Source organism: Phenylobacterium immobile (ATCC 35973), assembly GCF_001375595.1.
Taxonomy (GTDB): Bacteria; Pseudomonadota; Alphaproteobacteria; order Caulobacterales; family Caulobacteraceae; genus Phenylobacterium; species Phenylobacterium immobile.
Genome location: NZ_CVJQ01000001.1, coordinates 278,447 through 712,114 on the forward strand (window position 1 = coordinate 278,447; position 433,668 = coordinate 712,114).

General features: G+C 67.4%; 454 protein-coding genes, 7 tRNA genes, 1 other RNA gene, 1 pseudogene and 1 riboswitch (2 of these 464 only partly in view). Of the genes and pseudogenes, 233 read left to right on the forward strand and 230 right to left on the reverse strand.

The features are described 5' to 3' along the window. On the forward strand, positions 1-659 hold the 3' portion of the coding sequence (locus BN1313_RS01295; RefSeq protein WP_091735524.1) for a Bax inhibitor-1/YccA family protein. It extends 94 nt beyond the left edge of the window; the window shows 659 of its 753 coding nt (coding positions 95-753); the start codon falls outside the window, past its left edge; it ends in the stop codon at positions 657-659. A 72-nt stretch (positions 660-731) separates the two neighbouring features. Here the strand turns inward: BN1313_RS01295 and BN1313_RS01300 are convergent, their stop codons facing one another. From BN1313_RS01300 to acnA, 3 genes are all read right to left on the reverse strand, one after another. Then, positions 732-1,052 (reverse strand): DUF2794 domain-containing protein, encoded by a 321-nt coding sequence (locus tag BN1313_RS01300; protein ID WP_425414981.1) that lies wholly within the window; start codon positions 1,050-1,052, stop codon positions 732-734. 319 nt (positions 1,053-1,371) lie between these two features. After that, positions 1,372-2,064, reverse strand: a complete 693-nt coding sequence (locus BN1313_RS01305; protein WP_091735529.1) for a DUF1223 domain-containing protein — start codon at positions 2,062-2,064, stop codon at positions 1,372-1,374. A 100-nt stretch (positions 2,065-2,164) separates the two neighbouring features. After that, complete coding sequence (gene acnA, locus BN1313_RS01310) at positions 2,165-4,873, reverse strand: aconitate hydratase AcnA (protein ID WP_091735532.1); 2,709 nt, start codon at positions 4,871-4,873, stop codon at positions 2,165-2,167. Between the two features lie 198 nt (positions 4,874-5,071). Between acnA and ccmA the strand changes: the two genes are divergently transcribed. From ccmA to BN1313_RS01345, 7 genes are all read left to right on the forward strand, one after another. Continuing rightward, positions 5,072-5,674, forward strand: coding sequence for a heme ABC exporter ATP-binding protein CcmA (ccmA, locus tag BN1313_RS01315; RefSeq protein WP_091735535.1), 603 nt, complete (start codon positions 5,072-5,074; stop codon positions 5,672-5,674). Then, positions 5,671-6,336, forward strand: coding sequence for a heme exporter protein CcmB (gene ccmB, locus BN1313_RS01320; protein WP_091735538.1), 666 nt, complete (start codon positions 5,671-5,673; stop codon positions 6,334-6,336). Before ccmA ends, ccmB begins: the two co-directional genes overlap by 4 nt. A gap of 142 nt (positions 6,337-6,478) precedes the next feature. Continuing rightward, entirely contained in the window at positions 6,479-7,021 is a 543-nt protein-coding gene (locus BN1313_RS01325) for a Spy/CpxP family protein refolding chaperone (protein ID WP_176695856.1), read from the forward strand. A 63-nt stretch (positions 7,022-7,084) separates the two neighbouring features. Beyond that, positions 7,085-7,813 carry a heme ABC transporter permease CcmC gene (ccmC, locus tag BN1313_RS01330; protein WP_091735544.1) on the forward strand — a complete coding sequence of 243 codons (729 nt, stop codon included), beginning with the start codon at positions 7,085-7,087 and terminating at the stop codon, positions 7,811-7,813. A 4-nt stretch (positions 7,814-7,817) separates the two neighbouring features. Continuing rightward, positions 7,818-7,970: a heme exporter protein CcmD gene (gene ccmD, locus BN1313_RS01335; RefSeq protein ID WP_091735548.1), complete on the forward strand. Its 153-nt coding sequence runs from the start codon at positions 7,818-7,820 to the stop codon at positions 7,968-7,970. After that, positions 7,967-8,488 carry a DsbE family thiol:disulfide interchange protein gene (locus BN1313_RS01340; RefSeq protein WP_091735551.1) on the forward strand — a complete coding sequence of 174 codons (522 nt, stop codon included), beginning with the start codon at positions 7,967-7,969 and terminating at the stop codon, positions 8,486-8,488. Before ccmD ends, BN1313_RS01340 begins: the two co-directional genes overlap by 4 nt. 46 nt (positions 8,489-8,534) lie before the next feature. Beyond that, positions 8,535-8,744 carry a hypothetical protein gene (locus BN1313_RS01345; RefSeq protein WP_091735554.1) on the forward strand — a complete coding sequence of 70 codons (210 nt, stop codon included), beginning with the start codon at positions 8,535-8,537 and terminating at the stop codon, positions 8,742-8,744. 15 nt (positions 8,745-8,759) lie between these two features. On the opposite strand, the gene BN1313_RS01350 is transcribed toward BN1313_RS01345, so the two are convergent. The 3 genes from BN1313_RS01350 to ftsY form a co-directional block, all read right to left on the reverse strand. Next, complete coding sequence (locus BN1313_RS01350; RefSeq protein ID WP_091735558.1) at positions 8,760-9,284, reverse strand: MarR family winged helix-turn-helix transcriptional regulator; 525 nt, start codon at positions 9,282-9,284, stop codon at positions 8,760-8,762. An 81-nt stretch (positions 9,285-9,365) separates the two neighbouring features. Then, positions 9,366-9,971, reverse strand: a complete 606-nt coding sequence (locus tag BN1313_RS01355; protein WP_091735561.1) for an inner membrane-spanning protein YciB — start codon at positions 9,969-9,971, stop codon at positions 9,366-9,368. Then, complete coding sequence (ftsY, locus tag BN1313_RS01360; RefSeq protein WP_091735563.1) at positions 9,968-10,912, reverse strand: signal recognition particle-docking protein FtsY; 945 nt, start codon at positions 10,910-10,912, stop codon at positions 9,968-9,970. Before ftsY ends, BN1313_RS01355 begins: the two co-directional genes overlap by 4 nt. Positions 10,913-10,964: 52 nt before the next feature. Between ftsY and BN1313_RS01365 the strand changes: the two genes are divergently transcribed. Then, the gene (locus tag BN1313_RS01365; RefSeq protein ID WP_091735566.1) at positions 10,965-11,594 is read left to right on the forward strand and encodes a trimeric intracellular cation channel family protein; all 630 of its coding nucleotides are present in this window, start codon (positions 10,965-10,967) and stop codon (positions 11,592-11,594) included. Here BN1313_RS01365 and mtaB read toward each other — a convergent pair. Genes mtaB through BN1313_RS01385 form a run of 4 tightly spaced genes read right to left on the reverse strand, consistent with a single transcriptional unit; the run spans position 11,591 to position 14,923 of the window. Continuing rightward, positions 11,591-12,838, reverse strand: a complete 1,248-nt coding sequence (mtaB, locus tag BN1313_RS01370; RefSeq protein WP_245620054.1) for a tRNA (N(6)-L-threonylcarbamoyladenosine(37)-C(2))-methylthiotransferase MtaB — start codon at positions 12,836-12,838, stop codon at positions 11,591-11,593. The two genes, BN1313_RS01365 and mtaB, sit on opposite strands and share 4 nt — an antisense overlap. After that, positions 12,835-13,662: a diaminopimelate epimerase gene (gene dapF / locus BN1313_RS01375; RefSeq protein ID WP_091742083.1), complete on the reverse strand. Its 828-nt coding sequence runs from the start codon at positions 13,660-13,662 to the stop codon at positions 12,835-12,837. The genes mtaB and dapF overlap by 4 nt, the downstream gene beginning before the upstream one ends. Before the next feature lie 39 nt (positions 13,663-13,701). Further along, positions 13,702-14,637, reverse strand: coding sequence for a CDF family Co(II)/Ni(II) efflux transporter DmeF (gene dmeF / locus BN1313_RS01380; protein ID WP_091735572.1), 936 nt, complete (start codon positions 14,635-14,637; stop codon positions 13,702-13,704). 10 nt (positions 14,638-14,647) lie between these two features. Beyond that, a complete protein-coding gene (locus BN1313_RS01385) occupies positions 14,648-14,923 on the reverse strand; it encodes a metal/formaldehyde-sensitive transcriptional repressor (protein WP_091735575.1) in 276 nt (91 codons plus the stop codon). Positions 14,924-15,066: 143 nt separating this feature from the next. Between BN1313_RS01385 and BN1313_RS16690 the strand changes: the two genes are divergently transcribed. Continuing rightward, a complete protein-coding gene (locus BN1313_RS16690; RefSeq protein WP_218054301.1) occupies positions 15,067-15,186 on the forward strand; it encodes an endonuclease domain-containing protein in 120 nt (39 codons plus the stop codon). Positions 15,187-15,232: 46 nt separating this feature from the next. Here the strand turns inward: BN1313_RS16690 and BN1313_RS01390 are convergent, their stop codons facing one another. The 8 genes from BN1313_RS01390 to BN1313_RS01425 all read right to left on the reverse strand — a co-directional run bounded on the left by BN1313_RS01390 (position 15,233) and on the right by BN1313_RS01425 (position 21,591). Next, a complete protein-coding gene (locus BN1313_RS01390; RefSeq protein ID WP_218054302.1) occupies positions 15,233-15,802 on the reverse strand; it encodes a PadR family transcriptional regulator in 570 nt (189 codons plus the stop codon). A gap of 63 nt (positions 15,803-15,865) precedes the next feature. Beyond that, the gene (locus tag BN1313_RS01395; RefSeq protein WP_091735581.1) at positions 15,866-16,795 is read right to left on the reverse strand and encodes a hydrogen peroxide-inducible genes activator; all 930 of its coding nucleotides are present in this window, start codon (positions 16,793-16,795) and stop codon (positions 15,866-15,868) included. After that, a complete protein-coding gene (ahpF, locus tag BN1313_RS01400; RefSeq protein ID WP_091735584.1) occupies positions 16,792-18,396 on the reverse strand; it encodes an alkyl hydroperoxide reductase subunit F in 1,605 nt (534 codons plus the stop codon). The genes BN1313_RS01395 and ahpF overlap by 4 nt, the downstream gene beginning before the upstream one ends. A gap of 83 nt (positions 18,397-18,479) precedes the next feature. Then, a complete protein-coding gene (ahpC, locus tag BN1313_RS01405) occupies positions 18,480-19,043 on the reverse strand; it encodes an alkyl hydroperoxide reductase subunit C (protein ID WP_091735586.1) in 564 nt (187 codons plus the stop codon). A 68-nt stretch (positions 19,044-19,111) separates the two neighbouring features. Then, complete coding sequence (locus BN1313_RS01410) at positions 19,112-19,690, reverse strand: ATPase (protein WP_176695857.1); 579 nt, start codon at positions 19,688-19,690, stop codon at positions 19,112-19,114. A gap of 66 nt (positions 19,691-19,756) precedes the next feature. Next, the gene (locus BN1313_RS01415) at positions 19,757-20,608 is read right to left on the reverse strand and encodes a glutamate racemase (RefSeq protein ID WP_091735589.1); all 852 of its coding nucleotides are present in this window, start codon (positions 20,606-20,608) and stop codon (positions 19,757-19,759) included. Positions 20,609-20,677: 69 nt separating this feature from the next. Then, entirely contained in the window at positions 20,678-21,043 is a 366-nt protein-coding gene (locus tag BN1313_RS01420; RefSeq protein ID WP_091735592.1) for a DUF4345 family protein, read from the reverse strand. Continuing rightward, positions 21,043-21,591, reverse strand: a complete 549-nt coding sequence (locus BN1313_RS01425; RefSeq protein WP_091735595.1) for a methylated-DNA--[protein]-cysteine S-methyltransferase — start codon at positions 21,589-21,591, stop codon at positions 21,043-21,045. Before BN1313_RS01425 ends, BN1313_RS01420 begins: the two co-directional genes overlap by 1 nt. 253 nt (positions 21,592-21,844) lie before the next feature. Between BN1313_RS01425 and ffh the strand changes: the two genes are divergently transcribed. The 3 genes and pseudogenes from ffh (at position 21,845) to rimM (ending at position 24,587) form a co-directional block, all read left to right on the forward strand. Further along, positions 21,845-23,365: a signal recognition particle protein gene (ffh, locus tag BN1313_RS01430; RefSeq protein WP_091735598.1), complete on the forward strand. Its 1,521-nt coding sequence runs from the start codon at positions 21,845-21,847 to the stop codon at positions 23,363-23,365. A 26-nt stretch (positions 23,366-23,391) separates the two neighbouring features. After that, positions 23,392-23,889 (forward strand): annotated as a pseudogene (gene rpsP / locus BN1313_RS01435) (30S ribosomal protein S16); the annotation flags it as partial. A 173-nt stretch (positions 23,890-24,062) separates the two neighbouring features. Further along, positions 24,063-24,587: a ribosome maturation factor RimM gene (rimM, locus tag BN1313_RS01440; protein WP_245620055.1), complete on the forward strand. Its 525-nt coding sequence runs from the start codon at positions 24,063-24,065 to the stop codon at positions 24,585-24,587. On the opposite strand, the gene BN1313_RS01445 is transcribed toward rimM, so the two are convergent. Then, positions 24,584-25,450: an acyl-CoA thioesterase gene (locus BN1313_RS01445; RefSeq protein ID WP_091735604.1), complete on the reverse strand. Its 867-nt coding sequence runs from the start codon at positions 25,448-25,450 to the stop codon at positions 24,584-24,586. The two genes, rimM and BN1313_RS01445, sit on opposite strands and share 4 nt — an antisense overlap. Positions 25,451-25,495: 45 nt before the next feature. Between BN1313_RS01445 and trmD the strand changes: the two genes are divergently transcribed. Together trmD and rplS are read left to right on the forward strand one after the other, a co-directional pair. Beyond that, positions 25,496-26,206 carry a tRNA (guanosine(37)-N1)-methyltransferase TrmD gene (gene trmD, locus BN1313_RS01450; protein ID WP_091735607.1) on the forward strand — a complete coding sequence of 237 codons (711 nt, stop codon included), beginning with the start codon at positions 25,496-25,498 and terminating at the stop codon, positions 26,204-26,206. Between the two features lie 21 nt (positions 26,207-26,227). Then, a complete protein-coding gene (rplS, locus tag BN1313_RS01455) occupies positions 26,228-26,611 on the forward strand; it encodes a 50S ribosomal protein L19 (protein WP_091742089.1) in 384 nt (127 codons plus the stop codon). Between the two features lie 63 nt (positions 26,612-26,674). Here the strand turns inward: rplS and BN1313_RS01460 are convergent, their stop codons facing one another. The 7 genes from BN1313_RS01460 to BN1313_RS01490 form a co-directional block, all read right to left on the reverse strand. Next, on the reverse strand, positions 26,675-26,947 hold the full coding sequence (locus BN1313_RS01460) for an HPr family phosphocarrier protein (RefSeq protein WP_091735610.1): 273 nt from the start codon (positions 26,945-26,947) through the stop codon (positions 26,675-26,677). A gap of 18 nt (positions 26,948-26,965) precedes the next feature. Further along, entirely contained in the window at positions 26,966-27,370 is a 405-nt protein-coding gene (locus BN1313_RS01465; protein ID WP_091735613.1) for a PTS sugar transporter subunit IIA, read from the reverse strand. A gap of 58 nt (positions 27,371-27,428) precedes the next feature. Then, the gene (locus BN1313_RS01470) at positions 27,429-27,869 is read right to left on the reverse strand and encodes an HPr kinase/phosphorylase (protein ID WP_091735616.1); all 441 of its coding nucleotides are present in this window, start codon (positions 27,867-27,869) and stop codon (positions 27,429-27,431) included. Next, on the reverse strand, positions 27,866-29,518 hold the full coding sequence (locus BN1313_RS01475) for an ATP-binding protein (RefSeq protein WP_091735618.1): 1,653 nt from the start codon (positions 29,516-29,518) through the stop codon (positions 27,866-27,868). The genes BN1313_RS01470 and BN1313_RS01475 overlap by 4 nt, the downstream gene beginning before the upstream one ends. Then, positions 29,487-30,200: a two-component response regulator ChvI gene (locus BN1313_RS01480; protein WP_091735620.1), complete on the reverse strand. Its 714-nt coding sequence runs from the start codon at positions 30,198-30,200 to the stop codon at positions 29,487-29,489. Before BN1313_RS01480 ends, BN1313_RS01475 begins: the two co-directional genes overlap by 32 nt. A 93-nt stretch (positions 30,201-30,293) precedes the next feature. Beyond that, the gene (locus BN1313_RS01485; RefSeq protein ID WP_091735623.1) at positions 30,294-30,593 is read right to left on the reverse strand and encodes a 4a-hydroxytetrahydrobiopterin dehydratase; all 300 of its coding nucleotides are present in this window, start codon (positions 30,591-30,593) and stop codon (positions 30,294-30,296) included. Then, positions 30,583-32,205 carry an NAD(P)/FAD-dependent oxidoreductase gene (locus tag BN1313_RS01490; protein WP_091735626.1) on the reverse strand — a complete coding sequence of 541 codons (1,623 nt, stop codon included), beginning with the start codon at positions 32,203-32,205 and terminating at the stop codon, positions 30,583-30,585. Before BN1313_RS01490 ends, BN1313_RS01485 begins: the two co-directional genes overlap by 11 nt. A 52-nt stretch (positions 32,206-32,257) precedes the next feature. On the opposite strand from BN1313_RS01490, the gene BN1313_RS01495 reads away from it, so the two are divergent. Then, complete coding sequence (locus BN1313_RS01495; RefSeq protein WP_091735629.1) at positions 32,258-32,626, forward strand: VanZ family protein; 369 nt, start codon at positions 32,258-32,260, stop codon at positions 32,624-32,626. A gap of 38 nt (positions 32,627-32,664) precedes the next feature. Here BN1313_RS01495 and BN1313_RS01500 read toward each other — a convergent pair whose 3' ends face one another. Next, positions 32,665-34,143, reverse strand: a complete 1,479-nt coding sequence (locus BN1313_RS01500) for an MFS transporter (protein ID WP_176695858.1) — start codon at positions 34,141-34,143, stop codon at positions 32,665-32,667. 171 nt (positions 34,144-34,314) lie between these two features. Next, positions 34,315-34,980, reverse strand: a complete 666-nt coding sequence (locus tag BN1313_RS01505) for a TetR/AcrR family transcriptional regulator (protein ID WP_218054303.1) — start codon at positions 34,978-34,980, stop codon at positions 34,315-34,317. Between the two features lie 18 nt (positions 34,981-34,998). On the opposite strand from BN1313_RS01505, the gene BN1313_RS01510 reads away from it, so the two are divergent. Then, a complete protein-coding gene (locus tag BN1313_RS01510; RefSeq protein WP_091735635.1) occupies positions 34,999-35,313 on the forward strand; it encodes a hypothetical protein in 315 nt (104 codons plus the stop codon). A gap of 71 nt (positions 35,314-35,384) precedes the next feature. On the opposite strand, the gene BN1313_RS01515 is transcribed toward BN1313_RS01510, so the two are convergent. From BN1313_RS01515 to BN1313_RS16435, 3 genes are read right to left on the reverse strand one after another with little or no spacing between them, the layout of a single operon-like run. Further along, on the reverse strand, positions 35,385-35,960 hold the full coding sequence (locus tag BN1313_RS01515) for a hypothetical protein (RefSeq protein WP_091735638.1): 576 nt from the start codon (positions 35,958-35,960) through the stop codon (positions 35,385-35,387). Next, entirely contained in the window at positions 35,957-37,222 is a 1,266-nt protein-coding gene (locus tag BN1313_RS01520) for a M48 family metallopeptidase (protein ID WP_091735641.1), read from the reverse strand. Before BN1313_RS01520 ends, BN1313_RS01515 begins: the two co-directional genes overlap by 4 nt. Continuing rightward, positions 37,222-37,398, reverse strand: a complete 177-nt coding sequence (locus tag BN1313_RS16435) for a hypothetical protein (protein WP_176695859.1) — start codon at positions 37,396-37,398, stop codon at positions 37,222-37,224. Before BN1313_RS16435 ends, BN1313_RS01520 begins: the two co-directional genes overlap by 1 nt. A gap of 200 nt (positions 37,399-37,598) precedes the next feature. On the opposite strand from BN1313_RS16435, the gene BN1313_RS16440 reads away from it, so the two are divergent. Continuing rightward, the gene (locus BN1313_RS16440) at positions 37,599-37,904 is read left to right on the forward strand and encodes a hypothetical protein (RefSeq protein ID WP_091735644.1); all 306 of its coding nucleotides are present in this window, start codon (positions 37,599-37,601) and stop codon (positions 37,902-37,904) included. 175 nt (positions 37,905-38,079) lie between these two features. Here BN1313_RS16440 and BN1313_RS01530 read toward each other — a convergent pair whose 3' ends face one another. Both BN1313_RS01530 and BN1313_RS16445 read right to left on the reverse strand, forming a co-directional pair. After that, positions 38,080-38,502: a hypothetical protein gene (locus tag BN1313_RS01530; RefSeq protein ID WP_091735646.1), complete on the reverse strand. Its 423-nt coding sequence runs from the start codon at positions 38,500-38,502 to the stop codon at positions 38,080-38,082. A gap of 308 nt (positions 38,503-38,810) precedes the next feature. After that, a tRNA-Ser gene (locus BN1313_RS16445) sits at positions 38,811-38,870 on the reverse strand. A 164-nt stretch (positions 38,871-39,034) separates the two neighbouring features. Between BN1313_RS16445 and BN1313_RS01535 the strand changes: the two genes are divergently transcribed. The 3 genes from BN1313_RS01535 to BN1313_RS01550 all read left to right on the forward strand — a co-directional run bounded on the left by BN1313_RS01535 (position 39,035) and on the right by BN1313_RS01550 (position 44,744). Continuing rightward, positions 39,035-40,438 carry a tyrosine-type recombinase/integrase gene (locus BN1313_RS01535; RefSeq protein WP_091742092.1) on the forward strand — a complete coding sequence of 468 codons (1,404 nt, stop codon included), beginning with the start codon at positions 39,035-39,037 and terminating at the stop codon, positions 40,436-40,438. Positions 40,439-40,992: 554 nt separating this feature from the next. Further along, positions 40,993-44,091: an HsdM family class I SAM-dependent methyltransferase gene (locus tag BN1313_RS01545; RefSeq protein ID WP_091735652.1), complete on the forward strand. Its 3,099-nt coding sequence runs from the start codon at positions 40,993-40,995 to the stop codon at positions 44,089-44,091. Further along, positions 44,091-44,744, forward strand: a complete 654-nt coding sequence (locus BN1313_RS01550; RefSeq protein ID WP_091735654.1) for a hypothetical protein — start codon at positions 44,091-44,093, stop codon at positions 44,742-44,744. Before BN1313_RS01545 ends, BN1313_RS01550 begins: the two co-directional genes overlap by 1 nt. Positions 44,745-44,816: 72 nt before the next feature. Here BN1313_RS01550 and BN1313_RS01555 read toward each other — a convergent pair whose 3' ends face one another. From BN1313_RS01555 to BN1313_RS01570, 4 genes are read right to left on the reverse strand one after another with little or no spacing between them, the layout of a single operon-like run. Beyond that, positions 44,817-46,634, reverse strand: coding sequence for an ATP-dependent helicase (locus tag BN1313_RS01555; RefSeq protein ID WP_091735657.1), 1,818 nt, complete (start codon positions 46,632-46,634; stop codon positions 44,817-44,819). Beyond that, positions 46,621-48,453 (reverse strand): ATP-dependent nuclease, encoded by a 1,833-nt coding sequence (locus BN1313_RS01560; RefSeq protein WP_245620056.1) that lies wholly within the window; start codon positions 48,451-48,453, stop codon positions 46,621-46,623. The genes BN1313_RS01555 and BN1313_RS01560 overlap by 14 nt, the downstream gene beginning before the upstream one ends. After that, entirely contained in the window at positions 48,431-49,447 is a 1,017-nt protein-coding gene (locus tag BN1313_RS01565) for a nucleotidyl transferase AbiEii/AbiGii toxin family protein (RefSeq protein ID WP_091735663.1), read from the reverse strand. Before BN1313_RS01565 ends, BN1313_RS01560 begins: the two co-directional genes overlap by 23 nt. Further along, positions 49,440-50,033, reverse strand: coding sequence for a DUF6088 family protein (locus BN1313_RS01570; RefSeq protein WP_091735666.1), 594 nt, complete (start codon positions 50,031-50,033; stop codon positions 49,440-49,442). The genes BN1313_RS01565 and BN1313_RS01570 overlap by 8 nt, the downstream gene beginning before the upstream one ends. A gap of 230 nt (positions 50,034-50,263) precedes the next feature. Between BN1313_RS01570 and BN1313_RS01575 the strand changes: the two genes are divergently transcribed. The 38 genes from BN1313_RS01575 to BN1313_RS01755 all read left to right on the forward strand — a co-directional run bounded on the left by BN1313_RS01575 (position 50,264) and on the right by BN1313_RS01755 (position 85,170). Further along, positions 50,264-51,457 (forward strand): DUF932 domain-containing protein, encoded by a 1,194-nt coding sequence (locus BN1313_RS01575; RefSeq protein ID WP_091735669.1) that lies wholly within the window; start codon positions 50,264-50,266, stop codon positions 51,455-51,457. A gap of 233 nt (positions 51,458-51,690) precedes the next feature. Next, positions 51,691-53,832, forward strand: coding sequence for a ParB/RepB/Spo0J family partition protein (locus BN1313_RS01580; RefSeq protein ID WP_091735672.1), 2,142 nt, complete (start codon positions 51,691-51,693; stop codon positions 53,830-53,832). Between the two features lie 101 nt (positions 53,833-53,933). Further along, positions 53,934-54,350, forward strand: coding sequence for a hypothetical protein (locus BN1313_RS01585; RefSeq protein WP_091735675.1), 417 nt, complete (start codon positions 53,934-53,936; stop codon positions 54,348-54,350). Beyond that, positions 54,343-54,987, forward strand: a complete 645-nt coding sequence (locus tag BN1313_RS01590; protein WP_091735678.1) for an antitoxin of toxin-antitoxin stability system — start codon at positions 54,343-54,345, stop codon at positions 54,985-54,987. The genes BN1313_RS01585 and BN1313_RS01590 overlap by 8 nt, the downstream gene beginning before the upstream one ends. Before the next feature lie 145 nt (positions 54,988-55,132). Next, entirely contained in the window at positions 55,133-59,467 is a 4,335-nt protein-coding gene (locus BN1313_RS01595) for a strawberry notch family protein (protein WP_091735681.1), read from the forward strand. Then, a complete protein-coding gene (locus tag BN1313_RS01600; RefSeq protein WP_091742095.1) occupies positions 59,467-60,507 on the forward strand; it encodes a DUF7146 domain-containing protein in 1,041 nt (346 codons plus the stop codon). The genes BN1313_RS01595 and BN1313_RS01600 overlap by 1 nt, the downstream gene beginning before the upstream one ends. Before the next feature lie 312 nt (positions 60,508-60,819). Further along, positions 60,820-61,746: a DUF2493 domain-containing protein gene (locus BN1313_RS01605; RefSeq protein ID WP_091742098.1), complete on the forward strand. Its 927-nt coding sequence runs from the start codon at positions 60,820-60,822 to the stop codon at positions 61,744-61,746. Between the two features lie 84 nt (positions 61,747-61,830). Next, positions 61,831-62,085, forward strand: coding sequence for a FitA-like ribbon-helix-helix domain-containing protein (locus BN1313_RS01610; RefSeq protein WP_091735683.1), 255 nt, complete (start codon positions 61,831-61,833; stop codon positions 62,083-62,085). Further along, positions 62,082-62,504: a type II toxin-antitoxin system VapC family toxin gene (locus BN1313_RS01615; RefSeq protein ID WP_091735685.1), complete on the forward strand. Its 423-nt coding sequence runs from the start codon at positions 62,082-62,084 to the stop codon at positions 62,502-62,504. Before BN1313_RS01610 ends, BN1313_RS01615 begins: the two co-directional genes overlap by 4 nt. Positions 62,505-62,776: 272 nt before the next feature. Continuing rightward, the gene (locus BN1313_RS16450; RefSeq protein ID WP_176695860.1) at positions 62,777-62,944 is read left to right on the forward strand and encodes a hypothetical protein; all 168 of its coding nucleotides are present in this window, start codon (positions 62,777-62,779) and stop codon (positions 62,942-62,944) included. 141 nt (positions 62,945-63,085) lie between these two features. Further along, positions 63,086-63,526: a hypothetical protein gene (locus BN1313_RS01620; RefSeq protein WP_091735688.1), complete on the forward strand. Its 441-nt coding sequence runs from the start codon at positions 63,086-63,088 to the stop codon at positions 63,524-63,526. 577 nt (positions 63,527-64,103) lie between these two features. Continuing rightward, on the forward strand, positions 64,104-64,430 hold the full coding sequence (locus BN1313_RS01625) for a DUF736 domain-containing protein (protein ID WP_091735690.1): 327 nt from the start codon (positions 64,104-64,106) through the stop codon (positions 64,428-64,430). Between the two features lie 197 nt (positions 64,431-64,627). Further along, the gene (locus tag BN1313_RS01630; protein WP_091735692.1) at positions 64,628-64,882 is read left to right on the forward strand and encodes a helix-turn-helix domain-containing protein; all 255 of its coding nucleotides are present in this window, start codon (positions 64,628-64,630) and stop codon (positions 64,880-64,882) included. 114 nt (positions 64,883-64,996) lie between these two features. Next, positions 64,997-65,269: a DNA -binding domain-containing protein gene (locus BN1313_RS01635; protein ID WP_091735695.1), complete on the forward strand. Its 273-nt coding sequence runs from the start codon at positions 64,997-64,999 to the stop codon at positions 65,267-65,269. A 110-nt stretch (positions 65,270-65,379) separates the two neighbouring features. Continuing rightward, positions 65,380-65,634 (forward strand): transcriptional regulator domain-containing protein, encoded by a 255-nt coding sequence (locus tag BN1313_RS16805; protein WP_091735697.1) that lies wholly within the window; start codon positions 65,380-65,382, stop codon positions 65,632-65,634. A gap of 139 nt (positions 65,635-65,773) precedes the next feature. Then, positions 65,774-66,142, forward strand: a complete 369-nt coding sequence (locus tag BN1313_RS17055; RefSeq protein ID WP_425414982.1) for a DUF2285 domain-containing protein — start codon at positions 65,774-65,776, stop codon at positions 66,140-66,142. A gap of 140 nt (positions 66,143-66,282) precedes the next feature. Continuing rightward, positions 66,283-66,564, forward strand: coding sequence for a helix-turn-helix transcriptional regulator (locus BN1313_RS01650; RefSeq protein ID WP_091735702.1), 282 nt, complete (start codon positions 66,283-66,285; stop codon positions 66,562-66,564). A 17-nt stretch (positions 66,565-66,581) separates the two neighbouring features. Further along, the gene (locus BN1313_RS01655; protein WP_091735704.1) at positions 66,582-67,718 is read left to right on the forward strand and encodes a replication initiator protein A; all 1,137 of its coding nucleotides are present in this window, start codon (positions 66,582-66,584) and stop codon (positions 67,716-67,718) included. Beyond that, on the forward strand, positions 67,715-68,368 hold the full coding sequence (parA, locus tag BN1313_RS01660; RefSeq protein WP_091735707.1) for a ParA family partition ATPase: 654 nt from the start codon (positions 67,715-67,717) through the stop codon (positions 68,366-68,368). The genes BN1313_RS01655 and parA overlap by 4 nt, the downstream gene beginning before the upstream one ends. Further along, positions 68,365-68,616: a ribbon-helix-helix protein gene (locus BN1313_RS01665; protein ID WP_091735710.1), complete on the forward strand. Its 252-nt coding sequence runs from the start codon at positions 68,365-68,367 to the stop codon at positions 68,614-68,616. The genes parA and BN1313_RS01665 overlap by 4 nt, the downstream gene beginning before the upstream one ends. Continuing rightward, a complete protein-coding gene (locus tag BN1313_RS01670; RefSeq protein ID WP_091735713.1) occupies positions 68,613-69,134 on the forward strand; it encodes a DUF2840 domain-containing protein in 522 nt (173 codons plus the stop codon). Before BN1313_RS01665 ends, BN1313_RS01670 begins: the two co-directional genes overlap by 4 nt. Next, positions 69,131-69,676, forward strand: a complete 546-nt coding sequence (locus tag BN1313_RS01675; RefSeq protein ID WP_091735716.1) for a S26 family signal peptidase — start codon at positions 69,131-69,133, stop codon at positions 69,674-69,676. The genes BN1313_RS01670 and BN1313_RS01675 overlap by 4 nt, the downstream gene beginning before the upstream one ends. A 67-nt stretch (positions 69,677-69,743) precedes the next feature. Further along, a complete protein-coding gene (locus BN1313_RS01680; protein WP_091735719.1) occupies positions 69,744-70,091 on the forward strand; it encodes a DUF736 domain-containing protein in 348 nt (115 codons plus the stop codon). A gap of 4 nt (positions 70,092-70,095) precedes the next feature. Next, positions 70,096-70,824 carry a lytic transglycosylase domain-containing protein gene (locus BN1313_RS01685; RefSeq protein WP_091735722.1) on the forward strand — a complete coding sequence of 243 codons (729 nt, stop codon included), beginning with the start codon at positions 70,096-70,098 and terminating at the stop codon, positions 70,822-70,824. Between the two features lie 244 nt (positions 70,825-71,068). Continuing rightward, positions 71,069-72,808 carry a relaxase/mobilization nuclease domain-containing protein gene (locus tag BN1313_RS01690; RefSeq protein ID WP_091742101.1) on the forward strand — a complete coding sequence of 580 codons (1,740 nt, stop codon included), beginning with the start codon at positions 71,069-71,071 and terminating at the stop codon, positions 72,806-72,808. Positions 72,809-72,845: 37 nt separating this feature from the next. After that, the gene (locus tag BN1313_RS01695; RefSeq protein WP_091735724.1) at positions 72,846-74,828 is read left to right on the forward strand and encodes a conjugal transfer protein TraG; all 1,983 of its coding nucleotides are present in this window, start codon (positions 72,846-72,848) and stop codon (positions 74,826-74,828) included. Between the two features lie 61 nt (positions 74,829-74,889). Further along, entirely contained in the window at positions 74,890-75,288 is a 399-nt protein-coding gene (locus tag BN1313_RS01700; protein WP_425414983.1) for a CopG family transcriptional regulator, read from the forward strand. A gap of 213 nt (positions 75,289-75,501) precedes the next feature. Next, positions 75,502-76,485 (forward strand): P-type conjugative transfer ATPase TrbB, encoded by a 984-nt coding sequence (trbB, locus tag BN1313_RS01705; RefSeq protein ID WP_091742105.1) that lies wholly within the window; start codon positions 75,502-75,504, stop codon positions 76,483-76,485. A 17-nt stretch (positions 76,486-76,502) separates the two neighbouring features. Continuing rightward, the gene (locus BN1313_RS01710) at positions 76,503-76,829 is read left to right on the forward strand and encodes a TrbC/VirB2 family type IV secretion system protein (RefSeq protein ID WP_091742111.1); all 327 of its coding nucleotides are present in this window, start codon (positions 76,503-76,505) and stop codon (positions 76,827-76,829) included. Beyond that, positions 76,829-77,110: a VirB3 family type IV secretion system protein gene (locus BN1313_RS01715; RefSeq protein WP_091735730.1), complete on the forward strand. Its 282-nt coding sequence runs from the start codon at positions 76,829-76,831 to the stop codon at positions 77,108-77,110. Before BN1313_RS01710 ends, BN1313_RS01715 begins: the two co-directional genes overlap by 1 nt. Before the next feature lie 14 nt (positions 77,111-77,124). Beyond that, complete coding sequence (gene trbE / locus BN1313_RS01720) at positions 77,125-79,563, forward strand: conjugal transfer protein TrbE (RefSeq protein ID WP_091742108.1); 2,439 nt, start codon at positions 77,125-77,127, stop codon at positions 79,561-79,563. Then, positions 79,560-80,324, forward strand: coding sequence for a P-type conjugative transfer protein TrbJ (trbJ, locus tag BN1313_RS01725; RefSeq protein WP_091735733.1), 765 nt, complete (start codon positions 79,560-79,562; stop codon positions 80,322-80,324). The genes trbE and trbJ overlap by 4 nt, the downstream gene beginning before the upstream one ends. Before the next feature lie 10 nt (positions 80,325-80,334). Beyond that, positions 80,335-80,601, forward strand: coding sequence for a putative entry exclusion protein TrbK-alt (trbK-alt, locus tag BN1313_RS01730; RefSeq protein WP_091735735.1), 267 nt, complete (start codon positions 80,335-80,337; stop codon positions 80,599-80,601). 2 nt (positions 80,602-80,603) lie between these two features. Continuing rightward, a complete protein-coding gene (trbL, locus tag BN1313_RS01735; RefSeq protein ID WP_091735739.1) occupies positions 80,604-81,965 on the forward strand; it encodes a P-type conjugative transfer protein TrbL in 1,362 nt (453 codons plus the stop codon). Between the two features lie 2 nt (positions 81,966-81,967). Continuing rightward, the gene (gene trbF / locus BN1313_RS01740) at positions 81,968-82,651 is read left to right on the forward strand and encodes a conjugal transfer protein TrbF (RefSeq protein WP_091735741.1); all 684 of its coding nucleotides are present in this window, start codon (positions 81,968-81,970) and stop codon (positions 82,649-82,651) included. Beyond that, positions 82,648-83,676 (forward strand): P-type conjugative transfer protein TrbG, encoded by a 1,029-nt coding sequence (gene trbG / locus BN1313_RS01745; protein ID WP_091735745.1) that lies wholly within the window; start codon positions 82,648-82,650, stop codon positions 83,674-83,676. The genes trbF and trbG overlap by 4 nt, the downstream gene beginning before the upstream one ends. Beyond that, entirely contained in the window at positions 83,673-84,929 is a 1,257-nt protein-coding gene (locus tag BN1313_RS01750; protein WP_176695861.1) for a TraB/TrbI/VirB10 family type IV secretion system protein, read from the forward strand. Before trbG ends, BN1313_RS01750 begins: the two co-directional genes overlap by 4 nt. Before the next feature lie 43 nt (positions 84,930-84,972). Next, positions 84,973-85,170: a DUF2274 domain-containing protein gene (locus BN1313_RS01755; protein WP_425415026.1), complete on the forward strand. Its 198-nt coding sequence runs from the start codon at positions 84,973-84,975 to the stop codon at positions 85,168-85,170. Here BN1313_RS01755 and BN1313_RS01760 read toward each other — a convergent pair. From BN1313_RS01760 to dnaK, 10 genes are all read right to left on the reverse strand, one after another. Then, positions 85,103-86,068: a LysR family transcriptional regulator gene (locus tag BN1313_RS01760; RefSeq protein ID WP_218054304.1), complete on the reverse strand. Its 966-nt coding sequence runs from the start codon at positions 86,066-86,068 to the stop codon at positions 85,103-85,105. The genes BN1313_RS01755 and BN1313_RS01760 overlap by 68 nt on opposite strands. A 71-nt stretch (positions 86,069-86,139) precedes the next feature. Next, complete coding sequence (locus tag BN1313_RS01765; RefSeq protein ID WP_091735754.1) at positions 86,140-89,127, reverse strand: type III restriction-modification system endonuclease; 2,988 nt, start codon at positions 89,125-89,127, stop codon at positions 86,140-86,142. A gap of 10 nt (positions 89,128-89,137) precedes the next feature. Beyond that, a complete protein-coding gene (locus BN1313_RS01770; RefSeq protein ID WP_091735757.1) occupies positions 89,138-91,063 on the reverse strand; it encodes a site-specific DNA-methyltransferase in 1,926 nt (641 codons plus the stop codon). A gap of 14 nt (positions 91,064-91,077) precedes the next feature. Next, entirely contained in the window at positions 91,078-91,848 is a 771-nt protein-coding gene (locus tag BN1313_RS01775) for a DUF4391 domain-containing protein (protein WP_091735760.1), read from the reverse strand. Continuing rightward, complete coding sequence (locus BN1313_RS01780; protein ID WP_091735763.1) at positions 91,845-95,057, reverse strand: helicase-related protein; 3,213 nt, start codon at positions 95,055-95,057, stop codon at positions 91,845-91,847. The genes BN1313_RS01775 and BN1313_RS01780 overlap by 4 nt, the downstream gene beginning before the upstream one ends. Further along, positions 95,054-95,257, reverse strand: coding sequence for a ribbon-helix-helix domain-containing protein (locus BN1313_RS01785; RefSeq protein ID WP_091735766.1), 204 nt, complete (start codon positions 95,255-95,257; stop codon positions 95,054-95,056). Before BN1313_RS01785 ends, BN1313_RS01780 begins: the two co-directional genes overlap by 4 nt. Positions 95,258-95,493: 236 nt before the next feature. Continuing rightward, a tRNA-Arg gene (locus BN1313_RS01790) sits at positions 95,494-95,570 on the reverse strand. A gap of 216 nt (positions 95,571-95,786) precedes the next feature. Continuing rightward, a tRNA-Arg gene (locus BN1313_RS01795) sits at positions 95,787-95,861 on the reverse strand. A gap of 61 nt (positions 95,862-95,922) precedes the next feature. Beyond that, the gene (dnaJ, locus tag BN1313_RS01800; RefSeq protein WP_091735769.1) at positions 95,923-97,080 is read right to left on the reverse strand and encodes a molecular chaperone DnaJ; all 1,158 of its coding nucleotides are present in this window, start codon (positions 97,078-97,080) and stop codon (positions 95,923-95,925) included. 255 nt (positions 97,081-97,335) lie between these two features. Further along, on the reverse strand, positions 97,336-99,234 hold the full coding sequence (dnaK, locus tag BN1313_RS01805) for a molecular chaperone DnaK (RefSeq protein ID WP_091735772.1): 1,899 nt from the start codon (positions 99,232-99,234) through the stop codon (positions 97,336-97,338). Between the two features lie 269 nt (positions 99,235-99,503). Here dnaK and BN1313_RS01810 point away from each other — a divergent pair, with 269 nt between their 5' ends. Next, on the forward strand, positions 99,504-99,731 hold the full coding sequence (locus tag BN1313_RS01810; RefSeq protein ID WP_091735774.1) for a GNAT family N-acetyltransferase: 228 nt from the start codon (positions 99,504-99,506) through the stop codon (positions 99,729-99,731). Positions 99,732-100,578: 847 nt separating this feature from the next. Here the strand turns inward: BN1313_RS01810 and BN1313_RS01815 are convergent. The 3 genes from BN1313_RS01815 to BN1313_RS01825 all read right to left on the reverse strand — a co-directional run bounded on the left by BN1313_RS01815 (position 100,579) and on the right by BN1313_RS01825 (position 102,055). Next, positions 100,579-101,100 carry a hypothetical protein gene (locus BN1313_RS01815; RefSeq protein ID WP_091735776.1) on the reverse strand — a complete coding sequence of 174 codons (522 nt, stop codon included), beginning with the start codon at positions 101,098-101,100 and terminating at the stop codon, positions 100,579-100,581. Positions 101,101-101,121: 21 nt separating this feature from the next. Further along, positions 101,122-101,196, reverse strand: a tRNA-Gly gene (locus tag BN1313_RS01820). Between the two features lie 118 nt (positions 101,197-101,314). Then, entirely contained in the window at positions 101,315-102,055 is a 741-nt protein-coding gene (locus tag BN1313_RS01825) for a DUF6065 family protein (protein WP_091735779.1), read from the reverse strand. A gap of 79 nt (positions 102,056-102,134) precedes the next feature. Here BN1313_RS01825 and BN1313_RS01830 point away from each other — a divergent pair, with 79 nt between their 5' ends. From BN1313_RS01830 to BN1313_RS01850, 6 genes are read left to right on the forward strand one after another with little or no spacing between them, the layout of a single operon-like run. Further along, entirely contained in the window at positions 102,135-102,542 is a 408-nt protein-coding gene (locus tag BN1313_RS01830) for a prolyl-tRNA synthetase associated domain-containing protein (RefSeq protein WP_342666746.1), read from the forward strand. Further along, on the forward strand, positions 102,539-102,667 hold the full coding sequence (locus tag BN1313_RS17035) for a hypothetical protein (RefSeq protein ID WP_342666747.1): 129 nt from the start codon (positions 102,539-102,541) through the stop codon (positions 102,665-102,667). The genes BN1313_RS01830 and BN1313_RS17035 overlap by 4 nt, the downstream gene beginning before the upstream one ends. Before the next feature lie 58 nt (positions 102,668-102,725). Then, on the forward strand, positions 102,726-103,625 hold the full coding sequence (locus BN1313_RS01835) for a thioredoxin family protein (protein WP_091735782.1): 900 nt from the start codon (positions 102,726-102,728) through the stop codon (positions 103,623-103,625). 13 nt (positions 103,626-103,638) lie between these two features. Beyond that, positions 103,639-104,301: an LON peptidase substrate-binding domain-containing protein gene (locus tag BN1313_RS01840; protein WP_091735785.1), complete on the forward strand. Its 663-nt coding sequence runs from the start codon at positions 103,639-103,641 to the stop codon at positions 104,299-104,301. Between the two features lie 9 nt (positions 104,302-104,310). Then, positions 104,311-104,517: a Trm112 family protein gene (locus BN1313_RS01845; RefSeq protein ID WP_091735788.1), complete on the forward strand. Its 207-nt coding sequence runs from the start codon at positions 104,311-104,313 to the stop codon at positions 104,515-104,517. A 58-nt stretch (positions 104,518-104,575) separates the two neighbouring features. Beyond that, a complete protein-coding gene (locus tag BN1313_RS01850) occupies positions 104,576-105,007 on the forward strand; it encodes a hypothetical protein (protein WP_091735790.1) in 432 nt (143 codons plus the stop codon). On the opposite strand, the gene BN1313_RS01855 is transcribed toward BN1313_RS01850, so the two are convergent. The 5 genes from BN1313_RS01855 to BN1313_RS01875 all read right to left on the reverse strand — a co-directional run bounded on the left by BN1313_RS01855 (position 105,004) and on the right by BN1313_RS01875 (position 109,501). Beyond that, entirely contained in the window at positions 105,004-106,257 is a 1,254-nt protein-coding gene (locus BN1313_RS01855) for an FAD-dependent monooxygenase (RefSeq protein WP_281176453.1), read from the reverse strand. The genes BN1313_RS01850 and BN1313_RS01855 overlap by 4 nt on opposite strands. An 8-nt stretch (positions 106,258-106,265) precedes the next feature. Then, positions 106,266-107,081, reverse strand: coding sequence for an enoyl-ACP reductase FabI (locus BN1313_RS01860; RefSeq protein WP_176695862.1), 816 nt, complete (start codon positions 107,079-107,081; stop codon positions 106,266-106,268). 82 nt (positions 107,082-107,163) lie between these two features. Then, on the reverse strand, positions 107,164-108,375 hold the full coding sequence (gene fabB / locus BN1313_RS01865; protein WP_091735793.1) for a beta-ketoacyl-ACP synthase I: 1,212 nt from the start codon (positions 108,373-108,375) through the stop codon (positions 107,164-107,166). A 32-nt stretch (positions 108,376-108,407) separates the two neighbouring features. After that, positions 108,408-108,935: a 3-hydroxyacyl-[acyl-carrier-protein] dehydratase FabA gene (fabA, locus tag BN1313_RS01870; protein WP_091735796.1), complete on the reverse strand. Its 528-nt coding sequence runs from the start codon at positions 108,933-108,935 to the stop codon at positions 108,408-108,410. A gap of 62 nt (positions 108,936-108,997) precedes the next feature. After that, positions 108,998-109,501 (reverse strand): SH3 domain-containing protein, encoded by a 504-nt coding sequence (locus tag BN1313_RS01875; protein ID WP_245620058.1) that lies wholly within the window; start codon positions 109,499-109,501, stop codon positions 108,998-109,000. 119 nt (positions 109,502-109,620) lie between these two features. On the opposite strand from BN1313_RS01875, the gene BN1313_RS01880 reads away from it, so the two are divergent. Then, positions 109,621-110,607 carry a 2-hydroxyacid dehydrogenase gene (locus tag BN1313_RS01880; protein WP_091735802.1) on the forward strand — a complete coding sequence of 329 codons (987 nt, stop codon included), beginning with the start codon at positions 109,621-109,623 and terminating at the stop codon, positions 110,605-110,607. Positions 110,608-110,614: 7 nt separating this feature from the next. Here BN1313_RS01880 and BN1313_RS01885 read toward each other — a convergent pair whose 3' ends face one another. Then, on the reverse strand, positions 110,615-111,352 hold the full coding sequence (locus BN1313_RS01885; RefSeq protein ID WP_091735805.1) for a HesA/MoeB/ThiF family protein: 738 nt from the start codon (positions 111,350-111,352) through the stop codon (positions 110,615-110,617). Between the two features lie 41 nt (positions 111,353-111,393). Between BN1313_RS01885 and hslV the strand changes: the two genes are divergently transcribed. The 3 genes from hslV to hslU are packed head-to-tail and all read left to right on the forward strand — an operon-like array spanning position 111,394 to position 114,039. Beyond that, on the forward strand, positions 111,394-111,942 hold the full coding sequence (hslV, locus tag BN1313_RS01890) for an ATP-dependent protease subunit HslV (RefSeq protein ID WP_091742123.1): 549 nt from the start codon (positions 111,394-111,396) through the stop codon (positions 111,940-111,942). Continuing rightward, a complete protein-coding gene (locus tag BN1313_RS01895; protein ID WP_141653058.1) occupies positions 111,929-112,735 on the forward strand; it encodes a Cif family virulence factor in 807 nt (268 codons plus the stop codon). The genes hslV and BN1313_RS01895 overlap by 14 nt, the downstream gene beginning before the upstream one ends. After that, entirely contained in the window at positions 112,735-114,039 is a 1,305-nt protein-coding gene (gene hslU / locus BN1313_RS01900) for an ATP-dependent protease ATPase subunit HslU (protein WP_091735811.1), read from the forward strand. Before BN1313_RS01895 ends, hslU begins: the two co-directional genes overlap by 1 nt. A 6-nt stretch (positions 114,040-114,045) precedes the next feature. Here the strand turns inward: hslU and BN1313_RS01905 are convergent, their stop codons facing one another. Next, positions 114,046-114,516 (reverse strand): DUF2244 domain-containing protein, encoded by a 471-nt coding sequence (locus BN1313_RS01905; RefSeq protein ID WP_091735815.1) that lies wholly within the window; start codon positions 114,514-114,516, stop codon positions 114,046-114,048. Between the two features lie 76 nt (positions 114,517-114,592). Here BN1313_RS01905 and nth point away from each other — a divergent pair, with 76 nt between their 5' ends. The 9 genes from nth (at position 114,593) to BN1313_RS01945 (ending at position 120,516) form a co-directional block, all read left to right on the forward strand. Next, positions 114,593-115,282: an endonuclease III gene (nth, locus tag BN1313_RS01910; protein ID WP_091735818.1), complete on the forward strand. Its 690-nt coding sequence runs from the start codon at positions 114,593-114,595 to the stop codon at positions 115,280-115,282. Beyond that, complete coding sequence (gene gcvA, locus BN1313_RS01915; RefSeq protein ID WP_176695863.1) at positions 115,279-116,184, forward strand: transcriptional regulator GcvA; 906 nt, start codon at positions 115,279-115,281, stop codon at positions 116,182-116,184. Before nth ends, gcvA begins: the two co-directional genes overlap by 4 nt. A gap of 98 nt (positions 116,185-116,282) precedes the next feature. After that, positions 116,283-116,426, forward strand: a complete 144-nt coding sequence (locus BN1313_RS16455; protein WP_176695864.1) for a hypothetical protein — start codon at positions 116,283-116,285, stop codon at positions 116,424-116,426. Between the two features lie 50 nt (positions 116,427-116,476). Further along, positions 116,477-117,469 carry an adenosine kinase gene (locus BN1313_RS01920; protein WP_091735824.1) on the forward strand — a complete coding sequence of 331 codons (993 nt, stop codon included), beginning with the start codon at positions 116,477-116,479 and terminating at the stop codon, positions 117,467-117,469. Next, complete coding sequence (gene hisB, locus BN1313_RS01925; protein ID WP_091735827.1) at positions 117,466-118,056, forward strand: imidazoleglycerol-phosphate dehydratase HisB; 591 nt, start codon at positions 117,466-117,468, stop codon at positions 118,054-118,056. The genes BN1313_RS01920 and hisB overlap by 4 nt, the downstream gene beginning before the upstream one ends. A gap of 9 nt (positions 118,057-118,065) precedes the next feature. Continuing rightward, positions 118,066-118,704 carry an imidazole glycerol phosphate synthase subunit HisH gene (hisH, locus tag BN1313_RS01930; RefSeq protein ID WP_091742126.1) on the forward strand — a complete coding sequence of 213 codons (639 nt, stop codon included), beginning with the start codon at positions 118,066-118,068 and terminating at the stop codon, positions 118,702-118,704. Next, the gene (gene hisA / locus BN1313_RS01935) at positions 118,701-119,423 is read left to right on the forward strand and encodes a 1-(5-phosphoribosyl)-5-[(5-phosphoribosylamino)methylideneamino]imidazole-4-carboxamide isomerase (RefSeq protein WP_176695865.1); all 723 of its coding nucleotides are present in this window, start codon (positions 118,701-118,703) and stop codon (positions 119,421-119,423) included. Before hisH ends, hisA begins: the two co-directional genes overlap by 4 nt. Continuing rightward, positions 119,423-120,196 carry an imidazole glycerol phosphate synthase subunit HisF gene (gene hisF / locus BN1313_RS01940; protein WP_091735833.1) on the forward strand — a complete coding sequence of 258 codons (774 nt, stop codon included), beginning with the start codon at positions 119,423-119,425 and terminating at the stop codon, positions 120,194-120,196. Before hisA ends, hisF begins: the two co-directional genes overlap by 1 nt. Then, complete coding sequence (locus tag BN1313_RS01945; RefSeq protein ID WP_091735836.1) at positions 120,193-120,516, forward strand: phosphoribosyl-ATP diphosphatase; 324 nt, start codon at positions 120,193-120,195, stop codon at positions 120,514-120,516. The genes hisF and BN1313_RS01945 overlap by 4 nt, the downstream gene beginning before the upstream one ends. A 13-nt stretch (positions 120,517-120,529) precedes the next feature. On the opposite strand, the gene BN1313_RS01950 is transcribed toward BN1313_RS01945, so the two are convergent. Genes BN1313_RS01950 through timA form a run of 3 tightly spaced genes read right to left on the reverse strand, consistent with a single transcriptional unit; the run spans position 120,530 to position 122,851 of the window. Continuing rightward, on the reverse strand, positions 120,530-121,057 hold the full coding sequence (locus BN1313_RS01950; protein WP_091735839.1) for a Smr/MutS family protein: 528 nt from the start codon (positions 121,055-121,057) through the stop codon (positions 120,530-120,532). Continuing rightward, positions 121,054-122,214: an MltA domain-containing protein gene (locus tag BN1313_RS01955; RefSeq protein ID WP_091735842.1), complete on the reverse strand. Its 1,161-nt coding sequence runs from the start codon at positions 122,212-122,214 to the stop codon at positions 121,054-121,056. The genes BN1313_RS01950 and BN1313_RS01955 overlap by 4 nt, the downstream gene beginning before the upstream one ends. Positions 122,215-122,221: 7 nt before the next feature. Then, positions 122,222-122,851 carry a TIM44-related membrane protein TimA gene (timA, locus tag BN1313_RS01960; protein WP_091735845.1) on the reverse strand — a complete coding sequence of 210 codons (630 nt, stop codon included), beginning with the start codon at positions 122,849-122,851 and terminating at the stop codon, positions 122,222-122,224. 241 nt (positions 122,852-123,092) lie between these two features. Here timA and secB point away from each other — a divergent pair, with 241 nt between their 5' ends. Then, positions 123,093-123,587 (forward strand): protein-export chaperone SecB, encoded by a 495-nt coding sequence (gene secB, locus BN1313_RS01965; RefSeq protein WP_091735848.1) that lies wholly within the window; start codon positions 123,093-123,095, stop codon positions 123,585-123,587. Positions 123,588-123,620: 33 nt separating this feature from the next. Here secB and BN1313_RS01970 read toward each other — a convergent pair whose 3' ends face one another. Genes BN1313_RS01970 through BN1313_RS01995 form a run of 6 tightly spaced genes read right to left on the reverse strand, consistent with a single transcriptional unit; the run spans position 123,621 to position 128,245 of the window. After that, a complete protein-coding gene (locus BN1313_RS01970; RefSeq protein ID WP_176695866.1) occupies positions 123,621-124,604 on the reverse strand; it encodes a quinone oxidoreductase family protein in 984 nt (327 codons plus the stop codon). Between the two features lie 50 nt (positions 124,605-124,654). Beyond that, positions 124,655-125,362: a DNA polymerase III subunit epsilon gene (gene dnaQ / locus BN1313_RS01975; RefSeq protein ID WP_091735854.1), complete on the reverse strand. Its 708-nt coding sequence runs from the start codon at positions 125,360-125,362 to the stop codon at positions 124,655-124,657. A gap of 30 nt (positions 125,363-125,392) precedes the next feature. Beyond that, positions 125,393-125,980, reverse strand: coding sequence for a dephospho-CoA kinase (gene coaE / locus BN1313_RS01980; RefSeq protein WP_091742129.1), 588 nt, complete (start codon positions 125,978-125,980; stop codon positions 125,393-125,395). Further along, positions 125,977-126,810 carry a shikimate dehydrogenase gene (gene aroE / locus BN1313_RS01985; protein WP_091735857.1) on the reverse strand — a complete coding sequence of 278 codons (834 nt, stop codon included), beginning with the start codon at positions 126,808-126,810 and terminating at the stop codon, positions 125,977-125,979. Before aroE ends, coaE begins: the two co-directional genes overlap by 4 nt. Beyond that, complete coding sequence (locus tag BN1313_RS01990; protein ID WP_245620214.1) at positions 126,807-127,370, reverse strand: Maf family protein; 564 nt, start codon at positions 127,368-127,370, stop codon at positions 126,807-126,809. The genes aroE and BN1313_RS01990 overlap by 4 nt, the downstream gene beginning before the upstream one ends. A 26-nt stretch (positions 127,371-127,396) precedes the next feature. After that, positions 127,397-128,245, reverse strand: a complete 849-nt coding sequence (locus tag BN1313_RS01995; RefSeq protein ID WP_091735863.1) for a pyruvate, water dikinase regulatory protein — start codon at positions 128,243-128,245, stop codon at positions 127,397-127,399. A 535-nt stretch (positions 128,246-128,780) separates the two neighbouring features. Between BN1313_RS01995 and hemE the strand changes: the two genes are divergently transcribed. From hemE to rho, 4 genes are all read left to right on the forward strand, one after another. Next, complete coding sequence (gene hemE, locus BN1313_RS02000; protein ID WP_091735865.1) at positions 128,781-129,875, forward strand: uroporphyrinogen decarboxylase; 1,095 nt, start codon at positions 128,781-128,783, stop codon at positions 129,873-129,875. Beyond that, a complete protein-coding gene (gene hemH, locus BN1313_RS02005) occupies positions 129,872-130,894 on the forward strand; it encodes a ferrochelatase (RefSeq protein ID WP_091735868.1) in 1,023 nt (340 codons plus the stop codon). Before hemE ends, hemH begins: the two co-directional genes overlap by 4 nt. Then, positions 130,891-131,358 carry a CopD family protein gene (locus BN1313_RS02010; protein WP_091742132.1) on the forward strand — a complete coding sequence of 156 codons (468 nt, stop codon included), beginning with the start codon at positions 130,891-130,893 and terminating at the stop codon, positions 131,356-131,358. Before hemH ends, BN1313_RS02010 begins: the two co-directional genes overlap by 4 nt. A 230-nt stretch (positions 131,359-131,588) precedes the next feature. Next, on the forward strand, positions 131,589-133,049 hold the full coding sequence (rho, locus tag BN1313_RS02015) for a transcription termination factor Rho (protein WP_245620059.1): 1,461 nt from the start codon (positions 131,589-131,591) through the stop codon (positions 133,047-133,049). A gap of 38 nt (positions 133,050-133,087) precedes the next feature. Here rho and BN1313_RS02020 read toward each other — a convergent pair whose 3' ends face one another. Together BN1313_RS02020 and BN1313_RS02025 are read right to left on the reverse strand one after the other, a co-directional pair. Next, positions 133,088-134,056: a quinone oxidoreductase family protein gene (locus BN1313_RS02020; RefSeq protein WP_091735871.1), complete on the reverse strand. Its 969-nt coding sequence runs from the start codon at positions 134,054-134,056 to the stop codon at positions 133,088-133,090. Next, complete coding sequence (locus BN1313_RS02025; RefSeq protein ID WP_091735873.1) at positions 134,056-134,754, reverse strand: dienelactone hydrolase family protein; 699 nt, start codon at positions 134,752-134,754, stop codon at positions 134,056-134,058. Before BN1313_RS02025 ends, BN1313_RS02020 begins: the two co-directional genes overlap by 1 nt. Before the next feature lie 105 nt (positions 134,755-134,859). Here BN1313_RS02025 and BN1313_RS02030 point away from each other — a divergent pair, with 105 nt between their 5' ends. From BN1313_RS02030 to BN1313_RS02055, 6 genes are read left to right on the forward strand one after another with little or no spacing between them, the layout of a single operon-like run. Then, positions 134,860-135,105 (forward strand): DUF6489 family protein, encoded by a 246-nt coding sequence (locus BN1313_RS02030; protein WP_091735876.1) that lies wholly within the window; start codon positions 134,860-134,862, stop codon positions 135,103-135,105. Beyond that, positions 135,102-136,439, forward strand: a complete 1,338-nt coding sequence (gene mnmE / locus BN1313_RS02035) for a tRNA uridine-5-carboxymethylaminomethyl(34) synthesis GTPase MnmE (protein WP_091735879.1) — start codon at positions 135,102-135,104, stop codon at positions 136,437-136,439. Before BN1313_RS02030 ends, mnmE begins: the two co-directional genes overlap by 4 nt. A gap of 34 nt (positions 136,440-136,473) precedes the next feature. Then, complete coding sequence (gene mnmG / locus BN1313_RS02040; RefSeq protein ID WP_091742138.1) at positions 136,474-138,345, forward strand: tRNA uridine-5-carboxymethylaminomethyl(34) synthesis enzyme MnmG; 1,872 nt, start codon at positions 136,474-136,476, stop codon at positions 138,343-138,345. Continuing rightward, positions 138,323-138,982 carry a 16S rRNA (guanine(527)-N(7))-methyltransferase RsmG gene (gene rsmG / locus BN1313_RS02045; RefSeq protein WP_091735882.1) on the forward strand — a complete coding sequence of 220 codons (660 nt, stop codon included), beginning with the start codon at positions 138,323-138,325 and terminating at the stop codon, positions 138,980-138,982. The genes mnmG and rsmG overlap by 23 nt, the downstream gene beginning before the upstream one ends. A gap of 4 nt (positions 138,983-138,986) precedes the next feature. Continuing rightward, on the forward strand, positions 138,987-139,775 hold the full coding sequence (locus tag BN1313_RS02050; protein WP_425415027.1) for a ParA family protein: 789 nt from the start codon (positions 138,987-138,989) through the stop codon (positions 139,773-139,775). A gap of 9 nt (positions 139,776-139,784) precedes the next feature. After that, positions 139,785-140,651, forward strand: coding sequence for a ParB/RepB/Spo0J family partition protein (locus tag BN1313_RS02055; protein WP_091735888.1), 867 nt, complete (start codon positions 139,785-139,787; stop codon positions 140,649-140,651). On the opposite strand, the gene holA is transcribed toward BN1313_RS02055, so the two are convergent. The 4 genes from holA to BN1313_RS02075 all read right to left on the reverse strand — a co-directional run bounded on the left by holA (position 140,648) and on the right by BN1313_RS02075 (position 145,293). Next, the gene (gene holA / locus BN1313_RS02060; protein ID WP_091735890.1) at positions 140,648-141,700 is read right to left on the reverse strand and encodes a DNA polymerase III subunit delta; all 1,053 of its coding nucleotides are present in this window, start codon (positions 141,698-141,700) and stop codon (positions 140,648-140,650) included. The genes BN1313_RS02055 and holA overlap by 4 nt on opposite strands. Positions 141,701-141,718: 18 nt before the next feature. Continuing rightward, a complete protein-coding gene (gene lptE / locus BN1313_RS02065) occupies positions 141,719-142,213 on the reverse strand; it encodes an LPS assembly lipoprotein LptE (RefSeq protein WP_091735893.1) in 495 nt (164 codons plus the stop codon). Further along, positions 142,213-144,756, reverse strand: coding sequence for a leucine--tRNA ligase (leuS, locus tag BN1313_RS02070; protein WP_091735898.1), 2,544 nt, complete (start codon positions 144,754-144,756; stop codon positions 142,213-142,215). Before leuS ends, lptE begins: the two co-directional genes overlap by 1 nt. 84 nt (positions 144,757-144,840) lie before the next feature. Beyond that, positions 144,841-145,293 carry a DUF3576 domain-containing protein gene (locus BN1313_RS02075; RefSeq protein ID WP_091735901.1) on the reverse strand — a complete coding sequence of 151 codons (453 nt, stop codon included), beginning with the start codon at positions 145,291-145,293 and terminating at the stop codon, positions 144,841-144,843. Between the two features lie 273 nt (positions 145,294-145,566). Here BN1313_RS02075 and BN1313_RS02080 point away from each other — a divergent pair, with 273 nt between their 5' ends. Next, positions 145,567-145,941, forward strand: a complete 375-nt coding sequence (locus BN1313_RS02080; protein ID WP_245620060.1) for an NtrZ family periplasmic regulatory protein — start codon at positions 145,567-145,569, stop codon at positions 145,939-145,941. Here the strand turns inward: BN1313_RS02080 and BN1313_RS02085 are convergent. Continuing rightward, positions 145,931-146,527: a thiamine phosphate synthase gene (locus BN1313_RS02085; protein ID WP_091735907.1), complete on the reverse strand. Its 597-nt coding sequence runs from the start codon at positions 146,525-146,527 to the stop codon at positions 145,931-145,933. The genes BN1313_RS02080 and BN1313_RS02085 overlap by 11 nt on opposite strands. Between BN1313_RS02085 and BN1313_RS02090 the strand changes: the two genes are divergently transcribed. Then, complete coding sequence (locus BN1313_RS02090) at positions 146,526-147,197, forward strand: YggS family pyridoxal phosphate-dependent enzyme (RefSeq protein ID WP_091735910.1); 672 nt, start codon at positions 146,526-146,528, stop codon at positions 147,195-147,197. The two genes, BN1313_RS02085 and BN1313_RS02090, sit on opposite strands and share 2 nt — an antisense overlap. Here the strand turns inward: BN1313_RS02090 and BN1313_RS02095 are convergent. Further along, positions 147,194-147,694 (reverse strand): L,D-transpeptidase family protein, encoded by a 501-nt coding sequence (locus BN1313_RS02095; RefSeq protein WP_091742141.1) that lies wholly within the window; start codon positions 147,692-147,694, stop codon positions 147,194-147,196. The genes BN1313_RS02090 and BN1313_RS02095 overlap by 4 nt on opposite strands. A gap of 52 nt (positions 147,695-147,746) precedes the next feature. On the opposite strand from BN1313_RS02095, the gene BN1313_RS02100 reads away from it, so the two are divergent. Continuing rightward, a complete protein-coding gene (locus BN1313_RS02100; RefSeq protein WP_176695867.1) occupies positions 147,747-148,430 on the forward strand; it encodes a response regulator transcription factor in 684 nt (227 codons plus the stop codon). On the opposite strand, the gene xth is transcribed toward BN1313_RS02100, so the two are convergent. From xth to BN1313_RS02120, 4 genes are all read right to left on the reverse strand, one after another. Continuing rightward, a complete protein-coding gene (gene xth, locus BN1313_RS02105; RefSeq protein WP_091735916.1) occupies positions 148,431-149,222 on the reverse strand; it encodes an exodeoxyribonuclease III in 792 nt (263 codons plus the stop codon). A gap of 216 nt (positions 149,223-149,438) precedes the next feature. Continuing rightward, the gene (locus tag BN1313_RS02110; RefSeq protein ID WP_091735919.1) at positions 149,439-150,080 is read right to left on the reverse strand and encodes a LolA family protein; all 642 of its coding nucleotides are present in this window, start codon (positions 150,078-150,080) and stop codon (positions 149,439-149,441) included. 106 nt (positions 150,081-150,186) lie between these two features. After that, on the reverse strand, positions 150,187-150,882 hold the full coding sequence (locus tag BN1313_RS02115; RefSeq protein ID WP_091735922.1) for a ribonuclease T2 family protein: 696 nt from the start codon (positions 150,880-150,882) through the stop codon (positions 150,187-150,189). Beyond that, the gene (locus BN1313_RS02120) at positions 150,879-153,272 is read right to left on the reverse strand and encodes an FtsK/SpoIIIE family DNA translocase (RefSeq protein WP_091735925.1); all 2,394 of its coding nucleotides are present in this window, start codon (positions 153,270-153,272) and stop codon (positions 150,879-150,881) included. The genes BN1313_RS02115 and BN1313_RS02120 overlap by 4 nt, the downstream gene beginning before the upstream one ends. Before the next feature lie 178 nt (positions 153,273-153,450). Between BN1313_RS02120 and BN1313_RS02125 the strand changes: the two genes are divergently transcribed. Next, on the forward strand, positions 153,451-153,861 hold the full coding sequence (locus BN1313_RS02125; RefSeq protein WP_141653059.1) for a hypothetical protein: 411 nt from the start codon (positions 153,451-153,453) through the stop codon (positions 153,859-153,861). Between the two features lie 28 nt (positions 153,862-153,889). Here the strand turns inward: BN1313_RS02125 and BN1313_RS02130 are convergent, their stop codons facing one another. Next, positions 153,890-154,483, reverse strand: a complete 594-nt coding sequence (locus BN1313_RS02130; RefSeq protein WP_091742144.1) for a CC0125/CC1285 family lipoprotein — start codon at positions 154,481-154,483, stop codon at positions 153,890-153,892. Between the two features lie 184 nt (positions 154,484-154,667). On the opposite strand from BN1313_RS02130, the gene BN1313_RS02135 reads away from it, so the two are divergent. Then, positions 154,668-154,874, forward strand: coding sequence for a KTSC domain-containing protein (locus BN1313_RS02135; protein WP_091735932.1), 207 nt, complete (start codon positions 154,668-154,670; stop codon positions 154,872-154,874). Between the two features lie 30 nt (positions 154,875-154,904). Here BN1313_RS02135 and BN1313_RS02140 read toward each other — a convergent pair whose 3' ends face one another. The 3 genes from BN1313_RS02140 to BN1313_RS02150 form a co-directional block, all read right to left on the reverse strand. After that, the gene (locus BN1313_RS02140) at positions 154,905-156,137 is read right to left on the reverse strand and encodes an argininosuccinate synthase (RefSeq protein ID WP_091735935.1); all 1,233 of its coding nucleotides are present in this window, start codon (positions 156,135-156,137) and stop codon (positions 154,905-154,907) included. A gap of 65 nt (positions 156,138-156,202) precedes the next feature. Continuing rightward, a complete protein-coding gene (locus tag BN1313_RS02145) occupies positions 156,203-156,565 on the reverse strand; it encodes a hypothetical protein (RefSeq protein ID WP_091735939.1) in 363 nt (120 codons plus the stop codon). Between the two features lie 3 nt (positions 156,566-156,568). Continuing rightward, complete coding sequence (locus BN1313_RS02150) at positions 156,569-158,467, reverse strand: potassium transporter Kup (RefSeq protein WP_245620061.1); 1,899 nt, start codon at positions 158,465-158,467, stop codon at positions 156,569-156,571. A 163-nt stretch (positions 158,468-158,630) separates the two neighbouring features. Here BN1313_RS02150 and BN1313_RS02155 point away from each other — a divergent pair, with 163 nt between their 5' ends. Further along, positions 158,631-159,431: an SDR family NAD(P)-dependent oxidoreductase gene (locus BN1313_RS02155; RefSeq protein WP_091735944.1), complete on the forward strand. Its 801-nt coding sequence runs from the start codon at positions 158,631-158,633 to the stop codon at positions 159,429-159,431. Positions 159,432-159,439: 8 nt separating this feature from the next. Here BN1313_RS02155 and BN1313_RS02160 read toward each other — a convergent pair whose 3' ends face one another. Continuing rightward, a complete protein-coding gene (locus BN1313_RS02160) occupies positions 159,440-160,132 on the reverse strand; it encodes a MarC family protein (RefSeq protein WP_091735947.1) in 693 nt (230 codons plus the stop codon). 41 nt (positions 160,133-160,173) lie between these two features. Here BN1313_RS02160 and pyrF point away from each other — a divergent pair, with 41 nt between their 5' ends. Continuing rightward, positions 160,174-160,884 carry an orotidine-5'-phosphate decarboxylase gene (gene pyrF / locus BN1313_RS02165; RefSeq protein ID WP_176695868.1) on the forward strand — a complete coding sequence of 237 codons (711 nt, stop codon included), beginning with the start codon at positions 160,174-160,176 and terminating at the stop codon, positions 160,882-160,884. A 44-nt stretch (positions 160,885-160,928) separates the two neighbouring features. Here pyrF and BN1313_RS02170 read toward each other — a convergent pair whose 3' ends face one another. Both BN1313_RS02170 and BN1313_RS02175 read right to left on the reverse strand, forming a co-directional pair. Next, complete coding sequence (locus BN1313_RS02170; RefSeq protein WP_091735950.1) at positions 160,929-161,981, reverse strand: NAD(P)-dependent alcohol dehydrogenase; 1,053 nt, start codon at positions 161,979-161,981, stop codon at positions 160,929-160,931. A 120-nt stretch (positions 161,982-162,101) separates the two neighbouring features. Continuing rightward, on the reverse strand, positions 162,102-162,302 hold the full coding sequence (locus BN1313_RS02175) for a DUF1674 domain-containing protein (RefSeq protein WP_091735953.1): 201 nt from the start codon (positions 162,300-162,302) through the stop codon (positions 162,102-162,104). Between the two features lie 82 nt (positions 162,303-162,384). Between BN1313_RS02175 and BN1313_RS02180 the strand changes: the two genes are divergently transcribed. The 4 genes from BN1313_RS02180 (at position 162,385) to purH (ending at position 167,834) form a co-directional block, all read left to right on the forward strand. After that, positions 162,385-163,668 (forward strand): RsmB/NOP family class I SAM-dependent RNA methyltransferase, encoded by a 1,284-nt coding sequence (locus BN1313_RS02180; protein ID WP_091735957.1) that lies wholly within the window; start codon positions 162,385-162,387, stop codon positions 163,666-163,668. Positions 163,669-163,717: 49 nt separating this feature from the next. Further along, on the forward strand, positions 163,718-164,380 hold the full coding sequence (gene rpe / locus BN1313_RS02185) for a ribulose-phosphate 3-epimerase (protein WP_091735959.1): 663 nt from the start codon (positions 163,718-163,720) through the stop codon (positions 164,378-164,380). Positions 164,381-164,389: 9 nt separating this feature from the next. After that, positions 164,390-166,102 carry a heparinase II/III family protein gene (locus BN1313_RS02190; RefSeq protein WP_091735962.1) on the forward strand — a complete coding sequence of 571 codons (1,713 nt, stop codon included), beginning with the start codon at positions 164,390-164,392 and terminating at the stop codon, positions 166,100-166,102. 29 nt (positions 166,103-166,131) lie between these two features. After that, a riboswitch (ZMP/ZTP riboswitch) is annotated at positions 166,132-166,216 on the forward strand. Positions 166,217-166,238: 22 nt separating this feature from the next. Beyond that, positions 166,239-167,834, forward strand: a complete 1,596-nt coding sequence (gene purH / locus BN1313_RS02195) for a bifunctional phosphoribosylaminoimidazolecarboxamide formyltransferase/IMP cyclohydrolase (protein ID WP_091735966.1) — start codon at positions 166,239-166,241, stop codon at positions 167,832-167,834. Between the two features lie 4 nt (positions 167,835-167,838). On the opposite strand, the gene BN1313_RS02200 is transcribed toward purH, so the two are convergent. Together BN1313_RS02200 and BN1313_RS02205 are read right to left on the reverse strand one after the other, a co-directional pair. Continuing rightward, on the reverse strand, positions 167,839-172,722 hold the full coding sequence (locus tag BN1313_RS02200) for an NAD-glutamate dehydrogenase (protein ID WP_091735969.1): 4,884 nt from the start codon (positions 172,720-172,722) through the stop codon (positions 167,839-167,841). Positions 172,723-172,939: 217 nt separating this feature from the next. Then, positions 172,940-174,118 (reverse strand): AI-2E family transporter, encoded by a 1,179-nt coding sequence (locus tag BN1313_RS02205; protein WP_091735972.1) that lies wholly within the window; start codon positions 174,116-174,118, stop codon positions 172,940-172,942. A 145-nt stretch (positions 174,119-174,263) separates the two neighbouring features. On the opposite strand from BN1313_RS02205, the gene BN1313_RS02210 reads away from it, so the two are divergent. Next, a complete protein-coding gene (locus BN1313_RS02210; RefSeq protein WP_091735975.1) occupies positions 174,264-175,763 on the forward strand; it encodes a helicase HerA-like domain-containing protein in 1,500 nt (499 codons plus the stop codon). Next, positions 175,760-176,131 (forward strand): YkvA family protein, encoded by a 372-nt coding sequence (locus BN1313_RS02215; RefSeq protein ID WP_245620062.1) that lies wholly within the window; start codon positions 175,760-175,762, stop codon positions 176,129-176,131. The genes BN1313_RS02210 and BN1313_RS02215 overlap by 4 nt, the downstream gene beginning before the upstream one ends. Positions 176,132-176,158: 27 nt before the next feature. Here the strand turns inward: BN1313_RS02215 and BN1313_RS02220 are convergent, their stop codons facing one another. Beyond that, the gene (locus BN1313_RS02220; protein ID WP_091735978.1) at positions 176,159-177,130 is read right to left on the reverse strand and encodes an NADPH:quinone oxidoreductase family protein; all 972 of its coding nucleotides are present in this window, start codon (positions 177,128-177,130) and stop codon (positions 176,159-176,161) included. An 85-nt stretch (positions 177,131-177,215) separates the two neighbouring features. Here BN1313_RS02220 and rlmN point away from each other — a divergent pair, with 85 nt between their 5' ends. From rlmN to BN1313_RS02235, 3 genes are read left to right on the forward strand one after another with little or no spacing between them, the layout of a single operon-like run. Then, positions 177,216-178,421, forward strand: a complete 1,206-nt coding sequence (gene rlmN / locus BN1313_RS02225) for a dual-specificity RNA methyltransferase RlmN (protein WP_091742152.1) — start codon at positions 177,216-177,218, stop codon at positions 178,419-178,421. A gap of 2 nt (positions 178,422-178,423) precedes the next feature. Further along, complete coding sequence (locus BN1313_RS02230) at positions 178,424-178,846, forward strand: DUF350 domain-containing protein (RefSeq protein WP_091735980.1); 423 nt, start codon at positions 178,424-178,426, stop codon at positions 178,844-178,846. Positions 178,847-178,850: 4 nt separating this feature from the next. Then, a complete protein-coding gene (locus BN1313_RS02235) occupies positions 178,851-179,678 on the forward strand; it encodes a S1 family peptidase (protein WP_091735982.1) in 828 nt (275 codons plus the stop codon). Here the strand turns inward: BN1313_RS02235 and BN1313_RS02240 are convergent. The 8 genes from BN1313_RS02240 to rdgB all read right to left on the reverse strand — a co-directional run bounded on the left by BN1313_RS02240 (position 179,651) and on the right by rdgB (position 188,006). Further along, positions 179,651-181,369 carry an AmpG family muropeptide MFS transporter gene (locus tag BN1313_RS02240; RefSeq protein WP_091735985.1) on the reverse strand — a complete coding sequence of 573 codons (1,719 nt, stop codon included), beginning with the start codon at positions 181,367-181,369 and terminating at the stop codon, positions 179,651-179,653. The genes BN1313_RS02235 and BN1313_RS02240 overlap by 28 nt on opposite strands. Positions 181,370-181,440: 71 nt before the next feature. Beyond that, positions 181,441-182,967, reverse strand: a complete 1,527-nt coding sequence (locus BN1313_RS02245) for a YifB family Mg chelatase-like AAA ATPase (RefSeq protein WP_091735988.1) — start codon at positions 182,965-182,967, stop codon at positions 181,441-181,443. Positions 182,968-183,113: 146 nt separating this feature from the next. Beyond that, positions 183,114-184,061, reverse strand: a complete 948-nt coding sequence (gene gshB / locus BN1313_RS02250) for a glutathione synthase (RefSeq protein ID WP_091735992.1) — start codon at positions 184,059-184,061, stop codon at positions 183,114-183,116. 66 nt (positions 184,062-184,127) lie between these two features. Further along, positions 184,128-184,943: a transglutaminase family protein gene (locus tag BN1313_RS02255; RefSeq protein ID WP_091735995.1), complete on the reverse strand. Its 816-nt coding sequence runs from the start codon at positions 184,941-184,943 to the stop codon at positions 184,128-184,130. Between the two features lie 33 nt (positions 184,944-184,976). Further along, positions 184,977-185,351: a YraN family protein gene (locus tag BN1313_RS02260; protein WP_091735999.1), complete on the reverse strand. Its 375-nt coding sequence runs from the start codon at positions 185,349-185,351 to the stop codon at positions 184,977-184,979. Next, a complete protein-coding gene (gene rsmI / locus BN1313_RS02265) occupies positions 185,348-186,214 on the reverse strand; it encodes a 16S rRNA (cytidine(1402)-2'-O)-methyltransferase (RefSeq protein ID WP_091736001.1) in 867 nt (288 codons plus the stop codon). The genes BN1313_RS02260 and rsmI overlap by 4 nt, the downstream gene beginning before the upstream one ends. A gap of 41 nt (positions 186,215-186,255) precedes the next feature. After that, a complete protein-coding gene (gene hemW, locus BN1313_RS02270) occupies positions 186,256-187,410 on the reverse strand; it encodes a radical SAM family heme chaperone HemW (RefSeq protein WP_091736004.1) in 1,155 nt (384 codons plus the stop codon). Continuing rightward, entirely contained in the window at positions 187,407-188,006 is a 600-nt protein-coding gene (gene rdgB, locus BN1313_RS02275) for an RdgB/HAM1 family non-canonical purine NTP pyrophosphatase (protein ID WP_091736007.1), read from the reverse strand. Before rdgB ends, hemW begins: the two co-directional genes overlap by 4 nt. A gap of 101 nt (positions 188,007-188,107) precedes the next feature. Between rdgB and BN1313_RS02280 the strand changes: the two genes are divergently transcribed. Continuing rightward, positions 188,108-188,635 (forward strand): DUF2975 domain-containing protein, encoded by a 528-nt coding sequence (locus BN1313_RS02280; RefSeq protein ID WP_091736009.1) that lies wholly within the window; start codon positions 188,108-188,110, stop codon positions 188,633-188,635. Positions 188,636-188,641: 6 nt separating this feature from the next. Continuing rightward, complete coding sequence (locus tag BN1313_RS02285) at positions 188,642-188,872, forward strand: helix-turn-helix domain-containing protein (protein WP_091736012.1); 231 nt, start codon at positions 188,642-188,644, stop codon at positions 188,870-188,872. Here BN1313_RS02285 and rph read toward each other — a convergent pair. Next, complete coding sequence (gene rph / locus BN1313_RS02290) at positions 188,869-189,585, reverse strand: ribonuclease PH (protein ID WP_091736015.1); 717 nt, start codon at positions 189,583-189,585, stop codon at positions 188,869-188,871. The genes BN1313_RS02285 and rph overlap by 4 nt on opposite strands. 63 nt (positions 189,586-189,648) lie before the next feature. On the opposite strand from rph, the gene hrcA reads away from it, so the two are divergent. The 4 genes from hrcA (at position 189,649) to dapE (ending at position 193,685) form a co-directional block, all read left to right on the forward strand. Then, positions 189,649-190,713 carry a heat-inducible transcriptional repressor HrcA gene (hrcA, locus tag BN1313_RS02295; RefSeq protein WP_091736018.1) on the forward strand — a complete coding sequence of 355 codons (1,065 nt, stop codon included), beginning with the start codon at positions 189,649-189,651 and terminating at the stop codon, positions 190,711-190,713. Positions 190,714-190,728: 15 nt separating this feature from the next. Then, entirely contained in the window at positions 190,729-191,277 is a 549-nt protein-coding gene (gene grpE, locus BN1313_RS02300; protein WP_091736021.1) for a nucleotide exchange factor GrpE, read from the forward strand. A gap of 140 nt (positions 191,278-191,417) precedes the next feature. Continuing rightward, entirely contained in the window at positions 191,418-192,536 is a 1,119-nt protein-coding gene (gene dnaN, locus BN1313_RS02305) for a DNA polymerase III subunit beta (RefSeq protein WP_091736024.1), read from the forward strand. Between the two features lie 6 nt (positions 192,537-192,542). Beyond that, positions 192,543-193,685: a succinyl-diaminopimelate desuccinylase gene (gene dapE / locus BN1313_RS02310; protein ID WP_091736027.1), complete on the forward strand. Its 1,143-nt coding sequence runs from the start codon at positions 192,543-192,545 to the stop codon at positions 193,683-193,685. Positions 193,686-193,833: 148 nt separating this feature from the next. Here dapE and rpoH read toward each other — a convergent pair whose 3' ends face one another. The 4 genes from rpoH to hisI form a co-directional block, all read right to left on the reverse strand. Beyond that, complete coding sequence (gene rpoH / locus BN1313_RS02315) at positions 193,834-194,721, reverse strand: RNA polymerase sigma factor RpoH (protein WP_091736030.1); 888 nt, start codon at positions 194,719-194,721, stop codon at positions 193,834-193,836. 198 nt (positions 194,722-194,919) lie between these two features. Next, positions 194,920-195,918 carry an RluA family pseudouridine synthase gene (locus tag BN1313_RS02320; RefSeq protein WP_091736032.1) on the reverse strand — a complete coding sequence of 333 codons (999 nt, stop codon included), beginning with the start codon at positions 195,916-195,918 and terminating at the stop codon, positions 194,920-194,922. Beyond that, a complete protein-coding gene (locus tag BN1313_RS02325) occupies positions 195,908-196,225 on the reverse strand; it encodes a ferritin family protein (RefSeq protein ID WP_091736035.1) in 318 nt (105 codons plus the stop codon). The genes BN1313_RS02320 and BN1313_RS02325 overlap by 11 nt, the downstream gene beginning before the upstream one ends. A 55-nt stretch (positions 196,226-196,280) precedes the next feature. Further along, entirely contained in the window at positions 196,281-196,673 is a 393-nt protein-coding gene (gene hisI / locus BN1313_RS02330) for a phosphoribosyl-AMP cyclohydrolase (RefSeq protein ID WP_091736038.1), read from the reverse strand. Between the two features lie 45 nt (positions 196,674-196,718). Here hisI and BN1313_RS02335 point away from each other — a divergent pair, with 45 nt between their 5' ends. After that, the gene (locus tag BN1313_RS02335; protein ID WP_091736041.1) at positions 196,719-197,594 is read left to right on the forward strand and encodes a DUF817 domain-containing protein; all 876 of its coding nucleotides are present in this window, start codon (positions 196,719-196,721) and stop codon (positions 197,592-197,594) included. A gap of 25 nt (positions 197,595-197,619) precedes the next feature. Here BN1313_RS02335 and folE read toward each other — a convergent pair whose 3' ends face one another. Beyond that, complete coding sequence (gene folE, locus BN1313_RS02340; protein WP_091736044.1) at positions 197,620-198,246, reverse strand: GTP cyclohydrolase I FolE; 627 nt, start codon at positions 198,244-198,246, stop codon at positions 197,620-197,622. Between the two features lie 122 nt (positions 198,247-198,368). On the opposite strand from folE, the gene cysS reads away from it, so the two are divergent. After that, on the forward strand, positions 198,369-199,778 hold the full coding sequence (gene cysS, locus BN1313_RS02345; RefSeq protein WP_091742155.1) for a cysteine--tRNA ligase: 1,410 nt from the start codon (positions 198,369-198,371) through the stop codon (positions 199,776-199,778). Between the two features lies 1 nt (position 199,779). Next, positions 199,780-200,343, forward strand: coding sequence for an SRPBCC domain-containing protein (locus tag BN1313_RS02350; RefSeq protein WP_245620063.1), 564 nt, complete (start codon positions 199,780-199,782; stop codon positions 200,341-200,343). Positions 200,344-200,559: 216 nt separating this feature from the next. Here the strand turns inward: BN1313_RS02350 and BN1313_RS02355 are convergent, their stop codons facing one another. From BN1313_RS02355 to BN1313_RS02365, 3 genes are read right to left on the reverse strand one after another with little or no spacing between them, the layout of a single operon-like run. Then, positions 200,560-201,372, reverse strand: coding sequence for a transglutaminase-like domain-containing protein (locus BN1313_RS02355; RefSeq protein WP_091736047.1), 813 nt, complete (start codon positions 201,370-201,372; stop codon positions 200,560-200,562). Further along, positions 201,373-201,588, reverse strand: coding sequence for a hypothetical protein (locus BN1313_RS02360; protein WP_091736050.1), 216 nt, complete (start codon positions 201,586-201,588; stop codon positions 201,373-201,375). Further along, positions 201,585-201,770: a hypothetical protein gene (locus BN1313_RS02365; protein ID WP_091736053.1), complete on the reverse strand. Its 186-nt coding sequence runs from the start codon at positions 201,768-201,770 to the stop codon at positions 201,585-201,587. Before BN1313_RS02365 ends, BN1313_RS02360 begins: the two co-directional genes overlap by 4 nt. A 305-nt stretch (positions 201,771-202,075) precedes the next feature. Between BN1313_RS02365 and BN1313_RS02370 the strand changes: the two genes are divergently transcribed. Beyond that, the gene (locus tag BN1313_RS02370; protein WP_091736056.1) at positions 202,076-202,918 is read left to right on the forward strand and encodes an alpha/beta fold hydrolase; all 843 of its coding nucleotides are present in this window, start codon (positions 202,076-202,078) and stop codon (positions 202,916-202,918) included. 227 nt (positions 202,919-203,145) lie between these two features. Here BN1313_RS02370 and BN1313_RS02375 read toward each other — a convergent pair whose 3' ends face one another. The 4 genes from BN1313_RS02375 to BN1313_RS02390 form a co-directional block, all read right to left on the reverse strand. After that, positions 203,146-203,925, reverse strand: a complete 780-nt coding sequence (locus tag BN1313_RS02375; protein WP_091736059.1) for a hypothetical protein — start codon at positions 203,923-203,925, stop codon at positions 203,146-203,148. Positions 203,926-203,955: 30 nt separating this feature from the next. Continuing rightward, positions 203,956-205,185: a multidrug effflux MFS transporter gene (locus tag BN1313_RS02380; RefSeq protein WP_091742163.1), complete on the reverse strand. Its 1,230-nt coding sequence runs from the start codon at positions 205,183-205,185 to the stop codon at positions 203,956-203,958. 149 nt (positions 205,186-205,334) lie between these two features. Further along, a complete protein-coding gene (locus BN1313_RS02385) occupies positions 205,335-206,567 on the reverse strand; it encodes a multidrug effflux MFS transporter (RefSeq protein WP_091736061.1) in 1,233 nt (410 codons plus the stop codon). A gap of 54 nt (positions 206,568-206,621) precedes the next feature. Next, on the reverse strand, positions 206,622-207,119 hold the full coding sequence (locus tag BN1313_RS02390) for an Mpo1 family 2-hydroxy fatty acid dioxygenase (RefSeq protein ID WP_091736064.1): 498 nt from the start codon (positions 207,117-207,119) through the stop codon (positions 206,622-206,624). Positions 207,120-207,229: 110 nt separating this feature from the next. Between BN1313_RS02390 and BN1313_RS02395 the strand changes: the two genes are divergently transcribed. Further along, positions 207,230-208,576, forward strand: coding sequence for an aromatic ring-hydroxylating oxygenase subunit alpha (locus BN1313_RS02395; RefSeq protein WP_176695869.1), 1,347 nt, complete (start codon positions 207,230-207,232; stop codon positions 208,574-208,576). A gap of 11 nt (positions 208,577-208,587) precedes the next feature. Here BN1313_RS02395 and BN1313_RS02400 read toward each other — a convergent pair whose 3' ends face one another. Further along, entirely contained in the window at positions 208,588-208,968 is a 381-nt protein-coding gene (locus BN1313_RS02400) for a GFA family protein (RefSeq protein WP_091736068.1), read from the reverse strand. Positions 208,969-208,985: 17 nt separating this feature from the next. After that, positions 208,986-209,942, reverse strand: a complete 957-nt coding sequence (locus tag BN1313_RS02405; protein WP_091736070.1) for a tetratricopeptide repeat protein — start codon at positions 209,940-209,942, stop codon at positions 208,986-208,988. Between the two features lie 100 nt (positions 209,943-210,042). On the opposite strand from BN1313_RS02405, the gene BN1313_RS02410 reads away from it, so the two are divergent. From BN1313_RS02410 to BN1313_RS02420, 3 genes are all read left to right on the forward strand, one after another. Beyond that, positions 210,043-210,342, forward strand: coding sequence for a hypothetical protein (locus BN1313_RS02410; RefSeq protein ID WP_245620064.1), 300 nt, complete (start codon positions 210,043-210,045; stop codon positions 210,340-210,342). Between the two features lie 73 nt (positions 210,343-210,415). Continuing rightward, positions 210,416-211,465 carry an MraY family glycosyltransferase gene (locus BN1313_RS02415; RefSeq protein WP_091736076.1) on the forward strand — a complete coding sequence of 350 codons (1,050 nt, stop codon included), beginning with the start codon at positions 210,416-210,418 and terminating at the stop codon, positions 211,463-211,465. Beyond that, complete coding sequence (locus BN1313_RS02420) at positions 211,466-212,743, forward strand: DUF6880 family protein (protein WP_091736079.1); 1,278 nt, start codon at positions 211,466-211,468, stop codon at positions 212,741-212,743. It abuts the gene before it with no gap. Positions 212,744-212,759: 16 nt separating this feature from the next. Here BN1313_RS02420 and BN1313_RS02425 read toward each other — a convergent pair whose 3' ends face one another. Beyond that, positions 212,760-213,509, reverse strand: coding sequence for an SDR family NAD(P)-dependent oxidoreductase (locus BN1313_RS02425; protein WP_091736082.1), 750 nt, complete (start codon positions 213,507-213,509; stop codon positions 212,760-212,762). 219 nt (positions 213,510-213,728) lie between these two features. On the opposite strand from BN1313_RS02425, the gene BN1313_RS02430 reads away from it, so the two are divergent. The 5 genes from BN1313_RS02430 to BN1313_RS02450 all read left to right on the forward strand — a co-directional run bounded on the left by BN1313_RS02430 (position 213,729) and on the right by BN1313_RS02450 (position 219,957). Continuing rightward, positions 213,729-216,542: a PAS domain-containing protein gene (locus tag BN1313_RS02430; protein WP_141653060.1), complete on the forward strand. Its 2,814-nt coding sequence runs from the start codon at positions 213,729-213,731 to the stop codon at positions 216,540-216,542. After that, positions 216,539-217,186 (forward strand): glutathione S-transferase family protein, encoded by a 648-nt coding sequence (locus BN1313_RS02435; RefSeq protein WP_091736088.1) that lies wholly within the window; start codon positions 216,539-216,541, stop codon positions 217,184-217,186. Before BN1313_RS02430 ends, BN1313_RS02435 begins: the two co-directional genes overlap by 4 nt. Positions 217,187-217,193: 7 nt before the next feature. After that, complete coding sequence (locus tag BN1313_RS02440) at positions 217,194-217,961, forward strand: carbon-nitrogen hydrolase family protein (protein WP_091736091.1); 768 nt, start codon at positions 217,194-217,196, stop codon at positions 217,959-217,961. 23 nt (positions 217,962-217,984) lie between these two features. Further along, entirely contained in the window at positions 217,985-218,512 is a 528-nt protein-coding gene (locus tag BN1313_RS02445) for a dihydrofolate reductase family protein (RefSeq protein ID WP_091736094.1), read from the forward strand. A 107-nt stretch (positions 218,513-218,619) separates the two neighbouring features. Beyond that, on the forward strand, positions 218,620-219,957 hold the full coding sequence (locus tag BN1313_RS02450) for an aromatic ring-hydroxylating oxygenase subunit alpha (protein WP_091736097.1): 1,338 nt from the start codon (positions 218,620-218,622) through the stop codon (positions 219,955-219,957). Positions 219,958-219,962: 5 nt separating this feature from the next. Here BN1313_RS02450 and BN1313_RS02455 read toward each other — a convergent pair whose 3' ends face one another. Then, positions 219,963-220,508 carry a hemerythrin domain-containing protein gene (locus BN1313_RS02455; protein ID WP_091736100.1) on the reverse strand — a complete coding sequence of 182 codons (546 nt, stop codon included), beginning with the start codon at positions 220,506-220,508 and terminating at the stop codon, positions 219,963-219,965. 67 nt (positions 220,509-220,575) lie between these two features. Next, on the reverse strand, positions 220,576-220,839 hold the full coding sequence (locus BN1313_RS02460; protein ID WP_091736103.1) for a DksA/TraR family C4-type zinc finger protein: 264 nt from the start codon (positions 220,837-220,839) through the stop codon (positions 220,576-220,578). A 134-nt stretch (positions 220,840-220,973) separates the two neighbouring features. Between BN1313_RS02460 and BN1313_RS02465 the strand changes: the two genes are divergently transcribed. Genes BN1313_RS02465 through BN1313_RS02485 form a run of 5 tightly spaced genes read left to right on the forward strand, consistent with a single transcriptional unit; the run spans position 220,974 to position 225,447 of the window. After that, positions 220,974-221,435 carry an iron-sulfur cluster assembly scaffold protein gene (locus tag BN1313_RS02465; RefSeq protein WP_091736106.1) on the forward strand — a complete coding sequence of 154 codons (462 nt, stop codon included), beginning with the start codon at positions 220,974-220,976 and terminating at the stop codon, positions 221,433-221,435. Between the two features lie 55 nt (positions 221,436-221,490). After that, positions 221,491-221,757, forward strand: a complete 267-nt coding sequence (yidD, locus tag BN1313_RS02470; RefSeq protein ID WP_091736109.1) for a membrane protein insertion efficiency factor YidD — start codon at positions 221,491-221,493, stop codon at positions 221,755-221,757. Further along, a complete protein-coding gene (gene thrS, locus BN1313_RS02475; RefSeq protein WP_091736112.1) occupies positions 221,754-223,724 on the forward strand; it encodes a threonine--tRNA ligase in 1,971 nt (656 codons plus the stop codon). The genes yidD and thrS overlap by 4 nt, the downstream gene beginning before the upstream one ends. Next, on the forward strand, positions 223,721-224,656 hold the full coding sequence (locus tag BN1313_RS02480) for a glycosyltransferase family 2 protein (RefSeq protein WP_091736115.1): 936 nt from the start codon (positions 223,721-223,723) through the stop codon (positions 224,654-224,656). Before thrS ends, BN1313_RS02480 begins: the two co-directional genes overlap by 4 nt. Beyond that, on the forward strand, positions 224,656-225,447 hold the full coding sequence (locus BN1313_RS02485; protein WP_091736118.1) for a class I SAM-dependent methyltransferase: 792 nt from the start codon (positions 224,656-224,658) through the stop codon (positions 225,445-225,447). Before BN1313_RS02480 ends, BN1313_RS02485 begins: the two co-directional genes overlap by 1 nt. Here BN1313_RS02485 and BN1313_RS02490 read toward each other — a convergent pair. Together BN1313_RS02490 and BN1313_RS02495 are read right to left on the reverse strand one after the other, a co-directional pair. Then, on the reverse strand, positions 225,415-226,314 hold the full coding sequence (locus BN1313_RS02490) for a hydroxymethylglutaryl-CoA lyase (protein ID WP_091736121.1): 900 nt from the start codon (positions 226,312-226,314) through the stop codon (positions 225,415-225,417). The two genes, BN1313_RS02485 and BN1313_RS02490, sit on opposite strands and share 33 nt — an antisense overlap. Then, positions 226,311-227,966, reverse strand: a complete 1,656-nt coding sequence (locus tag BN1313_RS02495; RefSeq protein WP_091736123.1) for an ArnT family glycosyltransferase — start codon at positions 227,964-227,966, stop codon at positions 226,311-226,313. The genes BN1313_RS02490 and BN1313_RS02495 overlap by 4 nt, the downstream gene beginning before the upstream one ends. A gap of 168 nt (positions 227,967-228,134) precedes the next feature. Here BN1313_RS02495 and BN1313_RS02500 point away from each other — a divergent pair, with 168 nt between their 5' ends. Further along, entirely contained in the window at positions 228,135-228,866 is a 732-nt protein-coding gene (locus BN1313_RS02500; protein ID WP_091736126.1) for a glycosyltransferase family 2 protein, read from the forward strand. Here the strand turns inward: BN1313_RS02500 and phaR are convergent. Next, positions 228,863-229,516 (reverse strand): polyhydroxyalkanoate synthesis repressor PhaR, encoded by a 654-nt coding sequence (phaR, locus tag BN1313_RS02505; protein WP_091742168.1) that lies wholly within the window; start codon positions 229,514-229,516, stop codon positions 228,863-228,865. The two genes, BN1313_RS02500 and phaR, sit on opposite strands and share 4 nt — an antisense overlap. Positions 229,517-229,689: 173 nt before the next feature. Here phaR and BN1313_RS02510 point away from each other — a divergent pair, with 173 nt between their 5' ends. The 3 genes from BN1313_RS02510 to BN1313_RS02520 all read left to right on the forward strand — a co-directional run bounded on the left by BN1313_RS02510 (position 229,690) and on the right by BN1313_RS02520 (position 232,575). Beyond that, positions 229,690-230,883: an acetyl-CoA C-acetyltransferase gene (locus BN1313_RS02510; protein WP_091736129.1), complete on the forward strand. Its 1,194-nt coding sequence runs from the start codon at positions 229,690-229,692 to the stop codon at positions 230,881-230,883. Between the two features lie 130 nt (positions 230,884-231,013). After that, positions 231,014-231,736, forward strand: a complete 723-nt coding sequence (gene phbB / locus BN1313_RS02515) for an acetoacetyl-CoA reductase (protein WP_091736132.1) — start codon at positions 231,014-231,016, stop codon at positions 231,734-231,736. Between the two features lie 65 nt (positions 231,737-231,801). After that, a complete protein-coding gene (locus tag BN1313_RS02520; RefSeq protein ID WP_091736135.1) occupies positions 231,802-232,575 on the forward strand; it encodes a DUF4908 domain-containing protein in 774 nt (257 codons plus the stop codon). A gap of 7 nt (positions 232,576-232,582) precedes the next feature. Here the strand turns inward: BN1313_RS02520 and gloB are convergent, their stop codons facing one another. Then, complete coding sequence (gloB, locus tag BN1313_RS02525; RefSeq protein WP_091736138.1) at positions 232,583-233,344, reverse strand: hydroxyacylglutathione hydrolase; 762 nt, start codon at positions 233,342-233,344, stop codon at positions 232,583-232,585. Between the two features lie 74 nt (positions 233,345-233,418). On the opposite strand from gloB, the gene BN1313_RS02530 reads away from it, so the two are divergent. Both BN1313_RS02530 and BN1313_RS02535 read left to right on the forward strand, forming a co-directional pair. Further along, positions 233,419-234,219, forward strand: a complete 801-nt coding sequence (locus BN1313_RS02530) for a class I SAM-dependent methyltransferase (RefSeq protein WP_091736142.1) — start codon at positions 233,419-233,421, stop codon at positions 234,217-234,219. A 51-nt stretch (positions 234,220-234,270) separates the two neighbouring features. After that, positions 234,271-234,615 (forward strand): P-II family nitrogen regulator, encoded by a 345-nt coding sequence (locus BN1313_RS02535; RefSeq protein WP_091736145.1) that lies wholly within the window; start codon positions 234,271-234,273, stop codon positions 234,613-234,615. Between the two features lie 5 nt (positions 234,616-234,620). On the opposite strand, the gene metW is transcribed toward BN1313_RS02535, so the two are convergent. Both metW and metX read right to left on the reverse strand, forming a co-directional pair. Then, on the reverse strand, positions 234,621-235,325 hold the full coding sequence (metW, locus tag BN1313_RS02540; protein WP_091736147.1) for a methionine biosynthesis protein MetW: 705 nt from the start codon (positions 235,323-235,325) through the stop codon (positions 234,621-234,623). Further along, entirely contained in the window at positions 235,322-236,491 is a 1,170-nt protein-coding gene (metX, locus tag BN1313_RS02545) for a homoserine O-acetyltransferase MetX (RefSeq protein WP_091742172.1), read from the reverse strand. Before metX ends, metW begins: the two co-directional genes overlap by 4 nt. A gap of 58 nt (positions 236,492-236,549) precedes the next feature. Here metX and BN1313_RS02550 point away from each other — a divergent pair, with 58 nt between their 5' ends. The 4 genes from BN1313_RS02550 to BN1313_RS02565 are packed head-to-tail and all read left to right on the forward strand — an operon-like array spanning position 236,550 to position 239,998. Beyond that, positions 236,550-237,116 carry a SixA phosphatase family protein gene (locus tag BN1313_RS02550; RefSeq protein ID WP_245620065.1) on the forward strand — a complete coding sequence of 189 codons (567 nt, stop codon included), beginning with the start codon at positions 236,550-236,552 and terminating at the stop codon, positions 237,114-237,116. Beyond that, entirely contained in the window at positions 237,113-237,445 is a 333-nt protein-coding gene (locus BN1313_RS02555) for a DUF952 domain-containing protein (RefSeq protein ID WP_091736149.1), read from the forward strand. Before BN1313_RS02550 ends, BN1313_RS02555 begins: the two co-directional genes overlap by 4 nt. Further along, positions 237,442-238,482: a quinone-dependent dihydroorotate dehydrogenase gene (locus BN1313_RS02560; protein ID WP_091736152.1), complete on the forward strand. Its 1,041-nt coding sequence runs from the start codon at positions 237,442-237,444 to the stop codon at positions 238,480-238,482. The genes BN1313_RS02555 and BN1313_RS02560 overlap by 4 nt, the downstream gene beginning before the upstream one ends. Positions 238,483-238,522: 40 nt before the next feature. After that, entirely contained in the window at positions 238,523-239,998 is a 1,476-nt protein-coding gene (locus BN1313_RS02565) for a sensor histidine kinase (RefSeq protein WP_091736154.1), read from the forward strand. On the opposite strand, the gene BN1313_RS02570 is transcribed toward BN1313_RS02565, so the two are convergent. Further along, entirely contained in the window at positions 239,988-241,724 is a 1,737-nt protein-coding gene (locus BN1313_RS02570; RefSeq protein ID WP_091736158.1) for a gamma-glutamyltransferase family protein, read from the reverse strand. The genes BN1313_RS02565 and BN1313_RS02570 overlap by 11 nt on opposite strands. A 149-nt stretch (positions 241,725-241,873) precedes the next feature. Between BN1313_RS02570 and BN1313_RS02575 the strand changes: the two genes are divergently transcribed. Beyond that, positions 241,874-241,950 (forward strand) — tRNA-Arg (locus BN1313_RS02575). Between the two features lie 55 nt (positions 241,951-242,005). Here the strand turns inward: BN1313_RS02575 and BN1313_RS02580 are convergent. The 7 genes from BN1313_RS02580 to modA form a co-directional block, all read right to left on the reverse strand. Next, positions 242,006-242,431, reverse strand: a complete 426-nt coding sequence (locus BN1313_RS02580) for a YybH family protein (RefSeq protein ID WP_091736162.1) — start codon at positions 242,429-242,431, stop codon at positions 242,006-242,008. Positions 242,432-242,511: 80 nt separating this feature from the next. Beyond that, positions 242,512-243,267, reverse strand: a complete 756-nt coding sequence (locus BN1313_RS02585) for an SDR family NAD(P)-dependent oxidoreductase (protein ID WP_091736164.1) — start codon at positions 243,265-243,267, stop codon at positions 242,512-242,514. A 110-nt stretch (positions 243,268-243,377) separates the two neighbouring features. Further along, the gene (locus tag BN1313_RS02590) at positions 243,378-244,151 is read right to left on the reverse strand and encodes a siderophore-interacting protein (RefSeq protein ID WP_176695870.1); all 774 of its coding nucleotides are present in this window, start codon (positions 244,149-244,151) and stop codon (positions 243,378-243,380) included. Between the two features lie 2 nt (positions 244,152-244,153). Continuing rightward, positions 244,154-244,681 carry a PadR family transcriptional regulator gene (locus BN1313_RS02595; protein ID WP_091736170.1) on the reverse strand — a complete coding sequence of 176 codons (528 nt, stop codon included), beginning with the start codon at positions 244,679-244,681 and terminating at the stop codon, positions 244,154-244,156. Positions 244,682-244,742: 61 nt separating this feature from the next. Continuing rightward, positions 244,743-245,978 carry a TCR/Tet family MFS transporter gene (locus BN1313_RS02600; protein WP_091736172.1) on the reverse strand — a complete coding sequence of 412 codons (1,236 nt, stop codon included), beginning with the start codon at positions 245,976-245,978 and terminating at the stop codon, positions 244,743-244,745. Positions 245,979-246,020: 42 nt separating this feature from the next. Then, on the reverse strand, positions 246,021-246,710 hold the full coding sequence (gene modB, locus BN1313_RS02605) for a molybdate ABC transporter permease subunit (protein ID WP_245620066.1): 690 nt from the start codon (positions 246,708-246,710) through the stop codon (positions 246,021-246,023). 7 nt (positions 246,711-246,717) lie between these two features. Continuing rightward, the gene (gene modA, locus BN1313_RS02610) at positions 246,718-247,467 is read right to left on the reverse strand and encodes a molybdate ABC transporter substrate-binding protein (RefSeq protein WP_091736177.1); all 750 of its coding nucleotides are present in this window, start codon (positions 247,465-247,467) and stop codon (positions 246,718-246,720) included. A gap of 109 nt (positions 247,468-247,576) precedes the next feature. Here modA and BN1313_RS02615 point away from each other — a divergent pair, with 109 nt between their 5' ends. Next, the gene (locus tag BN1313_RS02615) at positions 247,577-247,873 is read left to right on the forward strand and encodes a glycine zipper 2TM domain-containing protein (protein ID WP_091736180.1); all 297 of its coding nucleotides are present in this window, start codon (positions 247,577-247,579) and stop codon (positions 247,871-247,873) included. 208 nt (positions 247,874-248,081) lie between these two features. Further along, a complete protein-coding gene (locus BN1313_RS02620) occupies positions 248,082-249,002 on the forward strand; it encodes an alpha/beta fold hydrolase (RefSeq protein WP_176695871.1) in 921 nt (306 codons plus the stop codon). Positions 249,003-249,053: 51 nt separating this feature from the next. On the opposite strand, the gene truA is transcribed toward BN1313_RS02620, so the two are convergent. Together truA and fmt are read right to left on the reverse strand one after the other, a co-directional pair. Further along, entirely contained in the window at positions 249,054-249,797 is a 744-nt protein-coding gene (truA, locus tag BN1313_RS02625) for a tRNA pseudouridine(38-40) synthase TruA (RefSeq protein ID WP_091736187.1), read from the reverse strand. Further along, a complete protein-coding gene (fmt, locus tag BN1313_RS02630) occupies positions 249,797-250,711 on the reverse strand; it encodes a methionyl-tRNA formyltransferase (RefSeq protein ID WP_091736215.1) in 915 nt (304 codons plus the stop codon). Before fmt ends, truA begins: the two co-directional genes overlap by 1 nt. Positions 250,712-250,799: 88 nt before the next feature. Between fmt and BN1313_RS02635 the strand changes: the two genes are divergently transcribed. Then, the gene (locus tag BN1313_RS02635) at positions 250,800-251,135 is read left to right on the forward strand and encodes a hypothetical protein (RefSeq protein WP_091736218.1); all 336 of its coding nucleotides are present in this window, start codon (positions 250,800-250,802) and stop codon (positions 251,133-251,135) included. 15 nt (positions 251,136-251,150) lie between these two features. Here the strand turns inward: BN1313_RS02635 and def are convergent, their stop codons facing one another. The 6 genes from def to ffs all read right to left on the reverse strand — a co-directional run bounded on the left by def (position 251,151) and on the right by ffs (position 255,839). Then, positions 251,151-251,654 (reverse strand): peptide deformylase, encoded by a 504-nt coding sequence (def, locus tag BN1313_RS02640; protein ID WP_091736221.1) that lies wholly within the window; start codon positions 251,652-251,654, stop codon positions 251,151-251,153. Positions 251,655-251,701: 47 nt separating this feature from the next. Beyond that, positions 251,702-252,931, reverse strand: a complete 1,230-nt coding sequence (locus tag BN1313_RS02645; RefSeq protein ID WP_091736224.1) for a DNA recombination protein RmuC — start codon at positions 252,929-252,931, stop codon at positions 251,702-251,704. Positions 252,932-252,984: 53 nt separating this feature from the next. Beyond that, positions 252,985-253,581 carry a recombination mediator RecR gene (gene recR / locus BN1313_RS02650; protein ID WP_091736226.1) on the reverse strand — a complete coding sequence of 199 codons (597 nt, stop codon included), beginning with the start codon at positions 253,579-253,581 and terminating at the stop codon, positions 252,985-252,987. A 1-nt stretch (position 253,582) separates the two neighbouring features. Next, a complete protein-coding gene (locus tag BN1313_RS02655) occupies positions 253,583-253,903 on the reverse strand; it encodes a YbaB/EbfC family nucleoid-associated protein (RefSeq protein ID WP_091736229.1) in 321 nt (106 codons plus the stop codon). Beyond that, the gene (locus BN1313_RS02660; protein ID WP_091736232.1) at positions 253,900-255,690 is read right to left on the reverse strand and encodes a DNA polymerase III subunit gamma/tau; all 1,791 of its coding nucleotides are present in this window, start codon (positions 255,688-255,690) and stop codon (positions 253,900-253,902) included. The genes BN1313_RS02655 and BN1313_RS02660 overlap by 4 nt, the downstream gene beginning before the upstream one ends. A 50-nt stretch (positions 255,691-255,740) precedes the next feature. After that, positions 255,741-255,839, reverse strand: an RNA gene (ffs, locus tag BN1313_RS02665) — signal recognition particle sRNA small type. A 59-nt stretch (positions 255,840-255,898) separates the two neighbouring features. Here ffs and nudC point away from each other — a divergent pair. Beyond that, positions 255,899-256,840, forward strand: a complete 942-nt coding sequence (nudC, locus tag BN1313_RS02670; protein WP_091736234.1) for an NAD(+) diphosphatase — start codon at positions 255,899-255,901, stop codon at positions 256,838-256,840. Then, positions 256,837-257,922 carry a carboxylesterase family protein gene (locus BN1313_RS02675; protein ID WP_141653061.1) on the forward strand — a complete coding sequence of 362 codons (1,086 nt, stop codon included), beginning with the start codon at positions 256,837-256,839 and terminating at the stop codon, positions 257,920-257,922. The genes nudC and BN1313_RS02675 overlap by 4 nt, the downstream gene beginning before the upstream one ends. Here the strand turns inward: BN1313_RS02675 and BN1313_RS02680 are convergent. Continuing rightward, a complete protein-coding gene (locus tag BN1313_RS02680) occupies positions 257,887-258,726 on the reverse strand; it encodes a prephenate dehydratase (protein WP_091736240.1) in 840 nt (279 codons plus the stop codon). The genes BN1313_RS02675 and BN1313_RS02680 overlap by 36 nt on opposite strands. Before the next feature lie 16 nt (positions 258,727-258,742). Then, the gene (locus tag BN1313_RS02685; protein ID WP_091736243.1) at positions 258,743-259,477 is read right to left on the reverse strand and encodes a 3-deoxy-manno-octulosonate cytidylyltransferase; all 735 of its coding nucleotides are present in this window, start codon (positions 259,475-259,477) and stop codon (positions 258,743-258,745) included. 157 nt (positions 259,478-259,634) lie between these two features. Here BN1313_RS02685 and BN1313_RS02690 point away from each other — a divergent pair, with 157 nt between their 5' ends. Beyond that, positions 259,635-260,324: a c-type cytochrome gene (locus BN1313_RS02690; protein ID WP_091736246.1), complete on the forward strand. Its 690-nt coding sequence runs from the start codon at positions 259,635-259,637 to the stop codon at positions 260,322-260,324. A gap of 67 nt (positions 260,325-260,391) precedes the next feature. Here the strand turns inward: BN1313_RS02690 and BN1313_RS02695 are convergent, their stop codons facing one another. The 22 genes from BN1313_RS02695 to mutS form a co-directional block, all read right to left on the reverse strand. Beyond that, complete coding sequence (locus tag BN1313_RS02695) at positions 260,392-261,213, reverse strand: C40 family peptidase (protein ID WP_091736248.1); 822 nt, start codon at positions 261,211-261,213, stop codon at positions 260,392-260,394. Then, positions 261,210-262,595, reverse strand: a complete 1,386-nt coding sequence (locus BN1313_RS02700; protein ID WP_091736252.1) for a leucyl aminopeptidase family protein — start codon at positions 262,593-262,595, stop codon at positions 261,210-261,212. Before BN1313_RS02700 ends, BN1313_RS02695 begins: the two co-directional genes overlap by 4 nt. Before the next feature lie 71 nt (positions 262,596-262,666). Continuing rightward, entirely contained in the window at positions 262,667-263,164 is a 498-nt protein-coding gene (locus tag BN1313_RS02705) for an A24 family peptidase (RefSeq protein WP_091736255.1), read from the reverse strand. Between the two features lie 43 nt (positions 263,165-263,207). Then, positions 263,208-263,996, reverse strand: a complete 789-nt coding sequence (locus BN1313_RS02710; RefSeq protein WP_091736258.1) for an aminotransferase class IV — start codon at positions 263,994-263,996, stop codon at positions 263,208-263,210. Between the two features lie 8 nt (positions 263,997-264,004). Then, positions 264,005-264,916: an aldo/keto reductase gene (locus tag BN1313_RS02715; RefSeq protein WP_091736261.1), complete on the reverse strand. Its 912-nt coding sequence runs from the start codon at positions 264,914-264,916 to the stop codon at positions 264,005-264,007. 88 nt (positions 264,917-265,004) lie between these two features. Next, complete coding sequence (trmB, locus tag BN1313_RS02720; RefSeq protein WP_091736264.1) at positions 265,005-265,658, reverse strand: tRNA (guanosine(46)-N7)-methyltransferase TrmB; 654 nt, start codon at positions 265,656-265,658, stop codon at positions 265,005-265,007. A 35-nt stretch (positions 265,659-265,693) separates the two neighbouring features. After that, positions 265,694-266,914, reverse strand: coding sequence for a methionine adenosyltransferase (metK, locus tag BN1313_RS02725; RefSeq protein ID WP_091736266.1), 1,221 nt, complete (start codon positions 266,912-266,914; stop codon positions 265,694-265,696). Between the two features lie 103 nt (positions 266,915-267,017). Then, the gene (locus BN1313_RS02730; protein WP_091736269.1) at positions 267,018-267,437 is read right to left on the reverse strand and encodes a helix-turn-helix domain-containing protein; all 420 of its coding nucleotides are present in this window, start codon (positions 267,435-267,437) and stop codon (positions 267,018-267,020) included. 51 nt (positions 267,438-267,488) lie between these two features. Beyond that, on the reverse strand, positions 267,489-269,051 hold the full coding sequence (gene lnt, locus BN1313_RS02735) for an apolipoprotein N-acyltransferase (RefSeq protein WP_091736271.1): 1,563 nt from the start codon (positions 269,049-269,051) through the stop codon (positions 267,489-267,491). Further along, positions 269,048-269,971, reverse strand: a complete 924-nt coding sequence (locus tag BN1313_RS02740; protein WP_091736273.1) for a hemolysin family protein — start codon at positions 269,969-269,971, stop codon at positions 269,048-269,050. Before BN1313_RS02740 ends, lnt begins: the two co-directional genes overlap by 4 nt. Then, on the reverse strand, positions 269,964-270,428 hold the full coding sequence (gene ybeY / locus BN1313_RS02745) for an rRNA maturation RNase YbeY (RefSeq protein ID WP_245620067.1): 465 nt from the start codon (positions 270,426-270,428) through the stop codon (positions 269,964-269,966). Before ybeY ends, BN1313_RS02740 begins: the two co-directional genes overlap by 8 nt. Next, positions 270,425-271,426 (reverse strand): PhoH family protein, encoded by a 1,002-nt coding sequence (locus BN1313_RS02750; protein WP_091736275.1) that lies wholly within the window; start codon positions 271,424-271,426, stop codon positions 270,425-270,427. The genes ybeY and BN1313_RS02750 overlap by 4 nt, the downstream gene beginning before the upstream one ends. Further along, positions 271,423-272,784, reverse strand: a complete 1,362-nt coding sequence (gene miaB, locus BN1313_RS02755) for a tRNA (N6-isopentenyl adenosine(37)-C2)-methylthiotransferase MiaB (RefSeq protein ID WP_091736277.1) — start codon at positions 272,782-272,784, stop codon at positions 271,423-271,425. The genes BN1313_RS02750 and miaB overlap by 4 nt, the downstream gene beginning before the upstream one ends. 10 nt (positions 272,785-272,794) lie before the next feature. Beyond that, positions 272,795-273,166: a Fur family transcriptional regulator gene (locus tag BN1313_RS02760; protein WP_342666785.1), complete on the reverse strand. Its 372-nt coding sequence runs from the start codon at positions 273,164-273,166 to the stop codon at positions 272,795-272,797. A gap of 72 nt (positions 273,167-273,238) precedes the next feature. Continuing rightward, positions 273,239-273,682, reverse strand: a complete 444-nt coding sequence (locus BN1313_RS02765) for a GNAT family N-acetyltransferase (RefSeq protein WP_091736281.1) — start codon at positions 273,680-273,682, stop codon at positions 273,239-273,241. An 8-nt stretch (positions 273,683-273,690) separates the two neighbouring features. Beyond that, complete coding sequence (gene tsaB / locus BN1313_RS02770; RefSeq protein ID WP_245620216.1) at positions 273,691-274,278, reverse strand: tRNA (adenosine(37)-N6)-threonylcarbamoyltransferase complex dimerization subunit type 1 TsaB; 588 nt, start codon at positions 274,276-274,278, stop codon at positions 273,691-273,693. Positions 274,279-274,355: 77 nt separating this feature from the next. Beyond that, entirely contained in the window at positions 274,356-274,925 is a 570-nt protein-coding gene (locus BN1313_RS02775) for a NifU family protein (protein WP_091736287.1), read from the reverse strand. A 99-nt stretch (positions 274,926-275,024) separates the two neighbouring features. Beyond that, positions 275,025-276,059 carry a tryptophan--tRNA ligase gene (gene trpS, locus BN1313_RS02780; protein ID WP_091736290.1) on the reverse strand — a complete coding sequence of 345 codons (1,035 nt, stop codon included), beginning with the start codon at positions 276,057-276,059 and terminating at the stop codon, positions 275,025-275,027. A 157-nt stretch (positions 276,060-276,216) separates the two neighbouring features. Next, on the reverse strand, positions 276,217-277,803 hold the full coding sequence (gene murJ, locus BN1313_RS02785) for a murein biosynthesis integral membrane protein MurJ (protein ID WP_245620068.1): 1,587 nt from the start codon (positions 277,801-277,803) through the stop codon (positions 276,217-276,219). Then, entirely contained in the window at positions 277,803-280,616 is a 2,814-nt protein-coding gene (locus BN1313_RS02790) for a [protein-PII] uridylyltransferase (RefSeq protein ID WP_091736292.1), read from the reverse strand. Before BN1313_RS02790 ends, murJ begins: the two co-directional genes overlap by 1 nt. A gap of 47 nt (positions 280,617-280,663) precedes the next feature. Next, positions 280,664-281,257: an HAD family hydrolase gene (locus BN1313_RS02795; protein ID WP_091736308.1), complete on the reverse strand. Its 594-nt coding sequence runs from the start codon at positions 281,255-281,257 to the stop codon at positions 280,664-280,666. Beyond that, positions 281,254-283,881 (reverse strand): DNA mismatch repair protein MutS, encoded by a 2,628-nt coding sequence (gene mutS, locus BN1313_RS02800; RefSeq protein WP_091742184.1) that lies wholly within the window; start codon positions 283,879-283,881, stop codon positions 281,254-281,256. The genes BN1313_RS02795 and mutS overlap by 4 nt, the downstream gene beginning before the upstream one ends. A 172-nt stretch (positions 283,882-284,053) precedes the next feature. Here mutS and BN1313_RS02805 point away from each other — a divergent pair, with 172 nt between their 5' ends. After that, the gene (locus tag BN1313_RS02805) at positions 284,054-285,667 is read left to right on the forward strand and encodes an EAL domain-containing protein (RefSeq protein ID WP_091736311.1); all 1,614 of its coding nucleotides are present in this window, start codon (positions 284,054-284,056) and stop codon (positions 285,665-285,667) included. Here the strand turns inward: BN1313_RS02805 and BN1313_RS02810 are convergent. Next, positions 285,633-286,598: an ABC transporter ATP-binding protein gene (locus BN1313_RS02810; RefSeq protein WP_091736332.1), complete on the reverse strand. Its 966-nt coding sequence runs from the start codon at positions 286,596-286,598 to the stop codon at positions 285,633-285,635. The two genes, BN1313_RS02805 and BN1313_RS02810, sit on opposite strands and share 35 nt — an antisense overlap. Positions 286,599-286,688: 90 nt before the next feature. Between BN1313_RS02810 and BN1313_RS02815 the strand changes: the two genes are divergently transcribed. After that, positions 286,689-287,021, forward strand: a complete 333-nt coding sequence (locus BN1313_RS02815; protein ID WP_091736335.1) for a zinc-finger domain-containing protein — start codon at positions 286,689-286,691, stop codon at positions 287,019-287,021. A gap of 40 nt (positions 287,022-287,061) precedes the next feature. Here the strand turns inward: BN1313_RS02815 and dapD are convergent, their stop codons facing one another. The 11 genes from dapD to BN1313_RS02870 form a co-directional block, all read right to left on the reverse strand. After that, positions 287,062-287,901 carry a 2,3,4,5-tetrahydropyridine-2,6-dicarboxylate N-succinyltransferase gene (dapD, locus tag BN1313_RS02820; protein ID WP_091736338.1) on the reverse strand — a complete coding sequence of 280 codons (840 nt, stop codon included), beginning with the start codon at positions 287,899-287,901 and terminating at the stop codon, positions 287,062-287,064. A 1-nt stretch (position 287,902) separates the two neighbouring features. Continuing rightward, a complete protein-coding gene (locus tag BN1313_RS02825) occupies positions 287,903-288,577 on the reverse strand; it encodes a pyrimidine 5'-nucleotidase (RefSeq protein WP_091736341.1) in 675 nt (224 codons plus the stop codon). Next, complete coding sequence (gene argB, locus BN1313_RS02830; protein ID WP_245620069.1) at positions 288,574-289,509, reverse strand: acetylglutamate kinase; 936 nt, start codon at positions 289,507-289,509, stop codon at positions 288,574-288,576. Before argB ends, BN1313_RS02825 begins: the two co-directional genes overlap by 4 nt. A gap of 55 nt (positions 289,510-289,564) precedes the next feature. Beyond that, the gene (yihA, locus tag BN1313_RS02835) at positions 289,565-290,242 is read right to left on the reverse strand and encodes a ribosome biogenesis GTP-binding protein YihA/YsxC (protein ID WP_091742187.1); all 678 of its coding nucleotides are present in this window, start codon (positions 290,240-290,242) and stop codon (positions 289,565-289,567) included. Between the two features lie 23 nt (positions 290,243-290,265). Next, the gene (gene yidC / locus BN1313_RS02840) at positions 290,266-292,080 is read right to left on the reverse strand and encodes a membrane protein insertase YidC (protein WP_091736347.1); all 1,815 of its coding nucleotides are present in this window, start codon (positions 292,078-292,080) and stop codon (positions 290,266-290,268) included. A gap of 19 nt (positions 292,081-292,099) precedes the next feature. Then, positions 292,100-292,540, reverse strand: coding sequence for a ribonuclease P protein component (gene rnpA, locus BN1313_RS02845; RefSeq protein ID WP_091736350.1), 441 nt, complete (start codon positions 292,538-292,540; stop codon positions 292,100-292,102). Positions 292,541-292,567: 27 nt separating this feature from the next. Beyond that, positions 292,568-292,702: a 50S ribosomal protein L34 gene (gene rpmH / locus BN1313_RS02850; RefSeq protein WP_068877158.1), complete on the reverse strand. Its 135-nt coding sequence runs from the start codon at positions 292,700-292,702 to the stop codon at positions 292,568-292,570. 36 nt (positions 292,703-292,738) lie between these two features. Next, positions 292,739-293,686 (reverse strand): alpha/beta hydrolase, encoded by a 948-nt coding sequence (locus BN1313_RS02855; RefSeq protein ID WP_091736352.1) that lies wholly within the window; start codon positions 293,684-293,686, stop codon positions 292,739-292,741. Then, on the reverse strand, positions 293,686-294,348 hold the full coding sequence (locus tag BN1313_RS02860; protein WP_091736355.1) for a TetR/AcrR family transcriptional regulator: 663 nt from the start codon (positions 294,346-294,348) through the stop codon (positions 293,686-293,688). The genes BN1313_RS02855 and BN1313_RS02860 overlap by 1 nt, the downstream gene beginning before the upstream one ends. Positions 294,349-294,447: 99 nt before the next feature. After that, complete coding sequence (locus BN1313_RS02865) at positions 294,448-295,251, reverse strand: DUF72 domain-containing protein (protein ID WP_245620070.1); 804 nt, start codon at positions 295,249-295,251, stop codon at positions 294,448-294,450. Beyond that, positions 295,248-296,900: a M28 family metallopeptidase gene (locus BN1313_RS02870; RefSeq protein ID WP_091736358.1), complete on the reverse strand. Its 1,653-nt coding sequence runs from the start codon at positions 296,898-296,900 to the stop codon at positions 295,248-295,250. The genes BN1313_RS02865 and BN1313_RS02870 overlap by 4 nt, the downstream gene beginning before the upstream one ends. 220 nt (positions 296,901-297,120) lie before the next feature. Here BN1313_RS02870 and BN1313_RS02875 point away from each other — a divergent pair, with 220 nt between their 5' ends. From BN1313_RS02875 to BN1313_RS02885, 3 genes are read left to right on the forward strand one after another with little or no spacing between them, the layout of a single operon-like run. Continuing rightward, entirely contained in the window at positions 297,121-298,578 is a 1,458-nt protein-coding gene (locus BN1313_RS02875; RefSeq protein ID WP_091736361.1) for an efflux transporter outer membrane subunit, read from the forward strand. Between the two features lie 6 nt (positions 298,579-298,584). Further along, the gene (locus BN1313_RS02880) at positions 298,585-299,670 is read left to right on the forward strand and encodes an efflux RND transporter periplasmic adaptor subunit (RefSeq protein WP_091736364.1); all 1,086 of its coding nucleotides are present in this window, start codon (positions 298,585-298,587) and stop codon (positions 299,668-299,670) included. Continuing rightward, on the forward strand, positions 299,667-302,870 hold the full coding sequence (locus BN1313_RS02885) for an efflux RND transporter permease subunit (RefSeq protein WP_091736367.1): 3,204 nt from the start codon (positions 299,667-299,669) through the stop codon (positions 302,868-302,870). Before BN1313_RS02880 ends, BN1313_RS02885 begins: the two co-directional genes overlap by 4 nt. A gap of 38 nt (positions 302,871-302,908) precedes the next feature. Here BN1313_RS02885 and BN1313_RS02890 read toward each other — a convergent pair whose 3' ends face one another. Further along, positions 302,909-303,880, reverse strand: a complete 972-nt coding sequence (locus BN1313_RS02890) for a threonine ammonia-lyase (RefSeq protein ID WP_245620071.1) — start codon at positions 303,878-303,880, stop codon at positions 302,909-302,911. A gap of 146 nt (positions 303,881-304,026) precedes the next feature. Between BN1313_RS02890 and BN1313_RS02895 the strand changes: the two genes are divergently transcribed. Beyond that, complete coding sequence (locus BN1313_RS02895) at positions 304,027-305,313, forward strand: adenylosuccinate synthase (protein WP_091736373.1); 1,287 nt, start codon at positions 304,027-304,029, stop codon at positions 305,311-305,313. 15 nt (positions 305,314-305,328) lie between these two features. On the opposite strand, the gene BN1313_RS02900 is transcribed toward BN1313_RS02895, so the two are convergent. After that, complete coding sequence (locus BN1313_RS02900; RefSeq protein WP_091736376.1) at positions 305,329-306,933, reverse strand: peptide ABC transporter substrate-binding protein; 1,605 nt, start codon at positions 306,931-306,933, stop codon at positions 305,329-305,331. Further along, entirely contained in the window at positions 306,930-309,011 is a 2,082-nt protein-coding gene (locus BN1313_RS02905; protein ID WP_091736379.1) for a 3-hydroxyacyl-CoA dehydrogenase NAD-binding domain-containing protein, read from the reverse strand. The genes BN1313_RS02900 and BN1313_RS02905 overlap by 4 nt, the downstream gene beginning before the upstream one ends. A 163-nt stretch (positions 309,012-309,174) precedes the next feature. Here BN1313_RS02905 and BN1313_RS02910 point away from each other — a divergent pair, with 163 nt between their 5' ends. From BN1313_RS02910 to BN1313_RS02925, 4 genes are all read left to right on the forward strand, one after another. After that, the gene (locus BN1313_RS02910) at positions 309,175-312,147 is read left to right on the forward strand and encodes an intermembrane phospholipid transport protein YdbH family protein (protein WP_091736381.1); all 2,973 of its coding nucleotides are present in this window, start codon (positions 309,175-309,177) and stop codon (positions 312,145-312,147) included. Between the two features lie 66 nt (positions 312,148-312,213). After that, positions 312,214-312,396, forward strand: coding sequence for a YnbE family lipoprotein (locus tag BN1313_RS02915; protein ID WP_425415028.1), 183 nt, complete (start codon positions 312,214-312,216; stop codon positions 312,394-312,396). A gap of 10 nt (positions 312,397-312,406) precedes the next feature. Further along, positions 312,407-312,781 carry a YdbL family probable chaperone protein gene (locus tag BN1313_RS02920; protein ID WP_091736384.1) on the forward strand — a complete coding sequence of 125 codons (375 nt, stop codon included), beginning with the start codon at positions 312,407-312,409 and terminating at the stop codon, positions 312,779-312,781. 26 nt (positions 312,782-312,807) lie between these two features. After that, the gene (locus tag BN1313_RS02925) at positions 312,808-314,052 is read left to right on the forward strand and encodes a tetratricopeptide repeat protein (protein WP_091736388.1); all 1,245 of its coding nucleotides are present in this window, start codon (positions 312,808-312,810) and stop codon (positions 314,050-314,052) included. A gap of 4 nt (positions 314,053-314,056) precedes the next feature. Here the strand turns inward: BN1313_RS02925 and BN1313_RS02930 are convergent, their stop codons facing one another. After that, positions 314,057-315,031 carry an NAD(P)H-quinone oxidoreductase gene (locus BN1313_RS02930; RefSeq protein ID WP_342666750.1) on the reverse strand — a complete coding sequence of 325 codons (975 nt, stop codon included), beginning with the start codon at positions 315,029-315,031 and terminating at the stop codon, positions 314,057-314,059. A 149-nt stretch (positions 315,032-315,180) separates the two neighbouring features. Here BN1313_RS02930 and BN1313_RS02935 point away from each other — a divergent pair, with 149 nt between their 5' ends. Then, positions 315,181-315,387, forward strand: coding sequence for a DUF1192 domain-containing protein (locus BN1313_RS02935; RefSeq protein WP_091736391.1), 207 nt, complete (start codon positions 315,181-315,183; stop codon positions 315,385-315,387). Positions 315,388-315,494: 107 nt separating this feature from the next. Here BN1313_RS02935 and rpmE read toward each other — a convergent pair whose 3' ends face one another. Next, a complete protein-coding gene (gene rpmE / locus BN1313_RS02940) occupies positions 315,495-315,719 on the reverse strand; it encodes a 50S ribosomal protein L31 (RefSeq protein ID WP_091736394.1) in 225 nt (74 codons plus the stop codon). Between the two features lie 117 nt (positions 315,720-315,836). Here rpmE and BN1313_RS02945 point away from each other — a divergent pair, with 117 nt between their 5' ends. Further along, positions 315,837-317,696 carry an ABC transporter transmembrane domain-containing protein gene (locus tag BN1313_RS02945; protein WP_091736397.1) on the forward strand — a complete coding sequence of 620 codons (1,860 nt, stop codon included), beginning with the start codon at positions 315,837-315,839 and terminating at the stop codon, positions 317,694-317,696. Positions 317,697-317,715: 19 nt separating this feature from the next. Then, entirely contained in the window at positions 317,716-318,057 is a 342-nt protein-coding gene (locus BN1313_RS02950; RefSeq protein WP_091736400.1) for a hypothetical protein, read from the forward strand. A gap of 3 nt (positions 318,058-318,060) precedes the next feature. Here BN1313_RS02950 and BN1313_RS02955 read toward each other — a convergent pair whose 3' ends face one another. After that, positions 318,061-319,116: a ligase-associated DNA damage response exonuclease gene (locus tag BN1313_RS02955; RefSeq protein WP_176696032.1), complete on the reverse strand. Its 1,056-nt coding sequence runs from the start codon at positions 319,114-319,116 to the stop codon at positions 318,061-318,063. A 121-nt stretch (positions 319,117-319,237) separates the two neighbouring features. Between BN1313_RS02955 and gap the strand changes: the two genes are divergently transcribed. The 3 genes from gap to fba are packed head-to-tail and all read left to right on the forward strand — an operon-like array spanning position 319,238 to position 322,568. Continuing rightward, positions 319,238-320,245: a type I glyceraldehyde-3-phosphate dehydrogenase gene (gap, locus tag BN1313_RS02960; RefSeq protein ID WP_091736406.1), complete on the forward strand. Its 1,008-nt coding sequence runs from the start codon at positions 319,238-319,240 to the stop codon at positions 320,243-320,245. A gap of 24 nt (positions 320,246-320,269) precedes the next feature. Further along, the gene (locus BN1313_RS02965) at positions 320,270-321,460 is read left to right on the forward strand and encodes a phosphoglycerate kinase (RefSeq protein WP_091736408.1); all 1,191 of its coding nucleotides are present in this window, start codon (positions 320,270-320,272) and stop codon (positions 321,458-321,460) included. A gap of 22 nt (positions 321,461-321,482) precedes the next feature. Then, complete coding sequence (gene fba / locus BN1313_RS02970) at positions 321,483-322,568, forward strand: class II fructose-bisphosphate aldolase (protein WP_091736411.1); 1,086 nt, start codon at positions 321,483-321,485, stop codon at positions 322,566-322,568. A gap of 83 nt (positions 322,569-322,651) precedes the next feature. Here the strand turns inward: fba and BN1313_RS02975 are convergent, their stop codons facing one another. The 4 genes from BN1313_RS02975 to BN1313_RS02990 all read right to left on the reverse strand — a co-directional run bounded on the left by BN1313_RS02975 (position 322,652) and on the right by BN1313_RS02990 (position 325,874). After that, the gene (locus BN1313_RS02975) at positions 322,652-324,292 is read right to left on the reverse strand and encodes an MFS transporter (RefSeq protein WP_091736414.1); all 1,641 of its coding nucleotides are present in this window, start codon (positions 324,290-324,292) and stop codon (positions 322,652-322,654) included. A 53-nt stretch (positions 324,293-324,345) separates the two neighbouring features. Then, positions 324,346-324,912 (reverse strand): TspO/MBR family protein, encoded by a 567-nt coding sequence (locus BN1313_RS02980; protein ID WP_091736417.1) that lies wholly within the window; start codon positions 324,910-324,912, stop codon positions 324,346-324,348. A gap of 113 nt (positions 324,913-325,025) precedes the next feature. Further along, positions 325,026-325,508 (reverse strand): bacterioferritin, encoded by a 483-nt coding sequence (gene bfr, locus BN1313_RS02985; RefSeq protein WP_091736420.1) that lies wholly within the window; start codon positions 325,506-325,508, stop codon positions 325,026-325,028. Between the two features lie 180 nt (positions 325,509-325,688). Next, complete coding sequence (locus BN1313_RS02990; protein WP_091736423.1) at positions 325,689-325,874, reverse strand: (2Fe-2S)-binding protein; 186 nt, start codon at positions 325,872-325,874, stop codon at positions 325,689-325,691. 292 nt (positions 325,875-326,166) lie between these two features. Here BN1313_RS02990 and thiE point away from each other — a divergent pair, with 292 nt between their 5' ends. The 4 genes from thiE (at position 326,167) to BN1313_RS03010 (ending at position 329,601) form a co-directional block, all read left to right on the forward strand. Then, on the forward strand, positions 326,167-326,820 hold the full coding sequence (gene thiE / locus BN1313_RS02995) for a thiamine phosphate synthase (RefSeq protein ID WP_091736426.1): 654 nt from the start codon (positions 326,167-326,169) through the stop codon (positions 326,818-326,820). Positions 326,821-326,886: 66 nt separating this feature from the next. After that, positions 326,887-327,681 (forward strand): inositol monophosphatase family protein, encoded by a 795-nt coding sequence (locus tag BN1313_RS03000; protein WP_091736429.1) that lies wholly within the window; start codon positions 326,887-326,889, stop codon positions 327,679-327,681. A gap of 63 nt (positions 327,682-327,744) precedes the next feature. Continuing rightward, entirely contained in the window at positions 327,745-327,939 is a 195-nt protein-coding gene (locus tag BN1313_RS03005; RefSeq protein WP_091736432.1) for a hypothetical protein, read from the forward strand. 30 nt (positions 327,940-327,969) lie between these two features. Further along, positions 327,970-329,601, forward strand: coding sequence for a cisplatin damage response ATP-dependent DNA ligase (locus tag BN1313_RS03010; RefSeq protein ID WP_091736434.1), 1,632 nt, complete (start codon positions 327,970-327,972; stop codon positions 329,599-329,601). A 4-nt stretch (positions 329,602-329,605) separates the two neighbouring features. On the opposite strand, the gene BN1313_RS03015 is transcribed toward BN1313_RS03010, so the two are convergent. Further along, complete coding sequence (locus tag BN1313_RS03015) at positions 329,606-330,019, reverse strand: EVE domain-containing protein (protein WP_091736439.1); 414 nt, start codon at positions 330,017-330,019, stop codon at positions 329,606-329,608. A 69-nt stretch (positions 330,020-330,088) separates the two neighbouring features. Here BN1313_RS03015 and BN1313_RS03020 point away from each other — a divergent pair, with 69 nt between their 5' ends. Together BN1313_RS03020 and BN1313_RS03025 are read left to right on the forward strand one after the other, a co-directional pair. Beyond that, entirely contained in the window at positions 330,089-330,919 is an 831-nt protein-coding gene (locus BN1313_RS03020) for a TIGR00266 family protein (RefSeq protein ID WP_091736442.1), read from the forward strand. Next, positions 330,919-331,473, forward strand: coding sequence for an NUDIX hydrolase (locus BN1313_RS03025; protein WP_091736445.1), 555 nt, complete (start codon positions 330,919-330,921; stop codon positions 331,471-331,473). Before BN1313_RS03020 ends, BN1313_RS03025 begins: the two co-directional genes overlap by 1 nt. Before the next feature lie 37 nt (positions 331,474-331,510). On the opposite strand, the gene BN1313_RS03030 is transcribed toward BN1313_RS03025, so the two are convergent. Beyond that, on the reverse strand, positions 331,511-332,026 hold the full coding sequence (locus tag BN1313_RS03030) for a D-glycero-alpha-D-manno-heptose-1,7-bisphosphate 7-phosphatase (RefSeq protein ID WP_342666751.1): 516 nt from the start codon (positions 332,024-332,026) through the stop codon (positions 331,511-331,513). A gap of 72 nt (positions 332,027-332,098) precedes the next feature. On the opposite strand from BN1313_RS03030, the gene BN1313_RS03035 reads away from it, so the two are divergent. Genes BN1313_RS03035 through bamJ form a run of 4 tightly spaced genes read left to right on the forward strand, consistent with a single transcriptional unit; the run spans position 332,099 to position 337,021 of the window. Further along, on the forward strand, positions 332,099-333,904 hold the full coding sequence (locus BN1313_RS03035; RefSeq protein ID WP_091736451.1) for an ABC transporter ATP-binding protein: 1,806 nt from the start codon (positions 332,099-332,101) through the stop codon (positions 333,902-333,904). Further along, complete coding sequence (locus tag BN1313_RS03040) at positions 333,904-335,265, forward strand: M20/M25/M40 family metallo-hydrolase (protein ID WP_091736454.1); 1,362 nt, start codon at positions 333,904-333,906, stop codon at positions 335,263-335,265. Before BN1313_RS03035 ends, BN1313_RS03040 begins: the two co-directional genes overlap by 1 nt. Before the next feature lie 59 nt (positions 335,266-335,324). Next, entirely contained in the window at positions 335,325-336,533 is a 1,209-nt protein-coding gene (locus BN1313_RS03045; RefSeq protein ID WP_091736457.1) for a threonine ammonia-lyase, read from the forward strand. 2 nt (positions 336,534-336,535) lie between these two features. Next, positions 336,536-337,021 carry a BamJ family beta-barrel-assembly machinery protein gene (bamJ, locus tag BN1313_RS03050; RefSeq protein ID WP_091736460.1) on the forward strand — a complete coding sequence of 162 codons (486 nt, stop codon included), beginning with the start codon at positions 336,536-336,538 and terminating at the stop codon, positions 337,019-337,021. Between the two features lie 2 nt (positions 337,022-337,023). Here the strand turns inward: bamJ and BN1313_RS03055 are convergent, their stop codons facing one another. The 5 genes from BN1313_RS03055 to BN1313_RS03070 form a co-directional block, all read right to left on the reverse strand. Then, complete coding sequence (locus BN1313_RS03055) at positions 337,024-337,281, reverse strand: hypothetical protein (RefSeq protein ID WP_091736462.1); 258 nt, start codon at positions 337,279-337,281, stop codon at positions 337,024-337,026. Positions 337,282-337,287: 6 nt separating this feature from the next. After that, positions 337,288-337,437: a hypothetical protein gene (locus tag BN1313_RS16460; RefSeq protein WP_176695873.1), complete on the reverse strand. Its 150-nt coding sequence runs from the start codon at positions 337,435-337,437 to the stop codon at positions 337,288-337,290. After that, positions 337,427-337,666 carry a hypothetical protein gene (locus tag BN1313_RS03060; protein ID WP_091736465.1) on the reverse strand — a complete coding sequence of 80 codons (240 nt, stop codon included), beginning with the start codon at positions 337,664-337,666 and terminating at the stop codon, positions 337,427-337,429. The genes BN1313_RS16460 and BN1313_RS03060 overlap by 11 nt, the downstream gene beginning before the upstream one ends. A 95-nt stretch (positions 337,667-337,761) precedes the next feature. Then, entirely contained in the window at positions 337,762-337,971 is a 210-nt protein-coding gene (locus BN1313_RS03065) for a cold-shock protein (RefSeq protein WP_091742199.1), read from the reverse strand. 211 nt (positions 337,972-338,182) lie between these two features. Further along, complete coding sequence (locus BN1313_RS03070) at positions 338,183-339,202, reverse strand: glycosyltransferase family 2 protein (RefSeq protein ID WP_091736468.1); 1,020 nt, start codon at positions 339,200-339,202, stop codon at positions 338,183-338,185. 37 nt (positions 339,203-339,239) lie between these two features. Between BN1313_RS03070 and rfbC the strand changes: the two genes are divergently transcribed. Continuing rightward, entirely contained in the window at positions 339,240-339,809 is a 570-nt protein-coding gene (gene rfbC / locus BN1313_RS03075) for a dTDP-4-dehydrorhamnose 3,5-epimerase (protein ID WP_091736471.1), read from the forward strand. 67 nt (positions 339,810-339,876) lie between these two features. On the opposite strand, the gene queG is transcribed toward rfbC, so the two are convergent. The 4 genes from queG to BN1313_RS03095 are packed head-to-tail and all read right to left on the reverse strand — an operon-like array spanning position 339,877 to position 343,820. Next, complete coding sequence (queG, locus tag BN1313_RS03080; protein ID WP_091736474.1) at positions 339,877-341,001, reverse strand: tRNA epoxyqueuosine(34) reductase QueG; 1,125 nt, start codon at positions 340,999-341,001, stop codon at positions 339,877-339,879. Next, positions 340,982-341,656: an FtsZ-binding protein FzlA gene (gene fzlA, locus BN1313_RS03085; protein WP_091736478.1), complete on the reverse strand. Its 675-nt coding sequence runs from the start codon at positions 341,654-341,656 to the stop codon at positions 340,982-340,984. The genes queG and fzlA overlap by 20 nt, the downstream gene beginning before the upstream one ends. Before the next feature lie 46 nt (positions 341,657-341,702). Then, a complete protein-coding gene (locus BN1313_RS03090; protein WP_091736481.1) occupies positions 341,703-342,683 on the reverse strand; it encodes a cation diffusion facilitator family transporter in 981 nt (326 codons plus the stop codon). Between the two features lie 51 nt (positions 342,684-342,734). After that, a complete protein-coding gene (locus BN1313_RS03095; protein WP_091742202.1) occupies positions 342,735-343,820 on the reverse strand; it encodes a citrate synthase/methylcitrate synthase in 1,086 nt (361 codons plus the stop codon). 89 nt (positions 343,821-343,909) lie between these two features. On the opposite strand from BN1313_RS03095, the gene BN1313_RS03100 reads away from it, so the two are divergent. Further along, the gene (locus tag BN1313_RS03100; protein WP_091742205.1) at positions 343,910-345,067 is read left to right on the forward strand and encodes a citrate synthase; all 1,158 of its coding nucleotides are present in this window, start codon (positions 343,910-343,912) and stop codon (positions 345,065-345,067) included. 82 nt (positions 345,068-345,149) lie between these two features. Then, positions 345,150-345,950: an undecaprenyl-diphosphate phosphatase gene (locus tag BN1313_RS03105; RefSeq protein ID WP_091742208.1), complete on the forward strand. Its 801-nt coding sequence runs from the start codon at positions 345,150-345,152 to the stop codon at positions 345,948-345,950. Between the two features lie 87 nt (positions 345,951-346,037). Here the strand turns inward: BN1313_RS03105 and BN1313_RS03110 are convergent, their stop codons facing one another. After that, positions 346,038-347,006, reverse strand: a complete 969-nt coding sequence (locus tag BN1313_RS03110) for a complex I NDUFA9 subunit family protein (RefSeq protein ID WP_091736484.1) — start codon at positions 347,004-347,006, stop codon at positions 346,038-346,040. Positions 347,007-347,181: 175 nt separating this feature from the next. Here BN1313_RS03110 and BN1313_RS03115 point away from each other — a divergent pair. From BN1313_RS03115 to BN1313_RS03150, 8 genes are all read left to right on the forward strand, one after another. After that, positions 347,182-347,268, forward strand: a tRNA-Leu gene (locus BN1313_RS03115). 121 nt (positions 347,269-347,389) lie between these two features. Next, entirely contained in the window at positions 347,390-348,007 is a 618-nt protein-coding gene (locus BN1313_RS03120) for a ribonuclease D (protein ID WP_091736487.1), read from the forward strand. A gap of 6 nt (positions 348,008-348,013) precedes the next feature. Further along, a complete protein-coding gene (lptC, locus tag BN1313_RS03125) occupies positions 348,014-348,634 on the forward strand; it encodes an LPS export ABC transporter periplasmic protein LptC (RefSeq protein ID WP_091736490.1) in 621 nt (206 codons plus the stop codon). A 13-nt stretch (positions 348,635-348,647) separates the two neighbouring features. Next, positions 348,648-349,199 (forward strand): LptA/OstA family protein, encoded by a 552-nt coding sequence (locus tag BN1313_RS03130; protein WP_176695874.1) that lies wholly within the window; start codon positions 348,648-348,650, stop codon positions 349,197-349,199. A 91-nt stretch (positions 349,200-349,290) separates the two neighbouring features. Continuing rightward, on the forward strand, positions 349,291-350,016 hold the full coding sequence (lptB, locus tag BN1313_RS03135) for an LPS export ABC transporter ATP-binding protein (protein ID WP_425415029.1): 726 nt from the start codon (positions 349,291-349,293) through the stop codon (positions 350,014-350,016). Between the two features lie 78 nt (positions 350,017-350,094). Next, entirely contained in the window at positions 350,095-350,772 is a 678-nt protein-coding gene (locus BN1313_RS03140) for an exopolysaccharide biosynthesis protein (RefSeq protein ID WP_091736495.1), read from the forward strand. Between the two features lie 32 nt (positions 350,773-350,804). After that, positions 350,805-351,425, forward strand: coding sequence for a ribosome hibernation-promoting factor, HPF/YfiA family (hpf, locus tag BN1313_RS03145; protein WP_091736498.1), 621 nt, complete (start codon positions 350,805-350,807; stop codon positions 351,423-351,425). An 85-nt stretch (positions 351,426-351,510) separates the two neighbouring features. Beyond that, positions 351,511-351,981, forward strand: a complete 471-nt coding sequence (locus BN1313_RS03150) for a PTS sugar transporter subunit IIA (RefSeq protein WP_091736501.1) — start codon at positions 351,511-351,513, stop codon at positions 351,979-351,981. Positions 351,982-351,984: 3 nt separating this feature from the next. On the opposite strand, the gene BN1313_RS03155 is transcribed toward BN1313_RS03150, so the two are convergent. Beyond that, complete coding sequence (locus tag BN1313_RS03155) at positions 351,985-352,392, reverse strand: GFA family protein (RefSeq protein ID WP_091736504.1); 408 nt, start codon at positions 352,390-352,392, stop codon at positions 351,985-351,987. A 70-nt stretch (positions 352,393-352,462) separates the two neighbouring features. Between BN1313_RS03155 and leuC the strand changes: the two genes are divergently transcribed. The 11 genes from leuC (at position 352,463) to rarD (ending at position 362,476) form a co-directional block, all read left to right on the forward strand. After that, entirely contained in the window at positions 352,463-353,890 is a 1,428-nt protein-coding gene (gene leuC, locus BN1313_RS03160; protein ID WP_091742212.1) for a 3-isopropylmalate dehydratase large subunit, read from the forward strand. A gap of 2 nt (positions 353,891-353,892) precedes the next feature. After that, positions 353,893-354,504, forward strand: coding sequence for a 3-isopropylmalate dehydratase small subunit (leuD, locus tag BN1313_RS03165; protein ID WP_091736506.1), 612 nt, complete (start codon positions 353,893-353,895; stop codon positions 354,502-354,504). Between the two features lie 118 nt (positions 354,505-354,622). After that, complete coding sequence (locus BN1313_RS16465; protein ID WP_176695875.1) at positions 354,623-354,799, forward strand: hypothetical protein; 177 nt, start codon at positions 354,623-354,625, stop codon at positions 354,797-354,799. Positions 354,800-354,949: 150 nt separating this feature from the next. Continuing rightward, positions 354,950-355,306: a hypothetical protein gene (locus tag BN1313_RS03170; protein WP_091736509.1), complete on the forward strand. Its 357-nt coding sequence runs from the start codon at positions 354,950-354,952 to the stop codon at positions 355,304-355,306. Positions 355,307-355,446: 140 nt separating this feature from the next. After that, a complete protein-coding gene (locus BN1313_RS03175; RefSeq protein ID WP_091736512.1) occupies positions 355,447-356,343 on the forward strand; it encodes an ABC-three component system protein in 897 nt (298 codons plus the stop codon). Beyond that, entirely contained in the window at positions 356,340-356,585 is a 246-nt protein-coding gene (locus BN1313_RS17040; protein WP_091736515.1) for an ABC-three component system middle component 6, read from the forward strand. The genes BN1313_RS03175 and BN1313_RS17040 overlap by 4 nt, the downstream gene beginning before the upstream one ends. Then, positions 356,582-358,369, forward strand: a complete 1,788-nt coding sequence (locus tag BN1313_RS03185) for a DUF2326 domain-containing protein (RefSeq protein WP_091736518.1) — start codon at positions 356,582-356,584, stop codon at positions 358,367-358,369. Before BN1313_RS17040 ends, BN1313_RS03185 begins: the two co-directional genes overlap by 4 nt. A 233-nt stretch (positions 358,370-358,602) precedes the next feature. Then, on the forward strand, positions 358,603-359,136 hold the full coding sequence (locus tag BN1313_RS03190) for a hypothetical protein (protein ID WP_176695876.1): 534 nt from the start codon (positions 358,603-358,605) through the stop codon (positions 359,134-359,136). 112 nt (positions 359,137-359,248) lie between these two features. After that, the gene (leuB, locus tag BN1313_RS03195; RefSeq protein ID WP_091736524.1) at positions 359,249-360,301 is read left to right on the forward strand and encodes a 3-isopropylmalate dehydrogenase; all 1,053 of its coding nucleotides are present in this window, start codon (positions 359,249-359,251) and stop codon (positions 360,299-360,301) included. A gap of 122 nt (positions 360,302-360,423) precedes the next feature. Further along, the gene (locus BN1313_RS03200) at positions 360,424-361,455 is read left to right on the forward strand and encodes an aspartate-semialdehyde dehydrogenase (RefSeq protein ID WP_091736526.1); all 1,032 of its coding nucleotides are present in this window, start codon (positions 360,424-360,426) and stop codon (positions 361,453-361,455) included. 112 nt (positions 361,456-361,567) lie between these two features. Next, complete coding sequence (rarD, locus tag BN1313_RS03205; RefSeq protein ID WP_091736529.1) at positions 361,568-362,476, forward strand: EamA family transporter RarD; 909 nt, start codon at positions 361,568-361,570, stop codon at positions 362,474-362,476. Here the strand turns inward: rarD and BN1313_RS03210 are convergent. The 3 genes from BN1313_RS03210 to BN1313_RS03220 all read right to left on the reverse strand — a co-directional run bounded on the left by BN1313_RS03210 (position 362,461) and on the right by BN1313_RS03220 (position 366,578). Next, the gene (locus BN1313_RS03210; RefSeq protein WP_091736532.1) at positions 362,461-363,585 is read right to left on the reverse strand and encodes a serine hydrolase domain-containing protein; all 1,125 of its coding nucleotides are present in this window, start codon (positions 363,583-363,585) and stop codon (positions 362,461-362,463) included. The genes rarD and BN1313_RS03210 overlap by 16 nt on opposite strands. A gap of 4 nt (positions 363,586-363,589) precedes the next feature. Beyond that, complete coding sequence (gene ahcY, locus BN1313_RS03215) at positions 363,590-364,981, reverse strand: adenosylhomocysteinase (RefSeq protein ID WP_091736535.1); 1,392 nt, start codon at positions 364,979-364,981, stop codon at positions 363,590-363,592. Positions 364,982-365,090: 109 nt separating this feature from the next. Beyond that, entirely contained in the window at positions 365,091-366,578 is a 1,488-nt protein-coding gene (locus BN1313_RS03220) for a CYTH and CHAD domain-containing protein (protein WP_091736536.1), read from the reverse strand. Positions 366,579-366,638: 60 nt separating this feature from the next. Here BN1313_RS03220 and bioB point away from each other — a divergent pair, with 60 nt between their 5' ends. Next, the gene (gene bioB, locus BN1313_RS03225) at positions 366,639-367,643 is read left to right on the forward strand and encodes a biotin synthase BioB (protein WP_091736539.1); all 1,005 of its coding nucleotides are present in this window, start codon (positions 366,639-366,641) and stop codon (positions 367,641-367,643) included. Here the strand turns inward: bioB and BN1313_RS03230 are convergent. Continuing rightward, on the reverse strand, positions 367,640-368,113 hold the full coding sequence (locus tag BN1313_RS03230; RefSeq protein ID WP_091742215.1) for a GNAT family N-acetyltransferase: 474 nt from the start codon (positions 368,111-368,113) through the stop codon (positions 367,640-367,642). The genes bioB and BN1313_RS03230 overlap by 4 nt on opposite strands. Positions 368,114-368,124: 11 nt before the next feature. After that, entirely contained in the window at positions 368,125-369,384 is a 1,260-nt protein-coding gene (locus tag BN1313_RS03235; RefSeq protein WP_091736542.1) for an adenosylmethionine--8-amino-7-oxononanoate transaminase, read from the reverse strand. Here BN1313_RS03235 and bioF point away from each other — a divergent pair. Genes bioF through BN1313_RS03255 form a run of 4 tightly spaced genes read left to right on the forward strand, consistent with a single transcriptional unit; the run spans position 369,383 to position 372,971 of the window. After that, positions 369,383-370,570, forward strand: coding sequence for an 8-amino-7-oxononanoate synthase (bioF, locus tag BN1313_RS03240; RefSeq protein WP_425414985.1), 1,188 nt, complete (start codon positions 369,383-369,385; stop codon positions 370,568-370,570). The two genes, BN1313_RS03235 and bioF, sit on opposite strands and share 2 nt — an antisense overlap. Next, positions 370,567-371,232: a dethiobiotin synthase gene (bioD, locus tag BN1313_RS03245; RefSeq protein ID WP_091742221.1), complete on the forward strand. Its 666-nt coding sequence runs from the start codon at positions 370,567-370,569 to the stop codon at positions 371,230-371,232. The genes bioF and bioD overlap by 4 nt, the downstream gene beginning before the upstream one ends. 33 nt (positions 371,233-371,265) lie before the next feature. After that, positions 371,266-372,192: an ABC transporter ATP-binding protein gene (locus BN1313_RS03250; protein WP_091736545.1), complete on the forward strand. Its 927-nt coding sequence runs from the start codon at positions 371,266-371,268 to the stop codon at positions 372,190-372,192. A gap of 17 nt (positions 372,193-372,209) precedes the next feature. After that, the gene (locus BN1313_RS03255; RefSeq protein ID WP_091742224.1) at positions 372,210-372,971 is read left to right on the forward strand and encodes an ABC transporter permease; all 762 of its coding nucleotides are present in this window, start codon (positions 372,210-372,212) and stop codon (positions 372,969-372,971) included. Positions 372,972-373,019: 48 nt separating this feature from the next. Here BN1313_RS03255 and BN1313_RS03260 read toward each other — a convergent pair whose 3' ends face one another. From BN1313_RS03260 to BN1313_RS03275, 4 genes are all read right to left on the reverse strand, one after another. Further along, positions 373,020-373,289: a DUF1150 family protein gene (locus tag BN1313_RS03260; protein ID WP_091736548.1), complete on the reverse strand. Its 270-nt coding sequence runs from the start codon at positions 373,287-373,289 to the stop codon at positions 373,020-373,022. Positions 373,290-373,318: 29 nt separating this feature from the next. After that, on the reverse strand, positions 373,319-373,744 hold the full coding sequence (locus BN1313_RS03265) for an Hsp20 family protein (RefSeq protein WP_091736551.1): 426 nt from the start codon (positions 373,742-373,744) through the stop codon (positions 373,319-373,321). 177 nt (positions 373,745-373,921) lie between these two features. Beyond that, positions 373,922-373,997, reverse strand: a tRNA-Ala gene (locus BN1313_RS03270). 138 nt (positions 373,998-374,135) lie between these two features. Beyond that, entirely contained in the window at positions 374,136-374,606 is a 471-nt protein-coding gene (locus tag BN1313_RS03275) for a TIGR02300 family protein (protein ID WP_091742226.1), read from the reverse strand. A gap of 162 nt (positions 374,607-374,768) precedes the next feature. Here BN1313_RS03275 and aroA point away from each other — a divergent pair, with 162 nt between their 5' ends. The 10 genes from aroA to BN1313_RS03325 all read left to right on the forward strand — a co-directional run bounded on the left by aroA (position 374,769) and on the right by BN1313_RS03325 (position 384,686). Beyond that, positions 374,769-376,154: a 3-phosphoshikimate 1-carboxyvinyltransferase gene (gene aroA, locus BN1313_RS03280; RefSeq protein ID WP_425414986.1), complete on the forward strand. Its 1,386-nt coding sequence runs from the start codon at positions 374,769-374,771 to the stop codon at positions 376,152-376,154. Between the two features lie 7 nt (positions 376,155-376,161). Then, positions 376,162-376,827 carry a (d)CMP kinase gene (gene cmk / locus BN1313_RS03285; protein WP_091736554.1) on the forward strand — a complete coding sequence of 222 codons (666 nt, stop codon included), beginning with the start codon at positions 376,162-376,164 and terminating at the stop codon, positions 376,825-376,827. Positions 376,828-377,003: 176 nt separating this feature from the next. Beyond that, positions 377,004-378,710, forward strand: coding sequence for a 30S ribosomal protein S1 (gene rpsA, locus BN1313_RS03290; RefSeq protein WP_091736557.1), 1,707 nt, complete (start codon positions 377,004-377,006; stop codon positions 378,708-378,710). Between the two features lie 166 nt (positions 378,711-378,876). Beyond that, positions 378,877-379,161 carry an integration host factor subunit beta gene (locus BN1313_RS03295; RefSeq protein WP_091736560.1) on the forward strand — a complete coding sequence of 95 codons (285 nt, stop codon included), beginning with the start codon at positions 378,877-378,879 and terminating at the stop codon, positions 379,159-379,161. 64 nt (positions 379,162-379,225) lie between these two features. Then, positions 379,226-379,663 carry a large-conductance mechanosensitive channel protein MscL gene (mscL, locus tag BN1313_RS03300; protein ID WP_091736562.1) on the forward strand — a complete coding sequence of 146 codons (438 nt, stop codon included), beginning with the start codon at positions 379,226-379,228 and terminating at the stop codon, positions 379,661-379,663. A 36-nt stretch (positions 379,664-379,699) separates the two neighbouring features. After that, positions 379,700-380,344, forward strand: coding sequence for a phosphoribosylanthranilate isomerase (locus tag BN1313_RS03305; protein ID WP_091736565.1), 645 nt, complete (start codon positions 379,700-379,702; stop codon positions 380,342-380,344). A gap of 7 nt (positions 380,345-380,351) precedes the next feature. Next, entirely contained in the window at positions 380,352-381,578 is a 1,227-nt protein-coding gene (trpB, locus tag BN1313_RS03310; protein WP_091736566.1) for a tryptophan synthase subunit beta, read from the forward strand. Next, on the forward strand, positions 381,575-382,405 hold the full coding sequence (gene trpA / locus BN1313_RS03315; RefSeq protein ID WP_091736570.1) for a tryptophan synthase subunit alpha: 831 nt from the start codon (positions 381,575-381,577) through the stop codon (positions 382,403-382,405). Before trpB ends, trpA begins: the two co-directional genes overlap by 4 nt. Before the next feature lie 18 nt (positions 382,406-382,423). After that, entirely contained in the window at positions 382,424-383,341 is a 918-nt protein-coding gene (gene accD, locus BN1313_RS03320) for an acetyl-CoA carboxylase, carboxyltransferase subunit beta (RefSeq protein ID WP_091736573.1), read from the forward strand. A 28-nt stretch (positions 383,342-383,369) separates the two neighbouring features. Then, the gene (locus BN1313_RS03325) at positions 383,370-384,686 is read left to right on the forward strand and encodes a bifunctional folylpolyglutamate synthase/dihydrofolate synthase (RefSeq protein WP_091736576.1); all 1,317 of its coding nucleotides are present in this window, start codon (positions 383,370-383,372) and stop codon (positions 384,684-384,686) included. A 45-nt stretch (positions 384,687-384,731) separates the two neighbouring features. On the opposite strand, the gene trxA is transcribed toward BN1313_RS03325, so the two are convergent. From trxA to tsaE, 6 genes are all read right to left on the reverse strand, one after another. Beyond that, complete coding sequence (gene trxA, locus BN1313_RS03330; protein ID WP_091736579.1) at positions 384,732-385,064, reverse strand: thioredoxin; 333 nt, start codon at positions 385,062-385,064, stop codon at positions 384,732-384,734. A gap of 73 nt (positions 385,065-385,137) precedes the next feature. After that, a complete protein-coding gene (addA, locus tag BN1313_RS03335) occupies positions 385,138-388,632 on the reverse strand; it encodes a double-strand break repair helicase AddA (RefSeq protein ID WP_091736582.1) in 3,495 nt (1,164 codons plus the stop codon). Further along, a complete protein-coding gene (gene addB, locus BN1313_RS03340) occupies positions 388,629-391,631 on the reverse strand; it encodes a double-strand break repair protein AddB (protein WP_091736584.1) in 3,003 nt (1,000 codons plus the stop codon). The genes addA and addB overlap by 4 nt, the downstream gene beginning before the upstream one ends. Then, positions 391,628-392,365, reverse strand: coding sequence for a nucleotidyltransferase family protein (locus BN1313_RS03345; RefSeq protein WP_245620072.1), 738 nt, complete (start codon positions 392,363-392,365; stop codon positions 391,628-391,630). Before BN1313_RS03345 ends, addB begins: the two co-directional genes overlap by 4 nt. After that, positions 392,362-393,450: an N-acetylmuramate/N-acetylglucosamine kinase AmgK gene (gene amgK / locus BN1313_RS03350; protein ID WP_091736587.1), complete on the reverse strand. Its 1,089-nt coding sequence runs from the start codon at positions 393,448-393,450 to the stop codon at positions 392,362-392,364. Before amgK ends, BN1313_RS03345 begins: the two co-directional genes overlap by 4 nt. Then, on the reverse strand, positions 393,447-393,950 hold the full coding sequence (gene tsaE, locus BN1313_RS03355) for a tRNA (adenosine(37)-N6)-threonylcarbamoyltransferase complex ATPase subunit type 1 TsaE (protein WP_091736590.1): 504 nt from the start codon (positions 393,948-393,950) through the stop codon (positions 393,447-393,449). The genes amgK and tsaE overlap by 4 nt, the downstream gene beginning before the upstream one ends. A 23-nt stretch (positions 393,951-393,973) precedes the next feature. Here tsaE and BN1313_RS03360 point away from each other — a divergent pair, with 23 nt between their 5' ends. The 8 genes from BN1313_RS03360 to BN1313_RS03395 all read left to right on the forward strand — a co-directional run bounded on the left by BN1313_RS03360 (position 393,974) and on the right by BN1313_RS03395 (position 401,176). Further along, positions 393,974-394,663 carry a hypothetical protein gene (locus tag BN1313_RS03360; RefSeq protein WP_245620073.1) on the forward strand — a complete coding sequence of 230 codons (690 nt, stop codon included), beginning with the start codon at positions 393,974-393,976 and terminating at the stop codon, positions 394,661-394,663. A 48-nt stretch (positions 394,664-394,711) separates the two neighbouring features. Then, the gene (gene zapE / locus BN1313_RS03365) at positions 394,712-395,833 is read left to right on the forward strand and encodes a cell division protein ZapE (RefSeq protein ID WP_091736593.1); all 1,122 of its coding nucleotides are present in this window, start codon (positions 394,712-394,714) and stop codon (positions 395,831-395,833) included. Between the two features lie 141 nt (positions 395,834-395,974). Then, complete coding sequence (sdhC, locus tag BN1313_RS03370; RefSeq protein ID WP_091736596.1) at positions 395,975-396,385, forward strand: succinate dehydrogenase, cytochrome b556 subunit; 411 nt, start codon at positions 395,975-395,977, stop codon at positions 396,383-396,385. Next, complete coding sequence (sdhD, locus tag BN1313_RS03375) at positions 396,382-396,786, forward strand: succinate dehydrogenase, hydrophobic membrane anchor protein (protein ID WP_091736599.1); 405 nt, start codon at positions 396,382-396,384, stop codon at positions 396,784-396,786. Before sdhC ends, sdhD begins: the two co-directional genes overlap by 4 nt. Beyond that, entirely contained in the window at positions 396,786-398,573 is a 1,788-nt protein-coding gene (gene sdhA, locus BN1313_RS03380; RefSeq protein WP_091736602.1) for a succinate dehydrogenase flavoprotein subunit, read from the forward strand. The genes sdhD and sdhA overlap by 1 nt, the downstream gene beginning before the upstream one ends. A 128-nt stretch (positions 398,574-398,701) precedes the next feature. Then, positions 398,702-399,484, forward strand: coding sequence for a succinate dehydrogenase iron-sulfur subunit (locus tag BN1313_RS03385; RefSeq protein ID WP_091736604.1), 783 nt, complete (start codon positions 398,702-398,704; stop codon positions 399,482-399,484). A 126-nt stretch (positions 399,485-399,610) separates the two neighbouring features. After that, positions 399,611-400,837 (forward strand): NAD(P)/FAD-dependent oxidoreductase, encoded by a 1,227-nt coding sequence (locus BN1313_RS03390; RefSeq protein WP_176695877.1) that lies wholly within the window; start codon positions 399,611-399,613, stop codon positions 400,835-400,837. Between the two features lie 18 nt (positions 400,838-400,855). Continuing rightward, complete coding sequence (locus BN1313_RS03395; protein WP_091736609.1) at positions 400,856-401,176, forward strand: 2Fe-2S iron-sulfur cluster-binding protein; 321 nt, start codon at positions 400,856-400,858, stop codon at positions 401,174-401,176. A 21-nt stretch (positions 401,177-401,197) separates the two neighbouring features. Here BN1313_RS03395 and BN1313_RS03400 read toward each other — a convergent pair whose 3' ends face one another. Then, positions 401,198-403,528, reverse strand: coding sequence for a sensor histidine kinase (locus BN1313_RS03400; RefSeq protein WP_091736612.1), 2,331 nt, complete (start codon positions 403,526-403,528; stop codon positions 401,198-401,200). Positions 403,529-403,619: 91 nt separating this feature from the next. Here BN1313_RS03400 and BN1313_RS03405 point away from each other — a divergent pair, with 91 nt between their 5' ends. The 4 genes from BN1313_RS03405 (at position 403,620) to mmcB (ending at position 405,741) form a co-directional block, all read left to right on the forward strand. After that, the gene (locus BN1313_RS03405) at positions 403,620-404,186 is read left to right on the forward strand and encodes a hypothetical protein (RefSeq protein WP_091736614.1); all 567 of its coding nucleotides are present in this window, start codon (positions 403,620-403,622) and stop codon (positions 404,184-404,186) included. Further along, positions 404,179-404,589 (forward strand): metallopeptidase family protein, encoded by a 411-nt coding sequence (locus tag BN1313_RS03410; protein ID WP_091736617.1) that lies wholly within the window; start codon positions 404,179-404,181, stop codon positions 404,587-404,589. The genes BN1313_RS03405 and BN1313_RS03410 overlap by 8 nt, the downstream gene beginning before the upstream one ends. 111 nt (positions 404,590-404,700) lie before the next feature. Continuing rightward, the gene (locus tag BN1313_RS03415) at positions 404,701-405,228 is read left to right on the forward strand and encodes a lipocalin family protein (RefSeq protein WP_091736620.1); all 528 of its coding nucleotides are present in this window, start codon (positions 404,701-404,703) and stop codon (positions 405,226-405,228) included. 39 nt (positions 405,229-405,267) lie between these two features. Beyond that, positions 405,268-405,741: a DNA repair putative endonuclease MmcB gene (gene mmcB / locus BN1313_RS03420; RefSeq protein WP_425414987.1), complete on the forward strand. Its 474-nt coding sequence runs from the start codon at positions 405,268-405,270 to the stop codon at positions 405,739-405,741. 1 nt (position 405,742) lies between these two features. Here mmcB and BN1313_RS03425 read toward each other — a convergent pair whose 3' ends face one another. Together BN1313_RS03425 and BN1313_RS03430 are read right to left on the reverse strand one after the other, a co-directional pair. Next, positions 405,743-406,300: an ActR/PrrA/RegA family redox response regulator transcription factor gene (locus BN1313_RS03425; RefSeq protein ID WP_091736623.1), complete on the reverse strand. Its 558-nt coding sequence runs from the start codon at positions 406,298-406,300 to the stop codon at positions 405,743-405,745. A gap of 69 nt (positions 406,301-406,369) precedes the next feature. Continuing rightward, entirely contained in the window at positions 406,370-407,743 is a 1,374-nt protein-coding gene (locus tag BN1313_RS03430; protein ID WP_091736626.1) for an ActS/PrrB/RegB family redox-sensitive histidine kinase, read from the reverse strand. A 27-nt stretch (positions 407,744-407,770) separates the two neighbouring features. Here BN1313_RS03430 and BN1313_RS03435 point away from each other — a divergent pair, with 27 nt between their 5' ends. The 3 genes from BN1313_RS03435 to BN1313_RS03445 all read left to right on the forward strand — a co-directional run bounded on the left by BN1313_RS03435 (position 407,771) and on the right by BN1313_RS03445 (position 410,492). Then, complete coding sequence (locus BN1313_RS03435) at positions 407,771-408,382, forward strand: SCO family protein (protein ID WP_091742240.1); 612 nt, start codon at positions 407,771-407,773, stop codon at positions 408,380-408,382. A gap of 77 nt (positions 408,383-408,459) precedes the next feature. Beyond that, complete coding sequence (locus BN1313_RS03440; RefSeq protein WP_091736629.1) at positions 408,460-409,731, forward strand: polyhydroxyalkanoate depolymerase; 1,272 nt, start codon at positions 408,460-408,462, stop codon at positions 409,729-409,731. A 71-nt stretch (positions 409,732-409,802) separates the two neighbouring features. Further along, the gene (locus BN1313_RS03445) at positions 409,803-410,492 is read left to right on the forward strand and encodes a M48 family metallopeptidase (RefSeq protein ID WP_342666753.1); all 690 of its coding nucleotides are present in this window, start codon (positions 409,803-409,805) and stop codon (positions 410,490-410,492) included. Here the strand turns inward: BN1313_RS03445 and BN1313_RS03450 are convergent. After that, positions 410,489-412,480 carry a transglycosylase domain-containing protein gene (locus BN1313_RS03450; RefSeq protein WP_091736635.1) on the reverse strand — a complete coding sequence of 664 codons (1,992 nt, stop codon included), beginning with the start codon at positions 412,478-412,480 and terminating at the stop codon, positions 410,489-410,491. The genes BN1313_RS03445 and BN1313_RS03450 overlap by 4 nt on opposite strands. Before the next feature lie 330 nt (positions 412,481-412,810). Between BN1313_RS03450 and BN1313_RS03455 the strand changes: the two genes are divergently transcribed. The 6 genes from BN1313_RS03455 (at position 412,811) to BN1313_RS16470 (ending at position 418,476) form a co-directional block, all read left to right on the forward strand. Then, on the forward strand, positions 412,811-413,365 hold the full coding sequence (locus BN1313_RS03455; protein WP_091736638.1) for a F0F1 ATP synthase subunit delta: 555 nt from the start codon (positions 412,811-412,813) through the stop codon (positions 413,363-413,365). Between the two features lie 6 nt (positions 413,366-413,371). Next, positions 413,372-414,904, forward strand: coding sequence for a F0F1 ATP synthase subunit alpha (gene atpA, locus BN1313_RS03460; RefSeq protein WP_091736639.1), 1,533 nt, complete (start codon positions 413,372-413,374; stop codon positions 414,902-414,904). Between the two features lie 31 nt (positions 414,905-414,935). Beyond that, positions 414,936-415,814 (forward strand): F0F1 ATP synthase subunit gamma, encoded by an 879-nt coding sequence (locus BN1313_RS03465; protein ID WP_091736640.1) that lies wholly within the window; start codon positions 414,936-414,938, stop codon positions 415,812-415,814. 19 nt (positions 415,815-415,833) lie between these two features. Then, a complete protein-coding gene (gene atpD / locus BN1313_RS03470) occupies positions 415,834-417,372 on the forward strand; it encodes a F0F1 ATP synthase subunit beta (protein ID WP_091736641.1) in 1,539 nt (512 codons plus the stop codon). A gap of 6 nt (positions 417,373-417,378) precedes the next feature. Next, the gene (locus tag BN1313_RS03475; protein ID WP_091736642.1) at positions 417,379-417,642 is read left to right on the forward strand and encodes an ATP synthase F1 subunit epsilon; all 264 of its coding nucleotides are present in this window, start codon (positions 417,379-417,381) and stop codon (positions 417,640-417,642) included. Between the two features lie 159 nt (positions 417,643-417,801). Continuing rightward, positions 417,802-418,476, forward strand: a complete 675-nt coding sequence (locus BN1313_RS16470) for a hypothetical protein (RefSeq protein WP_176695878.1) — start codon at positions 417,802-417,804, stop codon at positions 418,474-418,476. Between the two features lie 72 nt (positions 418,477-418,548). On the opposite strand, the gene BN1313_RS03490 is transcribed toward BN1313_RS16470, so the two are convergent. From BN1313_RS03490 to dmeF (BN1313_RS03560), 15 genes are all read right to left on the reverse strand, one after another. Beyond that, positions 418,549-419,310, reverse strand: a complete 762-nt coding sequence (locus BN1313_RS03490) for an alpha/beta fold hydrolase (RefSeq protein ID WP_342666754.1) — start codon at positions 419,308-419,310, stop codon at positions 418,549-418,551. Between the two features lie 50 nt (positions 419,311-419,360). Then, positions 419,361-419,879 carry an RNA pyrophosphohydrolase gene (locus BN1313_RS03495; RefSeq protein ID WP_091736646.1) on the reverse strand — a complete coding sequence of 173 codons (519 nt, stop codon included), beginning with the start codon at positions 419,877-419,879 and terminating at the stop codon, positions 419,361-419,363. A gap of 98 nt (positions 419,880-419,977) precedes the next feature. Beyond that, positions 419,978-421,369: a S41 family peptidase gene (locus BN1313_RS03500; protein ID WP_091736647.1), complete on the reverse strand. Its 1,392-nt coding sequence runs from the start codon at positions 421,367-421,369 to the stop codon at positions 419,978-419,980. 118 nt (positions 421,370-421,487) lie between these two features. Further along, the gene (locus BN1313_RS03505; RefSeq protein ID WP_091736651.1) at positions 421,488-422,330 is read right to left on the reverse strand and encodes a murein hydrolase activator EnvC family protein; all 843 of its coding nucleotides are present in this window, start codon (positions 422,328-422,330) and stop codon (positions 421,488-421,490) included. Next, complete coding sequence (gene rlmH / locus BN1313_RS03510) at positions 422,330-422,794, reverse strand: 23S rRNA (pseudouridine(1915)-N(3))-methyltransferase RlmH (RefSeq protein WP_091736652.1); 465 nt, start codon at positions 422,792-422,794, stop codon at positions 422,330-422,332. The genes BN1313_RS03505 and rlmH overlap by 1 nt, the downstream gene beginning before the upstream one ends. Before the next feature lie 12 nt (positions 422,795-422,806). Beyond that, positions 422,807-423,265, reverse strand: a complete 459-nt coding sequence (gene rsfS, locus BN1313_RS03515; RefSeq protein WP_425415030.1) for a ribosome silencing factor — start codon at positions 423,263-423,265, stop codon at positions 422,807-422,809. 34 nt (positions 423,266-423,299) lie between these two features. Beyond that, positions 423,300-423,932, reverse strand: a complete 633-nt coding sequence (locus tag BN1313_RS03520) for a nicotinate-nucleotide adenylyltransferase (protein WP_245620074.1) — start codon at positions 423,930-423,932, stop codon at positions 423,300-423,302. Between the two features lie 6 nt (positions 423,933-423,938). Beyond that, positions 423,939-425,486 (reverse strand): aldehyde dehydrogenase family protein, encoded by a 1,548-nt coding sequence (locus BN1313_RS03525; protein ID WP_091736655.1) that lies wholly within the window; start codon positions 425,484-425,486, stop codon positions 423,939-423,941. A 27-nt stretch (positions 425,487-425,513) separates the two neighbouring features. Further along, positions 425,514-426,644: a glutamate 5-kinase gene (gene proB, locus BN1313_RS03530; RefSeq protein ID WP_091742242.1), complete on the reverse strand. Its 1,131-nt coding sequence runs from the start codon at positions 426,642-426,644 to the stop codon at positions 425,514-425,516. Next, on the reverse strand, positions 426,641-427,699 hold the full coding sequence (gene obgE / locus BN1313_RS03535; RefSeq protein ID WP_091736656.1) for a GTPase ObgE: 1,059 nt from the start codon (positions 427,697-427,699) through the stop codon (positions 426,641-426,643). Before obgE ends, proB begins: the two co-directional genes overlap by 4 nt. Positions 427,700-427,754: 55 nt before the next feature. Further along, entirely contained in the window at positions 427,755-428,282 is a 528-nt protein-coding gene (locus BN1313_RS03540; RefSeq protein WP_091736657.1) for a GNAT family N-acetyltransferase, read from the reverse strand. A gap of 126 nt (positions 428,283-428,408) precedes the next feature. Beyond that, positions 428,409-428,678: a 50S ribosomal protein L27 gene (gene rpmA / locus BN1313_RS03545; protein ID WP_091736658.1), complete on the reverse strand. Its 270-nt coding sequence runs from the start codon at positions 428,676-428,678 to the stop codon at positions 428,409-428,411. Positions 428,679-428,706: 28 nt separating this feature from the next. Continuing rightward, positions 428,707-429,255 (reverse strand): 50S ribosomal protein L21, encoded by a 549-nt coding sequence (gene rplU, locus BN1313_RS03550; protein ID WP_091736660.1) that lies wholly within the window; start codon positions 429,253-429,255, stop codon positions 428,707-428,709. A 166-nt stretch (positions 429,256-429,421) separates the two neighbouring features. Then, positions 429,422-430,021 carry a DUF4142 domain-containing protein gene (locus tag BN1313_RS03555; protein WP_091736662.1) on the reverse strand — a complete coding sequence of 200 codons (600 nt, stop codon included), beginning with the start codon at positions 430,019-430,021 and terminating at the stop codon, positions 429,422-429,424. Positions 430,022-430,123: 102 nt separating this feature from the next. After that, complete coding sequence (dmeF, locus tag BN1313_RS03560) at positions 430,124-431,062, reverse strand: CDF family Co(II)/Ni(II) efflux transporter DmeF (RefSeq protein WP_091742244.1); 939 nt, start codon at positions 431,060-431,062, stop codon at positions 430,124-430,126. A gap of 86 nt (positions 431,063-431,148) precedes the next feature. Here dmeF (BN1313_RS03560) and BN1313_RS03565 point away from each other — a divergent pair, with 86 nt between their 5' ends. Further along, positions 431,149-432,240, forward strand: coding sequence for a CobW family GTP-binding protein (locus BN1313_RS03565; protein ID WP_091736663.1), 1,092 nt, complete (start codon positions 431,149-431,151; stop codon positions 432,238-432,240). A gap of 136 nt (positions 432,241-432,376) precedes the next feature. Here BN1313_RS03565 and BN1313_RS03570 read toward each other — a convergent pair whose 3' ends face one another. Further along, a complete protein-coding gene (locus tag BN1313_RS03570; RefSeq protein ID WP_091736664.1) occupies positions 432,377-432,820 on the reverse strand; it encodes a biopolymer transporter ExbD in 444 nt (147 codons plus the stop codon). Positions 432,821-432,976: 156 nt separating this feature from the next. Between BN1313_RS03570 and BN1313_RS03575 the strand changes: the two genes are divergently transcribed. Continuing rightward, positions 432,977-433,668, forward strand: the 5' portion of a protein-coding gene (locus BN1313_RS03575) for a WD40 repeat domain-containing protein (protein ID WP_091736665.1). 277 nt of this gene lie beyond the right edge of the window; 692 of the gene's 969 nt are visible here — the first part of the coding sequence; the start codon lies at positions 432,977-432,979; its stop codon lies beyond the right edge, outside the window.

Consider the following 433,668-nt stretch of genomic DNA (forward strand, 5'->3'; position numbering starts at 1 on the left):
TCTACAACAAGGTGGCGCTGGGTCTCGTGGTCTCGGCCGCTCTGGCCTGGCTGACCGGCCAGTTCGCACCCGTGCAGGAACTTCTGTTCCGCATCACCCCTGATGGCCGCCTCGCTGGCTACACCATCCTCGGGATGGTCGTGGCCTTCGCGCCGCTCGCCGTCGTCGTTTTCGGCATGTTCGGCTTGAAGAACGCCACGCCGCGGACCTCGGGCGTCTATTATTGGACGATCGTCGCCCTGATCGGCGCATCGCTCGGCGTCCTGACGCTCGTCTACACCGGCGCTTCGATCGCCTCGACTTTCCTGATCACAGCCGCCGCCTTCGGCGCGCTCAGCCTGTTCGGCTACACGACCAAGAAGGATCTGACCGGCTTCGGCAGCTTCCTGATGATCGGCCTGGTCGGCCTGATGCTGGCTTCGGTGGTCAACATCTTCCTGCACTCGGGCCCGATGCAGTTCATCATCAGCGTCGTCGGCGTCCTGGTCTTCGCCGGCCTCATCGCCTACGACACCCAGCGCCTGAAGATGACCTACTATGAACTGGGCGGCGACCAGGCGGCCATGGGCGTCGCCACCAACTTCGGCGCCCTCAGCCTCTACCTGGACTTCATCAACCTGTTCCAGATGCTGCTGCGCCTGTTCGGCGACCGCCGCTAAGTCCGGATCTGGTCCGAAACAAGCGAGGCCCTGGCGGGCGACCGCCTGGGCCTTTTTTGTTGCGCCGCGTCGTTAGTCCACCACCGTAAAGCGGCCCTTCTCGAAGAAGCGCAGAACCTGCTCCAGTTCGTGGCCGCGGCGCAGAACCATCTCGCCCTCGCCGATCACCGCCCAGGCGCCCTGCTTACGCGCCAGCGCCGGGCGCTTCTCGATCCGGTAGAGCGGCCGCTCGGACGCCCGGCGAAACACCGAGAAGACCGCGGCGTCGCTGAGGCCGTCCATAGCGTAGTCGCGCCACTCACCGGCCGCGACCATGCGGCCGTAAAGGCGAAGCAGGCGGTCGAGTTCGCGCCGCTCAAAGAAGACCTGTCGCCCTTTCGGCGAGGCGTCCATCGTCATGGTCCGCAAGACTAAACCGGTTTCCCAGAGCGCAGCTAGGCTCTCACTCAGGAAATACAGCGCCGTGAAAAGACCTTATTCCGGCCCAGCGCCCGCCCGATGACGCCTCGATATTGCAATGGTCGGTTGGTCAGAAACCTCTGGTCCCGGATCCTGAACAGCCCCCCCAGCCCCCCTGGATCGGCGGACTGGCCAGCCGACGCACCAACCAGAGCCCCTCGAACCCGCGCGGTCCCTCTCCAGCCGTGCGGGTTTTCGATTCTAGGGCCGCATCCCCGTCGATGCCCATCCCAATCGAGTCTTCCAACGATGCCTAGGACTTCGGTTCGCCGACGCCGATGATCCGGCCGCCCTTGGCGCTCTGGACGATGACCGCGGTCCTCAAGCCCGCGTCCGTCGCCGGTGGCAGGCGGTAGGCGGTAGGCCGGCCACGCCAGGCGCCCAGGCGTTTAAGCTCATGAACCACATTGCGGTGGGTGATGGTCTGGCCGCGGTTGTCGCCGCTGCGGACCTCGACTTCAGCCTCCCGCGGATCATAGCGCACCATCCAGACCTCGCCAGACAACCGGCTGCGGGCCGAGCCCACGTCCACGCGGCGCTCGTTGATAAAGCGGATGTCCGGCGGATCGGACGGACTGCGCGCCGCGGCGCGGACCAGCTGCTCGACGGCATCGGTCTTCACGCCGCCAGCCTGCCTGCGGCCGTTCACCACGACCTGGGGCGTATAGGGCTCGCGAAGAGCGAAGCTGGCCACATAGGCCTTCTGCCGCTCGGCGAACTCTGGCTTGGCGAAGGTGTCGCTCCAGCCGAGGTAGTCCCAGTAGTCGACGGGGAAGGTCAGGGCGAGCACGCCCGGCTGGTCGGCCAGCTTGCCGACGAAGGCGTTGGCCTCGCCACAGGAGGCGCAGCCCTGGGCTGTGAACAGCTCCACGACCACCGGCGGCCGGGCGGCCGCCAGGGTTGGGGTGAAGAGCAACAATGACAGGAGGAGCGCGGCCGTTCGCATCGCCGCGCACTTAATCCGAGAAGCGTGAACTTGGGGCTTCAACACGACGTGAGGATCGGCGGCGGGCTTCGCCTTGGCAAGCCCGCCGCCGCACCTTCAATCATTCAGCCGCGATGGCCGCGCCTTCGGCGGCGAGGTTGCGCAGCACGTAGTTCAGCACGCCGCCGTTCTTGAAGTACTCAAGCTCGGTCGGGGTATCGATGCGGCAACGCACCGGGAAGCGGGCGATGCGGCCGTCCGACGGGCGGTACATCTCGACGATCAGCTGCTTGCGCGGCGAGACCTCGGTCAGACCGCGGATCGTGACGATTTCTTCGCCCGTAAGGCCCAGCTTGTGCCAGCCGTCCTGCAGGAACTGCAGCGGCAGCACACCCATCCCGACCAGATTCGAACGGTGGATACGCTCGAAGCTTTCGGCGATCACCGCGCGCACGCCCAAAAGCTTGGTGCCTTTGGCCGCCCAGTCGCGCGAGGAGCCCGTGCCGTATTCCTTGCCGGCGAAGACCACCAGCGGACGGCCTTCGGTCTGATAGCGCATGGCCGCATCGTAGATCGACATGGTGTCGCCCGAAGGGAAGTGCTTGGTCACGCCGCCTTCGATGTCCGGGGTGATCCGGTTGCGGATCCGGATGTTGGCGAAGGTGCCGCGCATCATCACTTCGTGATTGCCGCGACGCGCGCCGTAGCCGTTGAACTCAGACACCGGCACCTGGCGGTCGAGCAGATAGACGCCCGCCGGCGATGTCGCCTTGATTGAACCGGCCGGGGAGATGTGGTCGGTCGTGATCGAGTCGCCGAACACGCCCAGAACACGGGCCTCGACGATGTCGGTCACCGGCGCCGGCTCCATGCCCATGCCTTCGAAGTAGGGCGGATTCTTCACATAGGTGGAGCCGGCCGACCATTCATAGGTCTGCCCGCCCTTCACCTTGATACCCTGCCAATTCTTGTCACCCTTGAAGACGTCGGCATAGCGGGTGGCGAACATCTTGTTCGTCACGTGTTTGCGCTGAAGCGCGCTGACTTCGGCCGCCGTCGGCCAGATGTCCTTCAGATAGACCGGCTGGCCGTTCTTGCCCTCACCCAGCGGCTCATTAGCCAGGTCGATGGTCATGGTGCCAGCCAGCGCATAGGCCACCACCAGCGGCGGCGAGGCCAGGTAGTTGGCGCGCACGTCCGGGTTCACGCGGCCTTCGAAATTGCGGTTGCCCGACAGCACCGAGACGGCGACCAGGTCGTTCTTCTGGATCGCTTCGGACACCGGTTCCGGCAGCGGGCCGGAGTTGCCGATGCAGGTGGTGCAGCCGTAGCCCACCAGATTGAAGCCCAGCGCGTCCAGGCTCTTGGTCAGGCCGGCGGCCTTCAGATAATCGGTTACAACCTGCGAGCCGGGGGCCAGCGAGGTCTTCACCCAGGGCTTCACCTGCAGACCGAGCTCGACCGCCTTTTTGGCCACCAGGCCCGCGGCGATCAGCACGCCGGGATTGGAGGTGTTGGTGCACGACGTGATCGAGGCGATGACGACATCGCCATTGCCCAGGTCGTAGTTCTCACCCTCGACCTTGTAGCGCTGAGCCAGGCCTTCCGGCTTGCCGAAGGTCTCACCGGCGAGGTGGCCCTTGAAGTCGGAGCCGGCTTCGGTCAGCAGCACGCGATCCTGCGGACGCTTCGGACCGGCCAGCGACGGGACGACAGCGGCCATGTCCAGCTCGAGGCTGTCGGTGAACACCGGTTCCGGATCGGTCGGCTCGCGCCACATCCCCTGCGCCTTGGCGTAGGCTTCGACGAGGGCGACGCGCTCTGGCGCGCGGTTGGTGGCGGCCAGGTAGTCGATGGTGGCTTGCGTCACGGGGAAGAAGCCGCAGGTAGCGCCGTATTCTGGAGCCATGTTGGCGATCGTCGCCTGGTCTTCCAGGGTCATGTGGGCCAGGCCTGGGCCGTAGAACTCAACGAACTTGCCGACCACGCCCTTCTTGCGAAGCATCTGGGTGACCGTCAGCACCAGATCGGTGGCCGTCGTGCCTTCCGGCAGCTGGCCGTCCAGGCGGAAGCCGATGACTTCCGGGATCAGCATCGGGATCGGCTGACCCAGCATGGCCGCTTCCGCCTCGATGCCGCCCACGCCCCAGCCCAGAACGGCCAGGCCGTTGATCATGGTGGTGTGGCTGTCGGTGCCGACGACGGTGTCGGGGTAGGCGATTTCCGGACCTTCATCCGAATTCGTCCAGACGGTTTGCGCGAGGTACTCAAGGTTGACTTGGTGACAAATTCCGGTGCCGGGCGGCACGACGCGGAAGTTGTTGAAAGCAGACGAGCCCCAGCGAAGGAAGTTGTAGCGCTCGATGTTGCGCTCATACTCGCGCTCGACGTTTTGACCGAAGGCCTTGGCGGTGCCGAAGTAGTCGATCATCACCGAGTGGTCGATCACAAGGTCGACCGGGGTCAGCGGGTTGATCTTCTCGGGGTTCGCGCCCAGGGCCGTCATGGCGTCGCGCATGGCCGCCAGGTCGACGACGGCCGGCACGCCAGTGAAGTCCTGCATCAGCACGCGGGCCGGGCGGAAGCTGATTTCGTGCTCGACCGAGCCTCGGTTCTCGACCCAGGCGGCGACCGCCTTGAGGTCGTCGCCGCTGACCGAGTTGTTGTCTTCAAAGCGCAGGAGGTTCTCGAGAAGCACCTTCATCGAGATCGGCAGACGCGAAACACCGGAAAGTCCGGCTTCCTCCGCCGCCGGGAGGCTGTAGTAGACGTAGGTCTTATCGCCCACCACCAATTCGCGGCGAGTGTTCAGGCTGTCGATAGACGCCATTTGGGAGATCCTCTCTCTGTTCCCGGTCGCTCAAACATCGCTCCGGAAGTCGCGCGCTTATGGACTCGGACACACAGCGTCCGACCCTGCGCGGCGTGCCTCCCCGAAGACGGCGCCGACGGCCGCGGGCTTCATAGGACGAAGAACCCCCCACGTCCATGCACAGGCTTGCGTGGGCTTCCGCGGGCGCGCCCGCGCATGATCGAGATCCTGACCCTCAGCGAGGTCGCCCTGTCGCGGGGCGGCCGGCGCCTTTTTTCCGGGTTGTCGCTCACATTAGCCGCTGGTGAGGCCTGCGCGCTGACCGGGCCGAACGGCTCGGGCAAGACCAGCCTGCTTCGCGCTGTGGCCGGGCTTATTCCCCTGCACGGCGGCGAAATCGCCTTCGGCGGCGCCGATCCTGCTGAGGTCCGCGGCCGGGCTCTGCATTTCCTAGGCCATCTCGACGGGCTGAAACCCGCCCGCACCGTGGTCGAGGAGCTGGAGTTCTGGGTGCGTTGGGCCGGCGGCGCGCAAGCGGGCCTCGACGCCGCCATAGCAGCCCTGGAGCTGACACGGCTTCTGCCCCTGGAGATCCGCCGCCTGTCGGCCGGGCAACGTCGTCGCGTCGCGCTCGCACGTCTGATCGCCACGCCGCGGCCGCTGTGGCTGATGGATGAGCCTCTGAGCCCGCTCGACGCCGCCTGGCGCGCGCGACTCGGCCACATCATGGCTCAGCACCTTGCGGCTGGCGGCCTGATCCTGGCGGCGGTCCACGACGCCTTGCCGATCCGCGCGATCAGCCTGGAGATCGCGCCGTGACCGCGCTGGCGGCCCTCCTGCGCCGCGAGATCGCGCTGGCCTGGGGCCACGGCGGCGGGGCCCTGGTGGGGGTCGGCTTCTACCTCGGCGTCGCCGTCCTCCTGCCCCTGGCGATCGGCTCGGAACACCAGCGACTGGCCGCCGTCGCCGCGGGCGCGGCCTGGGTGGCCCTGGCGCTCGCGGCCCTGCTCTCCCTCGACCGTCTGTTCGAGCGCGACTTCGAAGACGGCGCCCTGGACCTGATTCTCCTGTCCGACACCCCGCTCGAGTTGGTCTGCGCGGTCAAATGCCTGGGCCAGTGGATCGCCACCGCCGCTCCGCTCGCCCTGGTCGCCCCGCTGGCCGCCATCGCCCTCGGCGCGGCGCCGTCGCTCAGCCCCTTGATCTTCGCCTGCGCCCTGGCCGGCGGGCTCGCCTTCGTCTTCCTGGGGGGCGTCGGCGCGGCGCTCAGCCTGGGCGCGCGCCGCGGCGGACTGCTGACCGCCGTGATCGTCCTGCCCCTCTTCACCCCGCCGGTGATCTTCGGCGGCGCCGCCCTTGACAGCTTCGCAGGCGGCCTGCCCTGGACCGCCGGCCTGGTCCTCCTCCTCGCCTACGCCGCCGCGGCCGTGGCGCTCGGCCCCCTCGCCATGGCGGCGGCCTGCCGCAACGCGGTGAGCTGAATGACACCGGCCATCACCGCCGGGATGAGCCGTTGAAATATTCTCGCGGCCAATGTTTCGCCCGCGACACCCGCCCGACGTAACGCCGACACGCGGGGATGTTCTAAGCTTCGCCGGGGACGTGAAGACAAGGAGCTCGTCGATGACGAAAATACATCTGCTGGCGGCCGCGGCCGTCCTGACCACCCTGACTCTTGGCGCGGCCGTACAGGCCCAGCCCGCGCCGCCGCCCGCGCCGATGCGCGCCGAACGCCCGGTCACCAGCCCAGCTGAACGCCTGCGGACCCTGCTGCAGCTGCGGCCGCAACAGGAAGGCGCCCTGCAGACCTACGTGGCGGCCGTGAAGCCCGATCGCGAGAAAATGCGCGCCAAGATGGCCGAGCGTCGCGCCGAGCCGCGCCCAACCAGCACGCCCGACCGGATCGCCAGGCGCCAGCAGATGTTGAGCGAACGCCAGGCGCAGATGGCCAGCCACGACAGGGCGACTCTCGCATTCTACGGTCAGCTGGACGCCAAGCAGAAGGCGGTGTTTGACACCCTCGGCCAACGACACGGCCGCAAGTTCGCCGTGCGAGACGGCCGCGACGGCCATGGCTTCGGCCCGCAAGGCCCGCACCGCCGCGGTCCGCGCGGCCCGATGGGCGCCCCCCCGGAAGGTCCGATGGCCCCGCCGCCCGCCGGCTGATGCCGACCCCCGTGGGCGAGCGCCCCGCTTGCCCACGGCCTCCGCTTGAGGCTAGTGCGCGTAATGCTTCCCGCGCCGGCGTTCCTGTCCAATCCAGAACGGTTCATGGCCTTTTCCCGCTGGGCCTCGCCGATGTTCGGCGCGATCGCGGCGGCCTTGGCGCTTGCCGGCCTGTGGCTCGGGTTCACCGCCCCTGAAGACTATCAGCAGGGCGACACGGTGCGGATCATGTTCATCCATGTGCCCGCCGCCTGGTTGGCGCTGTTCGCCTATTCTTGCCTGGGCGTCGCCAGCTTCCTGGCCCTGGTCTTCCGCCACGCCCTGGCGGACGCCGCCGCGCGCGCCGCCGCGCCCCTGGGCGCCGGCTTTACCCTTCTGGCCCTGATCACCGGCTCGCTTTGGGGCCGGCCGATGTGGGGCACCTGGTGGGAGTGGGACGCGCGGATGACGTCGGTCCTGGTCCTACTCCTTTTCTACATCGCCTATATCGCCCTACGCGCCGCCATGGACGACGAGGCCAAGGGCGCGCGGGCCGGCGCGATCCTCGCCCTGGTCGGCCTGATCAACCTGCCCGTCGTCCACTGGTCTGTGACCTGGTGGAACAGCCTGCATCAAGGCTCCTCTGTGTTCCGCGCTGACGGGCCCTCCATGCCCGCGGTCTTTCTGGCGCCCCTGCTGCTGATGGGCCTGGCCTATACGTCGGCTTTCGGATCGCTATGGCTGGTGCGAATCCGCGGCGAGGTCTGGCGTCAGCGGGCCGCCGCCCTCTACCAACGCCTCGCCCAGGACTAGGCCCATGCTTGATCTCGACGCCGGCAAATACGCGGCCTTCGTCTGGCCGGCCTTCGCCATCACCGCCCTCGTCTTCGTCGTGATGATCGCAGCCTGTTTGAACCACGCCCGCCGCTGGCGCGCCCGCGCCGAAGCCTTAGAGCGCGACGGCCGATGAGCCGTTGGCTAGCGCTCGCGCCCCTGCTTGTATTGCTCGCGCTGGGCGGCCTGTTCGGGCTCTATGCGCTGAACCGCAACCCGCAGGTCCAGCCCCAGGCCTTGGTCGGCAAGGCCGCGCCGGCGTTCTCCCTGTCCTCGCTGGACGACGGCGCTCCGACCCCGATCGTCGAGACTCCCGGCAAGGGCCCTGTCCTCGTCAACTTCTTCGCCTCCTGGTGCGCGCCCTGCGAGATCGAGCATCCGGTGCTGATGAGCCTGAAGCGTCGCGGCGTGGCGATCACCGGCGTCGCCTACAAGGACGCGCCGGCCAACACCCAGGCGTTCTTGGCCCGGCTGGGGGATCCCTTCGCCCGGCGGCTGATCGACCGCGACGGCGCCGCGGGCATTGACTTCGGCGTCACCGGCGTACCCGAAACCTACCTCATCGGCGCCGACGGGATCGTCATCGCCAAGCATACCGGTCCGCTCAGCGCGGCGGCGGCGCAGTCGCTTTTGAGCAGGACCGCGGCTGATTGACCACAGTTTCGGTGGAACAGCCGGGGCTCCGGCGAGTTTGCCGCCTATGAGCTTAGGACGAGACAGAGAGCAAAGGCTGCGTGACGAGGCGCAAGCGCTTTGGCGCGCCCTGCGCGACGGGGAGCCGCCGGTCGACGCCAGCGCTGATGACCTGTTGTCCACGCTGCTCAGCCAGATCCCGGCCGCGCCAAGCTACGACCGCCTGCGTTCGCCCTACCTGCGCCACTCCCAGATCGCCCGTCCTGTAGGCGATTAGGCTGAACGGGCAGGTCTAAGCCGCCCGCGCCTCCGCCAGCTTCAGCTTCTTTTTGCTGTCCTTGGTCTTACGGCCCTTGGCCTTGGATTGAGGCTCTTCGATCAGGTCGCGCAACACCTTCAGCAGGGTGTCCTTACGGCCGCCGCCGGCGATGCGCTTCAACAGGCGCGCATCCGCCGCCGCCACCTTGGGCGCGGCGTCCAGCAGGGCGGCCCGGCCGGCGTCGGTGATGCGGATGGTGTTGGCGCGCCCGTCGAGCACCGAGCGTTCACGCGCCAGAAAACCCTTGGAGATCATCCGCGCGGCCATGTCCGCCAGGGTAGAGCGGTCAATGCCGGTGGCCCGAACCAGATCGGCCTGAGTCGCGCCTTCCTGCGCCGCGGCGGCGCTGAGCACGGCGAACTGGCGCTGGGTGATGGCCTCGGCGCCTAGTTCCTGGCCGTAGATGTCCAGGGCGACCTGTAGGGCGCGGTGCAGAAGGTGACTGGGAGAGCGGTCTAGCGCCGGCAACCCCGCGCCCCTCGACTTGTCCTTAGCCATGCGTCCGCGCCCCCTGCTAGCAAGCGCCGCGCAGGGTAGCTGACTTGTACGTCTGATTTACGACGGACCCGGAGGGTCTCTCTACTCCGTGGGCGGCGGCGGCGGCTTGTCGGTCTTGAGGTGCTTCATCAAGAGCGGCGTGTGCGCCAGCGAGAAGGCGAAGGTCAGGATCATCAAGCCCGGAAAGCGGAAAAGCACCCAGGTCGCATCGGCCTGCGTGCGCCAGACGATCTCGTTGAGCGCCGCCAGGAATAGGAAGAAAAGGGCGTAATTGACGGTCAACCGCTTCCACGTCGCCTCTGGCAGATCGAAGGCGTCCGACAGGATCAGCTTCAAGGGATTCTTCTTAAGCACGAGGCCGCCCAACAGCAGGATCGCAAAGAGGGTGTTCATCACTGTCGGCTTGATCTTGAGAAGCCGCGTATCGTGAAACACCAACGCCAGGCCGCCGAAGACCAAGGCCGCGCCGCCGGCGATCAAAGGCACAGGGGCCAAGCGTCGCTCCACCGCAACCCCGATCACCAGAGCGACGGCAGAGGCCGCCACCAGCGCCCACGTCGCTGTGGTCATATCCCGCCCAGAGACGAAGAACGCGATCAGGAAGGCGACGAGCGCCGAATAGTCCACAAACCAGCGGATCCAGGAGGCGGAGGTCCTGGCGGTCGTCTTGGCCGGGGTCTCCGTCATCGGATCGGCTCCGCTAAGCCCACCAGGGAGCGGGCGAAGGCGTGGGGGTCAAAGGGCTGCAAGTCATCAATGCCTTCACCGACGCCGATCAGCTTGATCGGGCTGTCCGAGGCCTGGGCCACGGGCACCAGGACGCCGCCGCGGGCGGTGCCGTCCAACTTGGTCATCACAATCCCGGAGACGCCGATCTGGTTGCCGAAGATGTTCTCCTGCGCCAGCGCATTACGACCCACAGTGGCGTCGAGCACCAGGAGGGTCTCGTGCGGCGCGTCGGGGTCCAGCTTCTTGACGACGCGGATCACCTTGTGGAGTTCGTCCATCAGCCCCTGCTTGTTTTGCAGCCGGCCCGCTGTGTCGACAAGGACGACATCATAGGCCTGCGCCTTGGCCCGTTCGAGGGCTTCATACACGAGGCCGGCGGCGTCGGATCCTGTCGGTCGGGAGATGAAATCAGCCCCGGCCCGGTCGGCCCAGACCTTCAGCTGCTCGACCGCGGCGGCGCGGAACGTGTCGCCGGCGACGATCAGCACCTTGGCGCCACGTCCCCGCAGATCACTGGCGATCTTGCCGAGCGTCGTCGTCTTTCCAGACCCGTTCACACCGATGAACAGCACCACGTAGGGCCTGGGCCCCGAGAGCGGGTCGAAGTCGCCCTGCCGGCTTGAGAGCTCGTCACCGATCGCCTGGGCCAGCGCTTCCTTGATCTCGGTCGCATCGATCTGCTTGCCGAACCGGCCTTGGGCGAAGCGCTCGGTGATCCGGGCGGCTGAGTGCGGACCGAGGTCGGCCTCGATCAGCATTTCCTCCAACTCGTCCAGCTTGGCCTGGTCGAGGGGCGCCTTCGCGGAAAAGGCGTCCGCCAGCTGCTCGGTCATCGCCTTGGAGCTGCGGGTCAGGCCGTCGCTGAGACGCTGGAACCAGCCGCGTTTGGGTTCGGTCATGGCCGGGTTCTAGCGACTTGCGATCCGCCGCGCGAGCCCGCAAACCTTCCCGATGGACGCGCTGACCGCCACCCTCACTGTGCTCGACTACGGCGCCGTTGCTGTCTTTGGCGCGACTGGCGCGATCGCCGCAGCCCGGCGGCAGCATGACATCATCACCTTCGGCTTCTTCGCCGCCGTCACCGGCGTGGGCGGCGGCACGCTGCGCGACCTTCTTCTGGATACGGACGTCTTCTGGGTGGCCAAGCCCAGCTATTTGGTCGCCTGTCTGGCCGCAGCCGCCGCCGTCTGGGTGTTCGGCGTAGGCGCCACGCGGTTTCGGCTGCTGCTCTGGCTCGACGCCCTCGGGATGGCCGCCTACGCCCTGGTCGGCGCTGCAAAGGCCCAAGCGCTGGGCGCCCCGCCGTTCAGTTGTGTGGTCATGGGGGTGCTCACCGCGACGTTCGGCGGCGTCATCCGTGACGTGCTGGCCGAAGAGCCCTCGGTGCTGCTGCGGCGCGAACTCGCCGTGACCCCTGTGCTCCTGGGCGCCTCAACCTTCGTGGGTCTAACCGAGCTCGGCGCGCCCCTCGGCCTTGCGGCCATGGTCGGCTTCGTCTCCGCTTTCGGCGTCCGGGCCGGCGCAATCTTGCAGGGTTGGTCGCTGCCGGGCTTCCGGGGGCGGACGCCCTCCCCGCATTAGGCGGTGGCCAGCGCCCGACGTCCGTCGTGGCCAGCGATGGTCAGGGCGGCCATGGCGCCGGGCTCCGTCGCGCATGAGAAGGCGATCTCGGTGAAATCCGCCGCCCGGGCGACGCCTTCGCGCTCGACCAGCACCTCCAGCGTCCGGCCGACCTGGCCATCCAGATGACGCGCCAGCGCGGCGTCGCCCGCCGCCCGCAAGCGCGCAGCGCGGGCCTTGACCACCGCCCGCGACACTTGCGGCATCTTCGCCGCCGGCGTTCCCGGTCGCGGACTGAAGGGGAAGACGTGCAGGAACGCCAGACCCGCTTCTTCGACCAGCGCCAGAGTGTTCTCGAACATCTCGTCGGTCTCGGTCGGGAAGCCGGCGATCAGGTCGGCGCCGAAAGCCGTGTCCGGTCGCACCGCGCGCACATCGGCCACCAGCCTGAGCGCATCGGCGCGACTGTGGCGGCGCTTCATCCGCTTCAGGATCATGTCGTCGCCCGCCTGCAGCGACAGGTGCAGATAAGGGGCGAGCCGCGGCTCCTCCGCCAGGCACCGCATCAGGTCGGGGTCGATCTCGGCCGCGTCGATCGACGATAGACGCAGCCGCGGCAGGTCGGGGACGAGCTTGAGGATGCGCGCCACCAGCTGCCCCAGCGTCGGCTGGCCCGGCAGGTCCTGACCCCAGCTGGTGATGTCGACGCCGGTCAGCACCACCTCCAGATAGCCCTGGGCCGTCAGCTTGCGGATCTGTTCGACCACCTCGCCCGCCGCCGCCGATCGCGAATTTCCGCGGCCAAAGGGGATGACGCAGAAGGTGCAGCGGTGGTCGCATCCGTTCTGCACCTCCACATAGGCCCGGGCGCGATCCTTCAGCCCGTCGATCAGGTGGCCGGCGGTCTCGCGCACGCTCATGATGTCGTTGACCCGCACCCGCGTAACCGGCGCGTGCGTGTCGATGCGGTAGGCGCCGGCCCCGGTCTTCTCGGCGTTGCCCAGCACCAGGTCGACCTCGGCCATGCCGGCGAAGGCGGCGCTGTCGATCTGCGCGGCGCAGCCGGTGACGATGACCTTTGCGTTGGGCCGCTCGCGCCGCGCCTTGCGGATCGCCTGGCGCGCCTGGCGCACGGCCTCGCCGGTCACCGCGCAGGTGTTAAAGACGACGGCGTCCTCCAGACCATCCTCTGCGGCGCGCTGGCGGATGACCTCGCTTTCATAGGCGTTCAGTCGGCAGCCGAAGGTGACGATCTCTACGGTCACGGAAGCTCGCCGGCGAAATCGACGGCGGCAGGACCGGTCATGATGACGTGGCCGTCGTCGCGCCAGTCGATGAACAGCTCCCCGCCGTCAAGCACGACTGTCGCCTCGCGATCGGTCAAACCGCGGCGGGCCGCGGCGACCAGGGCCGCGCAGGCGCCCGTGCCGCAGGCCCTGGTCAGGCCAGCGCCACGCTCCCAGACGCGCAGACGGATGCGGTCGCGATCCAGGATCTCAGCGAAGCCGACGTTCACGTGCTCAGGAAACAGAGGATGGCGCTCGACCATCGGACCGGCGGCGCGGATCGGCGCGGCGTCGATGTCCGGCACGAAGAACACCACATGCGGATTTCCCATGGAGACACAGCCCGGCGGCGCCATCAATACGGCGTGCTCGAACAGGACGACGCCCAGCGCCTCAGTGTCCTGCTCGGAGGCTAGCGGAATCTGTTCCCAACCGAGGCCCGGCTCCCCCATATCGACGCTGACCAAGCGCTCGCCCGCGCGTGCCGCGATCAGCCGGCCGGCCTTGGTGTCGATGACGACCTCATCGCTCCCCGCCTGCTGCATGAGGATCCAGCCCGCGCAGCGTGTGCCATTGCCGCAGGCCGAGACTTCCTCTCCATCGGCGTTCCAGAACCGGACAAAGGCCTGCGCGCCGTCGGCGCTGGGCGGATCGATGGCGATGACTTGATCGCAACCAATCCCGCCGTCACGCACGGCAATGGCGCGGATCTCTTCCGGCGTCGGCGCGAAGGGCGCGGACTTCGTCTCGACCACGACAAAATCGTTGCCGAGGCCGTTCATCTTCAGGAAGGGGCGGGTCATGGCCGCGCTATATAGGCGCAAAGCCCCCGCAACGCACGCCTACGCCGTCTCCACCGTCAGATGGACGATCTCGTGGACCGTGGCGACGCGGTGGCGCACGACCGCGTGGCTCGCGCCGGTGACGCTGACGATGGCGGCGTGGGCCGTAGGGCCGACGCGCCAGACATGCAGGTCGGTGATCAGGGCGTCGCCCGGACCCTCAACCTCCTGGCGGATCTCGGCCTCCAGCTTCGCATCGCAGGCGTCGAGCAGCACGGCCGAGGTGTCACGGATCAGGGTCCAGGCCCAGCTGAGGATCACCGCGGCGCCGACGAGGCCCATGAGCGGATCGAGCCAGACCCAGCCCAAGAACCGCCCGCCCAGAAGGGCGGCGATCGCCAGCACGGACGTGAGCGCGTCCGCAAGCACGTGGACGTACGCCGCGCGCATATTGTTATCGTGAGCCTTGGGCGCGCGCCCATGGTCGTGATGATGATCATCATGGTCGTGATGAGCATGCCCATGATCATGTCCATGCCCGCCATGGCCATGGGAATGGGAATGGCCGCCGCCCAGCAGCAGCGCGCTGACCAGGTTCACCAGCAGGCCGACAATGGCGATGATCGTCGCCTCGCCGAAGGCCACAGGCCGCGGATCGACCAGGCGCTGCACCGACTCCACGCCGATGCCGATGGCCACCAGACCCAGGATCAGCGCCGACGAGAACCCGGCGAGATCGCCCACCTTGCCCGCGCCGAAGCTGTAGCGGCCCGACCGCGCGTGCCGCTTGGCGTAGGCGTAGGCCGCCGCCGCCAGCGCGAGCGCGCCGGCGTGGGTCGCCATGTGGAAGCCATCGGCCAGGAGCGACATGGAGTTGAACGCGATGCCGGCGACGATCTCGCCCGCCATCATGGCGGCGGTCAGCGCCACCACCCACAAGGTGCGGCGGGTGTTCTCGTCGTGCTGCGGGCTTAGGTAGACGTGGTCGTGGGTCATGGAGGCGCTCCTACTTGCCGTACCGCCGCACCGCCGCGATCAACTCGCGTGCGCCGTCGGACCGCTCGACCTCGGTAAGACCAGGCTTAGCGACGTGTTCAATGACATGCTCCTCGACCAGCTCGTCCATGAGGCCGAGCACCGCGCCGCGGACGCCGGCGACCTGATGGAGGATGGCCGAACAGCCCGCCTCATCGCTGATCGCCTTCTCAATCGCGGCGACCTGCCCGGCGATCCGCCGGATGCGGGCCAGGAGCTGGGCCTTGTGTTCCGTGGTGTGCGACATAGGGTACCCCCCTATACCATCTCGGCACGATGTGAAACCTTTCCTTCTCCCCTTGGGGGAGAAGGTGGCGGCCGCAGGTCGACGGATGAGGGGTCTGCTTCCCCATCCGCGCGACAGCAGATCCGCTAACCAGCGACCTCACAGTGACCGCCAACGGCTTCCGCGTGCTTCGCTTCTCGAACAGTCAGATCAACGCCGTGGATCATCAGGTCCAGCAGGCGATCATGGCCGCCATCGGTTTGAAATCCGCGCTGGATGACTGAACCCCTCTGCCCTTGTGGGAGAAGGAAGGGGGCTACCGCCCTACCCTCACACCTTCTCGATCGCGCTCGCGGCTTCGTCCAGCAAGGCGACAACTCGGTCAATTTCGTCGGCCGAGATCGGCCGGCGACCCAATCGCGCCTTCAGCGCGAAGTCGAGGTTGGCGCGGGCCCGCATGATCCGCGGACGGATCGTGTCGGCGCCTTCGCCGGCGCTGTCGATGCGCGCCATCATGGCGGCGATCTGGGCGCGGTTGACTTCAAGTTCGGCGAAGCCGGCTTCGGTCAATTCAAAGAGCTTGCGGGCGCTTTCGCCGTTCTGCGGCCGGATCAGACCTTCGTCTTCGAGCAGTGACAGCGTCGGATAGATGACGCCTGGGCTCGGCCGATAGGCGCCGCCGGTGCGATCCTCCAAGGCCTTGATCAGTTCATAGCCGTGGCGCGGTTGCTCTTCGATGAGGGCAAGGATCACCAGGCGAAGATCGCCGTGACCCAGGACGCGACCGGGACGGCCCCGGCCTTCGCGACGACCTTCAGGCCGCTCGCCGCGCATGCCAGGACCGCCGAAGGGATGACGGCCAAAGCGCTTATGTTCGTGATTATGGAAGTGTCTATGCATCTTCGATCCTATTTCGATATGTCTATTTCGTAGATATATCGATATATCGGACCGTCGCAAGACCTATTTTCGATATGTCGGAATTATTTCTTTTTCCAGGGCGCTCTGGAGGGTGCGGGCCAGCAGTTCGCCCTCCGCACGCCGGTTTGACCCGGCGCGCCAGGCGACGACGATCTCGCGGCTGGGATCGTCGGCGACGATCGGCCGGATGGCGATGTGCGCCGTGTCGGCGAGCCCTGCGTCCACCGCCATCTTCGGCAGGAAGCTCACCCCCAGCCCCGACCCCACCATCTGCACCAGGGTCGGCAGGGAGGTCGCCGCGAAGCTCTCCTCGTCCGAGGCTCGCGGCGGGCGCAGGCCACAGGCGGCCAGGGCATGCTCACGCAGGCAGTGGCCGTCCTCCAGCAGGATCAGCCCCTCGCGCTCCAGCTCGCTGGGCGTCGCCGTGGCCTGGGCCGCCAGCCGGTTGTCGGCAGGCAGGGCCGCCATCAGTTCATCGTGCGCCACATGCGCGTACTGCAGGCCTGACGTGTCGAAGGGCAGGGCGATCAGGGCCGCGTCCAGTTGTCCGGCGCGCAAGGCGCTGATCAACCGGGTCGTCAGGTCTTCGCGCAGGAAGAGCCGAAGCTTGGGAAACTGTTCGCGCAGCAGGGGCAACACGCGCGGCAGCAGGAACGGCGCGATCGTCGGAATAACGCCCAGGCGGAACCGCCCGGCCAGCGGCTGGGCGACGTTCTTGGCCGCCTCAACCAGTTCCTCGGCCTCGTTGAGGATGGTGGTGGCGCGGCGAAGCGCCTCCTGGCCCACCGGCGTCAGGATGACGCCGGACCGCGCCCGCTCGACCACGGGCGCGCCCAGCGTGCGCTCCAACTCCTGGATGCCGGCCGACAGCGTCGGCTGGGTCACATGGGCGGCGAGAGCGGCCTTGCCGAAGCTGCCCGCCTCGGCAAGGACCTTGAGGTATTGCAGCTGCCGGATCGTCGGCAGCGTCAAGCGGCGACCATGCCGGCCTGCGCATGAGCCTCGGTCGTATCCTCGGCCGGCAACCGGATCAGATAGTCGAAGGCCGAGAGCGCCGCCTTGGAGCCGTCGCCCATGGCGATGACGATCTGCTTATAGGGCGTCGTTGTCGCATCGCCCGCCGCAAACACGCCAGGGATCGAGGTCTGGCCGCGATAGTCGACCTCGATCTCGCCACGCGGCGTCAGGGCCACGGAGTCCCTCAGCCACTCGGTGTTCGGCACCAGGCCGATCTGAACGAAGATGCCTTCCAGCGCGACTTCGTGGTGTTCCTCCGAATTGCGGTCCTTGTAGCGCAGGCCCACCACCTTTGAACCGTCGCCCAGCACCTCGGTCGTCAGCGCCGAGGTGATGACCCTGACGTTGGGCAGGGTCGCCAGCTTGCGTTGCAGGACAGCGTCGGCGCGCAGGTCACTGTCGAACTCGATCAGGGTGACGTGGGCGGTGATGCCGGCCAGGTCGATCGCGGCTTCCACGCCCGAATTACCGCCGCCAATCACCGCCACGCGCTTGCCCTTGTAGAGGGGGCCGTCGCAGTGCGGGCAGTAGGCCACGCCCTTGTTGCGGTACTGGTCCTCGCCGGGGACGTTCATCTGCCGCCAGCGGGCGCCGGTCGACAGGATGACGGTCTTCGACTTCAGGCTCGCGCCGTTCTCGAGCTTGATCTCGACCAGGCCGCCGGGCTGGCTGGGCGCGATGAGCGCCGTCGCCTTCTGCAGGTTCATCACGTCGACCTCATAGTCCTTGACGTGCTGTTCCAGGTTGGCCGCCAGCTTGGGGCCTTCGGTATGCGAGACTGAGATGAAGTTCTCGATGGCCATGGTGTCCAGCACCTGGCCGCCGAAGCGTTCGGCCGCGACGCCAGTGCGGATGCCCTTGCGCGCCGCATAGACCGCCGCCGCCGCGCCGGCAGGCCCGCCGCCGACCACCAGGACGTCAAAGGCGTCCTTGGCCTTGATCTTCTCGGCGTCGCGGGCGGCGGCGCCGGTGTCCAGCTTGGCCATGATCTGGTCGATGGTCATCCGGCCCTGGGCGAAGGGTTCGCCGTTCAGCAGGACGGTCGGCACCGCCATCACCTGGCGGGCCTCGACTTCCTCCTGGAAGAAGGCGCCGTCGATGGCGACGTGGTGAATGTTCGGATTGATCGAGGCCATGGTGTTCAGGGCCTGCACCACGTCCGGACAGTTCTGGCAGGTCTGCGAGAAATAGGTCTCGAACCGGTACTCGCCGGGCAGCGCCTTGATGCGCTCGATGAGCTCGGGGTCGATCTTCGGCGGGTGGCCGCCGACGTGCAGCAGCGCCAGCACCAGCGAGGAGAATTCATGCCCCATCGGCAGGCCGGCGAAACGCGCATCGGCGTCGCCTGCGGCCCGGGTGATGGCGAAGGAGGGCACGCGCGCATCGGCGCCGGCCAGGTTCAGGCTGACCTTGTCGGATTGCGCCGCCACATCCTCAAGCAGGCTGCGCATCTCGGCCGAGCGGGCGCCGTCATCGAGGGACGCGACCAGTTCGATCGGCTGACGCAGGTTGCCGAGGTAGGTTTTCAGCTGGCCCTTCAGGGCTTGGTCCAACATGGCGATAACTCCGATTCACAGGGGGGAGGCGGAGGGGGCGCCGCCCGGAGCTTTCGCTGCGGACGACGCCTGATCCGTAGTGCTTAGATCTTGCCGACGAGGTCGAGAGACGGCGCCAGGGTGGCCGAGCCTTCTTCCCACTTCGCCGGGCAGACTTCGCCCGGGTGTTCGCGAACGTAGATGCCCGCCTTCACCTTGCGGACGAGTTCAGCGGCGTTGCGGCCGATGCCTTCGGCGGTGATTTCCATGGCTTGGATCACGCCGTCGGGATCGACGACGAAGGTGCCACGGTCGGCCAGGCCGACGCCCGGACGCATCACTTCGAAGTTGTTGGTGATGGCGCCCGACTGATCGCCGACCATGAAGTAGTTGATCTTGCTGATGGCCGGGCTGCTGTCGTGCCAGGCCTTGTGGCTGAAGTGCGTGTCGGTCGAGACCGAATAGACCTCGACGCCCAGGCCTTGCAGCTCGGCGTAGTGGTCAGCCAGGTCTTCCAGTTCGGTCGGGCAGACGAAAGTGAAGTCGGCCGGATAGAAGAAGAAGATCGACCACTTGCCCTTCAGGTCGGCGTCGCTGACGTCGACGAACTGGCCGGACTTGTAGGCCGTGGCGTTGAAGGGTTTCACGGTGGTGTTCAAAACGGACATGGAGCTCTCCCTGGCAATGTCGGAGGCCATATCTAGGGGGGCGGGCCCGCAAGGACAAATCGATTAAATCATCTTTTCGTATCGAAGCGGTCTATGCCTCCACCCGGGGATGAATCGTCTCTTCTCGCAGGAGAGGGGTCGAGAAGCGCCTTCAGCCGCGCCATCTGCTCGCCCAGCACCGCATCGACCGGCCCCGCCCAGGTCTCCGCCAATCCGCCCTTGGCGTAGCCGCCGACATCATAGGTCAGCGTCACCTTCGAACCCGACGCTGTCGGGGTGACGACGAAACCGAGATGGCCCGTGGCGCCGGTGAACACCAGGGGGCCAAGCGCGCCCTCCAGCCGCAGTTGATGGGTGCTGTCGTCTTTGAAGACGATCGAAAGATGCCGCACTTCACCCTTGGGCAAGGTCTCGCAGAAGCAGCCCCGGTCCGGGTCCATGGAAAGGTTTTCAGCCGCGCCCGACCATGTGTGGTCCTTGCTCCACCACATCGCGGGCCGGAGGACACCCGCCCAGACAATGGCGGGCGGCTTGGTTGTTTCAAACGTGTGGACGACCTCGAACCCGGCCGCCGACCGGTCCGTCACCTCGGCCCGCGCCGCGCCGGCGCAGCACAACAGGCCGATCGCCAGGATCATGGACCTCATCGGCGTTTCTCCCCGCGCGCGAGCCCCAAAATAGCGCACCCTCTCCCCTCGGGGGAGAGGAAGAATTCAGGCCGGCTCGAAGCTGATCGGCGCGCCCCAGAAGGTCTGTGTCAACGCCGGTTGCAGGCCAGGCTTGCCGGTGGTCAGGAACCGGCGGCCGCCATAGGCCCCCGGATCAAACTCCGGGTGTCGCTCCAGGTAGCGCGTCAAGGCGTCGGCGGTCGCTACCGGCTGATGGATGACGGGCGTGCCAGGCTTCAAGGCAGCACGGAAGATGTCGGCGACGATCTCATAGTGGGTGCAGCCCAGGATCGCGCGGTCTGGCGCGCGACCGATGCGGGCGGTGATCTTCGCCACATGGCCCTCGATCTCGGCGGCGAGGACCGAGGCCGTGGCGCCCTGCTCGATCAGGGTTGCCAGGTTCGGGCAGGGTTCGGAGAAGACGGCGACGTCCTGCCGGCGCTTGTCGATCTCGATCTCGTAGACGCGGCTCTTCGCGGTCGCCGGGGTTGAGAAGACCGCCAGCACGTCCAGCTTCTCGACCTTATCGCCGCGCCGCTCGGCCTCATGCTCCCAGGGCAGGCCCGTGGCCGCCTCGATGGTCGGCACGATGATGCCCAGGATGTTCACCGGCCGGCCGAGGTCACGCCTGAGGCCGGGCAACCAGGTCTGCTGCAATCGTCTAAGCGCGATGCCTGACGCCGTGTTGCAGGCGAGCACGATGAGGTCGCACCCCTCGCGGAACAGCCGCTCGCAGCCGGCCTTGGTCAGCTCGACGATCTCCTCGCCGGGCCGGCCGCCATAGGGCGCATTGGCCTGGTCGGCCAGATAGACAAAGTCCGCCTTGGGAAACCGCTCCACCAGCCTGTGATGGACGGTCAGCCCGCCGACGCCGGAATCGAAAACGCCAATCGCCATGGGCCAGAACCTTGAAAATTTAGAGCGCGTCGGACGGGTGAACCGGCCTCCGCTTCACCCTGACGCGCTCTAGGCGTAAACCCGTTCCACCCGCTCGCGCCAGAGGGCCAGGGCCGGCGTGACGCCCAGTTCCATGACCAGCGGCAGGACCACGCCCGGCGCGAACCCGGCGTGGAAGGCGTCCGCCAACCGCGCCAGCCCGCCGACGACGATGATCGTCGCCAGAGCGCGCACCACCGCCCCGCGCCGCTCGATTGTCGGGATCGTCCAGACATAGACAAGGCCAATGCCCAGCAACAGGCCCGAGAGGTAGCGCACATGGTTGTCGTGCAGGGCTGCGCCCTGGTCGAAGCCGCCGATCACGCCCCAGCCGCCGGCGCCGATCGGCACGAAGCTGGCGATGGCGATCGCGATCTGGAGGACACGTCTCTCCATCAGAACAGCGACGGCTGCTTGAGCTTCTGAGCGGCGACCACCGCCGCGCCCTCGATCGCCAGCAGCTTCAGCTTGGTCGCCGCCCCGCCCGGCGCCGAGAACCCGCCCAGCTTGCCGCCCGCCGCTGTCACACGATGACAAGGCACGACGATCGGCCAGGGATTCTGACCCAGGGCCTGGCCGACATCGCGCGCCAGGAGCTTGTCGCCCAGCTCCTCGGCGATCTGACCATAGGTCATGGTCTCCCCCGGCGGGATCGCGCGGGCGATCTCATAGACCTGCGCGTTGAACGCCGGGACGCGGTCCGCCTCAATCGCGATGTCCGCAAGGTCGTCCTTCTCGCCGCGCAACAAGGCGCGGACGCCGTCCATGGCGCGCAGGATCTTCGCCGTCGGCGCCGCCTCGACCGCGCCCGGAAAGCGCGCCAAGAGCCGCCCCCGCGATCGCTCGGCGTCCGGCTCCGGCAGGCGCACGCCCACAAGGCCCTTGTCGCCCCAGGCCAGGGCCGCAAAGCCGATAGCTGTTTCAAAGATGACGTAGTGGATCATGAGGCGAGCCTACCCCCGAACCGCCCCGCACGCTGGCGGATTTCGGACACGGACGCTAAGCCGCTCATCCCGCAAGAACAGCGAACGTTGATTATTTGCACTGTTCGGCGCATAAGCCGCCCCTTCCGGCGCCAACCTTGGTCAGCGCCCTCCACCGCCACGACCCCCACCACCATATGGGACGAGGGCGGCGAGGACCCCCGTCGACGCAATCGTCCACGGGGGATGACTGTGTTTGGTCCATGAGGTTTTGATGTTCGACGCGCTCACAGATCGTCTGTCAGGGGTTTTCGACCGGCTCTCCGGTCGCGGCGTCCTGTCTGACAAGGACATCGACGAAGTCCTGCGCGAGGTGCGGGTCGCCCTGCTGGAGGCCGACGTCGCGCTTCCCGTCGTGCGCGACTTCATCGCCAAGGCCAAGGAGCGCGCCTCCGGCGAGGCGGTGATCCGCTCGGTCCGTCCGGCCGACCAGATCGTCAAGATCACCTACGACGGGCTTGTCGAAATGCTCGGCGGCGAAGGCGAGCCCGAGGGCCTGAACCTCTCGCTCAACCCGCCCAGCGTGATCCTGATGGCCGGCCTCCAGGGCTCGGGCAAGACGACCACGGCCGGCAAGCTGGCGCTCCGCCTCGTCAAAGAGCGCAAGAAGGTCCTGCTGGCCTCGCTCGACACCCGCCGCCCGGCCGCCATGGAGCAGCTGGCGATGCTGGCGACCCAGGCTGGCGCGGAAAGCCTGCCGATCGTCGCCGGCCAGGCCGCCCCGGACATCGCCCGCCGCGCCATGACGGCCGCCAGGCTCCAGGGCTTCGACATCCTCATCCTCGACACCGCCGGCCGCACGACGCTGGACGAAGCGATGATGAGCGAGGCGTCCGAGATCGCCCGCATTGCGACGCCCTCGGAAACCCTGCTCGTCGCCGACAGCCTGACCGGTCAGGATGCCGTACGCACCGCCCGCGCCTTCCATGAACGCCTGCCGCTGACCGGCCTGGTCCTGACCCGCGCCGACGGCGACGGCCGCGGCGGCGCGGCGCTCTCCATGCGCGCCGTCACCGGCCTGCCGATCAAGTTTTTGGGCGTCTCGGAGAAGATCGACGGCCTCGACGCCTTCGACGCCCGTCGCGTCGCCGGCCGCATCCTGGGCCAGGGCGACGTTGTCGCGCTCGTCGAGAAGGCGACCCAGGATCTCGACGTCGCCAACGCCGAGGCCATGGCCCGCAAGCTGGCCAAGGGTCAGTTCGACCTTGAGATGATGGCCGACCAGCTGGCGCAGATGAAGCGCATGGGCGGCATGGACGGCCTGATGGGCTTCCTGCCCGGCGTCCAGAAGATGAAGAAGCAGATCGCCGAGGCCAACGTTAGCGACAAGATGCTGGACCGTCAGGCGGCGATCATCAGCTCCATGACCAAGGCCGAGCGCAAGAAGCCCGACGTGCTGCAGGCCTCGCGCAAGCGCCGCATCGCCGCCGGCGCCGGCGTCGACGTGGCCGAGGTCAACCGCTTGCTGAAACAGCACCGCCAGATGGCCGACGCCTTCAAGGCGATGAGCAAGGGCGGCGGCAAGGGCTTCGCCCAGATGGCCCAGATGTTCGGCGGCGGCGGCGCCAATCCGCTGAAGGCCATGGGCGGCGGCAAGACGTCCATGCCGAGCCAGCAAGAGATCGACGACATGGCCGCCAAGCTCGGCGGTCCTGGCAGTTTGAAACTTCCGGGTCCCCGTTTACCAGGAATGGGCGGCGGTCTGCCGCCGGGCTTCAATCCCTTCAAAAAATAGAACGAAGAACCAAGGACTTAACTGAAATGCTGAAGATCCGTCTCGCCCGTGGCGGCGCCAAGAAGCGCCCCTACTACTCGATCGTCATCGCCGACAGCCACTCCGCGCGCGATGGCCGCTTCATCGAGAAGGTGGGCTCCTACAACCCGCTGCTGAAGAAGGACGACCCGAACCGCGTCGTCCTGAAGATCGAACGCATCCAGGAATGGATGTCCAAGGGCGCCCAGCCGACCGACCGCGTCGCCCGCGAACTGTCGCTGCAAGGCGTCGGGACCTGGAAGTCAGGCAACAACCCCAAGCAGGGTCTGCCGGGCGACAAGGCCAAGGAGCGCGCCGAGGAGAAGGTGAAGCGCGAAGCTGACCGCGCCCAGGCGCTGGAAGACGCCAAGGCCGCTGCGGCCGCTGCGGCCGCTGAAGCCGCCGCCAATCCCGCGCCGGAGCCCGAGCCCGTCGCTGAGGAAGCTCCCATCGCCGACGAGGCGCCGGCCGCTGAAGCTGCGCCGGCCGAAGAGGCGGCGACCGCTGAAGAAGCTCCCGTTGCTGAAGAAGTCGTGGCTGCTGAAGCCGCCGCCGAAGCCGTTGAGGCCGCCGCCTCCGCTGAGCCGGCTGTCGAGGATCCGGCTGCTGAGCCCGCCCCGACTGAAGACGCCCCGACTGAAGACAAGGCCGAAGGCTAAGCGCTCCGGAGCTCGCGACCTTGGCCGACAACCTCATCATGGTGGCCAGGGTCGCCGGCGCCTTCGGCGTGCGCGGCGAGGTGCGGATCACGACCTTCACGGCCGACCCGCTTTCGCTGACCGACTACGGCGCCCTTCTGCGGCAGGATGGATCGGCGGGCCTCACGCTCTCCGCCATCCGCCCCGCGAAGGGCGGCGTCATCGCCCGCGCCAAAGAGATCGAGAGCCGCGAGCAGGCCGAGGCCTTGCGGGGCTTGCGCCTCTTCATCCCTCGCGACCGTCTGCCGGAACCGGACGAAGATGAGTTCTACCTTGCCGATCTGATCGGCCTTTTGATCGTCAGTCCTTCGGGCGAGACCATGGGGACGGTGAAATCCGTCCACGACTTCGGCGCCGGCGATCTCATCGAGGTCCAGCCTGAAGCCGGCCCAAGCTGGTGGTTGCCCTTCACCCGCGAAAATGTGCCCGAGGTCCTGCTCGCCGAGGGCCGCGTCGTGGCTGTGCGTCCCGTGGAGATCGAAGGCGACCCCGCGTCCGAGGCCTAGGCCCGCACGCGGATCAGGCCTTCCTGGGTGGTCGAGGCCACCAGGGTCCCGTCCTCAGCATAGATCAACCCGCGCGTGAATCCGCGGCCGCCTGACGCCGAGGGGCTATCCTTGGCGTAGAGGTGCCACTGGTTGAAATCCATCGGCCGATGAAACCAGATGGCGTGGTCCAGGCTGGCCTGTTGCAGGCGGGTATTGCCCAGTCCTAGCCCATGCGGCCGCGTGGCGGTCATCAGCAACGTCAGGTCGGAGGCGTAGCTAAGCGCAATCTGCTGCTGGCGCGGATCTGCGGGGATCAGGTCCTTGCAGCGGAACCAGACATGCTGGGTCGGCGGTCGCGCCTCGCCGCGAGCGAGCGCCATCAGGTCGTCGACGTCGCCGTAGCGCATCTCGATCGGCTCGGCGAAGGCCTTCCAGCGCCGCCAGGCCGGCGCACTGAACGCGCGCGCCATCTGGGCGGCGACCGCCCCATCGGGAAGGCCTGGCCCCGGCATCGGCCCCTGGTGCTCCAGCCCTTCCTCCGGCGCCTGGAACGAGGCGGCCAGGTTGAAGATCTGCTTGCCGTCCTGGATGGCGATCACCCGCCTGGCCGTGAAGGAGCCGCCGTCGCGGGCGCGGTCCACCTCGAAGATAATGGGGATCGCCGGATCACCCGCACGCAGGAAATATCCGTGCAGCGAATGGCACAGCCGCTCATCCACGGTCGCGTAGGCCGCCGCCAGCGCCTGGGCCACCACCTGGCCGCCGAAGATGCGCCCGACCGGCACGTCCTCGCCCTCGGTGTAGGTAAAGCCGCGGAACAGGTTCGCGTCGAGCCGCTCCAGGGCCAGCTTCTCGGTCAGGGTCAGGGCGTCTTGCGGCATGACCCACGCCTACCACGGCGGCCATTCATGGCGTAAGTCCGGGCCATGGGTTTCGATGTCTCCGTACTGACCATGTTCCCCGAGGCCTTCCCCGGCCCGCTCGGTGTGTCTTTGATCGGCACGGCCTGGCGCGAGAAGGGGCTATGGACCCTGGAAACAGTGGACATTCGCGACTTTTCCAAAGATAAGCGCGGCTTCCTGGACGACACCCCGGCAGGGGGCGGCCCAGGACAAGTGCTGCGGGCCGACGTGATCGCTTCTGCGCTGGACAGCGTGGATCGCCGCGAACGCCCGCTTTTGTATATGAGCGCCCGGGGTCGGCCCCTGACCCAGGCGCGTGTGGCGGCGTGGTCGAAAGCCCCCGGGCTGATCGTCCTCTGCGGCCGTTTCGAAGGGGTGGACCAGCGCGTGCTCGACGCGCGCGGGTTCGAGGAGATCGCCGTCGGCGATGCGGTCCTGGCCGGTGGCGAGGCCGCCGCGATGGTGGCGATCGAAGCGTGCGTACGGCTCGCGCCCGGCGTTCTTGGGCAGGCCGCAAGTCTGAGTGAAGAAAGCTTCGAGGACGGTCTCCTCGAGCATCCGCAGTACACGCGACCGCGGACGTTCGAGGGCCACGACATTCCCGAGGTGCTGCTGAGCGGGAACCACGCCGAGATCCGGAAGTGGCGCCAGGCGATGCGGAACGAAACCACGCGGGAAAGACGTCCAGACCTATGGGCGCTGAACCCCGCCAAACAACAGCCAAAGGGCGATTAAGCCCAAGACAGGATGAAGACCATGAACGTGATTGAGACCCTGCGTCAGGAAGAAGCTGACCGCCTGCTGGCCGCCCGCCAGATCCCCGAATTCCGCCCCGGCGACACCGTCCGCGTCAACGTGCGCATCAAGGAAGGTGAACGCGAGCGCGTCCAGGCCTACGAAGGCGTCGTGATCGCCCGCGGCGGCCAAGGCGTCGACGAGAGCTTCACAGTCCGCAAGATCTCTTTCGGCGAGGGCGTCGAACGCCTGTTCCCGATCATGTCGCCCAACATCGAATCCATCGAAGTGAAGCGCCGCGGCGTCGTCCGTCGCGCCAAGCTCTACTACCTGCGCGATCGCCGCGGGAAGTCGGCCCGGATCGCCGAACGCCAGAACGTTCGCCGCGAAACGACCGAAGCCTAAAAGCGCTTCAACCCGCGAATTTGACGGCGGCCGGGCGACTGGCCGCCGTTTTCGTATCTGGCGCTACTCGCCTTCGTCAAAGCGGTTAGCGATCAGGTCCGTTAGGGCTTCGACGACGGCCGCCGCGTCTGCGCCCTCCGCCTCGATATCGATGGTCGAGCCGACGCCCGCAGCCAGCATCATCAGGCCCATAATCGAGCGAGCGTCCACGGTCTGGCCGTCCTTGGATACGGTGACCTCAGCGTCGAAGGCCGCCGCCGTGCGCACGAACTTCGCCGAGGCGCGCGCGTGGAGACCGCGCTTGTTGATGATCTCTACGGTCTGACGCACGCCCATTCCTTCAGGGAATCAGCGTTATTTCTCACCGGCCAGCACATAGGATGCAACCGAGATGTACTTGCGCCCGGCTTCCTGGGCGCAGGCCACCGCCTCTTCCAGGCCGTGACGGCCGCGCACGCTGGCGAGTTTGATCAGCATCGGCAGGTTTAGACCGGCGATCACTTCGGCGCGGGTCTGCTCCATCACCGAGATCGCGAGATTGGACGGCGTGCCGCCGAACATGTCGGTGAGCAGGATAACGCCGGCGCCGGTTTCAACCCGCCCGCAGGCCGCAAGGATGTCCTGCCGGCGACGCTCCATGTCGTCATCCGGTCCGATGCAGATCGTCTCAACAGCCGACTGCGGTCCGACCACGTGCTCCATGGCGGAGACAAACTCCTCCGCCAGGCGCCCGTGCGTCACGATCACGAGGCCGATCATGCCAACTCTTTCAAGGGTATCCCCACCCGCTGCGGCGAATTGAGCTCCGCGAGCGCTCCTAAATACCCCTGTTAGGGCCTTCGTCAAAGGCGCTCAGCGCGCGACCCAATTTCACAGGGGCCGAGGCGGTGGCTAAGCCCATGATGATCAGTGGCAACTTAACCCCGGCGATCTCTGCGAAGACGGGGTCGGGCAGGCGCTCGGAGGCGCCGGCGCGAACCATCATCACGATCTCGCTCAGCCTCAGCGCCGGTTCCGCCAGGACGCCGACCCCGCGCAATTCCTTCAGGCCCGCAAGCCTCTCCGGCGCCCGTCCGAAGAGCCGGCCATCGCTGGCCCAGACCACGACCCGGTCGTCCGCCACCAATCGAAAGCCCTCCGCCCGCGCGCGCCAGGCCAGGTCGCTCTTGCCTGCCCCGGAGGGACCTTCGATCAGGACGCCGCGCCATCCCTTGGAACTGTAGCGCGCGATGAGGCCCGCATGGCGGACCTCGCTCACCCCATCACCGGCAGGCTGAGCAGGAACAGAGCGCCCTTCACGGTCCCTTGGGGGTCAACGATGTTCTTGGCTTGCAGCGATCCGCCGTGGGCGTCGGCGATCTGCCGGGCGATCGAGAGGCCCAGCCCGGAGTTGCCCCCAAAGGCCGCGCCCTTCGGTCTTGATGTGTAGAAGCGCTGGAAGATGGTCTCGAGGTTTTCCGGCGGGATGCCCGGGCCCTCGTCGGCCACCGCCACCAGGACGCGTCCGCGCGCCTGGGTGACGGTGACGCCCACTGTCCCGTCCGGCGGGCTGAAGGAGCGAGCATTGTCGATGAGATTACGCACGATCTGGCCGAGCGGACCCTCGCGCCCCGCCACCCGCAGCGGCGACATGGCGTTGGACGGTGTGAACTGCACCTGAGCGTCGCCGGGCTTGGCGGCCGCCTGGTAGATGCCGACGATGTCGCGGACCAGACGCTCCATGTCGACAGGTCGCGGCGCGTCGCGCGACAGCTCCGCGTCCAGGCGCGAGGCGTTGGAGATGTCGGTGACCAGTCGGTCCAGCCGCTGGACGTCGTTCTGCAGCACCTTCAGCAGCCGCTCGCGCGCCACGGGATCGCTCACCAGGTCCAGGGTCTCGACGGCCGAACGCAGCGAGGTCAAGGGGTTGCGGATCTCGTGGGCCACATCGGCGGCGAAGCTTTCCACAGCGTCCATCTGCTCGGACAGCGCATGGGTCATGGCCTCTAGCGAGCGGGTCAGATCGCCTAGTTCATCTTGTCGCCTAGCGAGGTCGGGAAGCGAAATCGCCCGGGCCCGCGACAAGCGCACGCGGTCGGCGGCGCGCGCCAGCCTGAGTACCGGCTGGGCGATCAACCGGCTGAGCAAAAGAGAAGACGCCAGCGATGTGGCGATGGCCGTCAGTATGAATGGAATAAGCGCCACCCGTTCGCGGGCGATGATCGCATCGACATCGCGCGCCTCCAGCACCAGGACGCCAAGGACGGCCTGGACATGCTGGATCGGGATCGAGACCGAGACGACGCGCTCACCATGCTCACCCTCGCGCATACCCGACCAGTGCCGTCCGGTCAGGGCTTCGGCGACCTCAGCCTTCAGCGCCCGCGCGGCTTCCGCGGCGCGGCGCGGTGGCGGCCGGGTGAGGCGAAGGTCGAGGCCGCTGTCGTCGCGGGCCTTCGCCGGCGGCAGGATGGTGGTGTCGACCCGGTCGGCGACCCAGTCGCTGTCGGCCACCTCGCGACCTTCGGCGTCGAACAGGCGCGCGCGCTGGCTCTTGGGATTGGCCAGCATCTGCAGGATCTCGCTGGCGTAGCCGGAGTCCATCCGAGGCTCCGGCTCGCCCACGGTGGCCGCGCGGTCGATGATCTGCACCATCAGCTCGCCCTGGGTCGTCAGGCTGTCAATGCGAGCGTCCACCAGCCCGCGACGAAGCTCATTGAGCACCAGGGCCCCGCCGATCAGCACGAGCAGGCCAATCAGGTTGAGCGCGATGATCAACCGCCCGAGCCGAGTCCCCGGCATACGCAGGCGCGGCAAGGCGCGCCCGCGCCCAGACCTGCGCCGAGGCTTGGGGCTGGCGGCGCCGGTCAGGTCCTCCGGCGCGGCGTCGCCAGGTTCAGGTTTCGCGGTAGCGGTAACCGACGCCATACAGGGTTTCGATCGCGTCGAACTCCGGATCGACGTCGCGGAACTTCTTGCGCATGCGCTTGATGTGGCTGTCGATCGTACGGTCGTCGACATAGACCTGATCGTCGTAGGCGGCGTCCATCAGGTTGTCGCGGCTCTTCACGAAGCCAGGCCGCTGGGCCAGCGACTGCAGGAGCAGGAACTCAGTGACAGTGAGCTTCACCGCCTTGCCTTCCCACAGACAATCGTGGCGCGCCGGATCCAGGGTGAGCTTGCCGCGCTTGATGGCGCGCGAGGCGGCCTCGGCGCTGGCCGCCGCGCTCTGCGGCTCCTCGCCTTCGATCCCGGCGCGGCGCAGCACCGCTTTCACCCGCTCGATCAGCAGGCGTTGGCTGAAGGGCTTGTGGATGTAGTCGTCGGCGCCGAGGTTAAAGCCGAGGATTTCATCAATTTCGTCGTCCTTGGACGTCAGGATGATCACCGGAGTTTCGGACGCGCGGCGCAGGCGGCGGAGCACTTCCATGCCGTCCATGCGGGGCATCTTGACGTCCAGGATAGCCAGATCCGGCGGATCGCTCTCCAAGGCCTCAAGGCCCGCCGCGCCGTCGAAGTAGGCCGTCACTGTATGGCCGTGGCTCTCCAGGGCGAGGCTGACGGACGTGACGATGTTTTCGTCATCGTCGACCAGGGTGATCTTCGCCATCGTGTCGGGCGCTCCTTCGTATCGCTAGGCAGGCTTTCGCCCCGCACCATGGCTTGAATGGGGCGACGGCGCAGCTTGTTCCACACGCAGAGGTTAGGCCGCGCCGGCCGCTGCGTCCATGAAGCGGGCCAGGGCGATGTCGAGCGCCGTCACGCCGCCAGCGTCGTGGGTGGTCAGGACCACATCGACGCGGGCGTAGACGTTGCTCCATTCCGGATGGTGATCGAGCTTCTCGGCCATCAGGGCGCAGCGGGTCATGAATCCGAAAGCTGCGTTGAAGTCGACGAACCGGAAGCTCCGGGCGATGGCGTCGCGCCCCTCGACCGTGCGCCAGGCTGGCAGGCCGGCGAGGGCGGCTTCCGCGCCGATCAGGCCAGGCCGCTCACGAGGCATGCATAATCTCCGTCCCCACCATCGCCAACGCCACCGCCTCGGCGACCTTGATGCCGTCGACAGCGGCCGAGAGGATGCCTCCGGCATAGCCTGCGCCTTCGCCGGCCGGATAGAGGCCGCGGACGTTCAGGCTCTGGAAATCCGCCCCGCGGGTGATGCGCAGCGGCGCCGAGGTGCGGGTCTCGACGCCGGTCAGCACCGCGTCGGGGTCGTCATAACGGGCGATCTTGCGGCCGAAGGCCTTCATCGCTTCTCGCATCGCCTCGATGACATAGTCGGGCATGAGGGGCGCCAGGTCTGTCGGCCGGACGCCCGGCTTGTAACTGGGGACCACCTCGGCGAGCGCCGTCGAGGGCCGGCCCGCCAGGAAGTCGCCGACCCGCTGGGCCGGGGCGAAATAGTCGCCGCCCCCGGCGACGAAGGCGCGGGCCTCAAGGTCGCGCTGCAAGGCGACCCCGGCCAGCGGATGGTCGTCGCCGTAATCGGCAGGATCGATGCCGACTACGAAGCCGGCGTTGGCGTTCCGCTCATTGCGCGAATATTGGCTCATGCCGTTGGTGACGACGCGGCCGGGCTCGGAGGTCGCGGCTACCACCGTGCCGCCGGGGCACATGCAGAAGCTGTAGACCGTGCGGCCGTTGGCGGCGTGGTGTGACAGGGAATAGGCCGCCGCGCCCAGGTCCGGGTGGCCGGCGCACGGGCCAAACAGGGCGCGGTCGATCCAGGATTGCGGGTGCTCGATGCGGAAGCCGATGGAGAAGGGCTTGGCCTCGATATGCACGCCGTGGCCGTGCAGCATCGCGAAGGTGTCGCGCGCCGAGTGGCCGACCGCCAGGACCACGTGGTCGGCCTCAATGAACTGGCCGTCGTGCAGATGCAGGCCGCGCAGCCGGCCGCCGCTGATTTCCAGGTCGGTGACCCGCTGGCCGAATCGGTACTCGCCGCCGAGCGCCTCGATCTTGGCGCGCATGGCCTCGACCATGGTCACCAGGCGGAAGGTGCCGATGTGCGGGTGAGCCTCGGTGAGAATTTCCTCCGGCGCGCCGGCGGCGACGAACTCGGTCAGGACCTTGCGACCGAGAAATCGGGGATCCTTGATCTGGCTGTAGAGCTTGCCGTCCGAGAAGGTGCCGGCGCCGCCCTCGCCGAACTGGACGTTGGATTCGGGGTTGAGGTCGCTGCGTCGCCACAGACCCCAGGTGTCCTGGGTCCGCTCGCGCACCGCCTTGCCGCGATCCAGGATGATCGGCCGAAAACCCATCTCGGCCAGGATGAGGCCGGCGAAGAGGCCGCAGGGCCCGGCGCCGATCACCACGGGACGAAGGGTCTGGCCCTGCGGGGCGGTCGTGACGGGGCGGTAGGCGGTGTCGGGCGTGACGCGGACGTGAGGGTCCTCGCCCAGCCGCGCCAGGACGGCGGCCTCGCCGGCGATTTCGGCGTCGACGATATAGACCTTGAGGATCGCCGATTTCTTGCGCGCGTCGTGCGCCCGCTTCCACACCGACCAGCGGATGAGATCACCGGGCGCGACGCCGAGGCGCGCAACGATGGCCGCGGGCAGGGCCTGCGGTTCGTGGTCGAGGGGCAGTTTGAGTTCGGAGATCCGCAGCATCGCCCTCTGTTTAGCGGCTTCCGTCGGCCCGCGCATGCTAAGGCTCGCCGCCATGCCGCACGTTGACCGCCTGCCGCGCTGGGCCCGCCTCGCCGCCTATGCCGCGGCCAACGTCATCCTGTTGGTCGTCACGCTCGCGCCGACGGGGGACCTGCCCGGCGCCGATATCGGCTCGGACAAGGCCCAGCATGTGGCCGGCTGGTTCGTCCTCACGACGCTGGGCCTGTTGCTCGCGCCGCGTCGGCCGCGCGCCATCATCATCTTCGCGCTCGCCATGGGACCGTTCGTCGAGGTCGCTCAGGCCTTGGGGCCATTTGGCCGGGACGGCGACTGGCGTGACGTGGTGGCCGACAGCGGCGGGGTGGCGATCGCAGCCCTGGTCGCCATGGGCTGGCGGCGGATACGAAGACGGGCCGGCTGATCGCGCCGGCCCGCTCCGTTTCGTCTGAGACTGAAGGGCTACTCCGCCGGGGCGGCGGCCGCAGCGGCTTCCTCACGCATCCGGGCGAGTTCGCGCAGGTTCGCCTCATGCTTCTCGCGGGTGATGCCGTAGAAGCTTAGCGCGATCAGGCAGCCGCCGTTGAAGATCAGCAGAGCGGCGATGACCATGATCCCCAGATGGTTGGCGATCTCCTGGCTGACGCCGACCTTGCGGGCGTTCTCGGGGAACTGCACGAAGTGCAGCATCTGGCCGGCCATCAGCACGCCGACGCCGGACACCGCCTTCTTGAAAAGGTTGTCGGCGGAGAACAGCAGACCCTCGGAGCGGCGGCCCGTCTGCATGGCGGAGTCCTCCACCACGTCGGCGATCATCGCCTGGATCTTCACGCCGGTGGCGATCATGAAAGCCTGGGTGCAGGTGGCGAAGGCGACGAGGACGTAGAACAGGAGCTCGGTGTGCCGCGCCGGCATCAGGCCGAACTGGTCGAGCGCAATGGGCGCGACAGTCAGGGTGATGCCGGTCCAGCCGGTGATCAGGGCGCCGACCCGCTTGCCGAAGCGCTTGACCATGCGCGGGGCCAGCCAGATGCCGACGAAACCCGACAGCACCATGGCGATGGCGAGCACCGTCAGCTGGTTCTGGTTCAGCCGCCAGTAGAACAGGCCCATATAGACCTCGAGGCTTTGGCGAATGCCGGCGCCGATGGCCAGCACCATGCCAGCCAGGGCGACAATGGCGAAGTTGCGGTTGCGCATGGTCTGGAAGACCTCGCGCAGGTTGGCGAAGAAGTTGAACTTCTCGGTGCGCACCGGCGGCTTGGCCAGCCACGGGATCTGCCGGTGGGTGCCCGCCGAGGAGATGATGATGATCGTGAAGACCAGCAGCGCGGCGCAGATCGAATAGCCGAAATACCTCTGGCGATCGGTGACCCCGCCCACGCCGTTTTCGCCGGCGCGCATGAAGACCTGATAGACAAGGACCGAGACCGACAGGGTGCCGATCGAACCGAACATCTGCCGCTTGGCGAGCAGCTTGGTGCGCTCGTCGTAGTCGGTGGCCAGCTCGGGCGCGAGCGCTGTGGAGGGCAGCTCGAAGAAGGTGTCGAACGCCCGCAGGATCAGCAGGCAGATGAGCATCCAGGCGAAGATGCCGCCCTGACCCCAATGCATCGGCGGGTTCCAGATCAGGAAGAAGGTGATCGAAACCGGGAAGGCCGCGAAGTACATGAAGGGGTGGCGGCGACCGAACCGCGATCGGAAATTGTCCGAGATCTGGCCAATGGTGGGGTCGACGAAGCTGTCGACGAACATGGTGATCAGGATGGCCGATGAGACGACCCGCGGGTCGAGTCCCACCACCTGATTATAGAACAGCAGCAGCAGCATCGACAGGCTGGCCGCCTTGATCTGGTTGGCCGCCGAACCCATCGCGTAAAGGTTACGGGTGAGCCAGCCAATAGCCGGCCGCGGGCCAAGGGGCCCTGCGTCTATGGACATTTCCTCGCCTCCAATTGCCGAGCGGTGTTTGTTCACCGCCATTTCGTTGTCTTCGCGCGGGCGTCGCAGAGCCTGGGGAGGCCAGCCTGGCGCGGCGTCAGAGTGACGGCAGTCGCCTGATTAATGCAACGAAATATCGTTACGGGGCGAGGGCGCGGCGGTCCCGTTCGATCAGTCAGCGATCTCCGGTGCGCGCGTCCCAGCCCAGCATCGCGACCTTGACCACGCCGGCCACCTCAGCCCGGCGGCGCCGTCGCGCGCCAGGATCGACAGCCCGCTCTGTACGGTCTGCACAAAGCGGGCGAGCGACGGGACATCGACAGAGGCTGGAAATTCACCCGCCGAGACGGCCTGTTCCAGCCGGGCCGTCAGCCGCTCAAAGGCGACCGCGCGGCTCGATCGCACCAGCGCATCCAGTTCGGGGTGACCTTGGCTATCCACGGAGGAGAGCGTCACCATACAGCCTCGCGGCAGGCCTTCCCTTTCGCCCGAAAGGGCCGCGGCGGAGTCCTGCAGACAAGCGCAGACCGCCTCGCGGGCGGTGGCCGCGCGGTGGAACTTTCCCCAGACGATGGCGTCGGTGCTGTCGCTGGAGTGGCGCAACGCTTCGGCGTAGAGCGCCTCCTTCGAACCGAAGGCCGCAGAGAGGCTGGGGGAGCCGATCCCCATCGCCGCCGTCAGGTCGGCGATCGAGGTCGCCTCAAAGCCCTTTGACCAGAACAGGAGTCGCCTGCGCCAAGGCGGCGTCGCGGTCGAAGCTGCCCGGCCGTCTGGTCGGGAATTCCGAGCGGTCAGGGGTGGCGGCGTCGGCCGGATGCAGGCATTTTCGCGGCGCATTCAGAGGCGCGCAGCGACATGTCAGAGAAATCAGCCAACGGGGACGCGGGCGCCGTCATCCAGGACCAGCAGATGAAGGAGACGGCCGCCTATCTGATGCGCGGCCGCGCCTTCGCCGACCTGACGGTCGAGGATCTGGAGCAACGTTGGGTAGAGGCGTTCCGGGCGTTCACCGCCGCCGGCCGGCCCGTCGACACCGACTTCGACGATGTCCGGGCCGAATATGCCCTGCGCGAGCTCGAACTGCCGATGGAGAAGCTGGCCGCCGAGTGGAGGGCGTTCCTGGCCAAGATCGAGGCGGTCGAGATTCCAGGGAGGAAGGACCCGCACTGATAGCAGACCAGATCAGCGGGAGCCGCCGGATTTCGACCCGCCCAGCACATGCTGTCCACCCCCGACGCGCCTCAGTCGCCCCCGAGCATGGCGTCCACGTCGGGAAGGGTCGCGGCGAAGTAATGCTCTGTCGGCGCGAGATAGAGCGCCACATAGAGCTTGCCGCCCGCCTCGGAAATCTGGCCCAGGCCGGAGATCTCCAGGCCATCCTGCGTGTAGGCGGCGATGTCCATGCGCAGGCCATCTGCCCCGACCAGGCGACCGGGGCGCAGCTTGCTGGTCTGCGCTTTTTCGTAACCGAGGGCGGAGAGACTGTCGGTGACGAACTCCACCAGCTCGTTCGGCGACATGTCGGCCCGATAGACAGGAACCCGCTCGGCCTTCGAGGCGGGTTTCAGCAGGCCTTCGCCCGGCGCCAAGCCTTGCGCCAGATAGAGGAGGTTGAGTGCGGGGCCATCGATGGACAGCAACCGCACCTTCTTTTGGCGTTGCGGCGACAGAATCGAGACATCCGACCAAGCGCGGTGCAGGGTCACTGCCTTGCCGTCGCCCATGGCGAAGGGTCCGGCCGGAGCCTCAGCGATCGTCTCGCAGCCGGCGAGCGCGACGGAAAGCGCAAGCGCGCTGGCGAGGGCGAGACGGTTCATAGCGGTCCTTCGGGGCGTAGGGCTTTCAGCGTGGCCTCGACCAGCCAGCGGTCTTCGGCTTCAGGCGCCTTGTTGAGATAGTCGGCGAAGGCCTGCGCTGCGCCATCGCGATCGCCGGTCTTGCGGCGCGCCTCACCCAGCTCGCGCCAGGCGGCGCTCGGCGCGTCGGCGTGGCCGACGGCGCGGCCATAGGCGGCGGAGGCCAACTTCTGATCGCCATCGCTCCGGCGCAAGCGGAAGCACTCGCCCCGATAGAATTCGATCAGGCCGAGATCCTCGCCATCCACCGACAGGCGATCAAGAATGTAGAACGTCTGGCCGAAATCCCGTCGACGCAGGTCGTCGCGCAGCCAGGCGCTGAGGTGGGGCCGGATCGCGGCACGATACTTTCGGCGGCCGTCCGCTGCGGCGATCGGGGCGGCGCCTTCGGCGAGTTTCGACAGGGCTGCGATGCGGTCGGTGGAAAGCGGGTGCGTGGCGAAGATGCTGGCGCGGCTCTCGCTCTTGCGTACGGCGGGAAAATCCGACGCTAAGGTCTCCGCGACCAGGGCGCGCCACATCTCGGCGCCTGCCGCAGGATCGTAGCCCGCCGCCCTCGCCAGCTGGAAGCCGTAGGCGTCAGCCTCGGTTTCATGGTCGCGCCCATAGGACATTATGCTGGCGAAACCTGCGAGATAGACCAGGTTGTTCATGGCCTGGGCGGTCTGCGAGATGGAATCGATGGTCTGCTGCGCATAGGGGCCGCCGCTGGAGGCGGTGGAATACATCGCCGCAGCAGCGCCCGCCGTGATGCCGATCCGCACGACGAGCATCAGGTTTTGCGTGTTCTTGTTGTTCTTGAACTGCTGGACGGTGTGGTTGCGCCCGAAGTGGGTGATCTCATGGCCCAGCACGAACGCCAGTTCGTCCTCGGTCTGGGCGCGCAGCATCAGCCCCGACCAGACCTCGACATAACCGTTGGGCGCGGCGGTCGCGTTGAACGCGGGTCGATCCAAGGGGTAGATGCGCAGCTCATCGCAATAGTCGGCCGCCAGCCGGCACAGGACGCCGCGCACATAGGCGTTAAGCGCCGGATCAGGGTTCAGCTCGGCCGATCGGCGAACCGTGGCCTCGGCCTTGTCCATGGTGTCCCAGAAGCCGGCTTCCGCCGTCTCGATCGACGGGCGCAGATGCGCGGCGCGAAATCCCGGCAAGGGTTCGGCCCGCACGCCCGTGAAGCTGAGCGCGACGATAGCGCAGGCCGCCGCCAGGCGGCGCAGCATCAGATCGGCGCCTTCTTCATGAGATCGACGACCAGCGCGCGTGCGCCTTCCTCGGTGCGGATATCCGACTGCGGCCCGACAACGGCGACATTGTACCAGACGACGCGGCCCGTCCTCAGATCGACCAGCGAGGCGTAGACCTGCTGGACGCCCAGAGGCACCGCGACGCCCAGCATCGCCGCGCCCAGCCAGAGCGCCTTGCGCCCTGCACTGGAGTAGGTGCCACGACCGGTGACGAAGAGGGCGTAGTCGGCGCCGTGCTGCTCACGGATGACGAGGCGCCTTCGCCGAGGGTCCAGTCGAACTGGCCCTTGGGTTTCGTCGGCAGGCGCATCGCGCCATACTCGAAAGACTGGATCGAGGCGCCGACGGCTTCGTGCAGCCGCAGCAGCTGTCCGGCGCGTCCATCCATGGACTGCTGCGGATCGAGCACCTCAAAGGGGTGGCCGCGCGCGGCCAGATCGTCACGCAGGGCCGCACCCAAGTGGCGCTGAGCGTCCTGGCTCCAGTCGGCGCGCGGCTCTTCCAGGCCCGACGCCGTGAGCACTGCCAACTGGATATCTGGCTGCATGAGCAGCCCTTTGGAGTCCGCCGCCGGCGCGTTCAGGCTTTCGACCGCCGCGGTCTTCACCTGGGTCGTCGTGCACGCGGCCAGCAACAGACACGCTGCAAGCGTGGCTAAGGCTTTCATAGGCTCCCCCCCATAGCGACGTGGCGCCGTCCTGCCCCCAGGACGATCCAATCTAAGCTGGCGGACCGGCGTGCCGCAATGAGGCCAAGCTTAAAGACTTCCTTGTCTGATCACGACGACGCTTTTCCGGCGCGCGCGGACCTGCGACCCGTGGCGGCCCGGCGTTTCAACCCCAAGCGCGGATCGGGTGGCCGCGCTCGCCCCAGAAGACGAACCACCGTCCAGCCGCCCTCACGATTTCCAGTTGATCTGGGAATAGCTCCGGCTTGGCGGCGCCTCGGGCCAAGCTTAGCCGAGCGAATAAGCCGCGTTTTGGCGGCGGCGTGATCGGGCCCTTGCGCTCCGCCGCGTCCGCCGCGCTCAGCAGTGCTCGGCCGTAATCCACCGCGTCCTCGGGAAAGAAGTTCCCCCACGCCCTGTCGATGAGGCTTCGTGACAGGACGGACCCACAACCCTCAAGGAATTCCCCCCGGAAGCTAGTTTCGTCGACGCCTTCATAAAGATTGGCGTGCGTCCATTGCGGCAGGCCGTCGCAGACCACCAACGGCAGGGCATAGTGGCCGTGGAAGTCCTTGAGGACGCCAGCCACCTCCTCAGGGATCTCATCCGCGCGAACCTCTATGATCCACGCATCCGCAGCGGGGTCGAAGCCGACGCGCGGCGCGCCAACGTTGGCGTAGGCCGGCGTGCTGATCTCACCGAAACGGGCGATTGCATCGTCTGAGAAGTCTTTGTGGTTGAACAGACGCTCGATGTAGTCGCGTCATTCGTCTTCATGATCGGCCTTGGCGCAGGATTCGACGATCAGATCCAGACCCATGAAAGCCCCTCCTCCATCGAGAAAAGCCCAGATGCTCTTCTAATGTTCTGGAAAGCGAGAGTCTTCGCAAAGACTGCTGGCGCGCCCGACACGATTCGAACGTGTGACCTTTGCCTTCGGAGCAATTTAGCCCACGCATCCGAAAAATGCGATAGGGCACGCTACAGTACGATAAGCATCTGAAACCACTAGATGTTTTTCAAATTTGCGCCGAAACCCATATCCGCAATTTCGCTGCGATTTCCTCTTGGCTGCTTCCGTGGTGCTTCCGCGGAAGCAGCCCAATAGCGAAGGATGGATGATGGTGAAGCTTACAAAACGGACCGTGGATGCCGCGAAGGCCGAAGCGAAAGACTATTTCCTTTGGGACGATGAATTGCCCGGTTTCGGGCTCCGTGTCTTCGCCTCTGGCAAGCGCAGCTATCTCGTCCAATACCGCGCCGGACGTCGGTCCAGACGATACACTATCGGCCTGCATGGTATCTGGACGCCCGAAACTGCGCGTCAGGAAGCCAAAGTCCAACTCGGCCGCATTGCGGCGGGGGACAACCCCGCTGAGGAGCGCCAACTCGACCACAAAGCCATCACAATCAAAGAACTTTGCGCTCTCTATGTCGCGGACCTGAATGCGGGTCTCATCATGGGCAAGGGCGGGCGCCCCAAGAAATCTACCACGATTGTCACGGATACCGGTCGCATCGAGCGACATATCATTCCCCTAGTCGGTTCTTGGCGCGTCAAGGACCTGACCAAGGCCGACGTGAACAAGCTCATGAAGGACATCATTGCGGGCAAGACGCGGGTGTCGGTCAAAACGAAAAAGTTGCGCGGCAGAGCCATCGTTCGGGGTGGACCCGGCACGGCAACGCGCACCATCGGTCTGCTTGGCGGCATCCTTACCTATGCTGTCGACGCAGGAATCATCGACAGCAATCCTACGCACGGATTGAAGAAGCCAAAGTATGCCGTCCGGACCCGACGCCTTACCGAGGCGGAATACCGCACGCTCGGCAACATGCTGCGGGAAGCGGCGAAGACCGAGAAATACGCCATGACGATCGAGATCATTCGCCTGATCGCGCTCACCGGTTGCCGCCGCAGCGAAATCATCGCCTTGAAGTGGGGAGAGGTTGACCTCGGCTCCAGTTGTCTTCGCCTCGTTGATAGCAAGGAAGGTGACTCTGTCCGTCCGATAGGCTTGCCGGTCGTGGAGTGTTTGGAGGAGCGCCGAAAAGAGGAAGGCGAAGGCCATGTGTTTCCGGGCGAGCGGAATGGCGCGGCGTTTGGAAGCTTCCCGAACCATTGGGAACAGATTTTCAGAAAGTCGTCACTTGCGGATGTGACGCCACACGTCCTGCGGCACAGCTTTGCCAGCATTGCGAACGATCTTGGATTTACCGAAATCACTATTGCCGCGCTCATCGGCCATTCTAAGGGCACGATGACGAGCAGGTATATTCATACGCTCGACACGGCGCTCATCATGGCCGCAGATACCATCGCCGGTTATATCCAGGGGCTACTCGACGGTGTCGAATTCAAGCAGACGGCTTACGCCTTGGACCGCAACTCCCGGCAGGCGGCCCTTGATCGCTTCTTGACCAAAGCAGTGGGGAAACAGCTTGGCAGGGCTGAAAGCAAACGCGCTAAGTCGCCGATGGAAACGCACATGCTATCGACGCGCCCGTTCCTCGAAGTGACTTGAGATCGATCGAGAACAAATGGGGTCCAGAAATGGGGTCTACCCCGTATTGATATGGGGCTCATTCCGAGCTAATCTGGTGCAATGCGTTATACTCAAAGCCAGATCCGCGAGCTGCTTTCCATTTCCGTGGATGCTCTTCGCACATGGAGGGATGCCATCCCGGCATTGGCTGCGCATAAAGGGCATGCCCCGAGTTTTACACCGGGGGACGTCGTTGCGATGGCGATCGTGGCGGATTTGGTCAGAGATTTCGGCCTACGTGTAGGAATCGTCGGTGGGCGTTTCGACCAGCTGTTCAGGGAGTGTGCCGGCAAGTCCTGGCTGGCCCTAGAGACCTGCGTTGTCCTGATTTCAGCCGACAGTATTCGTCTTGTTGATGCCGCTACCCCTCCGCGCCCGTCACCCGAAGCCACCACTCTGTCTGTCCCTTGCGCGCCAATCGTGTCGCGCTTGCGCTCGGCTCTGACTGCGACCGAGGCAGAGATGACCCAAGGCTATCTACAGTTCCCCCCCACCGCGGTTCGCCCACAAAGCGAACGACGTGGAGGACAAGCATGAGTTCGGCACCGGCATCAGTGCTGGCGTCAGAGTGGAAAGACCGCTTGGGGCTCACACATCGGCGCTCGCCTGAACTCTACGAGTCAGCAGAGGCCGTCAGCGACGTTCCGCATGCGCCGGCTATCCGAGCCGCCCTCACCGAAATGGGTGTATCGGCGATCTTCTGCGTCCAAGGCGTCCCGACCGTCGCGATCCTGGAAGCCGATCACTACGATCGCGCCGCTATTATCGATCTTCATGGCGCGCTTTGGAATCAGGGCCTGGCCAGCCTGTTGCTGGTTATCGCCGACGATACGCTCAGAGCGTTTTCGCTCGCCCGTACTCCGCTGAGTGATCCGGGCGACGCCTTCGAGGCCCGCTGCCTCATCGACAGCCTCACCCTGGCGACCGAAGCGCTGCGTTTTCAAAATCTGATCTACGGCGCGGAATCCGGCCGCCTCTGGAAGGACTACGGCGAGTATTTCCCCCCGAAAGAGCGCATCGATCAGGTGCTCCTCGACAATCTGAATGCGTCCCATGACCTCCTGCAGAAGGCCGCGCTCGCTCCTGATGCGGCCCAGGCCCTGCTCATACAGGCGATGTTTATCGCCTACCTTGAAGACCGGGAGATCGTAACGCCCGCCTACTTTGCCGCCGTCTCCGAGAAGAGCGCACAGAGTTTTTCGGCGCTGCTGGAAACCGGCGACGTCACTCTCTTCCGGTCCTTTTTCCGGACCCTCCACGCGGATTTCAACGGCGATCTGTTCGTCGCGCCGTGCTCCTTCGAGGCCACGGGCGAGGCGCCAGAAGTCACGCCTGCCCATCTGACGATCCTGGCGCGGTTCCGGTCAGGCCGTGAAGAAATGGCGCGTTCCGGACAGCAGCGGTTCTGGGGCTATGACTTCCGCTATATCCCGATCGAGCTCGTCAGCGCCGTCTACGATCGGTTCCTGGGTGAACGCGAGGCCGAACGCCGCGCCAACGGCGCCTACTACACGCCCATGTTCCTCGCCGACACGGTCGTTTCCCAAGCGTGGGAAATGTTGCCGGATGCGACAAGGACGACAGGAAACTTCCTCGACCCCGCCTGCGGTTCAGGCGTTTTCCTCGTCCGCTCGTTCCAGCGGCTCTGCGAACACTGGCGCGCCAAGCACAAGACACAGACAATTTCCTGGAAAACGCTGTTGTCCTTGCTGAGCCAGATTCATGGCTGGGATTTGAATGGCGGCGCCGTTCGGGTCGCCGTGTTTTCGCTCTACGTCGCTTTGCTCGAAGAGGTGTCGCCACGCGACATCCGCAAGCTGATCACCCGGGGGAAACTCCTCCCGGAACTTTGGGGCAAGACCCTCGTCTGCCGCGACTTTTTCGAAGTGTCACCTGACGGCGCTCGATACGAGGTCATCATTGGCAATCCGCCATGGACCAGCCGCCGCGGCCCGGCGCGTTCGTCGGTGCAGTGGAGCAAGAAGGCCGGTTATCCCATGCCTGGTGGCGAGGATGCCTGGGCATTCAGCTGGAAGGCCCTGTCGCATCTCGCCGACGGTGGACTGATCGCCTTCCTGCTGCCGGCGATGGGGTTCCTGCACAACCACGCTCAAAACACGGTCGAAGCGCGTGATGCGTTCTTCCGAAAATCCCAGGTCCGTCGCGTTATTAACTTCGCAGACCTTCGATTCCAGCTTTTCGAGAAAGCCCATCGCCCTACCGCTCTAATCATCTACGGCAGCGCCAATCCGGATAATTTCCCGTATCGCTTCGACTACTGGGCGCCGAAGGCCGACCTTAATCTGCGCATCAAGCGCGTAATCACGCTGAGTAGCTCCGACAAGGCCGCCCTCGGGGTGGGCGCGGTCCTGGATAACCCGCTCATCTTCAAGCAGCGCCTCTGGATGCGCGAACCGGACGCGAAACTCTTCGCCTACCTTACGAGGCTTCCCAAACTTGGGGCCTTCATTAGCGATTACGGCAGCCTGAGCCGTCGCCGCGAAAAACCGGGCGATCGATGGGTAATCGGGCAAGGCTATCAGCCATTCAATGAAGACAGCGATAGCGATGCGCCTCCGCTGGCCAGCGAGTATGTCGGTCGACTGCCAGACCTGCCGATCGCCGCCTATTCGCGCCTGGCTCAGGCTGCGGAAGGCTTGCTGCCGGCTCCGTCATCAACGGTTCGCCGCCGCGGGTTCGAGCCCGGGTTCGATGGCTCGCGGATCCTTATCCCACGTGGGGTGGAGACGTCGCAAAACCGCCTTCGGGCGGCCTACTGCGATCAACCGCTGACCTTCCAAGATATCTTGCAAGCGATCGTTGTGCCGGACGGCCAAAGCGACCGCGCGAAGGTTCTCACGGCGATCCTCAATAGTCGCATCGCGGTCTGGTATGCCTTTCATGGCACCGCGTCGTTCGGTTCGGATCGCCCGGAAGTCAAGCAAGCCGACCTGTTGCGATTGCCGTTTCCATCACCAGACGATGTCCCGGATCAAGCCGCAGCAGCCCAAGCGGCCCTTGAGCTGATCGCGATTGTGAACGACGCACGCGAACGCTCCAACGAGCCGTTCTCGATGCAGGTCGATGACAGCGATATCCTTCGGACGATCGACCGGCTTGCGTACCAATATTTTTGCCTGTCCCCCGATGAGATCGCGCTAATCGACGACACTGTCGAGGCGATCCTTCCTGCGCTTCAGCCCCATGAAGGCCACTTCCCGAAACTCTGGGGCGCGCCTGACGAACCGCAACGCGCTCAATACGCGCACACATTGTCGGCGAGCCTCGCGGACTGGTTCAAAGGCAAGAAGATCGATGCGCGCCTTGTCGCACGCGGCGCTGATTTGGCGATCCTGCGTCTGCATCTGGGCGGGCATGAAGACTATGCCGAAGATACGGCCGGCGAACTCAGCGAGGTACTCGAGCAACTAGCAGGTCACATCCACAGGCCCCTCGATGGCAATTTCCAGCTCATGCCGGATCTGCGCGTTTTCGTCGGTGACTGCCTCTACCTCATCAAGCCTATGCAGATGCGCTTCTGGCTGCGCTCCACGGCGCTCGCCGATGCCGATGGAATAGCGCTCGACCTCCAGCAAGCCGCTGTCTCGCCGCAACAGCGGGGCGCGGACTGATGCTGATCGGCGATGTGCAGGGATGGGTCGACAACTTCGTTTCGTTTGATGATCGCTTCCTGGAAAGGATCGCGGCGGCGTGGCCGGCCTGCATGGCGGTTCTTCCCGAACAGCCAGGGGAAGATGCCATCACCATCAACCTCGTTGATCGCCTCACCAAAGACGCCGTGGTGCGTCGGTTATGCCACTGGGTTGAATATCAATTCGAGCCGTTTGGTCTTGCTGCGGACGGATCGAAATACAGCAAGGGCATCATTGACATTGCCGTGCTCTTCGACTGGGAGCGCGAGCAATATCTAGCCTACGAGTGTAAGCGGCTTAACGTGATCAACGGCGGAAGCCGCAACTCCTTGGCTACGGTGTATGTCACCCAAGGCATGATGCGTTTTCTCACTGAACAATATGCCGAGCATCTGCCAGTCGGCTGCATGCTGGGCTATGTGCTCGACGGGGACGTGCCCTTCGCTAAGGTGCGACTTGCTGACGCCATCAGCAGCCATGTTCCTCTAGCGCTCATTGAGGGGCCTACGCCGCTCTCCGAGATCGAAACGATCGAACGGTTCTTAACGCGGCATACCCGTCCAGCCGGATCACATATCGAACTTCGGCACGCGCTATTTTCGAAGTCGTCAGCGGCCGCGCCAAACGGCTGAGCGACGAACTGGAGCGTAGGTCTAATCGGCCATGTCTTCGACAGCCGGGGACTCACGGACTGACAGCATAAATTACTCGCTTTCGGCCTCCTCCATTCGCGCTTCAAGCTCATTCAAGAATGGCGAGCGCCCCCAATGCATCCTCCCGCTGCGGGTATCGACGTATCCGGAATACAGCATATGGATCTCGTCACGGGCGCGCGTCAGGCCAACATAAAACAGGCGTCGGCTTTCGCGACGCGCCGCCGGCAGCTCGTTGCGCCACGGCAAACCGCCCAGATCGAGACCCACCATAATTACGACGTCGTATTCGCAGCCCTTTGCCGAGTGCAGCGTCAACATATTGAGGTGGAGAGGCGACCCGTCACGTCCACCCAGGCTCGTCAGGTCTAGGTCAGCGAGTGGCCCGCCGACAGCGAGCGCCGCCGACATGCGCACCACCTGTTCGCGCTGGTCGGCGAGGCTTGGCTCTGCCGCCATCAGCGCATCGAGCATTCCCGCCCTCAGCGCGCCGACGAAGTCCCGCGCCAACCCATCGCCCGCTCTGAGCGACCAAAGGAGCCGTGTCAGCCGATGAGCCTCGCCGCGGGCCTCGGCCTCTGCGAGACGGGTGCGATGAAAGCCAAGCCACCGATCAAGCAATCCGCGCAACTGTGGCCGACCCTCACGCCAGCCATCAGCGCACCAGGCCGCGCAGTCCTCGATCCAGCTTGTCAGTGCTACCTTGCGATACGGCGCAGCAGTATCGACGCGGATGAAGTCGAGCCCCGCAGCGGCAACGGCCTCGGCAACGACGTCGCCGGCGCGATAATCCCGGTATAGGATCGCGATGTCACCCAACGCCCGGCCCGCCTTGGCGGCCAGCGCCGCAGGGATTATTTCAGCCACGGCGCGCGCCGCTTGACCTTCGAGCCCATCGTCGCATTCGACGAACGCGATCACCGCTTGCCGATCCGGATCGTTCGAGACGTAGCCCCGCACCTCCCCAAGCGCCAGTTCAGAGGCGCTGACAATTCGCGACGCCGAACGATAGTTGAGTTGGAGCTGAACCCGCTCGACGTCATCCCGCTCGGCCAGTTCCTGTAACAGAGCACCGTCGGCGCCCGTGAAACCGTAAATCGACTGGTCCGAGTCTCCCACGGCAAAGAGCCTAACGCCGCCATCGAAGGCTACGCGCTTGACGATGCGGTGCAGCGCCACCCCAAGATCCTGATATTCATCGACCGCCAAGACCGGGAATTTCGCCTGAAGCAGCGGAAGCACCCAGTCATGCTCGGACACGAGCCGTTGGCCGAAGATCACGAGGTCATCGAAGTCGATCAGGCCCGCCCCGCGCAACTCGGCCTCATATTCTTCCGCCCATTCGGCCAGTTCGCTTTCACTGGTCCAGGCAACCGAAGCGCGATCCAGAATCGACCGCCGATGGCGACCGAGATCCATCGGCTTGTTGGGATGCCCAACGCCGAAGAGCCGGTCGCCGACCCGCTTCATTGCCTGATCGCTCTGCCGCTGGGTTGCGACGGTGAGCGGGAACGGCACGGGCAGATTGGCGAGACGGGCATAAGGCATGAGGAGATGCCTCAGGCAAAAGCTGTGAACTGTGCCGATGAACAGGTTAGGCGCTTCACGCAGCCCCAACTGTTCCAAGCGTCGTGTCAACTCGCGTGCGCATTCCTGGCTATAGGTGATACACGCCGCGCCGCGCGGCGCCCGCACGTCTTCGGCCATGATCCGGGCCAACTTGAGCACCAACGTTTTGGTCTTGCCGCTGCCCGGACCCGCCAGGACAACACAGTGTCCGGTCGAATCGTAAGCTGCCTGCTGGCCTGGATTTCCAGCAAGATCGACCGCTTGGGCGAGATAGGCGGCGCTGACGCTACGAAACGGCATCGCGGATATGCTCCAACGCTTGCCGAATGTAATCCGGACAAGTCTCGTCGCTGACATGGGGAGCGAGAGCCTGAGCGAAGCGCCCTTTTCCAATCCGCTCGATGAGCTTGATCAGGCGCTCCTCGTCGAGATCGTCGGTGTCATCAACCCATCCCTGGAGCTCTTCGCGTGTCTCCTCGCTGATAGATAGCTCCTCTTCAATGACCTCCTGCATCGCCTCGGCAAGTCCGCCGGTAAAAAGCTCCGGCTCAAGGGTGTTGCTGTTGACGAAATAGCCGAACGGCTCGGCGCGAGCGATAACGGCATCGGCGTTGAGCGGCGTATAGTTCACCCCGTCTTCGACAAGCCGCAGCACATTGATCAGTCGGCGCCTGACGAGCGGCGGCTTAGCGCCGTTCGGATCGCGATCCGTCAGGATGACGTGCGGGATGTTGAGGCCCTGCGGTCCCAACAGCTTCACATAGGGAGTGAAGTTCGTGCCGCTCACCGAGCACACCGTGATGCCCAACATGTCGAGCGGAATGTCCAGCACCTCCGCAAAGGCCGGGATGAGGAACCGCTCGGCGTCGCCCTCCACCAAAATCACACCCCGCGCGAAGAAGATTTCGCCGCGACTGACGTCGATGTAGCGCTGGAGGTCCGCCTCGTCTCGCTGTGTCAGCGGCGCCTTCGCGGTTGAAACCGCTATCGTCGTCTCCTCGCTGGCATCATGGCGCAGCAGCACGATCGAACGGATGGGGGTGACGCTGGCGATATGCGGTGAGTGCGTCGTCAGGATTGTTGTGAGCGGCTGCGTATCCTCCTCGTCATTCCCGGCATTGCCGAGGAAATAGCGATAGACGAGCCGTTGCACATGCGGGTGAAGATGGGCTTCGGGCTCCTCGACCACGAAGAACGTATGGTCCCGCTCGCCGTCTGTGACGAGCCGGTCGAGTTCGAGGCTCTTCAGCGCTAGGAAGATTAGGTTCGCCGTGCCCAGGCTGGCATCCCCGATACCGCGGGCACCATTGTCGATCAGCAAGCGCAGACTGCGCAGCAGCGCATCTACCCGTGTCGGCGCAAGACCGAGCGTCAGTGGGACCGCGTGCTGCTCGCCGGCGATCGCAATCAGACGCTCACCTATCCGTTGGGCTGTAGCGACCACCTCGGCGCGGCCCACCAGGTCAGCCTGCGCTTCGCTAACCAGCTCCTGGATTTCCTCCCGCGCATCCTCATCAAGCGATGTCGCCAACTGCTCGATCAACGGCCGCAGCGGTGAATTGCGCCAGCTCGTCAGATCCTTCTCGGCATCGCGCAGCGCGACCTGCACGTCGAGCGGCAGCATCCGGCGCAGTGAAGAGCCGATCGACATCTCCGGATCGTCGCCGCCGAAAATGATATATTCATAGTCGGCAAGACTCTCCGGATCGCCTCCAAGATTGGCTTTCGGTTGGAAACGGTAGGTCAGACGCGCGACCATCGGCGGACCTGGGTCCACGACGCAATCGCCCAGATGAGCCATCAATCGCGGATCGTCGGTGAAGTCGGTTAGCTCGACGGAAATCTCGATAGTCTCTCCGAGCTTATCCGCCCCCAGCCCATCCCAGAAATGTTCAAGCCCGAGTTGTCGGTCGCGTTCTGACAGACCGGGATCGAGGATCAGTTGCAGGGCGCGGACGAAATTACTCTTGCCGACCTTGTTTTCGCCGACGATGACAATGCTGTCGCCGGTCTCTACGTCGAGGTCCGAAAAGTTGGCGAAGTTTTTAATTTTGATCCGCGAAATTCGCACGTTGCCACCCCCAATGTTTCTTCTTCTATTCGCCAGCGCGGTTTGCACGCGCGGCGATCTCCTCGCATCGCGCCATAAGCACCTCGAAGGTCTCGGCATCATCGAAGAGCAACCCATCCTCGACCATGCGGGCATAGTCTTGTGCCAGCGCGTTCGCGACATCGCCCACTGGCACGAGTTGCAGGCCTCCGTTGACAGCCGCGGCGTAGTCGATCGGCGTGCGGTCGGCGGCCTTCTCCGCGAAGAACATCGACTTGTGTCGGGCGACAGCGTCGGCCAACTCGCGATCGGCGAAAGCAGCTTCTGCGAAGCCGGCCTCATCCAGCCTTACGATGTCGTGCCAGTGTCGCGCGAAGCGATCGCCGCGCAGCCGCTCCTGGAGGCAGAAAACGTGAATGGCTGTCGCCTTCTCCCAGAAGGTTCGCTCCGCGTGCATGACGCGCGACCGCGCCGTGGGGAATATTAGCCCATCGACCAGATCAGCCGCATCGCAGACGATCTCCCGCAAGCTGGCTGGTTCGCCCGTCGAGCGAGCGCCGAACTCCAGCATAACGCTGGGTGCGACATAGCCGGACCCGGCCGCAGTCGCCTCGTAGTCGATAAAGAGCTTCTCATCCTCGACGCGGATGGTCGCCGCCAGACCTTCGGCGGCCAGTGCGTTCGCGATGACCGGCTGCACCGTTTCCACGACCCACGCAGGCAGGCGCCGACGCACCTCGCTGGACCAGCGCTTTTCCTCGCTTCGGGTTTTCGGCAATCCCTTGCCATTATCCCCAACCAGATCGGGCGCAATCGCCCGAATGTCGTAGGTTAGATCCACGTCCTCGGAAAACCGGCGAATGACCTGATAGGCTTTCGACAGCGACGTGCCGCCCTTGAACACCAGATGTTCGCCGAGCGGCGCGGCGTAGAGGGTGGCCAGCGCCCACACCACCCACACATCCTTTTCCAGAAGATGCGTAGGACGACCCGAACGGTCGGCGGCGACGCCCAGCGCGTCACGCCGATCTTGGGCGGAAAGCCTGAGAAAGATGTCAGCCATAGGCTGCCTTTCCGACGCTTTGCGCGAGCCATGTCGGAAGTTGCGACGCGGCAGCGACCAGTTCGCCGAAAGCGCCAGGTGGCATCTTACGCTTTAGCGTCTTGAGCGCGGTTTCCGCCTTTTCCGGGCCGAGCCAGGCCAGCGCCCGCACGGCTTCCCCGGCCGGGCGGTTGGCCAAGGTCAGTTGCCAACGCGGAGCGTGCTTTAATTCCACGACCTGCTTGCCGAGGTGCATCTTTCGGCTGCGCCCGGAGGTCAGATAGACCGAACGGACGGGCACCTGCGTCGTTAGGCCAAGGGCGTTCGCGGCAGCAGCGCCGTTCGACACAATGATCTCTCCCTTTTGGCTCGCAAGCGCCTCGACAGCCTGTTCGACCGAAGGCGTGCGCGTACCGAACCGACTGGCGATGGGGCGCAAATAGACGCCGCGGCCCGCGCGAATGAGTTGCCCGCGCTCGGCCAAACGCGACAATGCCTGATCTACCGCCGCCCGATTTCCGAGATGCAACAACCCCTTGGCAGACAACGGCACGCCTTCGGGCAAGCCCGTTGCATGCGTCAAAATCTGTTCGGTCAGGCGAGTCATGTCATTCTCCTGTTAGAAACATACGCGGATTTCTGACAGTTTTCAAGATAGCCGCTAGAACAGAGCCGATACGGGGAAGGTCTTCCCCTGCGTCCGAGCCGCGGTCTCGGCCGACCCCTTCTGCGGGGAGACCCCGCAACACCCCCTTTAGAGTGAGAGGGCGGAAGGGATTTCCGTGACGGGTGGAGTGCCGAGAGAGAGGCTTTCGGCGCCCGTCATGGAGTTTTCCCATGAACATGCAGGTTCTCGATGCGCGCCGCGATCTCAGCGGCGGCTACAAGGTGGATGTCACACGCGGCGAGCGGGTCGGCCGGGTTTCGTCGGAGTGGTTCTCGCGGCCTGATGATGAGCGCTTCCTGTCGCTCGGGGAACTGGCCCGCTCGGTGCGCGATCGGTCAGAGCGCAGCCGGACCCGTGTCGTGGAAACCGCGCTGATCCATGTCGAGGCGAGCCGTACCGATCCCGAACGGCTGTCGCTGGTCCTTCCCGGCGCGGAGGCGCCTGTGGCTCCCACACACTGGAGCTTCGGCCAGTTGGCGAGCCAGGTCGGCGCTCCCGCTGCCTATCTGCGCAATCTTCCGGCGGCCCTTGCCGGCATCAATCTGCAATACGGCCTGACCTCGAACCGCGCCGAACAGATCAAAACGCTGGAAACCGAGGGTGGCCGTGTCGAGCTACGCGCCGTCACTGGACCGGACTATGGCCGCATCTACGATCACGAGCTGGTCGAAGCGGTGCAACGCATCGCCGGCAACGGCACGGGAGACACGCGCTGGAAGGTGCCGGGCGTGCTCGACTGGTCGACCGGCATCTACAATCCCCGCGTCGACATCTCGAAGGACACGACGACGCTCTACGCCAGCGATCGCGACGTGTTCGTGTTTCTCGTCGACGATCTGAACCCGATCGAGGCCGGTCGCCTGCCGGACGGCTCGCCCGACCTGTTCTTCCGGGGCTTCTATGCCTGGAACTCGGAGGTCGGCGCCAAGACGCTCGGCATGGCGAGCTTCTACCTGCGCGCCGTGTGCCAGAATCGAAACCTCTGGGGCGTTGAGGATTTCGAGGAGATCAGCATCCGCCACAGCAAATATGCGGCCTCGCGTTTCGCCCACGAAGCCGAACCGGCGCTGCTGAATTTCGCCAACTCGTCGCCCGCGCCCTTCATCAACGGCATCAAGGCGGCGCGTGAACGGATCGTGGCGAAGACCGATGAGGATCGCAGCGACTTCCTGCGCAAGCGCGGCTTCTCCAAGGCCGAGACCAGCAAAATCATCGACGCAGTGCTGGTCGAGGAAGGTCGCCCGCCCGAGAGCATCTTCGACTTCGTGCAGGGCATAACGGCGGTCGCGCGCGACAAGCCGCATCAGGATGCCCGCCTCGACATGGAAGCCAAGGCGAAGAAGCTGCTCGATCGCGCTGCCTGATCTCATCAAAGCCGGAGATGCGGCTTCCCGTATTTCCGGCTTTCACCCTCGGTCGCCGAGTCCGGCTGATTGGGAGTCAAAAGCCCGCTGATTGGGAAGCGGCGCTCCATTCTCCCTTCCTGATCAACGTGTTCGTGGCGCTGCCCCTTCAGAGGAAGAGGGCGGCGCTTCGCTTCATGACGGGTTGGAGGTCGAGAGAGAGTCTCCCGGCTGCCCGTCGCGGAGTAAAGACCATGGCGTCTGCTATCCAGAAGATCACCCTGTCGTCGTCGCGCGACATTCCTTTCAACAAGCTGTTGCTCAGCCAGGCCAATGTCCGGCGCGTCAAATCCGGCGTGTCGATCGACGAGCTGGCCGAGTCCATCGCCCGGCGCGGCCTCATCCAGTCCCTGCATGTCCGCCCCGTCCTCGACGCAGAGGGTGTAGAAACTGGCATGTTCGAGGTGCCGGCCGGCGGTCGGCGCTATCGCGCGCTCGAACTGCTCGCCAAGCAGAAGCGCCTCGCCAAAACCACGCCCGTCCCATGCGTCGTCGGCGATGCGGCCAGCGGCATCCTGATCGACGAAATCTCGCTGATCGAGAACATCGAGCGCGCGCCGCTGCATCCGCTCGACCAGTTCCGGGCGTTTCAAGCCATGCGCGACAAAGGCATGACCGAGGAAGCCATCGCCGCCGCCTTCTTCGTCGGCGTCAACGTGGTGAAACAGCGCCTGCGCCTGGCGTCGGTCTCGCCTACGCTGCTCGAGATCTATGCCGAGGACGGCATGACACTCGAAATGCTGATGGCCTTCACCGTCTCAGCCGATCACGCCCGGCAGGAACAGGTCTGGAAAGCGATCAGCGCCGGTTGGCAGAAGGAGCCGTGGCAGATCCGGCGGATGCTGACCGAAACCACCGTGCGCGCGTCCGACAAGCGCGCCGTGTTCGTCGGCATCGACGCCTACGAGGCGGCCGGCGGCATGATGCTGCGCGACCTCTTCCAGTCCGACGACGGCGGATGGCTTCAGGATGTCGGCCTGCTCGATCGCCTGGTTGCCGAGAAGCTCAAAGTCATCGCCGACGAGATCGCTACTGAGGGCTGGAAATGGGTCGAGGCCGCGCTGAGCATTCCCTACGGTGTCACCCACGGAATGCGGGAGATTGCCGGGACGCCGCTCGATATGAGCGAGGCGGAACAGGCAACGCGCGACGCCTTGCAGGTGGAATTTGATCGCTTGGTCGCTGAATATGAAGATGCCAACGAGCTGCCGGACGAGATCGATCAACGCCTTGGCGAGATCGAGGCGGCGATGGAGGAACTCGACAATCGGCCCGTCCACTACGATCCCGCCGAGATCGCCATTGCCGGCGTCTTCGCAACCCTCGACGCCAACGGCAAGCTGGTCGTCGATCGCGGCTATGTCCGCCCGGAGGACGAACGACCCGCCGAGCTGGAAGGTGACGATGTCCAGGAGGGCGGCGATCATGAGACCGGGAAAGCGCCTGCCATCCAGCGTACCGCCATCACCATCGGCGGCCAGCCTGCCCCGGCAGCGGCGGAGGAAGACGAGGAGGATGGCATCAAGCCGCTGCCCGAGCGCCTCGTCACTGAACTGACGGCGCATCGCACGCTCGCCCTGCGCGACGCCGTGGCGGACCACCCGCATATCGCCATGACCGCGCTGCTGCACAAGCTGGTCTCGGACACCTTCCTGCACCGCCCGGCGACGGGCGCGCTGGAAGCCAATGTCCGGGAGGTTCACTTCGCCGCACAGGCCGAGGAGTTGAAGGACAGCCCTTCGGCAAAATCCGTCACCGACCGGCATGATCGCTGGGGCGACCATGTTCCGGCCGATGACGAGGCGCTGTGGGATTGGCTCGTCGTGCTCGACGACGACAATCGCATGGAGTTGCTCGCCCATTGCGTCAGCTATGGCATCAACGCGCTCTACGAACGGCCCAATCCATATAGCGGCTCCGGTGTCAGCGAGCACGGGCTGAAGGTCCGCCTCGCACAGGCCGACCGACTGGCGCGGGCGACGGGCCTCGACATGGCGCAAGTCGGATGGCGGCCGACGGTCGGCAATTATCTCGGCCGCGTCACCAAGACCCGCATCGTGGAGGCCGTCCGCGAGGCCGCCGGCGAGCGGGCCGCGCAGCTCATCGACCACATGAAGAAGGGCGACATGGCCAAGGAGGCCGAACGTCTGCTGGCCGACACCGGCTGGTTGCCCGAGCCGCTGCGCCTGGCCGGTGCCGATGGCGACAGCGCCGCCGCACCTGCCGATCAGGCCGGCGGCGATGAAGCGCTTCCCGCTTTCCTTACCGAAGAGGACGACGAGGAAGATCACGCCGACACTGAGGAGGACGAGGAAAGCATGATCGCCGCCGAGTGAGCGATCCCGGCGGGGAGTGGCGCGACGCTCCCCGCCAATCTCACCAACATTCCCGTAGTTGCCCGGCCTCGCGCCGGGCATTTTTGTTTCAGGAGCCTGATATGGCCGACTATTTCACTCACTTCTCGTGCCTGCTCGATGTCGGCGCACCCGAGAAAGCCGCTCTTGCGCTCGACCTCTACAACGCTCTTTCCGCAGAAGGTGCATCAGAAGACCCACCTTCCGAAGGGTTCCTGCTGTCGATCCAGCCGGAGCACGGCGGCACGAATCTGTGGATGCGCGACGATGGCGCTGGCGATCCCGAGCGCGTCATCCAGTTCGTCAAACGCTGCGCCACTGCATTTCATTTGAGCGGCCTATGGGGATTTCAATACGCCAACAGCTGCTCGAAACCGCGGCTCGATGGTTTTGGCGGCGGCGCGCATGTGCTCGACCTCGCCACCGGCGAGACCGTTGGCTGGATCTATACCGATGGCTGGCTGGCTTCGGTTCTCGACGGAGGTGACGGCGATGCCTGAGATCATCGAGACCACCGTCTATCGGCTTGAGGAATTATCGGGCGACGCCAAGGACAAGGCGCGCGCCTGGTATCGTGACGGCGCCTTCGACCACGACTGGCACGACGCCGTCTATGTCGATTTTGAAAGCATCTGCGCCATCCTCGGCGTGACGTTGCGAACCAATGCCGTCCGCCTCATGGGCGGGGGATCACGTTCGGAGCCATGTATCTATTTTCGTGGATTCTGGAGTCAGGGCGATGGCGCCTGCTTCGAGGGCCAATACGCTCACGGGCGTCACGCCGCCGCGAAGATCAGGCAATACGCGCCGATGGACACGGATCTGCACGAGATCGCGGATGCCTTGCAGGCCATTCAGCGACGAAATTTCTACCAGCTTCGCGCCGATATTCGCCACCGTGGGCGCTATACCCACGAATATTGCATGGAAATAGCGGTCGAGCGCGACAGCCCCACCATGCAGGACATGACGCGTGATGCTGACAACATTGTCGCTGAAGCCCTGCGCGAACTGGCCCGATGGCTCTACCGGCAGCTCGAACGCGACTATGAATATCAAATCTCCGATGAATGCGTCGATGAGACCATAGCCGCGAAAGCCTACACCTTCACAGACGCTGGCCGCCGTTTCGGCTGAACGAAAGCGCCCGCCTCAAGGTTGGGCGCTTTTTTCATGCCAGGCCCTTGAGAGGAAGAGGTCCGCCGGGACGGGATTGAGTCCGGGCGGTCGAGAGAGAGCGCCGCGCGGGCTCGTCCCGTCACGCTCTTTCGAGGTTTCACCCATGAACATTCTGTCTTCCGTTACCGCCGCATCGGCCGCGCCGCTTCCGCTCGCCCCGTCGGCAGCCATTCTCGCCGCCGCCAATGTGCTGCTCACCCATCTCGAACGTGGCAATCAGATCGACGCCGCTATCCTGCGCCGCGCCATGGAAACCGCGTTCGGCGCGTCCGACGCCGCCGGCGCCTGGGACTGGAAAGCAGCCTACGAGGCGTGCGAGGTCGCGACCGTCCTGTTCCTGCACAAATACGGAAAAGCACTTTTCCGCAAAGCCGCCTCTCCCGCTACACGTCTTTCCGTGCTGGCGAAGATCGCGGCTCTGTTGCCGACGCACACGCGCCGATCCGAGGAAAGCGAGGCATTCCAGCAATTTTCGACGCCGCTGCCATTGGGGCTTGCGGCACTGACAGCGGCGGCGATCACGCCGGCTGACCGTGTGCTGGAGCCGTCGGCAGGCACCGGCCTGCTCGCCATCCTCGCGGCAACGGAAAGCGGCGCGCTGATCCTCAATGAACTGGCCGAGACCCGTGTCGAATTGCTGGCATCGCTCTTTCCGGCAACCCCCGTCACCCGTTTCGACGCCGCGCAGATCGACGATTATCTGGACGCCACCGCCGTGCCCTCCGTGGCGTTGATGAACCCGCCCTTCTCGGCACTGGCGCATGTTGCGGGGCGCTCGGCTGACGCAGGCTTTCGCCACATCGCTTCAGCGCTGAACCGGCTCGCGCCCGGCGGGCGTCTCGTCGCCATCACCGGCGCGAACGTCGGCCCTGATATGCCCGACTGGCGCGAGGCCTTCGTCCGCTTGCAGGCGTGCAGCCGCGTCGTGTTCAGCGCCGCGATTGCCGGCGCGGTCTATGCCAAACACGGCACGACCTTTCCAACGCGGCTGACTGTCATAGACAAGCTGCCCGCCGACGATCCGACACTGTTCCCGGCCTCGCCGGGCATGGCGCCCGACGCCGCTACGCTGCTCGACTGGATCGGCACGCATGTGCCGCCCCGGTTGCCGGTCACGCTGCCCGCAATATCCGTGCCGATCTCGGCGCCACTGAAGACCGTGAGCGGCTATCTCACGCGCCCGACAACCACTCGCCCCGATGCCCCTGCCAGCATCGATCCCGAAGGCATCCCGCTGGCCTATGACATCGTGGACTGGACGCCGCCTGAGGGCGCACACCTGACCGAGGCGATCTATGAGGAATACGGATTGCAGTCGATCCGTATTCCCGGCTCTCAGGCCCATCCGACCAAGCTGGTGCAATCGGCGGCGATGGCGAGCGTCTCGCCGCCCAAGCCCAGCTATCGGCCAATGCTGCCAGCGAACATCACCGCGCTGCTTTCCGACGCCCAGTTGGAGACCGTCATCTACGCCGGCGAAGCGCATGGCGATCTTCTCGCCGGATCGTGGACGGTCGACGAGACTTTTGACAACGTGAGCGCAGCGCCTACCGACGCGGCGAACGCCGTCCGCTTCCGGCGCGGCTTCATGCTCGGCGATGGCACCGGCGCGGGAAAGGGCCGCCAGTCAGCCGGGATCATCCTCGACAACTGGATGCAGGGCCGCCGCAAGGCGATCTGGATCAGTAAATCCGACAAGCTGATCGAGGATGCGCAGCGGGACTGGTCGGCGCTCGGCATGGAGCGCCTGCTGGTGACGCCACTGTCGCGCTTCGCCCAGGGCAAGCCGATCACACTGTCGGAAGGCGTCCTATTTGCAACCTACGCCACGCTGCGCTCCGACGAGCGTGGAGAGAAGGTTTCGCGGGTCCGGCAAATCGTTGATTGGTTAGGCTCCGATTTCAACGGGGTGATCATTTTCGACGAAAGCCATGCCATGCAGAATGCCGGTGGCGGCAAGAGCGACCGCGGTGACGTCGCTCCGTCGCAACAGGGGCGCGCCGGTCTGCGCCTGCAACATGCGCTACCCGACGCCCGCATTGTCTATGTCTCGGCGACCGGCGCAACGAGCGTCCACAATCTCGCCTATGCCCAGCGGCTAGGCTTGTGGGGCGGCGAGGATTTCCCCTTCGCCACCCGCGCCGAGTTCGTCGAAGCGATCGAGGATGGCGGCGTCGCGGCGATGGAGGTGCTGGCGCGCGATTTGCGCTCCCTCGGCCTCTATACCTCGCGCTCGCTCTCCTATGACGGCGTGGAATACGAGCTGGTCGAGCACGCGTTAACCGATGAACAGCGCCGCATCTACGACGCCTATGCGGGGGCGTTCTCGATCATTCACAACCATCTCGACGCGGCGATGGAAGCCGCCAACATTACCGGCAGCGACGGGACGCTGAACCGTCAGGCCAAGTCCGCCGCGCGTTCAGCCTTCGAGTCGACCAAGCAGCGCTTCTTCGGCCATCTGCTCACCAGCATGAAGACGCCGACGCTGATCCGCTCGATCGACCGTGATCTGGCGGACGGCCACGCCGCCGTGGTGCAGATCGTTTCCACCGGCGAAGCGCTGATGGAACGGCGGCTCGCCGACATCCCCACCGAAGAGTGGAACGACATCCGCGTCGACATCACGCCGCGCGAATACGTGCTTGACTACCTCGCCCATTCCTTCCCGGTGCAGCTCTATGAGCCCTTCACCGACAGCGAGGGCAACCTGTCGTCGCGGCCGGTCTTCCGCGATGGTCAGCCGGTCGAAAGCCGCGAAGCTGTCGCCCGCCGTGATGAACTGATCGAACGGCTCGCGTCCTTGCCGCCGGTCCCCGGCGCGCTCGACCAGATCGTGCAGCGCTTCGGCACGGATATGGTGGCCGAGGTCACGGGCCGATCGCGTCGTATCGTGCGCAAGCTCGGCGCGGGAGGCAGCGGCGACCGCCTAGCTGTCGAGAACCGCGCGCCCTCCGCAAACCTCGCCGAGACCGCCGCCTTCATGGATGACGCAAAGCGCATCCTCGTCTTCTCCGACGCCGGTGGCACCGGCCGCAGCTATCATGCGGACCTGTCGGTGAAGAACCAGCGCCTGCGTATCCACTACCTGCTCGAACCGGGCTGGAAAGCCGATGCCGCCATTCAAGGCCTTGGCCGGACCAACCGCACCAATCAGGCGCAGCCGCCGCTATTCCGACCGATCGCCACCGATGTGAAGGCCGAGAAACGCTTCCTCTCGACCATCGCCCGGCGGCTCGACACGCTCGGCGCCATCACGCGAGGGCAACGCCAGACCGGCGGGCAAGGACTATTCCGGCCCGAGGACAATCTCGAAAGCCCCTATGCTCGCGCCGCCTTGCGGCAGCTCTATCTGCTGATCGTGCGTGGCAAGATCGACGGCTGCTCGCTCACCCGCTTCGAGAACGCTACCGGCCTCAAGCTGATGGACACGAACGGCATCAAGGACGAGTTGCCGCCGATCACAACCTTCCTCAACCGCTTGCTAGCGCTGACCATCGAACTTCAGGGCATCCTGTTCACCGCCTTCGAGCAGTTGCTCGACGCCAAGGTGCAGGGTGCCATCGCCAGCGGCGTCTATGACGTCGGGCTGGAAACGCTGACGGCGGAGAGCCTCAAAGTCACCGAGCGCAAGACGATCTACACTCATTCGGCGACCGGCGCAGAGACGCGGCTGCTGACCGTCGCCGAGCAGCGCCGCAACCGCCCGATGATGCTCGACGATGCGCTGGCCTGGCTCGCCGATGGTCAGGGCAAGCTGCTGGTGAACGCCAAATCGGGCCGCGCCGCCGTGCAGGTTGCAGCACCCTCGCTGATGCTCGACGATGGCGAGATCGAACGCCGAGTACGGTTGATCCGGCCGATGGAGCACCATCACGCCTCGTTCCAGATGATGGCGGACAGCCATTGGGAGGACGCCGACCGCCAGACCTTCGCACTGGCCTGGAGCAGTGAACTGGATGACGTGCCGGCCTTTACGGAAAGCACGCTGCACATCGTCGCTGGCTTGCTCCTGCCGGTCTGGAAGCGCCTGCCGAACGAGTCGACGCGGGTCTATCGGCTCCAGACCGATGACGGCGAGCGCATCATCGGGCGGCGTGTGTCGCCGGCATGGGCGGCGAATGCAGCATCGACCACCGGCACGGCGAAGCTGTCTGCCGAAGACGCCTATGCCGCGCTGATCGACGGGCGGACCATTCTCGATCTCACCGAGGGTCTCCAGCTTCGCCGCGTCCGCGTCATGGGCGCCAACCGCATCGAACTCTCCGGTTTCACCGAAGCAATGCGCGAGCGGCTGCGCGCCTATGGCCTCTTTACCGAGATCATCTCGTGGAAATTGCGCTTCTTCGTCCCCATCGACGCCGCCGGTCCCACCGTCCTCGGCAAGCTGCTCGACACCTATGCGTTGACGCGCATCTCGGATCGGGAGGCGGCATGATGGCGCGTCTCGACGCTTTCGATCTGGCGCAGCGTCTCGGCCGACAGGCCGAGGCGGTGTGCCGTCATTATCTCGACGCCGGCCGTCGCCAGGGCAATTACTGGCAGGTCGGCGACGTGCGCAACACGCCCGGCCGCTCGATGTTCGTGCGGCTGAGGGATACGCCCAAAGGCCAGGCCGGCAAGTTCACCGACGCCGCGACGGGTGAGCATGGCGATCTGCTCGACGTAATCCGCGAATCTCTCGGCCTCGTCGACTTCAAAGATGTGGCCGAAGAAGCTCGGCGCTTTCTCAGCTTGCCGCATCCCGAACCTGAGCCGCCGCCAAAGAAGCACGCCAGCACACCGGCGCAACTCGGCTCTTCAGAAGCGGCGCGGCGGCTGTTCGCCATGTCGCAGCCGATCGGTGGCACGATCGCGGAAACGTATTTGCGCAGACGCGGCATCATGTCTTTGCACGGAACCGGAAATCTCCGCTTTCATCCCCGCTGCTATTATCGGCCTGATGAGCACAGCCCGACCGAGAAATGGCCGGCGTTGATTGCCGCCGTCACCGATCTGAATAGCAAGATCACCGGCGCACACCGCACCTGGCTCGCGCCAGACGGCTCCGACAAGGCGCCGATCGACATACAGCGCAAGGCGATGGGCGACCTGCTCGGGCACGCGGTCCGCTTCGGCACCCCTGGCGACGTGATGGCGGCAGGCGAAGGCATCGAAAGCGTCCTGTCGGTGCGTGAGATCATTCCGGGCATGGCGACGGCAGCCGCATTGTCGGCGCCACATCTCGCCGCCATCCTGTTCCCAGACGCGCTGCGGCGGCTCTACATCGTCCGCGACAACGATCCGGCCGGTGACGGCGCGCGGGACAGCCTGATCGAACGGGCGAATGCGGCCGGGATCGAGGCGATAGCGCTCTCGCCGACGTTCGGGGACTTCAACGAGGATCTCCGGCAGCTCGGCATCGACGCGCTCCGGGCGATTGTCCGGGTCCAGCTCGCTCCGCAGGACGTCGCCCGCTTCATGGCTCGGGCGACATAGCCGACAACGGGAAAGGCGGTGAGCACCGCTCATCATCATGCCCAGATGCGTTCATCCGTCGAAAAAGGACCGCACCACGGCCTTCGAGAGGGCGATCGGCCCACGAACGACCCGTCCCGGCAATGGCTGCGTCCGGCTATTTTCCGGCGCGTCCCTCTGGGCCGCTTTCCATCGCGAAGCAAAATAGCCGGTCTTCGCCATCCTCCGCTGCGCTTCGGCCCTGCGCCTTGCTCCGGGTGCAGGGCCACGCCGCCCGTGGGCTTTCGTCGCCAGAAGGCCGCGATGGTCGCGGTCCAAACGACGGAGCATCCCATGAGCGGGCATGACGACTTTGAGCCTCACCACGATTCTTCCCCGACCGATCACGTTTTGCAGGAGCTTCAGCTCTACGGCTACCGTCCCTTCGAGGACGAACCCGATCCCCGGCCACTCCCCGAGGGCGACCGCGTCGCCGGCGCCATCGCCGACATCTTCGACGCCCTGGTCTCGACGATGGAGGACACGCGCCTCGAACCCGACCTCGACGATCTCCTCTGGTCGACCGTCAACCTCTTTCACCGCGCCACTGAGCGGATCGAACGCGAACTAGACGACAATGAGCAGGGGCAGCGCCGCCTTCAGCGCGAACAGGATGGCAGCGAGGTCAAATCCGTCGAACTGGAGCGCCTCCTCGCCGAAGGCCAGACCTTGATCGAACGCCGCGACGCTTTCGAGCTGATGCGCGACCAGGCCGGCGACCACTTTGAACGCCAGACCGGATCGAGCTGGAAACCGCGCAGCGGCTCGAAGGTCAACCACCGCAACATGACCGCCGCGATGATCGACAGCCGCGACTTCATCGCCGCCAAGCGCCGCGCCGAGACCGAAATCATGCTACCGGCAGGACCGAAGATCGCCTTCTCCGGCGGCGACAGCACCGACCACAAACTGATCTGGGCCAAGCTCGACCAGATCCACGCCAAGCACCGCGACATGGTGCTGATGCACGGCGGTTCGCCCAAAGGCGCCGAGAAGATCGCAGCGCGTTGGGCCGATACCCGCAAGGTGCCGCAGATCGCCTTCAAGCCGGATTGGACAAAACACGCCAAGGCCGCGCCCTTCAAACGCAACGACCAGATGCTGGCCGTCATGCCGATCGGCGTCATCATCTTCCCCGGCACCGGCATCCAGGACAATCTCGGCGACAAGGCCCGCAAGATGGGCATCCCGGTCTATCGGTTCGATAAAGGCGGCGCGTAAGCGCCGCCGAACTGCCCTCTTGAAAAATGATGGCATTTTCCGTATTATGCCATCATCGATATCAGATTTGATGGAGGCGCTATCATGCCCGCAGTGACGATCCGAAACCTGCCTGACGCGACGCACCGCGCCCTCAAGGTGCGGGCGGCGCAGCACGGCCGCAGCGCCGAGGCCGAAATGCGCGACATCCTCGAAACGGCTGTCCGTCCCGACACGCGCCTCCGGCTCGGCAGCGCGCTCGCGGAACGCAGCCGCAAGCTCGGCCTGACCAATGAGGACGTCGCAGCCCTCGAACAGGCTCGCGACCAGGCCCCGGCCAAGCCGATGAGCTTCGAATGATCCTCCTCGACACCAATGTCGTGTCGGAGGCGATGAAACCCGTCCCCGACGATGCCGTGCGAGGATGGCTCGACGAGCAAGCGGCGGAAACGCTCTACCTATCGAGTGTCACCATCGCCGAGTTGATGTTCGGCATTGGCGCGCTTCCCAAGGGCAAACGTAAGGACAAGCTCGCCAGCGCTCTGGACGGCGTGATGGAGTTGTTCGCTGATCGCGTCCTGCCGTTCGACATCGATGCCGCACGACACTACGCCGACCTCGCCGTCAAAGCCCGCGCCGCCGGGAAGGGTTTTCCGACACCCGACGGCTACATCGCGGCGATCGCGGCCTCCAAGGGGTTCGTCGTCGCCACGCGCGACACCAGCGCATTCGATGCTGCGGGCGTCGAAGTCATCGATCCCTGGAAAGCCGGGCGCTGACGAACTGCCTCGGGTTGGATCGGATAGGCTGACGGAAATGACCGTCGTGACAATCGAGCATGTCGGCTCCTGACCGGACGACCACCCCCACTTCAAGACGCTGATCCTTGGTCCAGCCCAGGGCCTGACGCCATCAACCCGTAAAGGGTCGGACTACGCATGCGCGTGCCGCCGCTGCGGCTTCGCCTTCACGGTGATTGCGGCCCTCGGCCGAACACATCGGGCGCCTGTCAGCGGGGGATGATCCTCCGCTCGAAACAGGAGCCGGATCGATGTCCCTCAACGACGCTCACGCCTTCGCTTTCAGCCTCGCCACCACGCTGATGGCCGTCATCGTCATTTTCCGCGCCGGCGACGGCACGTTGTCGGTTTCTCCCGCCAACGAATACGACGGCGAGCCGTCTGCGGTTGTCGTCGAAATCGATCCCTTCGCCTCGTGACGGGGCGAAGATCATCGCGCGCGGGCTGGAAACCTTGCCGTTTTCCACTCCCGTCGCACTTCATCTTTTGCTATGCTCGTCGTTGCGCCGTGGTGGTGGTGGTGGCGCGACCGTCAGAGCATTCTCTCGGAAGGAACCACCATGATCATCCTCGGCATTCTTCTGTCATTCGCAGCCATCGGCTTCTTCTGCTGGCTGCTCTTCACGCTCGCCGTCTTCGCGCTACCGTTCTTTGCCGGCGTCAGTGCGGGCCTATGGGCCTGTCACACTGGCGCAGGCTGGCTCGGAGCCATCATCGTCGGACTCGTCTGCGCGGCGCTCACCCTCGGCATCGGGCAATTCCTTCTGATCGTCGTGCAACCGCTATGGGCGCGGATGCTGATCGCGCTCGCCTTCGTCGCGCCCGCTGCACTTGCCGGCTATCACGCCACTCATGGCATCGTGAAACACACCATGCCCTCCGAACCCTGGCAGATCGTGTTCTCGATCATCGGCGCTGTTGCGGTCGGCGCCACGGCCTTCATGCGCGTGGCGGCGATGGCGGCCGCCGTCCCTCCGGGCCAGAGGCTTGCTCGGGCCTGACGTTCGTGATCTCCGTCGGCGGGTGGAGACAGGGCGATGTCTGCGTCAGTCTCATCGTCAACGGGATGGCGAAGGGGCGATGAAGGCGGATCGAGCAGAATCCCGATCGGCGTCCCCGGCAGAGCGTCTGACACTGCGGCTGAATGACCTGTCACTGGGCCGGGCAGCACACGGTAGCGGGCGTTCCGGTGGTGAAGAATGCGGTGGCGAAGCATACGCAGGCCAGCCGGGAGGGAGGGACAACCAAGTCGGCGGTTCATCGGCACACGTCTTTTTTGGTTTAGGAGGGCCGCCATTGTCTCCGTTCCCAATCTGTGAGCGAGCGCTCCAAACGGCCTCTTCAATGGGCTGATCTGACCGAAGGACGGCTGAAGCCTCGACCGCCTATGCCGCAACGGCGCGTCACGACTTTCTTCCCCTGGGTTTCACCCATTCCTCGCGAGGCAAGAAAGCCGCGCCTGCGCCGTCCTCCGCTTTGCTTCGGTCGCAAGCGATGCGCCGTCGGTCGCCTCCGGCCCGTCGATCGCCATCGAGGCCGCATGGTGCGGGCTCGAACACGAAAAACGGAGATTTAGTCATGGCGACCATCGGCACCTTCAAGAAGACCGGCTCGAACGAGTTCACCGGCGACATCGTCACCCTCAGCGTCCTGGCCAAGGGCGTGCGCATCGTCCCCGACCTGCGCTCCACCGGCGAAAACGCCCCCAGCTACCGCGTGTTGGTTGGCCGCGCCGAGATCGGCGCCGCCTGGTCCAAGCGCTCCAATGAGGGCCGCGACTATCTGGGCCTCAAGCTCGACGATCCGAGTTTCAACGCCCCCATCTACGCTAACCTCTTCGACGACGAGGATGGCGAGGGCTTCTCGCTCATCTGGTCCCGCCCCAACGGACGCCGGGGCGACTGAGGCCCCGGAGCAAGGCCCCGGCCACAACGGCCGGGGCCTTCATCGTCCGGCGACCGAATCAGTTCGACCCGCAGCGCCACCCGATCACGGTCGCAAAGGGAGACGCCGGATAGATTTTCGGTGGCATTGCGTCCAAGGACGACTAATATAGTCGTAGTTCTGGCGTGCGCGTTTGTGCCGGTGGGAGGTGATCATGCATGATCACCGCTCGACAATCGCGGGCCGCACGCGCGTTGCTGGGATGGACACAGGAGACGCTCGCTGACAGGGCCAGAGTATCGCTGACCGCGCTCAAGCGCCTTGAGTCCGAAAGTGGGCTCGATGTGTACGAGACCACGCGCGATCAGATACGCAGGGCGTTGGAAGCAGCTGGCGTCGTCCTCTTGTCCACGGAAAAGGGCGAAGGTGTTCTGCGACTCCATGAGCCGAACGATCGGCCGGCGAGGCTTTAGCGGCTGCGTTCACCGACGCTTCCTTCTCTGTATTTCCGGGCTGGCCTGTCATGGATCAATGACAGCGCCAGATTTGGTTAACAGGATTGGCGGGAAGGAATAAGGTCAGTGGTGATGGGTCATACTGCACCGACATTTCTGGAGGAACCGCCGCAAGGCTCGATGCTCACGCCCTATGATCGTGAGCACATGACGCTCTATTTGCGGCTGCTCGATGCCGAACGCGACCAGGCCGATTGGCGCGAAGCCGTGCAGATCCTCTTTGGCCTCGATCCTGAGCGCGAGCCAGTGCGTTGCCGCAAAATTCATGACGCGCATCTGGCGCGCGCCCGGTGGATGACCGAGCAGGGCTACCGCCAATTGCTCAGCGGAGGCAAATCCGGGTAACGCCGTGATGCCACGGCGGCATCACCCGTTGCCGAGATTCCGGCTTCCATTGATCAACCCATCCGGGAATCCTACTTCTCCCGCAATCGATTGATATGGGGAGGATAGCAATGTTGCCAGATGCGTCCCTTTGGCGCTCGTCGGCGCGCTATGATCATGTCGAGAAGCTGACAGCGTCCGGGCTCGCATGGGAATGGCTGCGCCGCAACGAAGCCTATGATCAGGATTTCGAGGCCTATGCCGCGCCCGGCGCGGACCAGGCCGCGCTCACGGCGGAAATCCGTCAGCGCTGGAGGTTGCGATTTCCCGGCAAATCCAGAGATCGAACCCCAGATCGAACCCGTCTACTGGCTGCCTCAGGATGACACCAGCGTCGTCGTCCTGACCACCGCGCCGGCCGTCCTCGTTCATCCCGGCGATCAGCCCGATAGGCTCGAACGCACGAGCGAGAAGATCGATGGACAGGGCGCCCATGCCATGGTTGCGCTCCGCGATGGCGCGCAGATGCAAATTCTCGCCATCGGCGCTGAGCCCATTGCCGCCGTAGTGCCGCTCAACCGCGAGGGGTTCAGCAGGCTCGACGCTGTTTATCGCCTGCTCGCCGCCATTCACGGCCGCGCCGTGCCGCCGGACACCCGCATAACTCAGCAGCAACGGGTGCGCATGCGACGCATGCTGCGCGCTTTCGATGGCGTTCGCGATGGCGCCACCCAGCAGGACATCGCGCAGACACTTTTCCGCACAGGCCGTTTGGATCGCGATGAATGGCAGGCTTCCAGCGCCCGTCATGCAATCAAATCAATGCTGCGCGACGCCCGCGCTATGATTGCGGGCGGCTACCGCGGTTTGCTCGGACATCACCGACGCCCCTGATCATTCCGCATCACCCCGCTGGTGGGCGATTTTGATACCCCCCAACTTCGCCCTGCAACTCGCATCTTGTGCTTCGCCATCGTGGCCATTGCCCGCCGCCAATCATCGGCAGCCGCAAGCAACCCACGAAAGGCCGACCCATGCGCCCCGATCTCGCCGTTTTGCCGCCGCGCTTTCTGCGCACCAAGGAAGCCGCCGATTTCCTCAGCCTATCGGCTCGCACGCTCGAAAAGCACCGCACCTACGGGACGGGGCCAGCTTACAAGAAACTCGGTGGCCGCGTCGTTTACGCCGTCGATGACCTGCAAGCCTGGGCCGAGCGCGGCGCGGTCACCTCCACCTCCGATCCGCGTGGCATGGTCTTGCCCGCCAAACGCCAGCCCCTTGCGGTAGCGGCGCTGTCCGGCCGCTTCGCACGCTGATCGCGGGCGGGTCACCAATGGCGACGCGGCAACATTCTTCCTCAGAGCGCGGACAACTCGACCTGTTCCGGGCGCTGCCGGGTGAGTTCGCCGTTCGAGATGCGCAGGATCTCATGGCCTATCCGTTTTTCTCCCTCTCCAAATCCCATCGCGTCGCGCCGATCGATTTCATCGGCGGCGCAGTGACGATCCGCGTCGAGTCCGTGCCCGATCACGGCATGGCGACGATCTGGGATGCCGACATCCTGATCTGGGCCGCGAGCCAGATCGTCGAGGCTCGTGACGCGGGCCTTCGCACCTCGCGTCTGATGGCAGCCACTCCCTACGAAATCCTGCGCTTCATCGGTCGCGGCACGTCTTTGCGCGACTATCAGCGCCTGAAGGCGGCGCTGGACCGGCTTCAGTCCACGACCGTCTGCACATCGATCCGCCAGCCCGCCGAGGGTCGTCGTCACCGCTTCTCGTGGATCAACGAGTGGAAGGAGCGCACCGACCGCAACGGCAGGCCGGACGGCATCGAGATGATCCTGCCCGACTGGTTCTACCAGGCGGTGCTCGATGACGCGCTCATCCTCACCATCGACCGCGCCTATTTCAATCTCGCGGGCGGCCTCGAACGCTGGCTCTACCGCATCGTGCGCAAGCATGGTGGTAGCCAGCGCAAGGGCTGGCGCTTCGACTTTCGCCATCTGCACCAGAAATCCGGCGCGCTGTCCCCGTTCAAGCGCTTCGCCTTCGAGCTGCGCGACATCATCCGTCGCCAGCCTTTGCCTGGCTACAGGCTGTTTCTGGAGGTCGAGATCGGTGGCCGAACGCTGCTTGCCTTCGAGCCTTTTCCGCCCTGTGGAAAACCTGTGGATGGCCTCGTGCCATCGGGAACCCCCAGGCCCGTGCTATCGGGAACCGCCCTATCGTGCCAGCAGGAACCCAAACGGGGTGTAACCCCATATGCCAAAACGAAAAATCCTGCCCTTAACTTAGAGTCTAACAAAGAATCTAACTCTTTAGCGCGCGCGCGCGAGGTGAAGAACCTCATTCGGGAGGCCGCCGACGCCCTCGGTTCGACCGCGAAAGCGCGCCGAAACCGCTCCCCGCAAGCCGCGTCCGACGTCCCTCAGCTTCCCTTCGCCAGTCGCTCGGGAGGCAGGCCATGATCGTGGCGTTCCTCAACCAGAAGGGCGGCGTCGGCAAGACGACGCTGGCGCTGAATCTTGCTGGCGAATGGGCCGGTAAGGGAAAGCGGGTCACGCTGATCGACGCGGACCCGCAAGCTTCGGCGCTCGACTGGTCGCAGCAGCGCAGCCGCGAAGGCCTGACGCGCCTGTTCGGCGTCGTCGGCCTGGCGCGCGATACGCTGCACCGGGAAGCCCCCGAGCTTGCCCGTGATGCCGATCACGTCGTCATCGACGGGCCGCCGCGTGTCGCCGCGCTGATGCGCTCGGCGCTTCTTGCCGCCGACCTCGTGCTGATCCCCGTCCAGCCATCACCGCTCGATGGCTGGGCCTCAGCCGAAATGCTGGCGCTCGTCGCCGAAGCGCGCATCTATCGACCCGATCTCGTTGCGCGCTTCGTGCTCAACCGTTGCGCCGCGCGCACCGTGCTGGCCCGCGAGACGGCCGAGAACCTGGCTGACCATGACCCGCCGGTGCTCGCCGCCACCATCGGACAGCGCATCGCCTTTGCGGCAGCGGCGCAATCTGGCCGACTGGTGTCCGAACTGGATGGCGAAACGCCCGCCGCACGCGAAATCGCGGCGCTGGCCGACGAAATCGAACACCTGGGCATCGGGAGGGCCGCGCTATGAGCCAGCGCCCGATCCGCCGCGGCTTCGCCGCCCGGCCCGCCGATCCCGAACACTGGATCAAGGCGGCTGACGCTCCGCCGCGTAATGGCGAGGCCGCTGGTTTCACCGCGCGGCTGACCATCGACGTGACGCCGGACCTGCGCGGCCGGATCAAGATCGCCGCGTTCAAGCGCGGCGTCACCGTCGCCGACATGCTGCGCGATCTCCTCGCGCGCGAATTTCCCGCAACCTCTGGAGACCCGTCATGACCGGCAACGCGGCCCTCCGCGTGCGCGGCGCGGCCGTGCCGATCACGCAAGCGTCCGACAATCTCACCCATGTCGAACTGACCTGGGTGGAGAAGCGCATCGAGAACTGGATCAGGTTCGGCCGCGAAGCGCGCGAGCATGTGCTCGACCGCCGCCGTCGTGTCTTTTCATATCTCCCCGGCAGCGTCTTCGCCTTCGTTCGTTGGGCGGCCAACGACTTCGGCACGATCATCTCGCGCATGGACATCGTGCGCGCGGTGATACCGGGCGAGTCCTATCAGACGCTGCCCTTTGTGAGCCCCGGCGGCGAAATCCTGCTGAAGATCGAAGGCTGGCCCAACGTTGAACAGGTGTTCCGTCACGTCGACGCGGTGGAAGCCGCAGACATCGACGCCTGCGAGGTTTGTCCCGATCACTGGCGCCACGTTCATCACCGTCTGAGCGCCGGCCAGGAGCCGCGCGCCTACACGATGGAACGTCATCAGGCATGGCTCAAGCGGCGGAGGGTCGAAGGATGACCCGCTTCGGCTATGTCATGGTGACGTATTTTTCGTTGATGGCCATTGCCATCGGTTCCTGCGTTTCCCTGCCGGTAAAGCTGCTCTGGAACGCTTCGGCCAGCGTGCCCATCGGCTTCTATGATCTGGAACGTCCAAGTCCTCTCCAGGTTGGCGATCTGGTCGCGGTCATGCCCGACATGCCGCTCGCCGACTTCATGGTCGGGCGCGGCTATGTCGGGCGCGGCGTGCCGCTGCTGAAGCACATCGCGGCGCTGCCGGGGCAGGAAGTCTGCCGCACCGGCAGCGCCGTGACGGTCGATGCGGTGCCCTTCGGCGACGCGCTCGACCATGACAGGCGCGGCCGTCCGCTGCCCGTCTGGCAGGGCTGCCGTCGCATCGCGAACGGCGAGATCTTCCTGATGAACCCATCCGTGCCCGACAGCCTCGACGGTCGCTATTTCGGCCCGCTTCCCGCACGTGACCTCATCGGCAAGGCAACGCCCCTCTACACAGACGAAGCCGGCGATGGCCGCTTCATCTGGCGCGCCGCCACGCGCTGACCGCTTCCCCATCGGCGGGAGCGGTGCTCGCCGATGATTCCTTCAACGCCACCGCCAAGGAACCGCCATGCCACAGATCGGCACATTCACTCGCGATGAAGCAGGCTTCGTCGGACATCTGACGACATTGATGATGGCCCAGGACGTGCTCATCGTCACGGCCGAACCATCGGAAACCGACAACACGCCGCAGTATCGCGTCCACATCGTCGACGGTGAGACCGGCGAGCCGGGCGCAGAGATCGGCGCGGCCTGGAGGCGCACCGGCGAGCGCGCGGGCGAATACCTCGCGCTGGTCATCGACGATCCGGCGCTGCCGCAGCCGATCCGCGCCAACCTGTTCCGTGACGACGACACCGGCAATGCCTGGTCGCTGCACTGGAGCCGTCAGCCCAAGCACGACGGAAAGGAGTGACGCCATGCGCTGCGCCGCCTTCCTTCTCCTTTCCGGCATCTCGCTCGCTTGCGGGGTTTCGGGTCCGGCCTTCGCACAAGCGCCAGGCGTCATCCGCCCGTCGCCGCGCGATCCCTATGGCGACTACATCGCCGAGGCGGCGCAGCGTTTCCAACTTCCCGCCGCATGGATACGCGCCATCCTTGCCGCCGAAAGCAACGGCGATGCGCGTGCCCTATCGCCCAAAGGCGCGATGGGCCTGATGCAGATCATGCCCGCGACATGGAGTGATCTGCGCATCCGCCATCGTCTCGGCAGCGATCCCTACGATCCGCACGACAGCATCATCGCGGGCGCGGCCTACATCCGGCTGCTTTATGACCGCTACGGATCGCCCGGCTGGATTGCCGCCTACAACGCCGGACCGGGCCGCTACGAGGCGTCGCTGAAGGGGCGCCCGCTACCGTCCGAAACGCGCGCCTATGTCGCCACCGTCGCGCCCAATCTCGACAGTGTCGGCGATCCCGGCATCACCGTCGTCGCGTCGGTAGATCCACTGGCCTGGACCCGCTCCTCATTGTTCGTGCTCGTTTCTGATCGGCAGCCCGATCGCAGACCGGCTGCCGAGTCCGTGTCGGCCGAGCGTCCGTCGAGCGATGCTTCGGCGACGCCCATCGTGCGCGATGTCTCCGCCATCGTGCCGCAGTCGAATGGCCTGTTCGTCGCGCGGGCAAACGGCGGAACGGCGCAATGAGCGCGCGGGTTCCTGTTCGCACGATAGCGCATTCCAGCGTGTCATGGGGGGCGCGAAGGGGGAGCACGGGCAACACGACCGAAGGATGGCGAGATAAAAAGCCGCGAGGTGCGGCGGTTGGCGGTCGTTTGGTTTCAAGGGGTTATGGAGCGATTTCGCGAGGTGCGGATTTTCCCCGCACCTCGCGGAAACCCGCATTTCTCCATGATTTCCGTGGCCTGACGCGATGTGCGGGGTCTCGGCCATGACCGGCGACAGCGATTTTCGCGTCCGCCCAGGCCGCATCCGCTCGTCCGGCAAACAAGCCGCGCGGCCCTTCATCGCACAGGCGCTCGCCGCCGCACAGAAGGCTGGCGCGCGTATCTCGCGCTCGGGCCGGATCACCTCTGGAACCCGCTCGACCTTCGGCCGTGGCCGCACGGCAAGCGTTCGCGCCAATCGCCTCCTGACAGGCCGTTCCCGCATCGTCGTCATCAAGACGCGGGTAGTGCGCCACCATCAGCGCGCAACGCCGCTCAAGGCCCACCTCAACTATCTGCGCCGCGAGGGCGTGACCCGTGACGGGGAGAAGGCCCTGCTATTCGGGCCGGGTAGTGACGACGTGGATGGCCGGGCTTTCGCGGAGCACTGCGAGGAAGATCGGCATCATTTCCGCTTCATCGTCTCGCCGGAGGACGCCGTGGAGATGACCGACCTCCGTGGCTTCACCCGCGAACTGATGAGCCAGATGGAAAGCGATCTTGGCACGAAGCTCGATTGGGCCGGCGTCGATCACTGGAACACCGACAATCCCCACGTCCACATCATCCTGCGCGGCCGCACCGACGATGGCCAGGATCTCGTCATCGCCCGCGACTACATCAAGGAGGGAATGCGCGCCCGCGCCGCCGATCTCGTCACGCAGGATCTCGGGCCGCGCACCGATCTCGACATCCGCCGCAATCTAGACCGGCAGGTCGAGGCCGAGCGCTGGACCCAGCTCGACCGCCAGCTCGTGCGCGACGGACACGACACCGGCGTCATCGACATAGCGCCCGACCGCCACGCCACGCCCGACGAATATCATGCCTTGAAGGTTGGCCGTCTTCGCAAGCTGGAATCGCTCGGCCTCGCCGATCAGGTCGGCCCCGGCCAATGGATGATCGCCAATGATGCCGAGCCGACGCTACGCGAGATGGGCGAGCGCGGCGACATCATCAAGCGGATGCACCGCGCGCTGACCGAACGCGGCATCGAGCGAAGTTCGGCGGGCTATGTCCTCGCCGCCGAAAATCTCGATACGCCGATCATCGGCCGGCTGGTCGATCGTGGTCTCGACGATGAGCTGAAGGGCACGGCCTACGCTGTGATCGATGGCGTCGACGGCCGCACTCACCACGTCAGGCTGCGCGATCTCGACGCCGCCGGCGACAGCGTGACGGGATCAATCGTCGAGCTTCGCAGGTTCGAGGACGCCAAGGGCGAGCGCCGCGTCGCGCTCGCTGTCCGTTCCGATCTTGACATCGACCGCCAGATTACCGCGACAGGCGCGACCTGGCTCGACCGGCAGAATATTTCCCGCGAGCCGGTGGCGCTATCGGAAGGCGGCTTCGGCGCCGAGGTGCGCCACGCCATGAGCGCCCGCGCCGCCCATCTGGTCGAACAGGGCTTCGGCGAACGGCACGGTCAGCGAGTCACTTTTGGCCGCAACCTGATCGATACGTTGCGCCGCCGAGAACTGGACGCGCTCGGCGAGAAGCTCGCTGCCGAGACTGGCCAACCCTTCAACCGCGCGGGCAACGGCGAATATGTCGCCGGCTCCTATCGCCAGCGCATCACGCTCGCCTCCGGCCGCTTCGCCATGATCGACGATGGCCTTGGCTTCCAGCTCGTGCCGTGGACGCCGTCCCTCGAAAAGCAGCTCGGCCGTCATGTCTCCGGCGTCGCCCGCGATGACGGCGGCATCGACTGGAGCTTCGGGCGCAAGCGCGGCCTGGGCCTCTGATTTTCTCCAAGACCCTTTGCCCAAAAAGGAATTGCCTATGTCCGCGACCAAAATCCTCTGGGGCCAGATCCTCGCCGTCTTCACCATCGTCTTTCTTTGCATCTGGGGCGCGACCGAATGGGTTGCGTGGCGGCTCGCCTTCCAGCCCGAACTCGGACACCCCTGGTTCACTTTACTGGGCTTCCCCTTCTACTATCCGCCGTCCTTCTTCTGGTGGTGGTATGGGTATGATGCCTACGCCCCGTCGATCTTCATCGAGGGCGCCTATATCGCGGCATCAGGCGGTCTGATCGCCGCCGCCGTGGCGATCGGCATGTCGGTCTGGCGGGCGCGCGAAGCCAAGAAGGTCGAGACCTATGGTTCGGCGCGCTGGGCCGATACGGCGGAAGTGAAGGCTGCCGGGCTGCTTGGTCCCGATGGGGTGGTGCTCGGTCGTTATACCCACGACTATCTTCGCCACGACGGGCCGGAGCATGTGCTGTGCTTCGCGCCGACCCGCTCAGGCAAGGGCGTCGGCCTCGTCATCCCCTCGCTGCTGACCTGGCCGGGCTCGGCCATCGTCCACGACATCAAGGGCGAGAACTGGCAGCTCACCGCCGGTTTCCGCGCCCGGCACGGCCGCGTCTTGCTGTTCGACCCGACCAACGCGAGGTCCTCCGCCTACAATCCGCTGCTCGAAGTGCGGCGCGGCGAGTGGGAAGTCCGCGACGTCCAGAACATCGCCGACATCCTGGTCGATCCCGAGGGCAGCCTCGAAAAGCGCAGCCATTGGGAGAAGACCAGTCACGCCCTGCTGGTCGGTGCGATCCTGCATGTCCTCTACGCCGAGGCGGACAAGACGCTGGCCGGCGTCGCCGCTTTCCTCTCAGATCCGAAGCGCCCGATCGAGTCGACGCTCAACGCCATGATGAAAACTGCACATCTCGGCGATGCCGGGCCGCATCCCGTCATCGCCAGCGCTGCCCGCGAGCTGCTCAACAAATCCGACAACGAACGCTCGGGCGTACTGTCCACCGCCATGTCGTTCCTCGGCCTCTACCGCGATCCCGTTGTAGCCGAGGTGACGCGCCGCTGCGATTGGCGCATCACTGACATCGTAGAGGGCAAACAGCCGACGACGCTCTACCTCGTCGTCCCGCCCTCCGACATCAACCGCACCAAGCCGTTGATCCGCCTGATCCTCAATCAGGTCGGACGTCGCCTGACCGAGGATTTGCAGGCCAAGGCCGGGCGCCACCGGCTGCTGCTCATGCTGGACGAGTTTCCGGCGCTGGGACGGCTCGACTTCTTCGAGTCGGCGCTCGCCTTCATGGCCGGCTACGGGCTGAAGTCCTTCCTGATCGCGCAGTCGCTGAATCAGATCGAGAAAGCCTACGGCGCCAACAACTCGATCCTCGACAACTGCCATGTGCGCGTCAGCTTCGCCACCAACGACGAGCGCACCGCCAAGCGTGTGTCGGACGCGCTCGGCACCGCGACCGAAATGAAGGCGATGAAGAACTATGCCGGGAGCCGGTTGTCCCCCTGGCTCGGGCATCTGATGGTGTCGCGCTCTGAAACCGCCCGGCCGCTGCTCACACCGGGCGAGGTGATGCAGCTTCCCGCGACCGACGAGATCGTCATGATCGCTGGCACGCCGCCGATCCGGGCGAAGAAGGCACGCTACTTCGAGGATCGTCGATTGCAGGAGCGCATCCTGCCGCCGCCGACTTTGAAGGCGGCGCAGGGTCGCCCCGACGACTGGACATCGCTGCCAGTGCCGCAGCGCCCGCAGATCGCGCCACAGAAGTCCGCGCCGGAAGCCGAGGACGACGATCCGACCGAATCCGAGCGCCGCCGTCAGCCCGAACTCAACCGCGTGCAGCCGGTCGAGAAGAAGGAGACGATTGAGAATGAGTTCGAGATTGGCCTCAACGAAGACGACGAGGATGACGCTGCCCGCAACAGCCGCATGAACCGGCTCATGCAAAGCGTCGCCCGTCAGGCGTCACTCGATCCCGCCGATGACATGGATATGTGAGGCCGCGATGAGCAAACCCGCCCGCAAGCAGCGTCTGTCCGTCTATCTCGATCCCGCCGTGATGACCCGTCTCGCCGATCATGCCGCGCGGCGGGATCATTCCCGATCGCTGATCGCGGAGGCTGCCATCGAATCCTTCCTGTCGCCCGACGCGGCCGAGCGACAGGAAGCCGCCCTCACCAAGCGGCTCGACCAGTTCGACCGACGCATGGTTCGGCTTGAGCGCGACGTCGGGATTTCCGTCGAGATGCTGGCGGTGTTCGTCCGCTTTTGGCTCGCCACCACGCCCACGCTGTCCGAACCCGTCGCGAAAGCCGCCCATGCGAAGACGGCCGAACGCTATGGTGCCTTCGTGACTGCGCTTGGGCGACGTCTCGCCAAGGGGCCAAAGCTGCGGCAGGAGATCGCGGAGGATGTAGGCGTCCCAAACGGCGATGATTCCCACGCGCGGGACGAATAATCATCGGACGACGTCATTCAAGTTAAGGCCGGTGCCGCCGATCTCCTGTATTTGCACGCTACACCACTACGCCGATAAATCCTTGTTGAATCCGCCCTAAATCAGGCTCTTTTACTCAACCCCGCAAGGGGAAGGTCTGTCGATCCCCGCTGAACTCGGGGCGACATGAAGGCTTCACATCATAATTCGGAAGGCTTGGCGCGCGGCGCGCGGATGCTGCGCACGGCGCTCGGCCCGGCCATCGCGCGGTTTCTGGAAGACGCCACCGTCGTCGAGGTGATGCTGAACCCGGACGGGCGCATCTGGATCGACCGGCTGTCCGAAGGATTGTCCGATACGGGTGAGCGGCTATCGCCCGCCGATGGCGAACGGATCGTGCGCCTGGTCGCGCACCATGTCGGCGCTGAGGTTCATGCCGACGCGCCGCGCGTCTCGGCAGAACTGCCCGAGACGGGAGAGCGGTTCGAGGGGCTTCTTCCCCCCGTAGTCGCCGCGCCAGCCTTTGCGATCCGTAAGCCCGCCGTGGCGGTGTTCACGCTCGACGATTATGTCGCGGCCGGGATCATGTCAGGGGGACAGGCCGAGGCGCTTCGCCAAGGCGTTGCGTCTCGCGCCAACATCCTCGTCGCCGGCGGCACCTCGACCGGTAAAACCACGCTGACCAATGCGCTGCTCGCCGAGGTGGCGAAGACCTCCGATCGCGTCGTCATCATCGAGGATACGCGCGAGCTGCAATGCGCTGCGCCCAATCTCGTCGCCATGCGCACAAAGGATGGCGTCGCCTCGCTGTCCGATCTCGTCCGCTCGTCGCTGCGCCTACGCCCTGACCGTATCCCGATTGGTGAGGTGCGAGGGGCGGAAGCGCTGGACCTCCTCAAGGCATGGGGCACCGGCCATCCAGGCGGCGTCGGCACGATCCACGCCGGTTCGGCGATCGGCGCGCTGCGTCGCATGGAGCAGCTCATTCAGGAAGCCGTGGTCACGGTTCCGCGCCCGCTGATCGCCGACACGATCGATCTCGTCGCCGTGCTGTCGGGCCGCGGTTCTGCACGCCGGCTCGCCGAACTCGCCCGCGTCGAGGGCCTCGGCCCCGACGGCGATTACCGCGTCACACCCGCCATCAGCACCCCGGTTTTCGAGGGTGACGGCGGTGACCCCGCCACTCTCAACCCTAGCCACGAAGGAGAAAACCTGTGATCCAACGCCTGCGCACTATGCGCCTATCCCACCTGCGCCACCGTCTCGCCATGACCGTATCGGTCGCGACGCTCAGTGTGGTGATGGCTGCGCCCGCCTACGCCTCCGGCTCGTCCATGCCGTGGGAAGCCCCACTGCAATCGATCCTCCAGTCGATCGAAGGCCCGGTCGCCAAGATCATCGCCGTCATCGTCATCATCTCTACCGGCCTGGCGCTGGCGTTCGGCGATACGTCGGGCGGCTTCCGCCGCCTCATCCAGATCGTGTTCGGCCTTAGCATCGCCTTCGCCGCGTCGAGTTTCTTCCTGTCGTTCTTCTCGTTCGGCGGCGGAGCGCTGGTTTGATGGCGGGCGTCGTCGATCAGGGCGGGGAAGTTCCCGGCTACACGGTCCCGCTGCACCGGGCGCTGTCCGAACCGATCCTGCTCGGCGGCGCACCGCGCGCCATCGCGATCATGAACGGCACGCTCGCGGGCGCTGTCGGCTTGGGACTTCGCCTCTGGCTGGTCGGCCTCGCCATCTGGGCGATTGGTCATTTCGCGGCGGTATGGGCCGCCAAGCGCGATCCGCTCTTCGTCGATGTCGTGCGCCGCCATCTGCGCATTCCCGCGCACCTTTCGGTTTGAGCGAGGACCTGGCCGTGATGAACCTCGCCGAATATCGCAACAAGAATGGTCGCCTCGCCGACTTCCTGCCGTGGGTGGCGCTGATCGGTGAAGGCATCGTCCTCAACAAGGACGGCAGTTTTCAGCGGACGGCGCAGTTCCGTGGGCCGGACCTCGACAGCGCCGTGCCCGCCGAATTGGTCGCTGTCGCCGGCCGCCTCAACAACGCCTTCCGCCGTCTCGGCTCAGGCTGGGCGATCTTCGTCGAAGCGCAACGGCATGTCTCGAACCGCTATCCCAAAAGCAAATTCCCGGATTCGGCGTCGGCGCTGGTCGATGCCGAGCGCAAGGCCGACTTCGAGGAAGCCGGCGCACATTTCGAGTCCAGCTACTTCCTGACCTTCTGTTATCTGCCGCCGGCGGAAGACGCAGCCCGCGCCGAGACCTGGCTTTACGAAGGCCGCGACCGGTCGGGCGTCGATCCGCACGAGGCGCTGACCGGCTTCGCCGACCGTATCGATCGCATCCTGCGTCTCGTCGAAGCCTTCATGCCGGAATGTGTCTGGCTCGATGATGCCGAGACACTGACCTATCTGCACGCTTGCGTCTCAACCAAGCGGCACCGGGTTCGCGTGCCAGAAACGCCGATGTATCTCGACGCTCTACTCGCCGATCAGCCGCTGACTGGCGGCCTCGAACCAATGCTCGGCAACCAGCACATCCGTGTGCTGACCATCACCGGCTTTCCGACCGCGACGACGCCCGGCCTACTCGACGAGTTGAACCGGATGGCGTTCCCCTATCGGTGGAGCACGCGCGCGATCCTGCTCGACAAGACTGACGCGACGAAGCTCCTCACCAAGATCCGCCGCCAGTGGTTCGCAAAGCGCAAGTCGATCGCCGCGATCCTCAAGGAAGTGATGACCAATGAAGCGTCGGCGCTGGTCGATACGGACGCCTCGAACAAGGCGGCAGACGCTGACCTCGCGTTGCAGGAACTCGGCGCCGACTATGCCGGGATCGCCTACGTCACCGCGACGGTGACGGTGTGGGACGCCGATCCGCGTACCGCCGACGAAAAACTGCGCCTCGTCGAGAAGGTCATTCAGGGCCGTGACTTCACGGCGATGGCCGAGACCATCAATGCCGTGGACGCCTGGCTCGGATCACTGCCGGGGCATGTCTATGCCAACGTCCGGCAACCGCCGATCTCCACGCTCAATCTCGCCCACATGATTCCCCTGAGCGCCGTGTGGGCGGGGCCGGAACGGGACGAGCATTTCGCAGCGCCCCCGCTGCTCTTCGGAAAGACTGAAGGCTCGACCCCGTTCCGGTTTTCCCTGCACGTCGGCGATGTCGGCCACACGCTGATCGTCGGGCCGACCGGTGCGGGCAAGTCCGTCCTGCTGGCTCTGATAGCGATGCAGTTCCGGCGCTATGCCGGCGCGCAGGTGTTCGCCTTCGATTTCGGCGGCTCGATCCGCGCTGCCGCACTCGCCATGCGGGGCGACTGGCATGATCTGGGTGGCGGTCTCACCGAAGGCAGCGCCGACAGCGTATCGCTTCAGCCACTCGCCCGCGTCGATGACCCCGCCGAACGGGCATGGGCGGCCGACTGGCTCGCCGCGATCCTGTCCCGTGAGAGCGTCGCGCTCACGCCAGAGGTGAAAGAGCACCTCTGGACGGCGCTGACCTCACTGGCGTCTGCGCCGATCGAGGAACGCACGATCACGGGCCTATGTGTCCTCTTGCAGTCCAACGACCTCAAGCAGGCATTGCGACCCTATTGCATCGGCGGGGCATGGGGGCGGTTGCTCGACGCGGAGAGCGAACATCTCGGCACGGCGACGGTCCAAGCTTTCGAGACCGAGGGGCTGATCGGCACGGAAGCTACACCCGCCGTGCTCGCCTATCTGTTCCACCGGATCGAAGATCGGCTCGACGGATCGCCCACGCTCATCATCGTCGATGAAGGATGGCTCGCGCTCGACGACGAGGGCTTCGCCGGCCAGCTCCGCGAATGGCTGAAGACGCTGCGCAAGAAGAACGCGAGCGTCATCTTCGCCACGCAAAGCCTGTCCGACATCGACGGCTCGGCGATCGCTCCCGCCATCATCGAAAGCTGCCAGACCCGGATTCTGCTCCCGAACGAGCGGGCGATCGAACCCCAGATCACCGCCATCTATCGCCGCTTCGGCCTCAACGACCGGCAGATCGAGATCGTCGCGCGGGCCATGCCCAAGCGCGATTACTACTTCCAGTCGCGGCGTGGCAACCGCCTGTTCGAGCTGGGTCTCAGCCAAGTGGCGCTGGCGCTGTGCGCTGCCTCGGCGAAGACCGACCAGACCGCGATCGCCAACATTATCGCGGAACACGGACCCGAAGGCTTCCTCGACGCATGGCTGCGTCTTCGCGGCGTCGACTGGGCCGCCGATCTCATTCCCAACCTGACCAACCTGGAGAAACTGCAATGAAACTACGCCGCACTCGTGCGGCGCGGCTCGCTGCCGCGCTGCTCATCGCTCCGTTCGCCATCGCCCCGATGCTGGCGACGCCCGCGCAGGCGCAATGGACCGTGTTTGATCCGTCCAACTACGCGCAGAACCTGCTGACTGCGGCGCGGTCGCTCCAGCAGATCAACAATCAGATCACCAGCCTGCAAAACCAGGCGCAGTCGCTCATCAACCAGGCCCGCAATCTCGCCAGCCTGCCTTATTCCTCGCTGCAACAGCTCCAGCAGTCCGTTCAGCGGACGCAGCAGCTTCTCAGTCAGGCGCAGAACATCGCTTATAATGTTCAGCAGATCGATCAGGTGTTCCAGAGCAAATACGCCAACGTGTCGATGTCAGCGTCGGACACGCAACTGATCGCCGATGCCAAGACCCGCTGGCAGAACACGGTCGGCAGTTTGCAGGATGCCATGCGCGTGCAAGCCACCGTGGTCGGCAACATCGACACCAACCGCACGCAGATGTCGGCGCTGGTCGGATCGAGCCAATCAGCGACGGGGGCATTGCAAGCAACGCAGGCCGGCAACCAGCTTCTCGCGTTGCAGGCCCAGCAACTCGCCGACCTCACCGCTGTCGTCGCCGCCAACGGGCGAGCGCAGGCGCTGCGAGATGCCGAACAGGCAGCCGCCGCCGAACAGGGGCGCGAACAACGCCGCCGATTCCTGACACCCGGTGCGGGCTATCAGCCGGGCAATGCCCGGATGTTCCCCAGCAGCGGCAACTGAGGAACGGGCGATGGACGGCAAGAGCCTCGCGCGCATCGGCGCCGTCATCTTCGTCGCGGTTGCGATCACCGCGACTACGATCGAGATGAACCGCCATGAGGTTGCGCCGGACAATGTTGCGACACAGGCGCGTCCTGTCACGGAGCGAGATCCGCTGGATGCGGAACTCACCCGGTGCAGCGGGATCGGTGAGGCCGGCGCGCGCGATCCGTCCTGCCTGAAAGCCTGGGCTGACAACCGCCGCCGGTTTCTCGGCCCCGACCGGGAAGGACGCTGACCATGCAGGGCACCGGCGTCATCGACCATTTCCTTGAGGTCTTCACCCGCTACATCGACGGCGGCTTCGGCCTGTTGCAGGGCGAGGTGGCGTTTATCGCCACCACGTTGATCGTCATCGACGTGACCCTGGCCGCGCTATTCTGGTCGTGGGGGGCAGACGACGACATCATCGCTCGCTTGGTCAAGAAAACGCTGTTCGTCGGCGTCTTCGCTTACATCATCGGCAACTGGAACAACCTTGCCCGCATCATCTTCGAGAGCTTCGCTGGTCTCGGCCTGAAGGCGTCCGGCACCGGCTTCACCGTCTCCGATCTCCTGCGCCCCGGCAAGGTCGCGCAGACCGGACTCGATGCCGGGCACCCACTGCTCGAATCCATCTCGAACCTGATGGGCTACTGGTCCTTCTTCGAGAATTTCATCCAGATCGCCTGCATGCTGTTCGCCTGGGCGCTCGTGCTCATCGCTTTCTTCGTGCTCGCCATCCAGCTCTTCGTGACGCTGATCGAGTTCAAGCTTTCCACACTCGCCGGTTTCGTCCTCATTCCGTTCGGCCTGTTCGGCAAATCCGCTTTCATGGCCGAACGGGTGCTCGGCAATGTCATCTCGTCGGGCATCAAGGTCATGATGCTGGCCGTCATTATCGGTATCGGCTCGACGCTCTTCTCCGAGTTCACCGCTGGTTTCGGCGGAGCCACGCCGTCGATCGACGATGCGATGGCCATCGTTCTCGCGGCGCTGACGCTCCTGGGCCTCGGCATCTTCGGTCCCGGCATTGCCAACGGTCTCGTTTCCGGTGGTCCGCAACTCGGCGCAGGCGCAGCGATCGGCACGGGTCTCGCCGCCGGCGGCATGGCGGCAACGGGTGCGGCGACGGTTGGCGCTGTCGCGTCCGGTGGCGCTGCCCTCGTGGGCGGCGCCGCAGCGGCAGCACGTGGCGGTGCGGCGCTCGCCGGTGGCGCGTCGACTGCCTACAGCCTTGGTGCTGCCGGTCAGAGCGGCGCATCGGGCGTCGCCTCTGGTCTCGGCAATGTCGCTAGCACAGGCGCACAGGCGGCCGTCTCACCCCTGAAGCGCGCAGCCAGCCGCGCAGCCGACAGTATGAAGCAGAGCTACCAGTCCGGTGCGCGTGCAGCGTTTGAGGTGTCGGGCGGATCGTCGACCGCAGGAACTATCGGCGGCGATGCTGCTGACACCGCGTCGGCACCTGCCGCATCAGCCGCCACCGACGGCCCGCCCGCCTGGGCCAAGCGCATGAAACGCTCGCAGCAATTGACCCACGGCGTTCAGGCCGCCGCCCATGCGGTGCGCAGCGGCGACAGCCACGGCGGCGGCTCTTCCGTCAACCTCTCCGAAAGCGACTGACCATGTTCAAACGACCTTCCACCCACTACGGCAAATCCCCACAGCCCGAGACGCCTTATCAACGCGCCGCGCAGATCTGGGACGAGCGCATCGGTTCGGCCCGCGTGCAGGCGCGGAACTGGCGATTGATGGCCTTCGGTTCTTTGGCGCTGTCTGCCGGTTTGTCGGCGGGATTGTTCTGGCAGTCGATGAACGGCTCGATCGTTCCGTGGGTGGTGCAGGTCGATCGGTTGGGCCAGGCGCAAGCCGTTGCCCCCGCGACCGCCGACTATCAGCCCAATGACGCGCAGATCGCCTTCTACCTCGCGCGCTTCATCGAACAGGTCCGGTCCATCCCCGCCGATGCGATCATCGTGCGGCAGAACTGGTTGCGCGCCTATGACTTCACCACGCAGGGCGGCGCGCTGGCTCTCAACGACTATGCCCGCGCCAACGACCCATTCGCCAAGGTCGGCAAGCAACAGATCGCAGTAGAAGTCTCCAGCGTGATCCGGGCGTCGCCGACGAGCTTCCGCGTCGCCTGGATCGAGCGCCGCTATCAAGACGGCAGCCTCGCCGATACGGCCCGCTGGTCCGCCATCCTCACTGTCGCCGTGCAGCCGCCGCGCGACGCCGACACGCTGCGGAAGAACCCGCTCGGAATCTACATCAACGCCATCAACTGGTCGAAGGAGCTTGGACAATGACGCCGACCTTCCGCACAGCCGGGAAGCCGGCTTTCCGCAATGCTTCACTCGCGGCTCTGCTGCTTTCCGCGTCCGCGCTCGCCGGGTGCGCCGGTCACATACCTCCACCTGAAATTTCCTATGACGATGCCGCGCCTGCTGTGCAGACAGTCGATCCGCCCGCGCCGGTCAGGGTGGTCGCACTGCCGCAACCGCTGCCGCTTCCCGGCCAGTTGAAGCCGGTGGGGAAGGACGGCAAGCCAGAACCTGAAGCCGCCGATCCGACCGTGCGCGTCAATCAGGCGAACGCCGCCGCGCGGATGCAGCCGGTGCGTAACGGCTTCATCAATTCGATGCAGGTCTATCCCTTCGTCGATAGCGCCCTCTATCAGGTCTATGCTTCGCCGGGACAGATAACCGACATAAGCCTCCAGCCGGGCGAACAACTCGTCGGCTCCGGTCCCGTCGCCGCCGGCGACACCGTGCGCTGGATCATCGGCGATACCGAAAGCGGCATCGGCGCGACGAAACAAATCCATATTCTCGTCAAGCCGACCCGCGCCGAACTGATGACCAATCTCGTCATCAACACCGACCGGCGCACCTATCATATGGAACTGCGCTCGACGCCCTCGACCTATATGGCTTCAGTATCCTGGCAATATCCGCAGGACCAGCTCATCGCGCTGCGCCGCCAAAACAGCCAAGCCGAAGCACAACAGCCGGTCGCCAATGGAATTGACCTATCCCGCGTCAATTTCCGTTATGAGGTGGCCGGCGACCGCGCGCCGTGGCGGCCATTGCGCGCCTTCGACGATGCCCGTCAGGTGTTCATCGAGTTTCCGCGCGGCATCGGCCAGGGCGAAATGCCGCCGCTGTTCGTCGTCGGTCCAGAGGGCAATACCTCGGAACTGGTCAACTATCGCGTGCGCGGCAATTACATGATCGTCGACCGCTTGTTTGCGGCTGCGGAACTGCGCTTCGGAGCAGATAAGAACCAGAAGCGCGTTCGCATCTCCCGCACTGATGGGAGGCCCGCGTCGTGAGCACCGAACGTGATCCCGAGAAGGAAGCAGGGGTGAGGCCTGAATCGGCCTCGCCACCCGAAACGGCAGAGGATGACTCTCGTCCCCTCACCGGCGAGCCAGTGGCGCCGATGCGGCTGCGCCCTGAACCGCCGCGAGTCACCCGCCTGTCACGCAAAGTTCTGGCCGGTCTCGGCCTGGCGGCCAGTCTGGGTGTCGGCGGTGCGCTGATCTACGCGCTCCAGACCCGGCACGTAGGCAATCAAGGCCAGGAACTCTTTTCCACCGACAACCGCACGACTCCGGACGGACTGTCGGGCCTGCCGAAGGACTATAGCGGCGTGCCCAAGCTCGGCCCGGCGCTACCAGGCGATCTCGGCCGGCCGATTCTCAATGGACCGAACGGCAGCCAAGCTGGTGCGGCGCCTGGGATCGCCACGGTCTCCGGTCCCAGCCCGGAAGAACAGCGGCGGGCGCAGGAGCTGGAATCGGCGCGAACTGCTCGGCTGTTTGCCCCCACGGAAACGCGGCCAGGCAATACTGCAACGACAGCGCCCGCCGCGACGACAGCGCCGTCCGCGACAGACCTTGCCAGCCTCGGCCTGGCGCCGCAGCCGTCGACGCCTTCCGCCCAGGATCGCCAGCTCGCTTTCCTCAACCAGACGCCCGACAAGCGCACGGTCTCGCCGGATCGTGTTGCGGCGCCGGCATCGGCCAATGTGCTTCAGGCGGGCGCGGTGATTTCCGCTGCGCTGATCACCGGCATCCGTTCCGATCTGCCCGGCCAGATCACCGCGCAGGTGACGGAGAACATTTACGACAGCCCGACGGGCAAGATCCTACTCATCCCGCAGGGCACGCGGGTTATCGGTCAGTATGACGCAGGCGTCGGCTTCGGACAGCGCCGCGTCCTCCTCGTCTGGAACCGGCTGATGTTTCCCAACGGCCGATCCATAGTGCTGGAACGCCAACCCGGCGCGGACGCCGAGGGTTACGCCGGACTTGAAGACGGCGTCGATTATCATTGGGGGGAACTCTTCAAGTCGGCCGCCCTTTCAACGCTCCTCAGCGTCGGGGCCGAGGCCGGGACCAGCCAGAACGAAAACAACCTCGTCCAGGCGCTACGCCAGGGCGCGTCGAACAGCATAAGCCAGACCGGGCAACAGATCGTCACCCGCCAGCTCAACATCGCACCGACGCTGACCGTCCGACCGGGCTTCCCGGTCAGGGTCATCGTGACGCGCGACCTTGTCCTCGAACCCTACGGAGGTTGACGTGGCGAAGCTAAAACTCGGTCCCATCGCCAACGACAAGCCGGTGAAGATCACCGTCGAGCTACCCGCTGCGCTTCATCGCGATCTCGTCGCCTACGCCGAAATCCTCGGTCGGGAAGCGGGGCAGCCTGCGGCAGATCCCGGTCGGCTGATTGTGCCGATGCTTGAGCGGTTCATTCTGACGGATCGCGGCTTTGCAAAGGCAAGGCGGGCCGGAACGGGGCCTGCTGGTTCTCGCTGAGCACCGCTTCACCTTCCTCCCGCGCCATCGTCCGTGCAAGATCAAGTAGGCTCCTCAGGGCGGGATTGTCATTGCGCGGCGACCAGACCGCGCAGAACGGCAAAATCTCGCCATTGATCGGGCGGAATACCACGCCGGGAAATTGCGCCGCCGTTGTCGCCTCGCTCGTCACCGTCAAGCCGCGCCCGAGTGCGACCAGCCGCATGAGATTGTCGCGGCCCACCGCCTGCTGCTGAATATCGGGATGGCGCCCAAGGTCTGCGAGGCGCTGGACGAGATAGTCGTGGATCTCCTCGCCGGGCGCGCTTTCGCTGACGATGAAAGCCTCGCCTGCAAGTTCGTCGAAATGGACCTGTTCGGCATCGGCCCGTGGATGGCCGGTGGGCAGCACCACATGAATCCGTTCGGACCACAGGTGCTGACTGTCGCAGTCAGGCCATTCGGCGGTGCCGGTGATGAAGGCTATGTCAAGTTGGTGCTGACGAACCGCCGCCACATGCTCGGCTGGATTGCCATCGACGAAGGTCAGCTGGACCGCGCGGTGACGTTCGCCGAACGTCTGTATCAGATCGGAAAGAAACCCCGAGGCCAGCGACGAGAAAATACCGATCCTGACGTGACCGTCCTCGCCACGGCCGATCGCCGCCACTTCAGCCTTGGCCATCCCGATTTCGGACAAGGCCTTGCGCCCACGCAACACGAATTGCTTGCCGGCATGGGTCAGTTTGACGCCGCCAGACGAGCGGATGAAAAACGTCGTGCCGAGGCGATCCTCCAATTCACGAATGCGGCGGCTGATCGCCGATTCCTGCACTCCGAGCGCCGCTGCGGCCCGCCGAAAGCTGCCGTGGTCCGCCGCAGCAATCACATAGCTGATGTGACGGACCTGAATTGGCAATCGGAAGGCCTCCTAATCAGCTTCGAACATCAAACTCTCAATTCTCAACAGACAGATCGGGCGAAAGCAGGTCAGCATTTGTCCATCAGATCATCGATTTTTGCAGCTTTGATGTAGCGTGCCGGATTGGGATCTACCGCCAGCGCCTTGAAGTGTGCTTCACCGCAGGCAATCTTTGCGGCCTCCTGATCGCGCAGATCGTCTACGAACATACTGCCCTTGGTCTCGACAACGAAATACAGCCGCTCTTCTCCACTCACCTCCACCATGACTGCCCAATCTGGATTGTAACTGCCCAATGGTGTCGGCACTCTGAACCAGCCAGGCAGCTTGGCGTAAATTTTGACCGCCTCGTTCTTTTCGAGCTGTTCGGCGAAGGTGCGCTCAACGCCGCCGGAATCGTAGATGACATGCTCGAAGACCGACTTCTGCGCGTCCTTCAGCATGTTGCGCAGATAGCCGGTCAGCTCTTCCTGCTGAAAAAGCTCCTGCGCGTAATAGGCGTCATCGCCGACGCGCTGGTATTTGATGCCGTCGACAACGGCCAGCCGCTTGGTCCGGTTGATGACCTCGCCCGCGATCTCGATGAACGCCTGCGGGTTGCGCTTGAAGTCGTTCAGCCGGCCGCACTCGGTCAGGATGCGAACCAGGCTTTTGCGGGTGAGTTGCGTTCGGTCCTGAAGGTCGGTCAGCACATCAGGCAGAACGATGTCGCCTTCCTCGATGGTGACAATCGTGCCGCTATCCTTGTCGCGCTCTTTGGCCAGAACGCCGCCCTGACCGATCGAAAGGTCGGCCTTTCTGATCCGCACGCGTGCTTTCGACACGGCTGGTCCGTTGGCGATGGCCTTCGCGCAATCGGTGAGCAGCTTTTCGTTGTCGAAATGAACGCGGTAGGTCGTCTTGTGCTTGATCCGGTCCCAGAGCGCGTGAAACTCCGGGCTTTCTAGAATGGCCTGTCGCGTTCTTACGACGACACGCTCATCCGCATTCTTGATGTCGAGCTTGCCCGCCACCTTTTTGAGAAGGTCGCGCACCGCCGGCAAATGCGGCGTCAGCGCTGGCGGCAGGGTGAATGACCCATCCTTGAGCGCCGTGCGCAAGGTGTCCTGCACCTTGCCCTTGGCATCGACAAAGCCCTGCGTCTTAAGGTGCTCGAAGATGGCAGCGGACTCGTCGAAACCCAGCATTCCGGTTGAGCCGTCAGCCTTGACGATCGGGATCGCCGCGAACTGATGCTTCTCGACGATGCCAAACTTGATCCCCGTGTCCTTCTCGATTTCCTTTTGTAGATTCTCAGCAAACTCCTCGTAGCTTTCTGTGGCGATCACGGTCAGCGTGTTGATGTCGAAGCCGCGCAGGCGTTCGCCCTTCTGGTTGACGCAAAGACGCAGGCCGCGGCCGATGGTCTGCCGACGCTCGCGCTCTGTGCCAATCTCGCGCAGCGCGCAGATCTGGAACACATTGGGGTTATCCCAGCCCTCTTTCAGCGCCGAATGGGAGAAGATGAACTTCAGCTTCGTTTCGAAACCGAGCAGCTTTTCCTTGTCCTTCATGATCAAGCTATAGGCCCGCTCGGCATTGTCGCGCGCCGACTGGTTGTTGTCCGCCGTGTCGGTCCAGCGCCGCGCCTTATCGATTGAGAAGTATCCATCGTGGACCTCCTCAGCCTCGGACGTCAGATCGACCTCCTTGAAAAGGCTGACGAACTCGGGGAGCTTTGCCGCGCGGCGGTATTCTTCCTCGAACATCCGCGCGTACTTCCCCTTCACGGGGTGTCCGTCGGCATCATACGAACGGTAGTGCTCCACCGCATCGATGAAGAACAGGCTGAGCACCTTGATGCCCAACGGCGCAAGCCGGGTTTCCTTCACGAGGTGTTCGTGAATGGTGCGGCGGATCATCAGGCGCTTCAGCGCGTCCGCGTCCACATCGCCCACGGCCTGGCCGGGCTGGAGAAATGTCTCACTGCCCGGCAGCTTCACTTCGAGAAGCTGGTTGTCGCGCCCGGTGCGGATTTCGCCGATCCGGCAATCGGCATAAAGCGCGCGCCCGGTCAGCTCCTCCAGATTATCGCCGTCTTGCACGACGACTTCCTTGCGGCGAACCTGCTTGCCCTCCAGCGCGTCGATCTCGACGCGCGCCGTGATCGGCCCCTTGCCGTTGCTGGCGGAGATGAACCGCACATAGGCCTTGTTGTGGCCGCCCTCGACTTCGAGCGACGCCACCTCGATCTGCTTGACCAGCTTGCGCTCATAGGCGTCCACCGCGTCCAACCGGAACACCATGTGGTGCTTGTCGACATGGGTGGCCGAATAGCGAAGGGTGCAGAGTGGGTTCATCTCGCCAAGGGCGCTCTTGCCAGCGCCGGAAAGGCCGCCATCGACGCTTTGCGGCTCATCGACGATCAGGATCGGGCGTGTGGCGCGGATCAGGTCGATCGGCCGTTCGCCGCCGGTCTTCTCGCTATCCTTGTAGAGGTTGTTAACGTCCTTCTTGTTGATGGCGCCGACAGTCACCACCATGATCTGGATGTTCGGGCTGGTGGCGAAATTGCGCACCTGACCGAGCTTGGCGGAATCATAAAGGAAATAGTCATAGGGTTGGCCCGAATAGAGCCCCTTGAAATGTTCCTCGGTGATTTGCAGCGTCTTGTAGACGCCTTCCTTGATCGCGACCGAGGGCACCACGATCACGAATTTGGTGAAGCCATAGAGCTTGTTCAGCTCGAAGACCGTCCGCAGGTAGACGTAAGTTTTGCCGGTGCCGGTCTCCATTTCCACGGTGAAATCGCCCGAGGTCAGGCCGGTTGACGGCGCGAGGCCGCCGCGAAGCTGAATATCCTTGAGGTTGGCGACAATCTCGTCATCGAGCAGGGTCAGCCGGTTGCCGATGCCCAATTCGCTTTCGACAAGGCCGAGTTCCCCCTGAATGCCGCCAGCGCCTTGGCGCGTGACGGTGAATTCGGTGCGGTTGATCTCCTGGCCGCGAAACAGGTCGGCGACGGCCTCAATGGCGAGCTTCTGATAATCGAGATCGGGTTCGAAATGCAGTTTCATCGAACCCTCCTTACAGGCTGCGCACGTCGGAAATGCCGTTCTGGTTCAGGATCGCCGCCATATTGGTTTTGGCGATGTCGTCAGCGAAGCCGGAATCCTTGAACACGACGCGCGTGTCGACAGCGGGCGCCAGCGCGGCGCGCCAGGCGACAATGCCGGACGCCAGCGGCTCGATCACGTCCTTGGTCAGCCCATCCGCAAGGTAAGCGATCAACGCGCCGCCGCCGATGGAATGCACGGACTTGCCCGCGATGGCCTTCGTCTCGATAGGCACACACAGATCAAGGCCGAGTTTGAGCAGAAGCTCATAGAGCACGTCCTGCTCGTTGCGGCCCTGCACGAGGTGTTCGGCGTTCTTCAGCAGGCTGGTTTCGAGGTTCGCCGCATCCGGCTCCCAGGCTCGAATATTCGATGAGGCGAGCTTATAAGCGCGAAAACCTGTATCACCGGCAAATGCTGGATTATCCGCTTTCACCTTGCGGGCGGCTCGTCGAAGTCGCTCTTTCGTCAATTCCGCAATATTCTCTGGCACAGACATCGCCTTGCAAAACGCAGATGCACTTTTCTGCGTTGCGTTGCTTTCATCTAGTGGTTCCGGCAGCTGAACCATAATATATCGATGTTTTGTGTTGAATTCCGAATTGTATTCTAACACCGCGTGGCCCGTTGTTGCTGATCCTGCAAAAAAATCTAATATGATGTCATCATTTCCGGTGCAGCCCACCTCGACAATTCGACGAAGTAATTTTATTGGCTTCGGGGTATCAAAAACCTGAACGCCATCGAAAAGATCACTTAACTCTGCGGTTGCCGCTTGAGTGTGACCTGTATCTGCGCTGGACCAGAGAGATCTGGGAACAACCCCATCCATTTCCGATAGATAGAGTTTAGCTCTCGGGAAACGGGCTTCGCCCTGCGCGCCCCAGTAGAGCCGCTTTTCTTGAATTAGTTCCTTCGTGACGTCCTGACCGTATTTCCACACAGCGGTTTCCTTCGGCCAGATCTCCTCTCCGGTATTTGGATTTGTAATTGGGTAGTAAAGATTGGGGCGCTCCGCTCGGGACTTGTTACATGTGTATGTCGCAGAATTCCAAGGCCCCCTCGGATCATTATCCGGGTTCTTGTAATATTCTAATTGTGCGCCAGTCCTTTGCAATTTTTGAGGACGCCAATTTTCTTTACTTTTCGCATAAACAACAATTGTGTCGCAATCGGTGCTAAAATATTTCGCGTCGTTGGCCGGAGATACTCTCTTGTGCCACGAGATCGTGGACACGAAATTTTCCTCTCCAAAAATATCATTCATAATTTCTATAAGATTTGCGACCTCACCGTCATCAATAGTTATGAAAATAGAACCCATTTCACTCAAAATATTTCTAGCCAACTTCAATCTTGGATACATCATATTTAGCCAATCGGTATGAAACCGGCCGGACACATCTGTATTGGAGGTTATTTTACGTCCTCCCTCGACTTGTCCAGTTAACTCAAGATAGTTTTTTATGTTATCTCGGAAATCATCTGGATAGACAAAATCTCTCCCCGTATTATAGGGAGGGTCGATGTAGATCAGTTTCACCTTGCCGGAATAGCTCTTCTGCAAGAGCTTCAGCACCTCGAGGTTGTCACCTTCGATCATCAGGTTCTGCGTCGTGTTCCAATCGACGCTTTCATCCGGACAGGGCAGCAGCGTGCCGGTCGATGGCGTCAGCGCAATCTGCCGCGCGCGGCGCTTGCCGTGCCAGTTCAGCCCATATTTCTCGTCGCGCTCGTCCACCGCACCGCCGAGCAGCCCCTTCAACACCTCAAAGTCGATCTTCCCTTCGGTGAAAGCGTCCGGAAACAGCGCCTTGAGCGCCTCGATATTGCCCGTGACAATATCGGCGCTTTTGGCTTCGGGGTCGTTCGGTCCGATGGGAGGAATGGTGGTCATGCAAATATCCGTTCTCAGAGGTCTTGTTTGTGAGCCGCCAGCGCCTGTTCCAGGCGCTGGATCTCGATGTTCAGATCGACACGGCGGTTAAGTTGCCTTTCGCGCACTGCCTTGGCCCGCAGCCCCGCAATGTCGCGCGCAAGCGCGCCATACGCTTCAAGCGCGGCGCGGCGTCGTTCAACGGCTTGCCCGTCGTCGCTTGGGCTATAGGCGCCCGACAGCCGTGCCGCCGCCAGCGCCTCGATCCGCGCGAGCCAGCCGTTGTAGACGGCCGACAGGTCACGCGAAGGCTGGCTCTTCAGCGCCAGGCTGGCGACAAAGGCGCGGTCCAAATCCTGAGGCACCAGCGGATCAAGCTCGCCCACGGCGACGACGCACTCCACAACAATCTTACCGCCTTCGTTCTGCGCCGCGCGCTTGGGCGCTACGGATATCGCAAGGCCGCTGGAGCCAAAGGTGATCAGCAACACGGGATAGGGAATGGCACGGTGGATCAGTTCCGTCAGCCGCGTGGCGCGCGCGTCAACGCGAAAGATCGCCGCGATGACGGCGATTTCCGAATAATCATGCGCCTCGTCCGTGAAGGCGGGAATTGCAACGGTGTTCGGCTTGAGCGCCGCGAGCCAGTGCAGCTCGTCGACCCCGTCCTGAATCGCGCGTTTGTCGGCGGAGGTCGGCGCGCCTTGCTCAACCAGCATCTTCTTGGGCACGCGCGCATCCACCCGCGCGCCCGGCGGCAGATCAAGCGCAGTCATGATCGCGGCGACCGCCGCCATCCCCGTCATACAGCGGCATCCGTCGATGGAGGCAACGCAACGAGGAAGGCGACCACTTCAAAGTCGTTGATCCCGGCAAATTCACCCTTCATCGCGTGGGTGCCGCCCATCTGGAACAGGCTGGCGACGGCGCGCTCCTCCCGCTTGCCGACGAGACTTCCGACCGCTCGCGCGAGCAGCTTCTGATAGGGCTCCATGTCCCGGCCAAAGCGGGTCGCCTTGTCGAACCGTTTGCTGGCCGCCACGTCCGGCTCGTCCTGACCGAGGCTAAGTTTCTTGAGCCGGTCCAGAACCTGCTTGGCCTGCGTGTATGGAAGCAGGACTTCGCCATCGTCGCCGACGTGAACGACATAATGCGGCGCCAACGGATAACCCGGCTCGGCGACCGTCGCCGCAGCCTCGCCAACTGCGCGAAGGCAGAAGATGACCCCCGGCGGAAGCGGGTTCTCGCCCTCGGCGGGAGCCTCAGTCACCGCGTAGGTGCCGAGCGGCAAGGTATCGAGGCGGCTTCGGTTTTCCCGAAGATAGCCCGCAAGGTCGATGCGGAAATCATTGAGGGTGAGATCGGCGATGGAGACTCCGCTCGACAAATCCTCAAGGTCGATGACCGCATCCTGCAACTTTTGAAGCTGGGCGCGACGGTATTCCAGATCGTTCATTTCGTTGCCGGCCTGGAACTCGATGACGTTTTCCTCGCCCGTCGCCGATACGTCGAGCAGCATCATGCGTCCGCTGACGCGGGATTCGAGATCGAGATATTCGTCCAGCTCCATGTTGGGCCAGAAATTGACCAGCTGGATTTTCGTGTTCTGCGAGCCGATCCGGTCCACACGCCCGAAGCGCTGGATGATCCGAACCGGGTTCCAATGGATATCGTAATTGATGAGGAAGTCGCAGTCCTGAAGGTTCTGCCCCTCGGAAATGCAGTCCGTCGCGATCAGCAGATCGATCTCGCCTTCAGCCGCGAGTTCGGTGGGGCGTTCCTTCGAGCGTGGCGAGAAGGCGCTCAGGATAGCGCTCATATCACCACGCACACCGGGCATTGTGGTACGGTTGGAGCCGGTGCCGCTGACAACGGCGGTGTGAATGCCGAGGGTCTTCTGCGCCCACGCCGCAATGTCGCGATAGAGATAATCCGCCGTGTCGGCGAAGGCCGTGAACAGCAGGATTTTTCGATTGTCCGGGTTGATCGGCGCGCGGACCTTGTCGGCGATGATCCGTTTGAGAGCCGCCAGCTTCGCGTCTCTATCAGGTGTCACAAGGCGAGCGGCGGCCAGCAACGCGCCGAGACGATCACGGTCCTCGGCAAGATCCTGACGCCAACGAACGCGATCAACGTCTTGCAGCAGCACCTTGACCTTGCGGCCAACGAGCAGCGCTTCGAAGGCGGGATCATCGACATCGATATCGTCGATGGGCGTTTCCTCAACGGAATCGTCATGGGCGTCGATCTTGGCGAGCAAGGCCTCGACGTCTCGGAGCTGGCGCTCGATGGTCAGCGCGAACGAAGCGACCGAGCTTTCCATCCGCTTCAGGATATTCACGCGCAGCAGGTGAATGAGGCTTTCCTCGCGGTCTACCTGGCGGAAGAAACTCTCGCCGCCGCGAATTTTGGTGCTGTATTTCTCGTCGTAAGCCGCCTGCTTGTGCGGGAGTACATAGCGAAGCGGCGCATAGGCGCCGAGGGTCAGGCGGCGGATTTCGTTGTTGATCTCGCGGATCGGTCGGAATGCGCCGGCGAGGTCCACGTCGGCCTTGATGTTCACAGGCGGCAGGCGCTCGGGGAACTGGCCCGTTTCTGCGGTGCCGTAATATCGCTGCACATGCTTTCGCGACCGGGCGATGGTCAGCATGTCGAGCAATTTGAAGTAATCGAAGCCAAGCATATCCATGAGGCGGGCTGGCCGACGTTCGGCCTCGCCAAGATCAAGCCAGCGGTTGAACTGCCCCTGCGCCTTGCGGATCGTTCCTTCGATGCTGGGGATGCCATGGCCCGACAGCGCCACATCGTTGCCCTCAGTAACGAATGCGATCTGATTTTTGAGGTCGGCCAGCCGATTGTTGACCGGCGTCGCCGACAACATGAGCACTTTGGTCTTCACGCCGGACTGGATGATCCGCTTCATCAGGTGGTCGTAGCGGGTGTCCCGATCCTTGTGGGTCGGCTTGTTCCGAAAATTATGCGACTCGTCGATCACGACGAGATCGTAATTACCCCAGTTGACGTGGGTGAGGTCGATGTCGCCGGACAGGCCGCCATCGCGTGACAGGTCGGTGTGGTTCAGGACATCATAATGTAGCCGGTCGGGCGCAAGCACGTTGCGCCGATCATTCGACTTGTAGAGCGTCCAGTTATCGCGCAGCCGCTTGGGGCAGAGCACCAGCACCCGATCATTCCGCAGCTCATAGTATTTAATGACGGCAAGCGCCTCGAAGGTTTTGCCGAGGCCGACGCTATCGGCGATGATGCAGCCACCGATGCGCTCCAGCTTGTCGATAGCGCCGGTGACGCCATCGCGCTGAAAACGGAACAGCTTTTTCCAGACGACCGTATCGCGAATACCGGTCGCGGATTTGATGATCCGCTCTTCGTCCAGCTCATCGCCGAGATCCTTGAACATCTGGTAGAGGATCTGGAAATAGACAAGCGACGGCGGTCGTTGCGACGCCATGTCCTCCAGCGCCGTGATGAGCGAAGCTTTGGCATCTGGATCGGCGCGCAGGTCGTTCCAGTTCGACTGGAACCATTCGGCGTAGCTGGCTGATTCGGCGTCTGCATCAGTCGCCTGCACGAGGCCAAGTTGCCCGCTTGGCGTCAAGCCGAGTCCCTCTGTCGTGAACGAACATGAACCCACCATCGCCTTGCCTGGAGATGAATGGTCGCGAACGAAGATGAACGACTGGGGTGGGGCCTTCCGGGTATTGCGGATGTCGGCCTTCTTGCTGATCCACTCGGAGGCAGATTTCGCCAACCATCGCCCTTGAAGCCGACCGCGGAAGGCGATGTCCGCCTCGCTCCCCAACAGTGATGAGGCAACCGAACTCGGCTCGCCGAGCACGAGCCTTGACCGGTCGATCCGCTCAAGCGCATCACGAATTTCGGCGAATGCAAAAAGGGAGAAGGTTGGCGATACAATGTCGACGCCAGCATTCGGCGCAATCCACTCGCGCAGGAGATCCAGCGCGCGATCCGCGCCGCTATTCCGTAGTAGCCTCATTTGCCACTCTCCGGCGGCTTGCCGGGCGGCATCGGCGTCGGGGGCAAGCCGGACGACGTCTCGATGAATTGCCGCACGGCTTGCCGAATGACCCACGAGATCGAGGCATCGCGCGCGCGCGCAATCTTGTCGAGCGCCTGATAATCCTGCTCTTCTAGGCTTACCGTCAGCCGGGCAGCTTTGCGAGGACGCTCGTTCATACCTACCCCCAATGATCTATGAACAAGTATTGCAGAATATGCACCGAACTTCAACAAAGTGATGCAGTTTTCACCAACCCTTGGGTAGGCAGTCTTCCTTTCTGGCTGTGCTGAGAGCGGCACACTGTGCCGTTAAGGGCAGAACGGCAGCGGGCATTCGACGAATGCTCCACACAAAAAGGCCGGGAAATTTGGCGGCGTGAGAAATCTCAAACGCGCGATACCAACCTTGAGGTTGGCGCACCCATCAGGATTCGAACCTGAGGCCTCTACCTTCGGAGGGTAGCGCTCTATCCAGCTGAGCTATGGGTGCATTTATCTTCAGATAGTGTCCGAGGATGCTCGGGGTCAATCTCGAATCGGTCAACTCCGTCAGCGCAAAAACCATGGGTTCCGACCCCACCGTTTGCCGCCCTTCGTACTCCAGACACTCCCTAAAACTTGCTTCCGTGGTGCTTCCGCGACCGCTGAAGCGATTTCAGTGCTTCCTTCGAGTTTTCCCAATTGCTTGGTTTAACTCACTTTTTCCAGCACCCGCAATCAAAACGCTTGACTTACCTCTGCCTTCGGAGGGCAACGCTCTATCCAGCTGAGCTACGGGCGCCGCTTACAGCGGATGGGTCTCCTAGCGGAAACGGACCCCGGGGGCAATCTTAAGCCCCACCTCAAGCGCCCGTGACGTCTTCCCAGAAGCGCTTGGCCTTGCCGACGAAAGTCGTGCACTTGGGATGCTGCTGGTCGCCGCAAAGGCCCGCGAATTCGCGCAGCAGCTCTTTCTGCTTGGCGGTCAGCTTGGCCGGCGTCTCGATGAACAGCTCGACCACCAGGTCACCGCGTTCGCGCGAACGGAGCGACGGCATCCCGCGGCCCTTGAGGCGGATGGTGCGGCCGGTCTGGGCGCCCTCCGGCACCTTGACGATCTGGCGATCGGCGCCATCGCAGTTATCGCCGCCCATCAGACAAGGCGCTTCGATCTCGCCGCCCAGGGCGGCGATCGCCATGGGCACCGGCACGGTGCAGAGCAGGTCCAGGCCGTCGCGTTCGAAAAGATCGTGCGGGGCGACGGAGACGAAGAGGTAGAGGTCGCCGCGCGGGCCGCCGAGCGCGCCGGCGTCGCCCTCGCCCGCCAGGCGAATGCGCGAGCCGTCGTCGATGCCGGCCGGCACGCGGACCTGCAGGGTGCGTTCGCGACGGACCTGGCCGTGGCCATGGCAGTCGACGCAAGGGTCCATGACCATCTGGCCCGAGCCGCCGCAGCGCGGGCAGGCGCGCTCGATCTGGAACATGCCCTGCTGGCTGCGCACACGGCCGTGGCCGCGGCAGGTGGTGCAGGTGGTGGGCGAGGTGCCGGGCTTGGCGCCCGAGCCGTCGCAGGTCTCGCAGGTCATGGCGGCGGGGACGACGATCTCGACATCGGCGCCGGCGTAGGCCTGCTCAAGGGTGACATCGAGGTCGTAGCGCAGGTCCTGGCCGCGGGTCGGGCCTGGGCGCTGCTGGCTCTGGCCTCTACGGCCGAACATATCGCCAAAGACGTCGCCGAAGACCTCGGAGAAGATGTCGCCGGCGTCCTGGAAATTGCCACGGCCGCCCATGCCTGCGCCGCCGTTCACACCGGCATGGCCGAACCGGTCGTAGGCCGCGCGCTTCTGGGGATCCGACAGGACCGAATAGGCTTCGTTGATTTCCTGGAACTTGACGGAGGACTCTTCCGAGCCGCCGTTCCGATCAGGATGATGCTCCATCGCCAGCTTGCGGAAGCTCGCCTTCAGACCGCCGGCGTCGCACTCACGGCTGACGCCCAGCACTTCGTAGTAGTCGCGCATCAGTTCGCCCGCATCACATCGTGGGCCCCATCGCGTCCTGGGCGGTCAGTCATATCTGGCGCAGACATCCCCGACATCGACGAGACTATTCCGTTTGAAAATGAAACCACCTCGAAAAGTGGGAAGGCCCCGGCCCGCTCGCAAGCCCTATAATAGGCGGGCCTGAACGCCAAACAGGCGGGAGCTCCACAGGGCGCCTCAATCCCGCTCATGAGACGCCCCGTCATGCGACGAGACGCCTCATAAGCTGTTGGATCAGGACGACTTCTTCTCGTCGCCGTCCACTTCTTCAAACTCGGCGTCGACCACGTCGTCGCCGCCGGCTTCCGGCTTGCCGGCGCCCGCCTCTTGCTGGGCTGCGTACATGGCCTCACCCAGCTTCATCGAGGCCTGGATCAGCGTCTGGGTCTTGGCCGCCAAGGCTTCCGGATCATCGCCTTCCAGCGAACCCTTCAGATCCTCAAGCGCCGTGGTGATGGCGGCCTTCTCAGGTTCGCCCACCTTGTCGCCGTGCTCGGCCAGGGCCTTTTCGGTCGAGTGGATGACCGCCTCGGCCTGGTTCTTGGCCTCGACCATCGCCTTGCGCTTTTCGTCGTCGGCCTTGTTGGCCTCGGCTTCCTTGACCATCGCGTCGATGTCGGCGTCCGAGAGGCCGCCGTTGGCCTGGATGCGGATCGACTGCTCCTTGGCGGTCGCCTTGTCGCGGGCCGAGACATTGACGATGCCGTTGGCGTCGATGTCGAAGGTGACTTCCACCTGCGGCACGCCGCGCGGGGCGGGCGGGATGCCGACCAGGTCGAACTGGCCCAGCATCTTGTTGTCCTGCGCCATGGGGCGTTCGCCTTGGAAGACCCGGATCGTCACGGCCGACTGGTTGTCGTCCGCCGTCGAGAAGGTCTGGCTGCGCTTGGTCGGGATCGTCGTGTTGCGCTCGATCAAGGGCGTGAAGACGCCGCCCAGGGTCTCGATGCCCAGCGTCAGCGGGGTGACGTCCAGCAGCAGCACGTCCTTGACGTCGCCTTGCAGAACGCCGGCCTGCACGGCCGCGCCCAGGGCCACGACTTCGTCAGGGTTCACGCCGGTGTGCGGCTCGCGGCCGAAGAAGGCTTTCACGGTCTCGACCACCTTGGGCATGCGGGTCATGCCGCCGACCAGGATGACTTCGTCGATGTCGGACTTCTTGAGGCCCGCGTCCTTCAGCGCCTGTTCGCAAGGGCCGATGGTCTTGGCGACCAGGTCCTCGACCAGGGCTTCCAGCTTGGCGCGCGACAGCTTGATGTTGAGGTGAAGCGGGCCAGACGCGTTCATGCTGATGAAGGGGAGGTTCACCTCGTACTGGGTGGTGAACGACAGTTCCTTCTTGGCCTTCTCGCCTTCTTCCTTCAGGCGCTGAAGGGCCAGCTTGTCCTTGCGCAGGTCGACGCCGGACTCCTTCTTGAACTCCTCGGCCAGGTAGTCGACGACACGCATGTCGAAGTCCTCGCCGCCCAGGAAGGTGTCGCCGTTGGTCGACTTCACCTCGAAGACGCCGTCGCCGATCTCCAGGATCGAGACGTCGAAGGTGCCGCCGCCGAGGTCGTAGACGGCGATCTTCTTGCCGTCGTTCTTGTCCAGGCCGTAGGCCAGGGCCGCCGCGGTCGGCTCATTGATGATGCGCAGGACCTCAAGGCCGGCGATCTTGCCGGCGTCCTTGGTCGCCTGGCGCTGGGCGTCGTTGAAATAGGCCGGAACGGTGATGACCGCCTTCTCGACCTTCTCGCCCAGGTGCTGCTCGGCGGCTTCCTTCATCTTCTGCAGGATGAAGGCCGAGACCTGCTGCGGGGAATAATCCTTGCCGTGGGCGCGCACCCACGCGTCGCCGGTCGGGCCCTTGACGATCTCGTAGGGCACCATGTCCTTGTCCTTCGCCACCACCGGATCATCCGCGGCGCGGCCGATCAGCCGCTTGATGGCGAAGAGGGTGTTGGTGGGGTTGGTCACAGCCTGGCGCTTGGCCGGCTGGCCGACCAGACGTTCGCCGTCTTCCTGGAAGGCGACGACGGAAGGGGTGGTGCGCACGCCTTCAGCGTTCTCGATCACCTTCGGCGTCTTACCATCCATGATGGCGACGCAGGAATTGGTGGTGCCGAGGTCGATACCGATAATCTTGCTCATAGAGAGTCTTGCTCGCTCCTGATTGGCGGACGCCGCGGAAGGCCTTCGAGATGAAGCGCCTGGGGTGCGGACATCCCCGGTTCGATCAATCCCGTCTGAACGCTCCTTTTCGAAGGGGGCGTCCAGCGTCGCAGCCGATATGGGGAAAGTTAGGGCGCCTGCAAGAGCCGATGTCGGCTTGCGACAGAGTCTCATCGCCGAAGATGCGACTGAAGCTGCCTTGGCCAGCCCCGGCTACCCTGACCCGGACGCACGCAAAGAGGCGCGACATGGACGAAGCCAAGAACACCGATGGCATGCACTGCGCGGGGATCGAGACGCACCGGGATTTTCGTCAGCGCGGGCACGCGGTCGCCGCGGCCAACGCCGGGGCGCGCGCGGTGCGGAAGCTGGGCGCAGAGCCGCTGTACAGCACATCGTGGGAGAATGCGGCCTCTCTCGCCGTGGCCCGCAGGCTTGGGCTTAGGCAGGTCGCGACGGATTTCCATGTGACCTGACCAGGCGAATAGCGGCAAATGCCCTCTCGACGATCGAACCAGAACCTTAACGGTCACGAGGCACTGAACACCCGCCGCGTAATGGCTCATAGCGCCACGTAGATTTGGGCCCGCTAGGCCTCGCGACCCGGCTCGTACCGGCGACGGTCTTCTTCACGAATAAGTCGATCAACATGCTCTTGCACGCGCTCATCACCACGGCGCTTTCGGCCAATATCTCTTCTCTGCCGGGGACTTAACGGTCCACCTCGCTGGGCTTCGCGTTTAGATATTTCAGCCGCGATTACTTCAGCCATTTTCAGATGGAATCGCTTTGCGGGTGTTAGTTGAATGCGCTTCGACTCAACGCTGGGTCGCAATCTCGTGACTCTAGTGGCGCTTCCCGAACTCGATCGTGGTTGATTATAATTTTTCGTCCTCGCATCGATCCGCGAGTCTAAGAAGCAACGGCCGATCTTACACTTCGACTCGCAACACTTTTTATTTGACGATTCGCATATAAAATTTCTTTCCACTTTAAATTCCTTCTCTGCGGAACAGCAACAGTTAGAAACTGTATTTATATTCTGTGAAACTATTCAACCTGAATTGGGTGTTTCTTCTAAGGTGATCTGGCATTAAGGCCTGTGCCATCCAATGCGGCAGGCCCGGTGGGCGTTGGCGGCCAAGGTCATCGGCCGGGTTGCGGGCTTCGTTGGACGTCCTGCTGACGCCCGCCGGCCTTGCCGGCATCAGGGCTTGGTGGTCGATGTCATTGGGACCAACTGGGGCCATGCCGCCCCAGCCCCGCCACCCGGCGTGTTCGCGTTTTCTGTAGCCGCACCGCGGCGTTCCTGACGCGCGGCGCCTAGGGCCTCGCGATGTCGGCGAGAACCTGTTTGGGCAACAGCTTCCGACCCGATGACGGCGCCCAGAGCTGACGCGCGACCGCCACATCCGGCAGCCCCATGCCGGCGATGAGGGTCGCGTAGTAGGCGTTGGAGTTGGCGCCCAGAAGGGCTGGCCATGGATAGCGGATCTGGCGCGCGTTGACCGCCGAGCGGACGGCGCGGGCCGCGGCGAGGCGCGTCTCGATCGCCGACGGCGACCCGACGAAGAGGTCGCCTTGCGGAAAAGAAGGGTCATAGAAGCCCGACCGACCGGCGAAGACCTCGCCCCAGATGTATTCCCGCCGAAAGGGAATGACGCCGCCATAGACGGCCAGCGGGGCCCCGTCGCGCCCGCGGGCGATGCCGTGCATCTCCAGCTTCACCGCTCCGGCCGAGTCGATCAGGGCCACGAAATTGTGCGCGCCAAACCAGCGCGTGACGCCAAACAGGCGCAGCCGAAGCGCCGGCGTCTGGACCTTGACGAGCCGCAGGTCATGCATGTGTGGGTGGTTCGATTTAATTGGAGCGGGCGAAGAGATTCGAACTCTCGACCCCAACCTTGGCAAGGTTGTGCTCTACCACTGAGCTACGCCCGCGCTCCACCGGGCGGCCCTGGAAGGGACCCGGAAAATCGAGAGGCGGCTTATGGCAGACGCCCCTGAGGTTGGCAAGCGGCCTGGCTGCGGATTTTCCAGGCGCCTGAGAAGCTTGCCGTCAGCCCCGGCGAGGGGTCTTCAGCCGGCGCTTGTTGACATGGTCGTCGCGGGCCGGAGCGATCTCTTCGGGGTACTCGCCCTTGAAGTAATAGCGCTGCCAGGCCTCCTTGGTGGCCTCCGGGTCGCCGCGGAAGATGCGGCGGTTAAATTCTGAGCGATGCTTCTCCCAGACGTCGTACTGGCCACGGATCTCAGGGTTGGAATCCATGCGGCGGATCACCGGCTGGATTTCGGTCAGCGTCTTGTCCTGCTGCAAGGTGATGAAACAGAACGGCTCGCCCTTCTCGAAGCGCACCTTGCCGGGCCGGGTGAAGTGCCAGTTCATGGTGAAGGGGAAGGGCAGCCAGTCGGTCTCGACCACCCCGGCCAGAGCCTGGATGCCGTCCTTGAGGTGGTTGGGCGGGCCCATGACCGACAGGGACCAGCCCGGCGGCGTACGGAACAGGTAGCCCGCGTGGAAGGTCAGGACGCCGTGGCTGAAGTGGCTGGTGGCCAGCATGTGGAAGTCGGGGTTGGGATTGTCCGGTCGAAGGGTGATGTCCTCCTGCTTAATCCCGCCGTTCCACTCGGCAGTGAAGGCGATCGGGCAGAGCAGCTCCCAGCCCGACGTATTGGCCATGGTCATCGGCAGACAACGGTAAGGATGGCGAGCGGCGAAACGCTCCATCCAGGCCCGTTGCGGACGGCCGGGCACGATTTCCGGCGGGCGTTCCTGGGTAGGGTAGCACTCGAGTTCCATGGCGGGCCTTCACGTCGGATGCGGTTAGCGACCCTTAAGGCTCTGGCCGCGCCTCCGTCCACTCCGCTATGTGAGGACGATGCTGACGCCGGACGAATTGCTCGCCCTTCTGGACCGCGCAGGCGTGGCCCATGAGACGCTCACCCACGCGCCCGTCTTCACGGTGGACGAGCACGATCCGATCATGGACGCCATGCCCGGCGCCCACACGAAAAACCTGTTCCTGAAGGACGCCAAGAGCCGCCTGTGGCTGGTGTCGGCGGAAAGCCACGCGCGTGTCGATCTGAAGACCCTGCCGGCGGCCATCGGATCGGCGCGCCTGTCTTTCGGCTCGGCCGAACGCCTGTGGGACGCCCTGGGCGTGCGCCCCGGTTCGGTCTCGGCCCTGGCGTTGGCCAACGACGCCGAGCACCGCGTCGGCTTCGTGCTCGACAAGACCTTGGCGAGGGCTGAACGGGTCAACTTCCATCCCTGGCCAACCATATGACCAGCGGGCTGGCGCAGGCTGATTTTCGGCGTTTTCTAGCGGCGATCGGCGTCACGCCGCTGGTCGTCGACCTCGTCGCCATGCGACAGGAAGCTTGGCCTTTGCAAGGCGCCGTTGAAGCCTGAGCGACTTGCGACCATCTTACGCCTGAAGCGTTAGACGACGAACGGACGAGGGACCGCCATGAGCCTGATCGGCGAGACAAAACCTGCTGACGACCTGATCAAGGAAGGCACCGACGCCGGCTTCATGGCCGACGTGATCGAGGCCTCGAAGACCCAGCCGGTCATCGTCGATTTCTGGGCGCCCTGGTGCGGCCCCTGCCGCCAGCTGGGCCCATCCATCGAGAAGCACGTCCTGGCCGCCAAGGGTAAGGTCAAGCTGGTCAAGATCGATATCGACAAGCACCCGGCCTACGCCGGCCAGATGCGCGTGCAGTCGATCCCAGCGGTCTTCGCCTTCGCAGGCGGCAAGCCGGTGGATGGCTTCATGGGCGCCTTACCCGACAGCCAGGTGAAGGATTTCGTCGACCGCGTCGGCGCCCTCGGCGGCGACCCGGAGGCCGAGAGCCTGGACGCCATCCTGGCGCTGGCCGCTGAATCGCTGGAGCTGGGCGACCTCGGCGGTGCGGCTCAGGCCTATGCTGAGGTGCTGCAAGCCGACCCGGAAAACGTAAAGGCGCTGGGCGGTCTGGCCCGGGTCTATCTGGCCGGCGGCGACGCCGAGCGCGCCGGCGAAATCGCCGCCATGGCCCCCGCCGACGCCAAGAACGCCGACCTGGACAGCGTGCGCGCCGCCTTGGCGTTGGCCGCCGAAGCGCCGTCCGAGACGGCGGAGTTCGAGCAGCGGCTGGCCAAGGACGAGGGCGACCACGAGGCACGGTTCGAACTGGCCAAGGCCCTGGCCGGGACCGGCCGGCTGGATGAGGCCGTGGACCAGCTGATCACCATCATCGAACGCGATCGCGCCTGGAACGACGAGGCCGCGCGCAAGCAGCTGCTGACCGTGTTCGAGGCCGCCGGCCTGATGTCGGAGACCGCCAAGCGCGGCCGCCGTCGGCTTTCGGCCGCCCTCTTCGCTTAAGGATCACGCCGGAATGCCGGGCTATCTGCACGCCGCCGACCTTCCGCAACTGATCCCGGTCTTTCCGCTGGACGGCGCGCTGCTGCTGCCCGGCGGCGAGTTGCCGTTGCAGATCTTCGAGCCGCGCTATCTCAACATGATCGACGATGTCATGGCCGGGGAGCGGGTGATCGGCATGATCCAGACGCGGGCCGGCGGCACGCGGTCGCAGCCTCGGCTAGCGGCCGTGGGATGCCTGGGGCGGGTGACCAACTACGCAGAGACCTCCGACGGCCGTTACCTGATCACTCTGACCGGCGTCTGCCGTTTCGAGGCGGGCGACGAACTTGTCCTGCAAACCCCTTACCGCCAGGTCCGCGCGAAGTACGATCGGTTCGCGGGTGACCTGAACCGCGAGGGCGAAGCCGCCGCCAGCGAAGACGCCCGCCAGCGGTTCGCCAAGGCGCTGAAGCGCTACCTCAACGCCCGCGAGCTCGACATCGACTGGGAGACGGCCAACAGCGCGCCGCTGGAGGCCTTGGTCAACAGCCTGGCCATGGGCCTGCCCTTCGAGCCGGCCGAGAAGCAAGCGCTGTTGGAAGCCGATGGCCTGGAGGGGCGTTTCGACACCCTGACCGCGCTGTTGGAAATCGACGCCCTGGAAGAGGGCGATGACGAGGGCCACGGCTTGCAGTAGATCGGCTGGATGACCGATCAACCCGCCACCCCTATCGTCGAGATCGACCCGCGCCTTCTGGAGGTGCTGGTCTGCCCGGTGACGCACGGCAAACTCGACTATGACCGCGACCGCAGCGAACTGGTGAGCCAGGGCGCGCGGCTGGCCTTCCCGATCCGCGACGGCGTACCGATCATGCTGCCGGATGAAGCCCGCAGCCTCGACGACGGCGAATAGGGTGGCGAAGACCCCCTCGCGAACCGGGAGAACCGGGTTCGCAGGCCTCAGCCCGCTCATGCTGCTAGCCATCCTGGTCGGGTTGACGTTCCTGATGCTCGCCGGCGCCCAGACCCTGCGGCACGCCCGCGACCTACGGATGGCTGAGGCCGCCGCCTGGGACATCAACGGGCCGCCCTGCCCGATGCTGGACGCCACGGCCTTCGCAGCCAAGGGCTACAACTTGAAATTCCGCCACTCGTACGTTGGCACGGAGTTCGCCCGCGCCAGCGGTCATGTGAGCTGCAAGGAAGTCGGCGCCGAGGGCGGGCGGTCGATGAACAAATTTGTCTACGTCTGCCAGTTCAACAGCCCGATCGGGCTGACCGTCACGCGTGGCGGCAAGACGACCTCCTACGACCTGGGCGCTGGCCAGCCGGCCAGCATCACGATCCGCGAAGACCGGGCCGCACCGCGCTGCGTGACGGCGGCCGGCGTCAAGATCAACTAAAGCGGTTCGCCCCGCAGCAAGCGAGGCAGGTCGCCGGTCGCACCGCCGGCTTCCCGCATGAAAAACCGCCGGGCCGGGCCAATGCGGTTGACCATCGCCATGCCGAGCCCGCGCGCCAGGCGCAGCGGAGCGATATCATTGGAGAAGAGCCGTACGAAGGCGTCCGTGCCGGCCGCAAGCGCCGCGGTGTCAAACCGGCGCCAAGCGGCGTAGCGTTCCAGCACCACTGGCGAGCCCAGGTCTTCGCCCAGGCGCGCGGCGTCGACGAGGGTTTCCGCCAGCGCCGCGGCGGCCTTCAGGCCGAGGTTCAAACCCTGGCCGGCGATCGGATGGATGGCGTGGGCGGCGTCGCCCAGCAGGGCCATGCGCGGCGCCACGAAGGTTTCTGTCAGCTGCAGGTCGAGCGGATAGGTGAAGACTTCGCCCTCCAGGGTCGCCTCGCCAAGGGCGTCGCCGAACCGACGCTGCAGGTGGGCGTGGAAGACTTCAGGACGGGCGTCTTTGAGCGCCGCCGCCCGCGCGTTCGTCTCGGTCCAGACCAGGCTCGCGCGATGGTCGGTGAGGGGCAGGATCGCGAAGGGCCCCTGGGGCAAGAAATGCTCGTGCGCAACGCCCTCATGCGGGCGAGCCAGCCGCACCGTGGCGACGACGGCTGTCTGGCCGTAGCCCCAGCCAAGCGCTCGAACGTCGGACGCGCGACGGAGCGTCGAGACCTTGCCCTCCGCGCCGACGGCGAGCGGCGCGGAGAAGGTCCTACCGTCCTCCAGGGTCAGCGTCGCCGCGCGTGCGTCGAAGATCGCCTCCGCGACGCGGGCCGGCGCAATCACCGTGACGCCAGCGCGCTCCAGAGCCCTCCCGAGGGCGGCGCGGATGTGGCGGTTCTCCAACATATAGCCCAGCGGCTCGCCGTCGGAGCGGTCGGCGATCTCCTCGGCGTCGAAGCGCAGGTGGAAGTCATGCGGCGCCGGCGTGGCGGCGCCTGGCGCGGCCGCATCGGTGACGAGGATCTGCTCGATCCGCTGGGACAGGGGTTCAAGCGCATCGGCCACGCCGAGAACCCGCCATTGCCGGAACGCGGCGTAGGCCACCGCCGAGGCGCGGCCGTCGAAAGCGGGCGCAACACGGGTCTCAAAGGCCGCCTGGTCGATCAGGAGCGGCTTCAGGCCGGCCTGCGCCAGGGCCAGAGCCAGGGTCGCCCCGGCCATGCCGGCGCCGGCGATCAGGACGTCCGCGTCGAAGGCCTGCGCCACCCGGTATCTCAGCCTTCGCTGTCGGCGGCCAGGCCCATGATGTGGAAGCCCGCGTCCACGTGCGCCACTTCGCCGGTGGTTGAGCGGCCAAGATCCGATAGCAGCCAAAGCGCGGCGCCGGCGACGCCCTCCATTGAGGTGTCTTCGCCCAGCGCCGACATGGCTCGGCCCTGGGCCAGCATGCCGCGCCCGCCGGAGATGCCGGCCAGCGACAAGGTGCGCATGGCGCCGGCGGAAATCGCATTCACCCGGATGCCGCGGGGTCCAAGATCGCGCGCGGCATATCGGACGGCCGATTCCAGCGCCGCCTTGGCCACGCCCATAGTGTTGTAGTTGGGGATCGCCCGCTCGGCGCCCAGGTAGGTCAGCGTCAAGATCGACCCGCCGTTCGGCATCATCGCCGCGGCGCGCCGGGCGCAATCGACGAAGCTGAACACCGAGATATCCATGGCCCGCAGGAAGCTCTCGCGGCTGGTATTGTCGACAAACGAGCCTTTGAGCTCGTCCTTGTTGGCGAAGGCGATCGAGTGGACGAAGAAGTCGATCTCGCCGCCGAAGGCCTCGCCCACAGCCGCGAAGGCCGCGTCCATCGAGGCTTCATCGGTCACGTCCACGGCCGCCAGTGTCTTGACGCCGATGCTCTCGGCGAGCGGGCCTACGCGCCGCTCCATGGCCGGCAGGTGCAGAAACGCCATCTCCGCGCCCTGCGCGGCCAACTGAGCGGCGATGCCCCAGGCGATCGACTGATGGTTCGCGACGCCGGTGACGACGCCGCGTTTGCCGCGCATCAGCTCGCCCTTGGGCATTTGATAGTCGTCGGCCACGGACGGCGTCTCCTCGGATTCAGATGGGGAGGTTGTGGCCGCCGGTTGCGCCGATGGCAAGACTCGGCCCGCGCGCGCTCCGTCAGACCTTCGACATCACCAGGCAGCCGTTGGTGCCGCCGAAGCCGAAGCTGTTGGACATCACCGTCTCCATCGATCCATCGAAGCGCTGGCGCAGGATCGGCAAGCCTTCGAATTGCGGGTCGAGGTTCTCGATGTGGGCGCTCATGGCGGCGAAGTCGTTGTTGAGCATCAGGAGGCTGTAGATCGCCTCCTGTGCGCCGGCCGCGCCGAGGCTGTGGCCGGTCAGCGACTTGGTCGACGAGATCATCGGGGCTGTGTCGCCGAAGACTTTGCGAACCGCGCCCATCTCGCGCTCGTCGCCCACCGGGGTCGAGGTGCCGTGCGGGTTCAGATAGTCGATCTTGCGGCCGCCGGCCTGGTCCCAGGCGATGCGCATGGCCCGCTCGGCGCCTTCGCCGGAGGGCGCGACCATGTCGTGACCGTCGGAATTGGCGGCATAGCCCACGATCTCGCCGTAGATCTTCGCGCCGCGCGCCTTGGCGCGTTCGAACTCTTCCAGCACGACGATGCCCGCGCCGCCGGAGATGACGAAGCCGTCGCGGTCCTTGTCATAGGCGCGGCTGGCCACGGCCGGCCGGTCGTTGAAGTTGGAGGACATGGCGCCCATGGCGTCGAACAGGTTCGACAAGGTCCAGTCGAGCTCTTCACAACCACCGGCGAACATCACGTCCTGCTTGCCGAATTGGATCTGTTCGGCGGCCGCGCCCATGCAGTGCAGGCCGGTCGTGCAGGCCGAGGCGATGGAATAGTTGACGCCGCGGATTTCAAACCAGGTCGACAACACCGCTGACGGGCCTGACGACATCGCCTTGGGCACGGCGAACGGGCCAATGCGTTTCGGGCCTTTGGTCAGGGTGGTCTCGGCGGCCTGGACGATAACAGAGGTCGAAGGACCGCCCGCGCCGACGATCAGGCCGGTGCGGTCGTTGCTGATGTCGCTGGCTTCAAGACCAGCATCAGCGATCGCCTGCTCCATAGCCACGTGGGCGTAGGCGAGGCCCGGCGACAAGAAGCGGGCGGCGCGCCGGTCGACCAGACTTTCCCAGTCGATGATCGGCGGCGCGTGGACTTGGCAGCGGAAGCCCAGCTCCGTGTACTTTGGCGCGGCGACGACGCCGGAACGCGCCTCACGCAGCGAGGCCAGGACCTCTTCTGTGTTGTTGCCGATGGATGAGACAACGCCCATCCCGGTGACGACCACGCGGCGCATCGGTGAGCCCTCCGAGCCTTCGTTTCGAAACTTCAGACCAGATCTTCCGCGGCGAACAAGCCGACGCGGAGATCCTTAGCTTCATAGATGGGCTTGCCGTCGGCCAAAAGAACCCCATCGCCGACGCCCATGACCAGCTTGCGCATGATCACGCGCTTCAAGTCGATCTTATAAACCAGCTTTGTGACAGCCGGCGTGACCTGCCCCGTGAACTTGACTTCGCCGACGCCCAGAGCGCGGCCGCGGCCCGGCGCGCCTGACCAACCTAGAAAGAAGCCGACCAGTTGCCACATCGCATCCAGGCCCAGGCAGCCCGGCATCACTGGGTCGCCAATGAAGTGGCAGGCGAAGAACCAGAGATCCGGGGAGATATCGAGTTCGGCCTCGACATGGCCCTTGCCGGCCGAGCCGCCATCGGCGGTGATCTGGGTGATCCGGTCGAACATCAGCATCGGCGGCGCCGGCAGCTGGGCGTTGCCGGGGCCGAACATCTCGCCGCGCCCGCAGGCGAGCAGGGCTTCCAGATCGTAGCTGGACGGGCGGACAATGGTGTCAGTCATGGGGCTTTGCGGAGCCTCCGGAAATTGAGGGCCAAGGCCCTATCACGTTGCGCGAGGCTGGCTCAACGGCATTGCGGTCGGTCCGAGACGCCCCAGAACAGCCTTTCGGGCGCCCAGCCGCGCACGCCGGCGACCTTCACGCGGCACCAGCCGGCCTCGCAGCGGTCGAGATCGGCGATGGCGCGCCTGGCCAGATAGGCGTTCGGCGTGGAGCTGGTCTTGGGTTTGCCGAGCAGCGGGATCGGCGCCGGCGACATGTTCATGACCGCGCGCCGACCGTCTGTCGTGCGCCGGTGGATCCAGGCGAGGTTGCCTTGCGGGTCACAGACCCGACGCCACTCGACGGTCTCGGCCACCACCTGAACCGGCAGGCCTTTGGCGCGGTAGACCCACACAAGGCGGTGATCATCACCTGGACCGGCGCGCGCGTTCACCCGGTCGAACTTCAGGACAACATAGCGCGGCACAGCGAGGCCCGACGGCGTCTCGCGCTTCGCAGCCGCGCTTATGCCGACGCCTGCGAGGCACACCGCCACGGCAAGCAGCGTTCTGCGCGCGGCGCGCAAGAGATGGCTCGCATCGCCTTGGCCGTGCCCTGTGGCTTTGCTAGAGGTTCTGAACATAGAAGAGCCGAAGCGGCGCAAAGGATCGCCCTTCACCTGATCCACCCTGTTTCATGTGGTAAATGGCCGTCCGCAAGCCGAAAGTCATCGTCACCCGCAAACTCCCGGATCCTGTGGAGACGCGGATGCGCGAGCTGTTCGACACAGAGCTCAACCTGACGGACGCCGCCCGGAGCCAGACGGAGCTGGCGGAGGCCATAGGACGCGCCGAGGTCCTGGCCTGCACCATCACGGACCGCATCGATAGCGCCTTGCTGGAAAAGGCCGGCCCGCAGCTCAAGCTGATCGCGAATTTCGGCGCCGGCGTCGATCACATCGACGTGGAGGCCGCCACCAGCCGAGGCATCGCCGTGACCAATACGCCGGGCGTGCTGACCGAAGACACCGCCGACCTGACCATGGCCCTGATCATGGCCGTGTCGCGACGCATCGTCGAAGGGGCGGACGTCGCCCGCGCCGGCGGGTTCAAGGGCTGGGCGCCGACCTGGATGCTGGGGCGCCGGATCACCGGCAAGCGTTTGGGCATTATCGGCATGGGCCGGATCGGCCAGGCCGTCGCTAAGCGCGCCAAGGCCTTCGGCCTGCAGATCCACTACCATAACCGCCGCCCCGTCAGCCCGCGCATCGCCCAGGAACTGGACGCCACCTACTGGGACAGCCTGGACCAGATGCTGGCGCGGGTGGACATCGTCACGGTGCATTCGCCACACACGCCAGCGACCTACCACCTGCTGTCAGCCCGCCGCCTGAAGCTGCTGCAGCCACACGCCATCGTGGTGAACACCGCGCGCGGCGAGATCATCAACGAAGACGCGCTGGCGGAAATGTTGGCCTCTGGGGCCATCGCCGGCGCCGGGCTCGACGTCTTCGAGTTCGAGCCGCAGATCAATCCGAAGCTGCTCAGCCTGCGCAACGTGGTGGCCTTGCCGCACCTGGGCTCGGCCACGGTCGAGGGCCGCATCGCGATGGGCGAAAAGGTGATCATCAACATCCGCACCTGGATGGACGGCCACCGCCCGCCCGACCGGGTGCTGCCGAGCATGCTCTAACCCGTGATCAGACCCCGCAAACCGGACAGGACGGGTCGGCGCCGACCTTGACCGTCCGAGACTGACCGCCGAGGCCGTCGTAGATCAGCAGGCGGCCGGTCAGCGGGTCGCCCGCGCCGGTGAGCAGCTTGATCGTCTCCAGCGCCATTATCGAACCGATGACGCCGGCGAGCGCGCCGACCACGCCGACAGCGACGCAGGTTTCGGCGTCCGGCGGGATGTCGGGCGTCAAACAACGGTAACAAGGCCTTCCCGAGAACACGCCGACCTGCCCGGTCCAGCGGCCGATGGCGCCGGTGACCAGGGTCTTGCCATGGGCCACGCAGGCGTCGCTGACACAGAAGCGCGTGGCGAAGTCGTCGGTGCCGTCGAGCACTAGGTCGACGTCGGAGACGAGTTCTGCGGCGCTTGCCGCGTCGAACCGGCCCTTATAGCCGGCGACGAATACGTGAGGGTTGAGGCCATGCAGCCGGTCCGCCGCGGCCTCGACCTTGGAACGGCCGACATCTTCATCGGCGAAGATCACCTGGCGCTGCAGGTTCGAGCGATCAACCACATCAGGATCGGCCAGCATGATCGTGCCCACCCCGGCGGCGGCGAGATAGAGCGCGGCCGGGGCGCCCAGGCCGCCTGCGCCGACGATGAGGACGCTTGCGGCCTTCAGCTTCTGCTGACCCGGACCGCCGACCTCTCGCAGCACCAGGTGGCGCGCATAGCGGTCGACTTCCTCGTCGGTGAAATCCATGCGTCTTGACCTCGCCACAGCCGCTGGCCACATCGCAGACCATGGCTGACGCTGAAACCCTACCGTCCTGGCACGGCACCACCATCCTGGCTGTTCGCAAGGACGGCCGCACAGTGATCGCCGGCGACGGTCAGGTGTCCATGGGCCAGACCATCGTCAAGGGCAACGCCCGCAAGGTCCGCACGCTGGCCGGCGGCAAGGTGATCGCGGGCTTCGCCGGGGCGACGGCCGACGCCTTCACCCTGATCGAGCGGCTGGAAGCCAAGCTGGAGCAGTATCCCGACCAGCTGGCGCGGGCCTGCGTGGATCTCGCCAAGGATTGGCGGACCGACCGCTATCTGCGCCGCCTGGAGGCCATGCTGCTGGTCGCCGATTCCACCGCCATCTACACCGTTACCGGTATGGGCGACGTGCTGGAGCCGACCCACGCCGTGGCCGCCATCGGCTCGGGCGGCAACTACGCCTTGGCCGCGGCCCGCGCCCTGATGGACACCGACTTCGGCGCCGAGGACATCGCGCGGCGCGCCATGGGGATCGCGGCGGAAATCTGCGTCTACACCAACGGGAGCCTGACCGTTGAGACGCTCTAGTCTGCTGGCCGCCGCGATCATGGCGGTGAGCGCGCCGGCCTTCGCGGCCGATCCCGCGCCAGTGGTGGCCGCCGAACACGCCTTCGCCAAGTCCGTCGGCGACCGGGGCGTTCGCGACGGTTTCCTGGCGCACATGGCTGACGACGCGGTCGTCTTTTCGCCGGACGCGATGAACGCCAAGACCTTCTTCACGGGCCGCCCGCCAGGCAAGGCGCCGAAGGACGGCGGGACGTTGCTGACCTGGTGGCCGACCTTCGCCGGTCTCGCGGCCTCGGGCGACCTCGGCTTCACCACCGGCCCCGCTGAGGCGGACGGCAAGCGGTTCACGCACTACTTCACCGTCTGGAAGCGCCAGGCCGATGGCGGCTGGAAGTGGGTCTACGACGGCGGCGTCCAGAACGATGCCTCCCACGATCCTGGCCCGGGCGCACCCGTCTCAAGCCTCTCGCCCGGCCAGGGCGGCGGATCGTTCGCCGAGGTGGAAGCCGCCGAGACGGCGCTCGCGAAGGCCGCGCTGACCGATCAAGCCGCCGCCTACCGCGCGGCCCTGGCGCCGGACGCCCACGTCCAGGGCTCGCCAGGCGTTCCAGCCGCCTCGCCCGACGCGGTCAAAGCCGAGATCGCCACCCGCGGCCCGACCGCGGCCTTCGCGCGCCTGGGCGGCGAGGCCTCGCAGGCCGGCGACCTCGCCTGGACCTATGGGATCGCGGCGATCGACGCCTCGAAACACTATGTGCGCATCTGGCGCCGCGGCCCTGACGGCTGGCGCATCGTCTACGACCAGGTTCTCTGATGAGTGAATTTTCGCCCCGCGAGATCGTCTCTGAGCTCGACCGCTTCATCGTCGGCCATCAGGAGGCCAAGCGCGCCGTCGCCGTGGCGTTGCGCAATCGCTGGCGCCGTCGGAGGCTGCCGGCCGATCTGATCGACGAGGTGACACCGAAGAACATTCTGATGATCGGCCCCACTGGCGTCGGCAAGACCGAGATCGCCCGCCGATTGGCCAGGCTCGCCCAGGCGCCGTTCCTCAAGGTCGAGGCGACCAAGTTCACCGAGGTCGGCTATGTCGGCCGCGACGTCGACCAGATCGTCCGCGACCTGGTGGAGAACGCCATCGCCATGGTTCGCGACCAGCGCCGCACCGGCGTGCGCGCCCGCGCCGAAGCCGCCGCCGAAGAACGCATCCTAGACGCCCTGACCGGGCCTGGTTCGACGGCGGCGCGTGAATCCTTCCGCAAGAAGCTCCGCGCCGGCGAATTGGACGACAAGGAGATCGAGCTGCAGCTGGCCGACGCTTCCTCGCCCTTCGGCGCAATGGAAATTCCCGGCCAGCCAGGCGCATCGATGGGCATGCTCAATCTCGGCGACATGTTCGGCAAGGCCTTCAGCGGGCGCACCAAGACGCAGAAGACGACGGTGGCCAGGGCCTGGCCGCCGCTGATCGCCGAGGAAAGCGACAAGCTCGTCGATCAGGAAGCCCTGACCGCCGAGGCCGTATCGCTGGCGGAGAACCAGGGCATCGTCTTCCTGGACGAGATCGACAAGGTCGCCAGCTCGGCCCAACGCAGCGGCGCGGATGTCTCCCGCGAGGGCGTGCAGCGCGACCTGCTGCCGCTGATCGAAGGAACCACCGTCTCGACCAAGCACGGGCCGGTCAAGACCGACCACATTCTCTTCATCGCGTCCGGCGCCTTCCACGTCGCCAAGCCTTCGGACCTCCTGCCTGAGCTGCAGGGCCGCCTGCCGATCCGCGTCGAGCTGAAGGGCCTGACCCGCGACGACCTGCGCCGCATCCTGACCGAGCCGGAGACGAACCTCTTGCGCCAGCACCAGGCGCTCCTGGCGACGGAAGGCGTGACACTGACCTTCACCGAGGACGCCATCGACGCCATGGCCGACGCCGCGGTGGCGGTGAACAGCTCGGTCGAGAACATCGGCGCGCGGCGACTGCAGACGATCTTGGAGAAGGTCCTGGAAGAGGTGAGCTTCGGGGCTGCGGATCGCTTCGGCGAGACGATCGTCGTGGACGCGGCCTACGTGAATGCGCGCATCGGCGCCTTGGCCCGCGACACCGACCTGAGCCGGTTTATCCTCTAGCGCCGCTCAGCGCCCGCGGCGCGCATTCCAGATCGCGTCTTCGAGGGCGCGAGCGAACTGGGCGCGTTCGCCCGGGCTGAGCGCGCCCGCCACCGGGACCTGCTTGCCCGACAGCGCAAGATGCACGGCCACGACCCGCTCGTCGTCCATCTCTCGGTCGACACGCGTGAACGTGGTGGGCGATTCCCAGACCAGCCGGGTCCACTTCGGCGTCTCATGAATCACTCGGACAGCGTGGCTGGTGACCTGGACGCGTTCAACCCGCTGGGCCGCGGCGTAGCTCGCGGCGAAGGCCACGACCACGGCCAGGACATCCAGCCCCAGGAACAGGGGCACGAAGACCGCGCCCATATAGTAGAAGACCGCCGCGGAGATGCCGTTGAAGATCGTCACCGCCGAAATGAGCACAATGAACCCCCGCTCGGACAGCGAGCGGTTGGGCGTGATCACGGCGTCCATGTAGGTGGCGAAGCTCATGGCGAGCGGACGATAGCGTAAGCGCTGCCGATGTCATCCTTGCATTGAGGCGGGTTGGACCAGCATCTTGCGGTCCATGGCGAAGCCTTCTGCAAAATCCCGGACCCGCAAGCCGGCGCCCGCCGAACAGGCGCGCATCGCCGAGATCTTCGCACGGTTTGAAGCCGAGGAGAGCGATCCGCGTACGGAGCTCAACTACGCCAGCCCCTATGAGCTGGTGGTCGCCGTCGCCCTGTCGGCCCAGGCGACGGACGTCTCCGTGAACAAGGCGACGGCCAAGTTATTCGCCGTCGTCGACACGCCGCAGAAGATGCTGGCGCTGGGCGAAGAGGGTCTGAAGCCCTTCATCTCCTCGATCGGCCTCTACAACACCAAGGCCAAGAACGTCATCGCCATGGCGGCCATCCTGATCAATCAGTACGGCGGCGAGGTGCCGCTGGACCGGATCGCCCTGCAGGCCCTGCCCGGCGTCGGGCGCAAGACGGCCTCGGTGGTGCTGAACGAGCTGCGGATCGAACCGGCGATCGCCGTGGACACTCACGTCTTCCGCGTCGCCCATCGCCTGGGCCTGTCCACGGGCAAGACGCCGGACAAGGTCGAGGCCGAGCTGATGCGGGTCGTGCCGGAGGCGGGGCTGACGCGGGCCCACCACTGGCTGATCCTGCACGGCCGCTATGTCTGCGTCGCGCGGCGGCCGAAGTGCGAGATCTGTCCGGTCGCCGATCTTTGCCCGTCGCGGCATCTGTTCATTCCGGCCGGCGCGTGAGCCGCCTTCCCCTTACTTCCTTGCGAGTCTTCGAGACCGCCGCCCGCCAGCAGAGCTTCCTCAAGGCGGCTGAAGAGCTGGCGGTGACGCCGGGCGCGGTCAGCCGCCAGATCAAGGCGTTGGAGACCGATCTGCGGGTCCGTCTGTTCGAGCGGCTGAACCGCGCCGTGCGCCTGACGCCGGAGGGTGAGCGCCTCGCCGCCGGGATCGCCCGCGGGCTGTCGATCATGGAGGCCGCGGTCGAGGATGTGCGCTCAGCCCGCGACGCACCACTCGTGGTTACGACCCTGCATACGCTCGCCGCCCGCTGGCTGGCGCCGCGGCTTCACCGGTTCCAGGCGCGGCACCCCGACATCCAGGTTCACGTGGCGGCGACCGATCAGGCGATGGACCTGGTGCGCGACCGGGTGGACATGGCGATCCGCTATGGCCGCGGGCCCTACGCCAATCTGGATGCGACGCTCTTGATGGACTCGAACATGTTTCCGGTGTGCAGCCCGCGGTTGCTGGAGACCACACGCCTGGAGACGCCCAGCGACCTCGCACACACACGCCTGATCGTCGACGCCAACCGCGCATCGGGCGAGCCCAGCTGGGCGGAATGGCTGGCGGCCGCAGGTGTGCCGGACATCGATTTCAGCCGGGGCCTGGCCTTCTCCAACACCTATCTCGGCATAGAGGCGGCGCTGGCCGGCCAAGGCGTGGTGTTGAGCCTGGAGGCCTGGGTCGTCGAGGAGCTGCGCACCGGTCGGCTGGTGCGGCTGTTCGAGACGGCGACCTCCAGCCCGTATCGGAACTGGATCATCACTCTGCCCGAGCGACGAGACGATCCGAAGGTCCGGCGCTTCCGTGACTGGCTGATCGCCGAAGTGGTGGCCGACGACCTCCCGCGGTCGCTCTGATTTTCAGGTGATCTGAGCTCACCCAAGCGGCCGCGTTCTCCTTTGCAAGAGTCGTGCTTCAAGCGCATCCCGGCGCAATCGAACGCCGGAGACGCGCCATGACCGCCCTTTGCCTTGAACCCACAGCCAGCCACGAAGACCGCGACTTCGACATCCTGCGCGGCGCCGGCCTCGCCGTATCGGTGGCCATCATCCTGGTCGCTCCCGCGGCGCTCGCCGTCATGGCGTTTCTCGCCTCCTGAAGCGATCCCTGCTACAGGCCCGCGGCAGAAGTCGCGGGAAAGCCTGATCCATGCCGGAGCTCTATGACGTCGCCGCCATCGGCAACGCCATCGTCGATGTGATTGGCTCCGCCAGCGAGGCCTTCCTCGCTGAAAACGGCCTGACCAAAGGCGCCATGATGCTGGTGGATCCGGAGCAGAGCGCCGCGCTCTACGGCCGTATGACGCCGGAGATCGAGGCCTCGGGGGGCTCGGCCGCCAACACCATCGCTGGCCTCGCCAGCTTCGGCGGCCGCGGCGCCTTCATGGGCAAGGTGGCTGACGACGACCTGGGCAAGACCTTTGCTCGCGACATGGCCGCCATCGGCGCCCGCTTCGAGAACGCCCCGCTGTTGGACGGCCCCTCGACCGCAGTGTCGATGATCAATGTGACGCCGGACGCCCAGCGGACCATGTGCACCTATCTCGGCGCCTCGGTGGAGTTCACCGACGACGACGTGGATATCGCCACCGTCGAGGCGGCGCGCATCGTCTATCTGGAAGGCTATCTGTTTGACGCCGAGGCCGCCCGCCGCGCCTTCGCCAAGGCGGCGGCGCTCGCCCATGGCGCCGGCCGGATGATCGCGCTCACCTTGTCCGACAGCTTCGTAGTGGAGCGCCATCGCGCCGGCCTGCTGGGCTTTATTGAGACCCAGGTCGACCTGCTGTTCGCCAATGAGGCCGAACTGAAGGCCCTGTTCGAGACCGATGACTTCGATCTGGCCGCCGCTGAGATCGCCAAGAGCGCTAAGCTTTGCGCTGTCACCCGCAGCGAAAAGGGCTCGGTGGTGATCCGGGGGGCCGAGCGTTGGGCTGTGCCGGCCTTCCCCGTGGAGAAAATCGTGGACACGACCGGCGCCGGCGACCAATACGCGGCGGGATTCATGTTCGGTCTCGCCACCGACCGTCCTCTGGCCGACTGCGGCCGGCTCGGCTCGCTGGCGGCGGCCGAGGTGATCTCGCACTACGGCCCGCGACCCCAGGTCTCCCTGAAGGATCTGGCCGCGGCGAAAGGCTTGATATGACCCGTTCCGCGGAAGTCGCTCGCAACACCAAAGAGACCCAGATCCGCGTCGTCGTCGATCTGGACGGGACCGGCGTCTCGACGATCTCGACCGGGATCGGCTTCTTCGACCACATGCTCGAAAGCTTCGCCCGGCACGGCGGCTTCGACATGACGGTCGAAACCAAAGGCGATCTGCACATCGACATGCACCACACGGTGGAGGACACCGGCATCGTCATCGGCCAGGCGTTCAACAAGGCGCTGGATGGTTTCAAGGGCGTGCGTCGGTTCGGTCACGCCTACATCCCGATGGACGAGACCTTGACGCGCTGCGCGCTCGACCTGTCGAACCGCGCCTATCTGATTTGGAAGGTCGAGTATAAGACCCCCAAGGTCGGGGACATGGATACCGAGCTGTTCAAGGAGTTCCACCACGCCTTCGCCATGAACTGCGGCGCCTGCGTGCACCTTGAGACCCTCTACGGGGCCAACTCGCACCACATCGCCGAGAGCGGGTTCAAGGCGCTCGCCCGCGCCCTGCGCCAGGCCGTGGAGATCGACCCGAAGACCGGCGGCCAGGCGCCGTCGACGAAGGGCGTGCTCTAAGCCGTGTCGATCCAGACCCTAGCCCTGATCGACTACGGGTCGGGCAACCTGCGCTCAGCCGAAAAGGCCCTGGTGAAGGCGGCGGACGGCCGCGTGCGCATCGTCGCCACGGCGGACCCGCAAACCGTGGCGACGGCCGATCGGGTCGTGCTGCCCGGCGTCGGCGCATTCAAGTCCTGTATGGATGCACTGGCCGCCCGCGACGGGCTGATCGAGGCCATGACCGAGGCGGTTGAGACCCGCGGCGCGCCCTTTCTTGGCGTCTGCGTCGGCATGCAGCTCCTAGCGTCCCGCGGCCTGGAGTTCGGCGTGACCGAGGGCCTGGGATGGATTCCCGGCGAGGTGCGCAAGCTGGAGAGCGCCGACCCGGCGGCCAAGGTGCCGCACATGGGCTGGAACAATCTTGTCGATGTATCCGCCGAGCAGCCGATCGTCGCGCCTCTGATCGCAGGCGACCCAGTCTACTTCACCCACTCCTTCGCTTTCTTTCCGGAGGACGAAGCCGATGTGAGCGCCTATGTGGACCACGGCGGCCGGTTCCCGGCGGCCGTTGCGCGCGGCAACGTCGCTGGCGTGCAGTTCCACCCGGAGAAATCCCAGGCCGCCGGCCTGTCCCTTTTGGCGCGTTTCCTGGAGTGGCGCCCGTGATCCTCTACCCCGCGATCGACTTGAAGGACGGCCAGTGCGTGCGCGTCCTGCACGGCGACCTCGACACTGCGACGGTGTTCAACAATTCTCCGGCGGACCAGGCGAAAACCTTCGCCGACTCCGGGTTCCACTGGATCCATGTGGTCGACCTGAACGGCGCCGTCTCCGGGCGCGCCGTCAACGCCGATGCGGTCGAAGCCATCCTGGCGTCGGTTTCGGTGCCGGTGCAGCTGGGCGGCGGAATCCGGACCCTGGCTGATATCGAGCGCTGGATCGAAGCCGGTGTCAGCCGCGTGATCCTGGGCACCGTGGCCGTGACCCAGCCTGAGATTGTCCGCGCCGCAGCCAAGGCCTACCCTGAACAGATTGCGGTCAGCGTCGACGTGCGCGCCGGCAAGGTCGCGACCCAAGGCTGGACGGAATCCTCCGATCTCGACGCCGTGACTGTGGCGAAGCGCTTCGAAGACGTTGGTGTCGCCGCCTTGATCATCACCGATATCGACCGCGACGGTACGGTCATGGGCTTCAACGTTGAGGCCTTCGGCGCCATCGCCGACGCGGTCTCGATCCCAGTCATCGCCGCCGGCGGCCTGGCCACGGTCGACGATATCGTGCGCCTGCGGGCCCGCAAGGGCGTGCCGATCGAGGGCGCGGTTCTGGGTCGGGCGCTCTACAACGGCGCGATCATTCCGGCCGAGGCGCTGAAGGTCGCCGCCTGATGCTGCGGGTTCGCGTCATCCCCTGCCTGGACGTCAAGGACGGCCGCGTGGTGAAGGGTGTGAACTTCGTAGCCCTACGCGACGCCGGCGATCCAGTGGAGCAGGCTCGCGCCTATGACGCCGCCGGCGCCGACGAACTGATGTTTCTCGACATCACCGCTTCCCATGAGAACCGCGGCACAATCCTCGATGTCGTCGCCCGCACGGCCGAGGTCTGCTTCATGCCAGTCTCGGTGGGCGGCGGCATACGCAAGGTCGAGGACGCGCGCCGGCTGTTGCTGGCCGGCGCCGACAAAATCTCGATCAACACCGCGGCGGTGGAAAATCGCGACCTGATCTCCGCTTGCGCCGACGCCTTCGGGGCCCAGGCCACCGTCGTCGCCATTGACGCCAAACGCGTGGGCGACCACTGGCGCGTCTTCACCTATGGCGGGCGCAACGATACGGGACTCGACGTCATCGACTACGCGGCCGAAGCGGTCGCGAAGGGCGCCGGTGAGATCCTGCTGACCTCCATGGACCGCGACGGCGCCAAGATCGGCTACGACACCGCTCTGCTGCGGGCGGTGACTTCGGCGGTGCATGTGCCAGTGATCGCCTCGGGCGGCGCGGGCAACGCCCAACACATGGCCGATGCGGTGACGAAGGGCGGCGCCGATGCGGTGCTGGCCGCCTCGATCTTCCACTTCGGCGAGATCACCATTGATGGGGCCAAGGCCGTAATGGCCGCCGCCGGCATCCCGGTGCGCCAGGGCGCAAGGGTCGCGGCATGAGCGGGCTCCCAGATGTGCTGGCGCGATTGGCCGCGACGATCGAAGCCCGCAAGGGCGCTGACGCGTCGGCGTCCTACACCGCGCAACTGCTGGCCGACCCTACGAGGGCGGCCAAAAAGCTCGGCGAAGAAGCCGTCGAAACGGTGATCGCGATCGCCCTGGCCGACTCCGACGCCATCGCCGCCGAGAGCGCCGACCTGATCTACCACTGGCTGGTCGCGCTGGCCGCCTCCGGCGTAAGCCTGGACGCCGTGGCCGCCAAGCTGGAAGCCCGCGAAGGGACTTCGGGACTGGCCGAGAAAGCCTCGCGCGCCACCTAGGGCCCTGGTCCGCCTACTTCGCCGGCCGCCGTTTCAACGCGACGTAAAGCGCGCCTTCGCCCCCGTGGTGTCGGGCGGCGTGGCTGACGCCGGCGACGACATGGACCAGGTGCGCCGCCGCGAGCCATTCCGGCGCGCGGCGGCGCAGGATCCCATCGCCCTGCACGCCCTTGCCCGTGATCACCAGGACCGCCCGCGACCCGTCCGCCCAGGCGCGCAGGATGAAGGTCTCCAGCACCTGCTGGGCGCGGTATTGATCCAGACCATGCAGATCGAGCTTGGCGGTCACGGGATCGCGCTCGCGGGCGATGCGGTGTCGGCGGTTGGGTTCGATGTCGTCCAGGACGGTCCGCGACTTCGGCTTAGCCTTCGCGGTCTTGGCCTTGGTCGGCGGCACGCGCGCGGCAGGCGCGTGAGGGTCGATCAGCGGGGGCGGTTCGACGCTTTCGGTCTTGGGGACGCTTCGGCCGGGCAGGGCGCGGACGGTGGAGGCGACCAGCCCCCAGACCTTGACCTCGTCGGGCTTCAGCGGGCGCTTCATGGCCAGGTCGCGGTCGCCGCCGGAACCAGGCGGTACATCCGCAGGGTGTGGCGCACCCGGCCAGCCTCAAGTCCTGCCGCCGCGCCCTGTCCCAGGTAGAGATCGGCGCGCACCTCGCCCTTGATCGCCCCGCCGGTGTCGAGCCCCGTCACCATCCGCCGGTAGGCCGGAAACGCACCTGCGAGAATCGGCGCCTCCGCGTCGATCCAGAAGACTTCACCCAGCGTGTGCAACGACAGATCCACCGCCACAGCGCGGCCGGTGGGCAAGGGCACGCCCGCGGCGCCCGCCGGCTGACGGCCGTCGTCCGGCGCAAGGCTGAAGAAGGCGTAGCGTGGATTGAGCCGCATGATCGCGTCAGCGTCGGGCCCGCGATGGGCCGCGAGCCACGCCCGGATCGCCTCGCCGGAGGTGTTGTCGCGGTCCAGCAGGCCGCGATCACGCATGGCGTTGGCGACCCCCACAAAGGGACGGCCGTTGTTGGCGGCGTAAAGCGCCTTCATCCGGTGACCGTCCGCGAAGGTCAGCACCCCTGAGCCTTGGATCTGCAGGAAGAACAACTCCTCAGGGCGCATCCAGGCGACCGGCGGCTCCACCAGTGGCGAGGCCTCGATGGCGGCGCGCTCGGGATAGGGCGAGAGCGTCCCGCCCCGGCCAATCCGGCTGACCACCCCGTCGGCGACCTTCAGGTCCAGGGGCTTGGGGCGTACGGCGGCTGAGAACTCGGCGTTCGGCGTAAGCCGCGCCTCATATTCTGGCGCGAAATAGGCGGTCAGCACCCCTTCACCAGCTAGGCGACGCGCGCGAAGACGGCTTTCCAGGAAGGCCTTGGCGTCGCGGTCTTCCAACGGGCTGAGCGCTCGCGCCTCGCGGCAGACCGGCGCCATTCCAGGCTCTCGGGACACGCTGCAAGTTTCGGCGAAGGCGCGCAGAGCCTCAGCATGATCTTCTTCGGCCCAGCCCTTCAGGGCCTCGAGCGGCAGTACCCGGCCAAGGTCAGGCTCCGCCGGCGGGGGAATTGGCGCAGGCGCGGGCGAAGGCGTCGGGCTTGGCGCGGGAACAGGAACTGGCGCTGGCCGCGGCGCTTCGCGCGGGCTCGCGCAGGCGGCGAGCAGGAGCAGGACGGCGAGCGCCCAATAGATCGGACGCCTGACCAAGGGGATTTTAGGCCTCTGCGGCGGCGACGTGGACCAGGGTCCAGTTGGGATCGCGGACCTTCAGCGGACGCTCGAAGGTCCAGAGCTCGGCTGTGCGGCGATCGTCGACCGCCTCGCCCTCAGGCCCTTTTGAGCGGCTGCGGAACTCGGCAAGGAAGCGCACGGTCAGACGGGCGACGTCGCCGGAGGCGACTTCCGCCTTCTCCAGGTCGGCCCGCGGCGGATGCAGGAATTCAACGCGTTCAGTACGCTCTTCGCGTTCGCGCTCTGTGATGGCGGCCTCGAAGCCGTCCATCATCTGTGGCGACAACAGGTTGCGAAGCTGGGCGCGGTCGCCCTCGGCGAAGGCGCGCACGATCATCTCGTAGGCCTGCTTGGCGCCATAGAGGAAATGGCCCGCGTCGAAGCCTGGATCGCGGGCCTTCACGGCGGCCACGCCGGTCAGGGTCGCCGCGGCGACGGCCGCGCCTTCATCCTGCGGGCGTTCGGGCGCGCGGCTAGCGCTGGGCGCAGACTCTTGATCGGCGGCGGCCTGGTCTTCCGGCTGGCGACCGACCCGACGACCGAGCACGGCGTAGAGCTGGTAGAGCACGACGCCGGCGAGGCCCGCGAAAATGATCAGCTCCAAGGCTTGCAAGTCATGTCCTTCACAACTCGGCCCGCTCTGTTCAGATATCGGGCCTTCGAACCTACCTATATAGGGCGCCAGGGCCGTCGCGTCAGGGGCCTCTGCGTCAGAGCCTCAACGCTCCAGGACCGCCGGGCGCCGGGGCGGCGTTGCATCGACCTGGGGCTCATGTTAGCCGAACCGGCCTGTCGGGCGCGAAATTCGCCTCCGCCCCGCGCCCCATCTACGGCCGAACACGGACCTCCACGCCATGACCGACATCGACCCCGCGATCGAAGCCACCCTGGATGCTGCGCCCAGCATCCGCATCCTGGCGCAGTTTGTCCGCGACTTCTCTTTCGAGAACCCCCGCGCTCCGGACTCACTGCGCGCCGGCGCAGGCCAGCCGCAGATCGACATCGGCGTCGAGATGAACGCCAAAGGCCGTGAAGATGGCCTGTTCGAAGTCGACCTGAAGCTGTCGGCCAAAGCCAACCGGCCGGAGGGCGCCGTCTTCGTTGTCGAGTTGCTGTACGGGGGCGTCTTCGAAATCTCCGGTATCCCGGAAGCCGATATGGAAATGGTCTTACTGGTCGAGTGCCCGCGCTTTCTCTTCCCCTTCGCCCGCCGGATGATCGCTGACGTCACCTCGGACGGCGGCTTCCCGCCCTTCATGCTGGACCCGATCGACTTCGCCGGGGTCTACGCCTCGCGCAAGGCAGAGGCCGGCATCGAAACCGGCAGCACGATCATGGGCAACGCCTAAAGCGGGACCCGGCGGGCTCGCCTGCGAGGCGGGTCAGTCTGGAACCAGAACGATGCGGCCCTTGACGCCGCCCGCGCCTAGCAGGGCGTGGGCTTCGCGCGCCGCGCCGATCGGCATGGTTTGGACATCAGGGGCCCTCAGGCCCTTCTCAGCGGCAAGGACGCCCAGGTCGGCCACGATTTCCTGCAGGCGTGGGCCGTCGAGCTCTTCGGACGCATAGCCGGTGACGATGAGCGGCTTGAGCAACTCCCAGGCGTTGAACGCCACTTCGCCGCCGCCCATGGCGCCCACCAGGGACAGGACGCCATGTCGGCGAAGCGCCGCGACACAGGGGCCGAACTGCACGCCGCCCACCGAGTCCAGCACCCCGTCGACGCTGCCCGTGGGGATTTGTGGCGCCGCGCCGCGGGGCGCTACCAAAACCTCGTCCGCGCCCAGGCTCTCAACATAGTCGCGGTGCTCGTCGCGGGTGACGAGGGCCAGCACGCTTGCGCCCTTGGCCTTGGCGATTGCGACGGCGGAGGAGCCGACGCCGCCAGCCGCACCGTTCACCAGCACACGCTTTCCCGCGAGATCGCCGATGCGGGCCAACCCCTCATAGGCGGTGGCTGCGCCCAAGCCGATGGCCGCCATCTCCACGGCGCTGAACACCGGCGGAACCGCGGCGAGACAGATCGCGTCAACAGTCACGAAGTCGGCGTAGCCGCCGGGCCGGCGCGCAGCCACGCCGCCCAGGCCCTGCATCATGGTCACCACGAGATCACCGACCGCCCAGCCGGTCACGGCGGAGCCGACCTCCGATAGGACGCCGACAACCTCCACGCCGGGCGTGTATGGAAAGGGCGCCGGATTGAGGATCGGGCGGTAGCCCGCGCGGATGTCGAGATCAGTGTGATTGAGCGCCGCCGCCAGGGTCTGGATCCGGACCTCTTGTGGTCCGAGCGGCGCGAGTTCGACCGCAGAATAGGCCAAAACCTCCGGTCCGCCGTAGGCCTGCATCTGGATCGCGTTCGCCATCGTCATCACTCCGCTTGAGGGGCGCGACCTTAGCTGTGCGTCCTAAAGGTTCAATCCAGCCCGTGCGGCGCCCAGAGGCTGTCGGCCTTGACGACATCGCGGATGAAAGCGGCGTGCGCTGCGCGTTCTTCCGGCGTTGATCGGGGCGCCAACGGCATGGGGCGCTGGCCGTAGATGGTCTGGGCGGACGCCGCCATGGCGTTGGACACCGCCGCCGTGGTGAGCTCCAGTCGGCGCTCGCGGCCGCCCTTCAGTTCCAGATAGACGGCCGCCAGCAACTTAGCGTCGACCAGAGCGCCGTGCTTCTCCCGTTCGCTCAGCGAGATTTTGAATCGCTTGCAAAGCGCGTCGAGAGAATTGTGCATCCCTGGGAAGCGCTGCTTGGCCAGACCGAGCGTATCGATCCACCGCCGTTCGGGCAGGGCGATGCGTTTGCAAAGCTCCAACTCGAAATTGACAAAGGTCCGGTCAAAGGCCGCGTTGTGGGCGATGATCGGTGCGTCTCCGACGAACTCGAGAAAGGCGTCCGCGACGTCCGGGTGTTCGAAGCGCGGCTTGCCGGTCAGGAAGGCCGCCGACAGACCATGCACTCGCTCGGCCTCGATCGGCATATCCCGGCAAGGGTCCACATAGGTGTGGAAGCTGCGACCCGTCGGGATGAAGTCCTCGATTTCGAGGCAGGCGATTTCCACCAGGCGGTGGCCGTGCTGCGGCTCAAAGCCGGTGGTCTCAGTATCGAGGACGATCTCGCGGGCCATGGCCTTTGATGCCGTGGTTCGTAGGCCGCTTCAAGCGTCGCTGCGGAGCGTCGCGACGATCTCGCGCACCGCGCGCCGGGCCGCGCCGAACCCATGGCCCGTGTCGATGACATAGTCGGCGCGGGCCTGCTTCTCGGCGTCTGGGACCTGTCGGGCCAGGATCGCCGCAAAGCGCTCGGGAGTCATGCCCGGTCGGGTGAGGACGCGGTGGCGCTGGACCTCCGCCGGCGCGGTGACGACCAGGATCTTGTCGACATCGCTCTCGCCGCCAGTCTCGAACAGCAGCGGAATGTCGAACACCACCAAGGGGACGGCGCCCACATTCTCGACGAAGGCCTGGCGATCGGCCGCCACGAGGGGGTGCACTATGGCGTTCAGCCGCCCGAGCGCCGCCGGATCGCCAAGCACCTGGGCGCTGAGTGTCGGCCGGTCGATGGCGCCTTGCTTCACAACACCGGGAAAGGCCGCGCCCACCGGTTCGACCGCCGCACCGCCTTTTGCGTAGAGCGCGTGGACGGCTGCGTCCGAGTCATGGACCGGGACGCCCTCGTCGCGGAACATCGTCGCCGTGGCCGACTTGCCCATACCGATGGAGCCGGTCAGGCCCAGTCTGATCAACTGGCCGGCTCCAGCGCCGCCAGGCAAAGGCCGCGGACATCGACCGAAAGGTCCGGCGCCTGGCCGAAGAATGCCGCGAAAGAAGGGACAGCCTGGCGGATCAGCATCTCAAGGCCATCGACAGTCCGCAGACCAAGGTCGGCCGCCTGCGCGAGGAACGGGGTGATCAGCGGCTTGTAGACCATGTCCATAGCGACGGCGGCGCGGGGCGCGCGGTCGAGCGGAAAGTCAAAGCCAGGCTGTCCCGCCAGTCCGGCGGAGGTGGCGTTGACGATCAGGCCCGCGTCGCTGATCAGGGCTGCGGCCTCGCCCAGGCTAAAGGCCCGCACCTTGGGGCCAAGCTCCGCAGCGATGGCCTCGGCGCGAGCCAAGGTGCGGTTGACGATGACAACGCTTGGCGCGCCAGCGGCGACCAGGGCGGCGGCGGCCCCCCGCGCAGCCCCGCCGGCGCCGAACATCAGGACCGGCGCCGCGGTGAGGTCAAAGCCAGGGGCCTGAGCCGCCACTGCGCCCAGCATCCCTTCACCATCGGTGTTGTCAGCGCAAATTCGGCCATCAGCGCCGAAGACAAGCAGGTTAGCGGCCCCCGCCAGAACCGCACGTGGGCTAGGCTCGTCCGCAAGGGCCAAGGCCTCTTCTTTGAACGGCAGGGTGACGTTGACCCCGCTCAGACCCTGCGCCTGCAGGCGATGGATTTCGGCAGGAAAGGCGCCGAGCGGGATCAATACGCGCTCGTAGGTCCCGTCCAGCGCTCCGGCCTTCAACCATGCGCCGTGGATCAAGGGGCTCAGGGAGTGGGCGATAGGATTACCGACAACCGCCGCCTTCATGCCGCCAGAACCTTCTCGCCGCGCAGGAAGGTCATCAGCTCCAGCAGCGGCAGGCCCAGGATGGCGAAATAGTCGCCTTCGATGCTGGAGAAGAGCTGAGCGCCCAGGTCCTCCAACCGATAGCAACCGACCGAGCCCAGGGCGGCCTGGCCTTCGCGCGCCAGATAGTCGTCCAGAAAGGCGTCGGAGAAGTTTCGCATAGTCAACCGCGCTTCCGAGGTCCTGCGCCAAAGCACCATCCCATCCTTGGCCACGCAGACCGCAGAATGCAGCAAATGGGTGCGGCCGCGGAGTGTATGAAGACGTATGCGTGCGGCCTCCAGCGTCTCGGCCTTGTCATAGAGCACGCCGTCGAGATCCAGAGTCTGGTCGGCGCCGATCACGTAGTCGGGGCGGGTCTGCGAAATCTTGACCGCCTTCAGTTCGGCGAGCGCCTCGGCGATTTCGCGCGGGCCTTCGCCAGCGGCAAGGCGCTCGGCCTTCACAGCCTCTTCATCGACCCCGGCGACATCGACCTGGAAGGGCACGCGCGCGCCGTCGAGCACCGCCCGGCGCGCCATGCTCTTCGACGCGAGCACCAAGCCGGTCACCCGAGCACCTCGACCTGGCCATGGCCCTGGCTCAGGAGGTTCATGACAGCTGCGGCGGTTTCTTCGACCGAGCGGCGGGTCACGTCGATCACCGGCCAGCCGTGGCGTTCGAACAGGCGGCGGGCCTGAATGATCTCTTCGCGGACAGCGTCGGTGTCGATGTAGGTCGACTCCCGATCCTCATTCAGGCTGAGCAACCGGTTGCGACGGATCGACAGCAGCCGGTCAGGGGAGACCGTCAAGCCGACCACGAGCGCGTTCCGCAGAGTGAACAATTTCTCCGGCGGCTCGCTGCCGCGCACCAGGGGCACATTGGCGGCGCGCACGCCGCGGTGCGCCAGGTAGATGCTGGTGGGCGTCTTCGAGGTCCGCGACACGCCGACCAATACGACATCGGCCCGGTCGAGATCCTGGCCGCCCTGGCCGTCATCGTGGCCGATGGCGTAGTTCAGGGCGTCCATGCGGTTGAAGTAATCGTTGTCCAGCCGCAGGTGCGCGCCCACCCGCGTCGTGGTCGAGGCGCCGAGGTAGCGGGAGACCGCCGAGACCAGCGGGTCGAGGGCGGCCATGCAAGGCATGTCCATCCGCCGGCAGCCTTCCTCCAGGGCGCTTCGGAGCGTGCTGTCAACGATGGTGTGGATGACGATGCCCGGGGATTCTTCAATGTCGCGCAGGGCCCGGTCGAGTTGTCGCTGAGAGCGGACCAGAGCGTAGATATGCTCGATGGGCAGGACCTCATCGAAGCGGGCGCAGACCGCGCGGGCCATGGCGTTCAGGGTCTCGCCAGTGGAGTCCGACACAAGATGCACGTGGAAATAGGTGGCGAGCCGGTTCTGATTGGTCATGAAAGCGTCGCGCCTCGCCTCTATCGGATCCCCGCCTCGAGATTCCTGGGGGCGGAAGGTGTGGATACCTTTTAGCGAAGCCCGGGCGAATTGGGGATAGGCGGCGCTGACAGACGGTCAAGCCATCGCTGCGAAGAAAGGCCGGGATAGAAGGGGGCGTTAACCCTTGGTTAATCCACTGGCCTCGGCGACGTTGAACCGTCTTGAGGCCGTCTGAGGATCACCAGTCTCGATCTGGGATCGGCGCCGGCGATCTCCGCCGCAATGGTTAATCAATCCTTAAGGGGTTCAGGCGGCTTGCCGATCGGTCCCCCTGATCCACAGCCCGGTATGAAACTTTCCGCAAGGCTTGGACGGCCTGGGGACAAGGCGGGTATGGACGCTGCTGCGCGCGGCTTGTCCACCTCATCGACAGGGCCTGTCACCTCATCTTCAACGCTTCTACGAAGCTTACTTTCTGAAGAAGGAAGAAGGCTCGGCGACGGGTTTTCCGAGCGGGCTTGAGCCGCGGGTCGGAAGGCGGTTTAACCCGGTCATGAGCGAGCTTTCTTTTCCGCCGGCTGGCGCCGCGCGTTCTTCGGACCAGCCGCGCCTGTTGCGGGTTTTGGCCGGAGAGGCGTTGGAGCGACCGCCGGTCTGGTTCATGCGCCAGGCGGGCCGGTCTCTGCCGGAGTACCGGGCGTTACGCACGAAGGCCGCCGACTTCATCGCCTTCTGCTACAATCCGGAGATGGCGGCCGAGGCGACGCTGCAGCCGATGCGGCGTTTCCCCTTAGACGCCGCCATTGTCTTCGCCGACATCCTGCTGATCCCCCGCGCGCTTGGTCAGGAGGTCTGGTTCGCAGCCGGTGAGGGGCCGAGGCTGGGCGCCCTGCCGCCCCTCGAACAATTGGCCGACCAGATCGAGGCCTCCACCGGCCGCCTGGCCTCGATCGGTGAGACGCTTCAGCGGGTGCGCGACGAACTCGAATCTGATCGGGCGCTGATTGGTTTCGCCGGCGGGCCCTGGACGGTGGCCACCTATATGATCGAAGGCCGGGGCTCGGATCGCAGCGGCGCGCGGGCCTACGCCTATGCGAACCCTGAAGCGCTGGACCGCCTGCTGGAGATCCTGGTCGACGCGACAGCGCGTTATCTGGTGATGCAGGCTCGATCCGGCGCCCAGGTGTTGAAGCTGTTTGAGTCCTGGTCCGAAGGTCTCGCCGAGGATGTCTTCCAGCGGATCGTCGTCGAGCCGCACAGAGCGATCATCGCCCAGGTGCGCGCCGCCGGCGTCGACACGCCGTTCATCGGCTTCCCGCGGGGCGCGGGCGCACTGGTGGAATCCTACGCCGCCCAGGTTCCCGTCCAGGCCGTGGCCTTGGACACTCAGGCGAGCGCGGTCATGGGCCAACGTATCCAGGCGGGCGGCCAGGCGATCCAGGGGGCGCTGGACAACCACCTGCTGCTGCTGGGCGGGGCGGCCTTGCCAAGACGGGTGGACGCCTTGCTTGAGCAATGGCGATCAGGCCCCTACATTTTCAATCTCGGCCACGGGGTGATGCCGGACACCCCGATCGCCCACATCGCCCAGGTGATTGAACAGGTGACGGGCAAGAAGGCCGCGAACACCTCGCCGACAGCGCCTTGAGACTGGCCGTCGTCCTCTTCAACCTCGGTGGACCGGATGGGCCCAAAGCCGTGCGGCCGTTCCTGGCCAATCTGTTCTCGGACCCGGCCATCATCGGCCTGCCGGCGATTGTGCGGTTGCCGTTGGCGCAGCTGATCGCCGCGCGGCGCGCTAAGACGGCCCAGGCCAACTACGACAAGATGGGCGGGGCTTCGCCTCTGCTGGCTGAGACCCGGGCCCAGGCGGCGGCCTTGCAGGCGCGCTTGTCGGGTGACGGCGTCGAGGCCGAGGTCTTCATCGCCATGCGCTACTGGAAGCCCTTCGCCCAGGAGACGGCCGCCGCCGTCGCGGCGTTCGCGCCGGATGAGATCGTGCTGCTGCCGCTCTATCCGCAGTATTCGACGACCACGACGGCCTCATCGCTTGAAGAATGGGCCAAGGCCTACAAGGGCCCGGGCCGGGCGCGGGCGATCTGCTGCTATCCGACGGCTGGCGGCCTGGCCCGCGCCAACGCCGAGGCGATCGCTGAGACCTGGGCGGCCGCCGGATCGCCGGCGGCCGTGCGCCTGCTCTTCTCGGCCCACGGCCTGCCGCAGAAGGTGGTCGATGGCGGCGATCCCTACCGCGCCCAGATCGAGGCCACGGCGGCGGCCACGGCGGCGCTTCTGCCGCAGTTCGCCGATTGGCGGGTCTGTTTCCAGAGCCGGGTCGGGCCAATGAAATGGCTGACGCCCGACACCGAGAGCGAGATTCGGGGCGCCGCGCAGGACGGCAAGGGCGTGCTGATCTGCCCGATCGCCTTCGTCTCCGAGCACGTCGAAACGCTGGTCGAGCTGGACATCGACTACGCCCATGCGGCGGAGGCCGCCGGATGCGCGCCGTACCTGCGCAGCCCTACGGCCAGCGTGCGCGAGGCTTTCATCACCGATCTGGCGGCGGCCGCGCTTGGCGCCCTCGGCCGTGCGAGCGGGGCGGCGCCCTACGGCGACTGGCGCTGTCCGAAAACCCTGGGAAAATGTGGAATGCGAGCGGCGGCATGACCTTCGACAGCGCCTATGACCTGGTCCGCGGCCTGCACATCCTGGCGGTGATCGCCTGGATGGCGGGGCTGCTCTATCTGCCGCGCCTGTTCGCCTATCACGCTAATTCCGAGCCGGGCTCGGACAAGGCCGAGACCTTCACGGTGATGGAGGCCAAGCTCTACCGGATCATCATGAACCCGGCGATGATGGCGGCCTGGGTGTTCGGCGGCCTGCTGATCTGGATCGACGCCCATCGGCGCAGCCAGGGCTGGGGCTTTCTGGGCGAACCCTGGATGTCGACAAAACTGGCCGGGGTCCTTTTCCTGACCGGGTGGCATCTCTATCTGGGACGGGCGCGCAGGGCGTTCACGGCCGGGACCAACACCAAGTCCAATAAGTTCTGGCGCATGACCAACGAGCTTCCGTTCCTGGCGGCCATCGTCATGGTCATCGCCGTGACCACCGAGTTCGGCGCCCGCTGATTCTGCAGCCGCGCTTGACCCAACGAGCCCCATGTGGTTCCGCATAGGGTACGCATCGGTTCATCGCCGGGGCGCCCCGCCTTTTCCGACCGCGCGTCCATGATGATGCGCCCCTGGTCGGACCCCCACGACGAGACGAAGACGACTTTCAACGACGCGCCAGGCCTCAAGAGCCGACCCCGCGTCCTCAAATACAAGGAAGCGCCGCCCGGCCCGGTCGGGGGCGCGTGATGAGCGACACCATGCAAGACGAAAACACCACCGCCGACGACGTCACCGAAGGCGTCACCGAAGATCTGAGCGCCGAACAGGCGGAAGAGCGGAACATCGCCGCCCAGGATGAGGCCGATGCGGCCGCCGCCGAGGAGGCGCAGTCCGAGCCGGAAGGTCCCTCCGAGGTCGCCCAGGCGATCGCCGCGATGGGTCTCACGCGGATGAGCCTTCAGGAGCTGAAGGACAAGCCGCCGGTGGACCTCCTGGCCATCGCCGAGACCCTCGAGGTCGAGAACGCCAATTCCATGCGCAAGCAGGACATGATGTTCGCGATCCTGAAGACTCTCGCCGAAGAAGGCGTGGAGATCTCGGGCTCAGGCACCCTGGAAGTGGTGCAGGATGGCTTTGGCTTCCTGCGCTCGCCGGAAGCCAACTATTTGCCCGGCCCCGACGACATCTATGTCAGCCCCTCGCAGATCCGGAAGTTCGGCCTGCGCACCGGGGACAGCGTCGACGGCCTGATCCGCGCGCCGCGCGAAGGCGAACGCTATTTCGCCCTGGTCCAGGTCGATCTGATCAATTTCGAAAGCCCGGAGAACGTCCGGCACAAGGTGCTGTTCGACAACCTGACGCCGCTCTACCCCGACCAGCGCATCAAGATGGAGCTGGAAGACCCGACGGTGAAGGATCGTTCTGGCCGCGTCATCGACATCGTTGCCCCGCTCGGCAAGGGCCAGCGCTGCCTGATCGTCGCGCCGCCACGGGTCGGCAAGACGGTGATGCTGCAAAACATCGCCAAGTCGATCGAGGCGAACCACCCCGAGTGCTACCTGATCGTCCTCCTGATCGACGAACGGCCGGAAGAGGTCACCGACATGCAGCGCACGGTTAAGGGCGAGGTTGTCGCCTCGACCTTCGACGAGCCGGCCACGCGGCACGTGCAAGTCGCTGAAATGGTTATCGAAAAGGCCAAGCGCCTGGTCGAGCACAAGCGCGACGTGGTGATCTTGTTGGACTCTGTCACCCGCCTGGGCCGCGCCTACAACACCGTGGTGCCGTCGTCCGGCAAGGTGCTGACCGGCGGCGTCGACGCCAACGCCCTGCAGCGCCCCAAGCGCTTCTTCGGCGCGGCGCGGAACATCGAGGAAGGCGGCTCGCTGACCATTATCGCCACGGCCCTGATCGACACCGGCAGCCGGATGGACGAAGTCATCTTCGAAGAGTTCAAGGGCACCGGTAACTCGGAAATCGTCCTCGACCGCAAGGTGGCCGACAAGCGCATCTTCCCGGCGATCGATGTGCTGAAGTCCGGGACCCGCAAGGAAGAGCTCATCACCGACAAGGGCTATCTGCAGAAGACCTACATTCTGCGGCGAATCCTGAATCCAATGGGCGCGCAGGATGCGATCGAATTCCTGCTGGATAAGCTGCGTAATTCGAAAACGAACGACGACTTCTTCCAGTCGATGAACACCTGATCGAGGGCGGCCTGTTTCACGTGAAACAGGCCGCTCCTTCAAGGGATCAGCAGGCTCGCGCCTAAGGTGGTGCGGGACGCCATGGCCTCATGGGCCAGTCGCACATCCTCCAGCGGATAGGTCTGGCCGACCTCCACCGACACCACGCCTGTACCGATCACATCGAACAACGCCGCCGCGCTGGTGTCGAGCTCCTCCGGCGTGGCGATGTAATGATAGACTGACGGGCGGGTGAAGAAGAACGACCCGCGCGCGAACTGACTCGAGAGCATAGGCGGCGGCGGGCCTGACGCATTGCCGTAGCTTACAAATAGGCCCCGGGTCGCGAGGCTTCCAAGCGTGCCCTCGAAGGTGTCTTTGCCCACGGAGTCGTAGGCGACGGTGACACCCTTGCCGCCGGTGATCTTCATCACCGCCGCGGCGACATCGGCGTCGCGGTAGAGGATGACATGATCGGCGCCGAGCTTCCGGGCCTGATCCGCCTTGGCCTCGGAGCCGACCGTCGCGATAACTTCAGCACCCAGCCTCTTGGCCCACTGCACCATGATCTGGCCGACGCCGCCGGCTGCGGCATGGATCAGCACCCGGTCATTCGGGCCGACATTATGGGTGCGTCGCAGCAGAGCCTCCGCCGTCAGGCCCTTCAGCAGAGCCGCAGCCGCAATGCGTGAATCGATCCCAGCGGGGAGCTTCACCGCCTCGTTGGCGCTGACAGTCGAGAGCTCTGCATAGGCGCCGAGCGTTCTCGTCACATAGGCCGCGCGTTCGCCAACCGCGAAGCGCGTCACGCCAGGGCCGACCGCGGCGACGACGCCCGCCGCTTCCGTCCCCAGGCCTGAGGGCAGGGGGATCGGGTAGAGGCCGCTGCGTTGGTAGGTGTCGATGAAGTTCAGGCCGATCGCTTCGTGCCGCAGCAGGATTTCACCGGCCGCCGGCTTAGGCGTGTCCACATCGGTGACGGCCAGGACTTCAGGGCCGCCCGTTTTGGTGATGCGAACCGCGCGCATCAGGTCAAGGCCTTGGCGAAGAAGGCCAAGGAGCGCCGGCCGGCGATCTGGGCGTCAGCCTCATTGTAGTTGTCGCCGCCGGGCCGTGCGAAGGCATGGTCACGGCCCGGGTAGGTGTGTATTTCGACTTCCGGATGGTCCTTAAGCGCCGCAATGATGACCTCCTGGGCGGTCTTCGGCACAAAGCCGTCTTCCTCGGCGATGTGCAGCAGGAGAGGCCGCGCGAGCTTGTCGGTCTCGGCGATGCGGCCCTCAAGACCCACGCCATAATAGGACACGGAGGCGTCGGCGTCCGTGCGGGCCGCGGTGAGGAACGCCAGCAGGCCGCCGAGGCAGAAGCCCACGGCGCCGACCTTGTCGCTGCAGCCAGGATCACTCCGGATCACGGTGATTGTCGCCTGAATGTCGTCGACGCCCTTGTCGACGTCAAATAGGCCGAAAAGCTCGAAGGCGCGGGCCATCTCGGCCTCAGTCTTGTCAGTGATGTCGATGTTGGGTTCGATCCGCCAAAACAGGTCAGGGCAGATCGCTAGGTAGCCCTGACCGGCAAGTCCGTCGGTGATGTCCCGCATCACGGCGTTCACACCAAAGATCTCCTGGATCACCACCACAGCCGGCGCGGGGCCCTCGGCTTGCGGCTTGGCCAGATAAGCGCTGAAGTCGCCGTCCGCCGTCGTGATCGTGATGTACTCGCCCATGATTTAGCCTTCTCTCCGGTCCCGTTTGCAGTGCAACGTGGTAGGTAGCTTGAGCGTTCGCAACGCCGCCATAACTTAATCGCGAACAGTTCCGAAAGGCCCGCCATGAAGGTGACGATCGAGGTCGACTGCACGCCTGAAGAGGCTCGCCGTTACATGGGCCTGCCGGATGTGACGGCCCTTAACGACCACTTTCTCGAACAGGTGAAGTTGCGGATGGAGGGGAACCTGAAGGGCTTGCCCGCCGAGGAACTGATGAAGAGCTGGATGGCCTTCGGCCAGGGCGCACAGGATCAATTCCGCCAGATCATGGAAGCCAGCGCCCGGAACGCCGCCAACTTCACGAAATGACCGACACGATCTTCGCGCCGGCCACGGCGGCGGGCCGGGCAGCCGTCGCGGTGGTGCGGATCTCTGGCCCTGAGACCAAGCGCGCGGTCATCGCTCTGGTGGGACGCCTGCCGCGACCACGACTAGCGTCGTTGCGCCGCGTGAGAAATGTCGATGGCGGTCTGATCGACGAGGCGCTGGTCCTCTGGTTTCCCGCACCGGGCAGCTATACCGGGGAAGATAGCGCCGAATTGCACCTGCATGGCGGTCAGGCGGTGATGGCGGCGGCCGTTGAAGCCTTGGCGCATCTTGGACTTAGGCTGGCGGACCCAGGCGAGTTCACTCGCAGGGCGTTTGAACACGGCAAGCTGGACCTCGCCCAGGCGGAGGGCGTCGCCGATCTGATCGACGCAGAGACCGCCGCCCAAAGGCGCCAGGCCCTGGACCAATTGGGCGGCCGTTTGAGCCAGATCCAGGCGCGATGGGCCGACGCTTTGGTCCAGGCTCTCGCGATGTTCGAGGCGGCCGTGGACTTTCCCGACGAGGAATTGCCGGAGAATGTCGCCGAGCGGGCGCGGCCGGTGCTCAAGGCGCTGATCACAGAGATCAGCGCGGCCGCGGCTGACGCCGAACGCGGCGAGCGGGTTCGCAGCGGCTTTCGCATCGCCCTGATTGGCGCGCCCAATGCCGGTAAGAGCACGCTCCTGAACGTGCTGGCCGATCGGGAGGCGTCAATCGTCACCGCTCAACCCGGGACGACGCGCGATGTGATCGAGGTCCCGGTCCTGTTGGGCGGCTACAAGGTCCTGCTGGCGGACACCGCAGGCCTGCGGGAAACTGAAGATGAGATAGAGGCCGAAGGCGTGCGCCGGGCTCAGGCCTGGGCGAGCAACGCCGACCTGCGGCTCTGGGTGGTTGATGGCGCGGCGGAGGGCGGGGCCTCGCCGCCCGCCGAACTTAAGGCGGGTGACCTCTGCCTCATCGCTAAGCGGGACCTCCGGCCAGGAGAAGCTGGCGCGTGCGCCGCTCAGCACGCCGGCGACCTTGAACTGGCGGTGATGGAGATCACCGCCCGCAGTCCCAATGATATGGCCTGGCTGCGTGACACCTTGACCGAGGCTGTCGTCGATCGCTTGGCCGGCGCCGAGCCGCCGACGGCGACGCGTCTGCGCCACCGCGGGCTTCTACTCGAAGCGGTCACGCGCCTGGAAGCGGCTCTGGTGCAGGACGAGGCGCTGGAGTTGGCGGCGGAAGACGTCCGACTGGCGGCCCGCGCCCTCGATCAAATCACGGGTCGTATCGACCCAGACGCCGTGCTGGGCCGGATCTTCACGACCTTCTGCGTCGGCAAGTAGCGTTTCACGTGAAACATCGCCGGCTGTGCGCTATATGCCGGGCGTGGGAACGCGCGGACAATCCTGGGACGTTATTGTCATCGGCGGCGGGCACGCCGGCTGTGAAGCCGCTGCGGCGGCCGCGCGGTTTGGCGCGCGCACGCTGCTCCTGACGCACAAGCTCGAAACCATCGGCGAGATGAGCTGCAATCCCGCGATCGGCGGGTTGGGCAAGGGCCACCTAGTCCGCGAGATCGACGCCCTGGACGGTGTCATGGGTCGGATCGCCGACAAGGCCGGCATCCAGTTTCGCATGCTGAACCTGTCAAAGGGCGCCGCGGTGCGCGGTCCCCGGGCGCAGATTGACCGGCGGCTCTACCGCGAAGCCATGCAGGCCGAACTCGCGGCCACACCGAACCTGACCATCGCCGCCGCTGCGGTAGAAGACCTGATCGTTGAGGGCGGCCGCGTGGCAGGCGCGATCGATGCTCGGGGGCAATCCTACCGCGCGCCTTCGGTCGTGCTGACCACAGGCACCTTCCTGAAGGGCGTAATCCACCAGGGTGAAGTGCGCACGCCCGCCGGCCGGGTGGGCGAGGCGCCGTCGATCGGCCTGAGCGACCGGCTCTACGCGCTTGGCCTGCCGATGGGCCGGCTGAAAACCGGTACGCCGGCGCGCCTGGACGGCAAGACGATCGCCTGGGAGCGCCTGGAGATGCAGGCGGCCGACGAGACGCCGACGCCGTTCTCCTTCCTGAACGCCCGTATCGACGTGCCGCAGATCGCCTGCGGGGTGACGGCGACGACGCCGGAGACGCACCGCATTATCGCCGAGCGGCTGACGGAATCCGCGGTCTACGGCGGCCGCGCGACGGGCATCGGCCCGCGCTACTGCCCGTCGATCGAGGATAAGGTCGTCCGCTTCGCCGACAAGACCAGCCACCAGATCTTCCTGGAGCCGGAAGGGCTGGATGACGACACGGTCTATCCGAACGGCGTCTCGACCTCCGTTTCGGCTGAGACCCAGCTGATGTTCTTGCGCACCATCCCGGGCCTCGAGGCGGTGGAGGTTAAGCGATACGGCTATGCGATCGAGTATGACTACGTTGATCCGCGCGATCTGACGCCTGACTTGGAGGTCGAGCGCCTGCCTGGCCTGTACCTGGCCGGCCAGATCAACGGGACCACGGGCTACGAGGAAGCCGCCGCGCAAGGCCTGGTGGCTGGGCTCAACGCGGCGCGCTCAGCCAATGGGGTTGAGGCGGCTTTGTTTGGCCGTGACGAAGCCTATATCGGCGTGATGATCGACGACCTTGTCACCCGTGGTGTGACTGAGCCCTACCGCATGTTCACCAGCCGAGCGGAGTTCCGCCTGACTCTGCGGGCGGACAACGCCGACCAACGCCTGACCGATCGAGGAATCGACCTGGGCCTCGTCGGGGGCGCTCGGGCGGCCGCCTGGCGAGCCAAGGCAGGGGAACTGGCGACCGCGCGGACGATCGCCGCGGAACTGCGCCTGACGCCTCAGGAGGCGCAGCGCGCCGGCCTGCCGGTGAAAGCTGATGGCGTACGCCGCGATATCAGCCAGCTTTTAGCCTATCCGACGATCGGCTTTGAAGACCTTGCGCGGATCTGGCCGCAGATCGGCGACTGGAGCCCGGCCGTTCGCGAGCAGATCGAGATCGACGCAGGCTATGCGGGCTACCTTGACCGCCAGGCCGCAGACGCCGCCGCCTTCCGTCGCGACGAGAACCTGCACCTTGACGCCAGCCTAGACTACGCCGCGGTCGGCGGGCTCTCCAACGAAGTGCGTCAGAAGCTCGCGGCCGTGCGCCCGGTCACCCTGGGTCAGGCCGCCCGCATCGAAGGCGTCACCCCTGGCGCCCTGACCGCCCTGCTGGCCCATGTCCGTCGCCGCGCCGCCTGAGGACCTTGCGGTCGTCGACGTGCCGGACGCCGAGGCTTTCGCGCGACTGACCGGCGCCGACGCCCAGGTCATGGCCGATCTCGAGGCCTACCGCGCTCTGCTGATCGACTGGAACAGCCGAATGAATCTGATCGGTCCCGCGACCGAAGTCAGCTTCTGGTCGCGCCACGCCTGGGACTCCGCCCAGCTGCTCGAGCTCGCGCCGGAGGCCCTGGTCTGGGCCGACCTGGGCGCTGGCGCCGGCCTGCCCGGCGTCGTTCTGTCCGCCATGGGTAAGGGCCGCGACGGTTTCCACATCCATCTCGTTGAAAGCATGGCCAAGCGTTGCCGGTTCCTCAACCTGGTGGTTGAGACACTGAATCTGCCGGCGACCGTCCATCAAACACGGGCGGAAAACTTCACCCTGTCTGTGGACATCGTGACGGCGCGGGCTTGCGCCCCGCTCTCGCGCCTGTTGAGCTACGCCCGGCCATACCTGCGGGATGGCGCGGTCGGACTTTTCCTAAAAGGCCAAGATGTGGTATCCGATATGGACGATGCTACCAAATCTTGGGACTTTGACGCTGAGATCATTCCTTCCCGCAGCGATGTGCGGGGCCGTATCGTCAGAATCGGGAGGCTAGGCCGTGGCCGGTGACGCGATGCGGGTGCTGGTGGTCGCCAACCAGAAGGGCGGCGTCGGCAAGACGACGACGGCGATCAACCTAGGCACGGCCCTGGCCGCCGTTGGCGAGCGGGTGCTGCTGATCGATTCGGATCCGCAAGGCAACGCCTCTACGGGCGTCGGGGTTGGTAGGGCTCAGCGGTCCAGCACGCTTTACGATGTGATCATGGGTGAGAAGCCGGCGCTCAGCGCCACGGTCAAGACCGCCGTGCCGGGCCTGGACCTGATCCCCGCTGATCCGGACCTGTCGGGCGTCGAGCTGGAGCTGGGTCATGAGGCGCGCCGCTCCTTCCGGCTGCGCGACGCGCTGGAGCCCCTGCGGTCCAGCGGCGCCTACAGCTATGTGCTGATCGACTGCCCGCCGTCGCTAAACCTTCTGACCGTCAACGCCATGGCCGCCGCCGATGCGGTGCTGGTGCCGTTGCAGTGCGAGTTCTTCGCCCTGGAGGGCCTCAGCCAGCTGATGCGGACGGTCGACCTCGTGCGGGGGAATCTCAACCCGAGGCTGGAAATCCAGGGCGTCGTGCTGACCATGTACGACAAGCGCAACAGCCTGTCGGAGCAGGTGGCCGGCGATGTCCGCGCACACTTCGGCGACACGGTCTACCAGTCGGTCATCCCGCGGAACGTGCGCGTCTCCGAGGCCCCGTCCTTCGGCCAGCCGGTGCTGGTCTATGATCTGAAATGCGCGGGCAGCCAGGCCTATCTGCGGCTGGCCCGAGAAGTCGTTCTGCGCGAGCGCGCCCGTCGCGCCGTGCCGGCCTGAGGAGGCTCCATGGCGAGAGGTCTTGGCCGCGGGCTGTCGGCCCTGTTGAACGAGGAAGAGGGCCAGACGACCGGGGCGGCGACGCCGCCTGCGTCGGGCGCGCGCGAGATCCCGATCGAGCTGATCGAGGCCAATCCGGATCAGCCGCGCCGCCATTTCGCAGAGACCGAACTGGCGGAGCTCGCCCAGTCCATCCGTGAGAGCGGCGTACTGCAGCCGATCCTGTTGCGGCCGTCGCCGAGCAAGCCAGGCATGTTCGAGATCGTCGCCGGCGAACGCCGTTGGCGCGCGACCCAGGCCGCCGGCCACCACGCCATCCCCGCCCTGGTGCGGGAACTGACGGATGAACGCGCCTTCGAGGTGGCGATCATCGAGAACATCCAGCGCGAAGATCTCAACGCGATGGAAGAAGCCCAGGCTTATCAAAGCCTTATAGGCCGGGCGGGCTACACCCAGGACAAGGCCGGCCAGGTTCTGGGGAAGAGCCGCAGCCATGTCGCCAATACGCTTCGCCTGCTGCAATTGCCGGCGGCAGTGCAGGATCACGTTCTCTACGGCCGCCTGAGCGCCGGCCACGCGCGCGCGATCCTGACCGCTGACGATCAGGAGCGCCTGGCCGATCAGATCGTCGCCAAGGGTCTCTCAGTGCGGGACGCCGAGGCCCTCGTCCGCGCCCGCGCCGCCGGCCCGAAGAAGACCTCTGGTCCGCGCAAGGCCAACAAGGACGCCGACACCGCGGCCCTTGAAGCCGACCTCGAGGACGCGCTCGGCATGGGTGTCGACATCGTCGACCGCGGCGGCGCTGGCGCGCTGACGATCCGCTACGACAGTCTGGAACAGCTCGACGAGCTTTGCCGCCGACTGACGCGGCGCTAGAGCCCCAGGCGCTTGGCGCGGCCGGCGACGGTCAAGGCCAGACGCTCCGCCAGCAACTGATCCGGCGCGCCGGCGGTTTTGCAGGCGCGGTCGGCGGCCAGGACGTCGGGCTGGATCCGGTCGAGGTCTTCCAGCTTCCAGGCGCGGACCTGCCGCAGCATCTCACGCTCCTGTTTCCAGAAGACACCGGCGGCCTTGGCGGCCTCCTGAGCGCCGGCGCCTGCTTTCACGAGAGTCAGGATGCGGCGTAGGCGGCCGAGATGCATGCCGATGGCCCGCACAGCGGCTGGGCCGCCTTCACCCTCCTGTGCGGCGCGGCGCAAAGCGGCCTGGGCTTCAGCCAAGCGGCCGCCGAAGGCGTCGGCGGCGGCGTCGGACAGGGACGCCTCGGGCTCCACGCCGAGGAACGCTTCGAGATCGGACGGCGTCGCCACCACGCCGCTGCCGGGCTCGAGGTACAGCGCCAGTCGTTCGATCTCCTGGCGGGCGACGCCGCGCTCCTTGGGCATGCGGGCGACGAAGAGCGCCAGGGCGTCGGCGTTCATGCTGACGTTATCGGCGGCCAGGGCGTCGCGGACCATCCGAGCGATATCGCCCGCTTCGTCCTCGTAGCAGGGGATGGCGGCGGCGGCGGCCTGCTTCTCGGCAGCTTTGCGGGCGAGAGATTCGCGGCCCAGGCCGCCCGCCTCGATCAGCAGCATGGCGTCGGGATTCAGCGCGCCGGCGGCGTGCCGCTCCAGCGCCTCGGCGACCAGCTTATCGATCGCGCCCTTCTCAGCCTCGAGGCGCAGGCGCACCAGTCGGCGGCCCCCCATCAACGACTGGGCCGACAACTCGGCCTCAAGGCGGGCGGCGTCATCCTTCAGGTCGCCGTCGGTCAATTGGGCCACGTCGAAGGGATCGTCCGTGTTCGGAACAAGCCTTTTCGCCAGCTCGCGGCCGCGCTCGCGGACCACGCCCAGGTCACGCCCGTAGATCAGCACGGCGCGGATCTGCGGGTCCGGGCTTCGGAGGAAGCGTTCAATGTCAGGCCGGCGGCTGAGGATCATGCCGGGCGGCTCAAGGTTCTAGCTACGCGCCCCGGCGGCGAGCCAGGCGGCGAGCTCCACCTGGATCCGGCGGGCGGCCTGGTCCGCGGCGCGCTCCTGGGCTTCCTGTTGGGCGGCGATGGAGGCGTAGGGCTGGTCGGCGGAATCATAGGTCAGCTGGATCCGCACCTGGCCGCGCTTGACCTCGGCGCCGGAGGCCGCGCTGGTCAGGACATAGTAGGTGGTCAGCACATACTCGTAGCGGGTGGCGACGTTGTCGATCCGCACGCCCCGAGGATAGCGCTCCTCGGCCAGCTGCAGCGCCATCCGGTAGGTCGGCGCGGCGCTGGCGCTGTAGCTGAGCTGTTCCTCCAGCTGCTCGCGCAGCAGATAACCGGTGCGGCCCTCGGGCGCGGTGATCTGCACGCCCGCGAGCGCCGGGGTCACGCCAGGTTGGGCGTAGAGCGGGGTGAAGCCGCAGCCGGCCAAGCCGACCAGGACCACCACGGCGAGCGCACCGGCGAGGATACGCATCAGGCGGCCACGATGTTGACGATGCGATCTTTCACCACGATCACCTTGCGAATGGTCAGGCCCTCTAGGCGCCGTGCGATCTCAGGATCGTCAAGCACGATCTTCTCCACATCGGCCGGCTCGGCCCCGGCGGGCGCAGAAATCTCACCACGGCGCTTGCCGTTCACCTGAACCGGCAGGATGCGCACGGCGTCTTCAGTCAGGCTGGGATCGAACTCTGGCCAAGCGGCTTCCACCACCATGCCTGTCCCGCCGATCCGCGCCCAGCACTCTTCCGCGAGGTGCGGCGTAAAGGGGGCGATCAATCGGGCGAAGGCCGACAGCGCCTCGCGCCGCGCGGGCGTATTGGCCGGGTTGGCTTTCAGGAGGTTCAGGAACTCATAGAGGCGGGCGATGCCGGAATTGAAGCGGAACGCTTCGATCGTTTCGGTCACCTGGCGCGTCAGGCGGTGGGTCGCGCGCCGCAGGGCCTGCGCGGCCTCGTCGTCGGGCGTGTCCGCGCCGTCCTGGTCAAACTCATCCCACACCCGGTTGACGAAGCGCCATGAGCCCTGGACGCCGGATGTCGACCATTGGGTGTCGCGCTCAGGCGGGCTGTCGGAAAGGACGAAAAGGCGCGCGGCGTCGACGCCGAAGGTCTCAAAGATTTCGCTGGGCGCGACCGTGTTGCGCTTGGACTTCGACATCTTCTCGACGTCACCGATGGTCACCGGCTCCCCTGTGGCGATCAGCTTGGCCGAGCGGATATTGCCCTGAGCGATGATCTCGACGTCGCCAGGCTCCAGCCATTCGCCGTCTTGCCGCCGGAAGGTCTCGTGGGTGACCATGCCTTGGGTGAAGAGGCCGGCGAAGGGCTCGCGCACCGACAGCATGTCGCCGTCGGCCAGGGCCTTGGTGACGAAGCGGGCGTAGAGCAGGTGCAGGACCGCATGCTCGATCCCGCCGACGTACTGGTCGACCGGCATCCAGTAGTCGGCCGCGGCCTTGTCGATGGGCGAGGGCGACGTCGGATTGGTGAAGCGGGCGAAGTACCAGGAGCTGTCGACGAAGGTGTCCAGGGTGTCGGTCTCGCGGGTCGCCGCGCCGCCGCACGTGGGGCAGGTCGTATGCTTGAAGGTCGGGTGCCGGTCGAGCGCGTTGCCCGGTTTGCCAAATTCCAGGTCATCGGGAAGCGCCACCGGCAGGTCGGCGGCGGCCAACGGTGCGACGCCGCAGGCCGCGCAATGGACCACCGGGATCGGGCAGCCCCAGCCGCGCTGGCGGGCGACGCCCCAGTCGCGCAGGCGGAAGACCGTCGCGCCCTCGCCGGCGCCCTGCGCCTCGATGCGGGCGATGGCGGCGGCCTTGGCGGCTTCGATGTCCAGGCCGTCCAGGAAGTCGGAATTGAAGATCACGCCGGGGCCGGTGTAGGCCTCGTCCGTGATCTCGATCGCCTCCGCGCCCTGCGGCCGGACCACCGGCTTGACCGGCAGGTGGTATTTGCGGGCGAAGTCCAGGTCGCGCTGGTCGTGCGCCGGACAGGCGAAGATCGCGCCGGTCCCGTAGTCCATCAGGATGAAGTTGGCGATCCAGACCGGCAACTCCAGGCTGGGATCGAAGGGGTGCTTGACCTTCAGGCCGGTGTCGAAGCCGATCTTCTCGGCGGTGTCGATTTCGGCCTGGCTGGCCCCGCCCTTCTTGCACTCGGTGATGAAGGCCGCCGCTTGCGGGTTCTGGGCGGCGATCTGCTCGGCCAGGGGATGGTCGGCGGCGACGCCGACGAAGCTCGCGCCGAACAGGGTGTCGGGGCGGGAGGAGTAGACCTCCAGCCCCTCATGGCCGGCGGGCTTATCGCCGGCGAACGCGAAGCTGAAGCGCAGACCCTTGGACCGGCCGATCCAGTTCTCCTGCATCAGGCGCACCTTGTCGGGCCAGCGCTCCAGCTGGGACAGGTCGTCGGCCAGCTGGTCGGCGTAGTCGGTGATGCGCATGAACCACTGGTTCAGCTTGCGCTTCTCGACGACGGCGCCCGAGCGCCAGCCGCGGCCGTCAACCACCTGTTCGTTGGCCAGCACCGTCTGATCGACCGGATCCCAGTTGACGACGCCTTCCTTGCGATAGACCAGGCCGCGCTTGAACAGGTCCAGGAACCAGGCCTGCTGCTGGCCGTAATAGGCCAGGTCGCAGGTCGCGAACTCGCGGCTCCAGTCGATGGAGAGGCCGAGCTCCTTCAGTTCGCCGCGCATCCGGGCGATGTTGTCGTAGGTCCAGGCTCTGGGATCGACGCCGCGCTCCATGGCCGCGTTCTCGGCGGGCAGGCCGAAGGCGTCCCAGCCCATGGGATGCAGCACCGAGAAGCCCCGGGCGCGCTTGAAGCGGGCGATCACATCGCCCAGCGCATAGTTGCGCACATGGCCCATGTGCAGCCGCCCCGACGGATAGGGGAACATCTCCAGCACATAGTACTTGGGCCGGCTGTGATCGATCTCGGCGCGGAACGACTGGGCGGCGTCCCACTTCTGGCGCCACTTGGGTTCGGTCTCTTTGGGGTTGTAGCGGGCCATGAGGGTTTTTCAGGTCTGCAGAAATGAAACGGGCGCCGGCCCTATGTGGAGCGGCGCCCGCCTGGGTTCAGTTCGGGCGCCGGATCAGCTGCGGATGTTCGCCAGTCGAAGCTGGCGCGCACGGGTAAGGATCGAGTTTTCGATGTCGGTTTCGGTCTGGTCGGTCGTGGGGGATTCGACCCAGGCGCCGGCGGCGTTCTGCGCCTGCTTGAAGATCGTCACGTTCAGGCCGTCGGCGCGCAGGCGCGAGTCCAGAATATAGACGGTCGCCTTGAAGCGCTCGTTCGGCTTTTCGGGGTTCGAGTACCAGTCGGTGATGACCACGCCGCCGTAGGGGTCGGCCGAGGCCAGCGGCATGAACGACAGAGTGTCGAGGGTGGCGCGCCACAGGTAGCCGTTCACGCCGATCGCCGGCTGGGACGCCTCGGCCTTGCGGCCGCCGCCACCGAAGGTTCCGCACGCGCCTAGGGCGCTGGTGGCCACGCAGGCCAGGGCGATCAGGGACACACGCATCAGGCGTCCGCGCACAAACGGCATAGAATTCCGCTCCAAGTGAAGTCCTTCGCAGCGGTCGCCCGCCACGGCGCCGCCCACGCCCAAGCCTCTATAACAACGCCGCCCCGCGCGCCAAACAGGAATCGCGTGGCCCTGCCGCCACATATTCAAGGCATCTGCGAAAATCGTCGGCCTACGGACCGGAGTCTCGTTGACCATTCGCGCGCTGGCTCGTTAATCGACTGTGACGGTGTGACCAGTGGCGGTTGCGTCCGGGCTGATGGGGCTTATCTGGTGGTTATGACGGCTCGCCGTATGACCGTGTTGCTCGCAACCGCTGCGCTGTTTGGCGCGGTGGCTGGCGGCGCGCATGCCGAGGACAAGGCCAAGGCGCCCCTTAACCTGACTCTCCGCACCGACCCTTCCGCCCTGCAGCCTCTCGGCGCCAAGTCGTTGAAGTGGGACGCCGCAAAGGGCCGATGGGGCGTGACCTTGAACCTCGATGAACCCGACGCGCGGCCCTCGACTTTGAATGACGTTCAGGCCGGCGCCTATTATCGCGTCACGCCGTCGCTGCGGGTCGGCGGCGCGGTCGCCCTGGGCGAACAGGTCGTCAAGCCGGGCGCCAACCGCCTGGGCGTCGACGACGGCCAGCCGCGGGTTCGTCTCGAGACCGCCTTCAAGTTCTAAGCGCCTCTACAGCCGCAAGCCCGGCCAGCTTGACGCCCAATAGGCGTTTGGCGGTCACTGAATTCACCCCACCTAAAGCGTAGATCGGCCGCCTGGCGGTGCGCGCGATCCTGGCCAGCCGCAGTGCGCCTATCGGTGCGCCCGCCGACGGGCTGCGGCTGGGGAAGATTGCGGACACCACAGCGGCCTGTGCGCCTGGCCGGCGCGCGGCGCGAAGACCGTGCGCCGCCGCCGTCACGATCCAGGTCGGGTGGCGACGCCGCAAGGGCCCGGCCAAGTGCGCCAGTCGCTCGGGCAAGTGGACCCCGTCGGCACCGACCCGGGCCGCCAAGGAGGCGTCTGCGCCGATCAGGAGGCGCAGGCCGCGCCGGCGGGCGATCCGCACCAGTCGCCGCGCCATGTCCTCGCTGTCCACGGCGCCGAAGGTTCTGAGGACGATCGCCGCGCCGGGCGGCAGGCGCACGGCGGCGGCTTCGATATCGCGGGTGCGCTCGGGATCGGTGAAGAACAACAGCGCCGGCAGCGTCTTCTCCAGCCGGCTTCGGCGATTTAAAACGAGCGCTGTCCGCGCGAGGGTCCAGAACATGGTCGAACTTCTACACCGCGCCAGCGGCTATGCCGACGTCCTCGCTCGGATCTGCGCCGCGGCGCAAGCCTGTGGCAGGGACGCCGATGATATTCAGTTGGTCGCCGTGTCCAAGATGCAGCCGTGGGAGGCGATCGAGCCGGTTCTGGCGGCGGGCCAGCGCGTCTTCGGTGAAAACCGCGTGCAGGAAGCCATGTCGCGCTGGGGGGGTCTGACCGAAAACCTGACCCTGCACCTGATCGGGCCGCTGCAGACGAACAAGGCCGAAGACGCGGTGGCCTTCTTTGATGTCATCGAGACCCTGGATCGCGAACGCTTGGCCAAGGCCATCGCCGACCAGATGGCCAAGCAGGGCCGCAGGCCCCGCCTTTACGTCCAGGTCAACACCGGCGAGGAGCCGCAGAAAGCCGGGGTGACTCCGGCGGACGCCGACGCCTTCATCGGCCGCTGCCGCAATTGCTACGGCCTGACCGTGGAGGGTCTGATGTGCATCCCGCCCGCCGGGGAGCCCGCGGGGCCACACTTCGCCCTGCTCGCCAAGATCGCCGAACGCAATGGCCTCTCAAAGCTGTCGATGGGAATGAGCGGCGACTTCGAGACCGCCATTCGCTTCGGCGCCACCAGCGTCCGCGTGGGTTCGGCCGTGTTCGGCGAGCGCGCGAACCTCTAGGCGATCCGCAGGATGTCGCCAGGGGCGGCCTGCGCCAGAAGCGCCTCCAGGTCGGCGCGGGAGACCGCCACGCATCCCTCCGTTGGCCCGTATTCGGGCCGCGCCAGGTGCAGGAAGATCGCCGAGCCCATGCCCGGGACCACCGGATCGTCGTTGTGTCCGAGGACGACGACGATGTCGTAGAGGCCGTCGTCGCGCCACATCCGCTCAGCGCTGGCCGGGTATGGCAGGGTCACAGGCCGGTTGTAGGCCGCATCGCCGGCGGCGTCGCACCAGCCGTCGTCGGGCGCGATCTCAGCCACGGGCAAGGCGGTCAGCGGGGCGGGTCCTCGATCAGGCCGGTAAAGCACACGACGTAGGGGCCAGGCGCCGATGGGGCTCGCGCCGTCGCCTTCGCGCTTCTCCGACGCGCGCTTCAGTCCGCCCTTGCCGATGACGCAGCGGAAGCTCCGGCCATCTGGCAGGATCACGGCGCCGTCGCGCGCTTCGAAAATCATGAAATCCAGCCGCAGGTTGCTCCGCAGCGCGCATACGGGCATGCTTCGGCCCATGCCTCAACGTATGACCCTGCTCGTCGTCGATGATGACGAGGATCTGCGCGGCGCCGTCGCTGAACAGCTGCGGGCCGAGGACTTCACCACGCTCGAGGCGCCGACCGCAGGCGAAGGCATCCGCCTGGCCTCCGAGCAACGGCCTGATCTGATTCTGCTGGATGTCGATTTGCCCGACATGGATGGCCGGGAGGCCTGCCGGAAGATGCGCGAGGCGGGCGTCGCTGCGCCCGTGATCATGCTGACGGCCGCCGCCGCCGATGAGGACGCGATCCTTGGCCTGGAGTCCGGCGCCAATGACTATGTGACCAAGCCCTATCGCTTCGCCGTGCTGCTGGCCCGTATCCGCGCCCAGCTGCGCAGCCACGCGCAGTCGGAAGGGGCGATCTACCGTCTTGGGCCCTACGAATTCCGACCTTCGGCAAAGATGCTCCTCGACGACGCCGGCAAGAAGACCCGGCTGACGGAGAAGGAGACCAACATCCTGAAGTACCTCTATCGCGCCGGCGGCAAGGCCGTGTCGCGCGAGGAGCTGCTGGCCGAGGTCTGGGGCTACAACGCCGGCGTCACCACCCACACGCTGGAGACCCACGTCTATCGCCTGCGGCAGAAGATCGAGCCTGACCCCGCCAACGCTCGGCTGCTGATCACCGAGACCGGCGGCTACAGGCTGGCGCCCTAGTCAGAGTTCGAAGTCGGCGCTGACCGGCGCGTGATCGCTTGGGCGTTCCCAGGCGCGGACGTCGTCGTGGATGCGGCTCGCGCGGGCGTGTGGGGCGAGGCCCGGCGTCGCCAGGATGTGATCGAGCCTGAGGCCGCGGTTGGACTGCCGGAAATCGGCGGCGCGGTAGCTCCACCAGGAGGCGAGCTTTTCGGGGTCAGGCCGGTGCTGACGGATCAGGTCGGTGAAATTCGCCGACGCCACCAGGGCGGCCATGGCCTCGACCTCGATCGGCGTGTGGCTGACGATCTTCGACATGTACTTGTGGTTCCAAACGTCGAATTCGCCGGGCGCCACGTTGAGATCTCCGACAATGGCCAGCGGCGCCTTCGGATCACGGGCGGCCATTTCCCGCGTCAGGGTCTCGTAGAAATCGAGCTTGTGGTCGAACTTGGGGTTCAGCGTCCGGTCGGGCACGTCGCCGCCGGCGGGAATGTAGAAGTTGTGGATCTCGACACCCTGGACGTTCGCGCCGACGCATCGGGCGTGGCCCTCGCGGCAGGCGTTCAGCGGCGCGATCGGCTCTAGAGGATAGCGCGAGGCGATGGCCACGCCGTGCCAGCCCTTCTGGCCCGAGATCTTGATGTGCGGCAGGCCCATGTCGATGAAGGCCTGACTGGGGAACTCGCCCTCCTGGCACTTGATCTCCTGCAGGCACAGGACGTCCGGCTGCTGCTCGGCGACGAAGCGCGCGGCCTGTTCGGCCCGCAGGCGGACGGAGTTGACGTTCCAGGTGACAAGGCGAAGGCGCATGGCGATCCAGATGGCGAGCGAAGATGCTGATCGGGCAAAAAATTACGCCCGGCGGCATCGGCCACCGGGCGCAAGTGATTTAGCCGCCAGCGCCGGGAGGGGATAGTCCGGCGCGGCAGGAGGCGAACTCAATCGCTTCCGAGTGGTTGCAATATTCCCACAGTAGAAAATAAAGTCAAGCCGAACCAGCACGAGGGCTTGATTGTTACGATAATGTCACATGCGCGGCCGCATGTCGGACGAGCCGCGGCGGGTGTCCTTGAGAACATAGAGCGCCGGGTCGCTACGGACAGCGGCCAGGTTGGCGAGGCGGACCCGGGTGGCGCGGTTCTGCGCATCGGTGACGGTCCAGCCGGTGAGCCGCAGCGGATTGTCGGCGAAGCTGAGGGCGATGGCGCCCGGGATGCGGCGGCGGCGATCGCGTGCGGCGATGGTGAAACCCTCTTCGGTGCGCATCACGGCGCCCACTGTGACGGTCCGGTCGAAGCGGATGGTCTTGGCGAGGAAGATCGACAGCGGCGTCGAGCCCAGCGGGAAGCGCTCGAAGGTCTTCAGCCGGCTGTCCTGCACCGAGACGTTCGTCCCGTCGGCGACCACCAGCAGGCCCGAGGGTGCGTCATAGTCGAAGCGCGCCCGGCCGGGGCGGCTGAGGAACAGGGTGCCCTGCGTCTGGCCGCCGCGGGCGTCGGTCTGGATGAAGCGCGCCTTGGCTTCGGTCAGGCCCTGCAGATATTCCGTTGCACGATCGACCAGGGCCTGGTCCGCCGCGGACAGGGGCTTGCCCACCTGGGCCCAGACGCCGGCGGGGACCAGCGCAAGGGTCGTGGCGGCGAGGAGGCTTCGGCGGGAAAGGGTCATCAACGAAATCCTGATTGCAGCTTGAGGCGTCACCATGACCGAGCCGGCCTGACGCGAAGATGAACGCGCTGTCGTCAACGCAGATGCGGCGCAGTAGGCGCCAGGTTCAATGTTTGATCGGCGCCGTGATCTTCAGCCGCGTCTGTTCAGCGGCGCCCTGCCCTGCGGGGCAGGCGCGGGGCCGATAGGTCATGCTGTAGCAGATCCGCACCTCCGAGAAGTGGCCGTCGCGGTGAGCGACGATAATCTGGTCCGCGCGCAGGGCTGGGTTCAGCCGCAGGAAGGCGCGGCGGATATCGCCCGCGGTCATCTCTTTCGCCTTCAGCCTAGGCGTGCGCAGCTGGTCATAAAGGCGCGCGGCGTCGGCGAAGTAGTCGCGCGGATTACGCCAGCCGCAGGCGCCATGGGCCTGCCATTCATGCTGCAGCAGCTCCGCCGAGGGCGTGCGGCAATACATCGAGCGTACCGTATAGAGAGGAAGGGACGCCACGGGCCGGCAATACCGCGGATAGGGCGGCGCTACGCCGTTCGGCCAAAGTCCATGCAGGAAGAAGCCCCTGGCGCCCGCGTCGTCCAGTGTCTGCGCAGTTGCGGGGATCTGGCCTTGCGTCCTTCGCCACTCAGGCCCCCAGGCGACGGCCAGCAGATGGTAGGCGGTCGGGGTGCGGACGACCTCCTGCGCCGGGGGCGTATAGGCGGCGGCCGGCTGCAGGTCGTGCGGCGGCCGGCAGTTTGCCGCCAACGCCGGGCTAGCGCTGAGGATCGCCGACGCGCCGAACAGAATGCCGGCCAGCCCCCTCACGGGGCGGCGTGCGCCAGGATCTCGCGCTTGCCGGCGTGGTTCGCAGGGCCGACGACGCCCTCGTTCTCCATCCGCTCCATGATCGAGGCGGCGCGGTTGTAGCCGATCTGCAGGCGGCGCTGGATGTAGCTGGTGGAGGCTTTGCCGTCGCGGGTGACGATGGCGACGGCGCGGTCGTAGAGATCGTTGGAGTCGCCGGTGTCGCCGCCGAAGCCGAGGTTAGGACCCTCCTCGTCGTCGCCTTCCGGGACCGCGGTGACTTCTTCCAGATACTGCGGCTGGCCCTGTTCGCGCAGGAACCTCGCCACGGCCTCGACCTCGCCGTCGGAGACGAAAGGCCCGTGCAGGCGGGTGACGCGGCCGCCGCCGGCCATGAACAGTTGGTCGCCCTGCCCCAGCAGCTGCTCGGCGCCCTGCTCGCCCAGGATAGTGCGGCTATCGATCTTGGAGGTGACCTGGAAGGAGATCCGTGTCGGGAAGTTAGCCTTGATGGTGCCGGTGATCACATCCACCGACGGGCGCTGCGTCGCCATGATCACATGGATGCCGGCGGCCCGGGCCATCTGCGCCAGGCGCTGGACGGCGCCTTCAATGTCCTTGCCGGCGACCATCATCAGGTCGGCGACCTCGTCGATGATGACGACCAGGTAGGGCATGGGTTCGGGAACGATCTTCTCGCTCTCGTACATCGGACGGCCGTTGTCGTCGAAGCCGGTCTGGACGGTGCGCTCGAAGTGCTCACCCTTGGCGATCGCCTCCTTGGCGCGCTCGTTATAGGAGGCGACGTTCCGCACGCCGATCTTCGACATCAGGCGGTAGCGGCCCTCCATCTCGCGAACGGCCCACTTCAGCGCGACGATGGCCTTCTTCGGATCGGTGACGACGGGCGCGAGCAAGTGCGGGATGCCGTCATAAACCGACAGCTCCAGCATTTTCGGGTCAATCATGATCATCCGGCACTGGTCCGGCGACATCCGGTAGAGGATCGACAGGATCATGGCGTTGACGCCGACCGACTTGCCCGAGCCCGTGGTGCCGGCGATCAGGAGGTGGGGCATCTTCGCCAGGTCGGCGATATAGGGCTCGCCGCCGATGGTCTCGCCCAGCGCCATGGGCAGGGTCTGCGTCCCGCGCTCATATTCCGGCGAGGCCAGCAGGTCGCGCAGGTAGACCGTCTCGCGCTTCTGGTTGGGCAGCTCGATGCCGATCGCGTTGCGGCCCGGCACCACCGAGACGCGGCAGGCGGCCACGCTCATCGAGCGGGCGATGTCGTCGGAAAGGGCCACGACCCGGGCGGATTTCACGCCCGCGGCCGGCACCAGTTCATAGAGGGTGACAACGGGACCGGGGCGAATCTGGTCGACCTGACCGCGCACGCCGAACTCGGCCAGGACGTTCTCCAGCAGCTGGGCGTTCTGGCGCAGCGAGCCTTCGTCGAACTGGGCGGCCCGTGGCTTGGGTTTGGCCAGCATGGCGAGCTCCGGCATCGCAAAGCCGCTTGTCGGCCGCACGAACTCGAAGGTGGCTTGGGCCTCGTTGACCTCGCGGACGCTTTCGCGGCGGACCGGTTTGGGTGGCTTGACGTTCAGCTTGGGGCCGGAGTCCTGCGCCGTCTCCGCTTCCGGTTCGGGTGCGATCGCTCGGCCGTTGCGGCCGGCGGGCGCCAGGGGAGCGATCGGCGGCGTGTCCTCATCCTCGTCCTGGAGCGCAAACGGGGCGTCCATCGCCGACCAGGCGGCGGGCCTGGCGGCCTTGGGTTTGCGCTTGAGCGCGCCGGCGATCCAGCGACCGGCGGCCCTCAGGTCGGCGGGGCCCAGGCCGAAGCCATAGCCGGCGAGGCCCGCCGCCAGGACGGCCAAAACGGCGGCGGCGACGGCGAAGGGCGCGGGAATGTGCGCCAGCCGGGCGAGCGCCGCCAAGCCCTCCAGCAGGCCGTCGCCGGCGAAGCCTCCCAGGCCCTTCGCGAGCGGCCAGGCGATCGGCGGCGCCGGCAGCGCAAGGGCGCCGCTGAGCGCCAGCACGCCCGCAGCCCCCGCTAGGCCCCGCGCGCGCAGATGACCGCGCCCGCTATCCGGTTGGCGCGTCGCCAGGCGCGTTAGACCGAGCACCACCATCAAGACGGCGGCGACCCCTGCGCCGAGGCCCAGTGATTGGACGCCAAGGTCAGCGACGACTGCGCCGACGGGACCCAGGATATTGCTGACGGACGCGGCGGAGGCCGCATTCAGGCTGGGATCGGTCGGCGCATAGGTGGCGCAGGCGGCCGCCAGACACACGCCGATCGCCGCCACGGCGACGCCGCGCGCCCGCGCCGTGGCCGGATGCGCCCACACGAGCTGGACGACGTGCGCCACAAGGGCCAGTCCCGTCTTCCGCGCCGTTCTCGCCATGCTCTCTGCAGCCCTTCGCCGTCGAAGATGGGCCCATCTTCGACATCAGACGCGATCCTAAGGATAAGACGGTTAAGGCGCGTTTACCCAATCAAGCCGGATGAAACGCCGGCTTTTTTGCCGCGGGGCGATTCCTTCGCGCCGTCGCGCGCGCTAGGGTCGCGCCATGAGCTGGTCCATGCCCCGCCCGATGCTGCAGATCGTCGCCGCGATCCTCGCCCTCGTGGCGATCGGCGCCTTCCTAAGCGGCGTGATGACCGCAGCCCCGCGCGGACGCCTGCCAGGCGAACAGCCGGCGGCGATTTTGCTCGGTCCAACCGGCGCGAATATCGCCGATGCGGTGCCCCTGGCGGACGATCGTATCGAAGGCGCGCCGGAACCTGTGGAACTGACGCCCGAAGAAGTGGCCAAGCTGGAGGCCGAGAAGAAGGCGCGCGAAGAGGCCGCCGCACATCAGGCGATGATGGACGCGGCCGCCCAAGCTGCGGCTGCGCCGAAGGTCGCTCCGCCCCCGGTCACGACTGCGCCGGATAAGCTCGGCGATATGATTGAGACGGTGACGCCGCCCACCGAAGAGCCGCCGTTCTAGGCGGCCTCCGGAAGGCGGGCGTTGAGCCCTAGCCGCGGGCTTCTGGGTACTGAATTCGCGGTCGCAGATTATCGATCACCTGCCGGGCGTCGAAGGCGCGCGAATCGCTCGCGGGCTTTGCGCCCTTGTGCATGACGATCTCGGCGCTGGCCTCGTACTTCTGAACCGTCCGGATATCCATCCGATCAGCCCAGAACGGACCACCCATGAAGGGATCCCATGTGCGCCAACCGTAGCCGCCGCCGTAATAACGCCACGAGGGACGCCAGAGGCCGTAGCTCGGACCGTACCAGGGTGAATATAGCGGGTCAGGCTGAACGTAGGTTTGCGTGCTCTGGCTGGTCTGCCGGTCGGCGATAGCGAACCAGTCGTTGCCGGTCTGCACAGTCAGCTCGGCGGCGCGGAACAGCAGGTAGCCCTCCACGGTCTCGCGGCTCGTCAAGCTGTTGCCGGCGAAGTTTACGCGATAGCGGTTGGCTTCGATCTGCATGTCCGAATAGCCGCCCGAGGTCTGCTGGCCGGGGACGTTCGGCTGGTAGGGGGTGGGCGTCGCGCAGGACGCGAGCCCCGCCGCCAAGGCCACGGCGGCGAGGGCGACGGTTATCTTGGGCATTTTTGTCATCCGTTCCGAAAACATTTCCCTGCCCGCGTAACACGCAGGTCAAGGACGTGGTTGCCGTCCCTTCAGCAAATGTAGGCTGATCGGACGACGATACCACCACCTGAATTAAGGTTTCGGCATGTCCACGGAACCAACGGGCGGCCCTGACATGTTTAGCAATACAACCTGTCCAAGGAGTGGGCCCATGGACGTCGATTCCACCGCCATCCGCGCCATCGACTACGACGAGGGGCGCGCCAAACTGCAAGTCGAATTCACCAGCGGCGAACACTACGTCTACGTGGGTGTCCCGGCGGAAGTGCACCGCTCGTTCCTGGAAGCCGACTCGAAGGGCCGGTTCTTCCAGGCTGAAATCCGCGACTGCTATCCATTCAACCGCGTCGAGCACTAGGTCCTGCCCGCAAGGCGGGAAGGGTGGCGCTTAGCCCTTCATCCGCTTGTCGCGGTTCGCCGCGACGCGCAGGCGAAGCGCGTTCAGCTTGATGAAGCCGGCCGCGTCGCGGTGATCGTAGGCGACGGCGCCCTCCTCGAAGGTCACCAGTTCCTGGTCGTAGAGCGAATAGGGGCTGGTGCGGCCGATGATCGACACATTGCCCTTGTAGAGCTTCACCCGCACCTGGCCGCTGACCATCGCCTGGCTGTGGTCGATGGCGGCCTGCAGCATCTCGCGCTCAGGTGAAAACCAGAAGCCGTTGTAGATGAGCGACGCGTACTTCGGCATCAGCTCGTCCTTCAGGTGCATCGAGCCACGGTCCAGCGTGATGCTTTCGATACCGCGGTGGGCGGCGAGCAGGATCGTCCCGCCGGGAGTCTCATAGACGCCCCGCGACTTCATGCCGACGAAGCGATTCTCCACCAGGTCCAGGCGACCGACGCCGTTGTCGTGGCCCAGCTGATTGAGCCTGGTGAGCAAGGCGGCCGGCGACAGGCGTTCGCCGTCGATGGCGACGGGGTCGCCCTTCTCGAAGTCCAGGGTGAACACCTGCGGCTGATCGGGCGCGTCCTCTGGGGCGATAGTGCGCATGTGCACGAACTCGGGCGCTTCAACGGCAGGATCTTCGAGGACCTTACCTTCCGAGGAGGAGTGCAAGAGATTCGCATCGACGCTGAACGGCGCCTCGCCGCGTTTGTCCTTGGTGATCTGGATCTGATGCTGCTCGGCGAACTCCAACAGGGATTCCCGACTCTTGAAATCCCATTCGCGCCAGGGCGCGATCACCTTGATGTCGGGCTCGAGCGCATAGTAGCCGAGCTCGAAGCGGACCTGGTCGTTGCCCTTGCCCGTCGCGCCATGGCTGACGGCGTCGGCCCCGACCATGCGGGCGATCTCGATCTGGCGCTTGGCGATCAGCGGCCGGGCGATCGAGGTGCCGAGCAGGTATTGGCCCTCATAGACGGTGTTGGCGCGGAACATCGGAAAGACGAAATCGCGGACGAACTCCTCGCGCACGTCCTCGATGAAGATGTTTTCCGGCTTCACGCCAGCAGCCAGCGCCTTGGCGCGCGCAGGCTCAATCTCTTCGCCTTGGCCGAGGTCGGCCGTGAAGGTCACGACCTCCGCGCCGTATTCGGTTTGCAGCCACTTCAGGATGATCGAGGTGTCGAGACCGCCTGAATAGGCGAGGACGACCTTCTTGACGGTGTTTGCAGCCATGGCGTTCAGGCGTCCGGTTGGATGGCGAAGGGGACGCCGCCTTTAAGGCCGGACAGGCCCCGCCTTCAAGACTTAACCGCGCCCTCGGCCTTCAGCATGTCCATGGCCCCATTCAGCCAGACCCGGTGCAGGCGAAGCGCCAATGGCGCCGCGGCCATGCGGGCGCCGAACAGCAGCCAGGCGCCGTTCACGGAAAGGTCGGGTCGCCGCGACTCCACCATCAGGATCAGCGAGAACCCCAGCGCCATCATCGGGTAGGCCGACAGCGCCCATCCCTTGCTCGTCCGCTGGACCGGCTGGCCCTTGCGATAGAGCAAGGGGAACTTCACATCCGCCTCGAGCTTGCGGCTGGCGTCGCGGGCCGCGCCGGCCATCCAGGCAAGCGCGATGATCCAGAAGGCGTCGCCAATATAGGCCAGGAGCGTCATGGCTCAGATCGTAACCTGGGTGCCGAGCTCCACCACCCGGCCCGGCGGGATCTTGTAGAAGTCTGTCGGGTTGGCCGAGTTCTTCATCAGGAAGATGAACAGCTTGTCCTGCCAGAGCGGCATGCCCGATTGCGCCGAAGGCACCAGCGAGCGGCGGCCGAGGAAGAAGCTCGTCGCCATGATGTCGAACTTTACGCCCTGCTTGCGGATCTGGCCCAGCGCGCGCGGAACGTTGGGGCTCTCCATGAAGCCGTAGGAGATCACCACCTTCTTGAAGTCGTCGTCGATCGGCTCCATCCGAATCCGGTCGTCTTCGCGAACGCGCGGCGTTTCGGCGGTGACGACGGTCAGGACGATGTTCTTCTCGTGCAGCACCTTGTTGTGCTTGAGGTTGTGCATCAGGGCGACCGGGGCGATCGCCGGGTCCGAGGTCAGGAACACCGCGGTGCCGGGCGCGCGATAGGGCGCGCGGGCTCGCAGGATCTCGGTCAGTTCCACCAGGGGCACGCTGTCGCGGCGCGTCTTCTCGGAAAGAATCTGCGCGCCCTTGGTCCAGGTCCACATGATCAGGACGAGGATCGCGCCCAGCACCAGGGGCAGCCAGGCGCCTTGCGGGATCTTCAGGAGGTTGGACGAGATAAACACAACGTCCAGCAGGCCGAAGAACCCGGCGAGGCCGGCCGCCTGCCAGGTCGGCCGTTTCCACATGTGCTTGAGGATCACGTAGAATAGCAGGGTGTCGATGAACATCGAGCCGGTGACGGCGATGCCGTAGGCGGCCGCCAGGTTCGACGAATTGCGGAAGGTGAACAGCAGGATCAACACGCCGATCATCAGGAAGGTGTTCACCTGCGGCACGAAGATCTGGCCGGCCTGGGTTTCGCTGGTGCGGCGGATGTCGATGCGCGGGAAGAGACCGAGCTGCACCGCCTGCTGGGTCATCGAGAAGGCGCCGGTGATCACGGCCTGGCTGGCGATGACGGTGGCCGCGGTCGCCAGCAGCATGACCGGCCAGTAGGCGATTTCCGGAATCATCCGGAAGAAGGGATTGTCGACGGCCTCTGGGTGGGCGAGCACGAGAGCGCCTTGGCCCAGATAGTTCAGGATCAGCGCCGGCAGGCACAGACCGAGCCAGGCCGCCCGGATCGGGGCGCGACCGAAGTGGCCCATGTCGGCGTAGAGCGCCTCGGCCCCGGTTACCGCTAGGAAGACGCTGCCCAGGATGATGAAGCCCAGGAAGCCGTTATCGATCAGGAACAGCACGCCGTAGTGCGGCGCGAGCGCGCGAAAGATCGACAGGTCGTCGCTGATGTGGACGAGGCCCAGTCCCGCGAGCGTCAGGAACCAGATCGCTGTGATTGGGCCGAAGGCGCTGGCCACCTTGGCGGTGCCGCGCGACTGGACCATGAACAGGCCGATGAGGATCGTCGCCGAGATCGGCAGGACATAGGGCGTCAGGCGGTCGCCGACGACGGGCGCGTCTTTCAGCCCCTCAACCGCCGAGAGGACGGAGACCGCCGGCGTGATGATGCCGTCGCCGTAGAACAGCGCCGCGCCGAGCATTCCGAGGAACAGGACCCACGCCGAGCGGTGAGCGACAAACCGCTGGGCCAAGGCCATCAGCGCCAGCGTCCCGCCCTCTCCCTTGTTGTCGGCGCGCATCAGGAAGACGACGTACTTGATCGTAACGATCAGGATAAGCGCCCAGATCACCAGGGAGACGACCCCCAGAACTGCGGCTTCGGAGGCGCCGCCGCCCCTCGCGTGGTGAAGCGCCTCGCGCATGGCGTAGAGCGGGCTGGTCCCGATATCGCCGAACACCACTCCGATCGCCCCTAGCATAAGGGCGTGGAATTTCTCTTGGTGCGGATGGGCGACTGCGGCGTTGGCTGGATCAGCCATCGAGTTCTCCGGGCCCCAAGCCGGGACCCATTCTGGCGGCGCCATGCCGTCTCGCGGCCGGCGCGATACACCCAATCCCCGCAGCGCACAATGGCGGGGCGGTTTCGTGATTTGAATGCGGCCGGACCGCGGCTAGGTTCCGCAGCCTGGCGGGAGACTTCTCATGGATCGCAGATTGGCGCTCGTCACCGGCGCTTCGGCCGGCATCGGCGCCGCTATGGCCCGCATCCTGGCCAGTCACGGTTATGATTTGGCGCTCACCGCGCGGCGCGGCGACCGGCTGGAAAAGCTGGCTGATGAACTCAACCTGCGTTTTGCGGCTGAGACCCTGACCATCGTCGCCGACCTCGCCGAGCCCCAGGCGCCGGCGCAGATTCTCGACCATCTGGCCGCCCATGGCCGGGATGTCGATGTGTTGGTCAACAATGCCGGCTATTCGACGCCGGGCACGTATGCGGCCACCGACTGGACGGCGCACGAGACCTTTCTGCGGGTCATGTTGCAGGCGCCGGCTGAGCTCGCCCATCGCGTCCTGCCGGGCATGCTGGCGCGCAGGTTCGGCCGAATCGTCAACGTCGCGTCGCTGGCCGGGCTGATCCCGGGCGCCGCGGGCCACACGCTCTATGGGCCCAGCAAGGCTTTCCTCGTCCGCTTCAGCCAGGGCCTGCACCTGGAGACCGTCGGCAAGGGCGTTCATGTGACGGCGCTCTGCCCGGGCTTCACGTTCTCGGAATTCCATGACGTCAACGGCCAGCGCGAGCGGGTGAACGAGGCCGTGCCGCCGTGGATGTGGATGGGCGCCGACGAGGTGGCCGCCGCAGGTTATGAGGCGATGGAGGCCAATCGACCGATCTGCGTGCCCGGCGCGCCGAACAAGGCGATCGCCGCCCTCGCCCATGCCCTGCCAGACGATTGGGCCTTGGCGCTCACCGCTCAGCACGGCGGCAAGTTTCGCAAAGCCTAGGCTCGAGTTCAGCGCCCGTAGGGGCTGGCCGCCTTAGGGTCGATGAAGCCGAGCGTAGAATCCGCGAGGCCCGCCAGGATGAATTGCACAGCCATGGCGCAAAGGATCAGCCCCAGGACTCGGACGATGATCGTCAGGCCGATCTTGCCGAGGATCCGCGACAGGATCGGCGTCGCCAGAAATGAGAGCAGGGTTGTGGCCGCGACGCCTGCGATGACGCCGACGCCCGTGGCCGCCCCCGACAGCCCGAAGGCGCGGGCCTGACTGGCGTAGATGACCACGGTCGAGATCGCGCCCGGCCCGATCAGCAGCGGCATGGCGAAGGGCACGATCATCCGCTCCAGTCGGCGGCGCACATAGGCCCGAGTGCTCTCAGTGGTCTCCGCGGCGTCGGCCTTGTCGGCGAACTCGGCGGTGAAGTCGTCGCGGGCCATGGTCAGGCCCAGCATGAACAGGATCACCCCGCCGGCGATGCGGAAGGCCGGCAGGGAGATGCCGAAGAACTCCAGCAGGCTAAGGCCGGTGAAGTAGAAGAAGATGAGAAAACCGGTGACGAACAGCGAGACATACAGCGCCAGCAGGGCGCGTTCCTTCGGGCGCGCGCCGGCGGTGGCCGCCGCGAACACGGGCACGTTGCCGATCGGATCGATCAGCGCGAAGAGCGCGATGAAGAAGTTGACCGCGAAGTCGGCCTGGTTCATCCGAGAACCTTAGCTGAAAAATTGAATCCAGGAGCCTGCGAATGGCCGATCCCCAGATGGCGGACGGGCGTCTCATCGTGCCTCTCGACGCGCCGACCGCCGCCGACGCACGCCGACTGACCGAGACCCTGGCCGAGGCGGTCAGCTTCTACAAGATCGGTCTCGAACTCTTCGCCACCGACGGCATGGCGCTCGCCCGCGAGCTGAAGGCCCTGGACAAGCAGGTCTTCCTCGACTGGAAGCTGCATGACATCGGAGCAACGGTGGAGCGGGCCACCACCGCCCTCGCCGGTTCGGGCTGCGACCTGCTGACAGTCCATGCCGAGCCGCAGGTGATGGCCGCCGCGGTCAAAGGTCGTGGAGCTTCGGCCTTGAAGCTGCTGGGCGTGACGGTGCTGACCAGCCTCTCGGAAGACGACTTGAAGGCTCTGGGCTACGGCTTCACGGCCCGCCAGTTGGTCGAGCGTCGAGTGCGCCAGGCGCTCGAGGCCGGCATGGATGGCGTCGTCGCCTCGCCGCACGAGGCGAGCCTCGCCCGCGAGATCGGCGGACCGGATTTCCTGGTGGTGACCCCGGGCGTCCGTCCTGCGGGCGCCGACCTGAACGACCAGGCCAGGGCCGCGACGCCCGCCGACGCCCTGCGCGCCGGCGCGAGCCACCTGGTCTGCGGCCGCCCGATCAGCGCCGCCGCCGACCCCAAGGCCGCGGCGCTGGCCATCGTCGCCGAGATGGCGGCGGTTCCGGCCTCCTGATCGTCATTACCGAGCTTGTCCCGGTAACGACGTCTCTGGTGAGATCACGCCGCCAACGTCGCCGCATCGATGACGAAGCGGTACTTCACGTCGCTCTTCAGCATGCGTTCGTAGGCCTCGTTGATGTCGTCGGCCTTGATGGTCTCGATATCGGAGACGATCCCGTGCTCGGCGCAGAAGTCGAGCATCTCCTGCGTCTCGGGGATGCCGCCGATCAGCGAGCCGGCGAGTGTCTTTCGCGAGAAGATCATCGGGGCCACATTGAGCGCCGGGTGCTTATGTTCCGGCACCCCGACCAGGCACATGGCGCCGTCGCGCTTGATCAAGTCCATGAACGGGTCGAGGTCGTGGCTGGCGGCCACCGTGTTCAGGATGAAGTCGAAACTGTCGGCGTGCTTGGCCATCTCATCGGCGTTGCGCGAGACGACGACCTCGTCGGCGCCCAGGTCCAGCGCGGCCTGGCGCTTGGATTCCGAAGTCGTAAAGGCCACGACCTTGGCGCCCATGGCGTGGGCGATTTTGACCCCCATGTGGCCGAGTCCGCCGATGCCGACGACGCCGACCTTCTTGCCCGGCCCGACCTTCCAGTGGCGCAGCGGCGAATAGGTGGTGATGCCTGCGCACAGCAGCGGCGCGACCGCGGCCAGCTGGCTCTCGTCATGGGTGATCTTCAGGACGAAGCGATCCTTGACGACGATCTGTTCGGAATAGCCGCCGAGCGTATGGCCTGGCGCGTCGGCGGTCTCGCCGTTGTAGGTCCCGATCAGGCCGCACTCGCAATATTGTTCCAGGCCCTCCTCGCAGGCCTCGCAGGTCAGGCAGCTGCCGACCATGCAGCCGACGCCGACCGTGTCGCCGACCTTGAACTTGGTCACCGCAGGACCGACCGCTGTCACATGGCCGACGATTTCGTGGCCAGGCACGCACGGGTAGAGGGTGCCGGCCCACTCTGAGCGGGCGGTGTGCAGGTCAGAGTGACAGACGCCGCAATAGGCGATGGCGATTTGCACGTCGTCGGCGCCCACGGCGCGACGCTCTATGTCGATGGCTTGAAGGGGCTTGTCGGCGGCAAGCGCGCCATAGGCTCTAATCGCCATGGTGGGGCTCCAGATTTCAAATGTGCGGAAGGGCGCCCAGGGGAGGTTGGGCCCCGAAAGGATATAATAATAGCTCAGGTTGAACCGACGGGAAGGCCCCTCGTCGAGACGGCGTAAACCTTAGAAGTCGACGGCCAGACCCTTGCGCTCCCAATCGCCGAATCGGGTGGGCTCCAGGCCCGCCGGCCCGCCCTGCTCGCGCGCCTTCTCGATGGCCTCGGCCTCGGCGGCATGACGGGCGGCGGCCTCCTCCAGGGCGCGACACGCGGCGGGCGAAAGCACCTTTCCAGGCGCGGCGTTGGGGAGATCGGCGACGTCCATATGCTGATTTTAAGCTCGCGCGCCGGGCTGCGCCAGGCCTTCGGCGCTTGCGCTGGCCCGTGTGAACGGGCACCGGGCTCTGGTGAGCGAAGAACAGAACGATATCGCCGGCGTGCCGGCCCGCGCCGCGGCGCTGAACCTGCTGACTGCGGCCCTCTCCGGCCGGGGCGGCGTCGACGAGGGCCTGGGGCACGCGTCGTTGACGGCGCTGAGCCCGCGCGACCGCGCCTTCGCGCGCGCCGCCGTCATGGCGACGCTGCGTCATCTTGGACCTATCGATCAACTGCTGCAGGAGCGGGTCAAGCGTGCGCCCCCGGATCGGGTGGTGCAGATCCTCAGGTTGGGCGCGGCTCAGTTGCTCGTCCTGAAGACTCCGCCGCACGCCGCGGTGGCGGCCTCGGTCGATCTCGCGGGCGCCCATCCGTGGAGCCAAAGCTTCAAAGGTCTGGTCAACGCCGTCCTGCGCGGCCTGGTCCGCGAGCCGGCCGAGGTCGCTGACCCCGAACGCCTGGCCCCGCCCTGGCTCTACGCCCGTTGGCGGTCCGCCTTCGGTCCTGAGGAAGCGCGCAACATCGCCGCGGTCATCGCGCAAGAGCCGGCCACCGACCTGTCGCTGAAGGCCGTCCCCAACGAGACCCTGCCGGCCGAATTGCCGGCTGAGGTTCTGCCCGGCGGCTCGCTGCGGACCGAGCGTCGCGGCGATGTGGCCACGTGGCCGGGCTTCGAGGCCGGCGCCTGGTGGGTGCAGGATTTCTCCGCCGCCATCCCCGCACGCCTGCTGGCGATCCAGCCAGGCGAGGCCGTCCTCGATCTGTGCGCCGCGCCGGGCGGCAAGACCCTGCAGCTGGCCGCCGCTGGCGGGGAGGTGGTTGCTGTCGATCGTTCAGGGCCACGCCTGCGCCGGGTCAGCGAAAATCTCGCCCGCACAGGGCTCACCGCCGAGATTGTCGAAATCGACGCCGCGGTCTGGAAGGATCCGCGCGACTTTGACGCCATCCTGCTGGATGCGCCCTGCAGCGCCACGGGAACGTTCCGCCGCCACCCCGATGTCCTGTGGGCGGCCAAGCCCTCCGACATCGCCAGCCTCGCCGCCGTGCAATCCCGCCTGCTCGACGCCGCAGCCAAGCGAGTCCGCCCCGGCGGCCGGCTGGTCTATTGCGTCTGCTCGCTCGAGCCGGAAGAAGGCGAAGGCCAGGTGGCGGCCCTCCTGGCGCGCAACGCCGAGCTGACGCTTGATCCGATCGCGCCCGGTGAAGGTGGAACGCCGGAGGCCAGCCTGCGGCCGGATGGAACCGCCCGCATCTTGCCGCACCATCTCGCCGGGGGGACCGACGGCTTCTTCATCGCGCGTTTCCGCAAGCCCTAGGTCAGTCGGGCTGGTTTGCGGCTGAGGCGCTGCGCTGTTAAGCGGGGTCATGGCCGAACGCACGATCATCGCCCCCTCCATTCTGTCCGCTGACTTCGCCAGCCTCGGTCAGGAAGTCCGCGCCATTGCGGCGGCGGGCGCTGACTGGGTGCATGTCGACGTCATGGACGGCCACTTCGTGCCCAACATCACGATCGGCCCGGACGTGGTGAAGGCGCTGCGGCCGCACGCGACCATCCCCTTCGACGTCCATCTGATGATCGCGCCCGCCGATCCCTACCTCGAGGCGTTCCGTGCCGCCGGCGCCGACCTGATCAGCGTCCATCCGGAGGCTGGTCCGCACCTCAACCGGACCCTCAAGCGCATTCGCGAGCTCGGCGCCAAGGCTGGGGTGGTGTTCAACCCGTCCACCGATCCGTCTGTGATCGAGTGGATGATGGATGAGGTGGATCTAATCCTGGTGATGTCGATCAATCCAGGCTTCGGCGGTCAGAAGTTCATGACCTCCCAGCTACGCAAGATCGAGAGGCTGCGGGCGATGATCGACGCCTCGGGCCGCCAGATCGAGCTTGAGGTCGACGGTGGGGTTACGCCGGAGACCGCGCCGCTGTGCCGCGCCGCCGGCGCTACCGCCCTGGTCGCCGGGACCGCCGTTTTCCGGGGCGGGCCAGAGGCCTACGCCGCCAACATCGCCGCCCTGCGCGGCGACTGACGAAGCGCCATGGCGCCGGTCGTCCTTCCAAGACTGCCTGGCCGCCACCTGCCGCTGGCGGTCGCCGTCGCCGCGCGACGGCGGCTGGCCGCGGAATGGGCGGGCCTGAGCCCGGACAACTGGCTTCCTGCGCCGTCTGACACAGGCCTCAGCGGCTCGCCGCGCGACCTGCGTCCCGCAGACGTAAAGGCCGGGCAGCGCCTCCTGAAGGGAGATTTCCGCCTGGCGGGGCTGCCGTTCGAGACTGGCTCGCGCGGCGACCCGTGGGACCGGCCCAGCCCCAGCTACGCCTTCGCGGTCGCGCTGCACCGGATGGACTGGCTCCGCGACCTCCTGTCCGCCGGCAGGCCGGGCGCTGTCGAGGCCTTGCGCCTCCTGCTGGATTGGCGCCGCGGCTTCGGCCGTCCTGGCGGATTCGCCTGGACGCCGGACGTGTTGGAGCGTCGGGTCTTCAACCTCGCCTGCAGCCTGCGGATCGTCTGCGCCGGCGCCTCGGAAGCTGAAACCGCGGCCCTCGCTCGGAGCTTGCTGGCCCAGGCGCGGCGGCTGTTGACGCTCGATGACGGGCGGCCGCGCGCCGCCGAACGCTGCGCCGCCGCCGCTGTCGCGGCTTCGGCCCTGTCGGGCAAGCGCGTTGAGGGGCTGAAAGCCCGGGCGCTGGCGCGTCTGGCGCGGGCCTTGCCGCAGACGGTGTTGGCCGATGGCGGTCACGCCAGCCGTAGTCCGCAGGCTGGGCTCGATCTCCTGTTCGACCTCCTGACCCTCGACGAGTCGCTGACGGAGCGGGGCCAAGCCGCGCCGCCGGCCATGATGCAGGCGATCGACCGGTTGCTGGGCGCTGTGCGGTTCTTCACCCTCAGCGACGGCCGGTTGCCGGCGATGCAGGGCGGCGAGGCCATGACCGCCGCGGTGGTCGCGGCTGCGCGGGCGGAGGACGAGTGGGCTGATCGGCCCGCGCCGAACGGCCTCGGCGGCTTTCATCGGATGGGCGGGCTCAAGGGCCTTGAGATCTTCGCCGACGCTGCGCCCGCCGCCGCCGGCGCCTGGAGCGTTACGGCCTGCGCTCAGCCCCTGGCGCTGGAGATTTTGGCTGGGGGTCGGCCGCTGATCGGCGGCCAGGGTTGGTCGCCCGGCGGGCGCGGACCCCAGGCCCTGCGCATGGTCGAGGCCGCCTCCACCCTGGCGCTGGGCGACGAAGGATGCGGCGGACCGCTCAGCGGGTTCGCCGCGGCGGCGCTGGGCCCGCGCCTGGACGATGCGCGCTACGATGTGCGCGCCGAGCGCCGAGAGGCGGACGGCGCCGTGTGGCTCGACATGACCCACGACGGCTGGGCCCAGCGGCTGGCGCTGCGTTGCGAGCGCCGCCTCTACCTCGACCCGGCCGCTGAGGAGCTGCGCGCCGAGGACCGGTTCACCGCCTTGGGCGGGCGTCGCCGCGTTGCGGGCCACTTCATCCCCTATGCGATCCGCTTCCATCTGCACCCGGGGGTAAGCGCGCTCGCCGCCCGTGACGGCAAGAGCGTGCTGATCAAGGCCGAGGGGCAGGAACAGGCCTGGCTCCTGCGCACCGACGCCCAGGACGTCCATCTGGAGCCGTCGCTTCGATTCCTCGGCGCAGGGGAGGTTCGCCGCAGCCAGCAGATTGTCCTGCGCGGGCAGGTTCGCGTCGAACAGGGCGCGCGCGTGCGCTGGAAGCTTTCGCCGGCGGAACCGCAACGTTGACGCTGAGGCGGCGCCGCCTTAATTCCGCGTCGACCTCGCGTGACTGGCGAAACAAGATGGGCGACCATCGGGGAGCGTGAGGGTCCATAGCCGCCGCTCGCCTGGGCATGACCTCACCCCCCCCTGGAGAGCCGCCATGCCCGCCGCGCCCGATTTTCCCGCCGCCCCCGACCTCAACCCCATCCGCCGCGCCCTGATCTCGGTTTCCGACAAGACGGGGCTGGTGGAGGCCGCCAAGGTCCTCGTTGACCACGGCGTCGAGCTGGTCTCGACCGGGGGAACGCGCGCGGCCATCGCCGCGGCCGGCCTGCCGGTGAAGGACATTTCCGAGCTGACCAGTTTCCCCGAGATGATGGACGGCCGGGTGAAGACCCTGCACCCCATCGTCCACGGCGGCCTGCTGGGCGTGCGCGACGCGCCGGAGCACGCCAAGGCCATGGCCGACCACGGCATCGGCGGCATAGATCTCGTCTATGTGAATCTCTACCCCTTCGAGAAGACCGTGGCCGGCGGCGCCGACTACGCCACCGCCGTCGAGAACATCGACATCGGCGGTCCGGCGATGATCCGCTCGGCGGCCAAGAACCATGGTTATGTCGCCGTCTGCACCGAGCCCTCCGACGTGGCTGAGGTGCTGGAGGCCATGGCGGCCAATGGCGGCGCGACGCCGCTGGCCCTGCGCAAGTCCTTGGCGGCGCGGGCCTATGCGCGCACTGCGGCCTATGACGCGGCGATCTCCGGCTGGTTCGCAAGCGAGCTCGGCGTTGAAGCGCCCGCTCGGCGCAGCATCGCGGGGGAGCTGGTGCAAACCATGCGCTATGGCGAAAACCCGCATCAGAAGGCGGCCTTCTATCGCACCAGCGAAGCACGGCCCGGCGTGGCGACGGCTCGCCAGCTGCAGGGCAAGGAGCTCAGCTACAACAACATCAACGACACCGACGCGGCTTTCGAACTGATCGCCGAGTTTGACCCGGCGAACGGTCCCGCCTGCGCCATCATCAAGCACGCCAATCCTTGCGGCGTGGCCGTCGGTGCGACCATGAAGGACGCCTATGACCGGGCGCTGGCCTGCGACCCGACCAGCGCCTTCGGCGGCATTGTCGCCCTGAATCAGAAGCTCGACGCGGCGACCGCCGTCGAGATCCTCAAGCTCCTGACCGAGGTCGTGATCGCCCCCTCGATCGATCCGGAGGCCGCCGCCCTCTTCGCCAAGAAGAAGAACGTGCGGCTGCTGGAGACCGGCGGCCTGCCCGATCCGTTATCGCCCGGGTTCACCTACAAGTCGGTGGCTGGCGGCTTCCTGATGCAGAGTCGCGACGACGCGCGCCTGACCGCGGCCGACCTCAAGGTGGTGACGGAGCGCGCACCGACCGAGGAAGAGATCGCCGACATGCTGTTCGCCTTCACGGTGGCCAAGCATGTGAAGTCTAACGCCGTCGTCTACGGCAAGGCCGGCCAGACGCTGGGCATCGGCGCGGGCCAGATGAACCGCAAGGATTCGGCCCGCATCGCCGCCTTGCGCGCTGCTGACTTCGGCCTGGACCTCACGGGCTCAGCCTGCGCGTCCGAGGCTTTCTTCCCGTTCCCGGACGGCTTGATCCAGGCGGCCGACGCCGGCTGCACGGCGGTGATCCAGCCCGGCGGCTCGATGGGCGACAAGGCGGTGATCGACGCCGCCAACGCACGCGGGCTCGCCATGGTCTTCACCGGCGTGCGGGTGTTCAGGCACTAAGACTTCACCGCCGCCGCTTCGCCGTCGTCGGCGGAGGCGGCGTCGCCAGTTCGCGCATCGCGGCGTTGGCGATGGTCAGCTTGGCGAAGGTCCAGTCGCCGCCGCCGGCGGCGATGTCCTCCAGCGCCTTGGCGGGCCCGCGGGCCCGTTCGCCCTGCAGCGCGGCCCAGGACGAGACCGCGTCGGCGGCGGTCTTGGCCCGCTCGCCGGCCTGGGCCCCCGCCTGTGAGGCGGCGCAGAACGCCATGACCATCTGGGTGACCTGGGCCTGCTCGGCCAGCATGTCCTCGATCAGGCGGCGCAGCGCCACCCGCTCGAAGGCGTCTCCGGCGGCGAAGCTTCCGGCCGCTTCCCGCAGCTTGTCGAAGCCGAACGCTGCGCCGGCTGCATGGTAGAGCCTGGCGACATTCGCCGTGGGCCAACTCGAGGCCTCCGCCAGGTCAACCAGGTCCGCCGCCAGGGTCAAAGGCTGCAGGATCGCCGCGGCCATCGCCAGGTCCTCCGGCGCGCCCAGGGCGGTCAGTTCGTCGCGTCGGGCGGCCACGGCGGCGTGGTCGGCCGGCGACAGGGCGTCGGGCAGCAACCGCTGAACGGCTTTGAAGCCATCGCCATAACGCGCGTTCAGCTGGCCCACCGACAGGCTCTCGCGACCCGCCCGCCGGGCCAGCCAGAAGGTCGCGCCGCGCAGGGCCGCGCCAATCCGCCGGAACAGGGCCATCTGCGCCGCAGCCGGCGCCTTGCCGTCGAGACTTGCGACCCTGGCCCACAAAGTCTCCAGGCCAATCAAGGCCTTGGCCGCTTCATAGGCTGCGACGAAGCCGGTGAGGTCACAGGCCGCCGCCGCCATCAGACGAGCTGGGAAGCTCGGCCCGCAACGGTCGATAATGTCGTTGGCCAGGACCGTGGCGATGATGTCGCGCCGCAGCCGGTGGCGCAGCATCGGCTCGCGCCACTTGTGCATGGCCTTGGGGAAGTAATCGATCAGCGCCGCCTCGAACCAGGGATCGTCCGGCGCCGGATTGCCCGCCATCTCGCGCTTCAGCTCCAGCTTGCCATAGGCCAGCAGGACGGACAGCTCGGGCCGGGTGAGGCCACGGCCGGCCTGTTTGCGCTCGAGAATCTGCGCCGACGACGGCAGGCCTTCGACTTTGCGGTCCAGCCGCCCTTCGGCTTCCAGGGCGGCCATGAACTCGGCATGAGGCTCCAGCTCGCCTGCTGCATCCATCTCCATCAGCGAGAGGGCGAGCGTCTGGCTGTAGTTGTGCGCAAGCACGTGGCTGGCGATCTCGTCGGTCATCGAGGCCAGGACCGTGTCGCGCCTCTTGCGGGTCAGCTCTCCGCTGCGCTCCAGCATGCCGGTCAGAATCTTGATGTTCACCTCGTGGTCGGAGGTGTCCACGCCCGCCGAGTTGTCGATGGCGTCGGTTTCGATACGCCCGCCGAGCGTCGCGTACTCGATCCGCGCGGCCTGCGTCACGCCCAGGTTCGCGCCCTCGCCAACGACCTTCACGCGGAGATCGGACGCATCGATGCGGATGGCGTCATTGGCCTTGTCGCCGACATCGGCGTTGGCCTCGCGGCTCGCCTTCACATAGGTGCCGATGCCGCCGAGGTAGAGCAGCTCGGCCGGCGACTTGAGGATCGCCGTCATCAGCTCGGCCGGCGACAGGGTTTCAGCGGACACGCCCAGAAGCGCCCGCGCCTCCGCCGACAGCGGCACGGACTTCAGAGAGCGGGCGAACACGCCGCCGCCTTTGGAGATCACCTTGCGGTCGTAGTCATCCCACGATGAGCGCGGCAGGGCGAACATGCGCTGGCGCTCGGCGAAGGAAGCTTTCGGATCGGGGTCAGGGTCGAGGAAGATGTGGCGATGGTCGAAGGCCGCGGTCAGCTTCGTCTGCCTGGACAACAGCATGCCGTTGCCGAACACGTCGCCAGACATGTCGCCGACGCCGATGACGGTGAAGGGCTCGGTCTGGATGTCCTTGCCCAGCTCGCGGAAGTGGCGCTTCACCGCCTCCCAGGCCCCGCGGGCGGTTATGCCCATGGCCTTGTGGTCGTAGCCGGCCGAGCCGCCGGAGGCGAAGGCGTCGCCCAGCCAGAAGCCGTAGTCCTCGGCCACGCCGTTGGCGATGTCGGAGAAGGTCGCGGTGCCCTTGTCGGCGGCGACCACCAGATAGGGATCGTCGCCGTCATGGGCGATGACGTTTTGCGGCCGCACCACCCTGCCCTCGGCGTCGAGGTTGTCGGTGATGTCGAGCAGGCCCTTCAGGAAGGTCTGGTAGGCGCGGACGCCAGCGGCGCGGATTGCTTCGGGCCCGCCGGATTTCGGCGCCTGCTTCGCATAGAAGCCGCCCTTGGAGCCGACAGGCACGATGACGGCGTTTTTGACCTGCTGAGCCTTCACCAGGCCGAGGACTTCCGTGCGGAAATCATCGCGCCGGTCGGACCACCGCAGGCCGCCGCGCGCCACGGGGCCGAAGCGCAGGTGCACGCCCTCGACATTGATCGCGCAGACGAAGATCTCGCGGAACGGCTTGGGCGCAGGCAGGTCGGCGAGCTCGCCGCTCGCGACCTTGAAGCTGATGTATGGCTTTGGGCTTCCGTCCTCGCCGACCTGATAGAAGTTGGTCCGCTGAGAGGACGCAACCAGCAGGGCCATGCGGCGCAGCACCCGGTCGTCGTCCAGGCTGGCGACGGCCTGCAGGGCCTCGATGATGTCCGCCATCAGCGCCTCGCCCTGGGCCTGTCGCTCGTCCAGGGACAGGCCCAGCGCCGGGTCGAACCGGGTGTGGAACAGCCTCAAGATCAGGGACGTGACGTCGCCATGGGCGGCCAGAGCCTGCTCCTGCACCCGCTGGGTCGGATCAAGCCCGCTCTGCGAGCGATAGCGCGCCAGCGCCCGAACGAGGGACGCCTCGCGCCAGGTCAGCGACAGCTCCATCACCAGGCGGTTGAAGCCGTCATTCTCGGCCTCGCCACGCCAGACGGCGGCCACGGCGTCCTGGAACACCGGCTTGATCTCGGCGAAGACCAGTCGGTCGCCGCGCGGGTCCTCCATCTCGAAATCGTGGACCCAGGTCGTCTCGCCACCCTTCGGCGTGACGGGGAAGCCGGCCTCGGCAAGCGCCTTCAGGCTCATGTTGTCGAGGATGGGCAGCACGTCCGACAGCGCGGCCGGCTGGCCCGGGCTGTAGAGCTTGAACCGGAACTGGAAGGTGGAATCGGCCTCCGTGCGATAGGCGCGGACCTCGACGCCCTCGCCGCGTTCGATGCCTTCGATGACGGCGATGTCGGAGAGCGCCTGCTGCACCGTGAACCGGTCGCGGTAACCAGCCGGGAAGGCGCCGCGCCACTTCTCCAGGGTGTCGACCACAGCCTCAGGCTCGCGGCCGCTTGCACGCACCGCGGCGTCGAAATGATCCTCCCACGACCGCGCGGCTTCGGCGATCACGCCTTCCAACACTTTCAGATCGGGCTTGACCCCGGCGCCCGGCGTGAAGCCGATGATGTAGTGAACCCGCGCCAGCGGCGCGTCGGAAAAGGTCGGGTAGAGCGCCGAAATGCGCCCCCTGTAGGCGTCTGCAAGAATGGCGCCAGCGCGGTCGGCCACATCTGAATCGAACTGGTCGCGCGGCAGAAACAGCAGCACCGAGGCGAACCTATCCAACGGGTCGCGGCGTTCGAACAGTTTCACCTTTGGGCGATCGTAGAGGTGCAGCACCCCCAGCGACTGGGCCAGGAGCTCATCTTCCGTCATCTGGAAAAGCTCGTCGCGCGGCTGGTTCTCGACGATGTTCTTCAGGCGCTTTTCGTTATGACTGCCCGGCGCGGCGGCGGCGCGTTCCAGCACGCGGGCGACCTTGGCGCGGATCAGGGGGACAGCTGCGGCGGGCTGGTCATAAGCCGCCGCGGTGAACAGGCCCACGAAGCGGACCTCGCCGGTGGCGCGGCCGTCGGCGCCGTAGCGCTTCACCCCGACGTAATCCATGTAGCCGCGCCGATGGACGCGGCTGCGAAGGTTCGACTTGGCGACCATCACCGCCGGATCTGTCCGCAGGCGCGCCTGGACTTCGCCGGTCAGGATGGCCGGCTCATTGGCGCGACGCAGCACCTGGCGATCAGTGTCACGCAACACGCCCAGCCCGTCGGTGGCCTTATAGAGCGGTTCCTCGGCGATGTAGTCGCCATCCTTGCCGATCGGATACTCATAGGTCCGGGCGCCCAGGAAGACGAACTGCTCAGCCTGCAGCCAGGACAGGAAGGCGATCTCTTCGTCGCTGACCTTGCCGACGGGCGCGGTGGTTTTCAACTCCGCGAGCGTGCGGCCTAGCAGGGCCAGCATTTCCTGGAAGTCGTCGACGGCGGCGCGCACCTCACCCAGAGTCTGCATCACACCGGCCTGCAGGGCGGCCTCGCGGTCGACGCCGACGGGATCCAGGATCACGTGGATCATGGATTCGCGGCGTGGCTGGCCTTCGCCGCGGACGCCGGCGCTGTCGCGCGCGATGTCGACAATGGGGTGGACCATGGCGCGGACCGACAGACCCTGGTCGGCGATCTCGCCCATGACGCTGTCCACCAGGAAGGGGCAGTCGTCCTGCACGATCTCCAGCCGGTCGAGGCCGGCCGACTGATCGCCGATCACCGGCTCCACGCGCACGTGCGGGCTGCGACCGCGCCGGCGAGCCCCGAAGGCCCAGAAGTCGGCGAGGTTCGCCGCGATCTCCTCGGTCGTCAGCTCGGGCAGTTCGTCGGCGCGGGAATCGGCGCTGGCTTGTTTGGCGAAGCTCTTGGCCGCCTCGGAGGCGTCCTTAGTGGCTGCAAGAATCTGTTTGGCGAGCTCGGCCTGAAGGCGCTCGGTTCCGGCGCGGGAGGATTTCGTCATGGACGGTCTCCCGCGCCGGATGCGAGGGCGTCGTTGGTGGAGAGCGACCAACGACGGGCTGTTCCGGCGGGGGGGACGACCGGAACCTGGGGTGCTCGCTGCGCCCGATCGGGGGCGTCGGGGGCGCGCCGGCCGGGCGATGCCGCCCGACCAGATTTAGATAGGAAGCCCATGCTCAAGTTTAAGTCCCTCCCGATACGACTCGGCCGTTCGGCGTTTATTTTTCTGCAGTTGTCTTGCCTGCGTTCGTCTGGCGGGGCCGCAGGGTTCTGCTCGTCGCCTTTGGCTTGGTCTCGCTTTCCGGCGGTTCGTGCCCCGGCGGCGTAAGACCGGCCCGGCTTTTCAGCTGGTTCGGCTCGCCGTCCGCGGAGAGCAGCACGGCGATCCAGCGGGTTCCTTCGAACTGCGCCAGGATCACCATCACCATGACGGCGAGAGGCGTCGAAAGAAAGGCGCCGGTCACCCCCCAGATGGCGCCCCAGAAGGCCAGGGCCAGCAGCACGGCCACCGGGTCCATGTTCAGGCTGCGGCCTTGCATGCGCGGATAGATGATGTTCCCGACGACGGTGGTGACGCCGTAGAGCACCGCCAGAAGGGTGAAGGCCTGCCAGTAGGTCGGGAACTGCAGGAGGGCGAAGAGCGGCGGCGCCGCCACGCCTATCACGCCGCCGATCACCGGGATGTAGGAGGCGATGAAGATCAGGAAGGCCCAGAAGGCGGCGTTGTCGAGGCCGACCGCCAGCATCACAAGGTAGGAGACCCCGGTGATCATCAGTCCGGTGACCGTCTGCACCCAGAGATAGCGCTCCACCCCGTCGCGGATGCGCGCGAAGGTCTCTACCGCTTCGTGCCGGCGAGCCTTCTCAGGGAACATGCCGATCATCTTGCGCTTCCAGCCGGCGCGTGCGGCCAGGATGAAGCCCAGATAGACCAGCGTGAAGGCGGCGGTGGAGGTGAAGCTTTGCAGCCAGCTTGCGATCATGCCGAAGGAGCGGGCCGGGTCCAGCATGTGGACCAACTGGTTGACTGTCGGCGGGACGTCGACGCCGACCAGACCAGCGACGCGCGCCAGCACCTGGTTCATCCGCGGCATGTAGCCGGAGACCTGGCTGGCGAAGGCCGCGGCGTTGTCGGCGATGAACACCGCGGTGCCGCCGAAGAGGATCAGGGACAGGATGACCGCCAGCGGGAGGGCCGCGCGCGGCGGCAAGGGCAAGCGCTGGCGCAGGACGCGGGCGAAGCCGTCGATCATCACCGCCAGGAAGGCCGCCAGCGCGAGCGGGGTCAGGATGTCGGCCAGCCAGCGGAGCGCCGCGCCGCCGGCGATCACCGCCAGAATGACCACGGCTGTGCGGGTCACCGCGTCGGACTTCAGCGGGGCGGAGGTGACGGGCATGGCGGCCTTTGCAGATGGGAAGCGACTGTCGAAGTCCGTCTCTGCCTCGTCAATGCCTAGCTTGACCGTGCGTTCCGCACACGCACGCCGCCTGTGGCGCTGACGCGACGGGACAGCTAGCCTGCGCGCTTCAAGGAGTGTGCGCATGGGCGATGATGGCGTTCTGATCGGTTTCTCGGACAAGCCCGAGGCGCTGCGGCTCGACCGCGCCAATCGCCACGGCCTGGTCGCGGGCGCCACCGGCACTGGCAAGACGGTGACCCTGCAGATCCTCGCCCAGGGACTCTCGGATGCGGGCGTCCCGGTGTTCTGCGCTGACGTCAAAGGCGATCTCTCCGGCATCTCGCAGGTTGGCGCGCCCAGTGAGAAGATGCTCGCCCGGGCGCAGGGCATGAACCTGGAGCTCCATAACGCCGCCGCCCCGGTCGTCTTCTGGGACCTGTTCGGCGAGCAGGGGCATCCCATCCGCGCGACCATCTCCGAGATGGGGCCCTTGCTGATCGCCCGCATGCTCGAGCTCAACGAGGTGCAGGAAGGCGTGTTGTCGGTGGTCTTTCGCGCCGCCGACGACGAGGGCCTGCTGCTGCTGGATCTCAAGGACCTGCAGGCCGCGCTGGCCTACGCGGCTGACCACGCGACGGACCTGAGCGGGCGCTATGGCAAGGTGTCGCCCGCTACGCTCGCCACCATCCAGCGAAAGCTGCTGGTCCTGGAGGACCAGGGCGGCGCCAACCTGTTCGGCGAGCCAGCGCTGCAGCTGTCCGACTTGATGCGCGCCGACGGCTCGGGCCGCGGCTATGTGAATGTGCTCGCCGCCGACCGGCTGGTCGCCAGTCCGCGGCTCTACGCTACCTTCCTGCTGTGGCTGATGAGCGAATTGTTCGAAGAGCTTCCGGAAGTCGGCGACCCGGAAAAGCCTCGTCTGGCCTTCTTCTTCGACGAAGCCCACCTACTGTTCCGCGACGCCCCGCCGGCGCTGCTGCAGAAAGTCGAGCAGGTGGTGCGGCTGATCCGCTCCAAGGGCGTGGGCATCTATTTCATCACCCAAAACCCGGCTGACATTCCCGACACGGTGCTCGGCCAGCTGGGGAACCGCATCCAGCACGCGCTGCGCGCCTACACACCTGCCGACCAACGCGGGTTGAGGGCCGCCGCCCAGAGCTTCCGGCCCAACCCGGCCTTCGACACCGCCGAGGCGATCCAGGGCCTGGGCGTCGGTGAAGCCCTGGTCTCGGTGCTGGATGAGAAGGGCGCGCCGACCGTCGTCGCCCGCACCCTGGTCCGGCCGCCGGCCTCGCGCCTGGGCCCCGCCCTGCCCGTCGAGCGCGCCCAGGTGATGGCGCAGAGCCCCGTGCGCGGCCTCTACGACACGCCAAAGGATCGGGAGTCGGCCTACGAAATGCTTCAGGCCCGCGCGCGCCGTGAAGATGCGCCTGAGCCGGAGCTCGATCGTCCGGCGCCGCGCGTTGAACCCCGTCCGGCCCCCAGAGGCGCGCCGAGCTCCGCCCCGAGAGCGGCGCCGAGGGCGTCCAACCGCCAGGGCATGGGCGAAGCCTTCGCCAAGTCTATGCTGCGCACCATCGGCAACCAGATCGGCCGCGAGATCATTCGAGGCGTGCTGGGGGGCATGAGGAGGCGCCGGTGACCGATAATCCGCTAGACCCGTCCCGCGCCCTTGTCCCGGCGGTCGTCCGCGTCAACGAGCAGCGGGTGTCGCGCGGCTTCTGGCCGAAGATGCGCCAGACCCTCAGCCGCGTGCCCTTCGCCTCCGATGCGCTGGCCGTCTGGTTCTGCGCCCGCGACGCGGAGACCCCGTTCCGCGCCAAGGCCATGGCCATGGCGGCGCTCGCCTATTTCGTGATGCCGGCTGACGCCGTGCCCGACCTGATCGCCGGGCTCGGCTACACCGACGACGCCGCGGTCTTCGCCGCGCTGCTGGCTCTCATCGGCCGCCATGTGACGGCCAGGCACCGCGATGCGGCGAAGGCCGTGATCGGCAAGCTGCGGGGCTGAGCGGCCTTATCGGACCTCGACGATAACTTACCCCAGCACCCGCCGGTCGGCCAGTTTGCGGATCGCCTCGGCGCCGCGCTCCAGGGGGAAGCGTGCGGAGATGTGCGGCCGGATCTTGCCGTCGCTGTAGAGCTCAAACAGCGCCCGGCCGCTCTCGGCGAAGGCTTGCGGATCGCGCAGGAGCCAGCCGCCCCACCAGGCGCCGACGATCTGGCAGTTCTTCAGAAGCGGCAGGTTGAGCGGGATCTTCGGGATCTGACCGGCGGCGAAGCCCACCACCAGGTAGCGTCCGCCCCAGGCGATCGAACGGAGCGCCGGTTCGGCGTAGTCGTCGCCGATGGCGTCGTAGATTACGTCGGCGCCGGCCTCGCCCACGGCGGCCTTGAACTGGGTGGCGAGCGCGCGGCTGTCGAAGGGCGCGCGCGGATAGACGATCGCCTCGTCCGCCCCCAGGCTCTTGCAGAAGGCGGCCTTCTCCTCGGTGGAGACCGCCGCGATCACCCGGGCGCCGGCGATCTTGCCCAGCGCGATGGCGGCCGCGCCGACCCCGCCGGCCGCGCCCAGGATCAGAAGCGTGTCGCCGGCCTTCAGCTGGCCGCGGTCGTGCAGGGCGTACCAGCTGGTGCCGAAGGTCATCATGAAGGCCGCCGCCTCGTCGAAGGGCATGGCGTCGGGGATCTTGAAGGTGCGGGTCGCCTTCATCATCGCTTGCTCGGCCATGCCGCCGTAGGAGCCGCCGGCCAGCACACGGTCGCCGACCGCCACGTGGGTCACGCCCTCACCGACGGCCCGGACGACGCCTGAGACCTCGCAGCCGGGCGAGAAGGGTCGCTCCGGCTTCACCTGGTATTTGTCCTCGAGGATCAGGGCGTCGGGGAAGTTCACCCCGCAGGCCGCGACATCGATGACCACGTGGCCGGGCGTGGCGATCAGGTCGGCGGTCTCCTCCAGCACCAGGTCTTCAGGTCGGCCTACGGCCTTGTTCAGCAGGGCTTTCATCGAGCGTCGTCTCCGCGTCTGCGCCGCTTTTGCGGAACTGCGCGGTTTTCCCTATATTGCCGGCCTCCAACCAGGAATTTTTCGTTTGAGCGTCTCCCTCGACCTGACGCGGGCCGCCCCCGCGGCCACCGCCCACGCGCCGAAGCTTGCCAACCTGACGGGCCTGACCCGGGCGGGTCTCGCCCAGGCCTTGGTCGCGGCGGACGTCGTGCGGCCGGAAAAGGCCAAGATGCGGGCGACCCAGCTCTGGCGGTGGATGCACCACTATGGCGTCACCGACTTCGCGAACATGACGGACGTGGCCAAGGAGACGCGAGGCGCGCTCGCCCAGCACTTCACCCTGGCCCGCCCGGAGATCGTCGAGCGCCAGGTCTCCAAGGACGGCACCCGCAAGTGGCTGATCAGGATGGCTCCGGGCATCGAGGTCGAGACCGTCTACATCCCCGACGTTGGCCGCTCCGGCGCGCTTTGCGTCTCCAGCCAGGTCGGTTGCACGCTCAACTGCACCTTCTGCCATACGGGCACCCAGGCTTTGGTGCGCAATCTCACCGCCGCCGAGATCGTCGCCCAGGTGCAGGTGGCCCGCGACGACCTCGCGGAATGGCCCTCGCCCAAGGAGGACCGCCGGCTCTCCAACATCGTCTTCATGGGCATGGGCGAGCCGCTCTACAATCTCGACAATGTCGCCGACGCCATCGACATCATCTCGGACGGCGAGGGCATCGCGATCTCGCGGCGACGCATCACGGTCTCGACCTCGGGCGTCGTGCCGGAGCTGAAGCCGCTGGGGGAGCGCACCCAGGCGATGCTGGCGATCTCGCTGCACGCCACCAACGACGCGCTTCGCGACGAATTGGTGCCCCTGAACAAGAAGTACGACATTGCGGCCCTGATGGCCGGCATCCGCGCCTATCCGGGTATCGCCAACACCCGTCGGGTGACCTTCGAATACGTCATGCTGAAGGACGTCAATGACAGCCCGGCCGAGGCCCGCGCCCTGGTCCAGCTGCTCAAGGGCATCCCCGCCAAGATCAACCTGATCCCGTTCAACCCGTGGCCGGGCAGCATCTATGAGTGCTCCAGCTGGTCGACGATTGAGGCCTTCGCCGCGATCCTCAACCGGGCCGGCTACGCCTCGCCGATCCGGACACCACGCGGACGCGACATCCTGGCGGCGTGCGGCCAGTTGAAGAGCGAGAGCGAGAAGATGCGCGCCAGCGAGCGGCGCAGGCTGGAGCAGGGCGCGCCGGCCTATGTGGTCGTCGACACGGCTGAAGACGACACCGAATAGCGATGCCGACCCAGACCCCAGAACTTCAGGCCTTCGCCACCGGCTTCCCCGTCACCCTGCTGCATGTGGCGGTGACCATGGCGATCCTGCTGGCCGGCGCCGGTCTCTATATCCTGCTGACGCCGCACAAGGAGATCGCCCTGATCCGCCAGGGCAACGCCGCGGCGGGGACGTCGCTCGCCGCCGTGCTTGTCGGCCTGTCCATTCCCCTGGCGATCTCGATGCACGCCTCGACGACCTTGGCGGAGGTTGCGCTCTGGGGCGTCTCGACGGTGATGGTGCAGCTGCTGATTTTCCGGCTGGCCGACCTCGTGCTGCACAACCTGCCCAAACGCATCCAGGACGGTGAGATCGCCGCCGCCATCGCCTTGGCGGGCGTGAAGATCGCCACCGCCCTGATTCTCGCCGCGGCCGTCGCCGGCTAAGCCCTTGCACTTTCCGCGGCTTCCCGACTGGCTGGTCTATGTCGCGGTGGTGGCCGCCCTGTTGTTCGCCGCCCTCGGTCGTCGGGAGCGCGCCGATGCTCCGCCCCCGCCACCGCAGATCGAAGGGGAGGAGGCCCTGGGCTCGGCCTCGGCGCTTGACCCCGAGGTGACCGTCGAGGCGGCGGAGAGCGCCGGGCCGTCGTCCGGCACCGCCTTCTCTGTGGACCAGAGCGGCGTGTGGCTCACGGCGCGGCACGTGGTCGACGGCTGCGCCCGTGCCGCCGTCATCGTGGCGCCGGGCCGCGGCATCGCCGCCAAGGTTGAAATCGATTCGCGCAGCGAGGCGGCCCTGCTGGTCACCAGCGGCGGCGCCGACGCCCTGCCGACGGCGCTGACCGAGCCCCTGAAGCGCGGCATGCGCGCCTTCCACCCCGGCTTCCCCCAGGCCGAGCCAGGCGAGGCGACCTCGCGCCTGCTGGGTCGTGAGACTCTAGTGGTGCGCGGTCGCGGCGCGCGATCCGAGCCGGTGCTGGTCTGGGCCGAGACGGGCCGGACCGAGGGCCTCGAAGGCACGCTCGCCGGCCTCTCCGGCGCGCCAGCCCTGGACGCCGCCGGCCGCGTCGTCGGCGTGACCATCGCCGAGGCGCCGCGGCGCGGCCGCATCTACACCACGGCGCCTGAAATGGTGACCGACACTCTACGCATGACGGCGCGGCGACCACAGACTGCGGTGGCGGTCGAACCGATCACGCCGGAGAACTACGGCCGCATCGCCGACGACCTGCGCCGGTCCCTACGCGTCGCTCAGGTAGTGTGCCTGGAGCGGACTTGAGCGTCCTTTCCCCGTGAACGGGAGGAGGTGGCGCTGGTCCTGACCGCCACGGCGATGCTGAGGCCGATCGCGGCGACGCCGATGGCGGTGGAGTAGAAGAAGAATGCCGCGTAGCCGACGCCCAGGGCATGGGGCGTGACGCCAAGTTTGCCGGCCGCCTCGACATAGCTCTCCGGCGTGGTGCGGACGAACAGGGCCTTCAGCCCGGCGAACGGGCCGCCGGCGTCCGCGGCGTGAGCCGCCCATTCCACGAGGCGGCCCGACTGCGAGGCGATCAGCTTGCCAGGCAGGGCGTAGAGCGAGGTGAACATGGCGTACTGGGTTGCGGTGAACCCTGCCGAGGTGAGGCTCGACATGTAGACGATGAGTGCGGTGCCCGCGACGCCGCCCGCCAGGTTGTCGAGGCCGATCGCGGCGAACAGGGCCGGGATGGAGTGGCCCTGGGCTGCGAGCCCGATGAACACCAGGTTGCTCAAGGGGCCGGCGAAGGCGCCGACCACCAGGGTCCGCATCAGGCCGAGCCTGGCCACCAGGAACCCGCCCAAGGCGACGCCGAGCATCGAGGCGATCACCCCGAACACCTTGCGCACCTCGGCGATCTCGGTGAGCGAGAAGCCCAGGTCCCGATAAAAGGGGTTCATGATGTTCAGCACGAAGTCGGCCACGCGGTAGAGGCAGATGGTCGCCAGGATCAGGCCGGCGACGCCACGATGGCGGCGCAGGAACTCCGCTAGCGGCGCGCCAAGGGCTTCGGCCAGATAGGCGCCCGGCTTCGTCCGCAGGCGCGGGATCGGCCAAGCGGCCAGGGCCACCACCGCCAGGCCGGCGGCCACGCCGATCAGCTGCAGCCAGACCCCGGTCTGCTTGTCGCTCCAGGCCTCGGCCAGGGCTTCGCCGCCGGCGACCTTCGACATCAGGCTCGCATCGCCCGAAAGGCCCGAGCCCAGCAACAGCGCGCCCAGCAGCAGCAGGGCGAACCGCGCGGCCCACTCCAGGGTCTGCAGGGCCGCAGGCTGCGCCGTCTCGGCGCCGGGAACCGGGCGCAGGCTCGCCTCGGTTTCGCGCGGCGCGGCGAGCGTGGCGATCACACCGACGATCATCACCGCGGCCATGATGGCGTAGGACGCATTCCACCCCAGGCTGTCAGCCAGCAGGAGGGGCGCGGCGCCGGCCACCACCATGGCGACCCGGTAGCCCCACTGCACGGCGGCGGCCAGCGGCCCCTGGCCCTCTGTCCCGCCGATCTCGATGCGCCAGGCGTCGATGGCGATGTCGTGGGTGGCGGTCGAGAAGCCGACCAGCACGGCCAGGGCCGCCATCAGCCCGAGGTTCGCCGCTGGATTGAGGCCGGAGACCAGCCACAGCCCGACCATGGTCACCAGCTGGCAGACCAGCATCCAAGACCGACGCTGCCCCAGCATGCGCCCCAGAAGCGGCAGCCGCAGCCGGTCGACCAGCGGCGCCCAGAGGAACTTGAACGAGAAAGACAGGGTGGCCAGGCTGAAGAAGCCGATGACCGCCAGCGACAGGCCCGCATCGCGCAGCCAAACCGACAGGGTGTCGAAGATCAGCATGTAGGGCAGGCCGGATGCGAAGCCCAAGCCCAGCATCGCCAGGGACCGGCGCTGTAGAAAGATCGCCAGCGCCCGCCCAATGCTGCGCCTATCCGTAACGTCCTGCTCGGCCGTCATGGGTCCCCCGCCGTAAACAGCAGACCTTGCCTTGCCTTGACCGGGCCGTCCATCGTCGGGTCGAGGGCTTCCTACGCCGTCGCACCGGCGCCGAGCGCCTGCCCCATCGACCCCAGGGCCCGCCGGTAAATCAGCGCTTCGGCCAGGTGCGTCCGCCGGACCACGTCGGAGCCTTCCAGGTCGGCGATGGTGCGGGCCAGGCGCACCGCGCGGGTCCATCCGCGGGCGGTCATGGTTCCACCGCCGGCGGCCTTGGCGAGGAGGGCGCGGGCGGGATCGTCGAGGCCCGCGGCCTTCTCCAGGCCCTCGCCGCCGAGCACGGCGTTGAGCACGCCGGAGCGTTCCAATTGCACGTCGCGCGCGGCGGAGACGCGGGCCGCGACCTCGGCTGAGCCTTCAGCGGGCGGCGGCAGGGCCATGTCGGCGGCGGTCACGGGCGGCACGTCCACCTGCAGGTCGATGCGGTCCATCAGGGGGCCGGAGATGCGGTTCTGGTAGTCGGTCTGGCAGCGCGGGGCGCGTCCGCAGGCGCCGCGGCCGGGACCACCGGACCCGCAGCGGCAGGGGTTCATCGCCGCCACCAGCTGGATGCGCGCCGGATATCGTACGTGAGCGGCGGCGCGGGCCACCATCACCTCGCCGGTCTCCAACGGCTGGCGCAGGCTGTCGAGCGCCTGGGCGGAGAACTCCGGCAGCTCATCGAGGAAGAGAACGCCGTTGTGCGCCAGGCTGACCTCGCCGGGCTTGGCCTTCGGCCCGCCGCCGGTGAGGGCCGCCATGCTGGCCGAATGGTGCGGGCTGCGGAACGGCCGGGCGCGGGTGATCTCGCCGCGAGAGATCAGGCCGGCCATGGAGTGAACCATGGATGTCTCGAGCAACTCCTGAGCCGAAAGCGGCGGCAGAATGCCCGGCAGGCGCTGGGCCATCATCGACTTGCCAGACCCGGGCGGGCCGCAGAAGAGCAGGTTGTGGCCGCCGGCTGCGGCGATCTCCAGGGCGCGTTTGGCCTGCTCCTGGCCTTTCACCTCGCGTAGGTCCGGGACGGCCGGTCCCTCCGCCAGCTCGCCACGCGACGGCTGGGCCAGGAGTTGGGTCCCGCGGAGGTGGTTGACCACGGCCACGAGGGAGGGCGCGGCCAGGATCTTCAGGTCGCCGGCCCAGGCCGCTTCCGGCCCGCAGGCCGCAGGGCAGATCAGGCCCAAGTCCATACCGGAAGCGGCGATCGCCGCCGGCAGAACGCCGGACACCGGCGCGATCCGGCCGTCCAGCGACAGCTCCCCTACCGCCGCCCATTCGGTGAGCGTGTCCGGCGGGATCACCCCCATGGCGGCCATGACAGCGAGCGCGATGGGCAGGTCGTAGTGGCTGCCTTCCTTAGGCAGATCGGCGGGCGCCAGGCTGGCGATGATCCGCTTGCCGGGAAGCGCCAGCCCCAGACCGGCGAAGGCGGCGCGGACGCGCTCGCGGCTTTCGGCGACGGCCTTGTCGCCAAGGCCGACCAGAATGAACTTCTGCTCGCCGCTGGTGAACTGGACCTCGACATCGACGCGCACAGCGTCCACGCCCCGGAACGCGACCGTCGTCACCCGCGCCGCCATGCCCTCAATACCTTGTGTCTAGATCTGACTTATCCACAAACCTCAGCATGTTGCGGGGACCAGATCAAGAACAGAAAGAGAACTTAAGCGGAAATCGAGACAATACCGTCACTTACCGCAGAAACTTCCAGAGCTACGTCTAGTCGCTAGCCGGCGGCGCGGATGTTCTCGATACGCTTCCACATGATCTCAGTCGCGTCGATGCCGGTGAAGGCCTTGAGCGCCACAGCACCGGTCGGCGAGGTCACGTTGATCTCCGTCATGTAGTCGCCGATCACATCGATGCCGACGAACATCAGGCCGCGGGCCTTCAGCTCGGGGCCGATGATGCCGCAGATTTCCAGGTCTCGGGCGGTCAGCTCGACCGGCTCGGCCTTGCCGCCGACGGCCAGGTTCGAGCGAATCTGGCCCTTGGACGGCACGCGATTGATCGCGCCTACGGCTTCGCCGTCGATCAGCAGGATGCGCTTGTCGCCCTTGGTCACGCTGGGCAGAAACTTCTGCAGGATGACCGGCTCGTTCGAGAGCAACGCGTGGATCTCGAGGAGGGAGTCCAGGTTCGGATCGTCCTTCAGGTGGCGCGTCACGCCCGAACCGCCGCGGCCGTTCAGGGGCTTCAGCACAACGTCGCCGTGACGCTGGCGGAAGTCGGCGATCGCGGCGCGATCAGCGGTGATGAGGGTCGGCGGCTGGACGCCGGGGAACTTGGTGACGAACAGTTTTTCGGGCGCGTTGCGAACCTCGACGGGGTTGTTCACGACAAGCGTCTTGGGGTGCACCGTCTCGAGGAAGAAGGTCGAGTCGATGTAGTTCATGTCAAAGGGCGGGTCCTGCCGCAGCAGGATCACGTCGAAGGTGGACAGGTCGACGCGGGTGAACTCGCCGAGGGTGACGTGGTCGCCCTTGCGGCGCTGCACGTTCACCTGGCGCCCCCGGGCCGAGACCCGACTATCCTCCATGGCCAAAGTATCGGTGGTGTAGACGAAGAGCGAATGGCCGCGGGCCTGGGCCGTCTCCATCATCAGGAAGGTGGTGTCGCCTTCGATGTTGATGTGCTCGATCGGGTCCATCTGGACGGCGATGTTCAACGGCATGGTCTGCTCCCCCGAAACGTGCGTCTGCAAATAGGCGCAAGCCGGCCGGATGGCCAGACGGTGACGCTAGTTCAGGCGCAACCGCACGCGTTCGCGCTGGGCGCGCGCGGTCACTGCCGCCCCGCCGTCCAGCACCGTGGCGCGAGCCAGGGCCTCAAGCGCGCCGGCCAGGGCGCCCTGGCCCTCACGCGCGGCGGCGACGTCCAGCCAGGGCCGGTGGTCGGCGGGGTCGATCAAGGCCCGGCGCAGGGCGGCGCGTTCGGCGCAGGCGTAGTCGCCGATCAAGGTCGCCTGGGCGTAGACGGTGTTCTGCAAGCGTAGCAGCACAGCCCGGTCGCTGACGGGCTCCATCAGTCGATCCAGACGATCTGCGACGTTGGGCGTCAGCCCGGCGTGCAGGGCGCGCCGCGTCAGTTCGGACGGAAGGACGACGCGGCCTTCGCTGAAGGGGTCCAGCGCCAGCGGTCCCTCGTCGGTCTCGATGCGCAGCAGGAAGTGCCCGGGAAAATCGACGCCCTGCACCTTCAGTCCGCAGGCCCGGGCGGCGTGCAGGTAGAAGACGCCCAGGGTCACGGCCAAGCCTTTGCGCCGTTCGCTGGCCGACAGGATGTCGGAATTGGCGGGGGAATCGCTCGACAGAAGATCGCCGTTCAGGCGCAGATCGCCGGCCATGGCCTCGGCCAGGGCCTCTTCCGGTCCCTCCGACTGTAGTCGCAGTCTCAGGCGTTCGACACCGACGCCGGCCAGGTCGCGGGCCGTCTGCGGATCGCGGCGGGGGTCTTCGTGGATGGCGCAGGCGATCGCCGCTTCCAGCAGGGGGAAGTCGCCGTCCTGGGCCTCGCCGGCCTCGCTGAGCGCCGTCTCGGCCTCTTTGCGGTCCATACGCTTCAACGGAATTCTTCGAATCGCCGGCGCTCAGGCGCCCTTCCATGCGTCGGGAATATGCATGGGAAGCCGACCGGGTGCGAGTGCGATCAGGTCCAGCCGCACGACCGCCGTGCGTAGGGACGGCCGACCCTGCGCCACGGCGAGGCCGGCGCGCCTCAAGCGATCACGTTGGTCAGCGCTGACGGCCTCCAGCGCCTGAGCGATGTCGGCGCGGTGCTTGACCTCAACAATGCAGAGTGTCCGCCCACGGATCGCCAGAAGGTCGATCTCGGCCTGCGCCGCCTTCAGGCGAAATCCCAGGATGCGATAGCCCTTGGCCATCAGCCAAAGCGCTGCGCGCCATTCCCCAGCGCGCCCGCGTCGGCGCGCTTCCAGTCCGCGGCGGGCGCGGACCTGGTTCACCGCCCCTGTAACTCCAAAGCGCGGCGATAGAGGTCGCGGCGGTTCAGACCCAACGCCTTCGCCACCTCGGCGGCGGCGTCGGCGGGTTTCAGCCGGATCAGCGCGGCGGCCAGCGCGGCGTCGGCGTCCTCCGGCGCAGCCGCGAGTTCTTCCCCAGGGCCAACCAGGATGACGATCTCACCCTTCGGCGCATCCAGACGCGGGTCGGCAGCCAGATCGCCCAGCCTGCCGCGATAGAGTGTCTCGTACATCTTGGTCAGCTCGCGGCCGACCACCGCCTCGCGGTCGCCAAGCACTGCAGCCATGTCGGCAAGGCTCGCCGCCAGGCGCGAGCCGCCCTCATAGAAGATCAGCGTCGCGCGCACGCTCAGCAGGCCTTCGAGGAAGCTCCGCCGGGCCGCGGACTTGGGCGGCGGGAAGCCGGCGAACAAGAAGCGGTCGCTGGGCAGGCCGGCCGATGCGAGTCCCGCCAGCAACGCCGAAGCGCCGGGAATGGCGAAGACGGGTAATCCCGCCTGCGCGGCCTCGCGCACCAGCCTGTAGCCAGGGTCGGAGACCAGCGGCGTGCCAGCGTCCGAGACCAGCGCCACCCGTTGGCCCATCGCGAGCGCCGCCATGATCCGTGGTCGGGCCTCTTCCGCGACGTGATCGTCGTGCCGCATCATCTTGGCGGAGATTCCGTAGGCGGCGAGCAGCTTGCCCGTCACCCGCGTGTCCTCGGCCAGCACCAGATCGGCCGCATTGAGCACGTCCAGGGCTCGCAGGGTGATGTCGCGCAGATTACCGATCGGAGTCGCCACGACATAGAGGCCCGCCGCCAGCGGGGCGTCGTCGAACACGGGCGTGGGAAGGTCGCGGGCCATCGCCGAGGCTTCGCGCCTGTGGCCACGCAACGCAAGCCCGCTTAACGGGGAGGAGTTCCGGCCTGGGCCAGTTCGAAGGTCAGTCGGTCGAGGACCAGCCGCCCGGCTGGCGTGGCGCGCAGGCGTTCTGGATCTTCGGCCACGAGGCCCAGCTCAATGAAGGGCAAAACCGCCGCTGGGGTCAGCCCCAGCGCCGAAAGCTCGGCGAAGGCCACGCCGTCCTTGATCCTCAGCCCGCTGAGCAGACGCTCCTCGGCGATCTGGGCGGGGTCCAGGGCTTCGACGCTGGCGAAGCCCAGTCCTGTCTCACCCACGCGGGCGATGTAGTCGCCAGGTTTCCGCTCGGCCTCCGTCGCCCGCCGGGTGTCGGCCTGGCGGATGCGGCCATGGGCGCCGGGGCCGACGCCGACGTAATCGACGCCGCGCCAGTAGACGAGGTTGTGCCGCGACCGCGCGGCCTCGCCGCGGGCGTGGTTGGAAACCTCGTAAGCTTCGAATCCCTCGGCCTCGAGGGTGTCCTGGGTCGCGGCATAGAGCGCCTCGCCCATCGCCTCGTCTGGCGTGCTCCAGGCCCCGCGGGCGACGGCGCGCCCAAAGGCGGTCCCGGGTTCGATCGTCAGCTGGTAGGGTGAAATGTGCTCGGGGCCGAGATCGACGATCCGCCGCAGCGCCTCGGTCCAGGCGTGTGGCGTCTGATGGGGCAGGGCGTAGATCGCGTCGAGCGACAACCGCGGAAACACCCGCGCCGCCTTCACCGCTCTCAAGCCCTGGCCGGCGTCGTGATCGCGGCCGAGAAACCTGAGGGCCTGATCGTCCAACGCCTGGAGCCCCAGGGACAGGCGGTTCACGCCCGCGGCCGCGAAGGCGGCGAACCGGGCGGTCTCTGCGTCCGTGGGATTGGCCTCAAGGGTGATTTCCAGGTCGTCGGTCGGTGTCCACAGGGCGCGCGCTGTCTCGATGATCTGCGCCGCCCAGGCAGGATCCATGAGGGAAGGCGTTCCGCCGCCGAGGAAGATCGAGACGAGGCTGCGTTCGCCGGTCAGGGCGCGCTGGCTGGCGAGGTCGGTGAGGATCGCAGCCGCGAGGCTCGCCTGTTCAGGCTGGCGGCGATCGCGCACCACGTTGAAATCGCAGTAGGGACAGATGCGCGCGCAATAAGGCCAGTGGACGTAGATCCCCAGCTCGGCGGCGCTCACAAGAGCGCGGCCTTGAGTTTGGCGAAGGCCCGGGCGCGGTGGCTGATGGCGTCTTTCTGGACGGGGTCCATCTCGCCAAAGGTCTCGGCGTGGCCATAGGGCTGGAAGATCGGATCATAGCCGAAGCCGCGGGTTCCACGCGGCGGAAAGGCCAGTGTGCCATCGACGCGGCCCTCGACCACCACCGCCGGGCCGTCCGGCCAGGCGACGGCCAGGGCGCAGGTGAACCAGGCGGAGAAATCGAGCGCGTCCTCTTCGCCCAGCCGGTTGGCGACCCGTTGCATGGCGCGCGCGAAATCCTTGTCGGCGCCGGCCCAGCGGGCGGAATAGACCCCGGGATCGCCGCCAAGGGCGGTGACCGAAAGGCCGGAGTCATCGGCGATGGCGATCAGGCCGGAGGACGCCGCCGCTGCTCGGGCCTTTAGGAGGGCGTTGCCGACGAAGGTCGTCTCGGTTTCCTCGGGCTCGACCAGCTTCAGTTCGCCGGCGGTGACCAGCTGGAAACGGCCGTCGAGGATCTCGGCGAGCTCACGCGCCTTGCCAGGATTATGCGTCGCCACCACCAGGCGCGCGCCGCTCTCGAGCTTCAAGACCATGCGAATTCAACTCCTGTGCGCGCCCAACGCCGTCCATTGCCTGATATTCACTTGAGATGCAGCCCTGCAGAGGGATGATCAGGCACAGAAGAGGGAGGCGGATGCGCGCGCTCGGTCCAGGTTCGGTGTCCAGTTTCCTGAAGGTGATCCTGGACGTCGTCTATATCGGCCTGTGGGTCGGTGTGGTCGTGGTTCTGGGCATCACCGCCGCCGCCGTGCTGCTGAGCTTCAACCCGGACCTGATGCCGGACGTGATGGTCAGCGCCGAGGCCGGCGAGATGGTCCGGCGAGGGCCGGTCTGGGCGGCGGGCCTGGCCGCAGCCGGTGTCTACATGGCCGGCGTCCTGGTGATTGTCGGCACGCTTCGGCGCATCTTCGCCACGCTCACGGCGGGTGATCCCTTCCATCCGGACAACGTCGCGCGCCTGCGCCTGATCGGTCTTATCCTGGCGGGGTTGGAGATTGGCCGTTACGCGTTTTGGATGGTGGGCGCCTGGTTGCCCGGCGTGCGCGCCGTGGAACCGAACTTCAGCCTGACCGCCTGGTTCTCCGTGCTTGTGGTTTTCGTCCTGGCCGAGGTCTTCCGCGAAGGCGCCCGCCTCCGCCGTGAAGCCGAACTGACGATCTGAGGAACCATGCCTGTCCGCATCCACCTCGATCGCGTGCTCCTGGAACGGCGCATGTCGCTGGCCGAGCTGGCCGACCGCGTCGGCGTGACCAGCGCCAACCTGGCAATCCTCAAGACCGGTCAGGCCCGCGCCCTGCGCTTTGCGACCCTGTCCTCTCTCTGCCGTGAGCTCGACTGCCAGCCCGGTGATCTGCTTGCCTACGAGCCGGGGCCGGAGGAGCCGTTCGAGGAGGGTTAGGCCGCCACCGCGGCGCGCTGCAGTTCGCAGAGTTCGCCGATGCCTTTGCGGGCCAGGGAGAACAGCGCCTCGAATTCGGCTTGGCTGAAGCCCCGCTTTTCGCCGGTCGCCTGGATCTCAACGATGTCGCCGGTCCCGGTCAGGACGAAATTGGAGTCGGCCTCGGCGTTTGAATCCTCGTCGTAGTCGAGATCGAGCACGGGCGTGCCCTTGAAGATGCCGCAGCTGACCGCCGCCACCTGGTCAATCACCGGATCACTGGCGACGGAGCCAGCGTCGACCAATTTGCGGGTCGCCAGCCTCAGCGCCACCCAGGCGCCGGTGATCGCTGCGGTGCGCGTGCCGCCGTCGGCTTGAACCACGTCGCAGTCGATGGAGATTTGGCGTTCGCCCAACGCCTTCAGGTCGATCACCGCGCGCATGGAGCGGCCGATCAGCCGCTGGATCTCCTGGGTGCGGCCCGATTGCTTCCCGGCGGCGGCCTCGCGCCGGCCGCGGGTGTGGGTGGCCCGGGGCAGCATGCCGTACTCGGCGGTGACCCAGCCTTGACCCTTGCCACGCAGGAAGGGCGGCACGCCGTCCTCCAGGCTGGCGGTCACCAGAACCTTGGTGTGGCCGAAGCTGACCAGGCACGAGCCTTCGGCGTAGCGATTGACGCCCGTCTCGATGGTGACGGCGCGCAGAATGTCAGGGGAACGGTCTGAGGGACGCATTTCAAGCTCTCCAACACGGCCGGCGCTTGAACCGGCGAGGCTGCGGCTTATCCTAGAAGCGACGTGACGACACCCCTGTTCTCCACCGGCCCTTCCCTGGGCGAGCTCGACAGCCGTGCGCGGGACATCTTCCGCCGTATCGTCGAGGGCTATCTGGAGACGGGCGAGCCCGTCGGCTCACGCACCCTGGCGCGGAGCGGCCTGCACCTGTCGCCGGCTTCGATCCGCAACACCATGCAGGATCTGACTCAGCTGGGCCTGCTCGGCGCGCCGCACGTCAGCGCCGGCCGACTTCCGACACATGCGGGTCTGCGCCTGTTCGTCGACGGCCTGCTCGAGGTGGGCGACATCGCCGCCGAGGACCGCCGCGCCATTGACGCGCGGCTGCAGGCCCACGGCCGCAACTACGAGGACGCCATGAATGAGGCCACCGCGATCCTGTCCGGCCTCGCCGGCGGCGCGGGCGTGGTGGTGACCCCGGTCCGAGAGGCCGGCGTTAAGCACGTGGAGTTCGTAGCCCTGGGCGGCGACCGCATGCTGGCGGTCATGGTCTTCGCCGATGGGTCGGTGGAGAACCGCCTGGTGCGCTTCGCCGCCGGAGTCACGCCGGCTGACCTGCAGGAAGCCTCTAACTTCCTCAACAGCCGCCTGCGCGGCCGCACCCTCAATGAAGCACGGGTCGATCTCGACGCCGAACTGAAGCGGGCGCGGCGCGAACTGGACGAGACCGCCGCGCGGCTGGTCGAGGACGGCATGGCCGCCTGGGGCGGCGGTGAGGCCGATGAGCGCGCCCTGATTGTTCGTGGCCGGGCGAACCTGCTGGACGACGCCGAGGCGGCTCAGGATCTGGAGCGCGTGCGCCTGTTGTTCGACGACCTGGAGCAGAAGGGCCAACTGATCCAATTGCTCGACGGGGTGCGTGACGGCGAGGGCGTGCGCATCTTCATTGGCGCGGAAACCCGTCTCTTTTCGCTTTCGGGTTCCGCTGTGATCGCCGCACCCTATATGACGGGCGGCCAGCGCGTGCTCGGCGCCATCGGCGTGATCGGGCCTGCGCGGTTGAACTACGCCCGGGTCATCCCGTTGGTGGACTACACCGCCCGCGTGCTGAGCCAGGTCTTGGAGTGAGAATTCAGGTTAGCGATGAGTGAAGAACACACCCCTGCCGAAGAAATCGCCGAAATCGAAGACGGCCTGGAGGCCACGGCCGACGAGGTGCTGGCGCTCCGCGCGGAAGTCGCCGCGCTGAAGGAGCAGATCCTCCGCGTCGCCGCCGACGCCGAGAACACCAAGCGGCGCACCGAGCGTGAGGCCAATGACGCCCGCGCCTATGCGATCCAGAAGTTCGCGCGCGACCTGCTGGGCGTCGCGGACAATCTGTCTCGCGCCATGGCCATGCCGCCGACCGTCGAAGACCCCGCCGTGAAGAACTTCATCGTCGGCGTCGAGATGACCGAAAAGGAGCTGTTGTCGGCCTTCGACAAGAACGGCCTGAAGCGCCTCTCGCCGGGCAAGGGCGAGAAGTTCGACCCCCACCAGCACCAGGCGATGATGGAGCAGCCGGCCGACGACGTGGCTCCCGGTTCGGTCATAGCCACCTTGCAGGCAGGCTACGAACTGCTGGGTCGTTTGGTCCGCCCGGCCATGGTCGTTGTCGCCGCCAAGGCCCCGGCTGAGCCGACCGCCCACTGATCGTCCACAGAAGCGTGGCGGGATACGCGACGCGCTCTAGCAAGCCCGGGTTTTTTGGTTAATCTCGGCAGTCCTTTTCAGCCGGGGGATAGGGCGGAAAGGCGTGATTCGCCGCGCCCTTTCGCCAGTCGGGACGCGATATGAAGCTGACGATCGAACGGGCCGCCCTCTTGAAGGCGCTGGGCCATGTGCAGAGCGCCGTAGAGCGTCGCAATACGATTCCGATCTTGTCGAACGTGCTGCTCTCAGCCGAGCGTGAGCGCCTGACGTTTTCGGCGACCGATCTCGACATGGAGATCATCGACGAGGCCTTCGCCCAGGTGGACCAGCCCGGCCAGATCACCGCGCCCGCGCACACCCTCTATGAGATCGTCCGCAAGCTGCCCGAAGGCGCCGATGTCTCTCTGAGCTTCACCGGGGAGGATCCGCGCCTGACGATCCAGGCCGGGCGCTCGCGGTTCAACCTGCCGGTCCTGCCGGCCGGCGACTTCCCTGTGATGTCGTCGGATGGCCTTTCGGGCCGGGTCACCGTCGATGTGACCGACCTTCTGCGCCTCATCGACAAGACCCGCTTCGCCATCTCGGCGGAGGAGACGCGCTATTATCTGAACGGCCTCTACTTGCACACGGTGGTCGAGGACGGCGTGCAGAAGCTGCGCGCCGTGGCCACTGACGGCAGCCGCCTGGCGTTGGCCGAGATGCTAGCGCCCGAAGGCGCGGCGGGCTCGCCGGGGATCATTATCCCCCGCAAGACCATCGCCGAGGCGCGGCGCCTGCTGGATGACGCCGGCGAGAGCGTCGAGCTGCGCATCAGTCCCCAGAAGGTCCGCTTCGAATTCGCCGGCGCCGCGCTGACCTCCAAGGTGATCGACGGCAACTTCCCCGACTATGGCCGGGTGATCCCCCGCGACAACACCCGTATCGTGATGGCTGACGCCAAGCTGCTGGCCCAGGCGATCGACCGCGTCGCCACCATCTCGGCCGAGAAGAGCCGTTCGGTGCGCATGGCCATCGAGTCCGGCAAGTGCGTGCTGACGGTGCGCAACATGGAGGCCGGCCAGGCCGTCGAGGAGTTGGAGATCGACTACGACGGCGACGCCTTCGAACTGTCGTTCAACGCCCGCTACCTGATGGATATCACCGACCAGATCTCCGGCGAGACCATCGAGATGCGTTTCGGCGGGCCGAACGATCCGGCCCTGGTGCTGGACCCAGCCGACGCTGACGTCCGCTATATCCTGATGCCGCTCCGGGTCTGATCCTTCATGCTCGACGTTGTTGAGTTCACGCGGACGCTGATCCGGCGGCCGTCGGTGACGCCTGCCGACGAGGGCGCGATGGACCTTGTCGAGGCTGAACTGGCGCGCGCCGGCTTCGTCTGCCGGCGCATGAAGTACGGCGTCATCGAGAACCTCTATGCGCGCTACGGGACCGAGGGGCCGAACCTCTGCTTCGCCGGCCATACCGATGTCGTGCCGGTGGGCGACCTCTCAGACTGGCGGGTCGATCCGTTCGCCGCAGCGATCGAGGATGGGGTTCTGGTGGCCCGCGGCGCGTGCGACATGAAGAGCGCAATCGCCGCCTTTGTGACGTCGGCCGTGGCCGCCGTGGAAGCTGGCGAGATCACCGGCTCCATCTCGCTGCTGATCACCGGCGACGAGGAAGGCCCCTCGGTCGACGGGACCAAGAAGGTGGTGGAGGCTCTGATCGCCGAAGGCGAACGGGTCGATCACTGCGTCGTCGGCGAGCCGACCTCGGCGGAGACCTTCGGCGACATGATCAAGATAGGTCGGCGCGGCTCGATCAACGCCGAGATCCTGGTCGAGGGCAGGCAGGGCCACGTCGCCTATCCCGACAAGGCGGCGAACCCCCTGCCGATCCTGGTGGACATTCTCGGCCGGCTGACGGCGCGCAAGCTCGACGACGGGTTCCTGGGGTTCCAGCCTTCGAACCTTGAGATCACCACGATCGACACGGGCAACACCGCGACCAACGTCATTCCCGCGCGGGCGAAGGGTCGGATCAACATTCGCTTCAACCCCGGCCATACCGGCCAATCGCTGGCCGAGTGGATTGCTTCTGAGGCCGCGGCGGCGGGCGCGGGGTTCTCCGGAACGGTCACGGTGACGCCGACCATCAGCGGCGAGGCGTTCCTCACGGCGCCAGGCGACTTCACCGCCCTGGTCGCCGGGGCCTTCAAGGCTGTGTCCGGCCGTGACGCGGAGCTTTCGACCTCCGGCGGCACCTCGGATGCGCGCTTCATCCGCTCGCTCTGTCCGGTGGTGGAGCTGGGCCTGGTGGGCAAGACCCTGCATGCGGTGAACGAACAGGCTCCGGTCGCCGAGATCCGCGCGCTGGAGCAGGTCTACCGCACGATCATCCAGCGGTATTACGTGGCGTTCGCCTAAACGATCGTCATCACCGGGCTTGTCCCGGTGACCCATGATCTCCGCGCCGAAAGAAGAAGGCGCGAGCGTCGCCGCCGCGCCTTCCTGGCAATCTTCAATGTTCACGGGTTGCCGGAACAAGTCCGGCAATGACGTCTGGTGTGATGGCCTAAGCGTCGATCAGGTTCCTGGCTTCCGCCGCCGCCCGCATCGACTTCTGCAGCTTTTCAAAGGCCCGCACCTCGATTTGGCGGACGCGCTCGCGGCTGACGCCGTATTGCGAGGCGAGCTCTTCCAGAGTGGTTGGGTCGTCCTTCAGGCGGCGCTCGGTCAGGATGTGCTTCTCCCGATCCGTCAGCTCAGTCATCGCCGCTTCCAGTAGGGTGCGGCGTAGGTCCGTCTCCTGGTTATCGGCGACCACAGTCTCCTGGCTCGGCGTCTTGTCATCGACCAGCCAATCTTGCCATTCGCTCTCGGAATCGGCGCGCATCGGCGAGTTCAGCGAAGAGTCGCCGCCCGAAAGCCGACGGTTCATCGAAATGACCTCGTCGTTCTGCACGCCTAGCTTGGTGGCGATGAACTCGACCTGGTCGGGGCGCAGGTCGCCCTCCTGCAAGGCCGAGATTTCGGACTTGGCCTTCCGCAGGTTGAAGAACAGCTTCTTCTGGGCGGCGGTCGTGCCCATCTTAACGAGGCTCCACGAGCGCAGGATGTACTCCTGGATCGAGGCGCGGATCCACCACATGGCGTAGGTCGCCAGGCGGAAGCCTCGATCGGGATCGAACTTCTTTACGGCCTGCATCAGGCCGACGTTGCCTTCGGAGATCACCTCGCCGATCGGCAAGCCGTAGCCGCGATAGCCCATGGCGATCTTGGCCACGAGACGCAGGTGGCTGGTGACCAGCTTGTGGGCGGATTCGGAGTCTTCATGTTCCTGCCACGCCTTGGCGAACATGAACTCCTGGTCCTTGGTCAGCATCGGAAACTTACGGATTTCAGATAGATACCGGCTCAGACCGCCTTCCGGCGTCATCACGGCAAGCGCGTTCGCGGCCATGGTTTACCCCTTCAAATTCCCGGATGCATCGAGCCGTCGCGAGCCCCCTCGCGTGGCCTCCGCCCCCCACAACTGACCAGATGGGTATTCAGTTGCGATTGCGAAAGGCCACGGTGGAGCTGGGTGGCGGGCTCAATATCCGACTGCCATTGTCGGGATTTATGGACTTCGAGTGCGGTGCCATCAAGGCCGGGTTTCTTATAAGGCTTCCAGAAGGACTATGAGCTCAGCCATGTCGGCGGGTGGTTCGGCTTCGAACCTCATGGGCTCCCAAGTCACCGGGTGAACGAAGCCCAGCACGCGGGCATGCAGCGCCTGACGGGCCAGGCCGGCCGCGGTCATGGCCGCCCTGACCGGTTCGGCCGGCGGGCCAGACCCGTAGGTCTGGTCCCCCAGGCAGGGGGTTCCCTTCGACGCCAGGTGTACGCGGATCTGATGGGTCCGGCCGGTTTCGAGCGTCAGCGCCACCTGGGCGGCTGTGGGCCGGGCCTCGGGGCCGAACTGGCGCTCTACAGCATAATGGGTGATGGCGTGCCGACCGCCGGTCTTCACCATCGCCATCTTCTTTCGGTCGCTGGCCGACCGGGCGATCGCGCCCTCGATTACGCCGCGGGCCGGATGCGGCGCGCCTCGGGTCAGGGCCATGTAAGCGCGGTCGATGTCGTGGGCGGCGAACAGCTTCGACAGCCCCTGGTGGGCGGCGTCGGTCTTGGCGACGACCAGCACGCCCGAGGTGTCCTTGTCGATCCGGTGGACGATCCCGGGCCGCGCCACGCCGCCGACGCCGGAGAGACTGGATCCGCAGTGGTGAAGCAAGGCGTTGACCAGGGTGCCGGAGGTGCTGCCCGGGGCGGGGTGAACGGCCATGCCTGCGGGCTTGTTCACGACGATCAGGAACTCGTCCTCGAACAGGACGTCGAGTGCGATGGGCTCCGATAAGGGTTCCGCCGGCGCCGGCGGCGGCACGGTGATCCGGTAGTCGCCCGCCGCCGCCTTGGCCGAAGGATCGGTCAGCACCGCCTCACCCAAGCCGACCTTGCCCTCGGCGATCAGCGCCTGGATGCGCGCGCGCGAGAGCGCCTCGGTCAGGCCGGCCAAGGTCTTGTCCAGGCGTCCGCCGGCGTCCCCGGCCCCAACCGCAATGGTCAGAAACTCGCCGGCGTCGTCCTCTTCGATATCGGGACCTTCAGAGGCCATTCTTCTCGGTGGCTTCTTCCTCGTGGCCCGTGATGGAGCCTGCCTTGAACAGATACTCGCGCAGCTGCGCGTCGGTCTCCTCATCGTTGCGGCGGATCCACTCCAGCACCATGGCCGCGTGTTCGAGCTCCTCCCTGGCGTTGTGCAGCAGGATGGCCTTGAGGCTCGGATCGTCGCAGTCGTCGGCGCGCTGGCGGTACCAGTCGACGGCCTCGAACTCCTCCATCAGCGAGGTGATCGCGTAGTGCATGTTCAAAGTCTTGGCGCTCAGCTTCTCGCGCGGAACGTGCAGGGTCTCACTGGCCATCAAAAATCTCCCACTCTGGCGTTCGCAGCATAACGCAAGGTCAAGCTCTTGGGCCTCAGGCCCGTTCGATCAAGGCGCCATTCTCCACCACGCGGTAGAAGCAGGATCGCGCGCCCGTGTGGCAGGCGCCGCCGTCGCCCTGCGGCAGCACCTTGATCCAGACGCAGTCCTGGTCGCAGTCGATCCGCGTCTCGACGACCCGCTGGATCTGGCCGCTGGTCTCGCCCTTGCGCCAAAGCTCACCCCGCGAGCGACTCCAATAGTGGGCCTCGCCCGTGGCCAAGGTCAGCGACAGGGCGTCGGCGTTCATCCAGGCGAACATCAGGATCTCGCCGGTCTCGGCATGGGTGGCGACCGCGGCGATCAGGCCGTTGTCATCGAATTGCGGCGCGATCTCCGCGCCGTGCTCCAGGGCGTATTTGTCGAGGGCGGTAGGATAGGTGGTCATGGACGTCTTATGGCGCCGATAACCCGCGCTGCGCTACCCAGGGCCATGAGTCTGAAGGACCGCATCAAGGCCCGTGTTCTGGCCTTCGACGCCGCCGCTCGGCCGTGGGCCGCGAAGAGCCCTTTGCGCGGCTACGCCTACGAATTCCTGCTGTTCGGCCTGAAGCAGGCGTGGGCTTCTTTGTTCGGCGCGACGATGCTGGCCATGCTTGTCGCAACCAATCTGTTCTGGCCCGCCGACGCGGTCCTCGCCCGCTACGACGCCTTATTCCTCGGCGCCTTCGCGCTGCAGGGCCTGTTGCTGGCGACTCGGCTGGAGCGCTGGGACGAGGCGGCGGTGATCTGTGTCTTTCACCTCGTTGGCACAGCCATGGAGGTCTTCAAAACCGCCCATGGCTCCTGGACCTATCCGGAAGCTGCGATCTTCCGCATCGGCGGCGCGCCGCTGTTCGCCGGCTTCATGTATGCGTCGGTCGGCTCCTATATCGCCCGCGCCTGGCGGCTGATGGACTTACGTTTCATCCGCTATCCGCCGCTCTGGGGGCCGTGGCTGCTGGCGATCCTGGCCTACGCCAACTTCTTCGCCCACCACTACCTTCCCGACATCCGCATCGGTCTCTACGCTCTGTCGGCGGTGCTGTTCGGCCGCGCCTGGTTCGTCTTTACGCCGGGCCGCATCCCACGCCGGATGCCCATGCTCGCAGGCTTCGCCCTTGTCGCGCTGTTCGTCTGGCTCGCCGAGAACATCGCGACGTTCGCCGGGGCCTGGACCTATCCCAGTCAGCGGGCCGGCTGGACCCTCGTCTCGCCGGCCAAACTCGGCGCCTGGTATCTGCTGATGATGCTGAGCTTCGTCCTGGTGACGATCGTCCACAGGCCACGTTCCCCCGGTCAAGGCGCGGCCACGAACCCGCTTAGCTAAGGGGGATGCGCGGCAAGCGGCGTCCTCACTTCCGGTTTGCAAAATCCAGGAAGCGCTGGCGCAGGGTCGGGTCCGTCTTGAAGACACCGGTGAATTGGGTGGTGATGGTCGTGACGTGCCGGTGGTGGACGCCGCGGGTGGTCATGCACTGGTGGGCCGCGTCGATCAGCACGGCGACGCCGGCGGGGCGCAGGCTGTCGGTTATGGCGTCGGCGATCTGCTGGGTCATGGTTTCCTGCGTCTGCAGGCGCCGGGCGAAGATCTCGACGACCTTGGCCAGCTTGGAGATGCCGACCACGCGGTTCGTCGGCATATAGGCGACGTAGGCCTTGCCCAGGAACGGCGCCATGTGGTGCTCGCAGTGGCTCTCCACCTCGATGTCGCGCAACATCACGATGTCGTCGTAGCCCTGGACGTCCTCGAAGGTGCGCGACAGTTCCTTGGCCGGATCGGCGCGATAGCCCTCGAACCAATCCCCATAGGCGTCCACCACGCGCTTGGGCGTATCCAGCACGCCTTCGCGGCGCGGGTCGTCGCCGGCCCAGGCGATCAGGGTGCGGACCGCTTCCATCGCTTCTTCGCGGGTCGGCCGGCGCACGGCGTCCAGGTCGAGGCTGGCGTGGGGGGCGGGTGCCCGGGCGGGAGCGTCCATAGGAGTTCCGATCTAGCAAAGTCTATCTGGCAGGGTCTTACGGGCGCCGTGGCTTCCCCCGTGGGCGGCCTGTATATGGGGCCAATGGCCTCCCCGGCAACTCCATGACAGATCCCGGCTCGATGAAACTTACACTGTACGATACGATGGCCCGCTCAAAGCGGCCCTTCAATCCGACGAATCCGGACCGCGTGACGCTCTACGTCTGCGGGCCGACGGTCTACAACTACGCCCACATCGGCAATTTCCGCCCGGTCGTGGTGTTCGACCTGCTGTTCCGCTTGCTGCGGCGGCTGTATGGACCCGACGCAGTGATCTACGCCGCCAACGTCACCGACGTCGATGACAAGATCAACAGGAAGGCCGCCGAAGAGGGTGTCGAGATCGGCGTCGTAGCCGACCGCTTTCTCGCCGCCTATAACGCCGACGCAAAGGCGCTCGGCGCCCTCAGCCCGACCTTCCAACCCCGCGTGACCGAGACCATGGACGCCATCGTCGCCATGATCGGAGACCTCGTCGACCGCGGCGCGGCCTATGCGGCTGAGGGCCATGTGCTCTTCGACACCCAGGCCTTCCCGGACTACGGCAAGCTGTCGGGCCGGCCGCTGGACGACATGATCGCGGGCGCCCGGGTCGATGTCGCACCTTACAAGCGCCATCCCGCCGACTTCGTCCTGTGGAAGCCCTCCAAGCCGGACGAACCGCTCTGGGACAGTCCCTGGGGCCAAGGACGACCGGGCTGGCACATCGAATGCACCGCGATGATCGAGAAGATCCTCGGCCTGCCCATCGACATCCATGGGGGCGGGATCGACCTGGTCTTCCCGCACCATGAGAACGAGTTGGCCCAGGGTGTCTGCGCCGGCCACGGGCACGGCGAGTACGCCGGGGTCTGGATGCACAATGGCTTCCTCAACATGGGCGAAGAGAAGATGTCCAAGAGCGTCGGCAACGTCGCGCTCGCCCATGATCTTCTGAAGTCCCACCCGGGCGAAGCGCTGCGCTGGGCGCTGCTCTCAGGGCATTACCGCCAACCCCTGGAGTGGACGGGATCGGTGCTCGACCAGGCGCGCAGCGCGCTCGACCGACTCTACCGCGTGCTCGATGACGCCAACCGCATCCTGGCCGACAAGGTGGTCCGCGAGGAGGACGATCTCGGCCCGGTGGGTGAAGCCCTGCTTGACGACCTCAATTCCCCCGGCGCCTTCGCCGCGTTGTTCCAACTGGCCGACGCCCTGCGCGCTGCGTTGATGTCCAAGGACCGCGACGCCGCTCTCGACGCCCGAGACTGCCTGCTGACCGGCGGCCGGCTGATGGGCTTTCTGGAGGCCGACCCGCAGGCCTGGTTCCAGATGGGCGCCGACGATGGCTTCAAGGCCAGGGTCGAGGCTCTGTTGGCCGACCGCGCCGCCGCGCGCGCCGCCAAGGACTGGGCCGCCGCCGATCGCATCCGCGACGAGCTGGCCGCGTTGAATGTCGAGGTGATGGACGCCGCTTCCGGCGCGTCCTGGCGGATCAAGGAGCAGGCCTGACATGCCGATCAGTCCGACCCCCCAGCTTAAGGCCGGAATCTTCGGGTCTCGCGGCGTCGCCGCCCAGCCCGGCGGGGGCCTGAAGAAGCCGCCGGCGCCAGTCGGCCCGAAGGGCGTCCGGCTGGAATCGCGCGTCGGCATCCAGGCGCCGGCCGAGACCATCTGGAACCTGATCTACGACACCGCGACCTGGCCGCAATGGAACCCGTTCTTTCTCCGCGCCGACGGCCAGATCCGCCTGGGCGGTGCGCTCAACATCGACCTGGCGCTGCCCAACGGCGGAACCAAGCGGATCGATGGGACGGTGCTGGAATGGGTCCCGCGCGAGCAGCTGCACTGGCGGGTCTCCAGCAATCGCGGTCTCGTGCGCACGATTCACTATGTCGAAATCGACAGCCTGGCCGAGGTCGGCTGCATCGTCGCCGTCGGGGCGATCATTGGCGGCTTTCTGGGCAAGACGGCGGCCAGCCAGACCGGCGGGTTCTACAAGCAGGGCTTCGCGGCGATGAACGAGGCGCTGAAAATCCGCGCTGAGGCGGACTGGGCCAAGCCGCAGGGTGATTGATCCCCGCGCGGTCGCGCGAGCGTCTGCTGACGAAGGGACCGCCGCGCTGTCACAGCACGAAGTCGCTTGAATGGAAGTTGATCTTGAAGCCGTCGATACGGACGCTCATGTCGTCGCCGTTGGTCCCGGTGTAAACGGTCATGAACCGTTCCCTCATCTCTCACCCACTGAGGGCCAAACCGCCCGGCGCGCGGCGATGTTCCGGGGCCAGTCGGCCTAGGGCGCAGGCGGGGCTTCCAGACTCGTGACTTCGAACCCGACGAGGGCGGCGTTCCCGAAGGTCTGGGCGATCGGCACGTCGACGGCGTCGCGGCCGCGGGCGATCAAGACGCGGGCCATGCGCGGCATGTTGTTGCGCGCATCGAAGGTGCGCCATTCGCCGCCCAGGTAAACCTCGAACCAAGCGCTGAAATCCATGACGCCGACGACCGGGACGCCAATGTCGCCGAGGTAGCCGGTGCAGTAACGCGCCGGGATATTCATGCTCCGGCAGAAGGCGATGGCCAGGTGGGCGTAGTCCCGGCAGACGCCGGTGGCCTCGACCCAGACGTCGTGGGCTGTCTTGTCCGGACGCGCGTTGGCGTAGTTGAAGACGATGTGATTGTGCACGTAGTCGCAGATCGCCTGAACCCGCGCCCAGCCTGGCGGCGTGGCCTGGAACAGCGACCAGGCGATCGCGCTCAGCCGGTCGGTTTCGCAATAGCGGCTGCCCAGGAGGTAGAGGATCGCCTCGTCGGGCAGGTCCTCCACCGCATGCTGCGCGGCCTCGGGAACGTAGGGGTCGATCAGCCCGCTGTCGCGGATCACGAAGTCCGTCGCCAGGGTGATGCGCCCGGCCGGTGCGGTCAGGCGGCTGCAGATGTTTCCGTAGCTGTCGGCGTACTGACGCACGGCCACCTGCGGGTCCGTGCGCAGCGTGTCGGGATTTTCCAGGTCGTCCCGGCGCGACGGGTGGACGCTCAACATCAAGAGGATCGGGGTCGGCGCGGGCAGCTCATAGGTGATTGCAAAGCCGGTCTGCAGCCGCACCTAGAACTCCGTCGTCTGTTGCAGTTCGGCGGCCTGGGTCAGGCGCGCTTCACCCAGTGTCTCATCCGCCTCGGCCAAGGCCAGCCAGCGCGCGGCCGCGGCCTCATGCTTCTCGCGGACGTGGTCCAGGGTGCTCGCCTCGGCCAGCTCCGTCGACAAGGCCGCCAGCCGGCGGCATTCGATGGCCCGCGCCGTTCGCTTCTCCGCGGCGATCATTGGCCGCCACCCAGCGGGTTGGGCGCCCGCACGTCGGCCTTGCGGCCATGCAGTCGTTCCAGCGACTGCTGCAGCCTTGAAGACTCCGCCGTCAGGGCCAGGACCTCGTCCTGCAGTTGGGCGTTGCGCGCCTTCAAATAGGCGTTCTCGCGCAACAGAGCCTGGTCCGCCGGGGCGATCACGGCCGCGACCAGCCAAGGAGCTTGAACAGCGGCGGCAGCGACAGCGCGACCAGCACGCAAAGCGCGGACGCAAACACCAGGATGATCATGGAAGGTCTCAAGGACGCCACATCGGGCAGGTTCGACCGCTTCGGTGGCGGCACGCGCCCGATGGCGCTTGTCGTTAGATGGGGATCGCGAGGCGCTATTGCCAGAGGCGTGCCGCCGATGGCCCAAAGTGACGATGGCGAAGCCTAGGTCAGCTGCGCTAGCCTCCCGCCCAACGCGCCGGATCCATCAACCATGGCGCTGCCGGGAGGTGTTTCGTGTCGCTCGATCCTCACATCGCAGATCGCTACGTCGAGGTCGCCGGGCGCAAGATCCGCTACATCGAGAAGGGCGAGGGCAGAGCGTTGGTCTGCCTGCACGGCGTGGGGTTTTCCCTCTCCGCCGATATGTGGCTACCGCATCTGGACGCGTTCGCGGCGATTTCCCGGGTCATCTGCCTGGACATCCCCGGCTGGGGGCTGTCCGATCCCTTGCCTGAGCCCACCTTCCAGGCCTGGGCAGATACGCTCAAAGGCTTCGCCGACGCCCTGGGCATCACAGAGATGGATGTGTTCGGCTACTCGGTCGGCGGCTGGATCGCCTGCCTGACGGCGCGCGACCATCCTGGCCTTGTTCGTCGCCTGGTCCTTCTCGACGCGCCGGGCATGAATATCGAGGCCCCGAACTTCATCGCCAATTTCAAGCCGCCGAGCCGCGAGCACCTGAAGGAGGACATGGAGATGCACGCCGGCGACGCCGCCTGCCTCTACGCCACCGACGCCCAGGTCGACGCCATGATGGCGCGCTTGTCACGTCCCGGCGCCGAGGACGCCTATCGCGCGGCCGCGGGCGAGGTGGCCAATCCGGAGTCGCGCAGGGCCAACGCGCTGCATAGCGTCTTCCCGGTCCTGACGATGCCGATCCTGATCGCCCAGATGGACAACGCCGGCGCCGTCCTCATTCGCTATATGTTCGAGGCCTATCAGCTCGCGCCGAACGGCCGGATGCTGATCTACTTTGGCGGGACGCGACGGTTCGTGCATGGCGTCCGGCCTGTGGCGGAGGCGACGGCGATCGAGTTCTTCACCGCCGAAAGCGTGCCGCCTGCGCCGCGCAAATAGCATCGCAGAATGGGCGCGGGGCGTCGCCGGGAACATGCTAGGTTGAGAGCGTCCTAGGTGCGGAGCCTCTGCGCTGGACCTGGCCGGAAAGGCCTTCCCATGAAAACCCAACCCTCGACCGCGCCGAGCCGGCGCGACCTCCATGATGCGCGCTCCACCGGCGCGCCGCGGCCCCAGACCCGCAAGGTGTTGCTGAACGATCGGCGCAGCACGCGCTGAACTGAGCGCTAAGGTGGCGGTCCTGGCGGGTGCGCGAAGGCCAGCGGGGCGATTGCGGCCCCGGGGGTGTCACGCGTGACGGCCTGATAGAGCGCCGGACCCAGAGGGCTGAACGTCAGCGCTTCGATCGCGGCGATCAAGGCCAGCGTCACGCCGACGCCAACGGTCCAGGCGGGATGCACACGCCCGGTCCGCCGCAGATCGGCGGCCATGCCTGCGATGGGAAAGAGCAGGCAAACCGCGGCCGTCGCTTCCCAGGCCCAGGGGATCAGGAGGGGCATGGGCAGCAGCCGTCCGAAGCCGGGGCCGAGGAGCAGCGCCATGCCGCTGAAATGCAACCGGCGGTGCCAGTCTGTCCGCCGCCGCATGACGATCGCCGCCGCCGTCAGGCCGGCGAAGGTGAAGAGCGACAGCGGGTTGAAAATCAGGAACTGCGCCGGCCGGAAGAAGAATGGCGCTCGGCCGACGCGCACCGACATCACGGTGATGGCGACGCCGAGGACGATCATCGGCACGATCCAGGCGGCGGCCAGCCAGCCAAGCTTGCGGTGCAGATCGATCCGCCCGGTGGCCGCGAGCGTCGTCTGCAGCAGGTAGATCGCCACCCAGCCCATGAAGACGACGGCGTGAGCGTGCACGAGCGGCGGGGCCCCGAAGCTCGACCGGCCCATGCCCAGTTGCAGCGAAAATCCCGCGATGGTCACCGCGGTCATGGCGAGCGCGCCGCCTAGGAAAAAGCCGTCATCCCGCCCCGCGGGCTGCGGAAACCGATCCGCGATGGCCACCATGTCGTGCTCCCCCGCACCTGCGTCCTAGGCCTATGGTAACGCCGGGCGTCGCCGGAAGGCCAGAGCGTAAAGCGCGGCGATCGAGCCGGCCAGCGACAGGGTCATGACGAGCGCCATTGGCTTTGCCGACCCGTCGTACAGCATGCCGGTGAGGGTCCCCGCCGCAGCCCCCGCGCCGAACGAAAATGCGCCGAGCAGGGCGGAGGTCGAGCCTGATCTTACGGAGTCGACGCTCAGGGCGCCCGCCGTCGTGTTGCCCTGCATTAGCCCGTAGCTGGTGATGGTGCAGAACAAGAGGGCGAATACGCCCCCGCGGCCGCCAATGCCGGTGAAGGTCGCAAGCGTCAGCAGCACGCCGAACGCCAGAGAGACAAGGCCCAGGCGGGCGAGCAGGAAGTCGGGCGTCCAGCGGCGCAGCAGGTAGCGGTTCACCTGCCCGCCCAGCAGCAAGCCCACGCCGTTCAGGCCGAACATCCAGCCGAACATCGCCGGCGACATGCCATAGACGTCGATGATCACCAGGGGGGCTGCGGCCACATAGGAGAAAATGCAGGCGCCGTTCAGCGCGCCGGCCAGGCAGTAACCGACCACTCGGCGCTGTCGCAACAAGGCGGCGAAGGCGCGGAAAGGCCCCTCGCGCCTCGCCTGCGCCAGGGTCTCCGCGGACCGGGATTCGCTGAGCCAGAAAAAGGCCGCGAGCCACGTCCCCAGGCCGAAGATCAAGAGCGTCCAGAAGGTCGCTCGCCAACCTAGCCAGGTGGCGATCAGCCCGCCCAGCACCGGCGCCACGATCGGCCCCATGCCAGAGATCAGCTGCATCAGCGACAACATCCGCGCTGTCTCGGTATGGTTGAAGTGGTCGCGCACTGCGGCGCGGGCGATGACCATGCCGGCGCAGCCGCCCAGCGCCTGGATGAAACGCGCCGCCATCAGCGCCTCGATGGTCGGGGCAAGCGCGCACACGACAGAGGCCAGGGTGTAGATTGCGATGCCGGCCAGGATCGGGACGCGCCGTCCGAACCGGTCGGAAGCCGGCCCATAGATCATCTGTCCGATCGCCATGCCGGCGACGAACACGGCCACGGTGGATTCCACCTGGCCAGGCCGGCTGTGGAGCGCGCGCGCGATCTCCGGCAACGCCGGAAGGTACAGGTCGATCGACATGGTGCCGAAGGCGGTCAGGGACCCGAGCAGGATGACCAGCTTCCATGGGGTCGGCGCGACGGGCTCCGGCGCCGGGGCGGCTGGCGGATGGGTCATGAGAGGCTCGACCTTCGGACTACGCGAACTGGAGCCGTCGCCTACAGCCTGAAGGCGCGACTGGGGAGGATCATCGGTTTGAAGGCCGGTGGCGCGGCCGTCGTTGCGCATCCCAAGGGCAGATGCCGCGTGGATGCGCAGCGCCGCGATCAGCCGCCTGGATGGCCGGATCGCTTGAACGCCAAGCCGTAGAGCGCGGCCACAGATCCAGCCAGAGCCAGGGCCATCACCGTCGCCATCGGCCTGGCCGAGCCGTCATACAGCAGGCCGGTCACGGCGCCCGCCGCCGCGCCCGTCCCGAACGAGCAGGCGCCCAGCAAGGCCGAGGTTGAGCCCGAGCGGATGGGATCGACGCTCAGGGCCCCGGCGGTGGTGTTACCCTGCATCAGGCCGTAGCTGGTGATCGTGCAGAACAGCAGGGGGAAGACGCACCACGGGCCGCCAACGCCGGTCCAAGTCGCGGTCGCCAGCAACGCGCCGAACGCCAGGGCGATGAGACCCACCCGGGCCAGCAGGAAGTCCGGGCTCCAGCGGCGCAGCAGGTAGCGGTTCATCTGGCCGCCCAGCACCAGACCCGATCCATTGAGCGCGAAGGCCCAGCCGAACATGGCGGGCGAGACGCCATAGACGTCGATGATCACGACGGGGGCGGCGGCGACGTACGAGAACAGGCATGCGCCGTTCAGGGCGCCCGCCAGCGCATAGCCCAACAGCCGCCGCTGTCGCAGAAGGGCGGCGAAGGCGCGGAACGGGCCCTCCAGGCGAGCCTGCGCGAGGGTCGCCGCCGAACGCGATTCCTTCAACCACAGGAAGGCCGCCGTCCACGTTCCAAGGCCGAACAGCAACAGCGTCCAGAAGGTCGCGCGCCAGCCCAGCCAAGTGGCGATCAGCCCCCCGAGCACGGGCGCTACGATCGGCGCTATGCCCGAGATCAGCTGCATGAACGACAGCATCCGCGCCGTTTCGGTGTGGTCGAAGTGATCCCGGACAGCGGCGCGGGCGACCACCATCCCGGCGCACCCGCCGAGCGCCTGGATGAAGCGCGCTGGCGTCAGCACCTCGATCGATGGCGCGAGCGCGCAGACGATCGAGGCGGCGATATAGATGGCGATCCCCGCCAGGATCGGCGCTCGCCGGCCGAAGCGGTCTGACGCCGGACCGTAGATGACCTGGCCGATCGCCATGCCGGCTACGAACACCGCCACCGTAGCCTCGACCTGGCCGGGGCGCGTGTGCAACTCGCGGGCGATCTGCGGCAGCGCCGGCAGGTAGAGGTCGATCGACATGGAGCCGAACGCCGTCAGCGATCCCAGAAGGGCGACAAGGCCCCAGGGTGTCGGCGGGACCGATGGGCGCGCCCGGGCGCTGGGCGAGGTCGTCATATGGGCGTGCGCTTCCGGTGCCGCGGGCGGGACTGCATGCCTACAGCGTAAGGGTCAGGTTGCGGAAGGGTCGTGATGAACGGCCGTGCGCACGGCGCGCCGCAGACCCAGGGCGAAGGCGATATCCGCGACGATAAACAAAGGGCCGATCAGCAGACCCAGCAGGTTGTCGAAGAACGCGGGTTTGCGCCCCTCATAGTGGTGACCGATGAATTGCAGCGCCCAGCCGCCGATGAAGCCGCCTGCGCCGATCGCCAGCCATGCGGCGGTCGGCATGCTGGCGATCATCGCGCCAAGCCCGCAGCCTAACGTCATTAGGGCCGCCATCGCCGCCCCGAAGCCCAGGTCGAGTCGCAGGTAATAAAGCGCCGCCGCTGCTGAGAGGGCCACTGCGGTGGTGACGGTCCAGCCGCCGGCGTCGAGCATCGGCCGCGAAGTCAGGACCTGCATGGCGAGCACGATGACCGGAATGCCGACCATATGGGTCGCCACATTGCGTCGATCGCGGTGATAGGCGGCGTAGGCGGCGAGCTGCCTGACGAGCTCGGTCATCGAGGGCGCCTCGTGACAAATCTGAAAGTCCGGTGATACGCTAAAGGCAAGCTGTCTTGATGAACAGTCAGGCCGAACAGAGCCCCAAAAGCGGTTGGAGGAGCGCAGCTATGCTTCACGAAATCACGACGCCGTTTCGATCGATGGTCGACGCCGAGGCGGGCACGGTCGATCGCCAGATCTTCACGGACGAAGCCATCTACCAGCTGGAGCTGGAGCGCATATTCGCCCGCGCGTGGAACTTCATGTGCCATGAGACGCAGATTCCGAAGGCCGGCGACTTCTTCCTGTCGTTCATCGGTGAAGAGAGCGTCATCGCCACCCGCGACAAGAAGGGCCAGCTTCAGGTCCTGCTGAACTCCTGCCGCCACCGCGGCAACGCGGTGTGTCGAGCGGAGGAGGGCAATGCGCGCTCGTTCCTGTGCACCTACCACGGCTGGACCTACGGCCTGGACGGATCGCTGATCGGCGTTCCCGGCTACAAGGATTTCTACCACGAACAGTTGGACAAGAGCCAATGGGGCCTGGTGAAGGCCGGCAAGGTCGCCAGCTACAAGGGCTTCGTCTTCGCGACCATGGATCCGGAAGCGCCCGACCTGGAAGACTACCTGGGTCCGGTCGGTCGTCTGGCGCTCGATCTGACGGCGGGTCGCGGCACGATCCGGATCGTCCAGGGCGTCCAGAAGAACCAGATCGGCTGCAACTGGAAGCTCGCGAACGACAACCTGTTTGACTACTACCACCCCGACATCAGCCACGCCTCGGCGGTCATGAACAACTTCATCGACCGCAGCGCCGGCGACCACAAGAAGCGGCAGATGGAGCACCGCAACCTGTTCGGCGAATACGGCCACGGGATCGGTGGTCCGCGCCTGACGGAAGAAACCTGGGCGGTGGTCGACAAGAAGGCCGCCGAGGGCGCGGTCGATCCGCTGCAGATCGAGCAATGGCGCCGCACGCCGGAAAACGCCGAGATGCTCGGCGACCAGATCGACACCAAGGGCCACCGGCTGATCTTCCCCAATCTGTGGGTGCCCTCCAGCACGAGCCAGATTTGCCTGCGCCTGCCGAAAGGGCCGGACGTCTGCGAGATCTGGTGGTTCACCATCGAGCCGGAAGAATTCACCGAGGCGCAGAGCGAAGCGGTGCGGATGCGCGCCATCCACCACTTCGGCGCGGCCGGCCTCCTCGAGCAGGAAGACGGCGAGAACTGGGACCAGTCGACGCGCGCCATGAAGGGCGTCGTCGCCCGGCGCTACCCGCTGAACTTCAGCATGAACCTGGGCCTGGGCGAGGTGCAGGGCTCCGACCTGGGTCTGACCTACGTCGACACCCACGTCAGCGAGCACAATCAGCTGTGGACCTACCGCGCCTGGGCCGACTGGATGGACGCCGAAAGCTGGGCGGCGCTCAAGGCCGACCACGCCATGCCGCCCGAAGCCGGCGGCCGGATCTAGGTCGACCGCGTCTACTGCGGGTTCTGCGGCAGGCCGTCGGCGATCTCATAGTAATCGCCCTTGTCGGCGGTGAAGATGTGAGCCTTCAGCGCGACGCCCGTGGAGCCGTCGAAGGCGCCCATGGCGATGGCGATCCAGTCGCGCTCCACCGGATCCCAGAACAGGGTTGAGCCGCAGGACGAACAGAACCCGCGTCGCACCTTCGCCGACGACTGGTACCAGGTCACATGCGCCTCGCCGCGCACCGAAAGCGACGCCTTCGACGCGTCGGTCGAGGCGAAGACGTGGCCCGATTGTTTGCGGCACGCCGTGCAATGGCAGGCGTCCGGCGGGGCGAGCTGACCCTCGACCTTGAACGTGACCTTGCCGCAGAGGCATGAACCCTGGCGCATCTGATCCCTTCCGCCGGCTACTTCATCCGGGCGAGATCGGCTTCCGCCGCGATGAATCCGAACGCGCCCCATTCTGACCCGGCGACGACGCGGCGGAAGATCTCCGTCGCCTTCGCCGTGTCGCCTTTGACGAGGTAGAAATTGCCGACCCCATAGCCCTGGGTGGCGATCTGCACGGGATCGGTCTCGTCGGCCGCCAACACCTGCTCGGGCTTCAACAGGCCCTTGTACATCAGAAGTCTCTGATAATACGAGATATTATCCTTAATCGCCATGCCCGGGACAATCGGCTTCAAGAACGCCTTGGCCTCAGTATCCCGACCTAGCCGACGCAGCGTCATGTAGGTCCAGTCGCTGATCGCCACGAGGGACTCTTCGTCGCTGCGATACTTCATGCACTCGCGGTAGGCGCTCAGAGCCTGCTCGAAGTCGCCCTTCAGGAAGTAGGCCAGGCCCATGTGGTAGTAGATGTTGAACTTCAGCGTTCCCGAGCGCGTCGCCGACGCGCTGCCCACAGCTTCCTCCTCGTCCGGCCGGTTCGCCATCAGGGCGGCGGCGCGTTGGAAATCGGCGATCGCCTTGTCGAACTGCCGCGTGCTCACATATCGGTGGCCGCGGTGGCGCAGGAACCGCGCGTCGTCAGGGAATTTCTCAGCACCGCGTGAGAAGACGACGATTGCGTCCTGGAAGCGCGCCATATAGCCCAGCCGCCGGCCGAGCCAGAGGATGCGCTGCGCGTCATCCGGCGCGCGGATGAAATCGAGGGTCGTGGCCGCCAGGTTCGCGTCCAGCACCGCCTTGGCGGCCGGCGAGGTTGGCGGGGGAAAGAATTCGCGGCCATCCAGGCCGACCGCCTCCGGAGTTTTCACTGCCGGCCGCATCGCCGCAGGCAGATCGGGGACTGACTGCGCCGCCGCCACGATCGGGCCCAGCGCCGCGCCCATTGTCACAATGCCCAGCAAAATCAGTCGCATGCCCGCCCTTCCAGTCTTATTGTTGAGCCATCTGAGCCTGAAAGGCGCCTGGGCTCAAGCGATTGTCAGGCGTCTATGAGCATGCCGGCGCGCCCGCGACGTGTTAGCCAGCCCCATGGCGGCGGGCTGGATGATCGGGGTGATGGTGCGGCCGGCGGGCGAGCCCAGGCACCTGCGCCATTTCTTCGCCGTAGGTCACGACGAACGCGCCAAGGCCGAGTGGACGGCGATCGACAAGGCGATGCTCCTGGGCGAGGTCGCCGAAAGCCCCATCGGCGGGCTGGAGCCCGTGCACATGATCTCCGAGCTTACGCCCGCCAACGCCGCCAGCCTGGCGCTCAAGCCCGCCGAGGTCCGCTCGCTCGGCTGGAAATGGCCTCGCCGCTGGCTGTCGCTCTAACGCCCCAACAACCGTCGACAGACCTCCCGCCTTGCCCGAGAACGGGCGTCAACCTCGCCCTGGGACCCCGCCGATGCTCGCCTGGCTCTATGAGACCCTGGGTCCCAACTTCGGACCGTTGCGGCTCTTCAATTCGTTCTTCTTCCTGGCGGCCACGGGCTTCTCAGTCTGCGCCCTGGCGACCTGGATCGTCTTGCCCAGAGTCTGGGGGCGGCTGCCGACGGACCGGGGCCGGGCCTTCGCCATCGACGCCGCCAAGAGCGTGGGCAAGCCGGTGAGCGCCGGCCTGGTCTTCATCAGCCTGTTCTGTGTGGCCGCCCTGGTCTTCATGCCCTTTGACGCTCGTGCGCTCCTCACCCTGCCTTTCGTGCTGGCTGCGATGGCGGTGGGTTATCTCGACGACCGTCGCGGCGGCGGCTTCAGCGAATATCTCCTGGCGGTCCTCGACCTCGTCATCGCGCTGGGCGCGGCCCTGGTGATCTATGGCTGGCAACCGACCACCATCTGGCTGCCGGGCTGGTCGCAGGTCATCGTGCTCGCCCCTTGGCTCGCCACCTTGGTGGCCACCGGCGTGATCTGGCTGGCGATCAACGCCACCAATTGCTCCGACGGGGTCGACGGAGTCTCCGGCAGCCTGAGCGCCACGGCCATCATGCTTTTGGGCGGCCTGCTCTATGCCGTGCTCGGCAATGAGCAGGTGGCGATCTACCTGCGCATCCCCTTCGTGGCCGATGGCCCGGACTGGGCGGTCATGGCCTTCCTGATGGTCGGCGCGATCGCCGGCTACCTCTGGTACAACGCCCCGCCTAGCCAGGTGCTGATGGGCGACGCCGGCTCGCGGCCGATCGGCCTGATGATCGGCATGCTGGTGGTCGCCACCCATAACCCGCTGTTCCTGGTGCTGGTCGGATCGATGCTGCTGTTGAATGGCGCGACCGGCCTGGTGAAGGTCGCCCTGATGCGTTTCTTCCGGTTGAGGGTGCTGGCCGGGGTGCGTTTTCCCCTGCACGATCATTGCCGCAAGGCGCTCGGCTGGTCGAACAGCCAGGTGTTGGTGCGCTTCATGCTGGTCCACCTGGGGCTCTCGGCCCTGCTGGTGGTGCTGGCGTTGAAGGTTCGCTAGATGGCCAAAGGGGCCGCCAAGGGGCCGACCGTCGCCAGCCTGAAGAAGGTGACGCCGGAGAACCTCGCGAGCCTGGGGGTCGAGCGCCTCGCCGAGCTCCTGGTGAGCGTCGCCGAGACCCGACCCGATCTGAAGCGCCGTCTGCGGATGGAGCTGGCCGCCAACCAGGGTCCTGAGCATCTCGCCGCGGAGATCGACAAGCGCCTGGGCTCGCTGCAGACCAGCCGCGGCCACGTCGTCTGGCGGCAGAAGCCGGCCTTCGTGCGCGACCTCGATGCGCTGCGCCGGCTGATCGCCGAGCGATTGACCGAGCTCGATCCCGCCGCGGCGCTCGATCGCCTGTGGCTGTTTTTGCAGACCGCCCAGCCGGTGGCCCGCCGCTTCCGTGACCGTGACCGTGACGGGGCGGTGGCGGCGGCCTATGTGCGCGCGGCCGCCGATCTTGGCCGCTTGCTGGCCGATCAAGACCCGCATCTGGCGGCCAACGCCCTGATCGACGCCGTTGCAGCCGATCCGGAGCCCTGGGCTGTCTGGGCGCCTGAAACCCTACGGGAAAGTTCGGCCGCCATGGCCGCCGTCGCCCTGAAGGCGGCCCGGGGGCGGCTGGGCGGCGCAGCGCCATCCCTCGCGGTCGTGCGCGCGCTGGCGCAGGCCGCGGGCGACCTCGACGCCCTGCGTGGCTCCTGGAGCCTGCAGGCGCTCGCCAATCCGTCGGTCGCCGCCGCCCTGGCCCCGCAGTTCCTGGCGGCGGGCCGCGTGGGCGAGGCCGGCGAGATTCTGCGCGCCGCCGCGCCACAGCCGACAGGCCCAAGCGGCCGCCTGCCGCCGCCGGACTTCGCATGGGAAAGCGCCTGGATCGACTATCTGGACCAGGCTGGCGAGACCGCGGCGGCGCAGGACGTCCGTTGGGCCTCCTTCGAACGCACCCTCGATGTCGACCGCGCTCGGTCCTTCACCACCAGGCTGGCCGACTTCGACGACGTCGAGGCGGAAGGCCGCGCCTTCGCCTACGCCGCAGCCCATACCGATTTCGAGCGGGGCCTCGGCTTTCTCATGGCGTGGCCGGCGCTGGCGGAGGCGGCCCGCATGATCGCGGCGCGTCCCGATGATCTCGACATCGACCCGGCGCAGGCCGAGCTCTGGGCCGCGCAACTGCGCCGCCGTTTCCCCGCCGCCGCCCACCGCCTGCTGCGCGCCGCGGCCGCGGCCGCGTTCCGGCGCCGGGAGTTCAAGCTATGCGACCGTCTGACGGAAGAGGCGGATACGATCATCCTGTAGCGGCCGCGCCGTCCCCCTAGTAGGCGATCGCGCCGCGCAGCCCGCCGCTGGCCAGGATGGATTCGCCGTTGACCGCCGTGCTCAACGGCGAGGCGAGCATGGTGACGACGTAGGCTACCTCTTCGGCCGTGGGCATGCGGCCGATGTTGTTCAGCCGCGCGCCGTCGCCGGCTTCCGGCTCCCGTTCCTCGGTCACGGTCGGGCCGGGATGGACGACGTTCACGGTCACGCCGCTGGCGCCCAGTTCATCCGCCAGGTTGCCCGTCAGCCCGGTGATCGCGGCGTTGCGGATCGTGGCGGGATAGCTGCCCGCGCTGCGCGTCGAGGCGCCGCCGATATTGATGATGCGGCCCCAGCCGGCCCCGACCATCAGGGGCGCGACGGCCTGGGCCATGCGCATGTAGCCAAGAAGCTTGATGTTCAGATTGGCGGCGAGGCCGGCCATGGACGCGCCGCCGATCCCGGGGCCGCCCGGCGTCCACGCCGCTGCGCAGTTGACGAGGATATCGACCCCGCCCATCAGGGAGACGGCTTGGCCGACCAGCGCGCTCACCGACCCATCCTCGCCGACATCGGCGACCACCGCATGGACTGGCCCGCCGCCGCGCTGACTGAGCTCGGCCGCTGCGGCGTCCAGCGGCGGCTGCTGGCGACCGACGATGACGACGCTGCAACCCTCCTCGGCCAGCAGGCGAGCGACGACCTTGCCGATCCCGCGGCTCGCGCCGGTGACGATCGCCCGCTTTCCGTTCAGTTTCAGATCCACCGCTGTCTCCCGATTCGACGCCAGGCGCGTGTAGCACGCCCCGCCGATGTTGCGTCCCCCGCCTCAAATCGACATCCTGGCCGGCGCCCGGAGGCCACATGAAGACCGAAAGTCAGGATCAATCCGACAGGTCGCCCGCACGCGGGTCGCAAGGCCTTCGTGGCCGCTTGATCCTGACCCCGGCCTGACGCGTTCAGCGATGATGGACCACGCCGCGCCTTGCCCTTGACGCCGTTCGACCCAAAGGCGGCCGATGCCGGCCGAGCCCTGACAGCGCTCCAGCAGATGCCGGGGTTCGTCGCGGTCCTGGCTGGGCCTGACCACCGGTTCGAGTATGTCAACGACGCCTACCTCGCTTTGACGGGTGACCGCGACCTTATCGGCCGACCGGTCCGCGAAGTCTTCCCTGAGCTGGAGGGCCAGGGCTATTTCGACCTGCTCGATCAGGTTTTCCAGACGGGCCAACCCTTCAACGCCCTGGCCAGGCCGGTCCGCATGGGGTCCCACGTCGCTCCACGCCATGTCGATTTCCTGTACCAGGCGCTGCGCGACTCCGCCGGCGCGGTGACCGGCGTCTTTGTCGGGGGCTATGATGTGACGGCCGCCGTGCAGGCGCAGCAGCGCCTGGCCGCCCTGGCCGAGCTGAGCGACATCCTGCGCGAGCTCGACGATCCCGCCGCCCTGCCCCACGCGGTCTGCGAGATCCTGGGCCGGAATCTAGGCGTCGACCGAGTCGGCTATGGCGTCATCGACGATGAGGCGGAGACGCTGCACGTTGACCGGGATTGGACGGCGCCGGGCGTCGACTCCCTCGCTGGCGTCACGCGGCTGCGCGACTATGGCTCGTTCATCGAAAGTCTGCGGCGCAACGAGTTCATCGCCATCTGCGACGTGCGTGAGGACCCGCGCACCGCCGCCTCGGCCGCAGCGCTGGAGGGGCGGAGCGCGCGATCCTTCGTGAATGTGCCGGTGGTGGAGCGCGGCCGGTTGGTGGCGGTGCTGTTTGTCAATCATGGCACGGTCCGCGATTGGGGCGCCGACGAGCTGTCACTGATCCGCGACGTGGCGGAGCGGACCTTCGCCGCCGTCGAGCGCTATCGAAGCAGCGCCGCTCTGCGCGCGAGCGAGACCCGCTATCGCACCCTCTTCGAGGCGGTGGATGTCGGCTTCTGCGTCGTCGAAATGAAGTTCGATGAGACCGGCTCGCCGATCGACTATCGACTGGTCGAAATCAACCCCGCCTTTGAGCGGCAGACAGGCCTCCACGGCGCGGCGGGCGGTTGGGTCAGCGAGGTTGCGCCAGGCCTCGAACGGCATTGGTTTGAGACCTACGGCCGGGTGGCGCGCACGGGCGAGGCCGTGCGGTTCGAGAACCAGGCGATTCCCTTCGGGCGCTGGTACGACGTCCACGCCTTCCCTGCGGGAGAGCCCGGGCAGAACCGCGTCGCCATCCTCTTCAACGACATTACCGAGCGGCGGGCGGCGGAAACCGCGATGCTCAATCTGAACGCCCAGTTGGAGACCCGCGCGGCCGAACGGTTGGCCGAGCGAGACCAGCTTTGGGCGCTGTCGCAGGACATGCTGGCGCGGGCGGATTTCACCGGCATGATGATATCGGTCAATCCGGCCTGGTCGCACGTGCTGGGGTGGAGCGAGCAGGAATTGCTGTCGCGCGGCTACGCCACCTTCATGCATCCGGAGGACGAGGGCCCGACCCTGGACGCTCTGGCGCGCATGGGCGCGAGCGGTCAGCCGACGCGCTTCGAGAACCGCATCGCCACCGCTGACGGCGGCTGGCGCTGGATCGAGTGGGTGGTGACGCCGGAGAGCGACGGGGTCAACTTCATCGCCAACGGACGCGACATCAGCGAGGCCAAGGCGCGCGAGGCGCAGCTCACCGCCGCGCGGGCCGCGCTCCGCGAATCCCAGAAGATGGAGGCGATGGGCCAGCTCACCGGTGGTGTGGCCCACGACTTCAACAATCTGCTGACCCCGATCATTGGCTCGCTGGACATGCTTCAGCGCCACAGCGTCGGCGGCGCCCGAGAGCAAAGGCTGATCGGCGGCGCTCTGCAGTCGGCGGAACGCGCCAAGACCTTGGTCCAGCGCCTCCTGGCCTTCGCCCGTCGTCAGCCGTTGCAGCCGACCGCCGTCGATGTCGGCGCGCTGGTGCGCGGCATGAGTGATCTGATCGTCAGCACCTCTGGCCCGAACGTGCAGGTGAGGGCCGACATTCACCCGGTGCTGCCCGCGGCCAAGGCCGACCCCAACCAGCTCGAAATGGCCGTGCTGAACCTGGCGGTGAATGCGCGCGACGCCATGCCAACAGGCGGCGTCCTGACCATCTCGGCCGATGAGCCCGGCCAATTGGCGGCGCGGCCGGAGAGCCTCGCGCCAGGTCGCTTCCTTCGCCTCTGCATCGCTGACACCGGCGTGGGGATGGATCAGGAAACGCTGCGCCGCGCCACCGAGCCATTCTTCTCGACCAAGGGCGTGGGCAAGGGCACTGGGCTTGGGCTGTCGATGGTCCACGGCCTGGCCTCGCAGCTTGGCGGCGTGCTCGCCATCGCCAGCGCGCCGCAGGCGGGCACGCGCGTCGAGCTTTGGTTGCCGGTGGCGGATGAGGCCCCGGCCCCGGCGGAAGTCGCGCCAGACATCGGCGAAGGGATCTGGGCGGGCCGCGTGCTTCTTGTGGATGATGAGGAGGTGGTGCGCGCGAGCACCGCCGACATGCTGATCGACCTGGGCTATCAGGTGGTGGAAGCCGCCTCCGCCGAGGAAGCGCTGGCCATGATGGAGCGCGGTCAGGCTTTCGATCTGGTGCTGACCGACCATCTGATGCCGGGCCTGTCGGGCGCCGATCTTGCCATCCAGGTTCGCGCGAGGTGGCCAGGCAGAATCGTCCTGTTGATCTCCGGCTTCGCCGAGGCGGAAAGTCTCTCCGCCGACCTGCCGATCCTCACCAAGCCGTTCCGCCAGTCTGAACTGGCGCGTACGTTGCACGAACTCTCCACGGTCGGCCGGCGGGCATGATCACGGTCTTCGGCGAAGGTCGCGGCTTTCGGGTGGTCTGGCTCCTGGAGGAGCTGGGCCTGGCCTATCGCCTCAGGCCTGTGGACCTCCTGGCGGGCGTCAAGGACGACGCTGAGTTTCTGGCCATCAATCCGGCGGGTTTCATCCCGGCGATCCAGGACGGCGAGGTCGTCATGGTCGAGTCGATCGCCATCATGGAATACCTGTTGGCGCGCTACGGCGCGGCGACGACACTGGCGCCCGCGCCAAAGGATCGCGACTTCCCCGCGTACCAGCAATTCCTCCACCTTGGCGAAGCGGGCCTCGCCGCCTCGATCTATTTCGTCAACGGCGCTCGCAACATCGCGCCCGAGGCCGAACGGGATAACTGGAGCGCGCGCCAGGCGCTCTACGTATTTCGGACCCGTCTCACCCTGGTGACGGCCCGGCTCGCTAACGCCCCCTACATGGCGGGTGAAATCTTCACCGCTGCGGACATCTCGGTGACCTACGCTTTGCAACTGGCGCAGCGCACGGTCGGCTACCCCCTGGGCGAGGTCGAGCTGGCCTATATCGCCCGCACCAGCGCCCGCCCGGGCTACCAGCAGGCGATGGCGACTTGCCACGCCACGCGCGGGTGGGTCGAAGGCCTGGCGGCTTCCTGAGGATTTCATGCGCATCGCCGCGGCTCAGACGCCGGAATTTCGTGAAGATACGCCGGCGGCGATGGCTTATCTGGCGCAAGTGATGGGCCAGGCCCACAACCAGGGGGTATCGCTTCTGTGTTTCCCTGAGGGCTTCCTGCAAGGTTACCTGACCGATACGGAGATTGCGCGGCGTAACGCGCTCGATCTGGGTTCGCCTCAATTCGTCGATCTTCTGAGCCAGTTGCCGGATCCCGCGCCGATGACCGTCGTCGGCATGATCGAGGCCGATGGGGCGGATCTTTACAACACCGCGGTGGTCATTTTTGGCCGGTGCGTGGTCGGACGTTACCGCAAGCAACGGCTGCTGCGCAGCGAGCGCTGCTTTCGCGCGGGCGAGGAGACGCCGATCTTCGAGATCGGCGGGCTGCGGTTTGGGATCAACATCTGCTCTGACACCAACTTCGCCGAGTTGGCGCTCGCTGTGGCGCAGAAGGGCGCGTCGCTGCTCGTCTGTCCCGCCAATAATATGCTGCCGCATGAGGCGGCCGTGACGTGGAGGGATCGGCACAATGAGGTGCGTGGCGAGCGATGCTGCGAAACCGGTCTCTGGTTGATGTCCGCCGATGTCACTGGCGCGCGCGATGACCAGGTTGCGTGGGGCCCGACCGCCGTCCTGGATCCGAACGGTGAGGTGGTCGCTCAGCTGCCGCTCGAGGCGCCCGGCCTGCTCGTCTTCGACCTGCCGACGCCCGCCCCCTCGGTGGACGAGCCGCTGGCCACCGCTAGTCTTTGAGTCTTCCCGGCGGAGAAAGAACTATGGCGAAGCTCGTTTACGCATTGAACCAATCTCTCGACGGCTATGTCGACCATGAGGCCTTCGCGCCCGACGCGGAACTCTTCCAGCATTTCATCGAAGACCAGCGATGTGTGTCCGCCGTGGTCTATGGCCGCAAGATGTATGAGATCATGCGCTACTGGGACGAGGATCAGGAAGGTTGGGAACAGGCCGAGCGAGACTACGCGGCGGCCTGGCGCGCTCAGCGCAAATGGGTCGTCTCACGCACCCTGACCTCGGTTGGGCCCAACGCCACCCTCGGCGAGGGCGACCTCAAGGCCTCGATGCTGAAGCTGAAGGCCGAGACCGACGGCGAGATCGAAGTCGCCGGTCCAGGTCTGGCGGGCAGCCTTACTGAGCTCGATCTCATCGACGAGTACCGGCTCTACATCCACCCGGTCGTGCTGGGCGGGGGCGCGCCGTTCTTCACCGGCCCGCGCCCGCCGCTGCGGCTTGTGGCCAGCGAGGTGATCGGCAAGGTGATCAGGCTGACCTACGTCCCGGCGTGACGCGTGGCCCACCCTAGGCCGAGATGTCCCAATGGATGGCCTTGTGGGGCGGTCGCCGGCGCAGCATAAATTCCGACCTGCTCGGATAGACAGCGGGGAAGCTGCGCATGAAAGTCGCCCATAACTTCGACTTCAAGGGTTATGTCGACGTCGACAACGGCGTCGTCGACCGCACCATCTTTTCCGATCAGTCCATCTACGAGACGGAACTGGAGCGTATCTTCGCGCGGTCGTGGAATTTCATGTGCCACGAGAGCCAGATCCCGAAGCCGGGAGACTTCTTCCTATCGTTCATCGGCGAAGAGAGCGTCATCGCCACGCGGGACAAGAAGGGCCAATTGCAGGTCCTGCTGAACAGCTGCCGGCACCGCGGCAACGCGGTCTGCCGGGCTGAGCAGGGCAACGCCCGCTCGTTCCTCTGCACCTACCACGGCTGGACCTACGGCCTGGACGGATCGCTGATCGGCGTCCCCGGCTACAAGGATTTCTACCACGAGCAGCTCGACAAGAGCCAATGGGGCCTGGTGAAGGCCGGCAAGGTCGCCAGCTACAAGGGCTTCGTCTTCGCCACCATGGATCCGGAAGCCCCGGACCTGGAAGAATTCCTCGGGCCGGTCGGCCGGATGGGCATGGATATTCTGACGACACGCGGCGACATCATGATCGTCGAGGGCGTTCAGAAGAACCTCATCCACTGCAATTGGAAACTGGCGGTGGATAACCTGTTCGACTACTACCACGTGGGCATCAGCCACGCCTCGGCGATGATGTCGAACTTCAGTCGCGTCGATGAAAAGAAGGTCGTGGCGCCGCTGGATCCGATGAACCACAAGGTGATCCTGGGCGACTACGGCCATGCCCTGGGCGGCCACCGCCTGCGGCCGGACCAACTGGCCCTGATGCAGCCCGACCCCAATATCGAAGCCTCGATGCACGACCACAGCTGGCGCAACCGCCCGGGCGTCGCAGAAGCCTTGGGGCCGGTGGCCATCGAATTCCGCGGCCATCCGAACGTCTTCCCAAATCTGTGGATCAGCGGCGGCCAGCTGTGCCTGCGCCTGCCCCGCGGACCGTTCTCGACCGAGATCTGGTGGTTCACCTTCATGGACACCAGCCTGTCGGACGAGGGCCGCGCCAAGCGCGTCCAGTCGGCCAACCACGTCTTCGGCCCGGCCGGCATGCTCGAGCAGGAAGACGGCGAGAATTGGGACCAGTCGACGCGGGCCATGCGCGGCCCGATCGCCCGGCGCTATCCGCTGAACTTCCAGATGGGCCTGGGCCACGGCGAGATCAAACGCGCCGGCGACGTCTCCTACATCGACACGCCGATCAATGAACACGCCCAGCTCTGGCTCTATCGCGCCTGGGCCGACTGGATGTCCGCCGCCAGTTGGGCCGACCTGAAGCGCGACGCGACGCGGCCGCCTGTGGACGGCGTGGTCTGACGCGACTAGGCGGCTTTGAACCCTTCCCAGTTCAGCATGGCCGCCAGCTTTCTGTTTTCCTCGGCCGTCAAGGCGTCGCGCAGGCGCGGGAAGATTTCGTCTTCTTCCTCGTGGATGTGGTGGTCGACCTCGTGGCTGAACGCCTCAGCCGTCGGCAGCCAATCCGCGTCGTCCGCCGGCATCCGGCGAAGGGCGTAGATGGCGCGCTTTACGCCGACATGGTCGTCCGACAACCGCTTGGCCTCGGTCGGCTGCACAGCGAACAGCGCCGGATAGATCGTGTTCTCTTCCTCGACGCCGTGCTTGGTCAGGGCGTAGGCGATCTTGGCCAGCAGCAGCTTGCGCCTGCGCACATCGTCGCTGTCAGTCAGCAGCAGGGCCTGGAAGGCGTGCTGAACGATGCGATGTTCGGCGGTCAGGCCGGCGATCCAGTCCTGCGCCGCGAGGCTGGGCGCCTGCATCAGGGCTTTGCGCGCGGGTGGCAAAAGCAGTCCGAGCGCAAGTCCCGTCGCGGCGGCGAGTGCAAGCGTCGACGTCGATCTGGTCGTCATGGGAAAGCCTCCGTCAGGAACTGTCCCAAAGCCGCTCGGCGCAGAGGGGTTCCGTCGCCTGGTGATGTCAGCGCAGCTGGCTGTCCTTGCTGCCTCGGCGGTTGATGCCGACCAGGACGATCCGGCTGTCGCGGCCGGACTGACACCCGACGCAGGTGCGCGCGCCGGGCAGGGCCAGGCGGCGCGCCGCCGGAATCTCTTCGCCGCATTCGACGCAGTGCTCTGAGCCCTCGCCTGTCGGCAGGCGGGCGCGCGCTGTCAGCACGCCATCGGTGATGGTGTCCTCGATCTGCTCCAGAACCGCGCCCTCGTGGGCCCAACCCGTCGCCATGTCGCCTCCCGTGCTCGTGCGCTAAGCGCAAAGATAGGGCCGCGTGGGGCGATCCAAGCGGGACCGCATCCCGCTGGCTCAGCGGCGCGCAAGGGTTTGACTCCGGCCGGCCAAAGACCCACCTATTCAACAGGATGATCGACGACCTCTATTCGGCCAAGCTGCTCAAGCTCGCGGCCAACATGCCGCGGGCCGGACGGCTGGCTGCGCCCGACGCCAGCGCGGAAAAGGTCTCCAAGCTGTGCGGCAGCCGGATCATCGTCGATGTGGCGGTTGACGGCGACCGCGTCGCCGACTTCGCCCAGGACGTGAAGGCCTGCGCGCTCGGCCAGGCCTCGGCCGCGGTGCTGGGCGCCAACGTCATCGGCGCCAGCCTGCAGGAGCTCGACGTGGCGCGCGAGCAGTTCCGTGCTATGTTGAAGGCGGGCGGACCTGCGCCCGACGGACGTTTCTCGGACCTCTCGATGCTCGCCCCGGTGAAGGACTATCCCGCCCGCCACACTTCGACGCTGCTCGCGTTCGAGGCTGTGACCGCGGCTGTCCGTCAGGCTGTCGAGGCTTCAGGCGCGCGAACTAGTCCCGCCGGCGCGGTTTGATCGGGCCCCGCTTGGGGGCCGATCGCATCTCATCTGACCCGCGGCCGCAGCCGGCATGAGCCTTTACGAAACCTGCGTCAGGGGCGCCCTTCGCGTCTACAAGCTGACGCTTTCCCCGCTGATCGGACGCCAATGCCGCTTCCTTCCGACCTGTTCGGAGTATGCGGCGGAAGTGCTGATCGGGCAGGGTCCGTGGCGGGGCGCCTGGCTCGCCGGCCGCAGACTCTGCCGTTGTCATCCCTGGGGCGGATCGGGTTATGACCCGCCGCCCCCGCCGACCCGCACAACGGTGCGCGCGGCCAGGACGTGTGAAGAGACATGATCGACCTGATTTTCCCCGACGGCTCCGTCCGTCAGTTTGAGCCCGGCGTGACGGGCCGCGCCGTCGCCGCCGGCATCGCCAAATCCCTTGAGAAGCGCGCCGTGCTGATCAAGCTGGACGGCGCCCTGCTCGACCTCGACCGTCCGCTGGAAAGCGGCGGCCGTTTCGAGATCCTGACGCGCGACGCGCCCGAGGCGCTGGAGACGATCCGCCACGACGTCAGCCACATCATGGCCGAGGCGGTGCAGGAGCTGTTTCCCGGCACCCAGGTGACGATCGGCCCGGCCATCGAGGACGGCTTCTACTACGACTTCGCCCGCGACACGCCGTTCAGCCTCGACGACCTGGCCGCCATTGAGGCGCGGATGAAGGAGATCGTCGACCGCGACGAGCCGATCGTCCGCGAGGAGTGGGATCGCGACGAGGCCGTCGCCCACTTCCTGTCCATCGGCGAGGCCTACAAGGCTGAACTGATTGAGGCGATCCCCGCCGGCGAGGCGGTCAGCGTCTACCGCCAGGGCGCCTGGAAGGACCTGTGCCGCGGGCCGCACCTGCCATCGACGAAGCACGCCGGCAAGGCCTTCAAGCTGACGAAGCTGGCCGGCGCCTATTGGCGCGGCGACCACCGCAACGCCCAGCTGCAGCGCATCTACGGCACGGCCTGGGCCAATGAGGCCGACCTCGAGGCCTACATCACGCGCCTGGAAGAAGCCGAGAAGCGCGACCACCGGCGCATCGGCAAGCAGATGGGCCTCTTCCACATGCAGGAAGAAGGCCGCGGCATGGTCTTCTGGCACGCCAAGGGCTGGCAGCTCTGGCGCACGCTGGAGGCCTATATGCGCCGCAGGCTCGACGCCGGCGGCTATGAAGAGGTAAAGACGCCCCAGGTGCTGGACCGCGCCTTCTGGGAAGCCTCCGGCCACTGGGAGAAGTACCGCCCCAACATGTTTGTCTGCGAGACGGTCGAGGGCGAGACGCTGTCTCTAAAGCCGATGAACTGCCCCGGCCACGTGCAGATCTTCAAAGTGGGCCTCAGGTCATACCGTGAACTGCCGATGCGCATGGCGGAGTTCGGCGCCTGCCACCGCTATGAGCCGTCCGGCTCGCTGCACGGGCTGATGCGGGTGCGCGGCTTCACCCAGGACGACGCCCACATCTTCTGCCGTGAAGATCAGATCATCGACGAGACGGCCCGCTTCGTGAAGCTGGCCCAGCTGGTCCACTCAGACCTCGGCATGACGACGGCCTACATCAATCTGGCCACGCGGCCGGAGGTGCGGGCCGGTTCCGATGAATTCTGGGACAAGGCCGAGGACATGCTGCTGCAGGCGGCTCGCGCCGCCGGCGTTGAGCCGATCATCGCCGCAGGCGACGGCGCCTTTTACGCGCCCAAGCTCGACTTCATCGTCAAGGATGCGATCGGCCGCGAATGGACGTGCGGCACGATCCAGCTCGACTACGTGCTGCCCGAGCGCCTTGACGCCGAATATGTCGCCGAGGACGGTTCGCGCCAGCGGCCGGTCATGTTGCACCGGGCGATCCTGGGATCCTTTGAGCGATTTATCGGCATCATGATCGAGAACTTCGCCGGCGCCTTCCCGATGTGGCTCGCGCCGACGCAGGTGGTCGTGGCGACGATCACCTCGGACGCCGACGGCTATGCGACGCAGGTCGCCCAGCAACTACGCAGCGCGGGCCTTCGCGTTGAGACGGATCTGCGCAACGAGAAGATCAACTACAAGGTCCGTGAACACAGCCTCGCCAAGGTTCCCGTCATCGCCGTGGTCGGTCGACGGGAGGCCGAGCTGGGCCAGGTGGCGCTGCGCCGTTTTGGTTCGGACGGCCAGGAGGTCCTCGACCTCGGCGCGGCGGTGAAGTTGCTTGCCACGCAGGCCCTGCCGCCTGATCTTGCCCCAGTGACCGAAGAGGCGAGTCTGGGGATGGGCGCAGCCAAGGAAGCTGGATGAACGACGTCAGCACGCCGATCCTCGCCATCGAATCCGCATCGTCAAGCTTTGACGTGCGGCCGAGGTCGAGGGCCGGCGTCTCGGTGATCATGGTCGTCTATATGACCGGCGAGGCGCTGAAGCAGAGCCTTAGCTGCGTTTTGGCCGACCCCTTGGTCGACGAATTCATCATCGTCGACAACGGCTCCAAGCCGGCCGACGTCAGTCGGCTGGCCGAGCTCGCCGCGCGTGAGCCGCGGGTGAAGCTCATCACCGGCCACGGCAATGTGGGCTTTGCGCGCGGCGCCAACCTGGGCGCGAGGGCCGCGACCAGCGACACCTTCGTCTTTCTTAATCCTGACGCCTTCCTGCAGCCGGGCTGCCTGGCGATGCTGGCCAACGAGATCGCGCACCGACCCGTGCCGTCCATCGTCGGCGGCCGGGTGCTGAACGCCGACCGCACCGAACAGCGCGGCGCGCGCCGTGGCGACATCACGCCGATGACGGCGATCGTCTCGTTGGGGCGCCTGTCGCGCTTTGCGCCCGGCCTGTCGCGCTTCGATATCCATTGGGAGGCCGAGGCCGCGCCGGCGGACGTCACCGCGGTGCCGACCATCTCCGGCGCCTGCTTCTGCATGCGCCGCGCCGACTTCGACGCCGTGCAAGGCTTCGACGAGGGCTACTTCCTCCACGTCGAGGACGTCGACCTGTGCTGGCGTGTGAGGCAGGCCGGCGGCGAGGTGCTGTTCCATCCCAAGGCCGAGGTGGTCCACCTGGGCCATACCAGTCAGACCAGCCCCCTGCGGGTGGAGTTCCACAAGGGCCGCGGCCTGGTGCGCTTCTTCCGCAAGCGCGCCCGCACCGCGCCGCAGAAGCTCGCAGCCCTGCTCCTCACCCCCCTGGTGATCGGGGCCGCGGTGGCTCGCCCGCTGCTCGGCTACCACCGCGCCTGATGCCCGGCTTGTTGCGTCAGGCGGCCGACCTGCTGGATCGGGTGGGGCTCGGCGAACCCGCTTTCAGGCTCTATCAGCGCCTCCAGGCCGTCGGCGCCAGGTCCGCCTCCGTCGATCCGAAACTGCCGCCGGCCTATCTGCGCGTGCTGACCGCCGGTAGCGCCGACGCCGAGGTCTTCGTCCAGCAGGGCCGCGCCGCCGCAGCTGAGTTCATGGCTCTGGCGAAAGCCCACACCGCGCCGATCGGCCCCGAGACCCGCGTGTTGGAGTTCGGCTGTGGGTCAGGCCGCGTCGCCCGCTGGGTGATTGATGGGACCCAGGCCCGGTTCACGGGTTGCGACATCAATCCCAAGCTCATCGCCTGGTGCCAGGCCAACCTCGCGGGCGACTTCCGGCTGACCGAACTCGCCCCGCCCCTGCCCTACGCCGACGCGGCCTTCGATCTGGTCTATGCGCTTTCGGTCTTCACCCACATGCACGAGGCCAACGCGCGGGCCTGGTTCGCCGAGCTGGCCCGGGTCACGGCGCCCGGCGGTCTGGCGCTCCTGACCTTTCTGGATGACCGACTGCCCACGGCCGGCGCCGTAAAGGGCCTGGCCGAAGCCGGCTTCGGCGTCCGCCGTGAGGGCGCCGAGGGCGGCAATCTGCTGTCCGCCTATTTCACCGACGCCGGATTCGCCCAGCGCGCCGGCGCGCACTGGCGGCTGGAGGCGGTGGTGGGCTCGGACGCCTCCGCCCAAGGCCAGGCGGTCGCCGTGCTACGCCGGGAAGCCGCCAGCCCGGCCGACTGAAGAGGCCGGGGCGGCCTTCCCCAGCAAGCCGGCCGCCCACCGGCCGGTCTGAATGAGGGCGCTAAGGTCGAAGCCGGTCTCGAACCCGCCGCGCTCGAGCATATAGACCAGGTCTTCAGTCCCGATATTGCCGGTCGCCGCCGGAGCAAACGGACAGCCGCCCAGGCCGCCGACACTGGCGTCTAGAACGTCGGCGCCGGCCTCCAGGCTGGCGGCGGCGTTGGCCAGGCCGGTGTTGCGGGTATCGTGGAAATGCATCCGCAGCCTGGCGTCCGGCGCCAGGGTTTTCGCCTGTTCCGTCCGCCTGCGGACGACCCACGGATCGGCCACGCCGATAGTGTCGGCGAGCGCGATCTCGGCGACCTTCAGACCGGCCGCCGCGCGCACGATCCGCGCCACCTGTTCGTCCGAGACTTCGCCGTCAAAGGGGCAGCCGAAGGCCACCGATATGGTCACGCTGATCGGCGGCCCGCCGTTGGCGGCCTTCAGGGCGACGATCTCGGCCAGGGCGTCCATCTGCGCCTCGACGCCCGTCCCCTGGTTCGCCCGGCCAAAGCCGTCGGTGGCGCAGATCACCACATTGGCTTCGTCGCAGCCGGCCGCCACGCAGCGTTCCCAGCCGCGCACGTTCAGGACCAGGCCGATGCGCGAGCGGCCGTCCGCATGCGGCAGGGCGGCGCTGATCTCCTCGGCGCCGGCCATCTGCGGCACGCGCTTGGGATTGACGAATGAGACGGTCTCGATCCGTTGGGCGCCTGCCGCCTCAAGTCGGGCGATCAGCTCCAGCCGCTGTTCGACGCTCAGCGCCACCGCCTCGTTCTGCAGGCCGTCGCGGGGGCCCACCTCGACGATCTCCACCTTGCTCATGGCGCGGCCCGATAGATCGACAGGCGCATGTCGTCGCCGTTGGAGTAGTCGACCCCCGCCACCCGGCCGACCTCGACGGCCGTGACGCCGCGCCTGGCCAGGGCGGCCTTGAACGCCGCCGCCTGCCTTGCCTCGACCACAGCCGGCCGCCGGTCGGCGATCGCCGCGGCCGCCTCGTCGGCGTCGTCGAGCTGGGTGTCGGAGCCAAGCGCGAAGACCAGACTGGGTTCGGCGTAGCCGGCGACGGCGACCGGCGCATCGGCCAGGCCTTGTCGGGGAAGAAGTTTCGCGCGGGCCATCACCGCCTCCGTCCGCTGCGACAGCCACAGCGGTTCCAGCCGCGGCGCCAAGCCGGCGATCAGGACCGCATGGCCCAGGACCGTAAGCCCCGTCGCCCAGGTCGTCGCCCCAAGCGCCGCGCCGCGCCACAACATATAGGCGCCGACAAGCCCCGCCGCCGCCAGCAGGCCTGCGGCGATGATCGCGGCTGGCGCGTCGGTCGGATCGCCGTAGGTCGTCGCCAGGCTGGCGACGGCCGCCGCAAGGGCCACGCCGACCAGGCCCGCGAGGACGGCGCCGCCCCTCCGGGCGACGCGCCCGATCGGCGCGAACAGCGCCGCCGCCGCCAGCCAGGCCACGGCGCCGTAGACCGGTAGGGGATAGTGCACGAGCTTGGTCGGGGTGAGTTCAAAGACCAGGAAGCCGGGGACCAGCCAGCACAGGGCGAACCGCACCCCAGGCTCCGCACGCCCGCGCCAGGCGCCGACCGCTGCGGCGGGCAGCAGCAGGGTCATCGGGAAGGTCAGCAGAGGCGCCAGCAGCGTGTGGTATCCAGGCGGCGCGCCATGGGTCTCCTGGCCGCCGGCCAGTTTTGGCGCGAGATCGCCAACGATCGCCGCGCTCCAGAAAGCTCCGTCCGTGGCGACGGTGACGGCGAACGCCCAGGGGCCGACGACGGCGGCCACGAGCAATAGCCCCCAGTAGGGCCGCAGGGCCGCGGCCCAGCCAAGCCGGCGGTCGCAGATCGCCAGGGTCGCGAAGGCCAGGCCCACGACCAGCGGCCCGACTGGCCCCTTGATCAGGGTCGCCGCCGCGAGGCCGAACCAGAAGGCGAACCAGGTCCAGCGTCCCGGTTGGGCCTCCCGGCCCGCGGCGTAGAACCGGGCCAGCGCCGCCATGGCCAGCGTCGTGAAGCCGCAGAGCGCGGCATCGGTCTTGGCGATCAGGGCCTCGGTGGAGAGCAGCAGGCTGGACCCTAGAAGCCCGCCCGCGACCAGGCCGGTGGGTCCGCCGAAGAAGGCCGCCGCCCCCCAGGCGCAGGCCGCCGCCGCCAGCATGGCGCCTAGCAACGAAGGGATGCGGTAAGCCCAGATGGCGCGGGCCTCAGGGCTCGAGAGGGCCTCGACGCTGGCCGCCTGCAGCCAGTGGATCCCGACCGGCTTCTTGAATCGCGGCTGGTCCTGGTAGCGGATGACGACGAAATCGCCGGTCTCAAGCATCTGGGCCGTGGCCTGGGCGAACCGCGACTCGTCGCGATCCAGCGGCGGCGCGGCGAAGACCCCGGGCGCGCCGGCGATGAAGGCGATCAGCGCGGCGATCGCCGGGCCCCGCCATCCGCCGGCGAAGCGCGCAATAAGACCTTCCAGGCTCATGAGGGCGTCATAGCACGATCCTTTCCCGCGCCAGCTTTTCGCCGAGACCCTTTCCGGATCGGGCGGGCTCGCCTGATCCGGATAAAACGGGTCTATCTTCTATGGTTTAGAGCGTGACGGGCGCTCCAACCGGATTCCACTTGAAGCTGTCACGCTCTATGGAGGGCCATGGCTGAACCCACAGCGCCTCAGATTTCCGTGGTCGTCCCCGTCTTCGACGAGGAAGGCGCCGCACCCGACCTGGCGCGCGAGATCGCCACGGCCTTCGCCGGCCGCGCCGTCGAGATCATCTTTGTCGACGACGCCAGCCGTGACGGCACCCGCGCGGCGCTACAGGCCGTGAAGGCCGATATCCCGACGCTGCGCGTCCTCTCCCATGCGGCCAACGCCGGGCAGAGCCGGGCGGTGCGCACCGGCGTGCTGGCCGCCCGCGGCGCGATCATCGTCACCCTCGACGGCGATGGACAGAACGATCCCGCCGATGGCCCTGGCCTCGTCGACGCCCTGCTGAACGGGCCTGCAGACCTCGCTCTGGTCGGCGGCGAACGGGTCAAGCGCCAGGATTCGGCGGCGAAGAAGTGGGCGTCACGGCTGGGCAATGGCGTACGGCGGCGGATGCTGCGCGACACCGCCCGCGACACGGGCTGCGGGTTGAAGGCGTTCCGCCGCGAGGCCTTCCTGCGGCTTCCCTATTTCGATCACATCCATCGCTACCTGCCGGCCTTGATGCTGCGAGAAGGCTATCAGACGGCGTTCCAGCCGGTGAACCATCGCCACCGGATGAGCGGGCGGTCGAAATACACAAACCTGGGCCGGCTCTGGGCGTCGGTGTCGGACCTCGCCGGGGTGATGTGGCTTCAGGGCCGCCTGCGCCAGCCAGGGAAGGTCGAGGAGAGCTAGCCCTTCGAGGCCAGCTTCTCGATCTGCGCCTGCATCTCCTCCATCCGCTTGCGCAAGTCCGCCAGACCGTCATCGGCTGGCGTGGGCTGCGCCGGGGCCGGCGCGGCGGGAGCAGCCTCGCCTTCGGCCTTGGCGCCGGTGTAGGCGAAGGGCGTGAACATCTTCATCGCCTGGTCGAACAGGGCGATGTTCTGGCGGATCTGTTCGTCGTAGACGCCGATTCCTGGAGCGAGGCCGGCGCCGATGCCGGTCTTGCTGATCGAGGCGATCTGGTCGCGCATCCGTTCCTGCTGGGCGGCGAAGCTCGACAGCGAAAGCTCAAGGTAGCTGGGCACCAGGCCCTGCATCGAATTGCCGTAGAAGCCGATCAGCTGTCGCAGGAACTGGATCGGCAAGAGGCTTTGGCCCTGGCTTTCTTCTTCGAAGATAATCTGGGTCAGGACCGTGCGGGTGATGTCCTCGCTGGTCTTGGCGTCATAGACGACGAAATCGACGCCGCTCTTCACCATGTCCGCCAGGTGATCCAGGGTCACGTAGCTGGACGAGGCGGTGTTGTAGAGCCGGCGATTGGCGTACTTCTTGATGACGACCCGCTCGGACGGCTTAGTGGCGCCGGCGTCGCCAGACGCCGTCTTGGGGGTCTCGACCATCTTCAGCCCTTTTCGGTCCGGCGTTTGGCCGCCAGATCCATCCAACCTTCGCACTATCGCCTTTGCCGGCCGAATGGCAATCAGCGGCGCAGTTTGCGGCGATTGCGCCTTGCTCGAACAGGCGTTCTTCATCCAGATGCGTCGCACAAGATTTCCCAATCCAGGAACCCGCAATGCTTAATCCCAGAGACAGCGTCGTCATCGCTTCGACCGCCCGCACGCCGATCGGCGCCTTTAACGGCGCCCTTGCGAGCCTGTCGGCGCATGAACTGGGCGCGATCGCCATCGCCGAGGCGCTGCACCGCGCCGAGGTGAACCCGATCGAAGTCGATGAAGTGATCATGGGCCAGGTGCTGACAGCGGCCACGGGCCAGAACCCGGCGCGCCAGGCGGCGATGGCCGCAGGCGTTCCGGTCGAGGCCACCGCCATGACGATCAACCAGCTGTGCGGGTCGGGCATGCGCGCGATCGCGCTCGCCGCCCAGCAGGTCCGCGACGGCAGCGCCCACTTCCTGGTGGCCGGCGGCATGGAAAGCATGAGCCAGGCGCCGCATGCGGCCTACCTGCGCTCCGGTCAGAAGATGGGTGACCTGGCCATGGTCGACACCATGATCAAGGACGGCCTGTGGGACGCCTTCAACGGCTACCACATGGGCCAGACCGCCGAGAACATTGCTGCGCGTTACGGCATCACCCGTGAAGACCAGGACAAGTTCTCGGTCGCCTCGCAAAACAAGGCTGAGGAGTCGCAGAAGCAGGGGTTCTTCAAGGCCGAGATCGTTCCCGTCACGGTGAAGGGCCGCAAGGGCGACACGATCGTCGAGCATGACGAATATATCCGCCATGGCGCCACCTATGAGCAGCTCGCCAAGCTGCGCCCGGCCTTCTCGAAGGACGGCACGGTCACTGCCGGCAATGCGTCGGGCTTGAATGACGGCGCCGCGGCCATGGTCATCATGAAGGAGGACCTCGCCAAGGTCCGCCGTCTGGCGGGCATCGGCCGCATCCTGTCGTGGGCCCAAGCCGGCGTCGATCCGGCCTATATGGGTCTGGGGCCGATCCCGGCGGCGCAGAAGGCGCTGGACCTGGCGGGCTGGACCTGGGCCGACGTCGATCTCATCGAGTCCAACGAGGCCTTCGCCGCTCAGGCGATCGCCGTGCAGCGCGAGCTCGACCTCGACCCAGCGAAGCTGAACATCAACGGCGGCGCCATCGCGCTCGGCCACCCGATCGGCGCCTCGGGCGCCCGGATCCTCAGCACTCTGCTGTTTGAGTTGCACCGGAGTTCGGCGAACCGTGGCATCGCCATGGCTTGCATCGGCGGCGGCATGGGTATCGCCATGTGCGTCGAGACCATCGACGCCTAATAAGCCGGCAGTCAGCAACGCATCGTCCACACGGCCGATGTGTTGCTGACACAGAGGCGCCTTAGTTTGGTGCAGCCGGTGGCTGATCGTGAGGCGCACTTCAGATCGGCGAGAAAGTCAGGGAGACGGAATGCCTAGAGTTGCCTTTGTCACGGGTGGCACGCGCGGAATCGGACGCGCCATTGTCGAGCGGCTGAAGGCCGATGGAATGCAGGTGGCGGCCGGTTACTCCGGCAACGACGCTGCCGCCCAGGCCTGCGCCGAAGAGCTTGGCGTGCTTGTGGTCAAGGGCAACGTCGGCAGCTTCGCCGACTGCCAGCAGGCGGTGGAGAAGGTCACCGAGGCGCTCGGTCCCATCGACGTGCTGGTCAACAACGCCGGCATCACCCGCGACGGCGTCTTCCACCGCATGACCTCTGAACAGTGGAGCGACGTGATCCGCGTCAATATGGACTCCCTGTTCAACATGACGCGCCAGGTCATCGAGGGCATGCGCGAGCGCGAGTGGGGCCGGATCGTCAACATCTCGTCGATCAACGGCCAGAAAGGCCAGATCGGCCAGACCAACTATTCGGCCGCCAAGGCCGGGATGATCGGCTTCACCAAGGCGCTGGCGCTGGAGAACGCGCGCAAGGGCGTAACGGTGAACTGCATCGCCCCGGGCTATATCGACACCGACATGGTGGCCTCCGTGCCCGAGCAGGTTCTGAAGGGCATCATCGCCCAGATCCCGGTCGGCCGCCTCGGCACCGGCGAGGAGATCGCCGACATGGTGGCCTTCCTGGCGGGCGAGCGCGCCGGCTATGTGACCGGATCGACACTGTCGCTGAACGGCGGCCAGTTCATGGCCTGATCGGCCGGTTTGGGGTGCTGCGCGTCCCAAAAGCGCCCCAGTCACGGGTTAGAAGCCGCACAGTCATGACGGCCCAAGCCACGTCCAGCACCCGTGTTGTCGCCGCGCTCGCGGCGACTGTGCTGGGCGCGGCGGGACTGTGTCTGCCAGGCCGCGCCGCGGCCGCGCCGGAAAGTCTGCGGGAGGGCCTGTTCGGCCCGAAGCCGGCCGATGGCCGCCAAAACATGGGCCCGCCGGTCGCTCGTTACGTCAGCGCTGACGGCGACGGATTCATCCTCGATCGCAGCGTGCCGCGGCCGCTGCTCAAGTTCGACAACAGTCCGGAAGTTTTCGCGCTTTCGCCCTACCCCGCGCCGCGCGGTGACGTGATTTACAAGAATGACCTGGGCGAACCGGTTTTGCGCGCCACGCGCCTCGGGGGCGTCACCGTCTTCACTAGCGACCGGCCCGGCGGTTCGGCCGCCGCCCTCGCCGGGCCGGGGGCGGCGCTTCGGTTGGCCAGTTCCGGTCCGCAGATGCTGCTCGAGCGGTTAGGCCAAGCCAGCGCCCGGGCCAGCCGCGCCGCGCGCCGGCTGATCCCCTTCGACGCCGAGGCGACCCCCGGCTCGGCTGCGCTGATCGCCGACGCCGCCATGGTGGCGAGCGAGGCCGTCGTCCGCATGTCCCGCAAGGGCGAGACCAAGGCCATTTCGCAGATCGGCCGGGTTCGGCTGGTCGAAGGCGGCAAGGCGCAGGTTCAGTTCGACCGCGGGGCGATGATCCTCACGGTCGCCCCCGCCCAGGGCCTCGCCGGCCGACCGTCGTCGAACCGCATCGTCGCGGCGGCGAAGAAGCGCTAGGGAGCGCCTAACCCGCGAATACGTCCTTGGCCTTGCGCATGGCGGCGAAGGCTTCGACGTCGCTGAGGCCGGCCGCCCCGACCGAGGCGGCCAACAGGGGCGCGCGCAGGAAGGGATTGGTGGCCTTCTCCAGTCCCAGGCGACTGGGCACGGTGGGCTCGCCGCGCTCACGGGCGGCGAAGGTTTCCAGGGCGCGTTGCTTCAGGGCCTCGGCGTCGTCCACCGTCAGGGCGAAGCGGGCGTTGGAGGCCGTGTACTCGTGGGCGCAATAGATCAGGGTGTCGTCAGGCAGGGCGGCCAGGCGTTGCAGGCTCGTCCACATCTGCGGCGCGTCGCCCTCGGTCAACCGTCCGCAACCCAGGGCGAACATGGTGTCGCCGACGAAGGCTGCGTGGTCGTTCGGCAGGTTGTAGGCGACGTGCTGCAGTGTGTGGCCACCCACCGCCATGACGTCGAAGGGCGTGTCGCCGAGCATGATGCGCTCGCCGCCTGAGACCTCGCGATCCAGGGGGGCGTTCTTGCGAACTTCCGCGGGCCCTATGATCTCGCAACCGGTCGCAGCCTGGATCTCGGCGTTGCCGCCGGTGTGGTCCCCATGCCAGTGGGTGTTGAAGATATAGGCCAGGCGCCACCCCAGGGACTCAAGCTCGCGCATGATCGGGGCGACCTCGGGGGTGTCGATGCAGGCGGCGAGCCCTGTCGTGTCGTCGCGGACCAGGAAGCCATAATTGTCGGTTCGGCAGGGAAACTGGTGCACAGTGATGGACATGGCCGCCTCCGGAACTGAAACTTGTCGCCTCGCATGTAGGCGCACGCGACCCACGCGTCGAGCTTAGCCGGGCCATGCGGCGCGATGTTCTCGAACTGCGGCAATTCTATGCGGGCGAGCTTGGTCGTGCGGCGCGAGCGATGGTCGGCCGCAAGGTGGACGAGGCGTGGGGCGAGGTCCGCGGCCTGGACGTTCTGGCCCTGGGCTACGCCACGCCGTTCATCAGCCAGACCCAGGCGCTGACGGCGCGCCGGTCGGTGGCGGCCATGCCTGGGCAGCAAGGGGTCGAGATCTGGTCCGGCGCCGGCGGGCGCAACCTCTCCGTCCTGACCGATGAAGACCGCCTGCCGTTCCCCAACGCCCTGTTCGATCGAATCCTCCTGGTCCATGCCCTGGAGGAGAGCCCGGACGCCGCCGCCCTGTTGAGAGAAGTCTGGCGGGTGCTCGCGCCGTCCGGACGGATCATTGCGGTCGTCGCCTCGCGCAACGGCCCCTGGGCCGACGCCGAGAGCACGCCCTTCGGTCACGGCCGGCCCTACAGTCGCCACCAGCTCGCGGAGTTGCTGCGCGAGGCTGACCTGGAGCCTTCAGGATGGACCCGGGCGCTTTACGTCCCGCCGGTCCGCTGGCTAGCGGGCTGGGCCGATAGCTTTGAGCAGGCTGGCTCGCGCCTGTGGCCGGCGTTCGCGGGCCTTGTCCTGATGGAGGCGGTCAAGCAGACCTTCGCCGTTAAGCCGCGTGGGGTCCGGGCCCGCGCGCGCATCGCCCCGCCCCTGCTGTCGCCCCAGCCGATCGCGCCGGCGTCGCGGGTCGGCTCAACCGATGGCCCAAGTCGCCCATGCTCTTGGAGAGCGGCCGGGAAGGGCTTAGCCTAGGGCGAAGTCCCTGATTTCCCAGGGACCCATGAAAAATCTGGGAGCCGCCCGATGAAGATGATCATCGCGATCATTAAACCCAGCCGCCTCGATGCGGTCCTGGACGCGGTGACCGAGGCCGGGGCGTCCGGCCTGACTGTCACCGAAGTGCGCGGCTATGGCCGCCAGCGCGGCAAGACTGAAGTCTACCGCGGCGCCGAGTACGAGGTGAAACTGCTGCCGAAGGTGAAGCTGGAAATCGCGGTGCCGTCCGACGTCGCCGATACGGTGATCGAGGCCGTCCAGCGCTCGGCCAACACGGGCAAGATCGGCGACGGCAAGGTGTTTGTCCTGGACCTCGAACAGGCCCTGCGCATCCGCACGGGCGAACGTGACGCCGAGGCGATCGCCAACTAGGGGCGTTATCGCCTGCGAGGGGCCGCCGGGGTCTCGCCGAAGAGGTCCGTCGCCGCCGGCGCAGAGCCTCTCGCCGCCGGCGCGCTTGCGATCTGCGGCTCCGCGCGGCGGCTGAGCAGGAAGAGCGCTGACTCGCAACGCCAGTTCTCCCAGGCCTTCTCCGGATTGATCGCCCGCGCCGGCTTTCCTGCGGTAAGCGCTGCGCAGGCGTCCACCCTGAGGTCGAGATCGCGAGCCAACATGATGAAGTCGCGCAGGGTGCACAGGTGGATGTTCGGCGTCGACCACCACGGGTCGGGCAAGGCCCGGGTCTCCGGCATGCGGCCGGTCGACAGCAGCGACCAGCGCATTCGCCAATGGCCGAAGTTCGGCACTGAGACCACCGCCTGGTCGGCTATCCGCAACAGTTCTGACAGGACGTGCTTGGGCTCGCGCATCTGCTGCAGGGTCTTGGACAAGATTGCGTAGTCGAAAGCCCGGGTCGGGAAGTGGTCCAGATCGCGGTCGCCGTCGCCCTGGACCACCGCCAGGCCGCGGGCCAGGCAGGCCGAGACGCCGGAGGGGCTGATTTCCAGGCCCTGGCCGTCGACGTTCTTTTCCTGGCTGAGCAGCTCGAGAAGTTCGCCCTCGCCGCAGCCGACATCGAGAACGCGCGCGCCCGGCCGCACCAGGCGCAGGATCTCCTGGAAGTCCTCGCGGATTCCGCTCATGCCAGACCCCCAGACAACCCACGCGCCTGGGCGGTCGAGGCCAGGAATCCGCGCAAGGTCCGGTCCAACTGCGGCTCATCGAGGAAGAAGGCGTCGTGGCCCTTGTCGGTCTCGATTTCGACGAAGCTGGCGCGGCAGCCGGCGGCGTTCAGCGCCCGTACGATGTCGCGGCTCTCGGCGGTGGAATAGAGCCAGTCCGAGGAAAAGGAGAGCACGCAGAAGCGTACGTGGCGGGCCTTCAGGAAGGCTTGCGCCAACACGCCGCCATGGCCGCCCGCAAGGTCGAAATAGTCCAGCGCGCGGGTGATATAGAGATACGAGTTGGCGTCGAAACGATCGACGAAGCTCGCGCCCTGGTGGCGCAGGTAGCTCTCCACCTGAAAGTCGGCGTCGAAGCCCCACGACAGGCCGTCGCGCTGCAGTTCGCGGCCGAACTTCCGCTGCAGCGCGGGCTCCGACAGATAGGTGATGTGGGCGGCCATGCGGGCGACGGCCAGACCCTTCTCCGGCCGTACCCCCTCGCGGACATAGGCGCCCGCGCGCCAGTCTGGATCAGCCATGATCGCCTGGCGGCCGACCTCATGGAAGGCGATGTTCTGCGCGGAATGCCGCGCCGCCGCGGCGATGCACACCGCGCTGAACAGCTTCTCAGGATAGTCCGCCGCCCACTGCAGCACCTGCATGCCGCCCATGGACCCGCCGATCACGGCGAACAGCGTGTCGATGCCGAGGGCCTCGATCAGCCGGGCCTGGGCGCGGACCATGTCGGCGATGGTGATCACCGGGAAGGCCAGGCCATAGACCTCGCCGGTGGCGGCGTTGATGGAAGCTGGCCCTGACGAGCCCATGCAGCCGCCGATGACATTGGCGCAGATGATGAAATAGCGGGCAGGGTCGAGCGGCAGGCCTTCGCCGACCACGCGGGTCCACCATCCGGGCTTGCCGGTGATCGGGTGGGTCGAGGCCAGGTGCTGGTCGCCGGTCAGGGCGTGGCAGACGAGGACGGCGTTTGAGCGGTCTTCGTTCAGCGTTCCATAGGTCTGGTAGGCGATCTCCAGCGGCGCAAGCACCGCCCCGGAGTCCAGCTTCAGACCCTCGGAATCTGGGAAACGCATCGTCCCGCCGCCGAGAGCGGGCGTGGCGATTGCAGCGGAGGTCGCGACCATGCCGCCTTGGACCGCCAAGCCCATTCCCTGTCAATGGTTTCGCAAGGCGGGGTTTCCCATGAGGCGGGGCTTCGCAGGGCGCGCGGGCGTCGCTATGGAGGTGGACCCCTACGGTGCGGGCCGCGACGGAAGCGAGATGAACCGGCTGATCCTCATGCGCCACGGCCAGGCCGAGAACCGTGCGACGGGTGGTGACAGCGCGCGCCGATTGACGGCGATCGGCGCCGGCGCTGCGGCCGAGACGGCTCATCAGCTCGCCGACGCCGGCTACGCGCCGGATCGTGTGCTGGTCTCCAGCGCCCAGCGCACGCGCGAGACGTGGACCGCCGCCCAGCCCGCCTTCCCTGGCGCCAAGGTTGAGTTCGAGGCCGCGCTCTACAACGCCGACGCTGAGACCGTGCTCGACGCAGCCGAAGCCGCCGAGGCCGCCTGCGTCATGGTCGTGGGCCATAACCCTGGCATCCACGACGCGGCGATGCGACTGCTGGTGAAGGACCCTACGCCGGCGGCGGCCGCCGCGCGCCTGGTCTCTGGCTTTCCCACCTCGACCGCCGCGGTCTTCCGGCTTAACCCCGACGGCACGACCACCGTCGAGGCGGTCATTTTGGGCGAGGCCCGCGGGTGAGGATCTACAAGATTCTGACCCGCGCGGAGTGGGACGCCGCGCTTGCGGCTGGCGCCTTCGTGGGCTCCGGGGTCGATCTCGCCGATGGCTACATCCACTTCTCCACCGCGGCCCAGGCCCAGGAGACGGCGCGCAAACATTTCACCGGCCAGCCCGACCTCGTCGTCCTTGAGGTTGAAGGCGACGATCTCGACCTCGTCTGGGAGCCCTCCCGCGGGGGCGACCTCTTTCCCCACCTTTATGCGCCGCTTGATCCGGCCCTGGTGCGGGGTGTCACGCCCGCGCCGCTGGACGCCGCCGGCGCGCCGCAACTGGGACTCGGCTCATGACCCTGCACGATCTCGCGACGGCGGCGCTCCGCAAGCTCGACGCCGAAACGGCCCACGGCCTGGCGATCAAGGGGCTGATGGCTGGCCTGGGGCCCGTCGGCGCCGCGGACGATGCGATCTTGGCCACGAGCCTGGTGGGTCTCGCCTTGCCCAATCCAGTGGGGCTTGCCGCGGGATTCGACAAGAACGCCGAGGCCTTCGCCCCTATGCTGCGCGCCGGCTTTGGCTTCGCCGAATGCGGCTCGGTGACGCCGGAGCCGCAAGTCGGCAACCCGCGACCCAGGCTGTTCCGATTGAGCGAAGACCGCGCCGTTATCAATCGGATGGGATTCAATAACGAAGGCCTCGAGATCTTCGCGGCCCGGCTTAGCCGCCGCGGAACTGGTGTGGTCGGCGCCAACATCGGCGCCAACAAGACCACCACGGATCAGGCCCTGGACTATGTGAAGGGCCTGCAGCGGCTGTGGGGCCTTTGCGATTACTTCACCATCAACGTGTCCTCGCCCAACACCCCAGGTCTGCGGGCGCTCCAGACCAAGGCTGCGCTGGAGGATCTGCTCGGCCGCCTCGCCGAGGCGCGTGACGCCCTGCCGATGTCCGGTCGCGTGCCGATCTTCCTCAAGGTCGCGCCCGACCTCGAGGCCGGCGAACCGGAGGCGATCGTCGAGACCTGCCTGACCTTCGGCGTCTCCGGGATCATCGTCTCCAACACCACCGTCGCCCGACCGGCGCTGGCGTCGCCGCACGCGACGCAGATGGGCGGCCTTTCCGGCGCGCCGCTGCTCGCGCCCTCGACCGAGATGCTGCGCCAGTTCGCCCAGGCGGCGGCTGGCCGGCTGGCCCTGGTCGGCGTCGGCGGCGTCGCCTCGGGCGCGGACGCCTACGCCAAAATCCGCGCTGGCGCCTCTGCGGTGCAGCTTTACTCGGCCTTGGTGTTTGAGGGTCCGGGCCTGGTGACCCGGATCAAGCGAGACCTCGCCCAACGGCTGCGCGCCGACGGCTTCAGGTCGGTTTCCGAAGCGGTCGGGGCGAGCTAGCCCCTTCCTCGCCGGGACGGGCTGGATTAACGGGAGAGGGATGGCTGACGAGCCCACGCCCAAGGATGAGCTGACCGCGTCGTCTCCTTCGACGCCGGAAGGCCGCGACCGGCCTCGCTTCTACTGGCCGGGCGGGCTTTCGGCGCGTCTGCTCACGCTCACCATCCTCTTTGTCACCCTGGGCGCGGCGCTCGCCTTGCCGCCGGCCATGGCGGCCTTCGAGCGGCAATGGCTGCTGGACCGCGTGCGGGCCGCCGAACTGGCCTCGCTCGCGCCCGACGTCGCGCCGGACCGGGTGGTGACCGAGCAACTGTCGGCCCAGTTGCTGCGCGGCGCCGGCGTCGAATGGGTGGCGATCCAGACGGACGGCATGCGCCGCCTGGTCCTGCGTGGCCCGACGCCGCCCAGGACGCCTTATCTGGTCGATCTGCGCTCGCAGGCGGTCATGCCCTGGCTCGCCGCGCCGTTCCGCACCCTGTTCGGCGGCCAGGACCGCCGTGTCCGCGTCGTCGCCGCCCCGTCCCTGCGCGAGGCCGAATTCATCGAGATCGTCGCCCCAGACGCCGGCCTGAAGGCGGCGCTGCTGATCTATCTCGGCCGCCTGGTGCTGGTGATCGCCTTCGTCGCGGCGGTGGCCGGCGTGCTGGTCTACCTGTCGCTCAACCTTTTTCTCGTCCGGCCGATGCAGCGGATCACCCACGCCATGGAGCGGTTCCGCGCGAACCCGGACGATCCGGCCGCGCGCGTCGACCTGTCTGGCCGCCAGGACGAGATCGGCCGCGCGGAGGCCGAGCTGGAGCGCATGCAGGCCGACCTGCGTGCGGCGCTCAGCTCGCGCGCTCGGCTGGCGGCGCTTGGCGAGGCGGTGGCCAAGATCAACCACGACCTGCGCAACATGCTGACCAGCGCCCAGATCGCCTCGGAGCGGCTGTCGCAGCTCGATGATCCCAAGGTCCGCCAGGCCATGCCCCGGTTGGAGCGCGCGCTCGACCGGGCGGTGAAGCTGGCCACCGACGTCCTGACCTATGGCAAGACCGAAGAACAAGCGCCGCTGGTGCGCAGCGTCAAGCTGGCCCCGGCGCTCGCCGACGCCGCCGAAGAGGCGCGGCTTTCGCCCGACGGCGTGCGCCTGGTCTCCAAAATCGGTCGGGCCGACAAGGTCGACGCCGATCCCGAACAGTTGCACCGGATGCTCGCCAACCTGTTGCGCAACGCCCGTCAGGCGATTGAGGCTCAGGATAAGCGCGCGGCGCCGGGCCGCATCGAGGTCAGCCTGACCCATGACGGCCAGGCCAGCACCATCCGCATCGCCGACAATGGCCCGGGCGTGCCGGAGCGATCGTTGCCTCGCCTGTTCCAGCCCTTCGCCGGTTCGACGCGGCAGGGCGGCGCTGGCCTTGGTCTGGCCATCGCCCGGGAGCTGGCCGCGGGCCACGGCGGTGACCTCACCCTCGCCGAGACGGGCCCTGAGGGCGCCGCCTTCGAACTCCGTTTGCCGGACGCGCCTAGAACGTAAGAACCACGCCTTCGCGCCGGGAATCCGCGCCGCCGCGCAGGCCCTCCGGCGTCATCTCAATGCCCTGGATGCCGGAGCCTTCGGCCCCGCCGCCTGAGCCCAGCTTGACCCCCTTGGCGGCCAGCCCCGCCGCGACGGTGGGCGTGAACTTGTCGACTTCCGCGCCGTAAGCGCCGCCGCGAGCGATCAGATTGGGCAGCTCGAGGGCGTCATCGACTGAGAGTCTCCAGTCCAGCACCCCCACCAGCGTCTTCAGGTTATAGGCCAGGATCGCCGAGCCGCCGGGCGAGCCGACGGTGACCACGAACTTGCCGGCCCCGTCGAAGACGATCGCCGGCGCCATGGAGGAGCGTGGGCGCTTGCCAGGCGCCACGGCGTTGGCCGCGGGCGCGCCGTCGGGATCGGTAGGCGACAGCGAGAAGTCGGTGAGCTGGTTATTCAGGAAGAAACCCCCGACCATGCGGCCCGACCCATAGATGCTCTCCACGGTCGTGGTCATGGAGAGGACGTTCCCGTCGCCGTCGACGATGACGATGTGGCTGGTGCCGCCGGGCTCCAGCGTACGGTCTGGGCTGCGGACACCAGCGCCCTTGGGCGCGCCGGGCTTGGGCGCGGGGCCGGCCATGGGACCGATCAGGGCGGCGCGGGCGGCGAGGTAGCTCGGGTCGAACAGGCCCTCGACCGGCACATCGACGAAGGCCGGGTCGCCCATGTAGCGGTCGCGGTCGGCGTACATCAGGCGGCTGGCCTGCGAAAACAGGTACCACCCCTGGACGTCGTTTGGGTGCTGGTCGATGTCGGTGTGCGCCAGCAGGCCCAGCCCCAGCTGCAGGGCCGGCCCACCCGAGGGCAGGGGCGGCGTGCACACCACATACACCCGATAGGGCCGGCAGAAGGCGTCGGAGACCTTTGGCCGGTAGCCAGCAAGGTCGGCCAGCGTCATCGAGCCCGGATTGGGGCCCTCGTGCAGGCGCTTGACGATGGCCGCGGCGACCGGGCCCTCCAGGATCGCCTTGGGGCCCTCGGCGGCGATTTTGCGCAGGGTGGCGGCGTAGGCCGGGTTCTTCAGCGTGTCGCCGGCGTCGTAGAGCTTGCCGTTGGCCTTGGTGAAATAGGCCTTTACGTCCGGCGCGCCGTTCTGTGGGAACGACCCGCGCATCATGTAGGCCATGCGCGGGCTGACGCTGAAGCCGCCGTCGGCCAGGCGCTCGCCGTCCGCGAACAGCGATGACCAGTCTAGCTTGCCGTGGGCCTCGTGGGCCATCTTCAGCATGGCGATGGCGCCTGGCGCGCCGGTGGAGCGACCCGAGAGGATGGCGTCCCCGAAATCCAGCGGCTTGCCGTCGGCGCCGAGAAACATGGCGGGCGACGCGCCGGCGGGCGCGGTCTCGCGGCCGTCATAGGCCAGGGTCTTGCCGGTTTTGGCGTCATGGAAGGTCATGAATGCGCCGCCGCCCAGGCCGGAGCTCTGCGGCTCGACCAGGCCCAGCACCGCCTGGATCGCGATGGCGGCGTCCACCGCCGACCCGCCGCGCTTCAAGACCGCCAGCCCGGCCTCCGCCGCCAGCGGATTGGCCGCGGCCACCATGCCATGCGGCGCGGGCAGAGCCGCTTCGGCGACGGGCGCCGGCGGGGCGGACGGCGGGGTTTCCATCGTAGCGCAGGCGGCCAGCAGCGCGGCGACGGCGAGGGCGGAGGCGGACTTCAGGCGCGCGGCGACGAACATTCGGATCAGGCTTTCAGGCAAGGCGACGGGACCGCGCCACCATAGCCGCGCAGGCAAGCGGAACAATGCGTTGCACGCGCCATGATCGAAGCGGGTTGAACCTTGCCCCGCGCCGCGCTAGATACCCGCCCCTTGCCGCAAGGCAGTGCGCGCCCGTAGCTCAGCTGGATAGAGCATCAGACTACGAATCTGAGGGTCGGACGTTCGAATCGTTCCGGGCGCGCCAAATTTTTCCTGACATCCCAGGCCTGATAACCCGCTCATGCGGAGGCGGGCCTGACTCAGCCGGTGGATCGCTCGAACATCGGTGCGGCTGTGTCGGCGTGCAGCGGGCTGGAGGTGTGCTCGTGGGCGATCCGCCACTCGGCGTGGTCCCCGATCAGAAGCCAGGTGAGGCGGTTCTCGATGGCTCTGAGCGCCGCGCCCGTGGGTGAGACGCCCGCATAGCGGACGATCGCCGAGACGACGACAGCTTCTCCGACGCTGTGGGCCTGGACGCCGTCGAAGGTGACGATGACACGTTCGTCGCCGAGCCCGCCCAGCCATCGCTCCAAGGCCGGCCGCCAGGCGAGGAGGCCGTCGTAGCGCCAGGCGGCCCAGGCGTCGAAGACGACGACGTCGGGGCTGTAGAGCGCCGCCAGCCCCGCCACGTCCTTGGCGAGGACCGCAGCGACATAGCGGTCGATCATCTGTTCAGCGGCTTGCATGGGCCAAGAAGGCCGCGTGGCGCTCCCAAACGTCAAGGGCGGCGAGCGTGACGCCGCCGCGGGCCGTGGCGAGGCTGCGCCTAGTAGTTGATCAGACCCTGCAACCCGCCGCTGGCCATGATCGACTCGCCGTTGATCACCCAGCCGCGCGGCGAGGCCAGCATGGCGACGACATAGGCGATGTCGGTCGCCTCAGGCACACGGCCGGAATTGTTGGCTTCAATCGCGCGGGCGCCAAGATTATCGCTGCGCCGTTCGGTGAAGGTGAAGTTGGGGTGGACGGTGTTGACGCTGATGCCCTGCGGTCCCAGCTCGCCCGCTAGGTTGCTGCTCCAGGCGGTGATTGCGGCGTTGCGCAGGGCGGCCGAGTAATTGCCGGTCACCCGCATGGCGTGGCCGCCGATGTTGATCACCCTGCCCCAGCGGGCGGCGATCATATGCGGAGCGACCGCGCGCGCCATCCGCATGTAGCCCATCAGCTTGACGTTGAGGTCGGCGAGGATCGCCTCCTCCCGGAGGTCGGCGATGTTGCGACCGCCGCCGCCGCCTACAGACGCGGCGCAGTTGACCAGGATTTCGACGCCGCCCAGCCGGGCGACGGCTTGCGCCACCATGGCGTCGACGGACGTGCGGTCGCCGACGTCTACGGTCAGGCCGATGACCTCGCCGCCGCCGCGCCCGCTGAGCTCCGCCGCCGTGGCTTGCAGGGCCTCGGCGCCGCGGGCGACGATGGCCACGCTCGCGCCTTCAGCGGCCAACTGGGCGGCGATCTGCTTGCCGATCCCGCGGCTGCCGCCGGTGACGATCGCGCGCTTGCCCTTGAGCTCAAGATCCATGTGCTTCCCCCGGTTCGGCCCTCATGACACGGGGCCCGGCAGGCAATAGGCGCCGGACCTTGCCGAGGCAAGCGTCGCGGGGGCCCGTGACCGCCTCGGCCTTAGACGAGCTAGTCCCGCACGTGATCATGGCCGCCCAGGCGGCCGGGACGCCAGAAGCCCTCAGCGATGATCTGGTCGGCGGGAACGCCGCGGGCGATCAGGCTCTGGCGCTGCCAGCGTACGCTGCTGGTCTCGCCGATGAGGTAGATGTGGCCTTGGCCGGCAGGGGGCTGGAATGCCGCGACCTCGGCGTTAAGCAGCCGGCTCATCGGCTGCGCCGGACCAGCCCGGACCAGCCACTCGACCCGGACGTCACCCTGAGTCTCGACGGCCTGGGCGTCGGCCTCTGCCTCGATCTCGATGTAAGCGGTCGCAGGCGCGCCTTCCGGCAGGGCCTCGATCATCGCCAGGATCGCAGGCAGGCAGGTCTCGTCGCCGAAGAACACGCGCCACTCGGCGCCGGAGCGCAGATGGATATGGCCGCGCGGGCCGAAGCACACCACCTGATCGCCGGCCCTGGCGTTCAGAGCCCAGCGCGGGCCTGGGTTGTCATCGCCGTGCAGGACGACGTCGAGGTCGATGCAGCCGGTCGCGGCGTCATAACGGCGCACGGTGTAGTGCCGGCGGCCCAGGCCGCCCTCCTGGTCGGGCAGCATCAGCACGAGGTCCTGGCCAGGCTTGAGGTCGAAGGCGCCTTCGCCTTCCTGGGTCACGACCACACGCTGCATGTTCGGCGTCACGCGGGTCGAACTTTGCACGGTCAGGACGCGCTCGGCCATGCCGCGGCGGCGCATGGCGTCGACCATCTCGGGGCTGGGGCGCTTGAGGAGGGTTTCGCTCATGGTCAGGTCTCCTTGGATTTTAGGCCGGCGACGCGTTCGGCGGTCTCGTCGAGAATCGCGATGATGCATTGGGCCAGCTCGGTGTTGTCCGGGTCGTCGTGCAGTCTGCCGCGGGCGACCTCGCGCAGACGATGGAAGGCCGCGCGGACGGGGTGCTCCTCGCGTGTCGCCAGCGACTGCAGGCGCTCAAGCGCGATTGCTGTTTCAGCCGCCTGGGTTTCCAGGGCGCGCAGACCATCGGCCGTGGCGTGGAAGGTCCGGCGCTGGCTCTGCTCTGGGCCGACGCCCTCTTCCACCAGGCCCATGTCGGCCAGCAGGGTGAGGATCGGATAGACGACGCCAGGACTGGGCGCATAGGCGCCGCCGCTCAGGGTCTCGACGGCGCGGATCAGGTCGTAGCCGTGGCGCGGCTCGTCGGCGATCAGCCGCAGCAGCAGAAGGCGCACGCCATCGCGGTCGAACTGCCGCCGCCGGTGACGGCCGTCGAAGGCGGGTTCGTCAGGGTCATGGTCAGGACGGCGAGGCTTCATCGCACCTAAGATATATCTTAGAATTCTACTTGCAAGTGGCTTGCAAGTTGACGCCCGTGAATCAATCGGCGGGGGCGGCCCTGGGCGCCGACACCCTGGGCGCCGCCGCCGTGGCGGCGACCCCGGACGCGGCCGCCAGCACCACGGCCGCGGCGACGAAGGATGCGCCGATGAAGGGGGCCGATGCGCCGGGCCCGGCGGTCGCGGCGTAGACGAATCCGAAGACCAGGGGGGAGGCGACGCCCGCGATCGCCGAGACGCTGTTGTTGGCGCCCTGCAGTTGACCTTGTTCGCTTTCGGAAACCTGCTGGGTCATCAGCGACTGCAGAGGCGGCATGGCCACGCCCCACAGGCTGTTGGGAATCATCGCGGCGATAAACCAAAGGCCGTTGGGCGCGAGCCCCATGGACGCCAGGCCGAGGGCTCCGAACGCGAGACCCACGACAACCGTGCGCTTCTCGCCCAGCCGCTTGACCACGGGGCCCACGAGACCCGCCTGCACGCCGACGTCCAGGAGGCCCACGAAGGCGAACAGCACACCAACTTGCAGCGCGCTCCAACCGTAGCGGGCGCTAGCGTAGAGCACGAAGATCGAAAAGACGTGGTGGGCGAAGTAGAGCAGGAAATTGACGCCGGCCAGCCGGGTCAGGATCGGCTGTGATCCGAGGAGCTTGAGCGCGCCGAACGGGTTGGCCCGCGACCACGCGAACGCCGTGCGGTTCTCGCGCGCCAGGGACTCCGGCAGAACGAACGCCCCGTAGAGGAAGGCGATTCCGCTCATCGCCGCCGCCGCCCAAAAGGGCGCGCGCGGCGAAATCTCGCCCAGGAAGCCGCCCAGCGCCGGGCCGGCGACGAACCCCGCCGAGAAGGCGGCGCCGATGAAGCCATAGGCCCGGGCCCGGCCCTCCGGCGCGGTCACGTCGGCCACATAGGCGTAGACCGTAGTGAAGCTGGACGAGGTGATTCCGCCGATCATGCGGCCCGCCGCCAGCCACCAGAGGTCCGGCGCCAGCGCCATCAGGACCCAGTCGATGGTCATCCCGGCCACCGAGACCAGAATCACGGGTCGGCGGCCGTAGCGGTCGGACAGGGCGCCGATGATCGGCGAGGCGACGAACTGCATGCTGGCCCAAAGCGCGATCAGCACCCCGTTCCAGACGCCGGCGTGCGCCTCTGTGCCCGAGTACGCGCGTATCAGGGCGGGCAGGACAGGGATCACCAGGCCCATCGCCAGGATGTCCAGCAACGCGGTGACCAGGATGAAGGCGGTGGCCGCGCGACCGTGGGCAAGGGACATCGCCGGGCTTTACGGCGAAAACGCCGCCTGCGCGAGGGCGGCTTAGTCCCGGTCGCGGGCGGCGCGTCGGTCGAGCAGGAAGACGCAGGTGAGCACGGCGAAGGCGAAGGCGACCATGGCCGCGGCGATCAGGTGGGCCTCGCCGAACCGTAAGGACTCCACCAGCCGGTACATCCGCACCGACAGCACCTCGGTCTCCCCCGGAATCGCGCCGCCGATCATCAGAATCACGCCGAACTCGCCGACGGTGTGGGCGAAGACCAGGACTGCGGCCGTCAGGAAGCCGCGGCGCGCGGCCGGCGCGATCACCCGGAGGAAGGCCGCCAGCGGCGGCGCGCCAAGCGTCGCGGCCGAATCCCAGGGGTCGTCTCCCAGGGCCTGGAAGGCGTTTCTGATCGGTTGCACGGCGAAAGGCAGGGAATAGACCATCGAGCCGACCACGAGGCCGGGGAAGGTGAAGGCCAGTCCTGAGACACCGAACGGCGCTGCCAGCGCCATGAGCGGGCTGGTGGGGGCGAGCGCCAACAGCAGGTAGAACCCCAGCACGGAAGGGGGCAGCACCAAGGGCAATGCGGTGATCGCCGCCACCGCCTCCTTCCACCCGGCGTTGGACCGGGCCAGCCACCACGCGAGCGGCGTGGCGACCAAGAGCAAGAGGATGGTCGTCAGGCCGGCCAGCCGCAGGGTGGTGAGCGCGACGATCAGCAGGTCGAAGGGGCCGCCGGGGTTCAACGCACCCTCACCGGGACGGCGCCGCATAGCCATAGCGGCGAATGATGGCGCGGGCCTGCGGCCCCTTGAGGAAGGTCAGGAAGGCGCGCGCTGTGGGCTCGTCGGCGCCGGCTTTCAGCAGGATCGCTTGCTGGGCGATCGGCTTGTGCCGATTGGCGGGCACGATCCAGTAGGTCGTCTGTGGCTCGCCGATGACCTGCGACAGGGCGACGAACCCGAGGCCAGCCGCGCCGGAGGCGACGAACTGGTGGGCCTGGGCGATGGAGCTCCCGAGCACCACGCGACCTTGCAGGCGGTCCTTAAGGCCCATGACGGCCAGGGTCTCCAGGGCGGCTGCGCCATAGGGCGCGACGGCGGGATCGGCGATGGCGAGCTTGCCGAAGCGGTCTTCCGCGAGCGTCCCGGCGCTGGCGAACCCCGGGCGCGGCGAATAGAGCGCAAGTCGCCCCACGGCATAGGTGAACCGCGTGCCGGCCACACCCAAGCCGTCGGTCTCGGCCCTCCGCGGCCGCTCGGCGTCGGCCGACAGGAACACCGCATAGGGCGCTCCATGGGCGATCTGCGTCAGGAGCTGGCCCGACGCGCCGGGGCTGATCCTCGCCTCATGCCCTGTCGAAGCCTTGAAGGCCTGGGCGATCTGCTGGGCCGGCTCGGCGAAGTTGGCTGCGACCGCCACCGAGATGGTGTCGGCGGCGGCTTGCCCGGCGAAGCCGAGGGTCAAGAGGCACAGTCCGACCGTCAGGCGACGAAGCAGCATCGGGGTTCTCCACAGGCGCCAGACCATAGCCGCGGGACCGCCGCTCGGAACAGCCCTGCTCGCGCGGCGTTATTGCCCGGCGTGTCGTGAAGAAGCTTAGGAGAATCCCATGAAGAAGCTGCTTATCGCGGCCACCCTGTTCGGTTCGGCCCTGTCGGTCGCCGCCGTCCCCGCCATCGCTGAAGCTCAGTCGCGCGAACGCGTGCTGGTCTGCAAGGCGTCAAAGTCGCGCAAGACCACCGGTACGGTCGTCGGCGCCCTTGGCGGCGGCCTGCTCGGCAACGCCGTCAGCAATGGCGGCACGGGCGGCACCCTGCTCGGCGCCGGCGCGGGCGCCTTGGCCGGTCGCGAGATCGCCAAGAGCGGCGGCAAGAAGCGGTGCCACTACGAGTACCGCTACCGCTAAGCCCGGTCAGACGGGCGGCTTCGGCCGCCCGCTCTCGCCGTCACAGGCGCTATAACGGCGACGGATGAGATCATATCCGTTGGATGAATACAGTATTCATCTAAGAAGAAATCCTATTTTGGGCTGACCAAACGGCCTTGATCTGTAATAGATCGGACCTCAGACGATGCGCGGCTCAACCAGCGCGTCGATAACAGGGGAGGTCCAGATGGCCGAACATCTCAAGCTGAAGAATCCCGTCAACGAACGTCCGCGCTCGGCGTGGGGTTCGATCGCCACCGAACTGTTCGGTTGCGAAATTCGCATGATCCAGGGCGAGCGCTGGAAGCATCGCGTCATCGAAATGGGCGACAAGGAAGCCCCGCCGCTGTTCCTCTACCATGGGGTCGGCGGCTACGGCGAACCCTACGCCCGCGTCCTGCCGGCGTTCGCTCGCGACTTCCGCGTGTTCGCAGTCGATGCGCTCTACCACGGCATGTCGTCGAAGGAGCCCTTCGACAACGAGAACCGCACCAAGATGCAGGCCGCGGCCTATGTCGATCTGCTTCATGCCCTCGGGTACGAGAAGGCGATCTATGAAGGGGAGTCGATGGGTGCCGGGATCGGCTTCGAGATCGGCATGAGCTATCCTGAGACCGTCACCAAACTGGTGCTCAACGGCTTCGGCGCGGTCGACACCAAGCGCAAGGACTTCAAGGAGCAGCCCTGGAAGGGCGACCTCTGGGAGCTCAGCCAGGCCGCTGTCCTAGATCCGTCCTACGAAAACGTTCAGAAGCGCCTGTGGTGGCTGGTCCATGACAACGATTCCATGGACGACGAAATGGTTCGGCTGCGGATGAAAGTCTGGTCGGAGCCGGAGATCAACAAGTCGCTCCGCAACGTGTTCTCGATCGACGTCCCCCGTCCGACCCCGAAGCTCTACAGCGAGGAAGAGGTCAAGGCGAAGTGGACCGTAAAGGACACGCTCGTGGTGTACGGCACCTACAACCCGCAGCGTGGCCCGGACTACGGCGAATATTGCGCCGATCTGATCGGTGCGAAGTTCTACGAGTTCAAGGACGTCGGCCACTGGCCGATGTGGGAATGCCCTGACGAATACATCGAGGCGCTCCGCAGCTACCTGCTCTAGGTCCGCGCGAAAGCGAAGGGAGGGGCGGGCGCCGCGAGGCGTCCGCCTTTTCTATTCCGGGTAGGTCACGCCGGTCAGGTAGAGCCCGTGCGGCGGGGCCACAGGCCCGCAGGCCCGGCGGTCAGCCGCATCGAGGGCCGCCTTGACGTCGGCGACGCTCCAGCGGCCCAGCCCGACCTCCACCAGTGACCCGGTCATCGACCGCACTTGGCGGTGGAGGAAGGAGCGCGCGGCGAAGACCAGGGACACCTCGTCGCCCGACCGGCTGACCGTCGCCAGATCCAGCGACTTCACGGGCGATTTCGCCTGGCAGGCGGCGTCGCGGAATGTGGTGAAGTCGTGTGTCCCGGTCAAAGCCTGAGCGGCCTCATGCATGGCGTCGGCGTCCAGCGGCTTGGCGACGTGCCAGACCAGGGCGCGTTCCAGCGCGGGCGCGTCGCGACGGTTCAGGATCCGATAGAGGTAGCGTCGCCCCGTGGCTGAGAACCGTGCGCTCCAGTCGTCCGACACCGCCGCCGCCTCAAGGACCACGATCTGCTCGGCGCGCAGGTGGGCGTTCAACGCCCTGCGCACCACGTCGGCCGGCCACTCGCGCTCCAGATCCACATGGACGACCTGACCGGTGGCGTGCACGCCGCTGTCGGTGCGGCCGGCCGCCTGGATGCGGCGCGTCTCGCTGCTGAAGGCCAGGACCGCGGCCTCGATCGCGGCTTGCACAGACGGTTGGTTCGCCTGGGCTTGGAAGCCGTTGTAGGCCGATCCGTCATACTCGATCGTCAGGCGATAGCGCGGCATCAGAGCAGCCGTGTTCCCGTCGCGATCGGCGCGCCCCGCAGAAAGACGTCGGCCTGCTGCGCGCCCTTGCCTTCGCGCTGGACGCGCAAAAGGCGGATCGCGCCTTCGCCGCAGGCCACCGCCAAGGCCTCATCCAGCACTTCGCCGGGCGCGCCTGCGCCCTCCGCCAGGGTGGACAGCAGCGCCTTCACGCGATGCTCGCCCAACTGGAACCAGGCGCCGGGAAAGGGCGACAGGCCGCGGATCTTGCGGTCGACTTCGGCGGCGGGTTTCGTCCAGTCGATGCGGGTCTCCCGGGGTCGCAGCTTCTTGGCGTAGGTCGCGCCTTCCTCGGCCTGGGCGGTCTCGACCGCCCGCCCGGCGTCGATGTCCGCGAGGGCCGCGATCATCAGGGCTGCGCCGGCCGCGGCCATGCGGTCGTGCAGAGAGCCAGCGGTCTCGTCATCGGCGATTGGAAGGCGCGCGGTGGCGATCACCGGGCCTTCATCCAGGCCCTCCGTCATGCGCATGACCTGGACGCCCGTCTCTGGATCACCCGCCATGATCGCCCGCTGGATGGGCGCAGCGCCGCGCCAACGCGGCAGCAGCGACCCGTGCAGATTGAACGATCCCAAACGCGGCGCATCGAGCACTGCGGCCGGCAGGATCTGGCCGAAGGCGACGACGACGGCCGCGTCAAGCTCCAGCGCCACGAAATCGGCGATGACCGCTGGGTCGCGCATCGACTCCGGCGTGCGCACTGTCAGCCCGTGGCTTTCGGCGAAGGCGTGGACCGGCGAAGGCTTCAGCGCCTGGCCACGACCACGTTTGGCCAGGGGCTGCGAATAGACGCAGGCGATCTCGTGACCGGCCTCGACGAGGGCGGCGAGGGTTGCGACGGCGAGATCGGGAGTTCCCAGGAAGGCGAGGCGCATGGCCTAGGCTTTAGCCCCAGAGCGCGCCGGGCGGAACCGGCGGCGAAGCTTGGCCGTTGAATGACGGTATCTCCGGGGAGACAAAGCCATGCGCAAGATCGCCATTTCCATCGCCGCACTCACGCTGGCCGCCGGCCTCGCAGGCTGTTCGGAGCGCACCCAGCAGAGCGCCGCCGAAGATGTGAATGCCGCCGCCTCCGACGTCACCATCGCCGCGCAGGACGTCGCCGACAGCGCCGAGGTCAAGGAACTGGGCGCTGACATCAAAGCCGGCGCGAAAGACGCCGCAGGCGAGGTGAAGGCCGCCGCCAGCGAAGCGGGCGATAAGCTCAAGGCGGCTGGCGCCGAGATCAAGGAAGGCGCGAAGGCCACGGCCGAGCGCGCTGATGCGCGCCTGGACGGCCGCGCGCCTGAAGAGAAATGACGCCGTGCGGCTGGTCTAAGCCGCCCGCTTGCGGACTTTCTTGATCGCCTGCTCGCGCTTTAGCCGAGATAGGTGGTCGATGAAGAGCACGCCTTCCAGATGGTCCATCTCGTGCTGGATGCAGACCGCAAAGAGGCCGTCGGCCTCCTCCTCGACCAGCTCGCCCTGGTAATTCAGGTAACGCAGGCTCACCCGCGCCGGGCGTTCGACCTCGTCGTAGATCTCAGGCACTGACAGGCAACCCTCTTCGTAAGGGGCTGTCTCTTCCGAACGCCACAGGATCTCAGGGTTCACATAGTGGCGCGGCTGAGGGTCTTCGCCTTCCCGCGCCAGGTCCATGACGATGACGCGTTTGGGCACGCCCACCTGCACGGCGGCCAGGCCGATGCCCGGTGCGGCGTACATGGTCTCAAGCATGTCATCCATCAGCGCGCGCAGGTCGTCGTCCACGCCCTCGACGGGGGTGGAGACCTGTTTGAGCACAGGATGGGGAACGGTGAGGATTTCGCGCAGCGCCATGTTTGCGAGGTAGGAGCGCAGGCGCCGGGCGTCAAGCGGCGTGGCGCTCAGGCCTCGTCGCCGGACACCAGGCGCACCGGGCCGGGATCGGTCACGGTCAGCTTGGTCAAGGGACGCACGGCGGCTTCGATGGCCTCGAGGGGCTCCACCGATTTTCCCTCATGATCGACCTTCAGGTCCTCGAACCGCCGGGCCTGGCTCAGCACCTGGCTTTCCAGCGAGCCGACGAACTGGTTGTAGCGGCTGACGGCGGCTTCAAGCGCCTTCCCCACGGAACCGGCGTGCCCGCCCATGACGGCGATCCGCTTGTAGAGTTCGCGGCCGAGCTCGGCGATGCGCCGCGCATTGGTCGCCTGTTCCTCAACCCGCCAGCCGTAGGCGACAGCCTTGCAGAGCGCGAACAGGGTGGACGGGGTGACGATCACGACGCGGCGATCCATCGCCTCGGTCATCAGGTCCGGTGCGCGGTCCAAGGCCGCGACCAGCGCCGAATCGAGCGGCACGAACATGGCGACGAAGTCCGGCGACGCCTCGAACTGGTCCCAGTAGGCCTTGGCTGACAGGCCGGAGATGTGGGCCCGTACGCTGGCGACGTGTCGCGCGCCGAGGGTGTCGCGGCCCACGTCGTCGACGGCCTCCTGAAGTTCCAGGAAGGCGTTCAAGGAACATTTGGCGTCGATCACGAAGAGGCCCCCACCGGGCATCTTCACCGTCACGTCCGGCCGCCGCCGGCCCTCATCGGTGTCGGTGGAGGTCTGTTCATCGAAGTCGTAACGATGGGCGAGGCCGGCGGCCTCCAGCACATTGCGCAGGGTCTGCTCGCCCCAGCGCCCCTGGACCCCGGCTCCGCGCCGCAGCGCGGCCGAGAGTTTACGGGCTTCGTCCTGAGTCGCGACGGAAGCGCGCAGCATCTGTTCGATCTGGGCTTTCAGGCCGCCGGACTCCTCGGCGCGCGCTTTTTCGGCCGCGGTCACCTGTTCCTGAAACTTCTGCAGAGTGTCGGCGACGGGCTTCAACTGCGCCTCGATCCGGGCCTGGGCCAGCATCTCCCGATTGCGGAAGGTTTCTTCTGTCTGCCGCACGAGGGCTTCGGCCACCGCGCTGGCCGACTGGGCGGCCTGGGCCTTCAGGAACTCGGCATGCTCGACCGCCTGCGCCTCAACCATCTTCAACCGCTGGACCGCGAGGCCCGCACGCGCGCGCTCGCGAAGCGCCCAGACGGCGCAACCGGCGGCGACGAAACCCGCAAGGACGAGGGCGAAAACCAAGCCGTTCATAGTCTGTTCTTAGCTCAGGCTCTGAGTCGCCGGAAGCCCTGAGCCCGGCGCGCCTAACGCCGCGCTCTCAGCGCCTGGGCGATTGTGCCATCATCGAGCCAGTCGAGTTCGCCGCCGACAGGCACCCCGCGGGCCAGCGAGGTGACCACCACATCGGCGGCGGCGAGCCGGTCGGTTAGATAATGGGCGGTGGTCTGACCGTCGACGGTCGCGGGCAGCGCCAGGACCACCTCGGCGACATCCAGCGACGCCGCCCGCTCGACAAGGCCTGACACCCGCAGCGCCTCAGGTCCCACCCCGTCGATGGCCGAGAGCAGGCCGCCCAACACATGGTAGCGGCCGCGGAAGGCGCTGGCCCGTTCCATGGCCCACAGGCCGCCGGCCTCCTCCACCACGCAGATCAAAGAGGCGTCGCGGGTCGGGTCCGAACAGATGGCGCAGGGATCGCGGGTGTCGAGCGCGCCGCAGACATTGCACGTCTTCACCTTGGCGGCGGCTTCCGCCATGGCCTCGGCGAGGGGGATCAGGAGCTGGTCGCGCCGCTTCAGGAGCGCCAGCGCGCTGCGCCGGGCGGAGCGCTGGCCTAGCCCCGGCAGCTTGGCGAGCAGGCCGATCAGCCGCTCAATCTCGGGGCCGGCGGAAGCGGCCAAGTCAGAACTTCGGCAGGCCGGGCATGCCGGCCAGACCGCCGGTCGCTTCGCGCATCAGCTCGGCTTGCGCCGCGTCCAGTTTGCGCTTGGCGTCGGCGTGCGCGGCCACCACGAGGTCGGCGATGACCTCGCCCTCGCCCGGCGCGATCAGGCTCTCGTCGAAGGTGACGGAGGCGAGGTCGCCGCCGCCCTTCAGCACCACGGTGACCATGCCGCCGCCGGACGTACCCTCGGCGGTCAATTCAGCGATCTTCGCCTGGGCGTCGGCCAGCTTCTGCTGCATGGCCTGGGCCTGCTTCATGATCGCGCCAAAATCCTTCACGGGGTCTCGTCCTCGTCCTCAGTTTCATCGGGCGCCGCCGTCTCGGCCGCGAGTTCGGGAGCCGGCAGGCTGCGCAACCCCACGATCTCGGCGCCGGGGAAGGCGGCCATCACCTGTTTCACGAAGGGGTTCTGCTCGACTTCGGCGCGGGCCTCGCGGGCTTCGCGGCGTTCGCGCTCCCACTGGCTCTCGCCGCCGCCGCCGCCCTGTACGATCAGCCAGCGCTCGCCGGTCCATTCCTTGAGGCGGCCGACCAGGCGCTGCGCCAGGTCGCGCGGCGCGCCGGGGGCGGGCTCATATTCGATAGCGCCGGGCCGAAAGCTGATCGGCCGCACGAACCGCTCGACGTCTAGCTTCAGGCCGATATCGCGGCGTTGCTCGATCAACGCCAGCACGTCCGCGAAGCTTTGCAGTACGGGGCCGGCGGGCGCCTGAGCGGGGACCGTCTGTTGCTGCGGCTGGGCGTAGGCCCGGGCTGCGCCGCCGCCAGACAGGTTCGCCCCGCCGCCGCTGGGGGGCGCGACAGGGCCGCCGGCAAGGGGCTCTCCGGCCTGCAGGCGCTTCAGCGCCTCTTCCGGGCCTGGCAGGTCGGCGGCGTAGGCCAGGCGGATCAGGGCCATGTCGACGGCGGAGGCGGCGTCCGGCGCGCGGCGGACTTCGTCATAGGCCTTCAGCAGCAATTGCCAGATTCTCGACAAGGCGCCGGCCGAGACGGCCGAACCGATGGCGGCCAGGCGCTGGGCCTGCTCCTTGGGCATGATCAGGGCCTGCGGGCCGATGGCCTTGGCGACCGACGCGCCGTGGCTATGGTCCAGCAGGTCCAGCACCACCTGGTCGGGATTGGCGCCGAAGCCATAGAGGGTGCGGAAGGTCTCGATGGCTGGGCCAGCCTCGCCGCGCATGACCTGCTCGAACAGGGTGATGGTCTGGGCCCTGTCGGCCAGGCCCAGCATGTCGCGGATGGAGGCGGCGGTCACCGTCTGGCCGGCCTCGGCCTGGACGATCGCCTGGTCCAGCATCGACTGAGCGTCGCGGACCGAGCCTTCCGCCGCGCGGGCGATCAGCATCAGGCCCTCAGCCTCGACGCGGGCGCCCTCGGCGCCGGCGATCATCTCCAGGTTCTTGACGATCACGTCCGGCTCGACGCGCCGCAGGTCGAACCGCTGGGTGCGCGACAGGATCGTCACCGGCACCTTGCGGATCTCGGTGGTGGCGAAGATGAACTTGGCGTGGGGCGGCGGCTCTTCCAGCGTCTTCAGGAGCGCGTTGAACGCCGCCGTCGACAGCATATGCACTTCGTCGATGATGTAGACCTTGTAGCGCGCGTCGACCGGCGCATAGCGCACCCCGTCGAGCAGCTCCCGCATCTCATCGACCTTGGTGCGGCTGGCGGCGTCGAGCTCCAGCACATCCATGTGCCGCCCCTCGATGATGGCGCGGCAGTGCACGCCGTCGACGCTCAGATCGAGGCTGGGAGCGTGAATCGTGGCGCTTTCGTAGTTCAGGGCGCGGGCCAGCAGGCGCGCCGTGGTCGTCTTGCCGACCCCGCGTACGCCGGTGAGCATGAAGGCATGGGCGATCCGGCCGGTGGCGAAGGCGTTGCGCAGGGTGCGCACCATCGCCTCCTGGCCATAGAGGTCTTCAAACGTCCGCGGCCGGTACTTGCGGGCGATGACGGTGTAGGCGGCGCTGGCTTCGGGAACCGGGGCCACCGCCTGGCCGAACATGTCGGCGGCGGCGTGATCACGTTCCGGCGGTTCAGGTTCGAGCGTGAAGTCTTCTGACATCCCGAACCTTGCTGGGCCGAACCTTGTTGGCGCGCGCGCCTTGAAAGTGAGGGTGGAGACCGAACGACGACCCGGAGCGAAACTCGTTGTGGCTGCTGCCTTCCGGCCCTGACCAGGTTGGCGAGGCGTCCGCCCGTCGCCGATCTCCGCCCCTAATATCGCGTTCTGAGGGGGTGCGTGCAAGCCTTGCCGCGAATAGATATGAGCTATGGTCCTTTCCGCCTTCCGCAATACCTTCGCCGGCAGCCCGCTGGACCGCGCCAGCGACCGGCGCGGTGACGCAGCCTGGCTCGCAACCAAGCTGGTCGAACCCGCCGCCCAGGTGATGGCGGTCTGGAGCGGAAAATTCCTGGTCGAGGGCGATGCGATCGCCTGGATCGACGGCGCGATGGCCCAGGCGATCGCCGGCGGTCCGGAGGCGCTGCTGTTCCTGGGCCTTCGCGACGCGGCGGCCGTTTTCGCGCTGGAGCTGGACGGGTCCGATGACCCGACGGCCGGACCTCTCGCTGGCCTTGGTGTTTTCGAGGAGCTGCGGCCGTTGGCCGCGCGGCTGTCCCCGGAGGACGCCGCCATGGCGGCGGCGACGCGGGCGATGTTCGAATGGCGTCGGCGCCACCGCTTCTGCGCCGCCTGCGGCCACGCAAGCCGCCAGGCCGACGGCGGCTGGAAGCGGGTCTGCGAAGCCTGCGCGACGCAGCATTTCCCGCGCACCGATCCCGTTGTTATCATGCTGGCCTGCCACGGCGAGCGGGTCATGCTGGGCCGCCAGGAGTCCTGGCCCGCCGGGCAATTCTCAGCCCTGGCCGGGTTCATGGAGCCGGGCGAATCCATCGAGGAGGCTTGCGCGCGCGAACTTTTCGAGGAGGCGGGCTTGCGCGCTGTCAGCGTCCGCTACCATTCCAGCCAGCCCTGGCCGTTCCCCGCCAACCTGATGATCGGCCTGATCGCCGAGGTCGAGGACGATGAGGGAACGCCGGATCAGACCGAACTTTCAGAGGTGCGCTGGTTCACCCGCGCCGAGGCGCGCGACCTGCTGGAAGGTCGCATCGAGGGCCTGCGGACCCCGAACCGTATCGCTATCGCCGCCCAGTTGCTGCACGCCTGGGCCTATGAAGATGCGGCGCACGAGAACGGAGCCGACGAAGCTTGAGGCGCGACATAATGCAGATGGCGGTCGCGCTTGCGGTGCTGCTGCTGGCCCTGCCGGCCGCCGCCGCGCCGCCGGCCGTGCTCACGCCCACCACCCGGCCGCCGCCGGTCTTCGCCCCGCCGACCTGGCGCGCGCCAGACGGCGTGGCCCTGGTGACCCAGCCCTACGTCACCGACCTGACCCCGACGGTGACCTATGTCGACCCGTTCAAACCCTTCGTCTTCAAGGGTCGTGTCGGCGACCTGCCCTATCGGCTCTTGGCTCCCGGCGCGCCTCCAGCCCCGGGCCAGACCTTCCCGCTGGTGATCGTGCTGCACAGCTCCGGCCCGCCGATGGGCCGCGACAACCTGGCCCAGCTCAGCCCGTTCAGCACGGCCTGGGCCGACCCGGCGATGATCCAGCAGTTGCCCGCCTATGTGCTGCTGCCGCAGAGCGCGATCCGCACGATCAACTATGAGGTGGGCACGGACGGCCAGCGCGCCAGCAAGCCCGCGCCGATCCTCGACGACATTCTGGCTTTGATCGACGAGCTTGTCCGAACCCTGCCGATCGACCGGTCTCGGATCTATCTCAACGGCTTCTCCATGGGCGCGGGCACGGCCCTGCAGGCGCTGCTGGCGCGGCCGCAGATGTTCGCCGGCGTCGTCGCCTTCTCCGCCATTCCACCTGATCGATCGCTGGCCGCTTACGTCGCCGACACCCCGATGATGCTGATTCACGGCGATGCCGACACCATCACCGAGATCGGTCCGGACCTCGCCTGGGCGGGCGCCTTGGCCCGCGCCGGCGGCCATCCGCTGATGACGGTCTATCGCGGGATGGACCACCGGCTGCCGCCGGACATGGCTCAGTCGGTGGGCTGGCGCACTTGGCTGTTCCAGCAGCGGCGGGCCGATCCGTCCTCCGCCTCAGGTTTGGTCGTGCAGCCATCGGGCGCGCCCGCGCCGATCGGCCAGCCCCTACCCGCTGTCGCGCCGATCATGGTTGCGGCGCCCGGCGTCATGCCGCCGCCGCCGGCCGCAGCCTTGGGCGCCAGAGCTTCGGCCTCAGCTGCGGAAAGGGTCGGCTGGGTAAACCCCTAGGATCTCGAACTTTTCGGAGAAGAATTGCAGTTCTTCGAAGGCCCGGGCCAGATTGCGGTCCTCGGGTCGGCCGTCGACCTCGGCGTAGAAGAAGGTCGCCGACCAGGCTCCGTCTTCCATGTAGCTCTCGAGCTTGGAGACGTTGACGCCGTTGGTGGCGAAGCCGCCCATGGCCTTGTAGAGCGCCGCCGGGATGTTGCGCACGCGAAAGACCACGCTGGTGATGCAGGGGGCGGTGAAGGCCGGCGCCGGCGGGTTCGTCTCCGCCGTCATGATCAGGAAGCGGGTGGTGTTGTGGTGCTCGTCCTCGACGTCGCGCGCCAGGATGTCCAGGCCGTAGATCTCGGCGGCGAGCGCCGGCGCGAGCGCCGCCACCGTCCGGTCCGCGCCTTCTGCGACGATGCGCGCGGCGCCGGCGGTGTCGCCCGCCGCGCGGCCCTCAAGCCCGAGCGCCTTCACCGTCTTGCGGCACTGGTGGAGCGCGATCGGCATGGAGGTTACGGTTGTCAGTTCCTCCAGCGTCACGCCCTTCTGGGCCATCAGCTGAAAATGGATCGGCTTGAAGTGTTCGCCGATGATCTTCAGCCCCGACGACGGCAACAGGTGGTGCACATCGGCCACCCGGCCGGCGGTGGAATTCTCGACCGGGATCATCCCCAGGCCGCAGTCACCAGACTTCACCGCCTCGAAGGCGTCCTCGAAGGTCCCGTGGGGCACGGGCTCCCACCCAGGATAGAGGGTGGTGCAGGCTTCGTGGCTGTTGGCGCCCAATTCGCCCTGGAAGGCGATCCGTCCCTTGCTCATGGTTGACCCTCCTCCTCTAGCGACCGGTCGTTTCAGCGTGGGCGCGGGCTTGCGCCAGATCAGCCGGCGTGTCCACGGAAATGGGGGCGGCCTCGGCGACCTCCGCCCAGATGGAAAGACCAAGCTCCATGGCCCGCAGCTGCTCAAGCTTCTCGCGCTGTTCCAGCGGCGACGGCGCAGCGGCGTTGAAACGCTTCAGAGCCTCCAGGCGGTAGCCATAGACGCCGATGTGGCGCCACACCGGCTGGTCGCCATAGAGCGTCGAGCGCGTGAAATAGAGCGCCTGGCCGCGGCGCGCGTCCCTCATCGCCAGCACCGCCTTGACCACGTCCGGATTGGTTCGGTCGGCGGGGCTCGCCTCGGGCGCGACAAGCGTGGCGATATCGCAGGGCGTTTCGGCCAAGAGCCGTGCGCAGGCGCCGACGATCGCGGGTTCGACGAAGGGCATGTCGCCCTGCAGATTTATGACCGCCTCGTACTCGCCCCTGGGATCGAGCTCGGCCAGGGCCGCCAGGATGCGGTCGGAGCCGGAGGGAAGGGCGGGGTCGGTCAGCACCGCGCGACCGCCGCCGGCCTCCACGGCCCGGACGATCTCGGCGTCACCGGCGGCGACGGCCACGGGTCCGACGCCCGCGGCGACGGCCTGGCGCCAGACTCGGACGATCATCGGCACGCCGCCGATCTCGGCGAGCGGTTTTCCGGGCAGGCGGGTCGCCGCCAGGCGGGCAGGAATGAGGACGATCGCGGACATTCGTGACCCAGGCCCGAGGAGGTTTTGCTACGACCCAACTGGCCGGTTGCGCCCGCGCCGGTAGCGTGTAAGAGAGCCGGGCGCAATACAGGGGGCGGGGATTCCCGCCTGTAACCGGCCGTCTGCGGCCGGATGCGAGAGGGCCGATTTTAGGACTATGAGCGACCTTACGTTCAATAAAGTCGCCGGCGCGGTGCTGGCTGTCGGCCTGGCGATCGTCGGCCTGCGTGAAGTTTCCGGCGGGCTGTTCGACCAACAAAAGGTCGAGAAGCCCGGCTACATGGTCGAGGTGGTCGAAGAGGCCTCCACCGGCGCCGTGGCCGAGGTCCCGCCCGATTGGGGCACGGTCCTGCCGACCGCCGACGTGAAGGCCGGCGAAGCCGTCTTCGCCAAGTGCAAGGCCTGCCACACCGATTCCAGCGGCGGCCCGAACGGGATCGGCCCGAACCTTTGGGGCCTGCTGGGCCGCAAGCCCGGCGGCCACGCCGGCTTCGCCTATTCGCCGGCCATGACCGAGTTCGGCGGCAAGCAGCCGGTCTGGGACTACGAGCACGTCTATGAATTCGTGAAGGCGCCGCAGAAGTACATCGGCGGCACCAAGATGACCTTCGTCGGCCTGAAGAAGCAGGACGAGCGCATCAACCTGATCGCCTATCTGCGGACCCAGGGATCGACCGGTTTTGCGATCCCGGCGCCGAACCCGGCCGCTGCGGCGGCTCCGGCCGAAGGCGCCGCTCCGGCCGAGGGCGCCGCCCCCGGCGCTGCCCCCACGGCGGGCGCGCCGACGACGGTTCCGGCCGCGGCCGCGCCGGCGACTCCGGGCGGCACGGCCGCCGCACCGCACTAAGCGCGATCACAACGAAACAGGAAGGCCTGCCGGGAGATCGGCGGGCCTTTTTGGTTTTTGCGGGCTCTCAGACCCTGCGTAACGCCGCCGGTTCGCCAATTCGGGCGATGGCTTCCGCCAGAGGCTCTATCGCGACGGCCATGTGCCAGGCGTTAGCGTGGATGATGCGTGAGGCGTCCAGCATCATGGCCACGTGGCCGCGCCAGAAGACGAGGTCGCCGCGCCGAAGGTCTTCGGCGGAGACGTCGTGGCCAGTGGCGGCCTGCATGTCGGTGTCGCGGGGACAGGCCTGGCCGCAGGCGAAGCGGGACTGCTGGACGAGGCCGGAGCAGTCGAGCCCCAGGCTCTCGCGGCCGCCCCACAAGTAGGGCGCCCCCAGAAACCGCTCGGCCACCGCGGCGGCGTCGGACTCGAAGGCCAGGCCGATCGGGGCGAGATGACCCGTGGCGATCCAGCCTGCGCGGTCGACATGGGAGAGGCGGCCCTCGGTCTCGGTCACCCGCACCAGCGACCCGAGCGAATAGGGGCCTCGCGCCCGCGTCTTGATGCTTGGGGCCTCGAAGGCGTAGGTGCGCAGCGCGCTGATCCGATGGGTCGGCGGGGCCCCTTCGGCGGCCAGGTCCTCCATGGCGACGAAGCCGACATAGCCGTCACGGCCGGCCTGGCCCCACAGGAACAGGCCGTCTTGTTCGACACTCGAGAAGGTCTCGCCGAACAGAAGCTGGTCGACCTGTTCGCCGCTCGCGTCAGGGGTAGCACGGATCGCCGTCGCCGGTGTCACGCAGACCATCGCCCGCGGCTCCAGATAGACTTCGGCCGGAGTGATTCCCTCCAGTGTGCGACTGGCGATCCCGTCGCGGACCGGCGTCAGCCGCGGGTCGACGATCATCCGTAGCGCTCGGACAGCAGGGCGAAGAGGGCGCGGATCGCCTGGGCCTCGCCGCCCGCGAGGTAGCCCGGCCGCGCCCGCGGATTCCAGGCGAAGATGTCGAAATGGATCCAGGCTCCGGTGGTCGGCGCAAAGCGCTTGAGGAACAGGGCCGCCGTCACCGAGCCCGCCTGCGCCCAACCGTCCGGATCGTTCTTCAGGTCGGCGATGTCGGAATCGAGCGCGTCCTCGTAGCCCTTCCAAAGGGGCATGCGCCACAGATGGTCGGCCTGGTCCTCCGCATGGCGCGCGAGGTCCGCCGCCAGGCCGTCGTCATCTGTGTAGAAGGGCGGCAACTGCGGGCCGAGCGCGGCCCGCGCCGCGCCCGTCAGGGTGGCCAGGTCGATCGTCAGCACCGGGTCCAGTTCGGCGGCGCGAGTCAGGGCGTCGGCTAGGATCAGTCGGCCTTCGGCGTCGGTGTTGCCGACCTCGATGGACAGGCCCTTGCGCGACGCCAGAACGTCGCCCGGCCGCATGGCGTCGCCGGAGATGGCGTTCTCGACGACGGGTGTGATAACCACGAGGCGTACGGCCAGGCGCGCCGCCATGATCATCCGGCCCAGGGCCAGGGCATGGGCCGCGCCGCCCATGTCCTTCTTCATCTGGCGCATGCCCGCGGAGGGTTTGATGTCCAGGCCGCCGGTGTCGAACACCACACCCTTGCCGACGATGACGACGAGCGGATGGGTGGGATCGCCCCAGGCGATCTCCAGCATGCGCGGGCTGCGCGCCTCGACCGCGGCGCGGCCGACGGCGTGAACCGCGGGATAGTTCTCTTCCAGAAGGGCGTCGCCGACGACGGTGGTCAGGGTCGCGCCATACTGCTGGGCGATCTCGCGGGCGATGGCCTCAAGCTGCAGGGGCCCCATGTCGTTGGCCGGGGTGTTGACCATGTCGCGGGCCAGCGCGCAGGCGTGCGCGATGCTCCGCACCGCCGTCGCCATGGCGGCGTCCTCGACCAGCAGGCTGGGGCCGTCGCCAGGCTGCGCCTGCTTGTAGCGGCCGAACCGATAGGTCCCGAGCGCAAAGGCCAGCGCCGCCTTGCGCGTATCCAGATCGGCCGGCGCCTCTGCGATCCTATAGGCGCCGGACGAAAGCTTGGTCGGCAGGCCGCGGAAGCTCCAGGGGTCGGCCTTGGCGCCCAGGCCGAACAGGATGCGATCAACGCCGCCGTCCTCGCCGGGGATGGCCAAGGCCTGGCCGGCCTTGGCCTCGAACTTGGCCTGGGTCGCCATGGCGCGGGCCAGGGGATGCAAGGCGCCAAGCGCCGCCTCCAGCTTGTCCGGGCCGATGGCGTGGATCGGCGTGGCGCTGTCGGCGGTATCGAGGATGGGGTCGGTCATGCTTCGGCGTCCCGGGAAATCTTCACCAACGCATCAGACCCCGCATCGCGGCGGGCCGCAACAGGCGCGACCTAGGCCAGGGGCGAGGCCGGCAGCGCGCCCAGGGCGCCGCAGGCGATGGCGATGCCGTAGGGCATCTCGCGGCCCGTCGACGATATTCGCGCGATCCAGGCCGGCCCATTCTGCAGGTGCGGCCGGACCGCATCCGATCGGATGACCACCAGCACCACCGCCAGGATGGCGCCGGCCAGCACGGTGCACAGCAGGAAAACGCTGATCTGCGGCCAGCCGAACCAAAGCGCGCTCACAGCGAGCAGCTTGGCGTCGCCGCCGCCCAGCGCGCGCAGGGCGAAGAGCCCGAAGCCCATCACCAGGATCGCGGCGCCCGTGGCCACGCACAGGCCGATCGTTGGCAGGTTGACGCCGGAGGTCGTCGCGGCGATGGCGAACAGCGCCAGGATCGCAAGCGAGATCCAGTTGGGAATTCGGTAGCTTGTCGCGTCATAGAGCGCCGCGACGATCGTCAGCGCGGGAAAAGCCAGGAAGCTGATGAGGTGAATCAGGTTCATTTTACTCGTTACAAGGTGCGTACCACCTCTGGTTGCGGCGCGGCTATAGCTCAACTGCGAAAGATGACGCCTCGATCACGGCAAGCTTAGGCCAGGGGTCGTAAGCTCGGCCGTCGATGCTGGCGACGGGCCGCAGGCCGATCAGGCTGTTGCTCAGAAGAACGGCGTCGGCGGCCAGCAAACGGTCCAGGCCGGCGCGGACCTCGACAACCTCAATATCGAGCGCGGGCGCTGCGGCCAGCACGCTCGCGCGCATGATCCCGCCCAGCACGCCGCAGGCGAGCGCCGGCGTGACCATGGCCTTCCCCTCGATCCAGAAAAGGTTGGCCGCGCCCGCGCAGGCCACTTCGTCAAGGGTGTTCAGCAGGATCGCCTCGTCGGCGCCGGCGGCCCGGGCCTCTTCGCGCGCCAGGACGTTGTCGAGGTAGGCCAGCGTCTTCAGCCGACTGGCTGGCGAGCGGTCGTTTCGACGGATGCTGGCGACGGCGAGGCGCGCCGGCGCGAGCGGTTTAGGCGAAGGCGCTGCGGTGGCGACCAGTCGGGGCGCTAGCGCGGCCGGCCTATCGAGGCCACGGCCCCCGGAGCCGGCAGTGTAGGTCAGCCGCACGGCCGCACGGCCAGCCATGAGACTCGCCGCGCCCAGCGCCTGCAGGGCCGCTTCGCGTATCGCCCGCGCGTTTGGGGCTGGCAGGCCCAGGATCGCGCAGCCGGCGGCCATGCGTGCGAGGTGCGCCGCCAGCCGAGGCATGTCGCCGTCGACTGCCAGCACGGTCTCGAACAGCCCGTCGCCGAGGGTGAATCCGCGATCGTCCGCGGGGACGAGGTCGGCCATGGCCCGGCTCAGAGCGCCAGCTGGCGAACCTCGTCCTGCTCGGCGAGCGTCAGGATCCAGTCGCCGGCCGCGGCGTTGGCCTTGACCTGTTCGGGCTTTGTGGCGCCGGCGATCACGGACGGGATCTTGGGGTCGGCCAGCAGCCAGGCGAACGCGAGCTCGAGGATCGAATGGCCGCGAGCCTCCGCCCAGGCGGTCAGGCGTTCGATTCGGTCGAAGTTCTCATCCGACAACGCCTTGCCGAAGCGTTCCATGTTGCCGGCGTAACGTGTGCCTTCCGCGGGCGCCTCGCCGCGCCTGTACTTGCCGGTCAGCAGGCCCGAGGCGAGCGGGAAATAGGGCAGCAGGCTGAGCTCCAGCTTGCCGATGGTCGGCAGGACCTCGGCCTCGATGTCCCGCTTGAGGATCGAATAGTCCTCTTCGGTGGAGGCGAAGCCGACGAGGCCGGCGTCCTTGGCGACGCGGTCAGCTTCCTCGAGCTGGGCCGTCGAGAAGTTCGAACAGGCGATGTGGCGGACCTTGCCCGCCGCGATCAGGTCGTTCAGCGCCTGCAGGGTCTCCAGGATGGGCGTCTTGGCGTCTGGAAAATGCAGCATGTAGAGGTCGATATAGTCGGTCCCGAGGCGTTGCAGGCTCGCCTCGACGCACGACATGACATTGTCGCGGGCGCCGCCGGTGCGCGCGCCGAACTTGGTCAGGATGATCACATCCTTGCGGCGTTCTCCGAGCGCCTTGCCGAGGTACTGTTCCGACAGGCCGTCGCCGTACATGTCGGCGGTGTCGAAGAAGTTGATTCCGGCGTTCAGGCTGGCGTCGACGACGGCCTGGGTGGCGGCCTGGTCGATCCGGCCGAAATTGTTGCAGCCGAGGCCGATGACGCTGACGTCAAGGTCGGTCCGGGCGATGCGGCGCGTCTGCATCGGGTCTCTCCCAAAGTGTGTTCTGTGATCGTCGCCTGACGCGACTTCAGAGCCAAGCTTACAGGGCCTCAGGCCTGCGTCGAGCGCTTCAGACGCGGCGGAAGTCCAGAAAAACAGGACGACAGTCGCCCAGCTGCTTTTCCTCGTAGCGCGTGGTGACGTGGTCGGCCGGGGGCAGACGCCAGTCGTCCGCCGCCTCGGCGGTCCAGGCGAAGGCGGGTTCGGCCCTAAGGATGGCGAGCGTCCAGTCGACGTAGTCGGCCCAGTCGCTGGCGAAGCGCAGCGCCCCGCCAGGTCTGAGCAGCCGCGCTAGGTCGCCGGCGAGCTCGGCCTGGATCAGCCGGCGCTTGTGGTGGCGGGCTTTCGGCCAGGGGTCAGGAAACAGGATGAAGACGCGGCTCAGGCAGGCGTTCGGGAGCCGCGACAGCAGCTCGCGGACATCGCCGTCGTACAGGCGCACATTGTCGAGCCTGCCTTCATCGATGTGGCGAAGGGCGCTGGCGACGCCGTTCTGGAACGGCTCGGCCCCGATGATCATGACGTCGGGATGCGCCTTGGCCTGGGCGGCCATGTGCTCGCCGCCGCCGAAGCCGATCTCGAGCCAGACTTCCTTCGCTTCGGGTGCGAGGGCGGCCGGATCCACGGCGCCTTGCGGCACGCGCAGCCTCGGCAGCAGCGTGTCCATCAGCGCCGCCTGCCGGGGCTTGATCGGCCGCGACTTGATGCGGCCGAAGGAGCGCATGGGCGGATGGTCCGCCCCAGAGCCTGACACTTGCGCTAAAGCAGCTGGCGCAGCTGGTCGGCGAGGTCGGTTTTCTCCCAGGAGAAGCCGCCTTCGGCGTCCGGTGTCCGGCCAAAATGGCCATAGGCCGCCGTGCGCGCATAGATCGGCCGATTGAGGCCCAGGTGCTCGCGGATCGCCCGCGGGGTCGCCCCGCCGATCAGTTCGGGCAGGATCATCTCCAGCTTGGTGGGATCGACGAGGCCCGTGTCATGCAGATCGACATAGAAGGACAGCGGCTGGGCGACGCCGATCGCATAGCTGATCTGGATCGTGCAGCGCCGCGCGAGGCCGGCGGCCACCACGTTCTTAGCCAGGTAACGGCAGGCGTAGGCCGCCGAGCGGTCGACCTTGGTCGGGTCCTTGCCTGAGAACGCGCCGCCGCCGTGCGGCGAGGCGCCGCCGTAGGTGTCGACGATGATCTTGCGGCCCGTCAGGCCGGCGTCGCCGTCAGGCCCGCCGATCTCGAAGCGGCCGGTCGGATTGACGTGCCACTGGGTGTTCTTGGTGAGCAGGCCTTCAGGGAAGACGCCCTCCACATAGGGCCGGATCACCTGTTCGATGCGCTTGGGCGTGGCGATGTGCAGGCCGACGCGCTTCTTGTGCTGGGTCGAGACGACGATCTGCAGCACCTCGACGGGGCGGCCGTTCTCATAGCGCAGGGTGACCTGGCTCTTGGCGTCGGGTTCCAGCACCGGGCATTCGCCGGAGTGACGCACCTCGGCCAGCTTGCGCAGGATGTCGTGGCTGTACTGCAGGGTCGCCGGCATGAGGTTCGGCGTCTCGTCGCACGCGAAGCCGAACATGATGCCCTGGTCGCCCGCGCCCTCGTCCTTGTTGCCCGAGGCGTCCACGCCCTGGGCGATATGGTCGGACTGCGGGTGCAGGTGGCAGGCGTACTTGGCCTTGGCCCAGTGGAAGCCCTTCTGCTCGTAGCCGATCTCGCGCACCGCGGCGCGGATCTGGTCCTCAAGGCCATTGATGATCTCTTTGTTCAAAGCCTTGTTCTCGGCCTTGGACGCGCCCGGCCGACCGGCGCGCACTTCGCCAGCCAGCACGATCCGGTTCGTGGTGACCAGGGTCTCGCAGGCCACGCGGGCCTGGGGCTCAACGCTCAGGAAGGCGTCGACGACGGTGTCGGAGATCCGGTCGGCGACCTTGTCCGGATGGCCCTCGGACACGCTTTCGCTCGTGAAGATGTAGCTCGAACGGCTCAACGGGTCGCTCCTGATCGGTCTGAACGCACGGACCCATGCCTATAGAGCGATGTGGCTGAGCCGCCAAGGCGCATAAGGATCGCCTTATATGGAGTGTCGGTGGTCAGACCGCGGAGGGTTCCTCGCTCAGGGTTCGGACCAGATCGAGAACCTTGCGGCGGACACGGCCCTGTTTGATCCGCGGGAAGGCGGAGGCCAGCTCCATGCCTTCGCTGGTCAGCAGGAAATCCTGAACGGCGTCACTGCGGCCAGCGCTCGCCGTGCTGTTAGAGGCGGCGTCATGCAGGCCTTCGTAGAAATAGGCGACGGAAGTATTTAGGGCCTGTGAAACTTCAAACAGCTTGGAGGCGCTGACCCGGTTGGCGGCGCGCTCGTACTTCTGGATCTGTTGGAATGTCAGCCCGATGCTCTCGGCCAGCTTCTCCTGGCTCACGCCAAGTTCTTTGCGTCTCATTCTGATCCGCAGACCCACGTGGCGATCGATGGGATTGGGGCCGGTGTCCGTACCCGCAAGCTTGTCCATGGTCCTTCAAATAGCGAAAGCTTGGCGAAGGTGGAATAGCTGGGGGGTGCGTCAAGCAATCGCGGGTCGGCGCAGCCGACTATGCGCGGCCAAGCCTAGGGACAGCGTCAGGAAAACTGAAAATATAAGGTCGCCTACCCGACCGTAGACTGTGCTTGGCAGCGCCGGCGGCAACGGCGCATCGATCACGCCCAGATCTCCGAGGCCCAGAGCGGCGTTGATCCGGCCATGGGCGTCGATAATCCCGGAAACGCCGGTCGGTGTTGCGCGGATCAGCGGCAGGCCTTCCTCGATCGCCCGATAGCTGGCGATGTTGAGGTGCTGCAGGGGCCCGCTGGTGGCGCCGAACCAGGCGTCGTTGGAGACGTTGAGCAGGAAAGCCGGACGCGTTTCGCCGCGGATCGCCGCATCGCGGGCGAAGCCGGGGAAGAGCGCCTCGTAACAGATGAGCGGTTGGAACGGGGCCAGCCCCGCCAGCGCCATAGGGGTGGGCGGCGGCCCGGCGGTGAAGTCCTCGGGCATGTGGACCAGGCTTCGCAGGCCGATCTGGGTGGCGAAGTCCCTCGTCGGCAGGAACTCGCCGAAGGGGACAAGCCGACGCTTGTCGTAGGCCGCCTCGATGCGGACGGATCCGCCGGCGCGGCGCAGGGCGACCAGGCTGTTGAAGTAGTCGACGCGCCCGTCGGGCCTCACGCCCGCGCGATTGGCCCCCATGAGCAGGACGCCGTCCGGCCGGATCGCCTGGGCGAGCCGCGGGCCGTAAGGGCTTTCCGGCGCCGTCAGGTCCTGCAGGACCGCAGGCAACGCGCCTTCCGGCCAGATCACCACCTTCGGGGCGCCCGGGCGGCGTGAGAGATCAGCGTAGGTGCGGACGATCAGGTCCAGGTTCTCAGGCCGCCACTTGTCCTTCTGGTCGATATTGGCCTGGACGATGCGCACAAGCGGCGCCGACAACGCCGGTTCCGGCGCCTGGGCGAGGCGAACCTCGCCATAACCGTAGAGCCCGGCCAGGGCCGCCGCCATGACGCCGGCGGCGATCAACCGTCCACGCCGCGCGCTGGCGTCGAACAGGACCGCCGGCGCCGCCGCCAAGGCCAAGGTCACCCAGGTCAACCCATAGGCGCCGATCAACGAGGCGATCTGCGACGGCGCCGACCCGGCGCGCCAGGTCTCGCCCGGTAGGTTCCAGGGGAAGCCGGTGAAGAGGTGCCCGCGCAACCATTCGGCGCCGGCGAAGGCGCCAGCAAACACCACGGCGCGCCACAGGCCTTGCGGCCGCGCCAGGCGATAAATCAGGCCGCCCAGACCCCAGAACAGGGCGAGCCCCGCGGCCATCAGGACCAGGGCGAAGGGGGCCATCCAACCCTGGTTTTTCGCGTCGACCATGAAGGGCTCGACGATCCACCAGACACCCACCGCGAAATAGCCCAGGCCGGCCAGCCAGCCGCGGAACAGGGCCGAGCGCCAGGACGCGGCCACGTCCAGCCGCGACATCAGGAGCGCATAGCCCAGCAGGCCCAGCGTCGCGCCGAACGGCGGATGGGCCAGGCCCGCCGCGGCGCCCGCCAGCAGGCACAAGGCGCGAACGGTCCAGGGCGAGTTCAGCCAGGTCATTTTCCAGTGGGCTCGTCGAGAATCGAGTGGGCGATCGGGGTCGGCGCGGGCCGGATCCGCACGCGCTTGACCCGTCTGGGGTCAGCCGACATGACCTCGAACACCAGGCCCGAGGCGTGTTCGATCTTCTCGCCACGCTGAGGGACGTGGCCGGCCAGGGTGTTCAGGAGGCCCGCGACTGTGTCGATCTCTTCGTCCAGATCGGGCGGCGAGAGGACGCCCAGCGACAGCACCGCCTCCAGGTCGTCCAGGGGCTGGCGGCCATCCACCAGCCAGCCATGCTTGTCCTCGGCGATGGGGGCCACGCCATCCCCGTCCTCGTCGTGCTCGTCGGCGATGTCGCCGACCAGGGCCTCCAGCAGATCCTCAAGCGTCACCAAACCGTCGACGCCGCCGAACTCGTCGATGACCAGGGCCATGTGGCTGCGCCGCGCGCGCATCATCGACATCAGCTCTGACGCGCGCATGAACGGCGGCACATAGAGCACCTTGCGCACCAGATTGTGCCGGCCCTGCAACAGCTGGTCCTCCGGCTTGGGCCGCCGCGTCTTTCGGGCCATGAGGCGGAAGACGTCCTTGACGTGGACCACGCCCACCGGCTCGTCGAGGGTGTCGCGGTAGACCGGCATGCGCGAGTGTTCGGCGACGACGAAACGGTCCACCAGCTCGGAGAACGGGCAGCCCCGTTCGACCGCAACGATATCCGCGCGCGGCTTCATGACGTCGTGGACGCGCAGGTCCTGGAAGGCCCGGGCCTGAAGGACAAGGGTTTCATTGGTCGCGATCTGCGCCTGAGAAGCGTCGCTCTCCGCGGGTCCGCCCGGCGGCGCGGGTTTGCGGAACAGGTCCAACAGGGCCCTTACGCCGCGCCGGCCTTTCGGGCCGGAAGCGGCGTCGCGACGAGAGTCCGGGTCAGTCATGGTCTCCCTCGACGGCTGCGTAGGGGTCGGAAATCCCCAGATCAGCCAGGATGGCGCGCTCGAGATCTTCCATGATCTCGGCCTCGCCGTCGTCGATATGGTCATACCCCAAAAGATGCAGCACGCCATGGGCCGTCAGGTGCTGCAGGTGGCTCGCCAGCGTCTTGCCCTGCTCAGCCGCCTCGCGCACGCAGACGCCGTAAGCCAGCGCAATATCGCCGAGCGATCCCTCAGGGTTATCGCCGGCGGGAAAGGACAGGACGTTCGTCGGTCCGGACTTGCCCCTGAACTGCTGGTTCAGTTCGGCGACGGCCTCGTCATCAGCCAGCAACACGCATAGTCCAGCGTCGGCGCGCCTGTGGCGCGCCAGGACGGCGAGGGCCGCCGCCTGGACCAGGCCGCGCGCGTCGACCTGGACGCGCGCCCAGGCCTCATCTTCGATCTCGATGTCGATCAAGCCAGCCGCGAGGCTTGAGCCGTCTCGCCGTCGTAGGCGCGCACGATCCGCTCGACCAGCGGGTGGCGCACCACGTCCTCGCCGGAGAAGCGGACCACGCCGATGCCCTTGACGCCTTCCAGCAGACCGACGGCGTGCGACAAGCCGGAATCGCGGGAGTTGACCAGGTCGATCTGACTGGGGTCGCCGGTCACCGCCATGCGCGAGCCTTCGCCCAGGCGGGTGAGCACCATCTTCATTTGCAGCCGGGTGGCGTTCTGCGCCTCATCGACGATGACGAAGGCGTGGCTCAGCGTGCGGCCGCGCAGGAAGGCGATCGGCGCGACTTCGATCTCGCCCTTCTCGCGGCGACGGCGAAGCTGGTCGGCCCCCATGATGTCGGTCAGCGCCTCCCAGACGGGCGCCATATAGGGATCGACCTTTTCGTTCAGGTCGCCTGGCAGGAAGCCCAGACGCTCGCCGGCCTCGACCGCGGGGCGGCTGACCACCAGCCGCTCGACCTCGCCGCGCAGCAGCAGGCCGGCGCCATGGGCGACGGCCAGGAAGGTCTTGCCGGTCCCGGCCGGACCCAGGCCGAACACCAGCTCGGACTCCGCCAGCGCCGACAGATAGCGCGCCTGGGTCGCGGTTTTCGGTGCGACCTGCCCACGCCGGCCGACCGGCAGGGAACCGCCGCGGCCAGCGGCGCCCGCGCGGGCGGCCTGGGCCGCCTGGCCGCCGGTTCGCGGCGTACGGCCGCCCCGCGCTTCGCCGATGGCCACGCGAATATCGGCCTCAGAGACTTCAAGGGCGCTGTCGGCGCGGCCTGCGACCGACTCGACTGTGCGTTTGGCCATGGCGCGCCCGCCTGTGTCGCCGGTGACGGCGACACCCCCGCCCGGCGTTTCCAGCAGCACGTCGAAGGCGTCTTCGATCAGGGCGGCGTGGCGACTGTTGGGACCGGACACGGCCCGCAGGGCGACGTCCGACAGGCTGACAAACTCGGTGGTGCGGCTCACGCGGGCTCCGGAACGGCCGCGGCGTTCGACAGGACGCCGGCCAGGCTCATCTTGGCGGCGGCCTCGATACGGACAGGAACGATCTGGCCGATCAGGCTTTCAGCGGCCTCGAAATGAACCGACTGCAGATAAGGGCTGCGGCCAATCACCTGGCCTGGATGGCGGCCTGGGCGCTCCACCAGTACGGGCAGGGTCTGGCCGATCTTGGAAGCGTTGAAGGCGCGCTGCTGGTTGTCGAGCAAGGCGTTCAATCGTGCCAGCCGCTCATCCTTCACCGCCTCGTCGACCTGGCCCGCGAGCGTGGCGGCCGGGGTGCCGGGACGGCGCGAGTATTTGAAGGTGAAGGCAGAGGCGTATTCGACCTGGCGGACCAGTTCGAGGGTCGCCTCGAAGTCGGCCTCCGTCTCGCCCGGAAAGCCGACGATAAAGTCGCTGGAGAGCGCCATGTCCGGCCGCGCGCCCCGGATGCGGCCGACAAGGTCGATATAGGCCTTCGCCGAATGGCCGCGGTTCATGGCGCGCAGGATCCGGTCCGACCCCGACTGCACCGGCAGATGAAGATAGGGCATCAGGGCGGACATCTCGCCGTGGGCGGCGATCAGGTCTTCGGCCATGTCACGGGGGTGGCTGGTGGTGTAGCGGATCCGCTCGAGGCCCGGAATCTCGGCGAGCCGCCCCGCCAGGTTCGCCAATCCGTGTTCGCCCGCGTAGGCGTTCACATTCTGGCCCAGCAGGGTGACTTCGCGAACGCCTTGGGCGGCCAGGGCGCGGGCCTCAGTCAGGATGTCCTCCACCGGCCGAGACCACTCACCGCCGCGGGTGTAGGGCACGACACAGAAGGTGCAGAACTTGTCGCAGCCTTCCTGCACGGTCAGGAAGGCGGTGACGCCGCCCGGCCGCCGTGGCGTCTGCGCCAGGGCGTCGAACTTCTCTTCGGGCGCGAAGTCCGCCGCCAGCCGTTCGCCGCGGGCGCGGTGGGTGCGGGCGATCAACTCGGGCAGCTGGTGGTAGGCTTGCGGGCCGATGACCAGGTCAACGGCCGATTGCCGGCGCATGATCTCGGCGCCTTCAGCCTGGGCGACGCAACCGGCGACGGCGATGGTCATGGCGCCACGGCCATCCTGGGCCATGGCCTCCTTCATCTCGCGAATCTTGCCGAGCTCGGAATAGACCTTCTCGGTGGCCTTCTCACGGATGTGGCAGGTGTTGAGGATGACGATGTCGGCGCCGTCCGGCTGGTCGGTCGTCACATAGCCCAGCGGGGCCAGCACATCGGCCATGCGCTCGCTGTCGTAGACGTTCATCTGGCAGCCGTAGCTCTTGATGAAGAGCTTCTTCGGCGCAGGGGTCTCAGCCATCGTGACGGGGTCAGCCTTCAACCGGCACGCCGTAGAGTTCAAGGCGGTGGTCGATCAACTTGAAGCCGAGCTTGCGGGCGATGGCCTCTTGCAGGGCCTCGATCTCGGCGTCGACGAATTCGACCACCTCGCCCGTCTTCATGTTGATCAGGTGATCGTGATGCGTGTCCTGGTGCTCTTCGTAGCGCGAGCGCCCGTCGCGGAAGTCATGGCGGGTGATGATGCCCGCCTCTTCGAACAGGCGCACGGTCCGGTAGACGGTCGCGATCGAGATGTGCGGGTCGACCTGGTGGGCGCGACGGTGCAGTTCCTCGACGTCGGGGTGATCGTCGGCGGCGGACAGCACGCGCGCGATGACGCGACGCTGTTCGGTCATCCGCATGCCCTTTTCGATGCAGAGCTTTTCGATACGGTCCGCCACAGTTGCTCTCGCCGGTTGCATGGTGTTGCGATTTTAGGCGTTCGAAGCCGCAAGGTCGAGCCGCATCACAAGCGCGTCGATTTGGCCGTCCGGCCCGCGGTCATAGTAGGCCCTGCGAACGCCTGAGCGGCGGAAGCCGAGGCCCGCGTAGAGCCCGACGGCCTCCATGTTGTCGACCGCCACCTCCAGGAAGGCCTGCGACGAGCCCGCGGCCCGCGCCGCCGCTATCGCCGCCGTCATCAAGGCCTTCGCGACCCCGCGGCGTCGGGCGTCGGGCGCCACCGCGACGGTCAGGATCTCCAGCTCGTCGGCCGCTGCGCGGCACAGGATCAGCCCCTGGGGCGCGTCTTTCGCCGCCACGAAGCCGAACACCCCTGGGCCGGCCAGCAGTTCGGCGAAGGCCTCGGCGTCCCAGGGTTTGGCGAACGCCTGGGCGTGCACCGCCGCCAGGTCGTCGGCCTCGTCAGGGGTCACCATGGAGAGCTTCACAGGGCGTCTGCGTGCGGGCCGGGCAGGCCGCCCGGAAGCCGTGCGTCGGGCGCGCGCAGGTACAGCGGCTTCAAGGGAGATGCCGCGCGTCGGGCCGCGAGGCGCGCGACGACCCGAGGGTCGGCCCAGGCCGCCTCGACAAGGTGAACGCCCGGCAGCTGTGCGGCCAGGGCCGGGGCGCCGGAGCCGATGACGGTCACGGCGCGACCGGCGGCGCGGATCGTCAGAACAGCGGCCTCAAGGGATGCGGCCCGTGGCGGATCGAGCGCCTGCCCATCATTGAAGCCCTGCAGGTAGATCTGGTCGCGCCGGGCGTCGATGGCGGCGAAGACCAGGCCTTCGCGGTCGGCGGCCAGCGCCTCGAAGACGCTGACGCCCACGGTTTCTGCGCTCAGGGCCGACGCCAGACCCTTGGCGAAGGCGACGCCGACGCGAAGTCCGGTGAAGGAGCCGGGCCCGACGGTCGCGCCCACCCGAGCGATCTCGGCGAAATCGACGCCCGCCTCGGCGACGACGGCCTGGGCGATCAGCGCCAGGCGCTCCTGGTGGCCGCGCTCCATCGGCTCGATGCGATGGCTAAGGATGCGGTCGCCCTGCGCCAGGGCGACCGAACAGGCGCCGAGACAGGTGTCGACGCCCAGCGCGATCAGGCCTGGTGACGTCAGAGCGTCTGCTCGACGCGGGTCACTTCGGGCACATAGTGCTTCAACATGCCCTCGACGCCGGCCTTCAGGGTCGCCGTCGATGACGGGCAGCCCGAACAGGCGCCGCGCATGTTCAGCCAGACCACGCCGGTGTCCGGCTCGAAGCGGGAGAACAGGATGTCGCCGCCGTCCTGGGCCACCGCCGGGCGGATCCGGCTGTCCAGCAGGTCCTTGATCTCGGCGACGATCTGCGCGGCGTCGCCTTCATAGTCGCCGCCCTCGTGCTGGGCGTCGGCCTGTTCGGTGGTGAACAGGGGCCGGCCGGAGGTGAAGTGGTCCATGATCGCGGCCAGGACCGGCGCCTTCAGATGGCTCCAGTCGGCGGCGGGCTGCTTTTCCACCGTCAGGAACTCAGGCCCGAAATAGACCCGCTCGACCCCGGTGATCTGGAAGATGTCGGTCGCCAGGGGCGAGTCCTCGGCGTCCAGGCTGTCGCGGAAATCGCGCGCGCCCTCGCCCATGACCTCGCGGCCAGGCAGGAACTTCAGGACTTCCGGGTTCGGCGTCGGTTCGGTCTGGATGAACATGTCGCAGATGTGGCGCCGCGAGAGCCATGGCGCAAGCTTCGGCCCTCGCAGCAATTCTAGAAGCGGATCGAGTTCAGCCCGCCCGTTCAGCCCGCCCGTTCAGCCCGCCCAGTAGCCCACCTTGGCCTTCACTTCCGCCAGGGTCGGGGCTGCGGCGTTGCGGGCGCGATAGGCGCCGTCGGCCAGGATGGCGTCGATCTGCGCCTTGTCCGCCAAGAGGCTGCGCATCTGCAGGCCGATCGGCGCAAGTTTGGCGACCGCCAGGTCGGCGAGTTTCGGTTTGAAGGCGCCGAAACCCTGGCCGGCGAACTCGGTCAACACGTCCTGGTCGCTGCGGCTGTCCAGGGCAGCATAGACGCCGATCAGGTTGCGGGCCTCCGGCCGTTCGGCCAGCCCATCCATGGTCTCCGGCAGGGGCTCGGCGTCGGTCTTGGCCTTGCGGATCTTCTGGGCGATGGCGTCGGCGTCGTCGGTCAGGTTGATCCGCGAATTATCCGATGGATCGGACTTCGACATCTTCGCCGTCCCGTCTCGCAGCGACATGATCCGCGCGCCCGGCCCTTGCGTCACCGGATCGGGCAGGGGGAAGAAGCCCGGCGCGTCGAAGTCGTGGTTGAACTTGGCGGCGATGTCGCGGGTCAATTCGAGATGCTGGCGCTGGTCCTCGCCCACCGGCACATGGGTGGCCTTGTAGATCAGGATGTCGGCCGCCTGGAGCACCGGATAGGTGTAGAGCCCGACGCTCGCGCGCTCCTTGTGCTTGCCGCTTTTCTCCTTGAACTGGGTCATGCGGTCGAGCCAGCCGAGGCGGGCGACGCAATTGAAGATCCAGGCGAGTTCAGCGTGTTCGGGCACCGCCGACTGCGGGAAGATGGTGGCGATCTTGGGGTCCAGGCCGGTGGCCAGGTAGGCTGCGGCGATTTCGCGGACCTGATCCTTCAGCTTGGCCGGGTCCTGCCAGACCGTGATGGCGTGCAGATCGGCGACGAAGATGAAGGTGTCGGTCTCGTGCTGCATGCGGGCGAACTTTGCGAGCGCGCCGAGGTAGTTGCCAAGATGCAGGTCGCCGGACGGCTGGACGCCGGACAGCACGCGTTTGGGACCCTGATACAGGACAGGGGACTCTTCGGTCATGGGAGAGGCTCTTTAAGGCAGGGTGGCGATGGCTATGCGAAAGCGCGCGGGCGTGCGCCCGCACAAGCAGGGTCGTGGGCGTTTATCGCCATCGCCCATTCGCGAGAGCCGAAGTCGGTCGTTGCGCCATCGCGGGTAAACTAGAAGCCCGGCCCGATCATGGCAAGGCGGCCCCGCCGCGCCGACGCAGCGCCGCCTTGGCCTCGGCGAAGGTCAGGCCGCCTGAGGCGAACAGCAGGACCGGATACAGCGCCCCGCCCGCCGTACAGATCAGCAGCACCCCGATTTCCTTTGCCGGGATGACGTCCTCAATCGCGCCGCGGAAGTGGGCCGCCAGCGCCAGGCCGCCTCCGAGGACGGCGCTCGCGCCGGCGATGCGCGCGATCTTCGACCAGGCGCGCGCCGAGGGACGGTAGACGCCGCGCCGCATGAGGCTCGCGCTCATCTGGCAGACGGTGATCCAGGCCGCGATCGAGGTGGCCATGGCGATGCCGGGGAAGCCGATGGCGTAGAAGAGGGCGACCCCTAAGGCGATGTTCACGGCCACTGAGATCAGCGAGAAGCGCATCGGCGTCTTCGTGTCCTGCCGCGCGAAGAAGGCGGGCTGCAGGATCCGCAGCAGGACGAAGGCCGGCACGCCCCACCCGTAGTGAAAGAGCAACGCCCCCGTCGCCGCGGCGTCCGATCCGGTGAAGGCGCCGCGGGTGAACAGCGCGTCGATCAGATAGGTCGGCATGGCCAGCAGCGCCGCCGCGGCAGGGAGGCTGAAGGCCAGGGCGAAGACGATCCCCTGGTCCATGGAGGCCTGGGCGTCGGCCTGGTCGTCGGCCTGCAGGGCTTTCGAAAGACGCGGCAAGAGCGCGACGCCGATGGCCACGCCCACCAGGCTCATGGGCAGCTGGTAAAGGCGGTCAGCCACGTTCATCCAGACCCGCATGCCGGCGACCTGGCTCGCCAGGATGCCTGAGATGAAGATATTGATCTGGGTCGCGCTATTGGCGATCGCCGCTGGGATGGCGAGCGTGATCAGCGCCCTGATGTCCGGCGTCAGGCTGGGTCGTACGAGTCGGATTCTGGCGCCGGAACGATGCGCGCCCCATCCGCACAGGGCCGCCTGACCCACGCCGGCGATGATGACGCCGATCGAGGCCGCGTAGGCTGCGGCCACGGGCTCATGCTGCGGCAGGACGATCGCCAGCATCACGATGTTCAGCACCGTCGGATAGGCGCCGTAGATGATGAACCGGCCTCGCGCCGTGAGCACGCCGGAGAACAGCGACGCGATCGCCATGCAGGGCAGGTAGGGCATGGTGATCTGGGTCAGCAGGATCGCCAGCTTGAACTTGGCCGGGTCGTCCACGAAGCCCGGGTTGATGGCGTACATCAGCCAGGGCATGGCCAGTTGGATGACGACGGTGAGCGCCACGGTGGCGGCCGCCACCGTGGCCAGCGCATCGGCGGCGAACCGGTCGGCGTCGACTTCTCCGGCGTCGTCCGCCAGCTTGCGCGCATAGGCCGGCACGAAGGCTGCGGCGAAGGCGCCTTCGGCGAAGATGCGGCGGAACAGGTTCGGGAAGGCCAGCGCCGTATAGTAGGCGTCCGCTGCGATGGTCTGGCTGGCGCCCAGGCGCGCGGTGATCACCAGGTCGCGGGCCAGGCCCATGAACCGGCTGACAAGGGTCAGGCCGGAAAAGATCATCGACGAGCGGATCATCCCGCCGCCGCGCGCCGCCTTCTCCGACATCAGCGCGCGATGCTGGCGCGGGCGCGCTGCAGATTGCCGCGCGGCGCGTCCTCGGCGTTCAGCGCGCCCAGCAGCGCCTGGCGCAGGGCCTGGCGCTTCTTTGCGTCATTGACCTTCTGGCCGTCCGGTTCGGTCACGTAAAAGGCGTCGACAGCGCGCTCGCCGTAGCCGTCGATGTGGGCGGAGACGATGGACAGGCCGGCGTCGGCGATGACGTGAGCCAGGGCCGCCAGCAGGCCGGAACGGTCACGGCCGGAGGCCTCGACCACCGTGGCGGTCTCCGAGGCGTCGTTGTCGAGCATGGCGGTCGGCGTGATCGAGAAGGCCGCTGTGCGGCTGGCGTCGCCGCCGCGGCGGGTTTCCCGGGCGTTGGGCTGGCCGCGCGCGGCGGCCTCCAGATCGTCGGCCAAGCGGCTCAGCACCCGGTCGTTCTCGCCGCCATAGGGCCGCCCCGTGGCGTCCTGCACATAGAAGACGTCGAGCGCCTGGCCGGCCCGGGACGTGAACACCCGTGCGCCCACCACATTGCCGCCTGCGGCCGTAATCGCTTCGGCCAGATCGACGAACAGACGCTGGCGGTCGGTGGCGGCGACCACCACCTCGGCGGCGTTGCGGGCGGCGACGATCCGGCCCTCCGCGGCCGCGCCTGCGCCCCCGCCGGCCGCTCTGGCCGCCAGGCGCGCGTGAGCCTGGACCTCTTCGGTGCTGAAGGCCGTGAAGTAGGCGTCCTCCATGGCGTCGCCCCAGGCCTCTGCGCCCGGCGACGCCTTGGCGAGCGAGACCCGCGCGTCGTACGCCGCGTTCTGATGATAGCGCCGGAGCGCGGCGGCGGCGTCGGAGCCGCGCCCGCCGCGGAACACCGCCTCGGTGGCGCTGTAGAGCTCGCGCATCAACTGGCCCTTCCAGCCGTTCCAGACGCCCGGCCCCACGGCGCGAATGTCGGCGGTGGTCAGCACCAGCAGCAGTCGCAGCCGCTCAGGGTTCTGCACGATGCGGGCGAAATCGGAGACGGTGCGCGGGTCGGCGACGTCGCGTTTCTGGGCGAAGTCGCTCATCACCAGGTGGTGCTCGACCAGCCAGGCGACCAGCTCGATCTTAGACCGATCAAGGCCCAGCCGCTCGCAGGCCTGCCGCGCCGCCCGCGCGCCGGCCAGCTCCTGCCCGCCGACCCCGCCCTTGCCGGTGTCGTGCAGCAACATGGCCAGGAACAGCGCCTCGCGATCGCCGATCAGCGGCATGATCGTCGTGGAGAGGGGGTGGTCCTCTGCGAACCGCCCGTCCGCGATGCCGGCGATCACGCCCACGGCCCGCAGGGTGTGCTCGTCCACCGTATAGGAGTGGTACATGTTGAACTGCATCTGCGCGACGATGCGGCCGAACTCAGGCATGTAGCGGCCCAGCACGCCGGATTCCGTCATCAGGCTCAACGTGCGGTAGGGATCCTTGCCGCGGGCCAGGACGTCCAGGAACACCTTGGCCGCGTGCCGGTCGCGCCGCACGGCGGCGGTGATCAGGGGCGCGCACCGCACGGCGGCGGTGAAGGCGTCGGGGTGCAGGTCGAGGTTGCGCTCGTCGGCGATCTTGAACAGCCGCAACAGGTTGATCGGGTCGCGCTCGAAGGTCTCGGGCCCCTCGACGTCGATGCGCCCGCCGACTTCGATGAAGCCCGGTTCGTCCAGCGGTTTGCGCCTGGGCCTGCGCGCCGGCAGCAAGCGCGAGATTCCGCGCGGCTCGACCTTGACCTCGTCGGCTTCCAGCTTGGCGGCGAACACCCGCGTCAGCGCACCGACTTCCTTGGCCATCAGGAAGTAGCGCCGCATGAAGCGCTCGACCGCAGGGTTGTCCGGGCGGTCGCCATAGCCCATTCGCCGGGCGATCTCCGGCTGCAGGTCGAAGGTCAGGCGCTCTTCCGGCCGTCCTGTGGCGAAGTGCAGATGGCTGCGCACCGCCCACAGGAAGTCGAAGGCGCGAATGAAGGTGCGCACCTCACGGCCGTTGAACATGTCCAGCTGCATCACCCGTTCGATCGGCTCGCCGGGATGCAGGTACTGGGCGATCCAGAACAGCGTGTTGAGGTCGCGAAGGGCGCCCTTGCCCTCCTTGACGTTGGGCTCGACCAGATAGCGGGTGGCGCCGGCGCGCTTATGGCGTTCGTCGCGTTCCTTCAGCTTGGCGGCGACGAACTCGGCGCCCGTGCCTTTCACGACCTCGTTGGCGAAGCGGCGGAGCAGGTCGGCGGCCAGGGCCTCGTCGCCGGCCAGACGCCGCGCCTCCAGGATCGAGGTGCGGATCGTGAAGTCCTCGCGGGAGAGCTTCACGCACTCCTCGACCGTCCGCGAGGCGTGGCCGACTTTGAAGCCCAGGTCCCATAGGGCGTAGAGCATATATTCGATCACGCTCTCGGTATGGGCGGTGGCCTTGTAGGGCCGCACGAACAGCAGATCGATGTCGGAAAAGGGCGCCAGCGTGCCGCGCCCGTAGCCGCCCACCGCCATCAGGGCCAGCCGCTCGCCTTCGGTGGGATTGCGGGCGCGGAAGATATGGGTGGTGGTGAAGTCCCAGAGCGCGGTGATCACCTCGTCGGTGACGCCGGAGAGGAGCCGCGAGGTCTCGATGCCGCCTGCGCCGTTCTCCAGGCGCTCCTTGGCGATCATCCGACCGCGGAACAGGGCGCCCTTGAGGATGTCCAGCGCCGCCGCCCGCTGGCCGCGCTCGTCCCCGACAAGCTCCAGCGCCGCCGTCGACAACTGCGCGCGCAGCTTCAGGCCGTCGACGACATATTCCAGGCGGGTCGGGCGAAGGCGGGGCGGCATGGCGTAGGAACGATATAGGCCAGTTTATTTGTCTCGCCCACAGTCCGTCAGCTGAGCGCTTCCGCCAGCCTCGATCCGCGCTTCCAATGGAAACCCGACCAGCCGGCGGCGACGGCGGCGTCTACGTTGGCGAGGCGGTCGTCGATCAGGCGTATCTCGTGCGACGCGAAGCCGGTGCGTCGGGCGACCTCGTCGTAGAATTCGGGTTGAGGCTTCTTTGAGCGCACATCGGCGGAGTAGTGGATGGCGTCGAAGCGGTCGCGGAACCCCAGCGTGTCCCACAGATAGCGGGCGCGATGATGCTCCTGAACCGTCGCCAGATGTAGGACCAGGCCGGTCTCGCGCGCGGCTTTCAGGTCGGCCAGCAGATCGTGGTCGAGCGCTGCGTCTTTCTCGAACCAGTAGGCCGTGAGCGTTTCCGCCGGCAGATGAGGGGCGATGGTCGCCAGCACCGGGCGCAACCGGTCGTAGAGGTCGGCGCGGCCCAACTCGACGTCCGGCCAATGGACCGCGAAGAACGCTCGTCCGAGGGCGTCGCGTTCGAGGCCAAGATCGCGATGCAGATGGTCGTCCCATCTCTGACCTGGCGGATGGACGATCAGGACGCCATCGACATCCACCATCAGGGCCTTGAGCGTCACAGCAGTCCCTTCAGGCGGTAGAGCGCCTCCATGGCCTCGCGGGGGCTCATGCCGTCGAGGTCGAGGGCCTTGAGCGCTTCTTCGGCGACGCTAGGCCCCAGCGACGGGGTCATAGGCGCCGACGCTGCGAACAGCGGCAGGTCGGCCAGATGCGCGGGCGCGCCGGCTTCGCGCTCCAGGCGCTCCAGCACGTCGCGGGCGCGGGCGACGACGGCGGGCGGGATGCCCGCCAGCTTGGCGACCTGGACGCCGTAGGATCGGTCGGCGGGCCCTGGGCCCGCCTCATGCAGGAAGATCAGGTCGCCGTTGAACTCCTTGGCCCGCAAGGACAGGTTCGCGACATAGGCCAGCCGATCCTCGAGCACCGCAAGCTCGTGATAGTGCGTGGCGAAGAGGCCGCGGCATCGGTTGGTCTCGTGCAGGGCCTCGGCGCAGGCCCAGGCGATCGCCAGGCCGTCGTAGGTCGCCGTGCCACGGCCGATCTCATCGAGGATGACCAGGGACCTGGGCGTCGCCTGTGACAGGATCGCGGCGGTCTCGACCATCTCGGCCATGAAGGTCGAGCGGCCGCGCGCCAGGTCGTCGCCGGCGCCGACGCGGCTGAACAGGCGATCGACGACGCCCAGGCGCAAGGATCGAGCCGGCACGAAACAGCCGGCCTGGGCGAGCACCGCGAGCAACGCGTTCTGCCGCAGGAAGGTCGATTTGCCGGCCATGTTCGGCCCGGTCACCAGAGCGAGCCTGGGACCCGCAACGCCGGCGCCATCCAGGCGGCAATCATTGGGCGTGAAGGCCTCGCCGGCGCGGCGCACGGCGTTTTCGACTACGGGGTGGCGGGCCGCTTCAGCCTCGAAGACCGCGGAGCGATCCACCAGCGGCCGGGCGGCGCCCACATCGTCGGCCCATTCGGCGTTGGCCGCGGCGACGTCTAGGCGGGCGGCGGCTGCGGCGGCGGCCTGGATCGGGCGGGCGGCGCGGCCGGCGGCCTCGCGCCAGGCCTCGAAGGTGTCGAGCTCGATGGCCAAGGCGCGCTCCGCCGCCTGGGCGATCTTGGCGTCCAACTCGGCCAACTCCACCGTGGTGAAGCGGACCTGGTTGGCCAGGGTCTGGCGATGGATGAAGGTTGCGTTCAGCGGCGCGGCCATCAGGGGCTCGGCCGCCTTGGCGCTGGTCTCGACGAAATAGCCCAGGACCGCGTTGTGGCGGATCTTCAGCGCGACACCGCTTTCGCCGGCCAGCCGCGCTTCCAGCTGGGCGATCACGCGACGCGAATCGTCGCGCAGGGACCGCGCCTGGTCGAGCTCGGGCCGCACGCCCTCGGCGACGAAGCCGCCGTCCCGAGCCAGCGCTGGCAGGTCGGTCGAGAGCCCACGGTCCAGCAGGTCGCGGAAGGCCGCCAACTCGCCCTCGGCCATAGGCGTCAGCGCCGCCAAGGCTTGGGCGATCTCGACCGGCGGCTGGGCCAGCGGATCGTCGAGCCGGGCGAACAGGCCGCCGACCGCCTCGCCGACCGCCAGGCCATCGCGCAGGCAGCCCAGGTCGCGCGGACCGCCGCGACCGAGCGTCAGGCGCGCGAGCGCGCGCGCCATGTCTCCCATGGCCTTCAGGGCGTCGCGGAGCGCGCTGCGTTGATTGCGGTGGCCGCAGAACCAGGCGACGGCGTCCAGCCGGTCGTCGATGGCGGCGGGGTCGAGTAGGGGCCGGGCGAGTCTGGCCGCCAGCAGGCGCGCGCCAGGGGCGGTGACCGTGCGGTCGATGGCCGCGAGCAGCGATCCCTCGCGGGCGCCCGACGTCGACTTCTCGATCTCGAGGCTGGCCCGCGTCGCCGGATCGATCGACATGACGTCGGCCTCGCCGGCCCGCTTCGGTGCGGTCAAGGCGGGTGCGCGACCGGCTTGGGTGATCTCCAGGTGCGCGGCGATCAGTCCCAGCGCCGAGATCTCCGCGCCGGAGAGCGCCCCAAACCCATCCAGGGTGTCGACTCCATAGAGGCGCTTCAGACGGGCCTCGGCGGCGGAAGGCTCGGCCAGCGCCTGGGCCAGCGGCTGGACGAAACCGCCGGCCGACTTCAGGGCGGCGTTCACCGCCTCGTCGGCGAACAGGCGGTCGGGCGCCAGGATCTCAGAGGGCGCCAGCGCCGCCAGCGCCGCGGCGAGCCCCGCGATCGTCGTCGCCTGGCATTCCACCTCGCCGGTGGAGAGCTCGACGCTGGCCACGGCGGCCTGACCGGCGCGCACGGCGATGGCCGCCAGCCGGTTGGCGCCGCGGGCGTCCAGCAGGCCGTCCTCGGTCAGGGTGCCCGGCGTGACGACACGGACGACATCGCGGCGCACGACCGACTTCGAGCCGCGTTTGCGGGCCTCGGCCGGGTTCTCCATCTGCTCGCAGACGGCGACCTTGAAGCCGGAGCGGATCAGCTTGGCGAGATAGGCTTCCGCCGCGTGCACCGGCACGCCGCACATCGGGATCGGCGCCCCGGCGTGCTGGCCCCGGGCGGTGAGCGTGATGCCGAGCGCCGCCGAGGCCTTTTCCGCGTCGTCGAAGAACAGTTCGTAGAAGTCGCCCATGCGGAAGAAGACCAGCGCGTCCGGCTGGCGCGACTTGGCTTCGAAGAACTGCGTCATGACCGGGGAGGCGCCCAGTGCGTCCTGGGTCACGGCCGCGTCGGCAAGAATCGATGGAACGTTCACCGGCGAAGGTTAACGAAGGCGTGCTGCGCCGTCATCCGTCGAGGGTGCATGGAGCCTTAGGCTGAGCTAGTATTTGCGCTCTACTGCGTCCCTTGGGGAAGCGTGCATGGGTCGACGGAGGATTGTGGGCGTCGCCGTCGGCTTGGCGATACTGGCCCTTGTCGCGCCCCTGACGCTCATGACGTTGATCGCCCACCAGCGCGCAGTCGACGCCGAATACGCCCACCTGAACGGCTACGCCCGCGCGACGCTGCAACGGGCCGACCTGACCCTCACGGGCGCCAAGGCGGCGTTGCAAGTGATCGAGTCCCAGGGCCTCCGCGGCTGCACGGCAGCGCACGTCACTCGGATGCGGCAACTGACCATCGAGAACCGCATCATCGAGGAGATGGGCTACTATCAGCGCGGTCTTCTGACCTGCACCAGTTGGGGACCGGTCGCCGGACGAGTTCCGCGCGGCGCGCCGGATCAGGTGCTGGCCGGCGGCTACGGCCTTTTCACGGGCGTCAGGCCGAAGGTTAGCAAGGCGCACGAAATGGTCGTGCTGACCTCTGGCGACCATAACGTCCTGATCAATCCGCAGCAGCTCGTCGACGTGATCCTCGACACGGCCATGGTCCTCGGCGTCGCGACGCGGCAGGGCCGGGTCATCGTCCTGTCCGGCCAGGCGGATCCAGATCTGATCGCCCGCCTGAGCCAGGGGCCGCTCCGCGGCCTGGACGATCAGCACGTGTTCGTATCCGCCGCTGGCCGCGACCTGACCGCCTTCGCCGTGATCGGCCGGGCGGCGGTGAAGGGTCGCTTCTATCGCGAGCTGCTGGTGTTCGTACCGCTCGCCCTTTTGATCTCGGCGACGCTGATCGCCGTGGTGGTCTGGCTGTTGCGCCAGCGGCTATCACCGCGCGCGGCGCTGGAGGAAGCCCTTAGCGCCCGGGCTATTGTCGCGCACTACCAGCCGATCATCGACCTCGCCACTGGCCGCTGCGTCGGCGCCGAGGCGCTCTGCCGCTGGCGTCTGCCGGACGGCTCGTGGGCATCGCCGGACCAGTTCATTCCCCTGGCCGAAGAGAGCGGCTTGATCGACGCCCTGACCGACCTGATGATCGAGCGGGTGGTCGGCGATCTCGACGCCATGTTCGGCGGCGAGCATGAGGTCCATGTGGCGATCAACCTGTCGGTAAGCGACATTGAGACCGGCCGTTTCCTGCCTGTGCTTGCGCAAACCCTGGCGCGCACGGGGGTGCTGCCGTCGCAGATCTGGCTGGAGGCGACCGAACGTGGCTTCATCAACGCGGCCGCCGCCCGCGACGTCCTCGATCGCGCGCGGGCCGCCGGCTACATGGTCGCCATCGATGATTTCGGAACCGGCTACTCCAGCCTGTCCCTCCTGGAGAGCCTGCCGCTCGACGCGCTCAAGATCGACAGGTCCTTCATCGCCACCTTCGGCCGCGAGACCGCGACGAGCGTGGTGACGCCGCACATCATCGAGATGGCCCACAGCCTGAAGTTCGACATCGTCGCCGAGGGGGTCGAGACGGTCGAGCAGGAGTCGCTCGTCCGCGCCGCCGGGGTACAGTTCGCGCAAGGCTGGCTCTACGCCAAGGCCCTGTCGCCTGAAGACTTCGCGGCCTTCTTCTATGCGCGGAACTCGCCGACGGAACCCGCCACGCCCCTGGGCGTGCGGCTCAGGCCGCCGCGGTCTCCGGCTTCGACGTCGTAAGGGCGACGAACACGTCTTCCAGGTCCGGATCCTGGGTGGCGATGTCGCGGATGTGCAGGCCGGCCGCACGGACGGCCGCCAGCACCTGCTCGACGCTCGACTGGCCGGTGCGGTAGGCGACCGAGAAGCCGCCGGCGGGCAGGAGGGCGGTCTCAAAACCGGCCAGCACCGGCGCGCTTGTCACCGGCTCCTCCGGAGTCACAAGCACCAGACGGGTGTCCATTCGGGATAGCAGCTTAGGGGTCGGTTCGCAGGCCACGACCATCCCGCGATTGATGATGGCGATCTGGTCGCAGAGCTCCTGGGCTTCCTCCAGGTAGTGGGTGGTCAGCACGATGGTCACGCCCGCCCGGTTCAGCTCGACGACGTAGTTCCACAGTTGCCGGCGCAGCTCGACATCGACCCCGGCGGTCGGCTCGTCAAGGATCAGCACCGGCGGATTGTGCACCATGGCCTTGGCGACCATCACCCGGCGCTTCATGCCGCCGGACAGCTGGCGGACGTAGGCGTTGGCCTTGTCGGAGAGGCCGAGCGCCGCCAGCAGCGCATCGGTGCGCCGCTCGGACTTGGGCACGGCGTACATGCCGGCCGCGACGTCCAGCGCTTCGCGCGGCGTGAAGAAGGGGTCAGCGGCGATTTCCTGCGGCACCACGCCGATGGCGGCGCGGGCGTCGCGCGGGCGCTCATCGATGTCGCGGCCCCAGATCTCCACCGTGCCGGAGGTCTTGCGACAGATGCCGGCCAGGATGTTGATGAAGGTCGACTTGCCGGCGCCGTTAGGTCCCAGCAGGCCGAAGATCGACCCCCGCGGGATCGCCAGGTCCAGGCCGCGCAGGGCGTGCATCGGCGCCGTGGTCTTCGTACCCGGATAGGTCTTCGTCAGGCCCTGGGCGCGGATGGCGAAATCGGGAAGTGAATCGGGCTGGGTCATCGTAGCGTTTCCTAGCATGGGTCGGCCGCGTCGTCGTTGACGTCGAAAGCCCCGCTCAGATACCTAGGCGCGCAAAGAGGTTCTGAACTCATGGCCAGCCCGATCCGCTCCCCCATCCGCTCCACATCCCCCGCCCTGCCGAAGGGCGCCGAGGCCCAGACCCAGGTCGAGCCGCAGCCGGCGCCGGCCGCCCTCGTGCGAGACCTTTCGGCGCCCGAAGTGGTGACGGTGCGTTCGGGCCGGATCGCCTGTGATGGCGTCGGCGGCGCCCTGGGTCATCCGCGGGTCTGGCTGGAGATGGGCGGCGCCGACTTCGTCGAATGCCCCTATTGCGATCGCCGGTTCGTCCTGCCGGCCGGCTCGGAAGGCCCGGAGAACGAACAGGCCGCGCCGGGCGTCTACGAAGGCAGCCACGGCCACTAGGGCGCGCGGCCGCCGCCGATCCGCGCGGTCGTCTGGGTCGTCAGTCCCGCAGCAGCTCGTTGACCGAGGTCTTGGCGCGGGTGCCCTCGTCCACCGTCTTCATGATCACCGCAGCGTAGGTGGCGGGGCCGCCAGCCTCGCGCGCCGGCCGCGTGCCGGGCACGACGACTGAGAAAGCTGGCACTTCGCCGTAGATGGTGACGCCTGTGCGCCGGTCGATGATCGGCGTGGTCGAGGTGATGAAAACGCCCATCGACAGCACTGAGCCTTCGCGGACGATGACGCCCTCGGCCACTTCCGAACGCGCGCCGATGAAGCAGTTGTCCTCGATGATCGTGGGGTTGGCCTGCAGCGGCTCAAGCACGCCGCCGAGGCCCGCGCCGCCCGAGATGTGGCAGTTCTTGCCGACCTGGGCGCAGGAGCCGACGGTCGCCCAGGTGTCGATCATCGTGCCCTCGCCGACATAGGCGCCGATGTTGGTGAAGGACGGCATGATCACGACGTTCTTGGCGATGTGCGCGCCGCGGCGCACGACGGCGCCCGGCACGGCGCGGAAGCCGGCGGCCTGGAAGTCCTTCTCCGACCAGGTTTCAAACTTCGAGGGCACCTTGTCGAAGTAGGGGCCGGGCGCGGGGGCGCGCATCAGCTCGTTCGGCCGCAGCCGGAAGGACAGCAGGATCGCCTGCTTCATCCACTGGTTGACCGTCCAATCGCCATCAAGGCCGCGTTCAGCGACCCGCAGTTCGCCGGAATCCAGCAGGGTGATGGTCTCCTCCACGGCGGTGCGCACCGGGCCGCGGGTGGAGATGTTGACGCCGTCGCGGGCTTCCCAGGCGGCTTCGATCTCGGTCTTCAGGTCGGCGACGGTCAGCTTGGACATCTTAGAGCGTCTCTTTCAGGCGGGCCGCGGCGAGGAAGGCCGCGAGGGAATCGGTGCGATGGTCGACAAAGGCCGCGGTGGAGGCGGCCGCATGGGCGCCGACCAGGACGGTCGTCATGCCAAGCTTGTGCGCTGGCTGCAAGTTGCGCTCGGTGTCCTCGAAGAAGCAGGTGCGCGTCGCATCCAGGTTGTGGGCCCAGACGATCTTGTCGAAAGTCTCCGGCGCGGGTTTCGGCAGGAATTCAGCCGAGGCGATGTGGAAGACATCCTCGAAGAGATGCGCCAGGCCCAGTCGCTTCAGCACCCGCTCAGCAGAGACCGCGTCGGCGTTGGTGAAGATCAGCCGCTTCCCCGGCAGGCGCTCGATCGCCGCCAGCAGGGCCGGGTCATGGGCGAGGGCCTCCAGCGACAGGTCGTGGAACATGGCGTGGTAGTCGTCCGGGTCGACCCCCCAGTCCAGCATCATGCCGCGCAGCGTCAGGCCATGTTCCCGCAGGTAGCGTTTCTGCAAGGCGAAGGCTTCATCGCGCGGCAGGCCGGTGACTTTCTGCACATAGGTGGTCATCCGCGACACGGCTTCGTCAAGGAAGCCGGACTCGACAGGATAGAGCGTGTTGTCGAGGTCGAAGAGCCAGGCGTCGACGCCGCTCAGATCAACGCCTTCGGTGACGCTCATCGCGTAACCAGGGTCCCGGAGCCGTGCTCGGTGAACAGTTCCACCAGCATGGCGTGGGGCCGGCGGCCGTCCATGATGACCACGGCGTCGACGCCGGCCTCAACCGCGGCGATGGCCGTTTCCAGCTTGGGAATCATGCCGCCGGTGGCCACGCCGTCGGCGATGGCGGCGCGCGCCTCGGCGATGGTCAGTTCACGGATCAGCTGGCCGTTGGCGTCCAGCACGCCGCGCACGTCGGTCAGCAGCAGCATGCGCTTGGCGCCGAGCGCGCCGGCCAACGCGCCCGCTACGGTGTCGGCGTTGATGTTGTAGGTCTCGCCCGCGTCCGAGACCCCGATCGGCGCGACGACGGGGATGTAGTCCTCGTCGGCGAACATCAGGGCGTGAAGGATCTTGGGGTCGATGCGCTTGGGCTCGCCGACAAAGCCCAGGTCGACCATCTGCTCCACGTCGGAGTCCGGGTCTTTTCGGGTCCGGGTGACCTTCTCGACCGTGATCAGGCCGGCGTCCTTGCCCGACAGGCCCACGCCGCGCACGTCCGCCTCGGCGCCGGCCTGAGTGATCATGTTGGCGATCTCTTTGTTGATGGCGCCGGACAGCACCATCTCGGCGACCTCCATGGTGGCCTCGTCGGTCACCCGCAGGCCGTCGATGAAGGTCGACTTCACGCCGGCCTTCTGCAGCATGGCCGAAATCTGCGGCCCGCCGCCGTGCACCACCACCGGATGGACGCCCAGCATCTTCAGCAGAACAGCGTCGGCCGCGAACAGGCGTGCGACCGCCTCTTCGCCCATGGCGTGGCCGCCGTATTTGATGACGACGGTCTTGCGGTCATAGGTCTGGATATAGGGCAGGGCCTCGGCCAGGGTCTTGGCGGTGGCCCAGCCCTGAGCTTCGATATCGGTCGTGGAGGAAGTCGTTTGGGCGGTCACGTCGGGCTCCCGTCGGATCGGATCGCCCGGATAGCGGACAGGCCCGCCGCTGTCATCACGTCTTGGCGACAACGGCCTCATGCGCGAGGCCGCAGGCCAGCATGATCTCGGCCCGCAACTGCGGCATGCCGGCGCCCTTCTCCGCCGAGGTGGCGATCACCCGGGGGAAGGCGGCCGGTCGGCGCGAGATCAGCTTCAGCGTCTGCTCGACCAGCTTCTGGGCCTGGGGCGCTGTGATCTTGTCGGCCTTGGTCAGCACCACCTGGTAGGAAACGGCGGAGACATCGAAGGCGTCCAAGGCCTCCTTGTCGACGTCCTTGAGGCCATGGCGGGCGTCGATCAGCAGATAGGCGCGCTTCAAGTTGGGTCGGCCGCGCAGGTAGTCGCGACCGAGGTTCTGGAACTTCTTGACCTCGCTGCGGGCGGCGCGGGCGAAGCCGTAGCCCGGCAGGTCGACCAGACGCAGGACGTCGTCCACGACGAAGAAGTTGATCTCCCGCGTGCGCCCCGGCGCATTGGAGGCGCGCGCCAGGCGGTGCTGGCCAACCAGGGCGTTGATCAGCGACGACTTGCCGACGTTGGAGCGGCCGGCGAAGGCGACTTCGGGCAGGTCGGTGTCGGGCAAGCCCGCCATCTGCACCGCGCCCAGGGTGAAGCGGGCTTCGCGGGCGAAGGCGATCCGTGCGGCCTCGATCGTCTCGTCGTCGAAGACCGCGCCCTGCACATTCGCCATGGCGCTGGCGGCGGCCTCGTCCGTCACGTCACCGGGTCCGGCTTGCCGGTCACCTTGCGGATGATCCGGTCGATCGGGTTGTCGACCTTGAAGCGCCGCATGATCACGTACTGCTGCAGGATCGTCAGGCAGTTCGACCAGGTCCAGTAGATCAGCAGGCCTACGGCGAAGGGCGCCATGATGAAGGTGAAGATCAGCGGCATGAACTGGAAGACCCGCTGCTGCACGGGATCCGGCGCCGGCGGGCTCATGGACATCGAGAGCCACATGGTCAGGCCGTAGAGCAGCGGCAGGATGCCCAGATGCAGGCTGGTGTCGAGCAGGCCGCCGACCAGAGGCGCGCTGGCGGGGGCGAAGGGAATGAGGCCGAACAGGTTCCAGATGGTCGTCGGGTCCCGGTCCGACAGGTCGCGGATCCAGCCCAGGAACGGCGCGTGGCGCATCTCGATGGTGACGGTCAGGACCTTGTAGAGGGCGTAGAACACCGGGATCTGGAAGACCATGGGCAGGCAGCCGGCGACCGGGTTCACCTTCTCGCGCTTGTAGAGCTCCATGAGCTCGGTCTGCTGCTTGGTGGGATCGTCTTTGTATTTCTTGCGCAGCTCCTCCATCTGCGGCTGCACCTTCTTCATCTTGGTCATCGACTCGTACTGCTTGTTGGCAAGCGGGAAGAAGACGAGGCGAACGGCGACGGTCAGCGCCAGGATGGCGAAGCCGAAGTTGCCGAACCAATGGAAGAAGACGTTCAGCAGCTCGAACAGCGGACGGGTGAAGAACCAGAACATGCCCCAGTCGACGGCGTCGTCGAACCTCGGGATGCCCAGCTTGGCCTGGTAGTCCTTGAGGACGGGCACCGTTTTCGCACCAGCGAAGAAATGGGTGACGTTGACGCTCTGGCCGCCGGCCGGCACGGCGCGCGGCGCGCCGACGAAGTTGGCGTCGAAGACGTCCGTGCCTGTGGTCTTGGTGTCGCGGAACTGGCCGGTGATGGTTTCCCCCTGGTTGGGGATCATGGCCGCCAGCCAGTACTTGTCGGTGATGCCGACCCAGCCGCCCTTCGAGCTAACCTCCGGGCCGCCGCCGTCCTTGGCCCACTTCTTGAACTTGACGAGCTTCAGCTTGGGCGAGTCGCCGCCCAGAGCGCCGACAGCGCCTTCGTGGACGATCTGGTTTTCGCGCGTGGTCGGCAGGCCGTAGCGCTGTACGGCGCCGTAGGGCGCCAGGGTGATCGCCTGGGCCGTGGCGTTGGTCACCGCGTCGGTGACCGTAAACATGAAGGCGTCGTCGACCTCGATCTTACGGGTGAAGATCAGTCCCTGGCCGTTCTCATAGCGCAGCATCAGCGGCCGGCCGGGCGACAGGGTGTCGCCCTGCGCCAGCGTCCACGTGGTGGCGGCGCCGGGCAGACCGGGGACGTTCGCGCCGACCCAGCCGAACTCAGCGAACCAGGCCTGCTGGACGCCTTCGGGGCGCAGGAGCTCCACCGGCGGGGAATCCGACTTCACCGTCTCGCGGTACTGGGTGAGGAACAGGTCGTCGATCCGCGCTCCGCGCAGGGACAGGGAGCCCCTCAGCGCCGGGGTCGAGATCGGCGCTCGCGGCGCGGCGGCCAGCGCCTGGGCGCGTGTGATCTGGACGACAGGCTGTTGCATGCCGGGGCGCATCGGCGCGCCCACCTGGCCAGGAACGGCGGCGGGCGCGGCGGCGGCCCGCTGGGCCTGGGCGGCGGCGGCTTCGCGGCGTTTGGCGGCTGGCTCCAGGACAAAGAAGTTGTAGCCGACGAACAGGATGACCGCGCAGACCATGAAGATGATCGTGTTGCGTGTTTCGTCTTTCATGGGGGGCGCGGGCTCGGTTCTAGGCGTTTGGATCGGGCGCGGGGTCGGCGGACCGGGGGCGCGACGCATCGGCGGGGGGATTTAAGTCTGCGCCAGGATCGGCGGCGAGCCTTATCAGCGCGCTTTTCATATCGTCAAGCAAACGCGGCCACGGCCGAGTGGGCGCGCCGCCTCTGGCGATGAAGACATAGTCGAAACCAGGGCGCGCCAGATCGGGCAGAAGCGCGCGGGCGGCTTCGCGCATGCGCCGCTTGGCGCGGTTGCGGACGACGGCGCCGCCGACCCGGCGGGTGGCGGTGAAACCGGCGCGCACGAGGCTGGATCCGTCAGAGCGGGCGCGGGCCTGGACGAGCAACGCGCCGCGCGCGCAGACCGCGCCCTTGGCGCAGGCCAGGAAATCCGCGCGCTTCTTGAGACGCTCAAGCTTCGGGCGGTCCGGCTTAAGGACGGCGTCCGTCATCGGGCGCCTTGGCGGTCAGGCCGGCGATTAGGCGCTGAGGCGCTTACGGCCCTTGGCGCGACGACGGGCCAGGATCTTCTGGCCGTTCTTGGTGGACATGCGCAGGCGGAAGCCGTGACGGCGGGCGCGCACAAGACGGGACGGTTGGAAAGTGCGCTTCACGGGGAAGGCTCCGGATCAAAAATCGAGCGGCGGTGCTTAGTTGAAGGCCTCGCGCCTGTCAACGATGGTGGGGGTTTCGGACACGGCCTCGCGCATGAGTCTGGCCGCTGCGTCGGACGGGGCATAGCGGCTTTGCAGGGCGTGGGCGGTCAAGCTGGCGATCTCGCGGGCGGCTCGGGCTGCGGCCGGAACGACGCCGGTGAAGGCGACGAAGGCCTCCGTAAGGCTGTCATAGCGTCTGAAATGGCAGGAGACTCCGGCGCTGCGCAGGGCGCGGGCGTAGGCCTCGGCGCTGTCAGCGGCGGCGTCGAAGCCCGTGGTGGCGATGACGGCGGGCGCCAGGCCCGCGCCCTCGACCCCGGTGAAATCCGTTTCTGTAAAATCGGGCGACAGCAGGAACTGCAGCGCCGGCTGCGGCTCGCCCTGGATCTTCAGCTCAAGGGTGATGCGCGCGGCGATGGCGCCGCCCAGGCCCGCGCCACCGATCGCGGCGTCGTCAGCCGGCGCGCCGAACCGCTCGCCGTTGCGCCGTGTCCAGTCATAGATGGCCCGCACCCGCGTCACGGCGTCGTCCGGCGACAAAGACCTGGGCGCAGCGTCGACGCACAGCACGACGCTGCGCGCCTCGCGCGCAATCATGGCGCACAGCGCCTCACAGCCGTCGGCGTGGCTTGCCGGGCCGCTGGCGGCCGCGAAGACCAAGACGGGCAGATCGCTGTCCTGTCGCAATGGGCGCAGCGCCGTCGCGGCCGCCTGTCCCGTCGGGATATCGATGGTCAGGCGCTCGCGGGCGACGCTGGGGTCGGGATCGGGAAGACCCGCGTCGTCGCCGAGGCCATCCAGGCCGTTCAGGTATTGCAGTCGCGGATCGAGGGTGCGGCCAGCGCTATGCACGCCTGCGCCGCCTGACAGAAGCCGCAGGATCGGCGGCGGCAGGGACATGAAGATGCGGAACAGTCGCCGTCTGACGGCGCGCGCCGGCATCAATTGGCGCGTCCGAATCCTGGGGACACGGAAAGGCCGCCTAGGCCATGCAGGATCATGGTGACGGCGAAGTCGGCTGCGGCCTTGGTGTCGACCGGCCGGCGACGCAGCATCCGCTCGCCGATCTCGCGGGCGATCGCGATGCAGGCCGCGGCCATGTAGTCGGCGTCGGGGTTGGTCGGGCCACGGTCGGCAATGGCGGACAGGATCGCCTCGCGGACCTCGGCGAAGACCGCGGCGCGCTCAGGCGTCTCACCCTGCAGGATGGGTTGGTGCTCATGGGCGGGCCGCTTGGCCGCCCAGTTCTCGTGCTCGTCGGCGCAGAACTCGAAATAGGCGGTGATCGCGCCGCGTACGAAGCCTTCAAAGTCCACGGATTCGGCGCGCCGCGCCTTGAGGATCGGCGCGAACCGCCGCGCGCCCTCGTCGGAGAGGGCGGCGAACACCTCCTCCTTGGAGCGGTAGTAATTATAGAAGGTGCCGGCGGCCAGGCCGGTGCGGCGGATGATGTCGCGCACGGTGGCGGTCTCGTACCCCAGCTCACCGAAAACCTCGCGCGCGGCGTCCAGAATCGACCGGCGGTTCAGCTGCTTGGTCAGTTCGCGCTTGCCGCCGGCGAACCGGACGGACGATGCTTCAAAAGACTGGATGGCCTCGGACATGGGGCACTCAAAAGATGACGGGTGTCATCCATTATCAGCCGATCAGCGTTACGCCCCTGCGGCATCTTGGCCATCAAAGAGCGCCCGGCGACGCACAGATCAGGCGTCGATAAGGGACTGCAGGGCCATGGCGCCGGCGGGCGCGCGCACCTTTCCCTCGTGGATGATGAAGGCGTAGACCTCGCGCGGGGCCTTCGCCGGCGGGGCCGCCAGCACCGGCAGGTCGTCGGGCGCGTCGCCCTCCGCATAGGCCTTCAGGCGCTGGGCCCAGAGGCCGAGATCGGCCTCGCCGTAGGCTGTGGCGACGTCGTCGGCGCCGGTTTGCAGCCGCGCGTAGACAAGGTCGGCGGTGACATCGCAGATCAAGGGAAAGGTCGCGTGGTCGGCCAGGCAGATCGCTGCGCCATGCTTGCGCGCCAGCTCGACGAATTCAGCACAGACAAAGCTCGGGTGGCGCACTTCCAGCACGTGCCGCAGGGCCACGCCGTCGCGCGTCGTCGGCAACAGCTTCAGGAAGCCCTCGAAATCGCCTGGGTCGAATTTCTTGGTCGCCATGAATTGCCAGAGGATCGGCCCCAGCCGTTCGCCCAGTTCGACGAGGCCCTGGCCTAGGAACCGGTCGATGCTTTCTCCGCCCTCGGCCAGGACCTTGCGGTTGGTGGAGAAGCGCGAAGCCTTCACGGCGAACTTGAAGTCCGCCGGCGTCTGGGCCGCCCACTTGGCCCAGCTCTCGGGCTTGAAGGTCGAGTAGTAGGTCCCATTGATCTCGATGGTCTTCAGCTTCGAGGCCGCATAGGCGAGTTCATCGGCCTGACGCAGGCCGTCGGGATAGAACACCCCGCGCCAGGGCTCGAAGGTCCAGCCGCCGATGCCGGTGCGGATCGGTCCCACGTCGGCGCTCACTGGCGCATCGCCGCCGACTGGTCGCGCACCGCCTTGAACTCAGAACCGGCCTTCCACTCAGGCCAGGCCCGCGAATTGGCGAGTTGCTGGCCGAGGTCGAGCAGCAGACCCAGGTCGTTGCTCATCCCGTCGAACTTCCAGGCCGGATTAAACTCATCGGCCGGCTGGTGGTAGCGGTCACGGGTGTAGGCGTCGGCCGCGGCCTTGCCCGCCGCGACGCCGCCGCTTTCCAGGTCCTGGCCGGACTTGAACGAGATCGCCGGCAGGCCGCGTTTGGCGAGAGGGAAGTGGTCGGATCGGTAGAAGCTGCCGGCCTCAGGGCGCGCGTCCGGCGTGAAGCTCCGCCCACGGGACTTGGCCAGCGCGATCAGGTCGTCCTGCAGCGTCAGGGGCGCATCGCCCGACGTGGAGATGTCGCGCGCCGGGCCGTTGACGCCGGCGCCGTCCATGTTGATGTCGGCCACGGTCTTGCCCAGCGGATAGAGCGGATTGTCCGCATAGTATTCGGAGCCCAGCAGGCCTTTCTCCTCGGCGGTCACCGCCAGGAACAGCACCGAACGCTCAGGCTTCGGACCCTTGGCGAAGGCGCGGGCCAGTTCGATAAGGCCGGAGACCCCGGCGGCGTTATCGACTGCGCCATTATAGATCGTGTCGCCTTTGGCGTCGGCCGGGCCGACGCCCAGGTGATCCCAGTGGGCGGTGTAGACGACATATTCGTCCGGGCGCTTGGCGCCGGTCACGACGGCGGCGACGTTCTTCGAGATCACCTTCTGGGCATCGACGGCGAAATCGGCCGACAGGCTGACCCCGTTGAGCGCCACCGGCTTGAAGTCGCGGGTGCGCGCCACAGCTTTCAGCGCCTCGAAGTCGAGCCCGGCCCGCTTGAAGAGGTCGATGGTCGCGTCGCGCTGGATCCACCCCTCCAGCGGCGGATGGGCCTTTGTGGGGTCGTCGCGGATGATGTCGAAGATCGAGATGGTGTTGGAGTTCTTCACCGTCGCCCAGCCGTAGGCGGCCGGCGCCGTCTCATGGATGACCAGGAGACCCAGCGCGCCCTGCCGCGCGGCCTCCTCGTATTTGTAGGTCCAGCGGCCATAGTAGGTCATGGCCTTGCCGCCGAAGTCGCCTTCGCCAGTTTCGAAATCGGGATCGTTGACGAGGACCAGGCCGATCTTGCCCTTCAGGTCGACGCCCTTGAAGTCGTCCCAGCTGCGCTCCGGCGCCTTGACGCCGTAGCCCAGGAAGACCAGCGGCGCGTCCTTGACCGTCAGGTGGTCGATGTTGGTCTGCGGCGCGCGGAGGGCGACCTGATCGCCCTGCGCCCAGGTCAGGGTCTCAGGCCCGACCTTCGCGGACACCGCGACCGGGCCCTTGATCTCGAAACGCGCCAGGGGGACGTCCTGAGTCCACCCGCGGCCGCCGCTGGGCAGGGGCGAGCCGCCGGGCTGCGCGCCCGCCTGGCTGAGCGCCTTCACCAGATAGTCGACGGTCTTGGCTTCCGCCGGGGTCGCTGGTCCCCGGCCCTCGAAGTCGTCGGCGGAAAGGATGCGGATATGCTGGGCCAGCCGTGTCTCGTCCAGCCTGGGATCGGCGCCGGCCGCGCCGGCAAGCAGGCTGAAGATGGCGGCGCCGGCGAGAATTTTTTTCATCTATCCGCTCGTGTGGGGGCTGAACGACTTCTGATCCTAGGCCGCAGAGGCTGAAACGGCTAGATCGAACGCTGCGCGCGGTATAGGCGTGAAATCGACTCCGGCGTCACCCAAGTCTGTCGGGGGGCGTCGATCTCGCCCGTCCTTAGAGGTGTCAGTCCGACGAAGCTTTCCGCGTTGTAACTGGCCAGTCACGGTTTCCAGAGCAATTAGGGGTTCCATGCCTCGCGTCCTCCCCGCCCTTCTGGCTGTCCTGATGGTTTCCGGCTGCGCGACGCGGCCGGCCGACACGCGGCTGCCTCTCGCCTTCGAAGCGCCGGCCGGCGCGCCGGCGGCGGATGTCGCGGTGCTGGACCGCTGGTGGGAGGCCTATGGCGACCCGCAGCTTACCGGCCTGATCGATCAGGCGCTCATCGCCAATCCCGATGTGCGCAGCGCCACGGCGCGGCTTCGTGAGGTTTCAGCGCTTCGCCAGAGCGCGCTGTTCTCGTTCCTGCCGCAGGGCGACGCCACGGGCTCGGCCCGGCGCGTGCGAACCGAACAGCTCGACGGCACCGCCGTCAGCATTCCGGGGTTCAACACCTCCGGCGTGGCCGAGAACTACGCGGCCAATTTCAATGTCAGCTGGGAGGTCGACCTCTTCGGCCGCATCTTCGCCGCTGATCGCGCGGCCAAGGGCGACCTGGCGGCGGCGCGCTTCAACCTGGAGGGTGCGCGCGCCGCGATCGCCGCCCAGACCGCCAGCGCCTATTTCCAGGCGCGCGGCCTGGCGATCCAGCTGGGCGACGCGCGCGAGACCGAGCGGATCCAGAGCGCGCTCTACACGGTGGTCTCTCGCCGCGCCCAGATCGGCATTGTCGCGACCTCCGAGGCCGACCGCGTCGCCGGAGACCTCGCCCAGGCCAAGGCCCAGGTCCAGGGGCTGGAAGCGGACCTGCAGGTGCAGCGCCGGGCGATCCTGATCCTCGCCGGCCGGATCGTCGAACCGACCGCCAACATCGCCGTCACCCCCGTCGTCGGCGTGATCCCGCAGGTCCCTCTCGTCCTGCCCAGCGACCTGTTGATGCGCCGCCCGGATGTGCGCGAGGCCGAAGCCGGCGTCGCCTCGGCCGCGGGTCGTCGCGACGTGGCGGGCCTGGCGCTCCTGCCCACCATCACCTTCACGCCGGGCGTGGGATGGTCGCGCGTCGAGCAGCCCGGTTTCTTCACAGAGAGCCAGAGCTGGACCCTGGCGGGCAACGTCCTGCAACCGGTGCTGTCGATCCCCAGGCTGCTCGCCGATCTGAAGGCCGAGAAGGCCCGCACCGAACAGGCGCTCATCGCCTATGAGAAGACCGTGCAAACCGCGTTCAGCGAGGCCGAATCCTCGCTTGTCCGCCTCGACGCCGATCGCCGGCGTGTTGCTCTGCTGACCGAAGGCGAAGCCCGGGCCGGTCGCGCCTATCGCGCCTCAAAGCTGGGTTATGACCGCGGCCTGACCGATCTCCAGACGACGCTGGACGCCGAACGCGCGTGGCGCGCGGCGCGCACGGCGCTCACCTCGTCGCAGGTCCAGGCGCTGCAGCGCTCGGTCCAGGCCTTCCAGGCCGTCGGCGGCGGATGGCCGGCCTCATCCTACGCGCCGCCGAAACTCGCCACGATCAAGACCCCGACTTCAGCCCAGAACCAGGCCCGATAGACCGGCATGAGAGCAACAGCATTCCCCCTCGTCGCGCCCCTCGTCGCGATGGCCGCCGTCCTGGCGCTGTCGGCCTGCGGCAAGAAGCCTGAGGCCAGGCCCGATCCCGCCAGGCAGGCGCGGGCGGTCAGCGTCGTGCGTATCACCGATCAGGCGATCACCGGCGGCCTGGCGGCGGCGGGCGACCTCGTCGCCCGCGAGGAAGCCGCCGTCGCGCCGACCGGCGCGGGCTATCGCGTTTCCCGCGTCCTCACCGATGTCGGCCAGACCGTCCGCCAGGGCCAGGTGCTGGTCGAACTCGACCCAGGCCTTGTCCAGGCCCAGATCGCCCAGCAACAGGCGCTGGTCGCCCAGGCCGAGGCTCAGGCTGTGCAGGCCGAGGGCGAGGCCAGACGCGTCGCCGGCCTCGACGGGCAGGGCGTGCTCTCGCAGGAAGCCATTGACCAGCGCCGGGCCCAGGCCCGCGCCATGCGCGCCGCGGCCCAGGCCCAGGCCGCCGTGCTGCGCGACGCGAAGAGCCGCACCACGATCACCTCGCCGGTCTCAGGCCTCGTGCTGTCGCGTACGGTTCGGCCGGGCGACTTGACCGCCGGGACGGGCGAACCGTGGTTCCGGATCGCCCGCGACAGTCAGGTCGAACTGCAGGCCCAGCTGTCGGAGACCCAGCTCGCCGAGGTCCGTATCGGCCAGACCGCTCAGGTCAGCCTGCCCGGCGGCGGCGTGGTCACCGGCCGCATCCGCCTGATCAGCCCGCAGGTCGATCCGACGACCAAGCTCGGCTTCGTCCGCCTCAGCCTGCCCGTCCGCTCGGATATCCGCGCGGGCGGTTTTGCGCGGGCGACCTTCGGCGGCTCGGTCGCCAGCGGCCTGACCGCGCCGGAAACCGCCGTGCGCTTCGACGCCGACGGCGCCAGCGTCATGGCGGTGGACGCCAGTAATCGCGTCAAGCGCGTGCCGGTGCAGACCGGCGCGCGGGGCGCGGGCTTCGTGCAGCTGGTGAAGGGCCCGCCCGCTGGGACCCTCATCGTCCGTAGCGCCAGCTCGTTGATGCTGGACGGCGACATGATCCGGCCCGTCGAGACCAGCCAATGAGCGACGCGCCTTCTCCCCATGTGGCGCCGGCGCCAAGGTTCGCCATCTCGGCCTGGGCGATTAAGAACCCCATCCCCGTGGCGGTGCTGTTTATCGCCCTCATCCTGGCGGGGCTGATTTCCTACGTCACCCTGCCGATCAAGCAGTTCCCGAACATCAGCTTCCCGTTGGTCACGGTGACGGTGACGCAGAACGGCGCCGCCCCCGGCGAACTCGAGACGCAGGTCACCCGCCCGGTGGAAGACGCCATGGCGGGCCTGTCAGGCGTCAAGAACATCCAGTCCGTGGTCACCCAGGGCGCCTCGACGACCAGCATTGAATTCGAGTTCGGCGAAGACCTGCAGAAGAAGACCGACGAGGTCCGGTCGCGGATGGATTCCACGCGCGCCCTCCTGCCGCGCGACATCGACGAACCTACCGTCACCCGCGTCGAGATCGATTCCGCCCCGATCGTCACCTACGCCGTCTCGGCGCCGGAGATGTCGGACACCGAGCTCTCCTGGTTCGTCGACGACACGATCGCGCGCACCCTGCAGGCGCAGAAGGGCGTCGCCCAGGTCGCCCGTGTCGGTGGCGTCGAGCGCGAGATCAACGTCGTCGTCGATCCGGAACGGCTGGCCAGCGCCGGCGTCACGGCGGCGCAGGTCTCGACGGCCCTGGCCGCCGTGAACCTCGACGCCCCGGGCGGCCGGGTCTCGGTCGGCGGCCGCGAGCAGACTCTGCGGGTCCTGGGCTCGGTCCGCACCGTGGCGGAGCTGCGCGACCTCACGGTCGCCGCGACCAACGGCCGCTTCGTTCGCCTGGGCGATGTGGCCGACATCGGCGACGGCGCCTCGGAGCCGCGCGGCTTCGCCCGACTGAACGGCCGGCCGGTCGTCGGCTTCCAGGTCATGCGCACCCGCGACGGCTCCGATGTCTGGGTCGACGACCTGGTGGTCAAGGCGCTGGCCAAGCTCGAGAAGGAACACCCCGGCGTCTCCTTCACCCGAATCTTCGCATCCGTCGATGAGACCCGCGCCAGCTACCACGCGACCATCCGCGTGCTGCTGGAGGGGATGGCGCTCGCCGCCATCGTCGTCTTCTTCTTCCTGCGCGACTGGCGATCCACGCTGATCACCGCCATCGCCATGCCCATGTCGCTGATCCCGACCTTCTTCGTCATGAAGTTGTTCGGTTTCTCCATCGACCTGATCACCATGCTGGCGCTGACCCTGGTCATCGGCATCCTGGTCGACGACGCCATCGTCGAGATCGAGAATATCGAGAAGCGCATCGAGCGCGGCGAGCGGCCCTATTACGCGGCCCTGGTGGGCGCCGATTCCATCGGCCTGGCGGTCATCGCGACCACGATGTCGATCGTCGTGGTGTTCACTCCGGTCAGCTTCATGCCCGGCATCTTCGGCCAGTTCTTCAAACCCTTCGGCATCTGCGTCTCGGTGGCGGTGCTCTTTTCGCTGGTCGTCGCCCGCCTGCTGACCCCGCTTCTAGCGGCCTATATCCTGGCGCCGTCCAAGGCGCCGCACCCGCGCAAGCCCTTCGATGGCCGATATCGGCGCGCCCTGGATTGGGCGCTCGATCACCGCATCATCGCCTGCATCGTCGGCGGGCTGCTGTTCTTCGCCTCGCTGGGCATCGTGCCGTTCATTCCCACCGGCTTCCAGCCTCCCGGTGATCCCGACTACCTCTTCGTCAAGGTGCAGGGCCCGCCGGGCGCGACCCTGCAGTCGATGGAGCAGACGGTGCAGCGGGTCAGCCGCGTGTTCGTCGGCCAGCCGGAGGTGAAGGACATTTTCGCCCAGATCGGTTCGTCGGCGGACACCGGCGGTCCGGGCGGCGGCGGGGGCGGCGGGGGCGATATGCGCGAAGGCACCGTGACGGTGATCCTGAACGGCGACCGTCACACGACAGGCGACCAGATCCGCGACCGCCTGCGCGAGAAGCTGCTGCTGATCCCCGACGCCCGCGTCAGCTTCCTGGATTCTTTCGGCGCGGCCGGATTCCAACAGGTGCTGTCCGGGACCAACCCGGCGAACCTCGAGCGGGCCGCGTTGCAGCTCGAACAGCAGATGCGCACCTTGCCGATGATTTCCGATCCCCGGCCGGCCCGCCCGCCGGTGGGCCCGGAGATCGTCATCACGCCGCGGGCTGACGAGGCGGCCCGCCTGGGCGTCTCCGCAGCGGCGATCGCCCAGACGGCCCGCGTCGCCACGGTCGGCGACATCGACGCCAATGTGGCGAAGCTGACCGACGGCGAGCGGCGGGTGCCGATCCGCGTGCGCCTGCCGGTTGGCGACCGGAGCGACATCGAGCGTATCCAGGGCTTGCGCATCCCGACCGGCAGCGGCGGCGTCACGACCCTGGGCGCTGTCGCCGACATCGAGTTCAAGGCGGGTCCCGCGCGGATCGACCGGCTGAACCGGGCCCGCCAGATGACGGTGAACGCCGAACTGAGCGGCGCGACTCTGGGTCAGGCGACGAAGGCGGTGAACGATCTGCCGATCATGAAGAACCTGCCGGCGGGCGTGCAACCCGCGGCTCTAGGCGACGCCGAGGCCATGGCTGAGATGTTCGGCGTGTTCGGTACGGCGATCTTCGCCGGCGTGGCCATGATCTATGGCGTGCTGGTCCTGCTGTTCCGCTCCTTCTTCAAGCCGGCGGTCATCCTGTCGGCCCTGCCGCTGGCCGTGGGCGGGGCCTTCCTGGGACTCCTCATCACCCGCCAGATGTTGTCGCTGCCGTCGCTCATCGGCTTCCTGATGCTGCTGGGCCTCGCCGCCAAGAACTCCATCCTGCTCGTCGAGTACGCCATCGAGCAGGAGCGCAGCGGCGTCAGCCAGCGCGAGGCCCTCATCGAGGCCTGCCGCGAACGGGCGCGGCCGATCGTCATGACCACTGTGGCCATGGCCGCCGGCATGCTGCCCACAGCGCTCGCCTTCGAGAAGGGCTCGGAATTCCGCCAGCCCATGGCGGTGGCGGTGATCGGCGGCCTGATCACCTCGACGGTGCTGTCCCTGGTCCTCGTGCCGGTCGTCTATGAGATCGCCGACGACTTCGAGATGTGGCTGAGGCCGAAGTTCGCGCGGTTCATGACACCACGCGACGCGCCCGACCCCACGGTCGCTGCGACCGCTCCGGTTGTGACCTCCGGCGCCCCGCTGGTCGAACGCCGCCGCGGCTTCCGACTGCCCTGGTCGCGCTGACAGGCTCGTGGTTCCCTTCTCCCTAGCGGAGAAGGGCGTCAGAATTCCCCGGCCAGGATCCGGCCAAACAGGATGGGGTCGATGTTCCCGCCGGAGAGGATCAGGCCGACGGTCCGGCCCTTGGGCTGGATCGCGCCGGTCAGGAGGGCCGCCAGCCCCACCGCGCCGCCGGGCTCGACGACCAGCTTCAGGGTCTGGGCCGCATAGCGCACGGCCTCGGCGACGGCGGGATCGCTGAGGGCGGCGACGCCTGAGAGGTTCGCCTGGACGATCGGCCAGGTCAGGTCGCCCAGCATTGGTGATTCCAGCGCGTCGCAAAGGGTGCGGACGGCAGGCTTCACGCCGATCCGCTCGCCGGCCGCGAGGGACCGCCGCGCATCGTCATAGGCCAGGGGCTCAGCCCCATAGATCTCCACCTGCGGCTGCAGCGCCTTCAACGCGATGGCGACGCCGCTGATCAATCCGCCGCCGCCCACCGGGCAGATCACCAGGTCCAGGGCGTCCGCCTGCCGCGCGAGTTCCAGCCCTGCCGTGCCCTGGCCGGCGATGATGTCAGCGTCGTCGAAGGCCGGCACGACAACGGCGCCGCGTTCGGCCGCGATCTGCCGCGAGATCGCCTCGCGGTCCTCCGTCAGCCGGTCGTAAAGGAGGATCTCGGCGCCATAGCCGCGAGTCGCCTCCAGCTTCACCCGGGGCGCGTCGGCCGGCATGACGATCACCGCCGGCATGCCCAGCAGTCGTGCGGCCAGCGCCACGCCCTGGGCGTGGTTGCCCGACGAGAAGGCGACGACGCCGGCGCCTTTGCGCTCGGCCGGGATCTGCGACAGTCGATTGAAAGCGCCGCGGAACTTGAAGGCGCCGACCCTTTGCAGGGTTTCAGGTTTGATCAGCACCCGGCCGCCGACGCGATCGTTCAGCGCCGGGCTCTCGATCAGCGGGGTCGTGACGGCGTGGCCGGCCAGGCGGGCGGCGGCGGCTTCGATATCGGCGAATGTCACAGCGAGGGTCATAGTGGTCAGGATAGAACCGTTCAGGGTTGAGGCGAAGGTCCGCATCGTCTAAACCGCGCCCGCTAATTCGATCCAAAGCCCAGCCGACGAGCACCTGTCGAAGGTCGGTTGAGGTTCGCCGGGCAGGTCGGGAGATCGTATCCAACATGGCTAATGTGACCGTGATCGGCGCCCAGTGGGGCGACGAGGGCAAGGGCAAGCTTGTCGATTGGTTGTCCAACCGCGCCGACGTGGTCGTGCGCTTCCAGGGCGGGCACAACGCCGGCCACACCCTGGTTGTCGGCGACCAGACTTACAAGCTCTCGCTGCTGCCCTCCGGCGTGGTCCAAGGCAAGCTGTCGGTGATCGGCAACGGGGTCGCCGTCGACCCCTGGCATCTCCTGTCCGAGATCGAGAAGATCGCCGGCCAAGGCATTGTCATTACCCCGGACCTCCTGGTCCTGGCTGACAACGCCTGCCTGATCCTGCCGCTCCATCGCGATCTCGACCAGGCCCGCGAGGCCGCCGCCACCAAGAAGATCGGCACCACCGGCCGCGGCATTGGACCTGCCTATGAGGACAAGGTCGGCCGCCGGGCCATCCGCGTCGCCGACCTTGAGGACCGCGAGGCGCTGGTCGCCAAGATCGACCGCCTGCTCGCCCATCACACACCGCTGCGCGCGGGCCTCGGCCTGCCGCCGGCCGATGGCGACGCCCTGCTGGCCGAGTTGGAAGCCATCGCGCCCAAGATTCTCGCCTACGCCAAGCCGGCATGGCTGACCCTCGACGAGGTGGCGAAATCCGGCCGCCGGATCCTCTTCGAAGGCGCGCAAGGCGCGCTGCTCGACGTCGACCACGGCACCTACCCCTACGTCACCTCGTCCAACACGGTCGCCGGCCAGGCCGCCGCCGGCTCGGGCCTCGGCCCGCGCAGCGCCGGCTTCGTGCTGGGCATCGTCAAGGCCTACACCACCCGTGTCGGCGAAGGCCCGTTCCCGACCGAGCTGTTCGACGAGGTCGGCCAGCACCTGGGTACGGTCGGCCGCGAGTTCGGCACCGTGACCGGCCGCGCCCGCCGCTGTGGCTGGTTCGACGCCGCCCTGGTCCGCCAGTCGGTGGCGCTGAGCGGGATCGCTGGCGTGGCCCTGACCAAGCTCGACGTTCTTGACGGGCTGCAGACGCTGAAGATCTGCACGGGTTACCGCCTCGACGGCCGCGACATCGGCTACCTGCCGGCCGGCCTGAAGGCCCAGGCCGCGCTGGAGCCTGTCTATGAAGAGATGGACGGCTGGTCGGAATCGACCCAGGGCGCCCGCACCTGGAAGGACCTGCCGGCCGCGGCGGTGAAATATGTCCGCCGCGTCGAGGAGCTGATCGGCGCCCCGGTCGTGTTGCTCTCCACCAGTCCCGAGCGCGACGACACCATCCTCATGCGCGACCCGTTCCAGGATTAGAATCTCCGAGCAGGATTATTTCGCCACGCACAGCCATCGCGCGCGGTGCCGGTTCTCGGCGTTGTCGATCCAACCTGAAATCTTCGGACTGACCAGGTTGCGGTTGACCGTAAACATGATCGGGATCGTCGCCTCATCGTCGAGCATCAGTTGCTCGGCCTGCCTGAGCAGTTCGGCGCGCCTGATCATGTCCGGTTCGCGATCGGCGGCGTCCATCAGGGCGTCATAGGCCGGGTTGTCGTAGTCGCCGTAGTTCTGCGCCCCGGTGTCCGATCGCATCAGGCCAAGGAAAGTCACCGGGTCGTTGAAGTCGGCGTACCAGGACATCGAGCCGATCTGGAAGTCGCGGGCGCGGTAGGCGGCGAACACCACCTGGCCCTCGTTCTGCACCAGCGACACCTCAACGCCGATCAGCCGCCAGTCGGCCTGGATCGCCTCCATCAGCAGCAGCGTATCAAGGCTGTTGGCCGCCTTGATCTCGAGCTTCAGTGGATGGCCGGGACCGTAGCCGGCCTCAGCCAGGAGGCGTTTGGCCTCGGCCTGCCGAGCCGGGAAGCTCATCCCAGCCCAACGCAGCCGCGCGGGCGTTGTGGTCGAGCCGGCGGTGATCGGCGGCGTGAAGCTGTAGGCGGGCAACTCGCCGGCGCGCATCAGCTTGCCGGTGATGAACTCGCGGTCGACGGTCATCGACAATGCGCGCCGCACCCGGATGTCGCGCAGCGCCGGCACATTACGCGTGTTGAACGACAGGTAGCTGGTGGCCAGCGACACGTGGGTGCGGACGTAGGCCGGCATGGTTTCGCGCAGGCGGCCGATCCGGTTAGAGGAAAAGCGGTTCGAGATATCGAGTTCGCCGCGCTGGACGCGGCGCTCTCCGGTGACCGAGTCCGCCGTCGGGTAGTAGTTGATGCGGTTCACGCAGACCCTCTGGGCGTCATAGAACCGCGGGTTCTTCTCAACCTGGATACGGTCGCCAAGGCGCCACGCCGTCAGCTTGAAGGGGCCGTTGCCGACGTAGTGCTCGGGCCGGACCCAGGCGTCGCCGTACTTTTCGACCACATGGCGGGGCGCCGGAAAGAAGCTCTGGTGCTTGGTGAGTTGCGCCAGATAGGGCGCTGGGTGTTCCAGCCTGAACTCCAGGGTCCGGTCGTCCAGGGCGCGCACGCCCAGCGCGCTCGGCGGCAGTTCACCCTCGCCGACCTGGCGGCCGTTCTTCAGCAGATAGGCCATGTAGCCATAGATCGATGCGGTCTTCGGATCGAGAATCCGCTGCAGGCCATAGACATAGTCGTTCGCCGTCACCGGGACGCCGTCCGACCACTGGGCCTCGCGCAGGTGAAACGTCCAGGTCAGGCCGTCGGCGCTGGTCTCCCACGAGGTCGCCATGCCGGGGACGGGCTGGCCATCGGGACCGTCCGTCGTCAGGCCGACGATCAGGTCGGCGATGATGTTGGACTCCTCGACCAGGTTGGCCTTCTGCGGATCCAGGGTGAAGGGCTCGGAGCTGACGCCGTACTCCAGGCAGACCTCGCCCGCCGGACAGGGCGCGCGGGTCGCCGCCTGCCGCTGGCAGGCCGCCAGGCCCAGGAGCGCGACGGCCAGGGCGAGGCCCGCCCTCATGCCGGCTGGTAGCTCTGGAAGGTCTTGCCCTCGGCGGCGAGCCGCTTCAGCAGGGGCGCCGGCGCGAACATCGGATCGCCGGTCTGGGCGTGGTAGCGCTCCAGCGCCTCGACCACCTTGGCCAGGCCGACGCTATCGGCCCAGAACATCGGCCCGCCGCGATAGGGCGGCCAGCCGTAGCCATAGATGGCGGCGATATCGACGTCCGAGGCGCGGACCACGACGCCCTCCTCCAAGGCGTGCGCCGCCTCGTTGACCACGACGTAGAGATTGCGCTCCAGGATCTCTTGTTCGCTGATCTCGCGCCGCGCGATCCCCATCTTCTCGGCGAAGGCCGCGACCACCTGGGCCGCCTCCGGCGAGGGGCTCGGATTGCGCGCCTCGTCGTAGTCGAAGAAGCCCTTGCCGTTCTTCTGGCCCAGCCGGCCGGCCTCGGCCAGCGCGATGCGCACGGTGGGCTTGCCCGGCTCGTCAGGGATGATGTCGAGGCCCGACAGGTCCATGGTCGCCAGCGATCCCATGGGGAAGCCGTAGTCGAAGATGACCTTGTCCATCACGGCCGGATCAGCCCCCTCCAGCAACAACGCCTGGGCCTGTTCGGCCCGCCGGCGCATGATCCGGTTGGCGATGAAGCCCGGGCAGGTGCGGACGACCACGCCCGACTTGCCGAGCGCCCGCGAAAGCTTGATGGCGGTCGCCACCACCGACTTCGCGGTCTTCGTGCCGCGGACGATCTCCAACAACTTCATGATGTTGGCAGGCGCGAAGAAGTGCAGGCCGATCACCTGTTCCGGCCGGCTCACCACCGAGGCGATCTGGTCGATGTCGAGGAAAGAGGTGTTGGACGCCAGGATCGCGTCCGGCCTGCAGACCCGGTCCAGGTCCTTGAACACCGCCTGCTTGACGTCCAGCCGCTCGAACACCGCCTCGATGACCAGGTCGACCTGGGCGAAGGCGCTGGCCATGTCCAGCGACGGGGTCAGCCGCGCCAGGCGGGATTCCATCTCGGCCTCGGTCAGCGAGCCGCGCTTGACTGTGCTTTCGTAGTTCTTGCGGATCGTGGCCAGGCCACGGTCCAGGTTCTCCTGGCGGGCCTCGACGATGGTCACCGGCAAGCCGGCGTTCAGCAAGGTCATGGCGATGCCGCCGCCCATGGTGCCGGCGCCCAGGACGCCCACAGTCTTGATGTCGACGGTGGGGGTGTCGGCCGGGATGTCGGGGATCTTGCTGATCGCCCGCTCGGCGAAGAAGACATAGCGCAGGGCGGCCGACTGCGGGCTCATCATGCGTTCGATGAACAGCTTGCGCTCGGCCGCGAGACCCTCCTCGAAGGGCAGGTCGACCGCTGCCTGGATGGCGCTGATCACCGCCTCCGGGGCCTCCATGCCGCGCATGCGTCGCGCATTGGCTTTGCGGAAGGCCTCGAACAGTTCGGGCTTGCCCCGGGCGGCCTCGATCTTGTCGGTCATGGCGCTGACCCGGCGGATGGGGGCGGCGTCGGCCACCAGTTTCCGAGCGAAGGCGATGGCCTCAGAAACAAGCGCGCCCTCTGTCGTCAGGGCGTCGATCAAGCCGACCTTCAGGGCCTCGGGGCCGCGGACGTTGCGGCCGGAGACGGCGATGTCGAGGGCGGCTTCCACGCCGATCAGGCGTGGCAGGCGCTGGGTGCCGCCGCCGCCGGGCAGCAGACCGAGCTTGACCTCCGGCAGGCCGAGCTGCGCCGAGGGGACCGCGACGCGGTAGTGGCAGGCCAGCGCCACCTCCAGCCCGCCGCCCAGCGTCGTTCCGAAGAGCGCCGCCACCGTGGGCTTCTCCAGGGTGTCCAGAAGGGCCAGCACATCAGCCAGGGTGTGGTCGCCAGATCGGCCGATGGAGGCGATGTCGGCGCCGGCGATGAAGGTGCGGCCCGCGCAGGTCAGCACGATCGCCCTGGCCTCGCTGGCCGCGGCGGCGGCGAAACCCTCATAGAGGCCGTCCTGCACATCCGGCGAGAGGGCGTTCACCGGCGGAGAGTCGAGGGTGATGACCGCGATGTCGCCGTCATAGGAAAGATCCGTCACCGCATTGATCTTGGCCATGGTTCAGGCGTTCTCCCTTGAGCGAAGCGTCAGCATATCGTCTTTCTGACGTTGGATCGAACATAGGGCTCTCTGGCCCGCCACCGCCACCCCTAGCCATTGAGGCGTCTTGAGCGAACCGCGGACGACAAGGGCGAAGCGTTCCAGCCGGGCCACAAGGTCCGTGGCGATCGCCTTGGGCGTGGCTGCGGTCGCTGTGGTTCTGGTGGTCGGCGCCCGCAAGCCCGCGGCGCGCTATTTCCTGGTCGGCTGGCTGCAGCGCCAGGGCGTGCCGGCCGAGGCCGAGGTGACCGGCCTGACCCTCACCCGGTTCCGCGGCGCCCTGCGCGCCGGTCCAGCCGGGCGGCTTGATGTCGACGCGCCGGTGATCGACGTGCGTTACGGCCTTGCCGGGCCTTGGTCGGGCCAGCCTTTCGGCCTGGCGGTCACCAGTGTGACCGTCGAACGGCCGATCATCCGCGCCAGCCTCCGTAACGGCGTGCTCAGCCTGGGCACGCTCGACCCGGTGGTTCAGGCCTTCATGCGCCGGCCGGTCCAGCCCGACGCCGCCATGCCGAAGGTCCAGTTCCATGCCGGCACGCTGTTCCTCGCCACCGACTACGGTCCCGTCACCCTCATCGGCGACGGCCGGCTGGAAGACGGCAAGCTGATCGCCCTGGCCGGCAGGAGCGCGCCTGCGACCCTCTCCGGGCCGGCCTTCGCCGCACAGCTGGGAACGGGCCGCTTGAATCTGGCCACGGCCGCCGGCCGCACGCACGTGACGGCGACGCTCCCGTTCGCCAGGTTTGCGACGCCGGCCGCCGCGCCCTTCAGCGCCGACGCGGGCCTCGTCACCCTCGACCTCGCCGGGCCCTATCCCGACCTCATCAGGAAGCGCGGCGACGGGCGCGTCGTCGTCAGCCTGAAGGGTCGCGCGGCCCGCCTCCGCCTCGGCGATCAGACGCTGACCGAGGCCGCCTTCGACGCGGGCTTCACCGGCGATGTCACCGGTTGGATCACCGACCTGATGGTCAAGGGCGCCGCCACGGCGAACCTCACGGCCAAGGACTTCGGGGCCGGACCTGCGCGCGCCACGGCCCTGACGATCGCGGCGACGGGCGACGACATGCTGTGGACCCGCCAGGGCGGCGACGCTGTCTCAGCCCGGCTGGGGCTCACGGCGCGCGCCGATCAGCTGTCGACCGGCGACCTCGTGCTCACCCAGGCCTCGGCGACTGTCCAGGGCCCGGCGGCCTTCGGCGCCGACGGCGTCTCGGCATCCCTCGCCGGCAGCCTGCTGGCCCAGGGCGCCTATGGCGGCCTGGGGCCTGTCACCGCCGCCGATGCGCCCTCCATGGCGGCCGTGAAGCGCGCGGCGGCGAACTTCGTGATCGCCGCCCCCGGCGTCCGCCTCGGCCTGGAGAACGGCGCGCCGCAGCTTGGCCTGCCCATGCCGATCCGCATCAGCGCGCGCAGCGGCGCGGTCGCCAGCCTTGCTGGCGTGGGCCAGGGCTACCGGCTGAAGGTCGCCGGCGGCGGCTTGCCGAGCGTCGACGCTCACGTCCGCCAGGCCGCGTTCTCCGCCGACGGCGCGCGTCTGACCGGCGAGATCGACGCCACCGGCGATTTCGGCCCGGTCGATGGTGGGGCGGTGAAGGCCGCCGGGACGCTGCAGGCGGGCGCGGGCGGAACCCGCTTCATCGCCTCGCGCTGCGTCAGCCTGGCCGCGGAGAAGCTCAACTTCGGCGAGAACAGCCTGACCGCCATCAAGGGCGACCTTTGCCCAACGACCGCACCGATGCTCGTCGCCGACGGCGCCGGCTGGCGGGCTTCCGCCCAGGCCAAGGGGCTCTCTGGCGCCGCGCCCGCCTTCCAGCTCGGCCTGTCCGATGGCGCGGCCACCCTGTCCGCGCGCGGCGGCCGCACGCTTGAGGTCAACATCACCAGCATCGCCGCCCGCGTGGCCGACCGCGCACCCCAGGCGCGCTTCCACGCCGTTCAGATCGACGGCTCGGCCAGACTGGCCGGCGAGGCCTTCACCAGCGCGCTCACCGGTCGGGTCGGCGGCTTCGGCATCGGCCGCGTCGATCTGCGCCAGGATCTCGCCGCCGGCCGCGGCGAGGCGCTCATCGACACCGGCCTGCTCACCTTCGCCGAAGGCGGGCTGCAGCCGTTGGCGCTATCGCCGATGGCGGCGGCGATCGGCTCGCCGGCCGTCGGCTCGGCGCGTTTCCACGGCGCCTTCGCCTGGACGGCGGACGGCGTCACCAGCCAGGGTGAACTGGCCGTCCCCAGCCTCGATTTCGTCAGCCCGGCGGGCGCTGTTCAAGGGCTCTCCGGAACGGTGCTCTTCACCAGCCTTGCGCCGCTCGCCACCGCGCCCGGCCAGTCCATGAAGGTCGCCAATGTCGGCGGCGTCGCCCCCTTGAGCGACATCGACGCCCAATTTGTCATCGCCGACCAGACCCTGAAGCTCGCTGCCCTGCGCGCGACGGTCGGCGGGGGCCAGGTGCGGCTTGAGGACGTGGAGATTCCGTTGACCCCCGCCGCCCAGATCCGCGGCGTCGTCGAGCTGGAAGGCGTCCAGTTGCACGATATCGTCGAGGCCTCGCCCTTCGGCGACAAGGTGGACCTGTCCGCCCGCGTTAGCGGCCGCATCCCCTTCGAGACCCAGGACGGTCATGTCCGCGTGCGCAAGGGCGCCTTCCGCGCCATCGAGCCCGGCCGCCTGTCGATCGACCGCACGGCCCTGACCGGCGTCAGCGCCGCCGGCGCTCAGGCGCTGGCCGCTGCGCCGGTCCCGGTTCCGGGTTTGGCGGCGGGCGCGGCGGCCATGTCCACGCCCGTCGCCGACTTCGCCTACCAGGCGATGGAGAACCTCGCCTTCGACGAGCTCGACGCGACTTTGGACTCCCTGCCGGCCGGTAAGCTCGGAATCCTCTTCCACCTCCGCGGCCGCCACGATCCGCCTCAGAAGCAGAGCATCAAGCTCAGCCTCGGCGACATCATCAGCCGCAGGTTCATGACCAAGCCCCTGCCCCTGCCGTCCGGCACCCAGGTGAACCTCACCCTTGATACGACGCTGAACCTGGACGATCTGTTGAGCGACTTCGGCGAATATCAAAAGCTGCGCTATTCAGGCGATGTTCAGCCCTAGGCTCTTAGGGTCGGCCGCAATGATGGAGACCACCACATGACCGAGCCGCTCCGCGCCTCATCCCGGATGGCGATGCGCATCCCCCTTCTGGCCATCGGCGGTTTCGCCCTGACCCTGGCCGCCTGTACGCCGACCATTCGCGTGGCCGTCGAGCCGATCACCATCTACGCCAAGCTGGACGCGAACGTCCGGCTGCAGCTGGACGAGGAAGTGAAATCCCTCATCCAGCAAAACCCGAACCTCTTCTAAGGAGGGCCCTATGACCCGCACCGCATTCTTCGCTCTCACCGCCGGCGTGGCCACCGCCACCCTGCTCGCCCTGACCGTCGCCCCCGCCGCCGTCGCCCAGACGGCGCAGGCCAAGGCCACTGTCGATTCCGCCAAGGCCGCCGGGGTCGTCGGCGAACAGGCCGACGGCTTCCTCGGTCTCGTGACCGGCGCCGCCGATCCGGCCGTCAAGGCCGCCGTCGCTGAGATCAACGCCGGTCGCGCCCAGATCTACCGCGAGGCCGCCGCCAAGACCGGCGTCACCGCCGAAGCCGCCGGCGCCTCGGCCTACACCCAGGTCGTCCAGACCCGCATGAAGCCCGGCGAATTCTATCGTCCGGCGGGCGCTGGCTGGATGCGCAAATAGCCGACATCTGAAGGGGGCGGGGGCGCTTGAACTTCCATCGAAGCGCCGGCGCGCTCTGCGCCGGCACGCTCTGGCTCGCGCTCGCCGTCCCGGCGGGCGCGCAGGCGCCGGCCGCTCCACTCGCGCCTGTACGCGCGCGCTGTCAGGTCGACAATGACACCGACCCCGTGGCCGTCGCCGCAGCCTGCGAGGCGGCGCTTGTCGCCGCGACGCCGGAGGCCCGCTTCGACCTGATCGTGGCCCGCGGCTACGCCCAGATTCGCCAGCAGCGCTACGTCGAGGCCCTCGCCGACCTTGATTCGGCCCTGCGCATCAGCGCCCAGAGCGCCTTTGTGCGCCATGAGCGGGCCTTCGCCCTCAATGCGCTCGGTCGCTATGACGAGGCCCTCGTCGAGCTCGACGCCGAAGAGAAACTCCTGCCCGACAGCCCCCGGGTGGCGCAGGAGCGCGCCTTCGCCCACGCCCGGCTGGGCGATCTGGCCCAGGCTCGCCGCGAATGGGATCGCGTTGTCGCCCTGTCGCCGGACGACGCCCGCGCTCGGCTCGGCCGCGCCGCCGCGGCCCTGTGGACTGGCGATTTCGCCCAGGTCCGCGCCGACCTGGCCCTCGTCGCGGCCGATCGCGACCCCGCTGTCACCGCCGGCCACCAGGTTCTGTCGCGCCGTCTGGCCCTGGCCAGCGCCCGCGGCCCCGCGCCGGACGCACTCGCCCGCTGCCGGGCCGCCCCGGCGGACGCCGCAGGATTGGTCGGCGACTGTACGGCCGCCTTCCTGTCCGAGCCCAATGTCGGCGTCCGCGCCGAGATCCTCGGCCTGCGCGCCGCGGCCTGGACCGCTCAAGGCGACCTCGACCAGGCGCTGGAGGACAGCGAGATCGCCGTGGCGCTCTATCCGCCCGAGCCCAACGCCCATGCCGCGCTCGCCTTCCGCCTGCTGTTGGCCGGCCGCGGGCCCGAGGCCCTGGCGCGCTTCGATCAGGCGGTGCGCCTGCAGCCCTCGGCCTTCGCCCTCGCCGGCCGGGCGCGGACCCGGTTCGAGCTGGGCGACGCCACGGGCGCGGCCGCCGACGCGCGCGCCGCCAACGACCAGGCCCCCAACGACCTGGCTTTCATCGTCCTGGGCGACCTGGCCTACCGCGCCAGCGACGCCGCCGCCGCCCGCGTGGCCTGGCTGAACGCCTACCGCCTGGGCTACCGCGGCGCTGACCTCGTCGAGCGCCTGACCCGCGCCGGCGTCACCAACCCCGCCAGGGACGCCGGCGCCCTGCGCTGAGGGCTCAGGCCTTCAGGATGATCTTGCCGATGTGCGAGCTTTCCATCCGCGCATGGGCCTCGGCGGCGTCGGCCAGCGGCACAAGGCTGTCGACCACCGGCTTGACCTTGCCCGTCTGAACCCAGGGCCAGGCGACCTCGGCGGCGTGGGCGATCAGGCGCGCCTTTTCGTCGGCCGGCCGGTTGCGCAGGGTCGAGCCCATCACCGCGGCGCGCTTGGCCATCAGCGTGCGCAAGGGCAGCTGCACGTCCGCACCGCCCAGCACCGAGATGAACGTGATGCGCCCGCCGATGCGGATGGCCTGCAGGTCCTTGGCGAAGAAGTCGCCGCCGACCAGCTCCATGACCACATCGACCTGGCCCTCCAGCAGCGCGCCGAAATCCTCGACCGTGGTGTCGATCGCCCGGTCGGCGCCGAACTCCAGGGCCTTGGCGCATTTTTCCGCGCCGCGCGCCGTGGCGATGACGGTGCAGCCGAAGGCCTTGCCCATCTGTATGGCGCTGGACCCGATGCCCGACGCTGCGCCGTGGACCAGGAGGGTCTCGCCCGGCTTTAGCGCCGCGGCCTCGAAGACGTTGGCGAACACCGTCAGCACAGTCTCCGGCAGGCCGCCGGCCTCCACCAGATCGACATGGTCGGGCACGGGCAGGACGTGGCGCGCGTCGACCGCGACGTACTCCGCATAGCCGCCGCCGCCCAGCAGGGCGCAGACCCGGTCGCCGACCTTCCAGGGACCAGCAGCGACCACGACCTCGCCTGAGACCTCCAGGCCCATATGGGGCGAAGACCCCGCCGGCGGCGGATAAAGGCCGCGGCGTTGCGCCAGGTCCGCGCCGTTCAGGCCGGCGCCGGCCGCCTTTATCAGCACCTCACCCTCGCGCACCGCGGGCAAGGGAACCTGGACGGCTCTCAGCGCGGCGGCGGGACCCTTGCCGCCCTCGATCTCAATGGCGGTCATGGTTTCGGGCAGGGCGGTCATGGTGAAGGGCTCCGGGTGCGAGGTCGCCTGGATAACGCGTTGTCCGGCCAAGGCGTCAAGCGCCGTGCGGCCTTGCTGACAATGTCCCTGGTTGCAGGCGGGCCCGGTCGGAGGTTGGATAAGCGTCCGAACAGGAGGCGCGTGACGTGATGGATGAACCGGCGGATGTGCGTTTCGGCCGCGGCCAGCGACTGGCCGAGGCCATGCGTGAAGATCTCGATCTCTATGCCGTGGAGGAGCTGAAGGAACGCCGCGAGGTCCTGCAGGCCGAGATCGCCCGGGTCGAGGCGCAGATCGTACGCAAACAATCAGGGCGCGCCGCGGCCGACGCTCTGTTCTCGAAACCGGCGGGCTGACGCCCCGCAAAGAATCTGCAGACGGAAACGACAAAAACGCCGCGGAGGACCAGCCTCCGCGGCGTTCGTCTTTCCGGACCGCCGGGCGCATCGCCGGCGAGGCCGTCTTACTTGCGGGTGAAGGCGCCGAACTTGGCGTTGAAGCGCGAAACGCGGCCGCCACGGTCCAGCAGCTGCTGGTTGCCGCCGGTCCACGCCGGGTGCGTCTTCGGATCGATGTCCAGGTTCAGGGTCGCGCCTTCGGCCTGATAGGTCGAGCGCGTCTGATAGGTCGTGCCGTCGGTCATCACCACATTGATGAAGTGGTAGTCCGGGTGGATGTCTTGTTTCATAGCGCGAACGCCTGACGTAAAGGAGCGGCCATCGGAGTCGGCCGGTTGGCCCACCCCGAAAAAGGGAAGCCGGGCGTATACAGGAAACGCCCGCGTCAGTGCAAGGTGCGAACGCGGATGAGCGAGCCGGCGCAAGGCGCCCCCGCCGAAGTCGAGGCCGCCGAAGGCCGTGTGGGGGCAGGCCAGTCCCTGTCCCAGAGCCTGAAGACCGCCGCCGCCCATCGTGAAAAGAGCCGCAACGTCCGCGCGCTGACCCGCCTGATCCCTTACGCCCGCCGCCATTCGACGGACGCAGGCCTGGCCTTCGTCTTCCTGCTGGTCACCACGGCCGCCACGCTCGGCCTGTCCGGCGCGGCGCGGCTGCTGGTCAACCACCTGACCGCTCAGGGCCCCACGGCCGCGTCCGTCGGCCCTTGGTTCGCCCTGCTGGGCGCAGTCACCCTGGCCTTGGCGCTGGGCAGCGGCCTTCGCTACTTCTTCGTCACCAAGCTGGGCGAGCGCGTGGTCGCCGACCTGCGTAAGGACGCCTACGGGCGCATCCTGACGCTGGACCCCGCCTTCTTCATCGCCACCCGCACCGGCGAGGTGCTGTCCAGGCTCACCACCGATATCCAGATTGTCGAGAGCCTGCTGGCGACCTCCGTCTCCGTCGCGCTGCGCAACACCTTGATGTTCGTCGGCGCGCTCGCGCTCCTGGTGATCGTCAGCCCGTCGTTGACCGGCCTGGTCGTGTTGATCTTCCCGGTGGTGATCGTGCCCCTGTTCGTCTTCGGCAAGCGGGTGCGCCAGCTCACCACCGCCACGCAGGACCAGTTCGCCGCCGCGGTCGGCCTTGCCGGCGAGAGCCTTGACGCGCTTGAGACCGTGCAGGCCTTCGGTCGCGAGGGCGCGGCGGCCGAACGCTTCGGGCGGGCGGTGGAGCAGTCCTTCGCGACATCCCTGTCCCGGATGCGCGCTCGCGCTCTCATGACCACTCTGGTCATCGCCCTGGTGTTCGGCGCGGTGCTGCTGACCTTCTGGCTGGCGGTCCGCGCGGGCCTGCGCGGCGAGATGACCTGGGGGGCGCTTGTCCAGTTCGCCCTGCTGGCCGTGACCGCGGGCAGCTCGGTCGGCGCGCTCGGCGAAGTCTGGGGTGATGTCCAGAAGGCCGCCGGCGCCATGGAGCGGATCGGCGACCTGCTGGACGCGCGGCCCACCATCGCCAAGCCGGCCCATCCCGTGCCGCTGCCGCAGCCTGGCCGTGGCGAGATCGCCTTCGAGAACGTCGCCTTCGCCTATCCCTCGCGCCCCGACCGGCTCGCGCTGGACGGCTTTCGTCTGAATGTGCGTCCTGGCGAGACCGTGGCCCTTGTCGGCCCCTCGGGCTCGGGCAAGAGCACGGTCTTCCGCCTGCTGCTGCGCTTCTACGATCCCACCTCCGGCGCGGTGCGCGTGGACGGTGTCGATCTGCGCGACGCCGATCCGGCCGAGGTTCGCGCCCGCATGGCGCTGGTCGCTCAGGACGCAGCGCTGTTTTCCGGCTCGGCGGCGGAGAACGTCGCCTTCGGCCGCACCGATGCCGCGCCCGATGACATCCGCGCGGCCATCCGCGCCGCCCAGGCCGAGGGCTTCCTCGACGCCTTGCCGCAGGGCCTGGACACCTCCGTCGGCGAACGCGCCCGCAGCCTCTCCGGCGGCCAGCGCCAACGCCTCGCGATCGCCCGGGCCCTGGTCCGCAAGGCGCCGATCCTCCTGCTGGACGAGGCGACCAGCGCGCTCGACGCCGAGAACGAGCGGCTGGTCCAGACCGCGCTCGACGCCGCCATGGCTGGCCGCACCACCCTGGTCATCGCCCACCGCCTGGCGACCGTGCTGAAGGCCGACCGGATCGTGGTGATGGACGAAGGCCGCGTGGTCGAGGAAGGTCCGCACGCCGAACTCGTGGCCAAAGGCGGTCTCTATGCGAGACTGGCGGCGCTGCAGTTCGACAGCGACTGAGGGGTCAAAGGGGCCGGCGATGAAGGCAGGGTTGATGATCGCTCTGGCCCTGGGGGCCCTGGCTTCGGGCGTCGCCTGGCGCGCCGAGGCGCGTGAGTGCCCTAGCGGGGCCTACAGCGTGATGGACCAATGGGGCAAGTCCCATTGCCGGCGCTTCGTCAGCGAGCCAAAATCCTCAATGCCGCCTCCAGGCGGCGCCTGCCCCCTGGGCAAGTACCCGGCCTTAAGCGCGAGCGGGAATAAGGTGTGCCGCAGCTTCGGCGGCTCGCTCGCCGGAGGGTCCGCCACGCCCAGGCCGTGCCGCGTCGGGACCTATCCCTGGACGAACGCGAACGGCAAACGCGTCTGCAAGTCCTACTAGGACTTAGTCCTCGTCCTCTTCCTCATAGCCGACCAGCGCCAGCGCGCGGGCGGTCACGCCGTGCAGCTCCGCCCAGCGGGCCAGCGCCTCTTCGCGGCCGTGGGTGATCCACAGCTCGCCCGGGCGTAACTCATCGACCGTGGCGGTCAGTTCATCCCAGTCGGCGTGGTCTGAGATCACCAGCGGCAGTTCGACGCCACGCTGACGGGCGCGGGCGCGCACCTGCATCCAGCCCGAGGCGAAGGCGGCGACGGGCTCGGGAAACCGCCGGCTCCAGCGGTCGGCGAGGGCGGACGGTGGGGCGATGACGATCTCGCCGGCGAAACCAGCCTTGCCGGCGGCCTTGTCGATGGTGGCCGGCGCGAGCGGCCCCAGCTCCACGCCATGACGCTCATAAAGCGCGTTCAGCCGCTCCAGCGCGCCGTGGACATAGATCGTTCGCTCCCAGCCGGCCTCGCGCAGCAGGCGGATGATCCGCTGCGCCTTGCCTAAAGCGTAGGCGCCGATCATGTGCGTCCGCTCCGGGAACTGTGCGACCGAACGCAGCAGTCGGGCGATTTCGCCGGCGTCATCCGGGTGGCGGAAGACCGGCAGGCCGAAGGTCGCCTCGGTGATGAAGACGTCGCAGGGCACAGGCTCGAAGGCCGGGCAGGTCGGGTCGCGACGGCGCTTGTAGTCGCCGCTGACCACCATGGTGAGGCCCTTCCACCGCACGACGGCCTGGGCCGAACCCAGCACATGCCCAGCCGGCGCCAGGCTCACCTCGACGCAGTCGCGCATCACGGCTTCGCCATAGGCCGCAGCCTGGCGACCCTCGGCGAAGGCTGCGCCATAGCGCTCAGCCATGATGTCCAGGGTCTCCGCCGTCGCCAGGACCGCGCCGTGTCCGGCGCGCGCATGGTCGGAATGTCCGTGGGTGATGACGGCGCGGGCCACTGGCTGCACCGGGTCGATGTAGAAATCGCCCGGCGGGCAATAGAGACCCTCCGGCTTCGGACAAAGCAGGTCCTGGGGACGGATCAAATCGCATGCTCCCGTGGTGAAGTCCGGCTGCCTGATACCGCAACGCCCCCTTTACATAGCGATGCTAAGGGGTTCCCGGGGCTTGACTCACCCTTTGCGGACCTGAACAACGCCCGGCGAAAACCAACGATCCTTCAATCAACAAGGAGCTCTCCACATGACCGTCCGCGTCGCCATCAATGGCTTCGGCCGCATCGGCAGGAACGTCCTGCGCTCGATCGCCGAACATGCGCGTCGCGACATCGAGGTCGTCGCCATCAACGACCTGGGTCCCGTGGAGACCAACGCCCACCTGTTCCGCTACGACAGCGTCCACGGCCGGTTCCCCGGCACGGTCACCGTCGACGGCGACACCATCGACGTGGGCTTCGGCAAGATCAAGGTGACCGCCGAACGCGATCCCTCCAAGCTGCCGCACGCCGAACTGGGCGTCGACATCGCCTTGGAATGCACCGGCATCTTCACGACCCGCGACAAGGCCGCCGCCCACCTGGCCGCCGGCGCCAAGCGCGTCATCGTCTCGGCGCCCTGCGACAACGCCGACAAGACCATCGTCTATGGCGTGAACCACGACACTCTGACCGCCGAAGACCTCGTCATCTCCAACGCCTCGTGCACCACCAACTGCCTGGCGCCGGTGGCCCAGGTATTGCAGCAGCTCTGCGGCATCGAGCGCGGTTACATGACGACGATCCACTCCTACACCGGCGACCAGCCGACGCTGGATACGCTGCACAAGGATCTCTACCGCGGCCGCGCCGCGGCCATGTCGATGATCCCGACCTCGACCGGCGCCGCCAAGGCGCTGGGTCTGGTGATCCCGGAACTGAAGGGCAAGCTCGACGGCTCCTCGATCCGCGTGCCGACCCCCAACGTCTCGGTGGTCGACCTGACCTTCGTCGCCGGCCGCACGGTCACCGTCGAAGAGATCAACGAGGCGCTCAAGGCGGCCTCGGAAGGCGCGCTCAAGGGCGTTCTCGGCGTCACGAACGACCCGCTCGTCTCCATCGACTTCAACCACTCGTCGTTCTCCTCGACCGCGGCCCTGCCGCAGACCCAGGTGATCGAGGGCACGCTCGGCCGGGTGCTGTCCTGGTACGACAACGAGTGGGGCTTCTCGACGCGGATGAGCGACACCGCTGTCCACTTCGCCAAACTGATCTAAGCGCCGAAGAGCCCGATCAGACCCATGACCTTCAAGACCCTCGACGACGCGGATCTCTCTGGAAAACGGGCCTTGGTCCGCGTCGACTTCAACGTGCCGATGGCTGATGGCGCCGTCAGCGACGACACCCGCCTGCGGGCCGCCAAGCCGACCATCGACAAGCTGAAGGCCGGCGGCGCCAAGATCGTCCTGCTGGCGCACTTCGACCGGCCGAAGGGCAAGCGGGTCGACGCCATGAGCCTGAAGCCGATCGCCGAGGCGCTCTCGAAGGTCCTGGGCGCTCCGGTCGCCTTCGCCGACGACTGCGTCGGGCCGTCGGCCAAGGCGGCGGTGGACGCGCTCTCGAACGGCGAGGTTCTGCTTCTGGAGAATGTCCGCTTCCATCCGGGCGAGGAAGCCAACGATCCGGAGTTCGCCAAGGCCCTGGCCGCCAACGGCGACCTCTACGTCAATGACGCCTTTTCGGCCGCCCACCGCGCCCACGCCTCGACCGAGGGTCTGGCCCGCGTCCTGCCCGCCTACGCCGGCGAGCAGATGCGCCTGGAGCTGAACGCGCTGGACGCGGCCCTGGGCAACCCGCAACGGCCGGTGCTGGGCATCGTCGGCGGATCGAAGGTCTCGACCAAGCTCGACCTGCTGCGCAATCTGGTGACCAAGCTCGACAAGCTGGCCATCGGCGGCGGCATGGCCAACACCTTCCTTTACGCCCAGGGGCACGACGTCGGCGCCTCCTACTGCGAGAAGGACCTGGCCGACACCGCGCGCGACATCATCCGCCTGGCCGGCCAGAACAACTGCAAGCTTTTCCTGCCGCTCGACATCGTGGTGGCCGAGAAGATCGCCCCTGGCGCGCCGGCTCATGTCCGCATGGCCGGCTCCATCGACGACGACGAACGCATTCTCGACGCCGGCCCGGAAACCGTGGAGCGTCTGTGCCGCGCCATGGGCAACTCCAAGACCCTGATCTGGAACGGTCCGCTGGGCGTGTTCGAGGTTCCGCCCTTCGACAAGGGCACCATGGACGCGGCGCGACATGCCGCCGCCCTGGCCAAGGACGGCAAGCTGGTGGCGGTCGCCGGTGGTGGTGATACGGTGGCGGCCTTGAACGCCGCCGGCGTGACGGGCGACTTCACCTTCGTCTCGACCGCCGGAGGGGCGTTCCTGGAATGGATGGAAGGCAAGGAGCTGCCGGGGGTGGCGGCTCTTAGCCGGTAAACGAGGGCCAAAGGGGACAGCCATGGCGCGGATCACGCTTCGACAACTTCTCGACCACGCAGCCGAGCACGACTACGGCCTGCCGGCCTTCAACATCAACAACATGGAGCAGGGCCTCGCGATCATGGAGGCGGCCGCCAAGGTCGACGCACCGGTGATCATCCAGGCGAGCCGCGGCGCGCGCTCCTACGCCAATGACATCGTGCTGAAGCACCTGATCGACGCGCTCGCCGAGATGTACCCGGCGATCCCGATCTGCATGCACCAGGACCACGGCAACAGCGAAGCCACCTGCGCCACGGCGATCCAGTACGGCTTCACCAGCGTGATGATGGACGGCTCGCTGAAGGCCGACGGCAAGTCGCCCGCCGACTACGACTACAACGTCAAGGTCACCAAGAACGTGGTCGACATGGCCCATTGGGTCGGCGCCTCGGTCGAGGGCGAGCTCGGCATCCTGGGCAGCCTGGAGACCGGCGAAGGCGAGAAGGAAGACGGCCACGGCTTCGAGGGCAAACTCGACCACAGCCAGCTGCTGACCGATCCCGACCAGGCGGTCGACTTCGTGAAGGCCACTGAGGTCGACGCGCTGGCCATCGCCATGGGCACCAGCCATGGCGCCTATAAGTTCAGCCGCAAGCCGGACGGCGAAGTCCTGGCGATGAACGTGATCGAAGAGATCCACCGCCGCCTGCCCAACACCCACCTGGTGATGCACGGCTCGTCCTCCGTGCCGCAGGACCTGCAGGACATCATCAACCAGTACGGCGGCGAGATGCCCCAGACCTGGGGCGTGCCGGTCGAAGAGATTCAGCGCGGCATCAAGCACGGCGTGCGCAAGATCAACATCGACACCGACAACCGGATGGCCATGACCGGCGCGATCCGCAAGATCTTCGCCGAGAACCCGGGCGAGTTCGACCCGCGCAAGTATCTGAAGCCCGCCATGGACGCCATGCGGGTGGTCTGCACGCAGCGCTTCGAAGAATTCGGCGCCGCCGGCTGGGGCAGCAAGATCACGCCGCTGCCGCAATCGGTCATGGCCAAACGCTACGCCGCGGGGGAGCTTTCGCCGAAGTTCACCACGGCCAAGATCGCCGCCGAATAGGCGCGAGGCCTTCTCGAAGGCTGCGGGGGGCCGGTCGTCGGGGGGCGACCGGCCCTCTTTGCGTTCAGGCCCGGCCCTGCAGGTCAGTCCTCGATACGCGCGCCGTTCATCTCGCGCACGAAGATCGCGCCGACGACGACGGTGACCGCCGCCACCGTCACCGGATACCAGAGCCCGAAGTAGGGGTTTCCGGTCGCCGCCACCATGGCGAAGGCGGTGGTCGGCAGGAAGCCGCCGAACCAGCCGTTGCCCAGGTGGTAGGGCAGGCTCATCGAGGTGTAGCGGATGCGCGCCGGGAACATCTCGACGAGCGCCGCGGCGATCGGCCCGTAGACCATGGTCACATAGAGCACGAGCAGCCACAGCAGGCCCGTCACCAGCGGCCGGTTGATCTGCGCCGGGTCGGCCCGGGCGGGATAGCCGGCCGCCGCCAGCTCCGCGCCCAATTTGGCGTTGAAGTCGCTCTTGGCGCTGGCGAGGGATTCCGGTGCGGTGGAATAGCTTGTGAGCTCGGCGGCGCCGACCATCACCCGCGTCTCATCGCCTGTGAGGGCGTCGCGCATCTCATAACCGACGCCAGCCCCGGCCAGGGCGGCGCGGGCGATGTCGCAGCCTGAGGCGAACCGCGCCTTGCCCACCGGGTCGAATTGGAAGTGACACTGGACCGGATCGGCGATCACGGTCACCGGCGCCGCCGCGCTGGCCGCCGCCAGGGCGGGGTTGGCCGCGCCGGTCAGGGCCTTGAAGATCGGGAAGTAGGTCAGCGCGGCGGCCAGGCATCCCGCCAGGATGATCGGCTTGCGGCCCACCTTGTCCGAGAGCCAGCCGAACACCACGAAGAACGGCGTGCCCAAAAGAAGCGCCAGCGCCACCAGGGTGTTGGACGAGACCCCGTCGACCTTCAGCGTCTTCTCCAGGAAGAACAGGGCGTAGAACTGGCCGGTGTACCAGACCACCGCCTGGCCCGCGGTGAGCCCGGCGAGCGCGAAGACCACGAGCTTCAGGTTCGCGCGGTTGGCGAAGGCCTCCTTCAGCGGCGCCTTCGATGTCGAGCCCTCGTCCACCATCTTCTGGAAGACCGGGCTCTCGTTCAGCTTGAGGCGGATCCACAAGGACAGCCCGAGCAGCAGCGCCGAGACCAGGAAGGGGATGCGCCAGCCCCAGGCCTTGAAGGCCTCCTCGCCGATGCCGGTGCGCACGCCCAGGATGACCATCAGGCTGAGGAACAGGCCCAGCGTCGCCGTGGTCTGGATCCAGCTGGTGTAGAGGCCGCGTTTGCCCGGCGGTGCGTGCTCGGCGACATAGGTCGCCGCCCCGCCATACTCGCCGCCGAGCGCCAGGCCCTGCAGAAGCCGCATCAGGATCAGGCCGATCGGCGCCAGGACGCCGATCTGGTCATAGCCTGGCAGGAGGCCGACCACGAAGGTCGAGAGCCCCATCAGCAGCATGGTGACAAGGAAGGTGTTCTTGCGACCCCAGAGATCGCCCATCCGCCCAAAGACGAGCGCGCCCAGCGGCCGCACCGCAAATCCCGCCGCGAAGGCCAGGAGGGCGAAGATATAGCCTGTCGTCTCGTTGACGCCGGAAAAGTAGTGGACGGTGATGAAGCTCGCCAGCGAGCCGTAGAGGTAGAAGTCGTACCACTCGAAGACCGTGCCCGCCGAGGCGCCGAGAATCACGAGGCGGTTGCGCCTCCCAGGTGTCGCCGCGCTTGCTTCGGTCATCCTGCCCCCCGTCCTGGCTCGAGCTTAGGCCGGAGCGGCCGGACGGGTAACCGCTAGTTTTGCGACGAGCGCAGGGTACGGGCCTGGGGGTTCTTGCGCCACAGCTCTTCGGTCAGGACATTGGCGAAGGCCATCCAGCCGAGATAGGGCGCGACCATGTTGGCCGACGGCGGATCAACGCGGCGGGCGCGCCAGGCGTAGGCCGCCGAGGTTCCGAGCGACAGGACCGCGGCCGCCAGCTGACCGCTAAGACGCCTGGGTCCCAGCGCCATCCACACCGCGTTCAGGCCCTGGATCGCACCCCAGAGCGTCAGGGCCTGGAGGCGCGCGGCGCTGCGCGGCGCGTTCCAGATCCGCAGGCCCGACAGGGTCAGCGCCATGAACAGCGGCGGCCAGATGGCGGCGAACAGCTTCGGCGGAGGCTTGATCTCCGGCTGAACCAGCTCTTCGTAGTCGGAGTAGACTTCCGGATTCTCAGGCGTGGGCGCGTTGGTGCGCGCAATCAGGGCTGAAATGGCCACGGCGGTCGCGGTGATGACGAGGCCCGTCATGATGTGCCGGTTGGTGCGGCCCTCGCTGTTGGCCACTTCATCCACGGCGCGGCGCAGCAGATTCGACACGGACGTCCTCCCAATTCCTCGGCCCTGGCAGGAAGCGCGCGGGCTTCACGGCGGTTCCTACGGAGCTTAGGCCGACCTTTTGGGCCGGAGAAGGGCGTCCGTGCGATGCCCCGTCAGCTGTCGGGAAGTTCGCCCATGGCGCTTTGCAGATAGTTGTGTTCGCCCAGTTGCCGCAGCAGGCCGATCTGGGTTTCGAGGAAGTCGATGTGCTCCTCGGTGTCGACCAGGATTTCGCGCAACAGGGTGCGGGTCGCGTAGTCGGCGGCTTCTTCGCACTGGCGGATGCCGCCGATCAGGGTCGCGCGGCCGTTGGTTTCCAGGCGGAGGTCCGAGGCGAGGCCTTCGCCGACCGTTTCGCCGATGCCCAGCTTGTGCAGGTCCTGGAGATTCGGCAGGCCGTCCAGGAACAGGATGCGCTTGATCAGCTTGTCGGCGTGCTTCATCTCGCCCATCGACTCTTCGTAGATCACCTTGCCCAGGCGACGCAGACCCCAGTTGTCGTAAATCCGGGCGTGCAGGTAGTACTGGTTGATCGAGGTGAGCTCGTTGGTGAGCACCGCGTTCAGCGTTTGAATGATCGCCTTGTCGCCTTGCACGGTTCGTCTCCTTGTCGATAACCGAAGAGACGCATAACCCCGGCGCAAGGTTGCGTCACGCGAAACCAGGCTGTTGAGAAACGTTAGCGACTATAGTGCGAGGCATTCTCGCGAATGCTCAAAACATATTGAGCGTCGTTGGCTATTACTTGAACGCCGCCGCGAACAGCACCGGCCGGCTCACTCCGCCGCGTACTTCAGCACTTCCTGGGATTCGTCGAGCATCTGGCGCATGTCGCAGACGCAGCGCGCGCATTGCGGCTGCGATCCGCACGCCCTGAAGATCTGCGCAGGACGCGACGCGCCGGCCTCGATGGCCGCGCGGACTTCGCGTTCCCGGATACCGTTGCAGTTACAGACGTACATGAAGCCCTCAGGGGTTCCTGCGGCCAATATAGCGGCTGCGAACGCACCTGCAAGTCATTCGCATAGGGTGCGACGCAGAACCTTTTCGCTGGCTGGCCTGGCCCTGGCGCTGCGCGGCGTTTCCTTCGAGTCTGCGTGGCCGCCGGATAGGCAAACGTCTTTGGACGATCGGCTTCGCCGCGGGCTCGCTGATCGCCACCTTCGCCCCGGGCCTTCTTCGGGCCGGCGGTCGTAGGATCGCTCTCGACAGCCCTGGTGGCCTAGGGCCTGAAGAGCCTGCTATGAGGGCGTCATGGCCCTACCCCTCTGCCGCCTTTACCTGATCACCCCGCCGCGCCTCGACGACCTGGCCGCCTATGGCCGCGCCCTGGCCGAGGCCCTTGACGGGGGCGACGTCGCCGCTCTGCAGATCCGCCTCAAGGACGTGGACGATACGATCATCGAGGCCGCGGTGCAGGCCCTCACCCCGATCGCCCACGCCCGGGGTGTGCCCGTCATCCTCAACGACCGCCCCGACCTCGCCGCCCGGCTGGGCTGCGACGGCGTTCATGTCGGCCAGACGGATGCGCCCTACGCCGAGGCCCGCAAGCTGATGGGCAAGGACGCCATGATCGGGATCACCTGCCACGACAGCCGCCACCTCGCCATGGAGGCCGCCGAGGCCGGCGCCGACTACGTGGCCTTCGGCGCCTTCTTTGACACAACCACCAAGGACGCCTCGACCCGCGCCGAGCCGGAGATCCTGACCATCTGGCAGGAGACCATGCAGATTCCCTGCGTCGCCATCGGCGGGATCACCGCCGACAACGCCGCCGGCCTGGCCGCCGCCGGCGCGGACTTCCTGGCGGTCTCGGGCGGGGTCTGGGCGCACCCGGAAGGCCCCGGCGCGGCGGTGGCCGGCCTCAACGCCGCCATCGCCCAGGGCCTCGCCGAACGCGCAGCCTAGTCGCCTTCCTTGCCTAGAGGCCTCCGCGCCTCTAGGTTCCGCGCCCAATCCCCACGAAGACTTTTGATGTCCACCCAATCCGCACTTCTGACGGTCATGTCCAACGCGGCCCGTGCGGCCGCCCGGGGACTCAACCGTGATTTCGGCGAACTGGCCGAACTGCAGGTCGCCAAGAAGGCCCCGGCCGACTTCGTCAGCGCCGCCGACATCAAGTCCGAACAGGTCATCTACGAGGCGCTCAGCAAGGCCCGCCCCGGATACGGGTTCCTGGGTGAAGAGCGCGGCCTGATCGAAGGCACCGACAAGACCCACACCTGGATCGTCGATCCTCTCGACGGCACGACGAACTTCCTGCACGCCATCCCGCATTTCGCGGTGAACATCGCGCTGGAGCGCGAGGGCGTGGTCGTCGCCGCCGTCACCCACAACCCCGTCACCAACGAGATGTTCTGGGCCGAGAAGGGCAAGGGCTGCTTCGTCAACGACAAGCGCCTGCGCGTCGCCGCCCGCAACCGCCTGGACGAGTCGGTCATCGGCACCGGAATCCCCTTCATGGGTCACGGCCAGCACGGCCAGTTCCTGAAGGAGCTCCACCAGATCAGCCAGCGTGTCGCCGGCGTCCGCCGGTTTGGCGCTGCGGCCCTCGACATGGCCTGGGTCGCCGCCGGCCGCATGGACGGCTTCTGGGAGCGCACGCTGAAGCCCTGGGACCTGGCGGCGGGCATCCTTCTGGTGACGGAGGCCGGCGGCAAGGTCACCGACATGAATGGCGGCGACGAGATCCTGGCGAGCGGCACGGTCTGCGCCGCAAATCTCGATCTGCATCCGACACTGCTCAGCCGCCTGCAGGCCGCCCAGTAGCCCGCACAGCAGCCCGCGCGAGCGCGTGAGGAACAGGCGGAGGCGGCGGCGCGTTCTGGCGCCATGTCCGAACCGCACGAACAGCCGATCGATCCGCCGCAGCCAGACGCCGATCCCCTCCCTGAAAAGGACCAGCCCGGCGACGCGGTGATCGGCGACGCCGATTCGGAGGTCGAACGCCCGGACGCGCCTCAACCCGAGATCGAGCCGGAGGGCGACTCCGGCGACGGCGAGGGCGGCATGATCGGCGAAGGCTGACGGCGGGCCGCGCTCAGCTAGGATCGCGCCATGCGCGCCTTCGCCGAACTCCTTGACCGGCTCTCGCTGACGGCGTCCCGCAACGCCAAGCTGACCTTGGTGCGCGACTATCTGCGCAATGCGCCGGATCCCGACCGCGGCTGGGCGCTCGCGGCCCTCACGGGCGACCTATCCTTCGACGCCGCCAAGCCCGCGTTCATCCGCAAGGCGGTCGAGGCCCGGATGGACGCCCAACTCTTCGCCTGGTCGTACGACTATGTCGGGGACCTGGCCGAGACGGTCGCCCTGGTCTGGCCGAGGAAGCCGGGGGCCAATCGCGAGCCCGACCTCTCCGAAGTCGTCGACGCGCTTCGTGGGGCCAGTCGCGCCGAGGTCCAGCGTCTGATCGAGACCTGGCTGGACGCGCTCGCGCCCACCGGCCGATGGGCGCTGTTGAAGTTGATGACCGGGGGCTTGCGCGTCGGCCTGTCCGCGCGGCTCGCCAAGCAGGCGGTGGCCGACATGCGGCCCGCCGACCTGGAGCCCGTCGATGTCTCCGACGTGGTCGAGATCTGGCACGCCATCGAGGCGCCTTACGCCGATCTCTTCGCCTGGCTGGAGGGCCGGGCCGATCGGCCCACCGCCGACCATCCGGCGCGCTTTCGCCCGGTCATGCTGGCCCAGGCCATCGACGAGGCCGTCGACTTCGCCAAGCTGGACCCCGCCGACTACAGCGCCGAATGGAAGTGGGACGGCATCCGCATCCAGGCCGCCCACGAGGGCGGGGTCCGCCGGCTCTACACGCGCACCGGCGACGACATCTCCGCGAGCTTTCCAGACGTGCTTGGGGCCCTGAGCGAAGAGGGCGTCATCGATGGCGAACTGCTCGTCATGCGCGAGGGCAAGGCGGCCTCCTTCGCCGACCTGCAGCAGCGCCTCAACCGCAAGAGCGTCGACGCCAAGGCCATGGCCGCCTATCCGGCCGCGATCCGCGCCTACGATATCCTCGCCGAGGGCGCCGAAGATCTGCGCGGCCTGACGTTCACGGAGCGCCGGGCGCGGCTGGAGGCCTTCGTCGCGCGCCAGGCCAGCGATCGCCTGGATCTGTCGCGGGTCCAGCCTTTCCAAACCTGGTCCGACCTTGCCGCCCTTCGCGCCGAGCCCCCTGAAGGGGATCCCCGCGTCGCCGAGGGCCTGATGCTGAAGCGCCGGGATTCCGTCTACGAGGCGGGCCGGCCCAAGGGTCCGTGGTTCAAGTGGAAGCGCGATCCGTTCCTGGTGGACGCGGTCCTGATGTACGCCCAGCGCGGCCACGGCAAGCGCTCGAGCTTCTATTCCGACTACACCTTCGGCGTCTGGACGGAAGGCGCCGTCGGCGAGCGGGTCCTCACACCCGTCGGCAAAGCCTACTTCGGCTTCACCGATGAGGAACTGAAGCAGATCGACAAGTTCGTCCGCGACAACACCCTCGAACGCTTCGGCCCCGTCCGCTCGGTCCGCGCCGAGCCGCAGCATGGGCTCGTGTTCGAGGTCGCCTTCGAAGGCTTGCAGCGCTCCACCCGCCACAAGTCCGGCGTCGCCATGCGCTTCCCCCGCATCAATCGCATTCGCTGGGACAAGCCCGCCGGCGAGGCCGACGAGCTTGAGGTCTTGGAGCGCCTGCTGGCGCAGATGGAGGCGTAGGAGGTTAGCCCTCCGCCAGCCGCAGGATCGTCGCCCACTCCCCATCGGTCACCGGCGACACCGAGAGCCGGCTCTGGCGGATCATCGCCATCTCGGCGAGCGTCGGTTCAGCCTTCATCTCGGCCAGGGTCACCGGGCGCTTCAGTTCCCGCACCGGGGCCAGCTCCACCGCCACGAACCGTCCGGCAGGATCGCTTTCATCGGGAAACGCGGTCCGCACCACCTTGGCGATCCCGACGACCGCCAGGCCCTCCTGCGAATGGTAGAACAAGACCTCATCGCCCTCGGCCATGGCCTTCAGGTGCAGGGCGGCGGCGTTGTTACGAACGCCATCCCACACCGTGCGCCCGTCCTTCTCCAGCTGGGCGAAGCCGTAGGTATTGGGCTCGGATTTCACGAGCCAGTGCGATCCGGCCATGGGCTTCCTCATCTCTCGCGCAAGCGCAGCTTCGCCGCCATATTGCCGGCCAGCAAGAGGAGACGTCTCATGTCCCAGGGCCCGTGGAGCCATCAACGTAGCGCGTCCGTCACCGATGACATCGATTTCGAGATCAAGGGCCAGGAACTGCAGTTCCTGGAGATCGAGCTCGATCCCGGTGAAAGCGCCGTCGCCGAGGCCGGCGCCCTGGTCTGGAAAGACGCCGCCGTCGGCATGACTACCGTCTTCGGAGACGGCTCCGGCGGCCAGGGCTCGGGTTTCATGGGCAAGCTGCTCGGCGCTGGCAAACGCCTGATCAGCGGCGAGAGCCTCTTCACCACCGTCTTCACCCACAACGGGACGGGCAAGGCCCGGGTCGCCTTCGCCGCGCCGACGCCGGGCGTCATCCTGCCGCTCAACCTCGCCGAATATGGCGGAACCCTGATCTGCCAGAAAGACAGCTTCCTGGCCGCCGCCCGCGGCGTCTCCATCGGCATCCAATTCCAGCGGCGGATCATGACCGGCCTGTTCGGCGGCGAAGGCTTCATCATGCAACGCCTGGACGGCGACGGCTGGGTCTTCGTGCAGATGGGCGGGGCCCTGGTCGAGCGCGAACTGGCGGTCGGCGAAAGCATCCATGTCGACACCGGTTGCGTGGCCGCCTTCACCCCCACGATCGACTTCGACCTGGTGGCCGCCGGCGGCGTCCGCTCGGTGTTCTTCGGCGGCGAGGGCCTGTTCTTCGCCCGCCTGACCGGCCCTGGGAAAGTCTGGATCCAGTCCTTGCCGTTCTCGCGGCTGGCCGGCCGCATGCTCGCCGCCGCCGCCATGGGCGGCCAGAATCGTGGCGAAGGCTCGGCGCTTGGGACGCTGGGCGACATGATCGGCGGCAATCGTTGATGGCGGAGCTGTTCGACGTCCTCGACGAGAGCGGCTTTCGCCAAGGCCCGCCGCGATCGCGCGCTGAGGTCCATGCCGACGGTCTTGTCCACCGCGCGATCCACGTCTGGCTGTTCGACGCTGAGGGCCGGGTGCTGATCCAGCGGCGCGGGACCGATGTCGACCACATGCCGGCCTACCTGTCGCCCTCCACCGGCGGCCACGTGGACGCGGGCGAGCCCAGCCAGGTGGCGGCGATCCGCGAGACCTTCGAGGAGACGGGCCTGAGGCTGGCGCCCGGCCAGTTGGTCTTTCTGTTTTCGCACCGCAACGACATCACCGTGCACGCGGGCTACTACGACCATCAGTTCAACGACGTCTATTTCGCGCAAGTCGACTTCACCCTGGCGGAGCTGGTGGTCGAAACCGGCAAGGGCGAGGGATTCTTTCTCCTGGAGCCCGCCGAGTTCCTCCGCTGGCTGGAGGAGCCGACGACCCTGATCGCCGACATCTTCCGCCGCGAGTTCCCCGAGGTCCTCTACTTCGCAGGCCCGCTGCTCAGTGCGGCGGCTTAAGCTTCCAGCCGGTCTGCCTCTTCGGGTCAAAGCCCTGTTAGTGCGGCAGACCTTGGCCGCGCAGGAACTCCAGCAGGTCGCCGCCGGGGAACAGCAGGCCGCGGATGTCAGCGCGTTTCGCCGCCTCGAGGTCGGACGCCTTGTCGCCGACCAGCAAAGATCGCGCCTGGTCGATCGGCCAGTCGGCGAGCGCGCGCAGGATCATGCCGGGATTGGGCTTGCGGTCCGGCGGGTCCGGGAGGCGGAAGGCTTCCAGCCGCGCCTCCGGGAGGAGCGGCGCGTAGTAGATGGCGTCGATCCAGCCGCCGAGCGTCTCCAGATCCCCCGCCATGGCCGTGTGCAGGGCGTGCATGTCGGCCTCCGCGTAGTAGCCGCGGCCGATCCCGGACTGGTTGGTCACCACGATCACCAGCCAGCCGGCGGCGTTGAACGCGCAGATCGCTTCCCGCGCGCCAGGGATCCAGCGGAAGTCCTCCCAGCGATGGACATAGCCCGGGTCCTCGTTGAGGACGCCGTCGCGGTCGAGGAAAATGGCGGGGCGCAGATCGGTCACGCCTGACAAACTAGCGGGTCGCGTGGTCGCCGTGGATTTCAAAACGCCCCATTCGGGGTCTAAGCTCAAAAAATGTCAGACCCCGTGCTCTCGATCGACGACCTTAAGGTCGATTTCGCCACCCACGATGGCGTCATTCGCGCCGTGCGGGGCGTGTCCCTGGCGGTCCAGCGCGGCGAGACCCTGGGCGTCGTCGGCGAGAGCGGCTCGGGCAAGAGCCAGACCTTCATGGCGGTGATGGGCCTCCTGGCCCGCAACGGCATGGCCTCCGGCTCGGCCAGGTTCCTCGGGAAGGAGCTGCTGGGCCTCAAGCCCCGCCAGCTCAACGAGATCCGCGGCTCGAAGATGACCATGATCTTCCAGGACCCGCTGACCGCGCTGACCCCGCATGTGCGTATCGGCGAGCAGATCGCCGAGCCCCTGCGCCTGCACGCCGGCATGAGCGACAAGGCGGCCACCGCCCACGCCAAGCTGTGGCTGGAGAAGGTCCGCATCCCCGACGCAGGCCGCCGGCTGCGCCAGTATCCGCACGAGCTGTCCGGCGGCATGCGCCAGCGCGTGATGATCGCCGCGGCCATGGCCGGCGGGCCGCAGCTGCTGATCGCCGACGAGCCGACGACAGCGTTGGATGTCACCGTTCAGGCCGAGATCCTCGACCTCATGGCCGAGCTGACCCGCGAGACGGGCACGGCCATGGTGCTGATCACCCACGACATGGGCGTCATCGCCCGCCTGGCTGACCGCGTCTGCGTGATGAAGGACGGCGCCTACGTTGAGGAAGGCCCGGTCGAGACGATCTTCGCCGCGCCCGAGACCGCCTACACCCAGGCCCTGCTGGCCGCGATTCCGCGGCTCGACCGCGACGATCGCGGCGGCCGGCCGACGATCCAGCCCGCGGCCGCGGACGCGCCTGTCATCGTCGAGGGCAAGGATGTGAAGGTCTGGTTCCCGATCCACGACGGCGCCTTCGCCAAGCCCAAGACGCTCCGCGCCGTCGATGGCGTCAGCTTCCAGGTGCGCCAGGGCGAAACCCTTGGCGTCGTCGGCGAAAGCGGCTCCGGCAAGTCGACCTTGGCCCGCGCCGTCCTGAACCTGATCCCCCCCACCGGCGGGGCGGTGACGCTGCTCGGCCGCGACATCACCCACGCCGACCGTGAGAGCCTGCGCAAGGCCCGCGCCGACATGCAGATCGTCTTCCAGGACCCGCTGGCCAGCCTCGATCCGCGCATGACGATCGGCGACTCCATCGCCGAGCCCCTGCAGGTCTTCAAACCCGGCTTGGATCGCGCGGCTCGCGACACCGAGGTCGCCGCGATGATGGCCAAGGTCGAGCTCAACCCGGCCCTGATCAACCGCTACCCGCACGAGCTGTCCGGCGGGCAGAACCAGCGCGTCGGCATCGCCCGCGCCATGATCCTCAAGCCCAGGCTCGTCATCTGCGACGAGGCGGTCTCGGCGCTCGACGTCTCCATCCGCGCCCAGATTATCGACCTCCTGATCAACCTGCAGCGAGAGATGGGCTTGGCGATGATCTTCATCAGCCACGACCTGGCCGTCGTGCGCGAGATCAGCCACCGCGTCCTTGTGCTCTATCTCGGCCGCGTGATGGAGCTGGCCGACCGCGAGCAGCTCTACGCCGCGCCGCGACATCCCTACACCCAGGCGCTGCTGTCGGCCGCGCCGATCCCTGACCCCGTGACCGAGCGCCACCGCAAGCGCCTGAAGATCGTCGGCGAGCCGCCCAGCCCCATGGACCCGCGCTCGGCCCTGCGGTTCATGCCCTCGCGGCTGCCGGTCGATCCCATGGCGCCGATCCTGCCGCCGGACCTGCTGGAGGTGGCGCCCGGCCACCTGGTCTCCGAGTTCGATCCGCTCTGATGCGGCTTTTGGCGGTTGCTCTGGCGTTTGCGGGCCTGGCTGGCGCAGCGCACGCCCAGCCGGTCGAACAGCCGCTGCTCCATGACCTCGCCGGTCAGGTGGATCCGGCGCGGCTGCAGGCCGATGTCGCCAGAATGGTCGGTTTCGGGACCCGCCATACCCTGTCGGACACCGCCTCGCCCGTCCGCGGCGTCGGGGCCGCCCGTCGCTGGGTCGCCGGCGAGTTCGCCGCCATCAGCCGCGCCTGCGGCGGCTGCCTGGTCATCGAGACCCCCTCGCAGGTCTTCACCGGGCCGCGCATCCCGACGCCGACCGCCGTCGTCGACGTCCTCGCCATCCAGCGCGGGACCACCGACCCTGACCGGGTGATCGTCATCACCGGACATCTCGACAGCCGGGTCAGCGACGTGATGAACGCCACGGCTGATGCGCCCGGCGCCAATGACGACGCCTCCGGCGTCGCGGCCTTGATCGAAGCCGCGCGCATCCTGTCGCGCCACAAGTTTCCCGCCACCCTGGTCTTCGCCGCCCTGACCGGCGAGGAGCAGGGGCTGAACGGCGGCAAGGTGCTGGCCGACTACGCGCTGGCCCAGGGCTGGCGGGTCGAGGCCAACCTCAACAACGACATCGTCGGCAACACCCGCGGCCAGAACGGCGCCGTCGACGACGCCCACGTCCGCGTCTTCGCCGAAGGGACCAAGGCCGTCGAGACGCCTGAGGAGGCGACCCGCCGGCGCTACAACGGCGGCGAGGTCGACAGCCCCTCGCGAAATCTCGCCCGCTACATCGACCGGTTGGCCGAGACCTATGTCGCCGACCTCGACGTGGTCATGGTCTACCGCACCGATCGCTTCGGACGCGGCGGCGACCACACCCAGATGCTGGCGGCGGGCTTCCCGGCCGTCCGCGTCACCGAGGCCGCGGAGAACTACGATCGCCAGCACCAGGACCTGCGCGTCGAGGCCGGCCGCACCTATGGCGACACCCTCGACGGCGTGAACTTCGCCTACCTTGCCAAGGTGACCCGGCTGAACGTCGTGGCCATGGCCGGCCTGGCCATGGCGCCGGCGCCACCCACGGGCGTGACGATCTTGGGCGCGGTCTCCGCCGACACCACGCTCACCTGGACACCCCGCGCCGACGCCGCCCAGCACCGCGTCTGGTGGCGCGCGACCACCGAGCCGCAGTGGCGCTACAGTCGCCCGGCCGGCGTCTCCGGGTCCGTCATGCTCAGGGACGTGGTCATCGACGACTGGTTCTTCGGCCTCAGCGCCGTCTCCGCCGACGGCTGGGAGAGCCCCGTCGTCTTCCCCGGACCCGCCGGTAGCTTCGGCCCGTTCGTCGCCCCATCCGCCCCCTGATTGCTCCGAAGGCTCCGCCCCGTTAGGTTGCGCGCCTTTTCCAGCCTGGCTCCGCCGACATGACCCTGACCTATGACGCCATCCTCGCCGCCGAAGAGCGGTTGAAGGGGCACATCGAACGCACGCCGTTGCGCCGGTCGCGGACCCTGTCGGAGATCACCGGCGCCGAGGTCTGGGTGAAGTTCGAAAACCTGCAGTTCACCGCCGCCTACAAGGAGCGCGGGGCCCTCAACAAGCTGCTGCAGTTGACCGAGGCCGAGCGCAGGACCGGCGTCATCGCCGCCTCGGCCGGCAATCACAGCCAGGGTCTGGCCTATCACGCCGCGCGCCTGAACATCCCCGTCACCATCGTCATGCCGCGCTCGACACCCTTCGTGAAGGTGCAGCAGACCCGGGCCTTCGGGGCCGAGGTGGTGATCGAGGGCGACGGCTTCGACGAGGCCTCGGCCCACGCGCGGATGGTCTGCGAGCAGCGCGGCCTGGTGTTCGTGCACCCCTTCAACGACCTCGACATCATGGCCGGCCAGGGCACGGTGGCGCTGGAGATGCTGCAGGACCAGCCGGATCTTGAAATCCTGCCGATCCCCATCGGCGGCGGCGGCCTTATCGCCGGCATGGCCACGGCGGCCAAGCACGCCAACCCCCATGTCAGCATCATCGGGGTCGAACCGGCGATGTATCCCTCCTTCACCTCGCGCATGCGCGGCGTGAACACCGTCGGCATGGTCGGCGGCGCGACGATCGCCGAGGGGATCGCCGTCAAACAGGTCGGCGACCTGAGCTACGCCGTCGCCCGGCCCCTGATCGACGAGGTGGTGTTGATCGAAGAGCCCTTCTTCGAGCGCGCCGTCGCCCTCTACTGCAATGTCGAGAAGACGGTGGCCGAGGGCGCGGGCGCGGCTTCGCTCGCTTCGCTCCTGGCCTTCCCGGAAAAGTTCCGCGGCAAGAAGGCCGGCCTGGTCCTGACCGGCGGCAATATCGACACCCGCCTCCTGGCCTCGGTGCTGAACCGCGAACTGGTCCGCGACCATCGCCTGGTGTCCCTGCGGATCATCGGCGACGACCGACCGGGCCTCTTGGCCACCGTCTCCAAGCTCATCGGCGAAATGGGCGCCAACATCATCGAGGTCGCCCACAACCGCCTGGCGCTGGACGTTCCGGCCAAGGGCGCCGAGTTCGATGTGATGATCGAGACCCGTGACGCCCAGCACACCCAGGAAATCATGAACGCCCTTCGCGAGAGCGGCTACCCGCCGCGGGTCGTCTGACCATGCGCCGCATCCTCATCGCCATGGCCGTGGCCGCGCTGGCGCTCGCCGGCTGCCACAAGTCTCTCCCCAACCAGGGCGAGGCGTCCAAGACCTTCATGGCGAAGAACGCCAAGGAGCCCGGCGTAAAGACCTTGCCTAGCGGCCTGCAGTTCAAGGTCGTCCGCGAGGGCCCGGCCACGGGCCTGCGGCCCAAGCTCGGCGATGAGGTCAAGGTCCACTACGAGGGCAAGCTGGTCGATGGGACCGTGTTCGACAGCTCCTATGAGCGCGGCCAGCCCGCCGCCATGCCGCTGCGCGCCCTGATCCCAGGCTGGCGCGAGGCCTTGCAGTTGATGCGTCCGGGCGATGAATGGACGCTCTATGTGCCGCCGGCCCTGGGGTACGGCGACGAGCCGGCCGGTCAGATCCCGCCGGGCAGCGCCCTGGTCTTCCGCATCGAACTGATCGATGTCCTGCCCGGACCGGGGACGATCGTGGCGGGGTAGCGCTATCGCGCCAGGACGGTCACGTCCTTGATGATCGCCTGCACCCGGGTCTTCGCGCCGGCCGCCCACATCACCTTGAGATAGGCGAGCGTGTCGCTGGCGGCGCCTTCGAGCCTCCAGTCGCAGTCGTCAAAGCGGCAGCCGTCGAAGCGGGGCGGCTCGCCGCCGGCGTAGACCAGCCGGCAGGCGTTGAATTCGCAATCGACGAACGTCTGTCCGTCGAGGGCCACCGTCTGGTGGCTATAGGCTGTGGACGCCATGTTCGATCAACTCTCGTCTACGGGCGGCGCGTTTGCGCCAGCGGGGCTCGCGCGGTCGCGCTCCTGCTGCTTGGCCGCCGCCTTTTCCGCCGCCTTGATGGCCTTCGCGCGGTCGCGCTCGGTGCGCTCGAACTGATAATTGGGCTTACGCGCCATGATCGTCGGACTTTCTGTCCGCGGCGTCGTCGACACGGGCTTCAAGCACGCCGGGCGACCGCGAGGCCGCGGCGCAGATCGCTTCCAGGTGACTCTTGATCGAGCGGGGCGCGAGCAGCGCATCAACGGCGCGGCAGCCGTCCTGCTTCAGCTGGGAATGCAGCTGTGCGACGCTCGTATATCGGCCCGATCGCGCCAGGGCGTAGGCGCGTTCAATCGTAGTGCTCATCGTCCCTCTCCAAATCAAAAGCGGGGGAAATAAAAAGGCGGCGAGTCCAGCTCGCCGCCTTCTAACGCGCTGGCGGGGTCGCCGCCGGCTCGGCTTTACGCCGCTTGGAGCTGACCAGCGGACATCTTACCGCTGCGCTGATCCTTCTCCATCTCGTAGCTCAGCTTCTGGCCTTCTTCGATCGAACCCAGAGCCGAACGTTCCACGGCGGAGATGTGCACGAACACATCGGGGCCGCCGTCGTCAGGTTGGATAAAGCCGAAGCCCTTGGTCGGGTTGAACCACTTCACAACACCAGTCGTCATAATCATCACCATTGAATGCAGAGTTCAGCGCACCCTGGTTAGGGCGGAAGATCAAAAGGTCGGAATGGGTCGAGGTGGGCTCGGGCTCGATCCAGGGATCCAGCGGGGAGAGCATCCGAACCGAAAACGAAATTCGATAGACTTCAATAGCATATCCATCGCCGCAGCGTGAGCGAATTCTCCTGCCGCTGTTCAACCGGCTGGCGGACCGCTAGCGCGCCGGCGCGATCGGCTTGCGCACCACCCGCCGCAGCAGGAGATCTCGGGCGCTGAAGGTCATGGCGCGGGCGACCTCGACGGAGCTGGCGCGGCGGTGGCCCTGCGCCTCGCGCCGCCATCGCCACACCATCGGCAGGCCGGCGAGCCCTGCTAAGAAGCCTCGCCAGGGCGCGGCCAACTCGCCCCGCGTCGCGTGCCGGGCGAAGAGCGTGGCCGTGGCGATCAGGTGCAGCGGCAGGGTGAGCCAGAAGAGGATCGGCGGGGTGTCCTTCACGAACACCCACAACCTGTTGCGCGTGCCGTGGAAGACCGCGAAGTCCGACCGCGGGCCGCCGGACGAGGCCGAACCCTCGTGGGCGACGACGGCGGAGGGCACGATGACGGTCGCCTCGCCGATCAGGCGCAGCCGGTATCCCAGGTCGACATCCTCATTGTAACAAAAGAGCCGCTCGTCCAGCCCGCCCATCTCCAGGAACAACATCCGGTCGATCAGCATCGCCCCGCCGCAGGCGGAAAAGCACTCGAACGGCGGCAAGGGTCCCGGGTCCACGCCGCGATAGCCGCCACGGAAGGGAAAGCCGGTGATCGACATGGCGTCGCCGAGACCGTCGAGCCGGCCCGGGTCGCCCGCCATGGTCTGCCGCGATCCGAAGGACCGTACATGCGGAAAGGTCTCCGTCGCCGCCATCAGTTCGGCCAGCCAGTCCGCTGCGGCGTAGGCGTCGGGATTGAGCAGCGCGATCCACCGGCCGCTGGCCGCCGCCACACCCTGGTTCACGGCCGCCGCAAAGCCGAGGTTCGCGTCATTGGCGATCAGCCGGATCGCCGGGTCGGCCGCCGCCGCGGCGACGCCCGCGCCGTCGCGCGAGGCGTTGTCGACCAGCACCAGCTCGAAATCCGTGAAGCTCTGGGCGCGCAACGCCGCCAGGCATCGCCCAAGGGTCGGGCCGCTCTCATAGGTCACCAGGACGACAGTGACCTTAGGCTTGTTATTCGCCGCCGCCTGCGCCATCCCGAAAGCTCTTCACCGCTCCTGCCAAGGCCTGACCATGACCACGATCACCCCGCTGGCGATCCCCGACGTGCTGCTTATCACGCCCAAGCGGCATGGCGATGCGCGCGGCTGGTTCGCCGAGACCTGGAGCCGCAAGGCCCTGCTTGACGGCGCGGGCATCGAGCCGGTGTTCATCCAGGACAACCAGGCCTTCAACGCCCAGAAAGGCACGATCCGCGGCCTGCACTTCCAGAAGGGCCCGCATCCGCAGGCCAAGCTCGTCCGCTGTCTGCGCGGCGCGATCTATGACGTTGCCGTCGATATCCGCCAGGGCTCGTCCACCTACGGCCAGTGGGTGGCCGCGACCCTGACCGCCGAGGTCGGCGAACAGCTGTTCGTCCCGCGCGGCTTCGCCCACGCCTACTGCACCATCACCGACGACGCCGAGATCGCTTACAAGGTCGACGGCCTCTATGCGCCGCAGTGCGAAGGCGGCCTGCTGTGGAGCGACCCGGACCTCGCCATCGACTGGCCGGTCGACCTCGATGCGGTGATCACGTCGGACAAGGATAAGATCCTGCCGCGCCTGAGGGACCTCCCCGCCGTCGACTTCACGCCGGGCTGAGCCGCTAATTCATCTGCCATCCCGGAAGCCTCGCAGAGGCTCTCCGGGACCGAGGAGATGGCGGAGTTTATCGCGGCGCCGTGAGCGACCATTCCGCCAGAACGGCCTCGTCCATCTCGTCTGCGCGCCGGTCCCGCAACGTCTCCAGGTCCACGCCCAGTCGCCCCAGCGCCCACACCGCTGCGCCGCGCACGAGCGGCGACGGATCGCCCAGCAACCGCTCCGCCTCCGACGCCAGCGCCGCATCGCCGGTGTTTCCGATCGCGTAGAGCACATTGCGGATGAACCGGTCGCGGCCGATCCGCTTCACAGGGTTCTTGCGAAAGAGCGCCCGGAACTCCGCGTCGTCGAGCCGCGAGAGCTCGGCCAACCCCGGCGCCTTCAACTCATCGCGTGCGACGAGCTTCTGCTCGCGCGCCACGGCCGCGAACTTGTTCCAGGGGCAGACCGCCAGGCAGTCGTCGCAACCATAGATCCGGTCGCCCAGCTTCTCGCGAAACTCCGCCGGGATCGGCCCGGCCAACTCGATGGTCAGATAGGAAATGCAGCGCCGCGCATCGAGCTGGAAAGGCGCCGGAAAGGCGTCGGTGGGGCAGGCGTCCAGGCAGGCCCGGCAGGTTCCGCAGTTCATCGCCTCGGCGGCGTCGGGCGCGAGCTCCAGGGTCGTCAGGATCGAGCCGATGAACAGCCAGGAGCCGAATTCGCGGCTGACCAGGTTGGTGTGCCGGCCCTGCCACCCGAGCCCGGCCCGCTCGGCGAGGGGCTTCTCCAGCAGCGGCGCGGTGTCGACGAAGACCTTCACGTCCGAGCCGAACCGATGCGCCATCCAGCCGGCGAGCTGCTTCAGCCGGACCTTGATCACCTCGTGGTAGTCGTCGCCCTGGGCGTAGACGCTGATCGCGCCGGCGCCGGACGGCCGGTCCAGGAGGGGGTCTGTGTCCGGCCCATAGTTCACCCCCAGCACCACGGCCGATCGCGCATCGGCCCACATGGCGCGCGGATGGGCGCGGCGTTCGACGGTGGTCTCCATCCAGGCCATCTCGCCGTGGCGGCCGGCCGCAATGAAGGCGCGTAGCCGCTCGGACGCCGCCCAGCTTTCCGGGATGTCGGTGAAACGGCAGAGGTCGAAGCCGAGCCTCAGGGCCTCGGTCCGGATCGCGTCGCGGGCGGCCTCAGAAGTCGAGGTCGTCATAGTGGCGCGCCGGCGGAATGCCCGGCCAGCGGTCGGCCAGCAGCGGCCGGAAGGACGGCCGGGACTTCAGCTTCATGTACCAGGTCTTGGCGCCGGGAAACGCCGCCCAGGGCACGTCGCCCAGGTAGTCGATGACCGACAGGTGCGCCGCCGCCGCCAGATCAGCGAGCGTCAGCCGCCGGCCCGCCAGCCAGTCGCGCTCGGCCAAAAGCGTTTCGATATAGGCCAGGTGCGCCCGCAGACCCTCCCGGCCCTGACGCAGGTTGGCGAGGTCCGGCGCCCCCAGCCGGTGCAGCCGCTTCTCCATCTTCTCGTGCAGCAGCAGGTCTCCCGCCTCGAAGGCGAACTTGCGATCGAACCAGTTGATCAGCCGGCGCGTCTCGGCCCGATCGGCCGGCGTCTGCGGCATCAGCGGCGGCTCGGCATGAACCTCCTCAAGGTAGCCCAGAATCGCCGAAGCCTCGCACAGCACCAGGTCGCCTTCGACCAGGACCGGCGTGAACCCCGATGGATTGAGCGCGGTCAAGGTCTCCGGCCGCTCCCAGTAGCGGACCACCGTCTCGGTGAAGGCGAGGCGCTTTTCGCCGAGAGCCAGCCTCGCCTGGCGCGACGCCGGATCGAGCGGGAAGTGGTGGAGGATGCGTTCGACGTTCATCGCGTCTTTTTCGTGGACTTCGGCCTGGTTCGACCGCGAACGATCGTCATAAGGCGTCGCGCACCTGCTTGTCCAACCCAGCAGAGCCTTCGCCGAACACGCCGCCATGCGCCTCGGCCCGCCCGCGTGGGTCGGCGTGCATGAGGATGTCGGCGCTTGGGAAGCGCGCCAGGACCCGGGCCTCGGCGGCCACCATCACCTTGTGCGCCGCGTCCAGGGTCAGGTCCGGATCGAGCTCCAGATGCATCTGCATGTGCAGCCAGGGACCTGACGCGCGGGTGCGCAGCTGGTGGACGTCGCTGATCTGCGGGTCCTCCAGGACGGCGGCGACGGCCGCCGCGCGATCGTGCTCGCTGATCTCGTGGTCGAGCAGTTGCTCCGAGGCCTCGCGGAACACGCCGATCGCGCCCCAAAGCAGAAGCCCGGTGACGACCAGGGCGGCGGCGCCATCCAGGGCGTGCATTCCCAGCCAGGCGCCGCCGGCGATGCCGACCAGGGCGGCGAGATTTGACGCCAGGTCGACGGCGTAGTGCGCCCGGTCGCCGGCCACCGCGATCGAGGCTGTGCGCCTCAGGACGTAGGTTTGGGCTGAGACGACGCCCAGGGTCACGATGGTCGAGATGACCATCACCACGATCGCCCAGCCGCCGGCCGCCACGGGCCGCGGCGTAATCAGGCCGCGGATCGCTTCCTGGCCGATCAGGGCTGCGGAGGCGAAAACCAGGCCCGCCTGCAAGAGGCTGGCGAAGGCCTCGGCCTTGCCATGTCCAAAGCGATGTTCTGCGTCCGGCGGACTAGCGGCGTATCGCACGGCGTAAAACGTGGCGCACGAGGCCAGGAGATCGAGGCCGGAATCGGTCAACGAGGCCAGCAGCGCCAACGAGCCCGACGCCGCCCAGGCGCCCGCCTTGATCGCCACCAGCAGACACGCGGCGGACATCGACAAGAGTGTGACCCGACGCGACAGGGCGCGGGCCTCTGTTGGGGAAAGAGACGACGGGGAAGATGGGGCGGCGGTCTTGGCCATCCGCAAAGTCTAGCCGTGATCGGCCATCCCGCCAGCCCCGCAAAAAATCGACTAGGCGGCGATCCGCGGCGCCGGGCCGACGTAGGTCGACAGCGGTCGGATCAGCCGACCGGTGGCCTGCTGCTCGCGGGCATGGGCGATGTAGCCGGCCATCCGGCCGACGCCGAAGACGCAGGTGAAAGCCGCCGGCGGCAGGCCCAGGGCCTCCAACAGCAGGGCCGTGTAGAATTCAACATTGGTGTCGAGCGGCCGGTTGGGCTTTTTCTCCTTGAGCACCGCCAGCGCCGCGGCCTCGACGGCCTCGGCGAACGCCAGCCGTCCCGGCGCCATGCCGCCCTGGCTGGCCAGGTTGCGCACAGCGGCCTTCAGGGCGTCGGCGCGGGGATCGCGCACGCGGTAAATGCGGTGGCCGAAGCCCATCAGGCGGTCGCCGCGGTCAATGGCGGCCTCCAGCCAGGCGCGGGCGTTGGCGGGCTCGCCGATGTCGTCCAGCATCTCGATCACAGGCCCCGGCGCGCCGCCGTGCAGCGGCCCCTTCAGCGCTGACAGCCCGCCTAGGCCGCAGGAGACCAGGCCCGCGCGCGTCGCGGCGATCACCCGTGCGGTGAAGGTCGAGGCGTTCAGTCCATGGTCGCTGACGGTGACCAGATAGGTGTCCAGCGCCGCGGCCTCGGCGGCGCTGGGCTTGCGACCGTGCAGCATCGCCAGGAGGTCGGCGGCGTGGCCGAGGCCGGGCGTCGGGGCCAGGGGGGCCTTGCCGGCCTGGGCGCGCAACACCGCCGGCAGGAACACCGCCGGCCCCGCCAACAGGCGCAACGCCGTCGCCAGATCGTCGCCGTCGGCCAGTCGCGCGACCAGGGCGCGCACCGCGTCGAAAGGGCTCAGCGCCAGGAGGGCCTCGTCCAGCGGCGGCATGACCTTGAAGACCTCGGCGCGGGTCGCGGCGAGGGACGCCGTCAGGTCCGCCGGGAGATCGTCGAAGAAACCGTCAAACAGCAGGTTCGCCAGGTCCTCAAACCGCGCACGGCCCGCGAGCTCGTCCAGGGACCGGCCACGGATCACCAGGCGGCCAGCCTGGCCATCGACGTCGGAAAGGATGGTTTGGGCGACGACGATGTCTTCGAGACCATCGGAGATGTGGGGCATGGCGGGGGCCTTTCGTGGATCGTTTCGCCGTCGTCGTCGTCTCGATTGCGATCGTCAATCTTGATCAATATAATCAATATATGGACGGCGAGTGGATCGACGCGGCGGGCGCCTGCGAACGGTTGGGGATCAGGCCGCAGACCCTCTACGCCTACGTCAGCCGCGGCCGCCTCGCCGCTCGCGCAGATCCGATCGATCCGCGTCGAAGCCTCTATCGCGTCGGCGATCTTGAGGCGCTCAGCGCGCGCAGGTCGCGCAGCCGCAAGGTCAGTGAGGTGGCGGCCGGCGCGATCGCCTGGGGCGAGCCGGTCCTTGAATCGCAGATCACCGCCGTGATCCGCGGCCGGCTCTACTATCGGGGCCGTGACGCCATTCGTTTGGCTGAGACGGAGACCCTGGAGTCGGTCGCGCGCCTTCTGCGCGGCGGCGATGGCGTCGCCCTTAAACGTGATGACCGTCCCCGGCCGCCGACGGGGGACGCCTTGCGAGGCCGGCTGTTCGCCGCGCTCGCTGCGCGCGCCGCTGGCGATCCGCCGGCCTTGGGCCGCTCGCCGCATGTCCTGGCCGTGGAAGCCGCGACCCTCCTCGATGTCGTCGCCGACGCGGTCTGCGGCCAAGTCGCCAGCGGCGCTATCCATATCCGCCTCGCCATGGCCTGGGGGCAGGGGCCGGGCGGGGCGGGCGCGGACCTGATCCGCCGGGCGCTGGTGCTGATCGCCGACCATGAGTTGAACGCCTCCGCCTTCGCCGCGCGGGTGGCGGCGGCGACCGGCGCTTCGCTGGCGGCCTCGGCCCTTTCCGGCCTGGGGGCGCTCTCCGGGCCGCGGCACGGCACGGCGGCCGACGCCGTGGGTCTGTTCTGGGATGAGGCCGAACGCCTGGGCCCGCCGGCCGCCGTCGCCAACCGCCTGGCGGAGGGCCGGACGATCCCCGGCTTCGGGCATACGCTCTACCCGCACCGCGACCCGCGCGCAGACGCCCTGCTGGACCGGCTCCCACCAGCCCAGCGCGGCCAGGCGCTTGAGGCGGCGGTCGCCCGGCTAGCCGGGCTCGCCCCGAACGTCGATTTCGCCCTGGCCGCCATCGGCCGCGCCCTGCGCCTGCCCACCGATGCGATCTTCGGCCTCTTCGCCGTCGCCCGCACCGCCGGCTGGATCGCCCACGCGATCGAACAGGGCCAAGGCGACACCTTGATCCGCCCCCGCGCCCGCTACGTTGGCCCAACCCCTGAGGTTTGACGCCGAAGAATGGGGCCATCTGCGTCCATCATCTTTTCACCTTCCGGGCGCAGTGGAGGGTCTGCGCCACAAGGAGGCCTCCGTGCCGGACTGGATCTACGCCCTCATCCTGGGCGTCGTCGAAGGACTGACAGAGTTCATCCCGGTCTCATCGACCGGTCACCTCCTGCTGGCTAAGCAGGCGCTGGGCCTGCCCGGCGGCTTCTGGGACACCTTTTGCGTGCTGATCCAGCTGGGCGCGATCCTGGCGGTGGCGGCGCTCTACTTCACCCGCCTCTGGGCCGTGGCGACCGGCCTGGGCTCCAGCCCCGCGGCGCGGCGCTTCACCTTCAGCGTGCTGGCGGCGTTCCTGCCTGCCGCCGTTCTGGGCCTGGCGTTGCACGACGTGATCAAGGCGGTGCTGTTCGAGAGCCCGATCGTGATCTGCATCTCCCTGATCGTCGGCGGCGTCATCCTGATCGGCATCGACCGGTTCGCCCCGGCCCCCAAGCAGACCGAGGCCATGGACCTGCCCTGGAAGACCGCCTTCGGCATCGGTCTCTTCCAGTGCCTGGCGATGATCCCCGGCGTCTCGCGCTCCGGCGCGACCATCGTCGGCTCCATGCTGCTGGGCGTCGAGAAGCGCGCCGCGGCGGAGTTCTCGTTCTTCCTGGCGATCCCCACCATGGCCGGCGCCTTCGCCGTCGACGCCTGGCGGAGCCGCGACCAGATCGACCTGGACCACGCCTGGATCATCGCTGTCGGCTTCGTGGTGTCCTTCGCCGTGGCGCTGGTGGTCATCAAGGCCATGCTCGCCTTCGTCAGCCGCCGCGGCTACGCGCCCTTCGGCTGGTGGCGCATCCTCGTCGGCGCCGCCGGCTTGGCGATCCTCAGCCTGCGCTGAGACCGAACCTCTCATCGACGACCAAATCCGTGCCCCTTCTCCCTTGAGAGAGAAGGACTTTGGAGATCAACCCGTGCGCGGCTCCGCCTAGAGCGCGGCCATCTCGCGGTCTTCCTGGTCGGCGTACTGGCCGCCCTTGCGGTACCGGTAGAGGTACGTCGGCAGGACCGCCTGCAGGGTCGCCGCCGTGATCCCCAGTTCCGGCAGGCCGGGATAGGCGCCGCTCACCACATTGTCGGTCCGCAGCAGTTCGACCTGGTCAGAGGTGAGCGGCGGGGCGATGACGCTGGCCACCATATCGCCGACCGCGCCGATCACCTTGGCCGCGGCGAAGGGCAGGGGCAGGAGCAGCCGGCGCCGATCGGTCTCGGCCAGCATCAGCTCCAGCAGTTCCTTGAAGGTCAGGGTCTGGCGGCCGCCCAGCTCATAGACGCCGCGCGCCGCTGAATCGCCGGCGAGCGCCGTGATCGCCTGGGCCACGTCGCCGACAAACACCGGCTGGAACCTGGTGTGGCCGCCGCCCACCAGCGGCAGGACCGGGCTGATCGCGGCCATGGCGGCGAACTTGTTGAAGAACTTGTCGTCGACGCCGAACACGACCGAGGGCCGTACGATCACGGCGTCGGGGTAGACGGCCAGCACCGCAGCTTCGCCCGCGGCCTTGCTCCGCGCATAGTGCGAGGGTGATTGGGCGTCCGCGCCAAGGGCCGACATCTGGATCAGCTTCTCGACGCCCATGGCCTTGGCGACCTCGGCGATCGTGTGCGTCCCGTCGGTGTGAACGTCGTCGAATGTCTGCCGGCCGGCTTCATAGAGGACGCCGACCAGGTTGATGGCGATGCTCGCCCCTTCCAGTGCGCGGCGCACCGAAGCTTCGTTGCGGATGTTGGCCTGCACAACGTCGATCTGGCCGACGTCGCCGCGCAGTCGCATGGCGTAGGCGAGGTTCGGCTGGCGCACGGCCACGCGGATGCGGAAGCCGGCCTTGGCCAGTCCGCGAACCACCTGCGCGCCGATGAAGCCGGAGCCGCCGAAGACCGTGACGAGGTTCTGCATCTGCCGAAGGGCCCCAACTTGGAGGGAAGTTCTGGAGGGAGAGACGTGCCGGCCCTGCCGATAGACGATGCCGCCGGACGCCGCAACGCTCCGTGGTCGTTGTGCGCAAAGCATCCCATTGACCGACCGATCTGCGCGCACTAGAGACAGCGCCTCGCGCGATCCGACGGGTCGGGCCCAGGTGGCGGAATTGGTAGACGCGCTGGCTTCAGGTGCCAGTGGCTTAACGGCCGTGAAGGTTCGAGTCCTTTCCTGGGCACCACCCGTCGGCGCGCGATTCTCCGCATATCCGATGGCCGACCACAGGCGCGCAAGCGCGGGCCTTACCGCGCCTCGCCATCCGCCTTATATCGGGCGCGACAAAGCCGGAGCCTGAGCCCTCGATGACCGCCTTCCTGCATAAGGGCGACCTGCCGGCCGACGCGCTCGTCGGCGCGACCGCCGTCGCCATCGATTCCGAGACCATGGGCTTGAGGCTCGGCCGCGATCCGTTGTGCGTCGTGCAACTCTCCGCCGGCGACGGCGACGCCCACATCGTCCAGTTGGACCGGTCGACCTATGACGCGCCGAACCTCAAGCGCCTGCTGACCGATCCGAACGTGACCAAGCTGTTCCATTTCGGCCGCTTCGACATCGCCATGTTCTATCTGCATCTCGGCGTCGTCACCGCGCCGGTCTACTGCACCAAGATCGCGTCCAAGCTAGCGCGCACCTACACCGACCGCCATGGCCTCAAGGACGTGACCCGCGAGTTGGTCGGGACCGACCTGTCGAAGGCTCAGCAAAGCTCCGACTGGGGCGCTGAAAAGCTCTCCGACGATCAGGTCGCCTACGCCGCCTCCGACGTCCTGCACCTGCACGCCCTGCGCACCCGGCTCGACGCCATGCTGGTGCGCGAAGATCGGATGGAGATGGCCAAGGCCTGTTTCGACTTCCTGCCGCACCGGGCGATCCTCGACGTGCGCGGATGGGAAGACATCGACATCTTCGCCCATAGCTGAGCCTGAATGACGGCGCCCGCCTTTTCGACAGACCACGCGCGGCGGCGAAGCGACATCGTCCGCTGGCGCCGGCGTTCGCGGACGATCCGGCTGCTGCGCCTGGTCCTGCCGGCGGCGATCGGCGGCGTCTTCCTCAGCCTGGGCGGCATGGTCGGCTATAACGCGGTCGTCAGCCGCGCCGCGGAACCCGAGGAGGGCGCCGCGCCGATCCGCCTGGTCAATCCGCGCTTCGCCGGCCGCGACGACAAGGGCCGCGCCTTCATCCTCACCGCAGCCAGCGCCGTGCGCGACAAGGACGACTACCAGCGCGTGCTGCTGGAAGGTCCGGCCCTGGTGCTGGACGAGACCGGCCCCGACGCCCTGCGCCTGGGCAGCGCCACCGGCGTCTATCACGAGGGCGATCGCAAGCTGGAGCTGAACGGCGGCGTGCGCATCGCCGGCGCCCGGGCGGCCTTCGCCACGGCGGCCTCGCTGTTCGACACGAAGACCGGCGAACTGGTCGGTTCAGGCCCCATTCACGGCCAGGGGTCCCTTGGAGAAATCAGTGCGAAGTCCTATGGCGTGTATGGCAAAGGCGACCGCATCATTTTCAAGGGCGGGGTGCATACCCGCATGGAACAGCAATAGGCGGCCTGACGGCATGAAGACGCTTCTAAACCTCGCGGCGCTGACCCTGTTCGCGGCCGCCGCTCCAGGGCTGGCGATGGCGCAGATCGCGCCCAGCTCCAACGCGCCGGTCGACATCACGGCCGACGAGCTCGAGGTGGTGAACGGCGACTGCTCGGCCATCTGGCGCGGCAACGCCGAGGCCCTGCAGGATACGTCGCGCCTGCGCGCCGACGTGCTGCGCATCTACAACAAGAAGGGCCCGGCCAAGGCCGGCGGCCAGGCCAGCTGCGGCGCCATGGACCGCATGGAAGCCGAGGGTTCGGTCTACTACGTCAGCCCCCAGCAGCGGGTCCGCAGCAACGCCGCCACCTACCAGGCGGCGAGCGAGACCATCACCATGACCGGCGACGTGGTCGCGGCCCAGGGCCAGAACGTGCTCCGCGGGTCGCGGATGACCATCAACACCGAGACCGGCAAGGGCGTCATGCAGTCCGACGTGAAGGGCCGCAACAAGCCCGGTCGGGTCCGCGGCGTCTTCTATTTCAAGGATCAGTCGCAGCAGACGAAGCCCGCGGCGCAGTAGAACGGATCACCCCGTGCCTTCCGACGTGAGTTCGCAACACCTGGACGCCGCCCATCCCGACGCCGCCGCGCACAGCGCCACGGCGCCCGACCTGTCGGGCGAGGGCCTGGTCGTCGACAATATCGGCAAGTCGTTCCGCGGCCGCCCCGTGGTGCGCGGCGTGTCGCTCAGCCTGAAGCGCGGCGAGGTGGCGGGCCTGCTCGGCGCCAACGGCGCCGGCAAGACGACCTGCTTCTACATGATCACCGGCCTGATCGCCGCCGACTACGGTTCGATCCGCCTGGACGGCGAGGACATCACCAACCAGCCCATGTACCAGCGCGCCCGCATGGGCCTGGGCTACCTGCCGCAGGAGACCTCGATCTTCCGCGGCATGACCGTCGAGCAGAACGTCATGGCCGTGGTCGAGCTGCGCCAGCGCGATCCGGCCAAGGCGCGGGCCACCGTCACCGCCCTGCTCGAGGAGCTGCACATCGAGCGCCTGCGCCACTCGCCAGCCGTCGCCCTGTCCGGCGGCGAGCGCCGCCGCGTCGAGATCGCCCGGGCGCTGGCGTCCGAGCCCTCCTTCATGCTGCTGGACGAGCCCTTCGCCGGCATCGATCCGCTCGCCATCGCCGACATCCGCGACGTCATCAGCTACCTGAAGAAGCGCGGCATCGGCATCCTGATCACCGACCACAATGTCCGCGAGACCCTGGACATCATCGACCGCGCCTCGATCATCCACGAGGGCCAGCTGCTGCGCGAAGGCACCCCCGCCGAGATCGTCGACGACCCGGAAGTGCGGCGCGTCTATCTGGGCGACCGCTACAGCTGAGCCTCCGGCGCAACAACGCGCGGACTTTTGCGTAATGCCTCTGGTCTCGCCGTCGCGGCGGGCCCAATTGAGGCGCACATGTCGCAGGTCACCCAGGATAAGCCCGAGACGGCGCAGGACGACGATCGACCTGGCGCGCCCGGCGACGAAACCAGCCTGCCGCTGTCGCAACTGCTGGTCGATATCCTCGAAGGCTCCGACGAGCGCGTCACCGTCGACCAGCTGATGCACATGTTCGGCGGCCGCGCGCTGGGCGGCATGCTGCTGATCTTCGGCCTGTTCTGCGCCCTGCCGCTGCCGCCGGGCGCCACCACCATCCTGGGCGCGCCGCTCCTGCTGCTCGCCCCGCAGATGATGATCGGCAAGGCCGCGCCGTGGCTGCCCCGGCGGGTCCGCACCCACTCCATCGCCACCGCCGACCTGCGCCGCGCCCTGCCGCGGGCGCTGCCGTGGCTGCGGCGGCTGGAGGCGATCTCCAGGCCCCGCCTGCGGTTCCTTTTCGCCCCCTTCGGCCAGCGGCTGATCGGGATGATCTGCACCCTGCTGGCCATCGTCATCATCCTGCCGATCCCGCTCGGCAACCTGGTCCCGGCCCTCGCGGTGACGATCCTGTCGCTGGCGGTGGTCCAGCGCGACGGCCTGCTGGCCATCGCCGGCTATGGCGCGGTGGGCGCCAGCATGGGCCTTTTGATCTTCGCCTTCCGCCTGATCAGCCAGGCCGTCAGCCACGTGCTCACGAACTTCGCAGGCGCTTGACACCAAGTCGCTGAAGGCGCGTTCTTTCTGTCATGCAAGTCCAAGTCACCGGCAAGCATGTCGACGTCGGAGAGGCCCTGCGTTTGCGGGTCTCGGACGAAATCTCCACAAGCATCGGCAAGTACTTCGATCGCGACGGCCATGGCGCCGACGTGGTCGTCAGTCGCGAAGGCCACGCCTTCAAGGTCGATTGCGCCGTAACGCTCGCCTCCGGGCAGCAACTCGAGGCCCACGGCCTCGGCGGGGACGCCCACCTCGCCTTTGACGCAGCGCTGGGCAAGCTGCAGAAACGGATCCAGCGGTATAAAAACCGCCTGAAGGACCACCACGGCCAGGCGCTCGCCAAACAGGCCGAGACCGCGGCCTATTTCGTCATCCAGGCCCCCAGCGACGACGACGTCGATGAGGATTTCGACGACGCCGAAGGCGTGGATCTCGGCGACGAGCCGGTCGTGATCGCCGAAACCGAGAAGCAGGTCCGCAACATGACCGTCTCCATGGCGGTCATGGAACTGGACCTGACCGAATCTCAGACAATCGTGTTCCGCAACGCTGCGCACGGCGGATTATCGGTGGTATATCGCCGCCCCGATGGAAACATCGGGTGGATCGATCCGGAGCGGACTCGGTCGGCAAACGACGCGGCGGCGTGACGGAACCGGCCTTGCCGTAGTCCGTTCAGGCAACCGTCATATCGGGGGGCTACTAAGGCCTCCCGGAGCACGGACTGTTGAGTTGATGGACATCGGCGAACTGCTGGATCGCAACGCGATCGCCCTGCGCGTGAGCGCGGAAAACAAGCGCCAGGCCCTGGCGGTGGTCGCCGAGATCGCCGCCCGCAGCCTGGGCGTCGACGCCTCTGAAATCCTCGACGCGCTCAGCGAGCGCGAACAGGCCGGCTCCACCGGCGTCGGCCATGGCGTCGCCGTGCCCCACGCCCGCCTGCCGGGCCTCGACCGCCTGCGCGGCGTCTTCGTCCGCGTCGAGCAGCCGGTCGAGTTCGGCGCCGTCGACGACCAGCCGGTCGACCTGATGTTCGCCCTCTTCGCGCCGAAGGACGCCGGCGCCCTGCACCTGCGCGCGCTCGCCCGCGTCTCGCGCCTGCTGCGCCAGCCCAAGCTGCGCGAGCAGCTGCGCCACGCCCGCACCGCCGACGCCATCCACGCCCTGCTGGTCCGCGACGAGGCGCTCCGCCCCACCGCGGCCTGAAACCTAGGCCGGCGCCTGCGGAAACTGCACGGCGCCGGTCTCGTCCAGCCAGGCCTTCACCCAGGGCAGGGCGCTCTGCGTCCAGATGTGGTCGGCCGGTTCGAACGTCGCCGGCGCATCCATCGAGGCGAGCGTGAACCCCACCAGCCCCGCCGCCGCCCGCCGGCCAAAGATCGTCACGCCGCAGGCCGGACAGAACCCGCGCTCGACGGCGTCAGAGCTGTTCCACCAGGTCACCGCGCCCGAGACCTCCACGGCCTCGGCCCGGTACTGCGCCCGCGCGTTGAACGGCTGGCCCGTCACCTGCTGGCAGATCCGGCAATGGCACAGCCGCACGTTCAGGGGCTGGCCCTCGGCGCGGTAACGCACGGCGCCGCAGATGCAGCCGCCTTCAAAAATCTGATCGGTCATGATGCGAACCTTAAGGTCTGAGGCGTCCGGGCACTAGACGCGACAAGGGTCACGCTCCTAGATGCGCTCCATGCCCGGCAAGACACTCTATGACAAAATCTGGGACGCCCACGTCGTCGACGAAACGCCCGACGGCGAGGCGATCCTCTACATCGACCTGCACCTGATCCACGAGGTGACGACGCCCCAGGCCTTCGCAGGCCTGCGCGAGGCCGGCCGCCCCGTGCGCCGTCCGGACCGCACCCTGGCGGTGGCCGACCACAACGTCCCCACCGAGGGCCAGAGCCTCGGCGTCGACGCCGTCGCCGACGATGAGGCCCGCCTCCAGCTGCAGACGCTGGGCCGCAACGTCGCCGAATACGGCATTGAATATTTCCCCATGGGCGATATCCGCAACGGCATCGTCCACGTGGTTGGCCCCGAGCAGGGCCGCACCCAGCCCGGCATGACCATCGTCTGCGGCGACAGCCACACCTCCACCCACGGCGCCTTCGGGGCGCTGGCCCACGGCATCGGCACCTCGGAGGTCGAGCATGTGCTCGCCACCCAGACGCTCCGCCAAAAGAAGGCCAGGAACTTCCGCGTCCTGATCGAGGGCACGCCCGGCCCCGGCGTCGGCGCCAAGGACTATGCGCTGGCCGTCATCGGCGCCATCGGCACCGCCGGCGGCACCGGCTCGGTCATCGAATACGCCGGCGACGCGATCCGCGCGCTCTCCATGGAAGGGCGCATGACGCTCTGCAACCTGACCATCGAAGGCGGCGCCCGCGCCGGCCTGGTCGCCCCGGACGAAACCACCTTCCAGTACCTCATGGGCCGCCCCGCCACGCCGAAGGGCGCGGCCTGGGAGATGGCGCTCGCCTACTGGAAGACCTTCTTCTCCGACGACGACGCCGTCTTCGACCGCGAGATCCGCATCGACGCCAGCCAGATCGCCCCCCTCGTCACCTGGGGCACCTCGCCGGAAGACGTCATCGCCATCACCGACATCGTCCCTGACCCGGCCAGCTTCGCCACGCCGGACAAGCGCGCCGCCGCCGCCCGCAGCCTGGAATACATGGGCCTCACCGCCGGCCAGCCGATCAGCGACGCCAGGATCGACGTGGTCTTCATCGGCTCGTGCACCAACAGCCGCATCGAGGATCTGCGCGCCGCCGCCGACATCGCCGCCAAGGCCCTGGCCCGCGGCATGCGCGTCGCGCCGGGCGTCCGCGCCATGGTCGTCCCCGGCTCGGGCCTCATCAAGGCCCAGGCCGAGGACGAGGGCCTCGACGTCATCTTCCGCGACGCCGGCTTCGACTGGCGCGAGCCCGGCTGCTCCATGTGCCTGGCCATGAACCCGGACAAGGTGCCCCCCGGCCAGCGCTGCGCCTCCACCTCCAACCGCAACTTCGAGGGCCGCCAGGGCCGCGGCGGCCGCACCCACCTGGTCAGCCCCGCCATGGCCGCCGCCGCCGCCATCGCCGGCCACCTGGCCGACGTCAGGGAGTACCTCTGATCATGCAGGCCTTCACCCGCCTGGACGCCAAGATCGCGCCCCTGCCCAACGCCAACATCGACACCGACCAGATCATCCCGGCCCAGTTTCTCAAGACCGTGGAGCGCAAGGGCCTTGGCAAGGGCCTGTTCTTCTCCATGCGCTTCGACGACCAGGGCCAGCCGCGCCCCGAGTTCGTGCTGAACAAGCCGGACTATGCGAACGCCCAGGTCCTCGTCGCCGGCGACAACTTCGGCTGTGGCTCCAGCCGCGAGCACGCCCCCTGGGCGCTCATGGACTACGGCATCCGCTGCGTCATCTCGACCAGCTTCGCCGACATCTTCTACAACAACTGCTTCCAGAACGGCCTCCTGCCCGTCGTCCTCACCGCCGAGCAGGTCCAGGACCTGATGGAGGAGGCCAAGGGCGGCAACCACCTGGTCACCGTCGACCTCGAGTCCCAGACCGTCGTCTCGCCCAGCGGCCGCACGTTCACCTTCGCCATCGACGCCAGCCGCAAGGAAAAGATGCTGAAAGGCCTCGACGCCATCGGCGAGACCCTCACGGCCGAGAGTTCCATCGACGTGTTTGAGAGCAAGATGGCGCTGGGGCAGCCCTGGCTGGAACAAGCCTGACCACCGCCTCCAGGGCCCCCTCCCGCCCCGTTCACGGAGGGGTGTGGGAGGGGCCAGCACCAGCCCTATCCAACCAAGTTACCTCGAGCCCCGGCCGCTCCCAAGCTTAACGTCTGACATGCCTTCCGTTGCGCCTTTCATCGTCGCGCTCGTCGTTGTGACCGCCTATTGGGTCGTCCGCCTAGCCTATGTGCTCAAAACCGGCGGTCAGATCTCGTTCCGAGAGAAGGTGCGCCTCTTCGGCGCCGTCGGCGTCGTGTTGAGCATCCCCGTCTATCTGGTGTTCCTCGCCTGAGGACGGGGCATGCAGCCAACGCCACACCCCAGTTAGCCGCGCAGCGGCTATCCGGGCCCCAGGGCCGCCGCACGGCGCCACCACGGCCCATCAGCCGCCCCCAGCGTTCTTGCCGTGTTCCCCCCACACAAGGCGCGCTAAGTGCGCCCCATGGGAGCCAAAGACCCCGACCGCGTCGTCTCCCCGCCCAGCCCCATGACGGCGCCGACCCTGGCTGAAATGCACGTGAGGCGCTGGGAGCTTCGGGCCGACTGCAACCGCTGCAAGGTGCAGCTCCGCGTCAGCCTCCCGGCCATGATCCGCGCCCAAGGCCCCGACGCGATCTGGTGGGGCCAGCATCCCACCTGCCCCGGCTACGAGTGCCCCGGCGGCAAGCTGACCTACTACGCCAGGGCGATTTCTTCAGGCTCTTGGGTCTCGATGACGTCCGTCCCAGATGAACGGACGATTGCGTTCTGGCGCTCGAGCCGGCGCGCCAGGGGCAGGGCCCGCGGTAGAGTGAGGTAGGCGTGATTTGAGTGTGCAGAAGCGTAGTTCGGCTTACGACTCATTGCAGTTGTCCGGACCATCCCTTTCGCGAGCCATATTGAGGTGGCAGGGATTAGTCCTATACGCTCCACCTGATAGACGTCAGGGGATCGCGCGAAGTGGATGAATTGGAGCGTCTCTGGTACGGTGCGATCTTCCGCATCAACTTCCTCGAGAAGCGCGGCACTGAGTTTCAAGATTGGTTCGTCAAGCTTGCCGGCTACGCATGGGGCGACGACTTCGAAGAAGTTCGTCCATACGGCAATGTAGGCGACTGGAAATGTGATGGCTGGCGGATTAGCACGGGCAGTGTTTTCCAGTGTTACGCGCCTCGCGACATGACCGCATCGGAAGCGTTGCAAAAGGTCAACGCCGACTTTGCGGGTGCCGTAAAGCACTGGCCGAAGATGCAGGTGTGGCACTTCGTCCACAACGACGGGGACGGACTGCCCCCTCAGGTGACGAACCTGTTTCAGACGCTGCGGACGGCCAACCCCGCGGTCAACCTCACTCCATGGTCCGAGCCAGAGTTGCTAGCGCTCGTGCCGCTGTTAAGCCGCACCCACGCAGCCGCGTTATTCGGCCCCGCGCCAACGGCGATGATCTTTGAGCGATTGAGCTACAGTGATCTTCAGCCAGTCATCGACGCTATCGCCCTCGGGCAGCCGGACATCGGAATAGAACCGAGAGCTCCGTCTCCGACTAAGCTTGAGCATAACCGTCTGTCCGTTGAGGCCGCCGACCTACTCCGCGCCGGTCGGCGCAAGGAACGGCTCGTTGAGTCATTTATCGACAGCCAACTCAATCCTCAGCAAGGGGAACGGATCGCGCAAACATTCCGTGAAAAATACGCGGAATTGAAGGCGCTGAGCCTCCCGCCCGACATAATCTTTGGCTATTTGCATCGGCTCGTTGGGACGTCCGGCACTCCGCAGCAGCAGGCCGCTGGACTGGCCGTGCTCTCCTACCTGTTCGAACGCTGCGACATTTTCGACGACGCGCCAACAATCCAATGATCCTTCCTGCGAAGCATCTTTCGGCGGAACGCGCCCTCCTTTCGGTCGGTGGACACCTGCTCGAACAGCTGGCCGCGCCCCAAACGGTGTCCAGTCTCTGGGACGCCGTGAGAGCACAACGAGAGACCGATGACCCTCGCGCGCCGATCAGCTACGACTGGTTCATCCTTGCCCTAGACCTCTTGTTCATGATGGGTGCGGTCTCGCTCAATCGGGGCGTGGTTCGAAGATCGACGCAATGATCACCGGCGTTCGAAGCCCAACGATCCCAAGCTTTAAAAATCTCCGGTTTGGGCCCGGGCTCAACATCGTGCTTGTCAATCGGACCACGGCCGCTGGCGCAAGCGGGAAGCGGAACGGTGCAGGCAAGTCCAGCCTGTTGGACGTGATCCACTTCGTCCTGGGTGGTTCGAAGGAGTCAAGCTCACCGCTATCTGCGGCGGAACTCGCCGATGCCTCTTTTGCCCTCGACCTTGTTCTCGGCGATCACTCGATCAGCGCCACCCGATCGCTAGCCACGCCCGGGACGATTGATCTCGCCGGGGACTTCAAGCGTTGGCCAATTCAACCTGACGTTGCTGAGGATGGCACTGTTACAATCTCTGATGACGGCTGGAAGGACTTGCTAGGTCGGATGAGCTTCGGCTTGCCGCCAGTCTCGCAAGAGCGCGCGGCTTGGCTTAGCTTCAGATCATGCTTCCCGTACTTCGCCCGTCGGCAGCGTAACGACGGCTATATAGACTGGCGTAAGAACGTCGGCAGCCAACGAGCAGTTGGCTGGCAAGTGCCACTGGCGTTTCTGCTCGGACTGGATCGTGAAGGTATTGTCGAGCTACACAAGGTCAAGGACGCCGAGCGAGAGAAGGCCAATCTCACTCGGCTGCTGAAGTCGAACCTCATCCAAGAAAGCCTCGGAACACCCAGCAGGCTGCGCACTAGAGCTGCGCGGATCGCCCGCCAGATCGAAAAACTGGAAGAAGATCTGGAAGGATTTCAAATCGTCTCTGCATACGACGAGTTAGTCTCAGAGGCTAACCGCCTCCAAGCAGAGATCGAAGATCTCACAAATGCGAATTTTCTGGATCAGGAGATCATCTCGAATCTCGAACGCGCACTAGCCGACGAGCGAGCGCCGGAGCTTACCGATCTCCAGCGGGTTTACGCCGAGGCGGGCGTCGTATTACCCGGCATCAGCTTGGCAAAGTACGAAAAGGTCGAAGAATTTCACCGAGCGATCCTGAGAAACAGGCACCTCCACCTCCAGGCGGAACTGGATGATGCGAGGGCGCGGTCTATTCAGAGGCGCCAAACGATCGCCGTCGCCCAGCGCCGTCGGAATGAACTGCTGACGACTATTAACAGCGGTGGGGCCCTATCGCATTACCGCCAGATGGACGCTCAGCTTATACAGCTGCGCTCCAAACATCAGCAGCTCACAGCTCAGCTTGAGCTCCACAGCAAGATCGACCTTTTGCGCTCCGATCTGAAGGTCAAGCGGGCTGAGGCCGAGCGCAAAATCACCCACGATCTGGCAGAACGCGCACCGGCGGTGGACCGTGCAATCACTATCTTCGATGAGATTTCCGGCAACCTTTACGACCAGCCCGCGAGCTTGGAGATCAAGGCCACCGCCGACGGGCTAGGCGTATTCATCCATCGGCCGGACATTGCCAGCGATGGCGTTGGTAAGATGCAGATCTTCACCTTTGACCTAATGCTCGCGACCGTCTGTTCAGAGCGGGGTGAATGGCCCGGCTTCCTCATCCATGACAGCCACATCTTCGATGGGGTTGACGGCCGCCAAGTCGCGACTGCGCTTCACACGGCGCATGATCGCCTGGCGGCCGTGGGCGGGCAGTACATCATCACGATAAATTCTGACGATCTCGAGAAAGCCGAACGAGAGGGCCAAACGTCCTTCCGCAACTTCGTTGTGAAGCCTGAACTCGACGACTCTGAAAGGGGCGGGCTATTCGGTTTCAAGTTCGCGACTGATGTGGATGCGGAGGACGGAACCGACGAATGAGTCGTCGGCGGCGCATTCAATGTTCGCCCGCCAACTGTAGCCGGGAGGTCCATGCCGCGCGGCATGACAGTGTCCGCATTGGCCCATTGCAGATCCGACAAACCCCCTCAGCGCGCATGCCAACTTGCTGCGACGGACATTTTGTTCTATATTTGTTCCAAATGGCGACACCTCCCCCCTCCGAAATGTCCCTCCGTCACGGCGCCGTTCTTGCGCGCCTGACGGAGCTCGGCTTGGCGTTGGCGGAGCGGGTCCAGGCGGAGGCCATGGCGGCGACGGGGGCGGAGGATCTGGATCGGATGAGCCAGGCCTTCCATCGGGTGTCGCGCTCGGTGCGGATGTCGGTGGCGCTGGAGGCGAAGTTCGCACGGGCGGAGCGTGATGAGGCGCGGGTTCATGAGGCGGAGAAGGCGGTGGAGCGGCCGCCGCGACCCAAGATCGTGTCCGTGCCCTATGAGGGGGCCTGGCCGGACTGGGATGACCCCTCGCCGAACCCCGTCGCCCGGACGTGGCGCGAGCGGGAAGCGGACGATTGGGACGAGAAGACCGAAATCGCCAAGGCCAAGGCCTTCGCCGCGCGCCTGGACACCGAGAAGCAGTTGCTCGCGGCGGATGAGGTTCCGCCCCACCTGATCGAGGCGCTCGCCGCCGCGAGGGTGGCGCAGGCCTTGGCGCAGGACCTGGCGCAGGGGCCCGTTCGGCGAGAGGCCGTCCGCGCCGCGAAGGCGGCCGAGGGGCTGAACGCCGCGTCGCCCAACACCTCATGAGGCGAGTTTGCGGCCCAGGGTTGCTGCCCAGGGTTTGCGGGGCTGGTTTGCGGGCATGGCCGTCTTCCCTTAGGAAGCTGACGCAAACCTCCACCCCCTTCGGGAGCCCCCCATGACCGACCTGTTCCTCCTGCCCGGCGACGGCATCGGCCCCGAGGTGATCGCTGAGGTGAAGCGCGTGGCCGCAGCCTTGACGCCGGACCTGACGCTGGACGAGGGGCTGTTCGGCGGCATCGCCTATGACACCGAGGGCGCGCCGATCTCGGACGCTACGCTTAGCGCCGCCATGGCCTCGAAGGCGGTGCTCATGGGCGCCGTCGGCGGCCCGCAATGGGCGTCCGCGCCGCGCGACAAGCGGCCGGAGGCGGCGTTGCTGCGCCTGCGCTCGGAGATGAAGGTCTATGCGAACCTTAGGCCAGCCCTGTGCTTCGGCCCGCTGGCCGACGCCTCGTCGCTGAAGCGCGAGGTGGTCGAGGGCCTGGACCTGATGATCGTGCGCGAGCTGACCGGCGGGGTCTATTTCGGCCAGCCGCGCGGCATCGAGACGCTCGCCAATGGCCAGCAGCGCGGCTTCGACACCCAGGTCTATACGACCAGCGAGATCGAGCGCGTCGCCCGCGTCGCCTTCGAGCTGGCCCGCGGCCGCCGCAACAAGGTGGCCAGCGCTGAGAAGTCCAACGTCATGGAGTCCGGCCTGCTCTGGCGCGAGGTGGTCGAGGCCCTGCACAAGCGCGACTACGCCGATGTCGAGCTGACCCACATCCTGGCCGACAACGCCGCCATGCAGATCGTGCGCAATCCCCAGCAGTTCGACGTCATGGTCATGGACAACCTGTTCGGCGACATCCTCTCCGACATCTCCGCCCAGCTGACCGGCTCGCTCGGCATGTTGCCCTCGGCGGCGCTCGGCGATCCCGGCAAGCCCGGCCTCTATGAGCCGATCCACGGCTCGGCGCCGGATATCGCGGGCCAGGGCCTGGCCAATCCGCTGGCGGCGATCCTGTCCTTCGAGATGGCGCTGCGCTGGTCGCTCGACCGCGCCGCCGACGCCGACCGGCTGAAGGCCGCCGTCGAGAAGGCCCTCGAGGGCGGCGCGCGCACCCGCGACCTCGGCGGTGAGATGGGCACCACCCAGATGACCGACGCGGTGCTGGCCGCGCTGTAAATAATCTAGGTCGTCATTACCGGGACAAGCCCGGCTATGACGGTCAAATTCGGGGTTCCATTTGCATCCCGTGCGTCGAGAGCGTACGGGAACGCTCCCTTATCTAGGCTAGGAGATCTCCAATGGGTTACCGGGTCGCCGTCGTCGGCGCCACGGGCAACGTGGGCCGTGAAATGCTGAACATCCTCGAGGAAGTGAACTTCCCCGTGGAGAAAATTCACGCGATCGCCTCGCGCAAATCCATTGGCGTGCAAGTCTCCTTCGGCGAGAAGATCGTGCCTTGCGAAGACGTCGAGAAGTTCGACTTCTCCACCGTCGACCTCGTGCTGATGAGCGTCTCCGGGGCCTTCTCCAAGGAGTGGTCGCCCAAGATCGGCGCCGCCGGCCCCATCGTCATCGACAACTCCTCGGCGTTCCGCATGGACCCCGACGTGCCGCTGATCGTGCCGGAGGTGAACCCTGACGCCGTCAGCTATGCGGGCCGCAAGAACATCATCGCCAACCCCAACTGCTCCACCGCCCAGCTGGTCGTGGCGCTGAAGCCGCTGCACGACCGCGCCAAGATCAAGCGCGTGGTGGTCTCGACCTACCAGTCGGTCTCCGGCGCGGGCAAGGAAGGCATGGACGAGCTGTTCGACCAGACGAAGAACGTCTTCGTCCTGGGCGCCACCCCGCCCAAGAAGTTCCCCAAGCAGATCGCGTTCAACGTCATCCCCTTCATCGGCGCCTTCAAGGACGACGGCTACACCGACGAAGAGCACAAGATGTGGAACGAGACCCACAAGATCATCGACGCCGACATCAAGCTTACCGTCACCTGCGTGCGGGTGCCGGTGATGGTCGGTCACTCCGAGGCCGTGAACATCGAGTTCCACGAGGCCCTGGACGAGGACGAGGCGCGCGACCTCCTGCGGGAATCGCCGGGCCTGGTGGTGATCGATAAGCGCGACGAGACCGGCTACATCACGCCGAAAGAAGCCCAGGGCGAGTTCCCGGTGTTCGTCTCGCGGATCCGCAACGATCCGACCGTCGAGCACGGCCTGAACCTGTGGGTCGTCGCCGACAACCTGCGCAAGGGCGCGGCCCTCAACGCCGTCCAGATCGCCGAGCTCCTGCACGAGCGCGGCCTGATCAAGACCAAGGCCCCGGCCTGAGCGCGGTCCGCAAAAGTGGAAGCCGGTTTTGCGATCAGACCGCGCTCAACTTTAGAATCCCGAAACGGGAATATTCAGACGCTCGCGTCTGCATATTCCCGTTTCTAGGGCCATGACGTCGCCGACCACGTCTGGCTCATCGCGCCAGGCGCTGGTCGCGGCGGTCATCACCTACACCATGTGGGGTCTGATCCCGCTGGCCTTCCAGCTGGCGGGACGCCTGGGCGCCGGCGCCTGGGAGATCCTGGTCCACCGCGTGGTCTGGGGCCTGCCCGCCGCCCTGGTCATGGTGCTGATGGCCAAGCAGGGGCCGGAGCTGAAGGCGGCGTTGCGCCAGCCGCGGACCATGGCTTTGCTGGTGCTGTCGGCGACCCTAATTTCACTGAACTGGATCGGCTTCATCTGGTCGGTCAACAACGGCCACGTGCTGGAGACCAGCCTCGGCTACTACATCCTGCCGATGCTCAACATGGCGGCCGGCGCGATCCTGTTCCGCGAGCGTTTGGGCCGGCTGCAGTACGCCGCCGTGGCCCTGGCCGCCGTCGGCGTCACCCTGCAGACCGTGGCGCTCGGCCACCTGCCGCTGATGTCGCTGTTCCTGGCCTTCTCGTTCCTGGTCTATGGAATCGTGCGCAAGCGCGTCGCCGTCGACGGCCAGACGGGCCTGGCGATCGAGTGCCTGATCCTCATCGTCTTCGCCCTGCCCTACGCCATCTGGCTGGAGGCGAGCGGGGAGGGCCACTTCCTGCATTCGCCGGCGCTCGCCGGCCTGCTGCTGATCTGCGGGCCACTGACCGCCCTGCCGCTGGCGCTGTTCGCCTGGGCGGCGCGCCGGTTGCCGCTGTCGATGATGGGCTTCCTGCAGTTCATCGCGCCCTGCATCACCTTCGTGATCGGCATCGCCCAGGGCGAGGCGTTCAGCGCCCTGCGCGGCGTGTCCTTCATCTTCATCTGGACCGGCGCCGCGGTCTTCGCCTACGGCGCCTGGCGGGCCAGCCGCCGGGCTCACAGCGCCGCGTAGAGCGCCTCGATCAGCCGCTTGGGCCTGGCGTCGCCCAGCAGTTCGGCGGTCTGGCGGTTCATCACATAGCCGCAGGCCAGCTTGATCTCTGGATCGGCGAACACGCAGCTGCCGCCCCATCCCGAATGCCCGAAGCTCTGGTTCCCCGGCCCCCAGGGGTGCACCGCCTCATTGCGCATGAAGCCCGCGCCCCAGCTCATCTCGAACGGCAGCACCAGGTCCTGCCCGCGGATGCGGCTGCGCGCCGCCTCGTCCCGCGCGTGCGGCGACAGCACCTGCACCCCGTCCAGCCAGCCATCGCCCGCCACCGCCCCGAACAGCCGCGCCAGCGCGATCGCCGTGGCGTGCCCGTTGGCCGAGGGGATCTCCATCTTCCGCCACGCCCGCGCGTTCTTCGACGCCGGCTGCGACCACGGCGTCAGGAACGCCGCCTTGGTGGCCGGATTGATCTCGCCGAACCGCGGCAGGGCCCGTGGCTTGTCCATCTCGGCGACCCGGTCGAACTCGGCGTCCGGCAGCCCGATCCAGATGTCGAGGCCCAGCGGCTCGCACAGGTCCTGCCGCAGCGCCGTCCCCAGGGTCCGTCCATCCACCCGCCGGAAGATCTCGCCCGCCAGATAGCCGAAGGTGATCGGGTGATAGCCGCTGGCCGTGCCCGGCGGCCACAGGGGCGCCATGGCCGCCAGCTTGGCGCAGATGGCGTCCCAGTCGAAGTACTCGGCCGGGTCCATCTCCTCGGGAAAGCCCGACAGCCCGCCCTGGTGCGACATCACCTGGCCGACGGTCAGCGCCTCCTTGCCCATCTGGCCAAACTCCGGCCAGACCTCGGCGACGCGCTGCTCATAGGACAGCCGGCCCTGGTCGACGAGCCGCGCCACCATCAGCGCCGCCAGCGCCTTGGTCGACGAGAACAGCGTCGTCAGCGTCCGCTCGCCGAACGGCTCGGTCTGGGCGCGATCAGCATGGCCGCCCAAGAGGTCGATGACGACCTCGCCCTCCAGCACCGCCGAGAACCGCGCGCCCAGCTCCTCGCCCGAGTCGAAAGACTGGGCGAAGGCCTCGCGCACGGCGTGGAACCGCGGGTCGGCGTGTCCGTGGATCTCGGCCATGGTCCTAGTAGCGGTAGTGCTCGGGCTTGAACGGGCCCTCGACGGTCACGCCGATATAGTCAGCCTGGTCCTTCGACAGCTTGGTAAGCTTCGCGCCCAGCTTGCCCAGGTGCAGCATGGCGACCTTTTCATCGAGGTGCTTGGGCAGGGTGTAGACCTTGGTCTCGTACTGGGCGCCGTTCACCCACAGCTCGATCTGCGCCAGGGTCTGGTTGGTGAAGGAGGCGCTCATCACGAAGCTTGGGTGGCCCGTGGCGTTGCCCAGGTTCACCAGGCGGCCTTCCGACAGCAGGATGATCTTCTTGCCGTCGGGGAATTCGACGTGGTGGACCTGATCCTTGATCTTGTCCCACTTGAAGTTCTTCAGGCCCGCGACCTGGATCTCGGAATCGAAGTGGCCGATGTTGGCGACGATGGCGTTGTTCTTCATCCGCCGCATGTGGTCGACGGTCAGCACGTCCTTGTTGCCCGTCGCCGTGACGAAGATGTCAGCCTTGTCGGCGACGTCGTCCATGGTCTGGACCTCATAGCCCTCCATGGCCGCCTGCAGGGCGCAGATCGGGTCGATCTCGGTGACGATGACGCGCGCGCCGCCGTTGCGCAGCGAGGCCGCCGAGCCCTTGCCCACGTCGCCATAGCCCAGGACCACGGCGACCTTGCCGGCCAGCATCACGTCGGTGCCGCGACGGATGGCGTCGACCAGGCTCTCGCGGCAGCCGTAGAGATTGTCGAACTTCGACTTGGTGACGCTGTCGTTGACGTTGATCGCCGGGAACGGCAGCTCGCCGCGCTCGGCCATCTGGTAGAGGCGGTGAACGCCCGTGGTGGTCTCTTCCGACACGCCCTTGCAGGCGTCGCGGATCGCCGAATAGAAGCCGGGCTTCTCCTTGAGGTAGCGCTTCATAACGGTGAAGAGCGCTTCTTCTTCCTCGTTGGTCGGCTTGTTGAGGATCGTCGGATCCTTCTCGGCCTTGGGACCCAGCACGCAAAGCAGCGTCGCGTCGCCGCCGTCGTCGAGGATCAGGTTCGGATAGCCGCCGTCCGACCATTCGAAGATCTTGTGGGCGTATTCCCAGTACTCGATCAGGGTCTCGCCCTTGATGGCGAAGACCGGGGTGCCCTTCACCGCGATGGCGGCGGCGGCGTGGTCCTGGGTCGAAAAGATGTTGCACGAGGCCCAGCGCACATCGGCGCCGAGGGCCTGGAGGGTCTCGATCAGGACACCGGTCTGGATCGTCATGTGCAAGGAGCCCGCGATCCGGGCGCCCTTCAGCGGCTGGTCCTTGGCGAACTCGGCGCGCACCGCCATCAGGCCGGGCATCTCGGTCTCGGCGATATCCAGTTCCTTGCGGCCCCAGTCGGCGAGCGAGAGATCCTTCACGATATAGTCGGTCATGTCTTGTCCTTGCGGCGAGGGCGCCCGGCGGACAGCACGGGCGAGCTTTGAGGCGGTCTATACCGGCGGCGCGCCCACGGCGCAACCGAGACATAAAGACTTCCTTATATCATCCCGGAAGACGGGCGCGGCGGACGGCTTTCAGCCCCTTGGCCGCCTGGGCGAGCAGCACGCCCTCATCCTGGGCCTGGGTCTCGATCAATCGTAGCGCAGCCTCGGCCGCCGCCGGTGATGGCGCGAGGGACTGCACCAACCTCCGTGCGGCCGAGATGTCATTCAGCGAACCCAGGGCCGCCTGCATCGCCTTCAACGCCTCGATCAAGCCCTTGGTTTTGCGCTTCGGATAGAGCGCGGCCGCGCCCTCCGCCGCATAGCGGAGCTTCTTGGCGGCGATCCGGGCGCGATGCCGATCGTCCGGCGCCAGCTTGGCCAGGCCCTTCGATTTCTTCAGCAGGCGCCTTCGGCCTTTCGCCAGGATCTTGGCGGCGAAGGCCTGGGCTGGGCGGTCGCGCATTCCGGCGCGGGCTGAATCCTCCAGCCAGGCGCCGGTCTCGAGCCATCGGGCGAAATCGATGACGAGGGTCCTGAAGCGCGGACCGCTGACCGCGTCCAGCAACTGGGCGGCGGCGGCTTGCCGGGCGGCGAGGACGAGCTCGGTAAGCTCCGCCAGGGCGGCGTCACCTGGCCTGGCCGGCTCGACTGTTTCAGTCAGGAAGACGTCGAGGTCACGGAGACGGTCGCAGGACTTAGCCAGCCATTTGAGCTCGCCATCCAGCCTAATGTCCTCGCCATCGCCCAGGATCGCGGCGTAGGCGTCGAGCGCGCTCCGCAGAGTGCGGACCGCGACGCGCAGCTGATGGACGGGTCGGGCCGCCAGCGGCGTGACACGGAATTGGTTGGCGGCGGAGGCCAGGCGGCCCAGATTACGCCCGGCGATCGCCTGAAAGGCGGTCAGGGCGCTTGCGCCGGCGTCCAGCCGCACGACGGGCGGCGTGACGTCGTCCTCTCCAGCCGCGAGCGCCTGGCCGCGCGCGGCCTTGGTGTCGAAGGACAGGTAAAGCGGGGCGGCTTCGCCGACGGCCTGGGCGAGCGCAAAGAGCGCCGCCCGGGGACCCGCCTTCAATTCGAGCTCCAGCTCGTGGATTGGCCGCGTCACCCGGCCAGCGCGCAGCTCTCCTTCGTCGAGGGCCAGTTCGATTGTGGCGCCGGCGAAGCTCAAGGTCCGCTGACGGCGGGTGACGGCCACGCTGAACAGCGGCCGCAAGGTGGGGTCGGCGGCCTGCTTCAGGAGCCGACGCAGCACCGGCATGCGCGGATCGGGGGCGAAGGTCGGGGTCTCGACCTCATATTCCTGCCTCGCGACGCCAAAGCCGCGCTTCAGGGTCTGGACGTGGCGGCCCGTGCCATCGCGCACGCGCAGTGAGACGCCGGCCTGCTGCAGGACCCGATCGGCGGTGTCGAAATATACGGAGACGAGCTCGCGGGTCACCTCTTCGCCGGCCGGCGCGGCCGCCAGGATCGTCTCGACGTCCGCGGGATCGAGCAGGAGCTTCAGTTCGACTTCTTCGGGCTCTGACGGTGGCGCACGCTTGCTCATGTGGTTGCGGTTCGCGCACGGGCCGCGCTATGGCATGCTGATCCGTCGCCGGAGGGTTCCATGAACGCGCCTGTCCTCAATGCCGCCATCCGCCTGGATCCCGCTGAACCGCGCCACGACTGGACCTTGGACGAGGTCGAGGCGCTGTTCGACATACCGTTCACCGAACTGGTCTTCCGCGCCGCGGAAATTCATCGGCGCTGGTTCGATCCGACGGAAGTGCAACTTTCGCAACTGCTTTCGGTGAAGACCGGCGGTTGCGCCGAGAACTGCGGCTACTGCAGCCAATCGGCGGCCTTCGAAACCGGAGTGCCGGCGTCGAAGCTGATGGAGGTGCAGAACGTCATCGTCCAGGCCATGGAGGCCAAGGCTGGCGGCGCGCAGCGCTTCTGCATGGGCGCCGCCTGGCGCGACCTGAAGGACCGCGATCTGCCGAAGGTCTCGGCCATGATCGCCGGGGTGAAGGCGCTGGGTCTCGAGACCTGCGCGACGCTGGGCATGCTGACGCCGCACCAGGCGACCGCCCTGAAGGACGCCGGCCTCGACTACTACAACCACAACCTCGACACCGGCCCGGACTACTACGACAAGGTCGTCACCACCCGGACCTACCAGGACCGTCTGGACACCCTGGAGGCCGTGCGCGACGCCGGCATTAGCACCTGCTGCGGCGGCATCGTCGGCATGGGCGAGACGCGCCGCGACCGCGCCGGCCTGCTGCACCAGCTGGCGACCCTACCGGCCCACCCCGACAGCCTGCCGATCAATGACCTGATCCCCATCCCCGGCACGCCGCTGGGCGACGCCCCGCCGGTCGACGGCCTGGAGTTTGTCCGGATGATCGCGGTCGCCCGCCTGGTCTGCCCGAAGTCGGTCGTGCGTCTGTCGGCCGGTCGCGAGACCATGAGCCGCGAACTGCAGGCGCTCGCCTTCATGGCCGGGGCCAATTCGATCTTCGTCGGCTCGAAACTGCTGACCGCGGGCAACCCGGAAAAGTCGACGGATGAGCTGCTGCTGGCCGACCTCGGGATGCGGCCGATGACCATGGCCTCGGCGACGCTCTAGAGCGGCCGGACCATGTAGCGGGCGTCCGGGCCGTAGCTGGCGAGCTTCACGGCCAGGGCGTCGCTCTGTTCAACGCGAAATCCCATGCCCCGCCAGAAGGCCTGGGAGTCGTTCACCGAGACCAAGCTAAGCGTCGCGGCCCCCAGGCTGTGCGCCGCGCGCGCGAGCGCCTCGACCACCGTGCGGGTGTGGCCGCCGCCGCGAGCCGCCGGCGCGAGCGCCAGGTCGTGCAGGTAGACGTTCTCGCGGTCGGCCGGCAGGCCGCCCAGGAGGCTGTTCAGCGGCGGGATTTGACCCAGCTGCCAGGGGTAGGCGATCAGATAGCCCTCGACCGCGCCCTCCAGCTCCAGCGCGAAGCAAAGGTCGGGGCTAAGCGCGAGACGCTCGGCGAAACAGGCGAGACTCTCGAAATGGTCAGGAAAGGACGCCGCGGCGACCCGGACCACGCCGGCGAGGTCGGCATCGCGCATGGCGCGCCACATCAGCCCGTCACCACGCGACAGATCGCGCTGGTCAGCTGGTCGAGCTCGGCGTTGGTGATGGTGAAGGCCGGCGTGAGATAGACCACCTTGCCCATGGGGCGGATCCAGACGCCCTCCTGGGCGAAGCGATCGCAGAGCGCGCCAGCGTCGACCGCCTGGGCGAATTCGACCACGCCGATCGCACCCTTCACCCGCACATCGACCACCCCCGGCGCGGCGCGACAGGGGGTGAGCCCGTCCGCCAGCCGGGTCTCGATCCGGGCGACCTGGGCGCGCCAGGCGCCGGTCTCGAAGATATCCAGCGAGGCGTTGGCCGCGGCGCAGGCCAGAGGATTTCCCATATAGGTAGGTCCGTGCATCAGGGCCGCGCTGGCGTCGTCCGACCAGAAGGCCTCGAACACCTTGTCGTTGGCGATGGCCGCCGACAGGGGCAGGGCGCCGCCGGTCAGCGACTTGGAGAGCGTGATGATGTCGGGCGTCACGCCGGAACCTTCGCAGGCGAAGAGGTCGCCGGTGCGGCCGAAGCCCACGAAGATCTCATCGAAGATCAGGAGCTGGCCGTGCCAGTCGCAGAGCCGGCGGAGGCGGCGCAGGACGTCGTCGTCGTGGAACAGCATGCCGCCGGCGCCCTGGACGCGAGGCTCGACGATCAGGGCGGCGATCTCGCCGCCGCGCTCGGCCAAGAAGGCGTCCAGCTCGGCCTCGGACTCATCGTCGACGGGCAGGGGCACGACGTGCTGGGCGGGCAGGACGCCGGCGAACAGGGCGTGCATCCCCTCTTCCGGATCGCAAACCGTCATGGTGGCCAGGGTGTCGCCGTGATAGCCGCCGAGGAAGGCCGCGAAGCGCGTGCGGCCCACCGCGCCGCGGTTGATCCAATATTGCAGCGCCATCTTCATGGCGATCTCGACGGAGACCGAGCCGCTTTCGGCGAAGAAGACGTGGTTCAGGTCGCCCGGCAGCAGGTCGGCCAGCCGTTTGGCCAGACGATAGGCCGGTTCGTGCGCCAGGCCTCCGAACATGACGTGCGGCGCGCGCGCCAACTGGTCCTCGACGGCGCCGCGGATGTGCGGGTGGTTGTAGCCGTGGCAGGCCGTCCACCAGGACGCGATCCCGTCCACCAGTTCGCGGCCGTCCTCGAGGATCAGCCGGCGGCCTTCGGTGCGGGCGACGGCGAGCGGCGGGCGGGCGGTCTTCATCTGGCTGTAGGGCCGCCAGACATGCGGCGCGCCTTCGATCAGCCATTTGGGCTGGGTCATGACTTTCCTTGGCCCTTGGGGCATTGATCTGCCGGTGATCGACACCCTGACTGCATTCGCGCAAGCGAAAATCGACGAGCTGGAGGCCAGAAGCCTGCTGCGGCGGCTGAAGCCGGGCCGGCGGTTCGACGATATCTTCATCGAGCGCGACAGCCAGACGCTGATCTCGTTCTCCTGCAACGACTACCTGAACCTGTCGCACCATCCCAAGGTCAAGGCCGCCGCCATCGCCGCGGTGGAGGCCTATGGCGCAGGCTCCGGGGCCTCGCGGCTGGTGACCGGCGACCATCCGATCTTCGCTCCCCTGGAAGCCCGCCTTGCGGCGCTGAAGGGCGCCGACGCCGCCTGCGTCTTCGGGTCCGGCTATCTCGCCAACACCGGCATCATCCCGACGATCATCGGGCCGGACGACCTGATCCTGGTGGATGCGCTCGCGCACGCCTGCATCTGGAGCGGCGCAAAGCTATCCGGGGCCAAGGCGCTGGCCTTCCGCCACAACGACGCCGAGCACCTGGCCGAACTCCTGACCGAACATCGGGGGTCAGCGACGCGAGCGCTGGTGGCGACCGATGGCGTGTTCTCGATGGACGGCGACATCGCCCCGCTGGACGAGATCAGCGCGGTGGCCCGGGCCCACGACGCCTGGCTGCTGGTGGACGACGCCCATGGCCTGGGGGTCGTCGGCGACGGCGCCGGCGTGGGCCGGCTGTTTCCCCAGGCGCGCATCGACCTGGCGATGGGCACCTTCTCCAAGGCGATCGGCGGCTACGGCGCCTATGTCTGCGCGACCCAGCCGGTGATCGACCTCATCAAGTCCCGCGCCCGAACCTTCGTCTACACGACCGGCCTGCCGCCCGCGAGCGCGGCCGCGGCGCTGGCCGCCCTGGAGATCATCGAGAGCGACCCCGATCTGGTCGCCCGGCCGCTGGCCAAGGCGCGGCGGTTCACCAGCGCGCTCAACCTGCCGGAGGCGACGAGCGCCATCGTGCCGATCCTGCTGGGCGAGTCCGCGACCGCCCTGGCCGCCGCCCGCGACCTGGAATCGCAAGGGCTTCTGGCCGTGGCGATCCGCCCGCCGACCGTGCCCGCCGGCACCGCCCGCCTGCGCCTCGCCTTCAGCGCCGGTCATCCGGACGAGGCGATCGACCGGCTGGCGGAGGCGGTGCGGCCTTGGGTTTCGCGGTGAAGATTTTCGTCGCAGGCGCTCACACCGACGTGGGCAAGACATGGTTCTCCTGCGCCTTGATCCGCACGGCGATCCGCCAGGGCTTGAGCGTCAGCGCCTTCAAACCGGTTGTCAGCGGTCTGGACCCCGAAGACCACGCTGGCAGCGATCCCGGCCGACTGCTGGCCGCGCTCGGGCGACCGGGGGAGGACATTGCGACCATCTCGCCCTGGCGGTTCGCCGCCCCGCTGGCCCCACCGATGGCCGCGGCGCTGGAGGGACAGACCCTGCCCTTGGCGCCCATGGTCGAGGCCTGCCGCGACGCTCTGGCGGAGCCGGTCGATCTGGCCCTGGTCGAAGGTGTCGGCGGGCTGATGTCACCGATCGCCGACGATGGTCTGGGGCTGGACCTGATGATGGCGCTGGCCGCGCCGAGTTTCCTCGTGACGGGGAGCTACCTGGGTGCGATCAGCCATGCCCTGACCGCGCTGGAGGTGATGCGGGCGCGTGGGTTGCCCGTCGCGGCCGTGGTCGCGAGCGAGAGCGGCGGGCCTGACCATCCCGACTTTATCGAGACAGTGGCGGCCATCGCCCGGTTCGCCGCCGATACGCCGGTCCTGGCTATGGCGCGAGGCTCAGAAGACGCCAGCGAGGCCCTGGCGATCCTGTGGGCGAAACCCTAGGTAACGGTCCCGCAGCCAAGCTTTGGAGAGCCCGTGGCGCCGATCATCCAGATCACCAACCTGTCCAAGATCTACAAGGGCGGGTTCCAGGCGTTGAAGTCGGTGAACCTGGATATCGAGCGCGGCGAGATTTTCGCGCTTCTTGGCCCCAATGGCGCGGGCAAGACGACGCTGATCGGCATCACCTGCGGCATCGTCAATCCGACCACCGGCCAGGTGCTCGCCGACGGCCATGACATCGTCCGCGACTATCGCGCGGCGCGCGCGAAGATCGGCCTGGTGCCCCAGGAACTGTCGACCGACGCCTTTGAGACGGTGTGGGCGACGGTCAACTTCAGCCGCGGCCTGTTCGGCAAGCCGCCGAACCCGGCCTGGTGCGAGAAGGTGCTGCGCGACCTGTCCCTGTGGGACAAGAAGGACGCCAAGATCATGGCCCTCTCCGGCGGCATGAAGCGCCGGGTGATGATCGCCAAGGCGCTGAGCCACGAACCTGACATCCTGTTCCTCGACGAACCCACCGCCGGGGTCGACGTCGATCTGCGCCGGGAGATGTGGGAGATGGTCCGCGGGCTGCGCGAGCGCGGCGTGACCATCATCCTGACCACCCACTACATCGAAGAGGCCGAGGAAATGGCCGACCGGATAGGCGTGATCACTCACGGCGAGTTGGTGCTGGTGGAGGACAAGGCCGTCCTGATGCGCAAGCTCGGCAAGAAGCAGCTGACCCTGCAGCTGCAGGCGCCGCTGGAAGCGATCCCGGCGGGCCTCGAGGCCTACAACCTGGCGCTGGCCGGCGACGGCCACGAGTTGGTCTACACCTTCGACACCGCCGCCGAGGAGACGGGCATCGCCGGCCTCCTGCGCCGGCTGCACGACGCGGGCCTCGACTTCAAAGACCTGAAGACTGACCAGTCCTCGCTGGAGGAGATATTTGTCAACCTCGTGCGGGGCGCCCGATGAGCCAGATGAGCGCCTCCATGAACTGGTACGCCGTGCGGGCGATCTATCGCTTTGAGATGGCGCGGACCTTCCGCACCCTGGTGCAGTCGATCGCGACGCCGGTGATCACCACCTCGCTCTATTTCATCGTCTTCGGCGCGGCGATCGGCAGCCGGATCGCCTCGGTCGATGGCATCAGCTACGGCGCCTTCATCGTGCCCGGCCTGATCATGCTGTCGATCCTGACCGAGAGCGTGTCGAACGGGTCCTTCGGCATCTACATGCCGAAATTCTCAGGCACGATCTATGAGCTGTTGTCGGCGCCGGTTTCGGCCACCGAGGCGTTGCTCGGCTATGTGGGCGCGGCGGCGTCGAAATCGATCCTCCTGGGATTGATCATCCTGGCGACGGCGCGACTCTTTGTGCCCTTCGAGATCGCGCACCCGTTCTGGGCGGCGGGCTTTCTCGTCCTGACCTCGGTAGCCTTCGCGCTCTTCGGCTTCATCATCGGAATTTGGGCGGACGGCTGGGAGAAGCTGTCGATCATTCCGATGATGATTCTGACGCCTCTGACCTTCCTCGGCGGCAGCTTCTATTCAATCACCATGCTGCCGCCGTTCTGGCGCACGGTGGCCTTGGCTAACCCGGTGGTCTACCTGGTGAGCGGTTTCCGCTGGAGCTTCTACGGCGTCTCAGACGTAGGCGTGGGGTTGAGCCTGGGCATCACGCTCGGCTTCCTGGCGGCCTGCATCGTCGCCGTCCGGCTGATCTTCAGGACCGGTTGGCGGCTGAAGTCCTAGCAGCCGCCGCCCTTCCGCGGAAAGACGGCGGCGCGTTCGAGGTGAGCGCTAGTGAACCGAGACGGGCGCCAGTTCATGGGCGAGGGCTGCGGCCATGGCCGAGGCCCGGTCGCCGAGCACGGCCAGGCGTTCGCCGTCGGCGCGATGCACCGCGTAGAGCGTCTGGTCAGGATTGAGGTCAAACCCCTCGATTTGGGTCGACGGCACGCTGGCGATGATCTCGGCGGCCGAGACAGGCCGCACATAGACAAGGTTGGGCGCGCCCAGGGCGGCGAAAGCTTCTGTCGTCAAAACGGGCGTCATCATGACCACCTCCATAAACTCAACGCATCGGGACTGAGGTTTGTTCAGCGCGCGGACTGGATCGGGATCCGCTTCACCACCCGTTCCGGCTGTGGCCGAGACAGATCGATGTGAAGAAGTCCGTGCTCCAGGGTCGCGTTCCCGACCACCATGCCGTCAGCCAGGACGAAATTGCGGATGAACCCGCGCGCGGCGATGCCGCGATGCAGAAAAGCATCCTCGCCCGCCGCCGCGGTCGACGGCTCGCGCCGGCCGGCCACTGTCAGCTGTCGATCTTCGACGGTCACATCCAACTGCGCCGGCGAGAAGCCGGCCACGGCCAGGGTGATCCGCAGAGATCCGTCGCCACGGTCTTCGACATTGTAGGGCGGGTAGCCTTCAGCGGCGGCCTTGGCGGCGCGCTCGATCAGGCTGCGGGTATGTTCGAAGCCCAAGAGATAGGGGCTGTCGAAGAGGATCGATCGATTCATCCTTAGGAGTCCTTGCTTCAAGCGACTCTCCGGACCGCCACCCACAAGAGGCATGGCGGACCGGGTAAGGATTATTTGGGAACTGGGACGGGCGGTTGCAACCAGCCTCTCCCACAGCCCGGCGCTAGAGGGGCGTCCAAAATGGAGAAGGCCCGCAGCGGTGGCTGCGGGCCTTCATGGTGGAGCTAAGCGGAGTCGAACCGCTGACCTCTTGAATGCCATTCAAGCGCTCTACCAGCTGAGCTATAGCCCCAGATATTTCTAGGCATTCCCGTCTGGTACGCCCCTCAGGTGTGGCTGGGGGGCCGGGAAGGCGCGGAACCTATTCAAAGCGGATGCGGCGATCAAGCCCGCCGGACGGAAAAATCCGACGGGCTCGTCTTATCGGCGCCTAACGGTCGTCGTCGCCCTCTTCCGGCAGACCGTCGATCTCGGTTTCGTCGAAGCCGTCGTCCTCATCTTCTTCGATGAAGGGCATGTCGGCTTCGTCCTCGACTTCTTCGTCGTCCTCGCTGAACTCGGTCAGGTCGTCGCCGCCAGCTGCGGCTGGCTCGACGCCGTCCTCGTCCTCGTCGTCGGTGACCAGCGGCGGCTCGTCGACCACCTCGTCGAGTTCCGGCGTAGCGACCTCTTCTTCTTCGTCCTCGTCCTCGTCGCGGGCCTTGACCTGATCGACCGCATCCTCGGCCTCATCGGGCTCAGGCGTGATCGCACGGGCGCGGACCCGGCGGTTGCGGACCGCTTCGTCAGGATCGAAGTCGGTTTCGCATTTTGGGCAATGGGCGGGACGGCGGCCCAGGTCGTAGAATTTGGCCTGGCAATTCGGACAGATCTGTTTCGAACCAAGTTCGGGATTGGCCAACGGTCGGACCTCTTGGAAGGGACGTTGTCTTTGGGAGCGGCGTTCGCCGAGAGCGAGCCCGCGGAAGCGCGGTCCCTTGCCACGCGCCAGACCGGCTGTCAAAAGCATTCCCCCGCTGGCGGGAGGCTGGCGGCAGGCGGGATTTGCAAGGCGCGTTCGACCATGGCGGCGGGGCTCATGACCACAGCGGAAGAGGTGTTCGGCCTTACCGCGACCCGAAGCGGCGCGCTGCGCGGCCGTGTGCGCGCGCCTGGCGACAAGTCCATTTCGCACCGCGCCCTTATCCTGGGCGCGCTGGCGACCGGCGCCACCGAGATCAGGGGCCTGCTGGAAGGCGATGACGTGCGCCGTACGGCGGCGGCCATGGCCGCCTTCGGGGCCGGCGTCGAGCGCCTGGGCGAAGGCCACTGGCGTATCGAGGGTCAGGGCGGCCTGACCGAGCCGGACGATGTGGTGGATTGCGGCAATTCCGGTACAGGCGTCCGCCTGATCATGGGCGCGGCGGCCGGTTACGACATGGTCAGCCTGTTCACGGGGGATAGGTCCCTGCGGGGGCGGCCGATGATGCGGATCCTGAAGCCGCTGGGCCTGATGGGCGCGTCATGGCGATCGCGGGCAGGCGGCCGACTGCCGCTGGCGTTGCAGGGCGGAGCCCTGAAGACCATCGCCTATCAGCCGCCGGAGCCCTCGGCCCAGGTGAAGTCGGCGGTGCTGCTGGCCGGCCTGAACGCAGACAACGGCATTGAGGTCTTCGAGGCCGAGGCCACCCGCGACCATACCGAGCGGATGCTGCGCGGCTTCGGCGCGAGCCTGGACGTCGTCGAAGAAGGCGCGGGCCGCCGCATCATCCTGCCGCCGGGTCAGAAGCTGACGGGCGTTCCGGTGCATGTGCCGGGCGATCCCTCCTCGGCGGCCTTTCCGTTGGTGGCGGCGCTGATCATTCCGGGGTCTGAGGTCACGGTCGAAGGCCTGCTTCTGAATCCCTCGCGGATCGGCCTCCTCGACACCCTGGGTGAGATGGGCGCGGACCTGTCGGTCAGCAACATCCGCGACGAGGGCGGCGAGACCACCGGCGATGTCACTGCCCGATACTCCGCTCTCGTGGGCGTCGAGGTGCCGCCCGGCCGAGCCCCGTCGATGATCGACGAATACCCGATCCTGGCCGTGGCGGCGGCTTTCGCCTCAGGCCGCACGGTGATGCGCGGCATCGGCGAACTGCGGGTCAAGGAAAGTGACCGCATCGCGCTGACGGCGGCGGGCCTGGCCGCCTGTGGCGTCACCGTCGAAGAAGAGCCTGCGGGCCTGATCGTCGAGGGCTGCGGGCACAACGGCAAGGTCGCCGGCGGGGCGTCGGTCACCACCCATGGCGACCACCGCATTGCCATGTCGCACCTGGTCCTGGGCATGGCCGCCCAGGCGCCGATCAGCGTCGACGAGCCGGGCATGATCGCCACCAGCTTCCCGACCTTTGTCGCCATGATGCGCGGCCTGGGCGCCGACCTTGCAGGCGAGACCGGCCCGGCGACCGGCGAAGACGGCGACGCGTGACGGTCTGATGGGCCGGCGTGAAAAAGGGCCCTTCGTCGTGGCTGTCGACGGCCCGGCGGCGTCGGGCAAGGGCACGGTGGCCTCGAGCCTCGCCCGCGATCTCGGCCTGCCCTATCTGGACACCGGCCTGCTCTACCGCGCCGTCGGCGTCCTGATGCAGCGCGCGGGGCAGGACTTCAACGATGTGCCGGCCGCCGCCTGCCAGGCCCTGATGATCACCGCCGACGTGCTGGACGACCCGGGCCTGCGCACCCGCGCCGCCGGCGAGGCGGCCAGCCGGGTGGCCACCCATCCCCAGGTCCGCGAGCGGCTGCTCGAGTTCCAGCAGACCTTCGCCAGCCAGGACCAGGGCTCGGTCCTCGACGGCCGGGACATCGGCACGGTGATCGCGCCCCATGCGCCCGCCAAGCTCTATGTGACGGCGAGTCCCGAGGTGCGTGCTGAGCGTCGCTGGCGCCAGCTGACCGGCCAGGGCGAACAGGTCAGCCTGGAAGACGTCCTGGCCGACATCCGCAAGCGCGACGAACGCGACGGAGGCCGGGAGGCCGCGCCCATGCGGGCCGCCGCCGACGCTGTCTTGCTGGACACCTCGGAAATGACTATAGACCAGGCCGCCGATGCGGCCCGCCGCATCGTCGAGGCGGCGCGCGCCCGCTGGGAAGCCTCCCGATAAGGGATGGGCGGCCTGGCCCGCAAATCCAACCGCGCCTTCCCCCTCGTACGGCTGCGGGCGATTTCATTTTGAGTTCGAGCTCCGGCTCGGCCTTCGGTTCAACCCCTAACCCGATGTGGGTTTCAGCCTGACGGCGCGCCGTCGGGGCCTCACGTCATTCGGAACGAAAGAACACTATGGCTGACGATATGAGCCTCAATCCCTCCCGCGACGATTTCTCCGCCCTGCTCGACGAGTCCATGGGCGGCCGCGACTTCATGGAGGGTCAGGTTGTCCACGGGATCGTGGTCGCCATCGAAAAGGACTTCGCGATCGTCGACGTCGGTCTGAAGACCGAAGGCCGGGTTTCGGTGAAGGAATTCGCCGGCGAAGACGGCAAGGTCACGCTCAAGGTCGGCGACAACGTCGAGGTTTTCCTCGAGCGCGTCGAGAACGCCATGGGCGAAGCGGTCATCAGCCGCGACAAGGCCCGCCGCGAAGAGGCCTGGACGCGTCTTGAAGGCGTCTATGAGAAGAACGAGCCGGTGATGGGCGCCATCGTCGGCCGCGTGAAGGGCGGCTTCACCGTCGATCTCGGCGGCGCCTCGGCCTTCCTGCCGGGCAGCCAGGTCGACATCCGCCCCGTGCGCGACGTCGGCCCGCTGATGGGCAAGGAACAACCCTTCGCGATCCTCAAGATGGACCGCCCGCGCGGCAATATCGTCGTCTCGCGTCGCGCCATCCTGGAAGAAGCCCGCGCCGAACAGCGCACCGAGCTGGTCAGCCAGCTGCAGGAAGGCGAAGTTCGCGAAGGCGTGGTCAAGAACATCACTGACTACGGCGCGTTCGTGGACCTGGGCGGCATCGACGGCCTGCTGCACGTCACCGACATGAGCTGGAAGCGCGTCAACCACCCGAGCCAGGTGCTCGCGGTCGGCGACACGGTGAAGGTCCAGATCGTCAAGATCAACCCGGACACGCAACGCATCAGCCTCGGCATGAAGCAGCTGCAGTCCGATCCGTGGGACGGCGTCGAAGCCAAGTATCCGGTCGGCGCGAAGTTCACCGGCCGCATCACCAACATCACCGACTACGGCGCCTTCGTGGAGCTGGAAGCCGGCGTCGAGGGCCTGGTGCACGTCTCGGAGATGTCCTGGACCAAGAAGAACGTCCACCCCGGCAAGATCGTCTCGACCAGCCAGGAAGTCGACGTCGTGGTGCTGGACGTCGATCCGTCCAAGCGTCGCGTCTCGCTCGGCCTGAAGCAGGCGACCGCCAATCCGTGGGACGCTTTCGTGGCGGCCAACCCGATCGGCTCGGTCGTTGAAGGCGAAGTCAAGAACGCCACCGAGTTCGGCCTGTTCATCGGCCTCGAAAACGACATCGACGGCATGGTCCACCTGTCGGATCTCGACTGGGCGGCGCCGGGCGAAGAAGCCATCGCCCGCTACACCAAGGGCGAGCAGGTCAAGGCCCGCGTTCTCGACGTCGATGTCGAGAAGGAACGGATCAGCCTGGGCATCAAGCAACTGGCCGGCGACCCGCTGCAAGGCGACACCTTCCGCAAGGGCCAGACGGTGACGGTCACGGTGACGGAAGTCACCTCGGGCGGCATCGAAGTGCGCTTCGGCGAAGATGAAGCCCCGATGACGGCCTTCATCCGCAAGTCGGATCTTTCCCGCGACCGCGCCGACCAGCGCCCGGAACGCTTCGCCGTCGGCGATCGCCTGGACGCCCAGATCACCAACGTCGATAAGGCGGCGCGTCGCGTCGGCCTGTCGGTGAAGGCCCTGGAAATGGCCGAGGAAAAGGAAGCCATCGAGCAGTTCGGCTCGTCGGACTCCGGCGCCTCGCTCGGTGACATCCTGGGTGCGGCCCTGCGCGAAAAGGCCCAGAAAGACTAATAATTCCGCATCCATAGGCGGCGAACAGCCCCGTCCGGTCCGCCGGGCGGGGCTTTTTCGTGTCCTGCGCTTGAAACCCCCGCGCGAGTCTTCCATGGTCTGGTCCGCTTAAGCCGGCGTTCGATCGATGCAGGCGGCAGCGCGGGCGGGGGACGTGTAAGCGGGGATGATAAAGTCTGAACTCATCGCCAGGTTGGCGGAGGAAAACCCGCACCTGACGCAGCGGGATATCGAGCGTCTGGTCGGCGTGGTGCTGGAGCGGATGATCCAGGCGCTTGAAGACGGGGGCCGCGTGGAACTGCGGGGCTTCGGCGCGCTGTCGGTGCGGTCACGCGACGCACGCGCCGGCCGCAATCCGCGCACCGGCGAGCCCGTCGACGTGCAGGCCAAGCACGTTCCGTTCTTCAAGAGCGGCAAGGAGCTTCGCCAAAGGCTGAACCTCAGCGAGTGATCGACCGGGGGCGACATGGCCTGTCGATCGACTATGTTCCAGGCTTGGTTTAAGGAGACGCGCCATGGCTGACGCTGAAAAAACCTCGATCTTCGCCGAATTCCGCGAGTTCATCGCGCGCGGCAACGTCATCGACCTGGCGGTCGGCGTGATCATCGGCGCGGCCTTCAATGACATCGTCAAGGCGCTGGTCGACAATGTGGTGATGCCGCCGATCGGCCTGCTGTTGTCGGGCGTCGACGTCTCCAAGCTGATGTGGGTGCTGAAAGCCGATGATGCGGCGACCCCGGACAGCGAACTGGTGGCGATTCAGTACGGCCTGTTCCTCAACAGCTGCATCAAGTTCATCATCGTCGCCTGGGTGATCTTCCTGGCGGTGAAGGCGGTGAACATCATGCGTCGCAAGCAGGCCGAAGATCCTGCGCCGGCCGCGCCGCCCGCGCCGACCACAGAGGAAATCCTGCTGACCGAAATCCGCGACCTCCTGAAGACGAAGGCCTGACACCCTATATTTGCAGGGGTGGCGTGAGTGGCGACGATGCCTTTGAAAGCGAAGATCTGCGGCGTCTCGACCCCCGAGGCGATTCAACTCGCCTTGGCGGGCGGCGCAGGCTGGCTGGGCTTCATGTTTTTCCCGAAGAGTCCGCGCAACCTGGAGCCGGAGGCTGCTGAGCGGCTTGCGCGGGCCGTAAGGGGCGGGCCGGCGAAGATCGTCGCCGTGATGGTCGATCCAAGTGACGCCGAGGCCGAGCGCATCGCCCAGATCCTCAAGCCCGATCTTGTCCAACTGCACGGGCGTGAGACCCCGGCCCGGGCGCGCGAGTTGGGGGTGCGCATGGGCGTGGGCGTCATCAAGGCCGTGCCGATAAGCGCCGCCGCCGATCTTGACGCCGCGCGGGCCTATGAGACCGTCGTCGAGCATCTGATGTTCGAAGCCAAACCGCCGATAGACGCCGTTTTGCCTGGCGGATCGGGGCGGACAATGGACTGGGGTCTTCTGTCCGGCCGGCGGTTTGAGCGGCCGTGGTTCCTGGCCGGCGGGCTTGATCCGTGGAACGTCACCGAGGCCGCATCGCTGTCGGGCGCCCCGCTGGTCGACGTTTCCTCTGGCGTAGAGCGCGGACCCGGCCTAAAGGACCCCGCCCTGATCACGGCGTTCCTGGACGCTGTGCGCCGCGCCTGAAGAGCTGATGACCTTGACCTCGCCCTCGCGCCCCAACGACTTCACCGCCTTCCCCGACAACGCCGGTCGCTTCGGCGACTACGGCGGTCGCTTTGTGCCGGAAACCCTGATGCCGCTGGTGCTGGAACTGGGCGAAGCCTATGCGACCGCCAAGGCCGATGAAGCGTTCCAGGCTGAGCTTTCGAGCTTCCTGACCCACTATGTGGGCCGCCCGAGCCCGCTCTACTTCGCCAGCCGCCTGACCGAGCATTTCGGCGGGGCGAAGATCTATCTGAAGCGGGAGGAGCTCAACCACACCGGCTCGCACAAGATCAACAACTGCATGGGCCAGATCCTCCTGGCCATGCGGATGGGCAAGACCCGCATCATCGCCGAGACCGGCGCCGGCCAGCATGGCGTGGCGACGGCCACCGTCTGCGCGCGGTTCGGCCTGCCCTGCGTCGTCTACATGGGCGCGGTGGACGTCGAGCGACAGAAGCCGAACGTCTTCCGCATGAACCTGCTGGGCGCGGAAGTCCGGCCGGTGACGGCCGGGTCGGCGACCCTCAAGGACGCCATGAATGAGGCGCTCAGGGATTGGGTGACCAATGTCGAGGACACCTATTACCTGATCGGCACGGCGGCGGGGCCGCACCCCTATCCGGCCATGGTCCGCGACTTCCAGTCGGTGATCGGCAACGAGGTGCGCCAGCAGGTGATGGAGATGGAAGGTCGGCTGCCCGACGCCGTGGTCGCCTGCGTGGGCGGCGGGTCGAACGCCATCGGCATCTTCCACCCCTTCCTCAGCGACGAGAGCGTCAAGCTCTACGGCGTCGAGGCGGCTGGCGAAGGTATGGAGACCGGCCTGCACGCCGCCGCCATCAACGGCGGCCGCTCAGGCGTGCTGCATGGCAACCGCACCTATCTGCTGCAGAACGACGAGGGCCAGATCCTCGACGCCCACTCGATCTCGGCGGGCCTGGACTATCCCGGCATCGGCCCCGAGCACAGCTGGCTGCATGACGTCGGCCGCGCCCAGTACCTCACAGCCACCGACCTCGAATCTCTGGACGCCTACAAGCTCCTGGCCGAGCTGGAGGGCATCCTGCCGGCGATCGAGTCGGCCCACGCGATCGCTCGCGTGGGCGAGATCGCCCGCGACGTCGGCAAGGACGGGATCGTCGTGCTGAACCTCTCCGGCCGCGGCGACAAGGACGTGGCCACCGTCGCCGCGCATCTGGGACGCACCATTTGACCACCGCCCGCCTCGACGCCCGTTTCGCCGCACTCAAGGTCGAGAACCGCGCCGCCTTCGTGCCCTACATCATGGCCGGCGACCCGGATGCGGCCACTGCGCTCGCCATCCTGAAGGGCCTGCCGGAGGCCGGCGCCGACATCATCGAGCTGGGTTTCCCGTTCTCGGATCCGATGGCCGAAGGCCCGCCGATCCAGAGGGCCGCCCAACGCGCCCTGGGAAGCGGCTTCACCTTGAAGGACACCCTGGCCCTGTCCGCGGCGTTCCGCGAGGTCGACCAGACCACGCCGATCATCCTGATGGGCTACACGAACCTGATCGAAAGCTGGGGCTACGAAGCCTTCGCCCGCGCCGCGGCCCAGGCCGGCGTCGACGGCATGATCATCGTCGACACCCCTCCGGAAGAAGCCGGCCCCCTGGCCGACGCTCTCGACGCGGCGCAGGTCTCCCTGATCCGCCTGGCCACGCCGACCAGCGACGACGCCCGCCTGGCGGTGATCGCCGCGCGGACCTCGGGTTTTGTCTACTACGTCTCGGTCGCAGGCGTGACCGGCGTCAAGGAAGCCATCACCGCCCAGGTCGCCCCGAACGTCGAACGTGTGCGCCGTGCGTCGGGCCTGCCGGTGGCCGTGGGCTTCGGCATCCGCACCCCTGAGCGTGCGGCTGAGATCGCCCGCGTGGCTGACGCCGTCGTGGTGGGATCGGCGCTTGTGGACGAAGTCGCCGAAGCAGTGGACATGAACAAAGACGTGACGAACGCCGTTCTTTCCAAAGTGCGTTCCTTGGCTCAGGCTGTTCGCGCGGCGCGGTCCGCGGCGACGGTCTAGATCAGGCGGTCAATACCTATGGCGATGGCTGACCAACGAAACGATAAGGGCGGCGACAAGCGTCCGCCGCGTGAGCGCACCGGCTGGCTCTCGCGGATCGCCCCTGGCGTCCGCGGCGCCTTCTCAAAGCGCGAAACGCCCGAGAACCTATGGGTCAAATGCCCCGACACCGGCGAGATGATCTATCGGCCGGACCTGGAGGGCGCCCTCTGGGTGACGCCGTCCGGCCACCACATGCGAATCGGCACGCAACTCCGCCTGAAGTTCACCTTCGACGACGGCAAGTATGAGCGCATCGCTTCGCCCTCGGTTACCGAAGACCCGCTGAAATTCCCCGACGACAAGCCCTATCCCGACCGCCTGAAAGCCGCCCGCAAGGCGACCGGCGAGCCCGATTCCATCAGCATCGGCTACGGCCTTATTCAGGGCCAGCCGGCCGTGGTCTGCGTCCAGGACTTCGCCTTCATGGGCGGGTCGCTGGGCATGGCGGCGGGCGAGGCCTTCGTCTGCGCGGCCCAGACCGCTGTGAAGCGCGGCGTACCCTTCATCATCTTCACAGCCTCGGGCGGCGCGCGGATGCAGGAAGGCATCCTGTCGCTGATGCAGATGGCGCGCACGACCCTGGCGCTGAACGAGGTCAAGGCGGCCGGCCTGCCCTACATCGTCGTGCTCAGCGATCCGACGACGGGCGGCGTACTGGCCTCCTACGCCATGCTGGGCGACGTCCATATCGCCGAGCCTAACGCCACCATCGGCTTCTCGGGCCGCCGGGTGATCGAGCAGACTATCCGCGAGACCCTGCCGCCGGGCTTCCAGAAATCGGAGTTCCTGATCGAGCGCGGGATGATCGACAAGGTCGTGCGCCGGCCTGATCTTCCCGCGGTGCTGGGTTCGATCCTCAAGACGCTGACGGCGGGCCGCGCAAAAGCCGCCTGATTCCAATTTCGGGGCAGGGGCCGCCCGCATGTACGATCCGATCCGCGCATCCGATGCGGTGATCCAGCGCCTGCGCGCCAATCACCCGTCGCTCATCGATCTGACCACGGGGCGCACGGAACGCCTGCTGGCGGCGCTCGATCATCCGGAACGCAAGCTTCCGCCGGTGATCCATGTCGCCGGCACCAACGGCAAGGGCTCCACCACCGCCTACCTGCGCGCCATCGGCGAAGCAGCGGGCCTCAAAGTCCATGTGCTGACCTCTCCGCACCTCGTGCGGTTCGCCGAGCGCATCCGCATCGCCGGGACGCTGATCACCGACGAACGCCTGGAGGCGCTCACCGAAGAGATCGAGGCGGCCAACGCCGGCCAGCCGATCAGCTTCTTCGAGATCACCACGGTCCTGGCGCTCAAGGCATTTGCGGATACGCCGGCGGATCTCTGCGTCATCGAAGTGGGCCTGGGCGGCCGGTTCGATGCGACCAATGTCTTCGAAGCGCCGGCGGTCAGCGTCATCACGCCGGTGGACTATGACCACCTGGAGTTCCTTGGCCCCGAGATTGAGAAGATCGCCTGGGAGAAGGCCGGGATCATCAAGGCCGGACGGCCGGTGGTGTCGGCCCGCCAGATGGTCGAGGTCGCGCAGGTGATCGAGGCCGAGGCTGAGAAGCTCGGCGCGCCGCTGCTGATGATGGGCCGCGACTACGACGCCTGGGAGGAGCGCGGTCGACTGCTGGTGCAGATGCCGGACCAGCTGTTTGACCTGCCGGCGCCCTCGCTGTTCGGTGGTCACCAGTTCGACAACGCGGGTCTGGCGGTGGCGACGATCGCCACGCTGCCGGCGCCGAAGCTGGATGAGGCGGCTCTTGACGGTGTTGCGAGGGCGATCTGGCCGGCCCGCTTCCAGCGCCTGCGAAAGGGTCCGCTGGGCAAGCTCGCTGAGGCGCGGGGATCGGACCTATGGCTTGATGGCGGGCATAATCCGCATGCCGGACGCGCCCTTGCCGAGGCTGCAGGCCGTCTGGTGGCCCGCGACGGGCGGCCGCTGGGGCTGGTCTCAGCAATGTTCGCCCGAAAAGACGCCCGCGGCTTCTTCGCGCCGTTCGCCGCACTGAAGCCCACGGTCTATGCGACGACGTTCGACTCGCCCAACGCCGCCCAGCCCGCTGAGATCGTCGAGGCGGCGCGGGCTGCGGGGCTTGATGCGGTGGTGGTGGAAAGCGTCGAAGCTGGGGTGAAGGCCGCGCTCGCTGCGCCGGGACCTGCGCCCCACGTGCTGGTCTGCGGCGGCCTGCACTTCGCCGGCGAGGTCCTGGCGCTCAGCCCCGAGACCTGGCCAACCTAGGCTTTAACGTCCTTCTCCCCACAGGGGAGAAGGCGTTCGTTCGACTTAGGCCGCGGAGACACCGGCTTCGGTCAGCCATTCCAGAATCTTACCCTTGGGCATGGCGCCGACCTTCATCGCGGTCATCTGGCCGTCTTTGAACAGCATCATGGTCGGGATGCCGCGGACGCCGTAGCGCGACGGGGTCATCTGATTGTCGTCGATGTTCAGCTTGGCGATCGTCACCTGGCCAGCCAGTTCCTCGGAGATCTGCTCGAGAGCCGGGGCGATCTGCTTGCAGGGCCCGCACCATTCGGCCCAGAAATCCACCAGCACGGGCTTGCCGGCTTGCAGGACGTCCTGGTCGAAGGACTGGTCGGTGATCTTCACGGTGCTCATGCCAAGCTCCTTATCGCGCCGTCCGCGGCGCGGATCAGCTTTGATTGCGATGTAGGCCTGCCGGCCCCGCGTATCAACTGGCTCGGCGCAGCGCGGCCAGGGTCTCGGCCAGCAAGTTTTCTGGGACCGTCATCAGCTTCGGACCATCGGTCCAGACGATGGCGGCTTCCACCCGTCGATCGGGAAAGATCTCCGCCAGGACCGCGGCGTAGATCGCCATCTGCCGCAGATAGGTCGGGTCGGCCGCCTCGATGCGCGGCGGCGAGGGCCGGTTCGTCTTGAAATCGGCGACGAGGACGCGGTCAGGCAGGACGACAAGGCGATCGACGCGGCCAGCGATGGTCAGGCCCTCGGGCAAGGCCGCCGCGCCGCCGGCCAGGGCGACCTCAGCGCGGCTGCCGGGCCCAAACACTTCGGCGAACTGCGGATCGGACAAGACTGCTAGGGCGGCCTGCGCCATCTCCATGCGCTGGTCCTCCGTCAGATCAGCCTCAACCGCCAGCAGGCGCGCCGCGGCGGCCGGGCGCGCGTCTGCTGGCAGGTCCGGGAGCAGCTGCAAGAGTCGATGGATCAGGTCGCCGCGCCGGAAGCGGCCGATGCCGCCAGCCGTCGCCAGAGGTGAGGCGGCGCGTGCGGTCAGGCTCTCGTCCAACACCGAGGGCGAAGCGAAGCGGCCACGGCTCTCGGCGTCTGCGGTGGTGCGCGTCCATGCGGGCGCCTGGTCGGTTCGCGCCGGTCTGGTCGGCGCCGCCGCCATGGGCAGAGGATCGTCACCGAACCGGGCGAAGGCGCCGGCCTCGCCGCTGACCTGGCGCAGGCGCGGCTCGATCCCGGCGTGGTTGAGCGCGTCGCGGATGGCGCCCCACCAACCTTTAATGTTCTCCGCCTTGGCCTTGGCGTTGATCCGCCCGCAGAGCACCAGCCGATCGCGGGCGCGGGTCAGGGCGACGTAGAGCAGGCGGAAGGTCTCGGCCTCTTCGCGCGCGGCCCGCGCCTCCCGGGCGGCTTTGGTCGCTTCGCAATCGAACGCCGCCGCATTGCTCCACAGGAAGCCCAGGTTGTCGTCGTCAATCTCCACGGGCAGAAGGCGCGAGCCCTGGGCGCCGCGGGCGATGGTCGTCTCAGGCAGGAAGACGATGGGCGCCTCCAAACCCTTGGCGCCGTGGGCGGTCATGACCCGGACCGCGTCGCCCGCGCCCTCCATCTCGCGCTTCACCAGGATGTCGAGGCCTGAGAGGCCGGCGGCCAGGCTCTCCAGGTCGCGCGCGCCGCGCGATTCCGCGGCCAAGGTCTGGTTCAGAAACTCCTGGATGGCGTCTTCGGCCTCAGAGCCCAGGCGGTTCAGCAGACGCTGGCGCATGGAGCGGCCGTCGGCGCCGCTCGCTTGCAGCAGGCGGGCGTAAAATTCGAAGGGTGGGCCGCTGGCCCAGACCAGGAGGTCCGCCAGCAGGGCGTGCGCTGCGCGCCAATCGTCACGGCTGTCCGCCAGGCGCTCCAGGCGCGACCAGAGGTTCTCCGCGCCGCGCCCGTGGGCCAGGGCGTAAAGCGCTTCATCGTCGAGATTGCAGAACGGCGACTTCAACAGGGCGGCGAGGTTGAGCTCGTCTCGGGGCGCGAGCGCAAAGCGTGCGGCGGCCATCAGGTCGTCGAAGACGATATGGGCCGAGAGCGCCAGGCGGTCGGCGCCGGCCACGGGAACGCCCTCATGCTTGAGGGCCCGGAGGATCTCTTCGAACAGAGCCTTGCGACGCCGCACCAGGATCAGGACGTCGCCGGGACGAGCGGGTCGCCAGACCTTGTCGTCCTTGTCGAACACGCGGTCACCACGACGGATAAGGGCGGCGATCTCTCGGGCGATGCGTTTCGCCAGCCGGCGCGTGGCCGAGCCTTCCTGCGCCTCGTCAAGGGGCGCGGTCCAGGCGTCGCGCTTGAGGTTCGGCGCCTCGACCTCCAGGTCCCACACGTCGACGCAGCCGGGGTGCTCCAGGCGCTGGGGCAGGTGCCGGACCGGCTCGCGCTGGATGAAGGCCGACAGACCGGCCGGCGCGAAAACCGCGTCGACGAAGGTCAGAACCTCCGGCGTCGAACGGTAGGAGGTCAGGAGATCGATCTGCTCGAAGCGCAGGCCTGCGCCGGTCGCGCGGTCGCGGTGGAACTCGAAGTTGCGGCGCAGAAGCTCAGGGCGCGCGCCTTGGAAGGAATAGATCGACTGCTTGACGTCGCCCACGACGAACAGGTTGCGCGCCAGGCGGCGGTCGGCGCGCACGCCGGCGCCTGCGAAGAACTCCTCTGTCAGCGCATTGACGATCCGCCACTGGTCGGGGGCGGTGTCTTGCGCCTCATCGACCAGGATGTGGTCGATGCCCCCGTCCAGCTTGAACAGCACCCAGGCCGCGGCCGGTCGACTGCTCAGCAGTTTGCAAGTACGCTTGATCAGGTCGGCGAAATCCAGGCCGCCGGCGCCGCGCTTCTCCTCATGGTAGGCCGCCAGATAGGCCGCCGCCAACCGCAGGGCGTCGGCGGTCTCCTCGGCGATCACCGCCGCCCGCATCTGCTCGCGGGCTTCGTAGAGGCGCGCCTGTTCCAGCAAGAGATAGGTCTGCACCGCCGTATTGCGTTTCACCACGGCGGCGGTGTTCAGCCAGGTCGCCGGCGTGCCCTGGCCACCCGCCGTGAAGAAGATCCCCAGGGCTTCGTCAAAGCGGTCCTCCGGCGCGATGGCGACGGCGCGCATGCGGCCGGCGTACTTTTGATCGGTCGCGCTCCCGGCGTTGAGGACCTCTGCGCAGGCCCGCCATTGGGCGCGGTCGAGCCTGGCCATGGTCGCGGAGGCGACCATTTCGGCGGTTTCTCCAGGGCTGAGGCCGACGGTGCGCTGGACCCAGTCGATCGCGCCGACAAGGCCGCCTTCGCGCTCGAAGAAGCGATCGAGGTCGCCGCGGCGGGCCTCGAACTCGGCGAACATCGCCTCGAAGCGCTGGAAGTCGAGCTTCACGGCGAAGCGGGCGTAGGCGGCGGCCGTCGCGTCTTCGTGGATCAAGGCGTGACGGGCCAGGAGGCCGCGAGCTGCGGCGGCGATCGCCGAGGCGTCGGTGTCGTCCATGACGCGAAAGCCGGGCGACACCTCCGCCTCCAGCGGAAAGCGCCGGAGGAGCTTTTCGCAGAAGGCGTGGATGGTCTGGATCTTCAGGCCCCCTGGGGTCTCGAGCGCCTTGGCGAAGAGGCCGCGCGCCCGAGACAGTTCGGCCGGGGCGTAGGCGCGGTCGTCGAGGCTGGCGAGCTGCTCGGCCAGGGACGCGTCGCTCGCCACCGACCATCCGCCCAGGACGCCGTACAGCCGGCGCTGCATCTCCGAGGCCGCGGCCTTGGTGTAGGTGACGCAGAGGATCGCCTCGGGTTCGGCGCCGGCGAGCAGCAGGCGGGCGACCCGGTCGATCAGGGTCTTGGTCTTGCCGGAGCCGGCGTTGGCGGTGACGAAGGCCGACAGCTGGGGGTCGGCCGCGCGACGTTGCGGATTGGCCTCGAGGTCCGCATTAGCGGCGGCGGGCGGGAACAGGTCGACGCTCATTCGTCCTCCGTCTCGCCGCTGGTCGACCATTCGAAGACCCTGGCCAGGTGATCGTATTCCGACTGGTAGAGGTGGACGAACTGCGGCGCGGTGCGCGAGGCGTAGCCGGTCTTCGGATCCTCGTAGCGCTCGATCAGGGCGATCAGGCCGGCGAGCGCCGACTCGGCGGCGTCCGCGGTGATCAGCATCTTCTCGCCATCGCCGTCGGGCGTGGCGCGGATTTCGATGCGGCCTGGCGGATCGCGGCCGCTGATTTCCAGATAGGTCAGCTCCGCGGGCTGCAAGGGTCCGATCTTTGGGAAGCCGCCGCGGGCGAGGATGGCCGCAGTCAGGGTCAGCTGAGGCGAGAAGCCGGTCTGCACCATCTCCTTCGAGGGGGCCTTGCCGGTCTTGTAGTCGAGCACATGGCCGAGCCCGTCCGGCGTCGCCTCGATGCGGTCGGCCTTGGCGCTGAGGGTGAAGGGGCCGCCACGGGTGGCGAAAGTGATGGCCCCGGACTGCTCCACATGGATGACGCGGCCGTCCGCGCGGCGGTCCTCCTCCATGGCGACCACCCAGCGCGCGGCCTGGGCGGCGAGCGCCGCCTCTCGCGCCAGGCCTTCCGGCGGCATGCCTTCGCGGGCCAGCGCCGTCAGATAGAGACCGGCGAAGACCGCCTCGGCGTCAGGCGGCAGGTTGGTGGGGTGGGCGATGAGGAAGCCTTCGAAGGCCTCGTGGATCGCCGTGCCACGGACGCGGACATCGACCGCCTCGTCGGGCCGGCGCCAGACTCGAAGCTTGAGGATGTCGCGCGCCCAGACGGCGTAGGGGTCGCGGGTCAGGGCTTCGACGCGGGTGACGAAAAGGCTGCGAGGGCGGTCCGCGACGGGCGGCGTTGGGACCGGTCGGGGCCAGGGTTGATAGGGCCCGGCGGCGTCCAGGCTACGCGCCCAGGCGGTGGCGTCCGGACGGCCCGGCAAGGCGACGTCTGCGCCGCGCGCCAGGGTCTCCAGCCGCCAAAGCCAGCGCGACTTGACGCTGGGCGAGCCCTCGCGCCGCTCGCTATGCAGCAGGACGACCTCCGGCGCGCAGGCGGCCTGGGCGAAGTCGTGGGCGGCCAGGCCGATGCGGCGCTCAGGCGAGGGCAGGCCGAGCGCTTTGCGCATCGGCCGCGACAGGAAGGGATCGAGCGCCGCGCCGGCCGGCCAGACGCCTTCCTCGAGCCCGGCGAGGATCAGGCGGTCAGCACGAACCAGCCGGGCCTCGATGGCCCCGAGGATACGGATGCGCGGGTGGGCGCCGGCGCCGGCGCGGACCGTCTCACCGTCGATCAGGCGTTGGAAGAGGTCGGCGAATTGCCGGGCGCTGACCGGCGGGAAGGCGGCGGCGTCGCGGATCAGGCCCGCCAGCAGGCGCGAGACGGCGTCGCCGGCAGGTCCGGCCCACAGGGCGCCGGTGTCGCCGACGTCATCGGCGGCCACGCTTTCCATGACTTCGGCGAGGCGGCGCGCCCAAGCGGCGGGGGACAGGGCCTCGGCCAAGAGCGGAGCCAGGACGGCTTCGAGGCGTTCGGCCAGGGCCGAGGCGCTGTGCAACTCGGCGATACGTTCGGGTTTGGCGTCATCGGCAGGCTGTAGCCGCGCACTCAGCGCCGTCCAGTCAACCGGGCGGGCGCCGCGAAGGGCCGCCGGCTCCAGCGTCGACGGATCGCCCAGGCGGCTGAACGGATGCTTCAAGAGGGCCATCAGATTGACGGGGGACAGGGGGTCGGCGGCGGCCTTGGCGACCAGGCCCGCCAGAACGCCGCAGGCTTCACCGGCCAGGGCGACCCCGGCGGAGGAATCCGGGATCACGCCCCAGCGGGCGAGAATGGCGCTGACCCGGCGGGCGAGGCCCTGGTCGGGGGTCACCAGGGCGGCGGTGCGGTCGGGCCTTTCAAGGGCTTCGCGGAGCAGAAGGGCGGCGACCGTCGCTGTCTCGGCCTCGTCGCGGGCGCTGACCAGGGACAGGTGGGCCAGGCCCTCGGCGACGACGGCCTCACCGCCCTGGCTCTTGAGGTCGTCGATCACCCGCAGCCAGTCGGCCGTCTCCTCGGCGGGGCGCAGGGCCTCGTTGATGATCCGCCGGCGCCAGTGGCCCGCCATGTCGGCGGCGCGGGACGCAGGCCAGATGGCGACGTCGCCCTTGGCGATCCCCCCCTCTTCCAAAAGGACCTTCAGCGCACCTTGCGGATGCTGGGCGTCGACCTTGGCCCAGGCCTTCTCGGCAAGATGGCTGTCGAGGCCCGGCAGGACGACGCATCCCTGGGGGGCGGCCGCCACGGCGCGCAGCAGGGCCCGCGTCGCCGGCGCCGTGCCGGTCGAGCCGGCGGCCACCAGCACGCCCTGAGGCGGAGCGTCGGTCCATTGCTCGGCGAGCTTGCGCAACAGGGTCACGCGCCGCGCGCTGACGTCGGAGACGCCGAGGGCGTCGAGGCGGGCGGGCCATAGGCGGAGGGCTTCCTCCAGAAACCGGCGGCTGACCTGCCAATGCTCCGCAAGCTCGCCATCCACCAGCCCGGCCAGCTGGTCGATGATCTCGACTTCCTCAATCGCCAGGCCATCGAGGAGCGCGCCCAGGGCGTCGCCCAGCTCCAGCGCCGCAGCCGGGGTCGCGACGCCGCCCGGCACATAGGCGTCGAGCGTCTGGACCAGACTCATGAGCTCGAAGCGCCGCTTGAGGGGCTCGATGGCGGGCGCCAGGTCGAGCGCCAGGTCGCCCGGTTCGAAGGGCGGCTCGCCCTGCTCAAGGTCGCCCAGCGGCCGCATCTGCGGCGGCAGGACGGCGCGCCCCTCGCCGGCGGCCAGGAAAGCCTCGGTCAGGGCGCGAACCGCCCGGCGGGTCGGCACCAGCACCACAGCCTGCGACAGAGCGTCGGGGCCTAACGGGCTCAGGGCTTCATGCAGGCCACGGGCGAGATCGTCGACGAAGGGCCGGTGGGCGGGGATATTGAACCAGCACGGGCCGGAGAAGAGGCTCAAGGCCGGCTCGCTTCCAGGAGCTTGGCCTCGGCGGCGTCGCGGGCGGCGGGGTCGCCCACATGCATCCAGAAGGCGTCCATCACCACGCCGTGCAGGCGGCCTTCAGCCTGCAGGCGCCGCCAGATGGGCTGGATGGCGAAGGCGCCCGCGGGCGCGCCGTCGAGGATCTGCGGCTTGAGAATGCCGAAGCCGGTGTTGGCGAAGGGCGTGATCGCGTCGGCGCCGGTCGAATGAGTCAGCCGGTTGGCGTCGTCCTTAAAGAAGCCCGCCGGTCCGTCGAAGCCGATCCCCTGGCCGCGCTCTACAAGCAGCATGAGGAGGTCCATCGCCTCAGGACGCCAGGCGCGGACCAGGGTCTGCAGCGGCGCCTCGCCCGCCGCCAGCCAGATGGAATCGATATTGGCGACGAAAATTGGATCCTCGCCAAGGAGGGGCCGGGCCTCGGCCAAGCCGCCCCCGGAATCCAGAAGGCCCGCGCGCTCGTCCGAAATGACGATCTCCAGGTCGCGGCGGCCCGCAAGATGGGCCTCCATCTGGTCGGCGAAGTGGTGCACGTTGACCACGGCGCGGCTGACGCCCGCGGCGACCAGTTCGTCCAGAACCCGATCGATCAGGGCGCGGCCGGCCACCTGGACCAGCGCCTTGGGGCGGTCATCGGTCAGCGGCCGCATGCGGCTGCCGACGCCGGCGGCCAGCACCATAGCCGTGCGGGGGGCCGCGGCGGCGACGCTCATCGGCGCGCCTCGCGGGGGACGTGGCGATCCAGCCACGCCTTGAGATGGGCCAATGCCGGATCGGCCAAGCAGCGGTCGAGATAACCCCACATCCGCGGCATCAATGTCGCATAGCGCGGCTTGCCGTCGCGGGCGGTCAGGCGGGCGAAGACGCCCAGGATTCGCACGATGTTGAGCGCGCCCAGGGCGTGGAACTCGCGGGTCAGCTCGGCGCGGTCGGCGGCCGGATTGAGCTCGAAATAGTCGGCAAGCACCTGGGCTTCGAGATCGGCGGCGACGTCGCGGCGGGCGTCATGCAGCAGCATGGAGAGGTCCCAGGCCGGATGGGCGCGCACCGCGTCCTGGAAGTCGATCAGGCCGGCGCGGGCGGCGCCGGCGCGCTCCGGCAGCCAGATGAGGTTCTCGGCGTGATAGTCGCGATGGCAGAACACGGCGGCGCCGGCTTCACCGCGAGCGCGGATCGGCGCCCAGATCGCTTCCCATTCCGCGAGCGCGCCTTCGCCAAAAGCGAGCTGCGGCTTCAGCTTGGGCAGCCATTCGGGAAACAGGCCGTCGGCGGTCGCCAGGGCTGTCTGGTCGAAGGCGAGCAGCGGCCAGCTTGCCCCCTGGGCCTCGAGCACCGCCGGCGGGGTCGTGGCGTGCATGACGACCAGGGCCTCGGTGGCGGATCGATAGAGCGCGGCTTCATCGGCGCCGGCGGGGATTTCGTGGGCGAACAGGCCGTCGCCCAGGTCTTCGAGGACGGCGAGCCCCTGCTCAGCGTCATGCGCTTCCACCTCAGGCGCCGACAGCCCCTGGCTGCGCAACCAGCCCGCCACGGCGACGAAGGCGTCAACGCGGCCGGCGGCCAGACGGGCGAGCGCGTTGTAGCCGGCGGCGCGGCGTTGCTCTGGCGTCGCGTCCGGCGGGCAGGGCGCGCTCTCGGCGGCGGGGGGTTGATCCATGAAAATGCGGGTGGAGCCATCGGCCAGGCGCAGCCTCTCATAGGCCCGCGTCGAGGCGTCGCCGGCGAGCGGCGTGCGGTCCGCCTCGCCGAAGCCGTGGACGCTCAGGAAGTCGGCCTTGATGTCGTCGCGCGCGTTCAAAGGGCGATCCTCTCCAGCAGCCCGCGGAATGCGCCGTGAGCGGTGAGGCGGGCGGTGCGGGCCGCGCCGTCGGGGGTGGCGTTGATCTCTATATCGAGTCGGTCGAGCGGCAGGTCGCCCTCCAGCCGTTCTGGCCATTCGATGAGGACGCAACCCTCGGCCAGGGCCTCCTCAAGGCCGATTTCATAGGCCTCGTCCGGCGACGCCAGGCGGTAGAGATCGAAGTGCGCCAGGGCGAAGCTCTCGGGCTCATAAAACTGCGCCAGGGTGAAGGTTGGACTGGGGACCTCTTCATCGGGCGTCGTCAGGGCGCGGATGAGGGCGCGGGCCAGGGTGGATTTGCCGGCGCCCAGGGGGCCGCTCAGGCAGACCGCCAGCCCCGGGGCGACGGCCTGGGCCAGCGCCTGGCCCAGCGCCATGGTCGCCGCCTCGTCGGGCAGGTCGACGAGGTGCGTTTCGTTTGAGCGCGTATCAGCAGGGCTTGGCGGCGCGCGAGTCATGGCGGCAACATGCGTCAGGCGGGATGACCGCTTCAACCGCCTTCGCTCCAGCGCGTTCAGGCCTGGAAGAGGATATCGCCATGAAGACCCGCGCCATCGCCATCGCCGCCTTGATCGCCGTCGTCCTGGTCGCGGGGCTCTGGGCCTTCTGGAACTACGATCTGCGCTGGCGGCCAAAGACGATCACCAAGCACCAGGCCGAGATCGTCAAGATCCTGGAGAGCGCCGGCTGGGCCTCGCCGGGTCTCAAGAACGGCAAGATCTACATGGTATCTTTCCGTAGCTGTCCCGATTGCCTGCGGTTCAAGGCCGAGCAGTTTCCCGACCTCCACGCCAAGGGCGTGGACACCCGGGTGATTGAGGTGGCGCGCCGCGACCGCAATGGGCTGCCGCGGTCCACGCCCGCCGAAAGGGCGACGGTGGCCGAGGTGTGGCTCACCCGGTCCTGGCCCCTGATGGAACGTTGGGAATCCGTGCCCGTCGACGCCTGGACCGCGCCCGGCATCGCGCCGGCCGACGGCGATGCGGCGCGCACGGCGGTGGTCGAGGCCGGCCGCGACATGGTCGATAAGCTGACGCCGCTGCTCAAGGACAATGGCGTGAAGTTCGCCTATCCGACGCTGGTCTGGTGGAACGCCAAGGGCGAGATGCGCGCCTGCGCCTGTGAAAGGCGCGAGACCTATCGGTTCGTGCGCAAGGAGCTTGGGCTTTAGGCGTCGCGCCATTGATGCCCTGGCCGGCAAGGTTTAGGGCCTGGGCAAATGCCGTCCGCCTTGTTGACCGCCTATGACGCGCGCCTGGCTTCAGGCGAAATGCGTCCTGACGCCGCCCAGGCCGCCGCTCTGCAAGAACTGGCGCGGCTCGAGGCCGATCTTGTCCAGGCGGGAGACGGCGGCGGTCTCGCGGGCCTGTTTCGCAAGCCGGTCGCCCAGCGGGGCGTCTACCTCGTGGGGCCGGTGGGCCGCGGCAAGTCCATGCTGATGGACCTGTTCTTCGACACCGCCCCCGTCGAGAAGAAGCGGCGCACCCACTTCCACGTCTTCATGGGCGAGATCCACCGGTTGATCGACGCCTGGCGACGCGGCGACCCGGCGGCGCGCAAGGCCAGGTTCGGCAAGCGCCGGCGCAAGGGCGACGATCCCATCCCGCCGGTCGCCGACCTGGTCGCCGATCAAGCCGGGCTTCTCTGCTTCGATGAATTTCAGGTGACCGACATCGCCGACGCCATGATTCTCGGCCGGCTGTTCGAGGCCCTGTTCGCCCGCGGGGTGACGGTGGTCGCGACCTCCAACCGCGTCCCCGATGAGCTCTACAAGGCCGGCATAAACCGCCAGCTTTTCCTGCCCTTCATCGGCCTGCTGAAGGACCGGATGACGGTGGTGAGCGTCGCCGGCCCGCACGACTATCGGCTGGATCGCCTGCGCGCCGCAGGATCGTGGTTCTCGCCGATCGACCCGGACAACCGCCGCAGCTTCGAAGCCCTGTGGCGCGACATGCTGGGGCCGGCCGAAGAGATTGGCGCGACCGTGGAGGTTCTGGGCCGCAAGATCCTCTTGCCGCACGCCGCCGGCGGCCTGGTCAAGGCCAGCTTCGTCAGTCTTTGCGGCAAGGCGCTGGGCGCCAACGACTACCTGGCCCTGGCCGATCAGTTCCACACCGTGTTCCTGGAGGATGTGCCGGCCCTGACTCCGGATCGGCGCGAGGAAGCCCGGCGGTTCGTTATCCTGGTCGACGCCCTTTATGAGGCCCACACCCGGTTGATCGTCCTGGCCGCCGCGGAGCCGACCAGGCTCTATCCGGCGGGCGAGGGCGCCTTCGAGTTCGAGCGAACGGCCTCGCGATTGCAGGAAATGCGCTCAGAAGACTGGCTGCAGGAGACCTGAATCCCATTAGATGCGAGCTGTTCGCAGGTAGAATCAACAGATTCCACCTTTGCGCGCCCAATCCCGCCCCTTGCGTTGACAGTCGAGACCTCCGGCTTAAAAGCGGACCGCTTTAGGTCGGGTTTGAGGGGCGTCGTCGAAATGCCAGAAGCAGCCAGGGTCGTTCGCGCGCGCCCGCTTTCGCCACATCTTCAGATCTGGCGCTGGCACATCACCATGGCCTGCTCGATCCTGCACCGAGCCAGCATCTTCGCCATCTACTTTGGCCTTCTGCTGCTGTCGGCCTGGACCCTGTCGCTGGCGGCGGGCCCGCAGGCCTACCTCACCTACATTGGCGTCGTCGGTTCGCCGCTAGGCTTGTTGATCCTGTTCGGCGTCTCGGTGATGCTGTTCTTCAACCTCGCCTACAACATCCGCCAGGCCTTCTGGGACATGGGCAAGGGCTTCGAGCTCAAGATCGCCGACGCGACAAGCTGGGCGTGCATCGCCTTCGCCTTGGTCGCGGCGGTCGTGCTCTGGGCCGGCCTGATCATCGCGGGAGCCTTCCAATGAGCGGCGTCTCTTCGCATAGCCTGCGCACCGCGCGCTCCCGCGCGCTGGGCCTGGGGGCGGCGCATCACGGCGTCAGCCACTTCATCGTCGAGCGTATTTCCGGCCTGATCTTCACCGTCCTGGCGCTCTGGGGCGTCTGGTCGGCGGTCAGCCTGGCCGGCGCCGGCCCTGACGCAGCGGCCTACTGGCTGTCGCGGCCGCTGAACGCGGTGCTCCTCAGCCTTCTGCTGGTCGTCGGCCTCGTGCATGTGAAGCACGCCATGCAGGTGGTCATCGAAGACTACATCCAGAGCTTCCTGCCGAAGGCCACGCTCCTGGTTCTCAACTTCTCGATCTGCGTCCTCGCCGGCGCCTTGGGCGTCTTCGCGATCCTCAAGGCCGCCCTCACCGGAGCCTTCTGATGGCCGCCTATGAGTTTATCGACCACAAGTTCGACGTCGTCGTCGTCGGCGCCGGCGGCTCCGGCCTGCGCGCGGCGCTCGGCTGCTCGCAGGCGGGCCTGAAGACCGCCTGCATCACCAAGGTCTTCCCGACCCGGTCGCACACAGTCGCGGCCCAAGGCGGCATCTCGGCCAGCCTGGGCAATATGGGCGAGGATGACTGGCGCTGGCACATGTACGACACCGTCAAGGGGTCGGACTGGCTGGGCGACCAGGACGCCATCGAATACCTCTGCCGCAACGCGCCGGCCGCAGTCTATGAGCTGGAGCACTGGGGCGTGCCCTTCTCGCGCACCGAGGAAGGCAAAATCTATCAGCGCGCCTTCGGCGGCATGACCCGCAACTATGGCGAAGCGCCGATCCAGCGCACCTGCGCCGCGGCCGACCGCACCGGCCACGCCATGCTGCACACCATGTACGGGCAGAGCCTGGCGAACGACACCGAGTTCTTCATCGAGTATTTCGCCCTCGACCTGATCATGGACGACGGCGTCTGCCGAGGCGTCACCGCCTGGAAGCTGGACGATGGCACCCTGCACCGTTTCCAGGCCCAGCAGGTGATCCTGGCGACCGGCGGATACGGCCGCGCCTATTTCTCCTGCACCAGCGCCCACACCTGCACCGGCGACGGCGGCGGCATGGCCCTGCGCGCCGGCCTGCCCCTGCAGGACATGGAGTTCGTGCAGTTCCATCCGACCGGCATCTATGGCGCCGGCTGCCTGATCACCGAGGGCGCCCGCGGCGAAGGCGGTTATCTGACCAATTCGGAAGGCGAACGCTTCATGGAGCGCTATGCGCCGACCGTGAAGGACCTGGCGCCGCGCGACATGGTCAGCCGCGCCATGACCATCGAGATCCGAGAAGGGCGCGGGGTGGGTCCGAAGAAGGACCACATCCACCTGCACCTCGACCACCTGGATCCGAAGATCCTGCACCAGCGCCTGCCGGGCATTTCGGAAAGCGCCAAGGTCTTCGCCGGCGTCGACGTGACCAAGGAGCCGATCCCGATCGTGCCGACCGTACACTACAACATGGGCGGCATCCCGACGAACTTCTACTCGGAAGTCGTCACCAACCGCGACGGCGACACCAACAGCGTCATCCCCGGCCTCATGGCCGTGGGCGAGGCGGCGTGCGTGTCGGTCCATGGCGCCAACCGCCTGGGCTCCAACAGCCTGATCGATCTGGTCGTGTTTGGCCGCTCCGCTGCGCTGCGTTGCGCCGAGACGATCAAGGCCGGCGCGACCCAGCCCGAGCTGAAGCCGGTGATGACCGACGGCCACCTCGGCCGGTTCGACCGCCTGCGCAACGCCGATGGCGGCACGACGACAGCGGCGCTGCGTCTCGAGATGCAGATCGCCATGCAGGAAGACGCTGCGGTGTTCCGCGAAGGCCCCAGCCTGCAGAGCGGCGTTCGTCGCCTGGAGGCGGTCCACGCCAAGCGCGGCGACCTAAAGGTCTCCGACCGCGGCATGATCTGGAACACCGACCTGATGGAGACGCTGGAGTTCGAAAACCTCGTCGGCCAGGCGGTGGTCACGGTCGCCGGCGCCGCCAACCGCGAGGAAAGCCGCGGGGCCCACGCCCGCGAGGACTTCGCCGACCGCGACGACAAGACCTGGATGAAGCACTCGCTCACCTGGTTCGACGACGCCACCGGCAAGGTGAAGATCGATTACCGCCCGGTGCACGACTACACCCTGACCAATGACATCGCGCCGATCCCGCCCAAGGCGCGGGTCTACTAGACCCTTTCCGGATCAGGCCCCTGATCCGGATAAAAAGGGTCTATATTCATATGTTTAGAGCGTGACGGGCGCTTCAACCGGCTTCCACTTGAAGCTGTCACGCTCTAGGTTCTTTAGGACAGCATCCGATGGTCGAATTCGCCCTTCCGAAGAACTCCCGCGTGCAGCGCGGCAAGCACCACGCCGCGCCCGCCGGCGCGGGCAAGACCAAGTCGTTCCGCGTCTATCGCTATGACCCGGAAGGCGCGGAGAACCCGCGCTGGGACACCTATGACGTTGACGTCGACGCCTGCGGCCCGATGGTCCTGGATGTGCTGATCCACATCAAGAACACGATGGACCCGACCCTGGCCTTCCGCCGGTCTTGTCGCGAAGGGGTCTGCGGCTCCTGCGCCATGAACATCGGCGGCCGCAACACGCTCGCCTGCACGCACGGCTGGGAAGAGGTTCCGGGCAAGGATTGCGCGATCAGCCCCCTGCCGCACATGCCGGTCGTAAAGGACCTGGTGCCGGACCTGACGCTGTTCTACGCGCAGTACGCTTCCGTCGAGCCCTGGCTGCACACCACGACGCCCGAACCGCAGAAGGAATGGCGCCAGTCGCCGGAAGACCGCGAGAAGCTCGACGGCCTCTATGAGTGCATCCTCTGCGCCTGCTGCTCGACCTCGTGCCCCAGCTACTGGTGGAACGGCGAAAAGTACCTGGGCCCGGCCGCGCTGCTGCACGCCTACCGCTGGCTGATCGACAGTCGCGACGAGGCCACCGGCGAGCGTCTCGACGCCCTGGAAGATCCGTTCAAGCTCTATCGTTGCCACACCATCATGAACTGCGCCCAGGTTTGCCCCAAGGGTCTGAACCCGGCCAAGGCGATCGCCGCGGTCAAGAACATGATGGTCGAACGCGTCGTCTGATGGTGTCACGGCCAAGGTCTGGCCGGCTCTAGCGGCCAGGGTCTGGCCAGCGGCGCCGTCTTAAAATAAGACGACGCCGGAACGCGCCGGCGACAGGCTGCGGCTATTTGGATGGTAGAGAAGCAGATGAGCGTTTCGTCTAAGGTGGTGATCCTGGGCGCCGGCCACGCTGGCGGCACGCTGGCGGCCCTGCTTCGCCAATATAAGCACGAAGGCGACATCGTGATGATCGGCGATGAGCCGATCGCCCCCTATCAACGCCCGCCGCTCTCGAAGGCCTGGCTGAAGGGTGAGGCCGACGCTGAGTCGCTGGCCCTGCGCCCAGTCCATTACTACGGCGACAACAACATCACCTTCATGCCTTCGACCAAGGCGGTTTCGCTGAATCGCGGCGCGAAGACTGTGACGCTCGATAATGGCGAAGTCGTCTCCTATGACATCCTGGTCATCGCCACGGGCGCGCGCGCCATGGCCCTGCCGGTGCCGGGCGCGGACCTGAAGGGCGTGTTGTCGCTGCGCACGGCAGCTGACGCCGAAGAACTGAAGAACGCCCTGAAACCCGGCAAGCGGATGGCGATTATCGGCGGCGGCTACATCGGCCTGGAAGCGGCGGCCTCGGCGCGTGCGCTCGGCGCCGAAGCCGTCGTGGTGGAACGCGAGCCGCGCCTCCTGGCTCGCTCGGCCTATCACGTGTTGTCGGACTTCCTGAAAGCCTACCATGAAGCCCGTGGCGTCACCTTCGAACTGGCGGCCAGCGCCGCGGCCTTCGAAGGCGAGGATGGCAAGGTCACTGGCGTGAAGCTGACCGACGGGCGCGTGATCCCCTGCGACATCGCGCTGGTGGGCATCGGTGCGGCGCCGAACGACGAATTGGCTCGGGAGTCGGGCATCGAATGCGAACGCGGGATCGTCGTCGATCTGGACGCGCGCACCTCCGACCCTTCGGTCTTCTCAATCGGCGACGTGACCCATCGGCCGATGCCGCTTTACGATCGCATGTTCCGACCGGAAAGCGTGCCGAGCGCGCTGGAGCAAGCCAAACAGGCGGCTTGCGCTATCGTTGGGCGGCCCCGCCCGCCGGGCGAAGCGCCGTGGAACTGGTCGGATCAGTACGATCTGAAATTGCAGATCGCAGGCGTACCGTTCGAGGTCGACAGCGTGCTGGTGCGCGGCGAGCCCTCGTCGGGCGCCTTCGCGGTCTTTCACCTGAAGGGCGACCTCATCCAGGCGGTGGAGGCGATCAACGCGCCGGCCGAATTCCTGATGGGCCGCAACCTGATCCTGAGCCGCAAGCCGGTCGATCCGGCCAAGCTTGCGGATTTGTCCGTTTCGATGAAAGAAGTCGCCGCCTGAACGGCGCCGAGGGGAACAATGGCTAACATCACCTACGTCCAATTCGACGGGACTGAGCAAACCGTCGACGTCAAGAACGGCCTCTCCGTGATGGAAGGCGCGATCAAGAACGACATCGAAGGCATCGACGCCGATTGCGGCGGCGCCTGCGCCTGCGCGACCTGCCACGTCTATGTCGACGAAGCCTGGCTGGAAAAGCTCGGCCGGCCGAACCCGATGGAGGGCTCGATGCTGGACTTCGCCGAGAACCGCGAAGCCAACAGCCGCCTGTCGTGCCAGATCAAGGTCAACGACGAGCTGGACGGCCTGATCGTCCGGCTCCCGGAAAGCCAGCGCTAGAGACGGTCCTGGCGCGCTGGTCTACAGCGCGCCAGGCCTCACGAAGCTCAACTGCGCCTGACCGGGGGCCGCGCCTTGCGGATCCTCGGGCAGGTGGCAGGTGAAGGTCGCGCCCTGTCCGGGCTCGCTTTCGAGCGCCACCCATCCGCCATGCAGCTCGGTCAGGGCCTTGACCAGAGCCAGGCTCAAGCCTGGACCGCCGTGCTCACGCCCGACGAAACGGTCGAAAATGTGCGCCTGGACGTGGAAGGCGATGCCGCGTCCGGTGTCGGCCACCTTCAGCTGAACTTCGCCCAGCGCCTTGCGCGCTGAGAGCGTGATCCGCCCTCCCGCTGGCGTCTGGGTGAGGGCGTTCTCCACCAGATGTCCCAGAATCTGCGACAGCCGCCGACCGTCGCCGCGGATGAGGCCGGGGCTTTCTGACGCGTCAACATGCAGGGTCACCTGCGCGGCGAGCGCTTCGGCGCTGCATGTCGCGGCGACCTCGTCCAGAAGGGCGGATACGTCGACATCTCCCAGATCGAGCGCCAGCTCATCGGCGTCGATCAAGGCCATGTCGAGGACATCGCTGATGGAGCGGGCCAGTTGAACCGCGGCGGCGCGTACGGCGGCGGCGTGCACCCGGCCGCGTTCGGACAGGTTGTCCTCGGCCCGGCCCAGAAGCTCGGCGTAGCCGATGATGGTGGTGAGCGGGGTGCGCAGTTCGTAGGACACGTTGCCGACGAAGTCGCGCTTCAGCCGCTCGGCTTCGGCCAGCGCCCCTTCGCGGGCGGCGAGCGCGGCTTCCAGACTGCGGGCGTCGGTCACATCGACGAAGCCGATCAGGGTCGCGCCGTCGGGGAGGGGGCGAGACTGAAAGGCGGCGATCCGCGAATCGGCGGTCCGCACTTCGCCGCTCACCGCCGCCCGCGCGCCCGGATCGGGGTCGGCGACACGGCCCTTCAGGTCCCGCCAGAAGCCGCGGTCGTGCAGGCGCGGGATGCACAGCTCGACGACGCCTTCGAAGTCGCCGGCTTGGTCAAGGGCCTGGGGCTCGATGCCCCAGAAGCGGGCGAAGGCCTCGTTGTGCAAACGTAGCCGGCCATCGGCGCCGAAGACGGCGACGGCGTCGTTGAGCTTGTCCAGGGTCGCCTGCTGAACCTGGATCTGACCGTTGTACTGGGCCTTCAGCTTTAGCTCGTCGGTGATGTCGGAGAAAAGCACCAGAAGGCCGCCCAATGGATGCGGCTGGCGGACGACGCGCAGGGTGCGCCCGTCAGGGAGGCTCCAAAGGTCGTCCGGCCGGACAGCGAGCGCGCCGTACTGAGCCAGTTCCTCGGCCTTCCAGCGGCCGTAGTCGGCGCTTTCCGGCAAGCGCCGGCGCTGACGCAGACGGTCCAGAACCTCGCCGTGGGTCGGTCGTTCGGCGAGCCAGGCGGGCTCAAGGTCCCAGAGACTGGCGAAGGCGGTGTTGTGGAAGGCCAACCGCCGGTCGGCGGCGAAAATCGCCACGGCGTCGGCGATGTGGTTCAGCGTTTCGTCGTGAGCTTCGATGTTGCGCTTCAACTGCTCGCGCAGATCCTCAAGCTCGGTGACCTCATGGGTCCAGACGCCGACGCCGCCGCCGTCCAGCGGACGGGCGGCGATGCGCAGGGCGCGCCGGCGGCCATCGACGGTCGACCAGCGCAACGTTTCGCGCATGGCGCCGCTGCGAGCGGCCTCGCGCACCAGAGCGTCCGCGCCGCGGTCGAAGGCGAGACCGCGGGCCTGGGCGTCGTCCAGGCCGGTTGCGCCGGCCGCGGCGAGCCAGGCGCGGTTGGCCCAGAGCGGGGTGGCGTCGGCCGCGGCGATCCAGGCCGGCGTCGGCTGGGCGTCGGCCAGGTCCGCCAGGCGCGCCGCCGCCGGCAAGGCCTGGTCGCGTTGCGCCGCACTGAGGCGTAGCCAGGCCACGGCGCCAGCGGCGCGGCCCTCGACCCGCACCAGGCCTTGCGCCCCTTGCGCTTCGAAAGCACAGGGTTCGCCCCGTTCGAACAGGGCCGCGAGTTTGCGGGCATGGGCGGGGTCCGCCGCCGCCAGACGGGTAACGACGGACTGTGGTTCGATGCGCGTTTCGCCTAGGGCCTCGGCGGCGCGAGCCAGACCGCCCGCGCCGGCCGCCAGCCGGGCGCGGCCGTCCTGAACGGCGATGACGGCGGCGTCGAAGGGCTCAAGGGCGCCCAGCCCGCTCTCATTGCGGGCCTCCGCCAGACGAGCGGCCAGGGCTGCAGTCCGGGTCGTGGCGGCGCGTGACTGGGCGAGCGCCCATAGCATGGCGGCGAGCGCCAGACTCACGGCGCCGGCGGCCACGGCGAGGATGGGCTCTGCGGCTGTCATCCAGGTTCCGGAGGGCTCTGACGAATCACCTCTGCAAGGTAGGGATGTTGCGTCTTCGCCGCACGTGCGCTCGGCCCTATGCTGGGCGAAGATGAGCGCCATCCTTTTTCCCATCGCCGCCAACGCCGAGCAGGCGCTGAGCCAACCTCTGGGCCGCGCCGCCCGCGAGCGCGACGCCGCGCGCTCCGTCGGCGGCGATGTGGTCTTCACCACCGAGGCCGTCGGACCGGCTTTCCTCGATGAGGCCGCCGCGCTTGCAGCCTATGTCGGCCGTATCGCCGATCCGGGGCGGCGGATTTCGCCAGCCGGTGAAGACCTCTATCTGCGGCTGGCCGAGCAGATCGATGGGCGACCGCGCCGACCGGTCGAGCCGATTTTCGCCGAGGGCCGCCGTTGGCCGGCGCCGGAGGAGGCGCCGCGTACGGTTTGGCGGTTGCGGATCTCCTACTGGCGCATCGGCTCCGCGGAGCGGCCGTTAGATGCGCCTCAGGCCCGCAAGGCCCGCCGCGCGCGCGACGGCGCGGCGATCGCCGCCGACACCCTGAAGGCCATCGCCAGCCAGCCTTTGCGACCGGTGAAGCCGCAGCAGGGCCTGGACATCGGCCTTTTCGAGGTGCGCCTGCCTGAGGCCCCGCACATCATCGTGCCCGATGAGTGAGATTGGCTTGGCGCCGTCGCTGGACGACATCGCCCGGATCGCCGAGATCGCGTTCGAGTCGCTGCCGCCGGAATTCCGCCGGCTCACAGGCGAGGTGATTTTCCGCGTCGACGATTTCGCCGAACAGACCGTGCTCGACGACCTGGAGATCGAAGACCCCTTCGATCTGACGGGGCTCTACCAGGGCGTTGACCTCGCGGCCCGCGGCGGCCTTGGGCCGGCGGCCGAGCCCTCGCGCGTGTTTCTCTATCGCCGGCCGATCCTCGATGAGTGGGCCGCACATGGTGAGATTACGCTGGAGGAACTGGTCGCCCATGTGTTGGTGCACGAGATCGGGCACCACTTCGGCCTGTCCGACGCAGCGATGCACGCGATTGAGGCGTCAGCCGGCGATGGGGCGTGAGGCGCGCCGCCCGCGGGTCGCATCGGGGCCTGATTTATCGCGTCCTTATGCCTCGCCAGCGGCTGTGCGCCGGGGTTTCGTCGTAAAGCGTTTGCGGGTATCGGGCGGGGAATGTTCTCGAAGTTTCTGACCGGCGCCCTGGCCGGCTTCTCTCTCTTGGCGGCCGCACAGAGCGCCTCGGCCATGTCTTTGCGGCCCGTTCCGCGCCTTGAGCTCAGTCAGATGATGGGCCGCTGGTACGAGGTGGCCCGCACTCCCAACGCCCTGCAGCGCAATTGCCAGGCCGGCGCCTCTGAATGGACCCCGGCCCAGGGCGGTTTCGCCGTCGTCCAATCGTGCCGCAAGGGCGCGGCTAACGGGCCGCTCGCCCAATGGAAGGCCAAGGCGACTGTCGCCGATCCATCCTCCAACGCCCGGTTCAAGATGGTCTTCTTTGGCGGGATGGTCAGCCAGGACTATGTGGTGCTTGAGCACAAGGACGAGCAGGGCTGGCTGATCCTGGCGACCGCCAACGGCAAGTATCTATGGCTGATGTCCCAGCGCCCGACGCTGGCGAGCGCGGTGCGCGCCCAGGCCATCCAGCGCATTCGCCAATTGGGCTTTGATCCCGCCCGCCTGGAGTTTCCTCCGGCCAGCTAAGTCTGGGCGCTCTTGCCTCGCGAACGAAGCCGGAACAGAATGGCCGCGGTGGACGTCTCCCTGACCCTCGTGACGCCGGCGCGGCCGGAGATCACCCAGACCGTGACTCGCGGCGCAGCGCGCTTGATGACGGCGCTGAGCTATGCGCCGCTGCTGGAGGTGTGCCTGCCGAACGGGCGGCGCGCCGACATCATGGCGCTGGGGCCAAGAGGTCAGATCTTGATCATTGAGGTGAAGTCCGGGATCGCCGACTTCCGCACCGATCGGAAATGGCGCGAGTACCAGCCCTACTGCGACGCCTTCGCTTTCGCGGTAGCGCCGGAGTTTCCGCGCGAAATCCTGCCTGATGAGCCTGGGTTGATCGTCGCCGATGGCTTTGGCGGGGCGGTGCTGCGCGAGGCGCCGGCGACGGCGCTGGCCGGGGCGCGGCGCAAGGCGTTGACTCTCGCCTTCGCGCGGCTCGCGGCGATGCGCTCCGCCGGCGTGGCCGCGGTCAACCTGGAAGGCGTCTGACCTAGCGCGGGGCGCGCTTGGCGAGGATCCGCTGGAGGGTGCGGCGGTGCATGTTGAGGCGCCGCGCCGTTTCCGAGACGTTGTGGCCGCACAGCTCATACACCCGCTGGATATGCTCCCAGCGCACGCGGTCGGCGCTCATCGGGTTTTCCGGCGGCTCCGGCGCGGTGGCGCCGGTTGCCAACAGGGCGCGGGCGACATCGTCGGCGTCAGCGGGTTTGGACAGGTAGTCGACGGCGCCGGCCTTCACCGCCTGCACGGCGGTGGCGATGTTGCCATAGCCGGTCAGCATGATGATCCGGGCGTCGGGGCGCGCCTCGCGGATCGCCTCCACGACCTTTAAGCCGGAGCCGTCGTCCAGGCGCATGTCCAGGACAGCGAAAGCCGGCGCCTTGTCGCGCACTGCGCTCAGGGCGTCGTTCACGCTGCCGACCAGGGTGGGTTCGAAGCCGCGCTGTTCAAGGGCGCGGCCGAGGCGGGTTCGCAATGGCGCATCGTCGTCCAAAACCAGGAGCGACCGGTCCGGCAAGGCTGCGATGTCTTCTGTGAGTTCGGTCATCTGAGGCGTGGCGTCCGGTCTGGCTGCGTCATTCTGTCGCTACCTGCGGCAAGTCGCAAGTGATTCAACTCATTCTGGCGAAGCTTCGATGCGATCGCGAGCCCAACGGGCGTTGACGACGGCGCCGCGGAGCCGGCCGTTCTGGAAATTCACCACGGCGCCCGTCCGTTCCAAGAGGGTCTTGGCGATGAAGAAACCGAGTCCCATGCCGATATGCCCGGTGCGAGAGCCTTCGGCGCCCGGGCGTGTCGTCACGTAGGGCTCGCCGAGCTTGGCGAGGATCTCCGGCGCGAATCCGGGACCGTCGTCGCGGACCTCAACCGAGATTGCGTCGGCCTCAAAACGCGCCGTCACCAGGACCTCCGACGCAGCGAAATCGACGGCGTTCTCCACAAAGGAAGCGATCGCGTGGATCACTTCGGGCATGCGCCGCACAGTGGGCGGAGTCTGGTTCGGCTGGCCAGCGACGATCGCCTCCACACGGACGCCTTTGATGCCGGAATGGGGTTTGACCACCTCATCCAGCAGCTGGCGCAGGCTCATGCGCTCGTGCACCTCGTCGGAGGCCTCTGCGGGCGCGTCCGTCAGCCGGCGCAAGATGTCGCGGCAGCGCGCTGCCTGGGCGACCAGCAACTCGGCGTCCTCCTTGGCCTGCGGCGTGGATGCCTCCCGCGCCATCTCCTTGGCGACAATGGCGATGGTGGCCAACGGCGTGCCCAACTCGTGGGCGGCCGCCGCGGCCAGCGCGCCGAGCGCCGAGAGGCGTTGTTCGCGTGACAACACCGACTGGGTGACGTCGAGCGCCAGGGCCATACGACCGGACTCCAGGGCGGCCTGGCGAACATAGCCCCCGATCAGCATGGTGCCAGTGAGAATCGCGGCGGCGACGGCCACGCGATAGGGCTGGGTGATCACGGCTTCCTGGTCCGGCGCCGTCGGCAGCGGCAGGGAATGCAGCGTCAGGAAGATCGTCATCGCCGTTGACAGCGCCGCCACCAGGGCGACCTGCCATCGCGGCAGGGAGGCTGCGGCCAGGGTGACCGGGGCCATCAGAACGAGAATGAACGGATTGGCCGGTCCGCCGGTCAGGAACAGCAGGCCGGAGAGTTGCAGGATATCCAGCGACAGCTGGGCCGCGCCCTCCGTGTCGCCGAACACCCGCTGGCCGGGCGAGGCGATCGAGGTCAGGAGGTTCGCCCAGGCGCCGGCGGCGATCAGGGCGACGCACCAGCCGAAGGGCACGTTCAGCTCAAAGGCCCAAGCCGCGAACAGCAGCAGCAACTCGCCGCCGATGATCGCCCAGCGAAGGGAGACGACCGTGCGCACGCGCAGCCGGCTTTGCCGCAAGGGTTGGGCGCGCAGCGCGTCGGCGGCTTGCAGACCCTCCTGCGCCGTCCTATCGAGGCCGCGCCCTGCCGCGTCCTGGGCGTACCAGTCGCTCAAGGCTCCGCCCGGTTGAAGGAGGCCATCATGTCCCGCCGCGCCGTCATTCCGCTTGCGCTCCTGGCCGTCGTCATCGTCGCTATCGCCGTTTTCGCCTCTCAGCGCGGTCTGTTCTCCGCAAAGCCAAGCGCCGCCATTGGTGGTGCGTTCCAGCTTGTGGACCAATCCGGCCGCAAGGTCGACCAGGGGTTGCTGAAGGGCAAGTGGAGCGCGGTCTTCTTCGGTTTCACCTACTGTCCCGATGTTTGCCCGACCACCTTGTTCGCCTTGGGCGAGGCTGAACGCCGCCTGGGTGACCAGGCGCGCGATGTGCAGACGGTCTTTGTTTCGGTCGATCCGGAGCGCGACACGCCCAAGGCCCTAGGCGAATATCTGGCCAACGACGCCTTTCCGAAGCAGGCGCTCGGTCTCACGGGAACGCCGGAGCAGATCGCCGCGGCGGCCAAGGCCTACAAAGTCTACTACGCCAAGCGGCCCCTGGAGGGCGGGGGCTACACCATGGACCACACGGCGATCACCTACCTGATGAACCCCAGCGGCGGCTTCGTCTGCCCGATCGCCCACGCCGCCACGCCCGATGAGATCGCCGGCAAGATCAAGGCCGCCATGGCCAAGGGGCGTAGGGCCGACAGCTGCTGAAATGCACGGCCGGCGCCACAAAGGGTGAACCGACTGCCACGTTCAGCTATTATGTTGCGGCGCAACAAAGGTGACGCATGCTCTATTCGCTCTACGAAGCTGGATACTACGCCTCAGCGCCCATGCGGATGGCGGCGCGCCTGACGCGCGACGCCTGGTCCTCGCCGCTCAATCCCGCCCATAACAGCGAGTTCGGCCGCGGGGTCTACGCCGGCGCCGAGCTGTTCTCGACCCTAACCCGCCGCTATGGCCGGCCGGAGTGGGGCATCGATCATGTGAACATTGATGGCCATGACGTCCGCGTCCGTGTCAACGAGACCTGGTCGAGCCCCTGGGGCAAGCTGATCCACTTTGCGCGGTCGACGTCAGACATGCGCAAGGCCGGCCGGCGCGAACTGGAGCCGGCGATCCTGATCGTGGCGCCGTTGTCGGGCCACTATGCGACTCTGCTGCGCGGCACGGTGCAGGCCTTCCTGAAGGATCACGAAGTCTATGTGACCGACTGGGCTAACGCCCGCGACGTGCCCGTGCTCGAAGGCCGTTTCGACTTCCACGACTTCATCGACCATATCCGCATCATGCTGCGCCAGCTGGGCCCGCGGCCGCACGTGCTCGCGGTCTGCCAGCCGGGCCCGCCGGTGCTGGCGGCGGCGGCCCTGATGGCCGAGGACAACGAAGACTCAAGGCCGATGACCATGACCTTCATGGGCTCGCCGATCGACGCGCGCCTTTCGCCGACGGTGACCAATCGCCTGGCGGAGGAAAAGCCCTTCACCTGGTTCCAGAACAACATGATCGACACCGTGCCCGCGCCCTATCCGGGGATGGGGCGGCGCGTCTATCCGGGGTTCGTCCAGCTCGCCAGCTTCATGACCATGAACCTGGAGCGCCACCAGGAGGCGCACCTGAAGTACCTGCATCAATTGATGGACGGCGACGGCGACGGCGCAGAGCAGCATCTGGCCTTCTATGACGAGTACCTCGCGGTGCTCGACCTGACGGAGGAGTTCTACCTCCAGACCATTGACGTGGTTTTCCAGAGCTACCTGCTGCCGAAGGGCGAGCTTATGCACCGCGGCCGCCTCGTCCGGCCGGACCTGATCCGCGACATCGGGCTTCTGACCGTCGAGGGTGAGAACGACGACATCTCCGGCATCGGCCAGACGCAGGCCGCGCACGCCCTTTGCTCGGGCCTGCCGGACGCCTTCAAGGAAGACTATGTGCAGCCGCACGTCGGCCACTATGGCGTCTTCAACGGCCGCCGGTTCCGCGAGCAGATCTACCCAAAAGTCAGGGCCTTCATCGCCCAGGGCGAAGCCGGCTTCGACAAGGCCCGCGCCGCAGCCTAGATTTCATCCCCATGAGTCTGTGGGGGCGAAGGGTCGCCGACGGCGATCGGCTTGAAGTGGCGGGCTGCGCTGTGAGGCTGCGCGTTAACGGACGCGCGCGCCGCATCTCGCTGCGCATCGACCGCGCCCGGCGCGAAGTGGTGGCCAGCGCCCCTAGCCTGCACCGGCTCAGCGAGGCCGCTGATTTCGCGAAATCCCGGGCGGCCTGGATCGCCGCGCGTATGGCCGAGCTGCCGCAGCCATCGACGCTCGCCCCTGGTCAGGTCATCGAAGTGTTCGGCCAGCCGGTGCGGCTGGCGTCGGCGGAAGGCCGGGCGCGCTGGATCGCCGCGTCGGCCGATCAGCCCACCGAAATCCGCGCCATGGGCGAGGGCGAGGGGTTCGCCCGCGCGGTCAAACTGCTGATCCGCAAGCAGGCGCTCAACATGTTCGAGGCTCGCAGCGCCCATTATGCGGGCCGGCTCGGCGCGGCGACGCCGAAGGTCGCGGTGACCGACACCACCTCGCGCTGGGGTTCGTGCACGCCGGCGCGACCTGGCGGGGCCGGGTCGATCCGCTATTCCTGGCGCCTCGCGCTCGCGCCCTTCGCGGTGGCCGACTACGTCGCCGCCCACGAATGCGCCCATCTGCTGGAGGCCAATCACGGCCCGAAGTTCTGGGCCCATGTCCGCGCCCTCGTCGGCGACGAGCGGCCGCATCGCGCCTGGCTGCGCGCCCATGGGGCGGCGCTTCACGCTTTCGGAGCGCAGCAGGGACTCTAGTAGGGCGCGTCCTGCTCAGGTTCGGGATCCTCCCTGCGGCCGCCCACGAGATCGCCGACGGCGCCGGTGACGCCGTCGAACACGCCGCTCAGCACATCGCCGATGGAATCCGTCTCAGGCGCGGGCGGGGCGATGTCGCCGCCGGGGATGGCTTGCGTCTTCAAGCGCGGCAGGGCCTGGGCCATGAAGTCGCGCCAGATGCCGGCCGGCGCGGCGCCGCCGGCGACCCGGCGCATAGGGGTGTTGTCATCCTTGCCGACCCAGACGGCGGTGACGAAGCCGCCCGTATAGCCGACGAACCAGGCGTCGCGGTAATCGCTGGTGGTGCCTGTCTTGCCGGCGATGTCATAGCCCGGCACGCGGGCTCTGCCGCCGCTGCCGCTGGTGATCACCGCGCGCATCATCTGCACCATGTAGCCCAGGGCCGGCTGGCTGATGACGGAGGGGCGGGGGCTGCGGTCGACGCTGTGGTCGTAGCGCACCTGGCCGTCGGCGGTGCGAATCCGCTCGATGGCGTAGCCCTTGGCCAGGAAGCCGCCGTTGGCGAAAGGCGCATAGGCCTGCGCCATTTCCAGCGGACTCACCTCCACCGCGCCCAGCGCCATGGAGGGGTCGATCTGGATCTTCGAGGTGATGCCTAGCCGATGGGCGGCCGCGGCGACGTTCGCGGTGCCGACCTCGCTGGCCAGGCGCGCGGCCACGGTGTTGATCGATTGCGCCAGCGCCGTCTGCAGGTCGATCTGGCCCAGATACTGGCCGGTGTAGTTACGCGGCGTCCAGCCGTTGATCGTCACGGGCTCGTCGACAACGGGCGTGGATGGCGTGCGGCCGGCCTCCATGGCGGCGAGATAGACGAAGGGCTTGAAGGCCGAGCCCGCCTGGCGCCTGGCGCTCGTCGCCCGGTCGAACTGGCTTTGAATGTAGTTGGTTCCGCCGACGTAGGCGCGGATGCGGCCCTCGCCGTCGAGGGCGACCAGGGCGCCTTGCTGGACGCCTTGGTTGGCGGCGGCGGCGACGCCGCGTTGCACGGCCTGTTCGGCGGCGGTCTGTAGGGGCAGGTCGAGGGTGGTCTCGACCACCAGGTCCTCCTTGGGGTCGCCGACCAGGCTGTGGACCTGTTCGTCGACCCAGTCGGTGAAATATTGCGCTCGCTGATTGGCCAGGACGGGGTTGACCCGCACACGCTGGGCGAAGGCGGCGTCGCGCTCGGCCGGCGTGATGGCGTGGGTCTCGACCATCTCGTCCAGGACGATGGTGGCGCGGCGCGCAGCGCGGTCGGTGGCCGAGACCGGACTGTAGCGCGACGGGCCCTTCATCAGGGCCGCCAGCAGCGCGGCTTCGCCCAGTTGGAGTTCGGTGGCCGACTTGCCGAAGTAGCGCTGTGAGGCCGCCTCAATGCCATAGGCGCCGGCCCCGAAGTAAACCCGGTTCAAATAGAGCTCGAGGATCTGCTTCTTGGAGAACTTGGCCTCCAGCCACACCGCCAGGATCAGCTCCTGGGCCTTGCGCCGATAGGTCTGGTTGGGCGTGAGAAAAAGATTGCGCGCCAGCTGTTGGCTGATGGTCGAGCCGCCGCGCAGCGGGCCGCCCTTGTGCGTCAGGTTATAGAGTTGGCTGCGCGCGATGCCCCAAGGGTTGAAGCCGAAGTGCCAGTAGTACCAGCGGTCCTCGATGGCGATGAAGGCCTTGGGCACGTAGGGCGGCAGACGATCGAGATCGACGGGCGCTGCGTACTGGCTGCCGCGGACGGCCACCAAGGCGCCGGACCGGTCGAGGTAGGAAATCGAGGGCTGGCGCTGGACGTCATAGAGCTTTGACGTGTCCGGCAGATCGACGGCGAAGACCGCAAAGAAGGCCACGGTGAAGATGATGAACCAGACGCCCAGCACCATCCCCCAATAGAGAAAAGCCTGGGCGGCGGTGCGGCGGGGGCGAGGCCGCGGAGTCGGGGGCTGGTCGCCTTGGCCGGGCGGTTGCGCATTGGCCATGTGGTTGTCACGTCCTCGCGTGGTCAGTTCGTCGCCGCCCCGGCGGGCGGTCCATTAGCATGGAGCGGCACACTCGTCCGGCGCGGATTGACGGGCGATGAACGGCCGCGTGTTCGCCCTATGCGGCGAACGCAGTTCCGGCGGCGCCCGCGCGTCGGTTGCGGGGGGCGCGGGTGCATGCTACTAGGCGCGCGGCTTTAGAGCGGGGGCTTTTCAAGCACTTGCTCATCGCGTGCTTTTTTTAGCGCATTCAAGCCTTTAGGCGGGGTCTGGCCTCGCTTGCGACATTCCAGGCCCGCTGCACATGCGGCGCACACCGGACGGGACATAGTGGCGGACGACTCCAAGGTATCGAATGTGGGCGAACGTTACGCCCTGGCCCTGTTCGATCTCGCGAATGACGAGAACAAGGTCGCGGCGGTTGAGGCCGACCTCAAGTCTCTGAAAGCCGCTGTGGCTGAGAGTGCGGAACTGCGCACGCTGCTGCGCTCGCCGGCCTTTTCGGCCGCCGACAAGGCCAAGGGCCTGAACGCGATCGCCGCGGCGGCCAGGCTTGATTCCACCACGCAGAAGTTCCTGGGCCTGCTCGCCGCCAATGGCCGGGCCGCCGTTCTGCCGTCGATCATCACTTCCTTTGAAGCGCTCGCCGCCAAGGCGCGTGGCGCTGTCTCCGCCGAGGTCGTCACGGCGACGGCGCTGACCGCCGCCCAGGCCAAGGGCGTCGCCGCCGCCCTGCGGCAGGCGCTTGGCAAGGACCCCGAAATCGAAACGCGCGTCGATCCCTCCATCCTTGGCGGGATCAAGGTGCGTGTCGGCTCCCGACTGTTCGACTCTTCGCTCCGCTCGAAGCTCGACGCCCTGAAATTCGCCCTCAAGAGAGCGTAAAGACCCATGGATATCCGCGCCGCCGAAATCTCGGCCATTCTCAAGTCGCAGATCGCCAACTTCGGCGCTGAAGCTGACGTCTCCGACGTCGGCCAGGTGCTGAGCGTCGGCGACGGCATCGCCCGCGTCTTCGGTCTCGACAAGGTCCAGGCCGGCGAAATGGTGGAGTTCCCCTCCGCCGGCGTGAAGGGCATGGCTCTGAACCTGGAGCGCGACAACGTCGGCATCGTGATCTTCGGTGAAGACCGCGCGATCCGCGAAGGCGATGAAGTTCGCCGCCTCGGCGAAATCGTCGACGTGCCGGTTGGCAAGGGCCTCCTGGGCCGCGTCGTCAACCCGCTCGGCGAACCGATCGACGGCAAGGGTCCGATCGTCTCGGACGAGCGCCGCCGCGTGGACGTCAAGGCGCCGGGCATCATCCCACGCAAGTCGGTTCACGAGCCGGTGCAAACCGGTCTGAAGGCCATCGACACCCTGATCCCCGTCGGCCGCGGTCAGCGCGAACTGATCATCGGCGACCGCCAGACCGGCAAGACCGCCGTGGCGATCGACACCATCCTGAACCAGAAGTCGGTCAACGCCCTGGCGAAGGACGACTCCGAGAAGCTGTTCTGCATCTACGTCGCCATCGGCCAGAAGCGCTCGACGGTGGCTCAGATCGTCAAGACGCTCGAAGAGCGCGGCGCGCTGGACTACACGATCGTCGTCTCGGCGACGGCCTCGGAGCCGGCCCCGCTGCAGTTCCTGGCGCCCTTCGCCGGCTGCGCCATGGGCGAGTTCTTCCGCGACAATGGCATGCACGCCGTCATCATCTATGACGACTTGTCCAAGCAGGCCGTCGCCTATCGCCAGATGTCGCTGCTGCTGCGCCGCCCGCCGGGCCGCGAAGCCTATCCCGGCGACGTCTTCTATCTGCACAGCCGCCTGCTCGAGCGCGCCGCGAAGCTGAACGACGACAATGGCAATGGCTCGCTGACGGCTCTGCCGATCATCGAAACCCAGGCCAACGACGTGTCGGCCTACATCCCGACCAACGTGATCTCGATCACCGACGGCCAGATCTTCCTGGAAACGGACCTGTTCTTCCAGGGCATCCGCCCGGCCGTGAACGTCGGCATCAGCGTCAGCCGCGTGGGCTCTTCGGCCCAGATCAAGGCGATGAAGACGGCCGCTGGCCCGATCAAGGGTGAGCTCGCCCAGTACCGGGAAATGGCCGCCTTCGCGAAGTTCGGTTCTGACCTCGATGTCACGACGCAACGCCAGCTGGCGCGCGGCGAACGCCTGACCGAGCTCCTGAAGCAGCCGCAATATTCGCCGCTGACGGTCGAAGAGCAGGTCGCTTCGGTCTACGCCGGCACCCGCGGCTACCTCGACAAGATCCCGACCTCGCAAGTCCGTCGTTTCGAGACCGACCTGCTGTCGCACCTGCACGCCGAGCACCAGGACCTCCTGGACACCATCCGCAACGAGAAGGACATCAAGTCGATCGAAGATCGCCTGAAGTCCGTGCTGACGGCCTTCGCCGACTCCTTCGCCTAAGCCCAAAGCGCAAGCGGAGCATTAGAAGGCCATGTCCAGCCTCAAGGAGATGCGCAATCGGATCGGAAGCGTGAAAGCCACGCAGAAGATCACGAAGGCGATGCAGATGGTCGCCGCGGCCAAGCTGAAGCGTGCGCAGGAAGCCGCGCAGAACGCGCGCCCCTACGCTCAGCGCATGGGTGCGGTGATCGCCAATCTCGCGTCCGGCGTGTCGGGGGATGGCGCGCCGAAGCTCCTGGCGGGCACGGGTTCGGACCAGCGTCAGCTGGTGATCGTCATGACCTCCGACCGCGGTCTCGCGGGCGGCTTCAACTCCGGCATCGTCCGCTTGGCGCAGCGTCACCTGGCGCGACTGGTGAACGAGGGCAAGGACGTCCGCGTCCTGACCGTCGGCCGCAAGGCGACCGAGCAGCTGCGCCGCCTTTATGGCGACCGCTACCTGGGTTCTTTCGAAGTGGGCGGCTCGCCGTCCCTGACCCGCGCCGACGAGATCGCGGCCCGCGTGCTGGAACTCTATGAAGCCGGCGAGCTCGACACCGTCAGCCTGATCTACAGCCGCTTTCAGTCGGTGGTCACCCAGACCCCGACGGTCCGCCAGCTGGTGCCCGCGGAAGTGGACGCCACGGTGGCGGCGCCGAAGGTCGACCTCAAGGGCGCGGCCTACGAGTATGAGCCGGACGAGGGCCAGATCCTCGAAACCCTGCTGCCGCGCAACGTCACCGTTCAGCTGTTCTCCGCCATGCTGGAGAACCAGGCCGGCTTCTTCGCCGCCCAGATGACGGCGATGGACAACGCGACCCGCAACGCCGGCGACATGATCGCCGCGCTCACTCTGAAATATAACCGTTCACGCCAGGCGCAGATCACCAAGGAGCTGATCGAAATCATCTCCGGCGCTGAAGCCGTCTAGACCGAAAGAGACCGCCCCAATGTCTGAAGTCGCCTCTGAAGCTCCGATCAAGAAGTCCGCGCGTCGCGCCGCCGCCGCGAAGGACGCCGCCCCGGCGGTCGCTCTGGGCGCCGCCACCGGCCGCCTGGTGCAGATCATCGGCGCCGTTGTCGACGTCGAGTTCGACGGCCACCTGCCGGCGATCATGAACGCGCTGGAAACCACCAACACCGACCAACGGACGGGCGAACCCTTCCGCCTGGTGCTGGAAGTCGCCCAGCACCTGGGCGAGAACACCGTCCGCGCCATCGCCATGGACACCACCGAGGGTCTGACCCGCGGCCAGCCCGTGCGCGACACCGGCGACTCCATCCGCGTGCCGGTCGGTCCCGCCACGCTGGGCCGCATCATGAACGTCATCGGCGAGCCGATCGATGAAGCCGGCCCGATCGGCACCGAGCTGCGCTCGCCGATCCACCGTGAGGCCCCGAGCTTCGCCGAGCAGTCCACCTCGTCGGAAGTGCTCGTCACCGGGATTAAGGTCATCGACCTGATGTGCCCCTACACCAAGGGCGGCAAGATCGGCCTGTTCGGCGGCGCCGGCGTCGGCAAGACCGTGACGATGCAGGAGCTGATCAACAACATCGCCAAGGCCTACGGCGGCTACTCGGTGCTGGCCGGCGTCGGCGAGCGCACCCGCGAAGGCAACGACCTCTATCACGAGATGATCGAGTCCAACGTGAACGTGGACCCGAAGGCCAACGACGGCTCGACCGTCGGCTCCAAGTGCGCCTTGGTCTATGGCCAGATGAACGAGCCTCCGGGCGCCCGCGCCCGCGTGGCCCTGACCGGCCTGACGCAGGCGGAATATTTCCGCGACGTCGAAGGCAAGGACGTGCTGCTGTTCGTCGATAACATCTTCCGCTTCACCCAGGCCGGCGCTGAAGTGTCGGCTCTGCTGGGCCGCATCCCCTCGGCCGTGGGCTATCAGCCGACGCTGGCCACGGAGATGGGCAACCTGCAGGAGCGCATCACCTCGACGAACAAGGGTTCGATCACCTCGGTCCAGGCCATCTACGTGCCCGCCGATGACCTGACCGACCCGGCGCCCGCCGCCTCCTTCGCCCACCTGGACGCGACCACCGTGCTGTCGCGCGATATCGCCGCCCAGGCCATCTTCCCGGCCGTTGACCCCCTGGACTCGACCAGCCGGATCATGGACCCGCTGGTGATCGGCGAAGAGCACTACAACGTCGCCCGCCAGACCCAGGAAATCCTGCAGCAGTACAAGCAGCTGAAGGACATCATCGCCATCCTGGGCATGGATGAGCTGTCTGAAGAGGACAAGCTGACCGTGGCCCGCGCCCGGAAGATCCAGCGCTTCCTGTCGCAGCCGTTCCACGTGGCCGAGCAGTTCACCAACACGCCCGGCGCCTTCGTCGAACTGGCCGATACGATCCGCTCGTTCAAGGCGATCTGCGACGGCGAGTACGACCACCTGCCGGAAGCCGCCTTCTACATGGTCGGCGCCATTGAAGAGGCCGTCACCAAGGCTGAGAAGCTGGCGGCGGAAGCGTAAGGGCTCATGGCCGATAAGCTGCACTTCTCTCTCGTCTCACCGGAACGCGAGCTCTTCTCGGGGCTCGTGGACCAGGTGGACGCCCCCGGCTCTGAAGGCGACTTCGGCGTCCTGGCCCACCACGCGCCGTTCATGACGGCGCTGAAGGAAGGCCAGATCAAGGTCTACGACGCCGGCCGCGTCACCACGTTCGACATCCGCGGCGGCTTCGCCGACGTGACGCCGGACGGTCTGACGGTGCTTGCCGAGCACGCGGTCGAGGCGGCCTGAAGCCTGCGCGCTCAGGCCGCTCTTGCGTGACGGCTCGCCCTCACGTTTGATGCGCGCCGAGCGATCGGCGGCGGGAGGCCGAGGGCTTAAGTTCGGTCCGGCGTTTCGCCTGGCCGGTTGGTCAAGGCGCCCGTGCGCGGGCGCTGCAGGGGAATACCTATGAAGACTTATCTGAGCCTGATCCTGGCTGCGGGGCTCGCCACCGCCGCCCAAGCCCAAACTCCGGACGCCGCGGCCCCGGCCGCGCCCGTCGAAGCCGCGCCGGCCCCGGCCGCTGCGCCGGAAGCTGCGCCGATGGCCCCGGCCGCGCCCGCCGCTGTCCCAGCCGAGCCCGCGCCTCCGCCGCCCGCCCTGCCGACCACCGGCGACGGCGCGACGGTCATCAGTTTCCTCGAAAAGGTCTGCGTGCCGGCCGTCCGCGGCGGCAAGCTCGAGCAGCTGGCGCCGGCCGCCGGCATGAAGAAGGACCGCAAGAGCGGCGGCTACGTCATGCCGCTGGGCGGCGACCGCGCCTACACCATCACGGTTCAGCCGATGAGCGCCGTGAACGCCTCGGTGTGCCAGGCCGAAGTCCATTATGCGGTGGGCGGCGACCAGGCGATCGTCTCGGGCCTGAACGTCTGGTCGTTCCTGCACGATCCGGAGCTGATCCTGCAGGCCAACTATGTGAACACCGACGCCGATGGCGTGAAGCGCACGCGCAAGTCGTGGGAGCACCTGGGTTCCAGCGACTCCACCGCGGTCAACTTCACGGTCTGGAAGAAGCCGGACGACACCCCGCTGAACGCGAAGTACGACACCGGCATGCTGTTCTACCAAGAACGCAAGTTCTGACGACCTAGCGGGACGCGGACGATCTCGTCGGCGTCCCGCACCGTCCCGGGGCTAAACCGCTCAGCGCCGAGGCTAGGCGGCGGCGCGGGCCTCTAGCGCCAGCCATTCCAGCACCTGCGCGGCCACGGCGTCTGAACCTGGGCCATCCATAAGCCAATGGCTCATGCCCGGCGCCGTCTCGAAGGCTGCGCCAATGCGGGCCGCTGTCTGCCGCACAGTCGAGGCAGGATGGACCATGTCGCGTTCGCCGGCGATCGCCAGGGCGCGCACGCCCAGGGGGCCCGGACCGACGCTGGTGGTCATGAAGGGGTCCATCCACCAGCTCAGCGTCTGGCGCATGGCCATCGCGCTCTCGGGGCGCAGGCGCGACAGGATGCGTTGGCGTTCCTCGTCGGCGAGGCGGTCCAGGGCGTAGGTTGTCATGACTGTCCGGTCTGGCTCGACCGCGCTGGTCCCAAAGGGGTCCATCATCTGGATGGCGACGGCGCTGGCCGCCTCCTCAAGGCTGGAGCCGGCGACGCCCCAGGGCGCGCTGGGGGCCAGGAGGACGAGGGCCTCAAGCTTCACGCGCCGCGCGGCCATCTGGGCGACGAGCCCGCCCATGGAATGACCGAGCAGGACGGGCGGACGATCCAGGGTCGCGCACAGGTCGGCCAGGTCCTTGGCGTATTCGGCCATGGAGACGCCGGCGGTGGCGCTTGGTGCGGCGTCGACGCCGTGTCCGCGCAGATCCTGAGCAATCACCTGCCAGCCGGAGGCCTCGAAGGCCTTGCGAAAGCCGTCGAAGGCCCAGCCGCCGCAGAAGGCGCCGTGCGTCATGACGATGGTTTTCATCAATCCCCCGCGCCCGGCGCAAACAGATGGCGCGAGCGTCAGGAAGGGTTCTAGCGCGCGGTGGGTCCGCCCGCCAGATCGCGCAACGAAGTGAGCGCAAAGGCCGCGAAGCTTGCGGCCGCAGTTTCATAGGATTGGCGTTTGAACGGCACGATCAGATTTGGGGCCTCGGCGAGATCGGCCCAACGCCAGGCGTCGAACTCAGGTTCACCATGGGCGAGGAGGTCGAACTCCGCGTCCTCGCCGTCGAAGCGGAAGGCGAACCACACCTGCTTTTGCCCGCGCCAGCCGCGGAAGGCTTTCGGCCCGCCGTGGTTCTCGGGGAAATCATAGGCGATCCAGCCGTCGGTGCGCCCAAGCAGGCTGACGCTGATCGCCCCGGTTTCTTCCGCCAGTTCGCGGCGCGCAGCGGTCTCCAGGTCTTCACCGTCGTCGACTCCGCCTTGCGGAAACTGCCAGTTGAACGGGCCAGGCGTGTTGGCGCGCTGGCCCAACCAGACGCGGCCGTCGCGGTGAAACAGGACGACGCCGACATTGGGTCGGTACTGATCGAGGCTCTCGTCGCTCATCACGCTCCCCTGGCCGTCATGGCGCTCCTGACAACTTAACGTGAGCGGCCACGACGGTTTGTCGAAGAATGACAGAGCTTCCGCAAGCTCTGTTCGCTCTACTTGACGGCGGGCGTCGCCGGCTTGACCTCGGCCACCTTGGACTTCGATAGCAGTTCGGCGAGGCGCGCGGTCGGCTTTGGCAGCTTCGGCGTCGCCGCGACTGTGCCGAAGCGCAGCACGTCTTCGGCGCGCGCGATCTGGAAATCCTTCTTGGCGTCAAAGGCTTCCGGCGGCGCCTCCGCCGGCTCATGGGCGCCGATGCGCTTCTTGCCTTCATCGGCGTTCAGCGCATTGCGGAAAGAGGCTTCCGAGAACTGATAGCTCCGGTTGGCGATGGTCTGGGCCTCGTCACGGGTGGCGGCGACCTCCAGGTCGGGGTCGATCCCCGTGCGCTGGATCGAGCGGCCCGACGGGGTGTAGTAGCGCGCCGTGGTCAGCTTCAGGGCGCCGTCCATGCCGCCGCGCAGCGGGATCACGGTCTGCACCGAGCCCTTGCCGAAGCTGGTCAGACCCACGACCTCGGCGCGCTTGCGGTCCTGCAGGGCGCCGGCGACGATCTCGGCGGCCGAGGCCGTGCCCGAATTGATCACCACCACAACGGGCAGGCCATTGGTCATGTCGCCCGCGCGGGCGTTATAGCGCTCAATGTCGCGCGGATCGCGCCCGCGTTGGGAGACGATCTCGCCGCCTTCGAGGAACAGGTCGGAGACGCCCACCGCCTGATCGAGCAGGCCGCCGGGGTTGTTCCGCAGGTCGAGCACAAGGCCCTTCATCTTCGGATTCTTGGCGCGCAGCTCGACGAAGGCGGCCTGGGCTTCATCCGTGGTCTTTTCGTTGAAGCTGGCGATCCGCAGGACGCCAAACTCGCCGTCCATCCGCGCGGTCGCGGACTTGGGCTTGATGACCTCGCGGACGATCTTGACGTCGAAGGGATCGGACTTCTCGCGGGCGATGGTCAGGGTGACCGCTTCGCCGGGCTTGCCCCGCATCTGCTTGACGGCGTCGTTCACAGAGAGGCCCAGCACGCTCTCATTGTTCACGGCGGTGATGTAGTCGCCGGCCTTGACGCCGGCATTCGCGGCAGGCGTGCCGTCCATCGGCGAGATGACTTTGACCACGCCGTCCTCACTGGTGATCTCTATGCCCAGACCGCCATATTCGCCGCGGGTCTGGTCGCGCATCTCGTCGAAGTTCTCGGCGTCCAGATAGCCCGAATGCGGGTCGAGCGACGTCAGCATCCCGTCGATCGCCGACTGGATCAGCTTTGTGTCGTCGACGTCGGAGACGTATTGCCGCTCGACAGTGTCCAGCACGTCACCGAACAGGCCGAGCATCTTGTAGGTTTTGGCGCGCGGCTGCGCCGCGGCGACCGCTTGCTGACTCACATAGGCCATGCTGCCTGCGCCCAGGATGAAGGCCGATGCGCCGATCAGGAGATACTTCTTCATAGCCTGTCACAGGCTCCCTATGCGGCGCCGCCGCCAATGATCCGAACCGCGAACAAGGGCGGATCGACTTTACAGTTCAGCTGAACACAAGGCGAAGCTTTCATGCTCAAGCTTGTGATCATCCCGACCGATTCTCCAACCAAGTTTCCGGATTTACCGGCGCACCCTGATCTCTAACCTCTAGATAGAGTTCAGAAAGCGATTGTCGACTATCCGGCATCACACCAACGGCTTGTCCCGCCGCGACGGATTGTCCGGCTTCAACCGACGAACGCTCTAGTCCAGCAAGCACCAGATGGTAGCCGCCTGCGAGTCTTAAAATGACCACCACGCCCCATCCTTGGACGGGGCCCACATATTGAACAACGCCTGCTCCTGAACTGACGACCTGCGCTACGCCCGTGGTCGAAAGCGTCAAACCATTTGACTTCCCGCCGCCGCTCAACGTGTCGCCGTAGCGCCGGGATACTGTTCCTCTTACTGGCCAAAACAGGCTTTCCGGGGGCCGGCTGGGGGCGGACTGTGGCGAAGGCGGCGCGCCCGACGCGGCCTGGGGCGCCGTTTCGGCGCGTAGGCTGTCGGTTGTGAAGAGCGCCTCGCTCTCCACGGCGGCAAGGCGGCGCTGGCGCATCATCTCGCCGGCCTCGCGGGCGTAGACCTGCGCCTGCCGACGAAGCTCCGGTGTCATGGCCCGCACCAGGATGGCCGCGCGCACGGCGTCGCGGGCGTCTTCGGGGCGAACCAGCAGCGGCGGCGGCGGGTCGCGGCGGATCTGTTCGAGCACCGACAGCAGCCGCGCCATGCGGCTCATGTTCAGCGCCTGCTCACGCGAGAGTTCCACCTGTTCCACATTGAGGCGTTCAAGCCGCTCGCTGACCACAGCGTAGGCCGCTCCCGCCAGCAGGGTGGCGGCCAGGGTCGTCGCGACGACAATCGGGAGGATCAGGCGGTGCGTCGGCATCAGTCGCGATGATAGGGCGATCCGCCCAATATGGAGACCGCGCGATAGACCTGTTCGGCCAGCATCGCGCGGGCCAGGGCATGGGGCCAGGTCTGGGGTCCGAAGGCAAGTTGACCTTGGGCGGCGGCGAGGAGATCTGGGTCGAGGCCGTCGGCGCCGCCGATCACCAGGGCTAGGCGGCGCACGCCCTGGTCGCGCAACGCAGCGAGTTCGGCGGCGAACGCCCGCGAGGCGCGGGGCTTGCCGTGCTCGTCGCAGGCGATCACGTGGCTGTCGGCCAGGTGCGGGGTCAACATCTGGGCCTCGGCGGCTTTGCCCGGCTTACGGCTCTCCACCTCGATCACTTCGACCGGACCCAGCGCCAGGGCGCGACCAGAAGCGCTCGCCCGCTCGGCGTAGAGCTTGACGAGATCGGTTTCAGGGCCCCGCGGCAGGCGTCCGACCGCGATAATGGCGATCTTCACGCCGGGTCGGGATCAGCTGCGGAGAGTCGGGCTGACGTCCGTGCGGTGGCCGGGGCTATCGACGGACCAGATCTTCTCGATGTTATAGAACGAGCGAACTTCCGGTCGGAACAGGTGGATGACCACGTCGCCGGTGTCGATCAACACCCAGTCGCAGTGCGGCATGCCCTCGACACGTGCGCGGCCGTAGCCGTTCTCTTTCAAGGCGCGCAGCAAATGATCGGCGATCGCGCCGACATGGCGATGCGAGCGGCCAGAGGCCACGATCAGCGCGTCTGCAACGGCGCTCTTGCCCTTCAGGTCGATGAAAACAACGTCCTGGGCCTGGTCGTCTTCCAGGCGGCCGAGGATCAGGTCTTCCAGGGGGCCCATGTCACCGCGGTGCTGCGGCGTAGTCGCCTGGGTATCGAAGGATGACCGGACGGATTCAGCCTGGTCGTCTTGCGCGCTCGGCGCAGGGTCGGGGTTCAGCGGGATACTCCTTTTTGCCTCCCTAGACCTTATCCTAGCATAATTCCGCGTCAGGGTCAGGGGCCTTGCATTCGTCGGACAATGCGCGGCGCAGGGCGCTAGAGGACTGGCTGTGCAGCGGGCCGCTGAGGAACGTCCAGGCCGGCGCCTTGGCCCCCGCGCTCAAGGTAGCGCGACGTGCTGCGCGAAAAGCGCGCGCCGCAGGCGAGGTCATGGCGGCGATCGTGCTGCCCGGACGGGCGACCACGGCGACGGGCAGTTCGCGCAGGATCTGACGCCAGTGACGCCAGTGGTGGAAGCTCGCCAGGCTGTCCGACCCCATGAGCCAGACGAAGCAGACGGCGGGATAGCGCCGCTTGAGGGCCCGGATGGTGTCGATTGTGTACTGAGTGCCCATGCGTGTTTCGGCGTCGGAGACGATCATCCGGCCGCCCCGCGCGAGCGCCCGTGCGCCGTTCATGCGGTCGGCCAGGCTTTGCGTGTCGCGTGATGACTTCAGCGGGTTCTGCGGCGACACCAGCCAGATCACCTGGTCGAGGCCCAGGCGCTTGAGCGCTGTCTCCGCTACATGGGCATGGCCTTCGTGAGCCGGATTGAAGGACCCGCCGAACAAACCCACGCGCATACCGGGCGCCAGATGCAGGCCTGCGCTGAGAGCGCTCTTCACCAGGACTCAGCCGCCGCGGACGGGCGTCGGCGCGCCGCCGCGGTCGAGCTCGAGGTCGGCCTGGATCACGCGGGTGCGGACACTGAACACGCCGTCGCCGGCCAGGACGCCGCCGCGGGCGAAGAGGCGGCCGTTCTCCCAGTTAGAGAGGCCAAGCTCCGGACGGCTGAGGGCGTACTGGCCATCGACCCAGCGGGTGAAGCCGTCGCTGACGAAGGGCGCATCCACCGCCTCGTAGAATCGCGCCTGGGCGGCGGCGTCCTCGGCGATGAGGGCGGCGCAGAAGCGCGGACTCAAGGCGTTGAACAGGGCGGCGGCCTCGTCGATGCTTTCAACGATCTTGAGGCTGACCTCAGGGGTCTCCTCCCACTCCCATTCCAGGCCCAGCATTGCGTCGGCGATGGGTTCGACGAGGCCCTCCTCGACAACGCCCCCCGCGCGGACCACGGGGCCGCGCCGCTGCAGGATTTCGGAGGGCAGTCGGGGCAGGTCGACCTCGGCCACATGCAGCTTCCAGCCGCGGCGGCGTTCGCCGGCGCGCTCCAGGGCCTCCAGGAAGACCGGGATCAGGTCGTCGGCGCGCTCGCGCACGATGCAACAAACGTTGAGCGTGTTGCACACCTTGCGGTCGAGGGAGTGGTAGGCGGCGGCGAAGAACCGGTCGGCGTTGGCGCTCGCGTCAGCGACCATCCAGGCGCCGCCCGTGCCATGCAGGCTGACCGGCGTGCCTGCGGCGCGGGCGATGGCGCCCAGCTGAGCGACGGCGGGGCCGGAGCCGCGGGCGACGGCGAGCGCCAGCCGTGCATCAGCGAACATCGCCCATCCAGCGGCATGGGCGGCGCTTTCGATCAGAACGGCGGCGCCGTCGGGGAGACCGGCGGCGCGGATCGCCGGGTCCAGCGCGTGCTCGACGATGGCCTTGGCGGTGGCCAGGGCGTCGGAACCGATGCGGAAGACGACGGTGTTGCCCGCGCGCAGCACGCCGGTCGCGTCAGCGAACACATTGGGCCGGCCCTCGAAGACGAAGCCGACGACGCCGAGGGGGGCGGTCACCTGCTCGACCGACCAGCCAGCGTGGTCAAGGCGCTCGATCACGCGGCCGCGAGACGGCTCGGCGTCGCGCCAGACCGTCAGGCCGTCGACCATGTCGCGCCGCATGGCGTCGGAGACTTTGAGCCGCGTGGTGGAGCGGCCGCGGGCGGCGGCGCGTGTCACGTCGTCGGCGTTGGCCCCGGCGATGTGGCCCCAGACGGCGTCATCCGACAAGCGTGCGGCGAAGGCGTCGAAGAAGGCGGTGATCTGGGTGTCGGACACCCCGCCCATCCGGGCGAAGGCGGCCTGGGCGCGATCGACGGCGCGGGTCGCAATCTGGTGCTCGACGGCGAGAACATGCAGCAGAGCGCCGCTGTCAGGATCGACCAGCAACCGGTCGCCCGGTTGAAAGGCGGCGGCCAGGCGATCGTCGACGAGGCTCACGCGATCGCCGCCGTAGACGATCGGCATGCCCGGGGTGAGCTGCTGAAGCCGCTGGGGTCCGCCCGCCTCGCCGTCCATGTCGTACCCTCTGATCCGTCGTGGTCTTTACGCGTCTTGCGTATGCTGGGCCAAGGCCAGGTCATCAGCGTGGACCAGTGGGCCAAAGCTGAAGCCCAGGGTCTCCTCGATGGCTTCGGAGCGTAGGCCAACGATCCGGCTGGCTTCCTCGGCGTCGTAGCGGACCAGGCCCCGGGCGATCTCGCGGCCGGCCTCGTCGTGGATCAGCACGGCGTCGCCGCGGTCGAAGCGGCCCTGAACCGAGCGGACGCCAGCGGCCAACAAGCTCTTGCCCCGGCGCACGGCGGCCGCGGCGCCGGCATCGACGCCAAGAGAGCCAGTGGGCGCCAGGCTGCCGGCGATCCACGCCTTGTAAGCCGCCGCTGGGCTGATCGACGGCTCGATGATGGTCGAGGCCTCGCCCAACTCGACGGCGAGCAGCGGGCGGGGCCGCGAGCCCAGGGTGATGACGGTTGCGCAACCGGCGGCGGCGGCGATCTTGGCGGCGGCGAGCTTGGTGGCCATGCCGCCGGTGCCGACGCCCGCGCCAGCATTGGCGCCGCCCGCCATGGCCTCGATCTCCGGTGTCAATCGGGCGATGCGCGGCAGCCGCTCGGCGGTCGGATCACGACGGGGATCGGAGGTGTAGAGGCCGTCGATGTCTGACAGCAGGACCAGGACGTCAGCGCCGATCATCTGGGCTACGCGGGCGGCCAGGCGGTCATTATCGCCATAGCGGATCTCTTCGGTGACGACGGTGTCGTTCTCGTTCACCACCGGCACGACGCCCAGGGACAAGAGAGTGTCGACCGTCGCACGCGCGTTCAACCAGCGCCTGCGCACCTCGGTGTCGTCGCGGGTCAGCAGAATTTGAGCGCAGGCGATGTCATGGGGCTCGAGGGCTTCTTCCCAGGCGCGCATCAGGGCCGATTGGCCGGCGGCCGCGGCGGCCTGTTTCTCCGGGAGGGTGAGCGCCTTACGACGAAGGCCAAGGCGCCGTCGGCCCAGCGCCACGGAGCCAGAGGAGACCACCAGCACCTGCTGGCCCCGGCCGCGCAGGCGGGCGATATCGGCGGCGATCGCCGCCAGCCGGTCGCGGTGCGCGGCGCCGTTCTCATCGACCAGAAGGGCTGAACCGATCTTGACGACGATCCGGCGCGCGTCGGCCAGTCCGTTCATGGGCGCCATTCGCCTTGGGGCGCGGTGGCGTGTTCGTCGACGTCGTCGTCCACGAGCTCGCCATTGCGGCGGCGGACCTCCTGGAAGGCCGCGCGCAGCAGGGCCTGGACGCCCTCGCCGGACACCCCGGACACGAGGCGCGGCTTGACGCCTGCCGCGGCCTCCAGCTCGGCGGCCTTTTCGGCGCGGGTGTCGGGGTCGAGGGCGTCGACCTTGTTGAGCGCGAGGATCTCGTGCTTGTGGCCCAACTCCTCACCATAGGCTTCGAGCTCGGTGCGCACGGTGCGCCACGCGCCGACCACGTCCTCTTGAGTCCCGTCGACCAGGTGAATCAGGGTCGCCGTCCGCTCGACGTGGCCCAGGAAGCGCACGCCCAGGCCCGCGCCTTCGGAAGCGCCTTCGATCAGGCCGGGAATGTCAGCGATGACGAAGCGCTCGTTGGGCGAAAGGTCGACGACGCCGAGATTGGGGGCGAGCGTGGTGAAGGGATAATCGGCGATCTTCGGCCGGGCCGCGCTGGCGGCGGCCAGGAAGGTCGACTTGCCCGCGTTGGGCAGCCCTGCGAGGCCTACGTCTGCGATCAACTTCAGGCGGAGCCAGATCCAGCGTTCTTCGCCGGGCGCGCCGGGGTTCGCGTGCCGCGGCGCCTGGTTGACCGGGCCCTTGAAGCGATCGTTGCCCCAGCCGCCATTGCCGCCCTTGGCCAAGAGATAGCGTTGGCCGGCCTGGTCCATGTCGATGATCAGGGTCTCTTTGTCCTCCTCGAACACCTGGGTGCCCACTGGGACCTTGAGGATCGCGTCGGCCCCGGCGTGGCCATGGCGATTGCGGCCCATGCCATGGACGCCGGTCTCGGCCTTGAAGTGCTGGTGGTAGCGGAAGTCGATCAGGGTGTTCAGCCCGTCGACCGCCTCGATCCAGACGTCGCCGCCATTGCCGCCGTCGCCGCCGTCCGGACCGCCATACTCGATATACTTCTCGCGCCGGAATGAGACCGCGCCGCCGCCGCCGTTGCCGGAGCGGACAAAGATCTTGCACTCGTCGAGAAACTTCATGGGTCGATCAATTACCTTCAACCAAGGCGCTTAGCACAAATGGCGCGCCGTTTCCTTAAGCGAGCCACATCATGTGGCGCGACGGCGCGGGCGCGGCCCGGGCGAGCGACTGAGCCAGCGTGACCGCCCCAGTGTAGAGGAACCCCGCCTTGTTCAAGACGGCGCCCGAGGCCGGGTTGTCCGCGTAGTGCCGGGCCTGGACAGCGCGCTTGCCCCACTCGCGACTGGCCCAGACGAGAGCCGCGTCCGTCGCCTCGGTCGCGAGGCCCTGTCCCCAGAAGTCGCGCCCCAGCCAGTAGCCAAGCTCGGGCTGGCGGCGGTCGTCGCCGTGGAAGCCCAAGAGCCCGATCAGGCCGTGGTCGTGGTGATCAATGGCGAAATTCACCTCGCGCTCAGGATCGAAGTCGATCGCCAGAAATGCCTGGGCGTCCTCGATCGCGTAGGGGTGAGGCATACGTGAGACCATGCCGGCCACGGCGATGTCGTTCGCCAGGGCGGCGATGCGGGTCGCGTCCCGCGGACTTAATGGGCGCAGCGCCAGCCTGTCGCTGACGATGTGCGGTGTGATCCTGATCGAGCACATCTTCGAACCTCCCGAGCCGGCGTGCGGCCCAAACGAAAGCGGGGAGCCCAGGCGACCCGGACTCCCCGCTGAAGGTTCGTCATCCGGTTCGCCCAGGCGGGGCGGAACCGGTCAAAGCGGTTCCGCTTACTCGGCGGCCATCGGCGCAGGCACGATCGACACGTAGGTGCGGTCATTGCGCTTGGTCGTAAATTTCACAGCGCCGGTCGCGGTGGCGAACAGGGTGTGGTCGCGGCCGAGGCCGACATTGTCGCCCGGCCAGAACTTGGTGCCGCGCTGGCGGACGAGAATATTGCCGGCGAGGACGTTCTCGCCGCCGTATTTCTTCACGCCGAGGCGCTGGCCGGCGGAGTCGCGCCCGTTGCGCGAGGAGCCGCCTGATTTTTTGTGAGCCATGCTGCTCTCCTGATCCTAGCGGGGCGCCTTATTCGGCGCCCGAATCCTTGGTTTCGACCGCGGGAGCGTCCGTCGCCGGCGCCGCGTCGTTCTGGGCGGCGGCGGCCTTGCGGACCGTCGAACGCTTCACCTTCGGGGCGTCTTCCGAAGCCGCGGCCGCGACGGCCGGGACCGGCGCGAAGTCGAGCTTCAGATTGCGCGAGCGGGCGTTCAGCTCGGCCTTGGTGGTCAGATCGACCACGCCGTCCCACTTGGCTTCCTTGCCGTCGGCGGCGATCGCGGTGACGCGCAGCACGCTTTCGGTCTGGCGATGGCCACGGGTGCGGCGATAGCCTTGGCGGCGGATCTTCTTGAAGATCTTCACCTTCTCACCCTTGCGGGTTTCGATCATCGTCGCCGAGACGCTCGCGCCCGCAACGATCGGCTCACCGATCGTCACGGCGTCGCCGTCGCCGAGCATCAGGACGTCGCCGAACGCGACGGTCGCGCCGGGTTCGCCATCCAGCTTTTCGACGACCAGCACGTCGCCGGGTTGAACCCGGTATTGCTTCCCGCCGGTCTTGATCACCGCGTACATCGTTCGCGCCTTTGAAGAGACTGATAGTTCAAAACGGAATGCGCCCCCGAGGAGTCCCCTGGGGCGAGAGGCGCGGACTTATACAGAGGGTCGCGGCCAAGTCAACGAAGAGGCGCCGGCTTCAGGACCGGTTCGTAACGGTCCGCCGGCGCCCTTTCGCCATAGGCTATTTCATGGCCGTCTTCATGCCGTTGGCCTTGTCGAGATGCATCTGAACGGCGGGCGCGGTCTTGGCGGCGAAGCCTTTCAGGCCGGCGTTGTCGCCGTTGGCGGCGTAGCCGGTGAGCAGCGTCAGCGCCTCCTGGTGGGCGGCGACCTGTTGGTCGACATAGACGCGGTCGAAGTCGGCGTCGCTGGCGGCTTTGAGGTTGTCGAGCAGGCCTTGACGGCGCTCGTCGAGCGCGGCAGGCGGCGTCTGGCCGGCGGCCGCGGCCAAAGGTTTCATCTCGGCGGTGGTGGCGGTGTGGCCGTCGGCCATCATCTTACCGAAGGCCTTCACGTCGGCCGCCTTGCCGCGCGCCTGGGCCATCTTCCCGGCCTCGACTTCATACATGTCGCTCATGGCGGCGTTGGCCACGAAGGACGGGGTGTCGTGCGAGCCGATGGTCTGGGCGGACATCTGGCCAACCGGGCCGGCGGCCGCGTCCTGCGCGGTGTTGACCGCTGCGGCGGCGTCGGCCCGGGCGTTGTCGGTGGTGGCCTTGCTGCAAGCGGCCAGCGAAAGCGCGGCGGCGACAGCGGCGGAAAGGAAGAGTGCGGATTTCATGGAGGGCTCCCGTTTGGTTGGCCCCTGAACCCGCCGCGCAGGCTTAGGGTTCCCGCCGCGCAGGGCCGCAGTTCATTTGATCGTGAGCGCCGGAACCTGGGCTCAGGGCTGGTGCGTCGCGCCGGGCGTTGCGACTTCGATGGTGACGTGGCTGAGCTCGGGGATCACGGCCAGCGCCTGTCGAAGGCGCGCGACGTCAACATGCAGGCCCGCGACCACGGCGACGGCGGCGTGGTGGCCTGGACCCAGGCGCCAGACGTGCAGGTCGACGACCTCGGCGCCGTCAACTTGAAGACGGGCTCGCACTTCCTCGGTCAGCGCGCTCGAGGGGTTGACGTCGAGCAAGGTGGCGCTGGCGCGCCGCGCCAGGTTCCAGGCGAACCGGCCGACCAAGATCGCGCCGGCCAGGCCTGCGGCCGGATCCGTCCAGTCCCAGTGAAGGGCCGCGCCCAAGGCCATGGCGGCGATAGTCAGCACCGACACCATGGCGTCGGCTGATAGGTGCAGGTGGGCGGCGGAGATGTTCAGGTCGCCGTCGCGATCATGGGTGTGCCCCTTCCGCCGGGCCGGCCGCAGGACGACGATGCACAGCAGGTTCACGGCGAGGCCGGCGGCGGCGAGCGGCAGGGCGCCGTCATAGCGCACGGCCTCGGGATGGATCAGGCGTTCCACGCTCTCCGTCGCGATGGCCAGGGCGGTGATGGCCAGGACCACGGCGTTGGCGAAGCCGGCCAGGTAGCCGACCTTACCGACGCCGAAGCTGAATCGAGGGTCGGCGGCGTGGCGCCGGGCGAAGGCGTAGGCGGCCGCGGCTGTCAAAAGAGCAGCCACATGGGCGCTCATGTGCAGGCCGCCGGCGGTGAGCGCTACGGACTTGAAGAGCGCGCCGCCGACCAGTTGAGCCGCCAGTGTTACGACGCAAATCCCTGTGACGATCCAGATCCGGCGCTCGTTCCGGTGATGGTCGGCGCCCAGGTAGGTGCGGTCGCGACGGAAGGCGTCGAGCTCCTCGGGGACTGGCGGCGCGACGGCTGCGTTCATGATGTTATTGTATAACATTCAACGTCGTGCTGACCGCAAGCGGATTCAGCTTTTGCGGAACGCCGGTTGAGCACTACATGTGAGCCATGAGCGAAACGACATCCGCCGCCAAGACTCCCGTCACCGTGCTGACCGGTTACCTGGGAGCCGGCAAGACGACACTCTTGAACCGCATTCTCTCGGAGGATCACGGCAAGCGCTACGCCGTGATCGTCAACGAGTTCGGCGAAGCCGGAATCGACAACGACCTCATCGTCGGCGCCGACGAGGAAGTCTTCGAGATGAACAACGGCTGCGTCTGCTGCACCGTGCGGGGCGACCTGATCCGCGTGCTTTCCGGACTGATGAAGCGGCAGAACGCCAAGACCGGGCGCGGCTTTGACGCCATCATCGTCGAGACGACGGGCCTGGCCGATCCGGGGCCCGTGGCCCAGACGTTCTTTATCGACGAAGACGTGCGCGCCAAGACCGAGCTCGATTCGGTGACGACGGTGGTCGACGCCAAGCACCTGCTGCAGCGTTTGGGCGACTCCAACGAAGCGGCCGAGCAGGTCGCCTTCGCCGACCAGATCGTGCTGAACAAGACCGACCTCGTCACGCCGGCCGAACTGGCCGCGGTGGAGCGGGCGATCCGCCAGCTCAATCCCCTGGCGCCGATCCACAGGGCGGAGCGCTCGAACGTACCGCTGGAGGCGATCCTTGGGCGCGGCTCCTTCGACCTCGCCCGCATCACCGATATCGCGCCTGACTTCCTCAATCCGGCGCATGGCGAGGAAGGCCATGTGCACGACGAGCATTGCGAGCACGATCACCATGATCATCATGGCCACGACCACCATGATCATGATCACCACGACCACGCGCATGATCATGTCGCGGCGTCCGGCATCCGCGGTATTTCCCTGGTGACGGACAAGCCGATCGACGGCCCGCGCATCACCGCCTGGTTGAATGAGACCCTGCAGAACCAGGGTCCCGACATCCTGCGGGCGAAGGGCATCATTGACGTGAAGGGTGAGGATCGCCGGCTGGTTTTCCAGGCGGTGCACATGATCCTCGAAGGTGATTTCCAGGGCGAGTGGCGGCCGGGCCCGCGCCAGAGCAAGATGGTGTTCATCGGCCGCAATCTTGATGAAGCCGCCCTGCGCAAGGGCTTCGAAGCGACCTTCGCGCGCTAGCTGGCGAGCGCAGAGGCGCTCGCGGCCTTCCTTCGCAAAGGGGAGGGCGAGAATTAGCCAGGCTGCAGACTCGCCCAGCAAAAAGCCCGCCGGATCGCTCCGGCGGGCTTTTCGAATTCGCGTCAGATCAGGCGGATCAGATTTCTTCGTTGATCAGAGCGACCTGATAGAAGCCGTTGCCTTGCAGGGTGTTCATGACGGCCATGAACTCGCCGTAGCGCACGGTGCGGTCGGCGCGGATATAGACGCGCTGTTGTTTCACCGGGGTCAGCGGGTCTTCCTTGGCCAGGACGCCGCTCAGATCGACCGAGAGAGTGTCCAGTTTGGTGGCCTGCTCGCCGATGAACAGCGTGCCGCCTTGCTGGATGTTGATGAGCACAGGCTCTTCGATCTTCGCGCCCGGCGGCGGCGGAACGGCCGGCGGCAGGTCGAGCTTCACCGAAACGGTGGCGGCCGGGATGGACACCATGAAGATGATGAGGAGCACCAGCATGACGTCCACGAAGGGCGTCACGTTCATATCGGAGTTCTGGCCAAGATCGAACTTGGAGCCGCCGCCACTGGCGAGCTTCGCAGCCATGCTTACAGTTCCTTCCCTGGGGGCCGCCCCGGCCCCGTCTTTGGTCGCGATGACCATTGGCAAGCCGGATGGGGATTGTAAAGCCCGAAGCGCGGGGGCCGCGCCGCCGTGCTCAAAACTGTTTGCCTTCGCCCCAGCCGGCTCTAACTGGAAGTCATGCAGCTGACCCTCGACGCCTACGTCTCGGCCACCCTTTTCGATCGCGCCGGCAAGGCGATCTTCGCGCTGGGCGATGGCCGGGTGTGTTTCGAGGGCGGCGCCGAGGTCCAGGCTCACGACGGCGCGGTGCTCGCTGCGGCCCTTCATCCGTCCGGAGACGGCGTCGTGACCGGCGGCGACGATGGGCGTCTGATGTGGGTGCGCGCCTCGGGCGCCGAGACCTTGGCGGAGATTCGCGGCGGCTGGATCGAGTGCGTCGCCACCTCCGACGAGTCCGGCCTGATCGCCTTCGCCTCGGGTCGCGACCTGCATGTCCGCGATTCCAAGGATTCCGATTTTTCGCGCACCTTCGCCCATCCGCGGGCGGTGTCGGGCATAGCCTTCGACCCCAAGGGCCGGCGCGTCGCCACGGCCACCTATGGCGGCGTCAACCTCTGGTACGCGCGGATCGCCGACCAGAAGCCGGGCGTGCTCAAATGGGCCGGCAGCCATACGGGCGTGATCTGGAGCCCTGACGGCAAGTTCATCATCACCGCCATGCAGGACGCCCAGTTGCACGGCTGGCGCGTCGCCGACGAGAAGAACCTGAGGATGGGCGGCTATCCCGCCAAAATCCGTAGCCTGGCGTTTCTGTCGAAGGGCGCGCTGCTGGCGACGTCGGGCGCGAACGGCCTGGTCGCGTGGCCCTT

Excerpts from the sequence above, each read along its gene's own strand:
- BN1313_RS02200 (WP_091735969.1), bottom strand. The coding sequence starts at position 172,722 with ATGACGAAATCCTCCCGCGCCGGAACCGAGCGCCTTCAGGCCGAGCTC.
- tsaE (WP_091736590.1), bottom strand. The coding sequence starts at position 393,950 with ATGACTCGCGCGCCGCCAAGCCCTGCTGATACGCGCTCAAACGAAACG.
- BN1313_RS01420 (WP_091735592.1), bottom strand. The coding sequence starts at position 21,043 with ATGGAGAGACGTGTCCTCCAGATCGCGATCGCCATCGCCAGCTTCGTG.
- rpmE (WP_091736394.1), bottom strand. The coding sequence starts at position 315,719 with ATGAAACAAGACATCCACCCGGACTACCACTTCATCAATGTGGTGATG.
- BN1313_RS01600 (WP_091742095.1), top strand. The coding sequence starts at position 59,467 with ATGGCGCGTCTCGACGCTTTCGATCTGGCGCAGCGTCTCGGCCGACAG.
- BN1313_RS03415 (WP_091736620.1), top strand. The coding sequence starts at position 404,701 with ATGTTCTCGAAGTTTCTGACCGGCGCCCTGGCCGGCTTCTCTCTCTTG.
- BN1313_RS02530 (WP_091736142.1), top strand. The coding sequence starts at position 233,419 with ATGCGGCGCGATGTTCTCGAACTGCGGCAATTCTATGCGGGCGAGCTT.
- BN1313_RS03345 (WP_245620072.1), bottom strand. The coding sequence starts at position 392,365 with ATGAGCGTCGCCGCCGCGGCCCCCCGCACGGCTATGGTGCTGGCCGCC.
- leuC (WP_091742212.1), top strand. The coding sequence starts at position 352,463 with ATGCCCGGCAAGACACTCTATGACAAAATCTGGGACGCCCACGTCGTC.
- hpf (WP_091736498.1), top strand. The coding sequence starts at position 350,805 with ATGCAAGTCCAAGTCACCGGCAAGCATGTCGACGTCGGAGAGGCCCTG.
- BN1313_RS03140 (WP_091736495.1), top strand. The coding sequence starts at position 350,095 with ATGTCGCAGGTCACCCAGGATAAGCCCGAGACGGCGCAGGACGACGAT.
- obgE (WP_091736656.1), bottom strand. The coding sequence starts at position 427,699 with ATGAAGTTTCTCGACGAGTGCAAGATCTTTGTCCGCTCCGGCAACGGC.
- BN1313_RS01845 (WP_091735788.1), top strand. The coding sequence starts at position 104,311 with ATGACCGATCAACCCGCCACCCCTATCGTCGAGATCGACCCGCGCCTT.
- BN1313_RS03305 (WP_091736565.1), top strand. The coding sequence starts at position 379,700 with ATGCCTTTGAAAGCGAAGATCTGCGGCGTCTCGACCCCCGAGGCGATT.
- BN1313_RS02090 (WP_091735910.1), top strand. The coding sequence starts at position 146,526 with ATGGTCGAACTTCTACACCGCGCCAGCGGCTATGCCGACGTCCTCGCT.
- def (WP_091736221.1), bottom strand. The coding sequence starts at position 251,654 with ATGGCGCTGCGCGAAATCCTCACCGTTCCCCATCCTGTGCTCAAACAG.
- thrS (WP_091736112.1), top strand. The coding sequence starts at position 221,754 with ATGATCGACCTGATTTTCCCCGACGGCTCCGTCCGTCAGTTTGAGCCC.
- BN1313_RS01385 (WP_091735575.1), bottom strand. The coding sequence starts at position 14,923 with ATGTCGCACACCACGGAACACAAGGCCCAGCTCCTGGCCCGCATCCGG.
- miaB (WP_091736277.1), bottom strand. The coding sequence starts at position 272,784 with ATGGCTGAGACCCCTGCGCCGAAGAAGCTCTTCATCAAGAGCTACGGC.
- modA (WP_091736177.1), bottom strand. The coding sequence starts at position 247,467 with ATGCTGCTTCGTCGCCTGACGGTCGGACTGTGCCTCTTGACCCTCGGC.
- gshB (WP_091735992.1), bottom strand. The coding sequence starts at position 184,061 with ATGCCGTTGAACATCGCCGTCCAGATGGACCCGATCGAGCACATCAAC.
- BN1313_RS02580 (WP_091736162.1), bottom strand. The coding sequence starts at position 242,431 with ATGCAAGCCGCTGAACAGATGATCGACCGCTATGTCGCTGCGGTCCTC.
- ahpF (WP_091735584.1), bottom strand. The coding sequence starts at position 18,396 with ATGTTGGACCAAGCCCTGAAGGGCCAGCTGAAAACCTACCTCGGCAAC.
- rph (WP_091736015.1), bottom strand. The coding sequence starts at position 189,585 with ATGCGTCCCTCAGACCGTTCCCCTGACATTCTGCGCGCCGTCACCATC.
- BN1313_RS03130 (WP_176695874.1), top strand. The coding sequence starts at position 348,648 with ATGAAGACGCTTCTAAACCTCGCGGCGCTGACCCTGTTCGCGGCCGCC.
- BN1313_RS03220 (WP_091736536.1), bottom strand. The coding sequence starts at position 366,578 with ATGAGCAAGCGTGCGCCACCGTCAGAGCCCGAAGAAGTCGAACTGAAG.
- BN1313_RS03385 (WP_091736604.1), top strand. The coding sequence starts at position 398,702 with ATGGTCGAATTCGCCCTTCCGAAGAACTCCCGCGTGCAGCGCGGCAAG.
- BN1313_RS02710 (WP_091736258.1), bottom strand. The coding sequence starts at position 263,996 with ATGGCCGACCTCGTCCCCGCGGACGATCGCGGATTCACCCTCGGCGAC.
- BN1313_RS02110 (WP_091735919.1), bottom strand. The coding sequence starts at position 150,080 with ATGACCCTTTCCCGCCGAAGCCTCCTCGCCGCCACGACCCTTGCGCTG.
- BN1313_RS01355 (WP_091735561.1), bottom strand. The coding sequence starts at position 9,971 with ATGACGGAGACCCCGGCCAAGACGACCGCCAGGACCTCCGCCTCCTGG.
- BN1313_RS03500 (WP_091736647.1), bottom strand. The coding sequence starts at position 421,369 with ATGAAGAAGTATCTCCTGATCGGCGCATCGGCCTTCATCCTGGGCGCA.
- BN1313_RS02570 (WP_091736158.1), bottom strand. The coding sequence starts at position 241,724 with ATGTTCGTCGCCGCGCGCCTGAAGTCCGCCTCCGCCCTCGCCGTCGCC.
- addA (WP_091736582.1), bottom strand. The coding sequence starts at position 388,632 with ATGAGCGTCGACCTGTTCCCGCCCGCCGCCGCTAATGCGGACCTCGAG.
- dmeF (WP_091742244.1), bottom strand. The coding sequence starts at position 431,062 with ATGAACGCAGCCGTCGCGCCGCCAGTCCCCGAGGAGCTCGACGCCTTC.
- BN1313_RS02080 (WP_245620060.1), top strand. The coding sequence starts at position 145,567 with ATGACCGTGTTGCTCGCAACCGCTGCGCTGTTTGGCGCGGTGGCTGGC.
- BN1313_RS02510 (WP_091736129.1), top strand. The coding sequence starts at position 229,690 with ATGCTTAATCCCAGAGACAGCGTCGTCATCGCTTCGACCGCCCGCACG.
- dnaQ (WP_091735854.1), bottom strand. The coding sequence starts at position 125,362 with ATGGCCCGCGAGATCGTCCTCGATACTGAGACCACCGGCTTTGAGCCG.
- BN1313_RS02905 (WP_091736379.1), bottom strand. The coding sequence starts at position 309,011 with ATGGCCAAGATCAATGCGGTGACGGATCTTTCCTATGACGGCGACATC.
- BN1313_RS02595 (WP_091736170.1), bottom strand. The coding sequence starts at position 244,681 with ATGAAGCCTCGCCGTCCTGACCATGACCCTGACGAACCCGCCTTCGAC.
- BN1313_RS02455 (WP_091736100.1), bottom strand. The coding sequence starts at position 220,508 with ATGACGACCAGATCGACGTCGACGCTTGCACTCGCCGCCGCGACGGGA.
- hslV (WP_091742123.1), top strand. The coding sequence starts at position 111,394 with ATGGCTGACGCTGAAACCCTACCGTCCTGGCACGGCACCACCATCCTG.
- BN1313_RS02775 (WP_091736287.1), bottom strand. The coding sequence starts at position 274,925 with ATGTTCATCCAGACCGAACCGACGCCGAACCCGGAAGTCCTGAAGTTC.
- BN1313_RS01575 (WP_091735669.1), top strand. The coding sequence starts at position 50,264 with ATGAACATGCAGGTTCTCGATGCGCGCCGCGATCTCAGCGGCGGCTAC.
- holA (WP_091735890.1), bottom strand. The coding sequence starts at position 141,700 with ATGATCCTCAGCCGCCGGCCTGACATTGAACGCTTCCTCCGAAGCCCG.
- queG (WP_091736474.1), bottom strand. The coding sequence starts at position 341,001 with ATGACGACCTCGACTTCTGAGGCCGCCCGCGACGCGATCCGGACCGAG.
- gloB (WP_091736138.1), bottom strand. The coding sequence starts at position 233,344 with ATGTCCATCACTGTGCACCAGTTTCCCTGCCGAACCGACAATTATGGC.
- BN1313_RS02520 (WP_091736135.1), top strand. The coding sequence starts at position 231,802 with ATGACGGCCCAAGCCACGTCCAGCACCCGTGTTGTCGCCGCGCTCGCG.
- BN1313_RS01415 (WP_091735589.1), bottom strand. The coding sequence starts at position 20,608 with ATGGCGATTGGCGTTTTCGATTCCGGCGTCGGCGGGCTGACCGTCCAT.
- BN1313_RS02645 (WP_091736224.1), bottom strand. The coding sequence starts at position 252,931 with ATGAACGGCTTGGTTTTCGCCCTCGTCCTTGCGGGTTTCGTCGCCGCC.
- BN1313_RS16460 (WP_176695873.1), bottom strand. The coding sequence starts at position 337,437 with ATGGCGCGTAAGCCCAATTATCAGTTCGAGCGCACCGAGCGCGACCGC.
- hisI (WP_091736038.1), bottom strand. The coding sequence starts at position 196,673 with ATGACCACCTATCCTACCGCCCTCGACAAATACGCCCTGGAGCACGGC.
- BN1313_RS03025 (WP_091736445.1), top strand. The coding sequence starts at position 330,919 with ATGGCGGAGCTGTTCGACGTCCTCGACGAGAGCGGCTTTCGCCAAGGC.
- BN1313_RS02435 (WP_091736088.1), top strand. The coding sequence starts at position 216,539 with ATGATCACGGTCTTCGGCGAAGGTCGCGGCTTTCGGGTGGTCTGGCTC.
- trmD (WP_091735607.1), top strand. The coding sequence starts at position 25,496 with ATGGGTTTCGATGTCTCCGTACTGACCATGTTCCCCGAGGCCTTCCCC.
- ahcY (WP_091736535.1), bottom strand. The coding sequence starts at position 364,981 with ATGACCGACTATATCGTGAAGGATCTCTCGCTCGCCGACTGGGGCCGC.
- fba (WP_091736411.1), top strand. The coding sequence starts at position 321,483 with ATGGCGCGGATCACGCTTCGACAACTTCTCGACCACGCAGCCGAGCAC.
- BN1313_RS02975 (WP_091736414.1), bottom strand. The coding sequence starts at position 324,292 with ATGACCGAAGCAAGCGCGGCGACACCTGGGAGGCGCAACCGCCTCGTG.
- BN1313_RS02700 (WP_091736252.1), bottom strand. The coding sequence starts at position 262,595 with ATGACCGACCCCATCCTCGATACCGCCGACAGCGCCACGCCGATCCAC.
- BN1313_RS01410 (WP_176695857.1), bottom strand. The coding sequence starts at position 19,690 with ATGAGGTCCATGATCCTGGCGATCGGCCTGTTGTGCTGCGCCGGCGCG.
- xth (WP_091735916.1), bottom strand. The coding sequence starts at position 149,222 with ATGCGCCTTCGCCTTGTCACCTGGAACGTCAACTCCGTCCGCCTGCGG.
- BN1313_RS01485 (WP_091735623.1), bottom strand. The coding sequence starts at position 30,593 with ATGCCTCGTGAGCGGCCTGGCCTGATCGGCGCGGAAGCCGCCCTCGCC.
- BN1313_RS03040 (WP_091736454.1), top strand. The coding sequence starts at position 333,904 with ATGCGGCTTTTGGCGGTTGCTCTGGCGTTTGCGGGCCTGGCTGGCGCA.
- BN1313_RS01515 (WP_091735638.1), bottom strand. The coding sequence starts at position 35,960 with ATGAACCGTCTCGCCCTCGCCAGCGCGCTTGCGCTTTCCGTCGCGCTC.
- BN1313_RS02550 (WP_245620065.1), top strand. The coding sequence starts at position 236,550 with ATGAGGCGGGGCTTCGCAGGGCGCGCGGGCGTCGCTATGGAGGTGGAC.
- BN1313_RS01765 (WP_091735754.1), bottom strand. The coding sequence starts at position 89,127 with ATGAAACTGCATTTCGAACCCGATCTCGATTATCAGAAGCTCGCCATT.
- BN1313_RS02280 (WP_091736009.1), top strand. The coding sequence starts at position 188,108 with ATGCGCGCGCTCGGTCCAGGTTCGGTGTCCAGTTTCCTGAAGGTGATC.
- BN1313_RS16455 (WP_176695864.1), top strand. The coding sequence starts at position 116,283 with ATGACCGCCCTTTGCCTTGAACCCACAGCCAGCCACGAAGACCGCGAC.
- BN1313_RS01695 (WP_091735724.1), top strand. The coding sequence starts at position 72,846 with ATGTCCGCGACCAAAATCCTCTGGGGCCAGATCCTCGCCGTCTTCACC.
- thiE (WP_091736426.1), top strand. The coding sequence starts at position 326,167 with ATGGCCCTACCCCTCTGCCGCCTTTACCTGATCACCCCGCCGCGCCTC.
- BN1313_RS02140 (WP_091735935.1), bottom strand. The coding sequence starts at position 156,137 with ATGGCTGCAAACACCGTCAAGAAGGTCGTCCTCGCCTATTCAGGCGGT.
- BN1313_RS02240 (WP_091735985.1), bottom strand. The coding sequence starts at position 181,369 with ATGACGGCCGAGCAGGACGTTACGGATAGGCGCAGCATTGGGCGGGCG.
- BN1313_RS03185 (WP_091736518.1), top strand. The coding sequence starts at position 356,582 with ATGATCACCGGCGTTCGAAGCCCAACGATCCCAAGCTTTAAAAATCTC.
- BN1313_RS02175 (WP_091735953.1), bottom strand. The coding sequence starts at position 162,302 with ATGGACGTCGCCGATCTCCCCAACGCCGCGCCTGGAAAGGTGCTTTCG.
- BN1313_RS01675 (WP_091735716.1), top strand. The coding sequence starts at position 69,131 with ATGACCCGCTTCGGCTATGTCATGGTGACGTATTTTTCGTTGATGGCC.
- BN1313_RS03475 (WP_091736642.1), top strand. The coding sequence starts at position 417,379 with ATGGCCGATAAGCTGCACTTCTCTCTCGTCTCACCGGAACGCGAGCTC.
- BN1313_RS01495 (WP_091735629.1), top strand. The coding sequence starts at position 32,258 with ATGCCGCACGTTGACCGCCTGCCGCGCTGGGCCCGCCTCGCCGCCTAT.
- BN1313_RS01655 (WP_091735704.1), top strand. The coding sequence starts at position 66,582 with ATGGCGACGCGGCAACATTCTTCCTCAGAGCGCGGACAACTCGACCTG.
- BN1313_RS03400 (WP_091736612.1), bottom strand. The coding sequence starts at position 403,528 with ATGACAGCCGCAGAGCCCATCCTCGCCGTGGCCGCCGGCGCCGTGAGT.
- BN1313_RS02335 (WP_091736041.1), top strand. The coding sequence starts at position 196,719 with ATGAGTCTGAAGGACCGCATCAAGGCCCGTGTTCTGGCCTTCGACGCC.
- BN1313_RS02095 (WP_091742141.1), bottom strand. The coding sequence starts at position 147,694 with ATGATTTTCGAAGCGCGCGACGGCGCCGTGATCCTGCCAGATGGCCGG.
- BN1313_RS01990 (WP_245620214.1), bottom strand. The coding sequence starts at position 127,370 with ATGGCGCGCCGGGCGGTGCTCGACGGCGCGCGCGTGCCCTTCCAGGTC.
- BN1313_RS02325 (WP_091736035.1), bottom strand. The coding sequence starts at position 196,225 with ATGGCCAGTGAGACCCTGCACGTTCCGCGCGAGAAGCTGAGCGCCAAG.
- BN1313_RS01810 (WP_091735774.1), top strand. The coding sequence starts at position 99,504 with ATGGACGAAGCCAAGAACACCGATGGCATGCACTGCGCGGGGATCGAG.
- nth (WP_091735818.1), top strand. The coding sequence starts at position 114,593 with ATGGCGAAGCCTTCTGCAAAATCCCGGACCCGCAAGCCGGCGCCCGCC.
- BN1313_RS03265 (WP_091736551.1), bottom strand. The coding sequence starts at position 373,744 with ATGAATCGATCGATCCTCTTCGACAGCCCCTATCTCTTGGGCTTCGAA.
- murJ (WP_245620068.1), bottom strand. The coding sequence starts at position 277,803 with ATGTCGGAGAAGGCGGCGCGCGGCGGCGGGATGATCCGCTCGTCGATG.
- BN1313_RS02590 (WP_176695870.1), bottom strand. The coding sequence starts at position 244,151 with ATGAGCGAAACCCTCCTCAAGCGCCCCAGCCCCGAGATGGTCGACGCC.
- BN1313_RS02440 (WP_091736091.1), top strand. The coding sequence starts at position 217,194 with ATGCGCATCGCCGCGGCTCAGACGCCGGAATTTCGTGAAGATACGCCG.
- BN1313_RS02620 (WP_176695871.1), top strand. The coding sequence starts at position 248,082 with ATGGCCGAACATCTCAAGCTGAAGAATCCCGTCAACGAACGTCCGCGC.
- BN1313_RS02635 (WP_091736218.1), top strand. The coding sequence starts at position 250,800 with ATGCGCAAGATCGCCATTTCCATCGCCGCACTCACGCTGGCCGCCGGC.
- BN1313_RS02500 (WP_091736126.1), top strand. The coding sequence starts at position 228,135 with ATGGCTGAACCCACAGCGCCTCAGATTTCCGTGGTCGTCCCCGTCTTC.
- BN1313_RS02400 (WP_091736068.1), bottom strand. The coding sequence starts at position 208,968 with ATGCGCCAGGGTTCATGCCTCTGCGGCAAGGTCACGTTCAAGGTCGAG.
- trmB (WP_091736264.1), bottom strand. The coding sequence starts at position 265,658 with ATGCGCTCCTTCGGCCGCATCAAGTCGCGGCCGATCAAGCCCCGGCAG.
- BN1313_RS02895 (WP_091736373.1), top strand. The coding sequence starts at position 304,027 with ATGGCTAATGTGACCGTGATCGGCGCCCAGTGGGGCGACGAGGGCAAG.
- BN1313_RS02680 (WP_091736240.1), bottom strand. The coding sequence starts at position 258,726 with ATGAGCAAGGGACGGATCGCCTTCCAGGGCGAATTGGGCGCCAACAGC.
- trpB (WP_091736566.1), top strand. The coding sequence starts at position 380,352 with ATGACCTTGACCTCGCCCTCGCGCCCCAACGACTTCACCGCCTTCCCC.
- BN1313_RS01365 (WP_091735566.1), top strand. The coding sequence starts at position 10,965 with ATGGACGCGCTGACCGCCACCCTCACTGTGCTCGACTACGGCGCCGTT.
- trbB (WP_091742105.1), top strand. The coding sequence starts at position 75,502 with ATGCTGCGCACGGCGCTCGGCCCGGCCATCGCGCGGTTTCTGGAAGAC.
- BN1313_RS17035 (WP_342666747.1), top strand. The coding sequence starts at position 102,539 with ATGACCAGCGGGCTGGCGCAGGCTGATTTTCGGCGTTTTCTAGCGGCG.
- sdhD (WP_091736599.1), top strand. The coding sequence starts at position 396,382 with ATGAGCGGCGTCTCTTCGCATAGCCTGCGCACCGCGCGCTCCCGCGCG.
- cmk (WP_091736554.1), top strand. The coding sequence starts at position 376,162 with ATGGGCCGGCGTGAAAAAGGGCCCTTCGTCGTGGCTGTCGACGGCCCG.
- rho (WP_245620059.1), top strand. The coding sequence starts at position 131,589 with ATGAGCGACACCATGCAAGACGAAAACACCACCGCCGACGACGTCACC.
- BN1313_RS01995 (WP_091735863.1), bottom strand. The coding sequence starts at position 128,245 with ATGACCAATCAGAACCGGCTCGCCACCTATTTCCACGTGCATCTTGTG.
- BN1313_RS01680 (WP_091735719.1), top strand. The coding sequence starts at position 69,744 with ATGCCACAGATCGGCACATTCACTCGCGATGAAGCAGGCTTCGTCGGA.
- accD (WP_091736573.1), top strand. The coding sequence starts at position 382,424 with ATGGCGATGGCTGACCAACGAAACGATAAGGGCGGCGACAAGCGTCCG.
- BN1313_RS02050 (WP_425415027.1), top strand. The coding sequence starts at position 138,987 with ATGCGGGTGCTGGTGGTCGCCAACCAGAAGGGCGGCGTCGGCAAGACG.
- proB (WP_091742242.1), bottom strand. The coding sequence starts at position 426,644 with ATGAACGGACTGGCCGACGCGCGCCGGATCGTCGTCAAGATCGGTTCA.
- ccmA (WP_091735535.1), top strand. The coding sequence starts at position 5,072 with ATGATCGAGATCCTGACCCTCAGCGAGGTCGCCCTGTCGCGGGGCGGC.
- BN1313_RS03020 (WP_091736442.1), top strand. The coding sequence starts at position 330,089 with ATGTCCCAGGGCCCGTGGAGCCATCAACGTAGCGCGTCCGTCACCGAT.
- metW (WP_091736147.1), bottom strand. The coding sequence starts at position 235,325 with ATGAGCGGAATCCGCGAGGACTTCCAGGAGATCCTGCGCCTGGTGCGG.
- BN1313_RS02870 (WP_091736358.1), bottom strand. The coding sequence starts at position 296,900 with ATGAAAAAAATTCTCGCCGGCGCCGCCATCTTCAGCCTGCTTGCCGGC.
- ffh (WP_091735598.1), top strand. The coding sequence starts at position 21,845 with ATGTTCGACGCGCTCACAGATCGTCTGTCAGGGGTTTTCGACCGGCTC.
- BN1313_RS02135 (WP_091735932.1), top strand. The coding sequence starts at position 154,668 with ATGGACGTCGATTCCACCGCCATCCGCGCCATCGACTACGACGAGGGG.
- BN1313_RS02420 (WP_091736079.1), top strand. The coding sequence starts at position 211,466 with ATGGCCAAAGGGGCCGCCAAGGGGCCGACCGTCGCCAGCCTGAAGAAG.
- BN1313_RS16805 (WP_091735697.1), top strand. The coding sequence starts at position 65,380 with ATGTTGCCAGATGCGTCCCTTTGGCGCTCGTCGGCGCGCTATGATCAT.
- BN1313_RS03395 (WP_091736609.1), top strand. The coding sequence starts at position 400,856 with ATGGCTAACATCACCTACGTCCAATTCGACGGGACTGAGCAAACCGTC.
- hisB (WP_091735827.1), top strand. The coding sequence starts at position 117,466 with ATGACCCGTTCCGCGGAAGTCGCTCGCAACACCAAAGAGACCCAGATC.
- BN1313_RS02890 (WP_245620071.1), bottom strand. The coding sequence starts at position 303,880 with ATGACCCTCGCTGTGACATTCGCCGATATCGAAGCCGCCGCCGCCCGC.
- BN1313_RS02885 (WP_091736367.1), top strand. The coding sequence starts at position 299,667 with ATGAGCGACGCGCCTTCTCCCCATGTGGCGCCGGCGCCAAGGTTCGCC.
- BN1313_RS02560 (WP_091736152.1), top strand. The coding sequence starts at position 237,442 with ATGACCCTGCACGATCTCGCGACGGCGGCGCTCCGCAAGCTCGACGCC.
- ftsY (WP_091735563.1), bottom strand. The coding sequence starts at position 10,912 with ATGACCGAACCCAAACGCGGCTGGTTCCAGCGTCTCAGCGACGGCCTG.
- BN1313_RS02160 (WP_091735947.1), bottom strand. The coding sequence starts at position 160,132 with ATGAACCAGGCCGACTTCGCGGTCAACTTCTTCATCGCGCTCTTCGCG.
- BN1313_RS02900 (WP_091736376.1), bottom strand. The coding sequence starts at position 306,933 with ATGAGGGCGGGCCTCGCCCTGGCCGTCGCGCTCCTGGGCCTGGCGGCC.
- yihA (WP_091742187.1), bottom strand. The coding sequence starts at position 290,242 with ATGGCGAATGTGCAGGGCGCGGTCTTCGACGACGAGACGATCGAGGCC.
- BN1313_RS02945 (WP_091736397.1), top strand. The coding sequence starts at position 315,837 with ATGAGCGAGCCGGCGCAAGGCGCCCCCGCCGAAGTCGAGGCCGCCGAA.
- BN1313_RS03005 (WP_091736432.1), top strand. The coding sequence starts at position 327,745 with ATGTCCGAACCGCACGAACAGCCGATCGATCCGCCGCAGCCAGACGCC.
- BN1313_RS02055 (WP_091735888.1), top strand. The coding sequence starts at position 139,785 with ATGGCGAGAGGTCTTGGCCGCGGGCTGTCGGCCCTGTTGAACGAGGAA.
- BN1313_RS02395 (WP_176695869.1), top strand. The coding sequence starts at position 207,230 with ATGCTTCACGAAATCACGACGCCGTTTCGATCGATGGTCGACGCCGAG.
- fmt (WP_091736215.1), bottom strand. The coding sequence starts at position 250,711 with ATGCGCCTCGCCTTCCTGGGAACTCCCGATCTCGCCGTCGCAACCCTC.
- phbB (WP_091736132.1), top strand. The coding sequence starts at position 231,014 with ATGCCTAGAGTTGCCTTTGTCACGGGTGGCACGCGCGGAATCGGACGC.
- pyrF (WP_176695868.1), top strand. The coding sequence starts at position 160,174 with ATGGCCGATCCCCAGATGGCGGACGGGCGTCTCATCGTGCCTCTCGAC.
- BN1313_RS02385 (WP_091736061.1), bottom strand. The coding sequence starts at position 206,567 with ATGACGACCTCGCCCAGCGCCCGGGCGCGCCCATCGGTCCCGCCGACA.
- dnaJ (WP_091735769.1), bottom strand. The coding sequence starts at position 97,080 with ATGCGCGACTACTACGAAGTGCTGGGCGTCAGCCGTGAGTGCGACGCC.
- BN1313_RS01665 (WP_091735710.1), top strand. The coding sequence starts at position 68,365 with ATGAGCCAGCGCCCGATCCGCCGCGGCTTCGCCGCCCGGCCCGCCGAT.
- BN1313_RS02965 (WP_091736408.1), top strand. The coding sequence starts at position 320,270 with ATGACCTTCAAGACCCTCGACGACGCGGATCTCTCTGGAAAACGGGCC.
- BN1313_RS03070 (WP_091736468.1), bottom strand. The coding sequence starts at position 339,202 with ATGGCGCAGGCGGCGGCGAATAACAAGCCTAAGGTCACTGTCGTCCTG.
- BN1313_RS03045 (WP_091736457.1), top strand. The coding sequence starts at position 335,325 with ATGACCCTGACCTATGACGCCATCCTCGCCGCCGAAGAGCGGTTGAAG.
- BN1313_RS02170 (WP_091735950.1), bottom strand. The coding sequence starts at position 161,981 with ATGGCGATTAGAGCCTATGGCGCGCTTGCCGCCGACAAGCCCCTTCAA.
- BN1313_RS03035 (WP_091736451.1), top strand. The coding sequence starts at position 332,099 with ATGTCAGACCCCGTGCTCTCGATCGACGACCTTAAGGTCGATTTCGCC.
- BN1313_RS02150 (WP_245620061.1), bottom strand. The coding sequence starts at position 158,467 with ATGGCTGATCCAGCCAACGCCGCAGTCGCCCATCCGCACCAAGAGAAA.
- BN1313_RS02480 (WP_091736115.1), top strand. The coding sequence starts at position 223,721 with ATGAACGACGTCAGCACGCCGATCCTCGCCATCGAATCCGCATCGTCA.
- rplS (WP_091742089.1), top strand. The coding sequence starts at position 26,228 with ATGAACGTGATTGAGACCCTGCGTCAGGAAGAAGCTGACCGCCTGCTG.
- nudC (WP_091736234.1), top strand. The coding sequence starts at position 255,899 with ATGGTCCTTTCCGCCTTCCGCAATACCTTCGCCGGCAGCCCGCTGGAC.
- BN1313_RS02615 (WP_091736180.1), top strand. The coding sequence starts at position 247,577 with ATGAAGAAGCTGCTTATCGCGGCCACCCTGTTCGGTTCGGCCCTGTCG.
- BN1313_RS02155 (WP_091735944.1), top strand. The coding sequence starts at position 158,631 with ATGGATCGCAGATTGGCGCTCGTCACCGGCGCTTCGGCCGGCATCGGC.
- BN1313_RS02565 (WP_091736154.1), top strand. The coding sequence starts at position 238,523 with ATGGCTGACGAGCCCACGCCCAAGGATGAGCTGACCGCGTCGTCTCCT.
- BN1313_RS01510 (WP_091735635.1), top strand. The coding sequence starts at position 34,999 with ATGTCAGAGAAATCAGCCAACGGGGACGCGGGCGCCGTCATCCAGGAC.
- BN1313_RS01595 (WP_091735681.1), top strand. The coding sequence starts at position 55,133 with ATGAACATTCTGTCTTCCGTTACCGCCGCATCGGCCGCGCCGCTTCCG.
- BN1313_RS01580 (WP_091735672.1), top strand. The coding sequence starts at position 51,691 with ATGGCGTCTGCTATCCAGAAGATCACCCTGTCGTCGTCGCGCGACATT.
- truA (WP_091736187.1), bottom strand. The coding sequence starts at position 249,797 with ATGCCGCGCTATCGCCTGACGATCGAGTATGACGGATCGGCCTACAAC.
- rpmA (WP_091736658.1), bottom strand. The coding sequence starts at position 428,678 with ATGGCTCACAAAAAATCAGGCGGCTCCTCGCGCAACGGGCGCGACTCC.
- rfbC (WP_091736471.1), top strand. The coding sequence starts at position 339,240 with ATGACCACGATCACCCCGCTGGCGATCCCCGACGTGCTGCTTATCACG.
- BN1313_RS03210 (WP_091736532.1), bottom strand. The coding sequence starts at position 363,585 with ATGGCCGAGATCCACGGACACGCCGACCCGCGGTTCCACGCCGTGCGC.
- mnmE (WP_091735879.1), top strand. The coding sequence starts at position 135,102 with ATGACCGACACGATCTTCGCGCCGGCCACGGCGGCGGGCCGGGCAGCC.
- BN1313_RS02020 (WP_091735871.1), bottom strand. The coding sequence starts at position 134,056 with ATGCGCGCGGTTCGCATCACCAAAACGGGCGGCCCTGAAGTCCTGGCC.
- bioB (WP_091736539.1), top strand. The coding sequence starts at position 366,639 with ATGAACGCGCCTGTCCTCAATGCCGCCATCCGCCTGGATCCCGCTGAA.
- BN1313_RS02245 (WP_091735988.1), bottom strand. The coding sequence starts at position 182,967 with ATGGCGGCGCGGGTGACGACGGTCGCGTTCCGGGGCGTGGACGCTGTG.
- BN1313_RS03325 (WP_091736576.1), top strand. The coding sequence starts at position 383,370 with ATGTACGATCCGATCCGCGCATCCGATGCGGTGATCCAGCGCCTGCGC.
- BN1313_RS02030 (WP_091735876.1), top strand. The coding sequence starts at position 134,860 with ATGAAGGTGACGATCGAGGTCGACTGCACGCCTGAAGAGGCTCGCCGT.
- grpE (WP_091736021.1), top strand. The coding sequence starts at position 190,729 with ATGAGTGAAGAACACACCCCTGCCGAAGAAATCGCCGAAATCGAAGAC.
- BN1313_RS02415 (WP_091736076.1), top strand. The coding sequence starts at position 210,416 with ATGCTCGCCTGGCTCTATGAGACCCTGGGTCCCAACTTCGGACCGTTG.
- BN1313_RS03230 (WP_091742215.1), bottom strand. The coding sequence starts at position 368,113 with ATGCGCGATGCCGACCTCGCCGGCGTGGTCCGGGTCGCCGCGGCGTCC.
- BN1313_RS01825 (WP_091735779.1), bottom strand. The coding sequence starts at position 102,055 with ATGGAACTCGAGTGCTACCCTACCCAGGAACGCCCGCCGGAAATCGTG.
- BN1313_RS02990 (WP_091736423.1), bottom strand. The coding sequence starts at position 325,874 with ATGTACGTCTGTAACTGCAACGGTATCCGGGAACGCGAAGTCCGCGCG.
- mscL (WP_091736562.1), top strand. The coding sequence starts at position 379,226 with ATGGCTGACGCTGAAAAAACCTCGATCTTCGCCGAATTCCGCGAGTTC.
- BN1313_RS03090 (WP_091736481.1), bottom strand. The coding sequence starts at position 342,683 with ATGGCCAAGACCGCCGCCCCATCTTCCCCGTCGTCTCTTTCCCCAACA.
- BN1313_RS01840 (WP_091735785.1), top strand. The coding sequence starts at position 103,639 with ATGCCGGGCTATCTGCACGCCGCCGACCTTCCGCAACTGATCCCGGTC.
- BN1313_RS02085 (WP_091735907.1), bottom strand. The coding sequence starts at position 146,527 with ATGTTCTGGACCCTCGCGCGGACAGCGCTCGTTTTAAATCGCCGAAGC.
- BN1313_RS03110 (WP_091736484.1), bottom strand. The coding sequence starts at position 347,006 with ATGCAGAACCTCGTCACGGTCTTCGGCGGCTCCGGCTTCATCGGCGCG.
- hslU (WP_091735811.1), top strand. The coding sequence starts at position 112,735 with ATGAGTGAATTTTCGCCCCGCGAGATCGTCTCTGAGCTCGACCGCTTC.
- BN1313_RS03000 (WP_091736429.1), top strand. The coding sequence starts at position 326,887 with ATGTCCACCCAATCCGCACTTCTGACGGTCATGTCCAACGCGGCCCGT.
- zapE (WP_091736593.1), top strand. The coding sequence starts at position 394,712 with ATGCCGTCCGCCTTGTTGACCGCCTATGACGCGCGCCTGGCTTCAGGC.
- BN1313_RS01905 (WP_091735815.1), bottom strand. The coding sequence starts at position 114,516 with ATGAGCTTCGCCACCTACATGGACGCCGTGATCACGCCCAACCGCTCG.
- bioF (WP_425414985.1), top strand. The coding sequence starts at position 369,383 with ATGACTTTCCTTGGCCCTTGGGGCATTGATCTGCCGGTGATCGACACC.
- phaR (WP_091742168.1), bottom strand. The coding sequence starts at position 229,516 with ATGGTCGAGACCCCCAAGACGGCGTCTGGCGACGCCGGCGCCACTAAG.
- BN1313_RS01475 (WP_091735618.1), bottom strand. The coding sequence starts at position 29,518 with ATGGCGTCGGTTACCGCTACCGCGAAACCTGAACCTGGCGACGCCGCG.
- BN1313_RS03410 (WP_091736617.1), top strand. The coding sequence starts at position 404,179 with ATGAGTGAGATTGGCTTGGCGCCGTCGCTGGACGACATCGCCCGGATC.
- BN1313_RS01465 (WP_091735613.1), bottom strand. The coding sequence starts at position 27,370 with ATGATCGGCCTCGTGATCGTGACGCACGGGCGCCTGGCGGAGGAGTTT.
- fzlA (WP_091736478.1), bottom strand. The coding sequence starts at position 341,656 with ATGAACGTCGAACGCATCCTCCACCACTTCCCGCTCGATCCGGCGTCG.
- BN1313_RS03505 (WP_091736651.1), bottom strand. The coding sequence starts at position 422,330 with ATGCCGACGCACCGCCTGATCCTCCCGATTGTCGTCGCGACGACCCTG.
- trpS (WP_091736290.1), bottom strand. The coding sequence starts at position 276,059 with ATGACCGAAGAGTCCCCTGTCCTGTATCAGGGTCCCAAACGCGTGCTG.
- BN1313_RS01445 (WP_091735604.1), bottom strand. The coding sequence starts at position 25,450 with ATGCCGCAAGACGCCCTGACCCTGACCGAGAAGCTGGCCCTGGAGCGG.
- yidD (WP_091736109.1), top strand. The coding sequence starts at position 221,491 with ATGAGCCTTTACGAAACCTGCGTCAGGGGCGCCCTTCGCGTCTACAAG.
- hisF (WP_091735833.1), top strand. The coding sequence starts at position 119,423 with ATGCTGCGGGTTCGCGTCATCCCCTGCCTGGACGTCAAGGACGGCCGC.
- BN1313_RS01685 (WP_091735722.1), top strand. The coding sequence starts at position 70,096 with ATGCGCTGCGCCGCCTTCCTTCTCCTTTCCGGCATCTCGCTCGCTTGC.
- BN1313_RS01650 (WP_091735702.1), top strand. The coding sequence starts at position 66,283 with ATGCGCCCCGATCTCGCCGTTTTGCCGCCGCGCTTTCTGCGCACCAAG.
- BN1313_RS02875 (WP_091736361.1), top strand. The coding sequence starts at position 297,121 with ATGCCTCGCGTCCTCCCCGCCCTTCTGGCTGTCCTGATGGTTTCCGGC.
- BN1313_RS02860 (WP_091736355.1), bottom strand. The coding sequence starts at position 294,348 with ATGTCCGAGGCCATCCAGTCTTTTGAAGCATCGTCCGTCCGGTTCGCC.
- BN1313_RS02285 (WP_091736012.1), top strand. The coding sequence starts at position 188,642 with ATGCCTGTCCGCATCCACCTCGATCGCGTGCTCCTGGAACGGCGCATG.
- BN1313_RS01785 (WP_091735766.1), bottom strand. The coding sequence starts at position 95,257 with ATGAACGAGCGTCCTCGCAAAGCTGCCCGGCTGACGGTAAGCCTAGAA.
- BN1313_RS02460 (WP_091736103.1), bottom strand. The coding sequence starts at position 220,839 with ATGGCGACGGGTTGGGCCCACGAGGGCGCGGTTCTGGAGCAGATCGAG.
- BN1313_RS01425 (WP_091735595.1), bottom strand. The coding sequence starts at position 21,591 with ATGATCCACTACGTCATCTTTGAAACAGCTATCGGCTTTGCGGCCCTG.
- dmeF (WP_091735572.1), bottom strand. The coding sequence starts at position 14,637 with ATGACCCACGACCACGTCTACCTAAGCCCGCAGCACGACGAGAACACC.
- sdhC (WP_091736596.1), top strand. The coding sequence starts at position 395,975 with ATGCCAGAAGCAGCCAGGGTCGTTCGCGCGCGCCCGCTTTCGCCACAT.
- BN1313_RS01500 (WP_176695858.1), bottom strand. The coding sequence starts at position 34,143 with ATGTCCATAGACGCAGGGCCCCTTGGCCCGCGGCCGGCTATTGGCTGG.
- BN1313_RS03570 (WP_091736664.1), bottom strand. The coding sequence starts at position 432,820 with ATGGCTGCGAAGCTCGCCAGTGGCGGCGGCTCCAAGTTCGATCTTGGC.
- BN1313_RS03055 (WP_091736462.1), bottom strand. The coding sequence starts at position 337,281 with ATGGCGTCCACAGCCTATAGCCACCAGACGGTGGCCCTCGACGGACAG.
- BN1313_RS02375 (WP_091736059.1), bottom strand. The coding sequence starts at position 203,925 with ATGGTGGCCATCGCGGATCGGTTTCCGCAGCCCGCGGGGCGGGATGAC.
- sdhA (WP_091736602.1), top strand. The coding sequence starts at position 396,786 with ATGGCCGCCTATGAGTTTATCGACCACAAGTTCGACGTCGTCGTCGTC.
- BN1313_RS02760 (WP_342666785.1), bottom strand. The coding sequence starts at position 273,166 with ATGCGGATGACCGAACAGCGTCGCGTCATCGCGCGCGTGCTGTCCGCC.
- BN1313_RS02765 (WP_091736281.1), bottom strand. The coding sequence starts at position 273,682 with ATGGTGACCCCTGACGAGGCCGACGACCTGGCGGCGGTGCACGCCCAG.
- BN1313_RS02130 (WP_091742144.1), bottom strand. The coding sequence starts at position 154,483 with ATGACAAAAATGCCCAAGATAACCGTCGCCCTCGCCGCCGTGGCCTTG.
- trxA (WP_091736579.1), bottom strand. The coding sequence starts at position 385,064 with ATGAGCACCGTGAAGATCACCGACCAGTCCTTCGACCAGGACGTCCTG.
- lptE (WP_091735893.1), bottom strand. The coding sequence starts at position 142,213 with ATGCGTATCCTCGCCGGTGCGCTCGCCGTGGTGGTCCTGGTCGGCTTG.
- BN1313_RS02125 (WP_141653059.1), top strand. The coding sequence starts at position 153,451 with ATGCCCCGCCCGATGCTGCAGATCGTCGCCGCGATCCTCGCCCTCGTG.
- BN1313_RS03295 (WP_091736560.1), top strand. The coding sequence starts at position 378,877 with ATGATAAAGTCTGAACTCATCGCCAGGTTGGCGGAGGAAAACCCGCAC.
- lptC (WP_091736490.1), top strand. The coding sequence starts at position 348,014 with ATGACGGCGCCCGCCTTTTCGACAGACCACGCGCGGCGGCGAAGCGAC.
- BN1313_RS01710 (WP_091742111.1), top strand. The coding sequence starts at position 76,503 with ATGCGCCTATCCCACCTGCGCCACCGTCTCGCCATGACCGTATCGGTC.
- rnpA (WP_091736350.1), bottom strand. The coding sequence starts at position 292,540 with ATGACGGACGCCGTCCTTAAGCCGGACCGCCCGAAGCTTGAGCGTCTC.
- BN1313_RS01325 (WP_176695856.1), top strand. The coding sequence starts at position 6,479 with ATGACGAAAATACATCTGCTGGCGGCCGCGGCCGTCCTGACCACCCTG.
- BN1313_RS01850 (WP_091735790.1), top strand. The coding sequence starts at position 104,576 with ATGCTGCTAGCCATCCTGGTCGGGTTGACGTTCCTGATGCTCGCCGGC.
- BN1313_RS01970 (WP_176695866.1), bottom strand. The coding sequence starts at position 124,604 with ATGGCGAACGCGATCCAGATGCAGGCCTACGGCGGACCGGAGGTTTTG.
- BN1313_RS03060 (WP_091736465.1), bottom strand. The coding sequence starts at position 337,666 with ATGAGCACTACGATTGAACGCGCCTACGCCCTGGCGCGATCGGGCCGA.
- BN1313_RS03200 (WP_091736526.1), top strand. The coding sequence starts at position 360,424 with ATGGGTTACCGGGTCGCCGTCGTCGGCGCCACGGGCAACGTGGGCCGT.
- BN1313_RS02485 (WP_091736118.1), top strand. The coding sequence starts at position 224,656 with ATGCCCGGCTTGTTGCGTCAGGCGGCCGACCTGCTGGATCGGGTGGGG.
- mutS (WP_091742184.1), bottom strand. The coding sequence starts at position 283,881 with ATGACGCAGTTCTTCGAAGCCAAGTCGCGCCAGCCGGACGCGCTGGTC.
- BN1313_RS02100 (WP_176695867.1), top strand. The coding sequence starts at position 147,747 with ATGCCTCAACGTATGACCCTGCTCGTCGTCGATGATGACGAGGATCTG.
- BN1313_RS02405 (WP_091736070.1), bottom strand. The coding sequence starts at position 209,942 with ATGCGACTGATTTTGCTGGGCATTGTGACAATGGGCGCGGCGCTGGGC.
- BN1313_RS03015 (WP_091736439.1), bottom strand. The coding sequence starts at position 330,019 with ATGGCCGGATCGCACTGGCTCGTGAAATCCGAGCCCAATACCTACGGC.
- BN1313_RS02350 (WP_245620063.1), top strand. The coding sequence starts at position 199,780 with ATGCCGATCAGTCCGACCCCCCAGCTTAAGGCCGGAATCTTCGGGTCT.
- mnmG (WP_091742138.1), top strand. The coding sequence starts at position 136,474 with ATGCCGGGCGTGGGAACGCGCGGACAATCCTGGGACGTTATTGTCATC.
- BN1313_RS02730 (WP_091736269.1), bottom strand. The coding sequence starts at position 267,437 with ATGGACAAGCTTGCGGGTACGGACACCGGCCCCAATCCCATCGATCGC.
- BN1313_RS03525 (WP_091736655.1), bottom strand. The coding sequence starts at position 425,486 with ATGGACGGCGAGGCGGGCGGACCCCAGCGGCTTCAGCAGCTCACCCCG.
- atpA (WP_091736639.1), top strand. The coding sequence starts at position 413,372 with ATGGATATCCGCGCCGCCGAAATCTCGGCCATTCTCAAGTCGCAGATC.
- BN1313_RS03555 (WP_091736662.1), bottom strand. The coding sequence starts at position 430,021 with ATGAAATCCGCACTCTTCCTTTCCGCCGCTGTCGCCGCCGCGCTTTCG.
- BN1313_RS01815 (WP_091735776.1), bottom strand. The coding sequence starts at position 101,100 with ATGCATGACCTGCGGCTCGTCAAGGTCCAGACGCCGGCGCTTCGGCTG.
- BN1313_RS02805 (WP_091736311.1), top strand. The coding sequence starts at position 284,054 with ATGGGTCGACGGAGGATTGTGGGCGTCGCCGTCGGCTTGGCGATACTG.
- BN1313_RS03565 (WP_091736663.1), top strand. The coding sequence starts at position 431,149 with ATGAGCGAAACGACATCCGCCGCCAAGACTCCCGTCACCGTGCTGACC.
- BN1313_RS03360 (WP_245620073.1), top strand. The coding sequence starts at position 393,974 with ATGACCGCTTCAACCGCCTTCGCTCCAGCGCGTTCAGGCCTGGAAGAG.
- gap (WP_091736406.1), top strand. The coding sequence starts at position 319,238 with ATGACCGTCCGCGTCGCCATCAATGGCTTCGGCCGCATCGGCAGGAAC.
- aroA (WP_425414986.1), top strand. The coding sequence starts at position 374,769 with ATGGCGGCGGGGCTCATGACCACAGCGGAAGAGGTGTTCGGCCTTACC.
- trbG (WP_091735745.1), top strand. The coding sequence starts at position 82,648 with ATGACGCCGACCTTCCGCACAGCCGGGAAGCCGGCTTTCCGCAATGCT.
- trbL (WP_091735739.1), top strand. The coding sequence starts at position 80,604 with ATGCAGGGCACCGGCGTCATCGACCATTTCCTTGAGGTCTTCACCCGC.
- leuS (WP_091735898.1), bottom strand. The coding sequence starts at position 144,756 with ATGGCCCGCTACAACCCCAAAGAGACCGAACCCAAGTGGCGCCAGAAG.
- BN1313_RS16435 (WP_176695859.1), bottom strand. The coding sequence starts at position 37,398 with ATGCTGGGCGTCGCGGTGCCTCTGGGCGTCCAGCAGGTCTACGCCTCG.
- BN1313_RS02220 (WP_091735978.1), bottom strand. The coding sequence starts at position 177,130 with ATGAAAGCCCTGCTGAACAAGGCCGTAGGCCGACCTGAAGACCTGGTG.
- BN1313_RS02810 (WP_091736332.1), bottom strand. The coding sequence starts at position 286,598 with ATGACCCAGCCCGATTCACTTCCCGATTTCGCCATCCGCGCCCAGGGC.
- BN1313_RS03255 (WP_091742224.1), top strand. The coding sequence starts at position 372,210 with ATGAACTGGTACGCCGTGCGGGCGATCTATCGCTTTGAGATGGCGCGG.
- BN1313_RS02705 (WP_091736255.1), bottom strand. The coding sequence starts at position 263,164 with ATGAACCTGATTCACCTCATCAGCTTCCTGGCTTTTCCCGCGCTGACG.
- BN1313_RS01880 (WP_091735802.1), top strand. The coding sequence starts at position 109,621 with ATGGCCGTCCGCAAGCCGAAAGTCATCGTCACCCGCAAACTCCCGGAT.
- BN1313_RS02490 (WP_091736121.1), bottom strand. The coding sequence starts at position 226,314 with ATGAGCAAGGTGGAGATCGTCGAGGTGGGCCCCCGCGACGGCCTGCAG.
- BN1313_RS03465 (WP_091736640.1), top strand. The coding sequence starts at position 414,936 with ATGTCCAGCCTCAAGGAGATGCGCAATCGGATCGGAAGCGTGAAAGCC.
- BN1313_RS03390 (WP_176695877.1), top strand. The coding sequence starts at position 399,611 with ATGAGCGTTTCGTCTAAGGTGGTGATCCTGGGCGCCGGCCACGCTGGC.
- BN1313_RS02120 (WP_091735925.1), bottom strand. The coding sequence starts at position 153,272 with ATGGCGAGAACGGCGCGGAAGACGGGACTGGCCCTTGTGGCGCACGTC.
- BN1313_RS02715 (WP_091736261.1), bottom strand. The coding sequence starts at position 264,916 with ATGCAGACGCGCCGCATCGCCCGGACCGACCTTGACGTCAGCGTCATC.
- BN1313_RS01630 (WP_091735692.1), top strand. The coding sequence starts at position 64,628 with ATGATCACCGCTCGACAATCGCGGGCCGCACGCGCGTTGCTGGGATGG.
- BN1313_RS02740 (WP_091736273.1), bottom strand. The coding sequence starts at position 269,971 with ATGACTGACCCGGACTCTCGTCGCGACGCCGCTTCCGGCCCGAAAGGC.
- rarD (WP_091736529.1), top strand. The coding sequence starts at position 361,568 with ATGACGTCGCCGACCACGTCTGGCTCATCGCGCCAGGCGCTGGTCGCG.
- fabB (WP_091735793.1), bottom strand. The coding sequence starts at position 108,375 with ATGCGCCGCGTGGTCGTCACCGGGATGGGCGTTGTCTCATCCATCGGC.
- parA (WP_091735707.1), top strand. The coding sequence starts at position 67,715 with ATGATCGTGGCGTTCCTCAACCAGAAGGGCGGCGTCGGCAAGACGACG.
- BN1313_RS02075 (WP_091735901.1), bottom strand. The coding sequence starts at position 145,293 with ATGCCGTTTGTGCGCGGACGCCTGATGCGTGTGTCCCTGATCGCCCTG.
- BN1313_RS01590 (WP_091735678.1), top strand. The coding sequence starts at position 54,343 with ATGCCTGAGATCATCGAGACCACCGTCTATCGGCTTGAGGAATTATCG.
- BN1313_RS02815 (WP_091736335.1), top strand. The coding sequence starts at position 286,689 with ATGGCCAGCCCGATCCGCTCCCCCATCCGCTCCACATCCCCCGCCCTG.
- dapE (WP_091736027.1), top strand. The coding sequence starts at position 192,543 with ATGCTCGACGTTGTTGAGTTCACGCGGACGCTGATCCGGCGGCCGTCG.
- leuD (WP_091736506.1), top strand. The coding sequence starts at position 353,893 with ATGCAGGCCTTCACCCGCCTGGACGCCAAGATCGCGCCCCTGCCCAAC.
- BN1313_RS02360 (WP_091736050.1), bottom strand. The coding sequence starts at position 201,588 with ATGATCGCCGCGGAGAAGCGAACGGCGCGGGCCATCGAATGCCGCCGG.
- BN1313_RS17040 (WP_091736515.1), top strand. The coding sequence starts at position 356,340 with ATGATCCTTCCTGCGAAGCATCTTTCGGCGGAACGCGCCCTCCTTTCG.
- BN1313_RS01480 (WP_091735620.1), bottom strand. The coding sequence starts at position 30,200 with ATGGCGAAGATCACCCTGGTCGACGATGACGAAAACATCGTCACGTCC.
- BN1313_RS01885 (WP_091735805.1), bottom strand. The coding sequence starts at position 111,352 with ATGGATTTCACCGACGAGGAAGTCGACCGCTATGCGCGCCACCTGGTG.
- purH (WP_091735966.1), top strand. The coding sequence starts at position 166,239 with ATGCCCGCCGCGCCCGATTTTCCCGCCGCCCCCGACCTCAACCCCATC.
- rpsA (WP_091736557.1), top strand. The coding sequence starts at position 377,004 with ATGGCTGACGATATGAGCCTCAATCCCTCCCGCGACGATTTCTCCGCC.
- BN1313_RS02145 (WP_091735939.1), bottom strand. The coding sequence starts at position 156,565 with ATGACGCTCCTGGCCTATATTGGCGACGCCTTCTGGATCATCGCGCTT.
- BN1313_RS02320 (WP_091736032.1), bottom strand. The coding sequence starts at position 195,918 with ATGGCCTCTGAAGGTCCCGATATCGAAGAGGACGACGCCGGCGAGTTT.
- BN1313_RS02205 (WP_091735972.1), bottom strand. The coding sequence starts at position 174,118 with ATGCCCGTCACCTCCGCCCCGCTGAAGTCCGACGCGGTGACCCGCACA.
- trbJ (WP_091735733.1), top strand. The coding sequence starts at position 79,560 with ATGAAACTACGCCGCACTCGTGCGGCGCGGCTCGCTGCCGCGCTGCTC.
- BN1313_RS02210 (WP_091735975.1), top strand. The coding sequence starts at position 174,264 with ATGGGCGATGATGGCGTTCTGATCGGTTTCTCGGACAAGCCCGAGGCG.
- BN1313_RS02445 (WP_091736094.1), top strand. The coding sequence starts at position 217,985 with ATGGCGAAGCTCGTTTACGCATTGAACCAATCTCTCGACGGCTATGTC.
- BN1313_RS01565 (WP_091735663.1), bottom strand. The coding sequence starts at position 49,447 with ATGGCTGACATCTTTCTCAGGCTTTCCGCCCAAGATCGGCGTGACGCG.
- lnt (WP_091736271.1), bottom strand. The coding sequence starts at position 269,051 with ATGACCTGGCTGAACTCGCCCTGGACCGTTCGCGCCTTGTGCCTGCTG.
- BN1313_RS01520 (WP_091735641.1), bottom strand. The coding sequence starts at position 37,222 with ATGCTGCGCCGCCTGGCGGCGGCCTGCGCTATCGTCGCGCTCAGCTTC.
- BN1313_RS01585 (WP_091735675.1), top strand. The coding sequence starts at position 53,934 with ATGGCCGACTATTTCACTCACTTCTCGTGCCTGCTCGATGTCGGCGCA.
- BN1313_RS16470 (WP_176695878.1), top strand. The coding sequence starts at position 417,802 with ATGAAGACTTATCTGAGCCTGATCCTGGCTGCGGGGCTCGCCACCGCC.
- secB (WP_091735848.1), top strand. The coding sequence starts at position 123,093 with ATGACCGACATCGACCCCGCGATCGAAGCCACCCTGGATGCTGCGCCC.
- BN1313_RS02255 (WP_091735995.1), bottom strand. The coding sequence starts at position 184,943 with ATGGACCGCAAAGAGGCCGAGACGGCGCTCAGCGAGGCCGGCGAGGCC.
- BN1313_RS01775 (WP_091735760.1), bottom strand. The coding sequence starts at position 91,848 with ATGACGGGGATGGCGGCGGTCGCCGCGATCATGACTGCGCTTGATCTG.
- BN1313_RS01715 (WP_091735730.1), top strand. The coding sequence starts at position 76,829 with ATGGCGGGCGTCGTCGATCAGGGCGGGGAAGTTCCCGGCTACACGGTC.
- BN1313_RS02855 (WP_091736352.1), bottom strand. The coding sequence starts at position 293,686 with ATGCCGGCGCGCGCCGTCAGACGGCGACTGTTCCGCATCTTCATGTCC.
- BN1313_RS03450 (WP_091736635.1), bottom strand. The coding sequence starts at position 412,480 with ATGGCCAATGCGCAACCGCCCGGCCAAGGCGACCAGCCCCCGACTCCG.
- BN1313_RS01700 (WP_425414983.1), top strand. The coding sequence starts at position 74,890 with ATGACCCGTCTCGCCGATCATGCCGCGCGGCGGGATCATTCCCGATCG.
- cysS (WP_091742155.1), top strand. The coding sequence starts at position 198,369 with ATGAAACTTACACTGTACGATACGATGGCCCGCTCAAAGCGGCCCTTC.
- BN1313_RS01550 (WP_091735654.1), top strand. The coding sequence starts at position 44,091 with ATGCTGATCGGCGATGTGCAGGGATGGGTCGACAACTTCGTTTCGTTT.
- BN1313_RS02390 (WP_091736064.1), bottom strand. The coding sequence starts at position 207,119 with ATGACCGAGCTCGTCAGGCAGCTCGCCGCCTACGCCGCCTATCACCGC.
- BN1313_RS03170 (WP_091736509.1), top strand. The coding sequence starts at position 354,950 with ATGGGAGCCAAAGACCCCGACCGCGTCGTCTCCCCGCCCAGCCCCATG.
- BN1313_RS01615 (WP_091735685.1), top strand. The coding sequence starts at position 62,082 with ATGATCCTCCTCGACACCAATGTCGTGTCGGAGGCGATGAAACCCGTC.
- dapD (WP_091736338.1), bottom strand. The coding sequence starts at position 287,901 with ATGTCCAAGCTGACCGTCGCCGACCTGAAGACCGAGATCGAAGCCGCC.
- BN1313_RS01670 (WP_091735713.1), top strand. The coding sequence starts at position 68,613 with ATGACCGGCAACGCGGCCCTCCGCGTGCGCGGCGCGGCCGTGCCGATC.
- BN1313_RS03435 (WP_091742240.1), top strand. The coding sequence starts at position 407,771 with ATGTCCCGCCGCGCCGTCATTCCGCTTGCGCTCCTGGCCGTCGTCATC.
- BN1313_RS02920 (WP_091736384.1), top strand. The coding sequence starts at position 312,407 with ATGACCCGCACCGCATTCTTCGCTCTCACCGCCGGCGTGGCCACCGCC.
- BN1313_RS02380 (WP_091742163.1), bottom strand. The coding sequence starts at position 205,185 with ATGACCCATCCGCCAGCCGCCCCGGCGCCGGAGCCCGTCGCGCCGACC.
- BN1313_RS01610 (WP_091735683.1), top strand. The coding sequence starts at position 61,831 with ATGCCCGCAGTGACGATCCGAAACCTGCCTGACGCGACGCACCGCGCC.
- BN1313_RS03490 (WP_342666754.1), bottom strand. The coding sequence starts at position 419,310 with ATGAAAACCATCGTCATGACGCACGGCGCCTTCTGCGGCGGCTGGGCC.
- BN1313_RS02695 (WP_091736248.1), bottom strand. The coding sequence starts at position 261,213 with ATGATCGTCGACCCGCGGCTGACGCCGGTCCGCGACGGGATCGCCAGT.
- aroE (WP_091735857.1), bottom strand. The coding sequence starts at position 126,810 with ATGAAGGCGGCGGTTGTCGGTAATCCTATCGCCCACTCCCTGAGCCCC.
- BN1313_RS02950 (WP_091736400.1), top strand. The coding sequence starts at position 317,716 with ATGAAGGCAGGGTTGATGATCGCTCTGGCCCTGGGGGCCCTGGCTTCG.
- trbK-alt (WP_091735735.1), top strand. The coding sequence starts at position 80,335 with ATGGACGGCAAGAGCCTCGCGCGCATCGGCGCCGTCATCTTCGTCGCG.
- BN1313_RS01545 (WP_091735652.1), top strand. The coding sequence starts at position 40,993 with ATGAGTTCGGCACCGGCATCAGTGCTGGCGTCAGAGTGGAAAGACCGC.
- BN1313_RS17055 (WP_425414982.1), top strand. The coding sequence starts at position 65,774 with ATGCAAATTCTCGCCATCGGCGCTGAGCCCATTGCCGCCGTAGTGCCG.
- BN1313_RS02690 (WP_091736246.1), top strand. The coding sequence starts at position 259,635 with ATGAGCGACCTTACGTTCAATAAAGTCGCCGGCGCGGTGCTGGCTGTC.
- rpoH (WP_091736030.1), bottom strand. The coding sequence starts at position 194,721 with ATGGCCGCGAACGCGCTTGCCGTGATGACGCCGGAAGGCGGTCTGAGC.
- BN1313_RS01350 (WP_091735558.1), bottom strand. The coding sequence starts at position 9,284 with ATGGCTAAGGACAAGTCGAGGGGCGCGGGGTTGCCGGCGCTAGACCGC.
- BN1313_RS03235 (WP_091736542.1), bottom strand. The coding sequence starts at position 369,384 with ATGACCCAGCCCAAATGGCTGATCGAAGGCGCGCCGCATGTCTGGCGG.
- BN1313_RS02465 (WP_091736106.1), top strand. The coding sequence starts at position 220,974 with ATGATCGACGACCTCTATTCGGCCAAGCTGCTCAAGCTCGCGGCCAAC.
- BN1313_RS02450 (WP_091736097.1), top strand. The coding sequence starts at position 218,620 with ATGAAAGTCGCCCATAACTTCGACTTCAAGGGTTATGTCGACGTCGAC.
- trbF (WP_091735741.1), top strand. The coding sequence starts at position 81,968 with ATGTTCAAACGACCTTCCACCCACTACGGCAAATCCCCACAGCCCGAG.
- BN1313_RS02825 (WP_091736341.1), bottom strand. The coding sequence starts at position 288,577 with ATGAGCGTCACCGAAGGCGTTGATCTGAGCGGCGTCGACGCCTGGCTC.
- BN1313_RS01605 (WP_091742098.1), top strand. The coding sequence starts at position 60,820 with ATGAGCGGGCATGACGACTTTGAGCCTCACCACGATTCTTCCCCGACC.
- BN1313_RS02010 (WP_091742132.1), top strand. The coding sequence starts at position 130,891 with ATGACCTTCGACAGCGCCTATGACCTGGTCCGCGGCCTGCACATCCTG.
- BN1313_RS02790 (WP_091736292.1), bottom strand. The coding sequence starts at position 280,616 with ATGCCGCCCCGCCTTCGCCCGACCCGCCTGGAATATGTCGTCGACGGC.
- BN1313_RS01830 (WP_342666746.1), top strand. The coding sequence starts at position 102,135 with ATGCTGACGCCGGACGAATTGCTCGCCCTTCTGGACCGCGCAGGCGTG.
- rdgB (WP_091736007.1), bottom strand. The coding sequence starts at position 188,006 with ATGGTCTTGAAGCTCGAGAGCGGCGCGCGCCTGGTGGTGGCGACGCAT.
- BN1313_RS01460 (WP_091735610.1), bottom strand. The coding sequence starts at position 26,947 with ATGGGCGTGCGTCAGACCGTAGAGATCATCAACAAGCGCGGTCTCCAC.
- BN1313_RS01535 (WP_091742092.1), top strand. The coding sequence starts at position 39,035 with ATGGTGAAGCTTACAAAACGGACCGTGGATGCCGCGAAGGCCGAAGCG.
- BN1313_RS01300 (WP_425414981.1), bottom strand. The coding sequence starts at position 1,052 with ATGGACGCCTCGCCGAAAGGGCGACAGGTCTTCTTTGAGCGGCGCGAA.
- BN1313_RS01555 (WP_091735657.1), bottom strand. The coding sequence starts at position 46,634 with ATGCCGTTTCGTAGCGTCAGCGCCGCCTATCTCGCCCAAGCGGTCGAT.
- BN1313_RS02915 (WP_425415028.1), top strand. The coding sequence starts at position 312,214 with ATGGCGATGCGCATCCCCCTTCTGGCCATCGGCGGTTTCGCCCTGACC.
- BN1313_RS03425 (WP_091736623.1), bottom strand. The coding sequence starts at position 406,300 with ATGACCGAACTCACAGAAGACATCGCAGCCTTGCCGGACCGGTCGCTC.
- BN1313_RS01635 (WP_091735695.1), top strand. The coding sequence starts at position 64,997 with ATGGGTCATACTGCACCGACATTTCTGGAGGAACCGCCGCAAGGCTCG.
- rsmI (WP_091736001.1), bottom strand. The coding sequence starts at position 186,214 with ATGGCCCGCGACCTTCCCACGCCCGTGTTCGACGACGCCCCGCTGGCG.
- BN1313_RS16450 (WP_176695860.1), top strand. The coding sequence starts at position 62,777 with ATGTCCCTCAACGACGCTCACGCCTTCGCTTTCAGCCTCGCCACCACG.
- BN1313_RS03540 (WP_091736657.1), bottom strand. The coding sequence starts at position 428,282 with ATGTGCTCGATCAGGATCACACCGCACATCGTCAGCGACAGGCTGGCG.
- BN1313_RS02880 (WP_091736364.1), top strand. The coding sequence starts at position 298,585 with ATGAGAGCAACAGCATTCCCCCTCGTCGCGCCCCTCGTCGCGATGGCC.
- BN1313_RS01345 (WP_091735554.1), top strand. The coding sequence starts at position 8,535 with ATGAGCTTAGGACGAGACAGAGAGCAAAGGCTGCGTGACGAGGCGCAA.
- BN1313_RS03405 (WP_091736614.1), top strand. The coding sequence starts at position 403,620 with ATGAGCGCCATCCTTTTTCCCATCGCCGCCAACGCCGAGCAGGCGCTG.
- BN1313_RS03495 (WP_091736646.1), bottom strand. The coding sequence starts at position 419,879 with ATGAGCGACGAGAGCCTCGATCAGTACCGACCCAATGTCGGCGTCGTC.
- BN1313_RS01945 (WP_091735836.1), top strand. The coding sequence starts at position 120,193 with ATGAGCGGGCTCCCAGATGTGCTGGCGCGATTGGCCGCGACGATCGAA.
- BN1313_RS02230 (WP_091735980.1), top strand. The coding sequence starts at position 178,424 with ATGCCGACCCAGACCCCAGAACTTCAGGCCTTCGCCACCGGCTTCCCC.
- BN1313_RS03100 (WP_091742205.1), top strand. The coding sequence starts at position 343,910 with ATGGACGGCGAGTGGATCGACGCGGCGGGCGCCTGCGAACGGTTGGGG.
- dapF (WP_091742083.1), bottom strand. The coding sequence starts at position 13,662 with ATGACCCGCCCCTTCCTGAAGATGAACGGCCTCGGCAACGATTTTGTC.
- BN1313_RS01835 (WP_091735782.1), top strand. The coding sequence starts at position 102,726 with ATGAGCCTGATCGGCGAGACAAAACCTGCTGACGACCTGATCAAGGAA.
- metX (WP_091742172.1), bottom strand. The coding sequence starts at position 236,491 with ATGGTCGCGACCTCCGCTGCAATCGCCACGCCCGCTCTCGGCGGCGGG.
- BN1313_RS01950 (WP_091735839.1), bottom strand. The coding sequence starts at position 121,057 with ATGAAGCGCCCGCTGAAGCCCGACGAGGTCAAGGTCTGGGGGCTGGTC.
- acnA (WP_091735532.1), bottom strand. The coding sequence starts at position 4,873 with ATGGCGTCTATCGACAGCCTGAACACTCGCCGCGAATTGGTGGTGGGC.
- dnaK (WP_091735772.1), bottom strand. The coding sequence starts at position 99,234 with ATGAGCAAGATTATCGGTATCGACCTCGGCACCACCAATTCCTGCGTC.
- mmcB (WP_425414987.1), top strand. The coding sequence starts at position 405,268 with ATGGCCGCGGTGGACGTCTCCCTGACCCTCGTGACGCCGGCGCGGCCG.
- BN1313_RS03260 (WP_091736548.1), bottom strand. The coding sequence starts at position 373,289 with ATGGAGGTGGTCATGATGACGCCCGTTTTGACGACAGAAGCTTTCGCC.
- ccmD (WP_091735548.1), top strand. The coding sequence starts at position 7,818 with ATGCTTGATCTCGACGCCGGCAAATACGCGGCCTTCGTCTGGCCGGCC.
- BN1313_RS03440 (WP_091736629.1), top strand. The coding sequence starts at position 408,460 with ATGCTCTATTCGCTCTACGAAGCTGGATACTACGCCTCAGCGCCCATG.
- BN1313_RS02935 (WP_091736391.1), top strand. The coding sequence starts at position 315,181 with ATGGATGAACCGGCGGATGTGCGTTTCGGCCGCGGCCAGCGACTGGCC.
- leuB (WP_091736524.1), top strand. The coding sequence starts at position 359,249 with ATGACCGACCTGTTCCTCCTGCCCGGCGACGGCATCGGCCCCGAGGTG.
- BN1313_RS01690 (WP_091742101.1), top strand. The coding sequence starts at position 71,069 with ATGACCGGCGACAGCGATTTTCGCGTCCGCCCAGGCCGCATCCGCTCG.
- BN1313_RS02495 (WP_091736123.1), bottom strand. The coding sequence starts at position 227,966 with ATGAGCCTGGAAGGTCTTATTGCGCGCTTCGCCGGCGGATGGCGGGGC.
- BN1313_RS02685 (WP_091736243.1), bottom strand. The coding sequence starts at position 259,477 with ATGTCCGCGATCGTCCTCATTCCTGCCCGCCTGGCGGCGACCCGCCTG.
- BN1313_RS02535 (WP_091736145.1), top strand. The coding sequence starts at position 234,271 with ATGAAGATGATCATCGCGATCATTAAACCCAGCCGCCTCGATGCGGTC.
- fabA (WP_091735796.1), bottom strand. The coding sequence starts at position 108,935 with ATGACTGACACCATTGTCCGCCCGTCCAGCTACGATCTGGAAGCCCTG.
- ccmC (WP_091735544.1), top strand. The coding sequence starts at position 7,085 with ATGCTTCCCGCGCCGGCGTTCCTGTCCAATCCAGAACGGTTCATGGCC.
- BN1313_RS01620 (WP_091735688.1), top strand. The coding sequence starts at position 63,086 with ATGATCATCCTCGGCATTCTTCTGTCATTCGCAGCCATCGGCTTCTTC.
- yidC (WP_091736347.1), bottom strand. The coding sequence starts at position 292,080 with ATGAAAGACGAAACACGCAACACGATCATCTTCATGGTCTGCGCGGTC.
- rsmG (WP_091735882.1), top strand. The coding sequence starts at position 138,323 with ATGTCCGTCGCCGCGCCGCCTGAGGACCTTGCGGTCGTCGACGTGCCG.
- bamJ (WP_091736460.1), top strand. The coding sequence starts at position 336,536 with ATGCGCCGCATCCTCATCGCCATGGCCGTGGCCGCGCTGGCGCTCGCC.
- BN1313_RS03155 (WP_091736504.1), bottom strand. The coding sequence starts at position 352,392 with ATGACCGATCAGATTTTTGAAGGCGGCTGCATCTGCGGCGCCGTGCGT.
- BN1313_RS01920 (WP_091735824.1), top strand. The coding sequence starts at position 116,477 with ATGCCGGAGCTCTATGACGTCGCCGCCATCGGCAACGCCATCGTCGAT.
- BN1313_RS03065 (WP_091742199.1), bottom strand. The coding sequence starts at position 337,971 with ATGACGACTGGTGTTGTGAAGTGGTTCAACCCGACCAAGGGCTTCGGC.
- atpD (WP_091736641.1), top strand. The coding sequence starts at position 415,834 with ATGTCTGAAGTCGCCTCTGAAGCTCCGATCAAGAAGTCCGCGCGTCGC.
- BN1313_RS03120 (WP_091736487.1), top strand. The coding sequence starts at position 347,390 with ATGACCGCCTTCCTGCATAAGGGCGACCTGCCGGCCGACGCGCTCGTC.
- BN1313_RS02190 (WP_091735962.1), top strand. The coding sequence starts at position 164,390 with ATGGCGCCGGTCGTCCTTCCAAGACTGCCTGGCCGCCACCTGCCGCTG.
- BN1313_RS02025 (WP_091735873.1), bottom strand. The coding sequence starts at position 134,754 with ATGGGCGAGTACATCACGATCACGACGGCGGACGGCGACTTCAGCGCT.
- dnaN (WP_091736024.1), top strand. The coding sequence starts at position 191,418 with ATGAAGCTGACGATCGAACGGGCCGCCCTCTTGAAGGCGCTGGGCCAT.
- BN1313_RS02585 (WP_091736164.1), bottom strand. The coding sequence starts at position 243,267 with ATGGATCTTGAGCTCAAGGGCAAGCGCGCGATCGTCACCGGCGGCAGC.
- BN1313_RS01340 (WP_091735551.1), top strand. The coding sequence starts at position 7,967 with ATGAGCCGTTGGCTAGCGCTCGCGCCCCTGCTTGTATTGCTCGCGCTG.
- BN1313_RS01780 (WP_091735763.1), bottom strand. The coding sequence starts at position 95,057 with ATGAGGCTACTACGGAATAGCGGCGCGGATCGCGCGCTGGATCTCCTG.
- BN1313_RS02600 (WP_091736172.1), bottom strand. The coding sequence starts at position 245,978 with ATGTCCCTTGCCCACGGTCGCGCGGCCACCGCCTTCATCCTGGTCACC.
- BN1313_RS02660 (WP_091736232.1), bottom strand. The coding sequence starts at position 255,690 with ATGTCAGAAGACTTCACGCTCGAACCTGAACCGCCGGAACGTGATCAC.
- BN1313_RS01390 (WP_218054302.1), bottom strand. The coding sequence starts at position 15,802 with ATGCATAGACACTTCCATAATCACGAACATAAGCGCTTTGGCCGTCAT.
- BN1313_RS01490 (WP_091735626.1), bottom strand. The coding sequence starts at position 32,205 with ATGCTGCGGATCTCCGAACTCAAACTGCCCCTCGACCACGAACCGCAG.
- BN1313_RS01505 (WP_218054303.1), bottom strand. The coding sequence starts at position 34,980 with ATGCGCCGCGAAAATGCCTGCATCCGGCCGACGCCGCCACCCCTGACC.
- BN1313_RS02930 (WP_342666750.1), bottom strand. The coding sequence starts at position 315,031 with ATGACCGCCCTGCCCGAAACCATGACCGCCATTGAGATCGAGGGCGGC.
- BN1313_RS16465 (WP_176695875.1), top strand. The coding sequence starts at position 354,623 with ATGCCTTCCGTTGCGCCTTTCATCGTCGCGCTCGTCGTTGTGACCGCC.
- BN1313_RS03010 (WP_091736434.1), top strand. The coding sequence starts at position 327,970 with ATGCGCGCCTTCGCCGAACTCCTTGACCGGCTCTCGCTGACGGCGTCC.
- BN1313_RS01770 (WP_091735757.1), bottom strand. The coding sequence starts at position 91,063 with ATGACCACCATTCCTCCCATCGGACCGAACGACCCCGAAGCCAAAAGC.
- rpe (WP_091735959.1), top strand. The coding sequence starts at position 163,718 with ATGGCCGAACGCACGATCATCGCCCCCTCCATTCTGTCCGCTGACTTC.
- BN1313_RS01625 (WP_091735690.1), top strand. The coding sequence starts at position 64,104 with ATGGCGACCATCGGCACCTTCAAGAAGACCGGCTCGAACGAGTTCACC.
- BN1313_RS01305 (WP_091735529.1), bottom strand. The coding sequence starts at position 2,064 with ATGCGAACGGCCGCGCTCCTCCTGTCATTGTTGCTCTTCACCCCAACC.
- BN1313_RS01570 (WP_091735666.1), bottom strand. The coding sequence starts at position 50,033 with ATGACTCGCCTGACCGAACAGATTTTGACGCATGCAACGGGCTTGCCC.
- folE (WP_091736044.1), bottom strand. The coding sequence starts at position 198,246 with ATGGACGCTCCCGCCCGGGCACCCGCCCCCCACGCCAGCCTCGACCTG.
- rplU (WP_091736660.1), bottom strand. The coding sequence starts at position 429,255 with ATGTACGCGGTGATCAAGACCGGCGGGAAGCAATACCGGGTTCAACCC.
- hemE (WP_091735865.1), top strand. The coding sequence starts at position 128,781 with ATGAGCGAGCTTTCTTTTCCGCCGGCTGGCGCCGCGCGTTCTTCGGAC.
- BN1313_RS03150 (WP_091736501.1), top strand. The coding sequence starts at position 351,511 with ATGGACATCGGCGAACTGCTGGATCGCAACGCGATCGCCCTGCGCGTG.
- ahpC (WP_091735586.1), bottom strand. The coding sequence starts at position 19,043 with ATGTCCGTTTTGAACACCACCGTGAAACCCTTCAACGCCACGGCCTAC.